General features: G+C 63.2%; 385 protein-coding genes and 30 pseudogenes. 219 read left to right on the plus strand and 196 right to left on the minus strand.

Translation table 11 applies throughout. The annotated features are described in order from the left end of the window. Together CNO20_RS13955 and CNO20_RS13960 are read right to left on the minus strand one after the other, a co-directional pair. Positions 1–255: transcriptional regulator TbsP domain-containing protein (locus CNO20_RS13955; RefSeq protein WP_233204203.1), on the minus strand; the 255-nt coding region annotated here is incomplete at its 3' end. A gap of 439 nt (positions 256–694) precedes the next feature. Then, on the minus strand, positions 695–1786 hold the full coding sequence (locus CNO20_RS13960) for a TrmB family transcriptional regulator (RefSeq protein WP_101296753.1): 1092 nt from the start codon (positions 1784–1786) through the stop codon (positions 695–697). A 165-nt stretch (positions 1787–1951) separates the two neighbouring features. Here CNO20_RS13960 and CNO20_RS13965 point away from each other — a divergent pair, with 165 nt between their 5' ends. The 5 genes from CNO20_RS13965 (at position 1952) to CNO20_RS13985 (ending at position 7612) form a co-directional block, all read left to right on the plus strand. Then, entirely contained in the window at positions 1952–3343 is a 1392-nt protein-coding gene (locus CNO20_RS13965) for an extracellular solute-binding protein (protein ID WP_101296754.1), read from the plus strand. A gap of 95 nt (positions 3344–3438) precedes the next feature. After that, positions 3439–4386 carry a carbohydrate ABC transporter permease gene (locus CNO20_RS13970; protein ID WP_199174849.1) on the plus strand — a complete coding sequence of 316 codons (948 nt, stop codon included), beginning with the start codon at positions 3439–3441 and terminating at the stop codon, positions 4384–4386. Position 4387: 1 nt separating this feature from the next. Next, positions 4388–5248: a carbohydrate ABC transporter permease gene (locus CNO20_RS13975; RefSeq protein ID WP_101296755.1), complete on the plus strand. Its 861-nt coding sequence runs from the start codon at positions 4388–4390 to the stop codon at positions 5246–5248. A gap of 202 nt (positions 5249–5450) precedes the next feature. Next, positions 5451–6596 (plus strand): ABC transporter ATP-binding protein, encoded by a 1146-nt coding sequence (locus CNO20_RS13980; RefSeq protein WP_101296756.1) that lies wholly within the window; start codon positions 5451–5453, stop codon positions 6594–6596. Further along, a complete protein-coding gene (locus CNO20_RS13985) occupies positions 6593–7612 on the plus strand; it encodes a Gfo/Idh/MocA family protein (protein ID WP_101296757.1) in 1020 nt (339 codons plus the stop codon). Before CNO20_RS13980 ends, CNO20_RS13985 begins: the two co-directional genes overlap by 4 nt. Positions 7613–7721: 109 nt before the next feature. Here CNO20_RS13985 and CNO20_RS13990 read toward each other — a convergent pair whose 3' ends face one another. Further along, positions 7722–8714: a DMT family transporter gene (locus CNO20_RS13990; protein WP_101296758.1), complete on the minus strand. Its 993-nt coding sequence runs from the start codon at positions 8712–8714 to the stop codon at positions 7722–7724. A 227-nt stretch (positions 8715–8941) separates the two neighbouring features. Between CNO20_RS13990 and CNO20_RS13995 the strand changes: the two genes are divergently transcribed. From CNO20_RS13995 to CNO20_RS14005, 3 genes are all read left to right on the plus strand, one after another. Next, positions 8942–9739, plus strand: coding sequence for a helix-turn-helix transcriptional regulator (locus CNO20_RS13995; protein ID WP_101296759.1), 798 nt, complete (start codon positions 8942–8944; stop codon positions 9737–9739). A 748-nt stretch (positions 9740–10487) separates the two neighbouring features. Then, positions 10488–11141, plus strand: a complete 654-nt coding sequence (locus tag CNO20_RS14000) for a helix-turn-helix domain-containing protein (RefSeq protein WP_269844151.1) — start codon at positions 10488–10490, stop codon at positions 11139–11141. 59 nt (positions 11142–11200) lie between these two features. Further along, positions 11201–12451, plus strand: coding sequence for an O-antigen ligase family protein (locus CNO20_RS14005; protein ID WP_101296761.1), 1251 nt, complete (start codon positions 11201–11203; stop codon positions 12449–12451). 43 nt (positions 12452–12494) lie between these two features. Here CNO20_RS14005 and CNO20_RS14010 read toward each other — a convergent pair whose 3' ends face one another. Beyond that, positions 12495–13403 (minus strand): alkaline phosphatase family protein, encoded by a 909-nt coding sequence (locus CNO20_RS14010; protein ID WP_199174850.1) that lies wholly within the window; start codon positions 13401–13403, stop codon positions 12495–12497. Positions 13404–13740: 337 nt separating this feature from the next. Here CNO20_RS14010 and CNO20_RS14015 point away from each other — a divergent pair, with 337 nt between their 5' ends. The 4 genes from CNO20_RS14015 to CNO20_RS14030 all read left to right on the plus strand — a co-directional run bounded on the left by CNO20_RS14015 (position 13741) and on the right by CNO20_RS14030 (position 19238). Next, a complete protein-coding gene (locus CNO20_RS14015; protein ID WP_101296762.1) occupies positions 13741–14592 on the plus strand; it encodes a hypothetical protein in 852 nt (283 codons plus the stop codon). A 64-nt stretch (positions 14593–14656) separates the two neighbouring features. Continuing rightward, a complete protein-coding gene (locus CNO20_RS14020) occupies positions 14657–15970 on the plus strand; it encodes a sulfatase-like hydrolase/transferase (RefSeq protein WP_101296763.1) in 1314 nt (437 codons plus the stop codon). A 69-nt stretch (positions 15971–16039) separates the two neighbouring features. Continuing rightward, entirely contained in the window at positions 16040–17575 is a 1536-nt protein-coding gene (locus CNO20_RS14025; protein ID WP_101296764.1) for a flippase, read from the plus strand. Between the two features lie 493 nt (positions 17576–18068). Continuing rightward, entirely contained in the window at positions 18069–19238 is a 1170-nt protein-coding gene (locus CNO20_RS14030; protein ID WP_233204205.1) for a sugar transferase, read from the plus strand. Between the two features lie 17 nt (positions 19239–19255). On the opposite strand, the pseudogene CNO20_RS14035 reads toward CNO20_RS14030, so the two are convergent. The 3 genes and pseudogenes from CNO20_RS14035 to CNO20_RS14045 form a co-directional block, all read right to left on the minus strand. Continuing rightward, positions 19256–19746, minus strand: a pseudogene (locus tag CNO20_RS14035) (RNA-guided endonuclease InsQ/TnpB family protein); the annotation flags it as partial. 431 nt (positions 19747–20177) lie between these two features. After that, on the minus strand, positions 20178–21296 hold the full coding sequence (locus CNO20_RS14040; protein WP_101296766.1) for a glycosyltransferase: 1119 nt from the start codon (positions 21294–21296) through the stop codon (positions 20178–20180). Between the two features lie 85 nt (positions 21297–21381). Continuing rightward, positions 21382–22842 (minus strand): O-antigen ligase family protein, encoded by a 1461-nt coding sequence (locus tag CNO20_RS14045; protein WP_101296767.1) that lies wholly within the window; start codon positions 22840–22842, stop codon positions 21382–21384. Positions 22843–23064: 222 nt separating this feature from the next. Between CNO20_RS14045 and CNO20_RS14050 the strand changes: the two genes are divergently transcribed. Then, the gene (locus CNO20_RS14050) at positions 23065–23886 is read left to right on the plus strand and encodes an undecaprenyl-diphosphate phosphatase (protein WP_101296768.1); all 822 of its coding nucleotides are present in this window, start codon (positions 23065–23067) and stop codon (positions 23884–23886) included. Positions 23887–23921: 35 nt separating this feature from the next. On the opposite strand, the gene CNO20_RS14055 is transcribed toward CNO20_RS14050, so the two are convergent. Both CNO20_RS14055 and CNO20_RS14060 read right to left on the minus strand, forming a co-directional pair. Then, positions 23922–25040, minus strand: a complete 1119-nt coding sequence (locus CNO20_RS14055) for a glycosyltransferase family 4 protein (RefSeq protein WP_101296769.1) — start codon at positions 25038–25040, stop codon at positions 23922–23924. Then, complete coding sequence (locus CNO20_RS14060; RefSeq protein ID WP_101296770.1) at positions 25037–26161, minus strand: glycosyltransferase family 4 protein; 1125 nt, start codon at positions 26159–26161, stop codon at positions 25037–25039. The genes CNO20_RS14055 and CNO20_RS14060 overlap by 4 nt, the downstream gene beginning before the upstream one ends. 300 nt (positions 26162–26461) lie before the next feature. Here CNO20_RS14060 and CNO20_RS14065 point away from each other — a divergent pair, with 300 nt between their 5' ends. Together CNO20_RS14065 and CNO20_RS14070 are read left to right on the plus strand one after the other, a co-directional pair. Next, a complete protein-coding gene (locus tag CNO20_RS14065; RefSeq protein WP_101296771.1) occupies positions 26462–27397 on the plus strand; it encodes a VOC family protein in 936 nt (311 codons plus the stop codon). A 223-nt stretch (positions 27398–27620) separates the two neighbouring features. Then, positions 27621–29123, plus strand: coding sequence for an amidase (locus tag CNO20_RS14070; protein WP_101296772.1), 1503 nt, complete (start codon positions 27621–27623; stop codon positions 29121–29123). Between the two features lie 744 nt (positions 29124–29867). Here CNO20_RS14070 and CNO20_RS14075 read toward each other — a convergent pair. Next, the gene (locus tag CNO20_RS14075) at positions 29868–30047 is read right to left on the minus strand and encodes a hypothetical protein (RefSeq protein WP_101296773.1); all 180 of its coding nucleotides are present in this window, start codon (positions 30045–30047) and stop codon (positions 29868–29870) included. Positions 30048–30406: 359 nt separating this feature from the next. Here CNO20_RS14075 and CNO20_RS14080 point away from each other — a divergent pair, with 359 nt between their 5' ends. Beyond that, positions 30407–31567, plus strand: a complete 1161-nt coding sequence (locus CNO20_RS14080; RefSeq protein ID WP_101296774.1) for a CBS domain-containing protein — start codon at positions 30407–30409, stop codon at positions 31565–31567. 165 nt (positions 31568–31732) lie between these two features. After that, positions 31733–32239, plus strand: coding sequence for a DUF2267 domain-containing protein (locus CNO20_RS14085; protein WP_101296775.1), 507 nt, complete (start codon positions 31733–31735; stop codon positions 32237–32239). A 50-nt stretch (positions 32240–32289) separates the two neighbouring features. On the opposite strand, the gene CNO20_RS14090 is transcribed toward CNO20_RS14085, so the two are convergent. The 5 genes from CNO20_RS14090 to CNO20_RS14105 all read right to left on the minus strand — a co-directional run bounded on the left by CNO20_RS14090 (position 32290) and on the right by CNO20_RS14105 (position 34717). Next, positions 32290–32604: a hypothetical protein gene (locus CNO20_RS14090; RefSeq protein ID WP_101296776.1), complete on the minus strand. Its 315-nt coding sequence runs from the start codon at positions 32602–32604 to the stop codon at positions 32290–32292. Between the two features lie 109 nt (positions 32605–32713). Next, complete coding sequence (locus CNO20_RS23415) at positions 32714–33001, minus strand: universal stress protein (protein WP_199174851.1); 288 nt, start codon at positions 32999–33001, stop codon at positions 32714–32716. Then, the gene (locus tag CNO20_RS23420; protein ID WP_199174852.1) at positions 32994–33158 is read right to left on the minus strand and encodes a universal stress protein; all 165 of its coding nucleotides are present in this window, start codon (positions 33156–33158) and stop codon (positions 32994–32996) included. The genes CNO20_RS23415 and CNO20_RS23420 overlap by 8 nt, the downstream gene beginning before the upstream one ends. Before the next feature lie 394 nt (positions 33159–33552). Continuing rightward, complete coding sequence (gene rdfA, locus CNO20_RS14100; protein ID WP_143423216.1) at positions 33553–34098, minus strand: rod-determining factor RdfA; 546 nt, start codon at positions 34096–34098, stop codon at positions 33553–33555. Between the two features lie 163 nt (positions 34099–34261). Then, complete coding sequence (locus tag CNO20_RS14105; RefSeq protein ID WP_101296778.1) at positions 34262–34717, minus strand: MaoC family dehydratase; 456 nt, start codon at positions 34715–34717, stop codon at positions 34262–34264. 255 nt (positions 34718–34972) lie between these two features. On the opposite strand from CNO20_RS14105, the gene CNO20_RS14110 reads away from it, so the two are divergent. Genes CNO20_RS14110 through CNO20_RS14125 form a run of 4 tightly spaced genes read left to right on the plus strand, consistent with a single transcriptional unit; the run spans position 34973 to position 39319 of the window. Further along, the gene (locus CNO20_RS14110; RefSeq protein ID WP_101296779.1) at positions 34973–35473 is read left to right on the plus strand and encodes a hypothetical protein; all 501 of its coding nucleotides are present in this window, start codon (positions 34973–34975) and stop codon (positions 35471–35473) included. Next, positions 35473–36978 (plus strand): UbiD family decarboxylase, encoded by a 1506-nt coding sequence (locus CNO20_RS14115; RefSeq protein ID WP_101296780.1) that lies wholly within the window; start codon positions 35473–35475, stop codon positions 36976–36978. The genes CNO20_RS14110 and CNO20_RS14115 overlap by 1 nt, the downstream gene beginning before the upstream one ends. Further along, on the plus strand, positions 36975–38369 hold the full coding sequence (locus tag CNO20_RS14120) for a UbiD family decarboxylase (protein WP_101296781.1): 1395 nt from the start codon (positions 36975–36977) through the stop codon (positions 38367–38369). Before CNO20_RS14115 ends, CNO20_RS14120 begins: the two co-directional genes overlap by 4 nt. Positions 38370–38374: 5 nt before the next feature. After that, positions 38375–39319, plus strand: a complete 945-nt coding sequence (locus CNO20_RS14125; RefSeq protein WP_233204206.1) for an MBL fold metallo-hydrolase — start codon at positions 38375–38377, stop codon at positions 39317–39319. Here the strand turns inward: CNO20_RS14125 and CNO20_RS14130 are convergent. Together CNO20_RS14130 and CNO20_RS14135 are read right to left on the minus strand one after the other, a co-directional pair. Next, the gene (locus tag CNO20_RS14130; protein ID WP_101296783.1) at positions 39300–40715 is read right to left on the minus strand and encodes a zinc ribbon domain-containing protein; all 1416 of its coding nucleotides are present in this window, start codon (positions 40713–40715) and stop codon (positions 39300–39302) included. The two genes, CNO20_RS14125 and CNO20_RS14130, sit on opposite strands and share 20 nt — an antisense overlap. Beyond that, positions 40712–41887 (minus strand): thiolase domain-containing protein, encoded by a 1176-nt coding sequence (locus tag CNO20_RS14135; protein ID WP_101296784.1) that lies wholly within the window; start codon positions 41885–41887, stop codon positions 40712–40714. Before CNO20_RS14135 ends, CNO20_RS14130 begins: the two co-directional genes overlap by 4 nt. Before the next feature lie 180 nt (positions 41888–42067). On the opposite strand from CNO20_RS14135, the gene CNO20_RS14140 reads away from it, so the two are divergent. After that, positions 42068–43222: an acyl-CoA dehydrogenase family protein gene (locus tag CNO20_RS14140; protein ID WP_101296785.1), complete on the plus strand. Its 1155-nt coding sequence runs from the start codon at positions 42068–42070 to the stop codon at positions 43220–43222. 89 nt (positions 43223–43311) lie between these two features. On the opposite strand, the gene CNO20_RS14145 is transcribed toward CNO20_RS14140, so the two are convergent. Further along, positions 43312–44157 (minus strand): enoyl-CoA hydratase/isomerase family protein, encoded by an 846-nt coding sequence (locus tag CNO20_RS14145; protein WP_101296786.1) that lies wholly within the window; start codon positions 44155–44157, stop codon positions 43312–43314. 79 nt (positions 44158–44236) lie between these two features. On the opposite strand from CNO20_RS14145, the gene CNO20_RS14150 reads away from it, so the two are divergent. Further along, positions 44237–44671 carry a pyridoxamine 5'-phosphate oxidase family protein gene (locus CNO20_RS14150; RefSeq protein ID WP_101296787.1) on the plus strand — a complete coding sequence of 145 codons (435 nt, stop codon included), beginning with the start codon at positions 44237–44239 and terminating at the stop codon, positions 44669–44671. On the opposite strand, the gene CNO20_RS14155 is transcribed toward CNO20_RS14150, so the two are convergent. Genes CNO20_RS14155 through CNO20_RS14175 form a run of 5 tightly spaced genes read right to left on the minus strand, consistent with a single transcriptional unit; the run spans position 44668 to position 47219 of the window. Continuing rightward, on the minus strand, positions 44668–44964 hold the full coding sequence (locus CNO20_RS14155) for a PaaD-like zinc ribbon domain-containing protein (RefSeq protein WP_233204207.1): 297 nt from the start codon (positions 44962–44964) through the stop codon (positions 44668–44670). The genes CNO20_RS14150 and CNO20_RS14155 overlap by 4 nt on opposite strands. Beyond that, complete coding sequence (locus CNO20_RS14160) at positions 44961–45725, minus strand: Phenylacetic acid catabolic protein (protein WP_101296788.1); 765 nt, start codon at positions 45723–45725, stop codon at positions 44961–44963. Before CNO20_RS14160 ends, CNO20_RS14155 begins: the two co-directional genes overlap by 4 nt. Then, positions 45722–45931, minus strand: a complete 210-nt coding sequence (locus CNO20_RS14165) for a phenylacetic acid degradation PaaB family protein (RefSeq protein ID WP_101296789.1) — start codon at positions 45929–45931, stop codon at positions 45722–45724. Before CNO20_RS14165 ends, CNO20_RS14160 begins: the two co-directional genes overlap by 4 nt. Then, positions 45928–46302 (minus strand): metal-sulfur cluster assembly factor, encoded by a 375-nt coding sequence (locus tag CNO20_RS14170; RefSeq protein WP_101296790.1) that lies wholly within the window; start codon positions 46300–46302, stop codon positions 45928–45930. Before CNO20_RS14170 ends, CNO20_RS14165 begins: the two co-directional genes overlap by 4 nt. Then, positions 46299–47219 carry a Phenylacetic acid catabolic protein gene (locus CNO20_RS14175; protein ID WP_101296791.1) on the minus strand — a complete coding sequence of 307 codons (921 nt, stop codon included), beginning with the start codon at positions 47217–47219 and terminating at the stop codon, positions 46299–46301. Before CNO20_RS14175 ends, CNO20_RS14170 begins: the two co-directional genes overlap by 4 nt. A 199-nt stretch (positions 47220–47418) precedes the next feature. Between CNO20_RS14175 and CNO20_RS14180 the strand changes: the two genes are divergently transcribed. Next, positions 47419–47901, plus strand: a complete 483-nt coding sequence (locus CNO20_RS14180; protein WP_101296792.1) for a GNAT family N-acetyltransferase — start codon at positions 47419–47421, stop codon at positions 47899–47901. A gap of 2 nt (positions 47902–47903) precedes the next feature. Next, on the plus strand, positions 47904–48185 hold the full coding sequence (locus CNO20_RS14185) for a 2Fe-2S iron-sulfur cluster-binding protein (RefSeq protein WP_101296793.1): 282 nt from the start codon (positions 47904–47906) through the stop codon (positions 48183–48185). Between the two features lie 635 nt (positions 48186–48820). Here the strand turns inward: CNO20_RS14185 and CNO20_RS14190 are convergent. From CNO20_RS14190 to CNO20_RS14215, 6 genes are all read right to left on the minus strand, one after another. Further along, positions 48821–50473 (minus strand): acetate--CoA ligase, encoded by a 1653-nt coding sequence (locus CNO20_RS14190; protein WP_101296794.1) that lies wholly within the window; start codon positions 50471–50473, stop codon positions 48821–48823. 70 nt (positions 50474–50543) lie between these two features. Continuing rightward, positions 50544–51323 carry a CoA-transferase subunit beta gene (locus CNO20_RS14195; protein ID WP_101296795.1) on the minus strand — a complete coding sequence of 260 codons (780 nt, stop codon included), beginning with the start codon at positions 51321–51323 and terminating at the stop codon, positions 50544–50546. Further along, positions 51313–52215 carry a CoA transferase subunit A gene (locus tag CNO20_RS14200; protein WP_233204208.1) on the minus strand — a complete coding sequence of 301 codons (903 nt, stop codon included), beginning with the start codon at positions 52213–52215 and terminating at the stop codon, positions 51313–51315. Before CNO20_RS14200 ends, CNO20_RS14195 begins: the two co-directional genes overlap by 11 nt. A 99-nt stretch (positions 52216–52314) precedes the next feature. Continuing rightward, positions 52315–53403, minus strand: coding sequence for a branched-chain amino acid ABC transporter permease (locus CNO20_RS14205; protein ID WP_101296797.1), 1089 nt, complete (start codon positions 53401–53403; stop codon positions 52315–52317). Next, the gene (locus CNO20_RS14210; protein ID WP_101296798.1) at positions 53403–54278 is read right to left on the minus strand and encodes a branched-chain amino acid ABC transporter permease; all 876 of its coding nucleotides are present in this window, start codon (positions 54276–54278) and stop codon (positions 53403–53405) included. The genes CNO20_RS14205 and CNO20_RS14210 overlap by 1 nt, the downstream gene beginning before the upstream one ends. Position 54279: 1 nt before the next feature. Beyond that, positions 54280–55443 (minus strand): ABC transporter substrate-binding protein, encoded by a 1164-nt coding sequence (locus tag CNO20_RS14215; RefSeq protein WP_233204209.1) that lies wholly within the window; start codon positions 55441–55443, stop codon positions 54280–54282. 215 nt (positions 55444–55658) lie between these two features. On the opposite strand from CNO20_RS14215, the gene CNO20_RS14220 reads away from it, so the two are divergent. The 5 genes from CNO20_RS14220 to CNO20_RS14240 all read left to right on the plus strand — a co-directional run bounded on the left by CNO20_RS14220 (position 55659) and on the right by CNO20_RS14240 (position 59416). Continuing rightward, positions 55659–56420 carry an ABC transporter ATP-binding protein gene (locus CNO20_RS14220; RefSeq protein WP_101296800.1) on the plus strand — a complete coding sequence of 254 codons (762 nt, stop codon included), beginning with the start codon at positions 55659–55661 and terminating at the stop codon, positions 56418–56420. Continuing rightward, positions 56417–57124: an ABC transporter ATP-binding protein gene (locus CNO20_RS14225; RefSeq protein ID WP_101296801.1), complete on the plus strand. Its 708-nt coding sequence runs from the start codon at positions 56417–56419 to the stop codon at positions 57122–57124. The genes CNO20_RS14220 and CNO20_RS14225 overlap by 4 nt, the downstream gene beginning before the upstream one ends. A 150-nt stretch (positions 57125–57274) precedes the next feature. Continuing rightward, entirely contained in the window at positions 57275–58090 is an 816-nt protein-coding gene (locus CNO20_RS14230) for an enoyl-CoA hydratase/isomerase family protein (protein WP_101296802.1), read from the plus strand. Between the two features lie 144 nt (positions 58091–58234). Then, positions 58235–59011: an enoyl-CoA hydratase/isomerase family protein gene (locus CNO20_RS14235; protein ID WP_101296803.1), complete on the plus strand. Its 777-nt coding sequence runs from the start codon at positions 58235–58237 to the stop codon at positions 59009–59011. 60 nt (positions 59012–59071) lie between these two features. Further along, positions 59072–59416 (plus strand): hypothetical protein, encoded by a 345-nt coding sequence (locus tag CNO20_RS14240; protein ID WP_101296804.1) that lies wholly within the window; start codon positions 59072–59074, stop codon positions 59414–59416. A gap of 473 nt (positions 59417–59889) precedes the next feature. Here the strand turns inward: CNO20_RS14240 and CNO20_RS14245 are convergent, their stop codons facing one another. The 5 genes from CNO20_RS14245 to CNO20_RS14265 form a co-directional block, all read right to left on the minus strand. Further along, positions 59890–60123 carry a hypothetical protein gene (locus CNO20_RS14245; RefSeq protein WP_101296805.1) on the minus strand — a complete coding sequence of 78 codons (234 nt, stop codon included), beginning with the start codon at positions 60121–60123 and terminating at the stop codon, positions 59890–59892. Next, positions 60124–61014 (minus strand): carbohydrate ABC transporter permease, encoded by an 891-nt coding sequence (locus tag CNO20_RS14250; protein ID WP_233204210.1) that lies wholly within the window; start codon positions 61012–61014, stop codon positions 60124–60126. After that, entirely contained in the window at positions 60995–61933 is a 939-nt protein-coding gene (locus tag CNO20_RS14255) for a carbohydrate ABC transporter permease (RefSeq protein WP_101296806.1), read from the minus strand. The genes CNO20_RS14250 and CNO20_RS14255 overlap by 20 nt, the downstream gene beginning before the upstream one ends. Before the next feature lie 3 nt (positions 61934–61936). Beyond that, positions 61937–63202, minus strand: coding sequence for an extracellular solute-binding protein (locus CNO20_RS14260; protein WP_101296807.1), 1266 nt, complete (start codon positions 63200–63202; stop codon positions 61937–61939). A 151-nt stretch (positions 63203–63353) separates the two neighbouring features. Continuing rightward, complete coding sequence (locus tag CNO20_RS14265) at positions 63354–64484, minus strand: ABC transporter ATP-binding protein (RefSeq protein WP_101296808.1); 1131 nt, start codon at positions 64482–64484, stop codon at positions 63354–63356. Positions 64485–64824: 340 nt separating this feature from the next. On the opposite strand from CNO20_RS14265, the gene CNO20_RS14270 reads away from it, so the two are divergent. Next, the gene (locus CNO20_RS14270) at positions 64825–65628 is read left to right on the plus strand and encodes a sugar phosphate isomerase/epimerase family protein (protein WP_101296809.1); all 804 of its coding nucleotides are present in this window, start codon (positions 64825–64827) and stop codon (positions 65626–65628) included. 175 nt (positions 65629–65803) lie between these two features. After that, entirely contained in the window at positions 65804–66184 is a 381-nt protein-coding gene (locus CNO20_RS14275) for a Rid family detoxifying hydrolase (protein ID WP_101296810.1), read from the plus strand. Positions 66185–66249: 65 nt separating this feature from the next. On the opposite strand, the gene CNO20_RS14280 is transcribed toward CNO20_RS14275, so the two are convergent. Next, entirely contained in the window at positions 66250–67269 is a 1020-nt protein-coding gene (locus tag CNO20_RS14280; protein WP_101296811.1) for a zinc-dependent alcohol dehydrogenase, read from the minus strand. 180 nt (positions 67270–67449) lie between these two features. Between CNO20_RS14280 and CNO20_RS14285 the strand changes: the two genes are divergently transcribed. The 4 genes from CNO20_RS14285 (at position 67450) to CNO20_RS14300 (ending at position 71845) form a co-directional block, all read left to right on the plus strand. Beyond that, positions 67450–68148: a PIG-L deacetylase family protein gene (locus tag CNO20_RS14285; protein ID WP_101296812.1), complete on the plus strand. Its 699-nt coding sequence runs from the start codon at positions 67450–67452 to the stop codon at positions 68146–68148. Positions 68149–68461: 313 nt separating this feature from the next. Further along, positions 68462–69742 (plus strand): Cdc6/Cdc18 family protein, encoded by a 1281-nt coding sequence (locus CNO20_RS14290; RefSeq protein ID WP_101296813.1) that lies wholly within the window; start codon positions 68462–68464, stop codon positions 69740–69742. 82 nt (positions 69743–69824) lie between these two features. Beyond that, complete coding sequence (locus tag CNO20_RS14295) at positions 69825–70823, plus strand: Gfo/Idh/MocA family protein (protein ID WP_101296814.1); 999 nt, start codon at positions 69825–69827, stop codon at positions 70821–70823. Next, complete coding sequence (locus CNO20_RS14300) at positions 70820–71845, plus strand: Gfo/Idh/MocA family protein (protein WP_101296815.1); 1026 nt, start codon at positions 70820–70822, stop codon at positions 71843–71845. Before CNO20_RS14295 ends, CNO20_RS14300 begins: the two co-directional genes overlap by 4 nt. Before the next feature lie 20 nt (positions 71846–71865). On the opposite strand, the gene CNO20_RS14305 is transcribed toward CNO20_RS14300, so the two are convergent. The 5 genes from CNO20_RS14305 to CNO20_RS14325 form a co-directional block, all read right to left on the minus strand. Next, positions 71866–72852 carry a Gfo/Idh/MocA family protein gene (locus CNO20_RS14305; protein WP_101296816.1) on the minus strand — a complete coding sequence of 329 codons (987 nt, stop codon included), beginning with the start codon at positions 72850–72852 and terminating at the stop codon, positions 71866–71868. Continuing rightward, the gene (locus CNO20_RS14310; protein ID WP_101296817.1) at positions 72849–73823 is read right to left on the minus strand and encodes a Gfo/Idh/MocA family protein; all 975 of its coding nucleotides are present in this window, start codon (positions 73821–73823) and stop codon (positions 72849–72851) included. Before CNO20_RS14310 ends, CNO20_RS14305 begins: the two co-directional genes overlap by 4 nt. 106 nt (positions 73824–73929) lie before the next feature. Continuing rightward, positions 73930–75135, minus strand: coding sequence for an aminotransferase class V-fold PLP-dependent enzyme (locus tag CNO20_RS14315; RefSeq protein WP_101296818.1), 1206 nt, complete (start codon positions 75133–75135; stop codon positions 73930–73932). 198 nt (positions 75136–75333) lie between these two features. Further along, positions 75334–75699 carry a sugar phosphate isomerase/epimerase family protein gene (locus tag CNO20_RS14320; protein ID WP_158237417.1) on the minus strand — a complete coding sequence of 122 codons (366 nt, stop codon included), beginning with the start codon at positions 75697–75699 and terminating at the stop codon, positions 75334–75336. A 363-nt stretch (positions 75700–76062) separates the two neighbouring features. Further along, complete coding sequence (locus CNO20_RS14325; protein ID WP_101296820.1) at positions 76063–76830, minus strand: hypothetical protein; 768 nt, start codon at positions 76828–76830, stop codon at positions 76063–76065. On the opposite strand from CNO20_RS14325, the gene CNO20_RS14330 reads away from it, so the two are divergent. After that, positions 76825–77010, plus strand: a complete 186-nt coding sequence (locus CNO20_RS14330) for a hypothetical protein (RefSeq protein WP_101296821.1) — start codon at positions 76825–76827, stop codon at positions 77008–77010. The two genes, CNO20_RS14325 and CNO20_RS14330, sit on opposite strands and share 6 nt — an antisense overlap. A gap of 1292 nt (positions 77011–78302) precedes the next feature. Here CNO20_RS14330 and CNO20_RS14335 read toward each other — a convergent pair. From CNO20_RS14335 to CNO20_RS14345, 3 genes are all read right to left on the minus strand, one after another. Beyond that, positions 78303–79076: an IclR family transcriptional regulator gene (locus tag CNO20_RS14335; protein ID WP_101296822.1), complete on the minus strand. Its 774-nt coding sequence runs from the start codon at positions 79074–79076 to the stop codon at positions 78303–78305. A gap of 203 nt (positions 79077–79279) precedes the next feature. Beyond that, entirely contained in the window at positions 79280–80377 is a 1098-nt protein-coding gene (locus tag CNO20_RS14340; RefSeq protein ID WP_101296823.1) for a Gfo/Idh/MocA family protein, read from the minus strand. Positions 80378–80587: 210 nt separating this feature from the next. Next, entirely contained in the window at positions 80588–81928 is a 1341-nt protein-coding gene (locus CNO20_RS14345; protein WP_101296824.1) for a nickel pincer cofactor-dependent isomerase, group 22, read from the minus strand. 115 nt (positions 81929–82043) lie between these two features. On the opposite strand from CNO20_RS14345, the gene CNO20_RS14350 reads away from it, so the two are divergent. The 3 genes from CNO20_RS14350 to CNO20_RS14360 all read left to right on the plus strand — a co-directional run bounded on the left by CNO20_RS14350 (position 82044) and on the right by CNO20_RS14360 (position 85430). Beyond that, positions 82044–82892 carry a fumarylacetoacetate hydrolase family protein gene (locus CNO20_RS14350; protein WP_101296825.1) on the plus strand — a complete coding sequence of 283 codons (849 nt, stop codon included), beginning with the start codon at positions 82044–82046 and terminating at the stop codon, positions 82890–82892. A 135-nt stretch (positions 82893–83027) separates the two neighbouring features. After that, the gene (locus CNO20_RS14355) at positions 83028–84119 is read left to right on the plus strand and encodes a mandelate racemase/muconate lactonizing enzyme family protein (protein WP_101296826.1); all 1092 of its coding nucleotides are present in this window, start codon (positions 83028–83030) and stop codon (positions 84117–84119) included. Positions 84120–84365: 246 nt separating this feature from the next. Further along, positions 84366–85430, plus strand: coding sequence for a zinc-dependent alcohol dehydrogenase family protein (locus CNO20_RS14360; protein WP_101296827.1), 1065 nt, complete (start codon positions 84366–84368; stop codon positions 85428–85430). Between the two features lie 154 nt (positions 85431–85584). On the opposite strand, the gene CNO20_RS14365 is transcribed toward CNO20_RS14360, so the two are convergent. Next, entirely contained in the window at positions 85585–86445 is an 861-nt protein-coding gene (locus tag CNO20_RS14365; protein WP_199174853.1) for an ATP-binding cassette domain-containing protein, read from the minus strand. A 212-nt stretch (positions 86446–86657) separates the two neighbouring features. On the opposite strand from CNO20_RS14365, the gene CNO20_RS14370 reads away from it, so the two are divergent. Then, positions 86658–87638 (plus strand): ABC transporter permease, encoded by a 981-nt coding sequence (locus CNO20_RS14370; protein WP_158237418.1) that lies wholly within the window; start codon positions 86658–86660, stop codon positions 87636–87638. A gap of 162 nt (positions 87639–87800) precedes the next feature. Next, complete coding sequence (locus tag CNO20_RS14375) at positions 87801–88766, plus strand: substrate-binding domain-containing protein (protein ID WP_101296830.1); 966 nt, start codon at positions 87801–87803, stop codon at positions 88764–88766. A gap of 411 nt (positions 88767–89177) precedes the next feature. On the opposite strand, the gene CNO20_RS14380 is transcribed toward CNO20_RS14375, so the two are convergent. Together CNO20_RS14380 and CNO20_RS14385 are read right to left on the minus strand one after the other, a co-directional pair. Next, positions 89178–89624 carry a DUF7970 domain-containing protein gene (locus CNO20_RS14380; RefSeq protein ID WP_101296831.1) on the minus strand — a complete coding sequence of 149 codons (447 nt, stop codon included), beginning with the start codon at positions 89622–89624 and terminating at the stop codon, positions 89178–89180. Continuing rightward, a complete protein-coding gene (locus CNO20_RS14385; protein ID WP_101296832.1) occupies positions 89624–90496 on the minus strand; it encodes a ParA family protein in 873 nt (290 codons plus the stop codon). Before CNO20_RS14385 ends, CNO20_RS14380 begins: the two co-directional genes overlap by 1 nt. 603 nt (positions 90497–91099) lie before the next feature. Between CNO20_RS14385 and CNO20_RS24385 the strand changes: the two genes are divergently transcribed. Next, entirely contained in the window at positions 91100–91327 is a 228-nt protein-coding gene (locus tag CNO20_RS24385) for a hypothetical protein (RefSeq protein ID WP_101296833.1), read from the plus strand. Between the two features lie 327 nt (positions 91328–91654). Here CNO20_RS24385 and CNO20_RS14395 read toward each other — a convergent pair whose 3' ends face one another. The 3 genes from CNO20_RS14395 to CNO20_RS14405 all read right to left on the minus strand — a co-directional run bounded on the left by CNO20_RS14395 (position 91655) and on the right by CNO20_RS14405 (position 96298). Next, positions 91655–92035, minus strand: coding sequence for a CBS domain-containing protein (locus tag CNO20_RS14395; RefSeq protein ID WP_101296834.1), 381 nt, complete (start codon positions 92033–92035; stop codon positions 91655–91657). 693 nt (positions 92036–92728) lie between these two features. Continuing rightward, on the minus strand, positions 92729–94327 hold the full coding sequence (locus CNO20_RS14400) for a BCCT family transporter (RefSeq protein ID WP_101297156.1): 1599 nt from the start codon (positions 94325–94327) through the stop codon (positions 92729–92731). 720 nt (positions 94328–95047) lie between these two features. Continuing rightward, a complete protein-coding gene (locus CNO20_RS14405) occupies positions 95048–96298 on the minus strand; it encodes a serine hydroxymethyltransferase (RefSeq protein ID WP_101296835.1) in 1251 nt (416 codons plus the stop codon). 136 nt (positions 96299–96434) lie between these two features. Here CNO20_RS14405 and CNO20_RS14410 point away from each other — a divergent pair, with 136 nt between their 5' ends. Then, on the plus strand, positions 96435–96815 hold the full coding sequence (locus CNO20_RS14410; RefSeq protein WP_101296836.1) for a Rid family detoxifying hydrolase: 381 nt from the start codon (positions 96435–96437) through the stop codon (positions 96813–96815). Between the two features lie 504 nt (positions 96816–97319). Here CNO20_RS14410 and CNO20_RS14415 read toward each other — a convergent pair. Further along, on the minus strand, positions 97320–98297 hold the full coding sequence (locus CNO20_RS14415; protein WP_101296837.1) for a formyltetrahydrofolate deformylase: 978 nt from the start codon (positions 98295–98297) through the stop codon (positions 97320–97322). Between the two features lie 390 nt (positions 98298–98687). Between CNO20_RS14415 and CNO20_RS14420 the strand changes: the two are divergent. The 4 genes and pseudogenes from CNO20_RS14420 to CNO20_RS14435 all read left to right on the plus strand — a co-directional run. Beyond that, positions 98688–99941, plus strand: a pseudogene (locus tag CNO20_RS14420) (bifunctional folylpolyglutamate synthase/dihydrofolate synthase); the annotation flags it as partial. Positions 99942–100238: 297 nt separating this feature from the next. Then, positions 100239–100901, plus strand: a complete 663-nt coding sequence (locus tag CNO20_RS14425; protein ID WP_101296838.1) for a helix-turn-helix domain-containing protein — start codon at positions 100239–100241, stop codon at positions 100899–100901. Positions 100902–101221: 320 nt separating this feature from the next. Then, positions 101222–101437, plus strand: a complete 216-nt coding sequence (locus CNO20_RS14430) for a DdfA family disk-determining factor (RefSeq protein ID WP_199174854.1) — start codon at positions 101222–101224, stop codon at positions 101435–101437. 31 nt (positions 101438–101468) lie between these two features. Then, entirely contained in the window at positions 101469–103412 is a 1944-nt protein-coding gene (locus CNO20_RS14435; protein WP_101296839.1) for an aldehyde ferredoxin oxidoreductase family protein, read from the plus strand. Between the two features lie 170 nt (positions 103413–103582). Here the strand turns inward: CNO20_RS14435 and ilvA (CNO20_RS14440) are convergent, their stop codons facing one another. From ilvA (CNO20_RS14440) to CNO20_RS14450, 3 genes are all read right to left on the minus strand, one after another. After that, a complete protein-coding gene (gene ilvA / locus CNO20_RS14440) occupies positions 103583–104821 on the minus strand; it encodes a threonine ammonia-lyase (protein WP_101296840.1) in 1239 nt (412 codons plus the stop codon). Between the two features lie 107 nt (positions 104822–104928). After that, on the minus strand, positions 104929–107481 hold the full coding sequence (locus tag CNO20_RS14445) for a GcvT family protein (RefSeq protein ID WP_101296841.1): 2553 nt from the start codon (positions 107479–107481) through the stop codon (positions 104929–104931). Positions 107482–107789: 308 nt separating this feature from the next. Further along, positions 107790–110390, minus strand: a complete 2601-nt coding sequence (locus tag CNO20_RS14450; protein WP_101296842.1) for a GcvT family protein — start codon at positions 110388–110390, stop codon at positions 107790–107792. 411 nt (positions 110391–110801) lie between these two features. Here CNO20_RS14450 and CNO20_RS14455 point away from each other — a divergent pair, with 411 nt between their 5' ends. From CNO20_RS14455 to CNO20_RS23860, 5 genes and pseudogenes are all read left to right on the plus strand, one after another. Then, complete coding sequence (locus CNO20_RS14455; RefSeq protein ID WP_101296843.1) at positions 110802–111965, plus strand: DUF8073 domain-containing protein; 1164 nt, start codon at positions 110802–110804, stop codon at positions 111963–111965. Between the two features lie 300 nt (positions 111966–112265). Beyond that, entirely contained in the window at positions 112266–113399 is a 1134-nt protein-coding gene (locus tag CNO20_RS14460; RefSeq protein ID WP_101296844.1) for an aromatic ring-hydroxylating oxygenase subunit alpha, read from the plus strand. 136 nt (positions 113400–113535) lie between these two features. Beyond that, positions 113536–113895: a hypothetical protein gene (locus CNO20_RS14465; RefSeq protein ID WP_101296845.1), complete on the plus strand. Its 360-nt coding sequence runs from the start codon at positions 113536–113538 to the stop codon at positions 113893–113895. Positions 113896–114245: 350 nt separating this feature from the next. Further along, positions 114246–115256 (plus strand): aromatic ring-hydroxylating oxygenase subunit alpha, encoded by a 1011-nt coding sequence (locus CNO20_RS14470; protein ID WP_101296846.1) that lies wholly within the window; start codon positions 114246–114248, stop codon positions 115254–115256. Between the two features lie 138 nt (positions 115257–115394). Then, positions 115395–115601: pseudogene (locus CNO20_RS23860) on the plus strand (zinc ribbon domain-containing protein); the annotation flags it as partial. Positions 115602–115941: 340 nt separating this feature from the next. Here the strand turns inward: CNO20_RS23860 and katG are convergent. Continuing rightward, a complete protein-coding gene (gene katG, locus CNO20_RS14480; RefSeq protein WP_101296847.1) occupies positions 115942–118116 on the minus strand; it encodes a catalase/peroxidase HPI in 2175 nt (724 codons plus the stop codon). A 308-nt stretch (positions 118117–118424) separates the two neighbouring features. On the opposite strand from katG, the gene CNO20_RS14485 reads away from it, so the two are divergent. After that, complete coding sequence (locus CNO20_RS14485) at positions 118425–123581, plus strand: PAS domain S-box protein (protein ID WP_101296848.1); 5157 nt, start codon at positions 118425–118427, stop codon at positions 123579–123581. A 455-nt stretch (positions 123582–124036) separates the two neighbouring features. Here CNO20_RS14485 and CNO20_RS14490 read toward each other — a convergent pair. The 3 genes and pseudogenes from CNO20_RS14490 to CNO20_RS24390 form a co-directional block, all read right to left on the minus strand. Continuing rightward, positions 124037–125131: pseudogene (locus CNO20_RS14490) on the minus strand (RNA-guided endonuclease InsQ/TnpB family protein); the annotation flags it as partial. A gap of 10 nt (positions 125132–125141) precedes the next feature. Further along, on the minus strand, positions 125142–125486 hold the full coding sequence (locus CNO20_RS14495) for a hypothetical protein (protein ID WP_233204212.1): 345 nt from the start codon (positions 125484–125486) through the stop codon (positions 125142–125144). A 28-nt stretch (positions 125487–125514) separates the two neighbouring features. After that, positions 125515–125634 (minus strand): annotated as a pseudogene (locus CNO20_RS24390) (hypothetical protein); the annotation flags it as partial. Between the two features lie 439 nt (positions 125635–126073). On the opposite strand from CNO20_RS24390, the gene CNO20_RS22635 reads away from it, so the two are divergent. From CNO20_RS22635 to CNO20_RS14520, 4 genes are all read left to right on the plus strand, one after another. Beyond that, positions 126074–126484: a DUF7344 domain-containing protein gene (locus tag CNO20_RS22635; RefSeq protein WP_143423220.1), complete on the plus strand. Its 411-nt coding sequence runs from the start codon at positions 126074–126076 to the stop codon at positions 126482–126484. Between the two features lie 64 nt (positions 126485–126548). Continuing rightward, positions 126549–126818, plus strand: a complete 270-nt coding sequence (locus tag CNO20_RS24395) for a HalOD1 output domain-containing protein (RefSeq protein ID WP_158237420.1) — start codon at positions 126549–126551, stop codon at positions 126816–126818. A gap of 646 nt (positions 126819–127464) precedes the next feature. Beyond that, on the plus strand, positions 127465–127908 hold the full coding sequence (locus CNO20_RS14510; RefSeq protein ID WP_101296851.1) for an SPW repeat protein: 444 nt from the start codon (positions 127465–127467) through the stop codon (positions 127906–127908). A 1132-nt stretch (positions 127909–129040) separates the two neighbouring features. Next, a complete protein-coding gene (locus CNO20_RS14520; RefSeq protein ID WP_101296853.1) occupies positions 129041–130333 on the plus strand; it encodes a tyrosine-type recombinase/integrase in 1293 nt (430 codons plus the stop codon). A 52-nt stretch (positions 130334–130385) separates the two neighbouring features. Here the strand turns inward: CNO20_RS14520 and CNO20_RS14525 are convergent, their stop codons facing one another. From CNO20_RS14525 to CNO20_RS14540, 4 genes are all read right to left on the minus strand, one after another. Next, complete coding sequence (locus CNO20_RS14525) at positions 130386–131819, minus strand: FAD-binding oxidoreductase (protein ID WP_101296854.1); 1434 nt, start codon at positions 131817–131819, stop codon at positions 130386–130388. Between the two features lie 310 nt (positions 131820–132129). Then, entirely contained in the window at positions 132130–133047 is a 918-nt protein-coding gene (locus CNO20_RS14530) for a DMT family transporter (RefSeq protein ID WP_199174857.1), read from the minus strand. Positions 133048–133150: 103 nt separating this feature from the next. Next, positions 133151–133615: a DUF7970 domain-containing protein gene (locus CNO20_RS23865; protein ID WP_101296855.1), complete on the minus strand. Its 465-nt coding sequence runs from the start codon at positions 133613–133615 to the stop codon at positions 133151–133153. Further along, the gene (locus CNO20_RS14540; RefSeq protein ID WP_101296856.1) at positions 133612–134511 is read right to left on the minus strand and encodes a ParA family protein; all 900 of its coding nucleotides are present in this window, start codon (positions 134509–134511) and stop codon (positions 133612–133614) included. Before CNO20_RS14540 ends, CNO20_RS23865 begins: the two co-directional genes overlap by 4 nt. 912 nt (positions 134512–135423) lie before the next feature. On the opposite strand from CNO20_RS14540, the gene CNO20_RS14545 reads away from it, so the two are divergent. From CNO20_RS14545 to CNO20_RS14565, 5 genes and pseudogenes are all read left to right on the plus strand, one after another. Then, positions 135424–136431, plus strand: a complete 1008-nt coding sequence (locus tag CNO20_RS14545) for a HEAT repeat domain-containing protein (RefSeq protein WP_101296857.1) — start codon at positions 135424–135426, stop codon at positions 136429–136431. A gap of 298 nt (positions 136432–136729) precedes the next feature. After that, positions 136730–137677 (plus strand): annotated as a pseudogene (locus CNO20_RS14550) (TIGR04347 family pseudo-SAM/SPASM protein); the annotation flags it as partial. Positions 137678–137735: 58 nt separating this feature from the next. Further along, the gene (locus CNO20_RS14555) at positions 137736–138362 is read left to right on the plus strand and encodes an IS607 family transposase (RefSeq protein ID WP_101296858.1); all 627 of its coding nucleotides are present in this window, start codon (positions 137736–137738) and stop codon (positions 138360–138362) included. Next, positions 138355–140091 carry a zinc ribbon domain-containing protein gene (locus CNO20_RS14560; RefSeq protein WP_199174858.1) on the plus strand — a complete coding sequence of 579 codons (1737 nt, stop codon included), beginning with the start codon at positions 138355–138357 and terminating at the stop codon, positions 140089–140091. The genes CNO20_RS14555 and CNO20_RS14560 overlap by 8 nt, the downstream gene beginning before the upstream one ends. Before the next feature lie 6 nt (positions 140092–140097). Further along, positions 140098–140355, plus strand: a pseudogene (locus tag CNO20_RS14565) (SPASM domain-containing protein); the annotation flags it as partial. An 897-nt stretch (positions 140356–141252) separates the two neighbouring features. On the opposite strand, the gene CNO20_RS14570 reads toward CNO20_RS14565, so the two are convergent. After that, positions 141253–141822 carry a hypothetical protein gene (locus tag CNO20_RS14570; RefSeq protein WP_143423222.1) on the minus strand — a complete coding sequence of 190 codons (570 nt, stop codon included), beginning with the start codon at positions 141820–141822 and terminating at the stop codon, positions 141253–141255. Positions 141823–141881: 59 nt separating this feature from the next. On the opposite strand from CNO20_RS14570, the gene CNO20_RS14575 reads away from it, so the two are divergent. The 10 genes and pseudogenes from CNO20_RS14575 to CNO20_RS14620 all read left to right on the plus strand — a co-directional run. After that, the gene (locus CNO20_RS14575) at positions 141882–142394 is read left to right on the plus strand and encodes a metal-dependent hydrolase (protein WP_158237421.1); all 513 of its coding nucleotides are present in this window, start codon (positions 141882–141884) and stop codon (positions 142392–142394) included. Between the two features lie 167 nt (positions 142395–142561). Next, positions 142562–143110: a twin-arginine translocation signal domain-containing protein gene (locus CNO20_RS14580; RefSeq protein ID WP_101296861.1), complete on the plus strand. Its 549-nt coding sequence runs from the start codon at positions 142562–142564 to the stop codon at positions 143108–143110. A 262-nt stretch (positions 143111–143372) separates the two neighbouring features. After that, the gene (locus tag CNO20_RS14585; protein WP_101296862.1) at positions 143373–144386 is read left to right on the plus strand and encodes an LEA/WHy family protein; all 1014 of its coding nucleotides are present in this window, start codon (positions 143373–143375) and stop codon (positions 144384–144386) included. Next, positions 144383–144511: a DUF2391 family protein gene (locus tag CNO20_RS22640; protein ID WP_143423224.1), complete on the plus strand. Its 129-nt coding sequence runs from the start codon at positions 144383–144385 to the stop codon at positions 144509–144511. The genes CNO20_RS14585 and CNO20_RS22640 overlap by 4 nt, the downstream gene beginning before the upstream one ends. A gap of 1532 nt (positions 144512–146043) precedes the next feature. Then, positions 146044–146658 carry a hypothetical protein gene (locus CNO20_RS23050; RefSeq protein WP_158237422.1) on the plus strand — a complete coding sequence of 205 codons (615 nt, stop codon included), beginning with the start codon at positions 146044–146046 and terminating at the stop codon, positions 146656–146658. A gap of 578 nt (positions 146659–147236) precedes the next feature. Beyond that, on the plus strand, positions 147237–148628 hold the full coding sequence (locus CNO20_RS14600; RefSeq protein ID WP_101296864.1) for an FAD-binding oxidoreductase: 1392 nt from the start codon (positions 147237–147239) through the stop codon (positions 148626–148628). 410 nt (positions 148629–149038) lie between these two features. Next, positions 149039–149572 carry a CAP domain-containing protein gene (locus CNO20_RS14605; RefSeq protein WP_101296865.1) on the plus strand — a complete coding sequence of 178 codons (534 nt, stop codon included), beginning with the start codon at positions 149039–149041 and terminating at the stop codon, positions 149570–149572. A gap of 257 nt (positions 149573–149829) precedes the next feature. Next, entirely contained in the window at positions 149830–152127 is a 2298-nt protein-coding gene (locus CNO20_RS14610) for a glycoside hydrolase family 3 protein (RefSeq protein ID WP_199174859.1), read from the plus strand. A gap of 40 nt (positions 152128–152167) precedes the next feature. Continuing rightward, positions 152168–152263 (plus strand): annotated as a pseudogene (locus CNO20_RS24400) (zinc ribbon domain-containing protein); the annotation flags it as partial. 44 nt (positions 152264–152307) lie between these two features. Next, a pseudogene (locus tag CNO20_RS14620) lies at positions 152308–153153 on the plus strand (MATE family efflux transporter); the annotation flags it as partial. 121 nt (positions 153154–153274) lie between these two features. Here the strand turns inward: CNO20_RS14620 and CNO20_RS14625 are convergent. Both CNO20_RS14625 and CNO20_RS14630 read right to left on the minus strand, forming a co-directional pair. Next, positions 153275–154633 carry a metallophosphoesterase gene (locus CNO20_RS14625; RefSeq protein ID WP_101296868.1) on the minus strand — a complete coding sequence of 453 codons (1359 nt, stop codon included), beginning with the start codon at positions 154631–154633 and terminating at the stop codon, positions 153275–153277. 112 nt (positions 154634–154745) lie between these two features. After that, positions 154746–155039 (minus strand): PadR family transcriptional regulator, encoded by a 294-nt coding sequence (locus tag CNO20_RS14630; protein WP_101297162.1) that lies wholly within the window; start codon positions 155037–155039, stop codon positions 154746–154748. A 302-nt stretch (positions 155040–155341) separates the two neighbouring features. On the opposite strand from CNO20_RS14630, the pseudogene CNO20_RS14635 reads away from it, so the two are divergent. Beyond that, positions 155342–156403: pseudogene (locus CNO20_RS14635) on the plus strand (RNA-guided endonuclease InsQ/TnpB family protein); the annotation flags it as partial. Here CNO20_RS14635 and CNO20_RS14640 read toward each other — a convergent pair. Beyond that, positions 156400–157590 (minus strand): RNA-guided endonuclease InsQ/TnpB family protein, encoded by a 1191-nt coding sequence (locus tag CNO20_RS14640; RefSeq protein WP_101296869.1) that lies wholly within the window; start codon positions 157588–157590, stop codon positions 156400–156402. The pseudogene CNO20_RS14635 and the gene CNO20_RS14640 sit on opposite strands and share 4 nt — an antisense overlap. Positions 157591–157786: 196 nt before the next feature. Here CNO20_RS14640 and CNO20_RS22650 point away from each other — a divergent pair, with 196 nt between their 5' ends. From CNO20_RS22650 to CNO20_RS14670, 7 genes and pseudogenes are all read left to right on the plus strand, one after another. After that, positions 157787–157930: a DUF2080 family transposase-associated protein gene (locus CNO20_RS22650; RefSeq protein ID WP_143423228.1), complete on the plus strand. Its 144-nt coding sequence runs from the start codon at positions 157787–157789 to the stop codon at positions 157928–157930. Between the two features lie 3 nt (positions 157931–157933). Continuing rightward, a complete protein-coding gene (locus CNO20_RS14645; RefSeq protein ID WP_101296870.1) occupies positions 157934–159163 on the plus strand; it encodes an RNA-guided endonuclease InsQ/TnpB family protein in 1230 nt (409 codons plus the stop codon). Between the two features lie 6 nt (positions 159164–159169). After that, complete coding sequence (locus CNO20_RS14650; protein ID WP_101296871.1) at positions 159170–159985, plus strand: MFS transporter; 816 nt, start codon at positions 159170–159172, stop codon at positions 159983–159985. A 384-nt stretch (positions 159986–160369) separates the two neighbouring features. Then, positions 160370–160945: pseudogene (locus CNO20_RS14655) on the plus strand (SLC13 family permease); the annotation flags it as partial. A gap of 322 nt (positions 160946–161267) precedes the next feature. Continuing rightward, positions 161268–162479 (plus strand): ABC transporter substrate-binding protein, encoded by a 1212-nt coding sequence (locus CNO20_RS14660; protein ID WP_101296873.1) that lies wholly within the window; start codon positions 161268–161270, stop codon positions 162477–162479. Between the two features lie 2 nt (positions 162480–162481). Next, positions 162482–163684: an ABC transporter substrate-binding protein gene (locus CNO20_RS14665; RefSeq protein ID WP_101296874.1), complete on the plus strand. Its 1203-nt coding sequence runs from the start codon at positions 162482–162484 to the stop codon at positions 163682–163684. Further along, on the plus strand, positions 163681–164577 hold the full coding sequence (locus CNO20_RS14670; protein WP_101296875.1) for an NAD(P)/FAD-dependent oxidoreductase: 897 nt from the start codon (positions 163681–163683) through the stop codon (positions 164575–164577). Before CNO20_RS14665 ends, CNO20_RS14670 begins: the two co-directional genes overlap by 4 nt. Before the next feature lie 288 nt (positions 164578–164865). On the opposite strand, the gene CNO20_RS14675 is transcribed toward CNO20_RS14670, so the two are convergent. Further along, positions 164866–166629, minus strand: coding sequence for an RNA-guided endonuclease InsQ/TnpB family protein (locus CNO20_RS14675; RefSeq protein ID WP_233204214.1), 1764 nt, complete (start codon positions 166627–166629; stop codon positions 164866–164868). 252 nt (positions 166630–166881) lie between these two features. Between CNO20_RS14675 and CNO20_RS14680 the strand changes: the two genes are divergently transcribed. After that, on the plus strand, positions 166882–167745 hold the full coding sequence (locus tag CNO20_RS14680) for an SDR family oxidoreductase (RefSeq protein WP_101296877.1): 864 nt from the start codon (positions 166882–166884) through the stop codon (positions 167743–167745). Further along, positions 167738–168742, plus strand: coding sequence for a patatin-like phospholipase family protein (locus tag CNO20_RS14685; RefSeq protein ID WP_101296879.1), 1005 nt, complete (start codon positions 167738–167740; stop codon positions 168740–168742). Before CNO20_RS14680 ends, CNO20_RS14685 begins: the two co-directional genes overlap by 8 nt. A gap of 467 nt (positions 168743–169209) precedes the next feature. Here CNO20_RS14685 and CNO20_RS14690 read toward each other — a convergent pair whose 3' ends face one another. Then, positions 169210–169692: a twin-arginine translocation signal domain-containing protein gene (locus CNO20_RS14690; RefSeq protein WP_143423230.1), complete on the minus strand. Its 483-nt coding sequence runs from the start codon at positions 169690–169692 to the stop codon at positions 169210–169212. A 343-nt stretch (positions 169693–170035) separates the two neighbouring features. Here CNO20_RS14690 and CNO20_RS23055 point away from each other — a divergent pair. Further along, positions 170036–170476 (plus strand): annotated as a pseudogene (locus CNO20_RS23055) (DsbA family protein); the annotation flags it as partial. A 289-nt stretch (positions 170477–170765) separates the two neighbouring features. Next, entirely contained in the window at positions 170766–171302 is a 537-nt protein-coding gene (locus CNO20_RS14700; RefSeq protein WP_332889009.1) for an HTH domain-containing protein, read from the plus strand. A 415-nt stretch (positions 171303–171717) separates the two neighbouring features. Here CNO20_RS14700 and CNO20_RS14705 read toward each other — a convergent pair whose 3' ends face one another. From CNO20_RS14705 to CNO20_RS14745, 9 genes and pseudogenes are all read right to left on the minus strand, one after another. Further along, positions 171718–172365 carry a CHRD domain-containing protein gene (locus CNO20_RS14705; RefSeq protein ID WP_101296884.1) on the minus strand — a complete coding sequence of 216 codons (648 nt, stop codon included), beginning with the start codon at positions 172363–172365 and terminating at the stop codon, positions 171718–171720. 1185 nt (positions 172366–173550) lie between these two features. Continuing rightward, positions 173551–174360 (minus strand): carboxylating nicotinate-nucleotide diphosphorylase, encoded by an 810-nt coding sequence (nadC, locus tag CNO20_RS14710; protein WP_101296885.1) that lies wholly within the window; start codon positions 174358–174360, stop codon positions 173551–173553. Then, on the minus strand, positions 174347–175825 hold the full coding sequence (locus CNO20_RS14715; RefSeq protein ID WP_101296886.1) for an L-aspartate oxidase: 1479 nt from the start codon (positions 175823–175825) through the stop codon (positions 174347–174349). Before CNO20_RS14715 ends, nadC begins: the two co-directional genes overlap by 14 nt. Continuing rightward, positions 175825–176958 carry a quinolinate synthase NadA gene (gene nadA / locus CNO20_RS14720; RefSeq protein ID WP_101296887.1) on the minus strand — a complete coding sequence of 378 codons (1134 nt, stop codon included), beginning with the start codon at positions 176956–176958 and terminating at the stop codon, positions 175825–175827. Before nadA ends, CNO20_RS14715 begins: the two co-directional genes overlap by 1 nt. 458 nt (positions 176959–177416) lie before the next feature. Then, positions 177417–177908 carry an HTH domain-containing protein gene (locus tag CNO20_RS14725; RefSeq protein ID WP_101296889.1) on the minus strand — a complete coding sequence of 164 codons (492 nt, stop codon included), beginning with the start codon at positions 177906–177908 and terminating at the stop codon, positions 177417–177419. 179 nt (positions 177909–178087) lie between these two features. Continuing rightward, positions 178088–178378 (minus strand): annotated as a pseudogene (locus CNO20_RS14730) (CGCGG family putative rSAM-modified RiPP protein); the annotation flags it as partial. A 65-nt stretch (positions 178379–178443) separates the two neighbouring features. Then, positions 178444–178833 (minus strand): cupin domain-containing protein, encoded by a 390-nt coding sequence (locus tag CNO20_RS14735; protein WP_101296892.1) that lies wholly within the window; start codon positions 178831–178833, stop codon positions 178444–178446. A gap of 1419 nt (positions 178834–180252) precedes the next feature. Then, positions 180253–181332 carry an ADP-ribosylglycohydrolase family protein gene (locus tag CNO20_RS14740; protein WP_101296893.1) on the minus strand — a complete coding sequence of 360 codons (1080 nt, stop codon included), beginning with the start codon at positions 181330–181332 and terminating at the stop codon, positions 180253–180255. Between the two features lie 86 nt (positions 181333–181418). Then, positions 181419–182219 carry an IclR family transcriptional regulator gene (locus CNO20_RS14745; protein WP_101296894.1) on the minus strand — a complete coding sequence of 267 codons (801 nt, stop codon included), beginning with the start codon at positions 182217–182219 and terminating at the stop codon, positions 181419–181421. A 206-nt stretch (positions 182220–182425) separates the two neighbouring features. Between CNO20_RS14745 and CNO20_RS14750 the strand changes: the two genes are divergently transcribed. From CNO20_RS14750 to ilvA (CNO20_RS14800), 13 genes are all read left to right on the plus strand, one after another. Further along, complete coding sequence (locus CNO20_RS14750) at positions 182426–183232, plus strand: MBL fold metallo-hydrolase (protein ID WP_101296896.1); 807 nt, start codon at positions 182426–182428, stop codon at positions 183230–183232. Between the two features lie 19 nt (positions 183233–183251). Continuing rightward, complete coding sequence (locus tag CNO20_RS14755; protein WP_101296897.1) at positions 183252–183992, plus strand: MBL fold metallo-hydrolase; 741 nt, start codon at positions 183252–183254, stop codon at positions 183990–183992. Positions 183993–184269: 277 nt separating this feature from the next. Further along, on the plus strand, positions 184270–185295 hold the full coding sequence (locus CNO20_RS14760) for a Bug family tripartite tricarboxylate transporter substrate binding protein (RefSeq protein WP_199174860.1): 1026 nt from the start codon (positions 184270–184272) through the stop codon (positions 185293–185295). A gap of 192 nt (positions 185296–185487) precedes the next feature. Then, positions 185488–187014, plus strand: coding sequence for a tripartite tricarboxylate transporter permease (locus CNO20_RS14765; RefSeq protein ID WP_101296898.1), 1527 nt, complete (start codon positions 185488–185490; stop codon positions 187012–187014). Beyond that, positions 187014–187592: a tripartite tricarboxylate transporter TctB family protein gene (locus tag CNO20_RS14770; protein ID WP_101296900.1), complete on the plus strand. Its 579-nt coding sequence runs from the start codon at positions 187014–187016 to the stop codon at positions 187590–187592. Before CNO20_RS14765 ends, CNO20_RS14770 begins: the two co-directional genes overlap by 1 nt. Positions 187593–188538: 946 nt before the next feature. Then, positions 188539–190080 (plus strand): Cdc6/Cdc18 family protein, encoded by a 1542-nt coding sequence (locus CNO20_RS14775; protein ID WP_101296901.1) that lies wholly within the window; start codon positions 188539–188541, stop codon positions 190078–190080. A 182-nt stretch (positions 190081–190262) separates the two neighbouring features. Beyond that, positions 190263–190415 carry a hypothetical protein gene (locus CNO20_RS23060; protein ID WP_158237423.1) on the plus strand — a complete coding sequence of 51 codons (153 nt, stop codon included), beginning with the start codon at positions 190263–190265 and terminating at the stop codon, positions 190413–190415. Between the two features lie 188 nt (positions 190416–190603). Next, complete coding sequence (locus tag CNO20_RS14780) at positions 190604–191218, plus strand: hypothetical protein (protein WP_101296903.1); 615 nt, start codon at positions 190604–190606, stop codon at positions 191216–191218. A gap of 476 nt (positions 191219–191694) precedes the next feature. Then, positions 191695–191907 carry a hypothetical protein gene (locus tag CNO20_RS14785; RefSeq protein ID WP_101296904.1) on the plus strand — a complete coding sequence of 71 codons (213 nt, stop codon included), beginning with the start codon at positions 191695–191697 and terminating at the stop codon, positions 191905–191907. A gap of 85 nt (positions 191908–191992) precedes the next feature. Continuing rightward, a complete protein-coding gene (locus CNO20_RS14790) occupies positions 191993–192904 on the plus strand; it encodes a restriction endonuclease (protein ID WP_101296905.1) in 912 nt (303 codons plus the stop codon). A gap of 128 nt (positions 192905–193032) precedes the next feature. Then, positions 193033–193206 (plus strand): hypothetical protein, encoded by a 174-nt coding sequence (locus CNO20_RS23430; RefSeq protein ID WP_199174861.1) that lies wholly within the window; start codon positions 193033–193035, stop codon positions 193204–193206. A 536-nt stretch (positions 193207–193742) separates the two neighbouring features. Continuing rightward, a complete protein-coding gene (gene solA, locus CNO20_RS14795; RefSeq protein WP_101296906.1) occupies positions 193743–194885 on the plus strand; it encodes an N-methyl-L-tryptophan oxidase in 1143 nt (380 codons plus the stop codon). A gap of 130 nt (positions 194886–195015) precedes the next feature. Then, positions 195016–196269: a threonine ammonia-lyase gene (ilvA, locus tag CNO20_RS14800; RefSeq protein ID WP_101296907.1), complete on the plus strand. Its 1254-nt coding sequence runs from the start codon at positions 195016–195018 to the stop codon at positions 196267–196269. Positions 196270–196442: 173 nt separating this feature from the next. On the opposite strand, the gene CNO20_RS14805 is transcribed toward ilvA (CNO20_RS14800), so the two are convergent. Further along, a complete protein-coding gene (locus CNO20_RS14805) occupies positions 196443–196622 on the minus strand; it encodes a hypothetical protein (RefSeq protein ID WP_101296908.1) in 180 nt (59 codons plus the stop codon). A 73-nt stretch (positions 196623–196695) separates the two neighbouring features. Beyond that, a complete protein-coding gene (locus CNO20_RS14810) occupies positions 196696–197364 on the minus strand; it encodes a nitroreductase family protein (protein ID WP_101296909.1) in 669 nt (222 codons plus the stop codon). 376 nt (positions 197365–197740) lie between these two features. On the opposite strand from CNO20_RS14810, the gene CNO20_RS14815 reads away from it, so the two are divergent. Together CNO20_RS14815 and CNO20_RS24120 are read left to right on the plus strand one after the other, a co-directional pair. After that, a complete protein-coding gene (locus tag CNO20_RS14815) occupies positions 197741–197962 on the plus strand; it encodes an NUDIX hydrolase (RefSeq protein ID WP_101296910.1) in 222 nt (73 codons plus the stop codon). A 182-nt stretch (positions 197963–198144) separates the two neighbouring features. Continuing rightward, on the plus strand, positions 198145–198267 hold the full coding sequence (locus CNO20_RS24120; RefSeq protein ID WP_269844148.1) for a hypothetical protein: 123 nt from the start codon (positions 198145–198147) through the stop codon (positions 198265–198267). A 95-nt stretch (positions 198268–198362) separates the two neighbouring features. On the opposite strand, the gene CNO20_RS14820 is transcribed toward CNO20_RS24120, so the two are convergent. Together CNO20_RS14820 and tnpA (CNO20_RS14825) are read right to left on the minus strand one after the other, a co-directional pair. Continuing rightward, positions 198363–199292 (minus strand): endonuclease/exonuclease/phosphatase family protein, encoded by a 930-nt coding sequence (locus tag CNO20_RS14820; protein ID WP_199174862.1) that lies wholly within the window; start codon positions 199290–199292, stop codon positions 198363–198365. Between the two features lie 75 nt (positions 199293–199367). Beyond that, a pseudogene (tnpA, locus tag CNO20_RS14825) lies at positions 199368–199766 on the minus strand (IS200/IS605 family transposase). A 43-nt stretch (positions 199767–199809) separates the two neighbouring features. Between tnpA (CNO20_RS14825) and CNO20_RS14830 the strand changes: the two are divergent. Beyond that, positions 199810–201126, plus strand: a complete 1317-nt coding sequence (locus CNO20_RS14830) for an RNA-guided endonuclease TnpB family protein (protein ID WP_101296911.1) — start codon at positions 199810–199812, stop codon at positions 201124–201126. Between the two features lie 176 nt (positions 201127–201302). Here the strand turns inward: CNO20_RS14830 and CNO20_RS14835 are convergent, their stop codons facing one another. Next, entirely contained in the window at positions 201303–202076 is a 774-nt protein-coding gene (locus tag CNO20_RS14835) for a DUF7847 domain-containing protein (protein ID WP_199174863.1), read from the minus strand. A gap of 229 nt (positions 202077–202305) precedes the next feature. On the opposite strand from CNO20_RS14835, the pseudogene CNO20_RS14840 reads away from it, so the two are divergent. Further along, positions 202306–203639, plus strand: a pseudogene (locus CNO20_RS14840) (RNA-guided endonuclease InsQ/TnpB family protein). Positions 203640–203684: 45 nt separating this feature from the next. Here CNO20_RS14840 and CNO20_RS14845 read toward each other — a convergent pair. Both CNO20_RS14845 and CNO20_RS14850 read right to left on the minus strand, forming a co-directional pair. Beyond that, the gene (locus CNO20_RS14845) at positions 203685–204665 is read right to left on the minus strand and encodes a phytoene/squalene synthase family protein (protein WP_101296914.1); all 981 of its coding nucleotides are present in this window, start codon (positions 204663–204665) and stop codon (positions 203685–203687) included. A 259-nt stretch (positions 204666–204924) separates the two neighbouring features. Further along, entirely contained in the window at positions 204925–205689 is a 765-nt protein-coding gene (locus CNO20_RS14850; protein WP_143423233.1) for a DICT sensory domain-containing protein, read from the minus strand. Positions 205690–205726: 37 nt separating this feature from the next. Here CNO20_RS14850 and CNO20_RS23870 point away from each other — a divergent pair, with 37 nt between their 5' ends. From CNO20_RS23870 to CNO20_RS14890, 8 genes and pseudogenes are all read left to right on the plus strand, one after another. Beyond that, on the plus strand, positions 205727–206479 hold the full coding sequence (locus CNO20_RS23870) for a helix-turn-helix domain-containing protein (RefSeq protein WP_101296916.1): 753 nt from the start codon (positions 205727–205729) through the stop codon (positions 206477–206479). 138 nt (positions 206480–206617) lie between these two features. Then, positions 206618–207016 carry a hypothetical protein gene (locus CNO20_RS14860; RefSeq protein ID WP_101296917.1) on the plus strand — a complete coding sequence of 133 codons (399 nt, stop codon included), beginning with the start codon at positions 206618–206620 and terminating at the stop codon, positions 207014–207016. A 79-nt stretch (positions 207017–207095) separates the two neighbouring features. Then, positions 207096–207845 carry a helix-turn-helix domain-containing protein gene (locus tag CNO20_RS14865; RefSeq protein ID WP_101296918.1) on the plus strand — a complete coding sequence of 250 codons (750 nt, stop codon included), beginning with the start codon at positions 207096–207098 and terminating at the stop codon, positions 207843–207845. An 81-nt stretch (positions 207846–207926) separates the two neighbouring features. Then, positions 207927–210239, plus strand: a complete 2313-nt coding sequence (locus tag CNO20_RS14870) for a heavy metal translocating P-type ATPase (RefSeq protein WP_101296919.1) — start codon at positions 207927–207929, stop codon at positions 210237–210239. A gap of 181 nt (positions 210240–210420) precedes the next feature. Beyond that, positions 210421–210588: a DUF1931 domain-containing protein gene (locus CNO20_RS14875; RefSeq protein ID WP_101296920.1), complete on the plus strand. Its 168-nt coding sequence runs from the start codon at positions 210421–210423 to the stop codon at positions 210586–210588. Positions 210589–210955: 367 nt separating this feature from the next. After that, a complete protein-coding gene (locus CNO20_RS14880; protein WP_101296921.1) occupies positions 210956–212542 on the plus strand; it encodes a glycosyltransferase family 39 protein in 1587 nt (528 codons plus the stop codon). Between the two features lie 428 nt (positions 212543–212970). Continuing rightward, positions 212971–214176, plus strand: a complete 1206-nt coding sequence (locus CNO20_RS14885) for an MFS transporter (protein WP_101296922.1) — start codon at positions 212971–212973, stop codon at positions 214174–214176. Between the two features lie 18 nt (positions 214177–214194). Further along, positions 214195–214344: pseudogene (locus CNO20_RS14890) on the plus strand (heme-binding protein); the annotation flags it as partial. Positions 214345–214363: 19 nt separating this feature from the next. Here CNO20_RS14890 and CNO20_RS14895 read toward each other — a convergent pair. The 3 genes from CNO20_RS14895 to CNO20_RS14905 all read right to left on the minus strand — a co-directional run bounded on the left by CNO20_RS14895 (position 214364) and on the right by CNO20_RS14905 (position 216009). Beyond that, a complete protein-coding gene (locus tag CNO20_RS14895; RefSeq protein ID WP_101296923.1) occupies positions 214364–214765 on the minus strand; it encodes an HVO_A0114 family putative DNA-binding protein in 402 nt (133 codons plus the stop codon). Positions 214766–214901: 136 nt separating this feature from the next. Then, positions 214902–215267: a hypothetical protein gene (locus tag CNO20_RS14900; RefSeq protein WP_143423235.1), complete on the minus strand. Its 366-nt coding sequence runs from the start codon at positions 215265–215267 to the stop codon at positions 214902–214904. 127 nt (positions 215268–215394) lie between these two features. Then, on the minus strand, positions 215395–216009 hold the full coding sequence (locus CNO20_RS14905; RefSeq protein WP_101296925.1) for a diadenylate cyclase: 615 nt from the start codon (positions 216007–216009) through the stop codon (positions 215395–215397). A 328-nt stretch (positions 216010–216337) separates the two neighbouring features. Between CNO20_RS14905 and CNO20_RS14910 the strand changes: the two genes are divergently transcribed. After that, positions 216338–216901 carry a metal-dependent hydrolase gene (locus CNO20_RS14910; RefSeq protein ID WP_101296926.1) on the plus strand — a complete coding sequence of 188 codons (564 nt, stop codon included), beginning with the start codon at positions 216338–216340 and terminating at the stop codon, positions 216899–216901. 20 nt (positions 216902–216921) lie between these two features. On the opposite strand, the gene CNO20_RS14915 is transcribed toward CNO20_RS14910, so the two are convergent. The 5 genes from CNO20_RS14915 to CNO20_RS14935 form a co-directional block, all read right to left on the minus strand. After that, complete coding sequence (locus tag CNO20_RS14915; protein WP_199174865.1) at positions 216922–218358, minus strand: MATE family efflux transporter; 1437 nt, start codon at positions 218356–218358, stop codon at positions 216922–216924. Between the two features lie 826 nt (positions 218359–219184). Then, the gene (locus CNO20_RS14920; protein WP_101296927.1) at positions 219185–220048 is read right to left on the minus strand and encodes a carbohydrate ABC transporter permease; all 864 of its coding nucleotides are present in this window, start codon (positions 220046–220048) and stop codon (positions 219185–219187) included. Position 220049: 1 nt separating this feature from the next. Next, on the minus strand, positions 220050–221036 hold the full coding sequence (locus tag CNO20_RS14925; protein WP_101296928.1) for a carbohydrate ABC transporter permease: 987 nt from the start codon (positions 221034–221036) through the stop codon (positions 220050–220052). Positions 221037–221123: 87 nt separating this feature from the next. Then, the gene (gene yicI / locus CNO20_RS14930) at positions 221124–223523 is read right to left on the minus strand and encodes an alpha-xylosidase (RefSeq protein ID WP_101296929.1); all 2400 of its coding nucleotides are present in this window, start codon (positions 223521–223523) and stop codon (positions 221124–221126) included. A gap of 182 nt (positions 223524–223705) precedes the next feature. Next, positions 223706–225037 (minus strand): ABC transporter substrate-binding protein, encoded by a 1332-nt coding sequence (locus CNO20_RS14935; protein ID WP_101296930.1) that lies wholly within the window; start codon positions 225035–225037, stop codon positions 223706–223708. A gap of 108 nt (positions 225038–225145) precedes the next feature. On the opposite strand from CNO20_RS14935, the gene gfo6 (CNO20_RS14940) reads away from it, so the two are divergent. Beyond that, the gene (gene gfo6, locus CNO20_RS14940) at positions 225146–226243 is read left to right on the plus strand and encodes a D-xylose 1-dehydrogenase Gfo6 (RefSeq protein ID WP_101296931.1); all 1098 of its coding nucleotides are present in this window, start codon (positions 225146–225148) and stop codon (positions 226241–226243) included. Positions 226244–226314: 71 nt separating this feature from the next. Here the strand turns inward: gfo6 (CNO20_RS14940) and CNO20_RS14945 are convergent, their stop codons facing one another. After that, positions 226315–227778 carry an aldehyde dehydrogenase family protein gene (locus tag CNO20_RS14945; RefSeq protein WP_101296932.1) on the minus strand — a complete coding sequence of 488 codons (1464 nt, stop codon included), beginning with the start codon at positions 227776–227778 and terminating at the stop codon, positions 226315–226317. Positions 227779–227976: 198 nt separating this feature from the next. On the opposite strand from CNO20_RS14945, the gene CNO20_RS14950 reads away from it, so the two are divergent. Next, complete coding sequence (locus tag CNO20_RS14950; protein WP_101296933.1) at positions 227977–228879, plus strand: dihydrodipicolinate synthase family protein; 903 nt, start codon at positions 227977–227979, stop codon at positions 228877–228879. Positions 228880–228913: 34 nt separating this feature from the next. Here CNO20_RS14950 and CNO20_RS14955 read toward each other — a convergent pair whose 3' ends face one another. The 6 genes from CNO20_RS14955 to CNO20_RS14980 form a co-directional block, all read right to left on the minus strand. Next, positions 228914–229921, minus strand: a complete 1008-nt coding sequence (locus tag CNO20_RS14955) for an Ldh family oxidoreductase (protein ID WP_101296934.1) — start codon at positions 229919–229921, stop codon at positions 228914–228916. A 2-nt stretch (positions 229922–229923) separates the two neighbouring features. Beyond that, on the minus strand, positions 229924–231087 hold the full coding sequence (locus CNO20_RS14960; RefSeq protein ID WP_101296935.1) for a UxaA family hydrolase: 1164 nt from the start codon (positions 231085–231087) through the stop codon (positions 229924–229926). Between the two features lie 31 nt (positions 231088–231118). Continuing rightward, on the minus strand, positions 231119–231454 hold the full coding sequence (locus tag CNO20_RS14965) for a UxaA family hydrolase (RefSeq protein WP_101296936.1): 336 nt from the start codon (positions 231452–231454) through the stop codon (positions 231119–231121). 57 nt (positions 231455–231511) lie between these two features. Continuing rightward, positions 231512–232528 carry a YeiH family protein gene (locus CNO20_RS14970; protein ID WP_101296937.1) on the minus strand — a complete coding sequence of 339 codons (1017 nt, stop codon included), beginning with the start codon at positions 232526–232528 and terminating at the stop codon, positions 231512–231514. Between the two features lie 124 nt (positions 232529–232652). Next, positions 232653–233783, minus strand: coding sequence for a C-terminal binding protein (locus tag CNO20_RS14975; protein ID WP_101296938.1), 1131 nt, complete (start codon positions 233781–233783; stop codon positions 232653–232655). Positions 233784–233834: 51 nt separating this feature from the next. Then, a complete protein-coding gene (locus CNO20_RS14980; protein WP_101296939.1) occupies positions 233835–235097 on the minus strand; it encodes a mandelate racemase/muconate lactonizing enzyme family protein in 1263 nt (420 codons plus the stop codon). A gap of 199 nt (positions 235098–235296) precedes the next feature. Here CNO20_RS14980 and CNO20_RS14985 point away from each other — a divergent pair, with 199 nt between their 5' ends. Continuing rightward, on the plus strand, positions 235297–236451 hold the full coding sequence (locus CNO20_RS14985) for an ABC transporter ATP-binding protein (RefSeq protein ID WP_101296940.1): 1155 nt from the start codon (positions 235297–235299) through the stop codon (positions 236449–236451). 261 nt (positions 236452–236712) lie between these two features. Then, complete coding sequence (locus CNO20_RS14990; protein ID WP_101296941.1) at positions 236713–237492, plus strand: IclR family transcriptional regulator; 780 nt, start codon at positions 236713–236715, stop codon at positions 237490–237492. 900 nt (positions 237493–238392) lie between these two features. Here CNO20_RS14990 and CNO20_RS14995 read toward each other — a convergent pair. The 3 genes from CNO20_RS14995 to CNO20_RS15005 form a co-directional block, all read right to left on the minus strand. Next, a complete protein-coding gene (locus CNO20_RS14995) occupies positions 238393–238641 on the minus strand; it encodes an acetyl-CoA carboxylase (RefSeq protein ID WP_101297166.1) in 249 nt (82 codons plus the stop codon). A gap of 127 nt (positions 238642–238768) precedes the next feature. Further along, positions 238769–239737: a 5-oxoprolinase subunit C family protein gene (locus CNO20_RS15000; RefSeq protein ID WP_101296942.1), complete on the minus strand. Its 969-nt coding sequence runs from the start codon at positions 239735–239737 to the stop codon at positions 238769–238771. Beyond that, complete coding sequence (locus tag CNO20_RS15005) at positions 239734–240639, minus strand: 5-oxoprolinase subunit B family protein (protein ID WP_101296943.1); 906 nt, start codon at positions 240637–240639, stop codon at positions 239734–239736. The genes CNO20_RS15000 and CNO20_RS15005 overlap by 4 nt, the downstream gene beginning before the upstream one ends. A gap of 268 nt (positions 240640–240907) precedes the next feature. On the opposite strand from CNO20_RS15005, the gene CNO20_RS15010 reads away from it, so the two are divergent. Next, on the plus strand, positions 240908–242284 hold the full coding sequence (locus CNO20_RS15010; RefSeq protein WP_101297167.1) for an acetyl-CoA carboxylase biotin carboxylase subunit: 1377 nt from the start codon (positions 240908–240910) through the stop codon (positions 242282–242284). A 71-nt stretch (positions 242285–242355) separates the two neighbouring features. Here the strand turns inward: CNO20_RS15010 and CNO20_RS15015 are convergent, their stop codons facing one another. Then, on the minus strand, positions 242356–242844 hold the full coding sequence (locus CNO20_RS15015; RefSeq protein ID WP_101296944.1) for an Lrp/AsnC family transcriptional regulator: 489 nt from the start codon (positions 242842–242844) through the stop codon (positions 242356–242358). 94 nt (positions 242845–242938) lie between these two features. Beyond that, the gene (locus CNO20_RS15020) at positions 242939–243721 is read right to left on the minus strand and encodes a LamB/YcsF family protein (RefSeq protein ID WP_101296945.1); all 783 of its coding nucleotides are present in this window, start codon (positions 243719–243721) and stop codon (positions 242939–242941) included. 171 nt (positions 243722–243892) lie between these two features. Here CNO20_RS15020 and CNO20_RS15025 point away from each other — a divergent pair, with 171 nt between their 5' ends. Then, positions 243893–245281: an aspartate aminotransferase family protein gene (locus CNO20_RS15025; RefSeq protein WP_101296946.1), complete on the plus strand. Its 1389-nt coding sequence runs from the start codon at positions 243893–243895 to the stop codon at positions 245279–245281. 357 nt (positions 245282–245638) lie between these two features. On the opposite strand, the gene CNO20_RS15030 is transcribed toward CNO20_RS15025, so the two are convergent. Further along, the gene (locus CNO20_RS15030; RefSeq protein WP_101296947.1) at positions 245639–246655 is read right to left on the minus strand and encodes a DMT family transporter; all 1017 of its coding nucleotides are present in this window, start codon (positions 246653–246655) and stop codon (positions 245639–245641) included. 253 nt (positions 246656–246908) lie between these two features. On the opposite strand from CNO20_RS15030, the gene CNO20_RS15035 reads away from it, so the two are divergent. After that, positions 246909–249884, plus strand: a complete 2976-nt coding sequence (locus CNO20_RS15035) for a PAS domain-containing protein (protein WP_101296948.1) — start codon at positions 246909–246911, stop codon at positions 249882–249884. 138 nt (positions 249885–250022) lie between these two features. Continuing rightward, positions 250023–250706 (plus strand): DUF7344 domain-containing protein, encoded by a 684-nt coding sequence (locus CNO20_RS24525; protein ID WP_101296949.1) that lies wholly within the window; start codon positions 250023–250025, stop codon positions 250704–250706. A 515-nt stretch (positions 250707–251221) separates the two neighbouring features. Here CNO20_RS24525 and CNO20_RS15045 read toward each other — a convergent pair. Together CNO20_RS15045 and tnpA (CNO20_RS15050) are read right to left on the minus strand one after the other, a co-directional pair. Continuing rightward, positions 251222–252514 (minus strand): RNA-guided endonuclease InsQ/TnpB family protein, encoded by a 1293-nt coding sequence (locus CNO20_RS15045; protein ID WP_101296950.1) that lies wholly within the window; start codon positions 252512–252514, stop codon positions 251222–251224. Next, positions 252511–252903: an IS200/IS605 family transposase gene (gene tnpA, locus CNO20_RS15050; RefSeq protein ID WP_101296951.1), complete on the minus strand. Its 393-nt coding sequence runs from the start codon at positions 252901–252903 to the stop codon at positions 252511–252513. The genes CNO20_RS15045 and tnpA (CNO20_RS15050) overlap by 4 nt, the downstream gene beginning before the upstream one ends. 675 nt (positions 252904–253578) lie before the next feature. Between tnpA (CNO20_RS15050) and fer the strand changes: the two genes are divergently transcribed. The 3 genes and pseudogenes from fer to CNO20_RS15065 all read left to right on the plus strand — a co-directional run. Beyond that, positions 253579–254223: a ferredoxin Fer gene (gene fer / locus CNO20_RS15055; protein WP_101296952.1), complete on the plus strand. Its 645-nt coding sequence runs from the start codon at positions 253579–253581 to the stop codon at positions 254221–254223. Between the two features lie 317 nt (positions 254224–254540). Then, a complete protein-coding gene (gene tnpA / locus CNO20_RS15060; RefSeq protein ID WP_101296953.1) occupies positions 254541–254975 on the plus strand; it encodes an IS200/IS605 family transposase in 435 nt (144 codons plus the stop codon). 61 nt (positions 254976–255036) lie between these two features. Next, positions 255037–256269: pseudogene (locus CNO20_RS15065) on the plus strand (RNA-guided endonuclease InsQ/TnpB family protein); the annotation flags it as partial. Between the two features lie 214 nt (positions 256270–256483). On the opposite strand, the gene CNO20_RS15070 reads toward CNO20_RS15065, so the two are convergent. Further along, complete coding sequence (locus tag CNO20_RS15070; protein WP_101296954.1) at positions 256484–256717, minus strand: DUF2250 domain-containing protein; 234 nt, start codon at positions 256715–256717, stop codon at positions 256484–256486. 328 nt (positions 256718–257045) lie between these two features. On the opposite strand from CNO20_RS15070, the gene CNO20_RS15075 reads away from it, so the two are divergent. Continuing rightward, positions 257046–258713, plus strand: coding sequence for an aldehyde ferredoxin oxidoreductase family protein (locus CNO20_RS15075; protein WP_101296955.1), 1668 nt, complete (start codon positions 257046–257048; stop codon positions 258711–258713). On the opposite strand, the gene CNO20_RS15080 is transcribed toward CNO20_RS15075, so the two are convergent. Further along, positions 258714–259307, minus strand: coding sequence for a GNAT family N-acetyltransferase (locus CNO20_RS15080; protein WP_101296956.1), 594 nt, complete (start codon positions 259305–259307; stop codon positions 258714–258716). Positions 259308–259440: 133 nt separating this feature from the next. Next, positions 259441–259725 carry a ubiquitin-like small modifier protein 1 gene (locus CNO20_RS15085; protein WP_101296957.1) on the minus strand — a complete coding sequence of 95 codons (285 nt, stop codon included), beginning with the start codon at positions 259723–259725 and terminating at the stop codon, positions 259441–259443. Positions 259726–259812: 87 nt separating this feature from the next. On the opposite strand from CNO20_RS15085, the gene CNO20_RS15090 reads away from it, so the two are divergent. Beyond that, positions 259813–260067 carry a MoaD/ThiS family protein gene (locus tag CNO20_RS15090; RefSeq protein ID WP_101296958.1) on the plus strand — a complete coding sequence of 85 codons (255 nt, stop codon included), beginning with the start codon at positions 259813–259815 and terminating at the stop codon, positions 260065–260067. A 52-nt stretch (positions 260068–260119) separates the two neighbouring features. Here CNO20_RS15090 and CNO20_RS15095 read toward each other — a convergent pair whose 3' ends face one another. The 4 genes from CNO20_RS15095 to CNO20_RS15110 form a co-directional block, all read right to left on the minus strand. Next, positions 260120–260437 carry a (2Fe-2S) ferredoxin domain-containing protein gene (locus CNO20_RS15095; RefSeq protein WP_101296959.1) on the minus strand — a complete coding sequence of 106 codons (318 nt, stop codon included), beginning with the start codon at positions 260435–260437 and terminating at the stop codon, positions 260120–260122. Next, a complete protein-coding gene (locus CNO20_RS15100; protein WP_101296960.1) occupies positions 260434–261165 on the minus strand; it encodes a CbtA family protein in 732 nt (243 codons plus the stop codon). Before CNO20_RS15100 ends, CNO20_RS15095 begins: the two co-directional genes overlap by 4 nt. Further along, positions 261165–261353, minus strand: a complete 189-nt coding sequence (locus tag CNO20_RS15105; RefSeq protein WP_101296961.1) for a CbtB domain-containing protein — start codon at positions 261351–261353, stop codon at positions 261165–261167. The genes CNO20_RS15100 and CNO20_RS15105 overlap by 1 nt, the downstream gene beginning before the upstream one ends. 83 nt (positions 261354–261436) lie before the next feature. Then, a complete protein-coding gene (locus CNO20_RS15110; RefSeq protein ID WP_101296962.1) occupies positions 261437–263773 on the minus strand; it encodes a VWA domain-containing protein in 2337 nt (778 codons plus the stop codon). 34 nt (positions 263774–263807) lie between these two features. On the opposite strand from CNO20_RS15110, the gene CNO20_RS15115 reads away from it, so the two are divergent. From CNO20_RS15115 to CNO20_RS15190, 16 genes are all read left to right on the plus strand, one after another. Next, the gene (locus CNO20_RS15115; protein WP_101296963.1) at positions 263808–267734 is read left to right on the plus strand and encodes a cobaltochelatase subunit CobN; all 3927 of its coding nucleotides are present in this window, start codon (positions 263808–263810) and stop codon (positions 267732–267734) included. After that, on the plus strand, positions 267727–268473 hold the full coding sequence (locus CNO20_RS15120) for a precorrin-8X methylmutase (RefSeq protein ID WP_101296964.1): 747 nt from the start codon (positions 267727–267729) through the stop codon (positions 268471–268473). The genes CNO20_RS15115 and CNO20_RS15120 overlap by 8 nt, the downstream gene beginning before the upstream one ends. After that, on the plus strand, positions 268470–269333 hold the full coding sequence (locus tag CNO20_RS15125; RefSeq protein WP_101296965.1) for a cobalt-precorrin-7 (C(5))-methyltransferase: 864 nt from the start codon (positions 268470–268472) through the stop codon (positions 269331–269333). Before CNO20_RS15120 ends, CNO20_RS15125 begins: the two co-directional genes overlap by 4 nt. A gap of 168 nt (positions 269334–269501) precedes the next feature. Further along, positions 269502–270107, plus strand: coding sequence for a precorrin-6Y C5,15-methyltransferase (decarboxylating) subunit CbiT (gene cbiT, locus CNO20_RS15130; RefSeq protein WP_101296966.1), 606 nt, complete (start codon positions 269502–269504; stop codon positions 270105–270107). Continuing rightward, complete coding sequence (locus CNO20_RS15135) at positions 270104–271027, plus strand: cobalt-factor II C(20)-methyltransferase (RefSeq protein WP_101296967.1); 924 nt, start codon at positions 270104–270106, stop codon at positions 271025–271027. Before cbiT ends, CNO20_RS15135 begins: the two co-directional genes overlap by 4 nt. After that, complete coding sequence (locus CNO20_RS15140) at positions 271024–271947, plus strand: cobalt-precorrin-4/precorrin-4 C(11)-methyltransferase (RefSeq protein WP_101296968.1); 924 nt, start codon at positions 271024–271026, stop codon at positions 271945–271947. Before CNO20_RS15135 ends, CNO20_RS15140 begins: the two co-directional genes overlap by 4 nt. 2 nt (positions 271948–271949) lie before the next feature. Next, complete coding sequence (cbiG, locus tag CNO20_RS15145) at positions 271950–272942, plus strand: cobalt-precorrin 5A hydrolase (RefSeq protein ID WP_101296969.1); 993 nt, start codon at positions 271950–271952, stop codon at positions 272940–272942. Continuing rightward, on the plus strand, positions 272939–273811 hold the full coding sequence (locus CNO20_RS15150) for a precorrin-3B C(17)-methyltransferase (protein WP_101296970.1): 873 nt from the start codon (positions 272939–272941) through the stop codon (positions 273809–273811). Before cbiG ends, CNO20_RS15150 begins: the two co-directional genes overlap by 4 nt. Before the next feature lie 2 nt (positions 273812–273813). Next, positions 273814–274938, plus strand: a complete 1125-nt coding sequence (cobJ, locus tag CNO20_RS15155) for a precorrin-3B C(17)-methyltransferase (protein WP_101296971.1) — start codon at positions 273814–273816, stop codon at positions 274936–274938. Positions 274939–275014: 76 nt separating this feature from the next. Then, complete coding sequence (locus CNO20_RS15160) at positions 275015–275281, plus strand: ferredoxin (protein ID WP_101296972.1); 267 nt, start codon at positions 275015–275017, stop codon at positions 275279–275281. Next, the gene (locus CNO20_RS15165; RefSeq protein ID WP_101296973.1) at positions 275278–275964 is read left to right on the plus strand and encodes a cobalamin biosynthesis protein; all 687 of its coding nucleotides are present in this window, start codon (positions 275278–275280) and stop codon (positions 275962–275964) included. Before CNO20_RS15160 ends, CNO20_RS15165 begins: the two co-directional genes overlap by 4 nt. A 58-nt stretch (positions 275965–276022) precedes the next feature. Next, positions 276023–277243: a CbiX/SirB N-terminal domain-containing protein gene (locus CNO20_RS15170; RefSeq protein ID WP_101296974.1), complete on the plus strand. Its 1221-nt coding sequence runs from the start codon at positions 276023–276025 to the stop codon at positions 277241–277243. A 7-nt stretch (positions 277244–277250) separates the two neighbouring features. Then, on the plus strand, positions 277251–277619 hold the full coding sequence (locus tag CNO20_RS15175) for a DUF3209 family protein (RefSeq protein ID WP_101296975.1): 369 nt from the start codon (positions 277251–277253) through the stop codon (positions 277617–277619). Then, entirely contained in the window at positions 277616–278908 is a 1293-nt protein-coding gene (locus CNO20_RS15180) for an outer membrane protein assembly factor BamB family protein (RefSeq protein ID WP_394337267.1), read from the plus strand. The genes CNO20_RS15175 and CNO20_RS15180 overlap by 4 nt, the downstream gene beginning before the upstream one ends. Positions 278909–279078: 170 nt before the next feature. Next, positions 279079–280644 carry an amidase gene (locus CNO20_RS15185; protein ID WP_233204216.1) on the plus strand — a complete coding sequence of 522 codons (1566 nt, stop codon included), beginning with the start codon at positions 279079–279081 and terminating at the stop codon, positions 280642–280644. A 95-nt stretch (positions 280645–280739) separates the two neighbouring features. Then, the gene (locus CNO20_RS15190; protein WP_101296976.1) at positions 280740–282059 is read left to right on the plus strand and encodes a nickel pincer cofactor-dependent isomerase, group 22; all 1320 of its coding nucleotides are present in this window, start codon (positions 280740–280742) and stop codon (positions 282057–282059) included. 27 nt (positions 282060–282086) lie between these two features. Here CNO20_RS15190 and CNO20_RS15195 read toward each other — a convergent pair whose 3' ends face one another. Next, positions 282087–282521: a universal stress protein gene (locus tag CNO20_RS15195; RefSeq protein ID WP_101296977.1), complete on the minus strand. Its 435-nt coding sequence runs from the start codon at positions 282519–282521 to the stop codon at positions 282087–282089. Positions 282522–282700: 179 nt separating this feature from the next. Between CNO20_RS15195 and CNO20_RS15200 the strand changes: the two genes are divergently transcribed. Beyond that, positions 282701–283618, plus strand: coding sequence for a dihydrodipicolinate synthase family protein (locus CNO20_RS15200; protein WP_101296978.1), 918 nt, complete (start codon positions 282701–282703; stop codon positions 283616–283618). 125 nt (positions 283619–283743) lie between these two features. Beyond that, positions 283744–284868: a zinc-dependent alcohol dehydrogenase gene (locus tag CNO20_RS15205; protein WP_101296979.1), complete on the plus strand. Its 1125-nt coding sequence runs from the start codon at positions 283744–283746 to the stop codon at positions 284866–284868. A 62-nt stretch (positions 284869–284930) separates the two neighbouring features. On the opposite strand, the gene CNO20_RS15210 is transcribed toward CNO20_RS15205, so the two are convergent. Beyond that, on the minus strand, positions 284931–286103 hold the full coding sequence (locus CNO20_RS15210) for an enolase C-terminal domain-like protein (protein WP_101296980.1): 1173 nt from the start codon (positions 286101–286103) through the stop codon (positions 284931–284933). Positions 286104–286194: 91 nt separating this feature from the next. After that, on the minus strand, positions 286195–287292 hold the full coding sequence (locus tag CNO20_RS15215) for a mandelate racemase/muconate lactonizing enzyme family protein (protein WP_101296981.1): 1098 nt from the start codon (positions 287290–287292) through the stop codon (positions 286195–286197). A 91-nt stretch (positions 287293–287383) separates the two neighbouring features. On the opposite strand from CNO20_RS15215, the gene CNO20_RS15220 reads away from it, so the two are divergent. Further along, positions 287384–288550 carry a mandelate racemase/muconate lactonizing enzyme family protein gene (locus CNO20_RS15220; protein ID WP_158237427.1) on the plus strand — a complete coding sequence of 389 codons (1167 nt, stop codon included), beginning with the start codon at positions 287384–287386 and terminating at the stop codon, positions 288548–288550. Between the two features lie 33 nt (positions 288551–288583). On the opposite strand, the gene CNO20_RS15225 is transcribed toward CNO20_RS15220, so the two are convergent. The 3 genes from CNO20_RS15225 to CNO20_RS15235 all read right to left on the minus strand — a co-directional run bounded on the left by CNO20_RS15225 (position 288584) and on the right by CNO20_RS15235 (position 292390). Continuing rightward, positions 288584–289753 carry an enolase C-terminal domain-like protein gene (locus CNO20_RS15225; RefSeq protein ID WP_101296983.1) on the minus strand — a complete coding sequence of 390 codons (1170 nt, stop codon included), beginning with the start codon at positions 289751–289753 and terminating at the stop codon, positions 288584–288586. Between the two features lie 72 nt (positions 289754–289825). Continuing rightward, positions 289826–291100, minus strand: a complete 1275-nt coding sequence (locus CNO20_RS15230) for an MFS transporter (RefSeq protein ID WP_143423237.1) — start codon at positions 291098–291100, stop codon at positions 289826–289828. A gap of 60 nt (positions 291101–291160) precedes the next feature. Continuing rightward, a complete protein-coding gene (locus CNO20_RS15235) occupies positions 291161–292390 on the minus strand; it encodes an enolase C-terminal domain-like protein (RefSeq protein ID WP_101296985.1) in 1230 nt (409 codons plus the stop codon). A 106-nt stretch (positions 292391–292496) separates the two neighbouring features. On the opposite strand from CNO20_RS15235, the gene CNO20_RS15240 reads away from it, so the two are divergent. After that, positions 292497–293441 (plus strand): dihydrodipicolinate synthase family protein, encoded by a 945-nt coding sequence (locus tag CNO20_RS15240; protein ID WP_101296986.1) that lies wholly within the window; start codon positions 292497–292499, stop codon positions 293439–293441. A gap of 167 nt (positions 293442–293608) precedes the next feature. Beyond that, positions 293609–294853, plus strand: coding sequence for an RNA-guided endonuclease InsQ/TnpB family protein (locus CNO20_RS15245; protein WP_101296987.1), 1245 nt, complete (start codon positions 293609–293611; stop codon positions 294851–294853). 77 nt (positions 294854–294930) lie between these two features. Here the strand turns inward: CNO20_RS15245 and CNO20_RS15250 are convergent, their stop codons facing one another. Further along, positions 294931–296718, minus strand: a complete 1788-nt coding sequence (locus CNO20_RS15250) for a thiamine pyrophosphate-binding protein (protein WP_101296988.1) — start codon at positions 296716–296718, stop codon at positions 294931–294933. 166 nt (positions 296719–296884) lie between these two features. On the opposite strand from CNO20_RS15250, the gene CNO20_RS15255 reads away from it, so the two are divergent. Further along, positions 296885–297427, plus strand: coding sequence for a Rossmann-fold NAD(P)-binding domain-containing protein (locus tag CNO20_RS15255; protein ID WP_101296989.1), 543 nt, complete (start codon positions 296885–296887; stop codon positions 297425–297427). Here CNO20_RS15255 and CNO20_RS15260 read toward each other — a convergent pair. Beyond that, a complete protein-coding gene (locus CNO20_RS15260; protein WP_101296990.1) occupies positions 297371–298636 on the minus strand; it encodes an RNA-guided endonuclease InsQ/TnpB family protein in 1266 nt (421 codons plus the stop codon). The genes CNO20_RS15255 and CNO20_RS15260 overlap by 57 nt on opposite strands. Before the next feature lie 38 nt (positions 298637–298674). On the opposite strand from CNO20_RS15260, the gene CNO20_RS23075 reads away from it, so the two are divergent. From CNO20_RS23075 to CNO20_RS15270, 3 genes are all read left to right on the plus strand, one after another. Next, complete coding sequence (locus CNO20_RS23075) at positions 298675–298812, plus strand: hypothetical protein (protein ID WP_158237428.1); 138 nt, start codon at positions 298675–298677, stop codon at positions 298810–298812. A 297-nt stretch (positions 298813–299109) separates the two neighbouring features. Continuing rightward, on the plus strand, positions 299110–300333 hold the full coding sequence (locus tag CNO20_RS15265) for a mandelate racemase/muconate lactonizing enzyme family protein (protein ID WP_101296991.1): 1224 nt from the start codon (positions 299110–299112) through the stop codon (positions 300331–300333). A gap of 134 nt (positions 300334–300467) precedes the next feature. Next, positions 300468–301871 (plus strand): cyclase family protein, encoded by a 1404-nt coding sequence (locus CNO20_RS15270; protein WP_101296992.1) that lies wholly within the window; start codon positions 300468–300470, stop codon positions 301869–301871. A gap of 42 nt (positions 301872–301913) precedes the next feature. On the opposite strand, the gene CNO20_RS15275 is transcribed toward CNO20_RS15270, so the two are convergent. The 6 genes from CNO20_RS15275 to CNO20_RS15300 form a co-directional block, all read right to left on the minus strand. After that, complete coding sequence (locus CNO20_RS15275) at positions 301914–302696, minus strand: HpcH/HpaI aldolase family protein (RefSeq protein ID WP_101296993.1); 783 nt, start codon at positions 302694–302696, stop codon at positions 301914–301916. 10 nt (positions 302697–302706) lie between these two features. Then, positions 302707–303927: a mandelate racemase/muconate lactonizing enzyme family protein gene (locus tag CNO20_RS15280; RefSeq protein ID WP_101296994.1), complete on the minus strand. Its 1221-nt coding sequence runs from the start codon at positions 303925–303927 to the stop codon at positions 302707–302709. 278 nt (positions 303928–304205) lie between these two features. Continuing rightward, positions 304206–304952 (minus strand): SDR family oxidoreductase, encoded by a 747-nt coding sequence (locus CNO20_RS15285; protein ID WP_101296995.1) that lies wholly within the window; start codon positions 304950–304952, stop codon positions 304206–304208. Positions 304953–305043: 91 nt separating this feature from the next. Continuing rightward, positions 305044–306096 carry a hypothetical protein gene (locus CNO20_RS15290; protein ID WP_101296996.1) on the minus strand — a complete coding sequence of 351 codons (1053 nt, stop codon included), beginning with the start codon at positions 306094–306096 and terminating at the stop codon, positions 305044–305046. Between the two features lies 1 nt (position 306097). Then, positions 306098–306385, minus strand: a complete 288-nt coding sequence (locus tag CNO20_RS15295; protein ID WP_101296997.1) for a hypothetical protein — start codon at positions 306383–306385, stop codon at positions 306098–306100. A 73-nt stretch (positions 306386–306458) separates the two neighbouring features. Continuing rightward, the gene (locus CNO20_RS15300) at positions 306459–307430 is read right to left on the minus strand and encodes a D-2-hydroxyacid dehydrogenase (RefSeq protein ID WP_101296998.1); all 972 of its coding nucleotides are present in this window, start codon (positions 307428–307430) and stop codon (positions 306459–306461) included. A gap of 207 nt (positions 307431–307637) precedes the next feature. Here CNO20_RS15300 and CNO20_RS15305 point away from each other — a divergent pair, with 207 nt between their 5' ends. The 3 genes from CNO20_RS15305 (at position 307638) to CNO20_RS15315 (ending at position 310501) form a co-directional block, all read left to right on the plus strand. After that, positions 307638–308930: a nickel pincer cofactor-dependent isomerase, group 22 gene (locus CNO20_RS15305; protein ID WP_101296999.1), complete on the plus strand. Its 1293-nt coding sequence runs from the start codon at positions 307638–307640 to the stop codon at positions 308928–308930. A 99-nt stretch (positions 308931–309029) separates the two neighbouring features. Next, positions 309030–309821 carry an SDR family oxidoreductase gene (locus tag CNO20_RS15310; RefSeq protein ID WP_101297000.1) on the plus strand — a complete coding sequence of 264 codons (792 nt, stop codon included), beginning with the start codon at positions 309030–309032 and terminating at the stop codon, positions 309819–309821. Between the two features lie 332 nt (positions 309822–310153). Beyond that, complete coding sequence (locus CNO20_RS15315) at positions 310154–310501, plus strand: cupin domain-containing protein (protein WP_101297001.1); 348 nt, start codon at positions 310154–310156, stop codon at positions 310499–310501. 70 nt (positions 310502–310571) lie between these two features. Here the strand turns inward: CNO20_RS15315 and CNO20_RS15320 are convergent, their stop codons facing one another. The 7 genes and pseudogenes from CNO20_RS15320 to CNO20_RS15355 form a co-directional block, all read right to left on the minus strand. Further along, positions 310572–311822 carry a hypothetical protein gene (locus CNO20_RS15320; protein WP_101297002.1) on the minus strand — a complete coding sequence of 417 codons (1251 nt, stop codon included), beginning with the start codon at positions 311820–311822 and terminating at the stop codon, positions 310572–310574. Between the two features lie 12 nt (positions 311823–311834). Next, positions 311835–312890, minus strand: a complete 1056-nt coding sequence (locus tag CNO20_RS15325) for an isocitrate/isopropylmalate dehydrogenase family protein (RefSeq protein WP_101297003.1) — start codon at positions 312888–312890, stop codon at positions 311835–311837. A gap of 114 nt (positions 312891–313004) precedes the next feature. Next, positions 313005–314171, minus strand: coding sequence for an ABC transporter ATP-binding protein (locus CNO20_RS15330; RefSeq protein WP_101297004.1), 1167 nt, complete (start codon positions 314169–314171; stop codon positions 313005–313007). Positions 314172–314449: 278 nt separating this feature from the next. Beyond that, positions 314450–314806 (minus strand): annotated as a pseudogene (locus CNO20_RS15340) (RNA-guided endonuclease TnpB family protein); the annotation flags it as partial. Between the two features lie 274 nt (positions 314807–315080). After that, positions 315081–315914 carry a carbohydrate ABC transporter permease gene (locus CNO20_RS15345; protein ID WP_101297005.1) on the minus strand — a complete coding sequence of 278 codons (834 nt, stop codon included), beginning with the start codon at positions 315912–315914 and terminating at the stop codon, positions 315081–315083. A gap of 2 nt (positions 315915–315916) precedes the next feature. Next, positions 315917–316858: a carbohydrate ABC transporter permease gene (locus tag CNO20_RS15350; protein ID WP_233204217.1), complete on the minus strand. Its 942-nt coding sequence runs from the start codon at positions 316856–316858 to the stop codon at positions 315917–315919. A 167-nt stretch (positions 316859–317025) separates the two neighbouring features. Next, complete coding sequence (locus CNO20_RS15355) at positions 317026–318549, minus strand: extracellular solute-binding protein (RefSeq protein ID WP_143423239.1); 1524 nt, start codon at positions 318547–318549, stop codon at positions 317026–317028. Between the two features lie 217 nt (positions 318550–318766). On the opposite strand from CNO20_RS15355, the gene CNO20_RS15360 reads away from it, so the two are divergent. Further along, a complete protein-coding gene (locus tag CNO20_RS15360) occupies positions 318767–320341 on the plus strand; it encodes a TCP-1/cpn60 chaperonin family protein (protein ID WP_101297007.1) in 1575 nt (524 codons plus the stop codon). Between the two features lie 53 nt (positions 320342–320394). Here CNO20_RS15360 and CNO20_RS15365 read toward each other — a convergent pair whose 3' ends face one another. After that, positions 320395–322092, minus strand: coding sequence for a TCP-1/cpn60 chaperonin family protein (locus tag CNO20_RS15365; RefSeq protein WP_101297171.1), 1698 nt, complete (start codon positions 322090–322092; stop codon positions 320395–320397). A gap of 884 nt (positions 322093–322976) precedes the next feature. Next, complete coding sequence (locus CNO20_RS15375; protein WP_101297009.1) at positions 322977–323738, minus strand: IclR family transcriptional regulator; 762 nt, start codon at positions 323736–323738, stop codon at positions 322977–322979. Positions 323739–323908: 170 nt separating this feature from the next. On the opposite strand from CNO20_RS15375, the gene CNO20_RS15380 reads away from it, so the two are divergent. From CNO20_RS15380 to CNO20_RS15390, 3 genes are read left to right on the plus strand one after another with little or no spacing between them, the layout of a single operon-like run. Beyond that, positions 323909–325084 carry a mandelate racemase family protein gene (locus tag CNO20_RS15380; RefSeq protein ID WP_101297010.1) on the plus strand — a complete coding sequence of 392 codons (1176 nt, stop codon included), beginning with the start codon at positions 323909–323911 and terminating at the stop codon, positions 325082–325084. A gap of 3 nt (positions 325085–325087) precedes the next feature. Next, positions 325088–326185, plus strand: coding sequence for a Gfo/Idh/MocA family protein (locus tag CNO20_RS15385; protein WP_101297011.1), 1098 nt, complete (start codon positions 325088–325090; stop codon positions 326183–326185). A gap of 3 nt (positions 326186–326188) precedes the next feature. After that, positions 326189–327325, plus strand: a complete 1137-nt coding sequence (locus tag CNO20_RS15390) for a mandelate racemase/muconate lactonizing enzyme family protein (RefSeq protein WP_101297012.1) — start codon at positions 326189–326191, stop codon at positions 327323–327325. A 17-nt stretch (positions 327326–327342) separates the two neighbouring features. On the opposite strand, the gene pdxA is transcribed toward CNO20_RS15390, so the two are convergent. Both pdxA and CNO20_RS15400 read right to left on the minus strand, forming a co-directional pair. After that, positions 327343–328344, minus strand: a complete 1002-nt coding sequence (gene pdxA, locus CNO20_RS15395) for a 4-hydroxythreonine-4-phosphate dehydrogenase PdxA (RefSeq protein ID WP_394337268.1) — start codon at positions 328342–328344, stop codon at positions 327343–327345. Then, positions 328331–329641, minus strand: coding sequence for a four-carbon acid sugar kinase family protein (locus CNO20_RS15400; protein ID WP_101297014.1), 1311 nt, complete (start codon positions 329639–329641; stop codon positions 328331–328333). The genes pdxA and CNO20_RS15400 overlap by 14 nt, the downstream gene beginning before the upstream one ends. A gap of 160 nt (positions 329642–329801) precedes the next feature. On the opposite strand from CNO20_RS15400, the gene CNO20_RS15405 reads away from it, so the two are divergent. From CNO20_RS15405 to CNO20_RS15420, 4 genes are all read left to right on the plus strand, one after another. Continuing rightward, positions 329802–330992, plus strand: coding sequence for a UxaA family hydrolase (locus CNO20_RS15405; RefSeq protein WP_101297015.1), 1191 nt, complete (start codon positions 329802–329804; stop codon positions 330990–330992). Further along, entirely contained in the window at positions 330989–331306 is a 318-nt protein-coding gene (locus CNO20_RS15410; protein WP_101297016.1) for a UxaA family hydrolase, read from the plus strand. The genes CNO20_RS15405 and CNO20_RS15410 overlap by 4 nt, the downstream gene beginning before the upstream one ends. Further along, positions 331303–332418 (plus strand): UxaA family hydrolase, encoded by a 1116-nt coding sequence (locus CNO20_RS15415; protein WP_101297017.1) that lies wholly within the window; start codon positions 331303–331305, stop codon positions 332416–332418. The genes CNO20_RS15410 and CNO20_RS15415 overlap by 4 nt, the downstream gene beginning before the upstream one ends. Positions 332419–332609: 191 nt before the next feature. Continuing rightward, entirely contained in the window at positions 332610–333665 is a 1056-nt protein-coding gene (locus tag CNO20_RS15420; protein ID WP_101297018.1) for an Ldh family oxidoreductase, read from the plus strand. 84 nt (positions 333666–333749) lie between these two features. Here the strand turns inward: CNO20_RS15420 and CNO20_RS15425 are convergent, their stop codons facing one another. The 4 genes from CNO20_RS15425 to CNO20_RS15440 form a co-directional block, all read right to left on the minus strand. Then, positions 333750–334124 carry a cupin domain-containing protein gene (locus CNO20_RS15425; RefSeq protein WP_101297019.1) on the minus strand — a complete coding sequence of 125 codons (375 nt, stop codon included), beginning with the start codon at positions 334122–334124 and terminating at the stop codon, positions 333750–333752. 102 nt (positions 334125–334226) lie between these two features. After that, positions 334227–336434 carry an LUD domain-containing protein gene (locus tag CNO20_RS15430; protein WP_101297020.1) on the minus strand — a complete coding sequence of 736 codons (2208 nt, stop codon included), beginning with the start codon at positions 336432–336434 and terminating at the stop codon, positions 334227–334229. Beyond that, a complete protein-coding gene (locus CNO20_RS15435; protein ID WP_101297021.1) occupies positions 336431–336940 on the minus strand; it encodes an LUD domain-containing protein in 510 nt (169 codons plus the stop codon). The genes CNO20_RS15430 and CNO20_RS15435 overlap by 4 nt, the downstream gene beginning before the upstream one ends. Before the next feature lie 86 nt (positions 336941–337026). After that, positions 337027–337815, minus strand: a complete 789-nt coding sequence (locus CNO20_RS15440) for an HAD-IIA family hydrolase (RefSeq protein WP_101297022.1) — start codon at positions 337813–337815, stop codon at positions 337027–337029. A 112-nt stretch (positions 337816–337927) separates the two neighbouring features. Here CNO20_RS15440 and CNO20_RS15445 point away from each other — a divergent pair, with 112 nt between their 5' ends. Beyond that, positions 337928–339121, plus strand: coding sequence for an iron-containing alcohol dehydrogenase (locus tag CNO20_RS15445; RefSeq protein ID WP_101297023.1), 1194 nt, complete (start codon positions 337928–337930; stop codon positions 339119–339121). A gap of 63 nt (positions 339122–339184) precedes the next feature. Here the strand turns inward: CNO20_RS15445 and CNO20_RS15450 are convergent, their stop codons facing one another. Further along, the gene (locus CNO20_RS15450; protein WP_101297024.1) at positions 339185–339961 is read right to left on the minus strand and encodes an SDR family NAD(P)-dependent oxidoreductase; all 777 of its coding nucleotides are present in this window, start codon (positions 339959–339961) and stop codon (positions 339185–339187) included. A 148-nt stretch (positions 339962–340109) separates the two neighbouring features. On the opposite strand from CNO20_RS15450, the gene dctP reads away from it, so the two are divergent. Genes dctP through CNO20_RS15465 form a run of 3 tightly spaced genes read left to right on the plus strand, consistent with a single transcriptional unit; the run spans position 340110 to position 343136 of the window. After that, positions 340110–341177, plus strand: coding sequence for a TRAP transporter substrate-binding protein DctP (dctP, locus tag CNO20_RS15455; RefSeq protein ID WP_199174867.1), 1068 nt, complete (start codon positions 340110–340112; stop codon positions 341175–341177). Positions 341178–341235: 58 nt separating this feature from the next. Further along, positions 341236–341835, plus strand: coding sequence for a TRAP transporter small permease (locus CNO20_RS15460; RefSeq protein WP_101297026.1), 600 nt, complete (start codon positions 341236–341238; stop codon positions 341833–341835). After that, positions 341832–343136, plus strand: a complete 1305-nt coding sequence (locus CNO20_RS15465; protein ID WP_101297027.1) for a TRAP transporter large permease — start codon at positions 341832–341834, stop codon at positions 343134–343136. Before CNO20_RS15460 ends, CNO20_RS15465 begins: the two co-directional genes overlap by 4 nt. A 136-nt stretch (positions 343137–343272) precedes the next feature. Here the strand turns inward: CNO20_RS15465 and CNO20_RS15470 are convergent, their stop codons facing one another. Continuing rightward, entirely contained in the window at positions 343273–344637 is a 1365-nt protein-coding gene (locus CNO20_RS15470) for a GntP family permease (RefSeq protein ID WP_101297028.1), read from the minus strand. 132 nt (positions 344638–344769) lie between these two features. Between CNO20_RS15470 and CNO20_RS15475 the strand changes: the two genes are divergently transcribed. Next, the gene (locus tag CNO20_RS15475; protein WP_101297029.1) at positions 344770–345735 is read left to right on the plus strand and encodes a mannonate dehydratase; all 966 of its coding nucleotides are present in this window, start codon (positions 344770–344772) and stop codon (positions 345733–345735) included. Between the two features lie 146 nt (positions 345736–345881). On the opposite strand, the gene CNO20_RS15480 is transcribed toward CNO20_RS15475, so the two are convergent. After that, positions 345882–346646, minus strand: coding sequence for an IclR family transcriptional regulator (locus tag CNO20_RS15480; protein ID WP_101297030.1), 765 nt, complete (start codon positions 346644–346646; stop codon positions 345882–345884). Between the two features lie 332 nt (positions 346647–346978). On the opposite strand from CNO20_RS15480, the gene CNO20_RS15485 reads away from it, so the two are divergent. The 8 genes from CNO20_RS15485 to CNO20_RS22655 all read left to right on the plus strand — a co-directional run bounded on the left by CNO20_RS15485 (position 346979) and on the right by CNO20_RS22655 (position 355824). Then, complete coding sequence (locus tag CNO20_RS15485) at positions 346979–347710, plus strand: fumarylacetoacetate hydrolase family protein (protein ID WP_101297031.1); 732 nt, start codon at positions 346979–346981, stop codon at positions 347708–347710. A gap of 55 nt (positions 347711–347765) precedes the next feature. Further along, complete coding sequence (locus CNO20_RS15490) at positions 347766–348809, plus strand: zinc-dependent alcohol dehydrogenase (RefSeq protein WP_101297032.1); 1044 nt, start codon at positions 347766–347768, stop codon at positions 348807–348809. 195 nt (positions 348810–349004) lie between these two features. Further along, entirely contained in the window at positions 349005–350078 is a 1074-nt protein-coding gene (gfo6, locus tag CNO20_RS15495) for a D-xylose 1-dehydrogenase Gfo6 (protein WP_101297033.1), read from the plus strand. Positions 350079–350510: 432 nt separating this feature from the next. After that, on the plus strand, positions 350511–351905 hold the full coding sequence (locus CNO20_RS15500) for an ABC transporter substrate-binding protein (RefSeq protein ID WP_101297034.1): 1395 nt from the start codon (positions 350511–350513) through the stop codon (positions 351903–351905). Between the two features lie 9 nt (positions 351906–351914). Further along, on the plus strand, positions 351915–352835 hold the full coding sequence (locus CNO20_RS15505; protein ID WP_101297035.1) for a carbohydrate ABC transporter permease: 921 nt from the start codon (positions 351915–351917) through the stop codon (positions 352833–352835). Beyond that, the gene (locus CNO20_RS15510; RefSeq protein ID WP_101297036.1) at positions 352835–353665 is read left to right on the plus strand and encodes a carbohydrate ABC transporter permease; all 831 of its coding nucleotides are present in this window, start codon (positions 352835–352837) and stop codon (positions 353663–353665) included. The genes CNO20_RS15505 and CNO20_RS15510 overlap by 1 nt, the downstream gene beginning before the upstream one ends. A gap of 29 nt (positions 353666–353694) precedes the next feature. Continuing rightward, the gene (locus CNO20_RS15515) at positions 353695–354789 is read left to right on the plus strand and encodes an ABC transporter ATP-binding protein (RefSeq protein ID WP_101297037.1); all 1095 of its coding nucleotides are present in this window, start codon (positions 353695–353697) and stop codon (positions 354787–354789) included. A 117-nt stretch (positions 354790–354906) separates the two neighbouring features. Beyond that, entirely contained in the window at positions 354907–355824 is a 918-nt protein-coding gene (locus CNO20_RS22655) for a DUF7260 family protein (RefSeq protein ID WP_143423241.1), read from the plus strand. Positions 355825–355839: 15 nt separating this feature from the next. Here the strand turns inward: CNO20_RS22655 and CNO20_RS15525 are convergent. Beyond that, positions 355840–357144 (minus strand): annotated as a pseudogene (locus CNO20_RS15525) (RNA-guided endonuclease InsQ/TnpB family protein). Positions 357145–357720: 576 nt separating this feature from the next. On the opposite strand from CNO20_RS15525, the gene CNO20_RS24405 reads away from it, so the two are divergent. Next, entirely contained in the window at positions 357721–358071 is a 351-nt protein-coding gene (locus CNO20_RS24405; protein ID WP_394337269.1) for a hypothetical protein, read from the plus strand. Positions 358072–358252: 181 nt separating this feature from the next. Beyond that, entirely contained in the window at positions 358253–359698 is a 1446-nt protein-coding gene (locus CNO20_RS15530) for an MATE family efflux transporter (RefSeq protein ID WP_101297039.1), read from the plus strand. A gap of 599 nt (positions 359699–360297) precedes the next feature. On the opposite strand, the gene xacF is transcribed toward CNO20_RS15530, so the two are convergent. Then, complete coding sequence (gene xacF, locus CNO20_RS15535; protein ID WP_101297040.1) at positions 360298–361743, minus strand: 2,5-dioxovalerate dehydrogenase; 1446 nt, start codon at positions 361741–361743, stop codon at positions 360298–360300. A gap of 214 nt (positions 361744–361957) precedes the next feature. Here xacF and CNO20_RS15540 point away from each other — a divergent pair, with 214 nt between their 5' ends. Continuing rightward, positions 361958–362827, plus strand: a complete 870-nt coding sequence (locus CNO20_RS15540; RefSeq protein ID WP_101297041.1) for a fumarylacetoacetate hydrolase family protein — start codon at positions 361958–361960, stop codon at positions 362825–362827. An 832-nt stretch (positions 362828–363659) separates the two neighbouring features. Here CNO20_RS15540 and CNO20_RS15545 read toward each other — a convergent pair. Beyond that, complete coding sequence (locus CNO20_RS15545) at positions 363660–364676, minus strand: polyprenyl synthetase family protein (RefSeq protein ID WP_101297042.1); 1017 nt, start codon at positions 364674–364676, stop codon at positions 363660–363662. Positions 364677–364797: 121 nt separating this feature from the next. Continuing rightward, entirely contained in the window at positions 364798–365949 is a 1152-nt protein-coding gene (locus CNO20_RS15550; RefSeq protein ID WP_101297043.1) for a glycosyltransferase family 4 protein, read from the minus strand. A gap of 108 nt (positions 365950–366057) precedes the next feature. Here CNO20_RS15550 and CNO20_RS15555 point away from each other — a divergent pair, with 108 nt between their 5' ends. Together CNO20_RS15555 and CNO20_RS15560 are read left to right on the plus strand one after the other, a co-directional pair. Beyond that, the gene (locus tag CNO20_RS15555; RefSeq protein ID WP_101297044.1) at positions 366058–367338 is read left to right on the plus strand and encodes a sulfatase; all 1281 of its coding nucleotides are present in this window, start codon (positions 366058–366060) and stop codon (positions 367336–367338) included. Beyond that, entirely contained in the window at positions 367335–368414 is a 1080-nt protein-coding gene (locus tag CNO20_RS15560) for a glycosyltransferase family 4 protein (protein ID WP_101297045.1), read from the plus strand. The genes CNO20_RS15555 and CNO20_RS15560 overlap by 4 nt, the downstream gene beginning before the upstream one ends. Positions 368415–368754: 340 nt before the next feature. Here CNO20_RS15560 and CNO20_RS15565 read toward each other — a convergent pair whose 3' ends face one another. Then, positions 368755–370194, minus strand: coding sequence for a sulfatase family protein (locus CNO20_RS15565; RefSeq protein ID WP_101297046.1), 1440 nt, complete (start codon positions 370192–370194; stop codon positions 368755–368757). A 285-nt stretch (positions 370195–370479) separates the two neighbouring features. On the opposite strand from CNO20_RS15565, the gene CNO20_RS15570 reads away from it, so the two are divergent. The 5 genes from CNO20_RS15570 to CNO20_RS15590 all read left to right on the plus strand — a co-directional run bounded on the left by CNO20_RS15570 (position 370480) and on the right by CNO20_RS15590 (position 376104). After that, the gene (locus CNO20_RS15570) at positions 370480–371649 is read left to right on the plus strand and encodes a glycosyltransferase (RefSeq protein WP_158237429.1); all 1170 of its coding nucleotides are present in this window, start codon (positions 370480–370482) and stop codon (positions 371647–371649) included. A 146-nt stretch (positions 371650–371795) separates the two neighbouring features. Further along, positions 371796–372716: an alkaline phosphatase family protein gene (locus CNO20_RS22660; RefSeq protein WP_143423243.1), complete on the plus strand. Its 921-nt coding sequence runs from the start codon at positions 371796–371798 to the stop codon at positions 372714–372716. Positions 372717–373018: 302 nt separating this feature from the next. Further along, positions 373019–373228, plus strand: a complete 210-nt coding sequence (locus CNO20_RS22665; protein ID WP_143423245.1) for a CopG family transcriptional regulator — start codon at positions 373019–373021, stop codon at positions 373226–373228. Positions 373229–373243: 15 nt separating this feature from the next. Further along, positions 373244–374524: a sulfatase-like hydrolase/transferase gene (locus CNO20_RS15585; RefSeq protein WP_101297050.1), complete on the plus strand. Its 1281-nt coding sequence runs from the start codon at positions 373244–373246 to the stop codon at positions 374522–374524. Between the two features lie 47 nt (positions 374525–374571). After that, positions 374572–376104, plus strand: coding sequence for a flippase (locus CNO20_RS15590; RefSeq protein ID WP_101297051.1), 1533 nt, complete (start codon positions 374572–374574; stop codon positions 376102–376104). A 102-nt stretch (positions 376105–376206) separates the two neighbouring features. Here the strand turns inward: CNO20_RS15590 and CNO20_RS15595 are convergent, their stop codons facing one another. Together CNO20_RS15595 and CNO20_RS15600 are read right to left on the minus strand one after the other, a co-directional pair. Continuing rightward, positions 376207–377439: a glycosyltransferase family 2 protein gene (locus tag CNO20_RS15595; protein ID WP_101297052.1), complete on the minus strand. Its 1233-nt coding sequence runs from the start codon at positions 377437–377439 to the stop codon at positions 376207–376209. A 337-nt stretch (positions 377440–377776) separates the two neighbouring features. Continuing rightward, entirely contained in the window at positions 377777–378793 is a 1017-nt protein-coding gene (locus CNO20_RS15600; protein WP_101297053.1) for a DUF1616 domain-containing protein, read from the minus strand. A 180-nt stretch (positions 378794–378973) separates the two neighbouring features. Between CNO20_RS15600 and CNO20_RS15605 the strand changes: the two genes are divergently transcribed. From CNO20_RS15605 to CNO20_RS15615, 3 genes are all read left to right on the plus strand, one after another. Next, positions 378974–380419, plus strand: a complete 1446-nt coding sequence (locus CNO20_RS15605; RefSeq protein WP_101297054.1) for a DUF58 domain-containing protein — start codon at positions 378974–378976, stop codon at positions 380417–380419. Positions 380420–380927: 508 nt separating this feature from the next. Further along, the gene (locus tag CNO20_RS15610; protein WP_143423246.1) at positions 380928–381425 is read left to right on the plus strand and encodes a DUF8163 family membrane protein; all 498 of its coding nucleotides are present in this window, start codon (positions 380928–380930) and stop codon (positions 381423–381425) included. Continuing rightward, the gene (locus CNO20_RS15615; protein ID WP_101297056.1) at positions 381422–382381 is read left to right on the plus strand and encodes a DUF7982 domain-containing protein; all 960 of its coding nucleotides are present in this window, start codon (positions 381422–381424) and stop codon (positions 382379–382381) included. The genes CNO20_RS15610 and CNO20_RS15615 overlap by 4 nt, the downstream gene beginning before the upstream one ends. Positions 382382–382535: 154 nt before the next feature. Here the strand turns inward: CNO20_RS15615 and CNO20_RS15620 are convergent, their stop codons facing one another. Genes CNO20_RS15620 through CNO20_RS15630 form a run of 3 tightly spaced genes read right to left on the minus strand, consistent with a single transcriptional unit; the run spans position 382536 to position 384889 of the window. Beyond that, positions 382536–383537 carry an AAA family ATPase gene (locus CNO20_RS15620; protein ID WP_101297057.1) on the minus strand — a complete coding sequence of 334 codons (1002 nt, stop codon included), beginning with the start codon at positions 383535–383537 and terminating at the stop codon, positions 382536–382538. Beyond that, positions 383530–384600 (minus strand): DUF4350 domain-containing protein, encoded by a 1071-nt coding sequence (locus CNO20_RS15625; protein WP_101297172.1) that lies wholly within the window; start codon positions 384598–384600, stop codon positions 383530–383532. The genes CNO20_RS15620 and CNO20_RS15625 overlap by 8 nt, the downstream gene beginning before the upstream one ends. 13 nt (positions 384601–384613) lie before the next feature. After that, positions 384614–384889 (minus strand): DUF8044 family membrane protein, encoded by a 276-nt coding sequence (locus CNO20_RS15630; protein ID WP_101297058.1) that lies wholly within the window; start codon positions 384887–384889, stop codon positions 384614–384616. A 229-nt stretch (positions 384890–385118) separates the two neighbouring features. Between CNO20_RS15630 and CNO20_RS15635 the strand changes: the two genes are divergently transcribed. The 3 genes from CNO20_RS15635 (at position 385119) to CNO20_RS15645 (ending at position 389018) form a co-directional block, all read left to right on the plus strand. Beyond that, positions 385119–386801 carry a right-handed parallel beta-helix repeat-containing protein gene (locus CNO20_RS15635; RefSeq protein WP_233204218.1) on the plus strand — a complete coding sequence of 561 codons (1683 nt, stop codon included), beginning with the start codon at positions 385119–385121 and terminating at the stop codon, positions 386799–386801. Between the two features lie 251 nt (positions 386802–387052). Next, a complete protein-coding gene (gene gmd / locus CNO20_RS15640) occupies positions 387053–388081 on the plus strand; it encodes a GDP-mannose 4,6-dehydratase (RefSeq protein WP_101297059.1) in 1029 nt (342 codons plus the stop codon). A gap of 10 nt (positions 388082–388091) precedes the next feature. Beyond that, entirely contained in the window at positions 388092–389018 is a 927-nt protein-coding gene (locus CNO20_RS15645) for an NAD-dependent epimerase/dehydratase family protein (protein WP_101297060.1), read from the plus strand. Positions 389019–389129: 111 nt separating this feature from the next. Here the strand turns inward: CNO20_RS15645 and CNO20_RS15650 are convergent, their stop codons facing one another. The 3 genes from CNO20_RS15650 to CNO20_RS15655 all read right to left on the minus strand — a co-directional run bounded on the left by CNO20_RS15650 (position 389130) and on the right by CNO20_RS15655 (position 392829). Then, complete coding sequence (locus CNO20_RS15650; protein ID WP_101297061.1) at positions 389130–389591, minus strand: NUDIX domain-containing protein; 462 nt, start codon at positions 389589–389591, stop codon at positions 389130–389132. Between the two features lie 362 nt (positions 389592–389953). After that, entirely contained in the window at positions 389954–391285 is a 1332-nt protein-coding gene (locus CNO20_RS22670) for a right-handed parallel beta-helix repeat-containing protein (RefSeq protein ID WP_233204220.1), read from the minus strand. Between the two features lie 113 nt (positions 391286–391398). After that, complete coding sequence (locus tag CNO20_RS15655; protein ID WP_143423250.1) at positions 391399–392829, minus strand: right-handed parallel beta-helix repeat-containing protein; 1431 nt, start codon at positions 392827–392829, stop codon at positions 391399–391401. Positions 392830–393158: 329 nt separating this feature from the next. Here CNO20_RS15655 and CNO20_RS15660 point away from each other — a divergent pair, with 329 nt between their 5' ends. From CNO20_RS15660 to CNO20_RS15665, 3 genes and pseudogenes are all read left to right on the plus strand, one after another. Beyond that, complete coding sequence (locus tag CNO20_RS15660; RefSeq protein ID WP_101297063.1) at positions 393159–395057, plus strand: S8 family peptidase; 1899 nt, start codon at positions 393159–393161, stop codon at positions 395055–395057. Positions 395058–396103: 1046 nt separating this feature from the next. Further along, positions 396104–397843, plus strand: a complete 1740-nt coding sequence (locus CNO20_RS22675; protein ID WP_143423252.1) for a hypothetical protein — start codon at positions 396104–396106, stop codon at positions 397841–397843. Positions 397844–398102: 259 nt separating this feature from the next. Further along, positions 398103–398776, plus strand: a pseudogene (locus tag CNO20_RS15665) (IS6 family transposase). A gap of 313 nt (positions 398777–399089) precedes the next feature. Here the strand turns inward: CNO20_RS15665 and CNO20_RS15670 are convergent. Further along, entirely contained in the window at positions 399090–400844 is a 1755-nt protein-coding gene (locus CNO20_RS15670) for a right-handed parallel beta-helix repeat-containing protein (RefSeq protein WP_101297064.1), read from the minus strand. Between the two features lie 589 nt (positions 400845–401433). On the opposite strand from CNO20_RS15670, the gene CNO20_RS22680 reads away from it, so the two are divergent. Then, on the plus strand, positions 401434–402363 hold the full coding sequence (locus CNO20_RS22680) for a hypothetical protein (protein ID WP_143423254.1): 930 nt from the start codon (positions 401434–401436) through the stop codon (positions 402361–402363). A gap of 124 nt (positions 402364–402487) precedes the next feature. Here CNO20_RS22680 and CNO20_RS22685 read toward each other — a convergent pair whose 3' ends face one another. From CNO20_RS22685 to CNO20_RS15695, 5 genes and pseudogenes are all read right to left on the minus strand, one after another. After that, positions 402488–402961 carry a hypothetical protein gene (locus CNO20_RS22685; RefSeq protein ID WP_143423256.1) on the minus strand — a complete coding sequence of 158 codons (474 nt, stop codon included), beginning with the start codon at positions 402959–402961 and terminating at the stop codon, positions 402488–402490. Between the two features lie 265 nt (positions 402962–403226). After that, complete coding sequence (locus CNO20_RS22690; protein WP_143423258.1) at positions 403227–404558, minus strand: right-handed parallel beta-helix repeat-containing protein; 1332 nt, start codon at positions 404556–404558, stop codon at positions 403227–403229. A 75-nt stretch (positions 404559–404633) separates the two neighbouring features. Beyond that, the gene (locus tag CNO20_RS22695) at positions 404634–406016 is read right to left on the minus strand and encodes a right-handed parallel beta-helix repeat-containing protein (RefSeq protein ID WP_143423261.1); all 1383 of its coding nucleotides are present in this window, start codon (positions 406014–406016) and stop codon (positions 404634–404636) included. Between the two features lie 258 nt (positions 406017–406274). Further along, positions 406275–406723, minus strand: a pseudogene (locus CNO20_RS15690) (ABC transporter permease); the annotation flags it as partial. A gap of 128 nt (positions 406724–406851) precedes the next feature. Further along, a complete protein-coding gene (locus CNO20_RS15695; protein ID WP_101297068.1) occupies positions 406852–407886 on the minus strand; it encodes an ATP-binding cassette domain-containing protein in 1035 nt (344 codons plus the stop codon). 287 nt (positions 407887–408173) lie between these two features. On the opposite strand from CNO20_RS15695, the pseudogene CNO20_RS15700 reads away from it, so the two are divergent. Both CNO20_RS15700 and CNO20_RS15705 read left to right on the plus strand, forming a co-directional pair. Then, positions 408174–408463 (plus strand): annotated as a pseudogene (locus CNO20_RS15700) (winged helix-turn-helix transcriptional regulator). A gap of 158 nt (positions 408464–408621) precedes the next feature. Beyond that, a complete protein-coding gene (locus CNO20_RS15705; protein ID WP_101297069.1) occupies positions 408622–408906 on the plus strand; it encodes a PadR family transcriptional regulator in 285 nt (94 codons plus the stop codon). 126 nt (positions 408907–409032) lie between these two features. Here CNO20_RS15705 and CNO20_RS15710 read toward each other — a convergent pair whose 3' ends face one another. Next, positions 409033–410199, minus strand: coding sequence for a PQQ-dependent sugar dehydrogenase (locus CNO20_RS15710; RefSeq protein WP_101297070.1), 1167 nt, complete (start codon positions 410197–410199; stop codon positions 409033–409035). A 227-nt stretch (positions 410200–410426) separates the two neighbouring features. Between CNO20_RS15710 and CNO20_RS23875 the strand changes: the two are divergent. The 3 genes and pseudogenes from CNO20_RS23875 to CNO20_RS15720 all read left to right on the plus strand — a co-directional run. Further along, positions 410427–410764 (plus strand): annotated as a pseudogene (locus tag CNO20_RS23875) (IS5/IS1182 family transposase); the annotation flags it as partial. A 214-nt stretch (positions 410765–410978) separates the two neighbouring features. Then, positions 410979–411302 (plus strand): hypothetical protein, encoded by a 324-nt coding sequence (locus CNO20_RS22700; RefSeq protein ID WP_143423263.1) that lies wholly within the window; start codon positions 410979–410981, stop codon positions 411300–411302. Between the two features lie 711 nt (positions 411303–412013). Next, a pseudogene (locus tag CNO20_RS15720) lies at positions 412014–412369 on the plus strand (transcription initiation factor IIB family protein); the annotation flags it as partial. On the opposite strand, the gene CNO20_RS24410 reads toward CNO20_RS15720, so the two are convergent. Next, on the minus strand, positions 412366–412854 hold the full coding sequence (locus tag CNO20_RS24410; protein WP_101297072.1) for a hypothetical protein: 489 nt from the start codon (positions 412852–412854) through the stop codon (positions 412366–412368). The pseudogene CNO20_RS15720 and the gene CNO20_RS24410 sit on opposite strands and share 4 nt — an antisense overlap. 15 nt (positions 412855–412869) lie before the next feature. After that, positions 412870–413421 carry a DUF7342 family protein gene (locus CNO20_RS15730; RefSeq protein WP_101297073.1) on the minus strand — a complete coding sequence of 184 codons (552 nt, stop codon included), beginning with the start codon at positions 413419–413421 and terminating at the stop codon, positions 412870–412872. A gap of 136 nt (positions 413422–413557) precedes the next feature. On the opposite strand from CNO20_RS15730, the pseudogene CNO20_RS23880 reads away from it, so the two are divergent. Beyond that, positions 413558–413794, plus strand: a pseudogene (locus tag CNO20_RS23880) (hypothetical protein); the annotation flags it as partial. Between the two features lie 535 nt (positions 413795–414329). Here the strand turns inward: CNO20_RS23880 and CNO20_RS15740 are convergent. The 4 genes from CNO20_RS15740 to CNO20_RS15755 all read right to left on the minus strand — a co-directional run bounded on the left by CNO20_RS15740 (position 414330) and on the right by CNO20_RS15755 (position 418040). Then, positions 414330–415010 carry a metal-dependent transcriptional regulator gene (locus tag CNO20_RS15740; protein WP_101297074.1) on the minus strand — a complete coding sequence of 227 codons (681 nt, stop codon included), beginning with the start codon at positions 415008–415010 and terminating at the stop codon, positions 414330–414332. Positions 415011–415093: 83 nt separating this feature from the next. Beyond that, the gene (locus tag CNO20_RS15745; protein WP_101297075.1) at positions 415094–416170 is read right to left on the minus strand and encodes a metal ABC transporter permease; all 1077 of its coding nucleotides are present in this window, start codon (positions 416168–416170) and stop codon (positions 415094–415096) included. Beyond that, a complete protein-coding gene (locus CNO20_RS15750) occupies positions 416167–416991 on the minus strand; it encodes a metal ABC transporter ATP-binding protein (RefSeq protein WP_101297076.1) in 825 nt (274 codons plus the stop codon). Before CNO20_RS15750 ends, CNO20_RS15745 begins: the two co-directional genes overlap by 4 nt. After that, positions 416988–418040 (minus strand): metal ABC transporter substrate-binding protein, encoded by a 1053-nt coding sequence (locus tag CNO20_RS15755; protein ID WP_101297077.1) that lies wholly within the window; start codon positions 418038–418040, stop codon positions 416988–416990. The genes CNO20_RS15750 and CNO20_RS15755 overlap by 4 nt, the downstream gene beginning before the upstream one ends. A 504-nt stretch (positions 418041–418544) precedes the next feature. Between CNO20_RS15755 and CNO20_RS15760 the strand changes: the two genes are divergently transcribed. Next, the gene (locus CNO20_RS15760) at positions 418545–419012 is read left to right on the plus strand and encodes a coiled-coil domain-containing protein (protein WP_101297078.1); all 468 of its coding nucleotides are present in this window, start codon (positions 418545–418547) and stop codon (positions 419010–419012) included. Here the strand turns inward: CNO20_RS15760 and CNO20_RS22705 are convergent. Further along, complete coding sequence (locus CNO20_RS22705) at positions 418993–419943, minus strand: hypothetical protein (RefSeq protein WP_143423265.1); 951 nt, start codon at positions 419941–419943, stop codon at positions 418993–418995. The genes CNO20_RS15760 and CNO20_RS22705 overlap by 20 nt on opposite strands. Between CNO20_RS22705 and CNO20_RS15775 the strand changes: the two are divergent. Next, positions 419939–420265, plus strand: a pseudogene (locus CNO20_RS15775) (zinc ribbon domain-containing protein); the annotation flags it as partial. The gene CNO20_RS22705 and the pseudogene CNO20_RS15775 overlap by 5 nt on opposite strands. A gap of 467 nt (positions 420266–420732) precedes the next feature. On the opposite strand, the gene CNO20_RS22710 reads toward CNO20_RS15775, so the two are convergent. The 4 genes from CNO20_RS22710 to CNO20_RS15785 all read right to left on the minus strand — a co-directional run bounded on the left by CNO20_RS22710 (position 420733) and on the right by CNO20_RS15785 (position 424189). After that, entirely contained in the window at positions 420733–420945 is a 213-nt protein-coding gene (locus tag CNO20_RS22710) for a hypothetical protein (protein ID WP_143423267.1), read from the minus strand. A gap of 477 nt (positions 420946–421422) precedes the next feature. Then, complete coding sequence (locus CNO20_RS22715) at positions 421423–421746, minus strand: hypothetical protein (RefSeq protein WP_143423269.1); 324 nt, start codon at positions 421744–421746, stop codon at positions 421423–421425. 569 nt (positions 421747–422315) lie between these two features. Next, positions 422316–422975: a helix-turn-helix domain-containing protein gene (locus CNO20_RS15780; protein ID WP_101297081.1), complete on the minus strand. Its 660-nt coding sequence runs from the start codon at positions 422973–422975 to the stop codon at positions 422316–422318. A gap of 551 nt (positions 422976–423526) precedes the next feature. Then, positions 423527–424189, minus strand: a complete 663-nt coding sequence (locus CNO20_RS15785; RefSeq protein WP_101297082.1) for a helix-turn-helix domain-containing protein — start codon at positions 424187–424189, stop codon at positions 423527–423529. A 634-nt stretch (positions 424190–424823) separates the two neighbouring features. Here CNO20_RS15785 and CNO20_RS15790 point away from each other — a divergent pair. Then, positions 424824–425120: pseudogene (locus CNO20_RS15790) on the plus strand (zinc ribbon domain-containing protein); the annotation flags it as partial. Positions 425121–425297: 177 nt separating this feature from the next. On the opposite strand, the gene mntA (CNO20_RS15800) reads toward CNO20_RS15790, so the two are convergent. Both mntA (CNO20_RS15800) and CNO20_RS15805 read right to left on the minus strand, forming a co-directional pair. Continuing rightward, complete coding sequence (gene mntA, locus CNO20_RS15800) at positions 425298–425732, minus strand: type VII toxin-antitoxin system MntA family adenylyltransferase antitoxin (protein WP_101297083.1); 435 nt, start codon at positions 425730–425732, stop codon at positions 425298–425300. A gap of 202 nt (positions 425733–425934) precedes the next feature. Then, positions 425935–426411: a hypothetical protein gene (locus CNO20_RS15805; RefSeq protein WP_101297174.1), complete on the minus strand. Its 477-nt coding sequence runs from the start codon at positions 426409–426411 to the stop codon at positions 425935–425937. Between the two features lie 115 nt (positions 426412–426526). Here CNO20_RS15805 and CNO20_RS15810 point away from each other — a divergent pair, with 115 nt between their 5' ends. The 5 genes from CNO20_RS15810 (at position 426527) to CNO20_RS15835 (ending at position 431369) form a co-directional block, all read left to right on the plus strand. Then, the gene (locus CNO20_RS15810; RefSeq protein WP_199174871.1) at positions 426527–427309 is read left to right on the plus strand and encodes a DUF8170 family protein; all 783 of its coding nucleotides are present in this window, start codon (positions 426527–426529) and stop codon (positions 427307–427309) included. Positions 427310–427826: 517 nt separating this feature from the next. Beyond that, the gene (locus CNO20_RS15815) at positions 427827–428762 is read left to right on the plus strand and encodes a transcription initiation factor IIB (protein ID WP_101297175.1); all 936 of its coding nucleotides are present in this window, start codon (positions 427827–427829) and stop codon (positions 428760–428762) included. 404 nt (positions 428763–429166) lie between these two features. Then, complete coding sequence (locus CNO20_RS15825) at positions 429167–429544, plus strand: winged helix-turn-helix domain-containing protein (protein ID WP_101297086.1); 378 nt, start codon at positions 429167–429169, stop codon at positions 429542–429544. Beyond that, entirely contained in the window at positions 429541–429819 is a 279-nt protein-coding gene (locus tag CNO20_RS15830; protein WP_101297087.1) for a DUF7521 family protein, read from the plus strand. Before CNO20_RS15825 ends, CNO20_RS15830 begins: the two co-directional genes overlap by 4 nt. A gap of 653 nt (positions 429820–430472) precedes the next feature. Next, the gene (locus CNO20_RS15835) at positions 430473–431369 is read left to right on the plus strand and encodes a DNA-binding protein (protein WP_101297088.1); all 897 of its coding nucleotides are present in this window, start codon (positions 430473–430475) and stop codon (positions 431367–431369) included. Between the two features lie 129 nt (positions 431370–431498). Here CNO20_RS15835 and CNO20_RS15840 read toward each other — a convergent pair whose 3' ends face one another. Beyond that, the gene (locus CNO20_RS15840) at positions 431499–432119 is read right to left on the minus strand and encodes a DUF7509 family protein (RefSeq protein WP_101297089.1); all 621 of its coding nucleotides are present in this window, start codon (positions 432117–432119) and stop codon (positions 431499–431501) included. A 98-nt stretch (positions 432120–432217) separates the two neighbouring features. Here CNO20_RS15840 and CNO20_RS15845 point away from each other — a divergent pair, with 98 nt between their 5' ends. After that, positions 432218–432631 (plus strand): ArsR/SmtB family transcription factor, encoded by a 414-nt coding sequence (locus CNO20_RS15845; RefSeq protein WP_101297090.1) that lies wholly within the window; start codon positions 432218–432220, stop codon positions 432629–432631. Positions 432632–432714: 83 nt separating this feature from the next. Here CNO20_RS15845 and CNO20_RS15850 read toward each other — a convergent pair whose 3' ends face one another. The 4 genes from CNO20_RS15850 to CNO20_RS15865 all read right to left on the minus strand — a co-directional run bounded on the left by CNO20_RS15850 (position 432715) and on the right by CNO20_RS15865 (position 434826). Continuing rightward, entirely contained in the window at positions 432715–433020 is a 306-nt protein-coding gene (locus CNO20_RS15850; protein WP_143423271.1) for a hypothetical protein, read from the minus strand. Between the two features lie 484 nt (positions 433021–433504). After that, positions 433505–433963 carry an SRPBCC domain-containing protein gene (locus CNO20_RS15855; protein ID WP_101297092.1) on the minus strand — a complete coding sequence of 153 codons (459 nt, stop codon included), beginning with the start codon at positions 433961–433963 and terminating at the stop codon, positions 433505–433507. Between the two features lie 10 nt (positions 433964–433973). Further along, positions 433974–434402, minus strand: coding sequence for a VOC family protein (locus CNO20_RS15860; RefSeq protein WP_101297093.1), 429 nt, complete (start codon positions 434400–434402; stop codon positions 433974–433976). An 88-nt stretch (positions 434403–434490) separates the two neighbouring features. Continuing rightward, positions 434491–434826 (minus strand): ArsR/SmtB family transcription factor, encoded by a 336-nt coding sequence (locus CNO20_RS15865; RefSeq protein WP_101297094.1) that lies wholly within the window; start codon positions 434824–434826, stop codon positions 434491–434493. A gap of 357 nt (positions 434827–435183) precedes the next feature. Here CNO20_RS15865 and CNO20_RS24125 point away from each other — a divergent pair, with 357 nt between their 5' ends. The 5 genes and pseudogenes from CNO20_RS24125 (at position 435184) to CNO20_RS15885 (ending at position 440993) form a co-directional block, all read left to right on the plus strand. Then, positions 435184–435306 carry a hypothetical protein gene (locus CNO20_RS24125; RefSeq protein WP_267195304.1) on the plus strand — a complete coding sequence of 41 codons (123 nt, stop codon included), beginning with the start codon at positions 435184–435186 and terminating at the stop codon, positions 435304–435306. 3 nt (positions 435307–435309) lie between these two features. After that, a pseudogene (locus CNO20_RS15870) lies at positions 435310–436610 on the plus strand (RNA-guided endonuclease InsQ/TnpB family protein). Between the two features lie 165 nt (positions 436611–436775). Further along, on the plus strand, positions 436776–437588 hold the full coding sequence (locus tag CNO20_RS15875) for a helix-turn-helix transcriptional regulator (protein ID WP_101297095.1): 813 nt from the start codon (positions 436776–436778) through the stop codon (positions 437586–437588). Positions 437589–437746: 158 nt separating this feature from the next. Continuing rightward, positions 437747–438937, plus strand: coding sequence for a flavin-containing monooxygenase (locus tag CNO20_RS15880; RefSeq protein WP_101297096.1), 1191 nt, complete (start codon positions 437747–437749; stop codon positions 438935–438937). An 847-nt stretch (positions 438938–439784) separates the two neighbouring features. Then, on the plus strand, positions 439785–440993 hold the full coding sequence (locus CNO20_RS15885; RefSeq protein ID WP_199174872.1) for a hypothetical protein: 1209 nt from the start codon (positions 439785–439787) through the stop codon (positions 440991–440993). 145 nt (positions 440994–441138) lie between these two features. Here the strand turns inward: CNO20_RS15885 and CNO20_RS15890 are convergent, their stop codons facing one another. The 11 genes and pseudogenes from CNO20_RS15890 to CNO20_RS15945 all read right to left on the minus strand — a co-directional run. Next, entirely contained in the window at positions 441139–441630 is a 492-nt protein-coding gene (locus CNO20_RS15890) for a type II toxin-antitoxin system VapC family toxin (protein WP_233204222.1), read from the minus strand. A 5-nt stretch (positions 441631–441635) separates the two neighbouring features. Beyond that, complete coding sequence (locus CNO20_RS23080) at positions 441636–441947, minus strand: hypothetical protein (RefSeq protein ID WP_158237432.1); 312 nt, start codon at positions 441945–441947, stop codon at positions 441636–441638. Positions 441948–442250: 303 nt separating this feature from the next. Next, entirely contained in the window at positions 442251–443534 is a 1284-nt protein-coding gene (locus CNO20_RS15905) for a right-handed parallel beta-helix repeat-containing protein (RefSeq protein WP_233204223.1), read from the minus strand. 84 nt (positions 443535–443618) lie between these two features. Next, positions 443619–443828 (minus strand): annotated as a pseudogene (locus CNO20_RS24415) (HepT-like ribonuclease domain-containing protein); the annotation flags it as partial. Positions 443829–443855: 27 nt separating this feature from the next. After that, on the minus strand, positions 443856–444050 hold the full coding sequence (locus CNO20_RS15915; RefSeq protein ID WP_101297100.1) for a HepT-like ribonuclease domain-containing protein: 195 nt from the start codon (positions 444048–444050) through the stop codon (positions 443856–443858). Beyond that, a complete protein-coding gene (gene mntA / locus CNO20_RS24420) occupies positions 444043–444486 on the minus strand; it encodes a type VII toxin-antitoxin system MntA family adenylyltransferase antitoxin (protein ID WP_101297101.1) in 444 nt (147 codons plus the stop codon). The genes CNO20_RS15915 and mntA (CNO20_RS24420) overlap by 8 nt, the downstream gene beginning before the upstream one ends. A gap of 260 nt (positions 444487–444746) precedes the next feature. Continuing rightward, entirely contained in the window at positions 444747–446462 is a 1716-nt protein-coding gene (locus tag CNO20_RS15925) for an ABC transporter ATP-binding protein (protein ID WP_101297102.1), read from the minus strand. After that, a complete protein-coding gene (locus CNO20_RS15930) occupies positions 446459–447226 on the minus strand; it encodes an energy-coupling factor transporter transmembrane component T (protein ID WP_101297103.1) in 768 nt (255 codons plus the stop codon). Before CNO20_RS15930 ends, CNO20_RS15925 begins: the two co-directional genes overlap by 4 nt. Before the next feature lie 28 nt (positions 447227–447254). Continuing rightward, complete coding sequence (locus tag CNO20_RS15935; RefSeq protein WP_101297104.1) at positions 447255–447875, minus strand: ECF transporter S component; 621 nt, start codon at positions 447873–447875, stop codon at positions 447255–447257. Positions 447876–448020: 145 nt separating this feature from the next. After that, positions 448021–449346 (minus strand): ADP-ribosylglycohydrolase family protein, encoded by a 1326-nt coding sequence (locus CNO20_RS15940; RefSeq protein ID WP_158237433.1) that lies wholly within the window; start codon positions 449344–449346, stop codon positions 448021–448023. Between the two features lie 101 nt (positions 449347–449447). After that, a pseudogene (locus CNO20_RS15945) lies at positions 449448–450058 on the minus strand (IS6 family transposase); the annotation flags it as partial. A 1077-nt stretch (positions 450059–451135) separates the two neighbouring features. Between CNO20_RS15945 and CNO20_RS15950 the strand changes: the two are divergent. Continuing rightward, positions 451136–452620, plus strand: a complete 1485-nt coding sequence (locus tag CNO20_RS15950; RefSeq protein WP_233204225.1) for an alkaline phosphatase D family protein — start codon at positions 451136–451138, stop codon at positions 452618–452620. Between the two features lie 476 nt (positions 452621–453096). Here the strand turns inward: CNO20_RS15950 and CNO20_RS15955 are convergent, their stop codons facing one another. Then, positions 453097–453381 carry a PadR family transcriptional regulator gene (locus tag CNO20_RS15955; RefSeq protein ID WP_101297107.1) on the minus strand — a complete coding sequence of 95 codons (285 nt, stop codon included), beginning with the start codon at positions 453379–453381 and terminating at the stop codon, positions 453097–453099. Positions 453382–453751: 370 nt separating this feature from the next. Here CNO20_RS15955 and CNO20_RS15960 point away from each other — a divergent pair, with 370 nt between their 5' ends. The 4 genes from CNO20_RS15960 (at position 453752) to CNO20_RS15975 (ending at position 459884) form a co-directional block, all read left to right on the plus strand. After that, positions 453752–454405 carry a helix-turn-helix domain-containing protein gene (locus tag CNO20_RS15960; RefSeq protein ID WP_158237434.1) on the plus strand — a complete coding sequence of 218 codons (654 nt, stop codon included), beginning with the start codon at positions 453752–453754 and terminating at the stop codon, positions 454403–454405. A gap of 774 nt (positions 454406–455179) precedes the next feature. Further along, positions 455180–456352 (plus strand): galactokinase, encoded by a 1173-nt coding sequence (gene galK / locus CNO20_RS15965; protein ID WP_143423273.1) that lies wholly within the window; start codon positions 455180–455182, stop codon positions 456350–456352. A gap of 242 nt (positions 456353–456594) precedes the next feature. Continuing rightward, entirely contained in the window at positions 456595–457773 is a 1179-nt protein-coding gene (locus tag CNO20_RS15970) for a PQQ-dependent sugar dehydrogenase (RefSeq protein WP_233204226.1), read from the plus strand. 188 nt (positions 457774–457961) lie between these two features. Beyond that, complete coding sequence (locus CNO20_RS15975) at positions 457962–459884, plus strand: alkaline phosphatase D family protein (RefSeq protein ID WP_101297111.1); 1923 nt, start codon at positions 457962–457964, stop codon at positions 459882–459884. 55 nt (positions 459885–459939) lie between these two features. Here CNO20_RS15975 and CNO20_RS15980 read toward each other — a convergent pair whose 3' ends face one another. After that, a complete protein-coding gene (locus CNO20_RS15980) occupies positions 459940–460749 on the minus strand; it encodes a DUF8170 family protein (RefSeq protein ID WP_101297112.1) in 810 nt (269 codons plus the stop codon). 116 nt (positions 460750–460865) lie between these two features. On the opposite strand from CNO20_RS15980, the gene CNO20_RS15985 reads away from it, so the two are divergent. Then, positions 460866–461354 (plus strand): winged helix-turn-helix domain-containing protein, encoded by a 489-nt coding sequence (locus CNO20_RS15985; protein WP_101297113.1) that lies wholly within the window; start codon positions 460866–460868, stop codon positions 461352–461354. Positions 461355–461373: the final 19 nt, after the last annotated feature.

The raw sequence follows: 461373 nt of genomic DNA on the forward strand, positions 1-461373 counted from the left end.
CATCGACAGCGTCCCCGCGTCGATGAGGTCCGCCGCGTTGCTCGCGACCAGGAAGTCCGCCATCACGTCCTTGAGGACGGCCTCGTCGGCGATCAGTCGGATCGTCGGTAGGTCGTCGTCGAACTCGATGGCGACGTCGACCAGTTCCTCGACCGCTTCGCCCGACGGACCGACGACGAGAAGTTCCTCGTCCGCGGTCGTGAGGGCGGTTCGCAGGATGTCTTGTAGTCTCTCGTCGAGTATGTCCTCGCTCATTATCGCACAAACGTTTCGTCTGCTATTTAGTAGTATCGAAGTTCTATACGGAAAATGTCATTTACGACCTGGTAAAAAACGACGCTTGAGCTTCCTAAGACTCCTGATAATCGTATCATAGTACATATCTATAGGAAATATTCAATTTAACACTATTTGATGGCATGTCCGAGAGACTGTCGGTCCGATCGCGCGACCGGGGGGAGAAGTAGCAGACGCCGCGCGTCTCCGGTGCCGCGAGTCGAAATCGGTCGTGAGGAGCGAGCCGCGTCGGACGTCGTTAAATACGTGTTCATCGGTGAACAGACGACTTAATTTCGATTCGGCCCCTATTGTGTCCCGTGAAGTTCTGGCAGGACCTTCACCCAGAGGCACCTTATTGTCGCTTTTACTCTCTCGCTTTCTCGACGGATGCTCTACGTCGCTCGTCCGAATCGTCTCAGTCCGTCCGTTCCGGCAGTTCGATCGAGTCGATCGTCAGCCGCCGGAGTTCGAGATCCTCGACTTTCGCGTACCAACCGCCCAGGCTGTGGACCTCCTCTCCGTCGTCCACGTAGATGGACACCCGTCCGGACACCTCCGACAGCGACGGGTACCTGTTGTCGAGGGTCGAGCCGGTGTACACGAGCTCGACGACCTGCCCCGAAACCGTCCGCTCCTCCCCGGTTTCCGTGTCGATCCCCGTCGCCGTGACGGTGACGTCGGCCCCCTCGTGGTGCAACGGGGCGACGTCGACGACGAACTGCCGGACGTCCACGTAGGTGATCGGCGGTTCGGTTCCGCGGGTCGTGTACACGACCTCCCACGGTTCCCAGACTGACGTCTGGTAGTACCAGTGAAAGACGTACGCGAGCGGGCGGTTGTTCGCGACGATCCCGAACTCGTACCCCGATCCGGGCTGCGGGGCGAAGCAGATCTTCGAACGGTCGACGAGCGCGACGAACGGCGTGACGAGGTCGCGGTAGCTCACCTCGGTGGCGACGTCCTCGAAGTCGAATTGCCCGCCCGGCGGTGTTCCGTCGTCGAGTTCCGGCGAGAGAGAGAGCGTGACGAACACGTCGCGACTGTACGCCTCCCGGAGGACCGGCTGAAGCTCGTAGAACTGGGACGGAGTGACCGCCAGCTGGATTTCGTTTTCCGCGCTTCGGATGAAGTATCCGGCCTGCTCGACGACGGTTTCGAACCGCTTTACGAGCGTCACGTCGTGCTCGTCAAGTTCGGGCGCGTCCCAGAGCTCTTCGAGTTCGTCAGCGGTTTCCGTGAACGAGTCCGCACGCGACCGGAGGTCGGCGATGACGGTGTCCGGATCGAGCGCCCGTGCCCGCAGGCTGTCCTGTTTGTACGTCTCCACGAGCCGTTCCTCCTCCAGGTCGCGAAGGACGTCATACACTCGCGAATTCGGCACGCCGCTCGCGTCCGCTACCTCGGTCGCGGAGGCGGAGCCCTTCTTGACCAGCGCGAGGTACACCTCCGCTTCGTACTGCGTGAATCCGGCGTTCTGAAGCGTGCTCCGCACTGCTTCCTCGTCCATCTCGGTTTCCGCTAACGGCTCCTCGTTGGAATCAGTTACTACTCCAATGGAGAACGACGAAAACCACTAGGTCAATGCTCTTTGGTCTTGTTCACTACTCCAGTACTCAATCGGCCATAAGAAATAAATAATCAGGAGAGACAACCGGTGAACCGTCTGGTAACAATGACCACAGACGGGCGAAAGAACGGGCTGACGCGGCGAACAGCACTGAAACTAGGCTCCACCGCGGGCACCGGCGCGCTCCTCGGAAGCCTTGCCGGATGTACCGAGTCGCTGGGCGGCGGATCAGGGGGCGGGTCGTCCAATGCGCTCGTGACGGAGAACCGGATCGGATCGAGCGACGCGGGGACGGAACTTGTCCACTGGCTCCTCCCGGACGCCTCCCACTCGCAGGATGACAATCCGGCGCTGGCGAAGGTGTACGAGGAGTTCTTCCGGACGTGGGCGGAGAACCACTCGGACGCGAAGATCAAACTCGAGTACCAGACGAACCTCGAGCAGATGAAGACGAAGCTGCTTCAGGTCGCCGCGAAGGGGAGCGCCCCATCGATGGCGCAGGTGGACTCCTTCTGGGTGCCGAACTTCACCCGGCACCTTCAGCCGGCGACGGCGGCCATAGAGGACGAGGACGACTGGTACCCGTTCGTCAAGGACGTGATCGTTGAAAACGGCGAGTGGCAGGCCGTCTGGAAGAACACCGACTGCCGCGCCCTGTTCTACCGGCAGGACCTCATCGACAAGTACAACGACGGGGAGCCGCCCCGAACGTGGGACGAACTCGTTCGGGTCGGGACCGAAATCAAAGAACGGGAGGGCATGGCTGGCTACATGTACAACGGCGGGAAGTGGGAGGCGACGACCTTCGACAATCTCGCCATGTTCTGGGCGCAGGGCGGCGACCTCGTGGACGATCAGGGAACGCCGGTGCTCGGCGAGGGAAAGAACAAGGAGGCCCTGCTCAACGTCTTCAAATTCTTCGAGCGGACTATCGATTCGGGAGTGACGCCCCAGCGCGTCGCCAACATCAACGACTACGGGTTGCTCCGCCAGGCCGCGCTCAACGGCGAGACGGCGATGTTCCTCGGCGGCAACTGGCAGATCGCGACCATCAAACAGAACGTCGACAGCGAGGAGGAGTGGAAGAAGTGGCAGGTCGCGGAGATCCCCCAGATGACGGCTGACATCTCCGCGACGGGAACCGGCGGGTGGACCGTCGGCGTGTTCGAACAGGACGAAGAAAAGCGCCAGGCGGCACTCGACTACGCCGGCCTGTTCGCAAAGCGGGAGAACATGGGGAAGTTCTGCAAGGCCGGCGGGTACCTGCCGACGCGGAAGTCCGTCTTCGAGGAGGTGTCGTACTTCTCCGAGGATCCCTACATGCAGGTGTTCAAGAAGCTCCTCGAAAACGGGCGCGCCCGACCAGGCGTGCCGATCTACCTCACGATTTCTTCGGAGTGGCAGACGGCGGCCGGGAAAGTCCTCACCGGGCAGGCTTCGCCGAAGAAGGCGGTCGAGACGATGATCCGAAACGTGAACGCGGAGTACCAGGGGTGACCCGGTCGGATGACTCGTTCGCGTTCTCGGCCGCGCCGCGCCGCTCCGGTCGGAGTACGACCGGGGCATACGCACCCGAGCCGAGGTGATCGACGGTGTCCGTGAGGTCGAGCCGCCTTCCCGAGGGCGTCCACGACGCGGTCGCGTCCGCCGCCGGCTCGTTCGAGCGTCTCCAGAACACGCCCGCGACCTGGATCGCGCCGGCGGCGCTCTTTCTGCTCGTGTTCCGCCTGTACCCTCTGATCGAGGCGGTGCGGATGAGCTTCACGAACATGAGCCTCGTCGAACCGGAGTACCAGTACGTCGGCCTGGAGTCGTACGTCAGCATCCTCTCGTCGTCGACGTTCTGGACAATGAGCAGGGTGACGCTGATCTTCGTCGCCGCGAGCGTCGTCCTCCAGATCACTTTCGGGATGATCCTCGCGCTGGCGATCGATTACGGCGTGAAGGAGAAGCTCCGCGGGAGCGTCTCGACGCGCGTCGCGGTGCTCTCCGCGTGGGTGATCCCCGGGATCGTCATCGGGATCCTCTGGAAGATCATGCTCATCGAGACCAACTACGGCGTGGTCAACTACCTCCTCCTGCAGGCGGGGTTCGACGTCGTCGCCTTCCTCTCGGACCCGCAGATGGCGCTCCTGTCGACGATCACGGCGAACACGTGGCGCGGGACCGCCTTCTCGATGATCATGCTGTACGCCGGCCTCCAGCAGGTGCCGACGCACCTCTACGACGCCGCGAAGGTCGACGGGGCGAGGGCGCTCCAGCGGTTCCGCTACGTCACGATACCGCAGATCAAGCCGGTCGTGTTCATCAATCTCGTGCTCATCACCATCTATACCCTGAACACCTTCGACATGATCATGAGCCTCACCGGCGGCGGGCCGGGCCATGCCACCGAGGTGCTGGCGCTGTTCATGTACCTCGAAGGGTTCAACCGGTTCAACCTTGGGCAGGCCGCGGCAGTGGCCGTGCTGATGCTGCTCGTGAACGTCCTCATGACGGCCGTCTACATGCGCATCTTCATCGAGGAGGAGGGACTTTGAGATGAGCGGACGGTACTCCGCGGAATCCGCCGTCGATCGCCTCTCGGCGCCTGTCGCGCTGACATACCTCGTGTACGCGACCGCGGCGGTGTTCTTCCTCTTCCCCGTTCTCTGGGTCGTCTCGATGAGCCTGCGCCAGCCCGGCGAGGTGCTCTCCTACCCGGTGCAGTTCGTCCCGCGGCGGGTAACGCTTGATCCCTACGTGCGCGTGCTCCAGGACTCGGGGATGCTCACCTGGATCTTCAACTCGCTGAAGATCGCGATCCTCGAGGTGGTCGGCATCGTCCTCGTGACGACGCCGGCGGCGTACGCCTTCTCCCGGTTCGACTTCCGTGGGAAGCGGCACGTCCTCTTCGGCGTGCTCCTCTTTCAGATGATCTCGCCGGTCGTCATCGTCATCCCGCTGTACAACATGATGGCCCAGCTGAACCTGCTCGACACCCACCTCGGGCTCATTCTGCTCTACATCGGCCTGCAGGTACCGTTTTCGATCTGGCTGCTGAAGAGCTACTTCGACACGATCCCTGAGGGGCTCGACGAGGCCGCCCGCGTCGACGGCTGCAGCCGGCTACAGACGCTCATCTACGTCCTCCTGCCGTCGGTGGCACCGGGAATCGCCGTCGTCGCCATCTTCAACTTCGTCTTCTCCTGGGCGGAGTTCGTGATGGCGTTCACGGTGCTCAGCGAGTCGGACCTCTACACGGTCTCCATCGGCCTGTTCTCCTTCCAGGGGCAGTACAGCATGGACTGGCGGGTCGTCGCCGCGGCGAGCGTCATCGCGATGGCGCCCCTCCTCGTCATGTTCGTCGCGCTCCAGCGGTACTTCGTCAAGGGGCTCGTCGAGGGGGCGGTCAAAGGATGAGTTCGACGCTCTCGTCCTCGTCCCCGTCCCCGCGATCGAGGGTTCTCCCGCCCCCGTCCTCGCGGTCGAGGATCCTCCCACCGCTATTCCCGCGATCGGGGATCCTCCCACCGACGTCCTCGACATCGAGGATCCCTCGCCGGCGGACGCCCGTAGCATCGGCTTACGGAACGACGCTCGATAGAGACGGACGCTCGTAATCATGTCACGGATCGAAATCGACAACCTGACGAAGCGGTATCGCACCGGCTCCGGAGACGACATCCTCGCGGTCGAGGACCTCTCGCTCGACCTCGCGGACGGGGAGTTTCTCGTGCTGGTCGGCCCGTCGGGGTGCGGCAAGTCGACCACCCTGCGGTGCATCGCCGGACTAGAGCCCGTGAGCGGGGGCGAAATCCGGTTCGGCGACGCGGACGTGACCGACCGGACCCCGGAGGAACGGAACGTCGCGATGGTGTTCCAGAACTACGCGCTGTACCCTCACATGACGGCGCGGGGGAACATGGCGTTCGGGCTGCGGATGACGACGGACCTCTCGAAGGAGGAACGAAACGAGCGCGTCGAGAGCGCCGCGCGGATGCTCGGAATCGAGGACCTTCTCGACGATAAGCCGAAGGAGCTCTCCGGCGGGCAGCAACAGCGCGTCGCGCTCGGGCGCGCCATCGTCCGCAAGCCGGAGGTGTTCCTGATGGACGAGCCGCTGTCGAATCTCGACGCGAAGCTGCGGACGACGATGCGGACCGAGATCCAGCGCCTGCAGAGCGACCTCGGCGTGACGACGGTGTACGTGACGCACGACCAGACGGAGGCGATGACGATGGGGGATCGCATCGCGGTGCTGGACGGCGGTGAACTTCAGCAGGTCGGCACCCCCCTCGAGTGTTACTACGAGCCGGCGAACCTCTTCGTGGCGAACTTCATCGGCGAGCCCTCGATGAACTTTTTCGAGACGGAGGTCGCGGGCGACGCGCTGGTCGGCGACGCGATTCGGTACGAGCTTTCCGGGGACCATCTGGACGCCGTTGCGGAGTCGGAGCGGGTCACGCTCGGTGTCCGACCGGAGGACGTCGAAATCGCCGAGACGCGGCGGGACGCGTTCGCCGGAACCGTGCGGGTCGTCGAACCGATGGGCGACCAGAACTTCCTCCACCTAGACGTCGGCGGGGTCGACGTGACGGCGGCCGTCGCCGGGGAGTACGAAGTCAGGGAGGGCGCGAACGTCATGGTCCGGTTCCCCGAGGCCAAGATCCACCTCTTCGACGCCGACTCGGGCGAGGTGCTCGCCAACTGCCGTCGCCACAGCGCGCAGCTTCCGACGGCGACCGGGACCGGAGGTGAGGCCGCGTGACAATCAAGCTCGCCGCGATCGGACTCGGCCAGCTCTGCATGCACGAACTCGACAGCTACGACCGGATGGAGGGCGTCGAGATCGTCGCCGGCGCCGACGTCGCCGCAACCGGTCGGGAGCGGTTCGAGGCCGAGTTCGACGCTCCGGCCTACGAGGACTACCGGGAGATGCTCGACGAGCACGCCGCAGAGCTCGATGCGGTCAACATCGTGACGCCGCACACCCTTCACTACGAGCAGGCGATGGCGTGTCTGGAACGGGATCTGCACGTCTTTCTTGAAAAGCCCCTGGTTACTGCTGTCGACGATGCGCAGGATCTCGTCGCGACGGCGAACCGGCGGGAGCTCGTCCTCGTCGTCGGGTACCAGCGGCACTACCATCCGGTTTACCGGCGAATCAAGGAGATCGTCGACGGCGGCCGACTCGGCGAGATTCACGCGGTGAACTGCTACATGGGTCAACACTGGATCCGCCAGTTCACCGACGCCTGGCGGGCCGATCCCGCGCTCTCCGGCGGCGGCCAGCTGTACGACTCCGGGTCGCACCTGCTCGACACGCTGCTCTGGACGACGGGGACGAAACCGGTCTCCGTGGCGGCGATCATGGACTATCAGGGCCACGAGGTCGACGTGAACAGCGCGCTCGCGCTCCGCCTCGAACGCGACGGCCGCCCGGTCACCGCGAGCCTCGTCGTGACGGCCGACGGCGTTCAGGATCCCGCGACCTACGAGGGGCTGGTCGTCTGGGGGACCGAGGGACGGCTCGCGTTCGACCGCGGCCGCCTCACGCTCACGGAGCGCGGCGGAGAACCGACCGAAATCCCGCTGGAGGGGGCAACCGACTTCAAGACCCTCGTCGATCGCAAGCTCTCCGACTTCGTCGGGGCGGTCCGGGGCGAACACTCGCCGACGGTCCCCGGCTCGTACGGGCTCGCGGTCGTCGCGCTCACCGAAGCGGCTTACGAGGCGTACGAAACGGGGTCGGTCGTCGACGTAACCGGAGATCTACGGCCGTAGCGGGCGCGGCGCAGATCGGCACCGCGTTCGCCCTCCCGTGCGCGGGGGTCGACCCGACGTAGAGGCGCCGACCGAAACGACGTAGATTTTGCTCGACCGGGCGCTCCTGTCAGTTCCGGTTACAGCCCCGAACACCCCTGGGACCGGCCGCTGCCGACCCCTCTTCTGCCGATCCCGAGCCACGAAGTCCGGCGCGGATCCGTTCGAACCCTTCCGCGATCGCGTCGCCGCCGATGATCGAGAACCCCGCGAAGATCGTGAGGAACCCGACGACCGTCAGCGCGGAGATCCGCTCGCCGAGGAGCGCCCACCCGCCGAGCGTCGCCACGACCGGCACGACGTAGAAGATCAGGTTGGCGCGGATCGCGCCGACGTCGTCCAGGAGCCCGAAGTAGGCGATGTAGGCGGCCGCGCCCGCGAACACGCCGACGTAGCCGAGCGCCAGGAGCGCCTCCGGCGTCCAGCTCACCGCGGCGAGTCGCTCGCCGGCGGCGAGGCTCATCGAGTGGCACATGAGCGCGCTGACCGGGAGCGCCCACGCGGTCCGCACCGTGCTCGAAAGCGACGTGTCCGCCCGGCGGACGAGGACGCTGCCGAGTGCGCCGCTCACCGCGCCGAAGAACAGGAGCGCCTTCCCGATCACGGCCCCGGTGAGCAGGTTCGTGGGATCGAGCTGGACGACGAGCGCGACGCCGACGAGCCCGACGAGCATCCCTGCCGCCCCGCGGAGCGACAGGCGCTCGTCTGACAGGAGCGCGGCCGCGAACACCGGCGTCAGGATGGGGTTCAGGCTGAAGACGATCGCCCCCACCGCGCTGGTCGCGTACTGCTGCCCGACAAAGAGCAGCGCGTTGGCCAGCCCGATCACGAACGCGCCGGTCGCGAGAACGCCCGCGACGTCGCGGCGCGTGCGGGGGAGCAACTCCTCCCGCGGCGACGTGAGAGCGGCGTATGCCAGGAGGACGACGGCTGCCACGTCGAAGCGCAGCGCGACGAACAGGAGCGGCGGGAAGTAGGCCAGCCCGGCCTTCGCGGCGACGAACGTCCCGCCGAAGAGGACGCTCGCGAAGACGAAGAACGCGGCCGTCGCGCGCCCCGCCACGGTTACCGCCACCTCCCCTCGATCGGCGTCGTCCGCTCCTGGCCGCACTGGATGAAATAGGTAGCTGCATCGGTCATCTCTTGGTACCGAATCGGGGCCGATCGGTCTTATATTTGTTCAGAAAGTAATTCAAGGTAAGAAAACCTGTCGTCGCGCTCACGGCGTTCACCCCGTGAAAGGATTTCACGGCTCGAAAGCCACTTGTGCCGGCAGGCCGAACGCGGCGTATGGAACCGGCGCTCGAAGACATCGAGTTCCTCGCCCTGTCGGCGAACCGCGTCGAGGTGCTGGACGCCCTCTCGGACGGTCCGCACACCCGCCGCGACCTGGCCGATCGAATCGACGCCTCCCAGCCCACGCTCGGACGCGTGCTTCGCGACCTGGAGGCCCGAAACTGGATCGCCCGCGACGAGCGCGAGTACGAGGCGACCGCGACGGGGCGGCTGGTCGCGTCGGGATTCACCGACTTACTGGAGATCGTCGAGACGGAGCGGCGGCTCCGCGGCGTCGTCGAGTGGCTGCCCGCGGACGCGATGGAGTTCGACCTCCGCCGCCTGGGCGACGCAACTATCACCACGCCGAGTCAGACGAAGCCGAACGCGCCCGTCGAGCGGGTGCTCGAACTGCTCCGCCGCGCGAACGACGTTCGGATCCTCTCACACGCGTTCAACGCGCAGAGCCTCGAGGTCGTCCGTCGCCGGACGGTCGAGGGCGAACAGACGTTCGAAGGCGTGTTCTCCGCGAACGCGGTCGAGGCCGTCGCCGAGGACGCCGCGCTGTGCCGCCAGCTCCGGGAGCTCGTCGCCTCCGACGCGGCGGAGGTGCGGATCGTCGACGGGGAGATCCCGCTGGCGGTGACGATCACGGACGATCTGGTAAACTTCCTCCTGCGGGACGAGGACGGGCTCCTCCAGGCGGCGCTCGACACCGACGACCAGACGGTGCTCTCGTGGGCGCGGGCGACTCACGAGCGGCACTGGGACCGCGCGACGCCGCTCGATGTCGAGGAACTTCCGTCCGGGTGAGGTACGCCCTCGCAAGGTACGTCAGAAGTAGCTGTACCCGTCCGCCCCGGCTTCCGGTCCGACGGCACCGAGACGCTGCGCGTTCGCTTCCGCGCCCGTCGACGGACACTCCCGTCGGGCGCGATCGCCTCCGTCGGAGTCCCTCTCGTCAGTGAGGCGGGACCGGGCGGAGACTGTAGGAGGGGTCGACTGGAGAGCCGGAAGTCGGGTCGCGAGACACGCATCGAGCATCGCGAAGGCGCTCGCCGAGAAGGGCCGGAAAAGTCGAAGCCGTCGGAGCGACCGCTCGTTCGGACCGAAATTTCGGGCGCGGACGCCGCGAACGGCTCTTCACGCGAACCGTCCGGCGGCCGAGCGCTCCCGACGGAAGTCGGCGCGTCCGGCGAGTACCGCGTTCACCGGGGCGGAGGTGTACGACGGGCTTTGTCCGAAATGCCGTGGAACGCTCGCCCCCGGACCGTGATCATCCGCGATACACGGATCCGCGGATTCTCGACGGACGGATTCAGCTGATTCTGGATCCGCCGGCGGACGAGCTTGACGCGGCGGGCGGGTTAGCCGGAAATCGGGACTTCGTCGCCGACCGCGTACAGCGCGAGATTCGAGCGGGGACGCCTCGCGAGATAAACGTGGTGGCACCAGACACTTGACGGAGGATCGTCAACCATCTAGTGGGGGAAGTTACCAATGGTCGAACATCGTCCCTCGGCGGACATCGCTCGGCGAGATGACAGGCGTCTCGACAGCGATGATCGCGGTTGACTGCTCTGTCACCTCGTTTCTCCTGAACGGTGCGTTAGCCGCCGCCCCAGAGATGACGCTGACCGTCGCTCCCGGACAGCTCTTTTCTACGCGGCCGCCGGTGCTCCTTTTCTGGGCCGGGGGCGACGACTTTTCGCGCTTCGAAGCGGCGCTCGAAAACAGCTCCGAGATAGCGGGGGTGTGCGTTCTCGACGACGAATCCGACGAACGGCTGTACCGGGTCGTGTTCTCCGACGAGAGCCGCCTCCGCTCCTTCTATGCGCTCCTGCGGGAGTCAGACGCGTTGATCCGAACGGCAACCGCGGCGCATCCTCGGTGGCATTTCGAACTGCGCTTCCCGGACGAAAATGGCGTGCAGACCGTCTATCACTGGCTTCGCGGGAACGGGTTCTCGGTCGAGGTCCACGCCGTTTCCAGAGGACGCCGTCGGGGGTCGGATCTGCGGACGCTGACGAGCGAGCAGGCTGAGACGCTGTTGGCCGCGTACCTCCGCGGCTACTTCGCCGTCCCACGCGAGACGACGCTGGACGCACTCGCGGACGAGTTCGACGTCTCGACGCAGGCCTGCTCGGAGCGCTTGCGCCGCGCGCTCACGGCACTGCTGGAGGGTGTCGTCCGAAATGAAAAGTGGGGTACGTGACCTGGATCCACTTGACACTTCGGGGAATCTTTTTGAAAACTCGCGAAAATTGGACAGCCATGCAGATGAGACAGATCGTCAAGGGAGGGTCTTTCCCGACTACCGCCGTCGATCGAGCCCTCGTTTGGCTCCTCCTCGCGACCGTCTTTTCGCAGTACACGGGTCTCCTTCCGGAACCGATAGACACCCTCTCGATCGTCTGCGCCTTCGCCCTCGTCCCGGCATACTACCTAATCCGTTCGAACTTCACGCTCCGCGTTCCCCTCGAAACGACGGCGCTTGTGGGGGCGATCACGCTCCTCTTCGGATTTCACCTCCTCACGGGTCACTATTCGAATCTCGAGTACGGGCTGTTACCGGTCTACACGTCCGTCGTCGTCATCGCCGGGCTCGTCTTCCTCCCACAGCTCGTCGACAGCGAGACGCTCCTCACGCACGTCGCCATCTTCGGCGCTCTCGTGGGTCTCTTCGGCGCACTCGTCTGGGCGACGGGGACCGGGGACGCGTTTCATATGTTCTCTCACGCCAACAAGCGGTCCATTTTCAACGACCCAAACACGCTCGGACTCCTCGCGTTCGTCGGCTTCGTCGGATCGCTCGGGGCGTTTTCGCGGACACGATCGCGGCGCGCCGCCGGCCTCGTCGTCGCGAACCTCGTCTTCGTCGGCATCACGGTCAGCCGGGGCGTCTGGCTCGCGGTCGCCGCGGCGCTCTGCGTTCTCGCACTCGACGCGCTGTTTTCCCGCAGGATCGCCGCTGCCGCCGTCTCGGCGGGGGTGCTGACGACGGCCGCCGTCACGGCTCTCGTGGTCACCTTGCCGGTCGAGACGACGCTGTTTCTCCCGCTCACGAATCGACAGTACCTCTGGCAGGCGACCGTAGAGGCGACCTACGAGGCCGGACTCTTTACTGGCGCGGGGTTCTACATGCCCGGCCCACACATCCGCCCCTTCGTCGAGTTCGAACTCGAAGCGGGGAAATCGCTCGGACCGCACAACTCCTACCTTCTCGTGTTCTTCTACGGGGGCGTCGTCGGCCTCGTGCTGTACCTACATCTGCTCTGGGGGACGATCGCTCGGGCGTTTCGCGATCCGAGGGTCGATGTCCTGTTAGTCGCGCTCGCGGTGGGCTTCGGCGCGAATCTCTTTTTTGAGGGCTACTCGTTCTGGTCGGTCGGTATGCACGGGGTCCTGTTGACGCTCGCGTTCGGAGCGCTCGCTTGGGAGTCGACGAACCGAGTCGTCGTCGTCGACGTTCGAAACCTGACCAGCTTCCGCATCTCCCGGCGTAACCGTTCGCCGGGGCTGTAACGCCGCTGCTCGCTTGGACGAACAGCTCGACGGAGTCGGCTTCTCACGTCGCGTATCCGAGATCCCGGAGGTGCGCTTTCACCTCGTCTACGTCGACTTCGGTCGCCGTCTCGGGTCGCTCACTGACGATATCTTTTCGGTCGCCGTTGATCGACACATGCCAGGGGACGGTGACGAGTTCGTCCATGTAGATTCCGTCTGGGTGGCCGTAATCGCGAACCGGCACCGGTCGCAGTCGATCCCCGAGTAGTTCGCCGTGGTCGGCGGTGACAACGGTTTTTCCTGGCAGTTCCGCCACTAGCGTTTCGACCTCTTCGAGCACCAGTGAGAGGTTCTCCCGGTACGCGCGCGCTATCTCCCCGACCGAGACATCGTACCGGCGGGGGATGTCCTTCAGCGGAACGCGTGGATCGAACCGCTCTCCGGTCGGTCCGAGGTACGGCGTGTGGGGCTGGACGAAGTGACCGACGATCCGCTTCGTCGGGTACTCCTCCGCGCACCGCAGCGTCGCCTCGGCGACTGTCTCGGGCGGCGTGATGCTCTTCCCGGCCCCGGTCCGGTGCTCGTCGCGCCAGAGCGGCACCTCCGCGTGGATGTCGGCGCCGATCTTGTCTCTGACGTAGTCGAAGTTTCCATTCCCGGTGACGTACACCGTGTCGTAGAGCTTCCGGTCGGAGAAGTTCCCGCGGACCCACTCTCTGGTCATGCTGCCCCGCGACGTCCGTGATTCGAGCGTCCCAGGGAGGTCGGCCTCTTCCGCGAACGCGTCGTAGCGGCACGCGTCCAAGATCAGGAGGTTGTCCCAGTCCTCGTCGAACACGTTCGTTCCGTCGGTGTTGTACGGGCGGTCGCCGCGGTAGTAGGCGCGGGCGATCTGACGCGCAACTGCGCGACTGTCGGGGAGGTTCCCGTTTCGCAACCGTCGCTTCACCCGATTGAGCGTCGTAGACATCTGTTCTGGAGTTCCTTCTTCGTGAGCATTCGTCCGTGGAGCGCTTTCTCCGTCTCTCACCGCGCTCCTGTCTCTCACACCGCACGTCTCTTTCAGTTCGTTCTCTCTCGGAGTCCGCCTTCATTATGGTGATCGTAAGCCCGCCCCTCAAGTCAACCGATAGATAGGATCGGGCAAAATTCTTATTAGATCTCACGTCCCTGGATCGAACACTGTCACTCCGGGCTCGACTATGTATGAGACGCTTCGAAAGGGGGTTCGAAACCCCGAAAAAATCCTATCCAGGGGACGGCGGTACGTCGGCCGGGCCCAGAATAGGATCGCGGGTTGCGACGTGATGGACGAAGACTGGGACAACCTCCTGATCTTGGACGCGTGCCGGTTCGATATGTTTGAGCGGTTGAACTCCGTTCCAGGCGAACTCCAGTGGCGACGGTCGAAGGGATCGGCGACGCGTGAGTTCGTACAGAACAACTTCGCCGGGAAGCGGTTTCATGACTGCGTCTACGTCACCGGAAATCCCTTCGTCTCGATGGACGCGAGCGACGCCTTCCACGCGGTCGTGGACGTCTGGGACGCCCACTGGGACGACGATCTCGAAACGGTCACGCCGGATACGATGCGGGAGGCGCTCTTTCGCGCCGAAGCGGAGTACCCAAACAAGCGCCTCGTCGGTCACTTCGTCCAGCCGCACCATCCGTTCATCGGACCTACCGGCCGGGACCTGCTCGGCGACACCAGCGGGAACAGGCGCGCGCGCGAACGCGCGCTGAACATGAACAGCGAGACCGCCGACGCCCCTCCCAACGTGGAACGGCGCGTGTGGCAGCTCGCCGAGACGGGGGATCTCGACCTCGAAATGCTTAGAAGGGCGTACGACGAGAACCTCGAAGTGGCGCTCCCGATCGTCGAGGAGCTGGTCGAAACGCTGCGCGGCAAGACCGTAGTGACCTCGGATCACGGAAATCTGATCGACGAACCGGCGTACCGAGTGCTCTCGGCCGGCTCTCGTCGGTTCGGCCATCCGATGTACGCCACCGCCGAGGCGCTCGTGAAGGTCCCGTGGCTGGTCTGCCGTGCCGAGACGCGAAAGCGGGTCGTCTCGGAACCGCCGACCGCCCAGAAGCGATCGGCGAGCGCGGGCGGTGCCGTCGTCGACGACCGACTCGAAGCGCTCGGATACAAATAGCGGACCCCTGCCCTGTCACCAAACCCGTCGCACAAAACGCAACCCCGAACTCACCGACTCAACTATGACGAACATCGCACTCATTGTCCTCGACACGCTGCGGAAGGACGCTTTCGACCGCCACTTCGACTGGCTGCCGGGCCGTCGTTTTGAGCACGCGTACGCCACGGCGAACTGGACCGTTCCGTCGCACGCCTCCCTATTCACCGGACGGTACGCGAGCGAGGTCGGCGTTCACGCGAAGAACATGTACTTTGACTACGACGGTCCGGTGCTCGCAGAGCGACTCCGCGACGCGGGCTACACGACCCGGGCGTTCAGCGCCAACACGAACATCACGGCGCACTTCGACTTCGACCGCGGGTTCACCGACTTCCGGACGCCGGAACGGTTCGACCACATGGCCGACGATTCGCTCTTCGACTGGCGCGAGTTCAGCCGGACGACGCCCGCAACCGGGCCGACGAAGTACCTCCGGGCGGTGTACGAGTGCATCGCCAGCGACGCCGCCACCGTTCCGTCTCTCATCACTGGCCTCAAGCTCCTGTTGAGCCACGGGGACGGCGTCGAGTACGGCGGGACGATCGAGGCCATGGCGGAGTTCGGCGACGAGGAATTCGGCGACCGCGAGTTCCTCTTTCTCAACCTCATGGAGGCGCATGAGCCCTACAGGGCGCCGCCGGAGTACATGTCGGTGGCCGAACCGCCGCTGTCGGAGTCGGTCGGAGACGTCACAATCGGCGACGTGAACGCGGAGCGGACGCGGCGGGCCTACGACGACTGTGCCAGGTACCTCTCCGACGTTTACCGCGACCTCTTCGAGCGGTTAGCGGAGGACTTCGACTACGTCATCACGCTCTCCGACCACGGGGAGATGCTCGGGGAGTTCGGCGCCTGGGGCCACGAACACGGCGTCTACCCCGAACTGACCCACGTCCCGCTCAGCGTTTATGGCGAGGGATTGGATGGGGTGACGACTGACACGGTCGGACTGATCGACGTCCACCGGACGGTCCTCGACCTCGCGGGCATCGAAGGCGGCGGGGGCAGAGGGCGGAACCTCATCGACGACGCGGAACCGCGCGAGCGCCTGACCGAGTACCTCGGCCTCACCGCCTGGAGCGAACGGAAGCTCGAAACCAACGGGTACGAGCGCGAAGCGGAGCGCTACGACGGCGAGCTTCGGGGGTACGCGGCGGACGACGGGTACTACGCGTTCGAGACGGTCGACGGGTTCGAGCGGACTGACGAGACGGTCGACGACGGGCGCGAGCGCCTGGCCCGGCTCGTCGACGAACTCCGGATCCGCCGCGTCGAGCGGAACAACGACGTGCCCGATGAAATCAAGGACCGACTGGAGGATCTCGGCTACGCGTGACGCCCATCTCTCTCCGCCGCCGCCGGTTCGACGGTCTGCATTCGATCTCTACGCGACCTACGCGACGCCATGCCTGATCGATCGGAAGACACGCTTCGAACCCTCTTCGCGTCGAGTGGCGTCCTGCTCGTCGGGATAGCCTTTCAGCTCGGGCTGGGATTTTTCGCCCGGATGCTCATTGCTCGGTTCCTCGGCAAAGTGAACTACGGCGCGGTCTCGCTCGGCTTGACGCTACTCACGACCGCGTCGATCCTCGTGCTGGTCGGGATGGACTCCGGCATCGGTCGGTACCTCCCCCGGTACGAGGAGACGGCGTACCGCCGTGGCGTGCTCGTCTCGGCGTACCAGCTCGTCGTCCCGCTCGCCTCGCTGCTCGGCATCGGCGTGGCCCTTCTGGCGGGACCGATCGCCGAACACGCCTTCGGCAGCCCGGAGATCGCGCCTGTCCTCCGCGTGTTCGCCCTCGCCATCCCCTTTGCGGCGTTCGTCCGGCTCACCGTCGGGAGCATCCAGGGCATGCAGCAGTCGGTGCCGCGCGTGCTCATCGAAAACTTCACGCTTCCGACTGTGCGGTTCGTCCTTATCGCCGCCGCCGTGATCTTCGGCTTTCAGGCGACTGGGGTTGCCTGGGCGTACGCGGGCGCGTACGGCCTCGCGGCCGCCGTCTCGTTGTACTATCTCGTCACGTCCACGCCGCTACTCTCGGGCGTCCGGGCCGTCCCGATGCACCGTGATCTACTCGCCTTCTCCGTGCCGCTCATGGTGATGGCCGCAATGAATATGATATTTCAGAATCTTGACACTTTCATGCTCGGCGTGCTCGCGTCCACCGGGGACGTCGGCGTGTACAACGTCGTCTACCCGGTCGCCCAACTGCTCACGGTCACGCTGACGGCGTTCGGCTTCCTCTTCATGCCCGTGATCTCCGAGTTTCACTCCGACGGTGACCTCTCGGAGATGCGCCGGGTGTACCAGATAGTCTCGAAGTGGATCTTCCTGGCGAGCCTCCCCCTCTTTCTCGTCATCGCTTCGTTTCCGACGCTCGTCATCCGGACGACCTTCGGCTCAGAGTACGCCTCGGGCGGCCTCGCGCTCGCCGTCCTCGCAGTCGGCTTTTTCACCCACACCGTCTTCGGGCCGAACGGCAACGCCCTGACCGCCATCGGCAAGTCGCGGACGATCATGTACGACAACGTTCTTGTCGCCGTCGTCAACGCCGCGCTCAACCTCGTCCTGATCCCGAAGTACTCCTTCCTCGGCGCGGCCGTCGCGACGACGGTTGGGTACTTCCTGATGAACGGGCTGTTCGTCGCGCAGCTGTACCGCGAGATCGACCTGCACCCGTTCAGGCGCGCACTCGTCCGCCCGGGAATTGTAGCCGTCGTTTGCTGGGGCGCAAGCTACTGGGGGCTTTCTGCGCTGCTCACGAGCGACCTCGTGATATTCAGTTCTCAAGTGCTCGCGTTCGCCGTCCTATACCCGATTGTTGTCCTCGCCTTCGGCGGAATCGAACCGGAGGACCTCGGACTCATCGCCTCGTTCGAAGATCGTGTCGGCGTTGACCTCGCGGTGATTCGTCGCTTCGCTAAAAAATTCGCCAATTGAACGCTTAAAAATTGATTGAACGGTGCCGTTCCTCGGCTGAGAGCCCGAAAAACTCCTTTTGGACCAATCGGTCGGACACATGTGTCTCTCGGTTATCTCTTGTTGAACGGTCTGAACGCTTTCGCCTTCCAGGTTTCGGCAGCACTGTTAAATCGATGTTATTCTAATGACAATCAAGTAATTAATCGTGGCGTGCTGAAATACTCCTTAGCATGATCGTAATAATGCTACGTGACGCTGGATAACACGTAGAATGGCTTCCAGTAGGTGGTATCGATTCGCGAGCGCAGGAGGAACCGTCGTCGCCGTCCTCTTCGCTCTTCACGTCTCGAATCAACGGGTCGTTCAGGAACTAGTGACGTTGATCCCAGTAGTCGGCCAACTGCCGGTAGTCGAGATGGCCCCGAAGTCGTTATTGTTGCCAGCGACAGCGGTACTCACCGTCGTGACGGTCGTTCTCATGCCGCTTTTCAAACCACAACCGAGGCGCACTATGGACGTGATCCTATTGACTCAGAGGCGGTTGCTTATCGGAGTGTTCGCGCTCACGACGATCGGCTTCTTCGATTACACGTTTCGATTGCCGCGATTGATACTCGTCCTAACAGCCGTATTGCTTCTTGCCGTGTTGCCGGCGTGGTTCGTCGTCCTTCGAAGGTGGGTTCGAACTACAAAAGACCGCACGATCATCATTAGCGACACCAACGAGAATGTCCGGATGATCCTCCGCCTTGTCGACGTTCCTGTCATCGGATACGTTTCTCCGAGCGAACCGCCAGTCAGCTCCAACGATGAGGGTGCAGCCACGGCGGCATACCCAGACGGCGGCCAAGCAATTGTTGCGGATCCGCTCACCGACCTTGAACACCTCGGTGGTCTTTCGCGACTTGAGAACGTCTTCATTGAGCACGATGTCGACACCGCGATCCTCGCGTTCACTCAATCAAGAAGCCAGGAATTCTTTGGCGTCCTCGACACCTGTTACAGACATGGCGTGACGGCAAAGGTTCATCGCGACCATGCAAGTGACGTGCTGACCGGCGGTACACTCTCGGCGGGGGAACTACTCAAGGTCGATCTGTCGCCGCTCGACTGGCAGGATCAGGCCGTAAAGCGCGTGTTCGACGTTTCCTTCGCGGCCACCGGACTGCTCGTTCTGTCACCGTTCATCCTCCTCATCGCGCTTTGCGTCAAGCTCGACAGTCCCGGTCCAGTGTTCTACGGGCAGCGGCGGACAGCGGAGTTTGGCGACACGTTCCGGGTTTACAAGTTTCGAACCATGCTTCCCAACAGTGAGTCGACGACGCCGGTCGACGATGAGGAGAACGATCGCATCACTCGGGTCGGCCGCATCCTGCGCAAGACACACCTCGACGAAATCCCACAGCTCTGGTCAATTCTGACCGGTAAAATGAGCGTCGTCGGACCACGCGCCGTATGGACGGACGAAGAAGAGGAGATTGAGCAGGAGACCGAAGAGTGGAGAAAGAGATGGTTCGTGAAGCCCGGCCTCACGGGCCTCGCACAGATTCACGACGTTTCGAGCACACAACCCACCGCGAAGCTCCGGTACGACCTTGAGTACATAAAGCGCCAGTCTTTCTGGTTCGACCTAAAGATCGTGTTCCGGCAGATCTGGAAAATCGTCCGTGAGTTCATGTGAATTCCCCCCCCCTCGTGCTTGAGGGGAGGACTTCCTGCTTCCACGACATGCTTTGTAGACACAACAGTGTCCACAGGGAGCGCAGTCTCCACAGGCATTGCTTCGGAGTGTCCCACTTCTACCATCTTGAGACTGCGAGAAATGATATCCACGCCGCATTCGCGTCTCTGTCCGCCTCGAATCCGCAGGCAGGACAGGAGTGTTCACGGACCCACTGCGGCTTATCCGTCGAAACGCTACAGGATGCACAGACCTTGGTCGTTCCACGCGGATTCACGGCGATAAAATGTGTTCATTCGCGTTCACACTTGTACTCGAGCATTCGCAGAAACGTTCCCCACGCCGCACCTGCGTGGTTCCGGCAGTTCGACGGGGGTTCCATCAACCCCTTCGCGTTCAAGTCCTCGACCGCTACGAGGTCGTACCCCCGAGCGTAGTACGCTAAGAGCGTGTGCAGGAAGACACGACGCTTTCGCTTCAAGTCGGCGTAGCACTTTGCTACTCGTCGATCTTCTCCCGGATGAACGACGAGAGATTTAGGTGTTGTTTCTGAATTCACTCGTCTTGGTCTTCACGGATGGTCATTGTTTTTCGCTTCACTGTCTGCATACACTGCATCAAATACGTCGTAAGTACATCGATAGTACATTGTGGGCCTATGCCTACCGTGGCACAGTGTATGAAAACCGTACGGTGCTGTGTCCCTATCTCAACGAGCGGTGAAGCCGCAAGTAAGAAGAAGACTTAGCGCCTCAATTCAATTAAATAGCATCGCTATAATTTTGAGTCTGATCGATTCGTAAACACCACATTCTCCGACGCTAAATGTGCTTGGAGGCACTTGTTTTAACTCTAATTTCAAACAAACTCACTAATTAGTTTACTGGTGCCATTACAAAAATAGATATGTAAGAATCTTTTATCAGTCGAAATGGTCGATTAGATGTCGTTACTCACCACGTCGCGATAGACGGCTTCAGTTCCTTCGAGCATCCGCTCTGTGGTGAAGCGCCGCTCGACACGTTCTCTTGCGTTCGCTCCATAAATGTCCCGCCGGTCGGGTTCCGCGAGCAATTCATTGATCGCGTTAGCGAGGGAGGCGGCGTCCTTCGGCGGGACGGTCAGTCCCGTCTCGCCGTCCTTGCTCACCCACGGAACGCCCGTTGGAAGGGAGGTATTGATGACCGGCGTGCCGGTCGCCATCGCTTCGAGTTGGACGACCCCAAACGCTTCGCTCGGTGCGATCGAGGGAAGAACAAATATGTCCGCTGCTTCGTAACAGTACCGCAGCAGTTCCTGTGACACCTTTCCAAGGAACGTAATATCGTCGTCCACACCGCGATCACGCATCCGACGTTCGAGCGCCTCGCGCCGGTCTCCGTCGCCGACCACGAGAAGATCAGCGTCGACCTGCACCATCGCGTCGATCAGGTACTTAACCCCCTTATAGTAGCTCAGCCGGCCGACGAACAGGAGGGTGGGACGAGACGGATCAACTGGCAGGTCGTATGTCGGGCCAGCGTAGTCTCCAAACGCGTCTAGATCGATGGAAAGGGGGACAACCTCGCACTTATCGCTGAACGGTTTGAGGTGTTCAGAGTGCTGGAGGAGGTTCGGCGAAGTGACGATAATACGGTCGGCACGTTCGAGCAAGCGGTACAAAAGTGGTCTGTATGCTTTCAGCGCTGTCGCTTGCTTTACAATGTCGCTGTGGTAGGTGACGACGATAGGAGGTCGGTGTGATCCTGTCAGTAATTGCGAAACAACAGCGGTCGGATTCGGGAGGTGAATATGGAGGAGATCTGCATTGCGACTGGCGTCCCGGAGATGGTAGGGGAACGTTGGGCAAATCGGCACCGATTGGACGGTGGCGACGGTCGCTACTTTGACGACTGGAACACCGTGGATTCGCTCGCGTGTTCCTCTCCCTTTGCGAACGGACGCTAGTACCTGAACGGTATGCCCAGAGCCGTGAAAGCCTTCTGCGAGCGTCTGTACTACCTGTTCGAGACCGCCGACCTCTGGATAGTAAAACTTGCTTATCTGCTGAATATTCATGAGTAGTTGTGACAGTTCGGTTTCCTCATGAGTAACTTAGGTAATTTATGCTGCTTGTTGGTGTCTGGTGGGTTTCCTACATCTTTCATTGTCGATTACTCCACGTTTCGAGCTTTCGATTGGCTTGAAGCCGACTTGTTAGCGACGATACACTGGTCACCTCGTCGAGAGGTGGTGACCCGTCGAGGATGAGATAGCCGAAGACGATTGCTCCACATACGGCGATGAAAGTGTATTGGAACAACGTGTATGCCTCGAACATCTGATGGATCGCGCATCCCGATGCGAACGCGAGTATCCCTGCATCGACGCCCGGCTTGCGGAACACACCGTCAAGGACGCTCCCAAAGGTGAGAACCAGATACGCAAATCCGCCGAGCAGGCCCGCTCGGAGGAAAATTGATATATATGAATTGTGGGGGCTAAAACCACGGAACTGGGTGAGGTATGGCTCAAGTGGTTCGCTTGGGTCGATGAGTCCAGCACCGAAGAGAGACGGGTCATTGAGAATCGCTTGAAGACCCGCTCCCCAGAGCGTGAACCGTCCGTTGGAGCTGATACCAATAAGTGACAAAAATATGGCCAATAAGAACAGCCCGGTCATGCCGATAATCGCTGTAAATCCGATAGGGAGGGCGTTGCGCCCAAACAGAACATAAACCCCGTACAGTGAGAGCGCAATCCCGGCGGCGAGCCATCCCGCCCGGCTATACGATAGATAGAGGCCGAAGCCATTGAGCAGGAACATCATTCCGGGCAGGATCCAGACGGCGGGAACCGAACTGTCGGCGTAGGACCGGTATGCTGCAAGTGCGGCTGCAACCGTACCCGCGAACGTGAGTCCGCCAGTCGTGTTTGGATTCGGAAAGATTGACTGTAGATACCGAAACTCGAATCCAATAAGGGGCATTGTCGTTTGGGTTCCCCACAGTTGAAAGGACAAGCCGAACAGCGTGTACTCCCCGAAAAGATACATTGGTAGGCTAAGCGTGACGACGGTGGCAGAGAGCACGCTAATTGTCCAGAAGAACGCGTCCCGGGACACGTATCGCGGGAAAACAAATAACGCTAATCCCATTAGAGTGCCGGATTTGATTGCAAACCTAACGAGACCGCTGCCGACGGCTATGTTCGGAAGATGCGAAAAGAAGGCGCCAAGCATGATTGCAAAGGCCAATAGGTAGACAATATTCCGTCTGAAGAATTCAAGCGGCTCTGCGTTCGCGGCGAGCACAAAGAGTAACAGCAAATACACAATCCCAAATTTCGCTACTCGTCCAGGATTTGCTACCCCAGATTCATTCACCGCTAATAACGCCCCGATAAGCAATAGACATACTAAAATATACGGGATAAGCCAGGTTAGAGCAAACGTGAAATTCAAATTATTTGTTCGGTATGCATGCCAGGCAAACCCGATTGCAGCAAACACGAAGAAGGCATAAAGGAGGTTGCTTAGCGTAAGCCACTTTGCTTCAAATGAAGTGTCCATAAGGATAACACTTGCAAGGAGGACTATGCTAAAGAAATTCAGGAGCTGCTTCATTACCTTTCACATGAGATTTCGAAACAAGGGACATAAACATGTTGGCCAAACCAATACTTATCCCAACATATAATATTCATATCAAATGATGCGTTCTGGCAAACCGGTCAAACAGGCCATAGTATACTACCAATGTTGGAGGTAAGGAAGTAGTTGTATTTATACTTCCATGAGGCACTATCAGCCGAATCGACTTTATACGAGCGATTACCCATAGTCGTTATGGATCGTGACCTCATCGTCGCCTTCGTTGCGGGACTTCTACAGGGAATCTTCGAGTGGCTTCCTATCTCCAGCGAAGGGAACCTTGCAATCGCTTTAACGGCCATAGGGTCGAGCCCAGAGGCTGCCGTTGCATACGCCCTCTTTTTACACCTTGGAACAGCATTGTCGGCCACCGTTTATTACCGAACTGAACTCCTTTCGGTTCTCCGAGTAATCCCTTCTTGGCGGCTAGAAGAAGCGTTCGACGCTGAATCGTCGACGCTTTCGTTCCTCGTCATTGCGACAATCGCGACTGGGATGATCGGCGTCCCGGCCTACCTCATTCTCGGCCATCTCATCTCTGAACTAACAGGGGGCGCGTTCGTTGCAGTCATTGGCCTTCTTCTCGTTGGAACCGGGCTCCTCCAGCGGTTCGCTGGATCACTCCAACTGGGCAACCGCTCCCGCCCAGACTTCATTGATGCTGTCATCGTCGGCGCACTCCAGGGACTTGCGATCCTTCCTGGTGTATCGCGCTCTGGAACGACCGCGAGCGCGCTGCTCTTGCGGGGTCATGACGGCCCCGCATCGTTCCGCCTCTCGTTTCTCCTCTCAATTCCAGCTGCAATCGGCGGCGGTGTTGTCGCCGTCCTCGACTCGGGCGGCCTTCCGGAGCTCTCGCTTCAGGCCGCCCTCGTGGCCCTTGCCACCGCAACTGTCGTCGGATATGTCACGATTGATGCCTTGATGCGACTTGTCCGCCGCGTTCCCTTCTGGGGCGTTTGTGTGGGCCTCGGCAGCCTCGCTATTATCGGCGGAATCGGGTTGCTCGTCGTCTGACCCCTCTTTATTTAGTTCGTCTCTTTGCCGCTGTGTCAGCGCTTCACTTCCCGCGCAGCGCTCTTGTATACCGCGGCTGTCTGTCTTGCGGTACGGTCCCACGTGAACATCTTTGCTCGTTCACGTCCTCGCTGTACGAGTCGGTCTCGGTAGGTGGTGTTGCTGAGCGTGCGTTCTAGCCCCTCCGCGATCGAGTCGATGTCCGTGGGATCGACGAGACATGCAGCGTCGCCGGCAACTTCCGCCATGGCCCCCCGGTCGGAGGTGACAACCGGTGCGCCGGCACTCATCGCCTCGAGGATCGGCAGCCCAAACCCTTCATAGAGCGATGGGAAGGCAAACGTTGCCGCGTTACGATACAGCCACCCCAACTCCTCGTCGGAGACGAAACCGAGCGTCTGAACCCCTTCGCCCGGTTCGAATGCCGCGTCGGCGAACACGCGCTTGGTCGGCCCGACAAGCGTAAGCGATGCCGGGTCGGCGACTCGTTTCCGGTATCGACCGTAGGCGTCGACCAGCCGTCGGAGGTTTTTCCTGGGGTTCATCGAACCAACAGACAGGATATACTCACTGGGCTGTATGCCCTCGACAGGCAGAGCATCCTCGATGGGGACGTCCTCTGGAGGCGGCGTCAGACCGTTGTGAACGGCGACCGTTTTCCCCGCGGCCTGCGGGTAACGGTCGATGATTTCGTCGCGGGCGAACCTTGAGACGGTGATGATCCGATCAGAAACGCGGACAGCTAATGGCGTCAAAACGCGGTACAGCGCCGCGTAACTCCGCGAAAACCACTCCGGGTGAACCACAGGCGAGATGTCGTGGATTGTCGTCACGAGCGGAATGCGAGCTAGTACTGGTGGCTGTCCTGCCGGAGTATGGAACACATCGACATCGGCACGGCCAAGTTTGCGTGGAAGCACCACCTGCTCCCACAGGTGGGCTCTCGGGCCGCTGTGGGCCGGTGCAGGCACTCCGGCGCTGGTCACGTTGTCGTGAGCATCAAGCTTGTCAGGGACCGAGTTGACCCCGAAGAGGACGAACTCTGTGTCCGATCCTTCCTTTTCTGCAAGCGCCGCGATGAGCTTTCGGGTGTACCGGCTTACCCCCGCCGGATTTGGTTTCGTCAGTGCTCGGGCGTTGATGCCGATTCTCATGTTGTCACCCGTTCGACGACGTTCCGAATGTTCTCTTTGAACGCTTCTCGGGTGAATGGAAGTTTTGTGGCTTGAAAACGGCCTCTAATCTCTCGCTGGAGCTTCGGATCGGAGAGGACCCGATCGATCTTCGTCACTGCCTCCTCTGGCGAGTTGTAGAGGAGCCGGGGATCCTCAGCGAGGATCTCTCGTTGGCCGCCGCTGTCAGGTGCGAATGGAATTGTCCCGCCGGCGAGCAACTCTGCGACCGCGATTCCGAAGTGCTCGTACGGTCGCCCGTGGAGGCCGTAGCGGTGGTTCGCGATCAGTTCGAGCAGGTGTTCGTGCTCTACGGCCCCCTCGACGCGGACGAATCCGAGCTCGTCCGCCCGCTCTCTGACCTGGTCGCAGTACTCGCCATCGGTCGTCGGACCGACGACGTGGAGGTGCACGTCGTGTCCGCGCTCGCGGAGCGTGGCGATGATTTCGACGTTCCGCAGGACGCGCTTGCTCGGTCCGATCCGGCCGATCGTCAGGAATCCCGGCTCGCGGTCCTCCCACGGACGCGAGGGGAACTGCGACGTGTTGACCGGCGGGTACACGACCTCCGCGGTCGCGCCGTACACGTCTTCGACGACGTCCGCCGTCCACTCCGAGTTCGCGAGCAACACAGCCGATCTGACGCTCGACACGTCGATCCCGGCGAGGGTTCGGCAGGCGGCGTCGTACGCCCTGTGCGCCGGGTCGACCTTGTCGATGCCGGGGTCGGCCGCGGCGAACTGCGGACTGTGAACGTACTGGACGGACGGCGTTTCGAAAGCGAACTCGTTTTTCGTGCTGAGTACCAGATCGAACTCGTCCTCGCGGCGGCGAACGTACCGGCCGAGGAGCGCGGCCTGTAGCTTGAGCAGCCGATGGCCGGCCGCCTCGCGTACTCTCGGCCCCAGCGCGCCGGCCAGCTCGATCCGAACGTCGGTCACGTCGGTCCGGAAGTACTCGTTCAGCGCGTCGAGGTCGGGTCGGTCGAGCGCGAACAGCGTGAGCTCGTGCTCCGACTGGAGCGCTTCGAGCGCGTGCATGCACACCGATTCGGCGCCCCCGCGTATCGCGAGATTCGGATGGACTACCGCGATCTCGGCCATGTGGGGTTCCGTTGTTCAGCAGCGCATAATATCGTTGCGGGCGAACCGTACGCACCCGCTCCCCGGTCGTCGTGGCTGAAACGTTCCGAGGGAGGACGTCTCCGGACTGAACGCCCGACTATCCACGACGGCCGTTATCAGACAGGCATCGATGCCCAACTCAGCTGGAAACCTGAGTCGGTCTCGGGCGTCGATCGACCGCGAGCGAGCGAATTTTTGCTCATACGCCAGCAACTGATATAGATCGGATCTCGCTACGCTTCCCACAGGATTATTCGGCAAGAACGCGTACCTGCTCGTGTGCCAACACCCACCCCCGGCATCCACCACGTGACCGCCATCGGAAGCGACCCCGGGCGAAATCTCGAGTTCTATACGCGGACGCTCGGACTCCGCCTGGTGAAACGGAGCGTGAACCAGGACGACGTGTCGGTCTATCACCTGTTCTACGGCGATCACGGCGGCACTCCCGGGACGAGCATGACGTTCTTCCCGTATCCCGACGCCCGCTCCGGACGAGTCGGTACCGGCCAGGTCAGCACGGTCGCGTTCCTCGTTCCGGAGGACTCGGTCGACTACTGGACCGATCGGCTCGCCGACGCCGGGGTCGACGCCGATGAACCCCGCGAGCGGTTCGGCGACACCGTCCTCCCGTTTCGGGACCCCGACGGTCTCCCGCTCGAACTGGTAGCGCGTGCGGACGCACCCCGAGGCCGTCCGCCGGATGGCCCCGTCCCCGACGAACACGCGGTCCGCGGGTTCTTCGGCGTGACGCTCTCGCTGACGACCGCTACTCCGACCGCAGATCTCCTGCAGACGATGGGGTACGACGAGGCCGACGCCAAGCGCGACCGCCAGCGCTACGTCGCCGACGGCGACCTGGGATACGTCGTCGATATCCTCGAAGACCCGCAGGCCCCTCGAGGCCAGCCTGGCGCCGGTACCGTCCACCACGTGGCGTTCCAGGTGACCGAGACCGAGCAACCCGAGTGGCGCGACGTTCTGATCGAACGGGGCCTCAGACCGACGAGCGTCATCGATCGCAAGTGGTTCAAGTCGGTCTACGCTCGCACGCGCGGCGGTGTCCTCTTCGAGTTCGCCACCAAGTCGCCCGGATACACAGTCGACGAAGACCTCGCCGACCTGGGTGAGCGGCTGGTGCTGCCCGAGTGGTTGGAGAGTCGGCGAAACGAAATCGAATCGGGTCTCCCGGAACTACCGGTCGAGTCCGGATGATCTATCAGATTGTTGTCTATTTCTCGGACGGGCCACTACAATCTCGGCCAGTCGCGGTTCGTCGAACGGCGGCCCGCAATATCGCCATGGACGAACCAGGTGCACCCGCTTCACAGTTGACGCTTCAGAGGAACTCTGCGTGGGGAATTCGCGGTCTCTGTGAAGCCGCTACCTGCACCCTTATGTCATTCGGTAACGTACCACGATGTGGTGCAGAGGGAAGATGTCATCCGTCGCGTTTGAACTGGAGGAGGCGACGATCGACGAAATACACCGGGCGTTCGAGTCGGGCGATCTGACGAGCCGGGAACTCGTCGAACGGTATCTCGAACGCATCGACGCCTACGACAGGGCCGGGCCGGAGCTCAACTCGGTCATCCTCGTCAACGACCGGGCGGCCGACAGAGCCGCCGAGTTGGACGCCGAGTTTGAGGAGAGCGGCGAGTTCACCGGACCGCTCCACGGGATCCCCGTACTCGTCAAAGACGCTCTGGAGACGGCCGACATGCCGACGTCGTTCGGCGCGAAAGCGTTCGAGGACTACGTCGCTGAACGCGACGCGGCCGTCGTAGCGCGCCTCCGCGAAGCCGGGGCGATCATTCTCGCGAAGACGACCCTGCCCGACTGGGCGACCTCCTGGTTCGGCTTTTCGTCCATCGCGGGCCGAACGAAGAACCCCTACGCCCCCGACCGGGATCCCGGAGGATCGAGCAGCGGCACCGGGGCGGCCGTCGCCGCGAACCTGGGCGCCGTGGGCATCGGAACCGACTGCGGCGGCTCGATCCGCGTCCCCGCGTCCTTCGACAACCTCGTCGGGTTCCGCGTGACGCCGGGGCTGATCAGCCGAGCGGGCGTGAATCCGCTGGTCTCGCACCAGGACACGGCCGGTCCGATGACCCGGACCGTTCGAGAGACCGCCCTGCTGTTGGACGTTCTCGTCGGCTACGACGAGGCCGACCCGCTCACCGCGGTGACCGAGCTCCGGCGCGTCGACGGTTCGTACGTCGACCAGCTCCGGACCGACGCGCTCCGCGGCGCGCGCATCGGCGTCGTCCGCGACGCCTTCGGCGACGACGCCAACGCGGCCCCGGTGAACCGTGTGATCGAAGGCGCGCTCGCGGCGATGCGTCACTCGGGCGCGGTGCTCGTCGATCCCGTCGAACTGCCGAACCTCGGCGACCACCTCTCCCGGACGATGCTGTACGTCCTGCAGTCGAAGCGGGACATCAACGACTTCCTCGCCGAGCGGGACGTCCCCGTCGATACCGTCGAGGAACTCTACGAGACGGGCCAGTACCACGAGCTGCTCGATCTCTTCGTCGCGTTCGTCGAAGACGGCCCCGAGGACCTGGAGGACAACCTCGAGTACTGGCGAAGCCGCATGGCGCAGTACGCGTTCCAGCGGGAGATCCTGAGCGCCTTCGCCGAACACGACCTCGACGCCATGGTCTACCCGGACGTCCAGGTGATCCCGCCGACCGAGACCGAGATCCGGGAGGGGACGTACGAGACGATGACGTTCCCGACGAACACGCTCATCGCGTCGCAATCGCTGTGCACCGCGATGTCGGTGCCGGCCGGGTTCACCGACGACGGCCTCCCCGTCGGGATCGAGTTCCTCGGCCGACCGTTCGACGAACCGACGCTGATCCGCCTCGGCTACTCGTTCGAACAGGCGACCCACCACCGGCGGCCGCCTGAAACGACGCCGCCGCTCTCGGAGTAGTAACTCCTCTTTGACGGTAATTTATAGGTGCGTCCGGTCTCGGTACCCCCGTCCGGACTGATTCGCCCGAAGATGACGGTGCCAGCCAACGCGGAGACCGGGGGTTTCACCTCTACCGATGGGGCTCGCGTCAATCCACCGGACTACCGCCGATCTGTAGCCGTAAAAGCGTCCGCAGATGCCACAAATTGGAACACGGGGCACATTTGGAGCCAGACGCGTACTCGGTGTAGTAGCCGACTCTGGAAACGCTTTTAGACGGAGGTTCTACCACTCACAAGTAGGTGCCGGACGATACCGAACTCCGTGAACGGAATTATAATACCTTGGATGATCTGTTTATACTAGTTGTTGGGGTCGAATCTGAATCCGTTGGCCGAACTCAATAGGGCTGAAAGCGCGTTAAACAGTTCATTCGACGTTCCACACGCCGGCCGCGAGTGCGTACAAAGCACGGTGTAGCGACGTGCGACGATCAGCTAAAAATCGGTCGTAGAAACCGCATATAACGCCCGATATATCGACGCTTGACTCGGTTCACAATTTGCATCAGTAGACCGATCCGAGAGCCGAATTCGTCCAATTACCACTGTTGAACTACTGTGTCTCATCCAGAGTACGTGGTTCGATTTACAATCGAAAAGGAACGTTCGTCCGCGCGTGAGATCCAGTAGAGTCACTCACGCATCACTACACGTCCGATCTTTCTGTCGACGCGGTCGAGAGGATGCACTCACTACCGGCTCACGGCGCTCGATAGTAGCTTCGTTCACCCGCGCCGACGTCGACAATGCGGCGCTTCAGCCCGCCGTTGTCCACGAGTTTATCCAAGATCGAACTGACGGTCGCCAGGTCGAGAAAACAACCGATGTACTCGCCCAGGTCGGCAGACTCGACGTTCACCTCCGACCACCCCCGGTCCATGACCTCGACGGTAATCTCGCGGACGTTGTACGCCCTGTCGTGGTTCTCGTGGAGGGACTAAACGATTTCGTTCTCGATGGAATACCGCTCGTCACCGCGCTCGAACGTATCAGCGTCGATCGGCATACTCGCCCTATCGGCGGCCGAAGTATAAACCACCGGACCGTACTCGATCCACGTTTACCGGTAGGGAGTCGGGAATCGGATACGCAACCCAACGTTCGACGGGGTCGACGAGAGGAACTGTAGTTTCAGTTGACGCAGGCAAAGCCGACACGGACGTTCCCAGCAGAGGCGGCTGTCGGAATCGACCGCGGTGTGGGGAGTCGACTAATGGGGCTGCAGTCCATAGTACCCTCATGGCAAGCATACGCGTCGGTTCCGTGCTCGGAATCCCGATCAGACTCGGCGTCTCGTTCCTCCTGGTCCTCCCGCTTTTGGCCTACCTCATCGGCTCGCAGGTCGGCGTGACGGTCGAGCTGATAAATGGAATCTTCCGGAGCGCCATCGACTCGGGGCCGCTCACCGAGGGCGTGCTCCCGTGGCTGCTGGGCGTGAGTGCCGCCCTCGGGCTGTTCGGCAGCGTCCTCCTGCACGAACTGGGGCACTCACTCGCGGCGCGCAGGTACGGACTCAGCACCGAGTCGATAACGCTGTGGTTCCTCGGCGGACTCGCGCAGTTCGCGGAACTGCCCGACGACTGGCGGCACGAGTTCGTTATCGCTATCGCCGGGCCGATCGTGAGCGTCGCGCTGGGGCTCGTCTGTTACGCCTCGTTCGCCCTCCTTCCGGCTGATCTACCCGCAGCGCAGTTCGTGATCGGATACCTGGCCGTTCTCAACGTGGTGCTCGCGGCGTTCAACATGCTGCCGGGCTTTCCGATGGACGGTGGTCGGGTCCTCCGCGCGTTCCTCTCGCGCAACCGCCCGCGGCTCCGCGCGACGCGGATCGCCGCCGCCGTCGGAAAAGGGTTCGCATTCCTGCTCGGGATCGCCGGCATCCTCTCGTTCAACCTCTTTTGGATCGCCATCGCCTTCTTCATCGTTATCGCTGCGACCGGGGAGACCCGGCAGGTCGTCATGGAGGCGGCGTTCGAGGGGTTGACCGTCGAGGAGATCATGACGCCGACGCCCGAACTCGACACGGTGTCCCCGGAGACGTCGCTTGACGCCCTTCTCGACCGGATGATCCGCGAGCGCCACACCGGCTACCCGGTCGTCGATGGCGGCGATCTCGTCGGCATCGTCACGCTCGAAGACGTTCAGGAGCGTGCGTCCGAGCGCCGCGACGGCCAGACCGTTCGGGACGTCATGTCGACGGATCTGGTGACGGTTTCGCCCGACAGCGAGGCGATGAGGGCGCTCACGGCGCTCCAGCGCGAGGATGTCGGTCGGATCCTCGTAACCGATGCCGACGGCTCCCTGGCCGGTCTGGTCTCGCGGACCGACCTGATGACAGTTTTCGAGATCGCCCGGACGAGCCAGTCGAAGTCCATCGCCCCACGGACGATCGAGCAGTGACCATCCCCCGTTCACAAGGTGGGTTCGCCCATAGTCCGGACGTCGGTCGCCCAGACCCGTCGTTGGTCGGCCCCACCCGGCCGGTTCGGAAACTGACGAAGTGCCGCAGGCAGTATCGAATCGGGCGGGGCATCTATCCATCTTCGTCGCGAAGTGAAAACCGGCATGGACTACGACGCCTTCATCGGCGAAGTGCAGAACCGCGCACAGCTCTCGTCGCGCGAAGACGCTGTCCGCGCGACGCGGATCACGCTCGAGACGCTCAGCCGGCGCATCAAACCGGGCGCAGCCGAGAACCTCGCGGCACAACTCCCCGAAAAGATCGGACGTCACCTCTCGAAAGTCGGCACTGTCGAGACGTTCGAGTGGAACGAATTCGTCGGCCGGGTCGTCGAGAAGAGGGACTACAACCCCGAGGACGAGCGTGGGGACGCCGTCCACCACTCGCGGGCCGTGATGGACGTCGTCGCGGAAGCGGTAACCGTCGGCGTGATCGAAGAGCTCCGCGACCAGATCTCCTCCGCCGACGACTGGAACGAGCTATTTGTGCTGGTCGATCAGGACGAAAAGCCGTCGACGAGGAGCAACGCTCGGGGTAGACCGAACGGCTGCCCCGTTGCGTCGACCGGACCTCCGCTTTCGGGATTGGTCCCCCGTCAAGCGGCGAGGTAAATCTCGGTTGGTTTGAACGCGCCGCCGGTGGTGCGTACTGCCGCCGCCGCTCACGTGTAGTTCATGTTATCGAGTCTGTAGCGATTCGTCGCGTGGGTTCTGCTCACCACGAGATACTGGCCGTCTTCCCGCCGCTGTAACTCGACGCCGAAATCGCCGAGGTTTCCCGGATTGATCGACGCTGGTGGGTTCTGGAGCGTGAACCTGAGTGTCGCTTTGTCGCCACGCACGCGCTCGGCCTTCCTCGCTTCGACGTGTATCACCTCCCCGTTTCGCTTCACGTCGATAGTCCCCGTGAACTCCCACGCGTCTCCGTTGTACCGCACTCTCTCACCTTCGAGTTCCTGTACGTGCGTTTCGGTCATCGTGTAGCGACACCAAGTGAAGATCGGCACTGGAGGACAAAAAACCCCGGTTACGGACGACTTGAATACCGAGCTCCAAACCGCTTCCGCCGACCTCGACCCGTCGCTGCTAATTCCGTTCTGACGGCCGTTCGCGGATGACGGTGACTGGCACCGGCGACCGACGGACGACGGTTTCGGCGACGCTTCCGAGGACGAGTCGTGAGATTGCCCCCCGGTTGTGGCTCCCCAGCACGAGCTGATCGATCAGGTTCTCGTGAAGGTAGTTGACGATGACGTCTCTCGGTCGACCGCATTTCCACTCGGTTTCTACGTCGATCCCGCGGTCAGCAGCCGTCGCCCGCGCTCGCTCGAAAATTTTCTCGGCCTGGCTCTCGGCGGCGCTCGTCCTAATCACCCGCACGATCTTCGATACCCGCGGCGGTGTGGTCGGCGAACAGCTCGACGACGTGCAGCACCGTGAAGGTCGCGTCCGTGATCCCGCGCAGAGCGAAGGACAGCGCGGCGTCCGCCAGCTCACCGCCGTCGTGAGGGACGAGGACGTGACGGCTCATATCATTCGTAGAAGGGGCGTCGATTTATACTTTCGCGCGGAGACGTGGAGCGTGTGACGCTCGAATAGAAGGCGGAAACGTGGCCGCTGGCGGTGACCCTATCTCCGATCGAGAGACACTCAGTCACCGAATTCGGACGCCAGAGCTCACCGGTACGGTTTCCGCACCCCCTCTCGCCGTGCTGTCGAACAGTGCACGCGCGTTTAGGGCAGAGGAGTTCGGATTCTCTATATGGGTCTGATCGATGCCACTTCGAGCGGTCGTGAGGTATCCAACGGTCGTGACGGGAGTTGTTGCCCTGTGGCAATTACGCAGCGAGCTTTTAGCTAAAATTGAGGCACTAAGCCCCCGTCCTCAAGGAGCGAGCGAAAGCGAGCGAGTAGGTAGGGGTAGTTCACAGCGGATAGTGGGATTCGCACACGTACCCCATTTCGAGTGCGTCCCTGATCGTCGTCGCGTTCGCACACGTGGGACAAGAAACGAGCACGAGCACTTCTTCGACGCGCGCAACCTCGTCGCTCGAAATACCGGCCGCTGAACCGGATTCCGAAAGGACGCTTTGAACGTCGGACGACAGTCGGGCACGGAGGCTCTCGATCCGCCGTTCTGTCGGTTGCCCCCGCGGTATCGGGGAATCAGTCGCCTCCAGACACGCTTTCAGGTGGCGCTCCATGATTTCGACCGGGATCATCTCGCCGCGCAATCCGTCCGGATCGATTCCGTGCGCCTTCAGCTCGGCGGAGAGATCGTCGGTCGCATCCTCACGCTCGTCTACCAACAGTCTGTATTCGGTCAGTACCTGCGCCGGGGTAGCGTCGCGATTCGCCCGGTCGTACACGGACGAGAGGACCTTTCTGTTGAACCAGTCTGCGAGTTCAGCGCTGGTGTCGCACCTCCAGTTGTTCGTTCCGCACCGGCGGGCAACCAGGTACTCGTCCACCGAGTCGTACAGCCGGGTTCGCACCGCCACGCCGTGTTCTACCGTCAGTTCTTCGACCCGACAGCAGTGATTAGACATGGTCTATGATCAACTTTATCCTACATGGATATTCGGATGAGCGATATCCGACACGTCGGGGAGTGAGCACCGTCAACCGAGGGTTCTACGCGTTCGAATTCTTCCGCAGGAAGATGTTCGTGGCGGTCCACGAGAGGACCTCCTCGCGGTCCTGATTGCGAGCCGTCAGTTCGTTCTTGACGTACCCGCGGTCGTCCCGACTCGTGGATTCGCGTGCGTCCACGATCTCGTTACGAACACTAATGACGTCGTCGGGCCGAACCGGCGCCCTCCAGCGCAACTCGTCGAGCCCGAACGAGCCCATACTCGCCGCGTCGATCAAAAAGCCGTCGACCAGCAATCGCATGCAGACGCCGGCGGTGTACCATCCGCTGGCGATGATTCCCCCGTAGATCGACGCTTCGGCGGCCGATTCGTCGACGTGGATCGGCTGCGGGTCGTACCGCTGTGCGAACGCGACCATCTCGTCCTTCGACACGCGGTAGCTACCGAGTTCTCGGATCTCCCCCTCTCGAACGTCCTCGAAGTGCAGTTTCGTCATCTACTTCGATGTACTTCCGGCGGACGCATATAAATCCTCGTACAGACGCGCGCCGTCGGAGATCCGGAGAGAGGAACCACTGCCGACAGCTCACCTCGAAGCAGGTCGATCGGTGGGGAGAGAAGTGGCTCTCTGGGTTTTCGTTCGGAGAGTGAACTGACCCGGCGTAAAAATCAGGAAGAACTTATGTGCCACCGTGTGGTTTGTCCCGAACATGTACACCGTTCTCTTTCCGCCCGCTCGGAGGTGGATGGGGTGACCGGGGAATACATCACCTCGGAGGAGCACTTACCCGACGATCTCGACGGCGAAATCACGCTTCAGGTGACGGACACGCAAACGAAGGAGATATTCGTCACGCGCGCCCGCATCGCGCGCGACGAGGAGGACCTGACGGACCCCGATTCGCTCATCGTCGTTCGGGGCCCTCACGAAAGCATCGAAGAGCAGTGGTACATCGAAATCGAGGAGGCGGACGTCGACCTCCGCGAGGTCGATCGCGATCTGCTGAGAGACTGCATCCAGCGGACCCGAGCCGATTCCAACGTCATCAACGCGCGCTCCGACGAATTCAGGGCGCTTCTCGCGTATCTCGTCGAGACTGGCCGGTACCCGTCCGTTTCGGAAGCCGTTCGATCGATTCTCGGCGACTACCTTTCCGAGCAGTATCCCGACCTCGTCGACGCGTACGTGGACGTGCGGACGGAAGTCGAACAGGACGAGCTCGCCGCGCGATTAGGAGGGGACAACCCGTAATGACCGTCGACAGCCTCCGGGAGTACCTCTCTCTCCTGGAGTCACGGGGAGAACTCAACCGCATTTCGCGGGACGTTTCCTGGAACCTGCAGGCGAGCGCGGTGACGATGCGGGCTGATCAGACCGACGACGCGGTGCCCGCCTTCGAATCGGTACCGAATTCGGGGGCGTGCGAAGCGCGGTTGATCGGCGATCCGTTTCGCGGCTCCCGCCGCCGTCCGTGGGACCGCATCGCCGGGGCGCTCGGGCTACCGCGGGGTCTGACGGGCGGCGAGTATTACGAGGTTGTCATCGACCGCCTCAAGTCGCCGGTTCCGCCGACGGTCGTCGACCGAGAGGCGGCGCCGTGCAAGGAAGTCGTCGCGAAAGGGGAGCAGGTCAACTTGTTCGATCTCCCGTGGCCCTACATCCACGCCGGCGACGGCGGTCGGTACTCGAATCTCCACACTATCGTCACGTCGGATCCGGACTCCGAGTGGATCGACTGGTCGTATCACCGAGCGATGATCCACTCCGGGACGAAGGCGAGCGTGCTGTTCCTCGCTGGGGAACAGACGCCCAATCTCTACTACTACAAGTACGAACGGCGGGACGAACCGATGCCTATCGCGATCGCCGTGGGGACCGAACCCGCGGTTTCCCTCTCTTCGGTTATGTGGATTCCGACCGGCCGCGACGAAGCCGACTTCGCGGGCGGGTTGAAGCGGGCGCCGGTCGAACTGGTCCCGTGCGAAACGAACGATTTACTGGTGCCCGCCACCGCCGAGATCGTCATCGAGGGGTCGGTGCTCCCCGGGCGGCGGCTGGACGAGGGTCCGTTCGGCGATTACTTCGGCTACATGCACGGACCCCGCCGATCGATGCCGGTCCTGCAGGTCGACGCGATAACCCACCGCGAACGGCCGTACGTCCCCTTCTGCGTGGAGGGGGTCGGCGTCGGCCACACGCTCAACTCCAGCACGACGATGGAGGTCGCTTGCGTCGGTCCCGATGCGACGCTCGGCCTGCGGACGGCCGGCTTCGACGTCGAACGGTGCGCTCCGTGGCGGTTCACGCCGCGAACGGTGTACACCGTCTCGACCGAGGTGTCCCGGCCGGGGTACCTACACAACCTGGCCAACTTCATCTTCACGACGTGGGGCATGCTCCACATCGACTTTTTCGTCTTCGTCGACACGGACGTCGATCCGCTCGATCAGCGCGCCGTCTTAGAGGCGATCGCGGTCAACGCCGACCCGAACGAGGACTTCCACCAGTTCGGCGTGGAGACGATGCCGAAGGTCCCGCTCAACATCTATCAGACGCCGGAAGAGAAGGGCGACGCCGAGACGGGGACGTCGAAAACGAAGACCGCCAAGGCCTACATCGACGCGACTCGCGGCGACGACGCTCCCGCCAGGCCCGACTACCTGACCGACTCCGAACTCGTCCGGAAGGCGCGAGAGACGCTCGCGCGCGCCGGACTGCCCCTCGACGTCCAATCGCGATCGGAGGCGGCGTCGTGACGACGCTACGAGAACACGTCGCGGCGCTCGACGGCGCGGACGACCTCCTCCGCATCGAACAGCGCGTCCACTGGGCGACTGACGCGCCGGCGATCGCCGCGGAGGCGGCGCGCGAGAACGGGCCGGCGATCCTCTTCGAAAACGTCCCTGGGACGGCGAGGCTCGTGAGCGGGGCCTACGGCGGGCCCGACCAGATGCAGCCCCGAACGCGGATGCCGTGGTCGCGCGTCGCGGTGGCGCTCGGCCGCGACGGCGACCTACCGTACACGCGGCTCCTCCAACGCCTCTCGGCGACGGCGTCCGCGAACGCGACACCGACCCGGACGGAGCTCGCGGCGACGTACGGCGAGTCGGACCCCTATTCGCTCGGACTCCCCGCCGTCGGGTCCGCTGCGGGTCCGGCGGTCACGCTCGGGCTGATCGCCGTCTCCGCGGACGACGGGACGACGTGGGCGCCGATTCGAGGGGCGGTGAAGGGGAGCGCCGAACTCGTCGCGTCCGTTCCCGCGGCGCTCGGCGACTCCCTTTCGCCCGGAACCGACGCGACGATCGCGCTCGGCGCTCCGCTCGCCTGTCTCGTCGCGGCCGCGCTCAGGTGGACCGGCGACGCCGGGTACGGCGATCCGCTGGGGATCGCCGGAACGCTCGACGAGGTGTCCGTCGCCGAAGCGCGGGGCGGACTCGTCCCGGCGAGCGCCGAGGCCATCCTCGACGGAACCGTGTCCGACGTCGGCGGACGCCCGTCGCGGCGGGCCGAGAGCTGGGAGTACGCCACCTCGACGACGGAGATCGGACTCCGGCTCACTGACATCGCGCTTCGGGACGACCCGCTGATTCCGTTCACTCCGGTCGGCGCGCCGTTGGCCGACGACATCCACCTCGCCGGACTCGTCGAAGCCGCGCGGCTGTACCATCGGCTCAACAGCTACTGGGGGGTCACTCCGGTAGAGTGGATCGCCCTCCCGGTCGAAACGAAACTGGGGATGTGTCTCGTCGCGAGCGAGATCCTCTACGCGGGATTCGAGTGGCAGCTGGCCAACACGCTGTTTTCGTTCTCGCGGCTGTTCGACAAGGTCCTCGTTCTCGACGCCGACGCGCCGGCGGCCACTCTCGCGCGGGCGTTCGACGACATGTGGGTGAAAGCCCACCCGTCTCACGACTGGCAGTTCAGCGAGCCGGCGGCGCCGGCCGCGACGGCGACGGCGTACCGTCGCGACGGGACGCCGGGCTCGCGGCTGTACATCAACGCGACGTGGGACCCGCGGTGGGACGACGAGTACATCGCGCCGCGGGTGGGTTTCGAGACCTCGTTCCCGGACGACGTCCGCGAGTTCGTCCTCGACAACTGGAGAGACATGGGGTTCTCGTCGACGCCGGAGGAGGAGGAGTGAGACCCGTGCGACGAATCACGGTGAGCGACGGCAGCCCCGAAGGGACGAACAGCGCGTACGCCCTTCCGGAGCGCGGCGTCGTGATCGACCCCGGTCCGCCGGGCGACGCTTCGTGGGAGCGGCTCGTCGACGGACTCGCCGACGCCGGCCTCCCGATTTCGGCGGTTTCGGCGGTCTTCGTGACTCACTGGCACGTCGACCACGCCGGACTCGCCACGCGGCTATCCGACCGCGCCGACGCGGCCCTCTACTTGCACCGAGGCGACGCCCCCCTGGTCGCCGACTACGCCCGGGAGCGCGCGCGGCGAGTCGAGCGCGACGCGAGGCGGTTGACCGAGTGGGGGGTTCCCGAGGAAGCCGTCCGGACGGTGCGAGCGGGGGACGAGCCCTCGCCGCTGCCGGCGCAGTTTCCGGTTCGACCGCTGACGGACGGCGACCGGGTTGCCGGAGTCGAGTGCCTCCACGCCCCCGGTCACACGCTCGGCCATGCCGCGTTCGCCGCCGACGGCGCGCTCTACGTCGGCGACGCCGTGCTCCCGGCCTACACGCCGAACGTCGGAGGAAGCGACACGCGCGTCGAAAACCCGCTCGACACCTACCTCCGAACGCTCGACAGGCTCCGCTCTCGCCCCGAGACGGCGCGTCCGGGTCATGGTTCGGAGGTGGCGCTCGCGGCGCGCATCGACGAAATCCGCTCGCACCACGCGGAGCGCCGCCGGCGAATCTACGCGATCGTCGAAGAGCGGGGGCCGAGTACGCCGTGGGACGTTGCGACGCGGTGTTTCGGAGAGCTGCGCGGTATTCACGTCAAAATGGGCGCCGGCGAGGCGGCCGCCCACCTGTCGCACCTCGAAGCGACCGGCCACGTCGACCGCGCATCCGACGACCCGGTCGCCTTCGCCCCGACGGATCGCGGCGACCCGGACGACCTCACGTTCCGGTCGGCGTGAACTTGACGCCGTACCGCGGAATCCCCTCCTGTTCGTAGATCCTCCGTATCACCGCTCGCACCTCGTCGCCGACCGCCACCGTTTCCGGATCTACGTCGGTGAGCTGCGCCGGGAGCGTCGCCGATCCGTCGTCGGTCGAGAGTTCGACGATAGCGACGCCGTACGCGCCGTCGCGCCGCTGCTGGTCGGTGAACTCGGGCGGCGCGCCGCCCTGACCGATCACGGTCACCGCTCGAACTCGTCCGACGCGCGGGAGTTCCACCCGGTCGAAATCGACGTTTCGATGGCACTCCGGGCAGACGCCTTCCGGGGGAAACGCGAGCGACCCGCACCGGGGGCACGTTCCGGCGACGAGCCGGTAGCGCTGGTCGAGCGAGCGCCGCCACGACGGGAGGCTGACGTGCGCTCCGCCGCCGGCCACCTCGGCTCCGCCGACGTAGCCGCGCTGCCGGAGGTACGCCGGATACGCTATCCGCTCGCCGCGGTCGAGCTGATCGTCGAGTCCGGCGTCCGCGCTCCCCTCGAAGAGCATCGCGGTCGCGCCCCCGCCGCTCCCGAAGAAAACCGCGAGCGTTCGATCGTCTCCCCGCGCCGACGCGAGCCCCGAGAGCAGTCCGAGCGGGACGCCCGCCGCGCCGGCGTCGCCCACTCGATCGACCACGGTCCCGCGACGCAACGGTTCGGTGTCCAGCGGTAGCCCGCGAGTCGCACGCGTCGGCGTCCGAGTATCGGGCTGGTGAATCGCGGCGGCGTGGACGTTCGAGACGTCCGCATCGAGGCGATTGACGGCCTCGATCACGCTGGTCCGAACCGCGTCGCGCTCGTACGCTGTCGCGCCGAGCCCCGCGACTTCGTCGTCCCCCCGCTCCCGATAGCGGACCCCGGGGAACTCGTCGACGTACGTGGCCGAATCCAGGTGGGTGACGGCGGCCGAGTCTGTGACGAGAAACGCCGCCGCGCCGGCGCCGAAGGGGTGATCCGCGCCGGCCGGGTCACCCCGCGGCAGGTCCGACGCGACAGCCAGCGCGGGTGAGGTCGCGGAGAGGCAGGCGGAGAGCGCCTGCGCCCCCGAGAGGGTGCTCTGCGCGTGCGTGCGGACCGAAACGGACTCCGAGAGCCCGAGCGCGCGGACGAGCCGAGGGGCGAGCGCCTCCTCTTCCAACGGGGGCGTCGTCGTGGCGAAGCTCACGAGCGAGACGTCGCGCGGATCGACGCCGCCTTCGGCCATCGCGGCCTCGGCCGCCGCGATTCCCAGCGTCAGCGCGTCCTCGTCCGCGGTCGGGACCGCCTTCTCCTCGATTCCGGTCCCCGAGAACCGCCCCCACGCGTCCGCCACCGCGTCGGCGGAGATCCGAAGGCGCGGAATGCAGACGCCGGCGGCTTCGATACCCCTCACGCGGATCCCTCCGCCGAGCGCTCGAAGACGTGGACCGTCGCGCTCCCCCCGCTTCCGCCGACGTTGTGGGCGAGCCCGTACCGCGGATTCTCGACCTGCGTGTGCGCTCCGCCGCGGAGTTGCTCGAACGCCTCGACTATCTGCCCGGTCCCGGTCGCCCCGATGGGGTGGCCCTTCGATTTGAGGCCGCCGCTGGTGTTGACCGGGAGGGCCCCGTCGGGATCGGTCACGCCGTCCCGGAGAAGCTGTCCCCCCTCGCCCCGTTCGCAGAACCCGAGGTCCTCGTAGGCCACGATCTCGGCGATCGCGAAGCAGTCGTGGACCTCGGCGAAGTCCACGTCCCCGGGTTCGATGCCCGCCTCGTCGTACGCGCGCTCGGCGGCGCGGCGGCTGGCGGGAATACCCGTGAGCGTGCCGCGCTGGAACAGTCCCACCCGGTCGCTCGACGCGCCCATCCCGGCGACCCGAACCGGTCTGTCGGTCACCTCGCGGGCGACCTCTTCGCTCGCCACGAGGACGGCGCTCGCGCCGTCGGTCGTCGGACAGCAGTGATAGAGGGTGAGCGGGTCGGCGACGGTCGGCGCCGACGTCGCGTCCTCGAGCGTGCACTCGAAGCCGAGCTGGGCGTTCGGGTTCCGGGCACCGTTGCGGTGATTCTTCACGGCGACGCGGGAGAGGTCCTCCGCCGTCGTTCCGTACTCGTCCATGTGTGCGCTCGCCATCTGGGCGTAGACGCCGGCGAAGGTCGTCCCCGAGAGGCGCTCCCACTCGGTCTCGCCGCTCACCCCGAGCCACCACTTCGTGTGATCCGAACCGGTGTCGGTCATGATTTCGTACCCGCCGGCGAGAACGACGTCCGCGAGACCGGCGCGGACGGCGGTCACCGCGTTTCTGAAGGCGAAACCGCTCGCCGAGCACGCGTTCTCGACGCGCGTCGTCGGTATCCCGTGCAACCCGACGTGTTCGGTCACCGCCGGTCCGCTCAGCCCGAGCTGTCGCCCCCCGACGCCGAGGGTACCGACGAACGCCTCTTCGATCCGCTCTCGCTCGAACCCTCCGTCGACGCTGTCGAGCGCGCGTTCGAACGCCGTTTCGAACAGCGACCGGTAGCTCTCGTCGGGAAACGAGCCGAACGGCGACTGGCCCGCTCCGACGACATACGCCTCTGTCATACTCTCACAACGGGGACAGGGGCTAAAAAATCATAGGGCAGAACGCGGGTGAGCGCGCTGCCGCGACCCTCCGGCCGCACCGCCTCCTCGTCTCCGGTTGCGTCTATCGTCCCTTCAGTGGCCTCTCGGACCCCGAGCGGAGCACGAGCATTTATCAGGGTCGCTGTGATTGTCCATCACATGGGCCTGATAGAGAACGCGCTGTCTCCCGAGAACCGGGAGATACGCGATCGAGCCGCATCGTTCGCAGCCGAGGTCGTCGCGCCGCGAGCCGCCGAGATCGAAGCGACCGACGAGTTCCCGCGCGACGTGATGGAGGCCGCCGCCGAGTACGATCTCCTGGGAATCCTCCTGCCGACGGAGTACGGGGGCGTCGATTCGGACTTTCTCTCGTACTGCCTCGCCATCGAGGAGGTGGCGCGCGAGAGTGGGGCCGTCGCCGAGAGCATTCAGGGACATACCTTCGCCGCGCTCCCGATCGCCCGGTACGGAACGGACGAACAGCGCGAGGCGCACTTGCGCGGGATGGCCGCGGGCGAGAGGATCGGGGCGATGCTGCTGACGGAACCGGGCGCGGGGAGTTCGCCGTCTCAACTCGAAACCGTCGCCGAAGCGCGGGGCCAAGAGTACGTCATCTCGGGCGAGAAGTCGTTCGGCACCAACGCGGGAGTCGCCGACGTCCACCTCGTCGTCGCGCGCGTCCGCCCCGCCCCGGATGATTCCCACGGCGTGAGCGCGTTTCTCGTTCCCGGCGTCGAAGGCGCGGAGGGGCTCAGCTTCGAGCGCGCGGCGTTCATGGGGATGCGGGGACATGTCACGGGCGACACCACGTTCGACGAGGTGTCCGTTCCGCGCGAGGCCCTGCTCGGCGACGTCGGGCAGGGGTTCCGCATCGCGATGGGCACCATCGACATGGCTCGCACCGGGCTGGGTGCGATCGGAACCGGCATCGCGCGGGCGGCGTTCGACCGCTCGGTCGAGTACGCCGGCGAACGGGAACAGGGCGGACGGGCCGTCGGGAACTACCAGGCCGTCCAGGTTCTCGTCGCGGAGATGGACACCCGCCTCGACGCCGCCCGGCATCTCGTGTTCGACTCCGCGGCAGCGATCGCCGACGGGGAGGGGGACACGCGAGCGTCGAGCAAGGCGAAGTTCGCCGCGAGTGACGCCGCGGAGTTCGTAACGCGCAACGCCGTACAGGTACACGGCGGCAAGGGCTACCGGAAAGACCTGCCGCTCGAACGCTACTACCGCGATGCGAAGATTCTGAGCATCATCGGCGGGACGACGGAGATACAAAAGACGACCGTCGCTCGGTCCGTACTCGACCTCTGAGTCCGGACCCGGCTTGATCCGTTCACCGCCGACTTTCGCCGCTCACAGACCACATTCGAGATACCGGCTGCCGGGCGGTTCGTTAGTCGTCAGTCGTCAGTAGCGGGCCCCTCGACCGTCTTCTCGCCGAGCTCGGCGGCGACGAAGTCGGGCTCGCGCTTCTCGAGGAACGCGGAGATCCCTTCCTCGGCGCCGGGCGTCTCGAAGAGCTGGTTTTGCAGTTCGCGTTCGTGGGCCAGGGCGTCCCACAGCGGCAGTTCCATCCCCTCGTTGACGGCGAGTTTGTCGAACCCGACGGCGCGGTTCGGCAGCTCTGCGATCTGGTGGGCGAACTCCAGCGCCTTCCCCTCGACCTCCTCGGGGGGGTGGAGTTCGTCGAAGAGCCCAATCTCGTGCGCCTCCTCGGGGTCCAGCGTCTCGCCGGTGACCATCATCTTCAGCGCCTTCGACCGGCCGATGTACCGGGGGAGGAGTTGGGTCCCCGCTTCGCCGGGGATGAGACCGAGTTTCACTTCGGGAACCCCGACGTTGTAGTCCGGATCGTCGCCGATGAACCGGAAGTCACAGGCGAGCGCGAATTCCAGTCCGCCGCCCATGCAGTGGCCGTCGACGGCGGCGATGAAGAGCGTGTCCGTCGTCCGCATCTTCATGATCGTCTCCTTGCTCGTCTGGCTCGCCTTGCCGATGTGCCGGCCCGTCTCTTCCTGGAGGGCCTGAATATCGTATCCGGACGAGAAGAACGTCTCGTTCTCACTGGCGAGGACCGCGACGCGCACGTCCTCGTCGAACCGGACGCTTTCGACCGCCGACTGGAGCTCGATTATCATATCGAGGTCGTGTGCGTTCGCCGGCGGCCGGTCGATTCGAAGGATCCCAACGTGGCCGTCCATGCTGGTCGTAAAGTTCTCTAGCTCGAGGTCGCTAAACGACTCCATGCATGCAGTGCGTCACCGTGTGTCCATATATAAGTTTTCATGGGGCAACATTCAATTCGGCGCGTTCTGATCCCTAGCCATGCCGCGCAACTACGGCAAGATCGCACTCTCGGATCGCGAACGCCGACGGCTCCTCGACGACGCCCCGGTGATGCGGTTCGCAAGCGTCGACGGCGACGGCGTGCCGCACGTCGTTCCGGTCGCCTTCGCCGAGGTCGACGGCGACCTCTGTTTCGAAACCGACGAGGATTCGATCAAGACGCGGAACGTGCGGGAGACGGGAAAAGCCTCCGCGGTTGTCGACGCCGGCGCCGACGACTACTCGAAGCACCGCGGCGTCATGTGGCGGGGCGACGCGCGCGTCGTGGCCGACCGCGAGACGGAAATGGAGATCGAGCGCGCCCTCTTCGGGACGGTCAAATCCGTTCCCGACGCGGGCGGACACGAGCGGGTGAAAATCGCCCTCCGCCCGGAGACCGAGGTGTCGTGGGACTTCCGGAAACTCGCCCCCTAGTCCTCGCGGCCGGTGTCCGGGCGCTTCCCGTCGTACTTGAGGCGCTCGAACACCGTGTGGCAGCTCTCGCAGTAGTACTGGCTCTTCGAGATCTCCGAACCGAACGCCGACACCCGCTCGACGTCCCGCGAGTCGCAGAAGGGGCACGCCGGCCTGTCGGTCTCGGCGGCCTCCGTCGGCGGGCGTTCGTCGATCGGTGGCCCGTCAGCCGTGGATCCATCCGGCGGATGTCCGTCGGTCGGCGTTCCATCCCCCGGCGTTTCGTCCGGCGACTGTTCGTCAATCGCCTTCATTCGGCGGCGAACTCCTCGTTCCTGACGCCGGTGAGGGCGTCGACGACGGACTGGTCGATCGCGCCGTCGCCGACCCGGCGGCGCGCCTCGTCCCACTCGTCCTGCGTCGGGCCGTCGCGGTCGACGCCGTCGAGGGACACGGACGTCCCGTCGAAGAGCCGAGCGTAATGGGCGACCAGCGCGTCCCGGAGGTCGGCGGCCGAGCGATCGGCGAAGCCGGACCGAACGACCGGGTCCGAATCGGCGTCGTAGCTCTCGGGGCCGACGAACGCCAACGCCTTCGGCAGCGCGTCCTCGAACGCCCCCTGTAACTCCTCGGGGCGATCGTCGGCGAGCGTCGCCAGACGGGCGTCGTGGTACTCCAGGTGGAAGTACTCGTCCTCGCCGATCTTCCGCGCGAGGCCGCGGAAGTCGTCGGACGCGATCGAGTCGAGCATGTACCACGCGGCTCGATCGGCCGTCGCGACGGCGACGAGGTGCTCGACCCAGCTGTCGCGCGTCGCGTCGAGCGTCGCGGCGTTGCGGAACTCCTCGGGGGCGCGATCGCCTTCGAGCCACTCCCCGTCCCGGCCCTGCTGTTCCAAGAGGCGGAACAGCTGGCGGACGTGACCCGCTTCGTCCTGCGCGGTGCTCGCGCCGCCGATGTCGTCCTCCAGCGACGGGCCGGTGAGCATCCACTCCGCGTACCGGTGCGACAGCAGGAGTTTCGTGTCGGCGATAGCCTGCACGTAGTCCACTGCCTCGGCGGGCCACTCGCTCACGGGCTCACCTCCGGCGACGGAGCCGTCCGTTCGCCCGTCACCTCGAGCAGGTGCTCCCGCGCGACGACCGCCATGTAATCCCAGCTCTCCTCGTCGAACGTCGTCCGCGCGTAGGACTTCGCCAGCGCGTCGCTGTCCGCCTTCACCCGACCGATGTGCAGAATCTCGTCGCCCGGATTGAGTCGGGCGAACACCTCGTACTTCATAGGCTGATCCCCGCTTCGCGCATCTTCTCGCGGACCTCGGGAGTGAGCCTGTCCTTCGACCAGACCGGATCCCAGACGATATCGATGGTTACTGATTCGACGCCGGGGACGGGACGGAGCATGCTTCTGACGTCGTCCTGGATGAAATCGTACGCGGGACACCCCATGCAGGGGAACGTCATTTCGACGGTGACGTCGCCGTCCTCGTCGCGGACGTCGTATATCATCCCCATCTCGACGAGGCTGACCGGGATGTGGGGGTCGGGGATCTCGTCGAGGAGCGCCCACAGCTCCTCTTCGAACGCCGCGTTTCCCTCGGATCGGTCGAACCCGGGTTCCCCGGCGTCGACGGGCGTCATGTTCGCGCTCATGCCGCCGGTTCCACCTTCCCGGACTGGATCATGTTCACGTACTTCTCGTTCGCCGGCCCGCGACTCCGCCAGCGGTCGATGACGTCCGACCACGAGATCGGCTCGTCGAAGAGCCACTCCTTGTTCTCCTCGTCGTACGCCACCGGGAGGTCGTATTCGAGGACGTACTCCTCGCTCTCCTCGTCGTAGTGAGCCGGAATGTCGATGCCGAGCTCGTCACAGAGCGGAACGGTGCTGTCCATCCAGGCCTGGCGCAGTTCGTCGTTCGACATGCCCTTGATGCGGTACTCCAGCTGGTCGTCGTGGCGCTTCTTGTCGTCGGGGAGGCCGAACCACTCGATGGCGATCGGGAACATCCAGTCGACCGCCTCCTGCAGCTTCCGCCTCGTCTTGTCGTTCTTCCGTGCGAGGCGGCGCATCCAGGTTTCGCCGTGTCGCAGGTGGAACTGCTCTTCCTTGCTCACCTTCGTCAGGGCGCGCTTCCACGGCGCGTAGGAGGTGTTCTCGTGGATGTCGCCGAGGAGGACGATCCCCGCGCGGTCGAACAACCCGTGGGCCGTGACGAGTTCGGCGAAGTTCTCGATCGGCTGGTCGAAGCCGTACGTGTTCCGCCACTCGTGGGGTTCTCGGCCGTAGATGAGCTCCTCGCGGTCCACTCCGAGATCTTCGAGGAGCCGGTAGGCGATGTGCCCGTGCCCGAGTTCGTCCTGGATGACGCTCACGCAGGAGGTGCGGGCGTTCAGGCTCGGCGCGTTCAGCGACTGGTCGTAGTACGCGGGGGCGCTCATGAGTTCGGTGTCGCCCGACACCGTGAGAATCGTCTTCAGCGCGTCGAGGTAGCCGTCCGTCATCTCGTCGACCGATTCGATCATCCGTCCGTTTTGCAGTTCCGCCTTGAACTGCTGTTCGCTAACCATAGGTGCTTCCTCGCCCGTGAGGTTACGACTCATACCTAATAGCGTTTTCTCCCGTTCGACTGTGATAGTTCGGGTCTTCCTCGACGGGGATCTATTATCGTCGTCCGGGTACGGTGCGCCGTGGCGCTGAAGTCGCGGTCACCGACGCACGGTCACCGACCGGGACAACATATTTATCGCAGGTGTTCGACCACCATACATGGAATTCACAGTGAGACAGGCACGTCCGGAGGACGGGGACGCGCTGCTCGACCTCTGGCACGGGTTCACCACGCATCTCTCCGAATACGACAACCGGTACCGACACAAGGAAACCGCCGACGAGCGCTGGCTGAAGTACTTCGAAAACCAGCTCCTCGAATCGAAGTACGGGGTCGTCTTCGTCGCCGAGCGCGAGGGAACGCTCGTCGGCGTGATCGAAGCCCGCGTCATGGGCAACCACCCGATCTTCCGCCTCGAGAATCACGGCCACGTCCACGGTCACTTCGTCGACGAAGCGTACCGGGACCAGGGCGTCGGCAGCGCCCTCCTCGAAGCCGCCGAAGAGTGGTTCGCGAGTCCGCCCCGCGAGGTCGACTTCTACCGCATCACCACCATCGAAGGCGACGAGACGGCCGCCGAGATCTACACCGCCCTCGGGTGCAGGCCCGTCGAGCACGTCTACGAGAAGCGCCTCCGCTGACCATGGTCGAAACGTACGAGGTGGAATTCGTCGACGAGGGGCTCACCATAGAGGTGCCGGAGGACACCCCCATTCTGGAGGCGGCCGAGGAGTCGGGCCTCGACCTCTCCTACCAGTGTCGGATGGGCGTCTGCGGCGTCTGCTCCGGGCTGATAATCGAGGGCGAGGTCGACCAGACCGAGGGAATGTTTCTCTCGGACGGCGAGCGCGCGGAAGGCTACGTGCTTACCTGTATCGCGAAGCCGCTGTCGGACCTGAAGATCGAGACCAACACCGGCCCGTAAGGCGCATCTTTTCCGTCGACCGTTTTCTCTCCGTCTCCCAACGCCGCTTGCTGTGTCACGGGCATCTTTCGATCTGCGACGGTAGCTCTTCGGTACCGGTCGGGACGCGCTGTTTACGAACTCCGTATACTGTTCTCGTATACTCACATGCCTATGTCTGTAACGGGATCGCTCCGACCACCTCCGTCACGTCGAAAACAGTCTGGGAGTGCTAACTCGCCTCACGATAGAGCGAACCAAACCGCGAGTCCCCGTCACGACGGGTAACGCTCGGATCCAACCGGTGTACCGCGAGCGAAAACAGTCCTGTTATCGAGAGCTGTTTACGGCGGATTGGGGACGCGATGCGGCGCTCCCGGTCGCTACGATACGGGAGAGACCCGAGCGACGGAACTACTCGTGGGAACGACAGCGAGCCGTTCGCGGCAGAAGTCGGCGAAGGGCGATCCGGCGCGATCGTCGGCTGACGCGGTCCGTCGTCGGTGCACTCGGGACGTAAACCCCCGCGGGCGCGTGCAAGCCCGGGGCGACCGCGGCGGCGCAGCGCCCGACCGATCCGCGAACCTCACCGTTCGTTGCGTACGATGTCGGCTCTCGGTCGGAGAAACAGAACGATCGAATCCGCTCTCGACCCGTTATACGGCCCGGTCGACCCGCTTCCGCTCTCGTTCTCGAAGTTTCACTCGCTGGATCTTCCCGGTCTCCGTCCGCGGAAGTTCGTCGACGAACTCGATCTCGCGGGGGTACTTGTACGGCGCGAGCGTGTTCTTTACCTCGTTTTGGAGCGCTTCGACGAGCGCGGAGTCGGGCGAGAACTCGGGCGTCGGTACGACAAACGCCTTGACGATCTGCCCGCGCTCCTCGTCCGGACTCCCGACGACCGCCACTTCGGCGACGGCGTCGTGGCCTTCGAGCACCGCTTCGACCTCTGGACCCGGAATGTTGTACCCGCTCGAAATGATGAGGTCGTCGCGGCGGGACTTGTACTCGAACCGGCCGTCCTCCCGCTGGACGAAGATGTCTCCGGGGAGGCACCATCCGTCGACGACGACTTCCCCCTGTTTGTCCGGTCGGTTCCAGTAGGTCATCCCGGTCGGTCCGCGCACGGCCAGCAGCCCAGGCGTCCCCCGGGAGACTTCCTCGCGGGTGTCCGGATCGACGATCTTGCACTCGTAGCCGGGAACGGGGTAACCGGTCGCGCTCGGATCGACCTCGTCCGTCCGCCGGTGACTGATGAAGATGTGGAGCATCTCCGTCGTCCCGATGCCGTCGAGGAGCTTGATGCCGTACTGCTCTCGGAAGCGCTCGTACGTCGTCGGCGTCAGCGGTTCGCCCGCGCTCATCCCGAGCCGGAGCGAACTCACGTCGTACTCCTCGGGGCCGTCGGGGTGGTTCGCCAGAATCTGGTTGTACGCCGTCGGAATTGAACAGAAGATCGTGATGCCGTGGTCCTCGATCGCTTCGAGCAGCGTCTGCGGGGTCGCGTCCTCGACGAGACTCGTCGCGGCCCCGAACCGGAGCGGGAACGTCACGAGGCCGCCGTACCCGTAGGCGAACGGCAGCGGCGGGTTCCCACCGAAGACGTCGTCCTCCGTCGGATCGAGGCAGTACCGCGCGTAGCTGTCGGCGGTCGCCAGAAGCTGACGGTGCGTGTGAAACGTCCCTTTCGGCCGGCCGGTCGTCCCGCTCGTGTAGAGCATGAGCGCGAGGTCGTCCCGTTCCGTCTCGTACGGGTCGAGGTCGGCCGAGGCCGCCTCGACCAGTTCGTCGAAGTCGCGGTGATCGTGGGAGACGGCCGTCCGGTCGACGACGACGACGTTTTCGAGCGTGTCGAGGTCGGGGAGCGCGGCGTCGAGCTCCTCGAGGAGTTTGTCGTAGACGATGGCGACCGTCGCCTCGGCGTCGTTTACGATGTAGGTCAGCTCCTTCGCGCGGAGCAGTTTCATCGACGGGAGCGCGACGGCACCGATCTTCTGGACCGCGAGACAGGAGACGACGGCCTCCGGTCGGTTGGAGAACCGAACGAGGACGCGATCGCCCGGTTCGACGCCCAGGTCGAGCAGGGCGTTTCCGAGTCGGTTCACCCGCTCGCGTAACTCGGCGTAGGTGATTTCACGGTCCTCGAAGCGGACGGCGACGTTGTCCCCGCGCCCCTCCGAAACGTGTCTGTCCACCAGCTCCTCCGTGACGTTTAGTTCCCGCGAGTAGTGGAGCTCGGGCAGCGGGTAACTAAAATCCGGACTCTCGTCTGCCTCCGGGAGGTATCCCTGTGGGATAGACTCTTGCATGTCTGCTTGTACCATCCTGGTTTACCATGATATATTTTGCGGTGAGGCCTCGTTTTCCGAGGGTCGGGCGCTACTGCGTCCAGAACCCGTCCGGATCGAACCTGCGTGTGAGCGACAGGACTTCCTCGGTCGGTTCCGGCGTCGTCGTCACCTCGCCGATACCGACGTCCTCCGCGGTCTTGAGCTCCCACGGAAAGTCGGGACGGATCTCGTCGACCGTGACGCCGGGATGGACGGATCGGAGGTAGAGTTCCCCGTCGGCGTCGAAGCCGAAGCTCGCCTTCGAGGTGACTAACGCGACCGGTCCGCCGCCGGGAACCGCGTTCGCCTCCCGCCAATCGCCGCCGGTTCCGTGGCCGGGGCTCGTGTTGTAGTGCACCCTCTCTACGAACCGGCGCGATTCGTGCGCCATCAGAATGACGGTTCGATTCGCCATGCAGGCGATGTCGCACGCGCCGCCGCTGCCCGGTAACCGAATCTCCCGGTCGCCCGCGCGAACACGCGTCGTGTTCAGATTGCCGTGGCGGTCGATCTCGGCGCCGCCGAGGAACCCGACGTCGATGTCGCCCCGCTGGAGGCGGCTCATGATGTCGAGCATGCCCGTCGTCGAGACCGCCCGATCGAGGTTCGGGAGGTCGCACATCGTGTGCAGGAACCCGTCCGCGGGGTCGTCGCGGACGACGCCGCTCTCGTAGACCGCCATCGCGTTCGGCGCGTGTGTGCTCACCGCGACCTGAAACGCGATAAGCGGCAGCCGCATGCCGACGAACGCCGTGTCGCCGTCTTCGATCTCGCGCGCCGCGGCGCTCACCATCAGCTCTCGATCCGTGTAGCCGCGCTCACCGGCCATAGGTCACCTCCGCGGCGACGGTCGGTTCGGACACGTCGAGGTTCCCCGGATCGCCGAGCACGTCGAGGTACCCCGCGCGTCCGTCGACGCCGCGAACCCACTTGTCGGCCCACTCGTCGAAGGCCGCCCGCGTGTCAGTCGAGCGGTGGTATCGGAGGTAGTACTCGTTGTCGCGGTTGTAGCGGCCGGTCAGCGGCGACGGGTGCGCTCCGTAGGGACATTCGACGACGGCGGCGACCTGCTCGCGGGTGATCGCCACCCGACTCGGATCGCTCTTTATCACCTCCGGGTCGACGAGTTCCTCGGCGACGACGATGACGTTCTCCGCCGCCCCGACGGCGGGGTTCATCGCGCCCGCGTTCCCCCAGAAGTGGGCGTCGCCGTACGCGTTCGCCCGCTGGACGTGAACGACGGTCCAATCCGGGCGGATCGCGGGAACGAGGGCGAGCCGGTCCCCGGAGAAGGGGTCCTCGGCCTCGACGAACAGGTCGCTTTCGTCGAACACGTCACTTCCGAGCAGCGAGCGGGTCGGGAGGTACGGGACGCCCATCGCGCCGGCCTGCAGCGCGAGAGCGATGCTCAGGTTGGAGTGGTTCTCGACCGCGAGGCTCCCCGATTCGACCGCCTCTCGGAACCGGTAGCCCGTTCCGGCGCTGACGTTGCCGACCCACGCGGCGCGGACGCGATCGACGAGGCCTGCGCCGATGAGCTGGTCGAACAGGATGTCGCTGATCGGCCCGATGAGGGTCAACTCGTCCGTGTTCTGTCGGATGAGCTCGTGCCCGGCGGCGAAGGGGATCGCGTGTTCGAGCGCGAGGCCGAGCGCGACCGAATCCCCGGGTTGAATCCGCTCGATGGCTTCACTCATCGAAGCGCGCTTCTCTCGTGGCATACGTTGGCTATCCACAGGTAGGACATATAAATCCGCGCCTACGGTGCACCGGTTGTCAGCGAAAGACGGGGGCCGCGGTCTACAGGTGATCGAAGCGGTTCACTTCCGGACGTTCTCCACGTAGCCGCGGAGAGCCGCCGGAACGTTCGAGACGGCTTCGCGGGGGTTCCGCTTGAGCGACGTGACGGCGCCCGCGATACCCGTCGGCGCAAAGATGACGACTAGCACGTAGATCAAACCGAGGACGACCTCCCAGTTCCCGACGCTCGAAAGCGCGTCTTCGAGGAAGACGACGAACACGGCGCCGACCATCGGCCCCCACAGCGTCCCCATCCCGCCGAGCAACGTCATGACGATGAGTTCGCCGCTCACCGTCCAGTGGAGCATCTCCGGGTGCGCGGTGCTCTGGAACGGGACGAAGAGACCGCCCGCGAGGCCGGCGAACCCGCCGCTTATCGCGAACGCGACGATCTTGTAGTGGCGGACGTTGTACCCGACGAACGCGATTCGATCTTCGTTCTCGCGGATGCCTTCGAGCACCCGGCCGAACGGAGAGTTCGCGAGCCGGAGAACCAGGGCGACCGACAGCGCTACGATGGTAAGCGCGAGGAAGTAGTAGGTCACGAGGGAGTCGAAGGCGAATCCGGCGACCTCGTACGACGGAATCCCGACGAGACCGTTGTCGCCCGCCGTCACCTGGTCGACGCCGAGCGCCGTCGCGGGGATGTCGTTGAACGCGAGCGTGTAGATCATCTGCGCGAACGCGAGCGTGAGCATCGCGAAGTAGATCCCCTTGGCTCGCACGCTCAGCCAGCCGATGAGTGCCGCGACGACGACGCCGGCGATGATCGCCATCGGGAGAACGACGAGCGCGTTCCGCGTCACGTTTTCGAGGAGGAGCGCGACGGCGTAGCCGCCGGCGCCGAACATCGCGGCGTGCCCGAACGACAGGAGTCCGGCGTACCCGAACACGAAGTCGAGGCTGAGCGCGAACAGCGCGAAGATGAGCGCCAGCGTGAGGAGATTCATCCAGAACGGCTGAATCGCCTGGGCGACGGGAGCGAACGCGACGAGCGCGAGGCCGACGCCGACGAGCGCGAGGCGACCGGTCCGCCCGATGATAGCCGCGTCCTCCGCCTCCGTTTCCGTTCGGGCGGAGTAACGGTCCAGAACGTCCTCGATAGCCATCAGACGCCCTCCGGCTGTCCGAACAGCCCGCTGGGTTTGAGTAACAGGACGACGGCCATGAGTACGAAGATCAGCGTGTCGGTCAGCGAGGGGGCGACCATCGGGCCGTAGGCGTTGAGCAGACCCACGACGAGCGCGCCGACGACCGCCCCTCGAAAGCTTCCGAGCCCGCCGATGACGACGATTGCGAACGCCTGGATGATGACCGCCGCGCCCATCGAGGGGTCGACGGCGCGAGCGGTGCCGAGCAGTACGCCCGCCAGTCCCGCGAGCGCGGAGCCGAGGACGAACACGGCCGTGAAAACTTTCGCCACGTCGACGCCCAGCGCGTCGACCATCTCGGAGTCGTGGGCGCTGGCCCGCATCAGGACGCCGAAGTTCGACCGCGTGATGGCGAGCCACAGCGCGACGACGATGAGGGTGCTCACGACGAGCAGAAACACCCGGTACGTCGGATAGCTGATCAATCCGAGATCGATCGCCCCCGAGAGCGCGTCGGGCGTGGAGATGTTTCGAACCTGTCCGCCCCAGATGTCCGTGACCAACCCCTGTATGATAATCGCGAGGCCGAACGTCAGAAGGATGTGGTACAGCGGGTTCCGGCCGTACAGCGGTCGGAGCGCGAAGATCTCGATGAGGGCACCGACGACGGCCACCGCGAGCGGAACGACGAGAAGTGCGAGCCAGAAATTCCCCGACTGGGCCGTCAGTGCGAACCCGAAGTACGCCCCGAGCATGTAGAGCGACCCGTGGGCGAAGTTGATAACGTCCATCATCCCGAAGATGAGCGTCAGTCCGACCGTGATGAGGATGAGCGTCATTCCCATCTCGACGCCGAGCAGCGTCGCCTTCGCGAGTGCGGTAGTCGTGACCATGTTAGAGGCTGCAGTTCCAGGTGGGTCCTTCGACGGACTCGAGCGTTTCGACGATCTCGTTGGTCACGCCGCCGTCGGCGGAGACGACCTTCCGGACGTCGAGATCGTGAATCGGATCGTTCGTCTTCGGATTGAACCGGAAGTTCCCGCGCGGACTGTCGATCTTCGCCCCGGAGAGCGCGTCCACGAGCTGCTCGACGTCGGTGCCGCCCGCCTCGGTGACGGCTTTCTCGGCGGCCAAAGCGGCGTCGTAACCCTGGCAGGCGTAGACGTTCGGCGCGGTATCGTGCGCACCGCGGTACGCCTCGACGAACGCCTGGTTCCGTTCGCTCTGCTTTGTCGGCGTGTAGTGCAGAAGCGAGTACATCCCCAGCGCCGCTTCGCCCTGAGCCGGAAGCGTGTCGGCGGAGAGGAGAAATCCGCTCCCCGTCTGGGTCATCTTGTCGTTCAGGCCGAACTCCGAGAACTGCTTTACGTAGTTCACCGCGTCGCCGCCGGCGAAGAACGAGTAGACGGCGTCCGCTCCGCTGTTTTCGATCTCCTGCAGGAACGACGAGTAGTCCGACGTCCCGAGCGGGGCGGCGACCTCGTCGACGACGGTCCCGCCGGCCTTCTCGAACTCCTCGCTGAAGAACGTCTTCGACTGCTGTCCGAACGCGTAATCGGCGTAGGAGACGCAGACGTTGTCCGCGACGTTGTCCATCACGAACCGAGCGAGCGGGGCGCTCGTCTGCCACGAGTTGAAGGCCGTTCGGAAGTGGTACTTGCTACAGCCTTCGGCGACGAGCTTGAAGTTGCCCGAGTTGGCGTTGAGCCACAGCGCGCTCGCCTGTTTTTCCACCTCCGGAAGCATCGCCGCGGCGACGGCGCTCGAAACGGGACCGACGAGGAAGTCTACCTGCTCTTTCTGGATGAACTCCTTCGTGATGGAGACCCCGGTACTCGTGTCCGCTCCGGTGTCTTTCTTGACGTACTCCACTTCGGTGCCGTCGATCTCGCCCCCGAGGTCGTCGACGTGGAGTTTAAAGCCGTTCTCGATACTCTCGCCGAGCAGCGAGTACGTTCCCGAAAAGGGGAGGACGAATCCGACCTTGACCGCGCTGGACCCGCCGGCGCCAAGCGAATCCGTACAGCCGGCCAGCGCGAGCGAGCCCGCTGCCCCCACCCCGGCGAGGAATCGCCGCCGATAATGGTAGTTTCGTTGACTATTCTGGCCGCCGCTAGCCCCCTCGGATGGTATGGCTTCTCGAACCATACAATGGCCATCCGAGCAATCCATTATATAAATTGTGATGGTCCGGCAAACGAGTGTCATGAATTAACATACTAACTCAGTTAACACAAGTGAGATTTTTTATACGAGACCGGCGAACGGATCCCATGGCCGAGCAACTCCTCGTGCTCGATGATGTGACCAAGGATTTCGGGTCCATCCGAGCGGTCGACGGATTCTCGCTGGAGATTCCTGCGGGGGAGGTGACGGCGGTCATCGGACCCAACGGGGCCGGAAAGACCACGCTGTTCAACCTCCTCACCGGGAAACACGCGCCCACGGCGGGTCGCATCTTCCTGCGAGACGAACGGATAGACGGCAAACCGCCGCACGAGATCGTTCGGATGGGAGTCGCCCGCTCCTATCAGATCACGAATTTCTTCCCGAAGCTCACGGCGCTCGAAAACGTACGCCTCGCCGCGCAGGCGCGGCACACCGGGTTCTCTCCGCGGGACTTCCTCACCCACTACGCGGACCTGGGTGAACCCGCCGAAGCGGCGTACGGAGTGCTCCGGCGTCTGGGTCTCGAACACCTCGCAGACGAAGTGGCGAGCACGCTCTCGCACGGCCAGCAGCGGCACCTCGAAATCGGCATCGCACTCGCGGCCGACCCGGACGTGCTGTTCATGGACGAACCGACCGCCGGAATGAGCCCCGAAGAGACGGCCGAAACGAAGGAGCTGATCCAGGACCTCGCCGCGGATCTCACGCTCGTCATCGTCGAACACGACATGGAGGTCGTGATGGAGTCCGCCGACAACGTTGCGGTGATGAACCGCGGCTCGCTGCTCGCGACCGGCACGCCCGATTCGATACAGGAGAACGAGGCCGTGCAGCGCGCCTACCTGGGCGGCGGAGGTGCCGTATGAGTTCCGCGATCGTCGAAGTCGATTGCATCAACACGTACTACGGCACCAGTCACGTTCTCCACGACGTCTCGCTTACCATCGCCGAGGGCGAGATCGTGGCCCTCGTCGGCCGCAACGGGGCGGGGAAGACGACCACGATCCGGAGCGTCATGAACCTGACTCCGCCGAAGACGGGGACGGTCCGCCTTCGCGGATCGGAGATCCAGGGGCTCGCGCCTCACGAAGTCCGGCGCGAAGGTATTTCTTGGGTGCCGGAGGACCGCCGCGTCTTCCCGAATCTCACCGTCGAAGAGAACATCGATCTCGCAGCGAACGTCGAGAGAACAGACTCGATCGCGGAGGTCTACGAGCGGTTCCCCCGACTGGACGAACGTCGACACCAACGCGCCGGAACAATGAGCGGCGGCGAACAGCAGATGCTCGCCATCGCGCGCGCCGTCGTCGGTCCGCCCCCCGACCTCCTGATGCTCGACGAACCGTCCGAGGGGCTCGCCCCGCAGATCGTCGAGGACGTAGTGGACGCGATAACGGAACTCAACGAGGACGGAACGACGATTCTGCTCGTCGAGCAGAACGCCGAGATGGCGCTGGAACTCGCAGATCGCGCCTACGTCCTCGAAACGGGGCGAATCGTCCACGAAGCCCCGGCGTCCGACCTCCTCGGCGACCGCGAGGTCATGGAATCGTATCTGGGGGTCCGATGACGGCCGGAACAGCTAACAAGACGCCTGGACATGCGAAATCATGATTCGACACCGCGAGCGGGATGACCCTAACGCGCCGTTGTCGTCGACAATCACGGAAACGCCCTCCCTCGTCTCGCAGGCGGGAGAGATGAGCGGGGAGCGGTCCGAATGACCGCTCGGCGGGAACGGTACCACGAGCACGTGCGCCTGTGTTACGAAGCGGAGAACGAGTCGCGCGTGGCGTGGTTGACGATGGAACGGGGGGACAAACCGATCAACGCGTTCTCCCCGTCGATGGTCGACGCGATGACCGAGGCGGTAGACGCCGTCTCCGGCACCGTCCGAGGTCTCGTCCTCACCGGAGAAGAGGAGTTCTCGGTCGGCGCGAACCTTCGGTCGTTCTGGGAGACTCCGCGGGAGATGCGACCGGCGGCCATCGATAGCATGGCCGCGGCGTCGAACCGATTCATCCGCGCGCTTCACGCGTTCGAGGGTCCGGTACTCGCAGCCGTCGGCGGAACGGCCGCCGGCGGCGGACTCGGCTTCGCACTCGCCTGCGACCTCGTCGCCATGCACGAGGACGCCGTTCTTGACACGGCGTACGCCCGCATCGGTCTCGCTCCCGACAACGCGACGCCGTACTTCCTCGCGCAGGCGCTCGGACCGTACCGCGCCCGCGAACTGCTGTTCGCTCCGCGCCCGATCGGAGCCGAAGAAGCGCGGAACCTCGGCCTCGTCAACGTCGTGTACGACGGAACGCCGGAGGAGTTCAGAGCGAAGGTCTCGGAGTACGCTACGACAGTCACGGCCGGGCCGACCAAGGTTCACGCGCAGACGAAACAGCTGGTGGACACCGCACTCCTCGGCGACCTCGACCAGCATCTCGAACGCGAACGCGACACCATCAAACGCACCAGCGCCTCCGAAACGTTCGACGAGGGGTTGAACGCATTCTTCGAGGATCGGACTCCCGAGTGGGACTAGGTGCGGCCGGCCTCCGACTCGGGTACCCGGGGCCGATAGTCCTGTTTCCGACAGTCTCTGTCCCACCACCGCCCCACCACCGGTTCGCGAAGCGCTCTCGCCTGACCCATATAGTAATGGTACTTGCCGCGGTTGGTCCGGGCGATGAGCTTCGATACCCTCGACGTCACTGTCGACGACGGAATCGCGACGGTGCGGCTCGCGAACGACCCGGTTAACGCGATCAGCCAGACGGTTCGATACGAACTTTCGGACGCACTCGACATACTTCGCGAAGAGCGCGTCCGCGTCGGCGTCTTCGCCGGCGCGGAGGACGTGTTCTCGGTCGGCGCGGACGTCGGGTTGTTCGAGGAGGCCCAGGAGTGGACGACCGCGGAGTTCCGCGCGAATTCCCGGATTCTCGGCCGGGTCTTCTCCGGCATCGAAGAGCTGGAGAAACCGGTACTCGCGGCGATCGACGGCACGTGCGTCGGCGGCGGGCTCGAACTGGCCTTGGCCTGCGACGTTCGGATCGTCGCGCCCGATGCCACGCTCGGCTTTCCGGAGCACAACATCGGGCTGATCCCTGGCCTCGGCGGCTGCTCGCGGTTCGTCCAGTTAGTCGGACCGGGCAAGGCCAAAGACCTCATTTTCACCGGCGAACTGTTCGACGGCGAGACGGCATCCGAGCTCGGCGTCGCGGAACGAGTCGCCGAGAACCCCGACGCGGCGGCGCGGGAATACGCCGAATCGTTGCTCACCCGACCGCCTCAGGCACTCGGGCTGGCAAAACGCGTGGTCAACGCCGCCCGGGACACGGACACGCGAACCGCGGGGTTGTTGGAGTCGCTCGCTCAGAGTACCCTTATCGAGACACGCGACCACGCGGAGGGGATCGAAGCTTTCCGCGATAAACGCGACCCGGAGTTTACGGGACGGTGACTCGCGAGCGTCTCTTCTCTCCCCGGTCGGATTGTGTCCCCTCTTCGAGAGGCTCCGGTCATGCGAGAAGCGATTTCCGGTGCGGAACCGACGGTCGCCGAGTCGGCGTTCATCTCGAAGATGACCTCCCTCACCGGCGATGTCGCGGTGGGAGATCGAACGAGTATCTGGCCCTTCGTCTGTCTGCGCAGGGACGAACCGGGAGTTCCGACGGTCGTCGGCGAGGAGTGTAACGTCCAGGAGTTCACGATGCTCCACGGCGGCGAGATCGGCGACGATGTCTCCATCGGTCACAGCACCGTCGTCGATCACACAGAATCGAGGAGAAAGCCCACGACTACAGTCGTGGGACGAATCCGACAAACACGACGCGATCCACCGACGATAGGGGCCCTCTCCCGCTGATTGGCGTCTGAAGCTGGCCGGTGGCGTACGTTCGACGATCTACTCGGGTACTTTGTATGCTCTGGTTAGCTGATCGCTGGTTGACCGTAGGGCGCTCAAATTGAACATAAGTAATCGTACAAATTTTGAATGCGCCCAATCATTCCCAGTAGAACGATATGCTACTGCTTATTTTGGCTCCAGTTAGAGCTAAAGATCGGAAATAACTGGCGAAAATCTTCCCAACCAGATTTTATCCCATTCGAAACAACGAGAATATTCTGATAGGTGGCAGACTCGCCGTTTCTCCTCGTAACCGGAACTTTCAGGCCCATTCGGGCGAATTCGTCGCTCGTATCTCGACGTAGCACCGGCGCCGCCTTTCACGGGCATCTCCAACAATTAATGTGCCTATGAATGTGGCTCTGAGAAGCTTCGAGTTCGAATCGACGGAAGAAACGATCTCTACCGGTCTCTCGAAAAGAGCTAAAATCTCAGTGCGGCCAGGGCCGCATCGGCCAGAAGTACGCGAGGACGGCGAGCGCGAGCAGCAGGAAGCCGCCGACTTTGAGCGCCGGACCGGCGTCCATCTCCTCGCGGACGAACGACAGGTACAGGACGCCGGCTGCGGCGGCGAGGAAGACTAACGCGCCGCCGACGATCGGCTGATTCTCGCCGGCGTACCCGAGCTTCAACGCGACCGACAGCAGGAGCGGAAGGTGAGCCATCTACCCTTTCCCCCCCGAGAGGGCGATGCCCTCCATGAACGTCCGCTGGGCTAGCAGGTACGCGGCCAGCACCGGGAGCGCGGCGAGGATCGCCGCCGCGAGGAGCTGCCCCCACTGCGAGGAGTACCTCCCCGTGAGGAGGCCGATCCCGACCTGAAGGGGGTACATGGCCCCGTCGTCGAGAATGATGAGCGGCCAGAGGAACGCCCCCCACGTGAAGATGAACGTGAACACGCCCAGCGACGAGAGCGCCGGCTTGGCGAGCGGGAGCATGATGCGCGTGTACGTCTGGAGCGTGCTGCAACCGTCCATCCGCGCGGCTTCGATGAGCGAGTCGGGGATGGTGAGGAAGAACTGGCGCATCATGAACGTCCCGAATGGGTTCGCTATGTAGAGAACCATCACCGCCCAGTAGGTGTTCGACCAGTTCAGCATGTTCATCTCGATGTACAGCGGGACGAGCACCACCTGCGGCGGGATGACGAGCGTTCCGATGACGAGCGTGTACACGAGGGACTTGCCCCTGAACTTCCCCTTCGCGAGCGCGTACCCCGCGAGCGTGTCGAGCAGGAGCGTGAAGTACACGACCCCGACGGTGATGACGAGGCTGTTGAGGATCCACCGGTCCAGCGGATTTTGGAGCCAGACGTTCACGTAGTTGGCGAACGTCGGGTCCTCCGGGATGATCCGGAAGATCGTCGTGAAGATCTTGTTCTCCGGTTTGAGCGACGCGAGGAGGGCCCAGGCGAACGGGATGATCGCCAGGGCGCTCGCGGTCAATAAAATCCCGTGAGCGAGCCCTTTCCGGAGGTAATCCCCCCGCGAGCGTTCGAGTTTCACCGACGGTCGACCGCTCTCGAGGTCGAGGCCGTCAGTACTCAACCGTATCACCCCACGTCCGCTGCTGGACGATGCTCAGCCCGAACACGATGAGGAACAGGACGACCGCGATCGCGCTCGCGTACCCCATGTTGAACTGCTGGAAGCCCTGCTCCCAGAAGTAAAAGACGATCGAGTACGTCGAGTGGACGGGGCCGCCCTGCGTCATCACGTACACCTGCGTGTACAGCCTGAACGAGAAGATGAGCGTCACGACCACGACGAAGAAGGACGTCGGCTTCAGGAGCGGAAGCGTGATGTAGCGAAAGCGCTGCCACCGGTTGGCGCCGTCGATGATCGCCGCCTCGTAGAAATCGTCCGGGATACCCTTGAGGCCCGCCAGAAAGATGACCATGTTGAACCCGACGTGCTTCCAGATGCTCATCAGCGCGATGGACGCCAGCGCCGTCTTGGAACTCTGGAGCCAGTCCGGCTGCGGAAGGCCGACGGTACCGAGAGCCGCGTTGATCAGGCCGTACTGCGGGTTGTAGAGCCACGACCAGATGAGCGAGACGACCACCCACGACGTCACGACCGGCAGGAAGATCGCCGCGGAGTAGAACTTCGTCCCCCGGAGGTTCATGTTGAGCAGGAGCGCGAGACCCAGCGCGATGGGGACGTCGATGGCGATGAGCGCGAGGCTGTATCCCGCGGTGTTGACGAGTGCGTCCCAGAAGATCGGATCCCGAAACAGCGCGACGTAGTTGTCGAGCCCGACGAACGGGTGCTGCGTCGCGAGCGGCTCCCACTGGTGGAGGCTGATCCAGAACGCTCCGACGAACGGGACCAACAGGACGACGCTGAACAGCAGGACCTTCGGGAAGACGATGAGGTACCACGAGAGGTCGTCTTCCGAGCTCGCGGTCGCGAAATCGGGTACGTACCCCGTGAGCTGTCGTCGGATGCGTCGGAGGCTTTGCGATTGAGCCATGGTTCAGAGCAGGCCGTTGATCTCCTCCGCCGCTTTGTCGAGGGCGCTCTTCGGATCCGTCCCCTGGAAGATCGCCTCGGCCTGCGTGTGAACCGCCGTCCACATCTTTCCGACGTCCGGATGGCTGGGAAACGCCACGGCGTTCTCCATCTCCTGGGCGACGACCTTCAGCTTCGGGTGGTCGTCGAGGTACTGCTTGAACGCGTCCGTCTCGTAGGCGTCCTTGCGGCCGGGGAACCCGCCCATCGCCCTGGTGACGTTCTTCTGGACCTCCATCGAATCGATGTATTCGAGCCACTTGCGGCCGATTTCCTGGTCGGCCCCGCCCCGGCTGGGGACCGAGTAGTAGACCCCGGCGCTCCACGTGTGGCTCTTTTCGATCCGGGGACCGCCGGGGTGGGGGTTGTACTGCCAGTCGATGCCGCTGTCGCGCAGGCGCGGGTAGTGCCACGACCCGGCATACAACATCGGCGCCTGACCGCTGAGGAAGTCCTCGACGTGCGTCGTCCCGGACGTGCGGGCGAGGACGTGCTCGTCTTCGACGACCATCGGCTGGAGGAATTCGGCCGCCTCCACCGCCGCCGCGTTGTTGATCGCCGCCTTCGACCCGTCTTCGGTCAGGTACCCGCTGCCGTTCGAGAGGACGAACGCGTCGAGCCCTTCGCCGGCCGCCATCGAGTAGCCGGTGCCGTGTTCCTTCCCCAGTTCTTCCACCCAGTTGGCGAACTCGTCCCAGCTCGGCCGGTGTGACGGGTCGGGAACCTCGAGGCCGGCCTGTTCGAACATCTGCTTGTTGATGCAGAGCAGCCGGCAGTCGGCGTACCAGGGAACGCTCCACAGCGTGCCGTCGTACGAGCTGTTGTTGCGCGCCGCGGTGACGTAATCGTCGGGCGAAAAACCGTGCTCCTCCAGGTTCACGGCGACGCCCTTGTCGCCGAAGCGGGGAACCCAAAGAACGGACAAGGCGAGGCTGTCCGGCGCGTTCCCCGCCGGAATCGCCGACGTCGCTTTCGCGAGGTAGTTGTCGAAGGGGTAGTACTGCCAGTTGACGCCGTCTAGACCGTGCTTCTTCTCGAACTCCTTCGCCTGTTCCTCGCGAATCGGCGACAGCCCCGGATCGTTCCAGGCCCACAGCGTGGCCGAGTTGCTCCCATCGGATTGGCCCGAGTCGCCGCTCCGGCCGCCGCTGGCACAACCGGCCAACCCGGCCGCCCCGGCTCCTCCAGCGATCGCTAACGCCTTCCGTCGAGTCACGCGGTTCTCTCTCATGGGCTACCTTACGGGAAGAGGAGAGTCTTGCATGATAAATGTTTGGGATACTCTGTCAGTCCATCCACCATGAGGAATTCGTCCGGGAGTGCCGACCGAAGGACCGACCCCGCGAGAGGGACGTAGCGGACGATCGGACGCGGGCACCGACTCAGGCGCGGACACCGTGATCCTCCGTCCGCGTCGCGCTCCGCGTCTTCAGCGCGTCGCCGGTCTCGGCGTCGAAGAGGTGAATCCTGTTCTCCGGCATCGCGATATCGACGGTGGCTCCTGGCTGGATTATCCGTTCGCCGCTGAGGCAGAGCGTACACGTTTCGCCGCCGAGTTCGACGTAGGCGTACGTCACGTCGCCCATCGGTTCGGTCACCGTCACCTGAACGGTGACGCTGTTCGCATCGTCGGGGCTCGCCAGTTCGACGTCTTCCGGACGGATCCCCATCGTCAACGGACCGTCGGCGACCGACAACTCGTCGCGGATTTCGGCGCTGAGATCGTACCGGAACGCCTCGTGCACGAGCGCCCCGTCGGCGTGCTCGACGTCGAAGAAGTTCATCGACGGCGAGCCGATGAATCCCGCGACGAACCTGTTCGCGGGCTCGTAGTAGCATTCGAGCGGCGTCCCCAGCTGCTGGAGCTCGCCGTCGTTGAGGATGGCGATGCGGTCGCCCATCGTCATCGCCTCGGTCTGGTCGTGCGTCACGTAGATCGTCGTGATGTCGAGCTCCTGCTGGAGGTTCTGTAACTCGGTCCGCATCGTCGTCCGGAGCTTCGCGTCGAGGTTCGACAGCGGCTCGTCCATTAGAAACACCTCGGGCTCGCGGACGATGGCGCGCCCGAGCGCGACGCGCTGCTGCTGCCCCCCCGACAGGTCGCCCGGCTTTTTGTCGAGGAGGTCCTGGATGTCCATCATCCTCGCCGTCCGTTCGACGCGCTCTGCGATCTCCTCCTTCGAGAGGTCGGTGGACATCTTCAGGCCGAACGCCATGTTGTCCCGGGCGGTCATGTGCGGATACAGCGCGTAGTTCTGGAACACCATGGCGATGTCGCGCTCCGTCGGCGGCTGGTTCGTGATCGGTTCGTCGTCGAGGAGAATCTCTCCCTCGCTCACCGTCTCTAGCCCCGCAACGCACCGGAGCGTCGTCGACTTCCCGCAGCCCGACGGACCGACGAGGACGAGAAACTCCCCGTCGTCGACGTCGATGTCGAGGTCGTCCACCGCGACGATCGGCCGGCTGTCGTCCTCGAAGACCTTTCGAAGGTGACGGATCTCTAGTTTACCCATCGCGGACTCACTACCGTAGCGCATCGTAATTGGTAATAATAAATGCACGGGTGCTAACGCCGGGTAGTGTTCAGATACGCAGTTACCGCGAGGAGCTCCATCGGGGACTACCAGAAAGCCCTCGGGCGGGTCGACTCCCGCGGCTCGCTGCGCGCGGTCGCTCCCGGCGGTCGCTCACGTGCTTGCGTCGCCGGGGGTCGCCGACCCGCCCTCGCCCTTTCAATCCACAGGGCTGACGGCTGAGCGACTCCACGAAACCGCCGGCGGTAACGTCCGTCTCTGAACAGTGCCCCCGATCGCGTCCGAAGGTATTTCCGTTTACGCTGAAACCGGTGACACCATGAAGTTCGCTCTCAACCAGGTAGGCTTCCCGTACGAGGACCTCCTCGAGAACCTGTCGTTCCTCGCGGACGCCGGGTACGACGGCGTCGAACCGAACGTGACCGCCGACGGGCCGCTGTGGGACGACGACCGCGTGGCCGCTTTCGCGGCGGAAGCGAACCGGGCGGGAGTCGGGGTTCCCGCCGTCTCCACGACGCTCCACTGGGAGTTTCCCCTGTCGAGTCCGGACGGGAAAACGCGCGACCGCGGCGTCGAGATCGGCGAGCGGATGATCGAGGTCGCCGCGAGGGTCGGCGCGGAGGCCGTTCTCATCGTTCCGGGGGTCGTCGACGGCGACACCCCGTACGACGAGGCGTACGATCGGGGGCTGGAGGCCGTCAGGACGCTCGCGAGGCGCGGTTCGGAGTACGGCGTCACGATCGCGGTTGAGAACGTGTGGAACGACTTCCTCCTCTCGCCGCTGGAGTTCGCGTCGTTCGTCGACGCCGCCGCCGAGGCCGGTCCCGTGGGCGCGTACTTCGACGCGGGTAACGTCAGGCGGTTCGGACGGCCCGAGCAGTGGATCCGCATCCTGGGCGACCGCGTCGCGCGGATTCACGTCAAGGACTACCGGACCGACGTCGACACCATCGAGGGGTTCACCTACCCCCTCCAGGGGAACCTCGCGTGGGGGGAAATCACCCGAGCCCTGGCCGACGTCGGCTACGACGGGTGGATAACGGCCGAAGTCCCGCCGTACGAGACGTACCCCGATCAGATGCCGCCGCAGCTGCTGGCGAACCTCCGTCGGATTTTCGCGTGACGGCGACCGCTCGACACCGACGGTGACCGCGCAACACCGACGGCGACCGCGCGACAGTTGGATTCGCTCGTCGGCGCGGATTGCGCCGACGAGCTTCGGATCGCCTCCCGAGCTGACCGGGCGACAGCGCCGCCGAGAAAGACTTTTGCCGGATCCGAGAGCAGAGCAAGCCGCTATGCAAGAGATCAGCACCGACGACGCGCCTCCGAGCATCGGCCCGTTCTCGCAAGCCGTCCGCCACGGCGACACCGTGTACGTGTCCGGGCAGGGACCCATCGACCCCGACACCGGCGAGATCGCGAGCGAGGACGTCAGAGAGCAGACGCGGCGGACGCTCGAAAACGTCGCCACGATCCTCGCCGCGGCCGGCACCTCGATCGACAACGCCGTCAAGGCGACGGTGTTCCTCACCGACATGGATCACTACGACGCCGTCAACGAGGTATACGCAGCGTACGTGAGCGACCCGTACCCCGCGCGAAGCGCGGTTCAGGTCGTCGAACTCCCCGTCGACATCCACGTCGAGATCGAGGTTATCGCCGCTGTCGAGGGGTGAGGATCCTTCACCTCGAACGAGATCGTGCTCCGGGACTCGCCCGCCAGCGACGCGCGCGTCATCGATCAGGGGCGCAGGACGGCCTTGATGACGCCGTCCCGCCGCTCTCGCACGGCTTCGAGCGCCTCGTCGTAGCGGTCGAGGGGGAACTCGTGGGTGACGATGCCGTCGATGGAGAGGTCGCCGCGCCGGAAGAGTTCGACGACCTCTCCGACGGCGTGCGAGGCCGTGACCCCGCCGACCACCTTCAGCTCCTTCGACACGATGTCGTTCGGGTCGATCTCCTTCCGATCGCCGAACACGCCGGTGAGAACGACGCTCCCGCGCTTTTTCGTGACCTTGAGGCACGTGTCGACGACCTCTCCGGCGCCCGCGGCTTCGACGCAGAGGTCGACGCCCTCCCCGTCGGTGTAGGCCACGAGCCGCTCGACCGGATCCTCCTTTCGGACGTTGATCGTGAGCGTCGCGCCGTGGTCCTCGCCGACGGCGAGACGCTCGTCGCGGGTACCCGTGAGCGCGACGTCCTTCACGCCCCGCGCCCGGAGCAGCTGGACGCCGTACAGTCCGAGCGACCCCGGCCCCAGAACGGCGGCCGTATCGTCGAACGACGTCGACACGCGCTGCACCCCGTGAAGCGTGCACGCCGCGGAGTCGATCTGGGTCGCTTCGAGATCGGACACGTCGTCCGGCAGCGGCGTGAGCGTGTACGCGGGGAGCGCGGCGTACTCGCGGTAGCCGCCGTCGACGGTGAAGCCGACCTCCTCGAGGTCGTCGCACTGGTAGTACCGCCCTGCGCGGCACGCCTCGCAGGTGCCGCAGTAGATGAACCCGTGGAGCGCGACGCGGTCGCCCACGTCGAGCGAGTCGACGCCCTCCCCGACCTCGACGACCTCGGCGCACACCTCGTGTCCGGGAACGAGCGGGTAGCTCGTCCAGGGCGGCCCCTCACCCTCGATGAGTCCGACGTCGCTTCCGCAGATACCCACCGCGCGAACGCGAACCAGCGCCTCGCCCCGCTCGGGTTCGGGCCGCGGGCGATCCTCGTCCCACACGTTTCCCTCGCCGTCCGTAACCACTGCTTGCATGGCGTTTCGAGGATTTGCCATGTGAGTAATAAGTGTATCGTCGCCGTCGACTCCGTTCCGCGCGGAGATCGAGGAGAGCGCCGGTTCGCGACGGAGCGGCGAATCCCGGAGGGGCCGGTCCCGGATCGGCGCGCGCCGCGCCGGCACAAGATTTATTACTCGAATCTCGGATCCAAGCGTATGGATCTGGTAGCCATAGTCGCTCACCCGGACGACGCGGACATCTTCTGCGGCGGAACGCTCGCGAAACACGCCGACCGCGGCGACGACGTGACGATCGTCTACATGACCCGGGGCGAGTACGGCGGGTTCGACGTCTCCGAGGACGAACTCGCGGCGACGAGAGAGGCCGAAGCCGAGGCGGCCGCGGAGACTCTCGGCGCTGCCACCGAGTTCCTCGACTTCAAGGACGGCCGGATCACGTACTCGCTCGAACGCCGCCTCCGGATCGTCGACCTCGTCCGCGAGCTTCGACCCGACCTCGTTCTCACCCACTACCGCGACGACATGCACCCCGACCACCGAGTGACGTCCCGGCTGGTCACCGACGCCTACTACATGACCTCGCTGCCGCTCGCCGAAACCGACCACGAACCGTGGGAGCCGGAGAACGTGTACTACTTCGGAAAGCCGACCTCGTCGTTCGAGCCCGAAGTGTACGTCGACGTCAGCGAGCACCAGGAGACGAAGGAAGAGGCGATCCTTCGACACGAATCGCAGGTGGAGTGGCTGGAGGAACACGGGGGCATCGACGCCGAGTTCGACGGACTCGTCGAGGGCGTCCGCGCGGAGGCTCGCACGCTCGGACGAACGCGGGGCGTCGAGTACGCCGAAGGGTTCGTCCCGCTCCACCGCGCGGCCGAGGAGTACCTCGGATAACGCGCGGCCGCCGGTCACCGACCGTTTCTCGCGCCCCCGAGATCGACGCGCCGTCGCGCGGTCACGCGCCGCTTTCTGGACCGATCCGCGAAGAGCACCGAGCCCGATTCGCGAAGAGTACCGAGCCCGATCCGCGAGATCGGGGACGCTCGCGAGCGTCTCTCGCCCGATTACAGGAGTAGGGGTGTAAACAGATACAGGTGAAACGAGGGGGGTCGGGGAACGACGGGGGCGTTTCGCGATTGCGAACGGGTCGCACCGATCGCCGGAACCGACCCGAGAGTTTAAGACGGTCGTTCGGGTACGGTATTCCATGGCACGCCGGGACGGACGGATCGAAAACGCGGACGCGATCGAGGACGTCTTCACTGTCCGCAACAGCATCTTCTCGCGGGAGGATCTCCTCGACACCGGGTACGTCCCCCGATCGACTCGTATCGTCGGACGGAACGAAGAGATCCGCCGACTGGCCGCGGCGCTCAACCCCGCTCTCTCCGGGGGCTCGCCGAACAACGTCTTCCTCTACGGGAAGACGGGAACTGGAAAGTCGCTGTGCGCGAAGTACGCGACGCGCCGCTGTCAGCAGGTCGCGGCCGAAAACGGCGTCGAGATCGGCCGGATCGTCGTCGATTGCTCGCAGGAGGACACCGAAACCCGAGCGGTGCGGGCCCTCGCGAAGGGGTTGAACGATCCGGACGAGACGGGGATCGACGTTCCGGACACCGGTCTGGGCCGGTCGCGGTACTACGAGCGCCTGTGGACCGTTCTCGATTCGAGCTACGACGTCGCGCTCGTCGTCCTCGACGAGATCGACCGCCTCGACGCCGACGACGTCCTCATGCAACTTTCGCGGGCGACCGAAGCCGGGAAGCTCGACCGGTGTTCCGTCGGTATCGTCGGCATCAGCAACAAGATCGGGTACAGGGACCGCCTGCGGGAGCGCGTCAAGAGCAGCCTTCGGGAGCGCGAGATCGTCTTCAAACCGTACGACGTGGACGAGCTGAGCGAAATCATGCGCAACCGCGTCGACGCGTTCCGTGAGAACGCCCTCAGCGGCAGCGTCGTCGGCGAGTGCGCAAAGCTCGCGGCCGAGGAGCACGGCGACGCCCGGAAAGCCATCGACCTGCTCCGCCACGCGGGGGAAATCGCGCGCAGCGCCGGGGCGAGGACCGTAGAGGTGGAGCACGTTCGCGAAGCGAGCGAGCGGGCCGAAAGGGACCGGTTCCACGAACTCCTCGTCGGGGCGACCAATCAGCAGAAGGCCGTGCTGCTGGCCGTCGTCTCGCTCGCGCTGACCGAGAAGTCGCGCGCGTTCAGAACGAAGGAGATCTACGAGGCGTACGAGCAGATCTGCGCCGACGCCGCGCTCGAAGTGCTCTCGAAGCGCCGCGTGCACGACCTCCTCCGCGAGTGGGAGTTCCTCGAGGTGCTCGACATCGCGCGCACCGGCGGCGGTCGCGCGCGGGGGAGCTACCTGGAGTGTCACCTGGTAGAAGATCCGGGAATCGTCCGCTCCGTCATCAACGAGGACGGTCGGTTCGCCGGGCTCGGCTTCGCCTCGGGGAGGAATTCCACGACGTGGTCCAACATCTGACTCCGCGAGGGCCGACGACCCCGCCGCGTCGCTCGTCGATCCGAACAAAGATTTATTACGATTCCTTCCACACGGTGATTCGATGCAGCAAGTCGGCTTAGTGGGGAGTGGCTTCATGGCCGCGACACACGCTAACAGCTATCAGCACATACCGGACGCGGAGGTGACGGCGGTCGCGTCGCTCGACGAGAGCCGGGACGCGTTCGTCGAAGAGCACGTCCCGGAAGCGGACGTGTACGCGGACGCCGAAGAGATGATGGACGCCGCCGACGTCTCGGTCGTCGACGTGTGCACGCCGACGCCGAGCCACCGGCCGCTCGTCGAAGCGGCCGCGGAGCGGGGGCTCGACGTGTTCTGCGAGAAGCCCATGGCGCGGACGCTCGAAGAGGCAGCCGCCGTGATCGACGCGACCGAGCGAACCGGCGTGACGTTCATGACGGGGCACGTGCTCCGCTACTTCCCGGAGTACGCGGAGGCGAAACGGCGCATCGACGCGGGCGAGATCGGAGCGCCGGGGACGCTGCGGGCCGAGCGCCTCTCGTCGCCGCCGGCGCACGGCAGCGACAACTGGTACAGCGACAAGGAGCGCAGCGGCGGCGTCCTCTTCGACATGGCGATTCACGATTTCGACTTCCTGCGCTGGGTCGCGGGCGACGTCGAGCGCGTGTTCACGCGCTCGGCCGAGTGGGAGAACGGACTCCTGAAACAGCACGCGGTCGTCCTGCTCCGCTTCGAAGACGGGCCGATCGGCCACGTCGAGGCGTCGTGGGCCTACCCCGAGGACACGCCGTTCACGACCGCGTACGAGTTCGCGGGCGACGAGGGCTCGCTCGAATTCGACACCCGGGAGGACGACTCGCTGCGCGTCCCCGGCGGCGCCGGCGAGGCGCACATCCCGCGGAGTCCGCTCGCGACCGACCCGTACACCCGGGAACTCGACCACTTCATCGCCTGCGTCGAGGGGGGCGCGGATCCCGATATCACGCCGGAGGACGCGTACGAGGCGATCCGCATCGCGGTCGCGGCCGTCGAGTCGGCCGAGTCGGGCGAACCGGTTTACCTGTCGGAGGTGGGCGCGTGAGCGCGCGCATCGGGATCTGCTCGGCGGCGCACCTCCACGCGGACTCCTACGCCGCCTGCCTCGACGGCCTTGAGGGGGCCGAATTCGTCGGCGTGACAGCCGAGGGGGACGAGGTGGAGCGGACGAAGGAGAAGACGGACGAGTACGGAACCGACTTCTACGCGCCCGACGAACTCCTCGCCCGCGTCGACGGCGTCGTCGTCTGCTCGACCAACGCCGATCACGGCGACTGGGTCGAGCGCGCCGCCGCCGCGGGCGTCGACGTTCTCTGCGAGAAACCCCTCGCGCCCTCGGTGACAGAGGCGCGCGCCATGGTGGAGGTGTGCGAGAGCGCCGGCGTTCACCTCGGCGTCGCGATGCCGCTCCGGTTCTGCCAACCCGTTCGGAACGCCAAGGCCGCGCTCGACGACGGGGCGCTCGGCGACGTCCGATTCCTCAGCGGAACGAACCGCGGCCGCATGCCCGGCGAGTGGTTCACCGACCCGGAGAGGGCGGGCGGCGGCGCCGTCGTGGACCACACCGTGCACATCGTCGACGCCGTGCGCTGGTTGACCGGGGAGGACGTTCGCGAGGTGTACGCGGAGATCGACACCCGCTTTCACGACGTCCCGGTCGAGGACTGTAACCTCCTGTCGATGGAACTCTCCGACGGGACGAGCTTCGTCCTCGACGGCTCGTGGAGCAAGCCGGATCGATGGGAGACGTGGGGGGACGCCACGCTCCGGCTGGTCGGAACTGACGGCGTCGTCTCCGTCAACTGTTTCGGACAGACGATCAAACAGACGCGCGACACCGGCGACGCAGGCATCCGCTCCGTCTACTGGGGGTCGAACCCCGACGAAGGGCTGGTTCGCGACTTCGTCGACGCCGTCGCCGAGGGTCGCCCGCCGCTTAAGACCGGTGCGGACGCGCTCGACGACGTGGCCGTCGTCGAAGCCGCCTACGAGTCCGCGGAGCGCGGCGAACCGGTCGCGGTGGAGTCCACGGCCGAGCGACTGCGCCGCCCCGAACGAACGCCGTAGCCGGATCGTGGACCCCGGCGTCAGTACGAAATCTCGACTGGCTCGTCGCGCGCCGCCGATTCGTACGCCGCCTCCATGACCCGGACGGTTTTCACCCCGTCCGACAGCGGCGTCATCGGTTCGCGGCCCGTTTCGAGCGCACCGATGAAGTCTCTGAGGAGCGCGTTGTTGGGATCCGCGCCCCAGAAGACCGACTCGACGCCCTTGTCGCGCCCGGTGTCGCGGACGCAGGTGTACGACTGGCCGAAGCAGTCGGCGGTGACGACGTCGTCGCTGCCGATCAGTTCCAGCGTCGCGTCCCCCCAGAAGGTGTTCTCCATCGGGGTACTCCACGAGCCGTCGAGGACGAAGCTCGTCCCGTCGGAGAGTTCCATCGACAGGAGATTCACGTCTTCGACCGGAACGTCGTAAAAGCGCGTTCCGATCTCCGCGTACACCTCGGTGACCCGCTCGCCCGTGATCCAGTGGACGACGTCGACGATGTGATCGGTGTGGTCCATGACCGCGCCGCCGCCGGCGAGGTCCGGGTCGGTGAACCACCCGCCGGGCATCCGCCCTCGGTTCGTCCCGGAGATCGCCAGGAGCGTCCCGAGGTCGCCTCGCTCGTAGGCGCGCTTGGCCGCCCGAATCGGACGGCTGAACTTGAGCGGCATCGCCATGCCGGCGACGAGACCCTCCCGCTCGCATCGATCGCGGAGTTCGCGCGCCTCCGCGAGCGAGGTTGCGAGCGGCTTCTCACAGAGGACGGCGACGTCGTTCGTCAGCGCGAGGTCGAACAACTCGCCGTGGGCCGCCGTCGACGAACAGACCAGGACGCCGTCCGCGGACCGCACGAGCTCCCGGCGCGAGAGGGGCACCGTTCCGACCGCGTTCGCCCGATACCGCGCCCGCTCCGGATTCTCGTCGCTCAGTCCGACGAGTTCGACGCCGGGCATCTTCGCCAGTAACGCCGCGTACACTTCGGCGTTGACGTGTGCGGTCGAGCAGATCCCGATCCTGGTCGTCATGCGCTCACCTCGTCGATGCTGACGGGGCGGCCCTCCGCGATCGATCTACGGGTCGCCAGCACCGCGCGCGTCGCCGCCGCGGCGGCCGAGACGTCCGCAGCTCCGTCCGCCGCGCGGTCCGAACGGTTGACGAACGCCCGGAGCATCCGTGCGTAACAATCGTCGTCGCGAGCGGCCGGGTCGATCGTCTCGCCCCCGGAGGATCGAACGGAGACCGCGTCCTCCTCGGTGAACCGAACGACGCCGTGATCGCCGGCGAGTTCGATCTCGACCCGGGGAGGGACCGCCGCGTCGGACCACGTGACTTCGACCTGCCCCTTCGCGCCGTTCTCGAACCGCAGGAGGACGTGTACGTGGTCGTAGGCGCCCCCTTCGGCGGCGCGCGCGAACACGCGGTCGATGGGCCCGAACAGCCACCGGAGCACGTCGAAGTCGTGCGCGGCGACTGCTCCGAGGACGGTACCCGGCGTCTCCGCGGCCCGAAGCGCGACGTACCACGCGTTCCAGCCCTGGTCGGGCGACGGCGCGGTGCGCTTTATCCGGGCGACTCCGAGCGACCCGATTCCCCCGCCCTCCGCGTGGTCGCGCATCCGACCGTACAGCCGGGAGAACCGATTGACCGACGCCGCTACCAGTCGTCCGTCCGAGGCGTCGGCGGTCGAAACGAGCGAATCGAGGTCCTCCCGCGCGTACGCGAGCGGCGGATCGCAGCGGACCGACAGACCCGCTTCGAGCGCGGTTCGGACCGTCGAACGGTGTTCGGCCGCGGGGCCGCAGACGTCCACGGCGTCTACGGGGAGTTCCCGGAGGGACTCGTCGAGCGTTCCGTACGCGGGCGCGTCGATGCCCTCCGGAATCTCGGTCGGCGCGTCAGTCACGAGGCCGCCAACCGCCACGTCGTCGATGCACTCGTACCGCTCCGCGTTGCGGCGGATCGCCCGACCGCGACCGACTATGGCGACGGTTCGCATACTCGTACCTCCCGCTCCTGCGTGATAAGTATTGATCCGGCACCGGGAGCTCCGCGCGGATCGTCCGCCTGTCTCGCGTTTCCGCGAAGGCGTCGGCGACGGGCGATCAGAGGTTGGCCTCGATGCGGTCGAGGACGTAGTCGGCCTCGTCGTCGGAGAGGCACATCGGATTGAGGGTGAGCGTCGCCTCGTCGAGGGCGTCGGCGCCGACGAAGACGCGCGGGTTCTCGCGGCGGAGGGCGAGAACGAGCTCGGCCGCTGTGGCCCCGGCAGCCTCGTCGAGCGTGAGCCGGAGTTCGGGCGCCGCGGCGACCTTGCCGCCGCCGGTGATCGCGTGCGTCACGCCTTCGAGGTCGGCGGCGCGGGTCGCCATGGCCTCGACGCGCTCCGTCCACTCGCGCCGGAGCGCGTCCGCGTCCTCTTCGAGGAAGCGTTCGAGCGCGCGGATGAGCCCGACGAGCTCCTCCTTGCCGACTTTCAGCGGCCGACCGATCCCCTGCCTCGGAACGCCGTCGAGCGAATCGACGTCGACGAGTTCGCGCGGGGGATCCCAGACGGGGGCCGCGGCGTGCATGTCGAGGTGCTGGAGCGCCGCCGACTCGACGAGGTCTGCGCGTCCGGCGAGGATGCCGGTCGACTGCGGGCCGCGAATCGCCTTCCCGCCGCTGAAGACGACGAGGTCGGCGCCCGCGTCGACGAACCGCGACAGGTTCCGTTTCGGTGGCAGTTCGGCGGCGGCGTCGACGATGACGGGCACGTCGTGGCGGTGTGCGACCTCGACCACGGAGCCGAGCGGCGGGGACGTGTACTCCTTCTGGACGTAGGCGACGGCCGCCGTGTCGTCCGTGATCGCGGCTTCGATCTCCCACGGTTCGACGTTCTCCGATCCCGTGCCGAGGTGTCGATCGTTCGTCCCGACGTCCACGATGGTCGCCCCGGCGGTTCGGAGCGCGTGGTCGTACCCCGTCCGGTGCGTTCGCGGCATGACGATCTCGTCCGCGACGCCCTCCGTGTCGGGCAACCGCGCCATGACGCCCGGGTCGTCGCGCGCGATACACGCCGCGGCGCCGAGCAGCATGGCCGCCGCCGCGCCGCTCGCCACGTACCCCGCTTCGGCGTTCGTACACGCCCGGATGAGTTCGCCGGCCCTCGCCTGCAGATCCGAGATGCGGGCGAACGCCCCGGCCGCGTCCCGCATCGCTTCGACCGCCTCCGGGCGTATCAGACTCCCGCCGATGCGGGTTTTCGTTCCGGCCGCGTTGATGACTCTCGGGACACCGATCTCGTCGTATATGGCTCGCTCCTTCGTCATGCTGGCGTCGCCCCAACGGATAGCGGCAACCTCAATAAGTCATTCGAGTCGGAGCATCTCCGGCTCTGTCGCGCCCCCGCAGACTACCCGAGTCGTCCGGCGGGGGCGACTCGGACCGACGGTGCGGCGGCCGTCGTGTGCGGATATACGCGCTCCAGGTTCCGCGTTGAGGAGCGCGGAGAGTCGCTCTCCGCCGCGTCAAAGGCTCCCGAGCTGGTCGGTCGACTGCCCGTGTTCGAACACGAACCACTCGACTCCGGCGTCGCGGGCGGCCTCGACGCAGCGCGCGAGGGCGACATCGCCCTCGCCGAGTTCGACGAGATCGCGTTCGGGCGAGTCGACGAAGGTGTCGGTGACGTGGACGGCGGGAATCCGATCGCCGTACTCGCAGAGGAGGGAAACCGGGTCTCGACCGGCTTTCGTCGCGAGCCCGATGTCCGACTCGAAACCGACCGCCTCGTCGGTGCGTTCCGCCAGCCGACGGAAGGCGGTCGTACCACCGACTTCCCGGAATTCGAAAGCGTGATTGTGACACAGGAGATCGAATCCGACCCGATCCGACACGAACGTCACTCCGAACGCTTGTAAAGGTCGGCGTACCGACGGCACTCTTCGGCGGCCGCGTCGTACTCGTTCCCCTGGTTCTCGAATTTCGCACCGAAGCGGAACGCTTGGTCCGCGAACCGAAGCGAGGATCGAAAACCGACATATTTGTTCGTATCAGCCGACCCCACCGACGATCGGCGGTCCGATTTTCGGGCCGTAATCGTCCATTCTCTACTGTTGATTCCGAAATAAGGTGATAATCCAACGCTACATCCGACGTTGATGGCGTGTATTTTCGTCGAAGTTTCCTCGGCCATTTTAGCGATCCAATCAATTACGTTTGGAACGGTCCGAATCGTTCTCGATACTCCCGTCGGAGGCTCAGCGGACCCGTTCGATCAGCGCCTCCGCGTTTCGTAACACCCGGGCTTCGACCGAGGGGTCGAGGCGGCCCGGGTACCGTCTGAACTTCGTCACTTCGCCGCCCTCGTAGCCGCCCTGCGAGAGCACGCGCGCAGTCGGGACGTAGGTGAACCCGTCGTTCGCGTACGCGGCCACCCAGAGCGGCCCGTCGAACCGGTCTTTGAGCAGGAGGGCGTAGTCGACGACCGCCTCGCCCGCGAGCGCGAGCATCGTGAGGTCGGTCCCGAAGCCGACGGCCTGCATCGGATACGGGTACTCGGTTCGGATGTCGCCGGTCCGTTCCCGTTCCTCGGCCAAGAGCTCCCCGTGCCGCGACCAGAACGGATCGTCGGAGTCGCGCATCCGCGCCAGTTCGTCGTCCGTCGGCGGACCGTCGAAGCGAAGCGTCGGCTCTTCGTAGACTAACCGAAGGGGACCGCGAACCGGCCGTCTCGCCGCCTCGACCGCCGCCGTGACCGCGTTCGCCATCGTCCGTCCGTGCTGTTTCGCCAGTTCGAGAGAGCGCCGGGGGTACGGGTTCTGGTCGCCGCCGCACCCGGGGAGGTACGCGACCGTCGCCCCCGGGTACCGTTCGCGGAGGTATTCGACGGCGTACCCCGGCCAGTCGCCGCTGTAGCGGTCGACGAGCAGCGTCGTCGCGTGGCAGGCGTACCCGAAGAGGACGGCGAGCGGGTCGCAGAGAGGGTCGTCGGCGAATGGATCTACGCCGACGCCGTCGACATGCAAAACGGAGCCTACGAAATCAGGGGCGCGAAAGGCGACGGCGACAGCTTGACGATCGATCTCGGCGATCAGACGACGGTGAAGGAGTTCACCGACGCCACCGACCCGGGCGGGGGCTACGAACACGTTCTCGTGGAGGGCGGAGGCTTCGTCATCCCGCTGAGCGCAGAGTGGTCGGCCTGACGCGGCGCGAGCCGTTTCTGGGAGACTCGGCGAGAGCGCGGCGGACCGCGTGCGCCGGCTGCGCAGGCGGCGTATCGAACGCGGTCCCCCCGTCGTATCACTTTCGGAGACCGGGGCTGGAGTGTCCGTCCGCGCGAAGGACGCACGCGTTCTCGCGGGTGAGGGGCCCCGGCCAACCGAAGGCGCAGCATCCGCGGAGGGCGTCGAAACTCACTTATCATGTGTGCGATAGGTCCCTCGTGACCGGATCGACCGCTTCGAGAGGATGGGCTCATCGAGTACTTGGACCCGTCCACCAGACTGTCTGACCGACCGAAAGATCAGTATATTCTGACGTAGTATTACGGAAATAATTGTACTAACGTTCGGCCGACGTGCAGACGATCCACGAGCCATCGGTCGCAACGACGCTCCGTTCCAGTCCCTTCGGGACGCCTCTCAGTCGGATTCGTTCCTACTATTTCACACCCGAGCGTCACAGATTTCGGTTCAGCACGCGGTAGCCCAGCTCTATCGACGATGGTTGTCGTTGGAGTTGACGGATCTCCGGCCTCGAACGCCCCGAAAAGCGGATTTTCGCTCGTTTCGCCCGCATGACGTCCGTTCGGGATCACTGAACGCGATCAAACCGCATATCGTGAGACCGGCAGTACGCGGCCGAAAGCGGTTCGAAGTTCCGCGGAGGGAGCACGCCGTGCTCGGGGAGGCGGTAGAGAGGTCTCGACTCCGATTCTCCAATAATATACGCTAGTATAACGAATATAACGACACTACGTTATCTCTTCTGAGTTTGTAGATGGCCCCGGGGAGTCCGGTTGCCAATTAAGTCACCCAGTTACTCTCGGAGGAGATGGACGTAAAACGCGAAGAGTATGATTACGTTTCTAGTTCTGTAATAGTAGTGGGGGTCCGGCGGCACCGAATCGCTCTCTCGGCGACCACGTCCCGTCGACGGACGGAGATCCGACCGTGCGATCCTGCATTACGGCTCTCCGAAGGTCTTCCCGCCTATTTCTTTCGTCAGTCGAGAAAATCGAGATTGCTGTGAAAACAAACAACCACGTTCCCCGCGTTTAGTTGCGAACGGGGAAATTCGGCGATCGAGGACATGGAACCGATACTGAGTGATCGTCCAGCGTGGAAGAACAGTATCTCACGATTACGAGCTAAAAGGCCACGGATGGTAATTCAGCCTATCCCGTCATTCCGTATCGTATTATGCTGGCAACTAGTCCAGAACTAGTGAACCTAGTCGTTTGCAAAGTGGAGAACGTCAACTCCGCCACCTCCGCTCACCGCCCCGTGTACGTGATGTTCAGCTCGATGACGTTCGCGACTCGTTTGAGCTTGGTCGGGAACTCCTCGCGGAAGCGCTGTCTCCGGAACCGGCTGGTCGGGCCCGATACGCTGATGGCACCCTCAATCGTGTCGTCGTTGTTGACGATAGGGACGGCGACACAACGGAGCCCTTTCACGCGGGCCTCGTCGTCGAAGGCGACGCCCTCCTCGCGCACCTCTTCGAGGTGGTCTAAGAGCTCGCCCCTGTCGGTGATCGTGTTCTCGGTCGTCGCCGGAAGTCCGTGCCGGTCGATGATCTCGTTCACTCGGTGACGGGGGAGGTACGCGAGAATCGCCTTTCCGAGCGCCGTGTTGTGGAGGTGGACGCGCTGTCCGATGTACGAGTCCGTCTTGACGGCGTCCGCCCCGTGCGCACGGTGGAGGTACACTCCCTTGCCGTGTTCTTCGACGAGAAGGTTCGATAGCTCGCCCGTCTCCTCGGCGAGCGCGGTCACTTCGTCCCGCGCGATGTCGTATATCCGCTCTCTCTGCCTCGCGCGCCCGCCGAGGTCGAGGAACCGCAGCCCGATCCGGTAGGAGTTCCCGTCCTTGACGACGTAGCCATCCCGCTCCAGGGTGGTAAGATAGTTGTGGATGCTGCTCTTCGAGAGGTCGAACGCGTCGGTCAACTCCGTCACCGTCGCTTCGTTCCGCCGCTTCAGCTCTTCGAGGAGCGCGAGGGTCGTTTGCGCCGTTTTGACGACGTTGGGGTTCTGTCGGTCGCTCATGCGCGACACGATCCGTCCAATAGTAATAAAGCTCCCTCCAGCAAGCTCGAATAGTGATTTGGAATAACTGGACGCGAGCCGCGTCAGGAGACGACTGCGCCCGGAACCCGGAAAGCTCCCGTTTCCGAACGTCTGTCGCGGTCTACTCCCGGACGAGGCGTGGGATGCGTTGCGCCGCGATTCGCCGCGAAGCGCGGTCCCGTTCACCAGGACGTGATCGGCACTTCTCGGAGCGGCAGTTCGAGCGGGACGTCTACCGTCGAACCGGTGTAGTGTGAGAGGTAGAAGCCGACGATGATTTCCAGCGACCGGGCGGCCTCGACGCCCGGCGAGTAGTTCTCGCTCTCGCCGTTCAGCAGGTCTCGGACGTGGGCGGCCGCGTTCGCGAACGACCGCTCGTAGTCGTCTTCCCACGTCCACGCCCCTTCGATGCCCGGAAGCGGCTTCTCGACGTGCTCGCCGCCTTCGAGCGACCAGTACCGCCACTCGCCGTCGTCGTTGTTCAGGTACAGCTTCCCCTCCGTGCCGACGAAGCTGAGCATCATCGACGAGACGTCCCGCGGGATGGTACAGTCGACAGTGACGAAGGAGCCGTTGTCCATGACGACGTGTCCGCCGCCGCCGGCGTCGTCGACGTCCCGACTCGCGCCGAGCGAGTCGACGGCCTCGTTCTCGCCGGTGACGTAGCCGCTGATCCGGTCTGCGCGCGCATCGAGGAGGTACACCAGTGTATCCAGAACGTGCGTGGAGTTCCGCATCAGTTCCATCCGGTACTGGGTGCTTACCGACTTGACCTCGCCCAGCAGATTCCGTTCGTGGATGAGATCGCGGAGTCGCTGGAGCTTGTCGGTGAACCGGAACGAGTGGTTGACGACGAGTTCCGTCCCGGTCTCGTCGCACGCCTCGACCATCTCCTCGGCGGCGGTGACCCGCGACGCGATGGGTTTCTCGCACCAGATGACGTCGGGCGCGGCGGGGGATCGGGCGGCGTCGACGGTGTGCCGGTGGTGGAGGAACGACGGCGTGCAGACCGAAACGACGTCGAGGTCTTCCCGAGCGAGCATCGACTCGTGACCGAGGTACTGGCGATCCGACGGGATGCCCCAGGCGTCGCCGAACGTCTCGAGGTTGTCCTCGTCGACGTCCGCGACGGCGACGAGTTCTATCTGATCGGTGCTGGCGTAGCCGCCGGCGTGACTCGCGTCGATCTTTTCGCTTCCGATGGCCTCCTCGTCGTGCATTCCGAGGATACCCATTCCCGCGATGCCGCCCGTTCCGATGATACCTGCGTTGTATGTCATAACTGGATCTCCGAGTGGGATACGGTCGGCGCCCTCCCCGCCGCCTCCGGACGCTGCCCCCGATGTTATCGAGGCGGTTCCGCGTCCGTTCCGGTCGGGCTACCGTGGCTAACCTATAGTACCGTCTGTAATAAAATTTGAGTGTGATTTGAGTGCGCGTCGACCGCGCCCCGCCCGCGGCGAGCCGGCGGCGATCGCGTCCGCGGCGGCCTATTCGTGCGGTGACGGCGCCGCGAACCGCCCGCCCTCGAACTCGATCGGGGCGGGTTCCTCGACGACGCGCAGGTCGTCGCGCTCGCGCGCTTCCTCGACGAGCGCCGTCGACGCGTAGAGCCGGCGGAGGTGCATGGTGTCCGCCGCGCGGAGGACGCGGACCGTGTCCGGTTCGACGACGCCGATAGTCGACAGGGCGGCGGCGAGGCCGGCGCGGTCCGTCTCGACAACCGGCGGGAGCTTCACCCCGCGGATGGTGCTCGCCGTGATCGCGTTGATGAGCGTCGTCGGGGCGTCGAGTTCGCCGACGACGTCTCGGTGGATCACGTCGGCGGACCCGACGCCCATCGCGTTACCGTGGGTGGTCTCCGTCAGCCCTCGGGTGTAGATGCGCTTGATGTCCGGGCTGTCGGGTTCGGGCTCGTTGATGGCGAACGGACGCCGACCGATGACGTTCGTGTCCATCCCCTGCCCGCTGATGTCCTTCCCCTGTCGGTCGAAGACGACCACGTCCAGCTCGTCAAACGGGAGCGTGGGCATCGTCTCGTGGGCGAGTTCCAGCAGTTCCTCCTCCCGGTCGAGGAAGCCGCTCGGGGGAACTCCTTCGACGTGCGCCGTCTCGTCTTGTTGGTCCTCGACGATGGCGACGCCCCCGACGATCGGGAGCGATTCGAGCAGTTGCTCGGCGATCTCGGGGATCATGCGCCTGAACGACCAGTCGATAGCCCACTGGTGGGCGATCTGCGCGCCGCGCTGTTTTCCCATCCCGATGACGATCATCTTTGAGAGACCGCTCTCGACCGTTCCGTCGAAGTCCGTGTGCGGTTTGACGCGGTTTATCGGGACGATGGCGTCGGCACCCGTGGCGTTGGCGTCCGCGAAGACGGGCACGTCGCGGTCGGGCGTCCGCCCCACTTCGACGACCCGCATGCTCGACCGGATCTCGCAGCCGATCGTCGACTCGCTCACGCCGAGTTCGTTCAGCATCTCCCTTTGCCCCTCGCCCGTTGCGCCGCCGTGGCTTCCCATCGCCGGGAAGACGAACGGTTCGTAGCCGGCGTCGGAGACGGCGTCGACGACGCCAGCGACGATAGCCGGCAGGTTCGCGATGCCGCGACTGCCGACCCCGAGCGCGACCTCCCCCCCGTCGGGGACGTCCTCGAACGACAGCGACTCGACGGCCCGTGCGGCGCGTTTCCCCGTCCGTTCCGGCGGGATCGGGTCCGTTTCCCAGAGCTGTTCGATGACTCCCATCTCCGGCAGGTCCGGGTCGCCGCACGCTTCGAGGACCGTCTCTTCCGAAACCGAGAGACGCCGCGCCGCGTCGTTCGAATTCATAGTGCGCACATCGTCGGATTCCGTGATAAATTTACCCGTGGCGAGGCCGTTCGCGCGGCGGTAGCGCACCCCGACACCTCAAGAATTAAGTCGGCGAGCGCCGGCGTAAAATCCGATGCGATTCGTTCGCTACACTGACGGAACCAGATCCGCGTGGGGAGTCGAGAAAGAGGCGACCGTTCGCGCGCTGTCGGACCTTCCCGGAGGGGAGCCCGATCTCGCGGACATCGGCAATCCGAGCTACCGGTCGCGGGTGGCGACCCTCGCGAAGAGTGGAGGACTGACGCGGGTGGATCTCGACGCGATCTCGCTCCTGGCACCGGTCCCGCGCCCGGGGAAGATCGTCTGTTGCGGGCTCAACTACCGGGACCACGCCGAAGAACAGGACGAGGAGATCCCAGAGAAGCCGATGCTGTTCGGGAAAGCGCCGACGGCGGTCACGAACCCCGGCGACCCCATCGTCCACCCCGATCCGGAGAACGAACGGGTCGATTTCGAGGTCGAACTGGGCGTCGTCATCGGAAGGGCGGGCAAAGACCTCTCGGAAGCCGAGGCGTACGAGCACGTCGCGGGCTACACGGTCGTAAACGATGTCAGCGGGCGGACCGCCCAGGGGACTGACGGCCAGTTCTTCCGCGGAAAGAGCTACGACACGTTCGCCCCGATGGGTCCCGCGCTGGTCGCCGGCGACGGTTTCGACCCCAACAACGTCGACGTCGAGATGCGCGTTGACGGCGAGGTGAAACAGGCCTCGAACACGGAACAGTTCGTTTTCGACGTCGGCGAACTGGTATCGTACATCAGCCGCTCAATGACGCTTCGCCCCGGCGACGTCGTCTCCACGGGAACGCCCGGCGGCGTGGGCATCTTCCGCGACCCCGTGGAGGTGCTGGAACCGGGCCAGACGACCGAAGCGGAGATCGAGGGGATCGGCACCCTGACGAACACGGTCGTCGGGGAGTAAGGAGCCTTCCTTCGGGCGGCTCCGACGCCGGCTGGTCGGCTCACGTCGGGCGATTCGCCGGAGGAACGACATCTCTCCTCGGGGCCATCCGATGGCAATATTTATCAGGCTACGAGCCAGTGTCGCCGTATACCTATGACTGAACTGTCAACGATCACGGACATCGAGACGGGATTGTACGGCATTCCGAACGACGAGGCGCTGGAGGACGCGACCCAGACGTTCGACGAACTCGAACTCGTCACCGCCTTCGTCGAGACGTCCGAGGGATGCCGCGGCGTCGGCTTCACCTACACCATCGGCAGAGGCGGGTCCGCCGTCAAGGAGTTCCTCGACGACGTCCTCGCGCCCCGACTCGAAGACGCTCCCGTCGCACCCCGGCGAGTCTACGACGACCTCAGGTCCCAGACGACCTTCATCGGCCGGGAGGGGATCTCCGAGTTCGCCATCGCCGCCGTCGACACGGCGCTGTGGGACGCGAAGGGCAAAGAGACCGGCCGGCCCCTGTACGACTTGCTGGGCGGGACGCGGCGGCACGTACCCGCCTACGAGACGAACGGCGGGTGGATCCAGTTCGACGAGGAGCAACTCCGCGAGAACGCGCGCCGCGTCGCCGACGAGGGGTTCTCGGGGATGAAGATGAAGATCGGTCGGGGGCACGCCGAGGACGCTCGCCGCATTCGGACCGTCCGCGAGGAACTCCCCGAAGGCACGGATCTCTTCGTCGACGCCAACTGTTCGTTCACCGTTGCGGAAGCGCGTCGGTTCGTCAGCGAGCTCGACCGGCCCCTTGGCTGGCTCGAAGAACCGCTGCAGAAAGGCGACTACAGCGGCTACGCGGACCTCCGGAGCAAGATCGACGTCCCCATCGCGCTCGGCGAGAACGTGTACAACACGACGCAGTTCAAGCAGGTACTGGCCCAGAACGCGGCCGACGTCCTCCAGCCCGACGTGAGCCGCGTCGGCGGAATCACGCCGTGGCTGACCGTCGCTGAGGCGGCCGACCTGTGGAACACCCCGGTATCGCCTCACTACGTGGAGCCGGTCCACGTCCACCTCGCCGCCCCGTTCGAGAACGTTCCGTACATAGAACACCACTCGACCGTGCTCAACAAGGTCGTGGAGTCGCCGCTCGAACTGACCGACGGCGGGTTCCTCCCCCCCGCAGAGCCGGGTCTCGGAGTGCGCTTCGACGGTCTCGAACAGTACGCCAAGCGCCGGGAGTAGGGCGTCTACTGCCAATTTTCATGTAGTAGTGCCGCGCTCTGCAGAACGGACCATGTCAGTAGCTTCTCGACGGAGCGTTCACCACTCGTACGACGGCCGCAGAGCGGACGAGTAGACTGCCGGAGGGTTCGCGGCGGTCCTCTCTCCCGAACGGTAGCGACGCGGATCCGCCAATTCAGCTCAGTTCTGGAGGCCCGGCGAAAAATTCATTATCGACCTGTTAGAATCCCAGATCGGTGTACATGAATGCGCGGAGCAGTACTGAAAGAATACGGCGAGCCGTTAGAGATCGAAGAACGAGACACTCCCGAGCCTGACGCCGACGAGGTCCTCGTCGAACTGGAGGCGTGCGGCATCTGTCGGAGCGACTGGCACGCCTGGCAAGGGGACTACGGGTGGCTCGAAGGCGGAAAGGTTCCGTGCGGTCACATCCTCGGGCACGAACCGGCGGGTACCATCGTAGAAGCGGGCGACGACGTCGAGAACTACGGGGAGGGGGACAGCGTCGTCCTCCCGTTCAACACCGTCTGCGGGAAGTGCGATCGGTGTCGGAACGGCGACTCACACATGTGCGAGAACATCGTTCATTACGGGTTCGAAATCCAGCCCGGAGCGTTCAGTACGCACGTCGTCGTCCCGAACGCCGACTTCAACCTCGCGAGGATCCCCGAGGGGATCTCGCCGACCGCCATGGCCGCGCTGGGGTGCCGCTACGTGACGTCGTACCACGCGATGGTCGACCGGGCTCAGGTCGGGCCGGGCGACTGGATCGCCGTCCACGGGTGCGGCGGGATCGGGCTGTCGGTGGTGAACGTGGCCAACGCGCTCGGTGGGAACGTCGTCGCCGTCGATCTGGAGGACGAAAAGCTCGATCTCGCCGAGGACATGGGCGCGGTCGAGACGGTCAACGCCCGGGACGTGAGTGACGTCCCGAAGGAAGTCAGGGACGTCACCGACGGCGGAGCGAACATCTCGGTGGATGCGCTCGGGATCGCCGAGACGTTCCACAACTCCATTCGCAGCGTCCGGACGATGGGGCAGCACGTCCAACTCGGCATCACGACCTCCGAGGAGGAGGGGGTGGTCGATCTCCCGATCGATTACATGCTCCACAGCGAGATCGACTTACTCACAGCGAAGGGTATGCCGCCGCACCGCTACCAGGAAATCTTCGACATGATGAGAACCGGTAAGCTCACGCCCGAGCGGATGGTGAGCCGCGAAGTCGCGCTCGACGACGTTTCCGACCGCCTCGAAGCGATGACGAACTTCGAGACGAAAGGCGTCGAGGTCGTCACGCGGTTCGGATGAGAGGGACCGCCTGAACAACCGTCGCGTCCGGGGGCGGCCGTCGGTGACACCGGGAAAGCGCTCGAATCGCGGTTTGATCGAACGACTACCCGCGAGAAATCGAGGCTACGCCCGGAGCGTCCGAGTGCCGGCGAACCGAGCCGTCGCCATCGGGTTACGCCGGGGATTCCGCCTCTTCATTCGATCGAGAACCGCTGATCATTAGACTCACCAGCTTGTCTCTGGTGGCGGTTTCCGCGTCGACGACGCCCGCGTCGCGACCGTGGTGGAGCACCTGGATGCGATCGGCGACCTTCTTCATGTATTCGATGTTGTGCGAGATGAGGAGGATCGAAATTCCACGGCATCGCATCCGTCGAATCAGGTTCAAGACCCGATCCGCCCCTTCGACCGAAAGTGCGCTCGTCGGTTCGTCCATGATGACGATCTTCGGGTCGGACAGCAGCGTTCGCGAAATGGCAACGAGTTGTTGCTCGCCGCCGGAGAGTCCGCTGACCTCCGCTTCGGGGTCGACTCCGATTTCCAGTTCCGCTAACAGCTCCTCGGCTCGTTCCCGCATGCTGGTTTTGTTCAACACTCCGAACCCTCCCACGCCGGCGACGTCCTCGCGTCCGAGGAAAACGTTCTGCGTGACGGTGAGGTTCTCGGCCAACGCGAGCTGCTGAAACGTCGTTTCGATGCTGAGATCCTTCGCCACGCGCGGCGTCGAGATATCGACCGGCTCCCCGTTCATCAGGATCGTTCCTCGGTCCGGCTCGACCGCGCCGGCCAGGCACTTGATGAGCGTGGACTTCCCCGCGCCGTTGTCGCCAGCTAATCCGAGCACTTCCCCGCGTCGAAGCTCCAGGTTGGCGTCTTCGAGCGCGACTACCTCGCCGTAGGTTTTGTGAATTCCTTTCATCGACACGATCGTGCCATCTCTTGTCATGCGTCCTCGATATCTGTGGTGAAGCGCATAACGTTTACTCTCGAACCGGCCGACCCATAGCTGTGACAGCCAGTTCGTGAAGCGCACTATCGCTCCCGCGCTCGGGAGTAGCGAAGTGCCGGGGCGAAACGACCTCTCCCATGGGTACCGGGGCGATCGGTCCACTGAAGCGCCGTTCCGTGAGCTCCATCCCGAGCGCGCTCCGTCGAAAGCGAGACGCTCGGACGAGCGTCAACGTTCTTACGTCGGTATCGAATCGGAGGGAAAATTATAATGCGTGGTACTCAGAATCTCGATACATGTTCTCCGAGCTCAAGGTAGACGTGCGACCGGCGATCGAGAGCGTGGGTTTCCAAAAGATCGGCCAGTACGGCCCGATTTTCGGCCTGATCGGGCTGTACGCGCTGTTCTCCGCTTTCGCCGATCAGTTCCTCACGTACGGAAATCAACTCAACATCCTGCGTCAGATTTCGCTCATCGGAATCTTAGCCGTCGCCAGCACGTTCCCCATTTTGTGCGCGGAAATCGACCTCAGTATCGCGCAGATGATGGAACTGACTGGGGTGTTGATCGCCGGTCTCGCAACCGGGTCCTACGTCGCGCAGACGGTTTCGGTTCCCGTCGCCGTTTTGGCGGGACTGGCTACCGCCGTCTTCCTCGGCGGCGTCTCCGGATTCATCACGAGCCGGTTCGAGGTTCCGTCCTTCATGACGACGCTGGCCATGTTGTTCCTCGCCGACGGTCTTAGCCTCACGATTTCCGGGAACCGCCCCATCAGGGGGTTACCAGAGGCGTTGACCGCCCTCGGCGGGTCGGAAATCTTCGGTATTCCAAGCATCGCACTCGTCTTCCTGACGTTACTCGCGGTCTCACAGCTCATCCTCTCGTACACTCGATTCGGACTCTACATCTATGCGATCGGCGGGAACCGAGAGTCCGCCGAGCTAGTCGGGATCAACGTCAAGCGCGTTCGAATGGGCGTACTCGTACTCTCCGCTTCTTTCACCGTTCTCGCGGCTATCGTCGCCATGGGACGGATCGGAAGCGTAGACCCGAACATGGGCACCGGCTTACTTCTCCCTCCGATCGCGGCGGTTATCCTGGGCGGGGCGAACCTGTTCGGCGGGAGCGGTAACATGATCGGCACGTTAGTCGGCGTTCTCATCTTGGGCGTCCTCGCGAACGGTCTGAATCTGCTCGGAATCGGGCCGGACGGTCAGCTAGTTGCTCAAGGCATCGTGCTGCTTGTCGCCGTATTAGCCAACGTTAGCAGGCGATGAGGGACGAATCGAAGCTCAAACTCACGTTCGAAGGCGAAATCGGAGGAGTAGCGGGGCTGCAGTTCGAGTTAACCGCGTAACATCGCGCACCTGCTACCAGTGAGCATTATTTGTTAGCTTGGAGTAAATTACTTATATCCATAGCGATAACGAGGTGTGTGTATGTTAGCCACTGCCAGTAGACGAAGGTTCCTCCGAAGGAGCGCAATTGTTGGAACTGGTGTTTTAGCGGGCTGTTTAACCGAAGGGGAAAACTCGGCCAAATACTCAACCGCGGTATCCATTCCGTCGGTGGAATACCAGTTCTTCGTTCGACTACAGGACCGGTACGAGCAGCTCCAAAAGGAGAGAGACATCTCCGGAACGTTCTACGACGCTCAGAACTCCGTGTCGCAGCAAGTGTCGGACGTAGAAACCGCCGTTACCAACGACGTCGACTTCATCGCCATTTCGCCGATAACCGAACAGGGGGTTACGCCCGCCGTCAAAAACGCGAACGAGGCCGATGTTCCCGTAATCAACATTGATAGGACCATCAAAGGTGCAGAAGTAGCCACCCACATCGCGTCGGACAACGTTCAGATGGGAGTGGATGCGACTAACAAGTGTCTCGAGTTCATGCGAGGGATCGCGGACAAAAGTTCGTACAACCTCCTCGAACTGCGAGGGACGCCGGGGACGAGCGTCGCGAACGACCGCAACGAAGGTCTCAAACGCGCGTTGAAGGAGAACGATAGCCTCTCGCTCTTAGGGAGTCAGAACGCGGAGTTCTCGACGTCGGAGGCGGTGAGCGTCATGGAGGACTTCGTAACGTCACACGGTGACAAAATTGACGGCGTGTACGCCCACAACGACCTCATGGCCCTCGGCGCGCACCGGGTAATTCAGGACAGCAACCTGAGTGACATCCCAATTGTCGGCATTGATGGCACGGACACGTGGGTTCAGACGTTTAGCGACAATCAGTACTACGCGACGGTTGCCCAACTTCCTGAAAAAATGATGTCGACCGCCGTGGACGTCGGAATCGAGGTAGTGGAGGGAAAGGAGGTGAAGGAGTTCTATCAGACAGAAGCGCCGATCATCACCCAGGAGAACGCTCAACAGTATCTCGACGAATACTTCTGACGCCCCGCGTGACACTGGAGACCGAACAGGTACTCGGTCCGACGACGAGCGCGTTCTCACGGTACCCCGGTACCAGCAGCTTCGTCGCATTGAGAGTGGAGGTGCTGGTTGCGCCGTCTTGTGGCCTGCGGTCGATACGTTTCTGTCCGGTCCAGCCTCCATCGATACCGATCAATACAGGAAGCGAGAGTCCGTTTGGAAGCGGTGCGGTGTTTATGCTGATATTCGGTTTATCGCCACTGGTCGGGTTTGTGTTGTGTCGGTACCGTTCGGACTGTGGAATCTGAAACCGGAAACCTCATCGGCAGCCGAATTCGCCCCGAAACGCCCCGACGCGGCTCCATCTCTTCCGTGACCGCTCTGGCGGGATACCGCCCGGTTTTGAACCGAAGGTTCGAAGACGAACACTCGCTAGGACTCTTCGTCCAGAAGCGGACCGTCGGCCCGATCGGTACGAGTCGCCACGAACGCCTCTGCAACGTCCTCGGCCGTCAGCGTCTCCGCCGCCGCGCGGAGCAGGGCGTTGTGGAGTTCGCGCTTCTGGACGGCCTCGTAGCCGTCGCGGCGGAGGGACACTTCGGCCTCGAACAACAGACCCGACGCACCGTCGACGGCCGCCCACGTCTCCGGCAGACAGTACACCGAGTGCTGCGTCTGCGCCTTCGCGGTCGGAAACGCGGGCTCCCTCTCCGGATCGTACCTCGGCGCCTCGTCGTCCGTCCCCGCCGCGTCAGCCGTCGACGAGTCCGCGCCGACGGGTTCTGATTCGCCCGAGAGCGTCCCGGCGAGTTCTTCGAGAGCCTCGTCACCCGGATCAGCCCGCTCCCCCTCGTCGTCAGTGAGGTCTTCGAAGGGCATCAGCCAACCACTCCCCCGTTCTCGACGATTTGTGCGAGTTCCTCGTAGCAGTCGAGTTGATCGCACTCGGGGTCGAAGTCCCGAAGCGGTTTGCGCGCCCTGTGGGCCTTGTCGATGCTCGCTCGGTGCCGGATTCCCGGCAACTCGCCGTCGTATTCGCCGGCGCCGATAGCGTCCCAGTCAGCCTCGGAGAGATAGGCGAAGTTCGGGACGTACGAACTGAGCTCCTCTCGACTGGTGAGGGCCCGCAGGAGATTTCGATCCCGCGTATCCTGGTCTAGGCGTTCGCTCAGGTCCGTCGGAACGAGCGCCAGGAGTTCGAGGTCGAAGTACTGTCGCGCCTCTTGAATTAGGCGCTTATTCGTCTGCGTGATGCCCGACTCCCACCCGCTCTCGGGTCGGAGAGGGACGATCAGGTTCTTCGTCGCGAACAGCGCGTTGTCGTTGATCTTTCCCCTGTTCGCCGGCGTATCGACGATAATGTAGTCGTAGACGTCCCCGAGAAGGGGATCGACGACGTTTCGAAAGAGACGTTGGCTCGACGCCATCGCGGACTTGAGGTTCGTCTCGACCTCCTCGAGGGCCTCGTGGGAGGGAAAGAGGTCGAAGCCCTCGGTGACTCGCACGGTGAAGTCCATCGGGTCCGCTCCGTCGAGGAGGACGTCCTGGACGTGATTCTCCCCCTCGTAACGGTCGCTATAGCCGAGGTTGAAAGTGGTGTGGCCGTTGTCGTCGAGATCGACGAGGAGCGCCCGGTCGTTTCGCTCGGCGAGCTCGCGCGTGAGATTGATGGCGGTGGTTGACTTCCCGAAGCCGCCCTTTAAAACGTTGATCGCGACAGCCCGCGGTGCCTTGTCGGTTACGCCGCCCATAGACCGTCGTTCATTCTCCTACACTATAAAATATACTGACTTTCAGGAAGGTATCCACTATAATTCAGGGAATGACGGTGCCTACATTCATTAGAGTAGCTACATTCGCTAATGTACGACTGAAACGACCATCGTCGCGCGGAGCGAGCCGGTGTTCGAGAATTCCGCGTCCGTGTGGATCCCGTCATTCATGTACAGACATTCAGTACTGTCCTTCACTTTTATCATGTAACGCATTGGCAGACATCCGTTACAAGCAGAGTACGCCCGCTGCCCCGTTTCCCGTCGTCTCTTTCACCGCCGGTGGAAACTCTCCACGCCCCTCGGAGAGTGTACAACTTTTACTGTACGACTCGAACTGTAAGCGCGATTCGAAGTCACGGGTACGTGAACAGCACCGTCCACTACTGTAACGAACGTTGCTCATGTCGATCATGTTCTTCATGTACCAAATGTATCCCCTGCGCGATCGCTGAACGGCGACCGTAGCTGACCAACAGCGCCGGTTCGAGCGTATTCGAGGAGGGATCGATGGCCCGGTTCACAACACTATCCACCGAGAGCGTCAGAACGCTTATTTCCGTGAACGGCTACCGATTCTGTATGCAGTCCGTACATCTCAGACGTGTCCTGAGCCGCGCCCGCTACGCCGCACTCGGGGCCGCTGTTGGCGCGGCCCTCGGGGGCCTGATCAGCAAGAGTGCTGCGAGCTCTGGCGGTGCGATCGGTGGCCTCGTCGGAGCGACATTCGGAGAAACACAAGTTACTGCTCAATCCCGCCTCGAGGGGATAAAAGAGCGCGGACGCGCTCGCGTCGAACAGATAAAATAACCCCTCGGTCCGCGAACTCGGACCGCCGGATCCGCTGGTTTCTGCCGCAGACTACGAGAACCCCTCCCTCACGGAAGAACCCAAGGGACGATTTCATATATTTTCACAAACAAAAAATTAATATACAAATTACGTATATAAACATAAATAATCGTAATAACGACCGATCGCGTTGCCGCATCGGACTCGACAGGTGTCCTCGACCGATACGCTCTCTCGCTGCCACGGTCGTACTGTCGACGGCCTCCGCGAGCGGCGCAGTTAGGCGAGGGATCGAGGGAAACGTCGAGGCGGGGCCCGAACGCGTCCCGACTAACGTCACCGTCGTCAGGAGAGAGCGATCGTGATGTCCATCGAGGAGACCATCCCGACGAAATCCCCGTCCGTATCGACGACCGGCAGGTGTTTGATACCGAAGTTGGTCATCATCGCGGCGGCTTCTTCCAGCATCAGATCCAACGTGATCGTTTCGACCGGCGCCGTCATCACGTCGGCTACGCGGAGTTCCGACGCGTCGCGGCCGTCGGCGACGGCGTCGAGCACGTCGGTACTGGTAATGATTGCCGTCGAGGAACCCGGTACGAGGAGCGCGCTGATGTTGTGCTCCCGCATCGCTCTCGCAGCCTCTTCGACCGTCGCCTTCGCCGAGATCGTTTGCAGAGGAGTCGACATGACCGCTTCGACGCGCGTTCGGTTATCAACGTCCATATGGATCCAACGACGCCCGACGGTTTCTGTCTTTTCCCTCGGGGTGGTCGCTCCTCACCTGAGTCTTGGCCCCCTCCGTCGTCTCCGGCTCGCACGACCCCTCTACTTCAATCCGTGTGTTGGCGCGTGCATCTTCGGTGCGGTGTACGCGTCGGCAACACGACCCCCGTGAGCGCCGCCTTCGACGCCTTCTCGCGCGCCGCGACGGGAGACGATTTCCTCGTACCTGACCGTCATCGCGGACGATACCGCAATGATCGCGTTTTATCGCCTTTTCGCCGTCGTCGCGGTTAGGATTCGACCGGATATTTCGCACGGTACCCGTCGCGCAGCAGTCCTACCGCTATCGAGTACACGCAGAGGAGAACTAAACTGAGCCCGAACGTGATTCCGACTGGCGTGAGCGAACTGACGAACAACGCGCCGACTGAGAGCGTGATTCCGAAGGGCACGATTCGGTTCATACCCGTTCGTGAAGCCGAAACCACATCAAGACCCGGCAGACGGCCGTCTGACGCCTGGTCGCCTGGGCGGTGAATGACCTCGACCGCGCAGAACACGTTGAACGCACCGAAGCTGACTCCCTTCGAAGGCCGGTCACGACCAACTGGAAGGGAGACGGCCGCGGCGTCTATTCCGTTTCGGTCCAGCTAGACCGTCACCCGCCGGGAACGACCGGACGCTTCGTCCGATTCAGTCGTCTTCAGCTCTGGGAACACCCTGCATCGAATCCGTCTGCGAGACGGCGCGCTCCTCGCTAAAGAAGACCGCCTGGATCGTCCTGAACTCCAGGATCATCACCGCGACGGCGATCAGACAGATGACCGCAAACGGACCGCCGGTGATGATCGCCGCCGCCTGCAGCGCGTTTACACCGCCGACCACCATGAGCAGTGAGGCGAGTGCTCCCATGATGGCGCCCCAGACGACGCGGTTGATCGTGGACGGTTGTTCTGTACCACCGGTCGTGAGCATCCCGAGTGCGAGCGTCGAGGAGTCGGCCGACGTCACGAAAAACGTCGTCACGAGTAGTAAGAACAGCGCGGTCACGATCGACCCGAACGGAAGCGCGCCGAGAAGCGGGTAACCGGACCCCGCCTCGCCGTACTGCCCGACGACTCCGAGGATGTTCGCAGCGCCGGTCTTCTGTAGGAAAATGGCGGTCCCTCCCATCGTGGCGAACCACGGAATCGTGATGCCGGTCGACGCGATGACGCCCGTTCCGACGACCTGTCGCACTGTGCGACCGCGCGAGACGCGCGCAATAAACAGGCCGACGAAGGGGGTCCAGGAGAACCACCAGGCCCAGTAAAACACGGTCCACGCGCCGACCCACTCGCCGCCGTTGGTAGTGCCGGTGTACAAACTCATCGTGATGAACTGGTTCGCGTACCGACCGACCGCCTCGGTCCCGATGTTCATAATATACACCGTCGGGCCGGTAACGAACACGAACACGGTGACGAGGGCGAACAGCGCCATGTTGAAGTTCGAGATCCGTCGAATCCCCTTTTCGACGCCGAGCGCGACCGACACCGTGAATGCGATCGTCAGTCCGGTAATCACGAGAATCGTTTCCAGGTCGCCGACAGAGATCCCCGTGGTGTACTCGATTCCCGTCAGGAACTGATTGCCGACGAGACCCAGCGTCGTCGCTATCCCGCCGATGGTCGCGAACACGGCCAGTATGTCGATCACCTTCGCCCAGACGCCGTCGAGGTTGTCTTCTCCGACCAGCGGGAGAATGATCGTCGAAATGCGCAGCGGTGCGCCCCGCCGGTACGCGAAGAACGCGATCGGAATACCCATGATGACGTAGCCCGTCCACGCCGAAATTCCCCAGTGGAAAAAGGTGTACTGGACGGCTCCGATCGCCGCCTCGGTGGTCTGCGGCTGCGCATCGAACAGCGACGGAACGGTGTCATAGTGGAAAATCGCCTCCGCGGGGCCCCAGAACACGATGCCGGCGGCTATCGCCGCCGAGTAAAGCATCGCGAAGTACTCCAGAAAACCGAACTTCGGCTCCTCGTCCGGTTCGCCGAGCTTGATGTTCCCCCACGGCCCGAATACGAGGAACAGCGCGAACACCACGAGACCAAACATCGACAGGAGGTACAACCACCCGAAGTTACTCCAGATAAAAGCGTTCACCTCGTTCAACCGCTTTGCGGCCGACGCCGGCCTGAAAACGAACGCGGTAATCGCGCACAGCGTCGCCGCGACTCCGACGCCGAATACGATCGGATCGAGCTCGTCAACGAATCGTCGTACCATTCCGCCGTCTTCGCTCATACGAAGGTCGCCCCCCGTCTCGTCGTATCCCGTCGCGGCGCCGAGAGCGAGCGACGCGGGCATTCGGCTTCAGCGGTTCGTCGTACGCCCGCCGATCGTCGCCCCGATCGCCCTCTGAACGGGGCCGAAAGGAGCTTCGACGCCAGTGGTCCGGCACGATACGCTGTCGACGGCGGAATCCGAGGCTCTGCTACCGTTCGTGGGAGATCCATCTTGTTCGCCTCTGTACGGACATCATCGATGTGAATTATATATGTTGCCGTTTGCTATCCATTAGCGTGGCAGAAATAAACAGAGTGTGGTGATGAGAAGGGTGATCAAACTACGAGAGCTGCCGCCCGAGAGCTCGACGGTGGCGGACAACGCCGCCCGGTTGAACGGGAAACGGGCTTTTCGCCTGCCTCCCGTGCACGTTTGATCGCCCTGTAATCGGGCTGTAGTCGCCACCGCCGACTGTCCGCTGAATCCCCGTGGACGGGCGACCGGCGCCGGCCCCCTTTCTCTACCGGTCGAGGGCCGCCGTGCGCTCGCCTCTCAATTCGGACTCCGCGTGTCGTCGCAGTGACTACTTGTGTCCGCCGCGCGACCGCGGTGGGCGTTCAACCACAACGTGACAGTAATAGGAGTGTATTTGCTTCGGCGGAGGTCCCCCTCCTCGCCCGCGAAAGAAACGAGGGGGGAACGCGGTCGCGGGCGAGCGCCGGGGCGGTCTCGAACGCGCTACCCGTAGATCGGGAACCTCTCACAGAGTTCGTCGACCTGCGAGGCAACACGATCGCCGACGACGTCGTCGTCGGGGTTATCGAGTACGTCGACGACGAGTTCAGCGACGGTGTCCATCTCCGCTTCTCCGAAGCCGCGCGTCGTGAGCGCGGGCGTTCCGACGCGGATACCGCTCGTGACCATCGGCGACCGGGTTTCGCCGGGCACGGTGTTCTTGTTGACGACGATTCCCACGTCGCTCAGCAGCGATTCAGCCCGTTTGCCGGTGAGGTCCGGGTGCGACTCACGCAGGTCGACGAGCAGGAGATGTTTGTCGGTTCCGCCGCTGACGGGCGAAAGCCCCCGCTCGTCGAACGCCTCTGCGAGCCTCTTCGCGTTCGCGATGACCTGTTCGGCGTACGCCGCGAACTCGTCGGTCTGGGCTTCCGCGAACCCGACGGCCTTGCCCGCGATGTTGTGCATCAGCGGCCCCCCCTGCGCGCCGGGGAACACCGCGGAGTCGACGTCGTCGGCGTGCTCCTCGTCGCACATGATCAGCCCGCCGCGGCCCGCGCGAATCGTCTTGTGGGTGCTCCCGGTGACGAAGTCCGCGTGGTCGACCGGCGACGTGTGAACGTCTGCCGCGATGAGCCCCGTGACGTGGGCGATGTCCGCGAGGTGGTACGCGTCGACCTCGTCGGCGATTTCGCGGATGCGCTCGTAGTCGAACTCCCGTGGGTACGCTGAGGATCCGCTCACGACGAGATCCGGCTCGACCTCTCGGGCTCGCCTCGCGAGGTCGTCGTAGTCGACGTAGCCGGTCTCCGGATCGACCTCGTACTGCTCGACGTCGTAGAGTTGCCCGGAGAAGTTGACGCTGTGGCCGTGCGAGAGGTGACCGCCGTGCGAGAGCGAGAGCGAGAGGATGCGGTCGCCGGGTTCGAGAACCGCGAAGTAGACGCCCATGTTGGCCTGCGTCCCGCTGTGCGGCTGGACGTTGGCGTGATCGGCGCCGAAGAGGTCTTTCGCGCGTTCGACGGCGACCTCCTCCACGGTGTCGACGTGCTGGCACCCCCCGTAGTACCGCCCGCCGGGATACCCTTCCGCGTACTTGTTCGTCAGGACGCTCCCCTGTGCCTCGAGAACCGCTTTCGAGACGTGATTCTCCGAAGCGATCATTCCGAGCGTCGATTCCTGCCGATCGCGTTCGCGGCGGACGGCCTCGGACACGCTCGGAGCTATCTGGTCGAGTGGCTGGTCGAACGCCATGCTTCGAGTTGTGGACGATCGGGGGTAAGTATCTTGCGCGCGGTCACGCAACCACGAACGGTACGCTGAATTACGTGATGTGGAGCGGCGATCGCCGAAACCTGGATTTAAGTCGGCCTCCGCTGTACGCCCGGTCGTGAAACGCACTCTCAGCACCGACGACGCGCCCGCCGCGGTCGGCGCGTACAGCCAGGCGACGACGAACGGCTCCGTCCTCGTGACCGCGGGACAGCTCCCGCTCACGGCCGACGGCGACCTCCTGGCCGATGCGTCCGTCGGCGAGCAAACGAGGCAGTGTCTGCAAAACGTCGAGGCGATTCTCGAGTCGGAGGGGCTGTCGATGGCCGACGTGCTCAAGACGACCGTGTTTCTCGACGACATCGACGATTTCGAGGAGTTCAACGAGGTGTACGGCGAATTCTTCGACGACGAGCCGCCCGCCCGCAGCGCGGTCGAAGTCGGCAAGGTTCCGAAGGGCGCGGCGATCGAGATCGAAGCGATAGCGGCCAACGAGTAGCGGCCGTCCCTCGCTCGTACCGACCTTCAATCCGCTCGAACGACCGTTCGGGCGATTCGAGTGATTCGAGTAATTCGAGTGATTCGGGCGATTCGAACGGTTCGGGCGGAAAATACGGTTCCGGACCGCCAACCGGCGCTCACGGCGAGACTCCCTTCGCCCCCCTACCGCGTCGAAAGCGACGAGGTGGACCGACCGCTCTCACACGTACAGTGACGTTATTTTCGGACGGAAAGTGAAAACTCGATCAGTGATCACCCCTCCGCGGGCGGTTCCGCGGCGCAGATCCGCCACGCGGAAGTGAAGGACCCTGAGCCGGGGGAACGTCGTCGCGGCAGCGATCAACGACTGTCCGTGCGCCCGCCTCGGTGACGCCCCGAGCGGGTCGATGGAAGCGCCAGAGTATTGCTTCCCATCGGACGGCCGCGTCGTGCGGGAGGCGCGATCACCTCCCGCTGATCCGTGAACGGCGCTCCGGGTACGAGCCCGGGACGGTGTCGCGAGTCAGTCGTCCGCAACGGCCGTTCCGTCCCGTTCGTCGGCGACGAACTCCCCGCGGCTGTCGATCGGGCGACTCGGGTTCAGCTGGTCCAGTTCGCCGGGAGCGCCGAGCTGCGCGTCGACCTCTCCCGAATTATCGAGCGTCGTGCGACCGCGTTGCACGGCGATGGCGTCGTCGAGGTGGAGCTGCACCGCCTCCAGGAGGGCTTCGGCTTCGAGCGGCTGGCCGCGGGCCTTGATCTCGTCGACGCTCGCGTCGTCGGGGACGTTGAACGCCCGCTGGGCGATGATCGGCCCCTGGTCGAGGTCCGTCGTCACGTAGTGGGCGGTGACGCCCGCGATCCGGACGCCCTCCTCCTTGGCCTGCCGGTACGCCGCCGCCCCCGGGAACGCCGGCAGCAGGCTCGGGTGGACGTTGATGATGCGGCTCTCGTAGCGGAAGACGACCTCCGGCGAGAGAATGCGGATGTAGCGGGCCAGCACGACGAGGTCGACGTCGTATTCGGCGAGCAGGTCGAGCAGCTCCTCCTCGTCGGGGTTGCCGTTCTCGTCACCGATGTCGTGGAACGGAACGTCGCGCGCCGCCGCGAGCGGCCGTAAGTCGTCGTGGTTGCCGATGACGACATCGATGTCCGCCCCGAGTTCGCCGCTGTCCCGGGCATCGAGCAGCGCTTCGAGGCAGTGGCTCTCCTTGGTGACGAGCACGGCGACGGACTGGTTCTCACAGTCGGAGGGGAACAGAACCTGCACGTCGACGCCGAATTCGTCCCCGAGTTCGTGGAGTTCCTCCCGAAGCGTTACGCGAGTGATCTCGGCCTCGGACGCGTCGACGCGCATGGTCATCCGGAACGTCTCGTCCCGAACGGCTTGATCGAGGTCCACGATGTCGATGCCGCGCTCGAACAGGAGGGACGTAATGTCGGCGATGAGCCCCGAGTCATCGTCGCCGACGACGGTTATCTCCGTCAGTTCGCGGGTCATACCCGCCGCCCCCGAGCACCGATCGCCTTCGTCCCTGTCCGCCGTCGGTGTCGTCCGACGGGCTTCTTGCGTACGCGCACCGGTCGGTCGTCCGTCGACACTGACGGCTCGATCTCTCTCAGTGACATCCGGTTCGGCACTTCCCGTTCGCCGGTATTGAACCTTGTTTCTCCTGAAACCCAGGAGATACGATGTGATTGCCGATCGCAATTCGCGTCAGCGAAACGACGGTATGAAAATCGGTGTGGCTACGCCCGCTCCCGAAGGTATTCGACGACGGCGGACGGATCTCCGTCGAGACCACCGCCTCGAGCGAAGGTCGCACCGTTCCCCGTCGCGCGTTTGAACGTCGACGACACATTAATGGAGTCGCCGAACGGGACGGCTGGCATGCAGTACCACGAATCGATCGAGTATCTGGAGTCGTTGCAACGTCGCCGCCCCGAACTCGGAACGGCGACGACGGCCGAATTGCTCCGCCACCTCGGCCGTCCGCAGGACGAGCTCGACTGCGTCCAGATCGCGGGCTCGAACGGGAAGGGGAGCACGGCGCGGATGCTCGAATGCGTCCTTCGGAACGCGGGACTCGCTGTCGGCCTCTACACGTCGCCTGATCTGAACGATCCGCGCGAGCGGATCCGGGTGAACGGCCGGAAAATCCCGAAGGCGCGCGTCGGGGCGTTCGTCGAAGAGATCGACGGCTGTATCGAACGCCTGCGCGACGAAGAGAACTCGCCGACGTACTTCGAGGTTCTCACGGCCCTGGCGCTCCACCACTTCAGCGTCGAACGCGTCGACGTCGCGGTCCTCGAAGTCGGCATCGGCGGCCGGTACGACGCGACCAGTGTCGTCGATCCGATCGCTAGCGCCGTGACGAGCGTCTCCCTCGAGCACACCGACATTCTCGGCGACACGGTCGAAGAGATCGCCCGCGACAAGGCGCAGGTTGCCCCGTCCGGAGCGCCGCTCGTGACCGGCGCGACCGGCGCGGCGCTCGAGGCGATCCGAACGGAAACGGACGTGATCACCGTGGGGAGCGACGACGCCGACGTGATCACCCGCGAGCACGGGCTGGCCTCCCGCGTCGAGAGCGACGTCTCGATAACGGCGCCCCAGTGGGCGATCGAGACGAACCTGCCACTCCTCGGCCAGCACCAGGCGACGAACGCCGGCATCGCCGCGACGCTGGCCCGACAGATCGAGACCGTGGAACCGGAGACGATCGCGGAGGGGCTCCGGAACGCACACTGGCCGGGCCGGTTCGAGATCACGTCGACGGACCCGCTCGTCGTTCTCGACGGCGCGCACAACCCCGGAGCCTGCGCGGCGCTCGCTCCGCTCGTCGATCGGTACGAGTTCGACGACCTCCACCTCGTGTTCGGCGCGGTGAAGGAGAAAGACCATCGGCGGATGGCGACGGAACTCCCTCCGGCCGATTCGGTCTACCTCTGCGAACCGAACGTCGCCCGCGCCGAAAGCGTCGATGCGCTCGCGAAGGCGTTCGACGGTCACGCACCGACGCTCGTCCGGACCGCTTCTGTCCTCGAGGCCACGGAACGGGCGCTGACGGCGGCAGATCCGGGCGACTTCGTCCTCGTCACCGGTTCGCTCTACGTCGTCGCGGAAGCCCGCGATCGGTGGACGCACTCCTGATTTCGAAGCGACCGGATACGCCGACGCGAACGAAGCGCTGACGTCGTTAGCGTGCGCGACGTGCCGGAAAACGCCTTCTCGTTGCCGTGCAGGCACGCGGCTACTAGTATACCCGTGCGCAATTCACACTCGTTTGACAATACTCTTATGGTCCTTCCCGAAGCCCGTAGTGGTATGACTATCGAATCGCCCGAACCGTGTTCGTCCACGATCAAAGACGCTCGCGTGATTCGCCGGATCCGGGATCCGAGGGACGGATAACCGGCCGAAAGAGAATCGAGAACAGACATGTCTCTCACAGTGAAAATCTACATAGAGCACGACCAACTCGCCTTACTTCCCACGTTACGGAAATCGGACGACGCCACTATCGAAGTCATCACCCAGGCCAACACCGATCCGGACTCGAACGTCTTTCCATTTCTGATCAGACACGACGACCGCCGGGAACTCGAAACCCACCTCGACGAGGATCCGACCGTCGACAGCTACGAACTCGTGGACGAGAGCGGCGACACGTACATCTACTACATCGAGCACTCGGATCGAACGAAACTACTGAGCCCCGCGGTGACTAGCGTTAACGGATTGATGTTGCGGGCGGAGACCAGAAGCGGCGGGTGGTTCGTGCAGTTACAGCTCCCCGATCGCGAGGCTCTCAACGCGGTGTGGGAGTACGCGAAGAGGCACGGTATCCACTTCGACATAACGGAGGTCTACGGAAACATCGGGGACGTCTCTGACATCTCGTACGGACTGACCGAGGAACAGGAAGAGGCGTTGAAGGTGGCTTACAGAAGCGGCTACTTCAGCGAACCCCGCGAAATGGCCCTCAGCGACGTCGCCGACGAGATCGGCGTGTCTTCGACCGCGATGAGTGGCCGCCTGCGGCGGGGGATGCGGAACTTGATCTCCGCAGCGCTGATGGAGGACGAGGACGTCGACTCATAGGGAGTATCGGTGGAGTTCACAGATTCTCGACGAAGAACCGAGAGACGCCACCGGGGGACGGGCTTCGAAACCGCCGGCTGACTACGATATTCCCTCTACCTCCAGCTCGCACGAGGTGCGGATCGTTCCGGAAGTACGCGGGGCTGCTGTCGGCGGTGTCGTCCGCGAATTCCCCACCCAGGATATTTAAAAGTGAGGCATATTCCTCATCAAACACCATGTGGGTGACCGGTGATGGTCGTCACATGAGTAGCGCTTTAGATTCAGCATCCAACCGAACGACTCACCACCTTCACCACGAATGGGCTGGGGAGGGATGGGTGAGCGACCGGATCGTCGAGGCGATTGCGGACTACGAAGGCGAGAGTCCGCGGAACCTTCCACCGCTGAGCGACAGTATCAATCCCGAAGCGCTGGACACCGCGTTCGAGTCCGACAACGGAAGCGCCCCCAGTGCGGGGTGTATCACCTTCTCGTACTACGGCTACACCGTACTCGTCCAGAGCACCGGGCAGATCCTCATCAGGAAAAACTGACCGACGGACAATCAACTCACACAGTGAAACTATGACAGAACTCGGCGGCTTCCAGAATCACGTCGCGCGGATCGATCTCGGGGACGGAGACGTAGCGTACGAGGGCATCGACGACGAGGACGCGAAGAAGTACATCGGCGCGCGCGGCCTCGGGGTGAAGTACGTCTTCGAGCAGGGGCCGGACGTCGACCCGCTGGGGCCCGATAACCTACTGGCGTTCATGAACGGCCCGCTCACCGGCACGCAGGTGGTGATGAGCGGTCGGATCGCCGTCTGCACGAAATCACCCCTCACGGGGACCGTCACCGACTCCCACCACGGTGGCTGGAGCGGCGCGCGGCTCAAGTGGGCCGGCTTCGACGGCCTGCTCTTCGAGGGGCGAGCCGAAGACCCCGTCTACGCGTACGTCGAGGACGGCGAAGTCGAACTCCGCGACGCCTCGCACGTGTGGGGGAAGGGCGTTCACGAAACCTGCGACGCCATCGAAGAGGAGGTCGACGGCGCGTACGGCAAGAACCTCTCGATCATGGCGATCGGCCCCGCCGGCGAGAACGAAGTCCGGTACGCGTGTATCATGAACGAGGACGACCGGGCGTCGGGCCGCGGTGGCACCGGCTGCGTGATGGGCAACAAGCGGCTGAAAGCCGTCGTCGTCAAGTCCGGGACGAAGATGCCGAAGCCCGAGGATCAGGAGACGTTCCGAGAGGGCCACCAGCAGGCGATGCAGGCGATCACCGAATCTGATGTCACCGCGCCGAACGAGGGCGGCCTCTCGATGTACGGGACGAACGTCCTCATGAACATCACGGAGGAGATGGACGGCCACCCGACCAAAAACGGCCGGTACACCTCCGCGATCTCGTACAACGACAACGAGGAGGACCGTCCGAAGGACCTGGACGCGGAGAAGATCAGCGGCGAGAACGTCCGCGAGAACATCCTCGTCGACGAGCCGACGTGTCACTCCTGCCCGGTCGCCTGCAAGAAGGAGGTCGAGGTGTCGGCGATGCACAAGGGCGAGGAGATGAACGTCCGGATGGAGTCGTTCGAGTACGAGTCCGCCTGGGCGCTGGGGACGAACTCCGCCAACGACGACCGAGACAGGATCGCCGTGATGATCGATCGCTGCAACGACGTTGGCGTCGACACGATCGAGATGGGGAACATCATGGCGATGGCGATGGACGCCACCGAGAAGGGGTATCTCGACGACCTGGACGACGGGCTGGAGTGGGGCGACAGCGAGACGATGATCGAGATGATAGAGCGCGTCGCCCACCGGGAGGACAAGCTGGCGGATTTGCTCGCGGAGGGCCAAAAGCGCGTGGCGGAGGAGATCGACGCCCACGACTGCCGTCTCGACGTCAAAGGCCAGGCTATCGCCGCCTACGATCCGCGCTGTATGAAGGGGATGGGGATCGGCTACGCCACGTCGAACCGCGGCGCCTGCCATCTCCGCGGATACACGCCCGCGGCCGAGATTCTGGGGATCCCTGAGAAGGTCGATCCCTACGAGTACGAGGGCAAGGGTGAACTCACCGCCCAGTTCCAGGACCTCCACGCTATCTCGGACAGCTTCGACATCTGCAAGTTCAACGCCTTCGCGGAGGGAATCGAGGAGTACGTCCTCCAGTTCAACGGCATGACCGGGCTGGACTACGGCGAGGAGGATCTGCTCGAGTGCGGCGAGCGCATCTACAACCTCGAACGCTACTACAACAACCTCGCCGGCTTCGACGGCGACGACGATTCCCTGCCCGAGGTGTTCCTCGAAGAGGGCGGCACGCCCGGCCAGGGTGCCAGCGAGGGGGAGTACTGCGAACTCGAGGAGATGAAGGCGGAGTACTACGAGCACCGCGGCTGGGTCGACGGCGTCGTTCCCGACGAAAAACTCGCGGAACTGGAGATCGACATCGGCCCCGGGACGGGCGTCAGCACCGGCGAGGGCGGCGCGGCGGTTCCGTCCGACGACTGATCGGGATCGGCTCTTCCGACGCACTCAGTTACGCTGACGCGCCCGTTACCGGCCAGCAGTGCCATCAATCAGCGATTCCTGCGACGCGCTCGACTACAGACCCGTAGTCTCGGCGTCTCCGACCCCGTCGCTCACTCCACTCCGTTCCTCCGAAACTCCTCGTTATCCTTTCATCCCCGATTGAGGTCCTCAACCGTGTACCCTGCCAACTCGATGGACCGGACGATGGATTTCGCGTGTTCGGCGCCGCTCGTTTCGACCTCGAACAGCAGGTAGGCCTCGCCGATAGTCAAGTCATCGACCGACCGGTCGTGGCGGACGGTTCGGATGTTCGCGCCGTGGTCGCCGATGACGCCCGAAATCTCCTCCATCTTGCCGGGCGCGTCGTTGATCCGCACGCGAAGCTGCAACAGCTGTTCGCGCTCCGTGAGCGCGTGAACCAGAACCGTCTGTAACATCGTCATATCGAGGTTCCCGCCGCAGAGCAGCGGCATGACCGTCTCGCCACGCACGTCGAGGTCGTCGCTGAGGATCGCCGCGACGGACGCCGCGCCGGCGCCTTCGACGACCTGTTTCGCTCGTTCGAGCAGGAGGAGGATCGCGCGCGCGATCTCCGAATCCGAGACGGTGACGATCTCGTCGACGTGCTCCTCGATGAGCGACAGCGTCAGCTCGGAGATGCCGCCCGTCGCGATGCCGTCGGCGATCGTATCGACCTCGTCGAGCGTCACCGGGACGCCCTTGTCGAGACTCTCGTGGACGGTTTCGGCGCCGTCGGCCTGGACGCCGACGACGCGCGCGTCCGGGGCGAGGTGGTCGATCGCGGTCGAGATTCCGCCGACGAGTCCGCCACCGCCGATCGGAACGACGATCGTATCGACGTCCGGGCAGTTCTCGTACATCTCGACGCCGAGGGTTCCCTGACCGGCGACGATGTCCGGATCGTCGTAGGCGTGGACGAACTCGGCGTCGGTCTCGGACGCGTGCGACTGCGCGTACTCCATCGCCTCCTGGAAGTCCTGCCCGACGAGCTCCACGGTCGCCCCGTACCCGCGGGTCGCGTCGACCTTCGCCTGCGGGGCGTTCTTCGGCATCACGATCGTCGAGTCCGCACCGCACTTTGTCGCCGCCAGCGCGACCCCCTGTGCGTGGTTGCCGGCGCTAGCGGCGACGAACTCGTTGATTCCCTCGTCGACGTCCTGACTGATCTTGTTGTACGCCCCCCTCGTCTTGAACGATCCGGTCCACTGTAGATGCTCCAGCTTCAGGTACACGTCAGCGCCGACGAGGTCGCCGAGCGACGTGCTCCGTTCGACGGGCGTTCGCTTGACGACCATTTCGTCGTCCAGCCGTTCGCGTGCTCGCTCGATGTCTTCGTACCGTATCAGGAGTTCTCTCGATTCGCTCATGTTCAAGGGTGTTTCGTTGTCAACGGGCGTGTTTCGTTACCGCGGGAGTAGTCGATCGGCGGCTCGTGCGCTCGAATGGTCGGTGTGGAATTCGGCCCCCGCTGGTATCACCGCACGATCTTGTCGCGACCGGGGTCGAACAGGGGCTCGTCGCGAACCGTCGCGTCGTACGTCTCCCCTTCGCACTCGATCCGGACCGACGTCCCCGCCTCGGCGTACTGGCTCGGCAAGTACGTGTACGCGATCGATTCGCCGACGCTGTAGCCGTAGTCGGCGGCCTGTACGTACCCGACCGCGTCGCCGTCCTTGAAGACCGGCCGCCCGCTCAGCACGACGTCGCTCGACTCGTCGAGCGTCAGGCAGGCGATTCGGTCGTCGATACCCTTCTCCTTCGCTTCGACCAACGCCTCCTTCCCGACGAAGTCGGTGTCCAGGTCGACCGCGAACGGAAGCCCCGCGGCGAGCGGGTTGACGTCCGTGTCGATGTCGGTTCCCCACAGCCGGAAGCCCTTCTCGAGCCGCATCGATTCGAGCGCGCCGCCACCCATGGGCCTGAGACCGAGGTCTCGCCCGGCTTCCCACAGCGTCTCCCAGAGCTTCCGGCCGTATTCCGAGGGTGCCCACAGCTCCCATCCCAGTTCGCCGACGTACGAGACCCGGAGCGCGATTACCGGGACGCTGCCGACGTAGAGCCGCTTGCAGCTGAAATACGGGAAGCCGCCGTTGGACACGTCGGCGTCGGTGACGCGCTGGAGCAGGAGCCGGGAGTTTGGACCCCACAGCCCGACGGTACACTTCGCGGACTCCTCGACCGTCACGGAGACTGTCTCGGGGGCGTGCCGCTCGATCCAGGAGCCGTGAATGCCCGGGGAGTTCCCCCCGCCGGTCGTCACCATGTACTCGCCCTCGTCGAGACGAGCGACGGTGAGATCGGCCAGGACGTTGCCGCCCTCGTTCAGCATCGTGGTGTACCGAACCTGCCCGACGTCGATGTCCACGTCGTTAGTGCAGATCCGCTGGAGGAACTCGCCGGCGTCGTCGCCCTCGACCATGATTGAGCTGAAAGTCGTCATGTCGAACATGGATACTTCCTCGCGAGTGTGGAGGTGCTCGGCGCCCTCGATGGGAGACCGGTTGACGCCCTGCCAGCCGTCCTGCTCGGGAATCCGCTCCTCGTGCTTCGAGACGAGATCCACGTTGTGGTCGTACCACTGCGGGGTCTCCCAGCCGCCGCTCTGGTAGAACTCCGCGCCGAGCTCCCGCTGTTGGTGGTAGAACGGACTCACCCGGAGCCCGCGGTGGTCGTCCGGTTGCCACCGCGGTTCGACGATGCTGTACACCTGCTGGTACCGCAGTCCGCCGCGATCCGTGAAGTACTCCTTGCTGCCGGCGTGCGGTCCGAAGCGGTTGACGTGAATCGCGCTCGTGTCGACGGGGCCGGAGGGGAGCCGCGGAACGCCGGTTTCCATCCACTCCGCGAGGATCTTCCCGTAGCCGCCAGAGTGCGTCCACCAGATCGCCAGCCCGGTCCAGAGGCCGTCGATCCGCGCCGTCTCGCCGAGGACGGGCATCCCGTCGGGGGTGTAGACGAACACTCCGTTCTCGGCGACGCGGAACTCCTTGCCCGCCGTCGCGGGGAGCAGCTCGTCGAACGCTTGCCGCGGCGGCTTGTCGCGGTTCGGGTGCGTCGGCTTCGTCCAGTGTTTCTCGGTGAACCTGTGGACCGACGCCTGGCTGTCCTCCGCGTTCGTCCCCATCTTGTCCGGATCGACGACCAGCGGCTCGTGGTTGTACGATCCGAGCCCGTAGCCGTCGCCGTGGGTCCGGAAGTACAGCGAGTTGTCCTGGTCGCGACCGACCGGCCGGTCCGGGGGTTGAGCCATGTACTCGGTGAGCTGTCGATCGCCGGGGACCTCCAGTCCGGCGGTGGCGTCGCCGATCGTCTCGCCGTCTCCCCGTAGCTCGTCGATCGGCTCGGTGACCACGTACTGGTGCTCGACGGGCGCGATCGGCAGGTCGAGGCCGACCATCTGACCGGTTTGGTACGCCCAGTTGTTCGTGGCGAGAACGCACCGGTCGCACTCGATGCTGCCGCGATCGGTTTCGACCGCCCGCACCTCGCCGCCGCTGACGTCGATGTCCGTGACTTCGGTGTGCCCGAAGAAGCGCGCTGGCGACGTCTCGATGTACCACTTGAGCGCCTCCGCTCCGGCCACCTGACCGTCGGTCGGCGAGTAGTACCCGCCGAGAATCGCGTCCGGGTCGACGAGCGGAAGCCGTTCGGAGACCTCCTCCGGGTCGAGCAGCTCCGGCCCCGGAAGCCCGTACGACGTCGCCCACTCGACGCGGCGCCGGAGGAAGTCCATCCGCTCTTCCGATCGCGCGAGCTCGATGCCGCCAACTTCCGTATACACGCCCGCGTCCTTCAGCAATCGGCTCGTGTAGTGAGCCGTCTTGGTCTGGATCTTCGACGGCGACGTCTGGAACACGATTCCGGGTGCGTGCGTCGAAGAGCCGCCCGTAACGGGGAGCGGCCCCTGATCGACGACGACGACGTCGTCACATCCGAGCTCCGTCAGGTGGTACGCGACGCTGCACCCGACAGCGCCGGCGCCGACGATCACCGTATCGGCTCGCGAGGGGAGGCCGTCTGTGCTCATATAACACACCCCGATCGTACGGTTAGTGTCATAAGTGCAACGGTCACTTAAGTACCAGGGACGTCGCGTAACCCGCGCTGACGGGCGATGTGACTCACAAGGCACATCTTGTGCGCGGAGCGACGGTCGATCCACAAACGTCCGATCCGATGACGTGTTCGACGAGTTCCTCCTCGGGGGGCGCACGACTCGCTCTCGACGGCAGGTACGGACGCCGGCGCTTCCATCGAACAGCCGTGACCGCCGGGTATTCACTTCTCGGCGACAAAGAAATCGGGCGGACGTCGCAGGGGCCGCGCGGGGCGGCGCTACGAGAGCACGCGCTCGCGTTCGGGGTCGAAGAGGGGTTCTTCGCGGACCGTCGCCTCGTAGCGCTCGCCTTCGTGGAGGATTTCGACCTCGACACCGGGCTCGGCGTACCCCGGCGGGAGGTACGCGTACGCGATGCACGAGCCGACGGTGTAGCCGTACTCGGCGCTGTGGACGTACCCGAGCGTCTCGTCGCCGTCGAGAACGGGGCGATCCGCGAAGACGACCGCGTCTTCGTCCCGGAGCGTCAAACAGGCGATCTCGTGGCGGACGTTCTCCCCGTCCGCCGCCTCGGCGACCGCGCTCTTCCCGATGAAGTCGGTCTCGAGATCGACGGCGAAGCCGAGGCCCGCCTCGTAGGGATTGTGTTCGGTGTGGAGGTCCTCACCCCAGAGCCGGAACCCCTTCTCGATGCGCAGGGAGTCGAGCGCGCCGTTGCCGTACGGTCTGAGGTCGTATTCCTGTCCGGCTTGCCAGAGGACCTCCCAGAGTCGCTCCCCGTACTCGGCGGGCGTGTACAGCTCCCAGCCGAGTTCACCCGCGTACGAAACGCGAAGCGCGGTGACCGGGACGTTCTTGACGAAGATCTCCTGGGACGTGAAATACGGGAATCCGTCGTTGGAGAGGTCGGCGCGCGTGACCTTCTCGAGCACCTTCCGCGCGTCGGGACCCGTGAGCACGAACGACGACAGGTTCGACGTGACGTCTCGCACCACCACGTCCGCCGGCGCGTGCTCGCGTATCCACGCGAGGTGGTTCTGCCCGACCTCTCGCCCGGTCGTCAACACCAGGTACCTGTCGTCGTCGAGCCGCGTGACGGTGATGTCTGCGCGCACGCCGCCCTCCTCGTTGCACATGAGCGTGTAGCGCACCTGCCCGACGTCGATGTCCATGTCGTTTGTGCACAGGTACTGTACGAACTCGGCGGCTCCCCGGCCGCTGATCTCCATCTTGTTGAAGGACGTCATGTCGTGGAGGCCGACGGCGTTGCGCACGTGCAGCGCTTCGGCGCCCTCGATCGGCGACCAGTACTTCGCTTCCCACCCGTCGCGATCGGGGATCTGATCGCCGTACCGCGCCAGGAGATCGGCGTTCGAATCGAACCAGTGGGCCTCCTCCCAGCCCGCCTCCGCCCACAGTTCGGCGTCGAGCTCCTCGAGCTTGTGATACACCGAGCTGCGACGGATGTCGCGCTGGTGGTCGGTCCAGGTCCACTTGGGATGGACGATGTTGTAGACGATTCGATACTCCTCGCCGCCGATGTCGCGGGCGAAGTCCCAGCTCCCCTCGTGCGGCTGGAAGCGGTTGACGTCGCAGTGGCGCAGGTCGATCGGCCCCTCGGGCAGGCGCGGGACGCCGTTTTCCATCCACTCGGCGAGCGCCTTGCCCGCGCCGCCGGCGTGCGTGACCCAGATTGCGGCCGCGGTCCAGAGCCCGTCGTACTCCTGAACGGGTCCCATCACGGGCAGGCCGTTGGGCGACTCCGCGAACATCCCGTTGTACCTGTGTTCGAGTTCCTTCCCCTCGGTCGCCGGGAGCAGTTCGTCGCTGGCCTGACGAGGCGCTTTGTCCGGACGGTCCGGGTGCGTCGCGTTGTTCATGTGGTACTCGGAGAACTCGTGTACCGACCCCTGCTCGCCGTCCGAATCGTTACCGCCCAGCTCCTGGGGGTCCGGCACGAGCGGCTCGTGGTTGTACGACCCGATGCCGTACGCGTCTCCGTGCGTCCGGAAGTACATCGCGTTGTCCTGGTCGCGGAGGATCGGCCGGTCGGGCCCGACGAGGAGTCGATCGGCTTTCTCGCCGGAGACGTCTCTGTAGTTCTCGTACACCGGATCGTCGGTGACGTCCTTTCGACTCTCGGCCAGCTCTTCGAGTGGTTCGGTGATCGTGTACTGGTGCTCGACCGGCGTCACCGGGAGGTGGACGCCGAGCTTCTCGCCGAGCTGGCGCGCCCAGATGTTCGTCGCGATCACCACCTCGTCGCACTCGATCTCGCCGTTCTCGGTGACGACCGACCGGACCTCGCCGCCCTCGACCTCGACGTTCTCGGTCCTCGTGTGGGGGACGAACGTCGCCCCCCGCTCCGTGGCCGCCTCCGCTAACGCGGCGCACGCCCTCACGCCCGACACCTGACCGTCGGTCGGCGAGTAGTAACCACCCTCGATGACGTCGCTATCGACGAGCGGGAGATTCTCCGCTACCTCCTCCGGCGAGAGGATTTGGGGCTCGGGAACGCCCCAGGATTTCCCCCACTCGACGCGACGCTGGAGGAAGTCCATGCGCTCGTCGGACCGAGCGACCTCGATCCCGCCGGTCTCGTTGTACAGCGGCTCGCCGTCTCCGTCCTCGAACTGGGAGTACAGCCGCCGGCTGTACATCGCGAACTTGGTGAGGACCTTCGGCTCCGCGGTCTGAAACATGATCCCCGGGGCGTGACTGGACGATCCGCCGGTCGTCGGGAGCGGTCCCTGGTCGACGACGACGACGCCGTCGCGTCCGAGCTCGGTCAGGTGATACGCTACACTGCACCCGACGATACCGGCGCCGACGATAACGGTGTCCGCTTCGGCCGGCAAGCTGCCGTGTGTGCTCGTCATTGACAGTGCGGTGTCCCGTAGGTGTACAAATATACTTATCGCCCGCCTCGACATCAACCACAACGTACCGAATCTGTTACAAGTAGTGGTTCGCGCGATCGGACTGACATCCTCCCGCGCCTGAAGATGCCCCGAGCGTTGGAATATTAAGGTTCACAACCCACCGGTTCCCTCGGGTGGAACGACCCAGAGGTTTGATTGAACAGGCGAACTGCTGGTCGTGCCAAACAACCGTTACTCGTATCCTCCGTTGGAGGATTCCGTTCGCCGGCCGTTCGAGAACGGGGGCACTCGAACGCCGCCCGGCGAACGCCGTCGCTCGGAGCTCGGATTCGCCACAGGGATTTAAACGGGTGAACTATTCCTCACTCAGTCTTATTCTCCGCGCTGAGGTGAGTAGTACACAGTAGCATGGGAGTCAGTACCTCGATTGAGATCCTCTCGCAAATACTCGAGCGGTACGAATCGGGTGGGGGCACGGTCCACCAGGTCGAGGCGACGCTCTCCGAGCGGGGGAAGAGAGACGGACTGAGCGTCACGGTCGACGTCGCCGTGCCGCTGTGCTCGGCCGCGAACGACCGCTCGGAACCCGACGCGTCGCCCGTGACGGCGGTGCTCGGAGACGGCGGCGAGTTACGGCTCGAGTTCCCGCCGTCGATCGTGCCGTCGATGGACGAGTGCGCTCCTGAGAGTGTTTCGACCGCCAGAGAGGACGTCCGCGTCGCCGCCGACGGGACTATCCTCGTGACGTTCGCTCTCGGTGTGGATGCGGACGCGGAGCCAGAGGAGGTCGCCGTCTCGACCTCGACGCCTCTCGAAGAGCCGAACGAGGTAGCGACGAGCGTGGGCGAGGACGAGCGGGGATCCGCCGCGGGATCGGAGAGCGGCACCGAGACGGAAAGCGAGGCGGATCCCGGGGCCGAGACCGAGAGTGCGCTCGAGGCCGCGCGAAACGAGGACCTGCCGCCCTACGAAGACGTCGAGTACCTCCGGTGCCTGTACGATTCGTTCGACACGTTCACGGCGATGGCCGACGCGCTCGAAATGGACGTCACCTCGGAGACCGTCCGTCGGTACATGATCGACGCCGGAGTCCACGAGCCCGCGTCCTACAACACGACCGCCGGGGGCGAGACGGAGGACGCGGTCGACGACGACCCGGCAGCGATAGAAGCGACCGACGCGCCCGGCGAGGTGGAAGAAGAGACGCTCTCCCCAGACCCGCCAACGGACCCGACCGAAAGAACGGCGCCGGCCCTCGACCGAGCGTCGGCGGGGGAGGCGAACGGGCCGAGCGAGCACGTTTCGAGAAAACAGCTCGTCACCGACGGCATCGGCCTGCCCGACGGCGTCGAGCTCGAAGAGCTGATCGACGCCATCGCGTCGTCGCTGACGCTGTACGACGTCCACCAGCAGCTGGATCTCGATCGCGGACGCACCCGCGAACTGCTGGAACGGCTCAACCTGATCGACCTGGTCGTGAAGCGGGTTTACAGCGCGGACGACCCCGAGAGACGACCGTCGCGGGACGAAATCGTGGACCGAATCCGCGACAGCGTCGCCACCGAGCGGTGACGCCGCGACCCCGTCCGAGCCGACGCGATGGTTGGGCAGAACGGCCGACTCGTTCTCGTCCGCTGTTTTCTCCCTCTCACCTGGGTGAAACGCGATCGAACGGGCCGAAGGTTCGATCCATCGTTAGCGTTCGCGCGTGGGCGTCGGTTCGCCCGCTGGCGCGACGCTCTCCTCTCTCGGAATCGGCGTTCGACCGCGCGTACGGCGCCGAGTTCGCGGGCGCCGTATTCTACCCGGTTTATATTGATGTTCAATATCACTGGTGAACGGTTTTAGTAACCGCTCCGGTGTTGGTACTATATGACACAGTGGGACGACTCACAGACGGAACACGTGAGTGACGATATCACGGACGAATCGAACGCGCTGCCGGCGCGGTACTTCACGGAGCCGGACGTCTTCGAGATGGAAAAGGAGAAAGTGTTCGGCCGGTACTGGGTCTACGCCGGCCACGCCAACGCCATCAAAGAACCGGGTCAGTACTTCACGAGGGACGTCGGCAATCGCAAGCTGATCATCGTGCGCGGTCACGACGGCCGGCCCAAGGCGTTCGACAACGTCTGCGCCCACCGGGGATCCAAAATGGTGGAGGACACGCCGATGACCGACCCGGGCGACGCGAGCCGGATCCAGTGTCCGTACCACCTCTGGACGTACGATCTCGACGGAACCCTCAGGAGTACGCCGCGGAGCTTCGAGGAGGCGAGCTTGAATCCGGATCTCGAGGACGAGGACGTCCGAGAGCTCGACCCCGAAGAGAACGCCCTGAACGCCGTCAACGTCGACACGATCGGCCCGTTCATCTTCGTCAACCTGAGCGACGATCCCATGCCGCTCGAAGAACAGGCCGGCGAAATGAAAGACAGGCTCGAAGCGCTGCCGCTCGGCGAGTACGAGCACGCCTGCCGGATCGTCTCGGAGGTCGAGTGCAACTGGAAGGTGTTCGCCAGCAACTACTCCGAGTGCGACCACTGCCAATCTAACCACCAAGATTGGATCGAGGGCATTCAGCTCGACGAGTCGGAGCTGGAAGTGAACGATTACCACTGGGTGCTCCACTACACCCACGAGGAAGACGTCGACGACGAGCTGCGCATCCACGATGAACACGAAGCGCAGTTCCACTACCTGTGGCCGAACTTCACGGTCAACATGTACGGGACCGCCGACGGCTACGGCACCTACGTCATCGACCCCATCGACACCGACCGCTTCCAGCTCATCGCCGACTACTACTTCGAGGACGCCGACCTCTCCGACGAAGAGGAGGAGTTCGTCCGCACCAGCCGGCAACTCCAGGAGGAGGACTTCGAACTGGTCGAACGTCAGTGGGAGGGGCTGAAAACCGGGGCATTGGCACAGGCGCAGCTCGGGCCGAACGAACACACCGTCCACAGGTTCCACCGGCTCGCCCAGGAGGCCTACAACTCGTGACGTCATCGTATCCCCCGATCCAGTCGCGTACGTGCGAGGAAGCGATAGAGAGGGACCTGCGGAACAGCCGGTGCGGTACTCGCCACCTGGACCGAACGAAACCAGCGCACGATCCCAGAACCAGCACGGACCAATCATGAGCACGCAAGAGAAGGCGTCGTACGTTGCGGTCTGTCCGGAGTGTGACGAAAGAAAGCAAACGGAGACCCCGAACGAGGTCGTCGAGTTCTACCGCCGACACCACCGCGTGACGGGACACGACGTGGACCTAGAGCGCGCACGGCCGGATCTGGACGAGGACGTGACGGGCGACGATCTCAAAAGCGTCGTCCGGCACCTCCTGGAACAGTACCCGAACGGCGTCCCGATCGGCGTCATCGTGGCGGTGATGAACGAACGCGGCCTGTCGATCGGTGAGACGCTGGACGAGATCCACGAGATACGGATGGGCGGCGGTCTGTACGAACCCCGAGACGATCACCTGGGTGCGTTCTAGCGCTGTCGACCCGCCGCTCAGCGCTACGCGTGACCGGACAGTTCGCCCGTCAGCACACTGACCACGACGGCTACCCGGGAAGGCAGACTCGCAGCGCCGGTTGCAGGCGTCGTCCCCTCGAAAGCCACCGCCTGCTGGTGGATGTAGCTATAATCACTTCTATTCGATTCTCTTGGAAAGATTCGGATTGATGACAATTGACTATCCGGCCTTGCCATCGGCGGTGAACTATGTAGGCGCTGTTGGATTCATCTCACGCCTTCAGGCGCGGGTATTCTCCTCGCGTTTTATAATGACGTTCTATATCACTGGTTAACTCTTTTTTGAAACCGCCTCAATGATGCTATTGTATGACACAGTGGAACGACGCGCAGGTGAAGCCCGTTAGCCCAGACATCACGGACAGATCGAACGCGCTGCCGGCGCGGTACTTCAGGGAGCCGGACGTCTTCGAGATGGAAAAGGAGAAAGTGTTCAGCCGGTACTGGGTCTACGCCGGCCACGCTAACGCCATCAAAGAACCGGGTCAGTCCTTCACGCGGACCGTTGGCGGCCGCGACCTGATCGTCGTCCGAGACGACGAGAACGAAGTGAGAGCCTTCAACAACTTCTCGGCGCGCGACGGGGCGAAAGTCGTAGACGACGCACCGATGACCGATCCCGAGAGCGTCGACACCGGCGAACTCGACGACTTGGACGCCGTCAGCGTCGACACGATCGGCCCGTTCATCTTCGTCAACCTGAGCGACGATCCCATGCCGCTCGAAGAACAAGCCGGCGAGATGAAAGACAGGCTCGAAGCGCTGCCGCTCGCCGAGTACGAGCACGCCTGCCGAATCGTCTCGGAGGTCGAGTGCAACTGGAAGGTGTTCGCCAGCAACTACTCCGAGTGCGACCACTGCCAGGCCAATCACCAGGACTGGATCAAGGGTATCTCGCTGAACGAGTCCGAACTCGAGGTGAACGACTACCACTGGGTGCTCCACTACACCCACGAGGAGGACGTCGACGACGAACTACGTATTCACGAGGAGCACGAGGCGCAGTTCCACTACCTATGGCCGAACTTCACGGTCAACATGTACGGGACCGCCGACGGCTACGGCACCTACGTCATCGACCCGATCGACACCGGCCGCTTCCAGCTCATCGCCGACTACTACTTCGAGGACGCCGACCTCTCCGACGAAGAGGAGGAGTTCGTCCGCACCAGCCGGCAACTCCAGGAGGAGGACTTCGAACTGGTCGAACGCCAGTGGGAGGGGCTGAAAACCGGGGCATTGGCACAGGCGCAGCTCGGGCCGAACGAACACACCGTCCACAAGTTCCACCTGCTCGCCCAGGAAGCCTACAACTCCTAACCGATTCGGGTCGGCGACCCGAATCGGTCCTCCCCCACCTAATTCAAGCAGGGAGTCCCGGCCTTTAGGCCGGGCGGGAATGCGACCCGTGTCTCGAAAGCGCTCGTCCACGAGGCGATAACACACACCTGTTCTCCCATCGCCTTTGAGGACCTCACCGATATTCGAGAACGGATGCCCGGCGTGAAAAAGTTCCACGTATGGGCGTTCAAGCAGCTCTGTGAGTACGTCGAGTACAAAGCCGCCGAGTTCGGGATTCGGACGGTACAAGTCGACCCGGCGTACACGAGTCAACGGTGTTCGTGCTGTGGAACGACCCTCCGAGAACATCGGCCTTCTCAGGCCGAGTTCCTGTGCCGGAAGTGTGGGTATGAGGTACACGCTGACTACAACGCAGCGAAGAATAGTGCGACGAAGTATGTCCGGGCGGGCCAAAAGCGTCCGTCCGGACGGGTGAACCGTCAACTCGCCCTGAAGTCGGGAACGCTGAACGGGAATGGGGGGGTTTTTCCCTGCCAACGCAGACGCGTAGGACAGACCGGGAGTTCACCGACAAGCCCCGGCGTTTACGCCGGGGTAGTTGACGGCTCCTTGAGACCTCCTGTCCGGGTCGGCGCCGAGTGGACCGGTGGAAAACGTTACAGAGATTCGAGGAGAACGCCCACGACTGAAGTCGTGGGAGAAGTCACTCGAGGTCGAAGCGGTCGAGGCTCATCACTTTGTCCCACGCGTCCACGAAGTCGCGGACGAACTTCTCCTCCCCGTCGTCGCTTCCGTAGACCTCCGCGATGGCTCGAAGCCGGGCGTTCGACCCAAAGATGAGATCCACGCGGGTACCCCTCCACTCGACTTCGCCCGTTTCACGGTCGCGCAGCTCGTAGATTTCCTGGGCTTCCGAGGACGCTTCCCACTCCATGATATCTCGGGATTCCGAGGCCGCTTCCCACTCGTAGTCCATGTCGAGCAGGTTCACGAAGAAGTCGTTGGTCAACGTCCCCGGCCGGTCGGTGAAGACACCGAGGTCGGACTGCTGGTAGTTCGCGTTCAGCGCGCGCATGCCGCCGACCAGCACCGTCATCTCGGGAGCCGTCAGCGTCAGGAGGTCCGCCCTGTCAACCAGCAACTCCTCCGCCGAGCGGTCGTGCTCGCCACCGAGGTAGTTACGGAACCCGTCGGCTTCCGGTTCCAGCACCTCGAAGGACTCGACGTCGGTTTGCGCCTGCGAGGCGTCGGTACGACCCGGTTCGAACGGAACGTCCATGTCGTACCCGGCGTCCCTCGCGGCCTTCTCGACGGCTGCGCAGCCGCCCAGAACGATCAGGTCGGCGAGCGAGACTCTCGTCCCGTCGGATCGCGAGCTGTTGAAGTCCTCCTGAATCGCCTCGAGGGTCCCCAGCACCGTCTCCAGCTGCTCGGGTTCGTTCACCTCCCAGCTCCTCTGCGGTTCGAGGCGAATGCGAGCTCCGTTCGCGCCCCCGCGCTTGTCGCTGTCGCGGTACGTCGACGCCGATGCCCAGGCGGTCTTGACCAGTTGGGAGACGGACAGGTCCGAAGCGAGGATCCCCTCTTTGAGTTCGGCGATCTCTTCGTCTCCGATCAAGTCGTGGTCGACTTCGGGAACGGGATCCTGCCACAGCATCTCCTCGTCCGGAACTTCCGGGCCGAGGAACCGAGACGGCGGGCCCATGTCGCGGTGGATCAGCTTATACCACGCCTTCGCGAAGGCCTCCTGGAATTCGTCCGGGTTCTCCCGGAAGCGCTCGATGATCTCCCGGTACTCCGGGTCCCGCTTCAGGGCGATGTCCGTCGTCAGCATCATCACGTCTTCCTTCTCCAACGGGTCCTCGGCGCCCGGTGCGACGCCGTCGAGCTCGCCGTTCTGCGTGGTCCACTGCCACGCACCGCCGGGACCTTTTTCCGGCCACCACTTGTGGTCGAGCAGGTTGTCGAGGTAGCCCGTGTCCCACTGGGTCGGCGTGGCGTTCCACGGCCCCTCGATCCCGCTGGTGATCGTGTCGGCCCCTTTGCCCGAGCCGTGGCTACTCTCCCAGCCGAGGCCCTGCTGGTCGATGGAGGCCGCCTCGGGCTCGGGACCGACGTGCTCGTCGGGGTCGGCGGCGCCGTGGACTTTCCCGAACGTGTGTCCGCCGGCGATGAGCGCGACCGTCTCCTCGTCGTTCATCGCCATCCGGCCGAACGACTCTCGAATCCGTTCGGCCGACTTCTCTGGATTCGGCTCGCCGTCGGGTCCTTCCGGGTTCACGTAGATGAGCCCCATCACGGTGGCGGCGAGGGGCTCCTCGAGTTCATCGTCGTCGAAGCGCTCGGACGCTTCCCACTCGTCCTCGGGCCCCCAATCGACGGCCTCGTCGGGCTCGAAGGCGTCCTCGCGCCCGCCGGCAAAGCCGAACGTCTCGAATCCCATCGACTCCAGGGCGACGTTCCCGGCCAGGACTATCAGGTCGGCCCACGAGAGTTTGTGGCTGTACTTCTGTTTGACCGGCCAGAGCAGCCGTCGCGCCTTGTCGAGGTTCGCGTTGTCGGGCCAGCTGTTGAGGGGCGCAAAGCGTTGTGTGCCGCCGGACGCGCCGCCGCGGCCGTCGCTGGTGCGGTACGTGCCGGCGCTGTGCCACGCCATCCGAATGAAGAGCGGCCCGTAGTGCCCGTAGTCTGCCGGCCACCACTCCTGCGACGTCGTCATCACCTCTTCGATGTCCGTCTTCACAGCGTCGAGATCGAGTGTCTCGAACTCCTCGGCGTAATCGAACTCCTCGCCCATCGGATCGCCCCGGCGAGCGTTCTGGTCGAGAATCTTCAGGTTCAGCCGATTCGGCCACCAGTCCTGGTTGGACTTCCTCATAAGAGATAGATTGTTGCTTTCGTGTGTTAAGATTGTCTAATTCGGTAAGAGAGTCTTCTCTTCATCCTAAATAAACTACCGGATTTATGAACTTTTGTCAGTGATGGATTCGTACCCTATATAGAAATTTCGTTGAAATTTACAGTAATTAAAACTTTTGACGAGAGCACCGATCCTCGATTCGGAATCTACCATCATAGTCTAGTGTGTTCGAAAATTGACGTAGGAGATACGTGGATTAAACCAACACTCTTTCTAGAGGTTTGTTGACGGAGGAGTAATCACGACGCACTTCCTCTTAGCTGAGTATGACCTCGTCGGATCCCACCATCACCCCCGAAGATGTGCTTACGGTGTTGAAACAGTCAGATGGCCCACGAACCCCGGTGACCGCGTCCGAGGTGGCAGCCGCTCTCAACTGCTCTGAGACGATTGCCGACGATAAACTCGCTATACTCGTCGAGCGTGGTGCGCTCCGAGCGAAGGAAGTAGGTGCCTGTGAACGCGTCTGGTGGCGACCTGCGTGCGACCCTTTAAAAGAGATCCCTGAAACTGTACAGTTCACCGCGCTCACCCAGGCGGTCACCGAGTACGCTATCTTTAAGCTCGATCGAGACGGGCGCGTAACCTCTTGGAACGAGGGGGCCGAACGCATCAAGGGGTACTCGGAGGCCGAAATTCTCGGCGCGCACGTATCGTCCTTCTATACAGACGCTGACGTTGACGCGGGCGTCCCCGAGACCAATCTCGCCAAAGCCGAAACCGACGGCGAGTGTACCGACGAAGGCTGGCGCGTTCGCAAAGACGGCACGCGATTCTGGGCCGACGTCTCGATCACGGCGCTCTACGGCGACGACGGTTCGGTGTACGGATACGTGAAGGTCACCCGAGACAGCACGGAGCGGCGCGAGTACGAACAACAGCTACGCCGCGAGCGCGATCTTCGCCAGCGCATCTTGGAGGCTAGCCCGATCGGCATCAGCTCACTCACGCCGGACGGGGAAATTCTCCTGATGAACGAACGTGCTACGGACATCGTCGGCACCGTGAAGGACGAGCAACTCGGGGAAACCTATAGCGGAGAGGAGTGGAGCGTCTACGATACCGACGGGCAGCCTGTTCCTCCCGAAGACCGTCCCTTCAGCCGGGTTCTCCAGACCGGCGAGCCCGTATTCGGCTTCGAACTGCAGGTCGAACGCCCGGACGGTGATCGGGCGTGGCTCTCCGTGAACGGCATGCCGGTCGTGGATTTGACGGGCGAGATTTCGCAGGTCATCCTCACCTACGAAGACATCACGACGCTCAAAGAACGCGAAGAGCAGCTCCGTGAGGCGCGGGACGTGAAAGATCAGATCTTGCAGACGAGTCCCGTCGGAATCGGCGTTTTCGCGTGTGACGGTACGGTCGTCGAAACCAACCGCCGAGCGGTGGATCTCCTCGGCTTCGAATCTTCCGACTTCGACGAATACGCGGTTGGTACCTTGGATGTGTATGATAGAGAGGGGCAGTTTATTCCTCCCGAAGACCGCCCAGTCACGCAAGTGTTCACCACAGGTGAACCTATAGAAGAACGCGGAATAAACTTTGAATCACCAGACGGGACGCGCAGGTGGCTGTCAGTCAGTGTCGCGCCACTCACGGACGGTTGCGGCGAAATCCAGCACGTCGTCGTTGCCGGAAAAGACATAACCGCGCTCAAGAAGCGTGAGCGCGCCCTCCAGCGTGAACGGGATCTCATCGACCGTATTCTGGATACTATTCCGGTGGGGGTTACCATATTTAACCCGGATAAAACGCTCGAACGTGCGAATACCCAGGCGATACGTAACCTCGGCTATGAGGACGGGTCTCCTACTGAGTATGAAATCGGAGATCTCGACATGTTGGATGAAGATGATGCTCTTGTCCCCATTGACGACCGCCCCTACGTCCGCGTTTTCGAGATGGGAGAGCCCGTGTTCGATGAAGTCATCCAGTACGAGCTACCGACGGGTGATCGTGAGTGGCTCTCGATCAACGCAGCACCGCTGTTCACCGAGGACGGCGAACTCGAGCGAGTCATCGTCGCCGGCAAGAACATCACCCGACTCAAACGCCAGGCTCGCCAGCTCGAACGGCAGCGGGACGAGCTCGAACGCGAGTTGGACGAGGTGTTCAAGCGGATCGACGACGCGTTCTTCGCGCTCGACGTCGAGTGGCGGTTCACCTACGTCAATGACCGCGCCAAGGAGCTCCTTGAGAAGCCCGGAGCGGAATTGCTCGACAGCAGCATCTGGGAGGAGTTCTCCGAGGCCGTCGGGTCGACCTTCCAAGAGGAGTACGAGCGCGCGCTGGCCACCCAACAGCCGGTGAGCTTCGAGGAGTATTATCCTCCACTCGACACGTGGTTCGAAGTCCGTGTGTACCCGTCGGAGACGGGTCTCTCAGTGTACTTCCGCGACGTGACCGAGCGGAAGGCACGCGAACGTGAGCTCGAGCAATACCAGCGGATTGTCGAGACGATCTGGGACGGCGTCGCGGCCCTGGACGCCGACAATCAATTCGTGATGGTCAACGAGGCGTTCTGTGCGATGACCGGGTATGACCAGGAGGAACTCCTCGGCGAACACGCGACACTCGTCCACAGCCCGACGGTCAATACGGAGGCTGCGTCGCTGACCGAGTCTGTGTTGGCCGGGGACTCCCCCTTCGCGACGCTGGAGTTCGACTTGACCGCTGCCGACGGGAGTACGATCCCGGTCGAGGGACGGTTCGGCCCCTACGAGTATGAGGACGGTACGTACGGACGGGCTGGCGTCGTCCGTGACGTCACTGACCGAAAGCGCCGAGAGCAGGAACTCAAGGCCCAGATCAGTCAGCAGAAAGCCACCGCCACGCTCGGCAAGCGCGCCCTTGAGGAGAGCGATCTCGGCCGTCTGATGGACGAGGCAGTCGAACTCGTTGCTGAGACGCTCGACACGGACTGCTGTAAAGTGTTAGAACTACTCCCCGACGGTGAGAACCTGCACCTCCGGGCGGGCGTCGGATGGCACGACGGGGTAGTCGGAACCACGTTCGTGGAGACCGACCGCGGCTCGCAGGCAGGCTACACGCTGCTGTCCGCCGAACCGGTGGTGGTCAAGGACCTCTCTACGGAAACGCGTTTCAGCGGCCCGGATCTCTTGACTGATCACGACGTCGTAAGCGGCATCAGCGTCGTTATCGGTTCGCCCGACGATCCCTGGGGGGTACTCGGTACACACGACCGCGCTCACCGCGAATTCACCGATCACGAGATCACCTTCGTGCAAAGCGTCAGTAATATCCTCGCAACAGCCATCGAGCGCGCCGATCGGGAGTTTCTACTCACCACCACGCAATCTATCGCCGAGGCCGAGACGTTTGAAGGTGGACTGGAAGCGGTCCTCGACGAAGTGTGCGACGTGACCGAATGGGAATACGGCGAAGCGTGGCTTCCGGCGGACGGCGGTCCGCTCGAACTCGTATCTGTAACCCACGCGAACGTACGTGAGCTCGACTCGTTCGTTTCGGCTTCACTCGAACGTCGCTTCGCGCCTGGTGAGGGGCTCGCGGGGCGAGTTTGGAAGTCGGGGGAACCGATCTGGATTACTGACGTTTTAGACACGCCGGGCAGCGAATTCGCGAGAGGCGAAGAGGCACGCCCTGTCGGGCTACGTACGGCACTCGGTGTCCCTATCGTGACCGAAAACGGCGTCGTCGGTGTGCTCAACTTCTTCATGACTGAAGCCCGCGGGAGCGACAGCTGGCTTATTAATTCCGTGTCTGCGATCGCGACGAAGCTCGGGGACATAATCGCGCGCCGACAGGCCGAGAGGGCGCTCGAGCGCGAGAAAGAACTCCTCGAGCAGATTCTGGAGATGAGCCCCGTCGCGATCACTGTTCTGACTGCCGAGGGCGAATTCGTTCGCCTGAACAGCAGCGCCGAATCGATCTTCGGTCTTTCCGAAGAGGAGATCGTGGGCCAGAAACATCTCTTTTCAGAGTGGCTCATTTACGACGAGAACGATCGACTGATCCCTCGCCGAGACCGCCCGTTTGCGCGAATAGTGGAGACTAGAGAGCCAGTGCTGAACTGGGAAGCCAAGCTGGAACGCTCTGATGGAACGCACATCTGGCTTTCCGTCAACGGTGCGCCGCTCGTCGGGAGTGACGGGACAGTCACCCACGTGGTCTTTGCGACAGAGGACGTCACCGACGAGAAACGCCGCGAATTAGACCTCCAACGTCAGGTCGAGTCGTTGAAACCGCTCAACCGCTACAACACTATTACGCAAGAGATTACAGAGACCATAGCGACGGCCCAGACCACGAACGGGGTAGAAGAGGCCACTTGTCAGGCGATAGCGTCGTTCGACCCGTACACGTTCGCGGTCACGGGCGAGTTTTCACCCGATTACGAGGAGTTTTTGCCGAGAGCCTGGGCGGGCATCGAACAGGGGGAACTCGAGGCGGTTTTAACGACCGATCCCGGGAAGGACCTCGTATCCGGGCTCGGTGCGATGGCGGCGAGGACGGGGACGGTTCAGGTTCTCCAGAGCACCTCGGGAGCTCTCGAGTCTCGCTCTCAGGTCGGCGAGGACCCGCAGTGGGCGTATCAGTCCGTTATCTTCGTTCCGCTTGCGTACAACGACGTCGTTCACGGCGTTCTCGGTGTGTTTACCGCTTCTCCGTTCGCGTTCAGCGAAGACGAGGCTGCGCTGCTTGAAGAACTTGGGCGGACAGTCGGACTCGCTCTCGTCACGGTGAAGAACAAACAACTCCTGTCAACGGATGTTGTCACCGAAATTTCATTTTGCGTGACTGATTCGGACCTTTTTTTCCTCAGCGCCTCTGAGGCGACTGGATGTTCGCTCACGCTCAACTTCCTTACTCCCGCAGAAGAGGGTACGTACGTAGTGTACATAGCTGTCGAAGGGACGAGCCCTGAGCAAATCGCCGGCCTGGCGAGCGAGTCACCGGAGGTTGTCGGTGCTCGGGTCCTCCGTGACTCACCGACGAAAACGGGAGGCAAGCTGGAGGTCACGTTATCCAGTTCCTCCCCGTTGATGCGACTCTTCGATTTCGGCGCTCAGTTGCACCAAGCGACCGTGGACGACGGCGTCGGACAATTCGTCATAACCGTCCCGTCCGGGGAGAGCACTCGATCAACGTTACGGTGGATCAAGAACCTCTTTTCGACGGTGGAGTTCGTGTCGAAACGGGATGTCTCACGGATCCAGAACGAGCAATACCTCTCGCTGAATTCGCTCGAAGGTAGCCTAACGGGTCGACAACAGGACGCACTCGAAACGGCATATCAGGCGGGCTACTTCGAATGGCCGCGCGAGAGTACCGCTGAGGAGGTCGCTGATGCGATGGGCATCACACCTCCCACGTTCCACCACCACTTGCGCAAAGCAGAGCGCGAACTCGTGACGGCGTTCCTGACCGCTACCTCGGAATAAGTTCTGTTTTTCGCCGAACCACAGCCATCCGATCGCTCTGGTGACGCGACCCCCGCCGTTTTTCCCGTCTTCGCCCCGTGACCGTTCATTAATCGCTCTTTTGGCACTACTACTCGCCGTAGGCACCTCTGTGGCTGCGTCCGTGAGTCGTCGACGCTTGTCGCTTGTCCTGTTCTAACACGTTAGAGGACCCGTGTCTGTGACCTGTACCCGGAAGCCGAGAGAGCGAGAGACGGACATCGAAATTCGACCGGCAGTTTCGGAAGCGTTGTCACCGAAGTGTCTATTCGTCGTTACCAGTCGTCCACAAACCCAAGCACGACCAGTAGATACCACAAACTACCCATAGAGACCGGACTTTACTCGAGTCACCCGAACGAGAAACCCGTTCTCGGAGTCCGCCGTTTGACATCCTCCCACGGCTGAAGCCGTGGGATTCCCTCCGGGTTGGGGTATTACGGTTCGCGGTCCACAACTTGTTCTCGCGGGGCGAACCGGCCCTCACTAGGGTCGAACAGGCGAACCGCTGGCTGTCTCGAAAACGCGAAGCGTTTTCGATGAGTCATCGAAGTGCCGGAGGCACTTCGAGATGCCAACCAGCCGGTATCCCTATCTCCTCCATCGCAGGCGCGATTCGGGAGTACCCTTCGTCTGATGTTTGCCGCACCGTTGCAGTCAGCGTTCCCGACGAATCCACAATCACGGACGTACAAACCACGTTCGACGCGTTGACGCTTGTCCGACTGCCCGCACGCCGAACACGTTTTCGACGTGCCGCGTTCGGACTTCTCGACCACGTCGATACCTTCGGATGCGACCTTATACGAGAGCATCGTCGTGAAGCGGCCGAACGCCCACCCGTGGAGGTCAAGATTGCCGTGGTCGCCCCAGTTGCGAGCCTCGCCGTTCTCGTCCTCGCGAATGCCGCCGAGGTCGCCGACAACAATCATTCCGACGCCGCGTTCGACGCACTCCGCAACGATATCTTCGACAGTGCGTCCGTCGGGCGGTGCATTTTCTGGCGAAACGCTTCGTTCACGGGAGGTCGAATCGTCAGTTTCGGCGCGTTTCTTGGCGAAGTAGTATTCGTCTTCTTTGAGCGCGCCGCCGGGGTACAACACGGTCTTGTCGCCATACGAGACGGTAGCGAGGCCACTGATGCCGAGGTCGATGCCCGCCACACCGTCGCCCGGTACGCTGGCAATGTCGATTTCAACGCGGCAGACGAAGTGCAACCGCTAGACACCGTGTTCGTACACCGCATGAATCTGTTGGACGTCCTTGACGGTCCGACCGACCGGCCCGATAACGTTGTATTCGCAGAGGACGAAATCGGACCGCCCGCCTTTGAGGTTCCGGCCTTTCGAGATGCGAACGCGGTTGTTCGCGGTGTCGTGCTTGAGGCCCGCCACCTTGAACGTGACTGTTGACCGTGGGTGGTCGTCGTTGTGTTTGCGGTAGCCGGGCGGATTCGCGTTCTCGTCCCCGCTTCCGCGCTTTTCGTACCAACTGGTGAACGCCTCAGCGAGTTCTTGAAGAACTCGCTGTGCTCAACGAGCGCTAGTTGTTCTCACCAGCCGGAGCGATACGTGCCTCGACCAGATTGAGTTGGTCAGCGAAGTAGTTCGCGCCCTCGGTCGCGAATCGGCGAGTGTTTCCCTCCGAGACGTCCACCTCGCGCGGCCTGTTGAACATGAGCGCGTAGAGCGCGGTGGGTGTCTCGGTGTAGCGGATAACCCACCCCTGGTAGTCGCCCGGGTTCTGCACCACGTTGATGTCCCGCCCTTGGCCGCCCTGCAGCAGGTCGATCGTCAGCGAGTTGGGCAGACTCCCCGTGACGGTGAACCGCGCCCGGGATGAAGTCGTTGGCTTGCACGAGCACCGACCCCGACTCTTGGGCGACAACCCTTCCACTCGCACCGACACCAAGCGCGAGCGCTCCGGTCGCTACCGCTCCCTTCTTCATGAACGAGCGGCGGAACTCACTTGATTGGCGAGCGCTGGTTCTCTTCCGTTCCTCCCCTCGGTTTCTCATCTTACCCTTCGTATTCATGGTCTCTCAGGACCAGTTTAGCCTCAGGTGACACCGACGGAGGGCGAGCGGGAAGTCGGTCTCACTGTGTTTCTAGCGTCGATGACTCGTATTTCGGCTGTCATCCGCCGTCTGAGACCCCGGTCAAGTCCTACCGGTAATCTAGTATCTGTAGCGGAATCTCCGTAAAATACTAGTCAAATGGATTAGAATTCCCGATCCTCATTCGGAGAGACAGCGAGAGATCCTGCTCGGTTCAGAAACACCCCCACGGCGCCGTAGACACTCGCTATCCGTGTGCGTTCAAAACGAGATACGATCACGACGAGAAGTGGCGGTAGTGCAAGAGGGCGTTCCGCGTCACTCGCGTCCGCCTTTCGGTTTGCGATATTGTAGAATATCTTACTCTAATTGATTCGACGCACGATCTATGCGATCATCGCCCGAAGGAGGGGTAGCTATGAATCCGAACGACGAGCGATCAAATTTACGGCCTCGGGGGTTGGACGCGTCGGAGTCTCCTGACTCGGAAGTGCTATCGTCACACGCGCTATTTGATATTCTCGCCGCGCCAGCCAGGGCGAAGATTCTCTCTTTACTCGTGCGCTGCTCGAATCCGATCGAGACGGAGACGCTGACCAGAGTCGTGGCCCTCGAGGACAAAGACGGAGTAGTCGACGCATCCTCCGTTAACGAGCGCGAGCGAGTTGCCGCCGCTCTCCATCACACCCACCTTCCGAAGCTGAGTAAAGTGGGACTCGTGAAACTCTCCCCCAAAACCGATGAAGTCAAGCTGATTGTCTCGCCTGACGAGTTGGAACCCTATTTGGCTCTCACGGACGTTCAGGGAAACAACACGTCTCATGAGTAGTTCGACGCGGCCAGTCGAAAAAGTCCGGGCGTTGTGAACGGCCGCCTCCGCGGAGAATAGCTCCATGACAAACGACGAGACTCCGATACTACTGCGGTACGAACTCTCCCCGCATGAAGCTCCGAGCGAAGGCGTCTACTTTGCTCTCGCTACGCTCTTACATCGTTCTCCTCTCGATCTGGATCCGCTCGACGACGCAGTGGATCCGGACGCGTTAGATGCGCTCTTTCGCCGCCGGAGAGGAGGCGAACTCCGATCCGTCGAATTCGAGTATCTCGGATACAAGATATGCGTTTGTGCGACTGAGATTCAAATACATAGGTCGAGCCCGTAACGACGTCCCCTTCGACGCTCTGTTTGCCCCCTCACGCGGCGCGCTCGGTCGGTGCGGTTTGGCCGCGAGAACTTTGGCAGACCCCTCCCCTCTACCGGCCCCTCTGCCCGAAAAAGCCAGTAGCGATTGCGTTATTGCGCCTCAAGCATCATTGGACGATTTCGGAGATGCAGGACGATCTACGACGGTGTCCGCGGCGGATCCCGAATCGGGATGCCGGGTAGAAACAGCGCTTGACGGCGATTAAAATGACCGAAATCGACAGAGTTGAATCACACAGAGAGCGGTAATGAGAAGTACTGAGTGGCGCTGAAATCGCGCTAGAACTCTGTGACTCTGTTGAAATCTCCAGTTCGTAACGCCGTTTCGGAGGCGCGCTGACTACAAAGGATAGGTTTCGCGCCCTTAGACGTCCACCCCGCTAGGAGAGGCAATCGGTCAGTAGAGGTGCTCCTCTGTGTTTAGAGAGCACAAATGACCCACTTCGCTTAACAGTAAGTAGATGAGAGATTAAGAACCACGCCGGCCATGAAACGATCCGATGTTGTGCCAATTTGATCAGAGAGGTAAGTACCGATATCTGTACGTTCAAGCTCTGTGGCCGCCATACTTATTGAAAACCGGGAGCTATACCCAGTCGCCAGTTATGAGTGACGCTACAACAGACCCTGAGACGACACGTGCTTCCGAAGACAACCGCTCCCGGAATACCCTCAATACGGACATGATGCAATGGCTGAGTGCCCTCGTCGCGTTGATCGGGTTGTACCTCGTCGCCTCGCCGTTCATCTTCGAAGCCACGGAGACGGCAATCTGGAACGACACGCTCGTTGGGACCGCGATCTTCGCCCTCGCCGGGTACAATTTCGTCCGTCTATCGAGAGATCGGTTGGCGAGCGTGGGCATCGCCTCGCTGACCAGCTTGCTCGGACTCTGGGCGCTCATTTCGCCCTACGTCATTGAAATGGGGAGCAACGAACTGGCGACTGGGACCGCGATCTCCGGGCTGCTCGTCGCTCTCCTCTCGGCCTACAACGCCTATGCCAACAACAAAGCCGACGCGCCTGAACGTACAGGCGCTCGCGCCTAATTCACCACCATTTCCCGCTCTCAACGGTTCGTCATCTGATAACCAGAGCGTCGTGAAAACGCAGCGGTATCCAGTTCTTTATGGGATTGCAGGCGGCAACACTCCGTCCCGTAGGGTGGGAGGAGCCACCTATAGATTGTGCTCGAAGTGCCGTCGCCGAAAGTGTGCGTAGTGGTGTTGAGTGAGAAGTATACCAAAAAGAACCATTACGACCGCAAACGGAATGGAAACAAAAAACGAGAGGTCATTGAAATAGCTGTTCGCTAATTGAGCGAGAGCGAGCAGCGTTGGGAGAAGGGAGATCATCGCGGACTGAACGGGAGTTGAGCGAAACATATCAGAGAACGCAACCTCGTCTTGAGTGGTCATCTGGAACTCGGTTCATGTGTTAAGAGAGCCTCCAATAACGTTTCGAATTTACTGATGGCCAAGCTATCGCGGGACTGGGGATCTGAGTTATAAAGACGTTGTCAATATTTCAGTTTAACTTTCCAGATCAGCCGAAATGACGCTCCTACTCATCATTCTGAGTGAGAGGCGGTTACTGTCCAGTGGCATGACCACGTTCAGGAGCCGGCTGTGAACACTTCAATATACTAGAAGTCAACACTTTAAGATACTAGAAGTTCTTCCATTCGGCGCCGGAATAGTACGGCGGTGGATAAACGCGCGAGGCGGGAAGTAAGAGAATTCTCTCAGCACTTCAAGATCAGACTACTGAAGTCGAGCTGACTAGCGTGTGCCGTGACCGCGTTTGGGGGCGTCAAAAGGAGTGATCGTAGAGAAGGAGTGGTGCGTTAGAACAGCCCTTACATCGCCTGTGAGTAGCAAATTTGGGCTAAAATCCGCTGGCAAACGCCCGTTTGCAGAACTCTGCCGCCTAGGTAGGGTGGTCTGCGGTATGGCCTTTTGCTATAGCTGGATATAGTTTATACGAATGAGGCGATCAATTCTCGTGTTTTCTTGGTACTCACACGGACTCTATGGGTCTGTAGGTACCCAAAACCTATATCACGTCCGACTCTAATCGTCTACCAGCCGAAAATGACTGTCTCAGAATCGAGAACCGACGGGGCGAGAGGTCTACTCGAGACGCGCTGGAAGCAACACGGGAACCGGCGGGGCGTCGGCCGTGAGTGACGCAGCGAGCTCGCCGCGAGGCCGCGGCTGGAGCGGCGTCGAAGACGTCCCCTGGACGCTCCTCGACCTGGACGAACTCGTCGACGCGTACTGGGCCGTCGTCGCGCCGAAACTCGAAGCCGACGGGCTGGACCCGAAACTCGAAAAACCGACGCACGGCTGGCTTCGAGAGCGCGATCTCCGACCGCTGCTCTACGCCCTCCGGGAACACCACGACAGGACGTTCGCCCAGTTCTGGGCCAAAGACCTGGGGCTCGAAGCGGACGAGGCGGGCTACGAGTGGGCGACGGACGACGACCGAACGATCGAGGCCGTAGAGTCCTTCCTCGCGTCGCGGCGCGAGCGCAAAGGGCTCGCGGAGTCGTCCATCGACACCATCCGGTATCGACTGAACCGCTACGTCCGAGCGTACCGGGAGGAGAACGGGACGGGCGACCTCGTGACGCCCGTCGCCCGCGACGGCGACGTTCCCGCCTACGAGGCGGTAGACGCCTGCTGGGCGGCGTTCGACCGGCTCCACGCCGAGCTCGACGGCGGACAGACCAAACGCCGGATCCACCTCGCCGTCTCGAACTGGTACGCCCACCTCGTTCGTCGGAAATGGGCGACGGTGAACCCCGCGGACGGCCTCGACGACGAATTCGACTGGTCCGCGACGAACGGCGACGGGGACGCGGACACGCCCTGTCTGGCGACCGAGCACGTCCGCGCGCTCTACCGCGCCGCCGCCGATGAGGAGGAACGCCTCCTGGTGCTCGCGCTCTGCGCGTGGGGGCTCCGCCCGAACGAGGTCGCTCGCCTCCACGCCCGGCAGTTCGTCCTCGACGTCCCCGACGGCGACGTTCCCTACATCGAGTTCCGAGAGCGGAAGAACGGCCCGGGCGAAGTGTCGCTCCTGTACGGCCGCGAGGAACTCGAGACTCGACTCGCGGCGGGCGCCGCCGACGACGAGTGGAGCGGATACCTGTTTCCGTCCCCGCACGCGTCCCGAGAGCACGTCTCCCGGTGGACCGTCTGGAACCGATTCCGTCGTCTCGCCGACCGCGCGGGGCTCCCCGACGAGATAGACGGCGTCTCCCCGTCGCCGAAGATGGGGCGGCGCTTCTGGTACGACGCGTACTCGTCGTCCCTCGACGTCGTCCTCGGGAGTCTCGACGAGATCGCCTCGGAGCAGGGAAGTTCGAGCGCCGAGGTCGTCCTGCGGAACTACCTCTCCGATTCGAGAGCGCGCCAGCTTCGACGCGAGCACATGCGCGAGCGGTTGGCCGAGGCGTTCGAGGGCTGAGCGTCGGTTCGGCTGCCAGCCCGTCCGCCATCTCCCGACGCGGTCAGATCCGTCAGGCGCTCTCGGTTTTCGGCGCGACGTTCTGGTTCAGTCGGAAGAGGTTATCCGGATCGTACCTGGTCTTCACCTCGACCAGTCGATCGTAGTTCTCGCCGAAGAGCGCCTGCGCGGGATCCTCGTGGAAGCCGGGGAAGTTACCGTAGGTGCCGCTGGCGACCGGCATCTCTCGGACTTCGGCGATGCTCTCGCGGACCCACGCGACGTTCGCGTCGCTGTCCGCGGGATCGTCCCAGTTCGCTTCGAAGGTGAGCATGTAGGGCTTGTCCCGGTGCCAGAAGGCGGTCGCGTCCCGCTCGACGTCGCTGATCGCCCCGCCCAGGTGCCAGAGATCGACCGTCGACAGCTTCGACGGGCTTTCCTCCCCCCGACGCACGAGGAAATCGATCACGTCGTCGTCGAGGCGTTCGAGGTACGTCGCTTTCCAGTAGTAGTAGCGGCCGTCCGGGTAGTCCTCGTCGAGCAGCGACTGCAGTTCGGTGTACGGCATGGGGCCGCTGAAGTCGACGATCGGTTCGGCCGTCGTCCGGAGGGGACGGAACTCTTCGGCGGCGTCGTCCGTCTCGCCGTCGTAACATCCGAGAAAGGCGACCATCGGCTCTCCCCACGCGTCCTCCGGGAACTCCTCCAGCTCGGGGACGAACCCGTAAAACGGGAGGACGCTCGCCCTCCGCGACGCGGTCTGGGTGTACTCTCGGAAGCGCCGCATGGCTTCGATCGCGACGTCTCCGCGGTGCAACACGAAGAGACCGTACACCTCGGGACCGACCTCATGTAAGGCGTACTCGAAGGACGTGACGACGCCGAAGTTTCCGCCGCCGCCTCGAACCGCCCAGAACAGGTCCTCGTTGTGCTCCTCGTTTGCGGTCCGGAGTTCGCCGTCGGCCGTGACGACGTCGACGGACGCGAGATTGTCGCACGCCAGTCCGTACTCGCGGCGTAGGTGGCCAACGCCGCCGTTGAGCGTCAGCCCGGCGATGCCGGTGTCCGAGACGACGCCGAGGGGCGTCGCGAGGCCGAACAGCTGCGTTTCCCGATCGACGTCCCCGAGGGTCGATCCGCCCTCCGCGCGGACCGTTCGCCCTTCGGGATCGACGCGGACGCCGTCCATCTCCGAGAGGTCGATGACGACGCCGCCGTCGCAGACGGCCGTCCCGGCCACGTTGTGCCCGCCGCCGCGGACCGCCACCAACAGGTCGCGGTCCCTGGCGAGGGTCACCGTCTCGACGACGTCCGCGGGGCCCCGACACCGGACGATGAGCGCCGGGCGCTTGTCGATCATGCCGTTCCAGACCCGACGCGCCGCGTCGTAGCCCTCGTCTCCGGGAGCGATTACCTCACCGCTGACACGTTCTTCGAACGCTCGTATCTCTTCCTCCGGTAGCGCTGTCTCCGGTTCCTCCCCCGCTGGTTTGCCGGCTTTGGCCATACTGTCGTGGGTACGACGCGATAGGAGAAATATCTTGCTTAATGTTGACATATATCATCCAGTACAGTACGGACCTCGACCACCTTCGAACTTATCGCCTTCAGTCACCCGCCGAAGTTCTCTTCCCGGCTAGAGTGAACTAGGGTGGACGGTAACCCGGTGACGGTCCTAGGAGGGGACGATAACCCGGTGACGGTCGGTCGTGCGCACGGCTTGCCCGGGTTTCGAGCGGTGGGGCCGCAAAGAGGCGCTCGAAAGGTGTCGTCGCGTCCGAGGTCCGCGCTTCGTCGGGTCGCCCTCGCAGTCTCGGCTACCCGTGCGACGCGGTCGAGGACAGGAGGTCCCGGAGCACGTCGTACTTCAGCAGCGCGAACCCGACGAAAATGACGCCGAAGCCGACGAGCGTCGTGGCCGTGATCGCCTCTCCGAGAAGTAACCACCCGAAGACCGTCGCGACGATCGGAATCGCGTAGTTGATGAGGTTCGTCTGGATCGCCCCCGTTTCCGCCAGGAGCGTGAAGTACACGGCGTAAGCGACCGCGCCGGCGAAGACTCCCACGTAGCCGAGGGTAACGAGCGCGGTGAACGTCCAGTCGATCGTCGCCGGCGACTCCCCGGCGAGGGCGCTCGCCGCGTGCACGGTGGCCGCCCCGAGCGGGAGCCCCCACGCGACCTCGGTCGTGCTCGGAAGCGCGGCGTCGACGTATCGGATCAGGACGCTCCCGAGGGCGACGCTCACCGCCCCGCACAGGAGTATCAGCCGGCCTCTGACGTCCGCCGCGAGGAGCCCAGTCGGGTCCGGATCGATGACGATTCCGACGCCGATCAGCCCGATCAACAGTCCGATCGCGCCGCGCGGCGAGAGGCGCTCGTCCGTCAACAGCGCGATCGCGAACACCGGGGTGAGGACGGGGGCGAGGCTGAAGACGATCGACGCCACGCCGCTCGTCGTGTACTGCTGACCGATGAAGAGGAGCGCGTTGCTCACTCCGAGAGCCATCACGCCGGTGACGAAAACCCCCGCGACGTCGCGCCGGGTTCGAGGGCGCCAGTCGTCCCGGGTGAAAAGGACGTACGGTAGCAGAATGGCGGCGGCGAGGTCGAAGCGCAGCGCGACGAACAGAAGCGGCGGAAAGTACGATAACCCGGATCGAGCGGCGACGAACGTCCCGCCGAAGAGGGTCGCGGCGACGACGAACAGCACGAAGTGGCGACAGCGCGCGTTCACTGCGCGCGTTTACGCGTCGAGACCGAATAACGATCCGCTACCCAGCTACTCTTTCCGGTTACGGCGTCCGGACGCGTCGAGCGCGGGGAGAGGGACTCGCCGATCAATCCAGGTACTCGATCCCCCACTCTCTGAGTATTTCGACGATGCCCTCCGGGTTGCGCTGGGCGAACACGTACGCCGCCTCGCGGAGGTCCGTCTTGTTCACTTCCTGTCCCAGCCGGTCCTCGACGGTCCGGCGGAGGGCTCGTTCGCCCTGTTGGACATCCTCGCGGAGGAAGAACGGCACCTGGTCGCGGTCGGCCTTCACGGACCTGTTTTTCAGCTGCCGGCGGGCGAGATACGGCAGCTGATCCGTCGACCGGGCCGCGAGAGGGGGCGATTCGGATTCCGGCGGCTCGCCAGCGGCGGCCACCTGGATCGACGATCCGCCGGAGGTCGGGGTCCCGTCGGACGCGAGTGACGCGTCCGACGCGTCTTCGTCCTCTTCGGACGTCGGGGCCGTTTCGGCGGCGGGTTCCGGTTCGAGCGCGTCGGCGAAGGGATCGTCTCCCGCACCCCGCTTCATGCGTTCGTCTCCAGCCCGTCGGATTCGGCCGCTTCCGGCGCCTCGGACGCGAGTCCGCCGGTCGCTTCGATGTGCCGAGCTAATCTGTCGTACTGCTCTAACGTTCGCATCTCGTGGTCGCGCTGACGGCTCCGGTGCTCCTCGACGTACTCGAACGCGGAGCACTGCTCGCGCCAACACCCCTCCATCAGCGACGTCCGCTTTCCGATGACGATCGGAATGTCGAACCCCGTCTCTTCGAGTTCGTCGAGGTAGTGGTTCTGGTCGTTGGTCCCCTCGTACTTGAAGGGGACGAGCGAAAGGACGCCCATATTCATCCCCAGGTGGCGCTCCAGCCCGTCGACGACCTCTTCGAGACCCGCGATCGACTGCTGTCCCTTCCCCGAGAGTTCGACCGGGATGACGACGTTCCGGGTCGCGTAGAGCGCGTTGTTCTGCGCCTGTTCGCCGTTCGCGGGCGGATCGACGACGAGAACGTCGTATCGCTCGTTCACGCCGCTTTTCCGGAGCACTTCGAGCAACTGGGCGTGCTTCGGGAACTCGTAGTCCGGGTCGCCGTGCGTCTGCTCTTCGATCTCGGCGGTTTTCAACAGCAGCTCCGTGAGGCGCTCGTGCATGTTGTGGGTCGGGAGGACGTCTATCCCCTCTTCGGTCTCCCGAACAAGGTCCAGAAGCTCCCCTTTCGGCCGGCCGATGAGGTGCCGGACGAGATTGTCCGCCTCGCCGTCCGCCCGCTCGTCGTCGACGTCGAACAGGTACGAGAGGCTCGCGTTCTGCGGATCGAGGTCGACGACGAGCACCCGGTGGCCGTGTCTCGCGTGCGCCACCGCGCAGTTCGCGGCCGTCGTCGTCTTGGCCACGCCGCCGGCTTCCGAATACACCGAATACCCGAGCATAACGGACTGATCGTATCTTCTGATCATAAAACTTCGTCAGACGATTCAATCACACTGTTTGGTGAGTGCAAATAGTCAGGCTAATCGACGAAACCCACTCGTTATTTTCTCTCAGTTGTTCGTTGAGAACGTCTTATCGGTTATACCATCTGGTTGCACTCTCCAGTTAGTCTCATCGGTTATACTGATTCGTTGTACTCTTCGATCGATCTTCGTACGCTGTCTCTTTTCCTATTCCGACCGGCTGAAGCGAACAGCCGATCCAACCGATTCCTTCGATCGACCGTCTCGATCGGCTCCTTCGATCAACCGCTACCGACGCCGTCGGCGCGGTGAAAGGGACGCAGTGTCGCCTCTCTTCGCTCGCCGATCCTTCTCCGTTCTCCGGTGACGGTACGAACCGGTACTCGCGCTATCAGAGTCGGCCGCAGAGGTACGCTGGCGGTGAAGAGGACGGGACCCCCCGAGTATTCGCGCCCGTTCCGGATTTCCGCCCGTAGCGGGTCGACGCGTCCAGCTCACGAGCGGTGAGAGCTGCCACCGGACCCGAAAGTCCGCTGCGAAGGCCGCCGTCTCGCCCGAGAGCTGGATCGAGCCGGGAACGCGACTCGATACACCACATATCGGTTTATCGAGATGGTGCACGCGTTCGGCGGTAAACGCCGTTAGAACGGTTCTATCGGGCGCTACCTCTCCGAGGGAGCCTTCCGGCGGAAATACGGTGAGCAGCGGGTGTCTGAGTCCCGGAAACTGGTTCGAAGCGAGTGGGACCTCGCCGGCAGCATCGCCACTGGGGCACGCGTGGGCGACGACCAACCCCCTTCGCGCACTTGTCGGCGAACGCACGCCCGCGGAAGACGCACTCGATTTATCACGCGGCGATGAGAAGGGGCAGGCACAACGGAACCTCCCATGAACGGGCAACCGCCTTCACCGGACGCCCTCATCGCCTTCCTCGACCAGGGGTGTCACGAAGAAGCGATCGCTCAGCTCGAACGGCTCACGACGGCTGAGACGGACATCCGGAAGGAGGCCCTCCGGAGGCTTCGAACGCTCACCGACGAGCGCGGGGGGCTGTCCGAAACGCTCCCGCCCGCGCTCACCCCGTTTTTGACCGACGAGGAGCGCTCGGTTCGGCTGACGGCTGCGAAACTGTTCGTCGCCGTCGCCGAGGCAACGCCGGGCGCCGTTGTCGGCGTCGTCGACTCGCTCGCTGGTCGGCTCGCTGATGACGAGGAGTTCTACTACGTCCGGGCGCGCTCGGCCGAGGCGCTCGGGTACGTCGCGATCGAACACCCCGACGAGGTCGCCTCGCCCGAAATCCTCGCAGACCTGCGGATCGGGCTGTCGTTCGACGAGCCCGAGGTGAAGGTGAAGCTGGCGAAGGCGCTGGAGTACGTCGCACTGGGGGACCCGAACCGACTCCGCCACCAGGTATCCAGCCTCGCCGAGCACCTCGACGACGAGAGCGAACTTGTCCGGTATCACCTGTGTACGGCGCTAGTCGCAGTCGGCTGCGAGCATCCCGAGACGCTCGCGGGCGCGAGCGGCGGGCTCGCGGCCCGGCTGACCGACGAGAACGCGTACGTACGCGGCAGAGCCGCGGAAGCTCTCGGACTGCTCGCACGCTCGGAGGCGGCGGATGCGTCGCTTCCGGAGGGCGACCTCGCGGCGCTGGCGGACGACGAAGAGCCGTTCGTGGCCGAGCGCGCGAACTTCGCGGTTGGCGCGGTCGCGGGCGACGGGCGAGAGACGGAGTTCCCCGACGGGATCGGTACCGTCGAGGCGATTCGCGGGACGACTGAGGGGATCGCCGAGGAAATCAGATCGCCCGACGGCGACGGTGAGTGCCCGCACTGCGGGCTCGCACTGCCGGGGACCCGGCCGCCGACGTGCCCGCGCTGCGGCGCGCCGTACTGATCCGACGCGGTCGGGCCGGTCCGGTGAGTGAAAACGCTTCAGCTGCCGGGTGACGGATCGCTCACGACGGTGCGCTGGTGTTCGCCCCGGACGGAAGCGCTTTCCGCCTCCGAAATCGCGTCGCGAGACCGCGCTGAACCCGTGCGAGTTCGGAGCCGAACATCATCGGGAGAAGCGTGTTCGAGCCGCCCCCCGCAACATCGCTTATGGTGGAAAACCCGGAACGGTATCGGATCGGCGAGCGCCCGCGCGACGCCGTCGAAGAGGAGTGGAAGAACGAAGGGCGCATCCGCGGGGCATGATCTCGATCAGCAAACTCCTGTGCGGGCTGGACGCGGAGGGCGACGGGCTCCGATACGACGCCGCCCGCGAGTCGTCGAAGCCGCAGATCACCGAGCGCAAGCAGCGTCGACCGGTCGTCGTGTGGAACCTAAGCAAGCAGTGTAACCTCTACTGCACCCACTGCTACGCGACCGCCGATACCGAGGCCGCCCCCGGCGAACTCAGTACGGAGGAGGGCGAGCGGCTGCTCGACGATCTCGCCGACTACGGCGTTCCGGTCGTCCTCTTTTCCGGCGGCGAACCGCTCGTCCGCGACGATCTGGTCGAGCTGGTCAGTTACGCCGACGACAAGGGAATACGCCCGGTCCTGTCGACGAACGGTACCCTCATCACGCCCGAGAACGCCCGGGAGCTCCGCGACGCCGGGCTCCGGTACGCCGGCGTCTCGGTCGACGGACTCCCGGAGCGTAACGACGCGTTTCGCGGTCGGGAGGGGGCGTTCGACGCCGCCGTTCGCGGTATTCGCGCGTGCCTCGACGCCGGGCTCAAGACCGGTCTGCGCTACACGATCACCGAGCGGAACGACGCCGACCTCCGCGGCGTCGTCGACCTCCTCTACGAGGAAGGAGTCAACCGCTTCTGTTTCTACCACCTCGACTACGGGGGGCGCGGCGCGGACATCGTCGACGCGGATCTGCCGCCGGAGGAAAAGCGAGCCGCGGTGAAGCGGCTCTGCGACCTGGCCCGCGAGTACCACGAGCAGGGCGAGGAGATCGAGACGTTGCTCGTCGGAAACTACGCCGACGCGGCGTACCTCGTGGAGTACGCGCGTCGCTTCGTCGGCGAGAGCGCGGCCGAACGCGTGTACGACTACCTCCGACGGAACGGCGGCGACCCGACCGGCGAACGGGTTGCCGACGTCGACTATCAGGGGAACGTTCACCTCACGCAGTTCTGGCAGGGGTTGCGTAACTGTTACAAAATTCAATAGTATTACGTAGCAAACGATACAATACGGGTGTATGCCACGGTCGTACTCCGTCGGAGAGTTTGCAGACGAGTTAGGAGTACACCGTCAAACCGTCAAGAACTGGTGTCGTGACGGAAAACTCGACTTCACACGAACACCCGGCGGACACCGACGAATCCCACACAGAGAACTCCTGCGACTCTCAGGAGACACACAACAAACCGATAAAGTAGCCATTTACGGGCGGGTTTCAGGGCACGCTCAGAAACAGGACGGCGACCTCGACCGACAACTTGAGTCCCTCACTGAATACACGCACGACCACGGATGGAGTATCGAAAACAAATACTCTGACATCGGCAGTGGTCTCAACGAAAACCGCCGCGGACTGAACAAACTGTTTGACGACGCCGAGAACGCTAACTTCGGGCGTGTTCTTGTCACGTACCAAGACCGCCTCACTCGATTCGGCTTTTCATACCTCGAACGTCTCCTCAACCAGTACGGGGTCGAAATCACCGTCATCAACGAGGAAACCGACAAAACTGCACACGAGGAACTGGTTGACGACCTGCTCCAACTCGTCGCCAGTTTCGCAGGGAAACTATACGGGATGCGGTCCTCGAAACGCAAGCGAATTGTTGAAACAGTGGAAGCAGAGGTGGAAATCGATGAGTAGCCACCTCTCACTCTCACTCCGACTTCCCTTCGAGGAGAGTGAGCGCCATGCTCGATTAGACACGCTCACAACCCGTGTAGCAAATACGCTCATCGAGCAATATTGGACTCCCGAACACCTTACAGGAATTGACAACTACTCGTATCAAGCGTGGAAATACTTCGATGAGGGAGAAACGTTCACGGACGTTGATCTGTACCTCCCATCACGGTACAAACGCTGTGTGATGCAGAAAGTCGGTGAGACGCTTCGGAGCCACGCTGACAAACGCGAAGCGTTCCAGACTATCCAGACTGTTCTACCCGACCACAAGATCCGACGCATTCACACTCGGAGAATCAAGGAACGACTCTGGGACGCTGAAGAATACCTCAAATCCGAGTACGTCGATTTGCTTATCGGGCAACTCAACTCGTACTACAACAAACACGGTCGATTCCCCGAGTCGTATTTCGATATGCAGGAGTGCCCAACGTACTCGAAAGGCGTTCTCCCATATTCGGCTGACGACGGCCCTACTTCGGGGCAGGCTGTCAAATACGAGTACGACAAAGACAAACAGACACTCACGGTCAAACTCAAAACACCCGATACCGTCGAACCAGAAGCCCGTGGAGATTGGACGTGGACGGAACACGAACTGGAAAGCTACGAAGCGTTCCACAAACTGCTCGAACACGGCAGTCTCTCCGCCCCCTCGTTCCAACCCACAACCACGAAAACAGGTGGCGACTACTACGAACTCGCGTTCCCTGTCGAAGTCGAACACCAAGAGAAACCAGACAACGTGAAAACCGTCTTAGCGATTGACGGCGGTATTAGAAAAGATGCCACCGCGGTCGTCGTGAACGAAGACGGCGAGCAGCTCTCCACACCGTATTTCATCCAGAACACGGAGCGAGAACGGATGCGGAATCTCGCTCGGGAACGTAACCAACTCAACTCCAAACTCGCGTATCTGCGTCAGCAGGGGCGCGACCATACAGATTCGTTCACACAGGTTCACGCAGAGTACGAGCGTGCGAACAACAAGATTCGCCACAAGCGCGAACAACTTGTTCACGATGTATCCAACCAAGTTCTTGCGCTTGCTCTGGTGTATGAGGTGGACGCGATTGTTCACGAAGACCTCCGAAGCCTCAGTCCGCCTCGTGGCGAAGGCAAACTCTCGTGGGAACTGTCTTCGTGGGCACGCCGGGAAATCGTCTCGAAAATCGAGTATCGGGCTGAGATCACCGGATTGCACGTGAAGCGGGTGCGTCCGCGAAACACGTCTCGGTCGTGCCCTCGATGTGGCTCCACGGGCCATACCACGAAGTCACCCGACCACACGTTCGAGGTGTGGTGGGGCGGTCACTTCTGCTGTGACAACGCCCGGTGTGGCTATCAAGCCGACCGGGACTATGTTGGTGCTGTCAACGTGGCCCGCGTGTTTTACAGTGATTCGGTAACGCTGAAACACGGTTTCACGTCCTCGTATATCGGGGATTTTGAAATCGTGCCAGCAAGCTGTTCCGCTGGCGCGCGTCTCACGTTCGGTACTGCGCCAGTTGCGTTTACTGGACAGTCGAGTGAGGTGACTGCTGGTGGCGGGTCGGCGTATATCGCGCCCGCTGTCACCCCGGCAGAGACGGAAAACAACAGTAGCAACCCAGATTCTGCATCAAGCCCAGCGATGTTTGGAACGACCCGTTTTACACGAGTCACTACCAATTGCTACCGAAAATAGGAACGGTACAGCCTCGGCAACGTCCGCGATCGGCCGTTCAGCGCCATCTGGGAGGGCGATTCGAACCCGCTGCTTCGCAGACTCCGTGAGCGGACGGACCACCTGACGGGGCGGTGCGCCTCCTGCCGGTACCGGGAGATCTGCCGGGGAGCGTCCCGGCTCCGCGCGCTCACGGTTCACGGCGACCTGTTCGCGCCGGATCCGCAGTGTTACCTCCGCGACGACGAAGTCGCGACCTCGTCGCCGCCGACGAGCGCCGACTGAAGGCCGAAGCGCGAACCGCCTCTCTCCGGACCTGACGTGATCGAGTCCCGGCGTTCGCCGCTAACCGGCGAGCGGGCGACTAACGGGATCGCCGTCGGATTCGTTACTCGATACCAACGGTCGATACCGAGGTGAAAAACGAATGCGGTCGTCCCGGCGTTCGGTCGCAGAACTCCCCCGGAGCGCGGTGTCTGTACGGGGGACCGCTGTCTCGGCGCTGTCTCGACGCTGTCTCGTCGGCGCCGAAGACGTCGGTCCGCGGTCGAAAGACGGTCGGCTGACCGATCCGGCGTTCGCCCCCGGCCCGACGTCAGCGCATCCGCTACTTCGGTTTACAGTATTATTCGTACTCACAGCGCGGTAGCAGCGAACGTACGTGATGTCAAACAAAGAGTCAGGTCGAACCGGTTCCGGGCGGCGTAATCGACCGATCGAATCCGCGCTGAGTCCTTCGATGGACGCTGACGTCGGTCGAATGCCGCCGAAATCGACGAACGGTGAGGTTCTTCGAGGGGGGACGCTCGAAGGACTGACGAACCGTCCCATCTGCCTCGAAACTACACGTATCTCTCCCGAATTGTCCTCCTTTCGCCGCTTTCACCTGATACTCGTCGAGATACGGCTCAAAGACCACAGTGATCGTCATCTATCCCGGACCCGAGAAATACGCCCGTCGGAACGGGTCACCGTTCGGAATCCGCTACCTCGTGAGTTACAAACTCTTCTGTAGAACATTCGAGCCTCCCTCGATGGTTCTGCGAAGTCAGGGTCGTGTCCAGCACGCTTCTCCGAACGGCGACGCGTTTATTCGGGTTCTCGGTGGCACGAGGAGTCGGATCTCGAACCCGAATCGGACAGTGAAGGCGAACCGGTCATCGAGCGACTTACCGGGGGGCGTCAATCGGCGAGCCGCTTCCATCGCTCGGGAACCCACCGGCGTCGGAGGAGATACGCGGCCAGGATGACGAGCGTGACGGCTCCGATGATCGAGTAGGGTTCGACCTCGGTCAGCGTTCTGGCGGCTTCGCCGATAACGTGGACCAGCGCGGCTTCGAGAACGTACCTCCCGCCGCGGCCGACGAGCGACGCGAGGAGGTAGGAACGGAGGTCGAGACCGAGGGCGCCCGACGCTACCGACAGGAGCTCGTATCCCTTGAGGATGGGGGCGAAGGCACCGATAAAAAGGGTCGCGAGACCGTACCGTTCGAAGTACCGCTCCGCACGGGCGGTCCGATCGTCGGCGAACAGCCCCGACGCGCCCAGCGACAGTATCTCGCGCTCGGCGAAGTCGACGAGCTCCTCCTGGTTCGGACCGAGCGGCTGCAGGTAGACGCGGTCGAAGCCCGCCTCTCGGTACGTCCGGACTCGATCGACGTAGGGCTGCGGGTCGGAACCGGCGACAACCGCCTCCGCCACGTCTTCCTCGGCGACGTTCTGCACCCCCTGCTCGAAGTGCTGGGGCCCCACTCGAATCCGGATGACTCCCCGCCGCCACTCCTATGTGGAATACCGTCCTACTCACTCACATGGTAGACGTTGCGGGTCACCTCGGAGCGACGCTGATCGCGCTTTCGCCGATCTGGTTCCTCGTGGACCTGCGCGCTGCGGTAACCGGCATTCTCGTCGGACTCCCGCTCGGACTCCTCCCCGACGTCGACATCTGGCTGAAGAAGGTTTTCCCGACGATCCACCACCACGGAGTGACGCACACGATCGTGTTCGTGACGCTGGTCAGCGCCGTCGCCGCTCTGATCGTCACCCCGGCGCTCCTGTCCCTCCGGAAGGATACCCACCGAAATCGAATTGGACGGCCGTACCTGTTCACCTTTGCGATATCCTGGGTCGCTAGCCTGAGCCACATTTTCGGGGACATGCTCGCGTCACCCGACATCGTCCGATACCAGCCGGTCGAACCGTTCTGGCCCCTGTACCACCAGCCGATCACTGTCGACGTCATCTACTACAACGCGTTCGTCTGGAACGCGGGACTGCTCGCCGTCGGCGTCGTCCTCAATCTCGCCCTGTGGCGATGGCGCTGAGGGAACCTTGTCCGAACGCGTGCGATTGCATTGCCGGCCGAGCGGGACTGCCGCCTAGAGAAAATCGATCGTGAAGTATCGCTACCAGTTTGAAATACAGTTATTAAGTAACGACAGCGATAACGCTTATTGACGAAGGGAAAGCACAATAATGTGCGAGGGGAGCTATGACTGAAAACCAGCCAGAAGCGGATGAGAGGGGAGAATCGACGCGGAGAGACGTCCTCAAGACAGGAGCGGCCGCCGCCGCAGGAATCGGTCTCGCGAGCGCTGGCACTGCTACCGCCCAAGATGGTGACGATGATATCATCGAAGAGCAGGGTGGTAAGGCGCTCATCTTCACGAACCAGTTCCGCCCCGGCGCTCGGTTCGTCATCACCAGTCGCGTCCTCGACTGGGTCCCCAACGTTCCGGACGTTCAGGACAGCGTCTGGTCCAATTACAACACCCGCAACATTCGGTACCTCAATACGAACGAGATCGTCCCGTTCTTCATCGCTCAAGACGCGGAGATTCCTCCGTACAAACAACAGTTCGGATACGTCGTCGATGACGAAGGCGACTTCAGAAACGGGACGCAGCAACCCGAGGTGTACGAGATGAATCGGCAATGGGAGCCGTTTGGCGACAATCCAAATCTCTTCACCGTTCAGTTCTCTCCCGTTAACGAAGACGAAGAGGACGACGTCCTGGAAGACGACGACTGGTGGGTGTAGGTGACTCACAGCCGTCACGCTAACTGACCGAAAGACTCGCGGAACTCCCTGTTTTTGCGAAACCCGTCACGAGGGGCCCTCTCAGTGAGGGTAGCGTTGCGTCTCTCGCGATTCGGAAGATCCTCTCGGATTCGTCACCGTCTCCGAACGCTTCCGCCTCCAAATCAGCCTCGCAGAAGCACGCTAACAGGGATATCACACTTAAAATCCAGGGGTTTGTAACCCGAACGTCTAGTACACTGCCTGTTGGACGTGAAAGTGGATGGATAGAAATCCCGTAACGACCACGCTAGTCGCGGCTCTCATCGTCGTGCTCGCGGTAGCGAGCGCCGCCGTCATCGGCGTCGCTACCCTCGAACGGCCGCGGATCGACGGAGTCGACAACAGCTGGGGGACCGTCGCGGAGAACCGGACCGAGATCGAAACGCAGATCGCCGTCGACAATCCGCGGTTGCTCGAGTGGGGTGACGGCGTCGCCGACGTCACGTACACGGTCTCGCTGAACAGCGTCCAGATCGCGGACGGACGGAAAAAGCAGGTGGATCTCTCCGGCGGGCGCGACGTCATCACCGCTTCGACGTGGATGAACAACGACGACGTCCCCGAGTGGTGGGTGACGCACGTCAACAACGACGAGACGACGACGGTGCGCGTGAATCCGGCTGTCGTCGTCGAGTCCACTGACGTGACGTTCCCGGTCGATTCTCGGACGCGGACGCGAACAGTAGAAACCGACCTGCTCGCCCCACTCCAGACGAACGAGACGCGACGGTTCGGGGCGTTCGGGCGCACGCTCCTCGTCGTCAACGGGACGGACGCCCGCTGGGGGCACGCCACCGCCGAACGGACGCCGTTGATCGTCTCCGCGACGGTCACGAACCCGACGCCGGTCCCGATTCCGATCGCGGACATCGGCTACACGATCCGGATGAACGGGGTACGCGTCGGCCACAGCGTCGGCGACCAGGAAGAAGTGATTCCGCCTCACAGCACCCGGACGATAGAGACGAGGGCGATCATCGACAACTCCAAGTTGGACGAGTGGTGGGTCACACACCTCAGGAACGACGAAACGACGCGGCTGACCGTCGACTTTCACGCGACTGTCGAGTATCGAGGAGAGCGACAGCGGCTCCCGCTCGACTTTCTCACCTACCAGCGGACGTTCGACACGAACATCTTCCAGCAGAACGCGGTGTCGGTGAACGGATCCGTCGATACGGACGGGACTCCCGCTCAGGAACCGACGCCTCGAACGCGGACGGCCTCGCGATGAGCGATCTTCGGCAGGCACTTCAGAACCAGATCCGCGGGGTCACGGGTGCGCTCCTCGTCGTCGGGCTCACGTTCCACTACACGATGGAGACGTGGTGGCTCGGCTGGACACTGCCGCTCCCCTAGCTCGTCGGTTACGCGCTGGTCGGACTCACGCTCGTCACCCTCGTCGCCCGAAGCATCGGCTTTTACCAAGGAGACGCCAATCGACCGAGCGCGCGGAGCCGCAAATGGGGACTCACCGTCGACTTCTCCGAGATCGTCATGCAGCGTTTCATCGCATCGTACCCCCTACTTCTCGTGCTCGGTGCGGCGAGCGGACTCGCGCCGTGGAACGACGTCATCGTCGGCCTGCTCGTGGTGGTGCTTGCGACCTACAACGCCATTCAAGCCGAGCTCGCCGAAGAGAAAGGCGAAGCCACTTCACGAACACCCACGACTGACGAACCGCCTACAACGGCGCAGTCGGGCGCGGATCTCGCAGCTCGTTTTTCCCGTCGAAACCGAGAGGAAGCGACCGAGTCCGGCACGCAACGCGAGTCGGGCCTTTCAGGATGCGCCGGCAGAAACGACTCGGTTTCTGAGAGGTCGGGCGAGCGGTGCGGACGCCGAAGCGGTCCGTGTTCGCTTGGCCCGCCTCAATCGGGAACGAGCCGATCGAGGCACGCGCGGGTTTCTTGATTTTCGTCACGGGGGCTCTCAAACCCCCGACGGGAGGTGCAGTTTTCAGCGACCGCCACGGAGCGAATTCGGCAGGAGGCACGGATTTCAACCGTCTCGAATTTTCGACCCGTCTGCGATTCCGTCCGCCGTTACACTGTTAGTTCCGTAACGATATCTCGTGTGGTGGGAAGGAGGGCCACCGCTTTGGCGGAATCAGGATGAATCGGGGGCGCTCCGAACACGTTCGAGCAACGTGACGAAGCACGGGAAACTCGCTCACCAGTAACTTCCGTTTTCGGCCGCTGACTTACGATGGAGGGACTCACCGGCGGAACCGCATAAAAAATCACGGGCTGGGCGACGGGTATGCAAATCGAAAAGGCATGCTCGGCTGACGCAAAAGGTGAGAGGCTGCCCCCGCACCGGTTTCTGCGAACCGCCGTCGGATCTCCCTCGGACATCTCGTCACTTCATCTCTCGTTTCTGAATGGTCTACTTCGCGTCCTATACCTTAACCGACGTGTAAACAAATATAATTGGATAGTTGCAGAAATACAATAAAGAAGATAAATCGGTGGCCGAGACGAGGCTTGGGTTACGAATGGAAGCACGAAACGCTTATTCTCGGCGGATATGAGCCTCTAATTCGCCGTTCGCGTACGTCGATGAGTTGGACGACACGAGTGGAGTACGACGGTGGCTGAGCTCCGAAGCGATCCCTCGAAAACGGAGAAAATACGGCTTCTGACGACTCAATCGGATCCATCGACCGGTTTTCGCTCCGTTTCGGTCCGGAATCCGAACTGTAGTCCTATAACTTCTGTCGGAATCGCCCCACCGTGGACATGCTGTCCAATTCGTTACAGCCGTCCATCGTCCATCTCCGCGGTCGTGTCGGCGACGTACCGTCGGATCCGGTATTCACACTAACGCGACAGACCCGCCCGAACGTCGAAACGGGAATCTTAACACTCATTCACACAGAGTTCGGAGCGATGAAAACAAGGTACCAACTGATGGCGGCGGCGGTCGTCCTGCTCGCCGGATGTAGCGGCTTCGGACCGTTGTCGGACTCGTCCGCGGAGACGCCCGCGGCGTCGCCCACCGCAACCGACTCGCCGACGCAGACGGCGACGCCGACCCCGACGGCGACGCCGACACCGACGGCGACGGCGACGCCGACCGCGACGCCGTACCCCGAGTGGAGCCCGCCTCAGGAGCCGAACCAGCCCACCGAGGACAAGATAGAGGAGGGGCGCATCTCCGACGTGCAGTTCGTCGACCGCGAACCCGCCGAGAGCGGCGGCTACTCGAACTTCGACCTCCAAATTGTCGCCAACACCTCGATGGAGAACGTCGATCCGCCGGAACACGGCACCGTGGAGGGCGAGCCGTACTTCCTCGTCGAGATCAACGACACGCTGGTGGAGCGGTCGACGTACGTCTCTCAGGAGACGAACGGGACGTTCGACGTCACCGTCCGGAAGAAGGGTCTCGAACAGTTCGAACCGGGCGACCTTGAGGTGACGGTGCTCTTGGTCGACCGGGACAGTAAGTACGACGACGTCTACGGCGTCTGGACCGGGACTATTGAGTACGACCCGAACTGAGAACGGCAGCGGCGTCCTTTTTCGCGGATGCGTTCCGTGCTTCGGCGCGATGCCTTCCTGTTCCTACTGTGTCCGCTCGTTCCCCGATGTATCGTAGGGTCGTTCTGTGCCGACGGCGGACAACGGACCGCGGCTTGGAGTGTGTCCACGCGACCACTCGACGGGCAATTCGTATGCGTACCTCCAGTCGTTCGCCGTCGAACTAGAAGGACGCATTCGCGGACGAGTTGTCGTCACGACGGCGCACGCGCGGTCAAGGAACCTTGAAACTCCCATCGATCCGTGAGACGACGCCGATTTCCTCGATCCGGGTCCAAGAAGCGAACCGCTTCAACGATCAACGGTTTCGATTGTGACCGTTCCGTCCGACAGCTCCGACGGACCGATATCGGGTACCGACGCTTCGAACGCGTGAGACGACCCAGCCTCAGCTCCGAGATATGCTAAGTACAGCAACTGTGTGCGGGATTGTAACTATTAGTAATGACTAACGTGGTACAGATCGTAGCGGAACTAGCGCTCTCTGTGCGAAGAGTGGAGGAGCGGAGCCGTCGAGATGAGCGCAGGAGGGGCCAACAATGGCAGCAACCGGAAAAGGCGTTGATGAAATACCTATTGAAGACTTGCGAGAAACGTTTCGGGGTACCCTCGTCGGACCCGATGACCCAGAGTTCGACGATGCACGCGCGATCTACAACGCGATGATCGACAAGCGTCCGCGGCTGATCGCCCAGTGCACAGATGTCGCAGACGTGATTGCGGCTGTGGACTTTGCACGCGACCACGGCCTCGAAACCGCGATCCGGAGCGGTGGTCACAACGGTCCGGGCCTGGCCATGGTGGACGATGGCTTAGTTATCGACCTCTCCGCCATGAAGGGCATCCAAGTCGATCCCGACACGATGACCGTGCGCGTCGAACCTGGATGCGTCTGGGGCGATGTGGACCACGCCACCCAGGCATTCGGGCTTGCGGCGGTCAGTGGGGTCATTTCCACGACCGGTGTCGGAGGGCTGACCCTGGGCGGAGGGCACGGCTATCTGACCCGGAAATACGGCCTGACCATCGATAATTTACTGAGCGCAGACGTCGTGCTGGCCGACGGACGGTTCGTCCACGCGAGCGCCGACGAGCACCCTGATCTGTTCTGGGCGCTCCGCGGGGGCGGTGGCAATTTCGGCGTGGTCACCTCGTTCAAGTACCGGCTCCATCCAGTGGACACGGTAGTCGCCGGACCGATGCTTTGGCCGATCGAAGAGCTCGAATCTACTATGCGCTGGTACCGCGAATGGCTGCCGCGGGCATCTGAAGACGTGTACGCGTTCTACCTGACCGCCGAGGTACCGGGCGATCCATTTCCGGAGGAAATCCATGGCGAGAAGGTCTGTGGATTGATGTGGTGCTACCTGGGGTCGGAGGACGAGTTGACGAGGGTGACCCAACCCGCCCGAGATGTCGCCGAACCGCTCTTCGAGCATCTCGGAGAGATGCCGTATTCGGCGCTGCAAAGCATGTTCGATGCACTCTATCCGCCGGGTGACCAGTGGTACTGGAAGGGCGACTTCGTTCGCGAACTGAGCGACGACGCAATCGCCGCGCACCGACGCTTCGCCGAAGTGCCGACCCCGAAGTCGACGATGCATCTCTATCCGATCGACGGCGCCGTCCACCGCGTCGGCGCGGACGATACGGCGTGGAACTACCGGGACGCTACCTGGTCGATGGTCATCGCGGGCGTCGATCCGGATCCCGCCAACCGGGAGAGGATTAGCAACTGGGCCCGCGACTACTGGGAGGCGGTACACGAGCATTCGGCGAACGGCGCGTACGTCAACTTCATGATGGAAGAGGGCCAAGCCCGGATCCAGGCCACCTACGGCGGCAACTACGATCGGCTGCGGGAGGTCAAGGCCAAGTACGATCCTCACAACTTCTTCCATGTGAACCAAAACATCGAACCAGCAACGTGAACGATGTCCCGCCGTGAACGGTGGGGATACCTTCATAGGGTCGGACGAAGCGGCGGAGCCACTTCGTGGCGATGGGAGAACCGAGTTCCCCGCACCGCGCCAGAACGGTTCGTCGGCTCGCGACGGTAGTTCCCTTCCCCAAGGATACCGGATCCGCGCGTTCCGCGTCGGGCCGCGGTCATGACGTGGTGAGGCAGCTCGCACCCCCGTTCGATCGCAAGCGGAGGAAGTTCATGCCGCACAGTGAGCGTGACCCGCATGGACGACGCTGTCCGTCCCCGCTCACGCTTCTGAGGCTCGTTATCAGTTATCAAGCCGTCGGTCGTTCTCATCGCTTCGATCCGTTCAAATCTTTCACCCGGTATTAGCTATGTCTTAGTGAAGATCGTAGAGAAGTATAGCTGTCGGACATGACACGCGAATCACGCCGGTCGTTCGCGCGAAAAGTAGCCGCGGTCGTGATTGGGGGATCCGCACTCAGTGCCGTCGGCACTCGCCGGTCGACCGCCCGAACGACGGAGGACGAATACGAGAGGGAGGTCGAACGCGCCATCCACAGGCGCGTCAACCGCATTCGAACGGATCGGGGGCTCGATCCCCTCGCGTACGGCGATCGGCTCGCGGAGATCGCGGCGTACCACAGCTGGGATATGGCCGACGTGGGGTACTTTTCGCACACGTCCCCCGACGGTGAGACGGTGAGCGACCGGTACGAGAAGTTCGGGCTCTCTTGTCGCCGCTGGGGCGAAAACATCCTATACAACTACGCGGCCGACGAGTCGCCGACCGAGGCTGCGCGACAGAGCGTCGACCAGTGGATGCAGAGCAGCGGGCACCGACGAAATATCCTCGCCGACTTCTGGACTGCCGAGGGGATTGGGGTGGAGGTCGCTTCGGACGGCCGCCTGTACCTGACCCAGAATTTCGGGACGGGTTGTCGCTGAGCCCCGGGCTCTCCCCGCCATCCGGAATCGTCCACGCGGTTGTTCGACTTGACCCACGTCGAGCGACCTCTGAGATGGCCACCTCGTGAGGACCGCTCTCCGCGACTAAGGGGGTCGGACCGGTACGAGCGGGTCACGCTGTTCTCCGGGCGAGAATCTCCGAATTGCCGGGATCGTTTGCTCCGGGAGGCACCTCTTCCAGATAAATCATACGCGAAAAATTTAAACTTTTCCTGAATAACCAAAACTCTACAGTCATGGTAGATAATACCTTCCAGGACGAGGGCAGGACCGGAACCTCCCGACGGCGATTCATGGAAGCCACCGGAGGAATCGGGTTGTCGGCGGCGCTGAGCGGGTACCTTTCGGACGAGCCGAGGCGGGAGAAGAGACCGAGCGAGCGGGTCCGGGCGCTCGTCGGAGAGATGAGCTTGCAGGAGAAAATCGGTCAGATGACGCAGGTCGCCGCCTACGAAGTGGATGACGACCCGAAGGCGTTCTTCGAGCGGTACCAGCCCGGATCGCTCATGTACGCGACGACCGCCGATCCGCTACAGCTTGCCGAGGACATCAACGAGCTCTTGGACGCCGCCATCGAGGCGCAGCCGCACGACGTCCCATTCGTGTTCGGTATCGACGCCGTCCACGGAAACAACAATTTGGATGGAGCGACGATCTTCCCCCACAACCACGGGGTCGGAGCGACGTGGAACGAAGAATACGCCCGCCGAATGGCCGAACACACGTCGAAAACACTCCGAGCGACCGGCACTCACTGGACGTTTTCGCCGGTCGCAGACATTCAGCGTGATCCGCGGTGGGGTCGGTTTTATGAGGGCTTCAGCGAGGATCCCTATCTCGCGTCGCGGATGGTCGCCGAGAAGGTTCGCGGATACGAGCGGACCGAGAACGGGTACAAATCCGCCGGTGCAACGGTGAAACACTTCGCCGGGTACTCTGAACCCCGTCACGGCGACGATCGCACCCCGGCGCTCATTCCCTATCGGACGTTCCGGCACACGCACTTGCCGCCGTTCCACGCCGGGATTTCCGCCGGTGCCGAGACCGTGATGGTCAACAGCGGGTCGGTCAACGGCGTCCCCGCTCACGCCTCCGAAGAGCTCCTGCAAACCATTCTCCGCGACACATTGGGGTTCGAGGGAATGGTAGTGAGCGATTGGCACGACTTCTACCGGATGGTCGAGGTGCACGAGTACGTAGCCGACGTAAAAGACGCCGTTCGACTGGGGATCGATGCGGGCATCGACATGTATATGGTCCCAGCCGCGGGCATCGAATCCGATACCGTCGACACGTACCAGAGGCATCTACGGAACCTAGTAGAAAGCGGCGAAATTTCGATGGATCGCATCGACGACGCGGTCACGAACGTGCTCGCGTTCAAGGAGGCCCTCGGATTGTTCGAGAACCCGTACGCTGATCCGCAGCGGGCCTCTGAGATCGTCGGTGGCGCCCGTGAGTTGGCCTACGAGATCGCCACGGATTCGATGACGCTCCTGAAGAACGACGGCACGTTGCCCTTCGACCCCAAGGTCGGAACGGTTCTCGTTACGGGGCCGAGCGCGGACGACGTTGCCAACATGATGGGCGGATGGACCCTCGGATGGCAGGGAGTCGGCGAGACGTTGCCACCCGCAGTCACGCCTCTCGACGGAATCAAAGGCATCGTCAGCGATTCGACGGAGGTCGTCCACGAACCGACGGGCCTCTACACGTTCGACAACGAAGCGGCGGTCCGGAAGGCAGCTTCCGACGCAGATGCGGTGGTCGCTGTTCTCGGCGAAGGTCCGTACGCCGAGGAACACGGCGACATCGATACGCTCGGACTCCCCGACGCTCAACGGGAGCTCGTTCGGACGCTCGACTCGGTCGGGACACCGCACGCGGGCGTGCTGTTCGCCGGGCGACCGCGCGGGACTCGTGTGTTCGATCGCCTACCGGCTGCAGTGATGGCGTATCTTCCCGGCACGATGGGTGGTGCTGCCGTGGCGGACGTGGTGTTCGGGAACGTCAGTCCGAGCGGACGACTTCCCTTCACGTGGCCGGCCGGAACCGGCCAGCTTCTCAACGTCCACAACCTGTATCCCCCCGAGTTGTTCGGGACGGGTGAGACCCCGCCGACCTCCACGCAAGAACCGACTTTCCCGTTTGGACACGGGCTCTCGTACACCGAGTTCACGTACGCTGATCTCCGCGTGGAGCCATCTACGCTCCCCGAAGCGAGCGCGAACGAGCGGATCAACGTCTCGGTCCGAGTGACGAACAGCGGAGATCGGTCTGGTGACCACGTAATTCCGGTGTACGCCCACCGTCGCCACGGGGCGATTGCTTCTCCGATGACGGAGGTACTCGGAGTCGACCGGGTGTCGCTTGATCCGGGTGAGTCGACCCGCGTGATCGTGAAAGCGTCAGTCAACCAACTCGCGACGGTGCCAGGGGACGTGTTCTCGAAGAGCAAGCTCCGGGTGCTTCCCGGCGACTACGCGATCTCCGTGGGCGAGTGGGACGAAGAGCAAACGCTAACCGTGAGATAGAGCCGGACGGACAGGTACACTACCTCACCCTATCGTTCACAAGTCTGGGCGTGGAGGCGCACCCGTAGGCGTGCGCTTGAACAGCGGGATGATGAACGTGAATGGCGAGTATTCGCCTACTGTGTTACACAGTTAGAACGGGAGTCCATGCTGAATGCCACGCCCTGCAGGGCGTGGTAGCTTACTTTCGGACTGGAAATGGGGGTCGTCGGCGCGGCCGTTGGGTCGGTGCTCGCCAACGTCGGCGCGACCGTCGCGCTCGTGGGTGGGTTGGTCATCGGCCGACCGCTCGGCGGTTGGACGCCGCCCGTGGCGGTGAGCCCGCTTCGTTCGTACGTCGACGTCGAAACGACCCGCCAGATCGCCGAGATCGGGACCCCCGTCGTCGGCCGGAATCTCGTCTGGACCGTCGCCGAATTTCCGCTGTTGGCCATCGTGGCACTGTTCGGTCCGAGCGTCGTCGCCGCCTACGTTATCACCCGCCGTATCTGGGGCCTTATGAACATCCCTGGGTGGGGGTTCGGGTTGGCTTCGAGCAGCCTCGTCGGACAGGAGCTCGGCACCGGTGACGAGATGACCGCAGAAGTGTACGGTCGAGAGGTCATCACCCTCGCCGTCGCAACCTACGCGGTCGCGGCGGGGGTCGTCTGCCTCCTCGCCGAGCCGATCGTGTTCGCGTTCGTCGGAAGCACCGCCGATCCCGTGAGCTCGGTGGCGGTACCGCTCGTCTACGCCGCGTGCGTCGCAATCGTCGCCCAGGGGATATCTCGCGGCGCTGCCGGGCCGCTGGACGCGAGCGGGGACACTCGCTGGCCGTTTTACAGCCAGGCGATCGGGATGTTCGGCTTCTCGATCCCCCTCGCGTACCTCGGCGCGACGACGTCCCTCGGTCTCGGCGGGCTGTACCTGTCGTTTCTTGCCGAAACAGCGGTGCCAGCGGCTATCAACTACCGCCGATTCGCCGGCGGAAAGTGGAAAGCTATCAGCCGAGGGTACCGTCCGAACTCGGTCGACGCTGACGACTGAGGCGGGAGACAGCCGTGCGGTCCGGACGCCTCGTTCAGTATCCGGTCTCGTAATGGAAGCGAAGCGGAAGTTCGCGCGCGACGCGAGCTCGCACCGCGACGCGCAGGCGGAACGTGACGAGTCAGGAACGTTCCCCGGGGTCCGGAGCGAGTTCAGGCTCGGCGTCGGACCGAGACGCAGGGAGTTCGAGCGGTTCGGACGGATCGATCACCGTCCGCGCGGGAATCGGTGCTTCGGGAGGCGGCCGACGCGCGGCCAGCCGCTGGAAGAGCGTGAGGTCTCGCGGTTGGTCGGTCTCGATCTCCTCGTACTCGACGACCAGTTGCCCGTCCTCGGCGAAGATCCGGTAGTAGTTCAACCGAAACGAGGGGTAGTAGACCGACGGTAACCGCGAGAACCACGTCGGGACGCGCCGGAGCTTCTTCAGCCAGGTCCCGGTGTTGAGCACGAGCCGATCGCCCCACCGGGTGAGTGACGCCCGGTGGGTGTGGCCGTAAACGTACACGGCGACGTCGGGGCGCTCTTCGAACACGCTCCTGGCGGCGTTCAGGAACGGTTCGTCGCCCTGGCCGACGCGTATTCCGGAGGCCACGACCCCGAAGCGTTCGAGCGTGTGGCGGAGGTCGCGGCCGAAGACCCACAGCGGCACCGCGAGCAAGAGCAACACCGCCGCGATCGTGGCGTTGATCGCGATGATGACCTCGAGAACGATACCGGCGATCCCGAGCGCGCCGACCAGCTCATTCCCGAGAAAGAACCGCGTCGGCAGGACGCCGATCTCCTCGAGAAAGGCCCCCAGCAGGTAGAGCAGGCTGAGGTTGAAAAACAGGAGGAGCGGCGCGACGACGGCGCGCAGGTACGGACTCATCTCGCGGTAGAAGTAGTTCGAGAACAGCCAGTGCGGAATCTCCTCCATCGGGGCGACCGACTGGATGTCCCGCAGCCAGTTCCCACGGGCACGGTCGGAGTACCGGCCGGCGGCCGCGACGATCCGCTGGACGACGAAATAACCGACCGGCAGCGCGTCCGCGTTCCCCCAGTCGGGCAGGCGGTTGTTGGCGTCGTGTTGCTGACCGTGCTCGATCCATATCGTCGCGTCGCCGACCTCGCGCGTGATGTGGATCTCCGGTTCGAGCGAGAGGTTGTACTCGGCGAGGCGATCGACGTACTCCGGATCGCAGGCGAGGTCGTAGTCGTGATTTCCCGGAATGAGCGTGATCAGGATCTCCTCGCCGGTCGCTCGAAACTGCTCGAACAGCGCGGGGTGATCGGCTATCAGCGCGTCGAGCTTCTCCAGTCCCGACACCTCGGTGTACTCCCAGAGCGCGAAGGTGTCGCCGACGAGTATCAACTCGACGGGACCGCCGCGCGCTTCCAGGCGCTCAAGGAACGCGAGGAGTTCGTCCTCGAAGTCGAGCGTCGTGAGCTGTTCGTCACCGCCGATGTGGAGATCACTGACGAAAACGTACTCGGTGGTCATTCAGTCGGACTCGGCTCTCCGTGATTCGTCGCCCCCGGAGCAGTCGTCCAATGCTTGCCGTGGGCCGTCGTCCTCGTTCCGCGAGGGCAGCCGATGCGCCGTAACTGTGAGGTCAGGCGGAAGCTGTCCTTCGGAGGTACTGTTCTTCCCACTCGCGCCGCTCTCGGAGGGCACTGCGTCTATCATCTGTGATCTCATCGTAGTTGGTGCAGCGATCGAGCGCGCCTTTCTCGACGTGCCCCTCGTTGACGAGGACGTCGAGGTTGGGATACAGCCGCCCGTGATTGATTTCTCCCTCACGGGCCCGGCCGAGCTCCGTCTTGATCTGTTGGCCGGAGGGCTGATCGCGGCCGGCGATGACGATCAGGAGAGCACGCTGAAAGCCGCTGAGGTCGGAGAGCCTCATCGACTGCGAGGTACACCAACCGGAAGTATAACTGTCGGCATTGTCGTCAATCGCGCACTTATCAATCGAGCGCATCGCTTGTGACGAGAGAGTAGTACACCGGAACAGCGGACGTGTGGAGATCGAAGATTGACCTCCTCCACGCCGTGAACGACGTGGAATCCCACCATGGGATTTCAGGCCGACAGATTCGGCCCTAAGGTTTCAAGACGCATACTCCCCAAGCGTCAATTGCTGGGCTTCAGCATCGGCTTGGGAGTCTTGCGGGCCGGTCAAACGGCCCCCATCCTCAGCCGAGTCATTACTACGACGTTCGAGACGACTCCCCACTTCCGGCCAACCTCGTGCAAGCCGCACGAAACCGCGCCGCAGAAGCCGTCAAAGGCTGTGTTGAACGCTGGAAACAAGGCAAGAAAGCCTCCAAACCCCAGTTCACGTCACGGTTCGCCAGCTACGACGCGAGAACCGTCACCGTCAACGATGACCACGCCACACTCGCCACCATCGACGGGCGAGTTACCGCAGACTTCGTCCTTCCCGACGAACAGCGTGACACGCCACACGCGGCGTGCCTGTTCAACGATGACTACGACGTGAAAGGAGCGACGCTCCACTATGATGCGGTTGAGGACTGTTTCTACCTTCATGTGCGGACAAAGCTCGCCGTGGAGACCGATGAGGCCGAACAAGGCGATACCAAGCACGTCTCCGTCCTTGGTGTTGACCTCGGCATCACCAATATCGCAACCACCTCAACCGGGCGCTTCTGGAGCGGTGGCGAACTCACCCACTGGCACCGCGAATACGAGAAACGTCGTGGTTCGCTTCAGTAGACCGGGACTCGCTGGGCGCATATCAACGTCCAACGAGTCGGTCGCAAGCAAACCGGGCGTTTCGAGCAGATGCTTCACACCATCTCGAACGAACTCGTGGAGGAAGCTCTTGAGAATGAGTGTACGCACATCGTGTTCGAACAACTCAACGGCATCCGTGAACGCCTGCCGCACGCGAAGGCGGTTCACAAGTGGGCGTTCCACCGCTTGTACGAGTACGTCACGTACAAAGCCGAGTCTGACGGGCTTGTGGTGAAGCAAATCAACCCGGCGTACACGAGTCAGCGGTGTTCGAAGTGCGGGTTCACCCACGAGGACAACCGCCCACACACCAACGGACAAGACGAGTTCGGGTGTCTGAAGTGCGGATACGACGTACACGCGGACTACAACGCCGCGAAAAATATCGGGCTGAAGTATCTCCGCGACCAGCAAAAGTCTGGGCGTGGAGGCGCACCCGTAGGCGTGCGCTTGAACAGCGGGATGATGAACGTGAATGGCGAGTATTCGCCTACTGTGTTACACAGTTAGAATGGGAGTCCATGCTGAATGCCACGCCCTGCAGGGCGTGGTAGCTTACTGTCACCAGTGTGTTCTCTGAGGTGACTCTCTCCGCTGAGGTAGCGGTCTGCGATATTGAGCGCGGCGTTGACATCCGCTTGGTAGTCGCGGACCCAACACTCTGGGTTCGTACATCGGAACGTCGCTTGAGCGGGGCGTGTTCCCCGTTCCCCGCAACAGTGACACGACTTCGAGGTGTACGCTGGGTTCACCGTTTCGACGCGAATCCCTTTCTCGGCGGCCTTGTAGCGGAGTTGGGCGTGCATCTTTGCGAACCCCCATCCGTGAAGCCGCCGGTTCATGAACGAACCGTAGTCCATGTTCTCGCGGATGTGCGTCAAGTCTTCAAGGACCAATACAGGATTTTCGAATTCGTCGGCGTAGGCGACGACCTCCGACGTGACTGTGTGGAGAATGCCGTCTATCTGCCGCCACAACGAATCCCCGTAGGACTCGGCGATACGTTCGCTTCCGCGTTGCTGAAGGCGTCGGGTCGCCGTGAAGTACGTCTCACGGAGCCGTCGAACATGCTTGCCTTCATCGTTCCAGAGGTTGGGTGTAGTCGGGGAGCCGCGCTCGTTACGGTGACACACCATTACCAAAGAGGCTTCCCCGATATCTACCCCAATCGGCGTTTCGGACGCCGAACTGGGTCGCTCCTCCACGTCCCGCGTAGCGACGACGTGCAAGTACCATTCGCCGTCGCGGTCGAACAGCCGACACTCACCCATCTTCGCGTCTCCTGCGTACAACGCTTCAAGCCACGGCCGTTGTTCTGGGTTCGGTTGGGCGGGAATCCACAGGTGGTAGTCGTCGTGGTGCGGGACTTTAACGTACCACTCGATGGCGTTCTGCGGCTTGTGGTCGAGCCGAATCCCCTCGTTGGTGAATCGAACAGGGTGGTCGTCGTGAAGTTCCTTGGCGTCGTAGCTTCCACCGCACAGTTGTGGAACGTACTTCTTCAGGGCGTTCTTCGCGTAGCCGCTGAGGTCGTAGTTGACTACCACATCGTTCGCCGCCGACTGAGTGGTACAGCCCGCGTCGAAGGCGGCTTCAAGGGCTTGCTGGTAGGCCGTTTTTGTCTCACAGAGCTTTCGGTGCTTGTGGGCGTTCGGCTCTACCAGCTTCAGTTCCAACGTCTCGGTCACTTCCGTCATGCGTCCGCCTCCTGCCGTTGGATGTAGGCTTCGACGGTTTTACCTAACCGCAGGCGCTAAGGCCCCTTCCTCACCGAGCGACCGAAGGGAGGGAGGGGATATAGCGCCGTCATCGTCTTTCGTCCGTGTGATACCGCCGGCCCGCAGGCCCACGCCACCGGTAACTTTATGTTTCTACCTCGTGTAAACATTGGTAATGGATCGGTACGAGATCGAAGGACACGAAGTCCACGAATCCAAGGTCAAACCCACCGGCAACGGTGCTCACGTCCTCGTTCCGAAGCGGTGGCGGGGTGCCACCGTCAAGGTTGTTCGCGTCACCGATTCATCCGACGAGTAGACCATGCGCTACAACTACAGGTATCGGCTCAAACCATCCGACGAACTCCACGAGCGGTTGGCGTGGACCGTCGATACCTGCCGACAGGTCTACAACCATTTCCTTCACCGACTCAACCGGGTAGACGGTACCTCCCCCTACTCCGAACAGTCGATCCTTCCGAATCTCAAACGCGAGTGGACCGACCTGAAGGACGTTCACTCGAAGGTCCTTCAGAAAGTCGTCCAGCGATTGTACGACAACCGCTCGACGCTGAAGGCACGGAAGGACAACGGCTACCGGGTCGGCAAACTCAAGTGGAAAGGCCCGCAGGAATATCGCTCGATCAAGTACAGCCAATCCGGCTTCGAGCTCAACAACACGAGCGGTCGGCCTGTACTTTCTCTTTCCAAGATCGGCGAGATTCCGATGGTCTACCACCGCGAGATTCCCGACGACGCAACCATCAAGGAAGTGGTCGTCAAGCAAGAACCGACGGGCGAGTGGTTCGCCGTCCTCGGGATCGAAACCGAGGACGACGCGCCACTGAAGCCCGAAAATCCCAAGAAATGTGTCGGGATCGACGTGGGTATCCTGAAGTACGCCCACGACAGCGACGGCACCGCCGTCGAACGTCCTGATCTTGCCGACGAGCGCAAGCGGTTGGAGCGCGCGCAACGAAAACTCTCGCGGAAGGAGCATGGGTCGGCGAACTATCGCACCCAACAGCGCGTCGTCGCCCGACGCCACGCCGACCTCAAGCGGAAGCGACGAGACTTCCTCCACAAGCTCTCGAATTACTACGCTCGGGAATACGACCTCGTCGCGGTCGAAGACCTCGACACGAAGGGGATGATGGAACTTCCGTCGAACTCACGAAACCGCGCCGGAGCGGCGTGGGGGACGTTCCTCCGGATGTTGGAGTACAAGTGCGAGCGCGAAGGAACACACTTCGTCGCGGTTGATCCGCGAGGGACGACGAAAGAATGTTCCAAATGCGGTATTTCAACCGAGAAGCCGCTCTGGGTTCGAGAGCACTCGTGTCCCTCTTGTGGGTTCGAAGCGGACCGAGATCTCAATGCGGCGTACAACATCCTTGCTCGCGGACTCACCGACGTAGGAGTGGTTCACTCCGAATCAATGCCTGCGGAGACTGCGCTCCCTACGGACACCCATTTGGTGTCTGCAAAGCGCGTCGTGGAAACAGGAAGCCCCGTCCTCAGCGAGGCCACAAGGCCGAGCAGGGCGGGGTAGTTCACCATCCTTTCGACCACCTATCCGGACCGCGGCGGCACGGCTATCGGACTGACGATGGCCGCCGGCGACCTCGGGAACACGCTCCTCCCGCCGCTCGCCGGCGTCCTCGCGGTTACGGTCGCGTGGAAGCTCGGGTTCGGCCTCGCGATCCCGCTGTTCCTCGTCGCGACCGCCGGTATCTGGATCGCCGTCCCGGGCGATGAGCGGAGTCCAGAGTCGAAGAGCGCGGGACCAATCGAACTCACTGGCACGCTGCGGAGGATTAGCGGGGCGTTGTGGGACCGCTCCATCGCGATCGTAACTGTCATACAGACGCTAGGATACTGCATCTGGCAAGGGTTCACCGGCTTTTATCCGACGTACCTCGTTGAGGTCAAGGGGATCGCCCCGCCGACCGCGACGGTCTTGTTCGGCGGGTTCTTCGCGCTGGGGATTTTCATCAAGCCGATAGCGGGCTCCGCGTACGACCTGTACGGACTCCGCCGATCGCTGCCGCTCATGCTGGTTTCGATCACGGCGTCGATGCTGCTGGTCCCGCTGGCTGACGGGCTGGTGTCGCTCGTGGCTATCACTGCGCTCGCGAGCAGCGTTCTCGGTTACGGGACGATGACCCTCACGTATCTCACCGATTCACTCCCCGACGACGTCCGCGGAACCGGGCTTGGTTTCCTCAGAACCGGCTACATGTTGATCGGTGCGGGGAGCCCGACACTCATCGGAGTCCTCGCCGATGCGGGGTACTTCGACCAGGCGTTCTTCCTGTTGGCGAGCGTCGGAGGGATCGCCGCGTTGCTCTCGTTGTCCGTTCCCGACCGGTAACGATCGGCATACTCCGAGGCGGAGCCGCCGGCTTCGAGGTCCGGGGAGCCCCGACGCTCACGCTATGAACTGATTCGCGAACGCGGGTCCGTGAGTCGAGTCGCTCCTTGGTGTACAGCGCGCTCGGCGTTGATCTGGTCAGTCCTCGAAAAGCAGCGGTAACCGTCGACGCGTCGACTGTCGACTGACTGCTTGAGGACGCCTCCGGGTGGGCGGTGTACGTTTTGACCACCACGGCGAACGCGCCCTCACCTTCGGAATACTGACCGAAGAGATGCGTTCCGCAACTCCGAAGGCGCTCACCCGTTCGTTACCCACCCGGTGAAACGCCGATATTCGGTTTAGCAGCACGCGTCCCTTCCGTCCGCAACGAACGGGATGATCGTCGTGATCGTCATCGTCGCCGGCGTCGTATCCGTGGCCGCACTCGGCGTCTCCTCGATCGTCATCGCCGCCCTCGCGGGCGTCGTCGCCATGGTGGCGACGGGGTGTCTCCGGCCGACCGAGGTGTACGGTGCGGTCGACTGGAACGTCGTCTTCCTGCTCGCGGGCGTCATTCCGCTCGGCATCGCCATGGAGCGGACCGGCGGAGCGGCCCTCCTGGCCGAACTGCTCGTCACTAACGCCCGGGCGCTCCCTCCGCTCGTCGTCCTCGGTTTGATCTACCTGCTCACGGCACTGATCACCGAGGTCGTCAGCAACAACGCGAGCGTCGTGTTGCTGCTCCCTATCGCCGTGGACGTCGCACAGCGGATCGGGGCCAACGCGTTCGCGTTCGTTCTCGCGGTGACCTTCGCCGCGAGCACGGCGATGTTCACGCCGATCGGCTACCAGACGAATCTGATGGTGTACGGCCCCGGCGGCTACAAGTTCACGGACTTCTTCAGAGTCGGCGCGTCCCTGCAGCTGTTGTTGACCGCTGTGACGACGCTGGGAATCGGGGTTTTCTGGGGAGTGTGACGGCAATTGAGGGAGGGAGGAGTACGAGAGGTCGAACTCGGAGTTTCATGACTCACTATATAGTGGTGATAAATATATTCTCCTGTGGGGTATACGAGCACGGATCCGAACGCTGACGTCCTCGAACATTGGACAAATAGTGGACGAAACCGACAATAGGTCGATTAACACCCTAAAATAAGTCGATTTTTGCGAGATCATTTCGATCTGATCCGCCCCCGTCCTCTGTCCACTACTCCTGTCCTACTACCGAGACGATGTCGAGATTTCGGTCGACCTAAGATTCGAAAACGCTTTATTTGTTTAGGTGAGCCTAAATCGCATGGCGACAGAGACCACGAAGCGCGAGGGTACGACGCGGCGCGAGTACGTGAAGTACGGCGGTGCAGTCATCGGAGGCGGCTTGATCGCGGGCTGCGCGGGTAAATCGGGATCGGAGTCAGCGCCCGACTCGTCGACCGCGACGACCGACGACGGGAGCTACTCGGTGTCGATGTCGCCGGTGGGCGAGGTCACGTTCGACGAGGTCCCGACGAACGTGATGGCGTACAGCCCCCAGTACGCGGACATGCTCGTCGCGTTGGGCCACGACGACGCGCTGAACTCCCTCGGGTTCCCCGAGGACTACGTGTCTGGACTCGGGTATTTCTTGGACGCGTTCGACGGGGTCTCGCTGTCCGGAGAGGGGCTCGAACAGCTCTACAACGACGGGATGGACAAGGAGCTGTTGTACGAACTCGACAGCGACGTTCACCTGCTGGATCCGGCCTGGGTCACGTCGTGGGACGGCTGGAGCAAGGAGGACACGGAGGAGATCGCCGAGAACGTCGGTCCGTGGTTTGCCAACCGGTACAGCCGCGAGCACACCCAGCCCCCCGAGGGGTGGCGCGACGGCTACCGGTACTACACGATCTGGGAGATCACCGGCAAAGTCGCGCAGGTGTTCCGGGAACCCGATCGCTTCCGCGCGCTGAAAGAGGAGTACGAGAACCTGTACGGGTACATCCGTTCGAACCTGCCGCCGAAGAACGAGCGGCCGACGGTGGGCCTCGTCGCGTTCTACGACGGGCAGTTCCATCCGTACAAGATCTCCGGCCCCGGATTCGGCAAGGCGCACACGCGGCCGATGGGTGCGAGAGACGCGTTCGCGGACAGCGACAGGACCTACGACGAGAACTACGACGCGTCGTACGACTTCGAGGGAATGCTGGAGATCGACCCGGACATCATCCTCCACAACTTCGCCGTGACGCCCTTCTACGACTGGGACGACATCGAGGAGACCGTGAGGAGCGATCCCGTCGGCAAGGAGCTGACGGCCGTCAAGAACGACCGGTTCTACGCCTCCGGGCAGTCCTTCCAGGGCCCGCTCCAGAACCTGCTCCAGCTCGAGATGACGGCCAAGCAGCTGTACCCCGAGCAGTTCGGCGAGTGGCCGCGGTTCGAAGAGGGTCAGTCGTACCCCGACTTCTCCGAGGAGGAGCAGCTGTTCGACCACCAGCGCGTCGCGGACGTCGTCAACGGGGACTTCTGACGATGGTCGACATCGACTCGGAGACCGGGACGAAGGGGGCACCGACGCGACGTGACTACCTGAAGGGTGGCGGCGCACTTCTCGGCGGCGGGCTGCTCGCAGGTTGCACGGACCTCGGCAGCTCCGGCACCCCGTCGGGCAACACGGGGACGAGCGAGACCGCCGAGTCGCTGGACGAGCCGTACTCGGTCACGATGGAACCGATGGGCGAGGTCGACTTCGAGACGGTCCCCGAGACGTGGATGGCGTACTTCAGTACCTACGGCGACATGGCCATCGCGCTCGGTCAACTCGACGGGCTCCGCGGACTCGTTTTCACCGAGAACTGGCCGCTGGCGTTCTACGAGCACCTTCCCGGCGTCGCCGTCGCCTTCGACGGCGTGCCGCAGCTCTTCGGCGAGAGCGGCATCGACAAGGAGGCGTTCTACGAGATGGACTGTGACGTCCACCTGATGGATCCTAACTTCATCAGCCGCCTCGCGGACAACTGGGAGGAAGCGGACTTCGAAGAGGTGGCGAACAACGTCGGACCGATCATCGGGAACTCGATCCGCCGGCGGGACGAGGACTGGCACGACTACCCCTACTACTCGCTGTACGACGCGTTCGAGCGGATCGCCGACGTGTTCCGCGAGCGAGAGCGGTACGAGGCGTTCGCGGCGGTTCACGATCGCCTGCTCTCCGCTATCGAAGCGGAGCTCCCGCCGGAGGAGGACCGACCCACGGTCGGACTCCTGTCCATCAACTCGAACTTCGAGGAGGGATCGTTCTACGTCTACCCGGTCCACGACGGCAACGGGCACAAGCAGTACCGCGACCTCGGCGTGCGCGGCGCGTTCGACGACCATATCGAGGGGAGCTACGCCGAGTGGGACTACGAACAGCTACTCGACGTCGACCCGGACGCGCTTGTCTTCCAGTACGGGTTCTCCCACGTCTCGACGGCGGAGTTCGAGACGCGGGTGCAACAGATGCGCGAGGACCCCGTCGGAAAGCGGCTCACGGCCGTTCGGAACGGTCGGCTCTACCGCGGCGGCACGTCGTATCAGGGACCGGTCATCAACCTCTTCCAGACGGAGGTGGCCGCAAAGCAGTTCTACCCCGAAACGTTCGGCGAGTGGAACGGCCTCGACACGCTCTCGAACGAGGACGAACGGCTGTTCGACTACGGACGCGTCGCGGACATCATCAACGGGGGCGCATGACCGTGGACGCCGCGAAATCGCGGTCCGAGCCGGCGTACGACCGCGACATCGTCATCGTCGGCGGCGGGCCGGCGGGGTGCTCGGCGGCCGTCTTCACCGCCCGGCACGGCCTCGACACCGTCGTCTTCGACCGCGGGAACGCTTCACTCCGGCGGTGCGCCTACCTCGAAAACTACCTCGGCTTCCCCGCCGGCGTCGACGTCGAGACATTCTACGATCTCGCCCACGACCACGCCGAGCGGGCGGGCGCGGAGGTGATCGCGGACCTCGTCGTGTCGGTCGCCCGCGACGGACGCGGGGGGTTCCGGGTCGAGACGCAGGACGGACGCGAGCTGACGACCCGGCGCGTCGTCGCCGCCGCGAAGTACGACGGCGAGTACCCGGATCGCGACGGCCGCACGCCAGTCGACGGCCTGTACGTCGCGGGGCCGCTCGGAGCGGCCGAGGACCAGGCGATCATCGCCGCCGGTCACGGGGCGGTCGTCGGCCGGTCGGCGATCGCCGACGCCCGAGTCGACGACGGGTGGTGGGGGGACGCCGCCGATCAGGTGGACTGGGTGCGCCGGGCGGCCGAACTCGACGACGAGTGGGCCGCCCGCGAGACGTGGGTGGAGTGGTTCGACGATCGCTTCGCCGACGGGGCGCCGGTCGATCCCGGCGACCCGCGCTTCGAGAGGGTTCGGGAGGAGTACATCGACGCGTCGCTGTCGACGTACGTCGAGCCGGACGAGATCGACGCGCGCGCGGAGAGCGGTCACGAAGCGCTGGCCGAACACGTCGACGTCGAGGCGGTCGTCAGCGCCGTCGACGAATCGTCCCTCTTGGACGCGATCGACGACGACGCGATACGCGAGTACGTCAACTCGGGCCGCGTCGAACGAGAGACGGGATGAGCGAATCGGAGCGACGCGTCGCACACTCCGCCCGGTTTCGGCTGCGAATTTCGCGTCCGTACATTCCGGACCGGTCGTCCCGCGGGCGTCCGACGGGAACGGGGTAACGCCCCGACCCCCTCGGCGCGCCGCGTGTGCGGATCCCGGGGCGACCCCGCCCGGCAGGTACCGCGCCGGGAAGTGTCGCACTCCGAACCTGATCCGCCCCTGATGTTCAATTACTTCCGTTCTACCGACGACCGATGTCTTCGAACGACCGCGCTCCGGAAGCCCGGCGTTCGAACGACTCTACCGGCGCGCTTCGATCGCTGTCCCCAGACGGGCGATCACCGACACCGGGCTGTGGCGCGTCGAGAAGGCGAGATCGACGCCGTCGGGTTCACGCCTGCGGAGAGGCCATCGCTGACGAGTGCGTTTCAGCGGCGACGACGTACCGCGGCGCGTCCACCCGGGTCGAAAGCCGCGTAGAGATCTAACAGGCCTCGCACGCCGACGGTCGCCGTCCAACCGGACGAGCGCTGCACGTACGTGTGCGCTCTTCAGCCGACGCGGTTCGAGCGATCCGTCGAAGGCGGGTGCGTCGAGTTCGACCGCGTTCGACGCGGCGGAGACAGCTTCCGCGTTTCGGGGCACGGCGATCCCGTTCGCGTCGGAGAACCGCCGCGTATCCGGTCGGTGCGACGCGCCGGTGTGGACGTTATTTTTTGGATTCGAAAAAGTCGGTGATTCCGGTGCTCCTCGCTCGTATCGGCACCGCGGCGGGGGGCGCCGCCGCCGGCCCGCGTCTCGTTCGGATCTCGGGTCAACTACCCCGGCGTAAACGCCGGGGCTTGTCGGTGAACTCCCGGTCTGTCCTACGCGTCTGCGTTGGCAGGGAAAAACCCCCCCATTCCCGTTCAGCGTTCCCGACTTCAGGGCGAGTTGACGGTTCACCCGTCCGGACGGACGCTTTTGGCCCGCCCGGACATACTTCGTCGCACTATTCTTCGCTGCGTTGTAGTCAGCGTGTACCTCATACCCACACTTCCGGCACAGGAACTCGGCCTGAGAAGGCCGATGTTCTCGGAGGGTCGTTCCACAGCACGAACACCGTTGACTCGTGTACGCCGGGTCGACTTGTACCGTCCGAATCCCGAACTCGGCGGCTTTGTACTCGACGTACTCACAGAGCTGCTTGAACGCCCATACGTGGAACTTTTTCACGCCGGGCATCCGTTCTCGAATATCGGTGAGGTCCTCAAAGGCGATGGGAGAACAGGTGTGTGTTATCGCCTCGTGGACGAGCGCTTTCGAGACACGGTGAAGGTAGTCGTTCGCCCAGCGGGATTCTCGGGTGCCCATCTGTTTGATGGTTCGGTATGCCGACTCGGTGCCAGTCTGTTGTAGTTTCCCGCGGGTACGTTCGTATTCGTCCCGGCGGTGGTTGAGGTACCCACCACCCCAGAACGCGCCAGTTGACGTGACGGCGACATTCTCCACACCAAGGTCTACACCGAGAACCGTTCCGTTCTCGGTCTCTCCCAACTTCTCGTCGTCTTTCTCTACAGTTATGTGGAGGTAGTAGTCGCCGCCGTCCCGGTCGTAGTGCAACGTCGCGCCTTTGCGGTCCCACTCTCCCGAGAGGTACCGCGTCTGCGGACAGTTCTCGTCGTCTGGGTAGACGTACTCGGCCCGAACCCGTCCACCAAACGCCGCGAGCGTACAATAGCCGTCAAAGTACGAGACAGCGTTTGTGTTGTAGACAGTCGTCGGCGCGGAGAACGTCGGCTTGCCGGCGCGCTTGCCAGCCTTCATCCGTTCGACGGCACTTCGGAGACTGTCGGCAGCGAGGTTGACCGCGCCGATGCACAGGTCTGCGTGGAGTTCGGTTTCCTTGCGGACACGCTTGTATACTGTTCTGGACGTGATAACGTAGCCGTCCGCGTCACGCTCCCATCCTCGGTTGGCGAACATCTGGGCGGCCTCTCGGAAGGTGAGCATCGTCCGTTTGAGGTCGTCCCGGCGCTCATCGGGGATGGAGAGTTTTACGCGGACGGTACGTTTCAATACCACGTACCACGTGTGGTATTGAACTCCTATGAGCATTTGGGAGTTGGCCGGCTGGCGTCCAGCGGTTTGGTGGTGTCTTGTCGCATTCCCGCCCGGCCTAAAGGCCGGGACTCCCTGCTTGAATTAAGGGACGTCGAGAACGACGGAGCGGACTTGCGCTCGGGCTCGAAGGTCATCGAAATCGCCAGTTCGCCGAGCGCGCGCAACCGAGGCACCGCTTTGACCGCTCGCGCGCTACGCTTCTGTGGACCGCCCATGACCGACGACGACTTCGACCTCGGCGAACCTGAACTGACCGACGACGACGTTCTCCTCCTCGACGATCCGCACTTCTCCGCCGACACCGTCGCCATCGTGACCGGCGCCGCGTCGGGTATCGGACAGGCGACCGCGGTTTCTCTGGCGGCGAACGGTCTCACTGTCGTCTGTGCCGACATCGACGGCGACGGCCTGGCGGAGACGGGCAGCCTCGCGACCGATATCGGCGCAGCGGGCGAAACGATTCCGGTCGAGACGGACCTCACTGACGACGACGACGTCGCCGCGATGGTCGACGAGGCCGCGGATCGCGGGAACGTCCGATACGTTGCGAACATCGCGGGCATACAGCACATCGCCTCGATATCCGAGTTTCCGATGGACAAGTACGATCTGCTCTTCGATATCATGCTCCGGGCGCCCTTTCTCGTCTCGAAGCTCGCGATGCCGCACATCCGCGACACGGACGACGGCGTCGGCGCCATCGGAAACATGTCCTCGGTTCACGGGCGCTACGCCACGCAGGACAAGCCCGCGTACGTCACCGCCAAACACGGCATCCACGGGCTGACGAAAGCGATCGCCGCCGAGGGCGAGGGGATGCTCCGGGGCTTCTCGGTGAGCGTCGGCTACGTCCTGACTCCGCTGATGGTGGACCAGATAGCGGACACCGCCCGAGAGCGCGGTCTCTCGGAGCGGGAGGTCGTCGAAGCGGTGATGCTCGGGCAGGCGCGCACCAAGGAGATGATGACGCCCGTCGAGGTGGCGAACCTCTTCACGTTCGGGTTCTCCCGTCACGGGAAGTACCTCAACGGCGGTGACCTGCTCTGGGACGGCGGTTACACCCTCACGTATGAGTGAAGACGCGGACAATTCGGCCCGGGGGAGCGTGCACGCGGGTGATCCGACTCGCGTTGCCATCGCGTGCCAGGGCGGCGGGAGCCACACCGCGTTCACCGCGGGCGTCCTGAAGGGGCTGCTCCGCGAGTGGAACGAGGATCGACGCGAGCTCGTCGGTATCAGCGGAACGTCCGGGGGCGCGTTCAACGCGCTCGCTGCGTGGTACGGACTCGTCACCGACGGCCCCGGTCGAGCGATCGAACTCCTCGACGGCCTCTGGAACGACCTCGCCGCCAACACTCCCGTCGATCGGTTGACCAACGACTGGCTCGTCGGGCTGTCGCGGATCGAAAGCAGCGGCGTTCCGCTCCCGCGGGTCAGCCCGTACCAGAACCCCGGGGCCGCGTGGGGCCAGAACCAGATCGAACGAACGCTTCGGCGTCACATCGATTTCGATTCGATCCCTACCCTCTGCGAGCGCGAGGCGCCGAGGCTCGTCGTCGGCACCGTCAACGTCAACGCCGGCGAGTTCGAGATGTTCATCGACGAGGACGTGACGCCCGAAGCGATCCTGGCGTCGGCGGCGGTCCCGAACCTCTTCGAGGCCGTCGAGCTCCACGGTCACCTCCACTGGGACGGGCTGTTCTCGCAGAACCCCCCGATCGACGACCTCATGGACGGCGGTGCGGATCGCAAACCTGACGAGCTCTGGGTGATCCAGGTCAACCCGCAGGAGCGCGAGGGCGAACCGACGTCGCTCGAAGAGATCGCCGATCGGCGCAACGAACTGTCGGGGAACCTCTCGCTGAACCAGGAGCTCCGGTTCATCGAGCGGGTCAACGAGTGGATCGACGCCGGCCACCTCCCCGAGACCCACTTCTCGAAGACGGCGATCCGACGCGTCGAAATGGGTCGGGCGTACCACTGCTCGACGAAGTTCGACCGCAACCCGGCGTTCATCGCCGAACTCATGGAGCTGGGCGAGAGGCGCGCTCCCGAGTTGCGGCAGCCGAGGTGATATCAGAAACGGATGATCGGACCGAGAGCGCAGGAATTTCGTTAACCCAGGCGGCTATGGCGGGTTACTCGGATCCTGTTGATTGTTTCTGGCAGTGACTGCTGCTCGGATGAACGATTCGCCCAGATCCTCCGCCCGATCGGGGTTCAGCCGCATGATCTTCCGTTTTCCGTCGTACTGTAGCTTCACAACGATAGTCTCCCCACGAACCGCGACGGTGTAACTTTTCGTCGTTCCCACGTCTCATTCCCCCCCCCTATCAGAGACCCCTCCTCGGATGCGTAGACGACTTCCTCCGTCTCGGCCGTGAGAAACTGACGTTACCGGGGAAGGAGCATCTCGTCCTGCTCTCATTTGCCGCCGTCTGAGGTATCCCCGACAATCGCGTGGTACTCCGGCGGACAGGAGTCGGACCCTGAAGAAAAATCGAGTCATGTTCGTGTCGGTCGAGCTCGAGCGCGACCGGCTTACTCGCTGGCCGTATTGATGGTCGCTTCGACCAGGTTGAGCTGGTCGGCGAAGTAGTTCGCGCCCTCGGTCGCGAATCGGCGAGTGTCTCCCTGCGAGACGTTCACGTCGCCGGGATCGTTGAACATGAGCGCGTAGAGCGCCGTGGGCGTCTCGGTGTAGCGGATGACCCACCCCTGGTAGTCGCCCGGGTTCTGCACCGCGTTGATGTCCCGCCCTTGGCCGCCCTGCAGCAGGTCGATCGTCAGCGAGTTCGGGAGGCTCCCGGTGACTCTGAACCGCGCACCCGGGATGAAGTCGTTGGCTTGCACGAGCACCGACCCCGATTCTTGGGCTGCAACGCTTCCACTCGCACCGGCACCGAGTGCGAGGGCACCCGCCGCTACCGCTCCTTTCTTCATGAACGAGCGGCGTGAGTCGTCGGTGTTGAGCTGGTCGAGGAACGTTTCCTCTTCTTCAGGTAGAGTTTCTTTTTCTGTCATGGTTTGTAAGAGTGGTCCTGTGAGCGTCCACGTCGAGAGGCGGCTTTTGTGACCGCTTTGCCCACGTCAGACACCCTACATCAACAGATGGCCTCAGTAGAGCACAAACCTCACTCTCGCATTTCAGTTCCTTTAACACTGAATGCACCGGTCAATCCAACTCGAAAGCTTCTGAACTCCAGTCCGACACCAGGAGGAGAGCTGCTCCTTCCGGGAGCCCCGAGAACAGTGGTGAGACGGAAATACGACCAGAGCCCCGCGAAGCCGATGAACCGGCCGGAAACGGCTCACTTTCCCTCGCCAAATTCACAGGGTACGACGATAATCGTTAGCCGAACTCGTCGACGAGTTCCTTAAACCAGGAGACGTTGATCTCGAATTCCGAGCTGTCGCATACCGGAACGGTGACCCATTCCACGGAGAAGATGAGCCTCGGGCGGCCCGCGCAGGGCTCGCGGTCTGGAATAACAGTCCGGACGAATACTGGTCCTACTTCGAACACGTGTTCACGAACATGGAGCGCGCCGAAGGATGGGCGACACCGGAAAGACTGCTCGCAATCGCTGATGCCAGCGGGATAGAGAGCCGAGAGACCATCGAAAAGCGACTCGAAAGCGAGGCACTCGAAAATAAACTCCAGCAAACGATCGAGAGGGTACGGGAGCTGTCGCTTTCAGCGATTCCACGCATCGTCATTAACGGTGACGCCACTGCTCCCGCAGTGTCGTTCCCCTCAACTCGTCAACAACTTCGAAAGGCCGTCGACGACGCATCTCGGGAGTAGCTTCAGAGTGAGATTCTCAGTTGCGGCTCCACGAGTGAAAATACCATCAATCGCAGAAGGCTGCTTAGTGGACTGGTAGCCGTTTCTGGCACTCTGGGCGCCGCAGGACGCCTCTTATGGTCAGATCAGGGAGGCCTGATATCCATTCGGCTCGGCAGGAGGCTCTCCCATCCACGGGACTCCGTATCACTCGCACGTGTGTCAGGTAAACATCATAACAGCTATTACCGCGCTACGCGATTCATCGAGCAGTCCGGTGCTCCGAGAACCGGAAATCGGACCGAGGACCATGACCAACCACCCTTCACGAGTGACAGTCCAAGTGTTCGTGCGCCCGGCGCTCTGTCTCGACCCGGTGGACACCCGCCTCGCGACTTTGCGCTCGCTCGAGGAGGACGGCGTGATCGACGCGTTGTTGATCCGCGCCTGGCCGGAGGTACTGCCGTTGTCAGCGCAGTCCGTCTACGGCGAGTTTCTCGATGCGTACGAGCGGTTCGCTGACTGGGCTGACGGTCACGGACTCAGCATCCACCCGCCGTTTGTCGTGCGAACGACCACGTCGACGTTCACCGGCGAGACGAAGACGCTGCTCAGAACGCCGGTCATGTGCCTCGCCGTGTACAGAGACGAAACGCTGGTCGGCGTCTACCCCCACTCGACGGGCGAGTCCCACCGCAACGTCGCCGAGGCGATCTCGCTCCTCGAAACGGGCGAGTTCGCCGGTCGTCCGCGGTGTTCGTCGCCCGCGACGGCAGATACTGACGCCTGCCCGGAGTGCGGCGGCTCGCTCGTGAACGTTCAGGGCATCGTCGTCTGTCACGACTGAGGTTGGGTCAAGACCCCTGACGAGTACTCCGCCGGGGGCGGAGTTCGAATCACGAAATGAGACGTGCACGTCAGTGCGTGTCCCACGCGCGAATCGCCGGGTGAGCATCGTTTTCGACCAAACACAGAACGGTACCGCACGGTAGCAACGTCGAGGTAAGTCCCTTTCCCGCGGGTTAGAGAACACTCATTCCGCTCCACGCTGTACGCCATACCGTTGAGTGGGGACCCGTCGCTAGCGTTGTACCACCTGCTCAACTTCCTTCCCTTTGGCGGCCCGCTCCGACGGACCGATTGCGCGAACTCCCCGTTTCGACCGTGGTCGAGAGACCGTGCGAGCGCCTTCCCTCTCGAAGCGCCAAAATCGACGAATGTGCCCCCGGAAGTCGAAAAAGAACCGTAGACGGCGGACGCTCCTACTGTTGGAGTCGCCGTAACGGAACGCGCCGTATCTGACCGCGGATCTCTCCCTCCGGGCGTTGCTCCGTGTGAACGTTCACGTACGTGTTCCCGGCCCTCATCTCCGAGAGCAACCTTTCGATCTGCTCTCCTTCGAGCGGTCCGACGAGATCGTCGTCCGTCACGTCCCCGGTCGAGAGCCCGGTGAGGTCGTCCACGGTCACCCCGTCCTCCAGCGGCCCGACGAACTCGCCGTCCTCGTTTTGCTGCCCGAAGAGGAAGGCCACCACCTCGCCGTTTTCCCCTTCCCTGCCGAGGTGGATGTGCGCCTGCGTGACGTTCTCGATCGCATCGACGATAAGCACGAACCGGACTTCGTCACCGTCTCGGGCGCGTTGGAACAACGTCGTCCCCCGTGCGGTGGTCTGAACTGGCGGCACTTCCTGCGACCCTGTCAGCACGCCGCTGCTGAACACTGGCGGTTGGTTCGCTCCCTGCTCCCCCGACTCCTGAGCCACAGCGGGGCCAGTAGCGCCGAGGTCGATCGCGAGCAGGCCGGCCGCCAGCGTGGCCTTTTTCACGAACGAGCGACGCGACTCACCGCCGTTCGATCGGTCGAGGATCGATTCTTTCTGATCCGTCGTGGTGGGTTCGTTCTCTGTCATTGTGCACGTCTCCTGGAGAGCCCGGATCGCCGCTCGGTCCGTCGGCACCTTACCCGCGTCGGGACATCCCCTGTGCCGTATCGCCCCGGGGAGGTACAAATCGTACGCTCGCATTTCACGCAGGTTAAGTACAACCCGACCTGGTCGGGAATGGACCGTCGAGGCGTGCCGCGACCGAGGGCGAACCGGAACCTCACGTCGACGGCTTAGGGACGCAGTGCGATTCTTGGCGCGCCCAGTCGCGTCCCTGTACGAAACGCGCAGGACAACTGGTGTCGTCCGAAAACGGGATCGAAGATCACCGCGTACGCGTCCCCGGTAGAAACGTGACGTGACACGCATAGTTACGTAACCGAAACGCCGTTACGTTTCCGTAACCCGAAGGTCTTCATCGGTGAGGTCAGTCCTGTCCGCCTTCCGTCGACTCCCCACAGAAACGTCGGAAAGGGCTCTGTCGAACTAGCGTTCAGCGACCGAGAGCTGAGGCGGGACGCAGTACTACGAGGAACTCGCCGTCCGCGAACCGCTCGGCCGCGCCCTCATCGAGTTGCGAGATACCGGCACGCTCGGGGACCCCGACGACGACGGAGGCGAAGCGTGAACGCGGTTGGAGTCGTTCCTCGGGAGGGTTCGTCGTGTGAGGTACCCGAATCCGCGGACGCCGCCCGGAGTTCAAGCGGTCCCCGATCCTGATTTGAATATAATTAATTAAATTAGAACGTCGAGCAATTGTCCGCGTCGAAATGGTGCCGTTGGAACCCCGTGTACCGATAGAGTACGGACCGCGCGGTCCGTATCCTTGCACCCGCCAGGACTAGGGTGATGAGGAAGAAATCAGTAACAACCTCTCCGATCTCGACGGATTAATACTATATTTCCCATTGAATTGGCTATTTTATCGGAATTTCCCTCGTTTTTACAACTTCGTAAATCAAGCTCACAGTCGGGATCGCCCCGTTCGACTAGTCGATTTTGCCAGTCGAATCTTCGCTTCGATCCGCTTCTGATTTCCATTTCGATCGGCACAAAAATCTAACTGATTATGTGAAAACAGCGACTCGAAGAAACGGCCGGCGTGATAGCGTCGAGTGACCCGTCCGCCGACACTCGCCTTGTCGAGAGACGCGATACCTTGAACGAGCCACTACCCGCAGGTACGGCGGATCGGAGAGCGTCCCGGCCGACTCAGCCCGTCCGGAACGAGAAGTCGAGCGCGGGCGCGCTGTGGGTGAGCACTCCGAGCGAAATAACGTCGACGCCGGTCCGGGCGTAGGCCGGGACGTCCTCGATCGTGATGCCGCCACTGGCCTCCGCAAGCGTCCCCGCCGGTAACAGATCGACGCCCTCTCGGACACGGGCGGGAGAGAGGTTGTCGAACAGAACGATGTCGGCCCCGGCTTCGGCGGCCCGACGGCCGTCTTCGGGGCGCTCAACCTCGACTTCGATCCGCGTTACGAACGAGGCCCGACCTCGGAAGCGCTCGATCGCGCGTTCGAGACCCAACTCGGCGACGTGGTTGTCCTTTACCATCACCAGGTGCGAGAGGTCGAGTCGGTGGGTGTCGCCGCCGCCGGCGGCGACGGCTCGCTTTTCGAGCCCTCTGAGTCCCGGCGTCGTCTTGCGCGTCCCGGCGATCCGAACGCCGTCGCACACCGCGCGCGCGGCGTCGACCGCCTCTCGCGTCCTGGTCGCGATACCCGAGGCGTGTCCGACCACGTTGGTGGCGATGCGCTCGCCGCGGAGCACCCCCCGGGCCGATCCTTCGACCCGGAGCACCGCCTCGCCCGGACGGACGCGCGTTCCGGCGGCGACGGTCGGTTCGACGTCGACGTTTACGTACTCGAACACGGCCGTCGCCACGTCGACTCCGGCGACGACCCCCGCTTCGGTCGCGACGAGCGCGCCGGTCGTCTCGCCGGGGACGTCGTTCGCGACGTCGTGGTGGCCCAGATCCTCGACGAACCACGCTTCGATTTTCCGGTTACTGATGACCATGGGGTTCGCGTTTTCGATCGACGTGGTGGCAACCGACTGAGTTGGGGTTATCTCCGGCCGCGCGGACGATCAGAAGCGCCGTGACGCACGCGTTCCGCAGTTCGTAGAACTCCTGCGCCGTTCGCGTACGCGCGTACGCGTCCACTTCCCCCTTGAGCCGACGGAGCGTACGCTCCGCGATTCGGAGCCCCCTGGGCGTTCGGGTGATCCAGGCGTGCTCGTCCATCACTCCGCGCAACCGGTCGAACTTCTCCCGGACGAACGCCTCGGGGAGTTCGGGATCCCGGTCGAGGGGAAGCGGGCGCTCGATCGTCTTGGGCGAACGCCCGGCGGCCGCTTCGCCCGCGCGCAGTCCCCAGACGAGCCCTTCGAGGAGGCTCGTGCTCGCGAGCCTGTTCGCGCCGTGGACGCCCGTTCGGGCGCACTCTCCCGCGGCGAACAACTGACCGAGGCTGGTTCGACCGACGTCGTCCACGGCGATCCCCCCGCAGAGGAAGTGCTCCGCGGGCGCGACCGGAATCGAGGGGAGGTCGACGCCCCGTTCGTCGCACGCCTCCGCCAGGCCCGGAAACCGCTCGCGGAAGTCGATCGTCGAGACGTCGAGGACGACCGCGTCGGTTTCTCCTCGCTCGCGGTCGACCGCACGCGCCACGACGTCGCGGGGGGCGAGTTCTGCGTCCCGGTGGTAGTTCGGCATGAACCGCTCGCCCCGACCGTTTCGGAGAACCGCTCCCTCCCCGCGGACCGCTTCGCTGACGAGGAAGGACGAATCGTCGTCGTAGGCGGTCGGATGAAACTGCACGAACTCCATGTCCGCGACGGCAGCGCCGGCGAGCGCCGCCATCGCGATCCCGTCGCCGGTGGCCCCCGCGGGGTTGGTCGTTCTTCGATACACCGAACCGACTCCGCCCGTCGCGAGGATCGTCGCCCCGGCGTACACGCGTTCGACCTCCCGGTCGCGCTCGACGACCGCGCCGTGGACGCGCCCGTCCCGGACGATCAGGTCGATGGCTGCGGTGCCCTCGCGCACCGCGATCCGCTCGTCGTCCTCGATGCGGGAGAGGAACGGGCGAAGCACGTGCCGGCCGGTTTCCGCGTCGACGCGGAGGATGCGCGCCTCGGAGTGGGCGGCCTCGCGACCGAAGTCGTATCCCCCGTCCGTCGTATCGAAGGGGACGGAGAGCGTCCCGTGCAGCACGTCGTCGATCGCGGACGCGGCATCTTCGACGAGCACGTCGACGGCGTTCTCGTCGGCGGTGCCGGCGCTCGCTCGGAGGACGTCGCGCTTGAGCGACGCGGGAGACGTCCGAGTCGTGGCGACGCCGCCCTGCGCCCGGTCGCTCGCCGCGTCAGCCGGTTTCGTCGCCTTCGTGATCACGGCGACGTCCGCGCCCTCGGCGGCCGCCGCGAACGCCGCGCTGCACCCCGCGATCCCGCTTCCGACGATGAGTACGTCGCAGCGCATCACAGTTCGAGCATGCGGTCGAGGGCGATTCCGGCGGCTCTCCGCTCCCGCGGCCGGACCTCGATGACGTTCCGCTCTCGGCCGGCGGCGAGCTCTTCGAGAACCCACGTCAGGTAGTTCGGATCGATCTGACGCATCGCGTTGCAGTCCATGCAGGCGTCGCCGCACAGCGGCAGTACCTCCACCTCGGGGTACCAGCGATCGAGATGCCTCGCGAGGTGGATCTCCGTCCCGATCGCCCACGTCTCGCCGGGGTCGGCGTCCGCGATCGTCCGACGGATCGTCCTCGTCGACCCGACGACGTCCGCCGCTTCGACGACTTCGCGCCGGCACTCCGGGTGAACCACCACCTTCGCGTCGGGGCGCCGCGCCCGAATCCGGTTTACGTGCTCCGCTCGGAACCGCTCGTGTACCTGGCAGTAGCCGTTCCAGAGGACGACCGTCGCGTCGGCGACCTCGTCAGCCTCGGGGGACGCGGGGTCCCACGGGTCCCACTCGGCCGTTTCTTCTTCGAGGCCCAGGCGGTGAGCGGTGTTGAGACCGAGGTACTTGTCCGGCAGGAAGAGAACGGCGTCGCCGCGGTCGAGCGCCCACTCGAAGGCGTTGTGGGCGTTCGACGACGTGCAAACGAGACCGCCCTGTTCGGCGCAGAACGCCTTCAGATCGGCGTAGGAGTTCATGTACGCGACCGGAACGAGCGTGCGACCGTTCGTCGCGCGGGTGATCTTGTCCCAAGCCGCGTCGACCTGGAGGGCCTCGGCCATCCCGGCCATCGGGCACGACGCTTCCACGGAGGGCAGAATCACCGTCTGATCGCTGCCGGTGACGATGTCGGCGCTCTCAGCCATGAACGTCACGCCGCAGAAGACGACGTGCGCCGCATCGGTTTCCGCCGCTCGTGCGCTCAGCTGATACGAGTCGCCGACGAAGTCGGCGTGCTCGACGATCTCTCGGCGCTGGTAGTTGTGTCCGAGCACGACGACGTCGTCGCCCAGCTCGTCGCGCGCGGCCTCGATCCGGTCCGCCCGTTCGCCCTCCCGTAACTCGCGGTATTCGTGCGGAAGTTGCTCTAAATCGCCGTATTTGAAGAGACTGAGTTCGGTTTCAAGCTCGACTGTGTTCATTCGAACCATGGTTAGCGCATCACACTCAGTGATCGTCTTCATAGACCAACCATGAATAATTTTTCTCTTCGAATAAGATATATGATAACCGATGCTCCGCAGATGGTCTACTCGAATATAGGCGGATTTCAATCGCGGGGAAGCAGTGGCGACCGTTGCGGATTCTGGTGGCCGTCACACTACCCCCACTCGCTCGGCGGTCGCACGCCTCCGCGCCGCGAACGACCCCGAGAGTGCGGCCGCGCAGTCGGCTCAGCGTGCCAGCTCGGATACGCGTCAAAGCGGAGAGGAGAGGAAGTGAACGCGATGCGGGTCGAGGGCGGCCGCCGGCGTCACGTTCGTAGCTCCGTCCGTCGATATAAAGAAAACAGCGAGAGTTCCACGGGTCACCCGACCCGTGGTCGTTTACTCGCGAGCGCCGGCCCGAGATACCTTCGGAGACGAGCTCTTCGAGTTCACCGCCGCGATCACGATCGAATACCGACGGATAGCCGTTTCCGATTCGATTCTAACCGCGCGAGGCAGTCGGAAACTGACCGCTGAACGCCGCCGTCAGCGTCTCTGCACGGAACGACTCCGACGACATTCTCCCCCCGATACAGCGCGAGACAGACGACGGGCAGCGTGATCTCGGTGCGCCGCTCGCCGGTCATCTCGGAGTGAACCTCGCGCTCGACGAGGCACGGATCGAAGCACACGCCGTGCTCGTCCGCCCACTCGGTGAACTCTTCGATCCGTTCGAGGATCCACCCGCCACAGACCGGCTCCTCGCCCGATCGCGGGGCGGTGATTTTTCGCCCCCAGACGTGCGTCTCGTATTCGTCGATCTTTCCCTCCGATTCGAGTTTCTCTAACCGCCGGACGATCGTCGCCGGAACGTCTTCGGCCCCTCTCGGGGCGAACGCCCGGACGAAGACGTCGATTTTCACTCGGTTGTTCGGGTCCTCCGTACTGACCATGTGTCCCCCCGCAGAGGACGTACGTGAGATCTCCGCTAAAGCGTTGTCCAAGATATGTTTGATATTTCACACCCGAACACTCCGGGGTACCGTGTTCCGGCGCTCTCACGGAGAACGTCGGAAGTTCGAGCGCAGTGGATCGCCGAATCCGTGATCTCCGCGCTCGTTCTCACACGCGAACGGGTGACGTGCCCGCCGCAGCCGCACTGTTTGACGTACTCCCACTCGACGTCGGCGTCGAACTCGTCGGCGAGCGCGTCGAACAGGTACTCCGAGGGGTGGCCGTGGGTTCCGTGCGTGACGAGGTTGACGTGGTTGCCCGGCGCCGTGTGTCTGATCGCGTCGATCGCCTGCTCGACGACGAGGCCGCGGTCGTCGGCGTGCTGCGGTTTCTCGAGGTTCGCCGACCACGAGTTGTCGTGAACGCGATCCGTGACCGGTTCGGCGTTCTCGTGGGAAACGTTCGCCATGTTCGCTCGTTCGCACCCGCGTCGTGAAAGCGCCGCGCCGAACGAGTTCGGTCGACGTCCGGGACTCAGTCGTCGGCCCCCGCGTTCGGGTCGAACTCGCCCCGTCTGAGCCCGCGCCGAACCGGCGCGTGTTCCTGATCGGTCGGCGGAGGTGCGGTGACGAGTGTCGCTTCCAGTCGGCTGTCGTCGTCGTCGCGTACGCCCCGCTCGGTCCCGGCTTCGACGACGACCACGTCCCCGGGCCCGACCGCGTGCTCGTCCGCCCCGTCGCGCACGACGCCGGTTCCGGTCCGCACCGCGATGGCGACATCGCTCCCCGGGGCGTGGACGGGAATGAACTGGCCCGGCGCGAAGTAGCCGAGCGCAACCTTCATCCGCTCGCTCTCGAAGACGGTCCGCGCGGCGAACCGGTCCTCGCGGTACGTCCGTTCGCGATCGAAGTCGGTGTACACCACTTGACATCCTCCGCACGACTGAAGTCGCGGGATTCCTTGCGCTTGGGGTCGGTCATGCTGACCACCCCAACGAAGGCAACTTCCCGTCCGCTGTGGACGGTCCCGGTTTGTAGGCAATGCGTCGGGACGATGGGCGCATGGCGACGCCAGTCCGTTTGGACGCTCCCGCTAACACCCTACGGGCTATGCCATCAGCCCAACTCAATCGGGCAGGGTTACTTTTTGATAACGGTGACCCCAAGCCAACACCAGTTTTCCCAGCCGAGTTACCCATCGGGATGACCCCAACCGGCCTATCTCTTGCGGTAGCAGGGCCGCGCCTATCGCTTAGACCCACGACTCAAGTCGTGGGCTTCCGCTCGTTACGTGTCAGATCACCTCCGGCTCAGATCCCGCGTACCCGAGCGGTTCGGGGCCGGCCCGATCCGACTCGGCGCGACGGGGACTGTCGTCGCCTGGCTGGACCGCGCGGCGTTCGGCGATTCGAGGGCACGGAATCCGGAAGCTCGACCTGCCGTCGGAGGCGAACGTTTGCGCCGAAAAACGACTCCCTCGTGGCACTCCTTTTTAGCCCCTCCTAAATCCATGTGGGGAAGAAACGGCGAAGCGGTGTTCAGGATTTCCCGAACATGTCCCAACGGTCGCGCCCTCGGTTCCGCAGAAGCGGCGGTGTGGCTTCCGTGGGACCGCCCCTCGCATCTTAGATAGAATTACTTGTACTCTACCTTCGAGTGAAGGTGATTGACGAATTGTGTCAGAGGAAGGTAAATCGGGATATCGTTCGATTTGACGCCGATGAAGCCGTTCCAGTCCGCTCTACACCACAGTCGATTTAATACTCAGACATTACACTTGTTATGAAAATGCTGGAATAGGCCACATCTGAGCCGGTAAATCAGCTATTATTCCAGTAATATGTGTAGAAAGTGTATAATATAACAAAATGGCCCGAAGCATGATATCAACTGTCAGGTTGATATGGAGTACGATTATTTATGAGCACAAGTTGGCTTGTTAAGGCCTCGGCTTTTTCGCGATTCCACGAGTGATCAGAATAGCATATAGATATCTACCTCTGATGTAAACAATTAAAACAGACATCGATTCGAACGAGTTTCTTTTCATCACCAATATCTGATCAGATATAGGATTCTGATAGCAGGACGAGAGGCGCTTTATGAACTTCGCTCCACTTCTATACTGGAACTCCGTGTTCTGTTCTCGATCACTTGAACATCTCGCTGCGGCTGTTCTACTGTATAGAATCATTATGTGTCGTATCCGTCCTCCATGCTGACAAAGGGGTAACAATACATGTGACAGACATAGTTTTGTAACCCACCCTTAGTAGATAGTGAGGATCGTCTCGATCTCTGGGAGACACAACACGTATATTCGCCACTCAGAGCAACCAGGCAGTCAGTCTGCCAACATTTCGTCCAGCAGGTCCGTACGCTCCCTCGCTCGGCTTCGTTCGTGCTTGAGCACCTCGATTAGCCTTCTCGCCATTGATCTGAAGTCGGCGTCTGCATCGCCTTCGAGCTCTTCAAAGAACTCTCGATTCGCACGTTCACACTTCATCTTCCAATCCTCTCGAATGGAGCTCGCGCCATGGAGTGTACCGGTGATGCTACCGATGAGACTCCCGACGGCATCGCTGTCGCGTCCATAGGTGACGCCGTTGACGATGGATCGGTTCACGTCAGACTCACTAACGCTTAAGATCGCCATTGAGACGGGGAGCACCTCCAGAGTATTCGCACTGAATACCTTGCCGGTGTTGTATTTTTCTCGGTTCCAGTTGACAGGTGGCCACCGCCAGTCCAAGAAGTCGTCGTATAGCGACACAATGAGATCGTCAACCGAGTCACTCTCCTGGGCAATCCCCATCGCAAGATCAATCGCTCGCGCAACTACTCCACAAGCGTGATCGATCATCGTCGCCAAAACCGACTCGATCGTTGCTCCAGGAGAGACGGCCTCGGCGATACCCGCTGCGACGGTTGCTGTCGCGTGTCGATAGTGGCCGTCTTGGACGACGGAGGCGATAACGTATCCATCTTGATAGGCCTGGGTCGGATTTCCGGCGTTGACGATCCCGATGGGTGTAACAGCAGAAGTCATTTTGTTATCAGGGACGGCGCCGGTTCCGGTTTCCCACGGATTCATTCCGGCACTTAGCTTCCGCAGTGCGATCTCCTCACTGATCCACACGCGGTCAGGATTGAGATGATCGCAGAGAACCTCGCCGAAATCGGGCGGTGAGATGCGCCCGCCTTTTTTTACGATGGCTAATCCAACGAGTTGTCGCATCGTCGTCTCGCTCGTGACCGCGCCAGGTTCAGTGTTCGCATACGGCATATAGTAATGTTTGAAATCTTCCACCGTTCCGTACTCATCCTTGATCTGCTTGTAAGTCCAGCCCTCGACGGGCGCCCCGAGAGCGTCTCCGATCGCACCGCCGATTAGACAGCCGTACGCTTTGTCTGTGATATCCATCGTCGTTCGAATCAATCGGAACGAATCTACTTATACAATTAGTTCGTTACCTGGTGTTTTTCCGTTCGACGCTATCGAACGGCGAGCTAGGAGTGGCGCTGATCGTGTAACCTATCGCTGACGATTCGAGCCGCCCGTTGGACTTGCTCCGGGAGCTCATCCGAGAACCGCCTCGCCTTGATGTGCTTGTACGGATTTTCGATCTCATCGTGCGAGGCAGTAACACCGATAGCACCGACGACGTGGGTAGTCGACTGATCCAAAATGGGTGCAGCGACGCTACTCACTCCGTCAACGCGTTCCTCGGCGCTGTAGGCGAGCCCGAGATCTCGAACCGTTTTTAAGCGATCGGAGAGGTTCGTCTTCGTTGTCAGAGTCCGATCAGTATAACGTGACAGACCGTGCGTTTCGATCAGGTCATCTAAAGCGGTATCCGAAATCCAGGCGAGGATTGCTTGACCAAACGCGGTACAGTGGAGGTCCGACGCCTGACCGACGCGCACGTTGGGCTCGGACTCGTCCTCCCCCGTGCGGTAGAGACAGACTGCTTTACCCTCCTCTGGGACAGCCACGTGTGCCACCATTCCGGTATCGGCCGCCAACTCGTCAGCCGTTCGTTCGACGATGCCACTGAGTTCGTGTTGTTCGAGCGCACGCTGTCCCAGTCGTGCGGTCCGAAGACCGAGGCGGAAGCCGTCGTCGTCACGAACCACGTACCTGTTCTGTTGGAGCGTCTGTAGATGGTAGTGCGTTGTACTTCGAGAGTACCCGATCTTCGCCGCGATTTGTGACGTCGTCGGGCGGTTCTCGCTGGCGACTATTTCGACGATATCGAACGCTGTTTGGACGGATTTGATCGTTTTCGGCTCATCGTTGTGCGGCGTCATATATCACACATGGATATCGATCATGATTAACGTTTTGCGTTCTATCATGTCGACGCGAGCAGACTCGTGCGACCGCGTGACTGGAGCGACCGCACCGTTTGTGACGCTATTAAATCGATACTGGCCTCTGTGGTTTACTGTGACGAAACAATTCATGGGTGAGTATCCCAAACAATTAAGATAGTCGAAGGTATTTTCGCGACTGTATGGCTAGAGAAATTAGCCCCGGAATCCACTGGCTCCAAGAACTCGGTCCCGATCAGCGGGATAATTTCGAACTGCGCGACGAGCCACCGTCGTGGTGCACGCCAGGGGACACGGTACACATCCCCCAGTGTGCGTATCTGCTCGTCGGAAGTGACCGAACGCTTCTCTTTGATACGCTCTCGCCCGCCAGCACCGAGAAACTCAAGGACGAGGTATCCAGTATCCTCGGCGATCGTTCGCTTGACTACGTGGTCGTCTCGCACCCGGACATTCCCCACGCAGGCAACGCGATCGAAATGCTACGAGAGTATCCCAAGGCGGAACTCGTCGGTCCAGGGTACGGGAACGATCACGAACTATACCACCTCGACGATGCGATGAAGGTCGTCGAGGGAGATACCATCGATCTGGGCGATCTCGCCGTCGAGTTCCACGAAGCGGCGTTCCTCGACGCGCCAGTGTTCGTGTGGATGACAGAACGGACAACCGAGACGCTGTTTCCCGTCGATTGGATGGGATTCCCTCACCTCTCTGAGGACGAGTTGAACTTCGTCGACGAGGCCCACCACGACGTCGGAGTTGAGCAGCTTCTTCATTTCCACGCTCGTGTGCTGTTCTGGCACAAGTACGTCGACGTCGAGAAAGTGCAGAGAGAGATCGACAATCTCATCGAGAAGTACAACCCGTCGATGATCGCGCCGGCGCATGGTCTGGTGATTCGGGAGGATGCAGTGGAGTACATGGAGAAGATGAAAGACGTCGTCGCTCGAATCCAGCAGACCGGGCGGTTAGGGATCATAGGATGACCCATAAAGAAGAACCACAATGACTGTCAACATTACTGACTCCGTCACATGGATCAACGAATCGATCGCTCACAGCGACTTCAACGAACACGTTTCGGTGTACCTCATCGAGGCCGAAACGGGGTACATCGTCGTTGACTCGGGATCGGTCCACCACCGCAGATCGATCTCCGAACAGCTTCAGGACGCAACCGACGACAAGGGGGTTGATGCGATTATCCTTTCTCACTCTGATTACCCACACTCCGGCAATATCAGTGAGTTCCGCGATCGATGGGGCGACGTAGAGCTCATTGCGTCGTCCGGATCCCCCGAAATTCAGGGCCTTCAGAACGCAACGAAGTGTACGATTGGAGGGAGTATGGACGTTCTCGGCCGGGAGTTCTCCTTCATCGATCCACCGCTCGCTGACAGATCACACACCACCTGGATTTATGATCACGCCTCTCGGGTCCTCTTCACCGCCGATGGGTTCGGCAACTACCATCAACCCGAGGAGGAGGACTACACGTCGGCCGACTTCGACAACGTCACACCATTCGAGGAAATCTACCAGTACCACAGAGACAACCTGGTCTGGCTCAGGTACGTCGACCCGGGGAAACTTCGGGATGCGTTGGACGCTACTCTCAATCAATTTGAAGTCTCTTCCGTCGCACCAATTCACGGAAATCCGATCCGCGGCTCTGATTTGGACACCTACCTCGATCGGCTAATAAGAGCAGCCGACAAGATTACGAACGAGTACGTCGTCGCCTGACCCGCCGGCAACTCGACGCCCCCGTCGGACCGCCTCTCGCGGTTGTGCACCGTTCGCCACGGTGCGCCCGAGGAAGCTGGACGGCCCATCGTCTAGGGCTCGATAGCACCTCGGGTGATCGGCGAATTTCGGGATTAGGGACCCTCATTGATAAATTGGAGCGGGCGGTCTGCCTATCGATTGAAATTACGGTCGCGCGAGAGTATTCTTTTAACCGTTCGATGGACCCATTCAACATAAACTATAAGTAGCATTATATCGATCTGGAACACGGAGCATGACAATAGACAGCACTAGGCGTTCTGTTTTAAAGAGCGGCGCGATTGCTGGGATGTTAGCCTTGGCTGGTTGTACCGGCGGCGGTTCAAACGGAGGCGGCGGTGGTTCCGGCGACAACGGTTGGGCACCGGAACGAAACGTCACGGTCGTCGTCCCGTGGGGCGCCGGCGGCGGCACCGACCTCGCGGTCCGCCAGGTTATGGATCCAGCGGCGACTATCCTTAAGAATAGGGATATTAACGTCCAAATTAACGTGGAGAATATCACTGGAGCGGGCGGTCTCAACGGTGCCTCGAACGTTCTCAACCAGCCCGCCGACGGTCACATTATATTTGCAGACACGAACGTTATCGCGCCGAACATCGCTCAGGAGAAGGCCACGTTCACGATCGACGACTGGGTCGGGATCTGCCGGATGCAGTACGACACGAGCTTCATCTTCACGACCGGTCGGAACGGCGGCGGATACGAAGACATCAACAAGTTCGTCGAGACAGCCAAGCAAAAGACCGTTCAGTTCGGGATCACTGGAGGACTCGACAGCGCAGTCTTTCCGGTCGAATTCGGGCAGGAGACGGGGATTCTTGACAACATGGAAATCGTCTCGTACGACGACGCCGGTCAAATGGAGTCGGACGTCATCACGGGCGAGATAGACGTTGCGTACGGCGAACTCGTCGAGATCAAGGAGTTGGAAAGCGAGGGAGAGGTCAAACTGCTCTTCGCCGGAATCGACGAACCGGTCGAAGGCTTCGAAGAAGTCCCGACCGCCGAAGAAACGGGCTGGGACGCCCAATTCGGGGTTCAGCGGGCGCTGGTCGCGAAGAACGGCACACCGGACGAAGCTGTTTCCTTCTGGATGGATGTGGTTCAGGAGGCGATGGCGACGGACTCCTACAAAGAGTTCGAAAGCGAGAACTATCTCGATATCCGTGATGGATTCCTCCCCGGAGACGAACACATGAAAAACATCGAGAATCAGATCGATCTATTCAAGACCGCGATGGAACAATTCCGGGGATAATGCCAAATGATGTCGGACTCCGCGGGCTCGGTAGTGTCGGAATCCGTCGCAGCTACCGTTCTGGGATGGCTCGCTGGGGATGCCCCCGATTGCTGCGGTCAAGTAAACTGTAGTTACAGGAGTCGTACGAAGGTTCACCTTATCGATGAAAATTAACAGTCATACTTTATCGCTTGGAGGTCAGTAACGACGATGGTACTGGAACAGCTTGTCGAAGGCGGTGCGACAATTTTCTCGGGGATGAACCTTCTAGTGTTCGTCTTCGCCATCGTGCTCGGAATGCTTAGCGGGGCAATACCCGGCATGAACGGGACAATGACTGTCGTGTTGTTGATTCCGCTCACGTACAGCATGGACCCGGTGACGGGGATCATGATGCTGTCAGTTATTTACGTCGGCGCTGTCTACGCGGGGTCTATTAGCGCGATCATGTTCAAGGTTCCCGGTGCCCCAGAGGCGATCATGACGACCCTCGACGGCTACAAGATGAACCAGCAAGGACGGATGGGGGAAGCAATCAGCACCGCAGTCTTTAGCTCGGCAGTCGGCGGGATCGTCGGTACCATCATCCTCATCCTGTTCTCTCCGACGCTGGCTGCATGGTCGATGAATCTCTCTGATCCGGAGTATTTCAGCGTCGTGGTCGTTGGGCTTGCACTCGTCTCCACAATTGGGGTCGGTAACGTTACCAAGGCGGCGATGATGATGGCCATGGGGCTCGTCATCGCGACGATCGGACTCGACCCCTTCACAGGTCAACCGCGGTTTACCTTCGGCAATCGCCTTCTATTCAACGGAATCGAATTAATCCCGGTGATCCTAGGTGTCTTCGCGATTTCTGAGGTATTGAAGCAGATTCAAACCGGCGGCCAGATGGTCACTGATGAGGAGGTCGATTCAATTTCAACAGGATCGCTTCTGCCGCCACTCCATTTCTTCAAACGGTTTCGGAAGATCCTCTCGTTTAACTCCATTACTGGTACATTGATTGGAATCCTCCCTGGCGCCGGTGCGACAACTGGGGCGTTGTTCGGTTACACCTTCGCCCAACGGATCGTCCCACAGGACATTCGCGAGCGATTTGGAACGGGTGTACCCGAAGGCGTTGCCGGCCCTGAAACGGCGAACAATGCGGCCGCAAGCGGTGCATTCGTACCGCTGTTCGCACTCGGTATCCCTGGAAGTGCCACCACGGCCGTCATCTTGGCGGCGTTCATCCTGCACGGAATCACTCCTGGTCCGTCGTTCATCGACGCCAACGAAACGCTGGTTTATACGGTTTTCGCGGCGCTCTTATTAGCTAACGTGGCCGTGCTCCTCGCAAACAAGCCCATCGTTCGCGTCTTCACCAAAGTTCGGCACATCCCCCAAGAACTCCTACTCGCGCTGATCGTGATGTTTTGCGTTGTCGGCGGGTTCGCTACCCGGAACATAACATTTGACCTGTGGATTATGCTTGCCACCGGTATAATCGGCTACTACCTCGAACAATACGATTACCCGATCGCCCCACTCGTGATCGGACTCGTCCTCGGGCCGATCGCAGAGCCGAGTCTGCGACGCGGCCTGATCAAGGCTCAAGGGGAGCTTCTGACGTTCGTCCAACGGCCGATATCGCTCATGTTACTGGTGATCGCAGTGATCCTGTTCACGGTGCCGCTCCTCCAGGAGACCGCGTTCGGACGCAAGTACCTGCGGTTCGGGGGGGTGGATCAGTAATGGGATCTGATCACGGCGACACGCCGGGCGACGCGGTCTCAGAGCGGCGCGATCGCAACGACGCGATCATCACTCTCCTCATCATTGCTGCTTCAGTCGTGTTCCTGTATTACTCTAGGACACTGGCCGGGATACGAAGTACCAACGCCGACCCAGGAACGACATACTGGCCGAGGGCAGTACTGTTTGTGCTGCTCATTGCATCCGTGCTGAATCTAATCCATATCTACCGTCGAACGGATGTTCACCTTGAATCGGGCCTGCTTCAGGACACAGCGTCGGACGTCTCGGCTGCGATTGACCTCTCCGACGAGGATAAGCGATACGTCGGCACTATCGTCCTGATCGCCGTCTACATCGGTCTCCTCAATCAGATCGGGTTCCTCGTCATTACGCCGATCTTCCTGTTCGCGTTCACCTGGCTTCAGGGGTACCGGTCAGTGATCAAGCTCGTACCGTTCAGTGTGCTGACCTCGTTCGTGATCTTCGTCCTATTCCGCAACTTCATGAACATCGCACTCCCTTACGGAGTAGGTATCTTCCGCGAGCTGGGTCTTCTTGTGGAAGGGTTGATTTGATCGTTCACAAGTCCGGTTTTCTCTTTTCCCAGCGCGAGTCAGCTCTTGGGCGTTCCGTAGTTGAACATCGCTCAGAAAGCAGCTATTGTCGGTTTCCGCTGTACGAAGACACCGATCGACGCCGTAACGATTACGCGGTCGGTTTGGGTTCAGCATGAACTTGGCTGTCGGCTCGATCGCCGATCACCGAGAACAACAGAGTGTAGATCGACAGTCATCAAGTTAGCATGCGTATAGGACGATATGAGTAGAAATAATTGGATCTCCTGAGAAGAGGGAATCAGACACATACACATTTATATCAATGGAAAAACTCACATAAAGGTTAGCGAATAGGTGAAAATTCTGGTAATAACGATAAAAATCCACATAAGTAGGGGCTCCAGTGAGCCACTTATCCTAAACAATCGATTTGTTGTTTTCGAATTGAGAGTGAAACCCGACTTTTTGTACCGTACATGTCGATAGTAGTCGCTAGAACCGTTTCGACGTGTCAAATCGATTCCGGGATTCGATTGACCACTTGGGACTTTTATCTAAGAAATAATGTCTGAAAAGGGGTGGTTTGAAGGGAATGTCCAAACCACACTCAGCCCTGACCCATTCAGGAAAAAGATAGCCACCGATCCGGCCGTATGGGAGAACGCCTTAACAACCAGCCAGGAACCCCCGACAGCCCCGTTCAGGTGCCGATTAACTATTACGAACACGACCGTCAGCGGATACCGGAGACAGATGAGCTTCGAAACGAGGGTATCCGATTCGGGCGTCGCGATCGCTTTCGATCCGTCCGGCCGGGATCGTTCCCGCCGCGCTTTCGGAGCCCAGACCGCGCGCGAGCCGACTCTTCGGACGGAAGCCGAGGTCGGAGAGCCGAATCGACGGGAACCGACCCGGCTCGGAGAGGCGTAGCTGACTAATCTCGCGGCAGGTCGCTGGAGCAGCCATGTCAGAGGAAGATACACCGCGGGGGACGACCCGCGTCGCGGAGTCCGAATCGCGCGATTCCTCGGAGAGCGAGCGCCGGCGGTCGGAGCGGGAGCGGAGAACCGGCTTCGCGGGCGCGCCGAGGGCTGATCCTGAAGAGACGACGGTCGACCGGCGCGAGGGGTCCTCGACCGACGGGACGGCGGAGTCCGCCGCCGGAACCGGGTTGTTCGACCCCTTCCTCCGGGAAAAACAGATCTTCTCGCAGAAGGAGGTGCTCCGACCGTCGTACACGCCGGCGAGGCTCCCGCACCGATCCGCGCAGATCAGTTCGATCGCGACGATCCTCGTTTCGGCGCTCCGCGGGGAGACGCCCTCGAACATCCTCATCTACGGAAAGACCGGGACGGGGAAGACCGCGAGCGCCCGGTACGTCAGCCAGGAACTGCAGCGCTCGCCGACGAACGACGGCGTCTCGTGCGAGGTCCAGTACATCAACTGCGAGGTAACGGACACCAGGTACCGGGTGCTCGCGCGGTTGGCGAACGAGTTCATCGACGACAATCGCCGTCGACTCGGGGTTCGAATCACGGAACTGGAGGCGCTTTTGGACAGAGCGCGGGCGGATCCGTCGACGCTCGCCGAGACCGAATTCGATTCCGCGGCGGAGATCGACGACCGGATCGACGAACTGGATCGAGAGCGTCGTGATCTCGAGACGGTACCGATGACGGGGTGGCCGACCGACCGCGTCTACCACGAGTTCTTCGAGGCCGTCGATCGCTTCCGCCGCGTCGTCGTCATCGTTCTCGACGAGATCGACAAGCTGGTGGAGAAAAGCGGCGACGACACCCTGTACAACCTCTCCCGGATGAACTCCGACCTGGAGAACTCCTGCGTGTCGATCATCGGGATCAGCAACGACCTCACGTTCACCGACTTCCTCGATCCGCGGGTCAGATCGAGCCTCGGCGAGGAGGAGATCGTCTTCCCGCCCTACGACGCCGACCAGCTGCAGGACATCCTCGAACAGCGCGCCGAGGTGGCGTTCAAACGGGACGCCCTCGACGAGGGCGTCATTCCGCTCTGTGCGGCGTTCGCCGCGCAGGAACACGGCGACGCCCGTCGGGCGCTCGACCTCCTCCGAACCGCCGGCGAACTCACCGAACGCTCGAAGGACGCGACGGTGAGTCAGGCGCACGTCCGTCGAGCGCAGAAGAAAATAGAGTTCGACCGCATCGACGAGACGGTGCGGACGCTCCCGACCCAATCGAAGCTGGTACTGCTCGCCATCATCAGACTCGTCCGGCGGGAAGAGCGGAAGGTGAGCACAGGCGAGGTGTTCAACGCCTACGAGCGCCTGTGCACCTCCGTCGGACAGACCGTTCTCACGCAGCGGCGGGTCACGGATCTCATCGGCGAACTCGACATGCTCGGCGTCGTCAACGCCGCGGTTGTCAGCAAGGGCCGGTACGGCCGCACGAAGGAGATTGGGCTGTCCGTCCCGCGGGAGAAGACCGAAGCGATCCTCACGGCGACCGCGGCGCTGGAGGACGCGTGACTCGCTACGAACCGCCTCAGCTGCGTCGACGCGGTCGAACTCTCGCGCCGACCGAACTCTGTCTCGCGGCCTCCGGCCGCTCGGCCGAAGCGGAGGGGGCAGCTCCGTCGCGCCGTACGTTTCAGCATTCCAAATAAACTCCCGGCGAAACAATTTTCGTGTCGTGTCCAAGATAGACCCGCATGGGTAACGTACGTCCGCTCCGCGGCGACATCTCCGAATCCAGCGCCGAGTACGTCATCGTCCGACGTCGCGACCTCGCCCACTTCGCGCTCGAAGCGGCCGTCGCCGGCGCGTTCGTCGGCTACACCGCCGCGAAACTGTTCGAGCCCTGAGGCGCGGGGACCGGTCCGACGCGATTCCTCGACCGGGTTCCGTAGCTGGTCCTTCGAGGCCGCTCCTTGGGTCACTCTTTGGTACTCCGCACGGCCGACCCTCCGCCCGGTCGAAGTTCGAACGACGAATCCGTGCGGTCGACCGCCACCACGGTTTTGTACCCGCGATTTGATGGGGGAATCAACGCATGCGAAGACGCGATTTACTCGCCGGATTCGCGGTGAGCCTCGGCCTTCTTTCCGGGTGTAGCGATCAGGAAGGCGCGAGTGCCGAGAACGACCGGACCGGGGACCCGACGACCGACGAGGGGGCGTCGAACTCGACCGTCTCGGAGACGGCGTCGACAACTCCTCCCGAAACCGCCGCGACGGACGCGTCCTCCGGGGGCACCACGACGACGGATTCCGGCGAATCGGCTCGCGCCGAGAACGAGGACGCTCCCCCGACGGGAGACTCGCCGACCGACGCCGCCGAAGGCGTCGAGTTCGACCTCGAAACCGGTGAGCCGAGATCGTGCGGGTCGACGTGTCGGGTAGTTCCGGTCACCCTGACCAACACCGGGTCCGAGGACGCCCGCGACGTCGTCGTGACCATGCGAGCGGAGGTGGACGGCGAAGAGCTCGATCGGGAGGCGAAGCGATTCGATCGGCTCGACGCCGGGGCGACGGAGCGGTTTTCGATGCGGTCGAGTTTTACCGTGAGCGAGGGAGAAAAGATACGATCCGCCGGCGGACTCACGCTCGATACGACCGTCGAGTCCGAGACCGAATCCCAGACGTTCACCGACGAGATCTCGATCTGAGCGATCAGTCCGATCGCTCCTTCGCCGGGGACGAACGGGAAAGTGAGCGCCGCCTCCGCGTACTGGAGCTCACCGCGACGCGCTGACTCCCTGGTGACGTAATTCGTTGGAACCACCGACCGAAACCCGAGTTCGATCGATCGACCGACGGTCTCCGAATCGACGTCCAGACGGATCGTTCGGTGCGCCGTCGCGGACTATCCGACGGCCGAACGCCGGCCATTCGACGGACGCCCCGTCCGAAAGAATCGCAGCGGATCCGATCAAGCCGGTATCGGGGCGGAGGTAGCGGCTCGTCGGCGATCGATGCGGGCAACGGCTCTGGTTCACACGCTCGCTGCCGAACCGAAAGCGTCGCAACCCGAATCCTTCGAACGTCGTGCAATTACTTCTGCTATCCCCACGCCGTCGAAAAGCGTTCTCAGGCGGTGAAATTCACCCGGACGCTCATTACGCACCCGGTCGAGCTACGCCGTATGTTGCCACGGACCCCCATTCCGACCGACGCGAGGGAGGCGCTCGAGCTGCTCGAACCGCACGTCGAGGCGGCCGGCGGCGAACTTCGGACCGCGCAGGCGCAGGCCGTTCTCGAAGACGCGTTCGACGAGCGGACGGCGGCGAGACTCCTGACGGTTCTCTCCAGGCGAGGCTACATCTACACGGTGCACGATCGGGTTCGCGTCACCTGATCGACCGACGGGTCGAAACCGGGTCGGCGGCGAGTAGACGGAGCTATACCGGTCGACGTCATAGCGTGTTTTCCACGGAGTGACTATGAGTTCCGAGGTTCGGACAGGATACGCCGCGACCGACGACATCGTCCGTCAGCTCAGGCGGATGGACGGCGACAGCTTCGAGCGCTTCGTCGGCGACCTCTGGCACCGGATGGGCTGGCAGACGGAGGTTTCTCAGGCCTCGCGGGACTGGGTGATCGACGTCGTCGCGACGCGCTCGTACCCGCTTCCGGAGACGGCCCTCGTGGGCACGATCCGACGCGGCGACGACGATCCGGTGGGCGCGCCCGTCGTCCAACGGTACCACGCGATGCGCGACATGGGCGTCGTCGACGGCGCCGACCTCACGGTCGTCGTCACGCCGAGCACGTTCACGCGGCGGGCGACGGTGACGGCCGACAGGCTGAACGTCAAGCTCGTCGACGGGGAGCACCTCGCTCGACTCGTCCACGACTTCGACGCGTATCACCTCCTCAAGCGGTACGCACCCGACCCGCGCGCGGTCGAGATCCCCGACGGCGCGGGGCTGGACGTGTATCCGCACGCGGCGGAGGCGCGGACGATCCGGGGAGTGATCGGTCGCGCGCTCCGAAGGACGCTCCCCGCCGGAAAGTGGCAGTGGATCGTCTGGCCGAGCCTCCTCTCGCTCGCGATGCTCGGCGGCGTCCTCGTCGCCCTCCTCGCCGGCTCGGAGCAGGCGCTCTTCACCGCGCTCGCCATCGGCGTGGTCGTCTGGCCCGCGAACGCGCTCGCCGTGTATCTCGACCGTCGGAGCACGCGCCACGTCTGGGACCCCGACGGGAGACACGAGCGATTGCTCTGGGTTCCGATCGGGGTGGGCGTCCTCGGTGCCTACTACCTCTATCTCCGCTGGCGATACCTCGGGCTGGAAAACCCGGCGACCGAAACGGAAGCTGAAATCGGGTCCGACCGGGATGCTGAGCACGTCTAGCGCGTCGAGTAGGTTTCGGTTCGCTCAGACGGCGTGCCGCGGTCGCAGGTTCGAATGCGCGCCGCCAAAGCCGTCAAGCCGGAGGGCGCCCAACGGAGGACGGGCGCCCGAAACGGGGGTGACACAAAATGGCAAGCCGAATCAAACGCATCGCGCGGAGCATCGACGACGTGACGAGAGCGGTCTGGGACGAATCTGGTCCCCTGACCAAGGCCGTCGTCCTCGTGCTCCTCGTGGTCACGGCGACGGCGATACCGCTCGTTCCGATCGCTCTCGCCGCCCGGTACGTCGCGAATCGCTGACCGCCGGAGAAACGAGACGGAGCGCACACAGGTGCGGCGCGCACTCCGCCCCACGGTGGCGCGGCGGCCGAGATCCCCGCGGGGGAGGATCCGGCCGGATAGTGGATGACAGACGGCGTTCCGTTCGGGTGCCTCTCTTTCGGAACCCGGCGTGGAAAGGGGTTGTGAGTCCTTCCCGTTCGACGGGGGGGTCCGCGTCGACAAAAAGTCAGGAGACGGTTTCCGACCGTTTTCTTCCCATCTGATGGACTGTTTTCGGGATATCCCGAGCACGCGCCGGGGCGCGGAAAGGTACCTCGTTCGTTAGTTCGTGAACGTAAACGGTGTGAACTATCCTCACTCGACTCCTCGCGCCGGTGAATCGACGCTTCGGACGCCGCGGAATCCGACGACCCCCTCGTCGGGAGGAGAACTCCTCTTCCGCCGATCGACCGGATACCGTCCGCGTCCCGCCTCGTTCGAGCAGGGATCCCTGGCGTTTACGCCGGGAGAGTTGACCCGAATCGTCATAACCGATCCTTTCGAATCGATCGCGTATGAGCTCGACCGACGGGCGGTACGACGTCGTCGTCCTCGGCGTCGGCGGGATGGGTAGCGCGGCGACCTACCACCTCGCACGCCGCGGACTGGACGTACTCGGGTTGGAACGGTACGACGTCCCCAACGCGATGGGATCCTCGCACGGCGTCACGCGGATCATCCGGCGGGCCTACTACGAACACCCGTCCTACATCCCGCTCATCGAGCGGGCCTACGACCTCTGGGACGAACTGGAAGCCCGGACAGGGCGGGATCTGCTACACAGGACGGGTTCGATCGACGCCGGACCGCCGGACAGCGACGTGTTCTCGGGCTCTCGACGTTCCTGCGAGGAGTACGACATCCCCCACGAGGTGCTGACGAGCGGGGAGCTGACCGAGCGCTTCCCCGGCTACCGGCTGCCCGACGAGTACGTCGCCCTCTACCAGCCGGACGGCGGCTTCCTCGTCCCGGAGCAGTGCATCGTCGCCCACGTCGAGGCCGCGCACGCCGAGGGGGCGGAGGTGCGCGCCCGCGAACGGGTCGTCGACTGGGAGGCGACCGCCGACGGGGGCGTCTGCGTCCGAACCGACAAGGGGGAGTACGGGGCCGACGGCATGGTAATCGCTACGGGCGCGTGGACCGCCGAGTTCGTCGACGAACTGTCGGGGATCGCGGTCCCGGAGCGGCAGGTGCTCGCCTGGCTCCAGCCGACGGCGCCGGACCGTTTCGCGCCCGAAAGCTTCCCTGTGTGGAACTTTCGCGTCCCCGAGGGGCGGTTTTACGGCTTCCCCGTGTACGACGTGCCGGGGTTCAAGCTCGGAAAGTACCACCACCGCGAGGAGACGGTCGATCCTGAAAGCTGGAACCGCGAGCCCGACGCCGAGGACGAGCGCCTGCTGCGACGATTCGCCGAACGGTACTTCCCCGACGGGGCCGGCCCGACGATGCGACTCGCCACCTGCACGTTCACCAACACGCCGGACAACGACTTCGTCCTGGACACCCTCCCGGATCACCCGCAGGTCGCCGTCGGCGCCGGCTTCTCCGGCCACGGGTTCAAGTTCGCCAGCGTCGTCGGCGAAATCCTCGCCGACCTCGCGGTCGTCGGCGAAACCGACCACCCGATAGAGCGATTCCGACTGGAGCGCTTCGGGTGACCTCCCTGCGCCGAACCGGGAACCGACCGCGTAGCGGTTCGGGCGGGTCGGCAGGAGGTCGAACGGGCTCTCCTCGCTCCAGTTTCGGAGTACCCGACAGACCGAAGGGGATCGGGCGCGATCCGAGGCCATGACCGGAAGGCGAACCGAGACGGTCACCTTCGACGACATCGAGCGGGCGCGCGATCGGCTCGACGACGACACCGTCGTCAAGCGCACCCCGGTCGAGCGGAGCACGTCCCTCGAATCGATGACCGGGGCCGCGGGCGTGTACCTCAAGATGGAGCACCTCCAGTGGACGGGCTCGTTCAAGACGCGCGGCGCGTACAACCGGATCAAACAGTGCGCCGAGGCGGGCGAGGCGGACCGGGTCGTCGCCGCGAGCGCGGGCAATCACGCCCAGGGCGTCGCGCTCGCGGCGACGAGGCTGGGGATCGACTCGACGGTCGTCATGCCCAAGACCGCCCCACAGACCAAGATCGACGCGACCCGCGGGTACGGCGCGGACGTCGAACTCGTGGGGCGGGACTTCCGCGGCGCGATGGCCCACGCGCGGGAGCTGGCCGACGAGCCGGGCGTCGAGTTCGTCCACGCCTACGACGACCCCGCGATCATCGCCGGACAGGGGACCCTCGGCGTCGAGATGTACGAGGACCTGCCGGCGGTCGAAACGGTCGTCATCCCCATCGGCGGCGGCGGCCTGATCGGCGGCATCGCTACCGCGTTCGCGGAACTGTCGCCGGAAACGCGCATCGTTGGTGTCCAGGCCGAAGGCGCGGCGACGGTGCCGGACAGTCTCGACAAGGGGTTCCCGAAGACACTGGACGACGTCGACACGATCGCCGACGGGATCGCGACCGGCGGGACATCGGAGCTGACGCTGTCGCTCATCGAGCGACACGTCGACGAGGTCGTCACGGTCTCCGATCAGGAGATCGCCCGGAGCGTCCTCGTGCTGCTCGAACGCGCCAAACAGGTCGTCGAGGGGGCCGGCGCGGCGTCGGTGGCCGCGATCCTGGGCGACCTGGACGTGGAGGGCGAGACGGTGATGCCGCTCCTCTGCGGGGGCAACCTCGACATGACGATGCTCCAGACCGTCCTGATTCACGCGCTTACCGACCGCAAGCAGATCCTCCGCCTCCGCGTGCGCATCGACGACCGGCCCGGCAAGATGGAGACGCTCTCCGGGATCATCGCGGCGCACGGAGCGAACATCCAGACGGTCAGACACGACCGCGCGGTGGAGGAACTCGACGTGGGCGAGGCGTACCTGACGTTCCAGATCGAGACGAGCGGCGCCGAGCAGGCCGAAGCCATCATCCGATCGGTCGCCGACGCCGATTTCGACGTCCGACACGTCAACCGCACCGACGGTCGGACCTGACCGGCAGCGGTTCGACTCGGACGGCTCTCCCGCCTGCGTCACCGCGATAGTGAATTCGCCCGCCGGTTGATCCACCGTCCGTCGTCCGGTTTCGGCGGGTCGCCCGCGAGACTCGCGCATCGTCGAACGTCGGGACGCGGACTGACGAGTGGACGACGGCCGAGCGGCCGGTTCTAGCCCCGCCGGAGGAGTTGGATGACCTCTCCCACGGAAAGGTCGTACCGGTGCAGCAGCGTCTGGATATCGCGCACGTCGATTCCTAACTCCCGAAGGTGTTGAATCGCTTCGCCAACCGACAGTCCCTGATCGCGGAGCAGGTCCATGAGGATCTGAACGACATTCGCTTCAACCATTACGTCTGATCAATCCAGTAGAGATGAATTAAACGTTTCCGTAAAATACTTGAATTATCGCCGAGGGCGGTCGCTAGTACGATTCGCGGTGGAGGACCTCGTCGACGGACCGGCGGGGAAGTCGTTCGGGCTCCGGCCCGCCGCTCGGACCGACGGCGATCAGCATCACCGGGATCTCGTCGTCGGGTAGTCCGAGGAACTCGGCCATCCCTTCGGCGTCGAAGCCGATCATCGGCGTCGCCTTCAGCCCGCGGGCGTGAGCCGAGAGCAGGAGGCTCTGCGCGGCGAGGCTGGCGTTTCGGACGGCGTAGTCCCGACCGAACCGCTCGTCTTCGTACATCTCGACCGACTGGGCCTTGGTCTGCTCGGCGGACGCCTCGTCCATTCGACCCGCCTCGATCCACTCTTCGAACACGCGGTCCGCGGTCTTGGCCTCGGTGTGGCCGACCACCAGAATCGCGGTCCCGGCCTCGCGGACGTGCTCTTGGCCGTAGGCCAGTTCGACCACCCGCGCGAGGCGGTCTTCGTCCTGCACGGCCACGAACTCCCAGGGCTGGAGGTTGTACGAAGAGGGGGCGAGCGCCGCGTCGCGAACGAGCGCTTCGAGCGTCTCGTCGTCGATGCGCTCGTCGGGATCGAAATTGTGCCCCGACCGTCGGGTTCGGATTGCGTCGATCGCCTCCGGGAACGTCTCGTCGTGCGCTGCGTCGCGCTCGTCGGCGCTGGCGTGGGGTGTAGCCATCGACGGGAATTAGTGCATCGTCCGTTAACCGCCTGACGGTGAGTGAGGGATTTTCCGGTTGGGGTTCGCTAACGTGACGCTTCGAAAACCGTTCCTATTTTCGGTAGCAATTGGTAGTGACTCGATTAAAACGGGTCACTCCAAGCATCGCTGGGCTTGATGCACAAGGGTTGCTACTGTTGTTTTTCGTCTCTGTCGGGGTGACAGCGGGCGCTATGAAGCACGACCCGCCACCAGCAGTCACATCTTGCTCCGACTGTTCGGTAACAACCGACTACCTTGGTGTCGGGCGGACAAACCGCGATTCGCGAATATCCCGGAGTCCTACGCTTTTTGAGAAGGAAATACTTTTGAATCAAACCGGCACACAGAACGTATGCGATCATCGGCGCCACAACTCGCGGACACGGTCGACTTCAGCGACATCGAGTTGATCGCGACCTCCATCGGACCCGCCGAGGACGAGGAGAACGACGACCCCGAGTTCATCGCGGTGATCGGGCCCGCCGGCGGCAGCGCCAACGATCAAAACGGCACGTTGGTCGCCGAGGGTGCGAGTATAATCAGCGACACCTATCGACCGCTTCCGTTCCCGTAGCGGACGACGCGACCGCCGGCGCTCTCGACGCACCTACCGCTCGAACCGACGTACGAACTCCCGCGGGAAGCGAGGACCGCGACCGGCGCGGCGGTTGGGTCCGTGCTCCGTTCGAGTCGAGTGCGCGGCGCGGTGAGCGAACGGACGCTCGATTCAACTGTCTCCGGAGGCAAGTAGGGACCATGACGAACGACGAACCGACCGGTCCGTGGGTCCTCGCGCTCGGCGCGCTGCTCATCGGCCTCGGAGCGGTCACGATCGAAGTTCTGCGGCGGGTACGAGACCGTCCGACAGACGGTCGGTAGACGCGCGTCACACGGGCGCACGAGAGCACCTCTCTCATTCACTCTCGCGTCCGAGTCGTCGTCGAAATCGGACTCGAAGAGAAGCGGTAGCGCGCCTACTCTCGCTTCCAGGGAAGCCGCGGGCGTCGCGCGAGTTCGAAGTCCGCGACGACGGGGAGGTGGTCCGATCGATACTCCCCCTCTCGAACGTCGAGGGTACGGTACTCGCCGACGTCGGCGTTCTCCGTGGTGAAGATGTAGTCGATACGGTCCTCGATTTCGGGCGTAAAGCCGTGGTACGTCCCCCACGGTCCGTACACCGAGCGCGTGTCGGCCTCCCTGCGGGGGTCTACTACCGGGCTCTCGGCGTCGCCGGCCATCCCGGTCAGTAATTGATACGGCTTCTCGCTCGGCTTCAAGTTGAAGTCGCCCGTCACGACGACTTCCTCCCCGTCCGCCGCGCGCTCGCGTGCGCGCTCCCGGACGAGCCGCGCGGACTCGACGCGCGCCCGCTCGCCGACGTGAGAGAAGTGTGTGTTGCAGAACCACAGCCGCGTCCCCGTCTCGCGGTCGGACAGGCGCGCCCACGTCGTGACCCGCGGGAGTTCGGCGTCCCAGCCGACGCTCGGTTCGCCGGGAGTTTCCGAGAGCCAGAACGCGCCCGTTTCGAGCGCTTCGAACCGGTCCGTGCGCCACGCGAGGGGGACGAACTCGCCCTCCCGGTCGCCGTCTTCGCGACCGACCCCGTACCACTCGTAGTCGTCGAGCGCCTCTCGGAGGTAGTCGTACTGGTTCGGCTGCGCTTCCTGAACCCCGAGGAGTCCCGGATCGAGCGTGCTGACCGTTTCGACGACGCGACTCCGTCGCTCCTCCCAGCGGTACTCGTCCTCCGGGTTGTCGTAGCGGATGTTGAACGAACACGCCCGGAGGCCGTCCGAACGAGCGCCGAAGCCCGCGTTACGGTCTCCGAGACCGGTCGTCGCTCCGAGCGCTGTCAGACCCCCGAGGAGGAACCGTCGCCGGGTCGTGTCGAAGATGGACTGCATCGTTAGGTGCGATTCTAAAGAAACAGCGAGAGTTCCACAGGTCACCTGACTCGTGGGTGAATCGCGTACGCTTGCCTAATGTTCGGTCTCCTCGATGTACCGACGAACCACATCTTCGGAAACCGCGCCTGTTGTACCAACGTAGCACCCGTCCTTCCACAGACCGCTTCCCTAGAAGTACCGCTGTTTGATTTCTGGGTGACGTTTCAGAATTGTTCGACCCGAGTAGTCCTTGAATTGTTTCGCTATCTCGGCAGGACTCCATTTCGGGTCGGCCTCCACGAACAAGTGAACGTGGTCGCTGGCAATCTCCATCGACACGATTTCGTGACCGAACCGTTCGGCAGTCCCCTGGAACACCTCTGCAAGTTCGTCTCGAACTAACTCCAGCACCCCGTGTCGATACTTGGGACACCAGACGAAGTGATACTTCCACAAACTAATCGAATATGCACGACCCCGGTGCTCTCCCATCTTAACCCTTACTTTTATTATCACTTGGTACGATAGTCAAGGTATGGGTATCAAAGAAGTCACAAAGACCGCACGCACTCGACTTTGTGTTGAGTCTGGTGAGCGGTCGTGGCTCAAAGATGCCCGATTCACCGCACGAGACATCGCCAACGACACACTCCGCCTCAAACAACAGGGACACTCACGCACTGAGATTCAGAAGGAAGTTGACCGCGATGATTTCCTTCGAAACAACAAGTGCGCGGTTGTCGGGAAAGCCCTGCAAGCGTGGGATTCCTACAAAGAACTCCTCAACTGGTGGCACGACCAAGACGACACCAACGTCGGAAAGCCGTCGCCACCCGCCACGGACAAGAACGGGACTTATCCGCTTGTTATGGCACACGCTGAAGGCTACCGCCTCGCCTACGACAGCGAGGACGACCGGGTAGAGTTCCGTGTCAGTCCGAAGCCGTACAAGAAGGTGAAAGGACACCTACGAGGACGACAGGAAGACCTCGCGTTGATTGAGAAGGCTCTGACAGAGGACGAGTGGTCGTTGGGGCAGGCTGAACTTCTGTACCGAGATGGCGTGTACTACCTACACGTCACGGTCAAAACAGAGGTCGAAGTGCCTGAACCAGAAGACGCCGACACGCTCATCGGCGTGGACATCAACGAGCGCAACATCGCACTCACCGCTCTTACTCGTGAGACGATGGACACGCTCGGAACACTCGTGCTGGATTACGGCTCGGTGAAAGCCGAACGCCAACGCTACCACACCATCACAAAACGCTGTCAAGAACACGGCCAACACTCCATCCACCATCAACTCGGAGAGAAAGAAGAACGTTACACCGAGTGGATTCTTCACCGACTCTCCCGAGTCGTGGTGGAGTTTGCCCAACAGTTCTCGAACCCAGTTATCGTTTTCGAGGACTTGAGTGGGATTCGAGACGCCATCGAGTACGGCACGTACATGAATCGCCGTCTACACAAACTACCGTTCCACAAGTTCGAGCAACAGGTTCGCTACAAAGCAACGTGGAATCAGACTCCGTGTGAGACGGTTGAGTCGCCGTACAACTCGAAGTCGTGTTCGTGCTGTGGACACCGTGGCTACCGTCAGGGACGGCGGTTCTGCTGTACGAACGATTCGTGTGAAGTTCAGCAAGACCATGCTGACCGGAACGCGAGTGTGAATGTGGCGTGGCGAGCGTGGGCGAAACACGCTGGTATCGACGTTGAATCGGTTAATTACCGGACTCGCAAAACCCAACCGTTTGTTCGGAAGGTGAGCCTGTCTGGGTCGGGACGTTCAGTAAACCGTCCAACCTCATCCCGCGAAATCGCTTCGCGTGGAGTGCTTACGACATAGGCTGAGGGAATTACAAAAGCCACGGGTCACCCGACCCGTGGTCGTTTACGATAGTACATTTAATTTTCTATGAGCGCTATATTATGGTACGTACGGGATATCCCCCCTCGGGATCGCACGATTTGCTATCGCGCCGAAGCGGCGAGCGGGGCTCGGCTTCGGGTGCCGCGCCGGGCTCACGCGCCTTTCGGCGCGTCTCGCGGGGAGACGGGCTCTTCGCCGGCGGTCGGCGTCTCGTCAGTTTCCGGAAGAGCGGTGAGCTGGTTGTACGCCGTGGCGAGCGCGGCCGTCGAGAACACCGTCGTGATAGCGCCACCGAGCTGGGCGAAGACGAGTCCGACGACGTCACCTCCGAGATAGCCGACGTTGAACACCGCGCTGATAATGGCCACGAGGAGGAGCACCGCGACACCGAGGCCCAGGAGAGGAAGGCGGCGTCCGCGAGTGAGCGCCCAGCTGTTTCGGAATCCCTCGACGAAGTTCTGGTCCTCGACGGCCACGTAAACCGTCCAGAACGCCAAGCTCACGAGGAGGAAGATGCCGGGAATGATGAGTGCAACGAACCCGAGTGCGACGATAATCCCGAAAATGATGCCGCCGACAACGACGTTCAGCGCAGCCCAGAGCACGTTTCGAGTAAAGTACTCCCGTGGGAGTCGATCCGTTTCCGGACTTACGAACACCCGGATCGCCGCGATGCTCACCACGAGACTCGCAATCCCGAGGACAAGCGAGATGACCCCCGCCACAACCGGCGGGACGACGAGGAACGGGTTCGCTTGGACGGCGGCCGGTGCGAATTCTCGACTTGCCGCCCATCGCGCGACGCCGAGGCCGAGGAGTCCGTTTGCGAGCGAGAGAGCGAAGAAGATACCCATGAGTAACAGTCCGTTCCGTTCGATACTTCTACCCGCGCTTTCTTTCAGGATGTAAGTTATGTTTATTGACATTAGGTATGGACCTACGCCACAGACAAAGATAAACTACGTGTATGAACTGCCCTGCCCTCGCTGCCCGACTTATAGAGATTCAAGGAGAAAGCCCACGACTTGAGTCATGGGATGAATCCGACCGGTAGGTCGCAACCGCCGACGATGGCAGGGCCGGATATTCCACGTCTCTGTTCACTTTCACTCCGCATAGGTCGGTGTTAAGTACAGTCAGTGACATAGGTTACGCATGGCGAATCAGGTCGTCACGCGCACCTACCGCGCCCGCATCTGCAACTATTCGCAGGTGCGTGACGGCCTCGATTCGCTTGGATTCGCCGTCCTCAGAAATCTTCGATTTCTGATGGGCTGCACGAGAGCGAAGCTCTCGTGAACGCCAGCAAGCTCTGGAACGTTGGCCGATGGACAGCCCAACGTGTCTGGGACGCTTGCGGTCAGATTCCCGACGCGAACGCGCTCATGGCGTACCTTAAGAACCACGAACGCTACGCCGACCTCCATTCACAGTCGAGTCAGCGAGTTCTCCAAGAACTCGGTGAGGCGTTCACCAGTTGGTACGAAAAGCGCGGAAACGGGGACAAGAATGCGAATCCGCCCGGCTATCGCAAACACAACGACGATCACCCGCGTTCGACGGTCACGTTCAAACAAGCGGGCTTTAAGCATGACACAGCGAACAACCGCGTTCGCCTTTCGAAAGGGCGAAACCTCAAAGACGGCTGGAGCGATTTCGTCCTCTGCGAGTACGACGTTATCGGCCCGGTCGGTCGAACCATCGAAAACGTCCAACAAGTTCGTGCGGTGTACGAACACGGCGTTTGGCGGTTGCACTTCGTCTGCCGCGTCGAAGTCGCCGTTGCCGACCCACCGGGCGACAGTGTGGCTGGCATCGACCTCGGCATTTGCAACTTCGCCACCGTCTCCTACGGTGACGAAGCCATGTTATACCCCGGCGGGGCGCTCAAAGAGGATGAATATTACTTCGCCAAGAAACGCGCGGAGACGGATGATTCGGCCTCACGCGAAGCCCGCCGTCTCGACCACAAGCGGACCGACCGTCGGACGCACTTCTTGCACACGCTGTCGAAGGATATCGTTGCCGAGTGTGTGGAGCGTGGTGTCGGGACGATTGTCGTGGGCGACCTCACTGGTATCCGCGAGGATGAGAACGGCGACGCGCACAACTGGGGCGACCACGGCAATCTCGACCTCCACGGGTGGGCGTTTGACCGCTTCACACAGATGCTCTCATATAAAGCCGAAGCCGAGGGTATCGAAGTCGTCACGACATACGAGCGGGATACGTCGAAAACGTGTTCTGCGTGCGGTCGGTCGGCCAAGCATCAGCGCGTCGAACGCGGGTTGTATGTCTGCGAGTGCGGGTTCGTCGGGAACGCTGACTGCAACGGTGCGGAAAACATCAGACGAAAGGTACTCCCAAATCTCGCCTGCGATGGGGGAGATAGGGATAACGGCTGGTTGGCACAGCCAGCGGTTCGCCTGTTCGACCGTAGTGAGGGTGTTTTCGCCCCGCGAGACCAGGTCACGGACCGCGAACCATAATATCCCAACTCGAGGGAATCCCACGACTAAAGTCGTGGGAGGATGTCAAGTTCTGACCTCAGAGTGGTCGTTCGACCCGTTGTAAGCGTGTGCCTCGCGATGGTCGCGCTCCGAGGGGTGCGTGAGCGTCGGTGCCGAGTTGACCCGGTAGAACACCGTACTCGGGTCCTTCGTCCTGAACCAGCGCCAGCGCGTCTCCGCGAACAAGCGGATTTTTCGGGCGGTCCCCAGCGTCGGCTCGTTCGTCAGCACGTCGAAATCGTGCCCGCGGATGAGTCGGTGGTGGTCGACGTAGAGCACGGCGGCGAGCAGCACGGCGAACTGGCAATCCTCGGGGAGATATTCGATGCCGGCGATCCCCTCGCGGTAGCGGTGCTCCGTCCGCTCGAGCTCCTCATCGATCAGCCGAGCGAAGCCGTCGCTCATCGAGAGTTCCTCGATCTGCTCGTAGGACACGCCGTGCTTTCTGAGCGCGCGTTCGGGGAGGTAGATCCGGTCGCGCTCGACCACGTCCTCGCGGACGTCGCGCAGGAAGTTCGTCAGCTGGAACGCCTCGCCCAGCGCCGCGGCGTGGGGCAGCGCCCGCTCCGGGTCGTCCGGCCGCATGATCGCGGTCATCATGCGCCCGACGGCGACCGACGAGCCCCGCATGTACTCCTTCAACTCCGCGTGCGTGGCGTACCGATCCTTCGTGATGTCGGTCGCCATGGCGTCGACGAACGCGTCGACGTCGGCGTCGGCGACGCCGTACTCCTCGCGGACCTCTCGAAACGCCGACAGCACCGGGTGGTCGGTTTCGACCTCGCCGAGCGCCGCCGCCCGTAGCCGTTCGAGCTGTTCGCGCTGGCGTCCCGGCGGCGCTCGATCCGCTCCGTCGACGATCTCGTCCGCCAGCCGGAAGAACGCGTAGAGCACGTACGTCGGCCACCGCACCCGCTTCGGGAGCACGCGGGTCGCCAGGTGAAACGTCCGTCCGGTGCGTCGCTGTATCGCCTTGCTCGCGGCGATCTGATTTTCGTCTACCATTCTGGTTCTCCTGGTCCGAGATCCGAGAGAGGGTGCGGTCGCCGCCCGCCCCTCCGAGGCGTTTCGGACGTGACGATCCTCGAATCGTCGCCGCCGGTCGAAGGTGCGGCGTCCCCGTTTCGTCGGCGCTCGCCCCGCGGGCTACGACTGATCACTCGCGTTGAACGGAGACGTTCCGCGACGTTCAACCCTGGCGCGAACTATGACCGTCTTTAAGTACTGGGCGGAGACAGCCCCGGACCGACGAGCGACCGCCGGCTCAGCCGTAGGTCGCCGTCGTGTATTCGATCACGCCGTCGACCGCCGCCGGATCGAACGTCCAGAAACCCCGCCAGTCGTTCGACGCCTCCTCTCGGGCGAGCAACGCGGCTTTCTCGTCGTCGTCCCCGTCGCCGTCGAACGCGACCATCCAGGTCGACGCGATCTCGCCGCTATCTACGCCCACGACGGTGAGTTCGTCGGCGTTCTCGAGCCTCTCGTCCGGGACGCCGTACACGTACACGTCGACGCCGGCTCTCGCGAGGAGATTGTAGTAAGCGAGCGTCGGAAGGTCGTTCGCGAGGCGGGAGAGGCGCTGGAAGGAGGCGTGCAGCGCGCCGGCTCCGACCCGGTGTACCCGGCGCTCGATGTGTCGGGAGGCGACGAGCAGCCGACGCCTGTCGTGGGACGCGAACGTCCCGCCGCTGAGGGACGCCAGCAGGTCGGACGGCAGCGGTTCGGCGGGATCGACGTTGCGGAGGACCTCGGCGGTGGTTCGGACCGCCCTCCGAAGCGCGGTGACGCGCGCCTCGAGTAGCGGGTCGCCGTCGACCGCGACGACCGCGGTCCCGTCCGGTTTGTCGGCCGTTCGCTTCCGGGAAACGTCGTTCGAATCGACGTCGAAATACGAGGCGATGTCGGCGACCGCCGCTTCGGGGCCGCCGTAATTGTACACGCACAGCTTCGCGTCCGCGGTCGGCATCGCGTCGATCATCGCTTCGAACGACATCGGTGGTGTGAGGTGCGCGACGGTAGGGCGTCGCACGTTTTTAACCCTCGCGGGAGATACCGTACACGGGACTTTGAAACCGACGACGAATAGTTCGGGGCTTTATGCGCGCATCGCCGTTTGCCCGGGGCGGGAGTGCCCCGTTCGGCGACTCTCCGAGGACGGGCGCGTCCGCGACTTTCGGCCCGGTCGGAGCGACGGACACCCGCCGCAGATTGCGGTCGAACCGCCGAACGGAGGCGGGGGGGACCCGCTCGCCGACTACCCCGTCGAGGAGATCGCGTGGGTCGGAGGCCACGCGGTCTGTCGCCTCCCGACGGTGGGGCCCGTTTCGGCGTTCGAGACCGCGGACGCAATCGTCGCGGACCAGGGGGTCGACGGTCGGCTCCCACCGCCCTGCGAGAACTACGGCGGGGGCGGGTGTCTGGCCTACGGCTTCTCGTTTCTCCCCGTCGAACCATACCGGTTCCACTGGCGCGGCGGGTGGCTCCAGCTCCACTTCGCGGTGAGCGAGTACTCGGCGCTCCAGCGGACGATCGAGCGACTGAACGACGCGGGGTTCGACCTCGACCTCCGTCAGATCATTCGCAGCGAGCGCGCCCGCGAGCTGCAGGCGGACGCCGAGTCGACGACCGCCGTGGTCGACCTCTTGACCCTGACCGAGCGGCAGCGGGAGGTCGCCGAGACGGCGATCGAGATGGGGTACTTCGAGCCCGACGGCGCGGACGCCGAGACGATCGCCGCGAAGCTCGACGTCTCGCGGTCGACGCTCTCGCGGCACCTCCGCATCGTCATCCGAAAGATCCTCTCTCAGCTCTTCCCTTGATAAAAAGACTCACTATTTGGCGATAGGGTTAGACGGTGCACCAGCGTTCTTCCGCTGTGACTGTACGCACTGTGTCGAACGGTACGAGCAGTCGGGGACCGTCGCTCGAACGCGTTCGACGAGGGGGTGGAGGCGGGCATGTCCGCTGAGGACGACTTGACGGAGGCCGAAAGGGAGGCGCTCCACGACCTCCAGCTGGCGCTCGAACACGTCCACCGCGGATACGGCGCGCTCCTCGAGTATCACCATCAGATAGGACGCGGGATGGACAAACTGGACGCCGCCGAATCGAAGCTTCGCGAGGCTGGTCACGGGGGGCTGGCCGACCGACTCCGGGACAAGCACCTCCCCTCGGGCGCGATTGACGACCGGTGGACGTACGAGCTCGTCGAGGAGTTCCGGCGGGGGTTCCTCGCGGACGTGACCGATTTCGAGAGCGAGGTCCGCGACCTGCTCGCCGACGGCGAGCGACACATCACCGAGCGGCGCCAACAGCGGCGGTGGCGGGAGCGGGCCGACGGGTGGGACGACGAGTGACTCGCGTCGTACCCGGCTGAGCGCGTCCGTTGACGGCGCGGGGCGACCAGTTTTATCGGTACGGACGCTACCGGGGCGTATGCGCGAACTCGTCTTCGCTCTCGATTACGAGCCCGGGTGCAACGCGGTGGCCGACACGCTCGCGGAGCACCCCGCCGCGCGAATCCGGTCACTCTCGCTCCACGCGACCGACGAGAGCCTGTGGCGCGTCGACCACGCCGCGGGTTCGCCGGACGCGCTGGCGGAGATCGAGGAAGCCTTCCTCACCGCCGACTACTACGCGGACTGCCTCACGACTGAGGACTGCGGGGCCGCCCAGACGACGCAGGTCCTCGAACACACGGACGAGACGCTCGTCCTCTACTCGTACTGGGAGCGCGCGCCGACCTGTTCGTCCGTTCCGCACGCCGCTCTCGACCATCTCGGCGACGGACTCCTCTTCGAGACGCGCCACGAGGAATGGCGCTACACGTGGCGGATCATCCATTCGGGCGACGGTGAGGTTCGAGCGTTCTTCGACACTCTGGCGGCCGCCGTCGGGGGCTGCGCCGGACTGGAGATCAGACGGTTGACGGACGCCTCGTCGCCGACGACCGACGCCGGCGGCGACGGCGATAGCCTGCCCCCGGATCAGGCGGAGGCGCTTCGGGCGGCCATCGAACACGGCTACTACGAGACGCCGCGGAACGTCGACGCCGGAGAACTCGCCGACCTGCTCGGCGTCCCGCGCTCCACCCTCACCTATCGACTGCGGAGGGCGGAAGCGTACGTCGCCGAGCGGTGGGTCGACCGGACGCGTTCGTCGGGGGGACCGCTGTCGCCGCTGTGACGGACGCGGCCGGAGTATTCCAAACGTCGGTTGGAATATTCCGATAAAGACGTATTCGATCCGTCGGCGTAGGGAGGTGCGATGACCGAGAACGCAGACGGAGCGGGGGCGAACGGGGACGGAAAGCGGGCGACCGCGTCCGCCCGACTCTCAGTTCCGGGGATGGATTGCCCCTCCTGCGCCGGGAAGGTCGACAAGAGCCTCCAGCGCGTCGACGGCGTCGTCGGGGCCGACCTTCGACCCACAACCGGCACGGCCACGGTGACATACGATCCCGACCGGGTGTCCAGAGCCGACGTGATCGCGGCGATCGAGGGTCCGGGCTACGAGGTCGTCGGCGACGCGACTGGCTCGGGGGAAGCGGACGCCGGCGCCGTCGGAGTCGCGCCGGCGTCGGAGGTGTGGACGAGTCCCCGCGGCGTCAAGACGTGGATCGGCGCGGTGTTCGTCGCGGTCGGGTTCCTCTTCGAGTTCCTCCTGCCGGCCCAGAACCTCACCGTCGCGACCGCTCTGGGGCGTCCGCTCTCGCTCGCCGACGTATCGTTCCTTGGCGCTGTCGCCGCCAGCGGGGTTCCGGTGGTGCGCAGCGGCTACTACTCGGCGCGGAACCGGAGCCTCGACATCGACCTGCTGATGGGTACGGCGATCGTCGCCGCCACCGGTATCGGGTATTTCGTCGAGGCCGCGACGCTAGCCGTGCTCTTCAGCCTCGCCGAACTCCTCGAGGGCTACGCGATGGACCGGGCGCGCGACTCGCTGCGCGAACTGATGGAGCTCTCGCCGGACGAGGCGACCGTCAGGCGAGACGGTGAAGAAGTGACCGTGCCGGTCGAGGATGTGAACGTGGGCGAGGTCGTGGTCGTTCGCCCCGGCGAGAAGATTCCGCTCGACGGGAGAGTCGTCGAAGGTGAGAGCGCCGTCGACGAGTCACCGATCACCGGCGAGAGCGTCCCAGTCGACAAGACCCCAGGTGACGAGGCGTACGCCGGCGCGATCAACGAGGAGGGCTACCTCGAGGTCGAGGTCACGTCGCTGGCGTCGGACTCGACGCTCGCGCGGATCATCGAGATGGTGCGAGGTGCCCAATCGAAGCGGACCGAGACCGAGCGGTTCGTCGACCGATTCGCGGGCTATTACACGCCGACCGTCGTCGTACTGGCGATTCTCACCGCTGTCGTACCGCCGTTCGCACTGGGCTGGCCGTGGCGGACGTGGTTCGTTCGCGGTCTCACCCTGCTGGTGATCGCTTGCCCGTGCGCGTTCGTCATCTCGACGCCCGTTTCCGTGGTGTCAGGCATCACCAGTGCCGCGAAGAACGGCGTCCTCATCAAGGGCGGCAACTACCTCGAAGCGATGGGCGAGGTCGACGCGGTGGCGATCGACAAGACCGGGACGCTCACGAAGGGCGAACTCGCCGTGACCGACGTCGTCCCGCTCGGCGATACGAACGAGACGGCCCTCCTGAGGTACACCGCCGGGTTGGAGCGGCGGAGCGAACATCCCATTGCCGACGCGATCATCGCCCGCGCCGATAGGGCGGGCGTCGTCGATATTCCGGAACCGGATACCTTCGAGAGCCTGACCGGCAAGGGGATTCGCGGCGAGATTGACGACGAGACGTATTACGCGGGGAAGCCCGCGCTGTTCGAGGAACTCGGGCTCGACCTGTCGCGTGCCTCCCGCGCACCCGACGGTGGCACCGTCCGGAACGGCGCAGTCGTGGAGACCGACGACAGCTGCGGCGACGAGACGCCAACCGCGCTGGAACGGGAGGGCAAGACGGTCGTTTTCGTCGGGACGCGGACAGAGCTACTGGGCGTAATCGCGATCGCCGACGAGGTACGCCCCGCTTCAAAGCGAGCCGTCGACCGCCTGCGCGAACTGGGAGTCAGCCGTATCGTGATGCTCACCGGTGACAACGAGGGGACGGCCCGCGCGATCGCCGATCGGGTCGGCGTCGATGCGTTCCGCGCCGGACTCCTCCCCGACGAGAAAGTCGAGGCCATCGAGTCGTTACGGTCGGAATACGGCGACGTGGCGATGGTCGGCGACGGGGTCAACGACGCGCCCGCGCTCGCGAGCGCAAGCGTCGGGATTGCGATGGGAGCGGCCGGAACGGACACCGCCCTCGAAACGGCGGACGTTGCCCTGATGGGAGACGATGTCGAAAAGCTCCCGTATCTGTACGCGCTCTCGAACAGGGCCAATAGCGTGATTCGGCAGAATATCTGGTCGAGCCTCGGCGTGAAGTTCTTGCTCGCGCTCGGCGTCCCGCTGGGACACGTGAGTGTTGCGCTCGCCGTCGTGGTCGGTGATATGGGGATGAGTCTCGGCGTGACGGGGAACGCGATGCGACTCTCGCGGCTGAAGCCGGACCGATTCTTTGGTCCGTGAGGTCCCGGGCGGCGTTTCTGACGCGACCTGACGCGTCCGGAATCACTTCGATGTTGATGGGGCCCCGATTTATTCCAGAACCTATCCCGTGATCTTATCGCACCATCGGCCCTCTCGAAGGGTGATACGGGATTTTAAGGCCAAACGTTTATCCGCGAGGTGGACGAACCAACGCCCTGCAATGGCTGACCTGATCGTCAAATCGGCCGTCAAAGAGGAGCTGAGCGGAAAGAACGTCTCGGGCGACTTCTACGACGCGCTCGATCAGGAGGTACAGACCCTCCTCGACCGGGCGAGCAAGCGCGCCGACGAAAACGGCAGAAAAACCGTCCAGCCCCGGGATCTGTAGCGCGTTCCGGCCGGTCGTCCACCGGTTCTTTTCGCGGAGCTCCGATTCGGTCGCCCAGCGATGGCACGAACACCCCGTCGACGCAGCCGCGCTCGCCGACGGACCGGGTTTCGCGGCGGTTTCGTCCGGCTACCGGCGGCTCAAACCGCTTGCTGCGCGTCGCTTCCGTCGCCAACGTAGCCGTACGAAGTCCGCAATACTCATATGGGTACTCAATATATCGCCAGTAACGGCAACCGCTGTCGGACGAGGCGTTCGCGAACGGCGCGTCCCCGAGCGTCTCTCCCGTCCGCGCCCTCCATCAGCCTCCGGGCGCGCATTCCGCTCACGCAGCGAACGCGACGGGCGCGCACCCCCACCGAGATAGATGAGCAGACGTAACCGCAACCACAGCACCCTCTCGTCGCACGTCGAACGGATCGTCGATCGGATCCTCGACGACGACCGCGTCTGGCTGGCTCCCGGGCTCGCGGTCGCCCTGGCGACCACCGCACTGTACTACCAGACCCACCCCTACCCCGCCTACGGCGCGGGGCTGTTTCTCTCGATCGCCGAGCAGATCCACGAAGGCGGGTACCTGCTGCCGACCCGCATCCCCGATTACACCCGCGGCGGTGTTCCATTCGCCTACCCGCCGCTGGCCTTCTATCTGATCGCCGCGCTCTTCGACCTCGGCGCGGATCCGATTGAGGTCGCCCGCGTCCTCCCCGGCGTCGTCACCGTGCTCACCGTCGCGCCGTTCTACGCGCTGTCGAGGGAACTCACGGGATCGGTCCGGAAGGCGAGCCTCTCGTCCGTCGCCTTCGCGACCGCGCCCGTCGTCCTCGAGTGGCACATCTCCGCGGGCGGGATCGTCCGTGCGCCGGCGTTCCTGCTGCTCGTCACAGGGCTGTACTGCGGGACGAAGCTGTTCCGGACGCGCCGGCGGCGGTGGCTCCTCCCCTCGGCGGGCCTCTTCGGGTTGACAGTCCTTTCGCACCCGACGTACGCGACGTTCTTCGGGCTGAGCTACCTGCTCCTGTTCGCGTTCGTCGACCGGTCCATCCGCGGGCTGACGAACGGGGCAATCGTCGCCCTCGGCGGCGTCGCGTTCGCGACCCCGTGGATCCTCCACGTGAGCCTCGCCCACGGGCCGGAGACGTTCCTCATGGCGGCGGGAACGCACGGCGGACTCAGCACCGACGTCGGGACCGCGGTGACCCGACTCGCGCGCCCGCGTATGTTCGATCATTTCACGGGACTCTGGACCGGCCTCGCGATCCTGGGGGGTCTGACCCTCGCGGCTCGGCGGCGACTCCTCGTCCCCGTCTGGTTCCTCTTCGCGCTGGCGGTCGCGAACGAACTCCGCTTCGCGTTCGTCCCCGGAGCGATGCTCGTCGGGGCGTTCGTCGGCGAACTGCTCGACGCGCGCGAACTTCCGCTCCCCCCGATCCGGTGGGCGTCGACGATCGCGGCGGTGGCGCTGGTCAGCGCGATGGTCGTCGCCGGCGGCGGTTTCGCGGCAGGACAGCCGGTCGACGGGGGAGCGTCGCTGCCGGCGTACGTCGGCGACGACGACGAGGACGCGATGACGTGGATCCGATCGGAGACGCCCGAGAACGCGACGTTCGTCGCGCTCGGAGACGGCGCCGAGTGGTTCCCGTACCTCACCAACCGGACGATGCTCGTCGGCCCGTGGGGCGTCGAGTGGACCACGCCCGAACAGTACCGCGAGCAACTGCGCCAGTACCGCCGCCTCTCGCACTGTCACTCCGCGCAGTGTCTCACGACCCGCCTCCAGCGGCAGGGAATCCGCCCCGACTACCTGTACGTTCCGACCGACTCCTACACCGTCCGCGGCCACCCGAAGGAGCAACCGGCGTCGATGCGGAACTCGCTTCTGCACTCCGATCGCTACCGGGTCGTCTACGAGGACGACGACGTGATGATCGTCCGCGTCGTCGGGGCGTCGTAGGCGATCGTTCGGCGGGCGCGGCGGGCGCAGTTTCGAGTCCCGCTCCGACCGGACGCCGGCCTCGACGGACGGTATCCGCGAAAGAGCGAGCTGACCTTGCGGAGGGAGCGAGCCGAGCGCACCGCGATCGTGCCGCACGCGCGGACCGGATCCCGCACCGCCGTCGTCGGCGTAAACTCGCATGAACGATCGTCCTGTTTCTGTCGCGCATTTTCAGCGATTCGTTCGCTTGCTAATATACAAGTAGATAGTCGGAAACATAACTCGTTTGATGGTAAGATCAGATATATCAAATCTTTTCATTTCATTTGTGTGTATAGTATATTTGCGAGCAGTCGGGGACACGGCGTCGAAGGCGCGGGAAATCGACGCCGACTCGATCGTCGCCGACTGGTCGAATTTTCGACGTTCGAGGAGGGTTCATCGGCATGAGTAGCGCGGACGGGTGGCCGTGGCCGTACCGGACCGAGGTCCTCGCGCTCTGCATGTCGGTCTACTTCGGCGTCCGTCTGAGCACCGCCGCCGTGAGCGCGCTCGGGCCGCAGATCGTCTCGACGCTCGGCGTCTCGTTCGGGCTGTTCGGGTTCGCCATTACGGGCGTGCGGAGCACGGCCGCGCTCGCACAGTTGCCGAGCGGAGCGCTCAGCGACTCGTACGGCGAACGGAAGGTGATACTCAGCGCGGTCGTCATCGCGAGCGGCGGGACCATCCTGCTGGCGCTCTCTCCGTCGTACGCCCTGTTCCTGTCCCTCGCGGTGCTGATCGGGGTCGGCGGCGGGCTCTACTACAGCCCGTCTACGACCCTGCTCGATCGGCTCTACGAGCGGACCGGGCGCGTGCTCGGCGTATTCCGGGTCGGCGGTCAGGGGGCGGGCGTCGCGGCGCCGCTTCTGGTCGCCGGCGTCGGCATCCGGCACGGCTGGCGGAGCGCGCTGCTCGTGGCCGGACTCCTCCTCGTCCCAATCGCCCTCGGGTTGTCGGTGTTCATGCGTCCGACGACGCCCGCCCCGGATCGAGCGGCGCTGCGCGAGCGACTCCGCCTGCGCCGACTCGGCGCGCTGCTCTCGCGGCCGCCGATCGCGGCGACGACGCTCCTCGCGAGCCTCGCCCAGTTCGTCGACGTCGCCGCCTTCGCGTTCCTGCCAACGGGGCTCCAGCGGTACCACGGCCTCTCGCCGACGCACGCGGCGGCCCTCTACGGGACGTATTTCGTCGTCGGGGCGCTGTTTCAGCCGGTGAGCGGGTGGCTGTCCGATCGGTTCGACCACCGCCTGACGATCGGCGGAACGCTCTTGGCCGGCATCGGGGGGCTGTGTCTGCTGACGGTCCACGTCTCGTCCGCCGCTCTCGTCGTCGCGGTGGGACTTGTCGGAGCGTCCCGGACGTGGGCCCCGCCGGTGCAGGCGCGGTTTCTCCATCACCTGCGGGCGGGTGAACGCGGCACCGGTTTCGGGCTGGTTCGAACGGTTTATCTCCTCGTCGGGGCTCTCGGCGCCACGAGCATTGGCACCGTCGCGTCGGCCTTCGGGTGGCAGCGCGCGTTCGCGGCGCTCGCCGGCGTTCTCTGCGTCTGCGTGCTGATTCTTCTGGCGATAACGGCGTATCCGTCGCCGGAACGCGGACGAACCGCCTGAGGGCGATCGTTCGCGCGGAAGGAGCGGACGTTGGCGGAAAAGTTGCGCGAGCGTGGAATCGAAGCCGACGGACGGCCGTTCCTGATGTGGTACGACGATCCGTGGACGCCGCCGTTCCTCCGGCGAAACGAGGTCGCCGTCGAAATCGAACCGACGACGACGGGATAGCGTCGGTATGGCGGGTCCGTCAGATCGATCTAAGTAGGTCGTACTCGATCCGCACCTCGTCGTACGGGACGTACGGCATCTCCGACTCCTCGTCGTCGCGGTATCGGACGATCCCGTACTCCGCGAGCACGTCGAGATCTCCGGCCACCTCGAAGCGGGTTCGGCCGACGCGCTCGGCGAGATCCTGGATGTGCGCCGGCGGTTCGCGCTTCACCTCCCGGATCAGTTCCTCGTTTCGTCCGGTGAAGAGCCGCCGCAATTGCGACGGCGTCTCGAACGAGATCACTCGCGGGATCCGCTCGCCGCGCTCCAGCTTCCTCACGAGTTCGCGCTCTCGCTCGGCCGCCGTCTCCTCGTCCGGTTCGACCGTTATCAGGAGGGACGAGGGGCGCTCGCGTTCGTCCGTTTCGGATGCCGTCATTGTACTTTACGTGGTTATCGATCCGGATATTAATCCTAGCGAACTCTGCTCAGCGCCGGAGAGACTCACAGCTATTCGACTTCGGTGAGCGTCCGGGACGTTCTCTCCGGCGCGGATTAAAAAACGCGAATGGCGCTCAGTTGCCGATCGAGACGTCCTGTAGGACGATCCCGACGTCGTCGATCGTCAGCGTGATGCGGCAGATCTCGTAGGTCTGCCCTTGGTAGGTAACCGTCAGCCCGCGCAGGGTGAACGTCGCGTCGTCGATTGTGTACCGCCGCTCGTCGATCGATTCGCTCGGGAGTCCGTCTCCCGTCACGTGCACGTCCGTGATCGACAGCGTGGTGTCGGTGATCGCGATGTCCTGGCTGCCGATCTCCGTCACGTCTGCGTCCGACTCACCGCCCCCGCCCGCCGCGAGGGTAGCCGTCGAACCGGCTCCGACGAGGAGCAACCCGACGATCACGGTGATCATCAGTGTTCGCTTTGACGCTAGTACCATTACTCGGGAGACTGTTGCGCGAGATAATAAGCAGTGAGTATTTCATCGTTGTACTAACTGAATAAACTATGAACAGTGATTTGAAGAAAACGAAAGAGGAGCGGCCAACTCACAGGGGAAGATCAGTTCACGTCCACGAGGGGAAGTCGTCCGGCGGCGTCCGGTCAGCGCCGGATGACCGCCACTTCGCGCAGAGTTCGTCGCGCTTCACGTCCTCGAATTTGCCGTCCTGAAACGCGGTGACGCGTCCGTCCTCCTCGCTGAGGGTGATCGCGGTGACGACGTCACTTCGAACGGAGGTGTCAAGCGCGCTCATGTGTCTGGATCCCATCCAGTCGGCGTATTGAGTAGTTATCTCACCTCCGAGCGCCTCGATCTCCCGCTCGGAGAGCGTTCTGAGCCGGACCATCGGCCGCTGAATTTCGCCGTCGACGCCGACGACGACGCCGCCGTCGCGAGTCAGAGCGACCTCCCTCGCGACCTCACAGAAGGCCGTGAGATCCGCGTGGACGTTTCGACACCGGTCCACGGGCCACCGGTTGTCGCCCATCGGGTCCGCGTACTCGCTCAGCGAACAACCCGCCGCGATCACCACGAGCAGTCCCGGTCCCCGGACGTGCTCGGCGTCGCCGTACTCGAATCCGAGGCTGATCTCCTCGAAGGCGTAGACGACGACGTCGATCAACTCCTTCACCCCTCCGTGTTCTCGGTAGCGGATGTCCACCGAGTCCGTCCCGTCCATGGTGGGAAAATGGTTGAACCGGGATAAGGAGGTTCGCTCGCGCCGGCGCGCGACTCAGTGCGGGTCGCGAATCTGTACGCGCAGATTGACGTTCCGCGGATTCGGTGGAACTCGACGTTCGGCGGACACGCGGTCGAACCTCGCTTCGGTCGTCCGAACCGCGCTGTAAACTCTCACCGAACAGTACGGGGGGGAGACGGCGGAGATGAGGGAACCGAGCCAGAACGCCCATATGATCACGGAGGGAGTTGTACACGAGGACCGTACTCTCGATCCGAGAGTACGGTCGACGTCGCCCGCACTCGGTCTCGACGGAGGAACCCGCTCAATGTGGCCCTGGGAACACGCGATTTTCGGTTACGTCGCCTACTCGGCGTGGTGTCACGCGGTCTACCGGGACTCCCCCGACGGACGTGGCGCGCTCTGCGTCATATTCGCGTCGCTCCTCCCCGACCTCATCGACAAAACGCTCGCGTGGGAGTTCGGCGTGTTCGCGTCGGGGTACGCGCTCGGACACTCCGTGTTTTTCGCCGTGCCCCTGTCCGCGGGCGCGGTCGTGCTCGCCCGCAGAATCGGGTACCCCCGGACGGGGATCGCGTTCGCCGTCGGATACCTCCTCCACCTGCTGGGTGACGCCGTGCCGGAGTACCTCCAGAACGGCGAGCTGCCGCTACACCGGTTCCTCTGGCCGATCAGCCGGTCGTCCGGCGACCCCGAACGCGGTGAGTTCGTCGGACGATTCCTGGAGTACTTCGTCCCGTATCTTGGACGGATTCTCAGCCTGGATCTGACCCAGGGGCTCCTCGCCCAGCTTGTCATTGCCACATTCGCCCTCTCGCTTTGGATCTACGACGGATTCCCCGGGCTTCGGGAAGTGATCCGACTTCGGTGAGCGCGGACCCGCAGCGCCGCTCAGTCGTCGGCGGGTCCAGGGCGATACGACCGGCTGACCGCCTTCCAGCGCCCGGTGTCGAACCGGTAGTACGTCACGAGCGCGGGGACGAGCGTCTCGACGACGAGCGCCAGGGAGAGCGCGACGACGCCGAGCGGCGTCACTGTACCGAGGTAGGCGATCGGGAGCGCGAAGACGTACAGTCCGAGCGCCTGCCCGTACAGCGGCCACCGCGTGTCCCCGCTCGCCCGAAGCGGCCCCGTCGCGCCGCCGATGACGCCGTAGAAGACGACGCTCACGCAGGCGGCGTAGATGAGGTCGTCCACGAGCGGAAGGACGGCCGGGTCGTCGACGAAGACCCGGCCGATGGGCTGGGAGAAGATCCCCACGAGGAGGGCCGCGAGCAGGTAGACGGCGAGCGCGAAGCGGAGCACGTCCCGCGCGTACCCCTCGGCTCTGCGCTCGGCGCCGACGCCGAGGGCTTGCCCGACGAGGCTGCTCGAAGCCAGGCTGAACCCCCAGCCGGGCGTGTCCATCAGCGCCCGGACACGCTGGGCGATGACGAACGCGGCGACCACGTTCGGCCCGAACAGTCCGACGATCGCGAGAAGCGGGAACTGCCCGCCGGTCCGAGCGACGTTCGTCAGGACGAGCGGCGTCCCGATGTCGACGAGCTGGCGCGCTATCGGGAAATCTAGATAGGGGCCCGAGAGGCTCACCGTCACCGGGAACGCTCCGACGAACGGGAGGCGACCCGCGACGAGACCCCACGCGAACGCGGCCGCGACGACGACGTTCGCGACGACGGTCCCGATCGCCGCCCCAAGAACGCCGAAGCCGAAGCCGAAGATGAGTACGGCGTTGAGACCGACGTTGATGACTGCCCCGCCGGCGCGGAGCACCATCGGGATCCGCGCGTCGTCGGCGCCTACGAGCGTCCGGCTCCCGACGAGGTTCAGGGCCGCGAACGGGACTCCGAGCCCCACGACCCGGAGGTACGTTGCTCCGTACGCGATCGAGTCGCCGCCGGAGCCGACGAGCGAGATGAGGGGCTCCGGCGCGATCCAAAAGAGGGCGGCGAGCGGGAGCGTTATCGCCGCCGCGAGCAGCGCGCTCGCCTTCACGGCGAGATCGAGTTCGTAGTGCCGGTCGCTGCCGTAACGCTGAGAGACGAGGCTGATCGTCCCGCCCGCGACGCCGCCGCCGAGCGCGAACGCGAGCCCCCAGAACGGGGACGCGAAGCCGACGCCCGCGATCGCGGCCGGTCCGACGGCGACGCCGACCATCCCGACGTCGACGGCCGACTTCGACATCCGGGCGAGGCCGGTAACGATGCGCGGCCACGCTAGCCGCGTCGTCCGATGGACGCGCCGCCTGTCAATAACGTCTAGGCGGGCCAGCAGGTGGCCGATGGCTAACAACACTCGCTGAATCGGGTTGAGGGAGATGCCGAACACAGAACGTGCTATTAGGTCCGACCTCAACGGTTAAATTCGTTCCGTTATGATCCGAATAAAAGTAACGAACGTTAGTGATGGTGAAGTGATATCAAATCGGCAATTCTCTCCGCTACACGGTAGAGAAGGCGTCAAAAATTCGGATTTTAAGTTTTTCTAGCAAACACGTTGGTGGCGAGACGCCCCCACTTCGCCGGTTCGCTGGGAGAGGCGTTTTCCGATCCCGCCGTCGGTTCGTCCGTCGTCGACCGACGTCGATCGATTCCGGTTCCCGCCGTCCGCAGAAGCCCGTTCGGCGGAGTGGGGAGACAAGTCTTCGTACACTAACCGAGAACATCTCGATGTGAGCGATTGAACAGCTGGCTGAGTGAGAGGCGACGGCGACGAACGCGGGAGGGCGGACCGTCCGGGGCGACGGGACCCGCCGACGGCCGGCGGCCAATCGCCGCACCGTCAGGTTCCCGACCCCCGATCGCGGCGCAGCAGCGCGAACTCGCGCCCGTTTCCCGCGGAAGCGCCGCTCCGAGGATCGACCTCGCGCCGCGGGACCGTTCGACCGCCGTGCTCGCTCGGCTGACCGGTTTTCAGCCGGTTTCCTCGGATTCGTCGAGGGGCGGTCGACCGTCTCGCGTTCCGGAGAACGCGTCGGCGGTCGGCTCCCGCGACAGTTCGTCGAGCGGACGGACGCCGAGCGGTCGAACCGGCCTGTGGGCGTCAAATCGGATTTTTGATTCGATCGATCGTCCAATTATTTTCGTTCCTATGCGGTCGGGGTGCCGCCGCGGGAGCGTCCGACCGGCGCACGGAGGAACGTCCGCCGATCGGACTACTTCCCGATACCGGCGGTCAGCCCCCGCACGATCTTCCGCTGGAAGAAGAGGATGAAGAGGACGAGCGGGACGATCGACACGAACGTGGCCGCCGAGATCGTCCCCCACGGGAACGTGTACTGCCCCTGGTAGAGCGCGATGCCGACGGTGATCGTCCGCATCTCGTCCTGCGTCATGAACGTCAGCGCGAACAGGAACTCGTTCCACGCGTAGACGAAGACGATGATGGCGGTCGTGGCCATCGCGGGCGCGGAGACGGGGAGGATGATGCGGAACAGGATGCCCAGGTGCGAGAGGCCGTCCATGAGGGCCGCCTCCTCCAGGGAGTCCGGGAGCTCCTTGAAGTACGCCTGGAAGATCCACACGGCGAAGGGGAGCTGGAACGCGGCGTACGGCAGGATGAGGCCCAGGTAACTGTTGAGCAGCCCCGAGGACCGAAAGAGCTGGAAGAGCGGGATGAGCCGCCCGATGTAGGGGAGCATCGCCGAGACGAGGATGAAAAGCAGGATCGGGAGCTTGCCGCGGAATTCAAGCCGCGAGAGCGCGTAGCCGGCCATCGCGCCGAGCACGACGTCGATGATCGCGGTCGACCCCGCGACCACGAAGCTGTTGAAGAGGTACCTGGCGAACGGGGCCTGCTCGAACGCGGTGCGGTAGTTCTCCAGCGTGACGGGATCGGGGACGTACTCGACCGGGAACTGGGCGATCGTGGCGGGCTGCTTGAGCGAGGTGAGCAGGATCCAGACGACGGGGAAGAAGGACACGGCCACGAGGACGGCGATGGCGCCGTAGAAGCCGACGGCCTCGCCGATCCGCTGGAGGGACGAGTACCGCTCGTCCGCTCCGTCGACGGTGGCCATCTCAGCGCACCTCCGGCTCGTAGAGCGTCGAGACGTACACCATCGAGATGGCGAGCGCGATGAGCGTGATGACGGTGGCGGCGGCGGAGCCCTCGCCGAAGGCCAGCTGCGAGAACGTGATCCGGTGGTCGAACAGCACGAGGGTCGTCGTCGACTCCCCCGGTCCGCCGCCGGTCAACCCGTAGGGGAGTCCGAACGCCTGGAAGGCGGGGAGCGTGCGGAAGATGAGCGCCACCAGGATGGTCGGCTTGAGCAGCGGGAGCGTGATGTCGGTGAACCGCTGCCAGCGCGAGGTCCCGTCCATCTCGGCCGCCTCGTACAGGTGCTCGGGGATGCTCTGCAGGCCCGCGAGCAGGATGAGCGCCATGAACGAGCTGGTCTTCCAGATGGTGACGACGAGCATGGCGGCCATCGCCGAGGTCGGGTGCGCGAGGAACGCGTAGGGGCTTTCGATCAGCCCGACGCGGAGCAGCATGTCGTTGAACACCCCGTACTCGCCGTGGTAGAGCCACTGCCAGATGCGGGCGTTGATGATCGTCGGGAGCGCCCACGGAAAGAGGATGGCGGCCTGCGCGACGAACTTCCCCTTGAACCGCCGGTTCACCAGCAGCGCGATACCCATCCCGAGCGCCAGTTCGATCGGGACGCTCACGCCGGTGTAGATGAGGCTCACCTTCAGACTGTTCCAGAAGCTCCCGTTGCTCAGGAGCGACCGGTAGTTCTCGAGCCCGACGAACTCGGGCGGACCGCGCAGACCGAGGGCGTTGTCGTGGAGGCTCGTCCAGATCGTCGCCGCGATCGGGTAGTACGACACGGCGACGAGGTAGGCGACGACGGGCGCGAGGAGCATCGCGGCGATCTCCGGGTCGGTGAACTGGAGGTTCCTGTAGCGCTCGAACCTCGTCCGAACGCCGCTTGCGAACCCGTCCGATCGCGCTCCGGACGGTCCGTCCGGATCGTCTGCAGATCGGTCTAGTGCCGAGGGCATCGTCAACTACATCATGAGCATCGTTAATAAATCCTCGGGGATTGTTCGCACGTGACTCGGGCCGGTCGCCGGTCGCGCCGGTGCGACCTACGGTTCGATCACGATCGCAGAGCCGTCGGCCTCGTACGTCCACTCGCCGGGGCCGGGGTCGCCGTCGACTTCCCCGAGCGGTCGACCGTTCACCGCTACCGTTTCCGGACGCCGGCTCGCGTCGACGACGCGCGCGGCGAACGGCTCCGTGCGGCCCCCGTCGATCGATAGTTCGACCGACGAACCGTCGGCGGCGACGCGGCAGTCGATCGCCGCGACCCGGTCGCGGTCCTCGTCGTAGAAGTCGAACGACGCGCGCGTCTCGCCGTCGGAGCGCGGCGTGACGCGGAGCGTCACGCGGTCCGGCGTCCCCTCACGGACGGTCTGCGACGGCTCGTGCAGCGGGAGGACGCTCCCGGCTCTGACGAAAAGCGGCACCTCGTCCAGTGGGACCGTCCGGTGCAGCGTCCGGCCGCCGGTGTAGCGTTCGCCGCTCCACCAGTCCACCCACTCGCCCTCCGGGAGGTACACGTCGACCTCGCCGTTGGGGTCGAACACCGGCGCGACGAGCAGTTCCTCGCCGAGCAGGTACTGCGTGTCGAGGTGGTGCGTCGCGGGATCGTCCTGATAGTGGAGCACGAGCGGTCGGACGATCGGGAGGCCGGTTCGGCGCGCCCCCTCCGCGTACGAGTAGAGGTACGAGACGAGCCGGTACCGGAGGCGGGCGAACTTCCGGAAGATCCGCGTCGCCTCCTCGCCGAACGCCCACGGCTCGCGCGGGGTGGTGCCGTGGCAGCGCGCGTGGCTCGACAGCAGGCCGAACTGCGCCCACCGGACGTACGTCTCCGTCGTCGGGGTGCCCCTGAACCCGCCGATGTCGTGGCTCCAGAAGGGAAAGCCCGACAGCGAGGCGCTGAGCCCGCCGCGGAGCGCCGAGTGCATGCCGTTGAACGTCGTCTGGGCGTCCCCGCCCCAGTACATCGGAAAGCGCTGGCTGCCGGTCCAGGCCGACCGCCCCCAGACGAGCGCGTCCTCGGCGCCGTTGACCTCCCGGACGGCCTCGTAGACGGCCCGGTTGTAGAGGAACGGATAGAGGTTGTGCATCGACTTCCCGGTCCGCCCGTTCGCGAACACGGCGTCCTCCGGCACCCCCTCGCCGTAGTCCGTCTTGAACACGTCGACGCCCATCTCGACGAGCGCGCGGTGTTTGTCCTTCCACCACTCGACGGCCTCCGGGTTCGTGAAGTCGACGATCGCGCCCCGGTAGTCGCCCTGGCACAGGCTGTCCATCACGTACGGTTTCCCGGCCCCGTCTTGCAGGAAGTAGCCGTTGTCGCGCGCCGTCTCGAACGCCTCGGTGCCGACCGGGACGTACGGGTGTTCCCACAGCGAGAGTCGAAAGCCCCTGTCGTGGAGCCCCTCGATCATTGCCTCGGGATCCGGGAACTGGTCCGTGTCCCACTCCAGGTCGCAGGAGTGGAACTCGCGCATCCAGAACGGGTCGAGGTGGACAACGTCGCAGGGGATCTCCTCGTCGCGGAGGCGTTGGGTGATCGCTTCGAGGTGCTCGCGGGATTCGTACCCGAGCCGCGACATCCACACGCCGAAGCTCCACTTCGGGGGCCGTTCCGAGCGGCCCGAGAGCGCGGTGTACGTCGAGAGCACGTCCGCGAACGACGGGCCGCAGAAGAACACGAACGCGAACGAGTCGTCGCTGACGGACACCGTCGCGCTCGCCGTCGACTCGCGGCCGAGGTCGTACTCGACGCGGTGTGTCGTGTCGACCAGCAGGCCGTACCCTCGCGTCGAGAGGTGAAACGGGACGTTCTTGTACGAGTCCTCGGTCTCGGTGCCGTACGGCTCGACGGTCCACGACGACACCGTCTGCCCCCGCTTGTCGAACTCGGTGAACTTCTCGCCGAAGCCGTAGAGGCGCTCGTCGGGCGCGAGCGCGAACGCCGTCCCGGCGGCGACGACGCGGTCCGGGCCGCTGTCCTCGGTCCGCTCTTCGAACCCGAGGGGGTCGACCCGGTGGTCGCCGTGGACGTCCACGTCGCCGCGCTGCTCCTCGAAGAGGATTCGCCCGTCCGCGCCCTCGACCCGGAACGACCAGGGATCGAGGCCGACGCGCACCGCGAGCGACCTGGTCCGGAGGCGGAGTTCCCCGTCGCGCTCCGTCACGTCGAGGTCGACGTCGGCGGCGATCGCCTCCTCGTCTAGGTCGGTGAGCGACTCCGTCACCCCGGCTTCGGGGTTCGCCGCCAGTTCGAACCGAAACGCGTCCGGTCGGTAGAACCGGACGGTGACGGGCACCGTCCGGGAGACGGCGTCGGCGTCCGACTCGTCGCGGTACTTGAACGCCGAGGGTACGAACTCGGCGTCCGTCCGGCACTCCAGCGTGACCGAGTCGTCCGACGCCCGGTAGTCCTCGACGCCGGTGACTACGCTCCGTGGCATACCAAGACACGCTCGCCCGACCGTCATATAGGTTACGTCGCGCTCCGATCGGGCCGAGAGAGGTCGCGAGCCCGTTTCGAGGTGACCGCCAATCGGCCCGAGAAGTCGTGAGTCGGGCCGAAGAGGAAACGCGACCGGAGGATCGAGGAAGAGCCGGATGCCGTGGCCGTCGCCCCGTCGCCTCAGGCGGAGTTGACTTCGCTGTCGATCTTCTTCTGGGCGTCGTCGAGCGCCCTCTTCGGGGGCTTGCTCTGCACGAGGGCTGCGTTGAGGTTCGTGTAGAGGACCTGCGAGAACGTGGTGTACTTCGGGGACGCGGGGCGCGCCTTGGTTCGCGGCAGGATGTCCTTGTACAGCGCGAGCTGCGGGAACTTCTCCTGGGCCTCCTCGTCCTCGTAGACCTCCTTGCGCACCGGCAGACGGCTGAACTCGACCGCCATCCGCTTTTGCACGTCGAGGCTCGCCATGAACGAGGCGAACTTGCGCGCGGGTCCCTTGTTGTCGGAGAACTCGTTGACGAACACGTTCCAGCCGCCGAGACACGAGTTGCTGGCGTCGGGGTGGTCCTCGTGCGTGGGCAGCGGCGCGACGTCGAACTTGTCCTTGACCGGTGAGCCGTCCTCGTTCATGACGGAGATCGCGTACGGCCAGTTGCGCATGAACAGCGTGTTGCCGTTCTGGAACGTCTGGCGGTTCCCGTCGGTGTCGCTCGACGGAACCGACTTCGGGGTCACGTTGTGCTCGTGGATGAGGTCGACCGCGTGCTGGAGCGCCCGAACCCCTTTTTCCGTGTTGACCTTGAGCACGCCGTCGTGCCGGACGGTGCCGCCCATCCCCCACAGCCAGTTGAGCCACATGATGGTCAGCCCCTCGTTCGTACCGCCCTGCCAGATGTAGCCGTTCCAGTCTTTGTCCTCCTGCTCCATGATCGTCTGCGCCTGCTCTACGAGCTCGGTGTACGTCTTCGGCGGCTCCATGTCGTACTTGTCGAGCACGTCCTTGCGGTAGTACAGGGCGTTCGCGTCGGTGTACAGCGGCATCCCGACGAGGGTGTCGTCGATCGTGGCCGCCTCCACGGGCGTCTCCAGCATCTTGTCCGTGTGCCCGTCGGGGTCTTTCACCGCGGCGATCCAGCCGTTCTGCCAGAACTCGGCGGGCCAGATCACGTCCATCTGCCCGACGTCGAAGTCCGACGACTGCGAGATGAACTGGTTCACGTAGTAGTCGTGGCTCGACGCCGACTGCGCGGGGGTCTGCTGGTGTTTCACCGTGACGTTCCCGGCCCGCTTTTCGAATTCGGGGATGAACGCCTCGGCCTCGCCCCCGAAGGTGCCGAGGTGGGTGAACTTGATCGTCCCGCCCTGCTGGTCCCCGCCGCTCCCGCCGCTTCCGTCACCTCCGCCGCCGAGACAGCCGGCCAGGCCGGCTGCGCCGGCGGCCGTGATCGCCTTCAGGTGCCCTCTGCGCGAGAGCAGGCGCTCATCGTCGTCGCCGCTTGTGCGAGTCGCTCTCATACGTCAACCCACGTTACGACCAAGACTGTAAAAATCTTTGGGGAAGAATTCGCGGCGGGCCGACTCGACGCACAAATATAAGTGCCGGAGGCCGCGATTCGGGAGCGCATGGAACTCGACGCGATACTCGAAGGGGGAAGCGACCGCGACTGGCGGACGATCGATCCGGAGGAGACCGAGCCGGTGCGGTTCGCGCTGATCGGCCTCGGGTGGTTCACCCGCGGGCGGGTCCTGCCGGCGCTCGAAGAGAGCCGGCTGTGCGACGCGACGGTGCTCGTGAGCGGCACGGCGGAGAAGGCCGAGCGGATCGCGGCCGACGTGCCGGGCGCCCGGGGGATCACGTACGACGACTTCCGCGACGGCGTCGCCCGCGACGCCTACGACGCGGTATACGTCGCCACGCCCAACGCGCTCCACCTCGACTACGTCGAGACGGCCGCCGAGTTCGGAGCCGACGTGCTGGTCGAAAAGCCGATGGAGCGGTCGAGCGACCGCGCCCGCGAGCTGATCGACGCGTGCGATAGAGCGGGCGTGGAGCTCATGGTCGCCTACCGGATGCACACAGAGCCCTCGGTGCGGCGGGCGCGCGAGCTCGTCGACGCCGGGCTGATCGGCGAGCCGACGTACCTCCACGGTCGGATGAGCCAGCGCCTGCTCGACCGCGTCAACCCCGACCCCGACCAGTGGCGGCTCGACGCCGACCTCGCCGGCGGCGGCGCGCTGTTCGACCTCGGGGTGTACCCACTCAACACCGCGCGGTTCCTCCTGCGCGCCGACCCGATCGCGGTCGGCGGTCGGACCCGGAGCACGCGCGACGCATTCTCCGAGGTCGACGAGACGGCCGCGTTCGAGGTCGAGTTCCCCGGCGGCGTCGTCGCCTCGTGCTTCGCGAGCCACAACGCCAGCCAGGAGAGCGCGATGACCGTCGTGGGAACCGAGGGCGCGGTGACGATCCAGCCGGCGTTCTTCCAGGACGAGGCACGCGGGCTGACCGTCTCCCGCGGCGACGGGCGGGCGACGATCCAGCTCGACCCGGCGGACCAGATGCTCGAAGAGTTCGACTACTTCGCGGACCGCGTCCGCGGCGGTCGCGCCGTGTATCCGGACGGCGAACACGGCCTCGTCGACATGATCGCCATGGAGGCGGTGTACGAGTCCGCGGCGGGCGGAGACGAGGGACGTCGCGTCGAACTGGAGCCGTCGTAGCTCCCGGATCGACCCGGACCGACCCGAGCGCGGGACGGTCGACTCAGGCGTTCTTTCCGGCCTGGACCGGCTCAGGCGTTCTTCCCGGCGTGGAACCCGACCAGCTTTTCGCGGGTGAAGCGTTCGACCGCGTACTTGACCCCCTCCTTGCCCTTGCCGCTGTCCTTGAAGCCGCCGTAGGGCATGTGGTCCGCGCGGAAACCGCTCACCGTGTTGACGTTCACGCCCCCGGCGTCGATCTCGTCGGCGGCCCGCTTCGCGCGGTCGATGTCCTGCGTGAACACGCCGGCTTCCAGCCCGTACTCGGTGTTGTTGGCCTCGGCGATCGCCTCGTCGAAGTCCGCGACCGCGATGACGGGAACGAGCGGACCGAACACCTCCTCCCTCGCGGCGGGCATGTCGGGAGTCACGCCCGAGAGGACGGTCGGCTCGAACACGCGGCCCTCGTAGCGTCCGCCGCACTCGACGGTCGCCCCCTTCTCGACCGTCTCCTCGAAGATGCGGACGACCGTCTCGGCCTGGTCGTCGTCGACGAGCGCGGCGACGTCGGTGTTCTCGTCGAACGGGTCGCCGACCGCGAGCGCCTCGGCGCGTTCGACGAGCGCGTCGACCAGCTCGTCCTCGACGCGCTCGTCGACGAGCACCCGCTCGACGCTGTTGCACACCTGCCCGGCGTTCGAGCACGCGCCGGAGACGATCTGCCGCGCCGCCTCGTCGAGGTCGGCGTCTCGCCAGACGATCGTCGGGTCGTTGCCGCCGAGTTCGAGCGTGAGCTCCTTCATCCCGCTTTCGGCGGCGAGGTGCCTGCCGACCGCGGTGCTGCCGGTGAACGAGATGGCCTCGACCGCGTCGTGTTCGAGGAGCGCGTCGCCGACGACGCTCCCGCTCCCCGTGACGAGGTTGACGAGGCCCGCCGGCGCGCCGAGTTCCTCGCACGCCCGGTCGAGGTACTCGAAGAGCTTGACGGCGGACAGCGGCGTGTTCGACGCCGGCTTCCCGACGGCGGCGTTTCCGGCGGCGAGCGCCGGTCCGACTTTGTGGACCATGAGGTTGAGCGGAAAGTTGAACGGCGTCACCGCGGTGACGACGCCGAGCGGCTCGCGCTGGGTGAACGCGTGCGTCCGGTCGAACCCCTTCTGTGGATCCATCGGGACGTACTCGCCGAACAGCCGCTTGGCCTCCTCGCCCGAGAGGCGGAGCGTCTGCACGGCGCGGTCGACTTCGACGCGCGACTCGGCGATCGGCTTCCCCTGTTCGAGCGTGACGACGCGGGCCATCGCCTCCGCGTCGTCTTCGAGCAGTTCGGCGGCTCGGTACAGCAGTTCGTACCGCTCGTGGGCGGAGAGGTCGGACTCGCGGTGCGCGCGGTCGGCGGCCTCGATCGCGGCGTCGACCTGTCCGCGGGAGGCGGCCGGGACGGAACCGACCCGGCGGCCGTCGTAGGGGTGGACGACCTCGATCCGGTCGTCTGCGTCCACCCACTCCCCGTCGACGAGCATCTCCTTGTCGAGCGAGACGGAGTTCTCTACGCTCATGGGCTGAACACGCTTAGAAGAGGAACGATCGCCGTCATAAACGTTGCGCCGGCGCGCGAGTCGGAGGGCGGAGTCGATCCGGACCGACGCGGGACGAAAGTGGGATTTCGCGGCGAAAGAGCGCGTAAACCGGCGAAAACCGGTCCCGAAAGTGGGGCCATCCAAAGCTATTTATCCGGCGTGTGCGAGTGCTTCTCCATGCGATCACCGGGAGCAGTCGTACCCATGGCCACGCCTATCGACGGGCGGACGGGGAACGTGGACGTGACCGCACTGGAAAACTACACCGACTTCCTCCTCGACGGCGGGGTGCACGGGCTGTTCCCGTGCGGCTCCATCGGCGAGTTTTCGAGCCTGACCGCCGCGCAGCGCGAGCGGGTGATAGAGACCGTGGCCTCGCGCGCCGACGGGGCGTCGGTGTTCGCCGGCTGCGGCGACACGAGCGTCGAAACCGTGCGCGAGCACGTCGACGCCGCCGCGGACGCGGGAGCGGACGCGGCGGTCGTCGTCACCCCGTACTACCTCCGCACGACCCAGGACGGCCTGCTCGACTTCTACGCGGCCGTCGCCGACGATTCTCCCCTCCCCATCCTCCTGTACGACATCCCCGGGCTGACCGGGCACCACCTTTCGGTGGAGACGGTTTCGGAGCTCGCCGAACACGAGGCCGTCGTCGGACTCAAGGACACGTCCGGGGATCTGACCTACCACCGCGACCTCATCGAGGCGACGCCGCCGTCGTTCACCGTGCTCCAGGGCGCGACCGAACTCGCCGTCGCCGCGCTCGACGCGGGCGCCGACGGGATCATCGCGGGGCCGGCGAACGTCTTCCCCGCCGCACTGGCCGAGTTAGTCTCGTCCCACGACCGCGGCGACCGCGACCGCGCCGTCGAGCTGTCGAACGCGGTCGTCGGTCCCGTCGTGAGCGCGACGAGCGAGATTCCGACAGCCGCGGCGCTCAAGTACCTCGTCTCTTTGGCCTGCCGCGACATCGGGCCGCCGCTGCCGCCGCTTCCCACGCTTTCGAGCCGCCAGCGGCGGCGGCTCGATCGGTGTTACGAGCGAGTCGCCCGCGCCGTCGGGGCGGGCGACGTCGCCTGAGCCTTTTCTCTCCGCGGCGGTGCCGTCGACGCGATCAGCCGCCGTCGACAGCGGCGAGGTCCGCGACCGCCTCCCACGTTTCCTCGTCGACCGAGATCGCGTCCCGGTCGTCCCGCGCGGCGCTCCGTTCTCCGGGAAGACGGATCCCTTCGCCGTCCGCCGCCGGTTCCGTCGCTTTCAGATCGGCGACAAACGCGCTCGCGCGCTCCGCGAAGCCCTCGCCGCCGAGCGCCTCCGGGTCGACGACGGCGAACAGGTCGCCCTTCGTGCAGGGATCCGTCGTGTGGTAGGTGCCGGTCACCTCGCGCCCCATCGCCGCGTCGACGAGGCCGCCGGCGAGGATCTCGACCGCGATCGCGAGGCCCGACCCCTTCGCGTCGCCGAACGGCCGGATGACGCCATCGAGCGCCGCCTCGGGGTCGGTCGTCGGTCGCCCCTCCGCGTCGAGCGCGACGCCCGTGGGGAGCTCATCGCCGTTCGCCTTCGCGCGGAGGACCGCCCCGCGCGAGACGCTCGACGTGGACATGTCGAGGTTGAACGGCGGGTCGGTCGGGATGCCGATCGCGATCGGGTTCGTGCCGAGTATCGCCTCCGCGCCGCCGTGGGGCGGCATCGCGGGCTCGGTGTTCGTCATCGCGACGGCGACGTACCCCTCGCGGCGCGCGAGGTCCGTGTAGTAGCCGAGCATCCCGAGGTGGTTCGAGTTCCGCGCGCCGACGACGCCCGCGCCGTAGTCGTCGGCGCGCGCCGCGGCCTCGCCGACCGCCTCGGCGGCGACGACCGGCCCAAGGCGCGATCCCCCGTCGAGCAGCGCGGTCGCGCCGCCGTCGCGGACGACGCGGATCTCGCCGTCGGGGTCGACGTTGCCGGCCTCGACGCCGCGGACGACGCGCGGCAGGCGCAGCAGGCCGTGGGAGTGTTTTCCGCGCGCGTCGGCGCTCACCAGCACCTCCGCCGTGAGCGCGGCGTCGTCCGCGTCGATCCCCCGGCCGCGGAGCGCGGCGGCGGCGGCCTCCGCCGCGCGCTCTCTGTCCACGTCCATGCTCAGGTCGAGGGGCCGATGCGGTGGATGGCGAACTGGCTCTCGCCGAGCGCCTCGCTCAGCGTCAGCCTGCCGTTCGCCACCGCCACGACCTCGTCCCAGAGCTGATCCGTCGCCCAGTCGAGCGACTCGTCGCCGACCAGCGCCTCGCTCACGTCGACGTCGGTCTCCTCGGGGACGCGCGCGGCGCTCCCGGGGTTGCCGGTGATCTTGATCGTCGGCATCACCGCGTTGGACAGCGTGTGGCCCTGGCCGGTCGAGATGACCATGAAGTGCGCGCCGCCCGCGCCGATGCCGGTGACGCTCTCCGCGCCGTGACCCGGCGTGTCCATGATGTACATCCCGCTCTCGTCGGGGATCTTCTCGGCGTAGTCGACGAGATCGCGGATCGGCCCGTCGCCCGACTTCACGAGCGCGCCGAGCGACTTCTCCTCGATGGTGGTGAGGCCGCCGTCCATGTTGTCCGGCGTCGGTTGCGCGCCGCGGACGTCGTACCCCGTCGCCTGGAGCCGCTGGTCCCAGTACTCGACGCGGTCGAGGATCTTTTCGGCGACCTCTTCGGTCGCGGCGCGCTCCGCGAGCCCCTCCTCGCCGCCGAAGAACTCCGGCGTCTCGGCGAAGACGGCGCGGCCGCCCTCGTCGATGAGCCGCCAGGCCGCGCCCGCCGTCGCGTGGTGCTGGCAGAGCCCGCTGGTCGTGTCCGAGGTCGCGCAGTTGATCCCGAACGTGAGGTTCGAGGCGTCGTACGGTCGGCGCCGGAGCGCGCTCGCGTCCTGAACCATCCGCTGGGCCTCGTTCACGGTCGCCTTGAGCGCGTTCATCACCCCGCCCTCGGCGTGTATGTTGACGCTCGCGCTCGGCCTGCCGGTTTCGGCCACGTCCGCGGCGAGTTCGTCGCCGTCGACGATCTCGCCGGCGTGCGCGACGACCACCGCGCCGTAGACGTTCGGGTGCGTGGCGTAGCCGAGCAGCGTGCGGTACGTCTGGAACACGTCGGGCTTGGTCTGACACCGCCCGAGCGGGTGCGTGATCGGGATCGCGTTCTCGACGATGTCCGCCGCGCGCTCCACCGTGTCGTTGGCGTACGGCGCGGTCGAGACGACGACCACGTGGTTTCTGATGCCGATGCTGCCGTCCGGTCGTTCGTATCCGTGGAATTCAGTCATGTCGATCGTGTCGCTCCGGTCCGTCGGTCCGTCACTCGTGGATCGCCTCTGCCGGGTCGCGGTCGGCCGCGCTGCCCGCGAGATCGCCGCGACCGTAGTTGCTGTCGACGTTGTGGACGTGCACCCACTCGCCGGCCTCGATCGGTCGGCTGGCGTAGCCGATGCTCAGGCCGTACTTGTACACGGTGTCGCCCTCGTCGATGTCCTCGATCGCCACTTTGTGTCCGAACTCGACGTCGTCGACGATCTCGACGGTTCGGGATTCGTCCCCGACGCCGACGTCGACCGTCTCGCCCGCCGCTACGTCGCGAAGCGCGGTCGCGACGTTGTCCTCCGGTGTCACGACTTTCAGGTATCTGTCGACCATGCACGTGAACCGGACTGGGCCGTCTCTCATTAATGTTTCCCCGTTTCGCCCCGACGATCAGGGAGCCAGCAGGAGCGACGCCGCCGCGAGCGTCAGCGCGCCCATCACCAGGAGGTGGACGAGCGCGACGAGCACCGGCGAGAGGCCGGCCCGCCGCATCGCCGCCGCCCGGACGTCGAAGCCGAGGCCGGCGAACGCGAGGACGAACAGCGCGTCCGACGCGCGGTTCAGAAGCGGGATCCCCGCCGCCGGGATCGCTCCCGCGTTCGCCGCGAGCGCGACGAGCAGGAACCCGACGAGGAACTTCGGGAACCCGTCCCAGAGTTCGGAGAGCCGGGATCGGCACGTCCGTCCGGACTCCGAGTCGCGGAGGTAGTAGACGGAGTAGGCGACGGCGACGACGCCGATGAACGAGTTCCGGACCAGCTTCGTGAGCGTCGCCCACTGGCCGGCGACCTCCGAGTACGCGAACCCCGCCGCCGCGACGGGGCCGGTGCTGAACATGCTGAGCCCGGCCCACACGCCGAACACCTTCGGCGGTACGCCGCCGAGACCGCCCGCGATCGGAAAGGCGACGAGCGTGACCGCGTCGAAGAGGAGCACCGTCGCGACCGCGTAGGCGACGTGCTCCTCCTCCGCGTCGATGCTTCCGGCCACCGCGACCACCGCCGACACGCCGCAGACGCTCGCGCCGGCGGCGATGAGCGACCCGATCCGATCCGTCAGCCCGAAGACGGCCCGCGAGAGGAGCTCCGCGAGGGCCAACCCGACCGCGACGGTCCCGGCGACGAGCGCGACAAGCCGCGGCCCGGTGGCCGTCACCTCCGACAGCGAGATCCGCGCGCCCATCAGGACGATACCGGTTTCGAGCAGCAGTTTGTGGAGCCGAACTCCCGGTTCGGCCCGCGCGGGGACGCCCACTGCGTTGGCGACGAGCGCGCCGATGAGGACGGCGGGGAGCACCGCGCCCGCGACTGGGAGCGCGCCGGCGACGAGCGATGCGACCAGCGCGGTCCCGGACAGGAGGGCGATCCCGGGAAGCAGTTCGCGGGCGCGGTCGGTCAGCGAACCCATCGCTCACCAGTGCCAGGGGGGAACCGGAACCGAGACCGCCGCGGCGGCGAGCAGTCCCAGGAGGGCCGCCTTCCAGCCGCGGTCGAGCCGCTCCCACCGGTGGAGAATCCGCTCCATGCGGCGGTCAGGTACCCCCGTCGACGCCGTTAGCCGTCCCTTCGACATCGTCGATCGCCCCGCCGACGCCGTTGTCCCCCTCGACGTCGTTCACCGCGTCCGCCGGGCGGTCGCCGAGGAGCGCCGCCCGGACGTTCTCCGCCGCCCGCCGCCGCCGCTCCTCGTTCGCCTCCTCCGAGTACCACGCCACGTGCGGCGTCGCGATCACCCGCGGGTGGTCGCGGAGCGGGTGGTCGGGTCGGGGCGGCTCCGACGGGAAGACGTCGAGCCCCGCGCCCGCGATCTCGCCCGCGTCGAGCGCCGCGAGCAGCGCGTCGGCGTCGACGATCGGGCCGCGGGCGACGTTGACGAGGAACGCCGACTCCTTCATCCGGGCGAAGGCGTCGGCGTCGAACATGCCCCGCGTCTCCTCGGTCAGCGGCGAGTGGACGGACGCGAGGTCGGCGCGCTCTACGAGGTCGCCGAAGTCGACCAGCTCGGCGGGACCGTCGGCGAGGTCGGCGGGCGAGAGGAACGGGTCGCTGGCGACGACGTCCGCTCCGAGCGCCGCGACCCGGTCCGCGAACGCGCGGCCGATCGCGCCGAAGCCGACGACGCCGACCGTGCGCGTCGAGAACCGGCGGATCGGTGCCGCGACGTCGCGGTCCCACTCGCCGCGGGCGACGGACGAGTCGTAGCGGCCCACCCCGCGGACGAGCGCGAGCGCCAGGGCCAGGGCGTGCGTCGCGACCTCCTCGACGCAGTACCCCGGGACGTTCGTGACGTGGATGCCGCGTTCGGTCGCCGCTTCGAGGTCGACGTTGTCGACCCCGATGCCGTAGCGTGCGACGATCCGACACCGGTCGAGGCGGTCGATCACCTCCCGCCCGAGTTCGCGCCGGAGGTTCAGGAGGGCATCCGCCTCCGTGAGGGAGCCTTCGGGGTCCGTGTCGCCTCCGTCACCTTCGAAGCCGGTACCGCCTCCGTCGTCTCTGTCGTCTCCGTCGCCTCCGTCGTCGTCGCTGTCGCCGGCGTTCGACCCGCCCCCGCCGGGAGCGTCGGACAGGTCGATCACCTCCGCAACGTCGCTCAGGACGGCGCGTTCGATACCGAGGTCCGCGAAGTCGTGATCAGTCACGACTACTCGACGGTCGCTCATGCCAGTCACTCCCACGATGATCGACAAAAAACCATCGGCTCCGCCGGCGCGTCAGATCACGAGCTCCGTCCCGTCGGCGAGGTACCGCTCGGCGACGTCGGGGTCGATTTCGATGCCCAGCCCCGGACCCTCGGGCAGGTCGACGTACCCGTCTTCGAGGATCGGGCCGCGCTCGCCCGTTCGCGTCACCAGGTCGTTCCACCACGGTACGTCGCGCGCGTGGAACTCCATGCAGAGGAAGTTCGGGATGGCCGCCGAGACGTGCGCGCCTGCGACGGTCCCCACGGGGCTGGAGATGTTGTGCGAGGCGATGGGGATGCCGTGGAGGTCGCAGATCGTGGCGATCTTGCGGAACTCCCAGAGGCCGCCGCACTTGTTCACGTCGGGCGCGGCGATGTCGAACGCGCCCTCGCGCGCGACGTCGTTGAAGCGGGCGGGGGTGACGTAGTTCTCGCCGGTCAGCACCGGCGTCGTGAGCTTCTCGGTCACGCGCCGGAGCGCGTCCACCTTCTCCGGCGGAACGGGGTCTTCGAGCCACGCGAGGTCGTACGGTTCGAGCTTCCGGCCGAGCCTGACCGCCGTCTCGACGGTGAAGTTCCAGTGGAGGTCCATCCCGAGGTCGACGTCGTAGCCGATCTCGTCGCGGACGGCCTCGACCAGCGACACCTTGTGCTCGACGGCCTCGTTGTCGAGGCGGCGCGCGGCCGTGTCGGCGTCGCGATGGGTGGGGATGTCGAGGTCGAACTTCAGCGCCTCGAACCCCTCGTCGACGACCTCGCGGGCGGCCCGGGCGTAGGATTCGGGCGTGTAGATCTCCGTCGGATCGGCGGTCTCGGCGGCGGCGAGCGATTCGCCGCCGTGCGTGTCGCAGTAGATCTTGATCTCGTCGCGGTACTTCCCCCCGAGGAGTTCGTAGACGGGGACGCCGAGCACCTTGCCCTTGATATCCCAGAGGGCGGTCTCGATGCCGGTGAAGGCCGCCTGGCCGATGCGCCCGCATCCGGTGTAGCGCTGGTTGAGCAGTTCCGTGATGCGGTCGACGTCGAGCGGGTTCTCGCCGCGGAGGTCGACCGCCATGCGCTCGGCCATGTCGAGCGCCGCCTCCGCGCGGAACGTCTCGCCGAGGCCGTAGTGGTCGGTGTCGGTTTCGACCTTGACGATCCCCCACGTGAAGTTCCCCGCGAGAGCCATCGTCTTCACGTCGGTGATCTCGATGTCGCGCTCGGCCGGTCGGTGCGATTCGTCGACGCTCAGGTCCCGCCACGGGACGCCCCCGCCTTGCGGAATCCGGTAGTCGGGTTGATCGGACGCCATGGCTCACCTGAGTCACATCGGGAAGTTAAGCGTTACGTCGGCAGAACGTCAGTTCGCCCAGACGCGGCACTCTTCGAGCTTCGAAGCTCGCCGTCCGCGCAGGCGGCGGTCGCGGGTTTCGGCCCGCCCCGTCGGACGGGAGATTTATTATCCGCGCTCGTAAATCGGTAGCATAGTGCGCGATACTGGGTGAAAATCGATGGGCGAACTCCAACTCAACGGCTTACGCAAGGTGTTCGGAGACGGCGGGAACGCGATCGTCGCCGTGAACGACCTCGATCTGACTATCGACGACGGGGAGTTCCTCGTGCTGGTCGGCCCGTCGGGGTGCGGCAAGTCGACCACCCTGCGGTGCATCGCCGGGCTCGAGAGCGTCTCGGACGGCGAGATACTGCTCGACGGGGACCCGATCGCGCGGAAGCGACCGCGCGACCGCGACATGGCGATGGTGTTTCAGAACTACGCGCTGTACCCCCACATGACCGTCCGCAAGAACCTGGGGTACGGGCTCAAGATCATGACCGACCTCTCGAAGTCGGCGATCGACGAGCGCGTCGAGGAGACCGCCGAGATGCTCGAGATATCCGAGCTGCTCGACAAGAAACCCAAGGCGCTGTCGGGCGGGCAGCAACAGCGGGTGGCGCTCGGCCGGGCGATCATCCGCGAGCCGGAGGTGTTCCTGATGGACGAGCCGCTGTCGAATCTCGACGCGAAGCTGCGGACGACGATGCGGACCGAGATCCAGCGCCTGCAGAGCGACCTCGGCGTGACGACGGTGTACGTGACGCACGACCAGACGGAGGCGATGACGATGGGGGATCGAATCGCGGTGCTGGACGGCGGCGAACTCCAGCAGGTCGGCACCCCCCTGGAATGCTATCACGCCCCCGCGAACCGGTTCGTCGCGGGGTTCATCGGCTCGCCGAGCATGAACTTCCTGAACGTCGAACGCCGGGACCGGACGCTACTGCACGAGGCGTTCTCCTACGAGCTCCCCGGTGACTTCCTCCCCGAGAGCGAGGCGGCGGGCGACGAGATGGTTCTCGGCGTCCGCCCGGAGCACATCGAGCTGACGGACGGCGACGAGCGAAACGCCGTCCGGGTGCGGGTGGACGTGGTCGAGCCGATGGGCGAGCACTCGTACGTCTACTTCCGGCTCGGCGGCGAAACCTACACCGCGAGCGTCAGCGGCGACGTGATCCTCCGCCAGGGCGACGAGGTGTCCGTCAACTTCCCCGTCGACCGGATCCACCTGTTCGACGCGAGGACGGGAGCCGCGGTCAAGAACAGCGCGGTCGCCGAGCGGACCGTCGGCGCCGACGCGGATCGAAGCAGAACCCTCAGTTCGTCCTGAGCACCGCCGCGATCGTCCCCTCCCCGACCCCTCTGGCCCGGTCCGCCGGGCGAACGTCCGATCGGTTCGCCGAGCGGCCGCGTTCCGGGTCGTTCGCAACTCGCGAACGGAAGAGTACGGCGAGCTGAACGCCGTTTCCGAGCGTCCTTCGCCGTCGCCGGAACCGAAAAAGCGAACGCAGAAGCGCCGCGCGATGAGCGACGCGGGAGCCTCGTTCGCGGGTGGCAAACAATTAAGTGAGATTCCCGAAGAGAGGTACGTATGACGCCCAACGGAACGGAGGCCGGGTCCGGACGCACGATCCGAGCGGTCCAGATATCGTGCGACGTCCTGAGAGCGCTCCGTGAGATGGACGGCGCTGGGGTGACGGAGCTCGCAGATCGCCTCGGACTGTCGAAGGGGACCGTGCACGGCCACCTCAACACGCTCCACCGGAACGAGTTCGTCGTCAAGGACGGCGACGACTACCGGGTCAGCCTCCAGTTCGTCGACTTCGGAGAGCACGCGAAGGAGAACGTGAAGGTGTACGACGTGGCGCGAAAGGAGACGGAGGAGCTGGCCGAAAAGAGCGGGGAATTCGCGCAGTTCATGGTCGAAGAGCACGGCTGGGGCGTGTACCTCCACAAGGTGAACGGGGCGAACGCGGTCAAGACGGCGTCCTACGTCGGGAACCGCAAGCACCTCCACTGTACCGCGCTCGGAAAGGCGATCCTGTCGGAACTCCCGCGGGAGCGCGTCGACGAGATCGTCGAGGCGCGCGGGCTGCCGAGGCAGACGGAGAACACGATCACCGACCGGGAGGGGCTGTACGACGAACTCGAGCGGATCCGGGAGCGGGGGATCGCCTACGACGACGAGGAGGTGTTGCAGGGGCTCCGGTGCGTCGCGGCCCCGCTCACGGGCTACGACGGGACGCTGTACGGCGCGATCAGCGTCTCGGGACCGATAAGCAGGATGAAGGGGGAACGGTACCGCGAGGAGGTCCCGGAGATGGTCCAGAGCGCCGCCAACGTCATCGAGATCAACGCCGCGCACCTCTAACGTCCGCGCGCCGTTTACACCTCGCGAACGGTACGGACGACCGATCGCCCGACTGAACGACGGAGCGGTGTTTCGATGGCGGCGGGACGGTCGGGAGCGCGGAAGTCGGCGGCGGCCGACGCGTTGCGGCCGGGACACTTCGTTCGCGAGGAGTAAACGGTCGGGCGTGCTCTCCGCGGAGGACCGGCAAGACGCCGATAGTCGCTCCCCGATTGTCCGCATCTGTGGTGCGAGTTCGGCGCGCCGTCTGCTGCCGTGAGCGGTCGCCGGCGCTACCGTCGACCGCTCGCTCCGTGACATGAATAAGAGTGTCACGGATGCGGCGGTCAATCTCACGATACTAGTTCTGTAACGGAATTCGATCGAACGGCCGGGGAGCTTTACCCCCGACCGTTCCCCGAGATCCGCCTCGGACGGGGTAAATTCGCGTTCTGCGTCGGACGATTTGGATCTAATTACATATATCTTCACTTCAGTTGTCCGGACGGGACGTCGGTGATCACTGATCTAGTCCTTCCTTTTGATCACCCTTCTCGGCCTGAAATTCGATTATTTCCAGTATTAGGCCCGAATATTGTTCGGTACATCTCCAATCGTTTTGAGCAGGACGGAAGACAAATCACGCAGAAATTTAGTTAACGGAATAGATTAGATTTTTCTCGGCGCACGTGACGTCGATCTCCGTCGGAAAGAACCGCTCGACCCGAGCCCGCGAGGAACGAAGCGGCAGGCTCGTCATCGGATCGGAACGACGGGTCCTTCTCGTCCTCGTGCGTCCCGCTACCCGCCGCTCTGTCACGGGTGGCGCGGACCGGATGCCTCCGGATCGAGGTACTCGATCGTCTCGTCCGAGCGCAAAGGAAGGGAGAGAGGGGGGATGGTATCGAGGTGAGCGGCCGGTCACTCCGAAGTCAACCGCACGAGCTCCTGCCCGGCCTCGATGGGTGCCTCGTCCTCGACGAGGATCTCACCGACCACGCCCGCGGCGTCGGCGGTGATCTCGTGGAAGTTCTTCATGACCCCGACGAGGCAGACGACGTCGCCCGCTTCGACGCGGTCGCCCTTCTCGACGAACGGCGCTTCGTCCGGATCGGAGCGTCGGTAGAAGACGCCCGGCATCGGTGCCGTGATTGTCGTTTCTTCCGTCATGTTTCGCCCCGTCGCGGTTCGGTTGAGCGTCGGCCGCTCGTACACCCATACACGGTTCCACTATTTATATTTTTGTTGTCTATCGTTCTACTCATAGGCGAATATTGGGACTGGATTCTCATCTCTGTCACTCCAGCGACGACCGGATCGCCTCCAGCGCCGCCTCGTTCCGTGTGCGCGCGTCGAGAGCGTCCTCCAGTGAGACGTCTTCGAACGTCACCGTCTGGTGGGTGCGGCGCTGCGCCAGCAGACCGCGATCGGCGCTGACGACGGTGCCGACGGTCGCGTACCCGCCGCCGGTGACCGCGTCGCGCATGAGCACGATGGGCTGCTGGGGCACCTGAATCGACCCCACGGGGTACCCGAGATCGACGACGTTCGACGGATCGGTCCCCGCCCCGAAGGGCTGCTCCCGCGGGACGAAGTCGAGGTCCGGTCCGTCTAGCCGGTAGCCGACGCGGTCCGCCTCCGGCGTGACCGTCCACTCCGCCTTGCACAGTTCGGCTTTGCTCTCCTCCGTGAGGCGGTAATCGCAGAGGCCCAGGACGATCCTGATGGCGGACTTGTCGGCGTACTCGGGGACGTGCTCATCGTCGACGCGCGAGCCCACCAGGTCGGCGCTGCGCCCGGGCGGATCGCCGATCGACAGCTCGTCGCCCGCTTGCAGCGGCCGCCCCTCGTGCCCGCCGAGCCCGATGAGGGTGTAGGTCGAGCGGCTCCCCATGAGCGGTTCGACGTCGACGCCGCCGGCGACGGCCAGGTAGGTCCGCGCGCCGTCGGTCGCGTACTGGAGCGACAGCTCGTCTCCCGCCTCGACCGCGACCGCCTCCCACGTCGGTATCGGCTCGTCGTTCAGCGTCGGCGTCATGTCCGCGCCGGCGAGCGCGACGACGGCATCCTCGCCGAACCGGAGATCGCACCCCTGGTAGGTCATCTCGAGAGTCGCCGCGTCGGCGTCGTTGCCGACGAGGTAGTTTGCGGCGGCGTGGGCGTACTGGTCCATCGCCCCGGACGGCGGCATGCCGATGTGGTAGTGCCCGTCGCGGCCGACGTCCTGCACCGTCGTCAGGACGCCGGGCTTCTCGACGCTGATCACGCGTACAACACCTCCGTGAGCCGCTCGTTGTACCCGGTCGGATCCTCGAAGAACCGCTCGGGCGAGAACTCGACCTCCTCGATGCGGTACTCGTACGTCCCCGCCTCGACCTCCTCGCGGATGGCGTCATACTCGTCGCGGTCGATCCGTCGGAACTGCAGAACGTCGCCCGGGTTCGGGAACACCATCGAGTCGCGGAAGTCCGGAAGCCGCTGTTCGACGTCGAGCACCTCCAGGGGCGTCCGCCCGTAGAGCTGATAGCCGCCCGCCCCCTGCACCGGATAGATCGCCGTGAACGCGCCCCCGAAGCCGACCGCGCGGGCGGGGGTGTCTGTCCGCGGCTGGACGTACTTCGGCACCTCTATCTGCCGGTCGCGGGGGACCATCTGAAAGCACCACGGGAGCCCCGGCACGAATCCGACCATCGTCACCATGTGGGGCGCGCCCGCGTGAGCCTCGATGAACGACTCGACGCCGTCGAATCCGTTGATGCGGGCCGAGTACTCGAGGTCGGTCGAGTCGGGGTCCTGGTGGTTGTCGCGGAACCGCATCAGCGTCTCGCGGGTCCACTCGTCGTCGTACAGCACCGGAAAGTCGACGACGCGCGTCTCCCACTGGTACTCCGAGAGGTCGGTCGCCGCGGCGATCTCCTTGAGCTCCTCGACGAGGGCTCTCGGGCCGATCTCGTCCGGGTCGAAGTGGATCATGTACGAGGCGTTCGCGGGGCAGATCTCGATCAGCCCCGGCGGATCGCGCTCTCGTATCTGTTGGGTGACCGCCATCGCCTGGAAGTTGGCGTCGAAGCTCATCGCCTGGTCGAGTTCGACGAACACGTAGTCGTCCGCGCCGAACTCGTACCGCGGTTTGGGCAGCGACACCCGTTCGATGCGCTGGTCCGTCATGTGATACGCGAACGATTCTCACCCGGCTTACGTATAGCTGCCGGTGGTGGTCCGACAACACACTCTCGAAGCGGATCACGTAGCGCTCGCCCCGATAATTTGGGACGCCGTCCGAACCGTCCGCGAGGACGGAATCGAGCGGAGCCGAGACGGGGGCGAGGCGCGTTCGGTAGACGCTGATCGAGAAACGGCCGGAGAGTCGAACCGAGTTCGACATCTCGGACGGCTCCTAACCTATATGCCACTCTTTCGCGAACCGGAGAGCACAGTGTTCGACAAAGTACTGGTGGCGAACAGGGGCGAGATCGCCGTTCGCGTCGTGCAGGCCTGCCACGAACTCGGCGTCGAGGCGGTCGCGGTGCACAGCGACGCGGACGGGGACGCAAAGCACGTCAGACAGGCCGACGAGGCGTACAACGTTGGGTCGCCGGTCGCGGCGCGGAGCTACCTCAACCAGGACCGGCTCCTCGAAGTCGCGTCCGAAGCGTCCGCGGACGCGATCCACCCCGGATACGGCTTCCTGGCGGAGAACGCCGGCTTCGCTCGTCGGGTCGAAGAGAGCGACGCGACCTGGATCGGTCCGTCGAGCGACGTGATGGAGGCGCTGGGGGAGAAGACGCGGGCCCGATCCCTCATGCGCGACGCCGGCGTCCCGATCGTCCCGGGCACGACCGACGCGGTGACCGACCCGGACGCCGTCCGGGCGTTCGCCGACGAACACGGCTACCCGGTCGCGATCAAGGCCGCCGGGGGCGGCGGCGGCAAGGGGCTCGCCGTCGTCGAATCGCCCGACGCTGTCGACGCGCGGTTCGAGAGCGCGCGGCGCGAGGGGGAGGCGTACTTCGACAACCCCGACGTGTACGTCGAAAAGTACCTCGAATCCCCGCGCCACATCGAGGTGCAGGTGCTCGGCGACGCCCGCGGGGAGGTGCGGCACTTCTGGGAGCGCGACTGCAGCGTCCAGCGCAGACAGCAGAAGCTCGTGGAGGAGTCGCCGAGCCCCGCGCTCTCGCCGGCGGAGCGCGAGCGGCTCTGCGAGGCGGCCCGCCGGGGCGTCGAGGAGGCCGGGTACGCGAACGCCGGCACCGTGGAGTTCCTCTACCAGGACGGCGACTTTTACTTCCTCGAAGTGAACGCCCGCATCCAGGTCGAGCACCCGGTGACGGAGGTTCGGACGGGGTTCGACCTCGTGAAGTGGCAGCTCCGTGTCGCGGCCGGCGAGTCGTTCGACTTCGAGCAGGAGGCGGTCGAGCCGCGGGGGGCGGCCATCGAGTTCCGGATCAACGCCGAAAACCCGTTCGAGGACTTCGCCCCGATGCCGGGCGAGCTAGACGTGTATCGGCCGCCGCGGGGGATCGGGATCCGCGTCGACGACGGGGTCGACGAGGGCGACGCCGTCGGACCGTTCTACGATTCGCTCGTCGGGAAGTTCGTCGTGGCCGGACAGGACAGGCGGGAGGCCATCGAACGGTCGAAGCGGGCGCTCTCGGAGTGCGAGATCGCGGGCATCCCGACGACGATCCCCTTCCACCGACAGCTGCTCGAAGACCGTCGCTTCGTCGCGGGCGAGCACACGACCCGGTTCGTCGACGACGACTTCACCCTGGACGACGCGGGGGCCGAAGAGACCGGCGCGCGACGGTGACCCGGGGCGGATCGGGCCGGACTGGGCTGGACCGGACCGAATCGCAAAAGGATCCGCGCCGATTCCTCCGCTCAATCGGACGAAAAGCGTTCGAGCAGCGTTTCGAGCCGGTAGGTCCGCAGCGGGTTCGTCTCGTCCTTGATCGTCGTGATGACGAACTTCGAGCTCGTCCGCTCGACCTCGTCGATGGACTCGTACGCTTCGACGAGCGACTCGACGCCCTCCCGGTCGAACAGGTGGGCGACGACGATGAAGTCGGTGTCGCCCATCGTGAAGAACACCTCGCAGACCCCCTCGATCTCGCTGAGCTTCGAGCCGACGATCTCGTGGTAGCCCTGCTCGTACTCCGCCATCACCTCCGAGATGACCGTGATGCCGAGACCGAACTTCTCGCGGTCGAGTTCGTGTAAGTCGTTCGTGAGCACGCCGTCCTCCCGCAGCTTGCTGAGGCGGTAGTGCACCGTCGACTTCGGCATGCCCGTCTCCTCCTCGATGCGCTTCGGGCTCGGGTCGCCCACCTCGTACATCGCCTTCAGGATCTCGATGTCGCGCTCGTCCATGGACCCCTCTTTCGAAGGGGCGACCAAAACAGTTCGTGGTTCCCGGAGCGCGTTCGAACGACAACCGCGGGAGGACGGCGTACGTCCGATCGACTCACCGTCGGTCGGCGTCGCCGCGGGCGATCTCCGAGAGCGGCGCGAGCCGGATGTCGTGCTCGTCGACCGCCTCGTGAATCGCCTCCAGCAGTTCGACCGCGTTCGGGCCGTCGCCGTGGACGCAGACGCTCTCGGCCGGAACCTCGATCGTCTCGCCGTCGACCGTCTCCACCGTCCCCTCCGTCGCGATGCTGACGAACCGCGCTGCGACCTCCTCGGGGTCCTTCGGCCGCATCTGCTTTTCGACGATCAGGCTCCCGTCCCGTCGGTACCTGATGTCGACGTACCCCTCGAAGACGGCCCTGAGACCGTCGAACTCGCGCGCCACCTCGTAGATGCGCGCGTCGGTGGCGAGGTAGACGAGATCCGGATCGACCTCCTGGATCCCCTCCATCACGGCGCGGGCGTGCTCCGGGCTCTCGGACAGCATCGAGTACATCGCGCCGTGCGGTTTGACGTGCTGGACCGACGCGCCGCTGGCCGCGGCGAAGGCCGACAGCGCGCCGAGCTGGTAGACCACGTAATCTTTCACCTCCTCGGGCGTCGCGTCCATCTTCCGCCGACCGAAGCCCATCCGGTCCGGCAGCCCCGGGTGGACGCCGACGCCGACGCCGTGTTCGGCCGCCAGGGCGACGGTCTCGCGCATCACGTGCGGGTCGCCCGCGTGGAAGCCGCCGGCGACGTTCGCGGACGTGATGTAGGGCATCACCTCGGCGTCGCGTCCCATCGTCCAGTTGCCGAAGCTCTCGCCCATGTCGCAGTTTATGTCCATTGTTACCATGCGTGTCCGATGGCGCGAACCGGGCAAATAGCTTGTGCTGCCACCGCGACGCCAGTCGAAATACTGGTACGATGTTGAGATTATCGGATGGATATCCGGACTCGGTTCCGGTTATCGAGTCTATTCGGGACGCACGACAATCTATATGTGTCCGACCGTACAGGGAACCGTATGAGCGAAAGTCCGCCGATACACGAACTTCACTTCGAGGACGCGCCGCGGATGGAGACGCCGATCCCGGGGCCGAACTCCCGGAAGCTCCTCAGGCGGCAACAGGAGATCGACAGCGGCGCGGTCGCGTACCCGCTGAGCGTCCCGATCGCCCTCGACGAGGCGAAGGGCGCGACGCTCCGCGACGTCGACGGGAACGTCTTCCTCGACTTTTTCGCCGGCATCGGCGTGTTGAACGTCGGCCATTCGAACCCGTACGTACTGGAGGCGATCCACGACCAGACCGAGCGGCTGGTCCACACGATCGACTTCCCGACCGAGGCGCGCATCGAGTTCATCGAGAAGCTCAACGAGATCGCCCCCGGGAAGCTGAAGGACCACAACCGCGTCGTCTTCGGCGGTCCGAGCGGCAGCGACGCGATCGAGGCCTCGATCAAGCTCGCGAAGTACAACACGGGCGGCCACGGGCTCGTCGCGTTCAAGGGATCGTACCACGGGAGCACGTCCGGCGCGCTGAGCCTCACGAGCGGGAAGAAGTACAAAAAGCACTACACGCCGCTGCTCCCCGACGTCGTCCACGTCCCGTACCCCTACGCGTTCTGGGACGGGGGCGACGAGGACGAACTCGCGGAGCGCGCCCTCGCCGAGGTCCGATCGACGCTCGAAGACCCGTACGGCGGCCTGGCGAACCCCGCCGGCATCTGGGTCGAGCCGATTCAGGGCGAGGGCGGCGTCGTCGTCCCGCCGAAGGGCTTTCTGCGGGGGCTGAAGGAGCTCGCGGAGGCGAACGATATCCCGCTGATCGTCGACGAGATCCAGAGCGGCTTCGGTCGGACCGGCAAGTGGTTCGCCTCGGAGTGGTACGACGTCACGCCCGACGCCGTCCCGATGGCGAAGGGCGTCGGCGGCGCTGGGCTGCCGCTGGGCGCGCTCATGTACCACGAGGACCTCGACACGTGGGGTCCCGGCGGCCACATCGGGACGTTCCGGGGGAACGTCCCGGCCATGCGCGGCGGCGTCCGCGCTATCGAGTACATCCAAGAGCACGACCTCCTGTCGCACACCGTCGACCTCGGCGAGTACATCCGCTCGCGCCTGACGGATGCGATGGCCGATTCGCCGTATCTCGAAGAAGTCCGCGGAAAGGGCCTGTTCATCGGCGCGGAGTTCGTCGACGCCGCGGGCGAGCCGAACAAGGCGGCCGTGAAGGAGGTCCAGGAGTACTGTTACGAGCGCGGCGTCCTCGTCTGGACCGCGGGCCGCCACGGGAACGTGCTGCGGCTCCTCCCGCCGCTCGTGATGACCCGCGAACAGGCGGAGGCGGGCCTGGACGTCATCACCGAAGCCATCGCCGAACAGGCGGCCGGCGGAGCGTCGACGGGGTCGTAGAGTCCCCCCGGGGAAGGGTTCCGGTCGCTGACGCCGCCGGCCGACGAGTGCCCGCGATTCGCCCGCGAGTCGGGCGCTCGGCGAACAGTGTGATTCCGTCAACGGAACCGGCAGTACCGACGGGAGTGGACGCCGCTAACGCGGGTTCCGGTCCGCGAGTCGCGCACGACGGTTCACACAGAGCGGCAATCGAGACCGCCGAACGGCCCGCACAGGAGGACAGTCCAGCGACTCGATTGATCGGAGGACTCAGAGCACGAAACGACAGCCCGGCCTCACGAACGTGTCGGCGCTCACGGGCTACTCCGTCGTTTTCATGTTCCGCCGATAGCGGCGTTTCCGGGCCGAGGCTTCGCTTTATCCCCGCGGGGCGGATTCACAGATGTGCTCATCGTCGTGATCGGGCGGGACGGGCACCCCCCGCAGTCTCCGGAACTCGTACCGAAGGTTGCGTCGTTCGACCAGTGCGAAGCCGACGACGATGACCGCGAAGCCGAGGGCGGTCCGGACGGGGACCGTCTCGCCGAGGACGACGGCGCCGACGCCCGTCGCCACGAGCGGTACCGAGTAGCTGATGAGGTTCGCCCGAACCGGCCCCGCACGGTCAATCAGGCCGTAGTACGCGGGGAAGGCGAGCGCTGTCGCGGGCAGGCCGACCCAGAGGACGGCGACGAGCGCCCGGAGCGTCGGCGTGACGTCGCCAGGCGACTCGCCCACCAGCAGGCTCAGAATGTGGACTACTCCGGCGGCCAGCACGAGCGCCCACGCCGTCATGCCGAGACCCGGGATCGAACGGTCAGTCCGGCGCAGGAGAACGCTCCCGAGCGCCGCTGCGACCGCGGCACCCCCGACCAGAGCGACGCCGAGAGCGGTCCTCCCACCGGTCGCGGAGAGCGAGTCCACCCCGACAATGACTGCCACTCCGACTAATCCGAGCAGAATACCGACCATTCCGACGAAGTCGACGCGCTCCTCGGGCAACAACGCCAGCGCGAACAGCGGTGCCAAAACGGGGACGAGGCTGAATATGACGGCGGCGGTCCCCGTGGTGAGGTATCGCTGGCCCGAAAAGAGGAGGGCGGCGTTCAGCCCCGAGAGAAAGAAGCCGGCGATCACGACCGCCAGCAAGTCGTTGCGGGTGTGCGGCCGCCAGTAACCGCCGCGCGAGTAGACGTACGCGAGGAGGACGGCCGCTCCGATGTCGTACCGCAGCGCCGCGAACAGCAGCGGCGGGAGATCGCCCAGACCGGCCTTGATGCCGACGAAGGCGGTGCCGAAGGTCACCGACGCGACGACGAACAACAGGAGCGTCCGGCGGCCGGATTCCGGTCCCGATTCGCGCTCATTCACGGTCCGGCCACTCGCCGCGCTCATGCTATCCGTACGCCGACCGAGCGCATAAGGGTGCTGAGAGAAAGAGCAGCCCGCGAGGAACTCTCACGTTCGCGCGTCCCGGATTGCGCTCGACGGCGACAGCGGAGACGGTTCGAAGCGCGCGCGGTTCCCGCTCAGGTTCGAAGCGAGCGGGCTCACGTTACCGCCGATTGCTACCACCAGCTGCGATTCGAGACGGTCCCCTTCCTCCGTCAACGGAACCGTTAGTACCGATGCGAGCCACGGCACTACCATGGGTTCCGGAGGCTCGGCACAGGATACGCGTACCGAAACGCTCGCCGTGTTTACACGGGCCGAATCCCCCTACGCTCCGCTCACGACGAGCGAAGTCGCTGATTCGCTCGGCTGCGGGCGGCGGGCCGCGTACGATCGCCTCGCAGAGCTCGTCGAACAGGGCGACATTCGAACGAAGAAGGTCGGGGCTCGCGGTCGCGTCTGGTGGCGCGTCCCCGCCGATCGCGCTGCGAAAGCAGATCCCGAAGCCGCCACCGAGAAGCTTCAGCGCGAGCGTACCCTCACGGCGCGGATCCTGGATGCGGTACCGGTGAGAGTCAGCGTGATTACGCCCGACGGTGAGATCGACAGATCGAATCGGCTCTTCGACGAATACTTAGCGGAGAGTGCACGCGGAGACGAGTACGAAGTGGGACTCTGGGACCTCTACGATGAAACCGGGAGGTACGTTCCTCCGGAGGACCGTCCGTACATGAGGATCTTCGCCACCGGCGAGCCAGTTCACGGCTGGCGCGGGCAAATCGAGCTTCCCACCGGCGAGCGACGGTGGTTTTCCGTTTCCGCCATCCCGATGAAACGAGATGGAAACGACGTTCACCGCGTCGTCGTCAGCGTCGACGATATCACAGAATTCAAGAACCAGTCCCGCCGGTTGGAACGGCAGCGCGACGACCTCAAACGCGAGCTGGACGAGGTGTTCGAGCGGATCGACGACGCGTTCTTCGCGCTCGACGAACAGTGGCGGTTCACCTACGTCAACGACCGCGCCGAACAATTCCTCGAGAAGACCGAAGCGGAGTTGCTCGGCAATAGCGTCTGGGAGGAGTTCTCCGAGGCCGTCGGCTCGACCTTCCAGGAGAGATACGAGCAGGCGCTAATCACGCAACAGTCGGTCAGCTTCGAAGCGTACTACCCCCCGCTCGACGCCTGGTTCGAAGTCCGCGCGTACCCGTCAGAGACGGGGCTCTCCGTGTACTTCCGCGACGTGACAGAGCGCAAGGAGCGCGAACGAGCGCTCGAACGATCGGAGCAGCGCTACCGAACACTCGCCGAGCACTTTCCCAACGGGGCCGTGGCGCTGTTCGACGAGGAGCTACGGTACACCCTGCTCGAAGGAGCCATCTTCGACGACTACGAGGTTCCGACGCGCGAACTCGTCGGGCGTCGAATCGGGACCCTCGCTCCCGATCCGGAGACGCGTGAACTGGTCGAACGGTGCTACGCCGCCGCGCTCGACGGCGAGACGAACTCGTACGAGTTCGAGTGGAACGACCGGGAGTTCCAGGCGTGGACGCTTCCGGTGACGGACGAGAACGGAGAGGTGTTCGCCGGCATGGTCATGACCCAGGACGTCACGGATCGGAAACGGCGCGAGCGTGAGCTCGAACAGTACGAGCGGATCGTCGAGACGATCTGGGACGGCGTCTACGCGGTCGACGAGGACGACCGGTTCGCGCTGGTCAACGACGCCTACGCATCCATGCTCGGGTACGATCCCGAGGAGCTGCTCGGCGAGCACGCGTCGCGCGTCCACAGCGAAACGACGAACGAGGAGCTCGGTCGACTGAACGAGGAAATGGTAGCCGGCGAGCGCGAGCAGGCGTCCGTCGAACTGGACCTCCGGACGGCCGACGGCGAGACGGTTCCGACCGAAACGAAATTCGGCCCGTACCGGGTCGACGGCGAGCGGTACGGGCGCGTCGGCGTAACCCGCGACGTCACGGATCGGAAGCGCCGGGAGCGGCAGCTCGACCGCCAGCGCGAGCGGCTCGCGGCGCTGAACAACCTGAACGGCGTCGTCCGCGACATCAACGAGGCGCTCGTCAGACAGTCGACCCGCGGGGAGATCGAGCGGACGGTCTGTGAGCGACTCGCCGCGTCGGACTCGTACCGGTTCGCTTGGATCGCCGAAGTTGATCCGAAGGAGCGATCGATCCGGCCGCGGGTGGAAGCCGGCGTCGACGGCTACCTCGACGAGATCCCGCTCTCGGTCGAGTCGGACGAGCCGACCGGCCGCGGGCCGGTCGGCAGGACCGTTCGGACGAGGAAAACGCAGGTCAGCCAGGATGTGTTCGCCGATCCCGACTTCGAACCGTGGCGCGAGTACGCCGAAAAGTACGGGTACCGATCAGTCGCCGTGGTCCCGATCGTCCACGAGGACGCCCTCTACGGGATTTTGGGCGTGTATGCCCGCCGGACGGACGCCTTCACAGGCGAAGAGCGGGAAGTAATCGACCAGTTAGGGGAAATCGTCGGCCACACGATCGCGGCGGTCGAGCGCAAGCGGGCGCTGATGAGCGACGACGTCGTCGAGGTCGAGTTCCGTCTCCGCGACGTCTTCGACGCGATCGACGTCCGGGCGACAGCGGACGGAACGATCACCCTCGACCGAACAGTGCCCGTCGGCGGCGGGACGTACCTCGAGTACGGAACCGCGACCGAGGACGCGGTAGACGCCCTAGAGACGCTCGTCGAGCGCCTCCCCCACTGGGAGGACGTGACGATCCTCAGCCGACGGTTCGGCGACACCACGTTCGAGCTGCGCCTCTCGAAGCCGCCCGTGGTTTCGGCCGTCGCGTCGCACGGCGGCTACGTCAAGGAAGCGACGATCGAGGACGGTGATTACCACATGACCATTCACCTCCCTCCGTCCGTCGACGTCAGAGACGTCACCCGCACGGTCCAGAGCGCGTATCCCGAGATCGAGATGGTGACGCGTCGACAGATCGCCCGCACCGATGAGGCTCCGAAACGGATCGAACGGACGTTCACGGAGGACCTGACCGACCACCAGCGGACCGCCTTAGAGGTCGCCTTTCACTCGGGCTTCTTCGAGTGGCCTCGGGATAGCTCCGGCGAGGAGGTGGCCGCCTCGCTCGGGGTGAGTCCCTCCACGTTCCACCAGCACGTCCGACTCGCGGAAAAGAAGCTCTTCGGGGCGTTGTTTACCGAGCCACGACCGCTGAGGGAGTAGTCAACTTGGGGGATCGGGGAGAGCACCCCGAACGCCGTCGCTTACCGCACGCCGTTTCCCAAACGATCGGCCGTATCAAACTATTGAACGCAATCGTTGAGGCGGTAGGTGGATAGTTGCTCGTCGAAACGTACGCCCATGAATGGAACACCGATCGGAGCCTCCGACCGGACCGAAACGCCCTCTCTGGACGTCGTGTGTGAGCTTCTCGCCCGCCCGCGTCGGCAACTGCTTCTCGAGACGCTCACCGCGAGGACGCGCCCGATCTCCGAGCGCGACCTCGCAGCGCGGGTCGCCGCTCGCGAGCGGGACAGGCCGCCCGCTGAGATCCCTTCGGAGGATTTCGCGCACGTTTTCGCCTCGATTCACCATACTCACCTCCCGAAGTTACGAAACGCTGGGGTCGTCTCGTGGGACGCGACCCGGAGCACTGTTCGGCTCAAACCGAGCGTCGATCCGAGCGGCTGGGGTGCCCTCGGGGAGTTTCTCTGCGATCCCGCGGTTCCCGCCCGGTCAATCGCGACCGGCGCGACCATTCTGGCGACTCCGGAGCGGCGCGCCGTTCTCTCTGCGCTCCACGGGGCGAACGCCGATCTTCCCGTAAACGAACTCGCGAACCGCGTCGCGGCACTCGCAGGGGAGTCCGAAAACGTCGATATGCCCCGCGATACGCCGGACCGCGTCCTTCCGTCGCTGCACCATCGTTCTTTGCCGAAACTCGCCGCTCTCGGCGCGATCAAGTACGACCGCGAGGCGAAGGTCGTCGCGCTCCGGAGCCTTCCAGTCCCCGTGAGAGCGTGGCTCGATCGCGTGGAGGGGTGAAAGCAAAACGGCCCCGTTCCGATGAACGCTGTACCCGGATTCTTCGACCGAGTAGCGGGTCCTCGATGCGCGCGACCTTCCTCGACGTTCTCTCCGCAGTAGCCTCGATCGAGAACTCGAGGATTCGCCCCGAGTCGCCGTTCAGGACCCGACGAACGGGTGTTCTCGTCCCAGATGTCCCCTGTAACGAATACTCAGATTACTGAAGGCAATCGTTCAGAAAAACGCCTTAGGTCTCCTCTGGGCGTCGCTCCTTCCTAATGAAAGGCGTCGAACTGGGACCGTCCCGGTCGGCGGACGTCCCGCCGCTGGCGAGAGGACGGCGCAGGAGAAATGCACAGAAGACGGGGCACCGGTCGAGCAGAAAAATAAGCGCACAGGCAGGGATCACCGTTGCAAACAGATGACCGTCGATTGGACGAAACGTGGACGTATTGTCACGAGTGTGGCGCTGAGAGGCCCTATCGGTTGACATCCTCCCACGACTGAAGTCGTGGGATTCCTTCGGTCGGGGTCTATCCGCCGACGAAGGTCTTTTGCTGGTGCGTGCGAACCTCGTTGAGACGAGAGTGTGATGACTCTGCCCACTGGTGGGCGTCCCACTTGAGGCGCACGGGACGTGCCATCGCCCCTACTTCGCTGTTCGTGTCTCGATTCAGGAACGTCGCCGACGCGGTGAGGTCTGCGTGGCCCTCGAAGCCACACGGACAGGTGAGCGTATCGCTGTGGCGGACCGTCTTGTCGTGCTCGCCACAGTCGGGACACTCTTGAGAGGTCCATGCTTCCGACCGGGGTTCGACCTCCATGCCGTATTCCTCGGCGGTGTACGCCAGCCGGTTCAGGAACGCGCGAAACGCCCAGAAGTTGTGCGTTTTCGCGTTCGCTTCGACCGACCAATGCGTGTCGAGGACGCCCGTGAGGTCGCCGACGACCACCGTCGAAACGCCGTCGGCGTGTAGGCGCTCCATGAGGTCTCTGGCGAGCGCGTCCATCGCATGGTCTCGCCGTCGGGTTCGGCTCCGATACAACCGTCGGATACGGCGGGTGCTGTATCGGCCTTCGTCGGCTTTGGCGAGTGCCTGATACTCGGCGATTCGTTCCGTTGTCTCGCGGAAGCGGGCGAACAAGTCCCTGCCTTCGTACAGGAACTGTTTGCTAGTAGTCGTACTGCACGCGACGATGTTGTTCGCACCTACATCCAGAGCAGCCGTTTCGTCGGCTAATGGTGTGTCCTGCCGAGAACAGTGTTTGACAGGTTGAATGGCCCTGAATTGGTCGGAACGCTCGTCGTAGAACAGTTCGAGCTGGCACTGGTCGCCCGTCCACTTCGGTTCCCCCCGAACCTCGAGGCGAAGCCGTTCGCGGTGTCCGATGTCGAACTCGTCTTTCAGGTCTTTGCCGACCGAGATTTCGAGTATCGACTGGTTGCTGTTGCCGGTCGCCCACCGAAGCCGGTACATATCGTTGCGGATGTACGACTGGAGGTCGCGGCCTTCTTCCTCGTTGCCCCAGTAGTCGGGAAGCCCGTTCGCTTCGCCGGATTCCTTGAGCTTGAAGAACGAACGCCACGCTTGGTCGTTCTTCCGAATCACCTGTTGGGCCGTTGCGCTTCCGAGAACGCCGACGTACTGTTTGCGGTAGTCGGTGGTGTCCCAGACGGATTTGTTGATGTCCGGGTCGGTGAAGTTCTGCCGACGCTCATAGTTTAACTGGTTCCAGAGACTCGCCGAAGCGTCCAACACCCGCCGGAGGCACTTCTCGTCCGCGTCCGACCGGGGGACGACTCGGAAGGTGTTCATGCGCTTCATTGGCCGGTTTGAGCCTCGATGTATTCCTCGATAACGTCGTCCGATACTACACCGGCAGAGGACACGAAGTAGCTTCGTGTCCACATCGACGGCAGGCCCATACTTCCGAACTCGTCGCGGAGAACGCGCGACGAGTAGCCTTTGACCTGTTGGATGATTTTGTTCGGTGCGAGTTTCGGATTGCCCTCGATGAACAGGTGAACGTGGTCGGGCTGGATAGCCAAACTGAGTATGTCCACGCCGAGTTCGTCCGCCTTGTCGTGAATGAGGGCGTCGAGCCGGTTGGCCACCTCGTCGGTGAGCACTGCCTTGCGGTACTTCGGACACCAGATGAAGTGGTAGTGCAGGTTGTGGATTGTGGTCCGTTCCCTGCTGTATCCGCGAGGCATTGGCAGTAGATAGACAGTGAACAAGCATAAGTGTATTGTCTCCATTGAGACCCCGGCCGGGCCACCGTCGGTGGTTGTGGCCGAGTTGTCCGCTCAGACCCACGACTGAAGTCGTGGGCTTCCGCTCGATTCTCTGTCAAACTCGCGCTCCAGAAGACGACGAACGAGGTCGAGGTGGCTCCCGAAAACGTCAAATTCGCCCGGGCGCCCGTGCGGACGGCAGTTTGCCGCGAGTGCGGAGCCGAAACGCGCGACTCGCGGTTTCACCGCGGCAACTGACGCGCAACGCGCTCTCCGGCCTCCGAGCCGAAGACGTTTCGCTACCACTCTCGGCCGTACCGACTCCGCGGAGAGACCCCGTTACGACGCACCTAGACCCCGTGGGGTTGCGAGACCGCCACGCAGACATATCGTTAGACCAGAGAGGGTATTTAATCATTAATTAATCGCAAATATAATTATATATATGAAAATAGCATAATTCCGGTACAGACGTCCAATAGAATCAAGTGCGTTCTCCACCGGCGTCGCGTTCAGCTCATTCTTCGGTGGCTGTCGATCCAAGTAGTTTCGGTCGTCTCGACCCCCTTCGAGTGCTCACCCACGGCGGTACCCCGCGTCGCACTGTCCCCCGAGGGCAGAGGGATTTATGTTCGCGATCCCCTAGCGGTACGTGTGGATTCCCCGTTCGACGTTCTAGGAATCGACTCGGATGCGGACGACGCGGAGATCAAGCAAGCGTACAGGCAGCGGGTGAAGCAGGCCCACCCGGATCACGGCGGTTCCCAGAAGGAGTTTCGGCTAGTCCGAGCAGCGTACGAGGAGATCCGGACGGGAGACCGAAACGGGAAGTACGCCGACGACCCCGAGAGCGTAGAAGAGCAGCGCCGGCGAGAGGGGCTACAGGTGGAGTACGTGAACTACGAAGTCCTCGAGGAGTACGGCTGGGACCTCGACGACGAGGACCTCTTCGAGAAAGCGTCCGCTGCGGGGCTCGATCCGGCCGACCACGGTCGAATTCTGGTGCGGCCGCGCGAGTCCCTCCTCGAAGCCGCCGAGAACCGCGGATTCGCGTGGCCGTACGCCTGTCGGGGAGGGGCGTGCGCGAACTGTGCGGTCGCGGTCGTCGAGGGCGAGGCGGAAACATACATAGACAACGTCCTCCCCCCGGAGATGATCGAACGCGGCGTCCGGTTATCCTGTATCAGCGCGCCGATCACGGAGAACATGAAGGTCGTCTACAACGTCAAAAACATGCCCTACCTCGACGAGCTTCGATTGCCGCCCGACCGGTTCGACCGGGCGTACCCGACTGATTGAACGCGGAGCCGCCGGGAGCCTTACGGTCGCGTCGGCAAACAGCGCGAGCGCCCACGCCGTCTCGATGCGCCCCTCGAAGGCGGTAACCTCCTCTGCGCTCACTTCCCCCAGTGCCGTAGGCACGAACTCGCCGTTGGAACGCTCTATCAGGTCGTTTTCGCGGAGGGACTCGTGAGACATAGTGCGAGCGCATACCCGCGTCTTCAGGCGCGGGTCAAACGGACAATAGCGTACACAACCACCGACGATGGCACGGCTGAATTTACCACCGTCTAGGGTAGTTTTGAGATAATATAGCTACATAGTGTGTAGTACGGCTGAAGACCACACGGCATGCAACGTACAACCTCAACTACCACATAGTGTGGATGCCGAAGTCTCGCAGAACCGACGGTTCTGCGGACATCGCGGAACTCTGTTCCGCCCAGTACCGAAACTCGGTACTCGTCGGTGACGTTGCAACCCGTGTGCGAGACATCCTCCACGAAATCGCTGACGCAAAGGGCTTGGAGATTATCGACCTGACCGTTCAACCCGACCACGTTCACCTGTTCGTCAGTAGCCCGCCGAAACACGCTCCGTCGCTTCTCGCCAACTGGTTCAAGGGCATTTCCTCACGGAAATACAACCACTGCTACGCCGACAACGACGGCGAGAAAATCAAGTGGGAACGCGGCTACTACGCAGGAACAGCGGGACACGTCTCCAGTGAAACCATCGAAAAATACATCCAGCGTCACCAGAACTCATGAGTTCTGGTTGGCCAGCAAGAACACCGTTGGTGTTTTCGCAACGTCACGAAGAGGGCGAACAGTGACCGAACTCACTGAGACATTGGCACTCAAGCTTGTGGAACCGAACGCCCACAAGCATCGGAAACTCTGTGAGACGAAACAGGCGTACCAAGACGCGCTCGAAGCCGCGTTCAACACAAACTGCACCACACAGTCGGCGGCCAACGACGTGGTGGTCAACTACGACCTGAGCGGGTACGCGAAGAACGCGCTCAAGAAGTACGTCCCACAACTCTGTGGTGGTAGCTACGACGCCAAGGAGCTTCACGACGACCATCCCGTCCGATTCACGAACGAAGGCCCGAAGCTCGACCACAAACCGCAGAACGCCATCGAGTGGTACGTCAAAATCCCGCACCACGACGACTACCACCTCTGGGTGCCCGCGCAACCAAATCCCGAACAGCTGGAGTGACTCGAAGCGTTGCATGCCGGAGACGCGACGATGGGGGAGTGTCGGTTGTTTGACCGTGACGGCGAGTGGTACTTCCACATCGTCGCCACGCGTGACGTGGATGAGCGAGAAACTACCAGTTCGGCGGAGACGCCGATTGGGTTAGACATCGAGGAAGCCTCTTTGGTAACGGTGTGTCACCGTGACGAGCGCGGCTCCCCGACCGTACCCAACCTCTGGAACGACGAAGGTAAGCGAGTACGACAACTCCGTGAGACGTACTTCACGGCAACCCGACGCCTTCAGCAACGCGGAAGCGAACGTATCGCAGAGTCCTACGGTGACGAGTTGTGGCGACACATCGACCACATCCTTCACACGGTCACGTCGGAGGTCGTCGCCTACGCCGACCAGTTCGAGAACCCCGTGTTGGTATTGGAAAACTTGACGCACATCCGTGAGAACATGGACTACGGTGCATTCATGAACCGCCGTCTTCACGGATGGGGGTTTGCGAAGATGTACGCTCAGATTCGCTACAAGGCGGCTGAGAAGGGGATTCGTGTGGAAACGGTGAATCCCGCGTACACCTCGAAGACGTGCCACTGTTGTGGAGAGAAGGGCTACCGCCCCAACCAAGCAACGTTCGTGTGTTCCAACTCGGAGTGTTGGGTTTCGGAGTTCCAAGCAGACGTAAACGCCGCGCTCAATATTGCAGACCGCTACCTCAGCGGAGAGAGCCATTCAAGAGAACACACGAGTGGCAATGACTCGGCTGAGGAAGGGGGACGTTTGACCGTCCCGCAAGACAGCCAAGCCGATGCTACCCAGCAGGCGACGCTTGGAACGTATGCGTCTCGAAACCTTAGGACCGAATCAGTCGGCCCGAAATCCCATGGTGGGATTCCCGCGACTGTAGGCGCGGGAGGAGGTCAACGTACAGCCGTACGAGGAACGGGCCCCGGGCAGTGATCGCCCGAAGAGAGAGAGAGAAGCCCGCACCGAGCGCGGACAGGCGCGATCCGATCCGATCTGCTTCGGTGCCCGAACGTCCGACGCCCCCGCGAACCGCTCACGCGTCCGCGAGACATCGCTCGCCCCTGGAGGTGATCCGGTAGAGTACCTCCTCGCTCACCGACTCGATGTAGCCGGACTCTTCGAGGTAGTCGCACCGCTGTTCGACGACCGGGAAGTGGAGCCCCGTCTGACTCGCGATCAGCGCCGGGTATTCGACCCGCTGGGACCGAAGCACGCGAAGAATGCGGAGGTCCGCCGGCTGGAGATCCTCCGCGGTACTCTGAGTCATAGGAATCGTCGTGTGGTACGCCGTGGTACGGTATCCGTACACATAGCTTTTCGCCCCCGCCGAAGCTCCCCCGCAACCGATAGCCGCCGCGCCGACGGCCAGGACTGATCGACGCGCAGTGGCCTTTTCTCTCTCGCTCGATCCGCGTTGCACGAACGAGAAGACGCGCGAACGTATCGTTACGTTCGCGCGATCCGACCGATTCGAGCCACGCGACCAACCCGGCTGCGTGGGAGTCGTTCGTCGCTCCCACGACCGACGGTCGGGGTTCGAAGCTCTCTCTCCGCGTCCCGTACGTTTATGCGGGTCGCTCTCAAGTATCAATCCGATGAATCACGCCAAAGGTCCGCTCCTCACAGTGGACGTGAGCGAACGTGAAGCCCGCGAAACGGACATCGACGACGTACTGGCGTCGTTCATCGGGGGTCGGGGCGTCGCCACGAAGCTGGCACACGACCGAATTCCGTTCGACGCCGACCCGTTCGGCCCCGACAATCGACTGTACCTGTCGACGGGACCGCTGCAGATGTCGGACATGAGCTTCACCGGGCGCATGAACTGTACCGGACTGTCGCCGCTGACGGACGGCCTCCTGTCGGCGAACGCCGGCGGCTTCCTCTCGCGGAACTTCGCGGACGCCGGCTACAGCGTCCTCGAGGTCACGGGCCAGGCCGACGAACTCCTCGTCGTCCACGTCACCGACGACGGGGTCGAGTTCGAGGAAGCGCCGGACCTCGAAGGGGCAACCGTCCCCGAAGTGACGGAACACGTGGCCGACCGGGGCCTCGGCGCCGAGAACGTCGCCTGCATCGGGCCCGCCGGCGAGAACCTGGTCCGGTTCGCGTCAGTCATGACCTTCGAGAGCCGGGCGTTCGGGCGCGGGGGGCTCGGCGCGGTGCTCGGCTCGAAGAACGTCAAGGCGATCACCTTCGAGGGCGACTCGCGGCCGGACGTCGGGCTCCCCGAGGACGTGCAGATGGAGGTCCACCGCGAGGCGGCCACCTCCGACGACATGATGCGCCGACAGGGGACGACAGCGGGGACGGAGTTCATCAACGACAACTTCTCGCTTCCCACCCGCTACTTCGAGAAGTACTCGTTCGAGCACGCCGCCGACATCGGCGGCGACGCGGTCGAGGAGAAGAAGTACAAGAAGGGCTCGTGTTCGATGTGCGCGTTCGCCTGTAAGCTCCCCACGCGGGACGAAGAGACGGGCTTCGAAACCGAGGGGCCGGAGTTCGAGACCGTGTTCTCCTTCGGCAGCAACCTCGAAATCGGGAACATCGTGGACGTGATGAAGTCGAACGAGCTGTGCGACGTGTACGGGATGGACACGATCAGCTGCGGGAACGCCGTCGCGGCGTACCTCAAGTCCGAAGACGAGTTCGGCAACGCGGAGCTCGTCCACGAGACGGTCGAGAAGATCGCCCGCCGCGAGGGGATCGGCGACGTGCTCGCGGAGGGCGTCTCGCGGGCCTCCGGGGAGCTCGGCGTGCGCAACTACACGGTGAAGGACATGGAGTTCGCCGCCCACGACGGGCGCGTGCTCCACGGGCAGGGGCTGAGCTACGCCGTCGCCAACCGCGGCGGCGACCACATGTACTCGACGACGCTGCGCGTCGAGTACAGCGGCGAGATCGACCCCGACGGGCTGGACGGGAAGCCCGAGCTCGTGATGAAGCGGGAGAACCACGCCGCGTTCCGCGACTCGGGAATCGTCTGCGCGTTCGGCGGCGGGAGCGGCCACGTCACCGAGGAGACCCACGAGAAGCTGTTCGACTGCGACTACGAGGAGCTGCAGGCGGTCGGGGCGCGGGTGGTCGAACTCGAACGGCACTTCAACAACAAGCGCGGGATGGACCGCGACGACGACTCGCTGCCGTACGACCTCTCGGGGATCGAGGAGGCGCTCGACGAGTACTACGAGCTTCGCGGGTGGAACCCCGACGGGACCGTTCCGGACGGGACGGTGGGCGAGTACGCCCGGGCGGACTGATCACCGTCGCGTCCGTCGGTACTGCTCGCGCGAAACGGTGTACCGGTGGAGGTCTCTCACCTCGCCGCCCTTCGGGATCCAATTTCGGAGGACGCCGTCGTACTGCCCGCCGTGTGCCTCGACGTACTTCTCGATGGCTCGCTTCGATTTCTCGTTGCCGTCCTGGTGTGCCGCGCCGACCAACTCCAGGTCCAACCGCTCGAACGCCAGCTCCATCAGCGCGTCGGCGCGCTCGCCGGAGTACCCGCGGCCCCAGAACGGCTTGCGGAGCCAGATCCCGAGCTCGCCGGTCCGGCGTTCCCAACCGAGATGGAGGTTCGTGACGCCGGCGACCGTTCCCGCACCCGTTTCGTGCTCCCGGGGGTAGACGACGTAGGTCGCCTGCTCCCGTTCGTTCCACTGCTCCTCGACCTCGTCGAGGTATTCCGCGGTGTCCTTGGGCGTCCGGTGCGGCTCCCACGTGACGTATTCGATGATCTCGGCCATGTTCGACGCTTCGTAGCTCATGTGCTGATAGAGTTCTCTCGTGGAGACACGCTCGCGGCAGAGTCGGACGAGTCGGAGGCGGTCGGTTTCGATCTCGGTCGGGAACATATCCGCTGATGACGTCAAAAATATATGAGGTTTGCCGTGGTTTGCGACGGTTTCGCAGCGGTGCGCCGCAACTGGTACACGGATTCCGACGTCCGGGAACGAAATTTCGGCGGGTTCGTCGATCCGAAGCGGTTCACCGACCGCCTCCGACCACGGGCGGCGCGAGTCGGAGCACGTCGCCGTCCGCCAGCGTCGTTTCCGCGCCGTCGAGTTGTCTCACGTTGCGGGCGTTCACCGTCACGGTCACGCGATCCAAGAGGTCGCCGTCCTCGAACAGGTGCGGTTCGAGCCCGTCGAACTCCTCACAGACGGCCCGGAGCGCCTCCCCGACCGTCGCTCCGGTGGGCACCTCGCGTCTCACCGTCTTCGTCCCGACGGCGTCGCGCATCGGGCCGAAGAAGTTGTATTCCACCTGCATGCGGGAACGCTCTCGCGGACGGCCCTTGTATGCTCCTGTCGCGGCGTCGGCGGAACGCTCTTCGTTCCCGCCGCTCACGAACCGAGCATGGAGATCGAGATCCGCTGCTACGGCGAGGTCCGCGACGCGGTCGGAGCGTCCTCGCTCGCGCGGGAGTTCGACGAGGCGACCGTCGCCGACGCGCTGGACGCGCTCGACTCGGAGTTTCCCGCGTTCGACGCCGACGCGCTGACCGGCGGGCTCGTCGTGATGCGCAACGGCCGCCACGTCGCGGACCCCGACGCGGCGGCGCTCTCGGACGGAGACGCGCTCAGCCTGTCGGAGTCGCCGATGCGGGAGTGACGGGGCGCGACCTCGTCGCCGTTCGGACCCCGAGCGTCCCCCGGCTACCCGGCTAGCGGTCGCCGCCCGACCCGAACTCGCCGGCGAGGAGGTCGGGAACGTCCTCGGGGCGCACGTCCGAGAACCACTCGTCTCGCGGTTGGATCGTGAGCGCCGCGCCGCCCTCGCTGCACAGGCCGAGACAGGACGTCGTGCCGACCGACACCGACGACCAGAACAGGTCCCGGTCCTGAAGCCACCGTTTGACTGCTTCGACGACGGCCTCGCCGTCGGCGTCCGCACAGCAGGCGTGCTCGGAGCCGCGGGTGTTGGTGCAGACGAAAATGTGCGCGTCGAGCCGATCGCGCTGCCGGTTCGTTTGCCGTTTCATGGGTCCGCGAGACTCGATCGGTCGACCGCGCTCGCACCGGTGCTGCCGCTGGCGCGTCGGTGCAACCACCCGTAGCTCGCGGCGATAACGGCCCACAGCGCGGCCTGACTCGACACAACCACTCCCCGGAAGGCGGCGACGAGTTCGCCGGGGACCGCCCCGCCGTTCGCCCCCGCCGGGGCTGCGAGCGGCAGCGCGACGACCACGACCGCGACGGGAACGGCGGCGACCGCGACGGCGAACGCGCGCCCGCGGGGGGCCGCCCTTCGGTACCCGAGGATCGACGCCGCCCCGACGAGAGCGCCCAGCGCCATCAACGCGACGTAGATGAGCAGTCGAGCGTCGGTTCCGAGGGCGTGTTCCGTTCCGGGCGCCGGCGGCGGCAATACCAGCCACGGCACCACCGAGACGGTCAGGAACCCCGCGCCGGCGAGCACGTACGCTTTCATCGTCCCCGTACCCGGCAGCGACGGTTCGAGAACGTAGTACGCGAGGCCGAACATCCCGCCGAGGAGGATCCCCCAGAGGATGCCGCCTCCGACGCCGACGGCGGCCGTCGTCGTTTCCGCGACCGCGACCGAGTGCGCGTGATCGTGGCCGTGGCCGTAGTGGACCAGGCTCTCCGCGTGCTCGACGAAGGGATTGACGACGGCGGCCACGAACGCGCCGTAGCCGAGGCCCGCGATCGCGCCGGCGGCGACGCCGCGTTCGAGGTACCGCAGGAGCATCAGTGGCAGGTGATCCCGGCCGCGTGCCGGAAATTGTGCAGCGCCTCGTGGGCGAGGGGGTCCTGCAGAAACATCAACGCGAAGCCGAGCGCCGCCGCGATTGCGACCCCCGCCGCCACCTGCGGCGGCGACAGGTCGGCTCGCGCGCGTTCGATCCGGTCGTGGACGGTGTCGTTAGTTGCGGACATACAACCTGATCTTCTGTAACGCAAGTCTAGTTGTAAAACTATCGGTGCCCGTTCGCGGTCGAGGCGAACTGGGTCCGGCGTCCTCACCCGCGGCGATCGGTTCGCCGTCGTTCGGACGAGGCCGAGTCGGCGGCGGTTCGGACGGTTTCCGCCGTCAGGGAAGAGAGGGGGGCGAGTTCGCCGTCGGTCTCGGCGGCGACGAGCCCCGTGAGGCCGGCGCGGGAGTCGTCGCCGGCGTCGACGACCACGACCTCCGCGCCGGTTCGGGCGAGGCGGCGCGCCGCCTCGCGCGTCGCGCCGGTCGGACCGCCGTCCGCCACGTTCGCCCGCCCGTCGGTGACGAGGACCACGACGGCCGCGTCGGAGTCCGCCCCGTCGACGACTGACCGGGCGGTTTCGAGGCCGGCGGGGAGCGGCGTCCGGTCCCCGGAGGGGAGCTCTTTGAGGTGTCGCGCGGCGAGCGTGACGCTCCTCGTCGGCGGGAGGAGAACGTCGGCGTCGTCCCCGGCGAACGCCACGAACGCGACCTCGTCGCGTCGCTGGTAACTGTCCCGCAGGAGGTCGAGGACGACGCCCTTCGCCGCCCGCATCGCGGGTCGCATCGAGGCGCTGGCGTCGACGACGAAGACGATCGCGACCGACGCCCGGCCCGTCCGGACCGATCGCCGCAAGTCCCGCGCTTCGACGCGCGACGCGCCGCGGCTCGCCGCCGATCGAACGGACGCCGCGGCGTCGACGGGGCCCTCCCCCGACGCCGGTTCGGTGCGGACGCGCGCGCCCCGGTTGTCGGCGCTCGGGGACGCGTTCGTCCGCGAGCCCCCGCTCGGGTCGCCGCTCTCGACGCGCGGGTCTCCGAGCGTCGGCGCGGTCGCGTCGCCGACGTCGGCCCGCCGCCGGCCGGGGATCAGCGGCGCGGCGCTCTCCCCGCTGTCCGCGTCGCCGGGATCAACGTCGGAATCGTCCGAGCCGTCGCCGCCGTCGTCCCCGTCCGCCGCGGCGTGGGATCGGTCGGCGGCGGACGAACCCGGCGACCGGGGTCGGTGCCCGTCGGTCGAATCGCCGTCCTCCGCGGGACGGTCGGATGCCGACTCCGGGGAGGGGTCCGACCCGTCGCCGGCGTCGCGGTCGGTGTCGACCCCGTCGTCGGATCCGTCGTGGTCGGCGCTCCCCCCGGAGTCGAGTCCGTCGCGGTCGCACCGATCGTCGCCCGCCGAACCGGTTTCGGAGTCGGAGCCGTCTTCGGATCCGCGGTCGTCCGTCGTCCCGTCGCCTTCGTCGGCCGCGTCCCCCCGATTACCGTCCCCCGAGTCGCCGTCCTCCGTTTCCGCGCCGGCTCCGTCGCCGAAGCGATCCGCGAGCAGCTCGTCGAGGTCGGGCGTCTCCTCGAACGGCGTACTTTCGAGCCGGTGCGGGAGGGTGTAGGAGGCGGCTTCGGCGACGTCCGACTCGATGACGGACGAGCGGCCGTCGAGCGCCGCCAGCGCCCTGGCCGCGCGGGCCGTGGCGATGTCGCCGCGGTGGCCGTCGACGCCCGCGTCGAGACAGAGTCGAGCGATCTCGCGTTTGAACTCCGCGGGGATCTCGACCGATTTCAGTCGGTCTCGGGCGTCCGCGAGACGTTCTCGGAGGGCGTCGACCTCGTCGGCGTCGTCCGATTCGTCCTCGACGGAGTCCGATTCGCCCCCGACGGGGGCAAGTTCGTCCACGGCGGCATTCGCCGGGACGGCCCCCTCGCGTCGGTCGAGCGCTCGGTCGATGATCTCGACGCGGTCGTCGAGATCTCGACACCCCTCGACGCTCGCCCGGAGCGCGAAGCGGTCCCGAAGCTGGGGTCGGAGGTCGCCCTCCTCCGGATTCATCGTGCCGATCAGCGTGAACGCGGCGGGGTGGGAGACGCTCACGCCGTCGCGTTCGACCGCGTTGACGCCGCTCGCGGCCGCGTCGAGGAGGACGTCGACCAGGTGATCCTCGAGCAGGTTCACCTCGTCGACGTAGAGGATCCCGCGGTGAGCGCGCGCGAGCAGGCCGGGGTCGAAGTCGGCCTCGCCGGCCAGCGCGTCCTCGACCGAGAGCGTGCCGACGACGCGGTCGCGCGTCGCGCCCAGCGGCAGGGTCACGAGCGGCGCGGACCGGAACTCGATCGGGGGATCCTCGCGCTCCCGGCAGTCCGCACACTGCAGCCGGGGATCGTCGGGCGAACACCCGTAGGGACAGTCCGCGACCGCGCGCTGGTCCGGCAATAGATCCGCGAGCGCGCGCACCGCGGTCGACTTCGCGGTTCCCTTCTCGCCTACGAGCAGCGCGCCGTCGAGGTCGTCGTCGACCGCCACGGCGAGCAACGCCCGCTTGAGCTCCTCCTGCCCGACGATCGCCGGGAAGGGGAGCGACGACAGTTTTTTGCCCCCGGCGTTTGCAACCATGCTTGCGCTAATACAACAGAGGTTTAAAAATTCGATGGCACGCATCGGTATCTACACCGCGACCGAGAACGAACTGGGCTCGATCGGTCGGGCGGCCGACCGGCTCGACGACGTGGAACTCGCGGTCAGGTCCGAATCGGACCTCGACGGCGAGGCGGCGATCGACGAGTTCGTCGAGGAGCTGACGGGGGCAACGGCGGCGGTCTTCTGGCTCCACGGGGCCGAGGACAGCATGCCGGGGTACGAGTACGCGACGGGGGCGCTCGCCGAGGCGGGCGTCCCGCTCGTCGTGAAGGCGACGGGGGACGCCTTCGCCTTCGAGGACACGACGGTTGCCGAGTCCCACCGCGACCTCGCCTACGAGTACCTGGAGAAGGGCGGAACGATCAACGTCGAGAACCTCTGTCGGTTTCTCGCCGCCGAGTACGGGGACCCGGACCTCGAGTACGCCGACCCGACCGCGCTGCCGACGGAGGGCGTCTACCACCCCGACTATCCGGGCGTCGAGTACGAGGAGTTGCTCGGAACCTTCGATCCCGACAGGCCGACGGTCGCGATCTGGTTCTACGAGTCGCACTGGACCCACGAGAACGTCCGGTACGTCGACGCGCAGGTCCGTGCGCTCGAAGCGCGGGGCGCGAACGCGCTGCCGATCTTCTGCAATCCGGCCACGGACAGCGACGAGCAGGAGGACGCCGAGTGGGTGACGGACACCTGGCTGCTCGGCGACGACGGCCGACCGGTCGTCGACGCCGTCCTCTCGTCGTTCATGTTCTCGCTCTCGATGGACGAGCGCGGCCGGAGCGCGAGCGACGAGGGCGAGAGCGCGGAGGACGTCTTCCTCGACCGGCTCGGCGTGCCGGTGCTCCAGACGATCACGACGATGCGCTCGCGGTCGCGGTACGAGGCCAGCGACACGGGCGTGATGGGCTTCGAGCTCGCCCTCTCGGTGGCGCTGCCGGAGTTCGACGGCAACGTCGTCACCCACCCCATCTCGGGTAAGGAGCGCACCGACGACGCGGCGGGTATCGGCAGCGCGCCGAAACACCACTTCCCCATCGAGGACCGGATCGAACACGCGACGAGCCTCGCGGTCAACTGGGCGAGGCTGCGGCACACGCCGAACGCCGAAAAGCGGGCCGCGGTCGTCCTGCACAACTACCCGCCGAGCGACGACGGCATCGGGACGGCGTTCGGGCTCGACTCGCCCGCGAGCGCCGTGAACCTGCTCGAAGAACTCCGAGATCGGGGGTACGAACTCGGTCGGGAGCCGCCAGAGGACGGCCGGACGCTCGTCGAGGCGCTCACCGCCCAGCTCACGCTCGACGATCGGTGGGTCGCCCCCGAGGACGTCCGCGACCTGTCGGTCGACGTCGTCCCGACCGAGCGGTACCGCGAGTGGTTCGACGGGGCGGACGAGCGCTTCCGCGAGCGCGTGATCGAGGAGTGGGGCGACGTCCCCGACCGCCCGTTCGCGATACCGGGGACGCGGTTCGGAAACGTCCTCGTGACCGTCCAGCCCCCGCGCGGATTCGGGATGGATCCGTCGAAGGTGTACCACGACTCGGATCTGCAGCCGCCCCACGACTACTACGCGTTCTACGCGTGGCTGCGAAACGAGTTCGAGGCCGACGTCGTCGTCCACCTCGGGACCCACGGCAGCCTCGAGTGGCTCCCCGGGAAGACCGTCGGGCTCGACGGCGGGAGCGCACCCGACGCGCTGGTGGGCGATCTGCCGAACGTCTACCCGTACATCGTGAACAACCCCGGCGAGGGGACCCAGGCCAAGCGGCGGTCGTACGCCGCCGTCGTCGACTACCTCACGCCAGTCATGCGAAACGCCGGCGCGTACGACGAGCTCGCCGAACTCGAAGAGCTGGCGAACCGGTACCGCGAGGCCGGAATGGAGGACGCCCGCGCCGACGACGGCGACCACCTGGAGGCGCTCGTCCGGGAAACCGTCGACGAGCTAGACCTCGCCGTCGAACTCGGGATCTCGGGGGCCGTCGAAGGGAGCGAGGCGGGGACGGCGCGCGACGCGGGCGAGAGCGACGGCAGTGACGGAGGCGAGGACGAGACCGACGGCGACGGGGTGACCGAGAACGAGGCCGACGGCGACGTAGTGGCCATCGACGAACTCGTCGAGCGCGTCCACGAGTACCTCACGGACGTGAAGACGACCCAGATCCGCCTGGGGCTGCACACCATGTCCGAGCCGCCGGCGGGGGAGCGCCTGGTCGAGTACCTCGCGGCGCTCACGCGCCTCGAAAATCCCGGCGCACCCAGCCTGCGCGAGAGCGTGGCCGGCGTTCTCGGGGTCGACTACCGGGCGATGCTCGATTCGCCCGGCACGTACGACGAGGACCTCGGGATGACCTACGCGGAGGCCGCCGACGAGGTCTACGAGACGAGCGTCGACCTGCTCCGGACGCTGGCAGAGCACGACTTCGACCTGCCGGAGTCGGAGCGGGACGCCGGGCCGGACGACGAGGTGAACGTGAACCTCCTCGTGGTCGGCGTCGAGACGATCGGCGACGCGCGGGCGAAGCCGGGCGCGCACGACGACCTCCGGGAGGTGCTGGCGTTCGTCTGCGAGGAGGTCGAACCGCGCGTCCGGGGGGCCGAAGACGAGATCCCGCGCACCGCGGACGCGATGGAGGGAGCGTACGTGCCGCCGGGCGGCTCCGGCGCGCCGACCCGCGGCGGCGTCGACCTGCTGCCGACGGCGCGCAACTTCTACACGCTCGACCCGCGCAAAGTCCCGGCGAAACACGCCTGGAAGGTCGGCAGGGACGTCGCCGAGGGCGTCCTCGAACGTCATCTCGACGAGCGCGGCGAGTACCCCGAGGAGATCGGGGTCGTCGCCTGGGGGACCCCCACCGTCCGCACCCGCGGCGAGACCATCGCCCAGGTGCTGGCCGCGATGGGCGTCGAGCCCCGGTGGACCGACGCCGGACGGATCGACGGCGTGGAGCCGATCCCGCTCGAGGAGCTCGGACGCCCGCGGATCGACGTGACGACGCGCGTCTCCGGGCTGTTCAGGGACGCCTTCCCCGCCGCGGCGGGCGTCGTCCACGACGCCGTCGAGGCCGTCGTCGACCTCGACGAGCCCCGCGAGATGAACTACGTCAAGAAACACGTCGAGCGAGACAGGGCCGAACTCGAAGCCGAGGGCCTCGACGCGCAGGAGGCCCGAGCGGCGGCCACGCACCGCGTCTTCACGACGAAGCCCGGCGGCTACGGCGCCGGAACGAACAAGGCCGTCGACGAGGGGAACTGGGAGGATCGCGGCGACCTCGCCTCCGTGTACGTCCAGTGGGGCGGCTACGCGATGGGGTCACGGGGGAAAGTGCGCGACGCCCACGACGCGTTCGAACGGCGGCTGTCGAGCGTGGACGCGACGGTCAAGCTGGAGGACACGATGGAGCAGGACGAGTTCGACTCCTCGGACTGGTACGCGTTCCACGGCGGCTTCGTCTCCGCGGTGGCCGAGGTCTCGGGGAGCGAACCGGCGTCGTACGTCGGCGACTCCTCGAACCCGGACGACGTCCGGGTCTACACCAACGAGGAGAAGGTCCGCAAGGCGATGCGGGCCCGCGTGCTGAACCCCGACTGGCTCGAATCGATGGAGGCGCACGGCTACAAGGGCGCGGGCGACCTCTCGACCACCGTCGACGTGACGCTCGGGTGGGACGCCACCACCGGCGTCGTCTCGGATCGGCTCTGGGAGGACGTCGCCGAGAAGTACGCCCTCGACGAGGACCGACGGGAGTGGATGCGCAGGGTGAACCCGTGGGCGCTCGAATCGATCACCGACACGCTGCTCGAAGCCGTCGAACGGGGGCTCTGGAACGCCGACGAGGCGACGGTCGAGCGGCTGCGCGACGTCAACCTCTCCGCCGAGGGCGACCTCGAAGCCCGAACGAGCAACGAGGCGATCGGGGTGACGAACGATGACTGAGAACGGAGCGTTCGAGGAGGAGTACGCGGATCTGGGAGCGACGACCCGGAACGCGATGGAGATCGCCGAGACGAGCATGGACGTCGTTCGGCGGTTCGTCCCCGACGAGACGCTGGCGGATCGGATCCGCCAGAAGTCGGTCCACTCGATGGGCGACATCGAGTTTCACCACCTGCTCCGGTTCACCGGAGCGGATCAGAGCGGGAACGACGACGACGCGCCGGTCCGCGCCGGCGCGCGAGCCGTGCTCGGTGAGGCGGACGTCGTCACCGACATCACGATGGTGAAAGCGGGGGTCACCGGCCGCGGCCACGGCTGCGAGGTCTCGAAGGCGATCGGGTGCGGAACGGAGCTCGCAGAGAGGACGGGGATGACGCGGACCGCGGCGGCGATGCTCGAACTCGACGGGGACGGCGCGTTCGAGGGGTCGATCGTGACGATCGGCAACGCGCCCACGGCCGCGCTCGCGCTGGCCGACTGCATCGAGCAGGGCACCCGCCCGGCCGTCGTCGTCGCGACCCCCGTCGGGTTCGTCAAGGCCGAGGAGAGCCGCGAGCGGATCCGCGAGGTCAGCGAGGAGTACGGCGTGCCGGCGATCACGCACGTGGGCCGCCGCGGCGGGAGCGGCCTCGCGGCCGCGCTCACGAACGAACTGATCCACGTCGCGAAGGACGTCAGAACGGGCGAACTGGACCTCGACGCCGTCGCCCTCGGCGGCGGCGAGTCGGAGGCGACGTGAGCGACGACTGTGACCTCGACGCCGGCCCGGATCCGGCGACGTTCGCGGCCGCCCGGCCCGAACCACCGAGAGGCGGCGCGGGCGCCGGAGCCGAGGGGCGGCGAGCCCCGCGGGGAGGCGAGACCGGCCGAGGGAACGGGAGCGCCGTCGAGGCGTCGGAATACCCCGTCTACGTCGTCGGGATCGGCCCGGGGAACCTCGAGTATCTCACGCTCCGCGGCCGGCGCGCGATCCGCGAGGCAGACGTTGTCGTCGGCTTTTCGACCGTCGTCGGCTTCGTCGAGGAGCTTACCGACGCAGAGTTACTCGCGTGCGGCTACGCGGACGAGGCCGAGGTGCTGGAGACGTTCGCAGAGCGCGTCGCGGCGGGCGCGACCGCCGCGGCGGTCGCGATGGGGGATCCCAACCACTCGGGGTACCAGTTCGTGGGGAAGGTCCAGCGGGCCGTCGAGGGAGCGACCGACGGGAGGCCGGTGCGCATCGTCCCCGGGATCTCGTCGCTGCAGGTCGCGGCGAGCCGCGCCCGGACGCCCATGGAGGAGGCGTCGTTCGTCACGCTCCACAAGAGCGGCGACCTCGCGGCCGACTTCGCCCGGCTCGCAGACGACGCCGGGGAGCGACACCTGCTCGTCCTCCCCCGACCGTTCGACTGGATGCCGGGCGACGTCGCCAGGTTCCTGCTGGAGGAGGGAGCCGATCCGGACCTAGAGGCGCTGGTGCTCGAAAAGCTGACTCACGAGGACGAGTCGATCCACCGATTCACGCTCGCGGAGCTGTCGGAGCACGGCGGCGGTGACGGGAGGGAGGGCACGCCCTTTTCCGACCTGTCGGTGCTGGCGGTGCGAAGAACGGTAGACTAGCCGTCTCGGGTCCTCGCGCGCGGACAGGGCCCGGCACCTCGGAGCACGAACCGGACCTGTCGGCGGTCGCCAACAAGTGTTCTTGTAATACTGCAACCTCACTTCAGCAACCTTACTTGCTATACAGCAAACAAAATTGTTTTACCGGCGGGGGGAGATGCACGGACGATGTCCGCTATCGCGCTTCCACACGACGCCAAAGCGGGGCCGACGAAGCCCGAAGTGCGGTCGGTGGTGCTCGGCAAATTCGATCTCGGGCCCGCCGACCACTTCGTCGACGTCGGTTCCTGTACGGGTGCCGTGACGATCGAAGCGGCGCGCCGGGCCGGACGGGTTACCGCCATCGAGCGGAAAGCCGACCGGCTCGGGGTCACAGAAAGGAACCTCGCGGCCAACGACGTCGACGCCGAGGTCGACCTCGTGAACGACGAAGCCCCCGCGGGGATTCCCGACGACGCCACCGCGCTCTTTCTCGGCGGCAGCCGAAACTTCGAGGCCGTCCTCGATCGGGCGGTCGAATCGGGCGTCGGACGCGTCGTGATGAACGTGTCGCGGCTCGAAGTCGCGGGTCGGGCGGTCGAGGCCTTCCGCGAGCGGGAACTCCTCGACGAGGTCGTGCAGTTCCAGGTGAGCCGCGGCTACGAACTCGCCGGGGCGACCAGTTTTCGGTCGGAAAACCCGGTGTACGTGCTGGTCGGTTCGGCGGTCGAAGATGGAGACGGCTCGGCGGACGCCGACGGCGAGGACGCGAGCGGAGAGGTGGTCACGCGGTGACCCTCTACGGCGTGGGACTCGGCCCCGGCGACCCCGACCTCGTGACCGTTCGCGGCGAGCGCGCCCTCCGGAACGCGGACGTGGTCTACTCGCCCGGCCGGCTCTCCCGGTCGGTGGCGCTCGAACACGTCCCCGAGGAGAGGATCGGCGACCTCGACTTCCCGATGACCAGAGACGAGGAGGAGCTCCGGCGGGCCTGGAAGGAGGCCGCCGAAGTGGTCGCCCCCGCGGCCCGCGAGGGGGACGCCGCGTTCGTCACGCTCGGCGATCCCAACGTCTACTCGACGTTCGGCCACCTCCGGCGGACGCTCTCGGCGTTCCACCCCGACGTGGACGTCGAAGTCGTCCCGGGCGTCTCCGCGATGACGGCCTTCGCGACGGCGCTGGGCGTCGAGATCGAGGCCGGCGCCGGGCTCTCCCTCCGCGAAGCGGCCGGCGGGGAGAGCCCAGTCGGCCCCGACAGGATGATCCTGTTCAAGGTCACGGACGCCCCGGCGACCCACGAGGGGCTGGTCGAGGCGGGGTACGACGTACGCTACGGCCGCCGGCTGTTCATGGAGCAGGGCGAGACGGTCGTCACCGACGATCCCGACGACATCGCGGACCGGGACTACTACACGCTCGCCTACGCCGAGCGGCGGGATCTCCGAATCGAGTCGGCGACCGCGGCGTTCGACGCGGAACCGACGGAGTCGTCCGAGGAGGCCGAGGAGACCGAGGAAATCGGGGACACCGAGGCAGCCCCGAGCGCCGAATCGCGCGCCGACGGCGGCGAGGAGACCGGAAGACGCGAGCGAGCGGACGAGGCGGCGGATCGCGGGAGAACGAACCGGACGGGAGACCCCGAGCGGGCGGACCGGACGATCGAACTCGAACGCGCCGAGGGGTGCGAGAGCGGCGACTGCGGGGGACACAGATGACCGACGGCGAGCGGGAGGCGGTCGGCGGTTCGGCGGCGTCGGAGGGAGATCCGCAGGCGGCGATCGACGCGCGGGGCGCGCGGCGACGCGAGGAGCCCGACGGACGGATTTTTGAGCGCGCCGCGGGCGACCGCCAGGAGGGGATCCCCTTCGTCGGCGCGGGCCCCGGCGATCCGGGGCTTTTGACCGTGACGGGGAGAGAGCTCCTCGAAGAGGCGGACCTCGTCGTCCACGCCGGCTCGCTGGTCAACAGCGAACTGCTCGACGCCTACTGCGACCGCGCGGAGCTCGTGAACTCCGTCGGGAAGGACCTCGAGGAGCTGATCCCGCTGATGCGGAACGCCTACGAGGACGGCGAGGCCGTCGTTCGGCTCCACAGCGGGGATCCGTCGATCTACGGCGCGGCGCTCGAACAGATGGACGCCCTGGAGCACGAGGGCGTCCCGACGTACTTCGTGCCCGGCGTCACGGCGGCGTTCGCGGCGAGCGCGACGCTGCGGACGCAGCTGACGCTAAACGAGGTCGCGAACCACGTGGCGTTCACCCGCCCGCAGGGGAAGACCCTGACCGAGGAGGAAGACCACGTCAGCGACTTCGTCGGCATGGGCGACGTGACGACGTGCGTCTACCTCGGGACCCACGCCGTCCGCGACACGATGGAGCGGCTGCTCGACGACGGCCACGACCCCGACGTTCCGGTCGCCGTGGTCTACCACGCGTCGTGGCCGGACGAGGACGTGCTCGTCGGGACGATCGGAACGATCGCCGACCGCGTCGAGGAGGCCGGTTACCGCGCCTCCGCGCTCGTCGTCGTCGGCGACGCGGTGACAGGATCGGGGTACGAGCGGTCATTCCTCTACGGCGACTGGGCGAACCGCGGTTCGCGAAACGCAGACCGGACGGAAGCGGGTGACGACTGAGAATGAGCACTGACGAAAACGATTCGACGGCGGACGCAGGTTCGAGCGCGGGCAGCGGTCACTGTTCGACCCCCGACAGCGACGGCGAGGTCGCAACGGAGATCGCGATCGTCGCCTTCGAGCGGAAGCTGGAGACGGCCGAGGAGATCGCCGAGGGAATCGGCGACCGCTACGAGCGCGTCGATGTCCTCGAATACCACGGCGACGTCTTCGAGGAGCACTGGGGCGAGTACGACTGCTTCGTCGGCCTGATGGCGAGCGGCATCGCGATGCGGAAGACGGCCCACCTGCTCGACGACAAGTGGGAGGACCCGGCGATCTGCGTCGTCGACGAGGAGCTGACCTGGGCGATTCCGATCACGGGCGGCCACCACGGCGCTAACCAGGTTGCGAGGGACCTGGCGTCGATGGGGGCCGTTCCGGCGATGACGACCGCCTCCGAGGCCGCCGGCAAGCAGGGGGTCGAAGCGCGCGCGAAGGCGATGGACGCCCACGTCGTCAACGGCGACTCCACCGTGAAGACGAACCTCGCCGTGCTCGACGACGACCTCGGTCCGGTCGCTCGCCTGGACGGCCCCCGTGCCGTCCTGGTGGGCGACGACGTTACCGTCCTCAGGCGAAACAAGGACCGCGGCGTCGTGATCGGCACCGGCAGCGTCTCCGGCGCGAGCGAGCGGTCGTTCCTCGCCGCGTGGGAGGAGGCCCTCGGACGGACGGATTACGGCTTCGAGGACGTCGAGTTCGTCGCGACCGGGACCCGGAAGGGCGACGAGGAGGGGCTGCTCGCGGCCGCCGACGAACGCGGACTCGGCGTCGTCACCTTCGAGAAGGAGACGCTCCTGCGGTACGAGGGGCCGACGCCCTCAAAGTCGAAGGAGCTGATCGGGTGGCCCGGCGTCTCCGAGGCGTCGGCGATCGCCGGCGGGCGCGAGCACGAACTCGTCCTCGAGAAGATCGGGTACGAAACGGAGGTCACGGTGGCGATCGGACGATGAGCCGCGAGGAGTCGCCGGCCGCCGGCGAGGGGACGCCAGACGCGTACGGCACGCTCTACGTCGTCGGCATCGGCCCCGGCCTCCCGGACCACGCGACGAAGCGGGCCAGGGCGGTCATCGAGTCCGCCGACTGCGTGATCGCTTCGAGCCTCTACCAGGCGTTCCTGCGCGACGACGGCACCCTGCCGCCGGAGGACCGGACGGACGAGGAAGGCATCGCGACCCGCGAGGACGGCTCCGAGCAGGAGATCGTTCGCTCGACGATGGGCCGGCAGATCGAACTCGCCCGGGAGGCGTTCGATCGCGTCCGCGAGGGCGAGACCGTCGCCCACGTCTCCGGCGGCGATCCGTCCGTCTACGGCAAGTCCGACCTCGTCTTCGCGGTGGCCGAGGAGGAGGGCGCAACCGACGTCCCGATCGAGATCGTCCCCGGCCTCACGGCGGCGCTGGGCGCGGCGGCGAACGTCGGCGCGCCGCTCTGCAACGACTTCTGCACCGTCTCGCTGTCGGACAAGTGGCGCGGCTGGGACGAGATCGAGGAGAAGCTGCGCGCGGCGGCGGTGAGCGGCTTCGTGATCGTCCTTTACAACTGCTGGCGCAACTACGAGCGGGCCGTCGACATCGTCCGCGAGGAGCGGACCGACGACGCCTACGTGGCGATCGTGAACGACGCCGGCAGGGGAGACGCCGGGCGCAACGGGGAGGGCCACGTCGTCACGACGCTCGGCGAGGCCGCGGACCACGACGGCGAGGTCTCGGGGATGGGCACCTCGCTGATCATCGGCAACCACGAGACGAAAACCTGGCGCAACGACGATCGAACGTACCTCGTCACCCCGCGAGGCGGGCGTGACGTCGACGACTTCTGACGATGAACACGGACACCGACGCGGACGACGCGGAATCGACATCGAACTGCGGCGCGACGACCGGCGAGGCCGAATCGGAGCCCTCGGGGTCGTCACCGTCGGCCTCGGGTTCGAAGTGCGGGGCCTCGATCGCGGAAGCGGACTCCGCGGCCGCATCGAGCGCCGAAACGGCCGGTTCGGACTCCCCGAGCGGATCGAAGTGCGGCGCGGGTACGTCGGGGTCCTCGGCGTCACGATCCCCCGCGTCGAAGGCGAACTCCTCGACGGCCGGCTCGAAGTGCGGCGCTTCGAGTTCGAAAAAGCGGGAGAAGACGAAGGAGAAGGTCGGCTCGACGGTGGACGACTTCGACGCCGAGCCGGGGCGACTCGTGGCGGTCGGTCTCGGTCCAGGCCACCCGTCGGGGATGACGGAGCGCGCGCGAGCGGCACTGCTCGCGGCCGAGCACATCGTCGGCTACACGACGTACATCGAGCTGCTGCCGGACGAGATCACGGAGCGGGCGGACGAGCTGTACGACACGCCGATGTGCGGCGAGGTCTCGCGCACCGAGGAGGCGATCGACCGCGCGCTCGCCGGCAACGACGTGGCGATCGTCGGCAGCGGCGATCCGAACGTCTACGCGCTCGCCGGGCTCGCGCTCGAGATTCTCGAATCCAAGGGGGCGACCGCGACGATGGTCGACTTCGAGGTCGTGCCGGGCGTGCCGGCGGCCCAGTCCTGCGCGGCGCGTCTCGGCGCGCCCCTGGTCAACGACACCGTCTCCGTCTCGCTGTCCGACCACCTGGTTCCGATGCCGGAGATCGAATCTCGGCTGCACGCGGCGGCCAAGGAGAGCTTTACGATCGTGATCTACAACCCCTGGAGCCGCAAGCGCCGGGCGAACTTCGAGAAGTGCTGCGAGATCCTCCTCGCCCACCGCGATCCAGCCACGCCGGTCGGCATCGTCCACGGCGCCGGTCGGGATGACGAACGGGCGAGGATCGTCGAACTCCGGGAGCTCGAGGAGCTGGGCGAGACAGAGCTCGTCGACATGACGACGACCATCGTCGTCGGCAACGAGGAGACGTACGTCTGGGACGACCGGATGGTCACGCCCCGAGGGTACGAGACGAAGTACGACTACTGAGACGACTGAGGAAACGAAGTACGGCTACTGAAGGGACGAACCACGACTACCGAACGATGACGACACCACTACGACGATGCCACGGTACGAAGTGACGGTCGAAAAGGCGGCCTGCGACGGCGTCTTCGCCTGTCTCACCCGCGACCCCCGATTCGTCGAGGGCGGGGACGGACTGGCCACGATCGACCCCGACGCGGACCCCGTCTACGACTGCGAAGGCGAGGTCGCGGACACACGAACCCGCGTCGTCGCCGCCTTCGACGACGACCGGATCGACGAGGCGAAGCGGGCCGCCGCGGCCTGTCCGACCGACGCGATCGCCGTCCGGGAGGTGGACGAGTGAGCGAGCGACCGACGGAGACGGCGGCGGTCGAGCCGCCCGCGGATCTGCTCGCCGGCCGTCCGACGACGGCGTACTTCTGGGGCCACGTCGCCGGCAGCGGAGACGTCGCCGACGACGGTCTCGAAGTCGTCACCGGCGACGAGGAGTCAGCCGAGACGCTCGCAGCCATCGCGGGCGGCGACCTCGATCGCGGAACGAACGTGCGCGAGTACGCCCACGACGCGTCGATCACGCGGACCGAGGAGGAGTACGCGCTGACTGTCGAGCGCGAGGACCTGTTCGGGCGGAGCGGCTCGCTCGGACTGCCGGTCGACGGGCGGGGAAACTACCGGTTCGCCGCGTTCGCGGGACACGACCGGGAACTCCTGCGCGGGCTGTTCGAGGGCTGCGGGACGATCTGTTTCAAGTCGTCTACCGGCACGGTCGGCGTCTCGTTCGTCCACGACGACGGGAATCTGCTCGCGCTCGTCCGGGAACTGATCGCCGACTGCCCGGTCGAGGCGATGACGGGCGACCTCTCGAAAACGTCCTCGGGCGGCCGCTGGTTCAGCGTCGACGACGCCGACGCGGCCGACTTCGGAACCTGGCTCTACGAGGGCGCCGAGGAAACGGGGCTGTACGCCCCGAGCCGGCGGCGAAAGCTCGTCAGGAGTCTCGAACGGGCGGAGGCGTTCGACGCCTGAGCCGGAACCGCACCGATCGGCCCGATCGCGCCGAACCGTCGATACCATGAGACCACCGATGCACGACACAGACGCCATCGCAGCCGCGTTCGACGACGAGGCCGTCCTGCTGATCGGCCACGGCTCCCGCCGCGAGCGGTCGAACGAGCAGGTCAGAGAACTGGCCGCCGGCCTCGAGTCGCGGCTCGGGATTCCGGTCGACGCGGCGTTTCTCGAGCTGGCCGAGCCGGCGATCGACGAGGCGTTCGCAGCGCTGTCGACGGTCGCGAGCGGCGTGACGGTCGTCCACTGCTCGCTGTTCGCCGCGAGCCACGTCAAAAACGACGTCCCGCTCGCGATCGAACGGGCGCGAGCGGCGCACGACGTCGAGATACGCAACGGCGCCCACCTCGGGATCCATCCCGCGATCCTGGATCTGCTCGACGATCGGGCTGCCGAGGTCGAACGCCGCCTGGACGCGGACCGCGAGACGGACGACGTCGCCGTCGTCCTCTGCGCGCGGGGGTCGAGCGATCCGGACGCCAACGGCGACGTTCACAAGCTCGCCCGCCTGCTCTACGAGGGGCGGTCGTTCTCGCGCGTCGAGGCCTCGTTCGTCGGCGTCACCGAACCGCGGCTGGAGGAAACCCTGCACGGGCTGTCGAAACACCGCCCGGACGCCGTCGTCGTCCTGCCGTACATGCTCGGCGACGGCGTCCTCACCCGGCGGGTGCGCGACTGGACGGACGAGTTCGAGGCCACGTACCCCTACGTCGACGCGGCGGCGGGCGATCCGCTCGGCACCGACTCCCGACTGCTCGACGTCTTCGCCGACCGCTGGCAGGAGGCCCGATCGGGGGGCGTCGAGATGTCCTGCGACACGTGCAAGTACAAAGTCGACCTCGAGGGGTACGAGGAGGACGTCGGCGGCGCCCGCGCGATGCTGCGGGCGCTGACCCACCGGGAAGCGCACGCGGATCGCGGCGACGTCGACGAGGAGCCGCACGCCCACGACGCGCCCGAGAGGCACGTCGTCGTCTGCACGAACCGGACCTGCGCGGACATGGGCTCGCCCGCCGTTCTCGAACGGTTGCGGCAGGCGGCCCGCGACTCCGAGCGCTGCGACGCCCGCATCACGCGGTCGTCCTGCCTCGGCCGCTGCGGCGACGGCCCGATGGTCGCCGTCTACCCCGACGGCGTCTGGTACGGCGGCGTCGACGCGGCGGACGCCGAGCGAATCGTCTCGTCCCACCTCGACGGGGACCGAATTGTGAGCGACATCGTGGACCGGACGCTGTGATCACACCATGAGCTGTCACGAAATCGAAGCACTCAGACTCGGACTGATGAACGTCCTCGGAACGGGGGACAGACACGCCCGCGAACACGCGGAGAAGGAACTCGAAGGCCACCTCGACGGGCCCGTCGGCGCGCTCGCGGCGGCCGAAAGTCTCGCAGAAATCGAGCGGCACCTCGACGCGGCGCTGGTCGACCTCGAGGAGGAGGTCGCGGCAATGGACTCGGAGAATCCCGAGTACGACTACGCGCGGGGGCGACTGCTGGCCGTCCGCGACGCCGAACGGGCCGTGCGTCGTCTGACCGCACAGGGGGAGAGCGTCGTCGACGGCCTCGGAGACGCCCACGACCTGCTCCACGAGACGTTTCCCGAGGAGTGACCGTGTCCGACAGCGCACCGAACTTCCGCCGAATTCCGCTCGGCGAGATCGACAGCGCCCGGAGCAGACACATGTGGACGCGTTCGAGCGTCCACGTCGCGGACGATCTCGTCGCCGCGGGCGAGTGGGACGGAACGGTCGCGGCGTTCGACCGGGACACGCTCGAACCGCGCTGGCGGGCCGAACACCCAGATCACGCGGTCGGTCTGGACGCGTTCGGCGAGACGGTGGTCGTCGCCGGACGCGGAACCGCGGGGACGATCGCGGCTTACGATCGGGAGACCGGCGAACGTCGGTGGTCGTACGAGACGAGCGAGGACATCGGCGAACCGACGAAGGACAGCGTCTTCTCCCTCCCGTACGTCGTCGCGCTCGAAGCGGCCAGCCGAACCGAAACGAGGGGAGGCGGGGACGACACCCTCTACGCGACGGCCCGCCGGTACGAACGGGAGGGCGGAGCGCGGCGCTGGCGCAGCGCGGTTCTCGCGTTCGACGCCGACGGCGGCGTCCGCTGGCGGTACGAGACCGACGCCTCGCCGATCGCGCTCGCGCTCGACGGCGGGGGCGACCGACTCGCCGTCGGGTACAACCGGTGCGGGGGCGAGCACGACGACGGCCTCGTCGTACTCGACGCCGAGTCGGGCGAGCCGGTCTGGCGCTGGGACCCCGGAACCGCCGGGGACCGCCGGGTCGGCGACGTGTCCTTCGACGGGGATCGCGTCGCCGTCGCGAGCCACGGCGACAAGCGCGGCTACCTGCTCGGCCCCGGCGGCGAGGAGCGGTGGCGGGTCGAGCTCGCGGTCGAAGCCGAGATCGGCGACGAGACGCTGTACGCGTACCCGAACCACGTCCATGCCGGGAACGACCGCGTCGCGTTCGTGACCGGGAACACCTACGCGAAGGAGAGCCGCGAGACCGATAACCGCCACCCGAACGAACACCGGATCGCCGCCTTCGACGCCGACGGCGAGCCGGCGTGGGACGCGTCCGTTCGCGGCTTCGTCCACGGACTCGCGGCCGACGGCGGCGCGATCGTCGCGCCGTGCGCCCAGAACTTCCGCGTCCGCGATCCGGAGACCCACGCGGTCCGCCGGTTCGACCTCGCGACCGGCGAGAGCGGCGGCGAGCGCGTCGACGGCATCGCGACGGCCGCGGCCGTCGACGGCGACACGATCGCCGTCGTCGAAGAACCGATCGCGTACCACGACGGCGGCGCTCACGGCGAGTACGCCCTCCGCGTCGGCTCGTTTCCGTCTCTCCGGTCGGGACAACGTCGGTCGAATCGATAGGCGTCGTCCCCGCGCGAGACGCGCCGGTCCGCTCGCCGGAGCCGTCGACGCGCCGGAAGCGGCGGCGGGACCGAATGCTTAACTCCGGCGGGGAACACCGTGTCGTGTGAACGCACCGCACCCACGTTCGATCCGCAGCGCAGAGGCGTCTCCCGCGGGGGGAGACTGAGATGCCGATGCCGACCTCGCCGCTCTCGGCCGACCGGGTCGCGGCCACCGCCGCGTCGCTGGGGATGGACCTCTCCGACGCGGAGGCCGAGCGATTCGCGGAGCGCGTCAACGAGGAGCTCCCGGGGTACGCGGCGCTCGACGGGTTCGCCGGCGACGAAGCGGATCGAGACGTCGCTCTCCGGGACGTGCGGTACGATCCCGGTCCCGACGACGACCCGCTGAACGCCTTCATCACGCGCTGCACGGTCGAGGGGGCGGACGACGGACCGCTTTCGGGCCTCGACGTGGCCGTGAAGGACAACGTCGCGCTCGCGGGCGTTCCGCTCACCTGCGGGTCGCGCGTGTTCGAGGGGGTCGTTCCCGGCAGCAACGCGAGCGTCGCGGACCGCCTCCTCGACGCCGGCGCTCGCATCGTCGGCAAGACCAACATGGACGAACTGGCATACGGGCCGACGAGCGAGACGAGCCAGTTCGGCCCCGTCCGCAACCCGGCTGACGAGGCGCGCGTGGCCGGCGGGTCCTCCTCGGGGAGTGCGGCGGCCGTCGCGGCCGGCGGGGGCAGCGGGTCGTACTCGGGGAGCGCCGCGGTCGACGCGGCGCTCGGCAGCGACACTGGCGGCTCGGTTCGGATCCCCGCCTCGTTCTGCGGGGTCGTCGGGTTCAAGCCGACCTGGGGCGCGGTGCCCCGCGACGGCTTCGTCGACCTCGCGTACACGCTCGACCACATTGGACCGCTGGCGCGGGACGTCGAAACCGCGGCGCTCGTCTTCGATGCCGTCGCCGGCTACGATCCGCGGGACCCCTCCTCGGCGCTCGCGCGCGAGATCCCCGTCGGCGAGTGCGCGGCGTCGCTGTCCGATGCGCCCGAGGTCGGGGACCTCTCGCTCGGCGTCCCCGAGGAGCTGTTCGCCGACCACGTCTCGGCGCCCGTCCGCGAGCGCGTCGAGGGAGTCGTCAAGTCGCTGGCGGCGGCGGGCGCGGAGATCGAACGGGTGTCGCTGCCGACGGTTCCCGAGTCGGTGTACGTCTGGAACGCGATCACGAACACGGAACTCGCGGCCGCGTTCAGGCGGTACGGGATCCCGATCGAGCGGCCGGGGCCGTTCGATTCGGTGCGCACCGACGGAATGGCGGCGGCGATCCGGGGTTCCGGCGTCGGCTTCGGCGACGTGGTTCGCGAGAAGACGATCCTCGGCTCGCACCTCCTCGATCGATACGGCGGGCGGCACTACGTCCGCGCGCGCAACGCGTGTGCGCGGCTGCGCGAGGAGTTCGCCGCCGCCCTCGACGGGCGCGACGCGCTCGTGTCGCCGACGATGCCGGTCGTCGCGCCGGAACTCGGCGCGTGGCAGGCGCACAGCTACGGCGCCTCCGACGACGGAATCGACGTGCCGCTGGCGTACAACACTCGGCCGGCGAACCTCGCGGGAGTGCCGGCGATCTCCGTCCCTGCGGGGGAGGTCGACGGCCTTCCGATCGGTGTCCAGTTCGTCGGCGAGCGCTCCGACGATGCGCACCTCCTGCGGGTCGCCCGGACGTTCGAACGCTTCATCGAGGGATCGTAGCGACAGGACCTCGGCGGATTACTCTCTCGGTCTGATAGGATCCCGCAGAATCATAACGGTCGAACGCGGAGGGCGTACGTAAGACGGACACAACCATGCTCGAATTACCGGACAGCCAGCGGCTCGCGGCCATCAACGACGCATCGATCGACGAGTTTCCGGACTTCGTCCTGCTTGAACAGGAGCGGAACCACCCGGAGGTGGAAAACGTCGCCGCCGCAACGGTCGAGGCGGTGGACCGGATCCACCACCTCGACGAATTGGCCCCCGGGGCCGAGGTCGGCGTCACGGCCGGAAGCCGGGGGATCCACGACATGCCTATGGTGCTTCAGGCGATCGTGAAGTCGCTTTCCGACCGCGGCCTCGACCCGTTCATCTTCCCGGCGATGGGGAGCCACGGAGGCGCGACCGCCGAGGGGCAGCGCGAGATGCTCGCCTCGCTCGGGATCACGGAGGAGACGATGGGGTGTGAGATCCGCTCCTCGCTCGCGGTCGAGGAGGTGGCGACCGACGCCGAGGGGCGGCCCATCTTCGCGGCGAAGGACGCGCTCGAAGCCGACGCCGTCGTCGTCGCGAACCGGGTGAAAGCGCACACGGACTTCACGGGCGAGGTCGAAAGCGGCCTCGCGAAGATGACCGTCATCGGCATCGGCAAGCAGCGCGGGGCCGAGGTGACGCACAGCGCCGGGCTGGCGAAGGGTCTGGACGAGGCCATCCCCGAGCGGGCGGCCGCGCTGTTCGAGCACGTCCCCGTCGTCGGCGGCGTCGCCGTGATTGAGAACGCGGACGACCGCGCGGCCGCCGTCGAGGGGCTCCCGGTCGAGGACATCCTCGACGAGGAGCCCGCGCTCCTCGCCCGCTCGAAGCGACTCCTGCCGACGCTCCCCGTCGACGAACTCGACCTCCTCGTGATCGACGAGATCGGGAAAAACATCTCCGGGACGGGGATGGACACGAACGTCGTCGGGCGGATGCTGTACCACGGACAGCCCGAACCCGAGGACCTCTCCTACGCACGCATCCACGTCCGTTCGATCACCGAGGCGTCGCACCACAACGGCATCGGGATCGGGCTCGCGGACTTCGTCCACGCCGACGCCGTCCGCCAGCTCGACCTCACCGACACGTACATCAACGGCATCACCGGCGGCGAGCCCGCCCGGGCGCGTATTCCCGTGGTCTGCCCGACCGACGAGGTCGCGTTCCTCCTCGCGTACTCGTCGGTCGGCGTGAGCGACCCGGGCGAGCTGCGGATCGCGCGGATCCCCAACACGCTCGAACTCGGCCGCTTCCTCGTCTCCGAGCCGGTCGCGGCGGAGCTGGCAGAGCGCGAGGACGTCTCCGTCGTCGCGGAGCGCCCGCTCGACCTGGCGGACGGCGATCTGCGGGCGGATCCCTACGACCGGCGGTATTGAGCGCGACGACCGGCAGGTGCGAGCGGATCAATCCCCGTCGCTCATCGCGGCGACGACCGGCACGTCGGCGTTCAGGAGCACCGACTGGGTGGTGCTGCCGAAGATGGCCTTCCCGACGGGCGTGCGCTTTCGCCCGCCGATGACGACGTACCGGGCGTCGAGCCGGTCGGCCTCGTCGAGCAGCTCCGTCACCACCTCGCCGACGCGACCGCGGGTCTCGACGCCGCCCCGGCGATCGGTCGTCGCGTCGACGACGGCGCGGGCGATCGACTCGGCGTCGTTCTGCCCGTCTTCGATCGTGTACGGTTCGGTCCGCCGCCGGTCCTCGCGCCGCTCGAACTCGTCCTGCGGGAGGACGTGCAGCACGACCAGCTCGTCGCCGTACGCGTCGGCGAGATCCTGACCGACTGCGACCACGTGGTCCGGCTTCTCGTCACCGTCTACCGCGGCTAAGATCACCATGCCCCTCCGATTTTCGCCACGAGAACAAAAAGCTGTGTGAGGGGTTCGACGGCGCTACCTCGGCGGTGCACGGTGCCCCGTCGGCGGCGCTGCCGTCGAACCGTCGACGGGGCACCGGCGCGGCGAGTAAAATCGGGGTATTCGCTAGAGTCAACTTCCCGGGGGTGGAGAGGCAAACGATGCCAAAGAGCGAAACACCGGAAATCGAAGGCGCGCTGTGTCCCCTCGTCACGCCGTTCGCCGACGGGGCGGTCGACCACGAGCGGCTCGAAGCGGTGATAGACTACGTCCTCGCGGGAGGAATCGACGGGCTGGTTCCGTGCGGGACGACCGGCGAGTTCGCGAGCCTGACGGACGATGAGTACCGCGCGGTGCTGGAGACGACGGTGGACCGCGCCGGGGACGCCCCCATCGTCGCGGGGACGGCCGACACGAGCGTCGAGGCGACGCTCGACCGGATCGCGGTCGCGGCGGAGATCGGCGCGGACGCGGCGCTCGTCACGCTGCCCTTTTTCCACACCGCCAACGACCCCGCGGGCAACGTCGCGTTCATCGAGGCCGTGGCGGACGACTCCTCCCTTCCCCTGTACCTCTACAACATCCCCGCGTGTACCGGGCAGGAGATTCAGCCGTCGGTCGTCGCCGAGGTCGCCGGCCACGACGCCGTCCTCGGGCTGAAGGACTCGGGCGGCGATTTCGACTACTTCGCGTCGCTCCTCCGACGAACCCCGGACGAGTTTCGGCTGCTCCAGGGGTTCGACAGCTACCTCGTCCCCGGTACGCTCCTCGGCGGGAGCGGCGGCATCAACGCCCTCTCGAACGTGATTCCGGAGGTGTACGCCGCGGCCGCCGAGGCCGCCCGCGATGGGGATCTCGAACGCGCGCGCCACCTCCAGTCCGAGTGCATCGGGCCGCTGTTCGAGGCGTGCGTCGAGCACGGCTTCGCCCCGGCGACCAAGACCGCGCTCGTCGCCCGCGACGTCGTCCCGTCGGCGGCGGTCCGGCCCCCGCTCGTCGAACTGGACGACGAAGCCGAGGCCGAACTCGCCGACACGGTCGATCGAGTTGTCGCGGCGGCGTCTTCGCGAACGCGGTGAGCGAAGGCTCGCGGCAACTTCGTTGCTGCGCCGTCTCCGCGAACCGAAGCGCACGAGCCCGCGAATCCGGCGAACCGGGCCGCCGAGACGAGGTTATTTGTCGTCCCGCGAGAGACGCCTGCGTGATGAAGTCTCGCACACTCGTGATGGACGAGTCCGGAGCGATCGAGCGCCGCGAGGTAGAACTGCCCGACCTGGGACCGAACGACGTCCTGGTTCGGGTCGAACTTACCGGCATCTGCGGGTCGGACGTGCACATGCGCGACGGCGGGTTGGATCTCGACTACCCGGTCGTCCCCGGTCACGAGTTCGCCGGGATCGTCGAGGCGGTCGGCGACGAGGTGACGACCGACTCGAAGGGCGACCTCGTCTCCTCCGGCGACAAGGTGACCGTCGTGCCGGGAATCAGTTGCGGCGACTGCTGGTACTGCGACAACCTGCCGACGCGGCCGCTCGCGTGCAACGACCGGAACGTCTACGGCTTTCGGAGCGTCGAGCAGGCCCCGCACGCCCACGGCGGGATGAGCGAGTACTTCGTGATCGAAGGCGGAGCCAGCTTCTACACCCTCCCCGAGGACGTACCCGTCGAACTCGGGGCGCTGGTCGAGCCGCTCTCCGTGGCCTCCCACGCCGTCGAGCGGGCGTTCCAGCCGGGCGTCCCGCACGCCCGCGAGGGCTTCGGGATCGGCAAGTCGGTCGCCGTGCAGGGGGCCGGCCCGATCGGGATGCTCACCGCCGCCACCGCGCGGGCCGCCGGCGCCGGGCAGGTCATCGCCCTCGACATGATCGACGAGCGCCTGGAGATGGCCGAGCGCTTCGGCGCGACCGACACCGTGAACGTCGGCGAGTACGACGGCGACGGGTTCGTCGAGGCGGTGAACGAGTTGACGCCGAGCGGCGACGGGCCGGACGTCGTCGTCGAGGCCGTCGGTCACCCGAGCGCCCTCGAACAGGCGATCGAGATCCCGCGCAACGCGGGCACGGTGGTCGAGGTGGGACACTACGCCTACAACGGCGAGGCGGCGATCGACCCCTCGCGGCTCGTCCACAAGGAGCTGAACGTCTTCGGCAGCCTCGCGTACCCCCCGGTCCAGTTCGAGACGGCCATCTCGCTGCTCGACATGACGCGGGACGAGCGGCCGTACGAGGAGCTTTTCAACTACCGGGTCGGCTTCGACGACGCCGAGGCGGCCTACGAGAAGCAGGCGAGCGGCGAGGCGTACCGCGCGACCATTCACCCCGGACGCTGACGCGCCCTGACGCCGACACGCCCTGACGCGCTCGGGCGGAGAGCGCACTCGGACGAATCGACCTACCCGAAGGTTCGTCCGCCGACCCTGTTCTCCTCGACGTACTCCCAGTCGTACTCGACGCCGAGTCCCGGTCCGTCCGGAACAGCAACGGTGCCGTTCCCGTCGAGGCCGTCGAAGCGATCAGTGTAAGAGCCGTAGATCGGCGGTTCGGCGTGCGGGACGGCGCAGTCGGGGTGGACGAGGCCGAGCTCGTAGTAGTTCGAGTTCCGCGTGGCCGCCATGCAGTGACGCTGGGCGGGGCCGGCGAGGTGGTACTCCGCGTCGAGGCCGAACCCCTCGGCGACGCGCGCGATCTTCATCGCCCCGGTGACGCCGCCGTCCCAGATCGGATCCGCGCGGACGAAGTCGGTGGCGTCGGCCGCGACGAAGTCGGCGTGCGGTTCGACCCCCCGGACCATCTCGGTCTGGAGGAGCGGCGTGTCGAGGCGCTCGCGGAGCAGCCGGTGGCCGTGGGCGGAGCGCCCGCCGTCGGCGTACGGGTCCTCGTACCAGAAGAAGCCCTGCTCGTCGCACGCGCGCCCGACTTTCAGTGCGTCGCCCCAGGTCTCGTACTCGCAGACCGGGTCGAACATCAGGTCCATCTCGTCGCCCACCCGCTCGCCCACCGCCCGGACGGTCTCTACCTCGCGGTCGACGTCGCGGTCGTCGAGACCGCCCACCGGATGGATCTTGAACGCGCGGTACCCCGTCTCCAGGCACTGCTCGGCGAAGTCGGCGTACGCCTCGGGCGAGTTCAGCCCACCCGCCTCGCTCCCGAAGTAGGTCGACGCGTAGGCGGGCAGCCGGGTGCGGTAGGTGCCGAGGAGTTCGTGGATCGGCGCGTCGTAGTACTTCCCCGCAAAGTCCCACAGCGCGACGTCGATCGGACCGACGCCCATCCCGTCGTACTTCCGCAGGGCGCGCTTCAGGTCGTACCAGATTCGCTCGCGTTCGAGCGGGTTCCGTCCGACGAGAGTCGGCGCGACCATCGCCACCTGGGTGTACCCCGGCGGGTTGCCGCCGACGAACTCGCCGGTCGCGCCGGCGTCGGTGTGGATTCTGATCCCGAAGGCGGTCCGCTCCAGCGTGTGACCCGGTTCGTAGACGAGATCGACCCCCTTCGGATTCGTGTTCACGTCCGCCAGCGGGTAGGTGAACTCGACCGTCTCGATCCGCGTGATCTTCGGCGCCATGCGGCGCATTTGCGCAATCGGGCGATAAACCTAGGGGCTGGAGCGGACGGTGTCAGGGCGGCAAGAGGGAGGGTCGCGCACCTACCGTCGGCTAGTCTTTCGACGGAACGAGGTACTCCGCCTTCGCCTCGGGGTCGATCCGGTAGCCGTGGCCCGGTTCGTCGGGGAGGCGGACCCGGCCGTCCTCGATCCGCGGCGCGTTCTCGACCACGCCGCCGACGTCGTACTCGGGGATGTACTCGACCATCCGGCCGTTCGGCGCGGCGCTGACGAGGTGCGCGCTGACGGCGTAATAGATGTGCGGGATAAACGGCACCCCGTGTCCGGCAGCGAGGCGGGCGACCTCCCACTGGCCCGTCACCCCGCCGGCCCGGACGAGGTCGGGTTGGGCGATCTCCATGCCGCCGCTCGCGAGCAGGTGGCGGAACTGCTCGGGGCGGTAGAGCATCTCGCCGCCCGCGACCGGGGGCGCGATGCGCTCCGCGACGCGGGCGTGGCCGTCGAGGTCGAACTCCGAGATCGGCTCTTCCACCCACGCGAGGTCGCGCGGTTCGAGCGCCCGCACCGTCCGGACCGCCTCGGCGACCGTCCACGACTGGTTCGCGTCGACGGCGACATCGGCGTCGGGGCCGACCGCCTCGCGGATCGTCTCGACGCGCCGGGCCTCCGCCTCGGGGCTCCGGTTCCCGACTTTCGTCTTGAACGTCCGGAACCCGCGCTCGGCGTACTCGCCGTGGACGGCCGCCAGCTCTTCGCGGTCGTAGCCGGCGTCCATCCGAGACAGGTACGCCGGAACCTCCCGCTCGTCGCCGCCGAGGAACCGGTACAGCGGTTCGCCGGCCGCCTTCGCCTTGAGGTCCCAGAGCGCCACGTCGATGGCGGCCCGCGGGTGGGCGGACATGCCGAGTTCGCCGGGGTAGTAGAGGGTCCGCTCGCGCATCGCCTCGCGGACCGCCTCGGTCTCGAAGGGGTTTCGCCCGACGAGCAGGTCCGCGAAGGCGTCTCGAAGGTACGACTCGAAGAGCTCCGCCGCCCGCCACGTGCTCAGCCACCCGGTGCCGCGGTAGCCGGCGTCGGTGTCGAGTTCGACGACGACCCAGAATCGCTCGGTCACCGACGCGCGGGCGTCGCCGAACGTCTCGCCCGTCGGAAGCCCGAGCGTATAGGTTTCGACCTCGGTGATCTCCATGCGGGGCGTTCGACGCGCCGCTTCGATAAGTGTGTGCCTCTCGGTCCCACCCACCGCACCGCTTTTTGCTGTGCCGTGCGTGCGTCGACCGATGCAGATCACCGACGTGAGCGCGGTTCCGCTCTCGGATCCGGTTCCGGAGGAGAAGCGACACAGAACCGACCTCGGAACGAAAGTGAAGAGCGACGCGGTGCTGGTGTTCGTCGACACCGACGAGGGCGTGCGAGGGCTCGGCGCCTCGCTCGGGACGCCACCTGTGGTGGAGGCGGTCGTCGAGCACGAGCTGGCCCCGCTCCTCGCCGGCGAGGATCCGATGGACACGGAGCGCTGCTGGGAGAAGCTGTACGCCGGATCGCGCTGGAAGCCGTCGCTCGACAGCGGCTACTCGCAGCCCCGCGAGGACCGCCGCGGGGTCACTCTGGAGGCCATCGCGGGCGTCGACATCGCCCTGTGGGACCTCAAGGCGAAGGCGCTCGGCCTCCCCCTGTACAAGCTGCTCGGCGGCGCGCGCGATTCGATCCGGGCGTACGCGAGCGGCGGCTGGGCCCCGGGTGAGGCGGCCGCGGACGAACTCGCCGGCTACGTCGAACAGGGGTTCGACGCGGTGAAGATGCGCGTCGTCGGCGAGGACGGGTTCTCCGTCGACCGCACCGCGGCGCGCGTCGAGGCGGCCCGCGGCGGCGTCGGCGACGGCGTCGACCTGATGGTCGACGCGCACGGCTCGCTCGACGTGTCGACGGCGATCCGGCTGGCGAAGCGCCTCGAACGGTACGACGTGAGCTGGTTCGAGGAGCCGGTCTCGCCCGACGACCACCCCGGCCTCGCGGAGGTGCGGCGCGCGACCGAGATCCCCATCGCCACGGGCGAGCGCGAGTTCACCCGGTTCGACTTCCGCAGCCTGCTCGACCGGGGAGCCGTCGACGTCGTCCAGCCGGACGTCGCCCGCGCGGGGGGCATCACCGAGTCGCGACGAATCGCCGCGATGGCGTCCGCGCGGGGACTCCGCGTTGCGCCGCACGCCTGGGGCAGCGGCGTTCTCTTCGCCGCGAGCATGCACCTCGCGCTCGCAACGCCCAACTGCCACATCCTGGAGGTGAGCCGGGCGCACATGCCGATGCTGTTCGACCTGTTCGAAGAGGAGTTCGACGTGCGCGACGGCGTCGTCCGTCCGCCGGACCGCCCCGGCCTCGGCTTCACGCTCCGCGACGACTACGCGGAGCGGTTCAAGTACGTGGAGGGACCCGAGTACGTGTTCTGACCTGCCGTCAAGCGGTCGAGCGACATCGCCACCTCACTCGTAGACGTGGACGCTGCCGGTCCGATTCTCCTCGATGTACTCCCAGTCGTACTCGACGCCCACTCCGGACCCCTCGGGGACGGGAACGGTGCCGTCGGCATCGATCGCGTCGAGCATGTCCGAGTACCCGTCGCGGTACACCGGCGGCATCGTGTTCTGGCACTTCGGGCCGACGAGGGCCATCTCGTAGTAGTTGGCGTTGCGCGTCGCCGCAATACAGTGGCGCTGGGCGGGGCCGGGCGCATGGAATTCCACGTCGAGGCCGAACCCTTCTGCGACGCGGGCGATCTTCATCGCCCCCGTGATCCCCGCGTCATATTCTGGATCCGCCCGCACGAAGTCCGTCGCGTCGTTGGCGACGAAGTCCGCGTGCGGTTCGAGTCCGCGGACGTGCTCGGACTGGAGGATGGGGGTGTCGAGGAGTTCGCGGAGTTTGCGGTGGGCGTGCTGGGAGATCCCGCCGTCACGGAAGGGATCTTCGTACCAGAAGAAGCCCTCTTCGTCGCAGGCGCGCCCCACCTTCAGCGCGTCGCCGAACGTCTCGAGTTCACAGGCCGGATCCAGCATCAGGTCCATCTCCTCGCCCACCCGCTCGCCCACCGCGTGCACCGCCGCGATCACGTCGTCGGTGTCCCGCCAGTCGCCGCCCCAGACGTGGAGCTTGTACCCCGGGTAGCCCATGTCGAGGCACTGCTCGGCGAAGTCGGCGTACGCCTCCGGCGAATCGAGGCCGCCATTCCGGTCGCCCTGATACGTGGAGGCGTACGTCGGCAGCCGGGTGCGGTAGGTGCCGAGGAGTTCGTGGATGGGCGCGTCGTAGTATTTACCCGCGAAGTCCCACAGCGCGATGTCGATCGGGCCCATGCCCATCCGATCGTACTTCCGCAGGGCGCGCTTGATCTCGCTCCAGTGGCGCTCGCGCTCTAAGGGGTTTTTGCCGACGAGGTAGTTCGCGAACGTGTTGATCTGGGCGGCGGCGGGCGAGTTCCCGCCGACGTACTCTCCCGAAATCCCCTCGTCGGTGTGGATCCGCAGCGCGAACAGCTTGCGCTCGGTCGTCTCCCCCGGCGAGTAGACCAGGCTGAAGCCGCCCGGGGCGTAGCCCACGTCCTCCATCGGGTAGCTGAACTCGGTGCTCTCGATCCGCGTGATAGTTGGTGTCACAGAGAGGAGGACCGGTGGAGCGACGAAGAAGGTTGGCACCGAAGCAAAGAGCGCGTACGGAGCGGGCGGGGATCAGTCTTCGGGCGCGTGACGGCCGACCGGGGTCGTCTCCGCGTGGCTCTCCGTGACCCGCCAGGTCACCAACAGCGCCCCGGCGAGGGCCAGACAGCTGCCGACCGCGAACGTCAGCTCGAAGCTCGAAAGCGACGCTCCCAGTCCGAACAGCGGCGGGCCGAGGGTGCCGCCGAGGCCGCGCGCGGTCGAGCGGAGGCCGATCAGTTCGGATTCGCGCTCGGTGGGCGCGACGTCGCCGATGAACGAGATCGACCCCGTGGTGAGCGCGGAGAACGCCGCGCCGAGCGTGAACATGCTCACGCCGGCGACGGCGGCTCGCAACCCGACGTCGGCCGGGAGGATCGCCGCGGCCATGACGAAGCCGTGGATGGCGGTTCCGACCATACCGCCGACGATGAGCGGCTTTCGCCCGACGGTGTCGGCCGCGCGCCCGAGAACGTACATGAAGGCGATCTGGACGGCGGGGTTGATCGCGAGCACGACGCCCATCACGGGCTCCGAGACGTCGAGTTCAGAGACGAGGTAGACGGGGAGGAGGCTGCTGATCCCGATGACGGTGGCGTTTCTGAGGAACACCGCCGCGTACAGCCACTTGAGCCCGTTTGATTCGAGGTGGTCACGACTGGTCGCCTCTGGGAGGAGCCGTCGACGGACCTCGGCGAGGATTTCTCGGACCGTGGGCGTCCGGTCGCGGGTGGGCGTCGGATCCTCGACGACGAGCGCCGCCAGCGCGACGACGGCCGTCAGGGCGGTCACCACCAGGTAGAGGCTCCACGGGGCGAGCAGTCCGAGTAACGTACCGGCCGCCAGCTGACCGCAGGTGAACCCGATGGCCTGCGCGCTGCTGAACAGCCCGACCGACCGGCCGCGGGCATCCGCGCCGCCGCGTTCGTTGACGATGGTCAGCATCACCGGGAGCAGGCCGGCGAGGAACGCGGCGTACAGCGTTCGGATGCCGAGCGGTGCCCAGATTCCGTCGATGAAGGAGAGAGGGAGCGCCGCAAACGTCGCCGCGACGGACGTCACGAGCAGCACCGTCCGCCGCCGCCCGGTAATGTCGGCGATGGCGCCCCACAGCGGCCCGAACACCATGTGGCCGAAGAAAAGAGCCGTGAGCACGAGGCTCACCGCTAACGGCGATCCGCCCTCGCGCCCGATGTAGACGGCCATCGCCGTGCCCATGAGGATGGGACTGCCCTTGCTCGCGGCCGCGACGATGGAGATAGCGAGCCGCTGGCGCTTCTCGGACGAGCGCCCGACCCCGCCGCTCACGCCGACCACCCTCCGGCCCGTTCCCCGGCCAGACGAGCGAACAAAGCCACTACCGATCGCTCACCAGCGGGGCTTGTTCGGGAGCCACGCGGCGCGTCCGACCTCCGTCTCCGCGTCGGCGTACTCGGCGGCCATCGAACTCACCGACGAGTACGCGAGCGGGTCCGTCTCGTGGTAGCGCTCGCGCATGCGCGCTAACTCCGACTCGTCGAGTTCGACGCCGAGTCCGGGCTCGTCTGAGAGCGCGATACACCCGTCCTCGAACGCGAGCGGGCCGCCCTCGATCACGTCCTCCGCCATCCAGGGGTAGTGAGTGTCGCAGGCGTACCGCACCGTCGGCATGGCCGCCGCGACGTGCGCCATCGCGGCCATACTCACACCCAGGTGCGAGTTCGAGTGCATGCCGACGCCCAGGTCGAGCGTCCGGGCGGCGTCGTCGAGGCGCAGGTTCCCGGTCATTCCGCCCCAGTAGTGGTGATCGCTCAGGATGACGTCGACGGCGTCCAGCTCGACCGCGGGGGCGATCTGGTCGAACTCCGTGACGAACATGTTGGTCGCGATCGGGTAGTCGACGTTCCGTTTTAGCCGGGCGTGGGCGTGCATGGTCGGGACGGGGTCCTCCAGGAACTGGACGCGCAGGTCCATCTCGCGGAGGCGGCGGGCGATGCGCGTGGCCGTCTCCACGCTCCAGGTCCCGTTGGGATCGATGCGCAGCGGGACGTCGCGGCCGAACTCCTCGGCCAGGAGTTCGAGCGTCCGGAGCTCCTCGTCGGGGTCGAGCACGCCGCCCTTGACCTTCAGCGTCCGGAAGCCGTGCTCGCCGACGAACTCGCGCGCCTCTTCGACCATCGACTCCGCCGAGTCGACCTCGTACGGCGCGACGGACGCCGAGTCGGGGTCGGAGTCGGCGTACTTGTAGAAAAGGTAGCCGGAGAACGCCACCTCGTCGCGGACCTTCCCCCCGAGGACGTTGTAGGCGGGTTCGCCGAGGTGCCTGCCGAGCAGGTCGACGAGCGCGGTGTCGACCGCGCCGTACGCCATCGGATCCTGCAGGCGGAGTTCCAGCGGTTTGCGGGCGAAGGGGTTCATTCCCTCGACGAGGCCGGCCGCTCGCTCCAGCGCGTCGATTACGCGCTCGTCGCCGTAGGTTTCGCCGACGCCGACCTCGCCGTCAGCGGTCGTCAGTCGGACGATGGTCCGTGCCGCGACTTCGCTGTGCGCACCCCAGGAGTTCCGCAGCGGCGGCTCGCGGTGCGCCACGGGGATGACTTCCATCTCTCGGATCTGCATCTGTCACGTAGTGACACAGCGGAGATCTCGTTAAAGCTACCGACTGAACGGGCCGTCCGCCGGGCGGCAAGACTTTTACCCGCCGTTTGCGAGCTATCGTCTAGCGATGAGCTACGAACCGCTCAAATCGGACCTCAGAGGCGTCGCCTTCACGAACCCCACGCCGTTCAGCGACGACGGCGAGGAGGTACTCCACGACGAACTCGCCGACAACGTTCGGGCGCTGAAGGAGGCGGGCGCGCGCCTCGTCCTCCCCTGCGGCAACACGGGGGAGTACTACTCCCTGTCGGATGATGAGCGCGTCGCCGTCGTCGAGACCGTCGTCGACGCGATGGACGGGACCGGCTCCGTCGTCGCCGGTGTCGGCGGGAGCACGAAGAGCGCGCTCGATCTGATCTCTCGGTACGAGGAGGTCGGCGCAGACGGTATGATGGTGATGCACCCGGTTCACACGTACATGCACGAGGCGGGCGTTCGCCACTACTACGAGCGCATCGCCGACGCGACCGACCTTGGAGTCGTGCTTTACAAGCGCGGCCCGGAGCTGTCCGTCGAGAACATCGCGGCGCTCTCGGAGCGGGAGAACGTCGTCGCCGTGAAGTTCGCGGTGAACGACGTAAAGGAGTTTTCGAAAGCGGTCGAGATGGCGGAGGGCGACGTCGTCTGGTCCAACGGCATCGCCGAGCGGTTCGCGCCCGCCTTCGCCGTCGAGGGGGCCGAGGGGTTCACCACGGGCATCGGAAACTTCGTCCCAAAAGCGGTCCTCGCGCTCATGGAGGCGCTGCGCGAGGGCGATTACGATCGCGCGAAGCGCATCCGGGATACGCTCTGGACCTACGAGGATCTGCGCGAAGAGCCGGGCGAGGGGAACTTCATGGACGCGGCGAACAACGTCCCCGCGGTGAAGTACGGCATGGAACTGGCCGGGCTGTACGGCGGTCCGGTCCGGGAGCCGCTCGTCGACCTCGGCGACGAGGACAGGGCGCGGGCCGAGGAGTACTACGAGCGGATCCGCGCGGCCGAGTACGAGCCTGCGCAAACGGCCGACTGAGGACGACGGCGGGTTTCAGCATAATTCAAGGTGGAGCCTCCGACCTCAAGGAGCGACCGAAGGGAGCGAGTAGGTCGGAGAGGAAACCGACGAAGGACGGCGCAACCGCACGACGGTAGCTACCCGACTCCCGAACGTATAAGTACCGTCGGGTAGTAATCTGAAACATGGAGGTGCGTCGAACCGCGCCGGTCAAACTCATCGTCCCCGATGAGCGCCGCGACGACCTCCACGAATCCGCCCGGCAGTTCCTTCACTGTGCGAACCGCTCCGCCGAGTTCTGTTGGGACGACACCGACTACACGAACTGCGTTACGGCGAACACGACCGCACGGGACGCGCTCTACGCGGAACTACGGGAGGGAACCGACCTCACCGCGAACCTCGTTCAAGAAGCCATCCGACGCGCCGTGCAAGCGACGAAAGGGTGCGTCGAACGGTGGAAACAGGGCAAGCGCGTGAGTCAACCGGAGTTCACGTCATGGAGCATGGTCTACGATAAGCGGAGCGCGACGTTCTACCGCGACCGTGTTTCTCTTTCGACCGTCAACGGGCGCGTCGAGTGCGACTTTGAACTTCCGGCAGATAGTCCAACACCCTACGAGCGGTACGTTCTCTCGGAGGACTACGAGTTCCGGGCGAGCACACTGCAATACGATAAGGCGACCGACGAGTTCTACTTCCACATCACGACGCGGAAGTACGATAGCGACGAATCCGAGGTTTCGGAAGATACCGAGCACCAAACAGTCCTCGGTATCGACCTCGGCGTCAACAGCCTCGCAGTGGCTTCGACCGGAACGTTCTGGCAGGGCGACGAGTATGACCACTGGTGCCGCGAGTTTGAGAAGCGACGCGGTGAGATGCAGCAGCGCGGAACGCAAGCCGCGCACAACGCGCTCCTTCGACTCGGCAAGCGAGAAGAAGCGTGGCGGAAGCAGTACATCCACACCGTCGCTAACGAGATCGTCACGGAAGCCGTCGAGAACAGATGCGACGTAATTGCGTTCGAGGACCTGACGGACATCCGCGAGCGGCTTCCGCAGGCGAAGTGGCACCACGTCTGGGCGTTTCGGCGTCTATTCGAGTACGTCGAGTACAAGGCACCGGAGCGCGGCGTCACGGCGAAGCAGGTTGCGCCGAACCACACGTCCCAACGCTGTTCTCGGGCGGACTGTGGGTTCACGCACGAAGCGAACCGTGACGGCGAACAGTTCCACTGCCAGAAGTGCGGCTACGAGGTCAACGCGGACTACAACACAGCGAAGAATATCGGGCTACGCTACGCCCGAAAGCGGAAACACAGACTCCGTTCCTCGCCCAAGTCGGGGAGCGGAGACGCACCAGTAGACGTGCGTATAAATGGTGGGACGTTGAACGGCAAGAGTCACCAGCCAATTGCCGGTGACTGATTGCCGGGAGTCCACATCAAAGCCCTACCCTCAACGAGCGAACCCCGTATGGGGTGAGCGAAGTAGGGTAGGGTAGTTTACAACGTCAGCGCTGAGTCGTACTCGGCCGCCTCGGCGGCCGAGGGCTCCGTCGTCTCGACGGCCACGTCGACGAGCGTCGGGCCGCCGCGTTCGAACGCTTCGGCGACGGCGTCGCCCGCGTCGGCGGCGGTCTCGACGCGCACGGCATCCCAGCCGAACCCCTCCGCGATCTGCGCGTAGGAGGGCGACTCCCAAGTGAACTCGTGATCGTCGGTGTACTCCCGTATCTTCGGCGACTTGCTGATGATGCCGTAATCGCTGTTGTTCGAGACGACGAGGACGATATCCAGATCGTACTCGGCGGCGGTGTGGAGCTCGTGGATGCACATCATGAGCCCGCCGTCGCCGGAGAGGCACAGAACCGGGCGGTCCGGGCGGGCGATCGCCGCGCCGATCGCCGCGGGGAGGCCGACGCCCATGCCCGCCCACGATCCGGCCGTGACGAACCGCCGGCGGCCGTAGCACTCGAACGCCTGCATCGACCAGAGCCTGAAGCCGCCCACGTCGGTCGTGACGACCGCCTCGCGGGGCGTCGCCTGGCGGACCGCGGCGAGGAGCTCCGGCGTGTTGGCCGGCGCGCCGCCGCCGAACAGCCCCTCGCCGCGGAGGCGTTCGACGTACTCCTCTCGAACGGCCGAGGCGACTGACGCACCGTTCCACCGGTCGGCAGGCGCGTCACGCTCCGCCAGCCTACAGAGCAGTTCGTCACCGGCGGCGGTCACGTCAGCGACGACGGCCACGTCCGACTCGTAGGACGCGTCGACGTCGTCCGGGTTCAGGTTGACGTGCACGAGCGCGTCGCCCATCGGGAGCTCCCAGTGGTCGGTCGTCACGCCGTCGAAGTCGGTTCCGAGCGCGAGCACCACGTCGGCGGCGGCGAGCGCGCGGCGCGCGCCGGCCGGGAGGTGACTGCCGGTGACGCCGAGCCAGCGGGGGTCGTCCTCGGGGAAGACCCCCTTCCCCTTGTACGACGTGACGACCGGCGCGTCGAGGGCGTCGGCGAGTTCGCGGACGACGCGCGGGCCGTCATCGCTCCGGCGCGCGCCGCCGCCGGCGTAGACCACCGGACGCTCGGCCGACGCCAGGGCGGCGGCGGCCGCCTCGTACGCGGCGGCGTTGTCGTACCTCGTCTCGCCGACCGACACCTCGGCGTCGGGGGCCTCGAACTCCGCCGCGAGGATGCCGCTCGGCACGCCGAGGCGGACGGGTCCGTACGGCGGCGTCAGCGCCGTCTCGATCCCCCGCGAGACCGCCGCGGGCAGATCGCGCGGTCGCTCGACCGTCACGTTCGCCTTCACGACGTTGTCGAACGTGTCAGGTTCGATCTCGTGGATCGGCCCCTTGCCGCGGTCCGCCGGGTTCACGTCGGCGGAGACGTGGAGGATCGGGACGTTGTCCTCGGCGGCGTTCTTGAGCCCGTGCATCGCGTTCGTGTCGCCCGGTCCCGGGACGGTGAGCGTCGCGGCGGGCGTCCCGGACGCTTCGAAGTACCCCCAGGCGACGTGCGGGACGGCCGTCTCGTGGCGCGCCATCACGTAGGTCATCTCCCCGCGCTCGACGACGCTGCGGTCGAGCGGGAGCGTCTGCGTGCCGGGGATGCCGACGAGGACCTCCACGCCCACGTCGAGGAGCGCCTCGTACACGTACTCGCTGCCGCGCTTCGCCGAACCCGACCGCTCGACGGTGTTCGATCCGCCCGCGCCCGTCGGGTCGGCGCTATCGTCCGCACCCGTCGATCCGTCACCGTCGCCCGCGCCCCTGGATCCGTCGCCGTCGTTCGTCATGCGTAGGAAGTCCCGAAGCGCCGTGTTAGCTCTTTTGCAAACGGCCGTTCGCGTCCCTCGCCCGCCGGATCAACCCTTCCCGCCCCGAAGTCCCGTGAATCGCCGCGATCCGACGCGACTCGCCGCGAGGCGAAGGTATTACACGCGCGTCGAGTCATCTGTTCCCATGAGCCACAGCAGTCCGTTCACCGTCGGCGTCACCGGCGGAAGCGCCTACGACCTCGCGGTCGAATCGGCGGTCTTCGACGGCCTGAACGTCGATCTGCGGCCTGTCGACGTCGAGAGCACCGACGACCTCGCGGGAAAGCTCGCGGGGGCCGACGCCGTCATGGACAGGCTGATGACCGCGCCGTACACGGCGGAGGTGATAGACGCCCTCGACGGCTGTCGCGTCATCGCCCGCTGCGGGATCGGCGTCGACAAGATCGACTGCGAGGCCGCCGCCGCGGCCGGGGCGTACGTCCTCAACGTCCCGAGCTACTGCGAGCACGAGGTGTCGGACCACGCGTTGACATCCTCCACGCGCCTAAAGGCGTCCCCAGAACGCTTTGCGTTCTGGTGTGCGGACGAGACGCAGAGCGTCTCGTCAACGCGGGAATCCTCCCGCTCGGGGTCTGGCATTAGCGCCACCCCCGACGTGAGCGACTTTCTCCTATCCGTGGATACTCCGGTTCGTGCGCACTTCTTTGGGACTTTCGTGAGAGCGTGATGACTCCAGCCACTCGTGGCTGTCCCACGCGAATCGCACGGGCCGTGCCATCGGCCTTGGTACGTCTGTCTGCCGTCTCAGGAATGACTCGCTTGCAACGAGGTCGGCGTGACCCTCAAACCCGCACGAACACGTGAGCGTGTCCTGATGTCGAATCGTGTCCGTCGTGGAACCGCAGTTCGGACACGTCTTCGAAGTCCACGCTTCCGACCGGACTTCGACCGTGATACCGTATTCTTCGGCGGTACACGCCAGCCGGTCGATGAACGCCCGGAACGCCCAGAAGTTGTGCGTCTTCGCGTTCGCCCGAACCGACCAGTGCGTTTCCAGCACGTCGGTTAAGTCTCCGACATACACCGTCGAAACGCCGTCCTCGTACAGGCGTTCGAGAAGGTCGCGTACCAGCGCGTTCTGTGCGTGGTCGCGTCGTCTCGTCCGTCGGCGGTACAGCCGTCGAATCCGCTTCGAGGAGTAGCGTCCCTCGCGGAGTTTCGACTGGAGGCGAGCAATTTCTCGTGTGGTGTCGCGGAACTGGTCGAACAGGTCGCGGCCTTCGTACAGGTACTGTTGGCCGGTCGTGGTCGTACAGGCGACGAGGTGATTCGCCCCAATATCCAGAGCGGCTTCTTCCGAAGCCAGTGGTGAATCCAGTCGAGAAGTGTCGAGTTTGACTGGCTGAAAGGCCCTGAATTGGTCCGAAAGCTCGTCGTAGTACAGTTCCAACCGGCATTGCTTGCCGTCCCACTTTGGAACGCCCGCAACTTCGAGACGAAGGCGTTCGCGGGAGCCGAGGCCGTACTTCGCTTTGAGTTCTTTCCCGACGGGGATTTCGAGGCGTGAGCGGTTGCCCAGTACGAGTGTGTACTGGTCGTTGCGGATGTAGGTTCGCAACGTGCGACCGTCTTCCTCGTTGCCCCAGTAGCCGGGCGGGGAACAGCGTTCGCCCTTCTCTTTGAGTGAGAAGAACGATTCCCACGCGCTCTTGCTCTTGCGGATGAGCTGTTGGGCTGTGGCCGACCCGAGGACGCCGACGTACTGTTTGCGGTAGTCGGCGGTATCCCAGACGCTTTCGCCATCGAAGTAGTTCTGGCGACGTTCGTAGGTGAGTTCGTTCCAGAGACTGGCTGAGGCGTCCAACAGGTCGTGGAGCAACTCCGCATCCTGTTCGGAGCGGGGTCGAACGACGAAGGTGTTGGTGCGCCTTGCCATCGTAGTCTATTTGGTCCCTCGGTCTAATAAGTCTATTGATGAGACCGAACATCGACATTCCGTGGAGTATCCACGGGCGGGTGAAAGACCACGCCGAATGCAACGACATGAACTTGACTGAGGCGTATTGCGACGTGCTTGAACGCGGTCTCAAAGACGTGGAGACCCCGGACTGAGTGTCGTCGGTGGTTTGTGTAGTTCTGTGGTCGCTTGACCCCCGCCTGAAGGCGGCGGCATGCGCTTACTTATATGTCATGTTCCACGTTTAGTGGACATCGGCAAAACCGTTTGTCCCGAGTAGGGAACCGAGCGTCCCCCGAGGAAGGTGATCGGTCCAATCGCCAGTCGCGCGGACGAGTGCCGGACGCGCCTCAGCACCGAAAGGGTGGATAGGTTCCTCGCCCCTTTGGGAAGAGCGGCAAGCACTGTAGATCGTGCATACGTTTATCACCCGTCCGGTGCCACCGACCCGCATGCAATTCGCAGACATAGCGGCCCACGAGCTGTCATCGCCGATCGAGCCGCCACAGGAGCGGGAGTTCTACGGTGGGACGAGACGCCTGTTGAAGCGCGACGTCGTCCTCGTCGCCGTCGAGACCGCAGACGGGGAGGTCGGCTACGCGCCCGGCGGCGCGAGCAGTTCGGCGATGCGCGAGTACTTCTCGGACGCCACCCACAGCGGCTTCGTCGACCTCCTGGAGGAGGAAATCGCACCGGCGTTCGCCGGCCGCGACCTCGACGACGCGGCGGACGTGCACGCGATCGTCGCCGAACTCGACTTGCCCGACCTGCTCGAATCGCAGGCGGCGTCGGTGCTCGACGTGGCGTACCACGACATCTTCGGCAAGCACCACGGCGCGCCGATCTACGAACTGCTCGGCGACGGCGCGGACGTCGCACGCAGGCTGCCGCTGTACGCCAGCGCCGGGATGTACATGCCGCCCGAGGGATACGCGGAGCAGGCCGCCGCGATCCGGGAGCGGGGCTTTGCGGGCTACAAGTACCGTCCGGGGCTCGGTCCCGAGGAGGACCTCCGGACGATCGAACTCGTTCGGGAGGCCGTCGGCGAAGAGATGGCCGTCATGGTCGACGCCCACACGTGGTGGAAGCTCGGCGAGCGGTCGTACGGGTTCGACCGGGTGTGCGACCTCGTGGAGGCGTTCGCCGAGTTCGACCCCTACTGGGTCGAAGAGCCCGTCTCGCCGGCCGACTACGACGCCTACGCTGATCTGTCCTCGCGCACGTCCGTCCCGCTGGCGGGCGGCGAGAGCGAGGAGTCGCCCGAGGGACTGATCGAACTGGCCGAGACGGGCGGCGTCGACTACCTGCAGGGCGACGTGCGCCACCACGCCGGCTACACCGGGTGCTGGCGCGCGGTCGAGCACTGCCGGGGCCGGGACGTGACGTTCGTCCCGCACAACTTCGGGACGCACCTCGGGCTCGTCGCCAACGCGCACCTCGCGGCGGCCGCGCCGGGGACCGAACTGCTCGAATACCCCGTCTTCGGAACGGACTCCGCCGCGATGTACCCCTTCCCCCTGGCGGCGGACATCTTGACGACCGAGTTGGACATCAGCGACGGGCACCTGACCCTCCCCGACGGGCCGGGGCTGGGCGTGGACGTGAACCTCGACGCGATCGGCGAGTACCCGTACGTCGAGGGCCCGTGGACGGAGTTCGTCTACGAGGAGTCGTAGGGCCGAACGCGGACGAGTGACGGCGATCGTGTCAAGACTATTTTAACAATTATCTTACTGCTAGAATTAAGTAACAGAGAGTCTAGATACACTCCTGTGGCTGTTAATGTCAGTCACAAAAGGAGCTGAACGATATGGAAGATCGAGCGGGCGACGCGCCCGACGACGGAACAGTACCGATCGACAGGCGAGGATTCGTGCGAGCGTGGGGCGTCGCAGGGGCGCTCGCGGTCACCGGATGCTGCGTCCCGGCGGCCGCGGCGGAGGAGAGCGACGAGGAGCTCAACGAGATCTGGACGAACGTGCTGGCGGCGCTGCCGGACAACTGGGGAAAGTGGGGCGACGACGACGAGCTCGGCGCGCTCAACTACCTCGACGACGAGCAGGCGTTCCGCGGCATCCAAACCGCGCTCAGAGGCGAACCGAGCGGGCTCGAGGTTTTCGCGCTGCAGCTTTCGTACACCGGCGAGGCCGTGACCGGTGGGGACCCGACCGGCGATCCGGTTTTCCCCACGCGCCAGCCCGCCCGACGCGACAACGTCGTCGATCACAGGCACTACCAGAACGGCGCAGCGGAGCCGCTACGGGGCGGAATGCGCTTCTCCGACGACGCGTTCATCACGCGGTTGTTCCTGCAGGGATCGACGCAGTACGACGCGCTCGCCCACGTTTGGTACGAACGGCCGACGGAGGACGGCGGACGTGAGCCCCTCCTGTACAACGGTTACCCGGCGGAGACGACCGCGGCGGGGACGGAATACGACGTCGGCATTCCGGGACTCCGACCGCCGAACCCGCTCGAAGAGCCGTTCTCCACGGACCTTCGGGAAGAGGAGATCACGAAGACGTGGGGGCCGAGCAAGGGAGACATTCTCCACGCCGCGGAGGCCGGAAGCGTCGGTCGGGGCGTCCTCCTGGACGTCGGCCGGTACAAGGTTGACGAGCCGCCGTACCGACTCGACCCGGGGGAGTGCGTCACCCTCGACGATCTGAAGGCGACCGCGGAGGCGCAGGGGACAGCGCTCGAAAAGCGGGACATCGTCCTGATACGGACGGGATCGATCGAGCGGGCGCGCGATCCGGACGCCGAGAAGACGTGGCTGGGAGATCCGGACGAGCCGCTTCGGGAGCCGGGGCTCTGTTTCAGCCAGGATCTCGTCGAGTTCGTCGCGGACATGGAGTTCCCCGTGCTCGGGGCGGATAACCTCGCCGTCGAGAAGCTGACCACCGCCGAGATCGACGTCGAGGAGGACATCAACGAGGACGTGAGAGCGAAGGTCGACTTCGACGGCCGGGAGACGCTCGAAATCGTGAACCCGCTGCACCCGGCGCTCATCACCAACCTCGGCGTGACGCTCTGCGAAATTCTGGATCTGAGCGCGCTCGCGGAGAGCTGCGCGGAGGACGGAATTTACGAGTTCCTCTACGCGGCCGCGCCGCTAAAAATCGAGGGCGGGGCCGGGGCGCCGGTGAACCCGGTCGTCGTGAAGGCGACGGGCCCGGGGTGTGCCGAGGGGTCCGATCCGATGGAGGAGTGAGAACGGGACGGGGCTGAATGTCCGACCAGGGCCACGAAGCCTTCACTCGGTCATGGATTCGATAATCTGCTCGCAGTGGCGCTTCGTATCTACAGCGCCGTCGAGGAGGTGGACCGAGTCGACGCCGGCGATGAGGAAGTCGACGCCCCATCCCAGTCGCGCCTCGCGCTCGTCCTCGGACGTCGCCAGCGTCCCGACGGCGACGTCGGTTGCGTCCGCGGCCCGGACGATCCGATCGACCGCCCGTTCGAACCGCTCGGCGTCGTAGTCGCCGAAGGCGTCGAGCGACGCCGAGAGATCGACCGGCCCGACGAACACCCCGTCGACGCCGTCGACCGCGGCGATCTCCTCGGCGTTTTCGACCCCCCGCTCGGTCTCGATCTGCACGAAGCGGGCGAGAGTCTCGTCGGCAGTCCGGACGTACCCGTCGAGCGCCAGGCCGTAGTCCGCGGCGCGGTGCAGTCCCACACCACGAACGCCGTCCGGCGGGTATCGGGTGGCCTCGACGATCGCCTCGGCCTGCGCGGCCGTCTCGACCATCGGGACCATGACGCCGTCGGGGCCGAGATCGAGCACCCGCTTCAGTTCGACCGGATCGTCGCCGGGAACGCGGACGAGCGTCTCGCTGTCCCCCGGCGCGGCGTCGACCGCGCGGAGCACGTTTTCGAGCGTTTCGAGCGATATCGCCGTGTGCTCGCGGTCGATCGCCAGGAAGTCGTACCCCAGGTGGGCGATCATCTCGGCCACCTCGGGGTGGGCGAGCGCGATCCAACTGCCGACGAGCGGCGTCTCGCCGACGCCTGCCTTCTTTAGTGTGCGTTCCATTGACGACACCTCAGCCGAACATCGTGCCGGGATCGTGGAGGTGCTCCCGGGCCACAGCTTCGTCCAGATCGATGCCGAGACCCGGCTCCTCGGGCACTTCTACGTACCCGTCCTCGATGAGCGGGCCGTCGCGGTCGTGGAGGTCGTCCCACCAGTCGACTTCGAGCGCGTGGTACTCCAACACGTCGAAGTTCGGAATGCACGCGCCGAGGTGGACGCAGGCCATCGTCCCAATCGGGCCGCAGACGTTGTGCGGCGAGAAGGCGATGTAGTTCTCCTCGGCGCGGCTGGCGATCGCCTTCGATTCGGCGAGCCCCCCGCAGGTCGTCGGGTCGGGGGTGACGATGTCGACGCCGAAGTCGTAGAGCAGCTCCTTGAACTCGTGGACGCGGAAGCGGTTCTCACCGGTGGCGAGCGGCGTGCTCGTCGCGCGGTTGACCTCCCGCTGGGCGTCCATGTTCTCCGGCGGGACCACGTCCTCTAGCCACATCAGGTCGTACGGTTCGAGCTTTCGCGCGAGGCGTTTCGCGCTGTCCACCGAGTAGTCCCAGTGGACGTCGAACGCGAGGTCGATCTCGTCGCCAATTGCCTCGCGGACAGCCTCGACCGTCTCCACTTTCCGCTGAATGGCAGCGTTACCGACCCGACCGTTGTACGGATCGGGGTGATTGTCGAACGGCTGGTCGAGGTCGAACTTCAGCGCGGTGAAGCCCATGTCTGCGACGCGTGCGGCCTCCTCGGCGTACGCCTCAACCGAGTACGCATCCTCGTCGTGCGGTGCGTGGTAGCCGTGTTCCAGTTCGAACGCTTCACCGGCGTGACAGTCGCAGTAGATGCGTACCCGGTCGCGGTACTTCCCGCCAAGAAGCTGGTAGACCGGCACGCCCAGCACTTGCCCGGCAACGTCCCAGAGGGCAATTTCGATACCGGAGGCTGCGGTGACGACTTTGCCTGTCGTCCCACCGTGGCCCGACGTTTCCTGGACCATCCGGCGGAATAACCGTTCGACGTCGAGGGGGTTTTCGCCGATGAGAAACCGCTTCATATACTCCATCACCTCGGTCACCCCACCGCCACGATAAGACTCGCCGATGCCGGTCACACCAGCATCAGTGTGCACGCGGACAAGGTTCCACTCGAAGTTTCCCTTGATGACGCAGGTCTCAATGTCGGTGATCTCAACATCACGCTCGGGCGATCGATTTGGAGCGTGGTTCGAAAAATCGCGCACGCTCAGTCCCCTCTCTCCATCAACATACGGTCTGAAAGTGGTACACATCGGCCGGGCCGAGAGAGGCGCGGTACGCTCGCCCGATAGACGGACGCGAGAGCCTTCTCTGTCTCCGTAAGTTCCATGCACGCCGATCGAGACGGCGCGGACCAAAAGAGATTGTGGTAGGGGCTAACATGACGTCTGGGAATGGGAGGAAGTGACATAATGTCAAAAGAGTAGCTACAGTCGATCGTTGGGCACCCAGAGCCCTTGTTCGGTCTCAGCCCGAACGGTGGTTAGAAGTGGGCAAACTTGTCCCGGCGGTAGAGGTTGATTTCGCTGACCGTGTTCGGTGGGTCCCGCATCGCGGCGAAAGCGATCGCCTCAGCAATTTCCGGGGGTTCGGTCACTTCGCCTGGTTCGAACTCGTCTTTCAGCGGCTCGTCCTCCTCGGAGCCGAACTCGGTACGGACTTCGGTCGGGTTAACGACCGTGACGGCGATCCCATCGTCGCCGACGGCGCCCTCGAGGCTGAGGGCGAATCCGCGGGTCCACCACTTGGTTGCGGCGTAGACAGGATTCGCAGGTCGGGGATATTGGCCGGCGAAGCTCCCGACGAAGACGAGGTTGCCCTCGGACTTCCGGAGGTGCGGGATGGCGGCCCGCGTGGTGAAGAACATCCCGTCGACGTTCACGTCCATCATGAGCCGGTACGACTCCGTGGACAGCTCCTCGACGGGGTCGTTCACACCGAGGCCCGCGTTGTTCACGAGCACGTCGAGGCCGCCGAACGCGTCGACGGTGCGCACTATCATCTCGTCGACCTGCTCCTCGTCGCGGACGTCCGTCGGCAGGACAAGCGTCTCCCGACCGTGCGCGTCGCCGATCTCGTCGGCGATCTCGGTCAGGCGGTCCTCCCGACGTGCGGCCAGGGCGACATCGGCTCCGCGGTCGGCGAGTGCGAGGGCGGTCGCGCGTCCGATTCCCGACGACGCGCCGGTCACGAGGGCCGCGTCGCCCGCCAGTGGTTCGGTTTCGACCATGGTCGCCGACACAGACCGAAGCGGCATAAGCGTACCTCCGGCGGAGACGGAGCGGACCTCCGGCGGCAAGCGAATCAGGGCGCTCTGTCCGTCAGACGGACCGCCGCGAGGCGGACAGGAGCCGATCGCGGAGGTCGCGGAGGTCGGCTCGGTCGCCCTCGACGCGGCCGCGTTCGAGTCGCTCCGTGATCGCCTCCGCGACGCGCCGCTCGGCCCCGTGGAGATCCCGCTCGATGCGCGCCGACCGCTCGGCCTGTTCGGCCGTCAGCCCGTCATCGCGGGCGGACGAGAGCAGCGTGCGGACCGTCTCCGAGAGCCGGAGAGACTGGCGCGCGTGGGCTTCGAGGCCGGCGGACTCGTTGTTCTCCCAGCCGATCTCGACCGCCTCCTCGTCCAGCGCGGCGACGAGGAACGCCGCCTTGTCGAACTTCGCGTCGGTGTCCGTGTACCCCGGGTCCACGTCCGCCCTGGCGTCGTGGCTCACGAGCACGACGCGTTCGGATGGGTTGAACGTGTCCCCGGGGTAGCCGGCAGCGGTGACGCCGCCGACGCCGAAGAGGAGGAGGACGACGAGAAACAACGAGAGGAACGCCCGCGGCGCGCCGCGGACGGGATCGGGCTTGAGGAACGGGTGTGTCCGCGACCGCGCGAGCGCGACCGAGCACGTCCGCTCTGCGAGCCGCGCGAGGTCGTGCGCCTTCTCCGACGCGCCCGTGACGACGAGCCGGCCGTCGCCGGCGACGCGGACGAACGTGTTGTGAAAGCCCGTGTGAGTGACCGTCAGCCCCTCGCCCTCGGAGAACGCGTCGCGCGAGACGCCGTCGTAGCCGGGCGCGGATTCGACGGCGTCGACGAGCGCGTCGAGGGTGGCCTCCGGGTCGGAGATCGGAGTCTCCGAGACGAAGATGGATCCCCGTTCGCTGCTGTACCCGCCGCGATTTTCGCGGTACTGCGCGATCCGACGGAGCCACAGCTTGAGGTGCGAAAGCGCCTTCGGCACCGCGGGAAGGAGCGCCGCGACGAGCAGGACCCGGAGGTAGAGGCCCGCGGTCGTCCCGTCGGCGCCGTACGTGAGGGACGCCCACGCGGCGCTGACGAGCAGGAACGCGCTTCCGCCGAGCACGAACGCGCGGAGCTTGTTCATCTTACCACCGGCCGAGCAGCGATCGCTTCAATCGGCCGATGACCCCCGTCGCCCGCTCCTTCCGCTCGGCTTCGAAGACCGGTCGCAGCTTCCGGTCGAGGTCCTCACGGCTCTCGAACCGGTCGACGTCCGCCCCGGAGAGGAGTTCCGCGAGCATGATGGAGTTTCCCCGCTCGTCGAGTTGCACGTTCGCGAGCGCGTGTTCGCGCTCCAGCCGCCGGACCGAGACCGGGTACGACCACCCCGAGTCCTCGACGAGTTCGTGCACCGCGTCGGGTCCGTGTGTCATACTCACCCATCGTAGACGGTCGGGCTTAAATCTTGAAGGCGATCGACGGCCGGGTCGGTCGCGACCGACCCTTTTACGCGACCTGATTTTCGAGATCCTCGTAGCGTCCCGTTTCCCGAATCTGCCCCCAGTTACGCGCGAGGATGTCTGCGAGACGGGCGTAGTACTTGGGCGTGTGACCGGAGCTGTGGGGGGTGACGAACGCGTTGTCGAGGTCCCAGAGCGGGTGCCCCGGCGGGAGCGGCTCGGGGTCGGTCACGTCGAGCGCGGCCCCGCCGATGCTGTTGCCCTGAAGCGCCGATACGAGCGCGTCGGTGTCGACGATGGGGCCCCGGCCGACGTTCACCAGGACGGCGTGGGGTTCGAGCGTGTCCAGTTCGGCCGCGCCGACGAGCCCCTCGGTCGTCTCCGAGAGCGGGCACGCGAGCACGACGTAGTCGCTCCGGGCGAGCGCGCCGTGGAAGTCGTCCTCGTCGAAGCCGATCACCTCGTCGGTCGGACCGCCCTTCTCCGGCGTGTAGCGGACGCCGATCGTCTCGACGCCGAACGGTTCCAGGCGGTCGACGACCGCCGACCCGATGGCGCCGAGGCCGACGACGGTCACGGTGCTCCCGTAGAGTTCGCTCGCCTGGCCGCGGCGCCACTCGTGGCGCTCCTCCTGGCGCCAGAAGCGTCGGAAGTCCCGGGCGAACGCGAGCAGCGCGCCGACGACGTGCTCGGCGATGTTGGGGCCGTGAACGCCCGACGCGTTCGTGACGGCCGCGCCGCGCTCCCGCAGCGCTTCCAGGGGGAGGTGTTCGTACCCGGCCGACGCGCAGGCGAACAGCCGGAGGTGCTCGGCCCGCTCGACCAGCTCCTCGCTGATCCGGTGGCCGGTGACGACCGTCGCGCCGGCGATCGCCTCGCGCTCCTCGCGCGGCGTCGCGGCCCGTTTCACCGTCACGTCGTCCGGAAGTCGCTCCCGGAGCGCGTCCGCGTACTCGGTCGTTGAGATGCCGTGCGCCCCCTTGCGGAGGACCAGCACGGTCGGTCCCGCGTCGCTCATGCGGCCGACTCACCTCCGACGCGTCTCGTGGGTCTGCGGTCGAGCCCGGCGGTGGATCCCTCGAATCTCATACGTCGGCCCTCGGCGCTGTAACCCGTGGTCGTATCGGTAGGAGCAAGAGACGCCGGCAGTCGGCCGCTCCGTCGGCCGACGGAGCGGCCGGTAGCGTCGCACGGATTTTAGTCGCGCCGCCGCGAGGGACACCGCATGAAGTTCCCGAACGAGGAAGCCGTCGAAGGAGTGCTCGACGCGGTCCCGTTTCCCGAGTTCGCCGACGTGCGCTACGAGCCCCCCGCGCCGGCCGTGGACGATCCCGGGGCGGCCGCCCGCCGCGAACTCGACGCGCTGCCGCTCGATTCGGTGCCCGAGGGCGGCCGGGTCGCCGTCGGCCTCGGGAGCCGCGGCATACACGATATCGTCCCCATCGCGGCGGCCGTCGTCGACGAACTCCGCGGGCGCGGTTTCGAGCCGGTCGCCGTTCCGGCGATGGGGAGCCACGGCGGCGCGACCGCCGACGGGCAGCGCCGAACGCTGGGATCGCTCGGGCTCACCGAGGAGCGGCTGGGGTGCCCGATCGACGCGCGGATGGAGACGACCGTCCTCGGGGAGTCCGACCTGGGAAGGCCCGTCCACGTTTCGACCGCCGCGCTGGAGGCGGACGGGATACTCGTGCTAAACCGCGTAAAACCGCACACCAACTTCGAGGGAAGCGTCGAGAGCGGCGTCTGCAAGATGGCGGCGATCGGCCTCGGCAAACAGCGCGGCGCGTCGGCGGTCCACGACGCCGCGCTCGTCCGCAGCTACGTGTCGGCGATCACGTCGACATTCGAGGTTGTCAGGCGAGAGACACCGTTCCTTGGCGGCCTCGGTATTGTCGAGAACTTCTACGACCGAACCGCGGTCGTCCGCGGGCTGCCCGCCGAGTCGCTCCCCGACGCCGAGGGCGACCTGCTCGAACGCGCCCGCGAGTACATGGCGACGCTGCCGTACGAGGAGATCGACGTGCTCGTGGTCGACGAGATGGGTAAGGACATCTCGGGGACGGGGATGGACACGAACGTGATCGGGCGCTTCCGCGTGCTCAACGAGGACGACCCCGAGCGCCCGGAGGTAAAGCGGATCTTCGCGCGGGGGCTGACCGAGGCCACCCACGGGAACGGCCACGGGATCGGCCTCGCGGACGTGACGACGACGGGGGCGGTCGAGTCGCTCGACCTCGATCAGATGTACGCCAACGCGCTCACGAGCGGGTCGCTCTCGAAGTCGAGCCTCCCCGTGGCGCTCCCGAACGATCGACTGGCGCTGACCGCCGCGCTCACCTCCTTCGGTCCGTACGATCCGGAGACGGCGGGGGTCGTCTGGATCCGGGACACGTCGCACCTCTCCTCGTTTAGGGTGTCGCCGGCGCTGGTCGCGGAGGGGGGCGAGCACGTGACCGTCGAAGGGCGGTCGCGGCTCGCCTTCGACGACGGCGCGGCGCGGTTCGAGCCGATCGAGTGAGTGGGAGGGAAGTGAGACCGATCGGCGCGACGCGTAGCACGCAGGCTGCGGGTTGCCTCCGGGCGAGAATTTAACACCCCGCCCGCGCACGGACTTCGCATGGACTTCGAAATCGACGGCAACGCGGCGCTGGTGACGGCGTCGAGCAGCGGACTGGGGAAGGCGTCGGCTCGCGCGCTCGCGCGGGAAGGAGCGAACGTCGTGATGAACGGCCGCGATGAGGATCGGCTGGCCGACGCGGTCGAGGACGTGCGCGCGGACGCGACCGGCGAGGTGGTCGGCCAGGCGGGCGATCTGACCGATCCCGACGACATCCGTCGGCTGGTCGACCGAACGGTCGACGAGTTCGGGGGGATGGACCACCTGGTGACGTCGGCGGGCGGGCCGCCGAGCGGGCCGTTCCTCGACACCACCGACGAGGACTGGTACGACGCGTTCGACCTGCTCGTGATGAGCGTCGTCCGCCTCGCCCGCGAGTCCGCCGACCACCTCCGCGCCGACGGCGGCGGCACCGTCGTCACCATCACCTCCCGCAGCGTCAAGGAGGCCATCGACGGGCTGGTGCTGTCGAACTCGGTCCGCATGAGCGTCATCGGTCTCGAAAAGACCCTCTCGAAGGAGCTCGCGCCCGAGGTGCGAGCGAACGCGGTCCTCCCCGGGACGCATGAGACGCCGCGCATCCAGGAGCTGGTGGAGCAGGCGGTCGAGCGCGGCGAGTACGACAGCTACGAGGACGGGATGGACGACTGGAGCCAGGGCATCCCGGTCGGTCAGGTCGGCGATCCGATGGACCTCGGTCGGACGGTCGCGTTTCTCAGTTCGCCGAAGTCGGGTTACGTGAACGGCGTCGCGATCCCCATCGACGGGGGGTCGAGTTCGTCGAACCTCTAGGGGCTCGGCTCTCCCGCCGTCATCCCGACGGTGTTCAGATTACGCTCGGACTGGCTGCGAAACAGTTGTGAACGCCTCGAAAGCCCCCGCCCCAATGGGTATAGCTGAACGACCGACGTGGGGGGACCGAAAGGGGCGAGTCGCTGAAGTCGGGGGGCTCGCTGCGCTCCTCACTCCGTTGCGGTGCTTGCGTCGCCCACCTTCCTCCAGCGACTCGGGGCTTTCGAGGCGGTTTCGGCCCTCCCGAAGCAAGCCACTACGCCTTCTCTGAAAAGTACCCGTCGCCCCGACGCAAACGTTGATTAGCGCGGGGCCGAGTGTTCGGCGTGCACATGAAGGAAGTCGACTTCGCCGACGCTGAATCGTACGAACCCGACGAGGGGTGGCGGCGCGTGTCGCTCGCGGGCAGCGAGAAGTTCACCTTCGAGTGGTTCGAGAAGCCGCCGGGGCACTCCTCGCCGATGCACGACCACGGGAACGAGCAGGTGTGTCTCGTCCTGGAGGGCGAACTCACGATCTACACCGAAGACGACGAGGTGACGCTCGGAAGGTACGACTCGGTGTGGCTCGACGGCGACGAACCGCACCGCGTCGAGAACACCGGCGACGAGCGGGCCGTCGGCCTCGACGTGTTCGCGCCCGGCCGCTCGTTCGACTTCTGGACGGATCGAGAGGAGTAGCGAAGACCGCGCCCGCCGTCCCGCCGTCCCGATGGTCGGACCCACTCCGGTTCGGTCTCGTCCTCTCCGTTCAATCCACAGACACGGTCGTCGGCGTCGTCGCGGTCGTCGGTGCCGTGGCGGTCGCGACGGTCGTTTCGGCCGTCGGGGATCCGTCGGACGGCGGCTCGGCGAGCAGCCGGTCGACGCACGCGCGGCCGAGGCGGCTCCCGTTCGGCTTCGACACCGCGGCGAGCAACGCGCGCGCCCGATCGCGGTGCCGCTCGCCGTCGAGCCGTCCCGCGTCGGAGTACCCGGAAACGGCGACGGTGTACCGTCCCCAGACCAGGACGGCGAGCCGATCGGCGGCCGTCTCCTCACCTATCGTACGGGCGAGCGACGGCGAGCGCCAGCGGTCGAGCGCGACGCGGTACGTCGTTCCCTCCGGCGACGCGTAGCTCGCCACGTGACGGACCTCCGGGTCGTGCGAGGGCGCGAGGTCGGTCCGGCCGTGGAACGACGTCACGTTCGCCGCGGACCGAAGCGTCCAGCCGTCGAGGCCGAAGGCGCTCGTCTCGGAGACGACGGCCGGTCGGAGCAGCGCCGGGTGCGCCGCCCGCGGCGGCGACGGACAGCCGACGATCGAACCCTCGGAGGGAGCTCCCGAGGTGAGTGCGGGACGCGAGTTCGGCGACAGGGGGCCGCCGGACGGACCCACGAGCTCCGGGGAGCGGGTCGAATCGACGGAAACGACGTCGAGGTGGACCGCGGCGGCGGCACCGAGAACGAGCACGAGCGCGACGACGGCCGCGATCGTCAGCGCCCGCGCCGGGGAACGGGCGTGGGGCGATCCGTCCCGGTTCGACGACGGCTCGTCCGGGTCAGACGGCGGATCGACAAGCCCGCTCCGACCGAAGTACCGGCGGCAGAGCGCGTCGAACTCGTCGCGATCGACGGCGTACAGCGCCATCTCGTGGAGCGCCTCCGCGCCGAAGATCGCCGGGCGGGCGGAGTCGCCGGCCCGGCGACTCTCGGGGGCGCGGGATCGGCGGCCCTCGGAGACGCGCGACCGGCGATCCTCGGGGACGCGGGCGCTCGTGACGACGGCGTCGACGTCGCCGTCGGCGAACCGCGCCAGCGCGTCGGGCGGGGGAATCCGGCGGGCGACCGCGAGCGTTCGTCGCTCCGGGGCGGGCGAGTCGCGTTCGACGCGGACGAGGTCGCCCTCGACCGTCGCCTCCCACCCACGGGCGCGCCAGAGATCCGCGACGAAGCGGGCGAGCGCCGCCGCGTCGAGCCGCCGCAGTTCCCGCCCGAACGCCTCCGAGCCGAGCGGCCGCATGCGTCGGCGGCGCTACAGGCGCTCCCGGAGGTCGGCAACGACGTCCTCGGTGCCGCCCTCCCCGCCGAGGTCGGGCGTCCGCGGCGCGTCCGGGTCGGCGAGCTGATCGGCGACGGCGTCCCACAGCGCGTCCGCGGCCGCGTCCTCGCCGAGGTGGGAGAACAGCATCGCCCCGGAGAGCACCGTGGCGAGCGGGTTGGCGACGCCCTGCCCGGTGATGTCGGGCGCGCTCCCGTGGACGGGCTCGAACATCGAGGGGTAGTCGCCGTCGACGTTGACGTTGGCCGAGGGCGCGAGGCCCATGCTCCCGCTCACGATCGCGCCGATGTCGGTGAGGATGTCGCCGAAGAGGTTCGAGGCGACGACGACGTCGAACTCCTCGGGGCGGCGGATGAGGTCCATCGACGCCGCGTCGACGAGGAGGCGCTCGACCTCGACGTCGGGGTACTCCTCGCTCACTTCCTCGACGATCTCGTCCCAGAAGACCATGCCGTACGCCTGCGCGTTCGACTTCGTGACGTTCGTCAGCTTGCCGTCGCGCGCGGTCGCCTCCTCGAAGGCCGCGCGGACGATGGCTTCGGTGCCGGCGCGCGTGTACACGGCCGTCTGCACCGCGAGCTCGTGGTCGAATCCGCGGTGCTCGCGGCCGCCGATGTCGGCGTACTCCCCCTCGGTGTTCTCCCGGAAGACGACGAAGTCGATGTCGCCGCCGCCGTACCCGCGGAGCGGACTCTCGACCCCCTCGAACAGCACCGAGGGGCGCTTGCACACCTGCTGGTCGAACGTCTTGCGGATGGGCAGCATCAGCCCCCTGAGGGTGACGTGGTCTGGGATGTCCGGGTGGCCGACGGCGCCGAGGAGGATCGCGTCGTGCGATTCGAGGCGGTCGGTGCCGTCCTCGGGCATCATCGCCCCCTCCTCCAGATACCGCCGGCTTCCCCACTCGTAACGCGTGCCGTCGAGGTCGAATCCGGCGGCCGCCGCGGCGTCGCCGAGCAGCGGCCAGGCGGCGTCGATCACTTCCGGTCCGATGCCGTCGCCGGGGATGATCGCGATGTCGTATGTCACGTTCTGACATCGGCGAAACGGGGTAAAAGCTTTCCTGACGGAGCGGCCCCGGCGCGTCGGGGCCGCTGGCACGTGCTGTACGCGTCGTCCGTTCGAGGCCCGATCGAGGCGGCTTCAGGCTTCGGCTTCCTTCGCGATCGTCTTCTGCGCCTCGTGGTCGGCCCGGGAGTGACCGTGAACCGCGGCTCGCTCGGAGTTGCGGTCGAAGAGGTGCAGGTCCGACTCGTCGAAGGTGAGCGTGACCGTCTCGCCCTCCTCGGGTTCGATCTCCGAGGACGTGCGGACGCGGCACTCCCGGCCGCTCACGTCCAGGTAGACGAAGTTGTCGGAGCCGACGACCTCGACGACGTCGACCGTCGCGCTGATCGACTTGCCCGTCGGGGCGTCCTCCGCGATGCGGACGTTCTCCGGTCGGACGCCGAGGACGAACTCCGTCTCCGACGCGTCGAGGAGTTCTGTGAGCTCGTCCGAGACCTCGTAGGTGAACCCGTTGCCGACCAGCGCGGGCGACCCCGCGCCGTCGTGCTGGAGGTCGACGTCGAAGAAGTTCATCGACGGCGAGCCGATGAAGTCGGCGACGAAGACGTTCGCGGGCCGATAGTACACCTCCTTGGGGCTTCCGACCTGCTGCAGCTCGCCGTTGTCCAGGATGGCGATCCGGTCGGCCATCGTCATCGCCTCCTCCTGGTCGTGCGTCACGTAGATCGTCGTGATGCCGAGCTCCGAGTGGATGCGCGAGAGCTCGGTCCGCATGTGCTTGCGGAGCTTCGCGTCGAGGTTCGACAGCGGCTCGTCGAACAGGAACACCGCCGGTTCGCGGACGATCGCGCGGCCGGTGGCGACGCGCTGCTGCTGGCCGCCGGAGAGCGAGCCCGGCTTCTTGTCGAGGAGGTCCTCGATCCCCATCATCCGGGCCGCCTCCTCGACCCGGCGGTCGATCTCCTCGTCGTCGAGATCGGAGCTGAGTTTCAGCCCGTAGGCCATGTTCTGCCGGACCGTCTTGTGCGGGTACAGCGCGTACGACTGGAACACCATCGCGATGTCCCGCTCCTTCGGCGAGCGATCGTTGATGCGCTCGCCGTCGAGCCGTATCTCCCCGTCCGTGATCGTCTCGAGCCCGGCGAGCATGCGGAGCGTCGTCGACTTCCCGCAGCCGGACGGACCGACCAGGACGACGAACTCGCCGTCGGGGATGTCCAGATCGAGCTCCTCCACCGCGACGATCGGCCCGGACGTGTCCTCGAAGACCTTCGTTACGTTATCGAATTCCACACGTGCCATGCTAACTAATCCTCCAGCACCTCGTTTGGCGTGCTGTTATTTATTATTATCCCTAGCTCCCGGCGTCGTAGCCTGTTTCCGCGGCGGAAACCGCGGTTTCAAACGCTCCTCTGACGTCAAGAGTAAGCTACCACGCCCTGCAGGGCGTGGCATTCAGCATGGACTCCCGTTCTAACTGTGTAACACAGTAGGCGAATACTCGCCATTCACGTTCATCATCCCGCTGTTCAAGCGCACGCCTACGGGTGCGCCTCCACGCCCAGACTTTTGCTGGTCGCGTCGTTGATTGTGACGGTTCGGGCATCGTAGCTGGCGAACCGCGACGTGAAGTGTGGTTTCGAGGCTTTCTTGCCTTGTTTCCAGCGTTCAACACAGCCTTTGACGGCTTCTGCGGCGCGGTTTCGTGCGGCTTGCACGAGGTTGGCCGGAAGTGGGGAGTCATCTCGAACGTCGTAGTAGGTGAGGTTGTGGAGTTTCTGTTTGCTGGTGATTTTCCAGTCTGGTTTCCACGCTACGTCTACGACGTAGTTGGCGGCGGCGAGAAAGTGGTCGGTTGTCTGGTGGAGGAGGTCAGCGGCACTCTCGTCCACGTCGAGTTTGACGGGGACGGTTCGAGTGCGTGAGTCTCCCACCATCTGTACTTCATATGTAGGAGTCTGTATTTATAATAGATTGGATTGCTGTTGGGAGTCGGCCTGCTATCGGGGATGATTTGTGTAATGGGTTGTCGGCTTCCTCCCACGCCTAAAGTCGCGGGTTTCCGCCTCGCATTCATTATGAAATTCCAATTCTCGGTGACGACCGGCGCACCGCGATCGCATCCGGCGGAGATCAAGGAGGGAGGGAGGGAGGGATCGGGCCGAGAAAAGCAGAAGAAAGGGTCGAGCCGAGAAGATCAAAGGAGGAGAGTCACACGCCGCCGAGCCCTTCGCCGACGTAGCGCTGCGAGAGGCCGTAGAAGATCACCGGGGGCGCCACCAGCAGGACGACGGCGGCCATGAGGGCGTTCCACTGGCGGAGGACGTCGCTTCCGAGGATGTAGTGGATGGCGACCGTCGCCGTCCGGACCTCCTCGTCGCTAGTGAGAACGAACACCCAGAGGAAGTTGTTCCAGGCGGTCAGGAAGGAGAACAGGGCCGCCGCGCCGACCGCGGGCGCCGAAAGCGGCAGGACGATGCGCAGGAACGCGCCGATCTCCGTGTGGCCGTCGATGAGCGCCGCCTCCTCGATGTTCTCGGGGATCCCCTGTCTGAAAAAGCCCTGCAACAGCCAGATGGTCTGTGGCAGAACGAAGATCGAGATGGCGATGGTGACTCCATCGAGCGTGTTGATAAGCCCCAGGAAGAAGAATACCTCGTAGACGGGGATAGTGATGACGATCCAGGGGAACATGATGGTGAACACCGCCGTGTAGAACAGGAACTTCCGACCGGGGAAGTCCAGCCGCGCGAACGCGTAGGCCCCGGGGATCGAAAAGAGCAGTGAGATGAGCGTCGCCGCTATCGAGACGATGAGGCTGTTCGCGAAGTACGTGGTGAAGTTGTACCGGTCCCAGATTTGCTCGTAGCCGACGAGGGAGAGGCTTTCGAGTGCCGGGATGTATCCGGTGTCGGAGCTGATAGCCGCAAAATTCGTCAGCAACGACGTGCGAAGCACCCAGATGTATGGGATCAGTGCCCAAAGCGCGAATAGCGCGAGGCCCACGTACAGCACAGTTTTCGTGCGTCGGGTTTCGTTAAGCATGGTCAGACGTACAGCTCCTCTTCTTCCTGGATAACGGTCACGTAGAAGATCGCCGCCGTCATCGAGACGGCGACCATCGCCAGGCCGATCGTGTAGGCTCGACCGAAGTTCAGGTTGACGTAGGCGGTCTGGTAGGTGAAGATGCTCAGAAGCATCGTCTTCGTCCCGGGCCCCCCACCCGTGAGTTCGAACGGCTGAGCGAACTCGGCGACGTTCCACGCGGTCCGGAGCGCGAGGATGATGATCGTGGGCGTGACGAGGTGCGGCAGCGTCACGTCGCGGAAGCGCCGGAGTCTGCTCGCGCCCGCGAGCGCTGCCGCCTCGTATTGCTCGCGTGGGATACCCACAATAGCTGCAGCGTAAATGATTCCGGCGTAGCCGTAGTCGTGCCACGACTGGGCGACGATGAGCGAGACGTACGGCCACACCCCCGACGCTAAGAACGACGGCGCCGGTGAGTTAAACAGGTCGACCCAGAGTCTCGGGAGCATCCCGAAGTCGCTGTTCAGGAACCACATCCAGATGACACCCCCGGCGAGCGGCGCCGAGAAGTACGGCGACATGATGATCGCACTCAACCACTCGCGCCGGCCGCGCACGACTTCGGAGAGAAGGAGCGCAGCGAGCAACCCGATAGCCAACTGCAGGAACGTCGTGCCGAAGACGAACACGAGCGTCCAGCCGAACGCGAACTGGAAGAGGTCGTTGGTGACCATCCAGGTGTAGTTTTCGAGCCCGACGAACTCCCCGCTGCCGCCGAGTCTCGTGTTCGTGAACGTCAAGAACACGCCCCTGGCTATGGGGAAGTAAAATAACAGCGTGAACATGACGAACGTCGGGATGATGAATAGGTACCCGATCCAATGCTCCTTCATCCGGTCGAGGATCGTTTTCTCCTCGAGGCCATACTTCCGTCGGATGGCCTGTGCGCTTTCTTGAGACACGGTACCATACCAATTCCATTCATACATAAAAAATATTCGGGATGCGCGGCCGGAATATCGCCGCTACCGCCCGCTCAGAAAGGCCGGCGGACGTGAGCCGATCGCTCGGGGAACGAGATTTCGAGGGACGAGCGATGAGGGACGACAGGAAGGTCGGCGCCGGTCGTTCAGTTGTTCTGGTTCTTCAGCGTTTTCTGGATGCGCTGCCGGACGAGTTGCGGCGTCTCCTCCATGTTGTGTTGGCCGGCGATGGCCTGGCTGATGGTCTCGTTGATGTCAGTCCAGCGGATCTGGTCCGTGGGTTTGACGTCCCACGCGGCCCCGGTGGACGCGTACTGGTCGCCGTACTGGTCCAGATTCTTGAAGGCCTGCGTCGTGCTCTGGGCGAGGTCGTACTCGTTGAGCACCTTGTCCATCATCGGATTGAGACCGGGGATCGCCTCGTAGTACTCGCCCCACGCCGGGAGGACGAACTCCTCGTCGCTCAGGAGGAACATGTTGAGATCCCACGCGGCGCTCTGCGTCTTCTCGTCGGTCTTGAAGATCGTCTGCTGCTGTTCGAGCGACCAGACGTGGCCGCCGTGGTCGCCCTCGACGCCTTCGAGTTCGCTGATACCGAAGTTGCTCCCGAACTCGGGGTCGACCTTTGGGTTCGGAAGGAGCATGTAGTCGCCATTCCCCCCATTCCAGCCGATCTTCACGTCGTCCTTGGCGGCACGCCAGCGGTTCGCCGTCGGCGTGGCGTAGGTGAACGAGGCGACCTTTCCTGTCACCATGAGCGACGGGATTTCCTCGTCGCCGCGCGAGGCGGCCTCGGGGCTACTGAACTGATCTGCGAGTTTGACGCACGTTTTGATCATGCCGTCCGTTTTCCCCTGGTCGTCGTGGTTTTCGTTGGCGACGACGACGGTGGGGTCCTTCGGGTCGCCGCGGAGCCACGGGTCGGTTCCGCCTGTGTACGCCGTCCGAGCGTAGCCCCAGTAGGACTCCAAGTCGTTGTAGACGCCGGTCTCCTCGTACGCGATGGCGTCCGTCTGCTGGTCGATTTTCTGGATGGCGTCGAGAAAGCCGCTCCAGGTGCTCAGCTCCTCCATGGGATTCTGCACGCCGACCTGGCTGAACAGCTTGGGGCGGATACCCAGGTTGCTGTTGGTGTGGCGCATCGCGCCCGCGGACCAGTACTCACCGCGGAACTTCGCGGCCTCCTGGTTCGCGCTGGTGAAGTCGTCCGGCATTCCGTCGGTCTCTTCGATGTACTTGCTGTGGTCCGGGATTTTGTCGTTGAAGAAATACTGGAGACCCCCGGAGCCGGACTCCGCGAAGGCCGGCGGATTGCCGGACGAAACGGTCGAGGACAGCTTCGATTTGATGTCGCCGTACGAGGCGGTCTGGAGGTCGACTTTGACGTTCTCGTTTTTCTCTTCGAACGTCTTCATCGAGTCCTGGAAGTGGCTCTGGATGTCAGCGTTCTCGGCGGCCTGCGCTGAGAGGAAACTGACGGTCGTGGTTTCGGATCCACCCCCGCCTCCGCCTCCGCTGAGACTGTCGAGACAGCCGGTGAGCGCACCCAGCGCACCCGCGCTCGTCGCCGCGGTCGTCGCTTTCAGAAACGTCCGTCGAGAGGTCTCGCCGGCCTCCGCGGTCTCTGCCTGTTCCGGACCGCCGTCTTGGTGATTGCCAGCAGGTGGCATGCCGATGTCGTTTTTCCGCTGCGTCGATAATAAGCTTTCTCATACTTACGGGGCGTCGGAGTGCGATGAAATATGCGCAACATGTGTGAGAGGGGATCGTTCGAGGGAGAGACGCGGCCCGAAACGGGAGGTCGCACCCGGCGCACGGCAACGAAGGAAAGCGCCGGCCCGGTGCCGTCCATCAGCTATACATAGGGTGTGAAACACATACACGGGTATGGCCGACACGACGTTTGCCGATCTCGTCGCGGACGCGGGGACGGTCTGTGACCTCGCTCGGACGACGCTCGGGCCGTTCGGAGCGACCAAGCTGGTGATCCGGCGGGGCGGGAACGTGACGACGACCGCGTCGGGCGCCGAACTACTGGACGACCTGGAAGTCACGGACCCGGGCGTGACGCTGCTTCGGACCGGCGCTACGGGGTTCCGCGACCGCCACGGAGACGGGGCGACGACCCTGGTGACGTTCGCCGGCGCGCTTCTGGAGGAGGCGGTCGGCCTGGTCGATCAGGGGCTCCACCCGACGGCGGTCGAGCGCGGGTACCGGGAGGGGCTGTCCGTCGCGCTCGATCGGCTCGACGGGCGGTCGCACCCGCTCTCGCTCGTCGGTCCGGCCGCGGTCGCCCGGACGGCGCTCACCGCGACCCGCAATCCGGCCGTGAAGCGGCGGGTCGGCGAGTACGTCGCGGAGGTCGCCGAAGCGGTGGGCGACGCCGGTCCGGCGGGGCCGACGTCCGTGAAGGTGTCCGCCCGCATCGGCGCGGCGTCGGAGACGGAACTCGTCCAGGGGCTGGTGCTCGATCACGAACCCGTCTCGGAGGCGATGCCGCGGCGCGAGCCCGACGCGGGCGTGGCGCTGCTCTCCTCGACAGTGGACCTCCCCCGGCTGGGCGGAGCGACCGGGGGACCGAACGCCCGCGTCGTTCTCTCGGCCGACTCGTTCGACGACCGAGCGGCGATCGGCGAATCCGAGCGGGAGGCGTTCAGAGACCGCCTGCGCGCGGCTGTCGACGCGGGCTGCCGGTTCGTCGCCACCGAGCGGGCGGTCAACGACCGCGTGAAGAGCGTCCTGGCGGATCACGGGGTCGTCGCGCTCGAGCGCGTCGAACGGGACGACCTCGGCCGGCTCGCCCGCTCGACCGGCGCGCGCGTGGTCCCCTCGCTCGGCCATGCGTCGCCCGAGACGCTGGGACGCGCCGACGTGACGGTTCGACGCGAGGCGGGGCGGGACTTCGTCTTCGTCGAATCGGCCGCCGGAGACCCCGTCTACACGCTGTTCTGCAGGGCGCCGGACCCGCGCTCGGTCTCAGAGTTCGAGGCGTCCGTCGAGAGCGCGATCGCGGCGACGGTGCGCGCGGCCGAGGACGGGACCGTCGTCCCCGGCGGCGGGGCGATCGACGTCGAGCTCGCGCGAGCGGTTCGCGAGCACGCCCGGTCGGTCGATGGCCGCGAGCAGCTGGCGGTGGAGGCGTTCGCCGACGCGCTGGAGGTCGTCCCGCGGACCCTGGCGACGAACGCGGGGCTGGACGGCTGGACGGGACTCATCCGGCTCCGCGTCGCCCACCACGAGGGGCGATCGACGATCGGCATCGACGCGCTCGCCGGCGAAACGGGCGAGACGCTCCGCGACGACCCCATCGTCGAACCCGCAGGGCTCAAACGCGACGCGCTGAGCGCCGCGACCGACCTCGCGGCGCAGCTTATTCGCATCGACGAACGGCTCCCCGCGACAGACCTCGGACCGAGAGAGCCCGGACCACCCGAGGACGGCCAGCCGGTCTCCGAAACGTAAGCGAAGCGACGTAGACGACGCCGTAGAGCGAAAAAGACGACGGCGGTCGGGAGTCAGTCGTGTTCGGTCCGCGGCGAGAAAGCCCCGAGGTCGACGCCCGGATACACCACGGCGTCGATCGTCAGCAGCCGTTCGGCCGCCGCGACGGCCGTCTCAACGGCCTGCGAGAAGATCCGCCGCGGCTCGACGATGCCCGCCGCCCACGCGTCGACCGGCTCGCCCGTCTCGGCGTCGAAGCCGATCGGCGCGGGGGAGGTGCCTGCGCCGTCGTGCGCCGTCCGGAGGTCGGCGAGCGAGTCGAGCGGATCGGAGCCGGCGTTGCGCGCGAGGGCGCTCGGCACCGCCTCCAGCGCGTCGGCGAACGCCTCGACCGCCAGTTGCTCGCGCCCGGCGACCGACGGGGCGAAGTGTCTGACGTCCCGCGCGACCGCGAGCGCGGGCGCGCCCGCTCCCGGCAGCACCTGTTCGTCCATGGCGGCAACGGCCGCCACTTCGAGGGCGTCCGAAACCAGCCGCTCGCGCTTCCGCAACCCGGTGGCGGTGCCGGCGTCGACGACGATCGTGAACACGCCGCCGCGGCAATCCTCGAAGTACGCCCACTTCTCGTCGCCGACGCGCCGCTCGCGGACCCGGCCGGCCCGCCCGAGTTTCGACGGCGCGAGGTCGTCCACGTGCGCGACGACCTGCGCCCCCGTCGCCCGCGCCACCCGGTAGATGTCCGACTTCGGGTAGTGAACGCGGTCGACGACGGCGACGCCGCGGGCGGAGAGCGCGCTCCGAACGGGGCCGTTGAGCTCGGCCTGGGCGACCAGCACGTCCACGCCGAGGTCGGCGAGACGGTCGGCCACGGCCTCGATCGCCGCGTCTCGGCCGGAGGCGTACTCCGCCACCGCCGAGGCCGACCGCAGTTCGACGCCCGAGTCCCGCTTTCCGCCGAGGCTCGTCGCGGTCTCCTCCACGTCGATACCGCGTTCGAGCACCGCGACGGTCGCGTCCGCCACCGGTCGAGGGACGGCCGGCGTCCAGTCGAACTCGAGGCTGTTCGCCCGGCTCGCCTCGTGCTGTCCCGGTCGACGGCGGACGATCTGCCCCCGGTACACGCGGTGCGGTTCGCCCCGGGCCGTTCGGACCGACACGTAGTCGGTGTCGAGCCAGCCGTCGTCGCTCGCGTCGCGGAGGCCGCGGACGGCATCGGCGACCACGCGTGCGTATGCGCGACGCAGCGACGGGTCGAGGTCGGCAGTCATCGACGTCGCGGCGACGCGTCGCAGCGCGTCTCGGTCGTCGGACTCCAGAGGACGGGCGAGCGCGTCGAGAACGCGACCGGCGCGGTCAGACGCCATCGCGTACCCGACGACGACGCTGCCGGGGTGGACGCCGCGTTCGACGAGCGCGGCGCCGCGTTCGACGAGTTCGCTCGCCAGGATGACGGCCGTCGTCCCTCCGTCGTGGAGCCCCCGCTGTATCGAGTCGACGCTGTCGACGAACAGCGCCGCCACGGGGTGGTTGAACCCGTCGCCGCGCTCGATGGCGTCGATGAGCTCGCCCGCGTCGGCCGTCACGACCGTCTCCGGTTCGTCCTGGTGGTCGTAGGTGTCGACGAGTTTCTCCATCCCCCGCGGGCCGAGCGTCGACTCGACCAGCGACCGAACCCCCCTCGTCGCGCCGACTACGTACGTGCGGGCGGCCTCGTCGCGGATGAGCCATTCCCCGTCGCCGAGCGAGGCACCGTCATCGTCACCGACTGTCATGGTGTCCAGGTGCGGACGCTCGATCATAAACTTACCCCGCCGCCGTCCGCGCGACCGGCCTTCCTCCGCGAACGGGGAGGGACGCGCGAGAGAGACCGTGTCGTTCCGTTCGTGACCGAGAGAATCCCGTTTCTCGATGATGGACGGTCTTTTTCGAGAGTCGAACCAATCCAGAAACACTCGATACGGGCGCTGTGACGGCCATCATACCCCATCTGAGACGAAAGGTGAGAGATGGACAACGGACGTGCGAAACGCCGGAGTTACGTCATTAGGCCTGTAACGCACGTATCGCAGGAATTAGTATCTCTCACGGTACTGTGCGACGATACTGAACAGATGTTTCGTGCGCTCTGTAAACTGAGCCGCCGGGCAGACCGGCGGTCTGACCGGAAACGGGGCGTCCGCTCCCTCGACGGTGGGGAGACGATCGGCTGGTCGACGGTCGCGTCGCGACCTGTGACGGTGATTTCAATTACATCGGTACGCTTGTAATCGGCGCGTCGGTGATAAGTCCAGTGCGGATCGAAGCGAAGAGGGAGAAACCGGTGAGACGGGGAAACGATCTCGCGTTACTCATCTTCATCGGGCGGTTTCACGCCGTATTCGACGTCATCGAGCGACCGAATCCGCGTGAGAGACGCGATTTCGGCGACGCCTACGCGTCGTTCACTATCGCCGAACGCCTGTTTCGCGTTTGTTTCTCGGACGAACGTGACGGTTCGAGGGGTGCACACGGAACGTGTATCGACGATCTCGGCTGAAAGACTCGGATACGGAGGGAAAAACGCCGTTTTCCGGACAGGATCACAGAAGCCCGCCGATCGAACGGCCGGTTCGGCGTTCTCTATCGAAAGACGCGCGCATGGGACACAGAGCTGTGATCACTGCTCGAAGCGGAGAGCAATCACGTCCGCGGCGTTTTCGAGAAGGGAGGGGAGATCCCGTTCGAAACGCTCTCCTCGCATCCGGTTCGCCGGCCCCGAGACGCTGATCGCGGCTTCGACGCCGCCGTCGCCGTCACGGATCGGCGCGGCGACGCACCGGAGCCCGCGTCTCCGCTCCTCGCGGTCGAAGGCCACCCCGCGCTCGCGGATCCGTTCGAGATCACCCCGGAGGGCGCGCCTGTCGACGATCGTTTGTTCCGTCACGGCGGGGAGTCCATGCTGATCGAGGATTCGCCGAACTCGGTCGGCCGGAAGGTGGGCGAGAATCGCCTTGCCGACGGCGGTGCTGTGGAGGTACACTCGCTGGCCGATGTGGGCGTCGACGGTCACGCCGCGCTCGCCGACCTCGCGGTGGATGAAGATCCCGCGTCCGGCCTCCTCGACGAGCAGGTTCACGAGCTCGCCGGTCCGTTCCGCGAGTCGACGCATCTCCGGTTTCGCGGCCTCGTAGACGGCCTGTCGGTTCCGCGCGACTTCGCCCAGTTCGAGGAACCCGAGCCCGACGTGGTACTCGGTTTCCTCCTTCGTGACGTACCCCATCTCCCGCAGCGTCGACAGGTAGTTGTGAACGCTACTCTTCGCCAGTCCCACGCTGTCGGCCACCTCCGTCACGCTGGCGCCGTTGTCACGCACGAGCACCTCGACGATGCTGAACGTCGTACGCGTCGCCTTGATTGGGTTCTTGGTCACGTCCGTCATGAAATTCCATGATGTTACTGAATACAAAAAAATATTGGCCCGTGTCCGCAGTCCAATCCGTCGAAAAGTAGAACCTCGGCATCGCCGCACGGAAGATGTTTTCCGCGAGATGAGTTCGAATACTCTATCAGTCGGCACGATTTATTACCGTGGGTCGTATTGCCCACGTCATGGCGCCGAAGATAACGCGCATCGAGAGCACCGAATTCCGCTATCCGCTCGAAGACGTCGGCACCGACGAGAACGGATTCAATCTGATCTACTCACCGGGGGAGACGACCGAGCGCAAGTTGTTCGCGCTGCAGATCCACACTGACGAGGGGATTTCGGGAGAGTACGTCGGGGGGAATTCGCCCGCCGCCGCCCAGATCAACACGTTCGCGAACTACCTCGTCGGCAAAAACCCCTTAGAGCGTGAGCGCCACTGGAGCGAGATCAAGCGCGCGCTCCGCAAGTACGATCGGATGGGCATGGGCCCGATCGACATCGCGCTGTGGGACTTCGCGGGTAAATACTACGACGCGCCCATCCACGAGCTACTGGGAACCTACCGCACCCGGCTTCCTGCCTATGCCTCGACGTACCACGGCGATGAAAACGGTGGCCTCGATTCGCCCGCGGCGTACGCCGACTTCGCCGAGCAGTGTCTCGAAATGGGCTACCCCGGTTTCAAGATTCACGGCTGGGGCGGCGGGGACGCGGCGCGCGACGTCGACCGCGAGATCGAGACCGTGCACGCGGTGGGCGAGCGGGTGGGCGAGGAGATGGACCTGATGCTCGATCCGGCGTGCGAACTCGAGACGTTCGGCGACGCGCTGAAGGTCGGGCGCGCGTGCGACGAGGAGGGCTTCTTCTGGTACGAGGATCCCTTCAGAGACGGCGGGATCTCCCAGCACGCCCACCGTAAACTCCGCGAGCTCCTCGACACCCCCATCCTCCAGTCTGAGCACGTCCGCGGACTCGAACCGCACTCGGATTTCATTACGGCTGACGCCACCGACTTCGTGCGGGCAGATCCAGAATATGACGCGGGGATCACGGGGGCGATGAAGATCGCCCGCGTCGCGGAAGGGTTCGGCCTCGACGTGGAATTCCACGCGCCCGGCCCCGCCCAGCGCCACTGCATCGCCGCGGCGCGCAACGCCAACTACTACGAACTCGCACTGGTCCATCCGAAGTGTCAGAACACGATGCCGCCGGTGTACCGCGACGGGTACTCGGACATGCTCGACGCGATCGACGCCGACGGTACCGTTCCCGTCCCCGAGGGGCCCGGATTGGGCGTCGAGTACGACTGGGAGTACATCAAGGACAATCAGACGGGCAGCGTCCACGTCTACGAGTAGCCCATGACCTACAGAGCGGGGATCATCGGCGCCGGCGGCATCGCCGGCATGGGCATCCTGGGGATGCACGACGAGGAAGACATCGGGCGGAAGAAAGTCACGGCGAGCCACGCCGGCGGCTACGACGCGACCGACGGGATCGAACTCGTCGCCGTCGCCGACGTCGACGCGGACAAGCTCGACCGGTTCAGCGAGGCGTGGGAGATCCCGCCGGAGCGGCGGTACGTCGGCCACGAGGCGATGCTGGAGGCCGAGGATCTCGACGTGATTTCAGTGTGCACTCCCTCGTACCTCCACCACCGCCACGTCGTGGACGCGGCGCGATCGCAGGCGGATCCGGCGGTCGTCTGGTGCGAAAAGCCGATCGCGTCGAGCGTCTCCGACGCGAACGAGATGGTGGCGGTCTGCGAGGAGACGGGCACGGAGCTCGTCGTCAACCACTCGTTCCGCTTCACCGACAAGCTGCGGCGGTTGCGCGAGTTGATACAGGAGGGGGGCCTTCTGGGCGACGTCCGCTCCGTGAGCACGCAGTTCAGGATGGAACTGCTCCGCAACTCCACGCACCTCCTCGACACGCTCGTCTACCTGCTCGACACGCGCGCGGAGCGGGTCGCAGGCCACATCACCGGCGAGAACGAGGCGGTCGAGTCGCTCGGGGCCGGTCGGGCGGTCGACGACGCCGGCGGCGGCGGGTTCGTGGTGATGGAGGACGGCACCTTCGCGACGGTCGACTGCACGATCCCCCGCGCGATCTCCTCGATGAACATGCAGTTCATCGGGACCGAGGGGAAGCTCTACATGAACAACGACGACGGCGAGTGGCGCTACTGGCGGCTCGAAGGCGGCGAGCACGTCGAGGCGGCGCTCCCGGGGATCAAGGGCGCGTGGACTTGGGACGACGACTACCGGCGGGCGTTTCCGAACGCCGCGCGGCGAATCGAAGCGATGCTCGACGGCGAAACCGAGAACCCATCGACCGGCGAGGAGGCGACCCGATCGCTCGAAATCATCGTCGGCCTGTACCTCTCCGACTACACGGGCGGACAGGTCTCGATCCCGCTCGAACGGCCGCTTCGGGACGTCGAAATAACCTCCTGGTGACCCATGGGAGTCACGATCGACCGCGTCGGCGCCGTGCCGCTCGAAGCGCCGCTCTCGGAGCCGTTCGGCTACGCGCAGGAGTGGGTGACCGAGCGGTCCGCGCTGCTCGTCCGGATCGAGGCGAGCGACGGCACCGTCGGCTGGGGTGAATGCTGGGGGCCGATCGCCGGAACCCGCGGAACCGTCGAACGACTGCTCGGCCCGGAGATCGAGGGGGAGGACCCGCTCGACGTCGAGCGCCTCTCGGAGACGCTGTACGACGTCGGCCGCGCGGCCTACCAGTCGGTCGTGCCGCTGCCCGCGCTCAGCGGGATCGACGTCGCGCTGTGGGACCTCACCGGGAAACTGCTCGACGTACCCGTTTCGACGCTCCTCGGGGGCGCGCGTCGGTCTGCCGTCCGCGCGTACGCGACCGGCCACTACTTCAAGCACGGGTGCGACCTCGACGAGCAGTACGAGCGGATCGCGGCCGAAGCGATCGAGAACGCGGCCGCCCTGGATGCGGTGAAGCTCAAGACCGGCCTCGACTTGATCGGGTACGGTCCGCGGGAGGACGTCGAGCTCGTCCGGCGCGTCCGGGAGGCCGTCGGCGACGAGGCGACGCTTCTGGTCGACGCCAACTACGCCTACGACGCGCCGACCGCCCGGGAGGTGGGACGCGCGCTGGAATCGCTCGACGTCCACTGGTTCGAAGAGCCGGTCCCCCCGGAGGACCTCGACGGGTACGCGCACCTCCGCGAGGCGCTCGACGTCAGAGTCGCAGGCGGGGAGTGCCACGCCCCCTACGAGTTCGACCGGCTGTTCGAACGGGGCTGTCTCGACGTCGCCCAGCCCGACGTGTGCAACGTCGGCGGGTTGACTGCCGCGCGCCGGGTCGCGACGACCGCGAGCGCGCACGGCGTGCCCGTCGTTCCGCACGTCTGGGGAACGCCCGTCGCCATCGCCGCCAGCCTCCACCTGATCAGCACGCTCCCGGGCCACCCGTGGCTGGAGTTCGACCGATCGGCCAACCCGCTCCGGGAGGCCGTCGCCGCCGACCCCCTCACGGCCGACGACGACGGCCGAGTCCCCGTCCCGGAAGGCCCGGGCCTCGGGATCGAACTGGACGAGGAGGCGATCGCGCGGTACCGCGTCGAGTAGGGACCGGCCGGGCGAACCTAGTCGGCCCGCGCCACCTCGGCGGCGACCCGGACGGCGTCGACCATGCTCGCTGCCGAGGCGACCCCCTCGCCGGCGATGTCGAACGCGGTGCCGTGGTCGACGCTCGTCCGGACGATCGGCAGCCCGATCGTCATGTTGACGCCGCTCACGCCGGCTCCGCCGTCGAACCCGAGCATCTTGATGGGAATGTGTCCCTGATCGTGGTACATCGAGACGACGCAGTCGGCCGCGCCCTGCGCCGCCTGGACGTAGACGGTGTCGGGCGAGTCCGGTCCCCGAGCGTCGATACCCTCCTCCCGCGCGCGCTCGACCGCCGGGGCGATCTCGTCGTCGTCCTCGTCGCCCAGCAGGCCGCCGTCGCCCGCGTGGGGATTGAGCCCGGCGACGGCGATCGTCGGCTCGTCGACGCCCAGGTCGCGGAGGGCCTCGTCGGTGACGCGGATCGTGTCGAGGACGCGCTCCTCGGTCACGAGGTCGCACGCCTCCCGGAGGGGGACGTGCGTGCTCACGTGCGTGACGCGCAGGTCGTCCTCGATGAGCATCATCGAGTAGTTCTCGGTGCCGGTGTGGGCCGCCAGCATTCCGGTGTGGCCGGCGTACTCGCTGCCGGCGAGCCGCGTCGCCTGCTTGTTGATCGGCGCGGTGGCGATGGCGTCGATCTCACCCGCTTGGGCGAGCCGGATCGCCCGCTCGACGTACGCGAGGCTCGCGCGCCCGTACTCCTCGCGGAGCTCGCCGTACGCGACCTCCGAGACGTTGTCCAGATCGAGGACCGAGAGCGCCCCCGGATCGTCCGTTGCCTCCGAGACCGCGGAGATCGGCCGGACTTCGAGGTCGCTCCCGCAGACGTCGACCGCCCCGCGCATCGCGTCCGCGTCCCCGACGACGACGAGGCGGGCGTGCTCGCGCGCCTCCGGGTACGCCTTGGCGATCACTTCAGCGCCGATGCCGGCCGGGTCGCCCATTGTGATCCCGACGAGGGGCTTATCGAGGGTCATCACGCCCTCCGAGCACCGCCAGACAGTTAGAGATTGCCTCCGTCGAGCCGAAGGCCCCCGCCTTCGTCACGACCGGCGTCCCGTCCGCTCGTCCGCCGTCGATCCGTCCGACCGGGACTCCCGCTTCGACCTCGCTGCCGGCGAGCCGGACGCCCGTCGCCCCGAGCGCCCCGAGCACCGAGATCGCGACCGCGCCGCCCGTCGCGAAGAGCCCGCGCGGCTGGACGCGGTCCCACACCCGCTCGACGGCCCCGGCGAGCGCCGTCGAAACTCGCTCGCGCACGTCCCACTCGCCGACGCCGCGTGCACGGCCGGCCCGAAGCGCCACGTCGGCGTCGTCGGCCGTCCGCGCGGAGACGAGCACGGCGTCGCCGCCAGCGTCGAGTCGGTCGAGACAGCGCTCGGCCGCGTCGGACGCGGCTCGGTCCGGATCGGCGACCGTCGCTTCGAGGTCGAGTTCGACGAGGAGTTCGTCCGGGAGCGCCCGCACCTGTTCGAGCGTCCGGGGGTTCGTGCTCCCGGCGACGGCGAGCGCCGGTCCCTCGGGTCCGTCAGCTGTCGGGTCCGGCGGGGAAACGCGACCTTTCCGTCCCTCGGCGGCGACGGAGACGTGCCGAGCGAGCCCCGCGCTCCCGACGTAGACGACGGACAGCCCGCTCGTGGCCGCGCCGTCCGCCAGCGCTTCGAGGTGCCGCTCGGCGACCGCGTCGGCGACGACGACGGCGGGTCCGTCGGCCGCAAACTCGCGGAGCGCGTCGCGGACCGCCTCGCTCCCGGCAGCGGCGCGCTCGACGCCGACGCGGCGGACCGGATGCGAGGAATCGCCGAAACGCGTCGGCAGGTGCGCCGTCTCGACCGGCCTGTCGGGGTCGCGGCCGGCGGCCGTGTCGGTCACGAGCCAACCGTCGACGAGGTGGTACCCGCACGCGGTCGTCCGGCCGTTCCGGGGGAACGCGGGCGCGACCAGCGCCGCGTCCGCGTTGGCGCTCCGGATCGCCGCGTCCGTCTCGGCGACGAGGTTCCCGCGGAGGGTCGAATCCACCTTCTTGTAGACGACCGACGTGTCGCGCGACGAGAGGGCGCGATCGACCGCGGACGCGGCGTCCTCGGCCGGGAGGTACCGGGAGTCGGTGTTCGCCACCAGCACGTCGGCGTCGTCCGCGTCGTCCGAGCCGCCCTCTCCACGGCCCTCGCCGAGGAGCACGAGCGTCGACAGTCCGCGGGCGGCGAACTCGTGACCGGTGTCCATTGCGCCGGTCAGGTCGTCCGCGACGACGAGTCCGTTCGGACGGGTCATGCGGCGGGCTTTGCGGCGGGCCGGTAAAAAGCCACCCCCACGGCGGACTCCGAACGGTCCGCCTCCGCGGTAGACCGGCAAAAATCCGCCTCCGTGATGGGAGCAAAAGCGTCCCCGAGGCGGGGAAAGAGCTAATTCGCCGAGTTCCGATGTGCGAAGCATGGCTCCAACGTTCACCGGGTACCGGCGCGCGGACGGCCGCGTCGGCGTCCGGAACCACGTCGCCGTGATCCCCACGTCGGTGGCGGCGAGCAGCGTCGCGGACGCGATCGCGTCGGCCGCCGGTTCCCCGGCGCGCGCGACGCCGCACCAGATGGGCACGTCGCAGCCGCGACCGGCCCGCGAACAGACCGAGCGCGTCCTCGCCGGCGTCGGCCGCAACCCGAACGTCGGCGCGGCGCTCGTCGTCGAACTCGGCACCGAGGACGTCGACGCCGAGTCGCTCGCCGACGAGATCGCAGAAACCGGCAAGGCGGTCGAAACGCTGTCGATCCGGGAGGTCGGCGGCACCCGCGCGGCGCTCGCCCGAGGCGAGGAACTCGTCGCCGACCTCGCCGACGAGGCGGGGCGCGCCCGCCGCGAGGAGGCCGACGCGAGCGAACTCGTCTTCGGCGTCGAGTGCGGCGGCAGCGACGCCACGAGCGGCATCGCCGCGAACCCGGCCGTCGGAAACGCCTGCGACCGCCTGATCGACGACGGCGGCACGGCGAGCTTCAGCGAGACGCCCGAGTTCATCGGCGCGGAGCACATCCTCGCCGAGCGGTGCGTCGACGACGGGGTCCGTGAGCGACTCCTCGACCGCGTCTCGACGCGCGAGAGCATGGCCGAGCTCATGGGCGTCGACCTCCGCGGGGCGCAACCGACACCGGGGAACCAGGAGGGCGGCCTGACGACCATCGAGGAGAAGAGCCTGGGCGCCATCTCGAAGGGCGGCACCCGGCCGGTCCGCGGCATCGTCGACTACGCGGAACAGCTTCCGGTCGGCGGCGGGCTCGTCCTCATGGACACGCCGGGGTACGACGTGGAGAGCGTGGTCGGCAAGGTCGCCGGCGGCGCGCAAATCGTCGCCTTCACGACTGGCCGCGGCAGCACGACCGGCAACCCGATCGCCCCCGTCATCAAGGTCACCGGCAATCCGAAGACGTGGGCGCGGATGGCGAACAACGTGGACGTGAACGCGAGCACCGTCTTCGGGGGCGAGTCGATCGCGGCCGTCGGCGAGCGCGTCTACGAGGCGCTGCTCGCCGTGGCCGACGGCCGACGGACCGAGGCCGAGCGCCGCCGGCTGGAGGAGTTCGCCGTCAACGAGATCCAGCCGAACGAGCTGGCCGACGCGGGGGCGGACGCATGAAGGGGCGCGTGTTCGACGAGGCGGCGCTCGTGATGAGCGAGCGGGACAACGTCGCCACCGCCGTCGACGATCTCGACGAGGGCCGGGAGTTCGACGTCGACGGGTCGACCGTCCGCCTGGCCGAGGCAGTCCCGTTCGGTCACAAGTTCGCGCTCGCCCCGCTCGACGCCGGCGACGAGGTGTACAAGTACGGCGAGGTCATCGGCCGCGCGATGGCCGCAATCGAGCCCGGCGAGTGGGTCCACACGCACAACTGCGAGAGCACGCGCGGACGGGGCGACCTCGCCGCGGCCGAAGGGGGTGCGGACGCGTGAGCGTCGGAGGTTCGACGGGAATACACTCGTTCTCGGGGGTCCCGCGAGCGGAAGGAACGATCGGCGTCCGCGACCGCGTGCTCGTCCTCCCGTCGGTCATCTGCTCGCACGTGGTCGCGGACCGCATCGCCGCGCGGGTCGACGGGGCGGTGAGCGCGCCGCACGACCACGGCTGCGCGCAGCTCGGGGCCGACAACGAACAGACCCGCCGGGCGTTCCTCGGCCTCGCCCGCAATCCGAACGTCGCCGGCGTCGTAGTCGTCGGCCTCGGCTGCGAGGAGCTCCAGAGCGACAGCGTCGCCGCGGAGATGGAGTCGGCGGGCGTCGAGGTCCGCGAGCTCGCCATCCAGGGCGTCGGCGGGACGGACGCCTGCGTCGAAGCGGGCGCGTCCGTCGCGACGGAGCTGGCGGACGGGCGGGAAGACCGCCGGGATTCGGCGGACCTCTCGGACCTCACGGTCGGCGTCGTCTGCAGCGATCTCGCCGACTCGACCGTCGATCGGGCGGATCCGCTCGCGGGGGAGGTCGTCCGGCGCGTCGTCGAGGCCGGCGGTCGCGCCGTCGTCGCCGGAAGCGAGCGCCTCGTCGCGCATCCCGACGCGGCCCGCGAGGCGACGGCGCCCAGCGCGGTTTCGGACCTCGAAGCGCTGTTCGAACGCCACCGCGGCGCGCCGGCGAAGGTGACCCGCGTCGCCAGACGAGCCAGCGAACTAGGGTTCGCTGACGCGACGGTGGCGTGGGGCGGGCGGCGGATCGAGGAGGTGCTCGCCTACGGCGATCGGGCGTCGATCGACTCGGGGCTCGCGGTCGTCGACGCGCCCTCCGAGTTCGCGGAAGCCGCGACCGGGCTCGTCGCCGCCGGGGCGCAGATCGTCCTCCACGTCACCGCGGACGGCATCCCGGCGGGCCACCCGCTCGCGCCCGTAGTGAAGGTGTCCGCCGACCCGGGGACGGTCGCGGCCCTCCCCGACGACGTCGACCTCGACGCGTCCGCGGCGAGCGTCGACGACGCGCTGTCCCGCCTGCTGGCGGTGGCGGGCGGCGAGCCGTCCTGCGCGGAGGAGCACGGCCTCTCAGAGTTCGCGATCACGCGCGTCGGCCCGTCGATGTAGCTTCCCGGTCGGTGAGGTGAGAGAGACGGTAAATCGGATTCGAACGCGCTGCCCCGTGAACCGGGGCCGACGATACCATTATACTTTTCAGTCGAGAATCAGCGCAACTGTATGAGTCAACCGAGAGGTGCGATGCCGATACAGAGAGCGAACCGAATGGTTCTATCGCGCTGCGATCGGTGGGGAGACCAATGAAGGGAACGCCCGAGAATGCGACGTTCGTCGATGCAGCCGCGCTCGAAGCGTTCGCCGCGTCGGTGCTAGAGGGTGCAGGCCTCGACGAGGAGTGTGCGGACGTCGTCGCGAACACCCTCGTCGACGCGAACCTCCGTGGCGTCGATACACACGGCGTCGTTCGCCTCGAACCGTATGCCGAGCGCATAGAGTCGGGCGGGCTGAACCCCGATCCCGACGTTCGCGTTGAATCCGTCCGCGAGGCGGCGGCGGTCGTGGACGGCGACGGCGGACCGGGGCAGGTGGCGACGCTGCGGGCGATGGAAGGGGCGATCACCCTGGCAGAAGACGCCGGAGGCGCCTTCGTCGGCGTGCGGAACAGCAACCACTTCGGAACCGCCGCCTACTATACGAACGTTGCCGCGGAACGGGGGTACATCGGCCTGTGCATGACACACGCTGGGCCTAACGTAGCCCCGTTCGGCGGGGCGGATCCGTACTTCGGGACGAACCCAATCGCCGTCGGACTCCCCGGAGAGGAGTTCCCGGTCACGCTCGACATGGCGACGAGCGTCACCGCGAAAGGGAGCGTCATCCTCGCCGAGGAGGAGGGCGAGGAGATTCCGCCGGAGTGGGCGATCGACGCGTCCGGACGACCAACGACCGATCCCGCCGATTTTCACGCGCTCCAGCCGCTGGGCGGACCGAAGGGGTACGGGCTGGCGTTCGTCGTCGACGCACTCTGCGGCGTCCTCCTGGACACCGTCTTCGGCGAGGGCGTGCCGACGATGTACGACGACCTCTCGTCGCCGCAGGAGCTGGGTCACTTCGTCGGCGCGATCAACGTCGAGGCGTTCACCGATCTCACCGGCTTTCACAGACGGTTATCCCGGATGATCGCGGAGGTGAAATCGACCCGACCAGGCGAGGGATTCGAAGAAGTCCTGGTTCCGGGTGAGCCCGAGGCACGGACGAAAAAAGAGCGTCTGGAGGAGGGTATTCCGCTCGGGTCGGGCGTCTCTGGGACGCTCCAATCGCTCGGTGACCGGTACGGACGGGAGTTCCCCGCGTGAGTGCCGCGGCGAGACGACCGAAGCGACCGTCGGACGGAGCACCGGTCGGCCCGCTCGCCCGCTCGACTGTCCCGGTTCAACCGTCTACTCGACCGCTGCCGGGCGCCCATCGTCGACCGTCGGCGGCGCGCCGACGACGAGCCAGACGTGTTCGCCCTCGGTGTCGTTGAGCACCTGCCTCGACGTCTCGGGCGGGACGCGGACCGCCGTCCCCTCGGGGACGTCCAGCAGTTCGCCCTCGATCTTCATTCGCCCCGGCCCGTCGAGAACGTAGTAGAGCTCCTCCTGTTCGGTCTGGCGGTGGTAGCTCATCGCGTCACCGGGCGAGAGGTACCACACCTTCGGTCGCATCTCCGTGCAGCCGAGCCGGTCGACGAGGTCGACGTGCATCGTGCCGGAACCCGCCGACGGCTCCCGTTCCGCGTCGTCGACCCGAATCATGCTGTATTCATCCGCCATGCGCGGAGAATTTATCGCCGCTCGTCATAAAGGTGAGCGCGAGCCGTCCGGAGGACCGTCACGGAAGTGAACCGTCCCGGAAAACGGGCCGTCCGGCGAAACTCAGGTGCGCTTTGGATCGAGCAGTTCGACCGGGTGGCGCGTCCCCTCGTCGAACAGGGCGTCGAGCTGTTCGAGACAGGAGGTGCCGCTGGCGACGATCTCCCGGTCGGGGTGGGCGGCGAACTCGGATTTGAGGTCGCCGCCGACGTCCATGCTCAGCTCGTAGTACTCCGCCTTGTACCCAAACGAGCCCGCCATCCCGCAGCACTCGACCGTCGAGGACAGCACATCGTAGCCGCGCGCGTCGAGCACGGCCTCGGTGTGCGCGTCGAGCCCGAGCGTTCGCTGCTGGCAGTGACTGTGGTACGCGATCGTCCGACCGTCTCCGTCGGCCAGCGCCCCGGCGTCGGCCCCGTTTTCGAGGAGACCGTACACGTATTCGAGCACCTCGTAGCTGTTCTCGCTGAGGCGCTCGTACGATCTCTCGGGGAGGAGCTTCTCGTACTCGCGGCGGAACATCGCGAGGTCGCTGGGTTCGACGACGACGACGTCGCGCCCGGCGTCGACGTGCTCGGCCAGCGCGCCGTAGACGGCGCTCGCGCGTTCGTCGGCCGTCGCCACCATCCCCTGCGAGAGCGGCGCGCGACCGCTCTCCGGAATCTCCGGCACGCGGACGTGGACGCCCAGGGCTTCGAGAACGCGGACTGCCGCCCTGCCGCGATCGACCTGCACGTAGTTCGTGTACGGATCGGCGTAGAGCACCGCCTCGCGATCGGCGTCGGCGAGCGGGACGCGCGAGCCCCCCCTGGCGTCGAACCACTTGCGCAGTGTCTCGCGCTCGAACGTCGGGAGGTCCCGCCGTCGGTCGATACCGAGCGTCCGCTCCATGAGCCCGCGCGCGGGACCGGCGTTTGCAATCCAGTTCGACAGCGGGGCGGTCGCGCTGCCGAGCTTGGCGACCGTCTCGAAGTTCCCGAAGAACCGCTTCTGGAGGCTCATTCCGCCCGGTTCCGCGTCCGGCGTGAGCCCCTCGACGAGCCAGTCGAGCTCGGCGTCCTCTCCTCTGTTGATGCGGTCGCGGACGACCGTGTTGATCCACGGGATGTCGATCTTCACCGGGCAGGCGTTCACACAGCGGGTGCAGCCGGTGCAGAGATCGTTGAACTCGGCGGCGGTGTCGAGCCCCTCGATTCCGGCCTCCCAGCCGGTCGCGATGCCGCCGGTGTACGTCTCGCCGCCGAAGGCGTGCCCGCCGACGTGCTGGAAGTTGGCGCAGGAGTTCGCGCACGCGCCGCAGCGGATACAGTAGAGCGTCTCGCGGAGCTGGTCGTCCTCGCGCATCGCCGTGCGCCCGTTGTCGACGAGCACCAGGTGGAACTCGCGGTCGCTTTCGCCCGCCGCCTCCGAGAGCGGAACGTCGGCGTCGAAATCGAGCGTCGGGGAGTCGACGGGCGGCGAGAGCATAGTGAGGTACTGCGGGTAGTCCTGGCCGGTCGCCGCCCGGGCGATGAGCTCCGTGAACGGTTCCAGCTCCTCGACGGAGGGGATGAGCTTCTCGACGCCCGCGACCGCCACGTGCGCGTCGGGCGTGACCGCGCTCTTCCGGGCGTTCCCCTCGTTCGTCACGAGGACGATCGTGCCGCTGTCGGCGAGGACGAAGTTCGCGCCCGTCACACCCATGTCCGCCTCGACGATGCGTTCGAGGAGGTAATCGCGCGCGAAGTTCGTCAGCTCCGTCGCGGTTTCGAGCGGCTCGTCGAGGTCGAAGTGCGCGTTGAAAAGCTCCGCGATGGCCGCCGTCGACTTGTGCAGCGACGGCCCCACGAGGTGTGACGGGGCCTCGTCGGCCACCTGGACGACGAACTCCCCGAGGTCCGTCTCGTAGACGTCGACGCCCGCGGCTTCGAGGTGCTCGTTCAGGTCGAGCTCCTCCGTGGTCATCGACTTGCTCTTGACGAGCGTCTCGGCGTCTCGGTCGCGCACCACCTCCTCGATGTACCGGTTCGCGTCGGCGGCGTCGTCGGCCAGGTAGACGGTTCCGCCGTTGGCCTCGACGCTCTCGCGGACGCGCTCGATCAGCTCCGGCAGGCGCTCGATCGCGTCCTCCTTGACCGCGCGGGCGGCGTCGCGCGCCTCCTCGTAGCGCTCGAACCGCGCGGCTGCGTCGTACCGCTCGCGGTTCATGTGGGTGGTGTTCTCGCGGATCGCGTCCCGCTCCGTCTCCAGCAGGTGGCGGATCTCCGCCGCCTTCAGTCGCGCGTCGCTCATCGGTCGGTCAGGACGATAACGTGGACGGCCTTCGGTCCGTGCACGCCGTAGACGAGCGCCCCCATGTCGCCGGTCGCGCTCGGTCCGGTCGCGAAGACGGCGCTCTTCGGCCCCTCGGCGAACTCGTCGCCGAGCCGGTCGAACGCCGCGGGGACGTCCTCGACGACGTCGCTCTCGCTGACGACGGCGACGTGGCGCTCGGGGTAGAGGCTCACCGGCTCGGTCCCCTTCGCGTCGGACGGGAGGAGCAGCGAGCCGTAGGACGAGACGCCGAGCGACGCGCCCGTGACGCCGGTCGTCGCCCCGAGGAGCTCCCTCGGCGTCGGGTCGACCGTGACCGGGGCGTCTCCGAAGTCGAGTCCCCAGTCGGAGAGGTCGGTCGCGACCGCCGGGGTCTCGATCGCCTCGGTCACCGCCGCGGCGAACGCGTCGCTCGTCGTTCGGGTCCAACTGCTGCCCTGTCGCCGTAACGCAGCTTCGAACTCCGTTTGGGGTTGGACGGCCATACCCGCTTCTCGGATCGACAACGGTTAACGTTTGTCCGTGGCGGCGAACGGTTCCGACTTCCGACGATCGCATCCTGGCACGACGGTCAGCACTCCGGATCGAACAGTCCGGCCGGGGTGTCGACGGTCGCGTCCGGCGCGGGACCCTCGTCCTCGGCCCGGGCGTGCGCCGTGACGTAGATGCTCTCGATCCCCGCCCGGCGAGCGCCTTCGACGTCGGACGCGAGGGAGTCCCCGACCATGGCGACCTCGCCGTCGAGGCCGGACATCGCCCGCTCGAACAGTTCGGGGTGGGGCTTTCCCACGACGGTCGGTTCCCGCCCGGTTGCGGTTCGCAGGGCGGCCACGAGCGCGCCCGTCCCCGGCGCGATCCCCTCGTCTGTCGGGTAGGCGTTGTCGTCGTTGGCGGCGACGAACGCCGCGCCGCGCTCGCGGATGAGCCGAGTCGCGGTCGCGAGCTTGTCGTAGGTCGCCGTCCGGTCGAGGCCGACGGCGACGGCGTCGGCGGCATCCTCAATTACGCTGTCGCCGCCGGCGCGTCCGTCCGTCGGCGTCACTCCGTGCCGGGACATCTCGGCAGCGAAACCGTCGTCGCCGAGGACGTAGACCGAGTCGGCGCCCGCGTCGGCGAGGTGGGCGGCGGTGGCCGACGCGGCGGTGTACATCTCCTCGACGCGCGCCTCGATGCCGAGGTCCCGCAGGTGCGCACAGAGCGCCTCGCGGGTCGAGCGGGAGTTGTTCGTCACGAATCGAATCGGCGTCCCGCGGTCGCGCAGGCGGGCGAGCGCGTCGACGGCGCCGTCGACGGGGCGGTCGCCGACGACGATGACGCCGTCGAGGTCGAACAGGAACGCGTCGTACCGGTCGGCCAACATCGCCCGACGGTTTTCGCGCCGCGCACTTGAGTCTCACCGTTGGTGCCGAACGGAACCCAGTGTCGAATCCAACGCCCGAGAATATAAGACGGCGTGCGGGGTCTGTTCACGTATGTTCGACGGCGTTCACTCGATCACCGAGACGAACAGCATCCAGTGGCCGAAGCGAGTCGAGTACGGGTTCGGGGCGACCGACGAACTCGCCGCGTTCGTCGAATCCGAGTCCGTCGACCGCGCGCTCGTCGTCACGGACGCCGACATCGCGGCGGCTGGCGTCGTGGACCCGGTCGAGGCCGCGCTCGACGCCGGGGGGGCGACCGTCGAGATTTTCGACGGCGTCATGCCCGAGCCGAAGCTCTCGATGGTCGAGGACGCGGCGGCGACGCTCCGCGACGGCGAGTTCGACCTCGTCGTCGGCGTCGGCGGTGGAAGCAGCATGGACACCGCGAAGCTCGCGTCGGCCCTCGCGGTCCACGACGTCCCGGTTCGCGACACCGTCGGCATGGGGAACGTCCCCGGCGCGGGACTGCCGCTCGCGCTGCTGCCGACGACCGCCGGAACCGGCAGCGAGGTGACCCACATCGGCGTCTTCTCGGACGCCGACGACGGCGGCAACAAGGTCGTCGTCTACGACGAGCACCTGTTCGCGGACCTCGCGCTCGTCGACCCCGCGCTCACCGAATCGCTGCCGGCGGGGGTCGCGGCCGCGACCGGGATGGACGCGCTCACCCACGCCGTCGAGGCGTACGTGACGATGCTGCGGACGCCGTACACCGACGTACTGGCCCGGGACGCCGTGGAGCGCATCGGCGACAACCTCCGCGCCGCGGTCCACCAGGGCGCGGGCAACGACGGGGCGCGCTACGAGATGAGCTTCGCGGCGATGATCGCCGGGCAGGCGTTCGTCAACTCCGGGCTGGGCGCGGTCCACGCGCTCACCTACCCGCTCGGCGTCGAGTACGGCGTCGGCCACGGGCTCGCGAACGCCGTCCTCCTCCCGCACGTCATGGAGTACAACGTCCCCGCCGAGCCGGAGCGGTTCGCCGAGATCGCCCGGCTCCTCGGCGAAGAGCGCGCGCCGGGCGAGACGACGCTCGACCTCGCGTACAAGAGCGTCGAGGCGGTTCGCGAACTCAACGAGGACGTCGGGATTCCGAATCAGATCAGGGATCTGGGCGACGTCGACACCGAGGAGTTCGGGCGGTTCGCCGACGTCTGCTTCGAGTACTCGGAGCACAACATCGACCGCAACCCCCGCGACCTCGACCGCGGCGACGTCATCGAGATCTTCGAGAACGCGTACTGACGGCGCGCGGCCCCCGCGGACCGCCGATAGGGGGTCGGCGCTCGACCCGCCTCTCGCCGTCGCTCACGCGTCGAACGCGTCGGCCGTGAACCCGTCGTCGACGGTGAGGATCTCGCCGGTGGTGTAGCTCGCGGCGTCGCTCGCGAGGTAGATCGCAGCCCCCGTGATCTCGTCCGCCCGCCCCATCCGACCCTGCGTGGTTCGGCGACGGATCTCCTCGAACCGCGGCGTCCCCTCCGTGTAGGTTCCCTCCGTCTGGTCGCTCTGGATGAACCCCGGACGGATGGCGTTGACCCGAATGTCAGGTCCGAGCTCCTTCGCCGCGACGCGCGTGAAGGCGTCGATTCCGCCTTTCGCGGTCGAGTACGCCGCCAGGTTCGGGATCGCGATGAGCGACGAGAGCGACGCCATGTTGATGACGCTTCCAGAGTCCATCCCGTCCGCGAACACCTGCGTCGCGCGGTAGGTTCCGTCGAGCTGAACCTCGAACACGTCGCGCCACTGTTCCTCGGTCACCTCCCGGACCGGCTTCCGCGCGATGTAGCTCGGCGAGTTGACCAGGACGTCGACGGTTCCGAACTCCTCGCGGACCGCGTCGCGGAGGCGCTCCAGCGACTCGCGATCGGTGACGTCGCAGGTGATCTCGCGCGTGTCCGCGCCGAGCTCTCGGAGTTCGTCCGCGGTGGTCGCGACACGCTCGGGCGTCCGGCTGGTCGCGACGACGTCAGCCCCGTCCGCTGCGAACCCGAGCGCGATGGCCCGGCCGATACCGCTCGTCCCCCCGACGACGACGGCGACTTTGCCGTCGACGGTAACGGGGGTGTGGGTGAATTCCGCCATTGCGTCTCCGAGATGGGTTGACGTGCTTTTATAGTTTCAGGGAAGCGACGGTCGCGGTTTGCACGCGGTGGATCGCCGCCGGGGGCGAGTGACAATTATCCACAATCAACATAACCTATTTATGTTAGTGAATATCATCCACTACCGTATGCAGCAAGAGCGAGCAAGCCGTCGGTCCGTACTGAAGCGAACAGGAGCAGCAGGAGTCGCCCTGGCCGGAATCGCGGGGTGTCTCAGCGCCGACGACGGCAACGGTGGCGGAGGCGGTAACGGCAGCGGCGGAGGCGGTAACGGCAGCGGAGGTGGCGGCTCGGTGAACATGACCATCGCGAGTTCGTTCGAGCCGGGGCACATCCTCGTCGAACTCGGCCAGATGTTCAAAGAGCAGATCGAAGAGAAGTCCGACGGGGCGATCTCCGTGAACGTCCAGGGTGGCGGCTCGTACGGAGCGGAAGACGAGATCGGTGAACTCGCGAAAAGCGGCGGCGTCGAAGCGCACACGGCGGGAACGTTCCCGTTCTTCCAGTACGCCCCGAAGTACTTCTTCTTCGCCAACCCGTTTGTGATGAATTCGTACGACCAGCTGGTGAAGCTCCTCGAATCGGACAAGATGCAACCGGCGTACGAGAGCATGAAACAGAACGGAAACCAGCGACCGCTCGGCCAGCAAGTCTACCGCGGCTTCCGTCACTTCACGGCGAAGAAACCGATCCGAACGCCGGATGACGTACAGGGGCTGAACGTCCGGTTGCCCGAGCTGGACACGTGGGTGCAAGTCTGGGAGGAGATCGGCGTCGACGCGACGCCGGTCGCGCTCGACGAGCTCTACAGCGCGCTCGAAACGGGGACGGCCGACGCCTCGGAGGGACCCGCCGAGCAGATCCACTCGTTCAAGCTGTTCGAGGTGCAGTCGCACTACAGCAAGACCAAACACCTCATCGAGACGGGGAATCTCTACATGAACGAGGACTTCTACCAGGGCCTCGACCAGACGCACAAGGACCTCGTGAACGAAGTCGCACAGGACGTGACAAAGAAGGCGACGGAGACCGCGCAGGGTCGCGAGGAAGAGCTGATCAACGAACTCTCCAACGAAGGGATGACCATCGTCGAAGACGTCGACGTGGAGGCGTTCCGAAGCGCGGGTCAGCCGGCCGTCGAACGCCTGTTCGAGAACCAGTGGGCGCTCTCGTGGGACGAAGTTCGGAACATCTAATGCCCGCCCAGGCCCCACCTCGGATCGGACGTTCAATCGCACCCCGTCAGGATCCCCAATGGAAATCGACCAATCACTGAATCTGAAACGCGACACCTGGTTCGACGCGGCCGTCCTGTACACCGCGACGGCGCTGTTCGGGCTCACGATCGTCCTGGCGGCGACGCAGGTCGTCGTCCGAGTGTTCAACATCCCGACGTTCGGGACGATGTACTGGACGGAGCCCGCCGCGCGGTTCGTGCTCATCGTCGCGACGTACCTCGGCGCCGCGGTCGCGACGCGGAACAACCAGCACATCGCGATCAGGTACGTCCTCGACAAGGTCCGGGAGCGATACCCGAAAGTCGGGGCGACTCTCAAGCTGTTCGTCGGAATCGTCGTCCTCGTCTTCGTCGCGGTCGCCCTCCAGGGATCGGTGCTCAGCGCGATGAGCGACTGGAACACGTCGATCGGCGGCATTTCGTTCGTGACGTCGGGGCGGTTGTACCTCGGCATCAGTATCGGGCTCGCGCTGATGGCGATCTACGAGCTTCTGAAGATGAAGGACGCGATCGTCAGCCTGAGCAGCGGAGCGGAACAGGACGATTCAGGAACCGCCCGGGGAGCCCTCGATAGCGAGACTGTGAGCGCCGGGCGCTCGGAGGGGAGTGACCGCTGATGGAGCTCGTCATCATCAGCGCGCTGTTTCTCGGCGTACTGCTCCTCCTGTACGCGCTCGGCGTCCCGATCGCGATCGCGATGGGCGTGACGAGCATCATCGTGATGCTCTCTCCCTACGGCGGCGGCGGAATCAACTACGGTGTCATCAGCAAGCAACTGCTGTACGGTCTAAACAGCTTCACGCTCCTCGCAATCCCGTTTTATCTCCTGTTGGGGCGGCTGATGAACCGAATCGGGATGACCGAGCGAATCTTCACGCTCGCGAACGCGATGGTCGGGCAGTTCCGCGGCGGTATCGCCCAGGTGAACGTCGTTGCGAGCATGATCTTCTCCGGGATGTCGGGGCTCGCCGTCGCGGACGCGGCGGGGCTCGGGCGTGTCGAGTACGCCTCGATGCGCGAGCACGGATACGACAAAGATATCTCGCTCGGCGTAACGGGATCGTCCGCGATCATCGGCCCGATCATCCCGCCGAGCGTCCCGGCGATCATTTACGCCGTCCTAGCCGACGTATCGATCGGGCAGCTGTTCCTCGCCGGAATCGTTCCCGGCGTCCTCCTCGGACTCGCGCTCATGGTGACCGTCTTCGTCATCGTCCGGCAGAAGGGATACGGTCCGTCGAGTCAGTTCGCCTTCGGCGAACTCTGGACGGCGTTCAAGGAGGCCTTCGCAGCCCTCCTCGCGCCGGTCATCATCATCGGCGGGATCCTCTCCGGCGTCTTCACGGCCACCGAGGCCGGCGCAATTGCCGTTATCTACGTCCTCCTCGTCGGCATGTTCATCTACAGGGAGCTGACGCTCGCGGGGATCGTCGCAGAGATGCGCGACGGCATGGTGGAGACGTTCTCGCTGACGTTCATCATCGCCGCGGCGGCGCTGTACGGCTTCGTCGCGCTCAGGCTCCAGCTACCGATCCTCATGGCCGAAGGGATAACCGGCATCACCGAGGATCCGACGCTGATCCTGTTCATGCTCGTCGGCCTCCTGCTTGTCGTCGGCACCTTCATGGAGACCATCGCCGCCATCAGCATCCTCGTACCAGTGCTGTTGCCCGTGCTCCAGATCGCCAACATTGACCCACTCCACTTCGGCATCGTCATGATCGTGACGCTGATGCTCGGGCTGCTGACGCCGCCGTTCGGCGTCATCCTGTTCGTCCTCGAAAAGGTGACCGACGCGAAACTCGAAGAGGTGATCCGCGCGGTCATGCCGTACTACGTGCCGATCATTCTCATCATCGTGCTGGTCATCCTCGTCCCCGAGATCGCGACGTACGTCCCCGTCCGACTCATCGGCTGATTCTCGCTTTTTCCCTCTCTTTCGACGATGCGCCGCCATCCGTCGCCATCACCCCGTCCAGCGCCGGCTCTTCCTCTCAAGCTCGGGTCGGACGACAGCTCGGGTACAGGTTTCCGAAAAAGCGGAGGGGACTACGTTACTGCAGCGGTAGCAGCGTCGAGAGGACCAGTACGACCGTCAGTCCCGTGACTGACATCACAAAGTTGACCGCGGAGAACGTCTTGAAGGTCTCCTCCTGCGTGATGCCGGCGACCTCCTTGACGATCCACCACCCACTGTCGTTGTACCACGCGAACAGCATCCCACCGGTGCCGACCGCCATCATCATGTACACCGGATGGACGGAGAGTGCGCCCGTGAGCGGCGCCATGATCGACGCCCCGGTCAGAATCGCAACTGTCCCTGAGCCCTGCGCGATGCGGATCAGCCCGGCAATGAGCCACCCTGTCATCAAAAGCGGGATGCCGAGATCGCTGAGGCCGCCTGCGATGTAGTCGCCGATGCCGGCGTTCTGGAGCATCGCGCCGAACGCGCCGCCCGCGGCGGTGATCGCAATGATGTTTCCGCCGCTCTTGAGCGCCTCGGTCAACTCGCCTTCAAGTTCCTCTTTGGTCAGGTCCTTCATCCGGAAGAACGTCCACGTCGCTGCCAGCGCGGAGAGCGTGAGCGCGATGTTCGGATCCCCGAAGAACGCGGTCACCGAGAGGATCGGGGAACCATCGGGGAGGAGAACGTCGGCGATCGTGTTCGAAGCGATCAACACGACGGGGAGAGCGATGGGCAGTACCGCTTCGAAGAGCCCCGGAAGTTCGCCGATCGGCCGGTCAGCAGCCGATTTAATGCTTTCAGCCGTGGTGCCCATCGCGTCGCGGAGCGGGATGTCCATCCGGTGATCGATCCAGCGGCCGTACACGACGCCGCCGACGAGGCTCGTCGGGACGGCGACCATCGCGCCGACGACGATGGCGACTCCGAGATCGACGCCGAGTTCGCTCGCCATCGCCAGCGGGCCCGGCGTCGGCGGGACTAGCATGTGGGTGCCGAGGGCCCCGGCGCCGAGTACCGACACGTACACTGCGAACTTGCCGCCGGTCCGCGCCCGCATGGACCGTCCGATGGGCGCCAGGAGGTAGAACACGTTGTCGAAGAACACGGGGATCGACAGGATGTAGCTGCTCCCCAGCAGCGCGTATTCGGACCGATCGTTACCCGTGAGACCGAGGAATCCTCGGACGATTCGTTCGGCAGCACCACTTTCCATGAGCGTTTTCCCTATGATCGCCGCCATCAGGATGGGGATCCCGATCGCCACGAGCACCTCGCCGAAGGCCTCCGCCGTGACGGTCGGCACTTCAGCGAAGGCGACCTGCGGCGTGATGACCCCGACGACGATCGTCGCGATGATGAGCCCCACGAACGCGGGGAGTTTCAACCACACGAGCAACAACACGACGGTTAACAACCCGATGATGAACGGAACTAACGGGTTAGAGAGCACCATGCAGGGCTACGTTCCTAACGACCGTAAATTAATGTATTGATATAGAAGCTGATAGTAGCAGGCGCTCGCGGAGTCTCGTGGCCCCGAGAGAAACCTATTAATGAGACGACTCTGTAGCGAGGAACGATACCGATGGTCAAGCCAGCACTCATCCTCCCGCCGATCCCCGACGAGCGGTGGGAACTCGCGACGCAGATGGGGGTCACAGACGCCGTCATCCACCCGCTCGAAATCGGAGACGGACGAACGCACTGGAGCTACGACGACCTGCTCGGCCTGCAGAACTGGCTCACGGACGCCGGCCTGAACCTCTCTGTCATCGAAGGGAGCGTTCCGATCTCCGACCGAGTCCGACTCGGCCAGCCCGGGCGCGACGAGGACATCGAAGTGTTCAAGCAGTTCCTGCGGGACTGCGGCGATCTCGGGATCCCCGTCGTCGCCTACGACTGGATGGCGGGCGTTCGGTGGGCTCGGACCGAAGCGCACACCGAGTCCCGCGGCGGATCGCTCGTCACGGGCTTCGACAACGAGAAAGTGCAGGGCGGGCCGGCCGTCGAGGCGGCGGAGGCGACCGAGGAGGACCTCTGGGAGGCGATCGAGTACTTCCTCAGGGAGGTCGTCCCGGTCGCGGAGGAGGCCGGCGTGAAACTTGCCCTCCATCCGGACGACCCCCCGCGGCCCGAGGTCCGGGGCATGACGCGGATCGTCCGGAGCGTCGACGCGTACGATCGCGTGCTCGACATCTACGACAGCGAGTACAACGGGATCACGTTCTGCCAGGGGAACTTCGCGGCGATGGGCGCCGATATCCCGGAGGCGATTCGGCACTTCGGCGACCGAATCAACTTCGTGCACTTCCGCGACGTCGACGGCGACGCAGACCGGTTCGTCGAGACGTGGCACGACGACGGCCCGACGGACATGCTCGCCGCGATGCAGGCGTACGTGGACATCGGCTTCGACGGGGTGATGCGGCCGGATCACGTCCCGACGATGGCCGGCGAGGACAACAGCAACCCGGGGTACCACACCAAGGGTCGGCTCTTCGCCATCGGGTACATGAGAGGATTGCTGGAAGCGGCCCGGCAGAACCGCTGACCGAGAATCCGACGAGGCGAGTTGCGACGGATCGAGCCGATCGAGGCGAACCGATCGAGGCGAACCGAGTCAAACCGGTCGAGGCGGACCGAGTCGAACCAATCGAACCAAACCGAGTCGGTTCCTTCTTCGAGGAAGCCGACGCGCTACGAGTAGGTCATGTTGAGCTCGGTGACGTTCGCGGCGCTCTGGACGAGCTCCGGGATCTCCTCGTCGAACCGCTCGCCCTTCATGCGGCTCATCGGTCCGGAGACGCTGATCGCGCCAACGGCGTACCCGTTCTGGCCGATAATCGGCGCGGCGACACAGCGCAGCCCGGAGAGCCGCTCGCCGTCGTCCTGGGCGTACCCGCGCTCGCGGATGGCCGCGAGCTCCTCCTCCAGCACCTCGCGGTCCGTGACCGTCTGCGGCGTCCGCTCGGGGAGCCCCCACCGCTCGATTATCGCGTCGACCTGCTCTTCGGGGAGGTGCGCGAGAATCGCCTTCCCGAGCGACGTGCAGTGAAGCTTCACCCGCATACCAGCGTGAGTGTCGACCCGCACGGCCTGCGCGCCCCTCGCCCGGTAGACGTACACGCCCTCGCCGTGCTCTTCGACGAGCAGGTTGGCCAGCTCGCCGGTCTTCTCCGCGAGGTGGTCGACCTGCGGCTTCGCCACATCGTAGATGCGCATCCGGTTGCGCGCGTGCTCGCCGAAGTCGAGGAACTTGAGTCCGACGCGGTAGGTGTCTCCGTCCCGCACCACGTACTCGTTCTGTCGCAGCGTGTTGAGATGGCTGTACACCGTGCTCTTCGGGATGTGCAGCTCCTTCGCTAACTCCGTGACCCCGGCGCCCTCCAGGCGCTTCAGCGCCTCCAGGACGCGCAGCGAGGTTTCCAGCGCCCCGATCCGTCCTTCGGTTTTTGCGGCCATGGTTTGCTGGCCGTTCACACTCATCACACAAAACGTTTGTTCATCATCATCGGACAGGACGTGCGAGAGTCGGTTGCGTCCGAGGAGGCGGAACGAGCGTTCCGCACGCCAGTACGGGAGCGGAAATCGGCGCGTTCCGGAACGCGCTCGCGGGCCCGCCGTCTTGGGATTCACCCGGAGGGAAGAGGACCGCGCTCGAAACACAGATGCTGCGCCGACACCGGTCGAAAAATCTGAACGAGGGGGAGAGCGTCTTGGAGGGAGGTCCCCCACGAGACGAGTCGTTTGTCACGGACGGAAGAGCTTTGAGGGCTCTCGCGACAGTTTCCCGCATGCACCGCGTTCGCTTTCGCGACCCGGCGGGCAGCGTTCGAAACGGCACGTGGACCGATGACGGCATCCGCTTCGGGGGCGAAACGTACGACCCCGCCGACGTGGACGTTCTGCCGCCGACCGAGCCGACGAAGATCGTCTGCATCGGGCTCAACTACGAGAAACACGCCGAGGAGTCGGGGATGGAGATCCCGGACCGGCCGCTGTTGTTCCTGAAACCGCCGAACACGCTCGCCGCCCACGGCGACACGATCACGCTGCCGGCCGGGAAGGAGCGCGTCGACTACGAGGCGGAACTGGGCGTCGTGATCGGCGCGCAGTGCCGCAACGTCGCCGCGGACGAGGCGATGGACGTCGTCGCCGGCTTCACCTGCGTCAACGACGTCTCCAACCGCGACGACCAGGAAGTAGAGCAGAACTGGATCCGCGGGAAGGCGTTCGACGGGGCCGCGCCCGTCGGTCCCGTCGTCGCCACGCCGGACGAGGTGCCGGACGACGCGCGGATCACCCTCCGCGTCAACGGCGAGACGAAGCAGGACTCCTCGCGGGCGGACTTCATCTTCTCCGTGCCGGAGCTCATCGAGGAGATCACGACCTACATGACGCTCGAACCCGGCGACATTATTTCAACGGGGACGCCCGAGGGCGTCGGCCCGCTCTCGGACGACGACCGGGTCGAGGTCGAGATCGAGGGCGTCGGCACGCTCGAACACGGTGTCCGCGCCGAGTAGACCTCGCTCCTCTTCCACCCGTACGCTTATATTTCCGCGAGAGGGATTCGCTGGCATGCGCGGACTCGCCAAGACGAGCCGGAGCCGCGGCGCGATGGAACTGATCGACCTCCCGAAGCCGGAGCCGGGACCCAACGAGGCGCTGGTCGAGGTGGACTACGCGGGCCTCTGCGGGAGCGACGCCGGCATCTACAAGTTCAAGTCGGCCTTCGAGCGCATGAACCTCCCCACCGTCATCGGGCACGAGTACTCGGGGCGCGTCGTCGAAATTGGGGAGGACGTCGCGGCGTTCTCGCCGGGCGACCGCGTGGTCGAACGGCCCATCCGCGGGTGCGGCGAGTGCTATCAGTGCGAGATCGGCGAGGGGAACGTCTGCCAGAGCGCGTCCATCACCGGCGTCGATCACGACGGCGCGTACGCGGGCTACATCGCTGTCCCGGAGCAGGCGCTGCACCGCGTGCCGGACGACGTCCCCGCGAAACACGCCGCGCTCGTCGAACCGACGAGCATCGGGGCCCGTGCAGTCATCAGGAACTCACGGGTCACCGCCGGCGACCGGGTTATGGTCGCGGGACCCGGTCCGATTGGGCTGCTCACCGCGCAGATCGCAGACGCGCAGGGCGGGAAGGTGGTCGTCGCCGGCGTCGGGCGCGACGCCGACTACCGCCTCCCGCTCGCGGAGGAACTGGGGTTCGAGACGATCAACGTCGAGGCCGACGACCTGGACGCCCTGCGGGACGACCTGACGGAAGGCGTCGGCTACGACGTCGTCTTCGATACGACCGGCCACCCCTCCGGGTTGAAGATGGCCGTCGACGAGGTCCGCAAGGGCGGCCAGATCGTCCTCGTCGGCCAGACCGGCGAGACGACGATGGCGTACTCGCCGCTCGTCCGCGCGGAGATCGACCTCCAGTGCTCGTACGCCTCGACGTACGACGACTTCGAACGGTCACTACGCATGATCCGCTCGGGCGACGTCGACTGCGAGACGTTCCTCGACGACCGGTTCTCGCTCTCGGACGCCGACGACGCCTTCGAGACGTTCCTTGAGGGCGGAACCGCCAAGCCGGTCTTCGACGTGTCGGAACTGCGCGCGTAGGCCACGCCGTCCGCCGCTGAGGGATCGCACTGTCCATCGCCGAAGTGCCGACGTCGCCCGTCGACGCCGTCGACACGTCCGGTACGAGACACGAGGTGATTGACGCGTTCGGCGACGGGCGAACACCCTCCGAGTCGAAGTTGGAGCACGTCACGTCGGAGCGTTTTTGTGAGTGCCGAGGACTCATCACAGACAATGATCGACTGGATCGACAACTACGACGCGCGGGATTGGCAGACGACGACGGAGGGAGAGCTCAGGTACGCCCTGATCGGGCTCGGGTGGTGGACGACGGACGTGGCGCTTCCCGCGATCGAGGCATCCGACAACGGCAGGACGACGGTTCTTGTGAGCAGTTCCGCCGAGAAGGCGGAACGGGTCGCCGCCGACCACGACGTCGAGCGCGGGATCAGCTACGACGAGTTCCACGACGGCGCAGCGAGCGACTCCTACGACGCCGTCTACGTCGGGACGCCGAACGCGTACCACCTCGACTACGCGGAGACGGCCGCGGGACTCGGAAAGGCGGTTCTCACCGAGAAACCGATGGAGGCGACGGTCGAGCGCGCCGAGCGGATGGTCAAGGTCTGCGAGGACGCCGGTGTGCCACTGATGGTCGCCTACCGGATGCAGACCGATCCGGCGGTCCGTCGCGCGCGCGAACTCGTCGACGAGGGGTTCCTCGGCGACCCCGTGTCAGTGTACGGCAACAACAGCCAGCCCCTCCTGGAGATGATTCCCGACACGGACCAGTGGCGGCTCGACCCGGACCTCTCGGGGTACGGGACGTCGGTGATGGACCTGGGCATCTACTCCATCAACACGACGCGCTTTCTGCTCCGTCGAGAGCCCATCGAGGTCACTTCGAGCATGGAGTCGCGCCACGAGGCGTTCGCCGACGTGCCCGACGAGCGGTCGGCCTCGATCCTCCGCTTCGAGGACGGCGTCCGGATGATCTCGACGTCGAGCCAGAACGCCCACGAGGACACCCACCTGAAGCTCACGGGGACGGAGGGGCAGATCGAACTCCATCCCGCGTTCCACGGCGAGTGTACGCTCCACCTCTCGCGGGGCGACGTCTCCGTCCGCGTCACCCATGAGGCGTTCGACGCCGAGCAGGAGATGCGGGAGGAGTTCGACTACTTCGCGGATCGCGTGCTCTCGGGCGGCGACATCTACCCCGACGGGCGGCACGGACTACGGGACATGCGTATCATTGCGGCGATTCACGAGGCCGCAGAGCGCGGCGAAACTATCAACTTGGAGTGACTCAAGCTATCGAGATTTCAGTGTGAGTTGAGTAGCACGTCGTTTCGAACAGGTAAACGTACTCTGCGCTGGCTTCTTCGAAAAAATCGTTCCGAGAACCGTTAAGCTAGCCGGAAAATTAATTACTCTTGCCTGTGAGTTGCTAGCTCGAGCCAAGAACGGCGATTGCGAATCACAGCCTATCAAGCTAAGAACGGAGGGATCTCTCGTTCTTAGATCGGGCCATTGTCAGCCATATCCTGTGCCAGGTCGCTCGGTGCCTTCTTGGCTCGTTCCTTCGGTTACCAGTTTTGCGGGAAAGTCCCTCTGTCAGGCGTAGGACCGTCAATTAAGCTATTTGCGATGGACTTCGATACCCCCTGTACCCAGTGAACTCAGTATTTGGTGTCAGCGTACAAAACCATTATATAACACATTCTCATTGTCTTCCCTATGGAACAGAGCACTTACCAGAATAAGATCGTAAATAGAAGAAACTATCTTCGGCTCGCAGGTGGCAGTGTCGCAGTGAGCCTTGCTGGATGCGTCGGAGGCCTTGGAGGCGGCGGTGGTGGCGGTTCACCTGGAGCTCAGGTAGAAAACGAAAGTAATCCAGCAGGCTCCTACCAAGGAGTATCACTTAACTTCGCAACAAGTTCCCTTTACGGAGAGATCTGGCAGGATCTGGCAAATAAATTCTCGGAGGAAACTGGCATCGAAGTCAACGTCTCCTCGTATGCACAGAGCGAGATGCTGACCCAGCTGCTCAATCAGTTCCGAGCACGCGAAGCGTCCTTCGACGCGTTCATCAGCGACGTCATCTGGACGGGGTCTTTCATGGAACCCGGGTTCGCAGAGGACCTCGGGCCGTACTTCAACTCACCACTAGCTAACGACGGATACGACTACGGCGACCACTTGGAGGTGTTTGCGAAGAACTACGGCCAGTGGAAAGGAACGCGCTACGGGCTACCCTGGTACGGCGACGTCATGAAACTCGTTGTTCGCAAGGACGTCCTCGAGAAACATGCCGACGCATACAAATCCAAACACGGCGAATCTATCATGCCATCCTATCCGAAGGGGTACAAAAGCTACGACAAGTTCAACCGCGTCGCCAAGTTCATGCACGACAACGGTTGGGACATGGGCCTGGAGGGTCAACGCGGCTGGAACATCGTCTACTACTACCCTAACCGCTTCTCCGCCGAGACCGGACAGGCTGAGATGCTCAACGAGAACGGAAATTCGCGTCTTGGCTCGAAGGGCGCTGAGACCGCACTGCAGCACTACGTCGACCAGGCGCAGTGGGCGCGCAACCCACTCTCGACGGCGTACACGCAGAGCCGCGACCAGTTCCTTGACGGCAAAACGTGGGCGGTCGAGCAGTGGGGAACGGCGACCGCGAAATTCATCGACAAGTACGGCTGGGAGGAAGGCGTCCGCGTCACGCTCACGCCGGGGGGATGGCCAAACCTCGGCGGGTGGGGCGTGCTCTTGAACACCTACTCGGATCAGGAAAAGAAGGACGCCGCGTTCCTCCTCGCCCAGTGGGCGACCTCCAAGGAGATGGACAAGTACAGCTACACCGAACACGGCGTCACGCCGACTCGGGCATCGTCGTTCACGGAGGACATCAAAAAGCAATACCCACAAGCTCGATACCACGATCCCAAAGAGAATCCAGGTATTCGAAAGCTCTCGCTACGGCCACGCAATCCGAAGTATCAGGAGCTGGGAGACACGATGCAGACCCAGATCAGCGAAGCACTCTCCGGCAGTTCGAGCGTCTCGGAGACGATCACGACCATCCACCAGGAGTGGCAGAACATCATGAGCGGGGACTGACAACGAATCATGAGCACCCTCGACACCTCAGCCATCCGGAAATCGCTTCACGGGCGACTGGACGACGATCGGACGATAGCCTGGCTGTTCGTCGCTCCGGCGGTGGTTCTTCTCCTGTTGGTCGCTATTTATCCGTTCTTGACGATGATCTACAACAGTCTCTTCAATTTCACCCAAGCCGGGCGGATAGACACCTTCGTCGCATTTCAAAACTACACAACCGTGCTCTCCGACGCGCGATTCATCGGAGCGACAGGATTCACGGTCGCATACGTCGTCGTCGTCGTGACGGTGGAATTCCTGCTCGGAATGGGTATCTCGTTGCTTATCTACAGCAAGCACGTCAAACGCCGTCAGCTACTCGTCGTTCTGAGCCTGCCGCCGATGATGTTGAGTCCCGTCGTCACCGGCCTCACCTGGCGGATGTTGCTCACGCCGGAGTACGGCATGGTGAACCACCTGTTCGGAACCGACATCGCGTGGCTGGCCTCCAGACCGTGGTCGGCGGTCGCCGTGATCGTCGCTGATATCTGGATGTGGACGCCCCTGTTCGTGCTGGTGTTCACCGCGACGATGCAGTCGATACCGAACGTCTACTACGAAGCCGCTCGGGTGGACGGAATGAGCCGCTGGCAGCAGTTCAAATGGGTCACGCTTCCGCAGATGCGTACGGCTATTGCCATCGTCCTGCTGCTGCGCGTCGTCAGAGCATTCAAGGTGTTCCCGAAAGTGCAGGTACTCACGCTCGGCGGTCCGGGCTCCTACACCGAGACGATCGCGATGATCACGTACAACTACGGGTTCAGATTCTTCGATCTCGGGCGGGCGAACGCGGCCGGTGTGCTCTACTGGTTACTGATGTTCGGCGCCGCGTATCTCATCTTCAAATCCGTCGCGGAAGAACTCATCTCGGCGAAGGAGGGTTACTGATGGAGCTTACCAAGTTACACAACTACTCACGGCTTGTGACGCGAGCGGCAGTGTTCGCCGTCATCGGACTCTGGCTGATCTGGATCTGGGGTCCCCTCGTTTGGGACTTCTTTACCGGATTGGCGGTCAACCCGCAGACGGATCCCCCACAGCTCATTCCCACGCAGTTCACGCTCGAGCACTACCGAAACGTCCTCTTCGCGGAGGATATGCCGACGTACATCAGAAACAGCGTCATCGTCACGACCGTCAGCACTGCAATCTCGGTGAGCGTCGGCGCGCTCGCCGCGTATGCGCTGACCCGCTACGACCCCGGTGACGGACAGGTGAGCTTCTTTATTCTGAGTATGCGCTTTCTCCCGCCCATCGCCGTTGCGATTCCGATCTACATGATGTTCGTCGGCATCGGCTGGATCAACACCTGGCGAGTGTTGATTCTCGCCTACCTGCCGATCGGGATCCCCATCTCGACGTGGATCATGCTCATTTTCTTCCAGCGCATCCCGAAAGAACTAGAAGAAGCGAGTAGAATCGACGGTTGGTCACGAATCCAGACGTGGCGGCGGGTCGTCCTCCCACTGGCCGCGCCTGGCATCTCCAGTGCCGCGATTCTGACGGCGATCCTCATGTGGAACGAGTACGTACTTGCGCTCGTGCTCACCACGACCAAGGAGGCACAAACGATCCCGATTTACCTGGCGGGGTTCGTCACGACTCGCGGCATCCTCTGGGGTCGAATGGGCGCGGCGACGATGATTGCCATCACGCCCATCGTCATTCTGTCGTTCCTCGCCCAAGAGCGGCTCGTCGCGGGATTCACGCTCGAATAATAGGAAACCAAACGGAGACTCACAACATCATGGCACGAACCGAACTCGATGAATTGCGGAAGGAGTATGGTGACCTCGTCGCGGTCAACGACGTATCGTTGACACTGAACGATGGAGAGTTCCTGGTCCTCCTCGGACCCTCCGGGTGCGGAAAGAGTACTACGCTTCGAATGCTCGCTGGACTCGAAGATCCAACCGACGGCGAGATACTGGTCGACGGCGAAGTCGTCAACGACCGAGGACCGCACAGGCGTGACTTCGCGATGGTGTTCCAGCAGATCGCACTCTATCCCCACATGACGGTGCGGGAGAACATCTCCTCACCGCTGCGAGCGAACGGCGTCGACAAAGATACCATCGAAGATCGGGTTCAGCGGACCGCCGAGATGCTCGACATCGGCGAGTTGCTCGACCGGAAACCGGGCGCGCTCTCCGGGGGCCAACAGCAACGCGTCGCCATCGGCCGGGCGTTGATCCGTGAACCGCGGGCGTTCCTACTCGACGAGCCGTTTTCGAAGCTCGACCAGAAGCTCCGGATACAGCTCCAAAAAGAACTCAAGAGGCTGCAGGAGGAGATGGACGTGACGACCGTCTTCGTCACTCACGACCAGGAGGAGGCAATGGTTCTCGCCGATCGTATTGCCGTGATGGACGACGGCGAACTGCAGCAGGTCGATACGCCGGAACAGCTCTACCGGTTTCCCGCTAACGAGTTCGTCGCCGACTTCATCGGCAACCCCACGATGAACTTCTTCGAGGCCGATGTCTCCCACGGCACTATCGCCGTAGACGGCGTACCGTATGATCCGCCGGAAATAAACGGCCACCTGGAGTCGGTTCGCCGGATGGCCGCTCGACCGGAAGACATCACGCCGGTCCCTGCGGACGACGCTGACGGACTCGTAGCAACGGTCGAACTCGTTGAGATGCGGGGCACAACAACTTACCTCATCGTCGACTGCGACGGGAAGGAGTTGACGGTGCTGCAACCCGACGAGCAGCGGATAGGGGAAGACGACCACGTCAGGCTCGAATTCGACTTCGAGAACGTCTCCTTTTTCGACGGAGAGGGTGACCTCGTTCGACAGACGGAGCACGACCGCACGGAGACCTCTATTCGGTGATGACAGCAATTTGTCAATGAAATATTGAACAGCAGGCAGCACCTGTTCGAAAGACAATGAATCTGTATACCATCGGTCACAATTGTTATCTTACAGCATAGAGTTGATAGCAATGGTATGCTAGGAAATATGTATCTAGCGGGGAAACTCCCGGTCACTGGATCGAAGGTCAGCACCCACAGCTGTTCGGTCACCGCCGGATGCGCCGGACTGGAGCTGCTTGAGATTCTTAGGATTCTTTTCTGGATAGCTGTTTTCTGCATTCTCGTTATCGGAATGCTTAGTTCGATACCAGCAGCGCGAGCGCTTGTCGCCGAGGAACGGGGGAGGACTAACGATGAGCGGCAGGCGTTCGAAGCATTCATCCAACGGGTGAAGTCGCTGTCGCCGGCAGAGTCGTCTCCATCGCCCGGCGGTATTCAGATACGTACCGAGGATACACAGGACAGAGACGGACTTGAACCTGTCCGACAGGCGTATCGTGAGACAGTCATGGCTACCCCCCATTACAATGATGACTACGACGAATCCCTAGAGACGAATCTACGCGAAGAATTTTCGGATGAAATTGCCGTTGCGGTCGTCGAAAGTGGTGATTTCACACCACAATTAAAGCGTGCTCTCGTGGAAAAAGGAATTAAGTCACGAAAGGAGCGTAAGATGTTACTGCAGGCGCTCGACGCCGAGGCCGACGAGTTAGAAGCAGCACAACAGTTACTCCGACGGATCGTTCGAACATGTGAAGCGATTCAATCCCGTCAGCTCGAGCTGCGTTCGTACGACGAACTTACATCAACATGGCAGCGTCTCGACTCGCTCGAAGCCAACTGTATTGACTGCTTGTACGACCGGCAGCAATCAATCCACGACGGCCATGTACTTGGCCACCGGCGAGCCAACAGTGATACGATCCACGCATATCTCTATGGAGATCTCGACGAAACATATCCAATCTTGGCAGACGGAACACGTGTGTTCGAACTCGTTCAGGATATCAAGCGGGAGATAACACAGCTGATCACGACGAAAGACTGACCGCTTCCAGGTGAACTACCCCGCCCTACTCGCGCCCTTCGGGCGCTCCTTGAGGGCGGGGCTTCCTGCTTCCACGACGCGCTTTGCAGGAACCGAATCGGTTCCCGTAGGGAGCGCAGTCTCCACAGGCGTTAATTCGGAGTGAACCACTCCTACATCGGAAAGACCGCGAGAAAGAATGTTCCACGCCGTTGCCAAAACGCTCCGCGTTTTGGCTGCCCGCCAGAACCGGCGGTTCTGGCGACCGCGTTCGCATCCCTGTCCGCCTCAAACCCGCAGGCGGGACAGGAGTGTTCACGGACCCACAACGGCTTCTCCGTCGAAACGCCGCAGGACGCACACTCCTTGGTCGTCCCTCTCGGGTTGACCGCCACGAAGTGCGTCCCCGCTCGCTCGCACTTGTATTCGAGCACCGAGAGGAACACTCGCCACGCGGCAGAGGCGGTGTTGCGGCTGTTCGACGGCGATTCGAGCATCCCCTTCACGTTCAGGTCTTCGACCGCCACAAGGTCGTACTCCCGAGCGTAGTAGTTCGAGAGCTTGTGCAGGAAGTCGCGGCGCTTCCGTCGGAGGACGGCGTGACACTCCGCGACTCGACGCCGTTGCTTCTCGTAGTTGTTCGACCCGTGCTGTTTGCGCGAGAGGGACCGCTGTTCGCGCTCCAGCCGTTCCCGTTCGTCGGAGAGGTCGAGCGACCCGACTGCCGTCCCGTCGGTGTCGTGAGCGTACTTGAGAATCCCCACGTCGATGCCGACGCACTTCTCGGGATTCTCAGGCGGTTCGGGTGGCTCTCGGTCCATTTCGACACCGAAGGTGGCGAACCACTCACCCGTCGGCTCCTTCTTGACCGTGACCTGCTTGAGTGTGGCGTCGTCGGGGATGGCGCGGTGAAGCCGTATCGGTATGTCCGCGAGTTTCGAGAGACAGCACAGTCTGACCGCTCTTCTTGTCGAGCTTGAAGCCAGACTGGTTGTACGTGAAACTGCGGAACTCCCGTGGCGGCTTCCACTTGAGTTGCCCGACACCGTAGCCGTTCTCCTTGAGTCTCCCGAGGGACTTCACGTTCTGCTCGATTCGCATGACGGTCGTTTGCAGAACTGTCGAGTATACATCCGAGAGACCATCCCACCACTCTTTCAGGGCGGGAAGTTCATCGCGGATGGACCGAACGCGCTGATTGAGGGTGCCTGCGTCCTCGGGGATTTGGTTGAAGCGGTAGAGCGCGTGATTGTACAGTTGCCGACAAATGTCTCGGTGGCGGTCCAACTCCTCGCGGTGGACGTCGGACGGCTTGAGGCGGTACTTGTAGGCGTAGTACATGGCGCTACTCGCGTTCCTCGATGTACTCGTCAAGACACTCACGGATGAACGACGAGAGGTTCAGGTGGTGTTCCTGAACCCACTCGTGTTGGTCCTCTCGGAGCGTGATTGTGGTCCGCTTCACCGTATATACAGTATGCATTCCAACCCCCCATAAACACACCGAAAGACGACGGTGGGCCTGTGGGCCTGCCACCGAATCGTGTATGAGAACCGTGCGGCGTTGACGAGACGCAAAGCGTCTCGTCCGCACACCAGAACGCTTCGCGTTCTGGGGACGCTGTATCCCCTCTCTGCTCGCGGCTTCGCCGCTCGCTGAGGAAGGGGGCTTAACGCCCTCGAATAAAGCTAATTCAGTCATGGCCTTCAGATACTCTCGATCGGCAAAAATAAACTCGGGTGTTCTTTTAGCTGAATTGAGGCGCTAAGCCCCCCTTCCTCAGCGAGCGCCGACCGAACGGGAGGCGCGAGCAGGGAGGGGATACAGCGCCCGCACAGTTCACTTTCACTGTCTGCGGTATCTTTACTCCCCGCGCGGTCGAACGCGGTAGTAAGACGCTCACCACGCTTCCGACGGTGTTCACACGTGGTTCGAACCGGCGAAGCCGTTTCGTCATCACGAAAGGCGCTCCGCGCCTTTCGAACGACGACAAGAAGCGTGCACCGACGGTTGGGGCCGAGTGTCGCACCCGGGAGGAGTGGGACACTCCGAACCACCCAACGAGGGAAACGCCTGCGGAGTCTGGAACCGCTACGCCCGTCCGTGCGACGGGTGCAAGTTCCGACGCAGAAACAGGAAGCTCCGACCTCAAGGACCGAGGCGCGAAGCGCCGAGGGAGTAGGTCGGGGGAGTTCACCGCGATGCCGTACTTTGCCTGGGATAATCGAACTCCCGGCGAGATGCGTGTGTGGCTTCGGACGGATTAAATGGATCCCCAAGGTTTCCGTTGCGGTTTCCCCAGTAGAAGCGTCTCCAACAGTCGGTCCAAGACTCGCCCGGTGGTCCACCATTCTCTCTGCGATGGCCGTCGCAGTGCAGTTAGTGACGGCGGCGATTGCCGGGTGACAAACGCCCAAGCAGAACAGGTTAAAAAACAATGCATCCACAGTGGCTTCATATCCGAATCCGATCAGACTCACAATCCTCGCAATTGGACTTGTACTCGCCCGTTTTGGCGTAATCGATCGCGAACGTGCGGTCGATACAACCGATCTTGCCTGGCCACGCATCGTCACAGGACTCGCACGGATGTCAAAAAGTGCGGTCGACGTTGCAATGGTTGGGGTTACCGTCGGGACCGCCGCCGTTGCTGGAGTTGGGTTCGCGAGTCCGTTCTACGGACTTGCCTTTGCCATTGGAGGCGGTGTCGCAGGTGGCACTATTGCGTTGGTATCACAACGGTACGGCGCTGAAGCGTACGAGGAGCTCAGCCTCGTCGTACGGTCGAGCACACTTCTCGTTCTGATCATCAGCATACCTGTATCCGTGATTTTCTGGGTGTTCCCTCACGAACTCATTTCACTGCTTAGTGACAATAGTCAAGCAATTGCGTACGGTGCTGAGTACCTCAAGATCGTCGGTCTCGCCGTTCCGTTTGCGGGATTGAACCTCGTCGGGGGACGAGCACTCATTGGAGCCGATGACGCCTACACTGCGATGCAAGTTCGTGCGAGCGGGGCTCTCATCAACATTGCACTGAATAGTGTGTTCATCTTTGGCTTCGGCTGGGGGGTTACTGGTGCCGCGCTTGGAACCGTCTGCTCGAACGTTGCCGTCACGCTCACCTTCGTGATCGGAATCACACAGGGACGGTTTCCCGGAATGGGGAGGTTTCCTATTCAGGTTACCCCGCTTGGAACGTACGTCGATCCAGCAACGCTTCGCTCACTCGTCTCGATTGGTGCACCAGTTGGAGGGCGCAATCTCGTCTGGGTAGTCGCAGAGTTTCCGATGCTTGGTATCCTCGATATGTTCGGGGAAAGTACCGTCGCTGCGTTCGTTATCGCCCGTCGTATCTGGGGGATCATGAACACACCTGGTTGGGGATTCGGCCTCGCAGCGTCGAGTTTGGTTGGGCAGAGTCTAGGACGGAACGACGAAGAAACAGCAGCCGAATATGGTCGCGAGATTATCCAGTTCGCGGTCGCGACATATGCCGTTTCTGCGGTCCTTATCGCGATATTCGCTGACTCACTCGTGCTCTTATTCGCCGAGAGTGCGGCAAGCCCAGAGGTGCCGATTGCGATTACCCTTGTGTATGCGGCTTGCGTCGCAGTGATCTTTCAGGGTATTGCAGGTGCTTCCTCGGGCGCTCTTGATGCGAGTGGAGATACTCGGATTCCCTTTGCCAGCCAAACACTCGGCATGTTCGGTGGTTCAATTCCCCTCGCCTATCTTGGTGCAACGACAGGACTCGGCTATTGGGGGCTGTATCTCGCCTTTATCGCGGAAACAGGCGTTCCTGCGATAATCAATTATGCCCGGTTCCGAACTGGGAAGTGGAAGGCGATAAGCAAAGCGTACCGACCCACAACCACGGTTGAAGACGATTGAGCAGAGAGAGGCAGCTGAGTGGCTCTAATCTCCAAAATTTGCGTCCGTAGGGCACCGTTGAGATCCTATAGAAAATCTGTCATGTGGAAAGAAATAGCTGTTAGATAGATGTGCGAACGTACCGACGCCATAGTTGGGAGACCATGATATAGATATTAACACGAAGAAGGCGCCTGTATGACGGATCAAAATTGCGATGTGATCAAAGACCTCGTCCAACAACACCGGAATAGCCGCGCAGCGACGTTCGATGACGAAAGCCACCACGGTATCTATCATCCAAGAGTAGTAGGATAAGTATTTTTCTGTAGGAGATATTCAAATTTATCTTGACGCTCCCAACGAGACGGCATATGACCGGAATTATTATTACTCCTGCGTTCGCTATGCAATAATTGGGGCTACAAACGGGACATTCAAGCCGAGAATTCCACCGTGTTTCCGACCGTCATCGGATTCGAGCCAGCCACTGTCAATTGAGTTATCGCCTCGGTTTACGATAGCCCGTTTCTAGCTCTCCCTTCCACTTTGCCTTGGAGAAGAATCGCTCTCCGGCCTACGCTTTTGAGCAGCGATAAAAAACTGTATTTGTGGTGAGCTCAGTAGTTGAGGTAGACGGTCTTCGTCGTCGTGAAGAAGTCGATCGCGGCGTCGCCCTGCTCGCGGTACGTGTTGCTCGACGAGTCCTTGACGCCGCCGAACGGGACGTGGAGTTCGAGGCCCGTGGTCTTCTCGTTGATCTTCACGACGCCGGCCTCGACGTCGTCGGCGAACCGGTTCGCCTCCGAGAGGTCGCGGGTGACGATCCCGGCGGAGAGGCCGTAGGGGACACCGTTGGCTACCTCGATGGCTTCCTCGTAACTCCCGACGCGAATGACCGCGAGGACCGGGCCGAACACCTCCTCCTGGGCGATGCGCATGTCGGAGTCGACGTCGGAGAAGACGGTCGGCTCGACGAAGTACCCCTCGCTGTCGATCTCGGGGCGGTCGCCGCCCGTTTCGAGGGACGCGCCCTCGTCCTCGGCGATTTTGATGTATTCCAGCGTGCTCTCGAGTTCGCTCTCGCTCACCTGGGGTCCCATGTCCGCGCCGTCGAGACCGGGGCCGATCTCGATGCTCTCGGCGTAGTCGACGATGCCGTCGACGAACTCGTCGTACACCTCCTCGTGGACGATGGCGCGCGAGGTCGCGGTGCACGCCTGCCCGGTGACGCCGAACGCGCCCGCGCCGACGATGTCGATCGCCTTGTCGACATCGGCCGTCGGCATGACGACGGTCGGGTTCTTCCCGCCCATCTCGGTCTGGACGCGCTTTTCGTCGTCCGTCGCGGAGGCGTACACGTTGTGCCCGACGGACGAACTCCCGGTGAACGAGACGACGTGGACGTCGTCGTGCGTGGCGAACGTCTCGCCGACCTCGCTGCCGGGACCCGTCACCATGTTGACGACGCCGTCGGGGATGCCAGCCTCGTCAAGCGCCTCGATGAGTTTGCGGCCGACGTTCGGCGCGAGCGACGCCGGTTTGAACACGACCGTGTTTCCAGTCGCGAGTGCAGGGGCGAGCTTCCAGGCCGGAATGGCGATCGGGTAGTTCCACGGGGTGATGAGCGCCGCGACCCCGAGCGGCTCCCGACGGGTCGACAGCTGCCGCCCGGAGACGCTCGACTGTTTTACCCGTCCGCCGTAGTCGCGGGCCTTCTGCGCGTAGTAGTAGAAGATGTCGATCGCGCGCTGGACCTCCGGTGCTGCCTCGGCCGGCGTCTTCCCCTCCTCTCGGGAGAGCGCCTCCGTCAGCTCGTCCTTGCGCTCTTCGAGGAGCTTCGCCGCGTCGTTCAGAATGGCGCCGCGCTCCGGCCCGGGCGTGTCGGCCCACGCCTCGCGCGCTTCGTTTGCGGCCTCGATGGCTCGCTCTGCGTCCTCGGCTCCGGACTGCTGGAACGTTGCTACCACGTCGTTCGTGTCCGCTGGGTTTCGGACCTCGAACGTCTCGCCTGTCTCTGCCTCGATCCACTCGCCGTCGATGTAGTTGGTGACTGTCTCAGCCATGTGTACCCATTCCCCCGCATCGCATACCTATCTTACGGCGACGGCGAACAAGACGGTCACTCCCCACGCGCCGGGTCCATCGTGAAACCAATCCGCCGACGAGCAGCGTCACCGACGGGCCGCTCAGCGTCGGTAGCTCGGCGACAGTTCCTCGTCGGGCGGTTTGGACCGAAAGGGGGCAATCATTATATGGAACGGCCCAAAACATTGAATAATGCGGTACTACAGACTGCAGGGTGACCAGCGGCCCAGGCTGGCGGTCCGTGACGGGGATGGAACCTTCGATCTGTCGAGCGCCAAGCCAGAGCTTCGGAGCTTCGCCGACCTGGCTCGCGCGGCGAGCATCGCGGAAGAGCCGGTCGACACCATCGCCGAGCGGAATCTCGACGAGGCCGCCGAGCTTCCCCCCGGAGCGATCGAAGAGCGATCGCTGGCGCCGGTCATCCCGGACGAGGTGTGGGCTGCGGGCGTCACCTACCAGATAAGTGAAGAGGCGCGCGAGGCGGAAAGCGGGATGCCGGAAGTCTACCTCGAGGTCTACGAGGGCGAGCGCCCTGAGGTCTTCTTCAAGGCGACCGCGAGCCGGACGGTCGGACCGGAGGAGGCGATCGGCGTCCGTGGGGATTCGGACTGGAACGTTCCAGAGCCCGAACTCGGCGTCGTCCTGCACCACGGCGAGATCGTCGGATACACCGTCGGGAATGACGTGAGCAGTCGCTCGATCGAGGGATCAAACCCCCTGTACCTCCCACAGGCGAAAGTGTATGATCGGTGCTGTGCGATCGGGCCGTGCATCGCATCGCCGAATACCGTCGGGGATCCGCACGACCTCGAAATGTCGATGACCATCGAACGTGACGGGACGACCATGTATGAGGACTCGACCACGACCGCGGAGATGGTGAAGACGTGCGAGGAACTCGTCGCCTACTACACCCGTCACAACGCCGTTCCGGAGACGGCCGTCCTCCTCACGGGAACGGCACTCGTTCCCGACGAGGAATTCACCCTCAGCGAGGGTGACGTCGTGACGATCGACATCGACCGGGTCGGCACGCTGCGAAACCCGGTCGTCACGGTTTGAACGGCCGCGGACGCGAGCGGTGACCCACCCCTCGTACCGAGTGACATCGTTCTCCGCTCTACTGGCGGCCATCTGCTCTGGACGTCAGCGAGAGCATTCAAGGACGCCCTTCTCCGACGGTCGCATAGCCGGAAGGTACCGTATCGGGGCGTTCATCACGCTCGCACACGATCCTGACTGCGATCGGATAGGATGCTCACCTATGCAGGGAAGCCGAGGCGAAGAGTCCGTATCGTTGGCCCTCAAAACGCCGAAAATAGCCGGTCCCGGTACAACCTGACGCTCATGCGCGACACGGGCGGTGTTCATCCACGGCGAACGAATCCGACGCAGTGCCGGTTGAACAAAGCTGGCAGCCGAGTGTGACGGCGTTTCGCTCCGAACGGGCGTTCACTATCGTCGGACGCCGTCGAAGGACGAGCGGCGGACGAGTGAGTCGACCTGAGAGTGGGGAACCTGACTGCAGTGTCGATTACACAACTATGTTTGTAAGCCCAGCGGAAATCGCTCCTCACATTCCGTCGGTGTCGACGAGACTCTCGAATCAGACGTTACCGTTCAGAATATATTATACTCCAGTGAAATAATATGGTCGAATATCCTCAGTAAGGATCATTAACTTAGGAGTATACAGGGAAGTGAAGCACGTAGGATGGAAATTATTCATGAATACCAGCTATTTCGTTTTTATTTTCGTCTTCCTTCAACCCAACTTTCCCTCACCGACTTTAACTTTCCATCAGACCATATACTATTCAAGGATTTAGTCAATATAACGTGAATAGCTTGCAGCGTGTAAAAATCGCACAGTGACGTCGTCGGCTCGTCCCCGTCACTCAGCAGACCGCAGAAAGCGCCCGAGCACTTCGACCGTCGCCAGTTTCTCGAGGAGTCCGGTCGCGGTCGATTCGGGGAAGGCTTCGAGGCGCTTTCGGGCGGAGGTCAGGTGGAGTCGCGCCTGCCGTGGGACCGCCTCAGAAGCGTCGGAGGGCGCATCTCCGTCGGAGGAAAGAGCGTTCGAACCGGTCCCTGACGGCTTCATCGACAGAGGGGCGGACGGTTCGCGGAAGTCGTCGACAGATGGCGCCGACGGGGAGGGATACGAGCCCCCTCCTGAGTTCGAAGCGGTCGATCGGGAGGCGAAGTACTCGACTAATAACCGAAGTCCGTCGGCGAACGATTCGCCGAACGCCGCCGCCGCTTCGACCGTCCGGTCGTCACCCCCGCCGAGGAGCGCCCCGATCTCGGCGGCGACGTCCAGGAACGACCCGTGTCGAGGGAGGCGTCGTCCGGAACGAACAGCGTCAGTTATCTTCCCGGAGTCGACGGCCTCCGAAGACGAACTGACGTCCGCGGCTCGGGTCTCACAGACCTGCCGGGAAGCGGCCGCGAGCCGGCGCAGGTAGGCGCGTCTCACGTCGGGAGGGCAGTCAGTTTCCAACAGGAGTTCGAACGCCCGAGAGAGGAAGAAGTCGCCGATCAGGATCGTCTCGGAGACGTCTCGGGCGTCCTCCCCATACTGACCGCCAGCGGACCCCCGCGAACCGGCGGTCAGGCTTGCGTGGGTCGCCGCGTGGGCGTGCGCGAACTCGACGGCGAGCCCCGCGGGCGTGAACGACTGTGTGCCGTCCGACTCGACCGTTTCGAAAGCGCGACCGGATCGGACGGCCTCTGCTACGAGCAGGAGGATCAGAGCGCGAAGCCGCGGGCGAAAGTCGTCCGTGAGACGGCGGTAGGCGGTCGAATGGAACGGCATGGACGCGTCTTCCGAAGCGCGGGCTACCAACGCGGCGTCGACGGCCGCGAGTCGCGACCGCAGCCGATCCTCGTCGTCCGGATCGCTAGCCATTCGTTACTGTGTGTCCCGGTAGCACATCCATTACTGTTTGGGTCGGGGTATCTCGCTTCGACGCGCGAGTCGGTGCGGCGCGTCGGCGCGATCGTCGTGGCGCGTTGAGGGGGATCGTAAGCTACCAGTTTCCGGCGACGGCGCGCTCGTAAACCGACTCGGCGCGATCCGCGACGCTGTCCCAGTCGTACATCTCTGCACGTTCCAGCGGCGACGTGGCCGGTTCGACCCCGTCCAGAGCTCGATCCAGCGCGTCTGCGAGCTCGTCCGTCGTTGGCTCGACGAGAAACCCGGCGTCGCCTATCACTTCGCCCGCCGCGGAGTCCGGGTGCGACGCCGCGATGACGGTGCAATCGGCCGCCATCGCCTCCGCGAACGTGATGCCGAACCCCTCGCGCGTGGACGGCGAGGCGAACACACGCGCGGCGCGCATGTGCCCGAGGACGTCCTCGTACTCGTCGAGGAACCCGAGGAACGTCACCCGGTCCGCGTGATCGAGGCGGTCGGCGCGAGCCCGGAGTCGCTCCGCCTCCGGTCCGTCGCCGATGACGCCGAGGGTGGCATCGTGTCGGTCGGCGATCGAGTCGAAGGCGTCGAGCAGGAGGTCGACGTTCTTGTGTTCGATCAGCCGGCCGGCGAAGAGGACGTCGTAGTGTTCTTGGTCGTTCTCTTCCGGGAAGGGAGCCTTACGGACCTGTTCCGCATCCATACCGGTCGGAACGATTTCGATGGAGTCGCGGGCGGGGCCGATTTCGGCGAGCCGATCGGCCGTGAGCTCCGAGATAGCGACCGGATGCTGGGGGACGCGCGCCGTGAACCGCTCTGTGAATTTTCCGAACGGGGAGAGAGAGCCGAGGTACTCGTCCCAGTACGCGCGCCAGACCTCCAACCACGTGGTAACGAGAGGCGTGTCGGTACCGAGCGTCGCAAGCTTGGACGAAAGGACGGGGAAGTAAGGGAAGACGGACGCGACGACTAAATCGTGGTCACGCGCATCGAGGCGGTTCCGGAGAGGCGGTGCGAGACGGGCCGCAAAGTCGATCGCTTCCGTGATTGAGCGACGGTCATCGGCGTACAGTTCGGCCGCCGGTGCGACGGCTCTGAGCGTCATTCCGTCGTGAGTGATCTCCTCTGGCCCCTCCCAGTAGTGCCGACCGTAGATCGTGACGTCGTGCCCTCGGTCGGAAAGGCGCGTTCCGATTTCGTGTATCCGTTTTTCCGCGCCGCCTTTCACGAAGGGGTAGACGACGTTCGAAACGTAGGCGACATCCATCTGTGCACTACTATTGATCGAGGCTGCGTAATTAGCTTTCAGGTCTTAATTTTTGCTCGCATTGTAGAACCCAAAACGATTTATCGCTAAACGGTTTGGTGGTCAATAATGAGTGGGCTCACTCGGAACGTCATCCTTCTCAGCGCAGATGCGCTACGTGCAGATCACCTCTCTTGCTACGGATACGATCGAGAAACGTCACCGAACATCGACCGATTCGCCTCGGAAAACGTCCAACTCCTAAACGCGTATAGCGCAAGTTCGCACACGCGGGAGGCGGTCCCAGCACTGTTGACCGGACGGTATCCTGACGAGGCGATCGACGAGAAGTATCACTTGGACGCTCCGACAGTGGCCACCTATCTGAAGAGCGAGGGATATGCGACCGCAGGATTCCACTCGAACCCGTTCGTGTCGCGCGCGTATGGATACGATAGAGACTTCGACGTGTTCGACGACGACCTGCATCTCGGCAAACACAAGATCATCGCCCTCGCGCAACGGGCGTTGGACAAGCTGCGCAACCGCCACTACGCCCGGGCGTCCGAGATCAACGAGCGCTCTCTCGACTGGATCGACTCGCTTGACGGTGGCCAGCCGTTCTTCCTGTGGAACCACTACATGGATCCGCACGGGCCCTACGAACCGATCGACGCGTACAGAAAACGGTTTCACGACGAGCCCGTATCGGACAAGCACGCTCAGAACCTCTACAAGCGTGCAATCCGTGACCCCGGTTCGATAAGTGACGAAGAACGCGAGACGCTCATCAATCTCTACGACGCGGAAATCCGCTACACGGACGAACACGTCGGCGCGTTCCTCGACGCGCTCGCGGACAGAGACCTTCTCGACGAGTCCGCCGTGATTTTTACCGCGGACCACGGCGATGCGTTCGGCGAGCACGGGTACTACGAGCATCCGCGCTATCTCCACGACGAACTAACCCGCGTTCCGCTGTTGATCAAGCATCCCGAAGTGAGCGAAGCGACCGTAACCCACGCTGCAAGTACCGTCGACGTGCTTCCGACGATTCTCTCGGTGGTGAACGCCGATCCGGAGGGACTTCCCGGTGAGCCGCTCGTACCGCTCGCCTCCGAGGATCTCGAAGATCGGGCGATCTTCTGTCAGGCCCGCGGTGAAGGTCAAGATAGCGCCGTTCGGCGGTTCCGAGCATGCTCGATCGCCGGGTCGGCGTTCGCCGACGCTCGAGTATCCGGCAGCGAAATCGAGCTCACGAATCAGAAGGGTAACGCGGTACTCAGCGAGAGGCTGTCCGACCACATCGCTTCGCGCATAGCCGAGTTCAAACCGATCGAGAAACGCACCGAAGAACAGGAGACGAAGGCAATCAACGACCGGCTCGAAGCGTTAGGGTACAAAGAATGACCAAGGTTGGCATCAACGCGCGGACCTTCTCGGTGGACGAGCCGGGCGGCGCTGTCCAAGCAGCGATCAACGTGACCCGGGAGATACTTTCAGACGATTCAGTGGAGGTAATCCTCTTCGGACACCGGTCGGTAGCCGATCTGTTTCCCGACGCCCCAGTGGACAGCAGTTTCTATCCTCGCAGTTCTCAACTCTACGGGCTGTTCTGGGAGCGAACCGCCCTGCCCTATCTCACCAAGAAACACGACCTCGACGTCCTCTACTGCCCCAACGGTAACGGGCCTCTACGCCCCGTGTCATGTCCCGTCGTGATGTCAATCATGGACGTCAACGCGCAGAAAGGGATGTCGAGCGGCGTCCACCAGCTGTATCGTAAGCTAGCTGTTCCCCCCGCCGCGCGGGCGGCGGAAAACATTATCACTATCTCGAATTTCTCGAAGCGGGAAATCGAAACCACGCTGAGCCTACCGGGGTCGAAAATCCGCGTCGTCTACCCGGGGTTGAAATCTGTCTATCTAGATGACGTCCCTGCCACTGAGTGTGACCTTCCGGACGAGTACATTCTGTACGTCGGCGCGTTGAATCCTCGAAAGAACGTCTCGGGGCTCATACGTGCGTATCGGAGATTGAAGGACGAAATTCCGCACAAGTTGGTACTCATCGGACCGGGGAATCACGCGATATTTAAAAACCTGAATATCGAGGAATCAGACGATATCGTTCGTCCGGGATACCTCACCGAACGGGAGCTGAAATTCGCGTACGCGAACGCGGATGCGTTCGTTTTCCCGTCGCACTACGAGGGGTTCGGACTGCCGCCCTTAGAAGCGATGGCCTGTGGGACGCCAGTAGTTGCGTCGCGGGCTACAGCGTTGCCGGAGGTGCTGGGCGACGCGGCCGAACTGGTCGATTCGAGCAGTGTCGACGCTATCGCAGAGGGCATCGAACGAGTTCTCACGGACCCTGAATACTCCCAGTTACTCGTCGAAAAGGGACGAGAACGCGCGGGACTGTACACGTGGGAGAAAGCGGGTCGTCAGACGTTGGCCGTGTTAAAGGCCGCCCGAAACCAATAGGATACACCGATCCAGAGTATCTCCCAGAACGAAGCTCTCACTCGAGGTATCCTAAGTCGCGAAGGTGGCTCTGCGCCGAATTAGAAAGTTCGACTGAAACGTCCGGTCGATCCTCGCTAGCGTTTTTCAGCCGCTCTATCTGGCGTTTCGCCTCCTTGCACGAACAAGGAGGGATCCCGTAAGAAGAGTACGCAGGAAAATAGGACGAAACGGACGAAAGGGCGTGGTTTCGGACGAAATGGCGCTTAGCTCTATCGATAGGTCGATCAAGAATTCGGGCTAGCCAGTTTCGTAAATTCAAAATATTAGGTGTATGACTACACGATATTCAGAATACCTATCAGATATATCCCAAATCTTTCAGTCGCTGTCGGCTTTCACCATCTATCTCAACTGAATCAGATTCATGAGATTGGATAGCATCGAATTTCTCATCAAGTATACTACTGAAGTGGTCCTGTCTTTCTACGTCTTCACCGCACTCGTTTGATTCGTATTGGTCTACGGTAAGATCGAATAATTCCGTTGAGCCATCAGAATATTCAATGTACTTCCAATGTTTATCACGGACAGATTGGATGCTTCGATCTAATCTTTGCGTAGGAACATTGGACCCTACTTTCCCCTTTAGTGAATCCATAGATGGCTGTGGTGTTATATACTGAGCAAAGACGTACTCTCGTGATTGACGCGGAAGCGGCGTTTTCGAGACGGTAGCCGGCAGTGTGTCTGTTGATACTCCTGCTGCATCAAGCAACGTAGGATAGAGGTCTCTCGTCTCAATCAAATCATCACAAGTATCTGCGTCGAACCGTTTAGGGAACCTGATAATCAAGGGAACATTCAATAGCGTTTCATAGAGACAATACTGATGGTCCATCAGTCCGTGTTCGCCAATGTTCTCTCCGTGGTCACCGACAATAACGATCATCGTCTCCTCCAATATGCCTTCGTCCTTTAGAACCTGGAAGAGACGTGAGAGCTGTGTATCAAGATACGCTAGTTCGGCACGGTAAAGGCCACGTAAGATTTTGAAGTCATTTTCATCCATTTCGATGGTTCCAGCGATGTAAGCCCACGGATCCTGATTCGTTTCAGCGATACGTTCTACAGCTATGTCTGGTAGCTGCGCTTCGACAAATTCACGGGGAGGTCTATATGGGAGGTGTGGTTCAATGTAATTGAGGAACAGGAAGAATGGTACATTTTTTTGATTTACTTGCTTCATCCAATTTACCGCGCGATTGGTGATCCGTTTAGCTCCGTCATCAGCTTCACTGCTCATTTTTCTCTTTATCGCCGAAAACATCACTGAAGGGAAACTCGCCACAGACGACTGCTCCCAGAGAGCTTTGATTTTCTCCACTAGCGAATCAGCTCTCACAGCAGCAGTCAAATCTACTTCGCTCCACCCAGCGTTCCACCTCATAGAGAAATCCTCGAACCCCCGGTCAAAACCAAACACCGGACTAATCCACGGATTAGCCGAAATGCCAGCTGTTCGGTATCCTCTCTGAGAAAGCTGTTCCGCCAAAGGAGAAACTGAGGGAGTAAATTCACGAGAGTTAGCGTGCGTCCCGTGGTCACTTGTATACTGGCCTGTGAAAATCGATGCGTGAGAGGGTAACGTCCACGGGGCAACTGAGCTGGCGTTTGTATAAACCGTTCCTTCATCAGCGACACGTTTCATAGCCGGCATTAGGCCAGATTCGAGGCCTGACAAGACCGTTCTCGATCGGGCAGTGTCTAATACTATAAGTAGAACGTTCGGTACAGACATAGGTAATCGTTCGGCACCGCTAACTTAGTTTTTTTCTTTATTGATTGAATCATTGAAGATTATCTTCTATGAAGGCTCGGTCTTGCGTCAGGGCAGATTTAGCTAACACAGTCATATCAGTAACAAAAAGAGTCGGTTAGTCCCCTCCCTTTGAATCCTGCAGGGAAGGCCGGTCAAGTGTTCTCAGTTTGAATCAATATAGAGAAAAGACTAAGTACGAAAATCCACGAAATAGAGTAACTAATGGTGAAAATTTGTCTTGTTAATTCATTGTTCCCGCCAGATATGCATGGAGGGGCTGAAAACTACGTTCTACGGACAGCTAAAGAGCTTCAACGGCAAAACCACGAGGTATCTGTAATTACAACGAAGACCTTTGAGAGCACAGGTTCGTTACAACCTGAAAAGGAAAGATACGAAGGGGTTAAGGTTTGGAGGTTTTATCCTGCTAATCTTTCGCATCGAAGTGATGGTACTGGTAAAAACATCTTTGGGAAGGGTATCTGGCATCAGATCGACACAATCAATCCTCACTCAGCATACACCGTCGGCAAACTTCTTGACCGCATCAACCCGGATATCGTCCACACAAATAACTTAGTAGGAATATCACCCACCGTAGCTCAAGCGATTCAGCAACGGAACGTACGTCACGTACATTCACTTCACGATTACAGTCTTCTCTGTCCGAAAAGCAATCTGCTCCGCGAGCGCACAGCACCCGACGATGAACTCACTGTCTGTGAGGATCCTCCCTTGCCTTGTAAGTTACTTGCAAAAGAAAAAAAGCTCGCTATTGGATCACCAGATGTTGTGACGGGTCCGAGTAAACACGTTCTCGATGTCCATCGAGAGCACGGGTTCTTTGAGGGAGTGAGAGCGGTACGAGTGAGACTTGGAATCCAAAACGTCGAACCTGAACCTCCTGGGACGCCGGAACAACCATCTGTACTCTATGTGGGTAAGCAATTGCGAGCAAAGGGACTTGACACTCTTTTCGACGCCGCAAAGGAATTACCTGGTGTGACTGTTCACATTTGTGGGACAGGACCTTACGACGACGTTGTTAGATCACGAGCAAAAGAGACCAGTAATGTCGTCTACCATGGGTTTGTTTCTGACGATAGATTAAATCGTCTACGAAGAAAAGTTAGTGCCGCAGTCGTTCCGTCAATCTGGATGGAAAACTCCCCTATGACCATCTATGAGAGCTTCGCAGCGGGTCTGCCAGTTATCGGTAGCAATATTGGTGGAATCCCGGAGCTAATTTCCCAAGGGGAAACGGGGTACCTCTTTGAGCCAGGGAATGCTAAACAGCTCAGTGAAGCAATCAGCACCCTTATCTTCGAGACAGGTGAAATTGGAGAAATGCAACGAAGTGCGATAGAGTGGGCCCGAGATCATACTGTCGAGTCACACGTTAAAAAGCTGGTTAGTGAGATTTACGAACATTAGCTGCCCACAAATAAATAAGAACAATCAGGAATGCCAAGGCGTATTCAATGCATTGTAGTAATGAGAACAATAACACGTAATAAGATATAAATCTACTTCCTTGTTAATCTAGAAAAGTCTATAGGGGACACAGAATATCACCTAATATGGGAAAAGTAACAAGGTGGGCGGCCGAATCAATCAATGCAATTCGAACTCGTGGTTTCAGGGGATTAGCCGATGCAGCGAGGCCGGTCTATAGAAAGGCGCTTCATCAAACGCTACCACTGTCAGGGGGAGAACCAATCTACGCTAGGGATTGGGACTTACTTATTGTCCTTGATGCTTGCCGTCTTGATCTATTTCAAGAAGTTGCGGGTGAGTACGACTATATTCCGTCAGTGGATGAATTTCGTTCGCTTGATTCCATGACGAAGCACTGGATGTTACGCAATTTTACGCCAGCCCACGCAGACGAGATGAGCGAGACGGCTTATGTATGCGGGAATCCGTTCTCTGAGGAGGTACTGAAAGCCTCAGACTTTGCTCTTTTAGATGAAGTTTGGAGGTATGCATGGAGCGCCGACCTCGGAACACTACCGCCTCGTCCGATAACAGACCGAACGATCAACGTCGCGCGTGAACACAATCCGGGTCGAATAATCGCACACTACATGCAACCCCATTGCCCATTTATCAGTGCAAATAACGACTATAATCAAAAGAAAGTTGAAAAATGGGGTGCTCAAGGAACAGATGTCTGGCACCAGCTTGAAGCTGGGGAAGTTGACCAAGAACAAGTATGGCGAGACTACCGTCAAAACCTTCGGTACGTACTTGATGATCTCGAACTACTTTTGGAAAACATTGATGCTAATCAAGTGGTAATCACATCGGACCACGGTAACGCACTCGGTGAATGGGGACTTTATGGCCATCCGATTCACATGCCGTTCAAATGTTTACGGAACGTCCCATGGGTAGAAACTACCGCAAAAAATGCCGGAACTCACGTTCCAGAAACCTATCGCAAGAGTGAGGTGGAAGTAGATACGCAAGAACGACTTGAATCACTTGGATACCTGTAAGGGAATAGATTTCCGAAACCTCTCTTCGATTATCCCCCTTCTTTAATAATGCGACAGCTGGTCAAATAACGCATAATATCTGTCTGCTCATAGTTCTGAGCCTTGGTAACACGAACAAATAACGTTTGAGCGACGCGGAGGTTGGTATGAAATGTCTTGAAGGCGCTAACTGAGAAAAGATCACTATCTGAGGTTGAGGGAGAAGGGTCCTCAAGTTACTAGTTGAAGACGATTCATTGACATCCCAGTGAGAGTGCTTTTAATAAGAGTAATTTTAAGTATAAGAAGAGCCATTTGAAGTTGTGAACGAAGAGATAGAGATTCCTGAGAGTATTATAAACAAAATAAAGGGAAGAGTAGAAAAAACTGATTTCGAAACTGTTGAGGAATATGTGATATATGTTCTGACTGAGGCGCTTTCTGTAGCGGAGAAAGCGGGCGAAGATGACGCCCATTTAACTGAACACGATGAAATCGAAGATCGGCTAAAAACACTCGGATATTTGAATTAGGAGACAACAATATAAATGAAAGAGAACCATAAAAACATCCTGCTAGTTTCTACAGACAGCGTCAGAGCTGATTATTGTGGATACTTAAACAAAGAATATAATACTACACCTTTTCTGAATTCCATAAAAAATAAAAGCACGATATTCACAAATGCCGTTTCTCCAGGACCGCGTACGCCCTCGGCAATGCCTGTAATATTCACCGGAGAACACTATAGATTTACACCGTCCGGGGATGATTTTGGTTCACGATATAAAAGAATTGCGGATCATATGCAACGATATGAGACGGTTGCCGAAATGCTTTCGAGACAAGGATATTCTACAGCAGCGTTTACAGCCAATCCATGGACTACTGATGCAACATTATTCGATCAGTCAATTGATCAGTTCCAGATGATTGGTTCTAAACATCAGCAAATAAAAGAAGATCAAACAGGCAATAAAAACGTTAGTCTCTACGAGAGATTATCTCACCTAGGGAATCAATGGCTGAAAAAAACCGACTGGTTCTCCCAATGGCCCGCATTTTATGAAGACATTCGAGCAGCGATTAACCAATTAAAGGAGCCGTGGTTTATATGGGTTTTTCTCCTTGACACGCACAGTCCCTATATCGTTCCAAAGAAGTTTAGAAACGAAACATCAGGGCTTGCGATGTACTACAGCGCCATACGCCACAACTATACAATTATGCGAAATGGCAATCATGATAAACCCCCCCAACACCTCGTATCATGCTTGGAGCGAAGTTATCGTGACTCAATACGGTCAATAGATGGATTCACCAGAGTAATTAATGACGATATAAATTCTGACGATACTACCCTGATTTTCCACTCGGATCACGGGGAAGCGTTCGGAGAACACGGGACCTACGGCCATCAACCGAAGCTATTCGAGGAAAATATCAGAGTACCGTTCCTGATCAAAGGCGATGTAGAATCAGGCCAGATAGACAGCCCAATTTCACTGAGGAAGCTACCCGCAATTGTCGATTCAATAGCTGCTTCTGGAGAAACCGATCTGGATGATTTTACTGACGATTTCGTGGTTTCAAAGACTGAGTTCGGCGAAGGTACGGCAATCCGTGGGGAGCGATGGAAATACATTCATGGGACAAGCGGCGGAAAGCTCTTCGACCTTAAAAATGATCCCGGGGAAAAGATTGATCTTTCGAACCGCAATACGGAAATAGCAAAAGCACTTCAAGGGCTGCACAAGAGACACGAAAGAACTCAACGAGAAAAAAGGTCGATAGCTGAAAAAATGCGTGAAATTAGCGCAAAGGTTTGAAAGTTAACAATACTGAAGAACAGCTACGACCGAAACAACACGTAACCATGACCTCTATAACAGACACACTTGGTGGGCTGGCCAAGAGTGCTGCCGTCATTTTCCTCGGCTCCGTTATCGGCCGACTGCTCGGTCTGTTCGGGGAAGCTATGATTATTCGTTCGCTTGCACCAGGCCAGTTCGGACATATCGCACTGACCTATACGGTAATTAGCTCATGTGGTAGTGTCGCCCTTTTTGGTATTCCAGAAGGAGTCACACGTCTCATGTCCTCAGAAAATAGGACTAAGAATAAACGTGAAATCCTAAAATCTGGATATCTAATCAGCATTCTATCCGGATTCATCATGGTTTTCCTGATCTACTTCTTGAGGTACGAAATTTCGAGTGTTATGAATGATACCACTATTCCACAGTATCTAGTTTTATTTTTACCGTATCTTTTGGTTTTCCCATTTGCTAATGTATCGTTTGCCGCGATTCGCGCTCAGAAGCGATCATTCCACGCAGTCATTTCGAAGAATTTAGGCGCAAGAATACTTGCACTGTTCTCACTAGGAATCTTTCTGGCTATTGGCCATCCGTCACTCGGAGCCGCTGCTTACTGGGTATCCGTTCCGTTCGCCCTAGCGCTCTTGGCGACGTATTTCGTAGTCCGCGACTTCGGCGTACGCTCAGTCGTCACCGAAACAGTCCCCTTAGATACGATGTTCAAGTTGTGGTCTTTTTCGTGGCCATTAGCCTTCGGATCTATGATTTTTCTATTACTATCAAACCTAGATATTCTGATGATCGGCTACTTTCTGGAGTCAACGAGTGTAGGATATTACAGAGCTATCCAACCGTTACGTCAGCTTCCGACGTTCGTTCTTAGCGCGTTCACGTTCTTTTACCTTCCCGTTGCGACTGAATACTTTGTTAGCGATCAAACGTCGGAACTCAGTTCATTGTACCGCGTGTCCACTAAGTGGATAGTATTAGTGACTTTCCCGCCAATTCTAGTGTTCGCCCTGTTCTCACCTAGTATAGTTCAAGTGGTCTTTACGGCGGAGTATCTTCCTGCTGCTCCGGTACTGAGTATTCTAACAGCTGGTTTGTTCTTCCGCGCTATCGTCGGATTGGACGGAGATATGGTGAAAGCAATAAACAGACCGAGAATCGAACTTGTTTCGGCGTTCATCGGTGTAATAGCTAATTTCTTACTCAACATCGTACTTATCCCACGGTTCGGAATAATCGGAGCCGCAGTAGCGACGGTGGTCGGATACTTTATTTACAATATGGTCGAAGTAGCTGCTATTTACTATTATACAGGGATTCATCCCTTTGCCCTAAAAAATATGAAACCGATAGCGCCTACACTTGCATTCGCGGTTGTGCTCATGCAATTGACGTCCGGCATTGACTTGGGGATTCTCGGATTAGTTATCGTAGGAATACTGATATCAATTGCTCAGCTTGTTTCCCTTGTTGTAACTCGGAGCATCGAAGAAGCAGACCTATTCTTGATCAAAAAAGCTGAGAAGCAATTAGGACGGAATTTTACCTGGGTGAAATCGACGTTAGAAAATTTCTCGTGATAAAGCGGAATTAGGCTAACCAGGACTAGAGATTAGTAGGTCACTGTCCCAACGGTGAGAACATGAATATGTTAGTGAGTGTCGCTAGGAAAGATCAACTCATTATTCTGCTATTGCGCTAAGGAAAAACGAGCTGAAGACTATCTGCAACCCAAGCACCATCGCGGTGAGAGCGACAACGTCACCCATCAGAAAAGGCAATTGAGTAAAGTCACTTGTAACCCAGCGGATCACCATGACTCCGGCGAAGCCGGCCCCAACTCCAAACAGGCACAACCCGAACGTCGCGCCGTGTTCCAGCTGAACATTCTGCGTAAGGTATTCGGTCACAGGATCTTCCGGTGCTCGAATCGGATTCCCAGCGACGGTCGCGAACGCACCGAGACTCACGACCTGGGTTCCGACGATCGTAAAGAGGCTACCCGCGATCATTGAGTGCACCCCCAAGGTAATGCCGTTGATGGGGACGCTGAAATAGGCGAGAGCCATTACGAACGCACCGAACACACTGAGCAAGAACCCAGGAACCGAAAACAGATAGCCGGGCGCGTTTACGAGCATGAACTTCACGTGCCGCCACCCATCACGGAAGCTGTCCAACGTCGCCTCGCCCTCGCGCGGGTGGTACGTGATCGGCAGCTCCTCGATGGTTAGATCGCGAGCCCCGGCGTCCATTATCATCTCGCTCGCGAACTCCATTCCGTCGGTCTTCAAATCCAGCTCCTCCAGCGCGCCCCGCGAGATGACGCGCATCCCGCTGTGGGCGTCGCTCACGCCGGCGCCGTAGAACACGTTCAGGAACTTCGTAAGGAGCGGGTTGCCGATGTGCTGGTGTAGCGGCGGCATCGCCCCCTTCTTGATCTCACCCTCCAGGCGGCTACCCATCGCCATATCTGCGTCGCCGTTCGCGACCAGCTCGTAGAGCTTCGGCAGCTCCTCGAAGTCGTACGTCGTGTCGGCGTCGCCGATGGCGATGTACTCCCCGCGGGTCCGCTCGAAGGCGTACCGGTACGCGTACCCGTACCCCGGCGCGTCGGGCTCGACGACGATCGCGCCCATCTCCCGGGCGATCTCGGGGGTCCGGTCGGTCGAACTGTCGCTGACGATGATCTCGCCGGGCACGCCGAGCGTGCCGAGCGCGCTCTTGATCCGCTCTATGCACTCGGCGATCCCCTCTTCCTCGTTCAGCGTCGGCATGACGACGCTGAGCGTCGGCGTCTGCTTGCTGTCTTCCTGAAGGAGCAGTGCCTCGCCCGAATCGTCGCCGATGACTGCGGTACGATCACCGTTGATCGCCGCTCCGTCGACGCCGCCGATGGTCTGTTCAGCGGTCATGCGTCGTTCCCGGGAGTCCGGTGTTTCGGCCCGTTTCGAGCGACGCAGCCTCTGTCGAGGCCGCGGGGCGCGGCGACGCGTTCGAAGCGGTCGCGTCGGTCGGAAGGCAGCGTCCGACTATTCGGTTGTCGATGTCGGGGAGATAGTGACTCATCAGATAGATCCACGGACATCCAGTAATAAAATTTTTTCTGTCCTAAGGATACAACGACCTATTTAGTCATTATACTACCAAGCAGTGTAGTAGTATTAGCATATTTCATTTGTTACGTACACTACTTTCGAATATTGGCGGTATGCGTCGCAAGAAGTAATTTACTCCGCTAGACCGGACTTACTACTCCGAAGATTCCGAAACGTTGACCCAAAGGTGAAGCTCCTGATCGGCGTTCTCCACCGTGGGATCGGCCGGTAGCGTGCCTTTGTAGAGGAGATACGTCAGCCGGAGTCGATCACCCGCGATCGGAGGCGTGATCGTGTGCTGAGTCCGCCACGTCTCGTTGTGATCCAGGGTCGTCTGGAAGCGGTGTAACTCCCGCTCTTCGAGAACGCGCGTCGAGTTGTTCCCCGTTTCCACCCGGTGTAACTCCACGACGACGGTGTAGTCCACGGCCTCGTGCTCCTGGTTAGTGATACCGACGTACAGCGACTGCCCCTCGCCCTGCGTGAAGTTCGTCGGGTAGTCGTCGGCGACGAATTCACCGTTCTCGTCCTCGGTCAGGAGGTAGAACTCGGTAAACGACTCGCCGCCCCGCGGGGTCCAGACCGCGTACGCGACGCTGCTGACCGCGAGCAGCAGGCAGATCACGAGGACGACGTTTAGGACCGCGTCGGTGCGCGTCTGCGGGCGGAGCGTTTCCTCCCGAAAAACGGCGATCCAGTCGCGGTACGGAACGACGAACCGCCGCGATTCGGGGACGCGCTGGCGTCGATTGGCGGCGAGGCCGGCCATCGCAATCGTGAACGCGCTCAGGGCGACCAGAATCGGCACGAGGCGGATCCCCCACGGGGTGAAGTTCAACAGAAGTCCAAGGAGCGCGACGATCGCGATGCTCGTTCCGAACGAGAACGCCACGCGTTCGAGCCCGTCGATCCCGGAACGGCCGGATCTCTCCCCCGAACCCTCGGGATCTCCGGTCGCACCCTCGGGAAACAGCGCCGAAATGAAGGCGTATCCCGGAACGAAGAGGACGAGCGGAAGCCCGAGGACGACCCGCAGCGGAGTGTCGCGAATCACTGGGAGCAAAGCGGCGGCGTCGACGAGGACGACGAGGCAGACGACGGCGGTGAGGTCGGGCGGAAACCGGCGGAGGGGCGCCGGAAGCAGCAGCCGCCAATTCCTCTCTTCGGACATATATTCGTCCATCGCCACCGGATCATAAAAAAGGGATGGTATCGCGGATAGAACGACGGTAGGCGTTCGGGGAGTTTCTCTTCGATCGGGTGCCGGCAGATCACCGTCCGAAACCGCCGATGATAATTACGGACTATCCTCGACCAGAACTTACAACTACTCCGGGGGAAAGGGTTCGGTATGCACGTGTCACGCCGTTACTGGGCCAGCGTGGCCGTCGCCGCGTCGCTGGCCGCGCTTTCCGTCATCACGGCCAGGCCGGTCCTCCTGTTCGGCGCGGCTGGCCTGGGCGCGTGGCTCATCGCCCGCCAGTACGCGTTCGTCCGCGGCGCGACGGCGGTCGACGACCGACTGACGGTGGATCTGACGCTCGCCCGAACGGAGGTCGTGGTGGACGAACCCGTCTACGCGGCTCTCAACGCCCGTGTGACCGGCTCGACACCGCTCGCGATTTCGATAACCGCCCCGGAGCCGGTGGCAGGGCGAGCGCCGTCCGAGGAGGATCGAAGCGTGTCGATCACCCGTACCGACCAGGAGGCGACGACTTCGTTCGAGGTGTCGTTTCCGACGGCCGGGACGTTCCGATTCTCGCGCTCCGCGGTCACGCTCTCGGACCCGTTCGGCCTGTTCGAGGAGACGATCCGGCGCGGCTCGACACCGTCCCTCACCGTCGAACCGCGAGCCCCGCGCGAGATCCACGTCGGCCGCGGCGGCGACCGCATCGCGGCGGCGTACGGCGAGCACGCGACCGAACAGAGCGGGTCCGGCCTCACCGTCGCGGAGCTCCGCAAGTACGTCGCCGGCGACGCGGCGAACCGCATCGACTGGAAGGCGACGGCCCGACTCGGCCACCCGTACGTCCGGGAGTTCGAGACGGAGACGGACAGGCGGACGGTGCTGCTCTGCGACCACCGCGGGACGATGGCTGTCGGCCGCGAGGGCGAGACGATGCTCGACTACGCGCGGGAGGTTGCGCTCTCGTTCGTGAGCAGCGCCCGGGAGCTGTCGGATCCGCTCGGGCTGTACGCCGTCGGCGACGGCGGACTGACCGTCCGCCTCCGACCGAGCACCGAGCCGGCGAACTACTCTACGATCCGACGGAAGTTACACGACCTCGAACCGACGCGATCGGAGGGGAGGCTATCGACCGGCGATCGAGAACCCGCGATGAGTCCGGCGGCCGCCCACACCGCGACCGTTCGGCTGAAGGGGGACGACGCCGACTTCGCGACGACGCTCCGGCCGTTTTTCCGCGCGGGGGAGCGGTACGTCCGCCGGATCGACGGCGATCCCCTCTTCGAGACCGTCCGGACGGAGATCGGTCGCCTGCGGGGAAGCGTCTGGACCGTCATCGTCACGGACGACAGCGCGCGCCGACACGTGCGCGAGGCGGTCAAATTGGCGGCGAGAAACGACGACCGCGTCCTCGTCTTTCTCACCCCACGCGTGCTGTTCGAGCCGGGTGGGCTGGCGGATCTCGAAGCAGCCTACCGGCGATACGTCTCCTTCGAGGAGTTCCGCCGCGAACTCGATCGCCACCCGCACGTCACCGCCCTCGAGGTGGGTCCGGGCGATCGCCTCGACGCGCTCCTCGGCGCGCAACGGCGGCGACGGGCGCGGGCGTAGGTCAGCGTAAATTCGGTCCAAAGAGTATCAAATCGGCGTGATTTTTGAATCCGACAGCGACACGCCAGAGTACGGATCTTCGTCTAACCGCGGCATTCTCACGGCGATGAGCAAGTAAAAGTGACATCCTCCCGCCTTAAAGGGCGAGGATTCCCCAGTTCTGTGTGACCGATTCTGGTGGTTGGGAATTCAAGGTTCGTGGACTGTCGGCCACTGGCTCTGCCACGAAGCCGTTACTCGTACCCGCAAGGGTTTCGAGTTACCTGGTTGTTTAACGACAGTTGGCACGGTAGGCTCACTATTTTGGTTTCGGGCAAGGCCCGTGGCAAACACCAAATCAACTGCCAGGTTTCCGCGCACATTCCTTCAAACACTGCGAAGAAACGTGTACCTTCGGCATAGAGTGAAAGTAGACAAAGGCGGACGCTATATCTCCATTGTAAACAACGGTTTTTCACATCCCCAATACCGCAGTATATAAAAGGCGGCTCGACGTAGGGGGAGAGGAATGTCACGTTCAACGAATGGTGAAGCGATCGCCCCCCGGCGGCCGCCGTCGCGCTGGCAGCGCGTGCTCAAGTGGGGCGGGCTCCTCGCAGGTACCGCCGCGCTGAGCGCGACCGGCGGCGCGATCGGGGCCGGCGTCGGGATCGCGTTGCTCCTCTTCGGGTTGGTCCTCTCGGAGGAGGTCCTCTTCGCCGTCGCGCATCTCGGTCTTCTCGCCGTCTTCCCGGAAGGGCCGGCGGCCGCACAGCTCACGCTCGTCGAACTCGGGCTCGTTCCCGTTCTCGTGAGCCCGTCGCTGCGAAGCCAGACACCCGTGCGGCTCGCTGCGGCGACCGTCGTCCTGTTCGCCGCCCTCGGCGCGGTTACCTGGGAGGCGATGACGTGGCTGGAAGAGCCGCTACCCGTCGCCGGACTCCTAATTCTGATCTGCGCTGCGTTCGCCTACGGGCTCCACCGCTACGAACGCGTTTCACTCGGTCTCGCGGGGGACGTCGCATGAGCAGTCAGCTCTCGCGCGACGGGGCGGACGGTCGGAACGAGGCGGAGGAAGTCGACGAGACGGACGAACGGAACGCCGAGAGGGACGTCGATGGCGCTGACGGAGAGTCCGACGCGGCCGACCTCGCCGCCCAGATCGACCTCCTCCGGGCGGAGAACCGTCGCCTCAGAGAGGAGTACACGCAGGCCAAGCGGACGCAGTACCGTCGCACGGCGCTGGGACTTGCACTGGTCGGCGCACTGGCCACGGGAGCCGCCGTCATCTTCCCGAGCGCGCGGACCGTCCTCCTCGTGCTCGGCGGGACGGGGCTCTTCTCGGCGGTGTTGACGTACTACCTCACGCCGGAGCGGTTCATCGCGGCCGACGTCGGCGAGCGCGTCTACGGCGCGCTGGCGGACACGCAGGCTGCGATGACGGCCGAGCTTGGACTGCAGGATGCACGTATCTACGTGCCGACCGAGGGAGACCCCGCCGCGCAACTTTTCGTCCCCCAGTACGGCGACCATGAGCTCCCGGACACGGCGGAACTCGACTCCGTCTTCGTCGTCTCCGAGGAGGAGCGGCGACGCGGCGTGTCGTTCATCCCGACCGGGAGCGCCCTCTTCGCGGAGTTCGACCGGACGCGAACCGGCGGTCTCGGAGAGACGCCGACGGAGCTGGCCGACCAGCTGGCCGACGCGCTCGTGGAAGGGTTCGAACTCGCAGACAGGGCGGCGGCGGACGTCGATCCGGAGGACGGACGCGCGACGTTCCGTGTCGACGGGAGCGCCTACGGTCCGGAGGCGCGGTTCGATCACCCGGTCGTGTCGTTCCTCGCCGTCGGCCTCGCCGTCGGCCTGTCGACGCCGGTGGCCGCCGAAGTCCACGGCTCCGACGCCGCCGACTTCCTCGTCACCTATCGCTGGGACTTCGACGAGTCGGATGAAGGGGTCCCGTCGGACGAAGAGGTCGCGTAGTCGGGAAAACCGGCGACGACGTCGGAGCGAAAGAGGACACAGTCGAACGTAGGCCGGGTGCCATAACGAACTTTTCGGGGAGAAACGTCGACCGTTGAGGGGAAGCTGAGCGGATTTCCGCGGGGTGAAGGCGGCTGCGTTCGGGAGACATCGCCTACATTCGGGAGACATCGCTCCCGTCGGAGATAGGTGCGCTCTCCGAGGAGAGGGAGGATCCTTCGGGCGGTTCGATTCCGTCAACGACCTCTGCGACGACCTCGGAAACGCTCTGTCCGCTGAGTTCCGCGTCAGCGGTGAGAACGAGCCGGTGGGCGAGGATCTTCTCGGCGAGGGACTTCACGTCGTCTGGGATGACGTACTCCCGACCGCGGATCGCAGCGCGGGCCTTCCCCGCGTTGAGGAACGCGAGCGTCGCCCGCGGCGAGGCGCCGTACTCGACGGCGGGCGACTCGCGCGTCGCGGCCACGACATCGAGGATGTACTCCTTGACCTTCTCGTCGACGTGGACGCGCGTCACGGCCTGGCGCGCCTGCAGGACGTCTTCAGGATGGACCATCTGCGTGACGTCGTCCGGGCCGAGATTCGGGTTCGCGTCGAAGCGATTCAGGAGCTCGTGCTCTTCGTCGAACGTCGGCAGATCGACGGTCAGCTTGAACTGGAAGCGGTCGCGCTGGGCCTCCGGCAGCTCGAAGGTGCCCTCCATCTCGATCGGGTTCTGCGTCGCGATCACCATGAACGGGCTCGGGAGCGACAGGGTATTACCCTCGATCGTGACGTGCTGCTCCTGCATCGCCTCCAGCAGTGCGCTCTGGGTCTTTGGCGTCGCGCGGTTGATCTCGTCGGCGACGACGAGGTTCGCGAACACCGGACCGCGCTGGAGCTCGAACTCGCCCGCGTTCTCGCGGTAGACCTGCGTCCCGGTGATGTCGGCGGGCAGGACGTCCGGCGTCATCTGAATCCGCCGATAGTCGAGTCCCGTTGCGCGCGCGAAGAGGTTCGCCATGGTCGTCTTCGCGACGCCAGGAACCCCTTCGAGCAGAACGTGTCCCTCCGTGAGCAGCGCGACGGTGAACCCCTCGACCACGTTCTCGTTGCTGATGAGTACCTTCTGTACCTCGTCTCGGATGCCGGTATAAATTTCGTTTACGCTATCCATTACCATCACCTTCATCCTCTTCGGATAAAACGCCTGCTATCACGCGTTCGACTCGGCGGTCGTCCCAGTCCGGGTGCTGTCGCCGGAGATACGCCGCGAGTTCGTCCCTCCGCGCGGCGTCGATCCGGACTTCATCGCGCGCGTCCCCGCGACGCAATCGACCGAGGAGCCCCGGTCGCTTCGTCCAGCCGACGACGAGGCCGAGCCCCACGACGCCGACCAACACCTGCAGCACGGGCGATCCACGTATGAACAGGAGCGCGACGGCGAGCGGCGGCTGGCTGCCGCTGTGCGAGTAGTCCAGGATGGCGCGCTTGTGATCGTCGAAGATCGCCCGGACGAACCCGCGGTTCCCGGGCCGGTCGAGCATCGCGTTGATGAACAGGCTCGGATCGCCGACGACGATCACCCGGCCCTCCCCGACCGATTCGACGGTTACGACCGGACGTTCGCCGAGCGACTCATTGCCGTCGAGCTCCCCGTTCTGATTCTCGTCGAAGTAGGCGAAGCCGGACGTCGTCGCCCGGACCGTCGCGCCGTTTGGTCTGACGGCGGTCCCGTAGTTCAGCGTCAGCTGATCGACCCCGTCGACGATCGAGGCATTCGGGTCGTCCGAGACGTTCGTAGCCACGGGCATGTTCGGCGAGCGGTAGTTGTGCCGCTCGTCCCGGAGGGGTCGGCCGTCGAATCGGGCGTCAGCGCCGACGTCCGCGAGGAGCGCGTCGCCGTGCGGACCGTAGTCGTCCGCGACGACGAGCGTTCCGCCGTTGCGAACGAAACTTCGTAGCCTGGCGCTGTCTTCCTGCTCGTAGCGCGTCTCGGGCGAGAGGACGACCGCGACAGTTCCGTTCGCCGGCGTCTCCCGGTACGCGCTCGTGTTGAGGACGATCTCCGACTCCGTTCCGACGGCGTCGGCCTCCGCCTTGAGGGACGAAGCGCCGTCCCATGCCGAGTTGTAGACACCGAACGCCGCCGTCGACGTGCTCGCCGCGACGATCGCCGCCACCGCGAGGAGGACGGCGAGTGCGACGAGGAGTGCGCGCGGGTAGCCGATTTCGGACATGCTGAACCGCACCTCAGAACACCTCTACCGGGAGGGTCGAGAGGATGCGGCGGACGGCAACGTAGCCGAAGGCGGCAAGTCCGGCGAGGATGAGCCATTTGAGTCGCGCCCGCCACTCCGGCGTGACCGAAAAGGGCGCCGTGAACTCGACGACGATCAGAAAGCCGATCAGCGAGAGGACGAAGAACAGTTCGAGCGTCAACGCGTCCAGGAGGGCCAGCGCCAGCGCTGCTGCGAGCATCCACGCGGTCTGCGCGTGGACGAATCTGCGGCGGCGTGCTGTGGCCATCGAGCGGGGCTAAGAATCCCTTCCTTACTAACCTATTGGCCGAGGAAAATGCATGTCCTACACACGGTGTTACTCCCAAGATCATCATTTCTTCTACGAGTTAAAATTGAGATGAAACACCAGCCAGGATATGACTCTTTTGGGGAAAGTCTTTTTAACTATTCTATCGTATGATAAACGTAGGTTAGCTATGAAAAAACTAACTCGTCGAGAGATTATTGCAGGAACCATGGCCAGCGTAACATTAAGTGCTGAATCGAGCGCCCATATGACAAAAAAAGAACCAGGTCGAAACAGCGCTCCCCAAGTAGATGAAAGTGATATGAATACAGCTTATACAAAAACATATCGGGCAAGTAGTAAAGAAGAGCTACCCGTACCAGAAAATCCACCTGCTCTTGGAGTTACTCCTGGCGGTTTTTACGAGTGGCTTGTAGGAGACGCGGAGTGGAAATACGTCCTCAAGTCTCTATCATTAGAAGAGCTAAATAAGATCCAAATCGCGTTTCCTGAAGATGACTGTCCAGGCATTCAAGAAGCAATTAATTTGCTCCCTGATACAGGGGGTAAAGTAATCCTACTTGAAGGGACATATGAGGTGAAAGATGGGACAGCAAATGAAGCAGCTATATTCGTTAATAAAAGTAACGTGACCATTGAAGGACAAGGTCACTCAACAAAGATATTCCTCCCAGACGGTATTACTGAGCCAGGTAAGGGGAAATCTATTTTAGATATTGGTCAGCCTGCTCATGAAAGTAATCCACAGATTGTTACTGGATGTCATCTAAAAGACTTTCTCATTGATGGAAATATGCAAAATCAAAACCCTGATGAAATAACGGATCTAAGTGATATGCATAATATAGAAGTGGTCGGTAGTAGGCACAAATTTTCCAATCTTTGGTCAGTCAATTCTACGGGAGATGGTCTCGAATTAACTAGCAAGCAAGACCCATCGGTTACAACTGATATCACAGTAGCGAACTGCCATTTCCACGATAATAATGAGCATTGCATTCATTTCCATGGCTGCCAGAACGTTACGGTTTCTAACTGCATTCTTGATGGGGAACGACAATCTACCGTCATTTCTACGTGGACAAATGTCACCGATAATAAGGATATTACTCTCGATGGGTGCCAGATACTTAACGGTAAAGGGAGAAGTGGGATTGAAATTAAGGCAGATACTTCACAAGTAGTTGACGGAAGTCAACGGAAGACACGTGGTTTTCGTATGAGTGATTGTCTTGTCGCCTACAATAACGGTTTAGGTCTAATGATTGATGGGCGTTTCTCGGAAGATATTGAGATTACAAACTGCACTTTCCTCGAAAATGGTAAGGGTAATGGCACACACAACGTGAAACTTGAGGGAGGTCAGGATGTACAAATCATTGACTGTTCGTTTAAACATGGATGGATGGATGGCCTGTTAATATCAACTGCGCGAAGTGAGGTCAAAGATGTGGCAATTAAGAATAATGTTATTAAGAACAATAACCAAAAAAGTGGATCATTCCCGAGCGGACTCGGTGTAGAAGTAGCTGGAAATAACATCACACGGCTTCGAGTGACCGACTTAGATATTATTTCGGATGAGAATTCACCAAAACACTATTTTGGAGTTAGAGTTATCGAGAGGTCACCGGCCGTTTACCAGGATGTCGACTTTTCCGGAGTTTATATCAAAGGAGCAAGCAGAGAGGAGTGGTACAATATAGATATTATCGCTGATTATTTAGGAGAAAATAACCCTACGAAACCGATCGATGTAAGGCAATTGAAGCAAGAAGTCGGGAATCAAGCCTACCATGACGGAAGTGGAGGGAACACACCCGGTCCTGCATTTTACGATAATACTATAAGTGCATGGAGATCACTTGTCGACGGGACAACAATAAGGTAGTCGTGATTCTATCGTTCATTGACAAAAAGTCAAAGAATGATTGAATATTATCGAATTTAGTCAAAGAGATCCCGACTCGGGGTTCAGCCTTCGAACTCCAAGCTGTCGATCACTAATTTACATCATCATCGAATATTAATGTCTGCTCATCGCAGGCGAAAGTCCCAAGACTAGGGTCTACTTCCTGTGACGACCTTTTAAATTTGGGGTCTTCGGTAGCTTAAAGTGATAAGATAGTGTTTGAAAAATCAATGCCGTCAGCGTTGATAACCGGAGTGACAGGACAGGACGGAAGCTATCTCGCCGAATATCTGGACAGCAAAGGATACGATGTCTACGGGCTAGTCCGTCGAACGTCCTCGAAGAACTACTGGCGGATAAAACACCTCATCGAAGATGACTCAATCGATCTCATCGAGGGGGATCTCGAGGATCAGGTTTCGCTCAACCGCGCGGTGGAAAAGGCCGATCCCGACGAAGTGTACAACCTGGCGGCACAGTCTTTCGTCGGAACGTCGTTCAAACAGCCCCTCTACACGTCGAACGTCACGGGGCTGGGGGTTACTCGGTTACTCGAAGCGGTACGCCAGCACGCGCCCGACGCCCGCTTCTACCAGGCGAGCACCAGCGAGATGTTCGGCGAGGTCGACGAGGTCCCCCAAACGGAGGAGACGGACTTCCACCCTCGGTCCCCGTACGGCGTCGCGAAGCTGTACGGATACTGGTCAACCATCAATTACCGGGAGGCGTACGACATGTTCGCCGTCAACGGCATCCTGTTCAATCACGAGAGCCCCCGTCGGGGGGAGGAGTTCGTCACGCGGAAGATCACACTCGGGGCAGCGCGTATCAAGGAGGGGCTACAGGACGAACTCCGCCTCGGAAACCTCGACGCGAAGCGGGATTGGGGCGACGCGCGAGACTACGTGAAAGCGATGCACCTTATGCTGCAGCAGGACCCCGAAAACCTCCGCGATTACGTCATCGGAACCGGCCAGACCTACACCGTCCGCCGGTGTGCAGAGGTCGCGTTCGACGAACTGGGGTTGGACTACGAGGACTACGTCGTCGTCGACGAGCGGTTCTACCGGCCCGCGGAAGTGAACGTGCTTCAGTCGGATCCCTCGCAGGCTGAGGCCGAGCTGGATTGGTCCGCGGAGGTTACCTTCGAGGAAATGATCCGAGATATGGCGCGGACGGACCACGAGCGCGTCAAGCGCGGCGACGAGCGGTGGGTTAATCCCAAGGCGGGCCTTCGTTTACAACCGGTAGTCGAGTAGGATCATCACCATGTCATCGAATAAACCTCTCGAATCGGTCTTCGTTACTGGAGGTACCGGCTTTCTCGGCGGCCACCTCCGGGATGCGCTGGCGAGCGAAGGGCTCGACGTCACTCTCCTCGTTCGTCCGACAACCGACGTACAGGTGCGACCGAACGAATCCGTCCGACGCGGCGACGTCACGGCGCCGGAGAACTTCGAACTGGGAAATCCTGATGCAATCGTTCACCTCGCCGGCCAGACGAGCATCGAAACGGCCATCGAATCTCCCCGGACGACGTGGGAGATAAACGCGACGGGGACGCTCAACCTTCTTGAGGCGGCACGAGATGCGGACGACGCCAGATTCGTCTACGCGAGCACGGCCAGCGTGTACGGTCCTCCCGAGAAGCTACCGATCTCCGAGGATCATCCGATGTATCCGGCCGAGCCCTACGGCGGGAGTAAAGCGGCCGCGGACCGACTCGTGCACGCCTACCACCGCACGTACGGACTTGACACCGTGACCGCCAGGATTTTCAACACTTTCGGACCGGGACAGCCCACCCACAACGTGGTTCCCGCGATCATCGAGCAGGCGCTGACGGACGAGACGGTCGAGCTGGGTAATCTCTCGCCGAGTAGAGATTTCCTGTACGTGGAAGACACCGTAGGCGCGCTTCTGACGTTGCTAAGGAGCGGCGAGAGAGGGGAAGCCTACAACGTCGGACGGGGCGAGGACACCGAAATCGGGGAGCTCGCAGGCCTCATACTCGAATTAATCGACAGAGACGTCGAGCTCGTCTCGACCGCCGATCGACAGCGCGACGAGGGCGTCGAGATCCCGAGACACGTTTCCGATTCTTCGAAACTTCGGAGCCTCGGATGGTCGCCGGACTACGACCTCGAAGCGGGCCTCAAAGCGACCATCGACGCGGTAAGTACAAAAAAAGCGTAGCCGCTCGATTCCTTTTGAGTAGCTTCCGGAAGAAGTGGGAGTTCGAGGCGAGATCGTGACGCCGAGTTGATGGTTCTGACTCCGCTCGAAGGGAAGCGGACGCGCCGCTAATTAAAAGAAATCTCCGTCTTCCAGGTATCGGATGACGTATTCGTGAAGCGTCGGGTCGAGTTCCGTTATAAGTCGATAGTCATCGTGTTGTCCGTCAAGTACGATGTCTTCGGCGTTGCTTTCCGCGTGAGCGTGGTACACGATATTCACCGTGTGGGTCGTCTCCACGTTGGGCAAGTTACCTGTGTCCCAGAAGTGGTTGTAAACCCCCAGCATTTCGCCCAACCGAATGGCGATACTGAGTTCTTCTCTCGCAAGCCTTTTCGCCGCCTGGTCGAACGTCTCACCTTTGTACAGCCTCGTTCCCGGCCAGAACCACTCCCCCTTCGCCGGTTCGTTGCGTCGCCGAAGCAGGAGGATTCCTTGATCGAAGGAGATTACGAGCTCGACACTCACTTGCGGCATCGAATTCAAGAAGCGTTCAAATTGTTCCATTGGGACGCTCTCGTCGTGTACCTTCATGTGAAACAGCTTTCGATGGAGTATATTAAAGACCTATGTATGAATGAGATAAATATCTGTTTGATCGCTGGTCTATGTTATAGCACTCGTCTGTTTACTGTCTTAGAAAGATATCTCGTAATTTACTTAAATGTTTCAATTAAATACGCTTTATTTATAAAATTTTCATTGGGTATGGAATTTTAACAATCACCCCACCATGATTCTATTCCGGAGGCAATTATTAATAAATATTATGATTTTCGCTTTTCAGAATTGCTTTTTAAAAACAGAGATTAGACGGTATACAGAACTCAGCTTTCTAGATTTCGATTATAAAAGTCTATTCGAATCAGATAACAGACTATCCTGTCAGCATTGAACTAGTGGATTGCCCCACCGTCAATCTGCGAAATCCAGTTGTTCCCGTTCCAGACAGCCAGTCCAGTTGGGTAATTACCCTCCCCGTTGTGAATCCCTTTATCGCCAACATACAGGCCGCTAACACCTCGTAGATCAGTTGGCACGATATCACCGTTATCACGGAGTCTTAAAGCATTCGAGCCCGTCTTGATAAACGGTGTATTGTCGAGAGCGAGATGCGATGACCGGTGGAGGTCAATGTCAGCGACGTTTGAGACGAAGATAAGCGCATCTTCGTAATTCCGGTACGTCGAGTTGTTGATACTCACCTTATGGGCACTGTCGACAAAAATTCCGTGGTATCCCTTACTGCGTCCGTTAGGTGCGGTCCGAGCGTAGATACCTTGGAAATAACAGTCCCGAACTGTAAAGCACCCAGAGCCTCCGGGAAGGAAGATCTCTTGAGGGTACTCGGAACTCATACCATTTCCTTCGAAGTAGATATTGTAGAGACCTTGACCTCTCCCATAGGTAGCTTTGATGCCAGCTGCGCCGTTGTTTTGGATGGTACCACCGTGAAAGCTTGATGAGTTCCCCCGAAGCTCGACACCGGGAAGGTTGTTTCCGTCATAAAGCCCGCAGAAAAGGGCGTGACACCCAAAGAAATTCGTATTAGCAGGCTTCGCACTTTGATTTAACTTGAACCCGACTCCTCTACAAGACCAGGCCATACAGTCAATAAAATTAAGTCCGGGAGATAGCCTCGGCCTACCCTCCGGAGATGTATAACCATCAACTTCGATGCCATGCGATTGGTTTTTGAAGAGGATCAGCCCGCGGTACGTCGAGTATGGGACGCCACGGATGCGCATCCCAACGTTCCCTCCGATGAGTTTAAGGTCGCTCACCAATGCCCTGTTTTCAAAGTCTCGCTGACCAGTTCCGAGGACTTCGATGACGCTCGCGTTCACGCCAGTTGCGTCAATCTCTGAGCCGGCAGGATGCCCTCCGGTTAACGAGATCTTCTTCTGGGTGAGATCGAGCTGGATCGGGAAAGTTTCGCCAGCGGTCTGCGCATCATACGAACCGTGAACATAGATTATGTCACCATCCTCCGCGGCTGCAATGGCCTCTTGAATAGTATTGTAGCCGTTTGGCGTCCCAACGACGAGTCGTCCGCCGATGTTCATCTCGTCGGGACCGTATATGATTCGCGCTCCTTCGGTATCGCTCTGTTGTGTCTCGATCTGTTTGGCAATCCCCGTGTTAGGAGCGTTCTCGTCGAAGAATCCGACCTGCGGTTGGGTTTCTGGAGCTGTGCTTTCGTCGACCATATTGTTATCTTCTCTCATTTTTTATCCGTGTTTTTGTGTTGTTCTACTGTACAATCAGGCATACGAAGAATCGAAAAACCCTGCTAGAGCTGATTGCCATGCCGTGACAATCTCTCCGCACAGGAGTTTCGTCACTGGATCACACCTCCGTCGATCTGGGAGATCCAGTTGCTTCCGTTCCAAACCGCCAGTGCGAGGGGGTAGCCGCCGCTTCCGTCGTGGATTCCTTTATCACCATCGTAGAGGCCCTCTATGCCGCGCAAATCGGTCGGTGCGATATCGCCGTGATTGCGAAGCCGCAGAACGTCCGAAGTTGTATTGACGAACTGCGTGCCGTCAAGCCCGAGGTGCGAAGACCGATAAAGGTCTACGTCGCGGGCGTTTGTGACGTAAACGAAGGCGTCTTCGTAGTTCTGGTACGTCGAGTTTGCGACGCTCACGTTCGGAGCGTTAGCGATGGCGATGCCTCGGAATCCTTTGGTTCGTCCGTTCGGTGCGTTCTGAGGGTAATTCCCCCGGAAGTAACAGTCGAGAAGTGCGAGATCCGGTGAGGTTTCGCCGACGAATACTTCCTGCGGATATTGCGAGCTCATCCCGTTCCCCTCCAAATACGTATTATATATGCCCTGTACTGCTCCAGAGCGAGCGTCGATACCGGACGAACCGTTGTACTGTACCGTACCGCCGTGAAAACTTGAGGAAAACCCTCGGAGCAGAACGCCGGGTAGATTGTTCCCGTCGTACAGGCCACAGTAGAGCGCGTGACAGCCAAAAAAGGTGGTACTGTGCGGGCGCGCGCCCGGATCCAACCTGAATCCGACACCGCGACAGGCCCAGGCCATACAGTCGATGAAGTTAACTCCGAAGGTACCTCTAAATTCACCGTCTGGTGAGGTATACCCCTCGACCTGAACACCGTGCGACCGATTTTCAAAGAAAATCAGTCCGCGGTATGTCGAGTATGGAACGCCCTGAACGCGGAGTCCGATGTTACCACCGATAATCTTGAGATCTTGTATAAGTGCCCGATTACGGTAGTCGCGCTGGCCACTGCCGAGCACTTCGATGACGTTGGCGTCCACGCCCGTTGCGTCGATCACTGAACCGGCGGGGTGCCCGCCGGTCAACGAGATCTTCTTCTGGGTGAGATCGAGTTGGATCGGGAACTGTTCGCCGGCGGTCTGTGCATCATACGATCCGTGGACGTAGATTGTATCGCCGTTTTCGGCCGCGGCGATAGCCTCCTGTATCGTGTTGTAGCCGTTCGGTGAGCCGACGACGAGTCGGCCCCCGACGTTCATCTCGTCCGGCCCATATACGAGGCGCGCCCCGCCGGTGTCGGTCTGCTGTGTCTCAACCTGGGGAGAGACGTTGTTGCTTCGATCTCTCCGCGTAACGGACGCGCCGAAGGCCCCAGCGCTAAGAGCGCCGAGGAAGCTCCGTCGAGACCACTCTTCGGATTCGGTCTGATCCCTCTCTGGAGCGTTGATGAAGCGATCGGCCACATCGTCTTCGGCCTGTTCCTCTCCGATTGATTTTCTTCCGTTTCTGTTTGTCTTCAATGCAAGTTATTCTGTAATTCTATACACTGTTTGTTATTGTTTTAATATATTATATTATTCTATCTCTACTCCTGGAGAAATTGAACTCTAACAGCCTATAACTTGTTGTTGTTTTTGATTAGTGTATGAATTAATTAATAAAATTCTCTAAGAAATATTATTAAATTTAGGAATTTACGGGTTAGACGATGATGGGTGAATTAACTCGTAGGAAGATACTGAAAAGAGCCGCTGGAGTGGGCACAATCGCCATAGGAAGCCGAAGCGTGGAGGCCGATAGCACACCCCAGCCGGATCGACTTATAATTGGAACTGCGACGGAGAGGGCGATGGAGGCGGTTCAGACCGAAGCAGCTGCGGTCCATCAAACGCTCGACTTCGGCCGAATCGGCGGAGCTGTCGTCGGGACCTTCCCCTCCGAGAGCTGTAGTATGCTCAGTAGCCGTAGCGACGTCCGCTACGTCGAGCCGGACGGGATTCTCGAGGCGACGGGGCACGGCTCCAGCGGAACCCAGACCATTCCCTGGGGCGTCGATCGGATCGACGCCGACGAGGTGCACCACGACGGCTACACCGGGAGGGGCGCGGACATCGCCATCATCGACACTGGCATCGACTCGGATCACCCCGACCTTCAGGCGAATCTCGGGGCTGGAAACGCGTACGTGCCGTGCGGAACAACCGTTTCGGGCGAACCGTGCACGCAGTCCAACGGCAACGACTGTCTCCAGCCCTGGGACGACGACAACGATCACGGCACGCACGTTGCCGGCACCGCTGACGCGGTGAACAACGCCGAGGGCGTCGTCGGCGTCAGCACCAGAGCGACCCTCCACGCGCTGAAAGCGCTCGATTGCAACGGACAGGGGTACTACTCGGACGTCGCCGCCGCAATCGTCTACACCGCCGACCAAGGGTGGGAGGTCGCCAACTTGAGCTTGGGCGGCGACGTCGGCTCGCAGACGGTTCACGACGCCTGTAAGTACGCATACCGCAACGGCGTGCTGCTGGTTGCGGCCGCCGGCAACGACGGGTGCGAAGGCTGCGTCGACTACCCGGCCGCCTACCCCGAGGTGATCGCGGTGAGTGCAACGACGCGAAATGACGCGGTCGCGTCGTTCTCCTCGACGGGCCCCCAGATCGAACTCGCCGCGCCAGGCGCCGAGATCTACTCCACCGTCGCCGGCGGGTACGCCACCTTCTCGGGAACGTCGATGGCGGCACCGCACGTCGCGGGCGCGGGCGCGCAGCTGATGGTGGTCGGGTTCAACAACGCGAACAACGTTACGTACGACGAGAGCGGCGAGCTCTCCCAGGACAGCTACGAGAATCCCGACGGTGCCCGCGGTCGCCTCCGCCAGACGGCGGAAGATCTCGATCTGCCCGCTAGCGCCCAGGGGTACGGATTAGTCGACGTCGAGGCCGCGCTCGCGATCGGCGAAAGCGGCACCGTCTCGGTCGATCAGCCGGACCGAAACACGTGGCGTACCGTCTCGCTCAGGGGAGCCTATGACGATCCTGTTGTGATCATGAAGCCGGTCTCCTACAATGGTGTTCACCCTGCTCATGTGAGGCTTCGGAACGTCCAAAGCGAGAGTTTTGAATTTCAGATCGAAGAGTGGGCGTATCAGGACGGTAAGCACGTACAAGAAACGATCCAGTATATCGTCATGGAATCCAGCACGTACGTTTCATCGGCTGGTAACAGGATTGAAGTAGGAACGATGACGACAAATCATCAGTTTACTGAACGTAATTTCACCCAGAACTTCACTACTAAGCCAGTTATTTTCGCCCAGTCGCAGACTCACAACGGTCCATACCCAATAGCCGTTCGTCAACGGAACACTTCGAGCACTAGCACCGAGATCCGCCTGCAAGAAGAAGAAGGGTTAGATGGGATTCATGTGAGCGAGACGGTAGGATACATGGCAATTGAACCGGGCGTGTTCAATATTAACGGTACACAATTCGAAGTCGGACGAACGCCTGACGCTGTGACTGACACCTGGTACAATATTTCATTCACAGAAAGCTACGAAACACCTCTGTTCCTGGCCGATTTACAGACGTTTGACGGATCGGATACAGCAACCCTTCGATATCGAAACCTCTCTAGCTCTGGAGTAGAAATTTCCGTCCAGGAAGAACAAAGTAGAGATACGGAAACACAGCATACGACGGAGGTAGTAGGATATGGAGTAATTGAAACAGGTGGTCTCATATAGCGAGTACTTCGCAAATCAGATGGTGGAAATACTATCACATCATAGGCACAAGACGGTTCTCTATCAGATTTTTCGAAGAATCGGGATCTCATCGAACAGACGGGTTTACTTGTGTCTCTTTCCTTAGCGTTACCCGCGAGCATACAAATGGTTTTAATACTATATCAGTAGCTCCCTGGCCGCCTCCGCTAGTATCGAATACGTAGGATCCAGTTCCGCACAGTACAAATTTTATCTGTTGTAACGTCAGTCAATCGAATGTGCCTGCAGGATAGTCTAAAATATCATTATATTTTTCGTCCAGAGACACAGAGACAGAGAGGAAAACTGGCACGTCCAAATAGAGCCCTCATGTGAAATTTGAGGAGACAGGGCTTCTGTGGATAATATCTGTAGTTTTATAATTTGAAGAAGCCCGAATTGTCTCCCTCAAACGTCAGTTCTATGTTTAGGATGAATTTCGCAGTGGCCGCGTCGAATCACCGAATCGATGCAGGCACCTCGTCGGGGTATTACACATCTACACCTACACGGCCCCACAATGAGAGGAACAGTGGTGTCTCGAACGAAGCAAGCGTGACCCGCCGTGTGAATCCTGTGTTCGCCTTTTCCGGATCGGTTTCTACATCGTCTATCATTATTATTTTCTGATCACACCATGGGCAACGATACTTTCCCAGCTTAGACAGCTGAAAATGGCTGTGCATTATTCGCATATAATTGTACAAGTCAGAGAAGGGGTTTGCACAAGCCTCCAACGAGACATGCGGCTGTAACCTACATGGTTGTCTGTTGAGTGGAGTCCACACTTACTCTGATTTAAAGAGGGCTTCCATGGTTCCGGCAGAATACACAACTGCCAAGAATATTTGATAGAGGAGGTGAAACGAAAAGGAGCCGATACCAAAACCGAGTATCACAACTAATGAAACAGTCTCTATAGCCGTATTTAATAATATTGTTGGGAGACTCGTCTGCAAACCACATAAATATCTCCGGAGATGACCTCGATGGTTTTTAGTTGGAGCTGAACATTGCTTCACGTTATGAGAAAGGTGAAAATAGCCGCAACCCTTGCCACAGTATGTTTCTCTGCGGGGATACTCGGCACTCACACGACGGGGATGCTCTATCCGTGGCACCCTCTTGGTGCGATTGGTGCAGGACTTTCTCTGATCTGGGGGATCTGGGCTGTTCGGACGCGTCGAGAGGGTCTTGCGGTGGTAGTCCTTGCAGGCCTCTTAGCAGTCGGATATCGGGTCTATTCGTTTGCATTCCCATCGAGCCTCATGGGGTTTGATCCGGATGCTCATGCGGTTCGGAGTCAGATTATCATACAGAATGGCGGAACAGAGCAGCTCATTGGATTGTTTTACTCAGAAGCTGTATTGTTCCACGTCCTTGGGGCTGAGACCGCACTTATCACAGGTCTCCCAATCGATACTGCCTTTGGGATCTTTCCGCTCACGATTGGCGTTGGTGTTGTCGTCTTCGCGGCGACATTGACGAACCAACTTCAGCGATCGTGGGGTGTTAGTGGGGAGGCCGTGGGTAAGGCGATTGCCGTAGCGGCGGTGGTCGCAGCGGTCGGGGGATCAACAATTCGCTACGCGACTATGCCTATCCCTACCACCCTATCTGCCCTTCTCCTCGCGAGCTTTGTTTCTGTATTCATCGTTTATCGAGAAACTGGGTTTGATATCCGGCCCTTTATTATCCTTGCAGGACTGGTCGCTGCGCTCGTTTACCTTCATAAAGTCTCTGTGCTGATTGCGTTTGGAATAGTTATCTTCCTAACCTTGCTTTGGAGTGTCGATTGGTGGATCACGTCACGTTCCCCGGCGTCGTACGTCTCTGGACCAGTAATCGGACTACTGGGCGTGATCATCTCTGTGCAGTGGCTGTTTGTTACCGAATACATTAACCCCTATACAGGCGTTGTGGTGATTCTCGCTGCGCTAACGAATGCAGATTTGTCACTGCTTTCCCAGACGCCAACATATACAGCTGCGACAAAGTACACGGTCCCGCTGTGGCGTACAGTCCTGAATTCGAGTTTCATTCCGTTCATCCTCGGAGCGGGCGGAGTAGCGTGGCTTAGTCTCTTTACCCGTCGCCGTGGCGACGTGCCGACGCGTGCAGTCCTCGCTGCGGCAGCAGTAACAGTTGGATTTGCACTCCCAGGCTTGGCTATTAGCGCCGCCCCAGGTTTTCGTCGCCAATTCGCGATGGCGAGCGTGTTCGTCGCCGTTCTTATCGGTATTGTTTGTACTCGCGCGTGGGCACCATGGTCTTCGTCGACAGCCGGTCGTGAACGAGTGGTTAGCGTATTGTTAGTTAGCGTTGTTGCTGTGATCATCGTCACGCAACTTCTCTCCCCACTTGCGACTCCGGACCATCCGGACATGCATCGCCAGTACCTGACTGAAGCGGAGGTCGACGCAAAACACTTCTCAAATCAGCATGTTGGTGACCTTGTTCATGCTGAGATGTATTACGCAGATGAGGTTGTGGATTTTCCACGCGCGGCACGAGGGGGCGCGGTTCATCAACAAACAGTGCCAAACCCTCAGTGGCGACCCGGTCTAATGAGCATTGAATTACTGAATGCGACGCTCATTGAGCAAGAGTATGAATACGTTGCCGTGCGACCGAAAGTCGAGATTTATCGGCTTGTAGGCGGGCGGTATCTCTTGGAGTGGGAACCGGAGCGCGAGTTAGACAGCAATTATCACCGAGTATATGTAAATCGAGACGTCAATATCTATCGTCAGGCGAGCGATTGATAACACTAGAGTCATAATGCTACTTTATAAGTGGTTTCACATAGCTTTTTTCTCAGGGGTAAAGCCGATGGATAAATCTGCTAGCTTTTAGAATGGTGTCCCTCTCTAAGATTTTACCCTCATTGCGGCTCTTCACGTTGCCGAGTCAAGATTCATACTCTATGGAGCCCAATTTGCGTAGGGTGCTCCTTGATCCCCCATTGGGGCACTGTCTAGTTAAGCAGTTTGAGAAGGCGAGGAGTTCATGCGGTGAGTGTCCATGTCACTACAAGAACTCCTCGCTGAAACGTTGGACGGGGAAGCGTTTCAGTGTTGGGAGCGAGAGCGGACGGCGACGCCCGTCAGGGCGTTCGCCGTCCGCCTCCACGCAGCTGGGCATTCACTCCGGGAAACAGCCGCTATCTTAGCGCTCCTCAACGTGGATCGCTCGCACCAGGCGATTTGGCAGTGGAAAGAACGGTTGGCCGACAGCAGATGCGACCCGCGTCGGCGACGCCGACGCGGGTCGCTGTCGACGAAACCGCTGTCCAGATCGACGGTGAATGGCACTGGGTGTACGCCGCCATCGATGTCACAACAAAGTTACTGCTGGACATCGAGCTGTTCAGCCGTCGTGGCACCGATCCTGCTGCCGCATTTCTCCAGGGATTGACCGAGAAACACGACCTCTCGGAGGCCGTGTTTCTCGTCGATGGCTATGGCTATCTGACTGCCCTCTCTCGTGTCGGAGTGAGCGGTCGGCTAGACTATTCGCTCCGAAACCATGTCGAACGGTGGTTTCAGACCCTCAAAGTGCGGACTGACCGCTTCCATACGAGCTGGGTGGGCAGTCGGTCGGCTGTGAGACGCTGGCTCCAGCAGTTCAAACGCTATTACAACCACGATCGACCGCATCAAGCACTCAACGGACGAACGCCTGCGGAGGTTATCTAGACAGTGCCCCCCCCCCATTGTTTCACGTAAGTTGAGTCAGATTAAATGTGTGCGGACGTATGCACTCAAACTGTCTCCACCTCTGAGAATAAACGTATGTTGTTCAGCTGGGTGGGTCAGATGAAAGTGGAGGTGACTGTGTTTGATATGCACTTTACTGTGTATCTCGGTGAAGCTCACTTTCGTTGTCTGATAGACAATTTGAGATCTCGGCGCTGTTGTGCGTATCCTGCCAGACCTGATTTCGGGGAAGAGCTCTAGGAACCATGCGAAACAGTTGGTTGATTGATCTAGCGCCTAGTTTGAAAATGAATTACACTGTCCAAGCATCTTGCCATACTTCCCCGTTGTGAATGCGCTTACCGCGTTTTCCAGTTTCCGTGTTCGTCCCGTCATCAAGATACTCAGTCCCATTTATAGGATTTGCCGGAACGATAGGTGAGTAATCATTACCATTCTTGGCCTCATTGTGGAGTGTTCGTACGTATTTTCGGATGTTAACATCGGTGGGGAAGACAATATCTTTGAAATCATTATTCTGGAAATAATTATTCCGAATAACCGAATCACCGCCGTACTCTGTCGCCGTGTTTTCAAACTTTAAACCGGCATTCGCCGTGTTTTCGAACCGGCAATCATCAATAACAAAATCCACAAAGTTAGCGGATGAGGCAACGGTCTCCATAGTGAATGCAACTTCTCGACTGTTATTATCGAAAACACAATCTTTAATGGAGAGCCCACCAACCGTTCCGCCCCGGACCTGCAGTCTTCTATCACGCCCATTATACACCCGACAATCGGCTACTGTCACGTCCTTTAGCGTTGCAGCCCCTGCATTAATGAGGATCCCGACACCTGAAGCGCCCCTAACTTCACAGTCAATAAGGCGCACGCGCTCGACACTTTGATGGAATCCTCCTATCGTGAATCCTGTTCGCCCTGGTGTAACGACTTTACATCCGTCACACCACACATCGGAGCATGGTCCATAGGTCGCGATGGTTTGGCCATGTGTCTTACCTACTTGGAACCCGCCAGCCACAGGATTGATAGCCACGCAGTCAATGAATGCACAGTCCGTCGCACCGTCTTCAATCTCAAAACAGTCAGTCGTCCAGTCACCGGCGCGGCGTTTGTTAATGCTGATGCACTCATGAGTGTAGACGTTCTGACTGTTTACTGATATCGAGATGTCATCGTCGCCGCTAGAATCATTCAACAGACAATTATCGATACGTCCGACTGTACTGCCATCACTCACCTCAATACCGTGTCGGAACCCTCCAGTGATGGTTACATTATCAATGCAGAAACGATCACACCCCGTCGTACCGTCACCCCGACGGGCACCGACCTTGATGCCCATCGTATCGTGCCGCTCGCTCGTCTGGGTGCGAACGCCCGCGTCAACCTTCAGGTTTCGGATCTCCCAGTCAGTGACATTCGAACACCAGACAGGCGAGGCAAGATTGGGGATACTGGAGTCAGCGTCATAGAAGAGCACCGTTTGGTCACCCGCACCTTGAAGAATAACATTCGATTTCATTGCCAGGCAGTAGTCCTCACCGTCGGCGTCCTGGCCTTGGACGGAGAGAGTGTACGTTCCCGGTCCGAATTGGATGACCCCTCCACCTGCGTTACTTACCTCGTCAATAGCTGACTGGATCTCATTAGTTGCCATAGACGGATCGACAATACGCTCAAATGCGTTGTAGAGCCGCTCCGTGCTTATTGATGGGGTGGGGCTAGCTACTGACCCTATCGGAGGATGAGTTACCCCTCCGTTTTCATCCTTGACACCGATTTCGCCATCATCGGTCAACCAGTACAGTTCACCAGCCTGCATAACACTGGCATCGAACATACTCTTCGGTGCAGTGATGTAGTAGTCGCGCGTGTATTGTTGGGTAAGTTCCTCAATGCGGCGGTCTTCGTTTGCGGTTCTTTGGTGACTGCCGGTGGTGATTCCTGAGCCCCCAGTTAGTATACCGGTCGCCATGAGAAGCTCCCGGCGGCTTAGGCGAATATTATTAGACAGAGAATCATCGTCTTTATGTTTAGCCATATACGTCGAATACGCAGCTTCTAATAAAAATTTTTCTTAATAATTATTAGAATATAATATTGAATAGCTATTCAATTGGTTTTCTGAGATAGTATGAGGGGGCGGTGGCCAGTCAAAGTACAAGTAGTTCTCGAGATCAAGTAGTCTACAGTCAAAAGGACGACTCACCGTCTCCTTCGATTCCTCAACATTTAAGTGTGGAGAGCGGGGGTGTTACAAGAACTTTCAAAAGACATGTAATTTGGCTTCACGCCACACTACACACACTTCGCGAAACAGCAGCCACTCTCGAAGCGTTCAGTATCACTTGCTTATATGAAGCGATATCTCAACGGGTTCACTGCCTTGCTGAGCAACCCCTAACCAACCATGAGCATACCGCGGCAATCTGTTGTCGACGACCGTATGTCAGCGGATTCTCATCGATAGCAATCCGTTGTTTACAAGCAAATGGGCGACTCTGAGAAGGTTCTCTAACTACATCCATCCCACAGGTTCAGAATAAAACGACTACAGAACAATTCGAATCGGCGGTTCAGCGATTCGAATTGTGAATATTAAACCGAATCAGTCAGAGAATCAGTCTGTGATGGAGAACACAGATATCGACCCAGATCTTGCGTCACAAATTGCCTCGACACGGCGGAACCTCCTTGCACTCCTCGGCAGTGCGGCGCTCATTGGAATAGGCACAGAGGAGACACAAGCCTCCTCAAGTTCAGACGATGCGACGATCGACGTTGAAACGGCTCGGTTCGAGAACATTCTCGTTAAAAACAACGAAAATTCCGATCAAATATCCGTCCGGGGAATTTCTGAGGCGGACAACATTGAGGATGTGGATGGGTTCACGATGGATCATGGTGTCCTTGTTGAGCGTGAGGACGGCAGGACCGATGGTCACATGCGGATCATGCTCGGGCCGGAGGTCGCCATCGGCAAATATGAGCCCGAATATGGGGGTGCAAGAGAGATGCTCAAAGCGCTTGACGGTCGTGTCACGCTCAAAAATGATGCGCCCGGCCGAGAGGTTGCACTCCAATCGCAGCGTGGTGGCGGTATCTCATTCTATACTAACGATGGGGGCGGAATCGGCTCGAATAGGCGTCGGCTTCACTTCGACGATATCGGCAAGCCTAAGACGAACGCAGAATTCCTCAACCTCGACACACTGACTTTAGAGGGGTTAGTCAAAGTCCGCGAAGAAGCGAGTGATGGTCCACAGTTGCTTATCAATCCTAACACCAACCAATCGTTAGTAACGTTAAACGCCCCAGGATCTATGCGATTCGTTACTGGCGGTCAACTTGACTTCGTACTTTCTAATGGGACAATACACATTAGTTCGAAAGTGAATCTTCGCGGCAATCCGTTACAAGGCTTGCGAGAGATCAATGGTGTCTCCGGCGCCAGAGATCTCTTTTGGCGCGAATTAGCAATTGACACTCAAAATGATCGTCTCGTTCATTCCGACAGTTCAGGAACTGTTCGGTACTGGGAGGCTGATGGTACACTCTGAATATACATTAACTGATATTTGCTAAATTTCCCTAGTGAGGAAGATCATGGTTCCCTTATCGTTGACACATTAGAAGTACTCCCAAAGGCGGTTACAGCCCGGACCATGGCCGATCGTTGATTCATCAAGGAACACGAGCGGCGGGGGGTGAATGAGCGACGTCAGCCGCGAAACACCGCCGGAACCAGTGTTCATGACACCTTCCACCGAATGGGCCTAACAGCCAGTTGGTTGTGTCGGCAACAGCGGCCATGACACCATCGACGATGGGGAGGCCAAGTGCATCGTCCGCGATGATCGCCGCGATCGCGAGGAGCGCAAATCCAACTGATCCGAGTGCAGTCCACAGACCGAGAGCCGCCGTAGAATCGACTCCAAGTGCGCCGGAGAGCACGCTGGAGGCACCTGCTGCCACGTACTGTCCGGCAGGGAAGGCGTAACTCGCAGTTGCGGTTGCGTACTTCTGGGTGGTTGTCATGATCATGAGTGCCTTCTCGCGGGCACTCGTCACGATGTTCGCGTTCTTGGCCCACAGGAGCGCCTTTTCGGCGTTGGTGGACGCCCACGCCGCTGCCATCCGGACTTTCTGAGCGGCCAAGAGCGAGTACTCGACCGCGACCGCAGGCCCAGCACAGCGACAACGATCGCCGCTGCGGCCAGTCCGAGGAGACCAACGCCAGTTGCTTTCGTCGTTCCGGGATTACTGCGAATCCCTTGTGGGAAGAGATCGTTTCTTCCGTGAAAGCGTTCAAAGCCGACTCTCGTAGGTCTCAGCGGTGAACACCGAAACATCGGCCAGCTTGTGCAGGAGATCGAAGTGCTGTTCGTCTAACGTGTAGAGTCAAGTATCTAGATAGCACCTATTAAATTATTTCTCCATCGATCTGCGAAACCCAGTTGTTCCCGTTCCAGATAGCTATCCCTGCAGGGTAGTTACCGGACCCGTCATGAACACCCTTATCTCCTTGGTAAAGGCCGCTAATTTGACGTAGATCAGTCGGACCAATATCACCGTTATTTCGGAGCCGCAAAGCGTTCGATCCCGTTTTGATAAACGGTGTCTGATCGAGTCCAAGATGCGATGATCGATATAACTCAAGGTCAGCGACGTTTAAGGCGTAAATAAACGCGTCTTCGTAATTCCGGTACGTCGAATTGTTGATACTCACTTTGTGTGCACTGTCGACGAAAACTCCATGATACCCCTTACTACGTCCGTTTGGTGCAGTCCGTGCATAGACTCCTTGGAAATAACAGTCACGAACTGTGAAACATCCGGATCCTCCGGGGAGATACACCCCTTTGGGATACTCAGAACTCATGCCATTCCCTTCGAAATAGATATTATAGATACCCTGACCCCTGCCATAAGTAGCCTTAATTCCTGCTGCGCCGTTATTTTGTATCGTGCCACCGTGAAAACTCGACGAGTTCCCACGAAGCTCAACCCCTGGAAGGTTGTTTCCATCGTAAAGCCCGTTGAAGAGCGCATGACACCCGAAAAAAGTTGTGTTAGCAGGCCGTGCACTCTGAGCCAATTTGAATCCTACTCCACGGCAAGACCACGCCATGCAGTTAATGAAATTGCTACCGCGCGACCAACGGGACTCGCCCTCGGGAGTCGTATACCCCTCAGCTACGACTCCATGAGATTGGTTTTTGAAGAAGATCAACCCGCGATAAGTCGAATAAGAGACGCCACGGATTCGGAGCCCAATGTTACCGCCGATGAGTTTAAGATCACTTACGAGGGCATGGCTTCGTCGGTCATTCTCTCCATCACCGATAATTTCAATGATATTTTTCGAAGTGCCGGTCGCATCAATTTCGGAACCGGCTGGATGTCCCCCAGTTAATGCAACCCGTTTTTGAGTGAGATCAAGTTGAATTGGGAACGCTTCACCCGCAGTTTGTGCATCGTACGAGCCGTGGACATACACAAAGTCCCCGTCTTCTGCGGCATCTATCGCCTCCTGAATTGTATTGTACCCATTCGGAGTACCAACGACAAGTCGACCACCAACGTTCATTTCATCGGGCCCGTACGAGAATCGTGCACCCTCCGTCTCGGACTCTTGCGAAGTAATTTGACTATTAAATTCCATCATAGTTTCATGTGTCTTATCTGATTCTTGACTGCGTTCAGTTTTCGAAGCTTTCCTAGCATTCTGTTCGTTGTCATACCAAGGGTTCATCTCAGTATTCTGGACTCCTAAGTTGGGGAATCAAGCTGGCTACATCAAACCTACTTCTATCACGGGTGATTTTCATCATTGAATAACACTCCCGTCGATCTGTGAGATCCAGTTGCTGCCGTTCCAGACGGCTAGCGCAAAAGGATAATCGCCACTACCGTCATGAATACCTTTATCACCGTCATAAAGACCGCTAATTCCCCGGAGATCAGTGGGAGCAACATACCCGTTGTCGCGGAGCCGGAGAACGCTTGGTGCTGCATTTACGAACTGAGAATCGTCAAGCCCCAGGTGAGTAGACCAACAAAGATCTACGTCTCGGGCATTTGAGACGTAGACGAACGCGTCTTCGTAATTCTGGTACACGGAGTTCTGAACAGTCACATTTGGAGCGTTAGCAATGGAGATACCACGATAGCCCTCACCTCTCCCATTAGGCGTATCGCTTGGAAGAGTTCCATTAAAATAACAATCTCGAACAGCAAAGTCAGGTGATGTCTCGCCCACAAATATTTCTTCCGGAGCTGGTGAGGCCATTCCATTACCCTCGAAATAGGTATTATAGATACCCTGTGCCGCACCAGAGCGAGCATCAATTCCGGCTGCACCATTGTTTTGGATGGTTCCACCATGGAAGCTTGAGGAGAACCCACGTAATTGAACGCCAGGGAGATTATTCTCCTCAGATACTCCACAATAGAGTGCATGACTCCCGAAGAACGTCGTACTGTGGGGCCGTGCACTCGGATTCAGGTGGAAGCCAATACCGCGGCATCCCCAAGCTAGACAATCAATGAAGTTAACACCGAACGTTCCCCGAAATTCCCCTTCTGGGGTGGTGTAGCCTTCTATTTCGACACCATGAGATTGATTCTGGTAGAAAATGAGCCCTCGATAGGTTGAGTACGGAACGCCACGAAGTCGAAGCCCAATGTTCCCACCAGTAATTGTGAGATCATCTACGAGCGCTCTGTTACGGTAATCACGTTGTCCAGTTCCAAGGACCTCGAGAACATTTGCATCGACACCACTAGCGTCGATTTCCGATCCTCCAGTATGCCCACCAGTAAGTGAGATCTTTTTTTGAGTGAGATCAAGTTTAATTGGGAAGGTTTCGCCAGCGGTTTGGGCATCATACGAGCCATGGACAAAGATGGTATCACCGTCCTCAGCATCGCTAATTGCCTCTTGAATTGTATTATACCCGTTTGGATCACCCACAATGAGTCGGCCACCGATATTCATTTTATCAGGGCCATATACAAAGCGGGACCCACTCACGTCTGCTTGTTGTGCACCTACTTGTGGGTGTATTTCGGAAGCCGTTCCCGTGTTACTCGTAGGAACGGGGAGTGTACTAAGCCCAAGGACGCCGAGGAATTCACGTCGAGACCAATCCGTTCCTAGGTCTTCATCAACTAGTGAATTATCCGCACCCCTTAATATTTTACCTCTCATATATATTGTGTTAATTTATTTCTTAGTCTGATTTTGAGTTTTTCGCACATTACGTTCCAAGGTTCTACTCTTCTACCAGAAACTATTTTCGATAATATTCATTCACTAATTATTAGACTGTCACTAGTTCAAGTTAGTTTTCATTTCTCATCATATGTATAACTCCGATAGTATTTGTTTTACTATATATTTTATAATATCTATTACGCATAATTAAAAAATTATATTACACTATGACGGATTTGTTCTGGTGCCGGATAATAGAGTAATCCCAAGAATGCCGAGTGCACCAGACACACTGGTCGCGATACAGGCACCGAGCACATATCCGAGCAAGAGGATCAACACGACTTGCACGGTGATACGCAACATTTCCGACAGCGTCTTCCCCAAGAAGACCGCCGTCCGACTCATCGGCGACACGAGCACCTTCTCGAAGAGCCCACGCTCCATATCGTCGACGAGGCCAATCCCTGAGGAGGCTGCAGCGATGAGCGCGACCTGGATGACGATGGCTGGAACGAGGAACGTCAGATACGCTTCGCTCGATCCACCTGGACCGCCGACAGCCTGACCCGCAACTTGGCCAAACACCTCCGAGAAGAAGACGAGGAAGACGATTGGCTGGACAACCGAACCGACAATAATGGCGAGTTTCGGATCGCCTTGGTGTTCCAGTGTTTGAAGTTCACCCAGACGTCCGTCAAGAAGCCGTTCGCCGGTGCAAGCTCAACCGTCGGGGTGACGAACTCAGGTGCAGCAGGAGCGCGTGTCGGAATACCGCCGTCGCTCAACAATCCAGGTAACTCATTGTCACTATCCGGATACAGACGGCTCATCGCCGCACCCCCGAGGCTGTCTCACCGTCAGTCATCGCTGCCGGTCCCTTCGCGTCCGTTCCTGCAACTCCATTGACGACTGCATCCTCGAATCGCTCACTGGTGACAGAGAGGAACACGTCATCGAGCGTCGGCGAGCGGACGTTGAAGCCAGTCACCGTAATCCCCGCATCGCAGAGCGCGAGGAGTATTTCAACGCCCATTTCCCGAGCCCGAGGCAAGGCGACAGCAATCCCCTCATCGGTCACGGTGACGACGGTGCCACCATCGAGGAGCGCAGATTCGTGGACGATGGCAGCCGCTCGTTCCGCATCCCCCTCGTCAGCAGCATCGATGTCGAGTTCGAGGACATCACCGCCGACACGGCACTTCAGTTCTGCTGGCGTCCCCTCGGCGACGATCCGTCCGTCGAGGATGACCGCAACGCGGTCATAGAGCTGGTCAGCTTCCTCGAGGTACTGGGTCGTGAGGAAGATCGTGATTCCCTCGTCGTTGATCCGCCGAAAGTACTCCCAGAGGCGGTTCCGAGCCTTCGGATCAAGGCCGGTCGTTGGTTCGTCAAGGAACACAAGCGGTGGGCGGTGGACGAGCGCTGTCGCAACGTCCAGGCGCTTTTTCATGCCGCCAGAGTACGTCTTAGCTTGCTTATCGGCGACGTCTACGAGGCCGACCAGGCCGAGTAGGTCGTCGATCCGGGCAGCGCGCTCAGCCCGCGGGACACCATACGCTTCACAGGCGAACTTGATGTTCTCACGACCGGTGAGTTCGTCGTCGATGCTCGTCTCTTGAGCCATGTAGCCGATCGAGCGCCGGACGGAGCGCGTGTCCGACAACACGTCAAAGCCATTGACGGTGATTTCACCTGCCGAGGGCTGAAGAAGGGTCGCGAGCATCTTGGTGGTCGTCGTCTTTCCAGCCCCATTAGGCTCGAGGAAACCGAAGAACTCACCCTCAGGAATGTCGAGCGAGATTCCACGCACTGCTTCCGTGCCGGTGGAGTATGTGAGCTCAAGATCTCGCGCGAATTGCATAGCGGCGGGTCGCCGAGATAGGATCTGATGATGGTGATGATGTTGTAATGGTCATGAATACCTCGTGTTGCTCCGCACGTCAGCACTACCGTTCACAACGACAGCGTCCAACGTCGGATGTGTAGCGTAGGAGGCAGCACCCTTAACGGAATCACCGCTAGACGGGTACTGGTCGTAAGCATCAGTATGGTTGCTGAAACGATATACCTATCACCGCTCTTGCCCAGGGCTAACCAATCTGTATGTAGTACCTATGGGGAGGTCGAGATCCGTATTCGCTTGTACGCTTGCTCAATCAGATCGGTTTGCACTGGCGATTGGTCGTTCTCTATGAACTCCAAGACGGCGAGCTACGATTCAACGAGTTAAATCGTACAACCGACGCAAGTCCACGTACGCTCTCACGGCAGTAAGCGATCTCAATGAGATGGGGTTTTTGAGACGGCGCCTTGAAGAGGACACTCCAGTTGCAACATATGAGCGCCACACCTCAAAAGGAGTCTTGCTCCACACCGTGTTTCGCGCTACCGAGGCCTGGGTTTGGGGGCGGTTAGATGAACCGACAGCTGGAACGTGATTCATCCCACAGCTTAAGCCGTGAGTTTTCTCGCCTGACTCCCTGTAAGTTTAGGCGCTCTGTGATCCAATCAGGGGGGCGTGTCCAAGCAGTAATATCACGCTACAGAGTGATACGAGTGAATAACAATTACTGCAGTGTGTTTATTGTCTATGTCAATGTTTGAACTGAGTGGCTTCCAACGCGACCTCCTCGTCGTCATCGCCGGATTTGAAAAGCCGTCCGGCCAAGACGTGAAGGAAGCGCTTGCGGATGTGTACGGGACCGAAATTAACCACGGACGGCTATACCCGAACTTAGATACGCTCGTTCAGAAGGACTACGTCGACAAGGGGACGATCGATCGTCGGACGAACTTCTACGCGATCTCTGAACAGGGACGAGAAGCACTCGGAGAGTGGAACGAGTGGAGGTGTGAAACCGCCCCTCAGATCAGTCACTGAGGCGAAAAAGTAGCCCTTCCACCGCGCCTCCCGCAGGACGTGCGACGATATCGTCGGACCGTCGAAGCTGCCGGTACAAACGCTCGAGACGATTAGCCCGAGACGCGCTGGAAGGATGATCGTTTCTTACTCCACGAGGGAGAAGCTCCGACCTCGACCCGGAACTGGGTGCGCCTCTCGAGACCATTCAGCCTCTCTATACGGAAGGTGACAGGGTCGTGGTGTCCATCGAAGAATTCGGTCGTCGTCGGACGTCGATGATCCCCTCCCGTCACGGTTGCTTGTCATAAAGTAGAGACTGCCGGCCCTGGCGACGACGCTGCGAATTCGTCCGAATTCACCCGCAAACAGCGCCTCGTTCGTTTGCACCGTTCTGCGGTCGTCGGCAAACGTGACCCGGCGAAGGTGGGTACCAGCTAGGGTGCCGAAGTAGAATGCACCACGGAAAAACTCGGCGCTCGCGGGAGCGATGGTCGGCGTGTACGAGGCGAGCGGATCGGTGAATCGAGGATCGTCACTCGGGCCGGTCACCTCCGGCCAGCCGTAATTGTGACCCTTTTGAATGAGATTTATCTCATCGTCGGTGTCGGGGCCGTGCTCCGTGCTGTAGAGCTCTGCCGTCTCGGGATGGAACGCGAGCCCCTGGGGATTCCGATGCCCGTAACTGAAGACGGCGGTTCCGAAGGGATTGTCAGCGGGCACGGAGCCGTCGGGATTGAGCCGAAGGATTGTGCCGTGCAGCGTCCGCGGATCCTGGGCCTTCGTTCGTTCCTGCGCATCGCCACAGGTCACATACAGCTTTTCGTCAGGCCCGAAAGCGAGACGGCCGCCGTCGTGCGTGACCGCGCCGGGGATGTCGTCGAAAATGACCGTTCGTCCGGTCAGACTGCCCCTCCGCAGCCGATATCGGAGAATCCGATTTTTGATCCCATCATCCTCGTATGTTTGGTACAGGTAAATCGCCCGGGACGCGGGAAACGCGGGCGGAAGCGCGAGACCGAGAAGGCCCCCCTCGCCGACCGCGTGCGTGTCTGGAAGTTCCGCGAGCGTGACCGCACTCCTGCCGGGACGGAGACGATTAACTCTCCCCGGCCGTTCAGTGAAATACAGCGTCCCGTCCGGGCTGAACTCCGCTCCCCACGGAATCTCAAGGCCCGAGGCGAGAGTTTCGACCTGCGAGTCCCGGGGGCCGCGATCACGGTCGCGGGGAGTTGCTCCGACGCGCTTGCTTGCCAAACCGACGAGACACAGATTTCCGATGCCGCCGAGCCATTGTCGTCGTGAGACGCTCATGGGAGACGTATTACAGAAGCTATTATATTAAATTACCTACTATTTATAGTATAAGTTTAACGTGAGATCTGGAAGCCTTCGAATTCGCTACATCGTGTGGTGAATTGAGTTGGGCGCAACCAATTTGTTGGGTGTCGGAGTCGGAAGCCACTCTGGGAAAAGCTTGTTTGGGAGGCCTTGTTGAAACCCTTGCTGACAAACACGAGTGGTGAATAGCGCAAGCTAAGATGGATTTCCTCCCGAAGTCACGCTTATTTCAATACGTTGATGTTCTATCGTGTTAGCCCGTCGTGCTGTTGCACGGTTTTCGACACGCTATTCGCGGAAACGATTCACGCTCCGGCAACACGTGGTCTTGCTCCGTCTGAAGGTGAAAAAGACGGCCACGTACCGCGAGCTCGTTGACGAACTCATCGAGATGCCTCGCATCCGCGAAGCCCTTGACCTCGACTCGATCCCTGGACCCTCGACACTCTGCAAGGCGTTCGACCGCTTGGAGATGGCCGTCTGGCAGGTGTTACTGAACGTCTCGCTCGCGGATTTGTCGGTAAGCGGTGTCACCGGTTGAGATCACCATTACGACTCACCGCATCGACGACTCTGGTGAAGATCAGGGGCCAGTCAGCCGACTGTGGTGTGGCAACAACGGAACCGGCGGGTGGTACTGCGAGACGATTGACCTCCGAGACTCAGTTTCTGACGCGGCTTCTGACAGTGGCGACGCGTAGAGACGCAGCGAGCAGCAGATAGCATACCCATCATTTTGCATATAAATCACTATGGTAACTCCGAGTAACAAGTGTAGCGACATCGGCGATTTTCAAGCAGGCGAAGACGGCTGGTGGTTCGGCAAGGCCGGCGACCACGACGGGCTCCAGGCAAAACTCGAAGAGCTCGGCGTCGACGTCATTCACCGTGATACGGCAGCCAATCAAGCAAATTACACCCCAGAGGATGGAGCAGCATTCTACACAGAAGACGAGGAAATGCTGTATCTCGGCGACGGGACGAATTGGAATGCCCAGGACACGTGGGGGGCGAGAATCCGACGTTCACGTCGGTTGATGCGGAGCAGTTATCAAGCATGTCAGCGTTCAACATAGAGGAAGTCTCTCCTGATGACAGCGACCTGCAAAGTCGAGTTGATTCGCTTTTCTCGGAGGGGGGGGGTGGGACTGTCCTCTTAGAACGGGGGATACACGATAAGCATTCATACCCGATCGATTGGCCTTCAAACGTGTCGATGATGGGTTTCACTCAGCCACGCAGACCGAGTGCTGGTGGGGGTCTTGCTATCGAACCTTCAGCGGTTTTCGAGTGCATGGGACAATCCGATTCGGAGCTGATCAGAATCGTGAGTTGGGACTGTACAACATTGGTGTCCGCCAGGCCGATAGCAGTCTCGGAAGCGGACGTAGCATCGAGATTCATGGATCGACCTTCCTCATCGAACTCCGTAATATCGCAATCGAGGGGTGTGACGGGTATGGGATGTACTGCGAGGGAGATGGACAATCCCTCTTTGATCATGTTGCCGTCCACAACTCAGGAACAGCAGTTGATGGGCAAATCATTATTATTCCTCAACAGGAGTTGGTGGCGGGTCGGGAACCCATTACAAACTCGTCTCGGCATTCCACAAAGACTCAGCAACATCCCCAATAATGAGGGGCGAGAGTTCAACGGTGAGATGCCGACACCCGGAGAGGATTGGATCATCCTCGTCGTCCCGACGGTCGGCGAGGACGAGACGCTGTCCGCGCGCGATCTGTCCGTGTTCGTCGACGGCGTCACTGTCCCGCTCACAAGTCTCAGTCAGCGAGATGGCCCGCGTAGCGGGGTCGCGGGTTACGAACCGTACAAGACGCTGAACGAGGAGCTGGGCCTCCCTGCCGAGCCCGTCTCCCCAAGCATGTTCGTGCCGCGACTCGCCTCGGACCTCGAGTGTCCGGATGCGATCCGACAGCGGGCCCGAACGCTCGCGGAACAGGCTGAAGAACTGGGGGTCACGACGGGGGTTCATCCGGCCGGGTTCGCAGCGGCCTGTTTGTACAAAGCAGGGCTGGAACAAGAGCGGTGGGCGACACAAACCGAAGTCGCGGAGGCCAGGAACGTCACGCCACCGACTGTCCAGACGCATCGCGATACACTTGCTGAACAGGTTATCTAGACTGGCCATGTAGGGAGCGAGGGAGTTCCCCCATCCCACCGAATCGAATCGACTGCCGACGGGAGCTGTTGAAGGCGATCATCGAGTACAGAGAGTGGGTGCATATCGAGAAAGGTCGCGCCATGCCGATCGACAGGCGTGTCTTCGTAATTGAGCTGAATGTGACATGGACCGAGATCCTGATGGTCGGCATCCTGATGGAATCCGAGCATGAGGTTTCGCTCCGGTTCGACCCAGTTGATACGATAGTATTCGTGGCTGACACCGCCTGGGTACCAGAAACGAACCTCCAGTCGTGCGTTCTCAACGTCGTAAGGGTCACCCAGGAACGTTGTCGCCTCGGCATCCGCGATTACGTACCGAGGCCGTCGTCGCGACGGACGATAGCGGACATCCTCGCAGCCAGCCTGATTCGTCAATCGGTCATGAACATCTCGGAGGAGGGTGCGCTGTGTGTAGCGGTCGCGACCAGCAAGAAAAATCATGATGTGAGTTGAGGGTCAGCTCGTGGCGCGGTCTGCCACATCAGTCATGTGCTCGCGTGCGGATTCGACATCCGAGTACAGTTCCAACGCGTGCTTGATAAGTCGGCGGTCCTCCTCGTTCTCCTGCCAGAACGCGATCACATCGCGGCGTTCGCGAAGATCAGCACTCGAGAGGTCACCGTCGGCAAGCGACTGTTCGAGCCCCTCCCACGTCTCGACAGCGTATGTCTCCTGCCACTCCTCGATCTCCTCGGTAATCGCCGCCAACTCACTTCGGAGTTCCTCGCGAGAGTTCTCCTCGATGAGCGTGCGGATTTCGTCGAAGAGCAACCGCGTGTAATCCGGCTGGTAGAGCGTCGTCTCGCTGGCCTCGACGCGTCGCAGCTGTCCCTGTTCGACGAGATCTTGCAGTTCCTCGTTGGTCGTACTCCAGGCGGCGTCCGCCTGGTCGCTGATCCAATTGACCGACCGGGGTTCACGAAGCGTTTCAGCCGCCGAACGAATACGTTCGCGGGCACTCATCGACTCGGTCCACGACTGGACACCATCTCGCGAGGGCTCGGACATACTGATCACCTCTATCGAGAGTGTTCGTGCCCAACTCTCATATATGTTTGTGCCTTCTCGAATAATCAAGAGGTAATCGCGAGCACGGTCACCCTGACGTTGAAATACCATCCCGACAGAACCTGCGAGCCAACCGATGCAGAACCGATATTCTGACTTCGAGGAACTACGGCCGATCGGTGAGGCGTCCCACATTCCAGACGCAATGCTCAGCGAGAGGTGTGACGGCGAGCCTCGGCGGCAACACGTTGCGACGACCACTGGAGGCTGCCCCGACGAACCGTCGGACACCGGCGCAGAGTGCCAGTCCTGTGGTGCGTCGATCCCGGCTGGCCAGACGAAGTGCCGGTTCTGTCTCACCAACCACCTCGGTGACATCCTCCCCGCCGTAACCGGCGGGGCTCCCCACAGACCGATTCTGCTGAGTTGGGTGGTTGCAGGTTTGCACTCCATCACCGCAGTCGGAGTTGGAATCTCCGAGCGCAGTCCCGTGAGGGTATTGATGGACTGCTGGCAGTGCCACACCGCCGGTACTCCTATCCTCGACGTGTTCGGAAGGGTCGTTTCGGTTCCGACAATGCCGAAACACGTTGTCGCCAGATTCGGAGTTACGTGCTTTGAGTCGCACTCGGACGCGCCAGAAGGGGTCTACCTTCCGCTCTTGTGTTTGGGTTGTTGGGTGTGTTCGTCCGACACACGGTGGACGGCGTGCATCTATGTAACTCTTTGCCACCCTAAGACGGCGCTGTATCCCCGCCCTGAAGGACGGGGTTTTAGCGCCTGCATCCGAGAATAACGAAGCCTCGCCATTTCACACGAGGAGTGCGAATGCCCGTGAATCAAAAGGAACGAGTGCTAAATACAGAAGTTGAATCCGTCAGGGTCCCTTCTCGGAGGTGTGACCAGCCCTACACCTCGACACCGTCCGCGGCGGCCGCCGGGGCGACCTCGATGAGCTGGGCGATCTCCTCCGGAAGGCTCTGCTCGCCCGCCGGCGTCTCGACGGTTACCATCCCGAACGGCGCGACGTCGACTACCGTGAGTTCGACCTCCGGGCGAACGCCGGCATCGGCGAGGTACCGCAGTTCCGCGTCGCCTTGGTGGCGGATCCGCCGGACAGTCACGCGCCCGCCCTCGTCGGCGTCGGCGAGGCGGATGGTTTCGCTCTCCTTGGGAAAGGACAGGTCGGCGTCGGGGATCGGGTCGCCGTGTGGATCGACTGGGGGATTGCCCAGTGCCTCGGCGATGCGGTCGGTCAGTTCCTCGGAGACGTGGTGCTCAAGTCTGTCGGCCTCGTCGTGGATGTCGGCCCAGTCGTAGTCGAGCTGTTCGGTCAGGAATGCCTCGAGAAGGCGGTGGTGCCGGATGATCTCTAGAGCGACGAGTTCGCCCTCCTCCGTGAGCGTCACACCCTTGTACTCCTCGCGGTCGACCAGGCCTCGTTCTTCGAGCTTTTTCAGCATGGAGGAGACGGTCGGCGCGGTGACCTCGAGGTGGTCGGCGAGAGCTGATGTCGACACCCGCCCGTCGCTGTCGCTCTCGATGGCGTAGATCGTCTTGATGTAGTCCTCCATGACCGCACTCAGCATTCCTGTCGATACATTCGGCTGACTTCCCTTGTCGCTTCGGGTGTGACCGTCGTCTGGCGAGTCGTCATCACTGGCTGCGACCATCAGTCATCACCCGTCCCGGTGCCGACATCGGCGCTGTCGGCCTCAATGCTACCCATGTCGGGCGTGGCCTGTTCACCACGGGCGGACTGGACCTTGCCCAGCGCGACGGCGCAGATGTAGATTCCCACGGCGACGAGGACGATGACCCCACCGGCCGTGGCGCCGCCGTAGTAAGCGACGGCGATGCCCAGCAACACTGCGAGTTCCGCGAGGACGACCGAGACAACAAGCGATTCGGAGAAACTTCGGGACACCTGGGTCGCGCCCGCTACTGGAACCACGAGCATCGCCGCGACGAGGATGACACCCATGATCTGCATCGCGCCGACGACGACCATCGCCGTCAGCATCACCATCACCCGGTTGTACCAGTTGACGGAGATGCCGGAAACAGCGGCCGCGGTCTCGTCGAAGGTTACGTACAGGAGCTGGTTGCGCGTCACGGCCACCGTCCCGACGATGACGGCGAACAGCGCCAAGAGGATAGCTGCGCTTTGGGGCGACACCGTGGAGAGGTTGCCGAAGAGGAACTGGTTGACGCCGACGGCGAGCCCACCCGCGTTGAGGCTGATGAGCGTCGTCCCCAGCGCAAACCCAGTCGACAGGACAATCGCCATTGAGACGTCGTTATAGGCGTCCGTGACCTCGGAGATGAGTTCGATGAACAGCGCGGCGATCATCGCCACGACGACGGCGGTGAGGTACGGTGATACCCCGAGGTCGATGACGGCGTTCAGGAACAGGCCGACGGCCACCCCGGCGAACGCGGTATGGGCCAGCGCGTCTCCGATGAGCGCGAGCTGTCGGTGGACGAGGAACGTCCCGATGAGCGGCGCCATCACGCCGACGCAGAGCCCGACGAGGATCGCCCGGTGCATGAACCGGTAGCGCGGGTTCAGCATCTCCAGGCCTGTGAAGTAGTACACCCAGTCCATCAGCCAGTACCACTGCTCCAAGAACCACAGGAGGACGCCGAAGACGAGGTCGCCTAGCCCGCTCTGCAGCGGGAGGACGAGCGACAGGTCCACGGTGGCGAGGACACTCGCCATGAGCGTGGCCGCCACGCCCGCGCTCATCCGTCCACCCCCGTGAGAAACCGTGCCTCGGTTCCAAACGCCCGGGCCAGCGCGTCGCTTTCGACGAACTCGTCGGTCGGACCGTCGAAGTAGACCTCGCGGTTCAGGCAGACGACGCGGTCGGCGTGCTCGACGACCGCCCCGAGGTCGTGCTCGATGAGGAGGACGGTGATGCCCTCGGCGTTGAGCGCCGCCAGCAGATCGTAGAAGGCGTCGACCGACTCGGCGTCGACGCCGACGGTCGGTTCATCCAGCACAAGCAGGTCGGCCTCGCTCGCCAGCGCCCGCGCGATGAACGCGCGTTGGCGTTGGCCACCCGAGAGCTGCGTGACGCGCCGGTCGGCGAACGCACTCATCCCGACGGTCGCGAGCGCGTCGTCGACAATGGCCCAGTCCTCGCTCGACAGGCGGCCAAACCCGACGTGCGGGAACCGACCCATCTTCACCACCTCGCGGACGGTGATAGGCATCTCCTTTGCGGCGCTGGCCTGCTGGGCGACGTAGCCGACCCGCTCGCCGTCGTCGAAGCGGTCAGCGCGCTCGCCGAATAGGTGGGCCGTGCCCGTGTCAGGCTCAAGCAGACCCAACATCAGCTGCATCAATGTCGACTTCCCGGAGCCGTTCGGCCCCACGATGGCGACGTACTCACCCGGGTCGATTGTCAGCGAGACGTCCTCGACCACGGGTGTCGCTGTGTAGCCGAAGGTGAGGTCTGAGATGTCAATGACCGTCTCGTTCGCTGTGGCGTCCGAATCCATCGCGGTGGTTGTCTGCTCGTCTGTGCCGGCCGCGCTCCCGGAATCGGCGTCTTGCGTGCTCATATCGGTTCAAAGTTCCGCCACTGCTCTAGCCAGTCCTCCGACGGGGCTGCGTCTTCGGGTGTCTTGTTGCCGAGGACGATCTCGAACGTGGGCATGTTGATGTTGTAAGCGATCTCCTCGTAGCCCCAGTTCTCCTCGACCCACTCCTTACGGACGCCCGCATACGGCGTCACGGGGAAGTACGCCTCCACAGCTGTCTCGCGGACGAGCTGCTGAGCCGGGCGTTGGGACTCAAAGACACCGTTGGCAATGTACTGGATGTCGTTCTCGCGGATAACCCTCTCCGCCTCGTGGATGTCCGCGGGCTTGACGTCGCCGCTTGCCGCGAGGTTCGTTACTAGCGGCCGCATCCGCACGCCGTATCGTACACCGATGTACTGGAAGGCGTTGTGTGCGGCCAGTTGAACGATGTCGCGCTCGGCTCGGTCGAAGATAGTCTGGTAATCCGAGTCAATACGGTCGAGCACCTCAGACCTGTACGTCTTGGCGTTCTCACGGAAGGTGTCTGCGTGTTCTGGGACGATTTGGGCGAACCCGTCAGCGATGTTGTCGACGGACTGCTTTGCGCGCCGGGGATCGAGCCAGAAGTGCGGGTCCTTTCCGCGCTGAGCGCCGACGCCCTCCTCCTCGCGATCGAGGGACGCGGCGAGGTCCACCAGGTCGATGCCCTTTCGGACGTTGATTAGTGCCGTCTCTACGTCGTCGCCTTTGATTGTTTGGATGGCGCGGTCGGCCCAGGGCTGGAAGTCCTCCCCGACGTGGATGAACGCGTCCGCCTCAATGATGCGCTGGGTGATACTGGCGTTGGGCTCCCAACCGTGGCCGTGCAGCCCCGTCGGGACGAGGTTCTCCACCGTCAACGGGGTCCCGTCGGCGATCTGCCGGCCGAAGTCGAAGAAGCTGAAGAACGAGGCCACGGCGACCGGCCCGTCGCTTCCGTCGTCACTGTCACTCCCAACCTCTACCGGTGCGCTCGGCAGCGCCGTGCACCCGGCCAACCCCGCCAGCACCGCCGCACCGCCTGCACGTAGCGCGTCCCGTCGTGTCACCGCTCGTTCGTAATGTATTTTTGTTGTCATGATTGATGATCAAAACCCTCAATTAGCCTTGTCTAATTCTCAATTTGCTACACCCACATGTATAGGTTGTGATTCCCGAAACAGTGGTGGGCGGGGTGAACGACCGCCAGGGGGATGGGTGCTGTCTTGTCCGCGCGGCTAAACGCTGCTCCACAACCAGCGACGACGATAGGCCCGTGGGGGACTATCGCTTCCGGACTTCTCGGCGGTGGTCTGGCTACCTAGTTCGGTGGCTATGCCGGGTAGACAGCAGAGGTGAGTGGCTCTCCTATCCTCTGGAGGGCGTGTAAAATCGTGTTCGTGCTCTTTTTGGTTTTCTCTAGATTTGTGAGGTAAGGCCCTTCGCCAGCAAGAGTTCTGCGTGTGGGTGTGAGACCGAAATCGAGGCTAGGATATTCGGGAGAATATGCTACAGCTGTATCCAGGCGTAACATTATTGCTGCTACCGCTCACTATCGCTGCTAGAGATTGATCATGAATTCTTACACATCGCAGGACGAGCCGTCATTCGACGAGGTTGCAAAGCGTCTTGGTCAACACCGGCGGAGGGTCCTTGAGGTATTTACCAACACAGAAGCGAGAGATGCTCAGCTCGATACGTCGTTGCTACGCAAGCAGGGCGAGGTTCCGACTGGGAGCATCAGACACCATTTAGAAACGCTCGAAGACTGGGGATTGCTCCGTGACACGGGAGAACGGTCGTTCAATCCTACCGGAGGATCACGAGCCCGAGTCTGGGCACTCACTGACCGTGGACGGGAGTTCATCGATACACATCTTGACCGACAGGATCAGACGGATATCCCAGGGGAAATCGATGACCTAACGAGACGCGTCGAAGAGCTTGAAGCGGAAAACAAGCAGCTGAAATCGGTCCTCGCGAAACTCGCGGTTCACGTCGGAATACTCGACGAAGACGAAATCAGCGATTTTTTCCTCTGAGAAGATGCTTGAGATCGTTCCTCAGTCCATCCCCTGCAGCTGCATCAGGCTCGCTGTGTCCAGGTGATTCAGCGGACATGTGCGACTTCGCTTGTCCGACAGCCGACAGGGGAACAGTTAGCCCGTCGTGATAGAGTTCGAGTGGCCCACCATCCTCTGGGACGATAACGACGTGCCAGTCAGCTCCAGGACGAGGAGCAAAGTCAAATTCCAGTTCGGGGATGACCGGTTTCCGTATCGTCCGCAGGTCATCATCGGCAGCGTCACCCACAGCAGCATACTTCGTCGTGTTCAGGAAGATATCGAGCGGATCGTCAAAGCGAGCATGCTCCGTTCCGTCATCATCGCGGAGAACGTACGCTCCAGTATCGTCTTCCCGAACCCAGACACTTTCTCGACTTCCCTCACGGTAGGCGGTCTGACCGTCGACGCGGAGGGTTCGTGACGAGTGATACAAGCGAGTCTCACCGTCGACAGGATAGTCAGAACGGGCGAAAGAAGGGTCAGTCGCCAGAGTATCCCAGATGTCGGCGGCCACCTCACGACGGCACAGGAACACGCACTTTTTCTCTTGGTTGATAGCGTCAGCCAGGTTCAGTATCGTCTGGCCTTTTTTCGACGTTCCGGTCGACTTCTCGGCTTCAATATATGCTTCTCGTCCGCCGGTCAATTGATAGGCGAGCGGATGCTGCTCGGCAAAGTTGGCGAGCGCGTCACGTGTGTCGACGGCATCAGCATCGTCAGGAATGTCAAGCAACGGAGTGGGATCGATAACGGCATCAGGCTGTGAGCCAGCGGTGGCATCCTGGGCAACAATCTGGACGTCGAGCCCTATCTGAGTGAGCTCGGGATATGCATCTCGCAGGAGTTGGGCATGCAACGCATCGCCCGATGCGCGCCCTTGACCAACGTCGAAAATGTCGACCTTCATCACCCTCCTCGAATACAAAGCCGACCTGTACGGCTGTCACGTCGTTCAAGTCGAAGCCGCTGGAACAACCAAAGAGTGTGCTTCGTGTGGTGTGGAAACGCCGAAGCCCATCTGGGTTCGAGAACACTCGTGCCCGTCGTGTGGGTTTGAGTGTGACCGTGACGCGAACGCTTCGTTGAACGTCCTCAAACGAGGATTCGAAGAACTAGGGCTGGGATGGCCCGAATCAACGCCCGTGGAGACTGTGACCGCTACGGACACCGCTGATTTCCAGCGTGTGTCTGCAAGTCACGTCGTAGAAACGGGAAGCCTCGGGGCTTGACCCCGAGGCGATTCACTCGTTTAATGAGGCGGTTCGGGCGACTATCACCAGCTATCTGCCTACCGGCAAGACACTCTCAAAACCCCATTATCACCCCGCCAACCACGATGGCGTCGAGTACACGCGGAAATTGATGTTCATCCGAGGGCTACGAATTGCGGCACAGCACGGCACCTTCAACGATGTCCTCCCGGTCAGGCCGTGGGATAGAAGCGAGCCGAAGTATCGACTTGGGCTCGATGAGTCCGCGTTCTGTGAAGCGGAGACGATTACCAACGCTGGACAATATTTGCGGTTCACGAGTGAACAACGACGGAAGCGACCCCTCGAATACGTAGGCGACTTCCACGAGACGTGCTTGAACCGATTCTATAGCGATTGCCTCGGGTGGCTAAACCAGCGATGAATATCTGCGACTACGTATACATTGAGCCACTGTCTTCCATCAATGCGATCTGAGGGAGCTCTTAGTTCTTGGAAGAGGAATCAACTTCAGTAATAAGTACCTCGTAGACGTTCCGCGTCCTCTCATTCTGATAGAGGTACGCTCCTTGGAGATCGATGCCTTCGTTCACCGCCTCCTCGCAGAGCTGGGAAAGTCGCTGTTCGAAGTCAAACTCTGCATCTTGTTCAGTTTCCTGTGGAGATGGTGTTTCCGAGTGGGAGTTATCTTCATTCATAGGAACCTCAAGGTGAAAGCCCACGACTTCAGTCGTTGGAAGAACCCGACATGGCCTTTCGGAAGCGACACAGCGTCTCTCTGGCCGGTTTCGCTATCCTTTTCGTTCATGCTATCATGTTTATTGGTAGTGCAAGGAGTCCAAAATGGACGCTTTGTACGGGTCTCCGTAGGTAGGCCCCGAACAGCGGGACGATGACGTGGCCGCTCCGAGTGGGCGTGACCCACCGCGAAGCCGCCGAGAACACGCTGAATTAACGCGGTGTGAGCTAGCCCATCGCGTTCCACCGAGGAACGAGACAGTGCCTCTCCATGGGCCAGTGCCTTGCCGGACAAACCCCCCGGCGAGAGTACGACGAACGGAAGAGAACAATTCCGTCCGTCCGAACGCTGTGCGTGCAACCCGCCTATGACGGCGGACGGAGTGTGGGCCGAAACCCCTTGCGGGGGAAAGCCCATGACTTCAGTCATGGGTAACTTACTGTTCGTCCATTCCGTCTTCGTCCGGTGAATTATGGGGCAAATTTTCACTTCTCACTCTTGGTGAAAACGCATTTGTTCCTTTGAAAGATTGGTAACTGAGACAGATAAAAGCGGCAAAGACGAGCGATGCCCATTGAACAGTTGTGAAGGTGGAAAGTGCGGCCAGTTGCAGTGCTGAGCCACCAATACCGATAAGTCCCCCACCGCTGAGAAGACACACCAGCCAGAAGGGGGGACTAGAAGAGCGCGGTGTGTGAGCGGGTAGATTGTGAGTTGCTTCTCTCTTCAGCACTTCCTTGGAGAGGTCGGAAAGCGACATCTCTCCGTCGTGTTCGGCAAGTGCGAGAATAATTGCCTGTGAGCGAGCATCAGTGATGATACCAACTGAGTCAGCTCCGGGTGAGGGAGTTAGTGAACTACCCCGACCTACTCCCTTGCGCCGAAGGCGCTCGGTCCTTGAGGTCGGAGTTTCCTGGTTCTGCGACAGGACGTGCACCCGTCGCACGGACGAGCGTAGCGGTCCGAGTCTCCGCAGGCGTTTCCCTCGTGGGCCGGTTCGGAGTGAACCACTCCTCCCGATTCGACACGCCGACCACACCAACCGATGCACGCTTCTTGTCGCGTTTGAACACCAGTGGAACAGTGGTGAGTGTCTTACTACCCGCTTCAACCGCGCAGGGAGTAACGATACCGCAGACAGTGAACGTGAACTGTGCGGGCACTGTCTCCCTTCCCTGCTCGCGCCTTCCCTTCGGTTGGCGCTCGCTGAGGAAGGGGGCGTAGCGCCCTCGATTAAAGCTAACCGCGAGTGCATTTCATCGAATAAAAGGGGACGGGAGGTGAGTATCGTCTGGTTCTATTGTGAACTCGTTATTCGGGGGAGGAACCTTAGGTTGGTTGGGGTTCTCCGGCGATTGTGTGTTTGATCAGCTGGGCGTAACCACGTTGGAGACGTTTCGAAATCGCGCGCTGGGAGACCCCAAAGTGCTCAGCGAGATCACGCTGGGTGATCGTTTTCGGATCGGTGTAGTACCCTCTCTTGTAGGCTTCGAGGAGCGTTTCAAATTGTGTCTCGGTCAGTCGATATTGGTCTGCGAGTTGGGCCTCCGGCTTCGTATGAAGATACTTCAGCTCAATCGAGACCTTATGATCAGCACAGTACGTTTGGAACTCACGGAGCTGAGTGTGTGTCGTAAACCGCAGATCAACAGTCCAGCCCGTTTCTGTTCCGATCGCGCCGAGAATCACCGCTCCAGTGGCGGATACTCCATGAATGAATCCGTCGGTTGGGTTGGCCCATGAAACACGATACAGTGCGCCGTCTTCGACTGTATCGAGTAGCGCCAATGAGGAGAGTTCATCCACACTGTCGAGACTTGCTTCAAATTGGGCGGGGCTCTCGTTATTCCACACCCAAAAGAAGGGGATGAATCCATTTTCGCTGGGGACGACTTGTTCGAGTTCGATGCGAATGTCAGGAAGCTCCTCTAGAGCACGCCCAAGCGGGAATCCATGGACAGGAAGCGTAAATTCCGTACTAATCGTCATCAGGTATACACAGGCGCTAGTCACTCCTGAGGTTGTCGCCGTGCGAATCAGCGATTGAGGTGGAGGGTACGTCTGTACGTACTTGAGGGACGTTCGGAGAGTATCTCAGGAGCAATGTGGTTGGCTCCAGTGAGGCGGTGTTCGCGCCTTTGACATCCACCCACGACTCAAGTCGTGGGATGAATCGCCGTCGTCGTCTCCTTTCAGTGCGCAGCGAAGGCTTAGGTACTCTCCGCGCGGTTCTCTGGTCATCCGACGCGGCACGTCCGCGCCCAAACCGGGACAATCGGACAAACTCGGACCTCCCGACCAAGGCTCGAAGTACCCCTTCGGGATACCTCACGTCGGGTACCGACGCTAAATACCCAGGTACCTCCGAATCCGGTCACACTCGGTCGTATCCTGCCGGAAACGGTGGGGGCGTCCGGTTTGAGGAGAGGAGTAACGGCCGGTTGGCCCGGCCAGCACCTCGTCGGTGTGCGAACCGTACCCATCCCAACTCAACGGGCCGTCGCTCGTGGGAATCCCGCGACTGTAGTCGTGGGAGGAGGTCAATCTTCGTGATCAATAGAGAGAGCAAGTGTATCATCGAGGATAGCTCTGACCGCGCGCCGCAGTCGTTCAGAGACGGCCTGGCCTGAAATCCCGAGGTCGGCTGCAAGCTCTTGTTGACTTACCGCACGTGGGACGTCGAAATACCCACGGGTATAGGCGGTGACCAGCGCGTCGTATTGGCCATCAGTGAGGTTCGCGGTGACGTCTTCACCGCCGTGCTCTGTATAGATCGCGCTAAAATCTGCCTGGATCCCGTGCTCGTGGAGTTTTGTCGCGACGGTTGAGATGGCGTCTCTATCGACTGCGCGGAGCCAAAACTGCCAACCGGCTGCAGTGACCGTCCCTCGTTTCAGAACGGTATCGTGATCATAGAAGAGAATCCGAAAGAGCGATCGTAGCTCCTCGTGTTCTGATTCAACCCGGTAGAGTCGAGACGAGCCCTCCGTCGTCAATGTAGCAATCTCCTGGATGAGTGGCTTCTCGCGCGCCTGTGCTTCAAAGCGCTCGAAGTCGTCCCCTGAGGCCCAGACAAGGAGTTGAATCGTCTTCTCGCCAACGAACGGGAATTGTCCTGGCTCGATCCGCAACTCCATGTCTGGAACCGCGGCAAGCGACTCTTGGAGAAACGGAACCTGAAGGGTGAACTTTGCGGTGATCACGGGCCGTCAGCTCGGAGTAGCTGTGGACAGTTGCACGCGGTTCTTTGTGGCATCTCTCTGTCCATGGGTCTCATGGTAAGGAGACCCATGCCGGCCATGGGAAAGCGTTCCCGGTGAAAGTCTTTTCGGAGACACACCTCAACACGACGATGTGGAGGCACTCAAGACTCAATGGGGAGGCGAGACTGTACTTAGGTCGCAGAGACACAGGCATTCTCTCAGGAAGGAAACGGAGTTCCGTGAGTGAGGATCCTGTGCGAGACACCTGCGTGTGCGGAGAGATTGCCTCCTACAGGTGCTAAATACCCTCGTAACGCTCCCTGGGGAGAGCGTTGTCCGGTCTCAGACCAGCAATTAAGGGCACTCAACCAGCCCTCAGAAGTGGTGACGACGATGGATCTGCTTGACCTTGACCCAACTGAAGCGGTGAGGCACTGTCAGAGTGTGGCGCCAACACGGTCCACCAGATTGAGCTCACGCTTGAACAGACCTCCGAGAGGGACGACGTCAGTCCTGAGAACACTCTGGTGTGTTGTTCACTCACTTAAGTAGCTCAGAGGAAAACACGGTCACTACTGGCGCTTCCTCCGAGAGCTACTAGTGGATCTTGTCGGTGTCCGTCCCGACGTGGACGGAAACACCAGTATCGCTTGCTTGCTACAGAGATGAGAGCACCTCACAACGATGCTCGAAGTGCGGGTTCACGGCGAAGGCGAACCGCTCTGGCACCGAGTTCTGTTGCCAGAAGTGCGGCTACGCGGTGAACGCAGACTACAACGGAGCGAAGAACATCGGGCTACGATACGCCCGTCAGCAGTACCACAGACTCCGTTCGGGGCAGAAGTCCCTGGGCGGAGACGCACCAGTAGACGTGCGTGTGAATCGTGGGACGATGACCGACGACGGACCGCAGGCCTTAGCCTCGGACTGATCGCCGGGAGTCCACATGAAAGCCCCTCCCTCCGGGAGCGAGACCCGTATGGGTCGAGCGAGCAGGGAGGGGTAGTTTACCGTACTCCGCTTTGGACATTCCCCGCATCTGCTTTAGATCGTTCGTGTACTCATTGATGTATTGAAGCTTGTCAACGACAATCTCCTCATCGACCATCTAGACGTCACCACGAGCTAGCCGATCGATAAATTCTCGCCGTTCTTCTTCTCGTTCGCTCGCGCTTGCGTCATACTCGACCTCAACGTCCTGTTTGTAGGTGTCTACGTCCTTCTGGTCACCAACGAGACGAACACCATCTCGGAGCACAGTACGCGCAACATGAGTTGGCAGCGACTCGATGTCGCTCACGTCGACGAATCCATCTGCGTATGCCTGTAGGTCCGCGTCAATACGGTTGCGCCGGCGGAACCGTTCAGCTTCGGACAGCTCGTCTGGGAACCGAAGTGCGATATCGACGTCCGATGACTCGTCTGCTGTTCCATTTGCATGTGACCCAAACAGTACTGCGAAGATGACCTCGGTTTGAGCGAGGTACTCTCTGATCTCTTCGAGGTCGATTGTTTCGACAGAGGAGTCATCCGGTTTGGGCATGGTAGTACTTCACGTTCCTACTTAATATATCTCCGTAGGTTCCCTGCCAATCGTTACGGCCCGCCCCGCTCGCCGTTGCCGCCCTCCGCGTCGCTCACGGCTCCCCTTCGGCCACCGTTCGCTTCGATGCACTCCCTTCGGTCGCGCCTCGTTTCGCTCGCAATATTGATACTCCTCTTCTCCAAACTCTCTAAACAGACCGCTAGGGAGCTTCAGCCGCTTCCACATTCGGTTCGTCGAATTCGAGTGCCTCTCTAACGGCTTCGGGAAGCGTCGGTCGTGGTGCGTTCTCGTGGCGCTGCACCCGCTCGGATTTTTTCGTCTCCTCGTAGACCGCGCGCGCAATCGGAACGCCCCGCAGGAAGTTATGCTCGTAGAGAATCTCAACCCCGCGCTCGGTCGGTCCCCAGAACTTTGACGGGAGGTCTCGCGTCGACACGTTGGGTTCGTGCACGTAGACGTCAAGGATTCTTGCCTCTTGGAGTGTCTCGAGCTGGTCGAGGATGGCTGCCTCGTTCTTCGGAATCATGTAGTCGAGCTCGGCCAACGACGCGAGGTGTGCTGGGTGACCGAGGATCAACTGCAAGATGAGATGGCGCGTCTCCTGGGAGAGCAGCTCACGCATTCGCTGCTGCTCGGCGAAGGGATCCTCGAACCCTTCCGGTGCCGTGTCGCTCATACTGTAGAGTAGTGGGCTCGACTGCATAACGGTTTGGGTTGAACAAGTCAATAGAATCGCCGAAACACTGAGTCAGTTAGAAACGCCTTTTACCCAGCCAGTGCAGTTCCTGCGTATGAGTTCTCCATCCGTTCCCCCAAATTCGAGCGAGATCATGAAGGCTGTGCAGCAGGCTCTACGCGGGCTCGACGTCGGGTCGACGGAGGCCGTGCGAATCCTCTCGTGGGCAAACAGTGAGACGCCGGCAATCTACGACCGTGATCAAACCGCATATCTCGTCCTCGGGAGCTATCGTGATCCGTATCTCCGCCGAGTACGGGCGGTCAGTGATCGGTTGAACCGCCGATACGGAACATATGCCTTCCTCATCGGAGACCTCTCGGACATTGAGCTTCCCCGACTTCCGGAGTTCCGCGTGAAGTTCCATATCACGGCGACACTCTGTGATTACGTGGCTGCCGTATTCGAGCAAGACGCGGGTGGGGAGATCAACGAACTCGGCAAACTGGGCGAAACCGAGTACTTCGAAAAGGCGTACGCCCTCCCGCGTGCCTACCAGGGGGAAACGGAAGATCACCTCACTGACGAACGTGATGTAGTCGCTGCGGCTGCGCAGATCAGAGCTGCCACCGACATCGATGACAAGACGAAGACTGCAGAACTCGAGGCGCTCGTCGAACGAGCAAACCAAGCTGGGATCGACATCTCGGTCGGTGCGGTGAGGACCACACTTGAGGAACACGATATCGAGGTTCCGTCGTACAGCTGGGTGCATCTGAATGACTTCCGTCTCTTCGAACTCCATGGGCGATGTTATCCCTGGACGACTGAGGAAGAGTTACTCGACGCTACAGATGATCTTCCAGGGTCACCGAGACCAGGGTGGGAACAACGGTAAATCATATTGGCGGAATCCCAGACTTTGGGAATCCGCCACATACTCTTCGGCTGCCGACCCCTCTCATTGCTAGAGAGACCCATTCAGAGTGAGTGGACGTAGGTACTGAACTCCAGCATTCATGAGTGAACTACTCCGACCTACCGCACTCGGGCCTACCCGGCCCTCGCTTGTTGAGGTCGGAGCTTCCTGTTTCTGTGTCGAAACTTGCACCCGACGTGGGCACAGCGGTTCCAGACTCCACAGGCGACTTCCCTTTACGGGTGGTTCGGAGTGTCCCACTCCTACCAAATGGACACTCGGCCACACCCGACGGTTCGCGCTTCTTGTCACGCTTGAACACCGTCGGAGACGTGGTGAGCATCGTACTACCTGCTTCGACCGCGCGGGGAGTAAAGATGCCGTAGACAGTGAAAGTAACCCGTACGGGCGCTGTCTCCCCTCCCTGCTCGCGGCTTCGCCGCTCGCTGAGGAAGGGGGCTTAGCACCCTCGATTACAGCTAAAACGCAACTCGATATCGAAGACGGCCGCACAGATGACGGGCAGTCGGCCACCGAATCTCAGTCGCTCTCATCGTGTCCGGAGTGCGACGGGCAGATTGTGCATGACGATGAGCACGGAAAAACGACCTGCGAAGAGTGCGGCTTGGTCGTCTACGAGGATTCCATCGACTGGGGGCCGGAGTGGCGGGCGTTCAATACTGGCGAAAAAGACGAGAAAAGCCGCGTCGGCGCGCCAACCACACAACTCATGCACGATAAGGGGCTCAGTACGACGATTAGCTGGCAAGATAAGGATGCGTACGGCCAATCGGTAGCTGGCCGGAAGCGAGCTCGCCTCCAGCGCCTTCGCACGTGGGACGAACGGTTCCGGACGAAAGACGCCCACGAGCGAAATCTCAAACAGGCACTCGGCGAGATCAGTCGGATGGCATCCGCTCTCGATGTCCCGGACCCAGTCCGAGAGACGGCAGGAGTGATCTATCGACGTGCAGTCGAGGAAGATCTTCTACCGGAACGGTCCATTGAAGGCATGGCAACAGCCGCACTGTACGCCGCAGCCAGACAACACGGGACACCCCGACAGTTGGCTGAATTCGCTGAGGTTAGTCGTGTCGCAGAAATCCGGATTCAGCGGGCCTATTGGTATGTCTCCAGAGAACTTGGACTGGAGATCAAACCAGCGGATCCGCTGGAATACGTTCCCCAGTTCGCGTCAGCACTCGATGTGAGCGACGAGGCCGTGCGCCAGGCGCGCGATCTCCTCACCACGGCAAAGGCAGAGGGCGCCCATAGTGGGAAAAGTCCCGCCGGTCTCGCCGCGGCGGCACTCTACGCGGCGACGCACCTCACGAACGAACAGCTGACACAGGAGACGGTGAGCAACGCGGCCCACGTAAGCCGGGTCACGATTCGGAATCGCTACCAGGAACTGCTGGAGGTCTACGCATAGAGCGGAGGCTATGCGTGATGACCGAGTACGCAGAATCGCGTCACGAGAAGGGAGCGACCGCTGGCTGAGCAACGGATGTGATGAGTGAAATTGGTCGCGAACTCGACCGGGAAGTCCTTGCCATACTCGGCGCGGAGTCGCCGCTCCATGTCATGGATATCGCCCGCACTGCAGATTGCCATCCGATCACGGTCGACCAAACGTGTGCCCAACTCTATGAGCATGGCCAGATCCATCCAGTCGGTCGAGGCCTCTACGAGATTACTGACGACGGAAAACGGCGGATTGGAGACAGCTCCGAGTTGTAATCCCTGTGGGACGACAGCGTTCGCAGACTGATTCCACTCCTCGCCTGGTGAATCGTAATCGGATAGCATATCCCGAGTACCTGCCAAAATCAGACAATGGTGCGTGATTCAGCGTTATCTGAGGACTCTCCATCGCTGCAGGCTGTCCTTGATGCGCTGGACGACGCCGACTGTCGGGCTATCCTCCGTGAAACAGCTGAACCCATGACTGCAACTGAACTCATCGAGACCTGTGACATCCCCAAATCAACGGTGTACCGAAAACTCGAACTCCTCAGCGACGCCTCGCTCGTCCGCGAGCAGGACACGATCAACCCCGGCGGGGGTCGAACCACGAAATACGAACGCGACTTCGACGATGTGCTGATCTCCATGGACGAGGATAACGACTTCTCAGTGACCGTCGAGCGGCCGCCACGGAATGCCGACGAACGGCTTGCGGACATCTGGTCGAAGATGGGGGACGAACTATGATCTGGATAGAAACAGCCATCGTCGTCGTCAAGACGGTGATTCTACTCCTCGGAAGCGGAATCACCTATATCGCGTTTAGAGCCTATTGGAACACCGGAACACCATCGCTTCGCGTTCTCGGCATCGGGTTCGGTGTCATCACGTTCGGCGTGCTGCTCGCAGGCATCGCCCATCAAATTCTCTCCGTCACCTTGGAGATGGGCATCCTGATCAATAGCATCCTCGTGGCAATTGGCCTAGCGATCGTATTGTACTCGCTCTACCTCGAACGTTGATGAGGATCACAACCAGAACCCCACTCCCTCTGGGGAGGTTAAACTCCATTCCCTCTCGTGAACAGACTGGATGCGAATACATTCGGAATCCAAGTGCAAGAATCGGTAGTCAGGAGTACCACCACTTCGTTCGCTGGGCTCACGAAGACCACGCTGCGCGCCTCGTTACACTCGGTGCTAACGGGGTCGGAGGACGTTCACGGCGCAAAGTGCTGTGTGCTTGGGAGAGCAACGCTCTCCCAGTGACCGAGACGGCCTCGCCCAGTTTGAGTCCACCAGGATGTCGACTGATTCGCTGAGCGTCGAACTCGGATGGACGGGCGCTTCTCAACGGCCCGCCCCGCTCGCCGCGTGCCGCCTTCCGGTGAGCAAAGCTCACCGACGTCCCGCTCACTTCGTTCGCGGGACCTCCGCGTCGCTCGCGACCGACCATTCCGGGCATGCGGCGCCCTCGCGTTGCTCGGTCGCCGTTCCGGGCTAAAGTGCATGTGCCCTCGCGCCAGCACCAAGCGCGGTGCTAGATGCGTCTCCTCACTCGGGCGCGAGCGAGCGCGCGCAGATGGGTCTGTCGGTCGGTGTCGTCGGAAAACCGCAATGGTGGAGCATCGCGGTGTCGGGCGCGTGAGCGCCTTCAACGGTACTGGTGAGTACCAATGTCAAGTAAGAACGTTACCACTGATGTAGTTTCGGTCGATGAACAGGCATTCGAGAAACACGAGGACGCGGCGGTCGACGAGGACGGTTTCGAGGTCGTCGACGAGACGCCGAAGTTCAAGGCAACGGTGCAGATGGAAGTGCAGGCAAAGGTCGATACGAACCACCCAGACGGGATGGTCGACACCAATGACGAGCGGATCTACGGTGCGACCCTCGAACAGGAAGAGCGCATTCGGGCGCGAGAGGCTGAGCTAGAGCGCATCAGTGCCCAGGCCGAACTAGGAACGCAAGACGGTCGGGAGAAGCGGACGCGAGACATCGCGTCGAAGCGGAGCGCTGAGCGGCGTGTAGCGTTCCAGAAGCGGGCGGCGAGCGTGGACCCGTGGGCGGACCCGGAGCGAGACGATCCTCGTGCAGAACTCACCCAAGAGCAGTTGGTGGCGGTGAACACACAGTCGATGCGGCTGGCCGAAAAGCTGGATGGCTGGTCGCGAGCGGCGATTGGCCGGCGGCTGGGTGAAGCCGTGGTCGATGGGAAAGACCTGATGAGTGCGGTCGTCGGAGTATTTGAGGAGTTGCAGACGGCGCCGGGGCAGGTGGTCCCTATCGGAAAGCTCGAAGACGTCAATCGCAAAGAGGTGAGCATCGAAGGGACTGTGGTGCAACTCTGGGAGCCGTCAAGTCCGAGCATTGCTCAGGTCGGTCTCATCGAAGATGAGCGCGGGCGCACGAAGTTCACAAGCTGGAAAGCATCGGAGGCCCCGTGGATCGAAGAGAGCGAACGAGTTCGGATTCACGGAGCGGCGAAGAACTGGTACAACGGGCGCGTCTCGGTGGCTCTCACCGGCTGGAGCACAGTCCATTTCCCAGAGCGCGGTCGGGGGTGTGAATAGCCGGGGGACACCCTTTTTGCTGGTGTGTACGCGAGCACCGCCACTACGATCACTTCCACGATCCGGGTGCTGACGCACCGGCCGTTCGCACACTAACCGAGATTGCGAGGGCAGAGACGAGGGTTCACCTTACTCGAGGCGTTTGAGATCGCCTTTGCGTTCGGCGTGCATGATCCCAACGGTGAACAACCGGATCTTGTCGAGTAACTCGTCTTCAGTTTTATACGTCTCGACGTAGAGGTCCCACCGAACCTTCGAGGATCGGATCATCGCGCTTGTTACGTTGGCTTCGTGAATGAAGAAGAGACGATCGCCGTGTGTCTCGGCGAGTGCTTCGAGGATACTTCCCGCCTCTTCGCCCACACCGAAATTATGGCCCAGGTACGGGACGATAAACACCGTCGCGTTACTGCATCGTGCAAACTCGATGCTCTGCGTGACTGCATCGATATCATCCGTGTCCACGTCGACGTCAAGGGCGAGGAAGGCGTTCACACCAGGGTCCATTCGGAGGCCACCCTGGATACGCCGAAGGAGCGCCTGTGCGTCGGTGATGGCGTCTTTCTCCTGGAAGAGGCGTCGCAACGGCCCCGGGAGGTCGTCGATCTCGATTCCGGCGCGTTCGTCCTCGTTGAGGACGTAGTTGAGGTTGAACGACTTATACGGTCCCATCACATACACGAGAAAACGTGGGTAGGTCACTCGTCCTAATCGCTGGACGATGAGGTCCCGAGTGATCCGGTCGGTCATACGCGAAGCAACGGATGCACCATATATAAATAAGGGCGTTTTTTGTAAATGCTGGCTTGGGAACACCTAAGTTAAGCGCCCTCGTAGTAAGAGATAGTATGGCGACGAATTCGAAGCACGCAGGCGGTGAGGATCTCCCGGAGGACCCTGCGGATTTACTGCCCGAGAACAGCGCTCTCTCACTCGAAGACTACCTCGCGATGCACGCCGCGATTGGAAACCGAACGCGATACGAGATCGTCTACCGCCTCGTCCACTCCGGAGATATGAGCCCGACCGAACTCGTCAAGGCGATCGACATCGACGACAGCACGCTCCACTACCACCTCAACAAACTCGTCGACGTCGGCCTTATCGCGAAACGCCAACGCACTGAACGCGGCCAGGACGGCCTCTATACATATTACCGGGCCACTATATTCGGTAAAACCGTTCTCTCGGAGGGTGTCGACGAACTCATCCGCGGAGAACACGAGTTCGAAGAGATGTATAGCAGTTCGACAGACCAGTAGCCACGGCTAGTTCTCGGACACTCTCGCCCATATTCACGAATTCTTTATATTTTCTACACTATTAATATAGTATTCAATAGCTATTAATTCCTATATGAAGGTCGCAAGTGGATCGATTCGAGACCGGGGACGCTGGCTAGTCGCGCCCTCACCTCGGTATCGGCGATCCTCGTGGTCCAGTGAAGGGTGACACCGGCCGTGATGACCGTTGCCGAAAGCTGCGGCTCGATACCCTGTAACTCGTCAATCGTTACATCAGCGACACCCTTGGCTCGCGAGAGACGCTTCCCGGCGTCAGTAACCAGATCACTGTCCGTCCGACATGGAATACGGATCGTGACGACAGCGGTCGTGATCGATTCGGGGTCGTTGTCACTGATGGTTGCCATGGTGTCACCTCTCTCGAGGAGCGCCGCACGGGCTGTCAGATCCACGAGCGACGCTCTGAGTGCGCGAGGGACGACTCGAACGCCCGTTTCGGTCGTGGCACGACCGGGCGGGGAGTAAAGATGCCGTAGACAGTGAAAGTAAACCGTACGGGCGCTGTATCCCCTCCCTGCTCGCGGCTTCGCCGCTCGCTGAGGAAGGGGGCTTAGCGCCCTCGATTACAGCTAAAAGATAGTGCGAGCGCATACCCGCGTCTTGAGGCGCAGGAGGATGTCAAACATAGTTCTGGCGCTGTTGAAACCCTCAGAACGTGACAGGAATAGCGAGCTAAAGACAATGCGCGTATCTTGCAGGCCGTAATCCTCCAAATCTGTCGGAAACTACACCCGTCTAGGTAACGTAGGGTGGTGATTACCTACTGATTCTTGATATGAACGGACGGACCGGCAGTCAGCACCAGGCGCTGCGGCCCGGGCTGCGACTGCCTTACTCGGCCTCTGGGAACTCCACCAGCCGAGCCAGGTTCTCCAGGCTCATGCCCCAACCCGTGGCGGCATCCTCTTCGGGGATCGGTTTGGGGATGCCCTCCTGGCGAACGGTCACCTTGGTACCACCCTCAACCTCATCGAGGGTGATGGTCACGGTCATCTCGCTCTGCATCTCGGGCGCATCGGTCTCGAATTTGTCTGTCTGGACGATGCGCTCGTGGGGCACCAGCTCCACGTACTCGCCACCGAAGCTGTGGCTTTCCTTGGTCTCCAGTGCCGTGAACGTCCCGCGGTACGTTCCGCCGACCTTGGGATCGACATGGTCGTACCTAGCGGTGTAGCCTGCCGGCGGCGAGAACTTCGCCAACGCGTCAGCGTCCAAGAACGCCTTGTAGATACGCTCGGCGGGTGCTTTGATCACACGGCTTACCTCGATGGTTCCGGTTTCTTCTGACATTCCAGTCACCTCACTGCCCCGAATACGTGTAGCTGATCATCCACTGGACGCCGAAGCGATCGCTGAAGCTTCCCCAGTAGTCACCCCAGGGCATGTCGGCCATCTCCATCTCGGCCTCACCACCCTCGGATAGGGCGGCGAAGAGCCTGTCCGCCTCTTCTTTTGAGTCGACGTGGAGGGAGATGTATGTGTTGTTGCCGACCACCAGTTCGTGCTCCTGGGACTCGAGGATGTCCGACCCCATAAGGGTCTGGTCCCCATCCAAGGGTAGCCCCACGTGCATAACCTTCTCCTGCTCATGCTCCGGGATGGATTCACCCTCCGTGGGCATGTCTTCGAAGCGCACGATGTCCGTCAACTCTACACCGAGGGCATCCGCGTAGAAGCGGAAGGCCTCCTCAGTGTTACCTGCGAAGTTTAGGTACGTGTTTGCCTTCATCGGTTCACCTTGTAGATACGTTCGGCCCGCATATCGATCACGCGGCTGACCTTGGTACTTCCAGCCACCGTTTCATTAGTTTGGTCGCTCATGTCTCATCGTCTCCTTCGACTTGTTGCGCGATGGCCTCCAGCGTGTCCTCCCAGAAGATGCGGTACTGGACGATCCAGGAGAAGGCTTCGGACAAGGGCTTGCCCTGGAGCGCGCACCTTCGCACCCGGCCTTCGTGGGTTTGCTGGAGCAGCCCGGCGTCCTCCAGCACGCGCAGGTGCTGGCTAATCGCCGACAGGCTGACGTCGTGGGGTTCGGCCAACTCACTCACACTCTTCTCCCCTTCGGAGAGTTGCTCGATGATCGAGCGCCGGATGGGGTGGGAGAGCGCGGCGAAGACCGCGTCCAGGTTGACGTCAGGATGCTTAAGCATCTACTAAACTAATGTGGCCATGTTACTTAAGCATTTGCTTAAGCAAGGAAAGTCGGATACAGGGCCCTGAACGGTGGCCGACTCTTCAGACGACATTTGAGGTGGAACCCCACGACTTGAGCCGTGGGAGGAAGCCGGCATAGTACTCAACAGACGATACACGGTTTCATGGCCGGGTTGTGATACGTTTAGCTGAATTAAGGCGCTAAGTCCCCTTCCTCAGCGAGCGCCAACTGAACGAGAGGCGCGAGCAGGGAGGGGATACAGCGCCGCACGTTTGTTCATACACTCTACGACGGCAGGCCCACAGGCCCACGTTCCGTCACACTTAACCACATATCTTGTGTAACTTGTGGTGTGGTAAAGCGCAAGAACATCTCGATACGCGACGACCAAGAGGAGTGGATTCAGGAGAATCACCTGAATCTCTCGCGGTTCGTTCAGGATAAGCTGGACGAACTCATCGAGGAGCGCGAATAGTGGATGTACTACGCCTACAAATATCGTCTCAAACCGTCCGACGCCCATCGCGAGGAGTTGGACCGCCACCGCGATATTTGTAGACAACTGTACAATCACGCGCTCTACCGCTTCAACCAAATCCCCGAGGACGCGGGCACTCTCAACCAGCGCGTCCGGTCCGTTCGCGACGAACTTCCCGCCCTGAAAGAGTGGTGGGATGGCCTCTCGGACGTGTACTCAACAGTCCTGCAAACAGCGGTCATGCGAATCGAGCAGAACGTCAAGTCGCTCGGGGAACTCAAGGAGAACGGCTACGGCGTCGGCCAGCTCAAGTGGAAACCGCCACGGGAGTTCCGCAGTTTCACGTACAGTCAGTCTGGCTTCAAGCTCGACAAGAAGGGCGGTCAGACTGTCCTGTCACTCTCGAAACTCGCGGACATACCGATACGGCTCCACCGCGCCATCCCCGACGACGCCAAGCTCAAGCAGGTCACGGTCAAGAAGGAACCGACGGACGAGTGGTTCGCCACGTTCGGCGTCCAAATGGACCGTGAGACACCCGAACCACCCGAGAACCCCGAGAAGTGTGTCGGTATCGACGTGGGGATTCTCACGTACGCCCATGACACCGACGGCACGGCGGTCGGGTCGCTCGACCTCTCGAACGAACGTGAACGCTTGGAGCGCGAGCAACGGAAGCTCTCGCAGAAGCAACACGGCTCTGCCAACTACAAGAAGCAACGGCGTCGAGTCGCAGAGTGTCACGCCGTCCTCCGACGGAAGCGCCGCGACTTCTTGCACAAGCTCTCGAACTACTACGCTCGGGAGTACGACCTCGTAGCTGTCGAAGATTTGAACGTGAAGGGGATGATGGAGTCGCCGTCGAACAGCCGCAACACGGCGTCTGCGGCGTGGCGAACGTTCCTCTCGGTGCTCGACTATAAGTGCGAGCGAGCGGGGACGCACTTCGTGGCGGTCGACCCGAGAGGGACGACCATGGAGTGCGCGGCGTGCGGCGTTTCGACGGACAAGCCGTTGTGGGTCCGTGAACACTCCTGTCCCGCCTGCGGGTTTGAGGCGGACAGGGACGCGAACGCGGTCGCCAGAACCGCCGGTTCTGGCGGGCAGCCAAAACGCGGAGCGTTTTGGCAACGGCGTGGAACATTCTTTCTCGCGGCCTCGAAGACGTAGGAGTGGGATACTCCGAAGGAACGCCTGTGGAGACTGCGCTCCCTGTGGATACTCCTGTATCTGCAAAGCGCGTCGTGGAAGCAGGAAGCCCTCCCCTCACGGAGCGAACGGCGTCAGCCGTGAGCGAGTAGGATAGGGTAGTTCACCACCACGACCGAGGTGCGTTGCCGCCATCGGGGCGGGCTGGGAAGCTGGCGGAGAACACGCCACTTGATCCTCCCGAGCCCCTCGAACGTAGAGTCACCTGTCTCTCCCCAGGGTAGAAATGCTAAGCTCTTCGCCTCCCTACATCGCATATGACTGCGGGAATCGACAACATCCAGTTCCTAGCCACGTCGGCCCACCGCGTCAGCGTCCTCGAGACGCTGACCGACGGACCGACCGACCGTCGAGAGCTGTGTGAGGCCACCGGCGCCTCCTCGCCGACCGTCGGACGGGTGCTCGCCGATTTCGAAAGGCGTACGTGGCTCGTAAGGGACGGCCCAACGTACGGGCTGACCCCCCTCGGCGAGTACGTCGCCGACCGGTTCCTGGCTCTCCGGGACGCGATGGAGATCGAAGAGAAGCTCCGCGACGTCTGGCAGTGGCTGCCGGTCGAGATGCCGGGCTTCTCCGTCGACCTCTTCGCCGACGCGGTGGTCTCCTACCCCGGGCCAGGTTACCCCTACGAGCCCGTCGAGCGTCTCGGCCAGCTCATTGCGTCGACCTCGTCGTTGCGCGGGTTCGACAACATCGTCTACAAGTCGAGCAACCTCGAGACAGCCTGCGGCGCAGTCCTCGAGGGAATGACGTTCGAGTATGTGTTCACCCCTGAGGCCCTGAAGGGGATGTTTGCCTGGAACCCGGACCGGATCATAGAGGTCGCCGCCTGCGAGAACGCGACCGTCCTGGTCCACGATCACCTCCCCGACGGCGACCGCTGCGGCCTCGGCATCGTGGACGACCGGGCCGGTATCTGCTGCCACGACGCCGAGACTGGGGCTCTCGTGGCGGTCATCGACACCGACGCCCCGGCGGCCCGCGAGTGGGCCATCTCAGTCTTCGAGCAGGTTCGCGCGGAGGCGAGCCCGGTAGATCCCACCGCTTTCGAGTCCCACGTGCAGTCGTAACACCCTTGGCGACGACCGCCGCCCTCGGACTGGCAAACCGGTCAGCCGAGAGCTTCTCACGTAGCAAGCACTCGGCCTACCGAGATTTCAGGGCATGAAATCCTGCACGCGGCATCATCACTTCCCTCCGGCGCGTACACTTACCGAGGAACGAAGACATGATCGAACGACACGACACTGTCATTATCGGTGGCGGCCAAGCCGGACTGGCGACTGGGTATTACCTGCAGCAGCACGACCAGGACTTCGTCATCCTCGACGCGAGCGATCGCGTCGGCGACGCATGGCGGGCCCGCTGGGACTCCCTCCGGGTGTTCACGCCCGCCCGATATTCGAGCCTACCGGGGATGGACTTTCCGGGCTCACCGTACGCCTTCCCCACAAAGAACGAGGTGGCCGACTACCTGGAGACCTACGCCCAGCGGTTCGACCTGCCTGTCGAACTTGGCGTCCGCGTAGATGGGCTGGAACGGAGCGGCGATGGCTTCCTCGTCACCGCGGGCGACCGGCGGATCGAGTCGGACAATGTCGTGGTGGCGATGGCGAGCTACCAGGTCCCGAAGGTCCCGGATTTCGCGGCGGAGCTCTCCGACGACATCGTCCAGCTACATACGAGTGACTACCGAAACCCCGATCAGCTCCAGGACGGGAACGTACTCGTCGTCGGGGCGGGCAACTCCGGCGCCGAGATCGCCCTCGACGTCGCCGGCGCTTCACGCCGGCTGCAAGCGAGACGCGGAGCGTCTCGCCCTGTCGCCTCCGAGCACGAAACGTGGCTGTCGGGTCGAGATGTCGGCCACGTGCCGTTCCACATCGACTCGTGGGTCGGCCGTCACCTCGGGGTCCCGTTTGTGATGCGCGTGCTCTTCCATCGGATCTTCACGACGGGGACGCCGATCGGGCGCCGTATCCGCCCGAAGGTGCTCTCACAGGGCGGCCCGCTGGTGCGCACGAAGCCGAGTGACCTGGCCGCAGCCGGCGTCGAGCGGGTGCCTCGCACGACCGGCGTCCGTGATGGTCGCCCCGTCGTCGGGGACGACGTTCTCGACGTCAAGAACGTTATCTGGTGCACTGGCTTCCGCCCTGACTTTTCGTGGATAGACCTCCCAATCTTCGACGAGAAGGAACAGCCCAAGGAGCCTGTCCACGTGCGCGGTGTCGTCCCGGACGAGCCGGGACTGTACTTCGTCGGCCTCTTCTTCCTGTACGCGATGACGTCGGGGCTGTTCACCGGCGTCGGCAGGGATGCAAAGTACGTCGTCGACCACCTGACGTCGACGGCGCGGCAGCAGCAGCAGCCTCGTCCGAGCTATATCGGATCGGTGGACGACCTCCTCCAGCAGTCGTAGTCGAGTTCGGCGTCAACCCCGAGTCTGAGAACGGGCAGTCTCGCGAACGTCGCCATCTCGCACGATCTAGCTCATCCTAACTTGGAGCCAGATCACCCGCGGTGACCGGTACATCCTCCGTATTCAGCAGAGCCTCGCCAAACCGTCAGGAATTGAGCGTTTCAACAGAGTCATAGTTCTGTAAACTACCTCACCCCTACTCGCTCCCTCCTGCCTTGCGGCAGTCGGTCACTCCTTGAGGACGGGGCTTTCTCGCAACGACATTGTGCCCCGCGACCCCATGCATGGACGCGGCCCGGCTTCCTCTTACCGTCCTCATTCCGGCATGGGCGCGATGTTTGTCGCTTCCCACTCCGACCGGGGCGAGGATTGTCCCGCCGATTTAATTCCCGGTGTCCTCTCGCTCGGCCCCAAAACGGGGAGACAGAGGCACATGGCGTGTCTTCGCGGTCGTCGTTCCCGAGTACAGGATGCGAGGACGAATGTCCTCGCACCACAGGAGCCAGTTTACTTGTGGCTTCTACTGTCCCGGACATGTGCCGGGACAGCAGTACACTACATTTGAGGCGTAGACGGCCTAATCCTTGCGTTTTCCCCGCCCCATGTCGGTTTCCTCTCCGGCCTACTCGCTCACTTCGATCGCTCCTTGAGGCCGGAGGCTCCACTTCGAATTTAGCTGAAAGGGGAGCGTATCTCGAACCAGGTTGCGACCAACGTTTTTCGCTTCAACGTTCGTACGTTCGGACTAACGAGGAGGTCACTCATCCTTGACGATGATCTCTCCTTCGCCAACAACCAACATTGATACCTTCGGATCTCATCCGTTAATAACTGAGTACTGTCCGCTATGACCGACAGCCAACGACCGGACGAAATCGCTCACCGACTCGTGACGAACGTCGGTTCACCGGTTCGCGTGTACCTCGACGACGGGCAGGCCACGATCCCGGTCGAGCCCTGTCGAGGCGTGAGTCCCGCCACGACGACCGTCCCTCTTGAGTACTTCGACGCCGTCATCGAGAATGCATTGATCGAAGACGGTGGGCTTACCCTGTTCTGTATGGACGGACTTCACCTCCCGGAATCGGAGTGGTGTCGGTCCGGCCTCGACCGCCACTGGCGCGACGGCGACGCTGACCTCGAAGACCCGTTCTTCCCCCCGCAACGCAAACTGGAGGTCTGGGCGAGCCGCGAGGACGCACTCTACGATGCAGACGAACCGTACGGCTTCTCACACCTCGACGGGATCCCGGATGACTCGCCCATCTTCACGGAGTGGGTTGCGAACGCTTCCGACGAATACCCTGACCGTCCGCCCGTTCCGTTTGACCGCCCAACCGTCTCCGTTCGCGCAGTGCGCGCCGAAGGTGTCACCGACGTACAGGGATTCGACCGCGTTGACGTAGGGCAGATCGCTCGGATAGAACTCCTCGATGAACTCTCCGAACAGCCGTCCGCTCCCGATATCGAACCTCGGGACGTGGACTTTTCGCCGCCGTCGCGCCATCCCGAGATTGACTACGACGAGATCGATCCGCTTCCACAGTCCAACGAGCTGCTCGAAGCGGTGTTCACGATCAACCGTCACGCCAAACGGCTCGACGAGGAGGCGGATACAGCCTACCAACGGGGGGACGGTGCAGAAGCTCGCGTCTGCTCGCTCCGAAAGCGAGCACTATACCGGACGAAGACCGTCGCGCTCCACCGCTTCAGTAAGTCCGACCCCGACGCAATTCGAGTTGTCGGCCACGAACTTAACGGCGATCACGAGCTGCTCTGCTTCTATGTGGGCACGTACTCGTATCACCAGCCGATAGCAGCGGTCAACCCCAACTTGCTCGCGGCAACCACCGGAAGCGACGATCTCTCGGAGATCAAGTTCGGTGCTATCGATTTCGAGTCATCGGCTGAGACCGGTGACCTCGACATGTCGCTTTCGCAGGCTATCGGCGTCCTGCGTGACCATGGCATCGAACCGAATGACTACCTCGACGCCACGCAGGTTGAGGATTTCACGTGGGGCTCCGTGATTTCGACCACATTTGCTGAACGATAAGGTCGGCTGTTTGTTCGTCCTCGAGACGGCGAGGCGACGTCACCGTCGGCTGTATTGCGGAGACGTGGCCACGTGGATGTTGCCGTTACTAGAACGTGCTGCCATCTTATAGCCTGTTGCTTAGCCCAGGTGAGCGTGCTGAGCCCTATCCGTGATACGGGAGGGGCGTCACCTCGAATGCATCGTAGTGGCGGTCATAGGTGAGAATGTGATCGATTTCTAAGTGGTTCATGTGAGAGGCGACAACGAAATCAGTGAATGACGCGTTGAGATCCGTCCACTCGACGAACGTCTCTCTAGCCTCGTTAAAGACGTCCTCAGAGACGGACTCGAACTGATAGAGATCACTCTCGTCGAGCGTCGTCACGAACGCCGCCGCGTTCCGCATCGATGCCTGCTTTTTGAGCCGAGTTGCCGCCTCATCAACGATATGGTCGTTCACGACGAGACGACGGTAGGGGAGCTCGCCGTCACGGACGAACGTCATGAAGGCACGCGAGACTGTGTGCATCTGATCGCGAGGATTAAACAGCGCGTACAGGAACTTCGGGCCAACGACGGCCTGGTGTCGAACGCGACCCGGTCGAAAATGCTCGGCCGTAACGGTCCCGATCGGAGTCTCGACTGGATCTGCCATTTGGATCAGGACTTGGCGGACGGATCGTCGGCGAGCGTGAACGTCTCATCGCTGCCGTGCCACTCCTCGACGAGATCGGCTTCGTTGCGGGCATCCGTATCTGCCGTGTCCGGAAGTGAATCCCCTTCGAGTTCGTCAAGGACGGTAAACGCCCGATCGTTCGGATCCGCCCGCTGCTGTCGTTCGATCCACTCGAGGAGGGCCTTCTGCCCAGCTTCCTTGAGCGAGAGCCCCTGTTCCCGAGCGAACTCGCGGAAGCGTTCGTACTCGTCCTCCCTCAGTTCGGTCTGAACGTGCTTGGTGTCGTTGCTGCTCATACAATCCCTCAGTTGCTACGGCACTCTACTGATTCATGGACTATAAGATGTTCGCATAGATGATTTCATGAAAAAGGCTAGGGCGCAGAGGCTGCAAAGTGTTCCACCCACCAGAGATTCACGAACGGGGGCTTCCGAATCGATCACTCTGAGGACAGAGCGCACGCGTTCTACTGGTGCGTTCCTCGGGCCGGACATGGCACCGCCCTCCGGATTCCGCTCCAGATCTTCCAACCGCAATGGACCCGTATGTCGAAAAGGGTAGTTGTCGCCTGTACTGCCACGGCGTGTCCGAAGTGTGAATCACGCCATGCCGTAGCCGTCCGTTTGCGCCTCTGTCGTCTCCCACGAGGTGGCCCTCTCGGCTGACCTGGGTGAGGCTTTAGGGTCGGGCATCGATGGTTGATCGCCGGGTACCGGCTGGTCGCGCCAATCGCCGGCGGGGAAGTCGCCGGTTTCGGCTCGGCGTTCGAGCGCGGTGAAGACGTCGGTCACCTCGGTGCTCCCCCCAATCCCATCCGATTCGATGTTCGGCGGGAGGCTCGTCACGAACTCGTTGTCGTGAAAGCTGTTCCCCTCGCCCGCGGGTCGCCCGAGTGCGAGGTCCGCTCGATCGGAGCCGTCGACCCGGTTGTTCCGGATCTCGTTCCCCGACGATTCGACGACGTGGGGGTGGACCACAATTCCGAAGTGGTCGTGGTCGTGAACCCGGTTCCCGGCGACGATGTTGTCGGATCCTCCCCAGAGGAGGATTCCCATCCCGATGAGCGGATACGACGACAGGGCCGGAGCGCCCGCCTCGTTGTTCGCGTAGACCTGGTTGCCGACGAGACGGGAGGATCGCTGGGGCGGGTCTGCCCTGTCAAGGGTATTCGGGAAGATACCCACCTTGTTGTACCGCCAGACGGAGTCTCTGACGGTCAGAGATCCGCCGGTGCTCGTGCCCGAGTACCCGATGGCGTTGTACTCGGCGACGACATCGGAGATCACGGCGTCGTAGGGGCGGTTTCGACCGAGGTAGAAGCCGGCGTCGGGGTGGCCCGACGCGTAACTGTGTTCGAATCGTCCGTCCCGTGAATCGTAGGCGTAAATTCCGTAGTAGCCGTTGTTGTACGCCGTGAGAAAGCTCCCGCGGAACCCCTCCACACCGGACCAGTAGAACCCGGTCCCTCGGTAGAACCGTCCAGTCAGGTTCTCGATGGCGACCCCGTCGGCGGTCACCTCGATGGCGTTTCTCCTTCTAAACCCCCCATCCAAGACGACCTCGTTCCTGTCGCGTCCCCGGACCGTCACGCCCGGCGTCGACACGACGACCTCCTCGGCGTACGTGCCTGGCGCCACGAGGACCAGATCGCCCGCCGAGGCGGCGTCGACGCCGGCCTGAATCGTCTCGTAGTCCTCGGGGATCTGAACGACGTCGTAGTCGCGCCCCCCGTCGATCGTCGCGGAGGCGTCGTCTTCCGGGTTTCCGGCACCACCCCCGCCGCCGTTCCGCCGCCCGCCTTCTGTGATCCGTGGCGCCGCACACCCGGCCGAGCCGACGACTCCCAGGTTGCTCGCCATCCGAAGGATCTGTCGTCTAGACATCATCGTGGCCAAAATCTACGGGGGCAGTCCACATGACATCCTCCCCGCCGTGGCCGGCGGGATTCTCTCCGTAAGTAAGATCAGTTAGTCCAGATCTTCATGTAGATAGCGGTAGATTGCCTCGGAGAACCGCTCAAGGCGTCCAAGATCATGATAGATATTGTGTATTTCTCCCGTATCGATGTGGCGGTAGCGATGGGCAAGAACATTCCGAAGGCCGCCGATATCGATGAATTCCTGACGGTGCGATGCTGGGAGCACGCCTAGCTCAACGAGTGCAACGAACACCTTTGCGTTTGTCGTCTCATTGAGATTGCGTCCTTAAAGGCGACCGATTAGCCGACCGATGTCGATGCACGTCTGTGTGGCTTTTTCAAGACGTCGTTCGACGATATCTTGGAGATCCGCATCGTTCTCGAAGCGGTCTTTTGGGACGCCCTGCTTCTCACGAAGTCCATCGAGGTACTCCTCAAGATCCGCGAGCATTTCGCGGAGCCGAGCCTGTTCGTCAACCATGCTCGCGGCGTTGGAGACGGCGCTGGATCGTGCGTTCAGCATCTTCGATACGGCGCTGAACGAGTTCTTCTTGTCGTTTACGAGCCGGTTCAAGCCGGTCGCGAAGTTGGGCGGCGTCCTCGTCTGTGCCGATGAGAAGCTCTCCCTGTTCGAGAGCCTCGACTGCGATTCGGGGATCAACAGATGTAATTCGCACTACATCGACATCATCTCGCCCGAGAATTCGTGTGAGATCGGTGACGAGCGAGAGATGGGTATTGGTGAGGTCTTCGAGTGAATCGTCGTATTCGACAGCTATGTCGACGTCACTGCCTATGGTGGCACGGCCGGTTGCATAGGAGCCGAACAGTAGCGCGAGCGAGACGGGAGCCTCTTCGAGTCGTGTGATCACGGCCTCACGAACATCGGACGGCAGATTGTTAACCGGCTGTCCCATTCTCTACCTGCACATATCGTTTCCGAGGGTATGAATCCTTGCTCTTTGACACCGTCCCTGTCCTAACCCACAGCGCGATTTCTGAGAGTAGTTGTGTCCGAATCCACAGGCCTGTGAACCTCCGCCCTACTTCGGTGCTTTGCGCCTCCGTTGAGGGTGGGGGAGTTCACAACTGCTTTACCTTCCAGTGGAATTCCAACGCCGAAGCAGGAAGCCGCAATGTCACCTGATGTGTGACGCGCCGGAGTAGATTAAGGTATTCACGCGAGTCGCTCCAGAAGATCATCGACGTGTAGCACCCCCCTCAGACCGAGCGCCTCGCCGACTCTCGTAACGATAGGGGCCCGCAGGCCGGCCTCGTCCATCACCGCCTCGTCGGCGAACACCTCGCGAGGGGTGCCGTCGGCGACGACCTCGCCCGCCGAGAGGGCGATGACCCGGTCGGCGTGGGCGCGGACGAACTCAACGTCGTGGGTGATACAGACGACGAGACGGCCTTCGGCCACGAGATCGCTGATCGCCTCTCCGATGATCGAGACGCCAGCGGCGTCCTGTCCCGCCGTGGGTTCGTCGAGGACGATCACGGGCGTCCGCATCGCGAGCACCGATGCGAGGGCGACGCGCTTGCGGGCGGCCCGACCGAGTTCGTAGGTGTCGGACTCCCGAACAGAGTCGAGCGTCAGCTGCTCGATCGCCGCCTCGACCCGCGTTTCGGCGTCGACGCGGTCGAGGTTCTCCGGACCGAAGCGGATCTCGTCCTCGACGGTCGCACGGAACAACTGATCGTCGGGGTTCTGGAAGACGAGGCCGACGTCGGCCGAGAGTTCCGCCACGCTCGCCGTGCGGGTATCGGTTCCCCGCACGACGACTCGTCCCGCCGTCGGCCTGAGCAGGCCGTTCAGGTGTTTCGCGAGCGTCGTCTTGCCCGCACCGTTGTGTCCGACGAGCGCGACGCAGCCGCCGTTCATCGCGAGAGTGACGCCCCGAAGCGCCTCGACCCCGCTTTCGTAGACGTGGCGGGCGTTTTCGATCCGAATCCGTGGATCCACAGAAGATCCACGGGTCGTACCGTCGGGGACGGAGTCGCTATTCGGAATGGCGGTCGTCACGACCTCGGCGTGGCGCGTTATCTCCTCGACGGTTTCCGCGACCGTGAGCGGGAGCGGCCGGTCCGCCGGCACGACGCCGCGATCGCGGAGGCGACGGCCGACGTCGACCGTCGGCGGAACGCGCACCGCGTCGTCAAATGACCGGTCGGCGCCGAGCGACCGGGCGTCGAGCACCTCTCGTGGCGGGGCGTCGCAAACGAGGCGTCCGTCCTCGAAGACGAGGAGACGCTCCGATCGCGGTGCGAGGCGTTGGAGGTCCTGGCTCACGAGAACCACCGTGCGTCCAGCAGCGTGGATTCGACTGACCGCGTCGAAAACGGCGTCGGTCCCGTCGGGATCGAGCTGCGACGTCGGCTCGTCGAGCACCAGCACCGCCGGTTCCAGCGCGAGAACGCTAGCGATGGCGACTCGCTGAAGCTGGCCGCCGGAGAGCGTGTTCGGATCGCGCTCGGCGAGGTCGACGATGCCGACCCGCTCGAGTTCGGCCCTCGCGCGACGTTCCAACTCGGCCGACGGGACGCCGCGCTGTTCGAGGCCGAACGCGACCTCCTCCAGCACGGTAGTCGCTGCGCCGGTCAATTGGTCGAACGGGTTCTCGAAGACGTACCCAACCGCGTTCCCGAGGCTGGTGATGCTCGTCGTCGAGGTGTCGACGTCCCCGACGGTGACCGACCCTTCGAAGTCGCCGCCGAAGAAGTTCGGGATAAACCCGGGAAGGAGTCGACAGAACGTCGTCTTTCCCGCGTCCGAGGGGCCGGTGACGCCGACGAACGAGCCGGCGTCGATGCGGCAGGACACCTCACGAAGCGCTGGCTCCTCGGTGTTCTTGTAGACGAACGTAACGCTGTCGACGTACACGTCGCTCATACGAGCCTCCAGGCGACGAGGGCGACGACGCCGAGGACGGCGGCGACGCGCAGCGCGTGGTCGAGCGGCGATTCGACGAGCGAGTACAGCGACGAACGGGGTCCCTCGATTGAGAACCCCCGCGCTTCCAGCGCGAGCGATCGGGTCCGCGTCGAGATGAGCGCCCCGATCAACAACGGAGTCAACAGCGCGACGAGCGCGAGGATACGGTTCCGGGGCGATCCGCTGGTGTCCAGCCCACGCGACCGTTGGGCGTCGAGGATGCGTCCGGCGCGCCGCTGGAGGTCCGGCACTAGCTGGAGCGACGCCACGAACACGTACCCTAATTTCCGGGGCACACCCTTCTCGGTGAGGCTCACCATCAGTTTCTTCGGGTGGGTCGTCGTGACGAACAGCAGCCCCGCCAACACGAACGCCGTGAGGACGCCGAAGAAGGACACGGCGTACAGTACGCCTTCACGCCAGAGCGTGACGGGACCGACAGCGAGGAGTGCCACGCCCGCTCCTTTCGTGAACAGGCCGTGGATGACCAGCAGGCCGACGCCGAGTGGCACCAGGATCGGAACCGCGGCCCGTCCGACGGCGCGCCCGACGCCGGCGAGGGAAGCCGCACCGGCGAGCGCGGCGAGCAACGCCAACAGCACCGGAACGGGAGCGAGGTACGCTCCGAGGATACAACAGACCAGGAGTACCACCTTCGTCACCGGGTGCAGACGATGGACGACGCTGTCGTCCGGGTGGTAGGCGACGGGTTCGCCGTTCATCGCCGGAGCGGAGAGCTGCGATCCACGGTCAACGGTCCCTATCCAGCACCTTCGCCGCCGTTTCTGGTCGGTATCGCGCAGGGATCCGCTCGGCGATGAGCGCCGCGAGCAGGGCGGTCACGACCTTGTCGATAGGTTCGACGACGAGCGTCTGGCCGACCACGGCCGACCAGATGTTGGAGCCGGTCGCCCGGAAGAACGCGGTGACGGCGTCGGATCCGGTGCCCGTGACGCCTCCGAAAGCCAGCACCGTGATCGGCGCGCCCATCACGATGGAGATGATCGCGAGGACGAGCCCGACGACGACTACCTTCCAGTAGCGGCGGAACCACCCCCTTCGTGCCATGTAGCCCGCCGCGAGACCGAACGCGACCTGCAGCGGCGTGTACGCCCAGAACGTCGGATTGACGATGAAACCCTCGACGAGGTTGACGAACACCCCGGTGAGTGCGGCCGTCCAGGGCCCGACGAGTATGGCGATGAGCACGACCCCGAGAGCGTCGAGGTAGAGGAACGGCACCTTTACCACGTTGACGACGTACGCGGCGACGACGCTCAACGCGACGCCCATCGGGATGAGCACCCACGTCTGCGTCGTGAACTCTCGACGGACGCGATCGAGGTACCCCGATTCGGTCGGGTCAGCCATCGTATATCACCGCCAACCGAATAATCACCGGTCGAAGGGCTCTTCGGTGATTCTGCTTCGATTCGGAGAGTTGAATAAGATTTTCCTTCATACAACGTGTACGATCCTGCACGTTATATAGGCGTTCCGGATCAGTGGCAAGGAATCACACGACCTGATCGACGAGAGTCACCGTCTCGGCCGTCAGCCACTCGATGGAGGGGCACGGTTGATCCGCAAGCGCCGTCCGCGCGCGATCCCCAAGGGGATCCACCCACGCATCCGGCAGCGCGTCGCGTCCGACGTGGAGGCCGACGGCAGATCCGACGGTCGCACCGTTGCAGTCGGTATCGAAGCCCGCGCCGACGGCTCGCGAGATCGCCGTCCCGAAATCGAGGTCGGACCCTGGCCACGCCAGCACCGCCGCGACGACCTGTGCGTTCGGCAGAACGTGATACCCTTCGTAGTAATCGCCGTCGTCCCACCCGTCGTGAATGCGGTCGATCGCCGTCGCGAAGTCCACCTCGTCGTCGCGCCACGAGAGCACCGTCGTCACAGCGTCGGCAAACCGGGAATCGGCCGGGATCTCGGTCAGCCCGATTTCGAGAGCGCTCCGAAGCGTTTCGACGGCCGGAACGGCCGCGAGCGTCGCCGCGACCCACATCGCTCCGTAGATCCCGTTGCGCACGTGGCTCACCCGCGCGTCGCGGTAGGCGAGCGCCGCCGCCAACTCGGGGTTCCCGGGAGCGACGTAACCGTAACAGTCCCCTCGAATCTGTGCCCCGATAAGTTCGCGATACGGGTTGCGGCGAGTCGCTGACTCAGGTGGATCGATGCCGTCGAGGAGGTTCCGATACGCGACGCGCTCGGCGGTGTGTAGTTTTCCCGCGGGCAGCTGCGTCAGCCACGTCCAGGCGAGATCCTCGCTCGTGAAGTCCGGCCCGGCCCGCCGAAGGGTCTCCAGCGCGGCGACGGTGAAGTCGACGTCGTCGTCGCGAACCGTACCGTCGACGCGGTCTATCCAGCCACCGGTCTCGTCGAGGTCGAACCCGTTGCTGCCGGAGACGTTGGCTCGGAGGTACCCATCTAACGCTTGATCGGTAGCGTCGAGGAAGCGCCGAATCTCGGTCCGCGTCCACGTCTCGACGGGCTTGCCGAGCAGACACCCCGCCAGCCGTCCCACCCATGCACCCGCGATTCGGTCGGTACGCTCGTCGTCGGTGACGTCGAGCCGCCGCGGGCCACTCGGCCGAGCGGCACGAATCGCCTCCAACTCGTCCGGTTCGTCGGCGCGAGGATCGGGAAGTGATTCGCACTCGTCCAGGAGGGCGTGTGCGCGATCCTGGTGCGCTTCAGCACCGTCGGCTTCCATATCGGCGATGAGTGCGTCGAACTCGTCGGTCAACTTCTCCGCTGGCCGGCTCGCGTCAGCGAGATGCCGACGCTCGAGGACGAGTTCCCGCGGTTCGATCGCGAGGTATTCGACATCCATACTGCCCAAGAATCGACCCCAGTACTTAGCTCTCGTTTCGACTGAGAGTTCACACATAGTTCGAGGCGGAAGCCCACGACTTGAGTCGTGGGTAACTTACAGTAATGCACAAACTGTTCAAGCCACCGCTGGATACTCGGCCGACTGCCCACCCAGGAGTTGTAGAAGCGGTCGATGCGCATTTTGAGCGTGTGAAACCGTTTCTCAATCAAGTTTCGCTCGGTGTAGTCGAGCTGACCGCTCAACCCAATTCGAAAGAGGCCAGTCCGATAGCCGTAGCCATCAACGAGAAACAGAGCGTCCGAGAGATCGTGTTTCTCGGCAAGTTCAGAGAGAAACGTCGTCGCTTGATCAGTACCACCTTGATCAAACACAGCGATGTCGAGCAGCAGCTTTGTTTCGGTGTTGATTGTGGCATACATCCAAGACCATTCGTCATTAATTTGACAGCGGTTTCGTCCACCGCGATCCGCTTCGGCTTCGCCTCAGGTGAGTCACATCCGCTGTCAGCCAGCCGATGTACCCAATTCCAGACCGCCCCATGCGAGCGTTCAACGCCCAATGTCGCCAAGATCGTTGTTGTCTCGCGGAGCGAACAACCAACCTCATGGAGGCTAACGGCGAACGCCCTGACGAGCGTCGCCGTCCGCTCGTTCTCCCAAGATTCTTCTAAATCCAGTTCTAAGCACTCGCTGAGCAGGTCTGCAAGCATTAGTCCAAATTAACTCAACGACCTGCTCTTTCCTCAAACTGGCTCAACTAGACAGTACCCGGGCATCTAAAATGGCAGTGATAATTTATATCTACCTCTATTACATTATTTACACAAATGCACAGAGAGGCGCTGATACACACGAAGAACAGTAATAAACTGACTGCCGGGTTTATGTGCGTTCGAACAATGGGTTGTGCTAATGACTGTTAGGAGCCAATTCGGATGAGCGCGCTTTCATGGATGATTAGGACACTCGCTGGAGGAAAACAACAGGACGCAATCATCTATGAATGCCGCGTTTGCGGAACTACCCTCCATCCAATCGACGAACACTGTCTACGCTGTGGGTCTGAGGATATTACGAAGTTCGATATCACGTGATATCCTTCCACGACTAAAGTCGTGGGCTTCCCACGCCCGTTTGCGCTGGGTTGAGAACGTACGTGTACGACCCGACACGCCGATGGGATTGCCACGCCCCTGTTACTCCTCACCCGGGAAGGACTCGGAGGTACCTGATTTTTACCGTCAGTTTGGGCGTCCGGAGATTTACATTTTGCTGAGGCAAACGCCACGTCAACTGCCAGTTTTCGAACAGTCAATTACGACGGGAATCCGTCGCAACGACAATCGCAGATACGGAGTGGGGGAGCTCAAACCTCGTGGTTTCGACGTTTGAACAGTATGCGCCGATTCATCCCACACCTTTAGTCGTAGGTTTCTCTTCTAAATCCTATAATTTCATTTTGGTAGATTGAGTAGCGGTAGGTGTCATCTACTGGTAATCGGTGGATTCCAGAAGCAGTGATTAAAGCGGAAAATGCAGTAAATGTCCAGATTTAAATTATAGATAAATACTAATACAGAGAATAACAGTACCCTATTAACTCCTTTTGTCGTGTTTTTATTAATATTATAATACCTAAAATAGAGGTCGATAAGAATTAAAGTTGCATGAAGTTAGGCAATCACTCGACTCCAGATCCGACTGCGCATAGCCGACGGCGGTTTTTGAAACGAACCGGTGGAGCGACGGCACTCGCTGCGATTGGCACGTCGGGTGCTGCCACTGCGGTGGACGACGCTGGCCGATTCGAAGACGATCCATTTTCACTCGGTGTCGCCTCGGGTGATCCACTGCCGGATTCTGTAATTCTCTGGACGCGGCTTGCACCGAATCCCCTTCAGCGCGGTGGGGGGATGCCTCAAGAGAAGGTCCCTGTCCAGTGGAAGATCTCATCCACGGAGAACATGAAATCTGTCGAGCAAGTTGGTGTCGCCTTTGCAAAACCTGAGCACGCACATTCCGTCCATGTGGACGTGGCCGATCTCGAACCTGGCACAGAGTATTACTACCAATTTGAAGCCGCAGGGCACCAGAGCCCTGTGGGGCGGACGAAGACTGCTCCGGCGCCTGATGACAACCCTGAGGAGTTCACGTTCGCGTTCGCCTCCTGTCAAGCATGGGATAACGGGTTTTATACGGCCTATGACTACATGGCTGCGGATGAGCTTGATCTAATCATCCATCTCGGTGACTACATCTACGAATATGGCATCGGGCCAAATGGCGGAGATCGAAATGTCTCAGTCCCGCCGGTCTATCGCTCTGAGACGGAGACGCTCGACCGCTACCGCCTTCAGTACGGTCTCTACAAATCTGATCCCAATCTGCGGGCCGCTCACGCAAGCGCACCGTGGCTTGTTACGAGAGACGACCATGAAGTCGATAACAACTGGGCCGGTGATGTACCGCAGGATCCGGATAAACAGACGCGCAACACGTTCCTGAAGCGCCGGGTTGCAGCGTTCAAAGCCTATTATGAGCACATGCCGTTCCGGATGGCACAGATGCCGGACGGATCGAGCCAGAAACTATATCGAAACTTCACGTTTGGCGATCTGGCCGAGTTCAACGTGCTTGACACACGTCAGTATCGTACCGACCAAGCATGCGACGACGCGTTCAGCGTAGTAGGTTGCTCAGAACGGTTCGATGAGGATCGAACCATCCTCGGCGACGCTCAGGAGCAATGGTTAGTAAATAATCTCAAGGCATCGAGCGCGACCTGGGATGTCATCGCGAACCAGGTGCCAATGGCATCCATGGATTTCGAAGAAGGACCCGAAGAGGGCTACCGGATGGATCAGTGGGACGGATACGTCGCTGATCGGAACACGGTCCTCGATGCCTTCGAACAACACGTCCGCAACCCCGTTGTCGTTACCGGGGACTTCCACACGAACATTGCTAACAACATCAAGAAAGATTTCGAAAACCCCGATTCGGCAACGGTCGGCACCGAGTTCATTGGGACCTCTATCAGCTCCGGCGGGAATGGCGTCGAGATGGACGATTTCGGCAGGCAGGTGTTGTCCGAAAACGAGAACGTCAAGTACTATAATAACCAGCGCGGTTACCTCCGCTGCACGCTCACCCCCACCCAGTGGCGGACTGACTATCGCGTTGTCGACTACGTGACGCGTCCGAGCGCATCAATTCGTACGGATGCTAGTTTCGTCATCGATGACGGAGCTCCCGTCATCCAAAGTCTCTAGCGTCAGTTCGAACATGGCCCAATCGTACGAATTGGGTCATATAGAGAGTTTCCACACTGGCGGATAGGAGAGCAAGGATTCTGAGCAGGCGACCACTTATGCAGAGGTTGAGCGACACCATAGAGTCGTTTCCCTAGCAGCCAGTCTGTTGCGGCCCCGTGTATCACAAAGTGCTGCGCCAGCGGTGAGAGCCAGTCCGAAACAGACAACCAGTGGCGGCCGGCACGGCGTTGTTCGCACGGCGATAACATGCTGGAGTCGGGGTCTCGGTGGCCGGGCAGCCCTATGAGGGAGGAAACGAGAGTTCCCCTGATGTTTCACGAAAGAAACGCGCTTTCGGACTCGTCGGTTGACTTGAACCTTCCCGAAATGCCGCTGGATCCCGCTGAGTCTGGGGTGGAATCTTAAAGGCGACAACCAAAGTCTGGCACCCACATTCCACGTCGGCCACGGCGTGGAGGAGGTCTAACTGACTCCTAGTGAACAATTTGTGTCGCGGTTTCACGCTGCCATTCGGTCCACTTACGGAGTGACTCCTGTCCTTGCTCAGAAATCGCATAGAAGTTCGTTCGTCGGTCGATCGTTCCCTTCTCGATGTATCCCTTCTGCACCAGCGTATCGAGGTTCGGATACAACCGGCCATGGTTGATTTCGTCTCCATACACTTCTTCGAGTCCGTCTTTGACATCTTGACCCGATGGCTGGTCAGCGCCAGCGATCACAACCAAGAGGTCTCGTTGGAATCCACTTAGCTCGAACATTGAAATAGAGAATTGATACCGTGTGCTAATTGTTATTCACATACATTCCGTTGTAATAAGATCGTACTATTGCACTTCTCACTGGCGTTTGCGGTCTTCTTACCGTCAACCATGTATTTTGACTCTATTCACCTTGAAAACAGCCTGCTAGTACAGCCCGTTCCCGAGTACGAAGAAGCCTACTTGGGGGCGTCTCTTAACTCCCTTATGGATGTGAGGATACTCGGTGCAAGCGGATAACGTAAACGGCGAAGCAGATACTATAAAGCTCAGTATTCCTTTGGTCGAATATCGGTATCCTTGAGGAAGAGAAGAAGTTCTCGATGACTAAGCCCTCACAACTAAGTTTTCTTCGAAGATACCCATGGGTATGAGTGTCATTGGTAAGTTCGAGATCAAGACCGCTCAGTTTCTCCTAGCTAACGTGCTTGCAGAAATCCCAGATGCGTGGGCAGAACTTGAGCGGGTTGTTCCATCAGGAGAGCAAACGATGCCCCTACTTTGGGTCTACGGTGGTGATCCCGCGGTAACCCGCCATCACCTCCGAACTCATTCAATGGTTGAAGATGTTAGACAGCTTGAATCGTTCGAAGACCGAACGCTGTACGCCATTGAGTGGGTAAAAGAGCCCAATAGCGTTATGGAGGGAATCGCCAAACAGAATGCCGATATCCTGGATGCTGCTGGATCAGCCGACGTCTGGAGATTAGAGCTCCGGTTTCCGTCGCACAAGGCGTTGTCAGCCTTCAAATCTCATTGCGACGATACAAACGTTAAGGTGACGCCTACACGCATCTATCGACCTAAAGAGGCTGAGCTCGGCTTCCGCTACGGACTCACTGATCGACAGTTCGAAACACTTGTTTATGCTGCCGAAATGGGGTACTTCGATGTACCACGGCAGATCTCGATGGATGAGGTAGGGGCACGCTTCAATATTTCGAGCCAGGCGGCCTCCGAACGAGTTCGGAGAGGAATCAAAACTCTGCTCATGAATACACTTGCTGGCATAAGAGACAGGTGACATCCTCCCACGACTGAAGTCGTGGGCTTCCCACAAGCCGTTCTTGCTGAGTTGGGTGTTTGCAGGTTTGCACTCCACCACCGCAGTCGGAGTTGGAATCTCCGAGCGCAGTCCCGTGAAGGTATTGGTGGACTGCTGGCAGTGCCACGCTACCGGTACTCCTATCCTCAACGTGTTCGGAACCGTCGTTTCGGTTCCGGCGGAACCGAAACACGTCGTCGTCAGATTCGGAGTTACTTGCTTTGAGTCGCAATCGGACGCGCCAGAAGGGGTCTACCTTCCGCTCTTTTGGTTGTTGTTGATGTTGGTTGTGTTCGTCCGATACTACAATGGACGGCGGGAAGTACCGTAAGTGTTTCCACGACAAAGACGGCGATTCATCCCACGACTTCAGTCGTGGGTTTTCTCGCCTGCAATTCTATAATCGGACAAATTCGGAGTCCCTGACTGCGTTTCGACGGCATACCGTCGAAACGGGGCGGGTACCGACGCTAACTACCGAAGTACCCCGCCGAATCCACCGCCACACGCCGTAACCACGAAGGAAATGACGAGAAACGTCGCGTCGAGGAAACGAGTGACGGCTACTTGGCCCGGCCAGCACCTCGTCGGTGTACAAACCGCAAACGCCCAAACTTAGCGAGATGACACTCGTGGGAATCTCCATCTTTCAGGGTAGAGAGGATGTCAAAAACGTTTGCAGTGTCTCTGGTCCCCAGTAGGTGCAATGAATAGGGCCAGCTATACAATAATTTAAAGCAACTGGAGATCCTGTTGAATAATCTGCTAAATATGAACGATCCTGATTACCTCTTAACAACGATCTTCGGAGAATCAAACCAGCAAGCTTTTGTTGCGATCTCACCAGGCCGTGTGAACCTCATCGGAGGCCATACGGATTATAACGAGGGGTTCGTACTCCCAGCTGCGATCGGCCAGTATGTCAACGTTGCAGCACGACCGCGAACGGACAAAACCGTCGCGGCGTACAGCGAGGAGTACGACGAGATTCGAGAGTTCTCCCTGGAAGATGCCGATCCGGACGCGAAGGGTTCTTGGATCGACTACGTCGAAGGGGTGTGCACGCAACTCGCCCAGGATCATGCACTTCGCGGGGCGGAGTTCGTCGTGCGGAGCGACCTGCCATCTGGCGCGGGTCTCTCGTCCTCCGCAGCGCTGGAATTGGCCGTCGCCGCAGCCGTAGATCGGATGAACGACCTGGAGTGTTCGAACCGGACGCTGGCGCGGCACTGCTGGCGAGCGGAAAACGAGTTCGTCGGCGTCAACTGCGGCATCATGGATCAGTACGCGGTCGCGCTCAGCGCCGAAAACAGCGCCCTCTTTCTCGACTGTCGGGACGAGGCGGTCGAGCACATTCCGTTCCCGGCCGAGACGGTGAACGCGGTCGTGATAAACACGACCGTCACTCACGAACTCGTCGAGTCGGCTTACAACGAGCGGCGGGCGCAGTGCGAGAGGGGAGTGGCGCTGTTCGATCGGTGTTTGGACCGGGAAGTGACCTCGCTACGGGACATCTCGATCGACGACTTCGAAGCGTATCAGGAGCGACTCCCAGCGCCCGTACGGGAACGGTGCGAACACGTCGTTTACGAGAATCGACGCGTTCAGAGGGCGGTGGACGCGCTTCGGGAAGGTGAGATCGAGACCGTCGGCGATTTGATGTACGACTCGCACGCGAGTCTCCGCGACCTGTACGAGGTGAGTTGCGAGGAACTCGACGTCGCCGTCGACGTTGCGCGTACCCAGGACGACGTGTTAGGGGCTCGAATGACGGGTGCCGGTTTCGGCGGAAGCGTGATCGGACTCGTGCGAGCGCAAAACTCAGGGGACGCCGTGAATGCTATCCGTCGCGAGTTCCGATCGCGCACGGACGTCGACCCGCAGGTAGCCGTCTATTCGCTCGTCAAAGGAGTACAAGCGAACTGAAGGCGAGATAGCACGTGGCGGGATACGACAGCGAGTTAAGGAAGAAACGTCCCCGAATATTGATCAGGGCGGTAGCCCGCCCACCACTTTTTGTAGTCAGAGACCTTACATAGGTCGTGAAACGGCGGGGCTTTCTCAAATCCACCGTTGGCGGTGCCGCAGGTGCTCTTGGCATCACTCAGGTCCCCGTCCGTACAAAAAGGTGGGGAAGAAACCAGACGTGGTTTTCCGGTGATTCGGGCGTGGCGACCAGCGACAAAGTTCCCGCATCAGTCGGACTTCGGACAGTCGTCACGAATCTGCGGGTGCCGCTCGACGTTGCCTTCGCGCCTCATACCGATCGACGATACATCGCTGATCAAGTAGGTATCGTCTACGTTCACGGTGCAGAAGGCCTCCGCGAGAAGCCATTCCTTGATTTGCAGGACGCTATCGAGTTCGGCACTGAAAGAGGACTGCTGGGTATCGCGCTCCACCCAGGTTTCAACGCAAACAAGCGGGTCTTCGTTCGCTACAGCGCCCCACGACGGCCGGGAACTCCCTCGAATTACAGCCATACGTTCGTTCTCGCAGAATTCGAGGCCTCCGACGACGGGCTCCGAGCGCGACGTGACTCCGAGCGAACGATCCTGGAAATTCCGGAGCCGTACCCCCACCACAATGGCGGTGCCATCGCGTTCGGACCAGACGGATATCTGTACGTCGCGGTTGGAGATGGCGGCGGTGACGGGGGTGGCATCGGTAGCGAGAGCACTGGCCAAGACGTCACCCAGAACTTGCTCGGAAGCATCCTCCGGCTCGACGTTGACACCAGAGAGGGCGCGAAGAACTACGCGATCCCCGCTGACAACCCGCTCGTCGACACAGTGGGACTCGATGAACAGTACGCGTGGGGGTTCCGAAATCCGTGGCGAATGTCATTCGATGAGGCGGGCTTCTTTGTCGGCGACGTCGGCGAAAATCGATACGAGGAAGTAAACCTGGTCGAGAAGGGCGGTAACTACGGGTGGAGAATTAAGGAGGGGACCAGCTGCGTTACCGCTTCCAGCTGCCGGGATGGAACGCCCATCACCGATCAACGAGGTGACCCACTGATCGATCCCATCATCAGCTATCCGCACTCATCTGCCCCCATCAGCGGCGCGTCGGTTATCGGGGGCTACGTCTATCGTGGCTCTGCACTGCCGTCGCTCGAAGGGGCGTACGTTTTCGGCGACCTGATCGCCGACAGTCGGTTGTTCGCTGCGACGCGCTCTACGACTGGCAGTCAGTGGCTGACCCGAACCGTCGAGATAGTTAGTGACGACCGAACCTCACTTGAACTCATATACTCGTTCGGACGTGATGACGACGGAGAACTGTACGTGCTGGGCTCTGCGACTGGCGTAGGGAGCCTCTTCCGTCTCGTTCCCGCGGGATAACCGATAAATCGACCGAAAAACACGTCTCAGAAAAGGTAGTCGATACACCCTGTCGTGAGGAAACCCGGCGTAAACGTCGGGAAGTGCGCCGAAAATCACTACGACTATATCGATCCCTGTTACCGGAATTCACATCCATAGTAATATTATACAGATTTATTTATCCTATTTTCTGATAGAATTTTGGGATGAAAACCCCCAACCAACTCGAAAGTAGTCGGCGCGAATTTCTTCGAAGGGCGTATACCACGGCAACGATTGCGGGATTGGGAACCACCGGCGCGGGGTTCGCTACTGCGGAGGAGAACAAGGTACGAGGGGTACTCGGGAGCGATCCGTTTACGTTGGGCGTGACCTCGGGAGATCCACTGCCCGACTCTGTCGTCCTCTGGACCCGACTCGTTCCTGAACCGTTAGAGGGAGACGGGGGAATGCCCGATCGCCAAGTGCCGGTCCAGTGGCGAATAGCGACCGACGAAGAGATGAACAACGTCGTTGGCGAAGGAGATGCGATAGCGCACCCCGAGTACGCTCATTCGATCCACGTCGACGTCAAAGGTCTCGATCCGAACACTGAATACTACTATCAGTTCAAGGTCGGCCCCCATTACAGTCCGGTCGGGAGGACGAAAACGGCACCAGCCGAGGGAGCGGCCGTCGAGGAGTTCCGCTTCGCCTTTACCTCCTGTCAGAATTATCCGCGAGGGTACTACACCGCTCACCGCCACCTGGCCGAAGAGGATCTCGACCTCGCTATCCACCTCGGCGATTACATCTACGAAGGTGGAGCACAGGGATCACTCGGGCGGGGTCACGAACCGCCTCGCGAAATCGAGAGCCTCGACGACTACCGCATTCGGCACGCTCAGTACAAGACGGACCCGGATCTTCAAGCGGCCCACGCCGCGTTCCCGTGGATCGTCACGTGGGACGACCACGAACTGGATAACAACTGGGCGGACGAGATCTCCCAGGACGACGATCCCGTGGAGGAGTTCCTGAAACGACGGGCCGACGCCTTCCAGGCGTACTTCGAGCACCAGCCGCTGCGCCCCTCGCGGATGCCCGACGGGCCGGACATGCCGCTCTATCGGCGGTTCACCTTCGGCGAGTTGGCCGAGTTCAACGTCCTGGACACCCGTCAATACCGTGACGATCAGGTCGACTCCAGCGAAGAAGCGAAGGATCCGGAGCGGACGATCCTCGGCGACGAACAGGAAGAGTGGCTGATCGAGGGACTGGCGAACTCGACGACCCGGTGGAACGTGCTCGCCAACCAGGTCCCCGTGGCCGCGACCGACGAGAATCCGAACCCGGACGTGCAGGACTTCGGCGGCGGTGACAAGTGGGACGGCTATCGGGCCGACCGACAGACGCTCCTGGAGGTCATGTCACAGGACGCCGACCTGAATCCGGTCGTCGTCACCGGCGACGTCCACCGCAACTACGTCTACGACCTCAAAGCCGACTTTTCCGACCCGGACTCCGAGACGGTCGGCACCGAGTACGTCGGTACCTCGATCTCCTCGTTCGGAGACGGTTCCGGGATGACGCAGTACGGCCCGTCGGCGGGCGAACCGTGGCAGCGGTTCTTCAACGTCGATCGGGGCTACGTCCGCTGTACGATCACTCAAGAGCGGTGGCAGACCGATTACCGGGTCGTCTCGACCGTCGAAGAACCGACCGCGTCGGTTCGGACTCTCGCGTCGTTCGCGACCGACGCCGGCAACCCCGGCGCGAAATTGGTTTCCGAGCGGCCGGAACAGGAACCGGTAGAAATCACGGAGATTCAGGCGAACGCACCGGGACGCGACGGCGAAAACCTCAACGGAGAGTACGTCAAGCTGCGTAACGGCGGCGACGCGGCGATCGATTGCTCGGGGTTCATCCTCAGCTTCGAGGGCGGAAGGGCACAGAATTACGTGTTCGGTGACTTCACACTCGGAGCGGGCGAAACGGTCACCGTCCGAAACGGGAGCGGCGAGGACACCCAGTCGACGCTCTACACCGGATTCACCGGTGCGGTCCTGAACAACAGTAATCCGGACACGGTACTCGTCGCCAACGACGAGAAGATCGTCCTCGACGAGAAGTCGTACCCGCCGAGCTAGCACCGGCCCTCGGACCGGAGGGCGAGGCGTTGTGCGTTTGCTCCGCGCCTCGCCTTCACGATCGTCCGGCGTCTTCGTGGTCTTCCCAGGCCGGCCGAGGAGTCGGGGAGGGAAGCTCCGCGACTGCGGACCGGAGCTCCCGTTCCGTCGTCCACGGCAAGCACCGGTCGTGTAATTCGAACTTTCTGAACTTGTTGAGATGGACCCAGCTGTAGGTCGCTGGCTCGCTTCCTTCGGTCTTCCGACGGTCGATCGTATCTCGGACCTCCTGTTCTGTGATATCGACGTCGTCGTTCTGCGCGCGGTCGACGAGAGACGCAATCTTCGCCCGTTTCTCGTCATCAGTCAGCCCATCGGTGAACGCGATCTCGACGGCGGCTCGGACGACGTGGTGTTTCGACGCTAGATTCGCGTCGGTAATCCAGGCGTAATCGCGCGGGAACACGTACGATTTGTCGAAGTACGGCGGATCGTCGATTTCGCCCAGTTCCGGAGCCTCGCCGCCGCTTTCCTTCTCGAAGACGGCGACGATGTAGTCACTGTAGGAGGCGAGCAAGGAGAACATGATATCGAAGACGTTGAGGCGATCGGTTGGAAGTTCCACCAGATCGCCCATAACGAACGGATAGGCCCCGAGTTGCTTCGTGAGCTCGTTCTGCACGGCACGAAGCCGACGAATGTACGGATCGCGGTAGCTACCGAGGATAAAATAGGAGGTTCGCTGACTCCAGAGGTAGGGGAGTTCTCGCTGGGCAAACCGCCAGATGTTCCGTTTCTCGGCGGGTTCGAGTTCGAGCCCGCCAACCGCTTCGTGAACCAGCGTCATAATGTCCGCAGCGTCAGGCGGCGGGCCGGGGTCGCTCATCCGGAACGCAGTTCAAACCACTGCACCATATCTCTTCCGAACCAGTTTGGCAAATCCCGGAATAACCTGTGTAGATGACCCGAACCATTATAGCGACGCTCGTCGTAGCAGTACGCATGAGCGAGAGCGACACAGGGGCTGCTGACGCGGGGCCGTTCGCCGAACAGCAGCGCCTGTTCAAGCTGCTCTCGCAGGACACGCGCCATCTCATCATCCAGGAAATTCTCGGACATCCCGCGCACCTGGCGTCCCTCGCCGAACTCGAATACATGGTCGGGAAGAGTCAGGCGGCTATCAAAGACCAGCTGGAAGCGCTGATCGAGGCGGGGATCCTCGCGCGGTACACGTACGAGCCGAGCGAGACGAAGCGAGATCTGCCGTCGCAGTTCTACGGGTTCACGGAACGCGGCGTTACCGTCCTCCACGACTACAAGTACCTCCGCGGCCTCCCCGTCGCCCGAGCGCTGTACGAAAATACTCGTAAAACGGAGAAAGTCGAACGCCACGAAGCGGCCCCGCGTCCTGCGCTCCCGACCGCCGTCCAAGACGCGCTTGCGTTCGACGAACCGGATCTCGAATCGGTCGACGTCAGCCCAGGTCAGTGAGAGCCGCGTCGACGAACAC

This window comes from Halegenticoccus soli (assembly GCF_002844195.1).
GTDB classification, from domain to species: domain Archaea; phylum Halobacteriota; class Halobacteria; order Halobacteriales; family Haloferacaceae; genus Halegenticoccus; species Halegenticoccus soli.

What these genes read in the sequence shown, in the direction of transcription:
- CNO20_RS13960 (WP_101296753.1), bottom strand. Translation starts at nt 1,786, where the DNA reads ATGGACGAGGAAGCAGTGCGGAGCACGCTTCAGAACGCCGGATTCACG.
- CNO20_RS13965 (WP_101296754.1), top strand. Translation starts at nt 1,952, where the DNA reads ATGACCACAGACGGGCGAAAGAACGGGCTGACGCGGCGAACAGCACTG.
- CNO20_RS13975 (WP_101296755.1), top strand. Translation starts at nt 4,388, where the DNA reads ATGAGCGGACGGTACTCCGCGGAATCCGCCGTCGATCGCCTCTCGGCG.
- CNO20_RS13980 (WP_101296756.1), top strand. Translation starts at nt 5,451, where the DNA reads ATGTCACGGATCGAAATCGACAACCTGACGAAGCGGTATCGCACCGGC.
- CNO20_RS13995 (WP_101296759.1), top strand. Translation starts at nt 8,942, where the DNA reads ATGGAACCGGCGCTCGAAGACATCGAGTTCCTCGCCCTGTCGGCGAAC.
- CNO20_RS14000 (WP_269844151.1), top strand. Translation starts at nt 10,488, where the DNA reads ATGATCGCGGTTGACTGCTCTGTCACCTCGTTTCTCCTGAACGGTGCG.
- CNO20_RS14005 (WP_101296761.1), top strand. Translation starts at nt 11,201, where the DNA reads ATGCAGATGAGACAGATCGTCAAGGGAGGGTCTTTCCCGACTACCGCC.
- CNO20_RS14010 (WP_199174850.1), bottom strand. Translation starts at nt 13,403, where the DNA reads ATGTCTACGACGCTCAATCGGGTGAAGCGACGGTTGCGAAACGGGAAC.
- CNO20_RS14015 (WP_101296762.1), top strand. Translation starts at nt 13,741, where the DNA reads ATGGACGAAGACTGGGACAACCTCCTGATCTTGGACGCGTGCCGGTTC.
- CNO20_RS14020 (WP_101296763.1), top strand. Translation starts at nt 14,657, where the DNA reads ATGACGAACATCGCACTCATTGTCCTCGACACGCTGCGGAAGGACGCT.
- CNO20_RS14025 (WP_101296764.1), top strand. Translation starts at nt 16,040, where the DNA reads ATGCCTGATCGATCGGAAGACACGCTTCGAACCCTCTTCGCGTCGAGT.
- CNO20_RS14030 (WP_233204205.1), top strand. Translation starts at nt 18,069, where the DNA reads ATGGACGTGATCCTATTGACTCAGAGGCGGTTGCTTATCGGAGTGTTC.
- CNO20_RS14040 (WP_101296766.1), bottom strand. Translation starts at nt 21,296, where the DNA reads ATGAATATTCAGCAGATAAGCAAGTTTTACTATCCAGAGGTCGGCGGT.
- CNO20_RS14045 (WP_101296767.1), bottom strand. Translation starts at nt 22,842, where the DNA reads ATGAAGCAGCTCCTGAATTTCTTTAGCATAGTCCTCCTTGCAAGTGTT.
- CNO20_RS14050 (WP_101296768.1), top strand. Translation starts at nt 23,065, where the DNA reads ATGGATCGTGACCTCATCGTCGCCTTCGTTGCGGGACTTCTACAGGGA.
- CNO20_RS14055 (WP_101296769.1), bottom strand. Translation starts at nt 25,040, where the DNA reads ATGAGAATCGGCATCAACGCCCGAGCACTGACGAAACCAAATCCGGCG.
- CNO20_RS14060 (WP_101296770.1), bottom strand. Translation starts at nt 26,161, where the DNA reads ATGGCCGAGATCGCGGTAGTCCATCCGAATCTCGCGATACGCGGGGGC.
- CNO20_RS14070 (WP_101296772.1), top strand. Translation starts at nt 27,621, where the DNA reads ATGTCATCCGTCGCGTTTGAACTGGAGGAGGCGACGATCGACGAAATA.
- CNO20_RS14075 (WP_101296773.1), bottom strand. Translation starts at nt 30,047, where the DNA reads ATGGACCGGGGGTGGTCGGAGGTGAACGTCGAGTCTGCCGACCTGGGC.
- CNO20_RS14080 (WP_101296774.1), top strand. Translation starts at nt 30,407, where the DNA reads ATGGCAAGCATACGCGTCGGTTCCGTGCTCGGAATCCCGATCAGACTC.
- CNO20_RS14085 (WP_101296775.1), top strand. Translation starts at nt 31,733, where the DNA reads ATGGACTACGACGCCTTCATCGGCGAAGTGCAGAACCGCGCACAGCTC.
- CNO20_RS14090 (WP_101296776.1), bottom strand. Translation starts at nt 32,604, where the DNA reads ATGACCGAAACGCACGTACAGGAACTCGAAGGTGAGAGAGTGCGGTAC.
- CNO20_RS23420 (WP_199174852.1), bottom strand. Translation starts at nt 33,158, where the DNA reads ATGAGCCGTCACGTCCTCGTCCCTCACGACGGCGGTGAGCTGGCGGAC.
- CNO20_RS14105 (WP_101296778.1), bottom strand. Translation starts at nt 34,717, where the DNA reads ATGACGAAACTGCACTTCGAGGACGTTCGAGAGGGGGAGATCCGAGAA.
- CNO20_RS14115 (WP_101296780.1), top strand. Translation starts at nt 35,473, where the DNA reads ATGACCGTCGACAGCCTCCGGGAGTACCTCTCTCTCCTGGAGTCACGG.
- CNO20_RS14135 (WP_101296784.1), bottom strand. Translation starts at nt 41,887, where the DNA reads ATGACAGAGGCGTATGTCGTCGGAGCGGGCCAGTCGCCGTTCGGCTCG.
- CNO20_RS14140 (WP_101296785.1), top strand. Translation starts at nt 42,068, where the DNA reads ATGGGCCTGATAGAGAACGCGCTGTCTCCCGAGAACCGGGAGATACGC.
- CNO20_RS14145 (WP_101296786.1), bottom strand. Translation starts at nt 44,157, where the DNA reads ATGGAGTCGTTTAGCGACCTCGAGCTAGAGAACTTTACGACCAGCATG.
- CNO20_RS14150 (WP_101296787.1), top strand. Translation starts at nt 44,237, where the DNA reads ATGCCGCGCAACTACGGCAAGATCGCACTCTCGGATCGCGAACGCCGA.
- CNO20_RS14155 (WP_233204207.1), bottom strand. Translation starts at nt 44,964, where the DNA reads ATGAAGGCGATTGACGAACAGTCGCCGGACGAAACGCCGGGGGATGGA.
- CNO20_RS14165 (WP_101296789.1), bottom strand. Translation starts at nt 45,931, where the DNA reads ATGAAGTACGAGGTGTTCGCCCGACTCAATCCGGGCGACGAGATTCTG.
- CNO20_RS14170 (WP_101296790.1), bottom strand. Translation starts at nt 46,302, where the DNA reads ATGAGCGCGAACATGACGCCCGTCGACGCCGGGGAACCCGGGTTCGAC.
- CNO20_RS14175 (WP_101296791.1), bottom strand. Translation starts at nt 47,219, where the DNA reads ATGGTTAGCGAACAGCAGTTCAAGGCGGAACTGCAAAACGGACGGATG.
- CNO20_RS14180 (WP_101296792.1), top strand. Translation starts at nt 47,419, where the DNA reads ATGGAATTCACAGTGAGACAGGCACGTCCGGAGGACGGGGACGCGCTG.
- CNO20_RS14185 (WP_101296793.1), top strand. Translation starts at nt 47,904, where the DNA reads ATGGTCGAAACGTACGAGGTGGAATTCGTCGACGAGGGGCTCACCATA.
- CNO20_RS14190 (WP_101296794.1), bottom strand. Translation starts at nt 50,473, where the DNA reads ATGCAAGAGTCTATCCCACAGGGATACCTCCCGGAGGCAGACGAGAGT.
- CNO20_RS14195 (WP_101296795.1), bottom strand. Translation starts at nt 51,323, where the DNA reads ATGGCCGGTGAGCGCGGCTACACGGATCGAGAGCTGATGGTGAGCGCC.
- CNO20_RS14200 (WP_233204208.1), bottom strand. Translation starts at nt 52,215, where the DNA reads ATGCCACGAGAGAAGCGCGCTTCGATGAGTGAAGCCATCGAGCGGATT.
- CNO20_RS14205 (WP_101296797.1), bottom strand. Translation starts at nt 53,403, where the DNA reads ATGGCTATCGAGGACGTTCTGGACCGTTACTCCGCCCGAACGGAAACG.
- CNO20_RS14210 (WP_101296798.1), bottom strand. Translation starts at nt 54,278, where the DNA reads ATGGTCACGACTACCGCACTCGCGAAGGCGACGCTGCTCGGCGTCGAG.
- CNO20_RS14220 (WP_101296800.1), top strand. Translation starts at nt 55,659, where the DNA reads ATGGCCGAGCAACTCCTCGTGCTCGATGATGTGACCAAGGATTTCGGG.
- CNO20_RS14225 (WP_101296801.1), top strand. Translation starts at nt 56,417, where the DNA reads ATGAGTTCCGCGATCGTCGAAGTCGATTGCATCAACACGTACTACGGC.
- CNO20_RS14230 (WP_101296802.1), top strand. Translation starts at nt 57,275, where the DNA reads ATGACCGCTCGGCGGGAACGGTACCACGAGCACGTGCGCCTGTGTTAC.
- CNO20_RS14235 (WP_101296803.1), top strand. Translation starts at nt 58,235, where the DNA reads ATGAGCTTCGATACCCTCGACGTCACTGTCGACGACGGAATCGCGACG.
- CNO20_RS14240 (WP_101296804.1), top strand. Translation starts at nt 59,072, where the DNA reads ATGCGAGAAGCGATTTCCGGTGCGGAACCGACGGTCGCCGAGTCGGCG.
- CNO20_RS14245 (WP_101296805.1), bottom strand. Translation starts at nt 60,123, where the DNA reads ATGGCTCACCTTCCGCTCCTGCTGTCGGTCGCGTTGAAGCTCGGGTAC.
- CNO20_RS14255 (WP_101296806.1), bottom strand. Translation starts at nt 61,933, where the DNA reads ATGGCTCAATCGCAAAGCCTCCGACGCATCCGACGACAGCTCACGGGG.
- CNO20_RS14260 (WP_101296807.1), bottom strand. Translation starts at nt 63,202, where the DNA reads ATGAGAGAGAACCGCGTGACTCGACGGAAGGCGTTAGCGATCGCTGGA.
- CNO20_RS14265 (WP_101296808.1), bottom strand. Translation starts at nt 64,484, where the DNA reads ATGGGTAAACTAGAGATCCGTCACCTTCGAAAGGTCTTCGAGGACGAC.
- CNO20_RS14270 (WP_101296809.1), top strand. Translation starts at nt 64,825, where the DNA reads ATGAAGTTCGCTCTCAACCAGGTAGGCTTCCCGTACGAGGACCTCCTC.
- CNO20_RS14275 (WP_101296810.1), top strand. Translation starts at nt 65,804, where the DNA reads ATGCAAGAGATCAGCACCGACGACGCGCCTCCGAGCATCGGCCCGTTC.
- CNO20_RS14280 (WP_101296811.1), bottom strand. Translation starts at nt 67,269, where the DNA reads ATGCAAGCAGTGGTTACGGACGGCGAGGGAAACGTGTGGGACGAGGAT.
- CNO20_RS14285 (WP_101296812.1), top strand. Translation starts at nt 67,450, where the DNA reads ATGGATCTGGTAGCCATAGTCGCTCACCCGGACGACGCGGACATCTTC.
- CNO20_RS14290 (WP_101296813.1), top strand. Translation starts at nt 68,462, where the DNA reads ATGGCACGCCGGGACGGACGGATCGAAAACGCGGACGCGATCGAGGAC.
- CNO20_RS14295 (WP_101296814.1), top strand. Translation starts at nt 69,825, where the DNA reads ATGCAGCAAGTCGGCTTAGTGGGGAGTGGCTTCATGGCCGCGACACAC.
- CNO20_RS14305 (WP_101296816.1), bottom strand. Translation starts at nt 72,852, where the DNA reads ATGACGACCAGGATCGGGATCTGCTCGACCGCACACGTCAACGCCGAA.
- CNO20_RS14310 (WP_101296817.1), bottom strand. Translation starts at nt 73,823, where the DNA reads ATGCGAACCGTCGCCATAGTCGGTCGCGGTCGGGCGATCCGCCGCAAC.
- CNO20_RS14315 (WP_101296818.1), bottom strand. Translation starts at nt 75,135, where the DNA reads ATGACGAAGGAGCGAGCCATATACGACGAGATCGGTGTCCCGAGAGTC.
- CNO20_RS14330 (WP_101296821.1), top strand. Translation starts at nt 76,825, where the DNA reads ATGCAAAACGGAGCCTACGAAATCAGGGGCGCGAAAGGCGACGGCGAC.
- CNO20_RS14335 (WP_101296822.1), bottom strand. Translation starts at nt 79,076, where the DNA reads ATGAGCGACCGACAGAACCCCAACGTCGTCAAAACGGCGCAAACGACC.
- CNO20_RS14340 (WP_101296823.1), bottom strand. Translation starts at nt 80,377, where the DNA reads ATGACATACAACGCAGGTATCATCGGAACGGGCGGCATCGCGGGAATG.
- CNO20_RS14345 (WP_101296824.1), bottom strand. Translation starts at nt 81,928, where the DNA reads ATGAATTCGAACGACGCGGCGCGGCGTCTCTCGGTTTCGGAAGAGACG.
- CNO20_RS14350 (WP_101296825.1), top strand. Translation starts at nt 82,044, where the DNA reads ATGCGATTCGTTCGCTACACTGACGGAACCAGATCCGCGTGGGGAGTC.
- CNO20_RS14355 (WP_101296826.1), top strand. Translation starts at nt 83,028, where the DNA reads ATGACTGAACTGTCAACGATCACGGACATCGAGACGGGATTGTACGGC.
- CNO20_RS14360 (WP_101296827.1), top strand. Translation starts at nt 84,366, where the DNA reads ATGCGCGGAGCAGTACTGAAAGAATACGGCGAGCCGTTAGAGATCGAA.
- CNO20_RS14370 (WP_158237418.1), top strand. Translation starts at nt 86,658, where the DNA reads ATGTTCTCCGAGCTCAAGGTAGACGTGCGACCGGCGATCGAGAGCGTG.
- CNO20_RS14375 (WP_101296830.1), top strand. Translation starts at nt 87,801, where the DNA reads ATGTTAGCCACTGCCAGTAGACGAAGGTTCCTCCGAAGGAGCGCAATT.
- CNO20_RS14380 (WP_101296831.1), bottom strand. Translation starts at nt 89,624, where the DNA reads ATGCCCTTCGAAGACCTCACTGACGACGAGGGGGAGCGGGCTGATCCG.
- CNO20_RS14385 (WP_101296832.1), bottom strand. Translation starts at nt 90,496, where the DNA reads ATGGGCGGCGTAACCGACAAGGCACCGCGGGCTGTCGCGATCAACGTT.
- CNO20_RS24385 (WP_101296833.1), top strand. Translation starts at nt 91,100, where the DNA reads ATGCAGTCCGTACATCTCAGACGTGTCCTGAGCCGCGCCCGCTACGCC.
- CNO20_RS14395 (WP_101296834.1), bottom strand. Translation starts at nt 92,035, where the DNA reads ATGGACGTTGATAACCGAACGCGCGTCGAAGCGGTCATGTCGACTCCT.
- CNO20_RS14400 (WP_101297156.1), bottom strand. Translation starts at nt 94,327, where the DNA reads ATGAGCGAAGACGGCGGAATGGTACGACGATTCGTTGACGAGCTCGAT.
- CNO20_RS14405 (WP_101296835.1), bottom strand. Translation starts at nt 96,298, where the DNA reads ATGGCGTTCGACCAGCCACTCGACCAGATAGCTCCGAGCGTGTCCGAG.
- CNO20_RS14415 (WP_101296837.1), bottom strand. Translation starts at nt 98,297, where the DNA reads ATGACCCGCGAACTGACGGAGATAACCGTCGTCGGCGACGATGACTCG.
- CNO20_RS14425 (WP_101296838.1), top strand. Translation starts at nt 100,239, where the DNA reads ATGTCTCTCACAGTGAAAATCTACATAGAGCACGACCAACTCGCCTTA.
- CNO20_RS14435 (WP_101296839.1), top strand. Translation starts at nt 101,469, where the DNA reads ATGACAGAACTCGGCGGCTTCCAGAATCACGTCGCGCGGATCGATCTC.
- ilvA (WP_101296840.1), bottom strand. Translation starts at nt 104,821, where the DNA reads ATGAGCGAATCGAGAGAACTCCTGATACGGTACGAAGACATCGAGCGA.
- CNO20_RS14445 (WP_101296841.1), bottom strand. Translation starts at nt 107,481, where the DNA reads ATGAGCACAGACGGCCTCCCCTCGCGAGCCGATACGGTGATCGTCGGC.
- CNO20_RS14450 (WP_101296842.1), bottom strand. Translation starts at nt 110,390, where the DNA reads ATGACGAGCACACACGGCAGCTTGCCGGCCGAAGCGGACACCGTTATC.
- CNO20_RS14455 (WP_101296843.1), top strand. Translation starts at nt 110,802, where the DNA reads ATGGGAGTCAGTACCTCGATTGAGATCCTCTCGCAAATACTCGAGCGG.
- CNO20_RS14460 (WP_101296844.1), top strand. Translation starts at nt 112,266, where the DNA reads ATGACACAGTGGGACGACTCACAGACGGAACACGTGAGTGACGATATC.
- CNO20_RS14465 (WP_101296845.1), top strand. Translation starts at nt 113,536, where the DNA reads ATGAGCACGCAAGAGAAGGCGTCGTACGTTGCGGTCTGTCCGGAGTGT.
- CNO20_RS14470 (WP_101296846.1), top strand. Translation starts at nt 114,246, where the DNA reads ATGACACAGTGGAACGACGCGCAGGTGAAGCCCGTTAGCCCAGACATC.
- katG (WP_101296847.1), bottom strand. Translation starts at nt 118,116, where the DNA reads ATGAGGAAGTCCAACCAGGACTGGTGGCCGAATCGGCTGAACCTGAAG.
- CNO20_RS14485 (WP_101296848.1), top strand. Translation starts at nt 118,425, where the DNA reads ATGACCTCGTCGGATCCCACCATCACCCCCGAAGATGTGCTTACGGTG.
- CNO20_RS22635 (WP_143423220.1), top strand. Translation starts at nt 126,074, where the DNA reads ATGAATCCGAACGACGAGCGATCAAATTTACGGCCTCGGGGGTTGGAC.
- CNO20_RS24395 (WP_158237420.1), top strand. Translation starts at nt 126,549, where the DNA reads ATGACAAACGACGAGACTCCGATACTACTGCGGTACGAACTCTCCCCG.
- CNO20_RS14510 (WP_101296851.1), top strand. Translation starts at nt 127,465, where the DNA reads ATGAGTGACGCTACAACAGACCCTGAGACGACACGTGCTTCCGAAGAC.
- CNO20_RS14525 (WP_101296854.1), bottom strand. Translation starts at nt 131,819, where the DNA reads ATGGCCAAAGCCGGCAAACCAGCGGGGGAGGAACCGGAGACAGCGCTA.
- CNO20_RS23865 (WP_101296855.1), bottom strand. Translation starts at nt 133,615, where the DNA reads ATGAAGCGGGGTGCGGGAGACGATCCCTTCGCCGACGCGCTCGAACCG.
- CNO20_RS14540 (WP_101296856.1), bottom strand. Translation starts at nt 134,511, where the DNA reads ATGCTCGGGTATTCGGTGTATTCGGAAGCCGGCGGCGTGGCCAAGACG.
- CNO20_RS14545 (WP_101296857.1), top strand. Translation starts at nt 135,424, where the DNA reads ATGAACGGGCAACCGCCTTCACCGGACGCCCTCATCGCCTTCCTCGAC.
- CNO20_RS14555 (WP_101296858.1), top strand. Translation starts at nt 137,736, where the DNA reads ATGCCACGGTCGTACTCCGTCGGAGAGTTTGCAGACGAGTTAGGAGTA.
- CNO20_RS14560 (WP_199174858.1), top strand. Translation starts at nt 138,355, where the DNA reads ATGAGTAGCCACCTCTCACTCTCACTCCGACTTCCCTTCGAGGAGAGT.
- CNO20_RS14575 (WP_158237421.1), top strand. Translation starts at nt 141,882, where the DNA reads ATGGTAGACGTTGCGGGTCACCTCGGAGCGACGCTGATCGCGCTTTCG.
- CNO20_RS14580 (WP_101296861.1), top strand. Translation starts at nt 142,562, where the DNA reads ATGACTGAAAACCAGCCAGAAGCGGATGAGAGGGGAGAATCGACGCGG.
- CNO20_RS14585 (WP_101296862.1), top strand. Translation starts at nt 143,373, where the DNA reads ATGGATAGAAATCCCGTAACGACCACGCTAGTCGCGGCTCTCATCGTC.
- CNO20_RS22640 (WP_143423224.1), top strand. Translation starts at nt 144,383, where the DNA reads ATGAGCGATCTTCGGCAGGCACTTCAGAACCAGATCCGCGGGGTCACG.
- CNO20_RS23050 (WP_158237422.1), top strand. Translation starts at nt 146,044, where the DNA reads ATGAAAACAAGGTACCAACTGATGGCGGCGGCGGTCGTCCTGCTCGCC.
- CNO20_RS14600 (WP_101296864.1), top strand. Translation starts at nt 147,237, where the DNA reads ATGGCAGCAACCGGAAAAGGCGTTGATGAAATACCTATTGAAGACTTG.
- CNO20_RS14605 (WP_101296865.1), top strand. Translation starts at nt 149,039, where the DNA reads ATGACACGCGAATCACGCCGGTCGTTCGCGCGAAAAGTAGCCGCGGTC.
- CNO20_RS14610 (WP_199174859.1), top strand. Translation starts at nt 149,830, where the DNA reads ATGGTAGATAATACCTTCCAGGACGAGGGCAGGACCGGAACCTCCCGA.
- CNO20_RS14625 (WP_101296868.1), bottom strand. Translation starts at nt 154,633, where the DNA reads ATGACCACCGAGTACGTTTTCGTCAGTGATCTCCACATCGGCGGTGAC.
- CNO20_RS14630 (WP_101297162.1), bottom strand. Translation starts at nt 155,039, where the DNA reads ATGAGGCTCTCCGACCTCAGCGGCTTTCAGCGTGCTCTCCTGATCGTC.
- CNO20_RS14640 (WP_101296869.1), bottom strand. Translation starts at nt 157,590, where the DNA reads ATGACGGAAGTGACCGAGACGTTGGAACTGAAGCTGGTAGAGCCGAAC.
- CNO20_RS22650 (WP_143423228.1), top strand. Translation starts at nt 157,787, where the DNA reads ATGGATCGGTACGAGATCGAAGGACACGAAGTCCACGAATCCAAGGTC.
- CNO20_RS14645 (WP_101296870.1), top strand. Translation starts at nt 157,934, where the DNA reads ATGCGCTACAACTACAGGTATCGGCTCAAACCATCCGACGAACTCCAC.
- CNO20_RS14660 (WP_101296873.1), top strand. Translation starts at nt 161,268, where the DNA reads ATGGCGACAGAGACCACGAAGCGCGAGGGTACGACGCGGCGCGAGTAC.
- CNO20_RS14665 (WP_101296874.1), top strand. Translation starts at nt 162,482, where the DNA reads ATGGTCGACATCGACTCGGAGACCGGGACGAAGGGGGCACCGACGCGA.
- CNO20_RS14670 (WP_101296875.1), top strand. Translation starts at nt 163,681, where the DNA reads ATGACCGTGGACGCCGCGAAATCGCGGTCCGAGCCGGCGTACGACCGC.
- CNO20_RS14680 (WP_101296877.1), top strand. Translation starts at nt 166,882, where the DNA reads ATGACCGACGACGACTTCGACCTCGGCGAACCTGAACTGACCGACGAC.
- CNO20_RS14685 (WP_101296879.1), top strand. Translation starts at nt 167,738, where the DNA reads ATGAGTGAAGACGCGGACAATTCGGCCCGGGGGAGCGTGCACGCGGGT.
- CNO20_RS14690 (WP_143423230.1), bottom strand. Translation starts at nt 169,692, where the DNA reads ATGACAGAAAAAGAAACTCTACCTGAAGAAGAGGAAACGTTCCTCGAC.
- CNO20_RS14700 (WP_332889009.1), top strand. Translation starts at nt 170,766, where the DNA reads ATGACCAACCACCCTTCACGAGTGACAGTCCAAGTGTTCGTGCGCCCG.
- CNO20_RS14705 (WP_101296884.1), bottom strand. Translation starts at nt 172,365, where the DNA reads ATGACAGAGAACGAACCCACCACGACGGATCAGAAAGAATCGATCCTC.
- nadC (WP_101296885.1), bottom strand. Translation starts at nt 174,360, where the DNA reads ATGGTCATCAGTAACCGGAAAATCGAAGCGTGGTTCGTCGAGGATCTG.
- CNO20_RS14715 (WP_101296886.1), bottom strand. Translation starts at nt 175,825, where the DNA reads ATGCGCTGCGACGTACTCATCGTCGGAAGCGGGATCGCGGGGTGCAGC.
- nadA (WP_101296887.1), bottom strand. Translation starts at nt 176,958, where the DNA reads ATGGTTCGAATGAACACAGTCGAGCTTGAAACCGAACTCAGTCTCTTC.
- CNO20_RS14725 (WP_101296889.1), bottom strand. Translation starts at nt 177,908, where the DNA reads ATGGTCAGTACGGAGGACCCGAACAACCGAGTGAAAATCGACGTCTTC.
- CNO20_RS14740 (WP_101296893.1), bottom strand. Translation starts at nt 181,332, where the DNA reads ATGGATATCACAGACAAAGCGTACGGCTGTCTAATCGGCGGTGCGATC.
- CNO20_RS14745 (WP_101296894.1), bottom strand. Translation starts at nt 182,219, where the DNA reads ATGACGCCGCACAACGATGAGCCGAAAACGATCAAATCCGTCCAAACA.
- CNO20_RS14750 (WP_101296896.1), top strand. Translation starts at nt 182,426, where the DNA reads ATGGCTAGAGAAATTAGCCCCGGAATCCACTGGCTCCAAGAACTCGGT.
- CNO20_RS14755 (WP_101296897.1), top strand. Translation starts at nt 183,252, where the DNA reads ATGACTGTCAACATTACTGACTCCGTCACATGGATCAACGAATCGATC.
- CNO20_RS14760 (WP_199174860.1), top strand. Translation starts at nt 184,270, where the DNA reads ATGACAATAGACAGCACTAGGCGTTCTGTTTTAAAGAGCGGCGCGATT.
- CNO20_RS14765 (WP_101296898.1), top strand. Translation starts at nt 185,488, where the DNA reads ATGGTACTGGAACAGCTTGTCGAAGGCGGTGCGACAATTTTCTCGGGG.
- CNO20_RS14770 (WP_101296900.1), top strand. Translation starts at nt 187,014, where the DNA reads ATGGGATCTGATCACGGCGACACGCCGGGCGACGCGGTCTCAGAGCGG.
- CNO20_RS14775 (WP_101296901.1), top strand. Translation starts at nt 188,539, where the DNA reads ATGTCAGAGGAAGATACACCGCGGGGGACGACCCGCGTCGCGGAGTCC.
- CNO20_RS23060 (WP_158237423.1), top strand. Translation starts at nt 190,263, where the DNA reads ATGGGTAACGTACGTCCGCTCCGCGGCGACATCTCCGAATCCAGCGCC.
- CNO20_RS14780 (WP_101296903.1), top strand. Translation starts at nt 190,604, where the DNA reads ATGCGAAGACGCGATTTACTCGCCGGATTCGCGGTGAGCCTCGGCCTT.
- CNO20_RS14785 (WP_101296904.1), top strand. Translation starts at nt 191,695, where the DNA reads ATGTTGCCACGGACCCCCATTCCGACCGACGCGAGGGAGGCGCTCGAG.
- CNO20_RS14790 (WP_101296905.1), top strand. Translation starts at nt 191,993, where the DNA reads ATGAGTTCCGAGGTTCGGACAGGATACGCCGCGACCGACGACATCGTC.
- CNO20_RS23430 (WP_199174861.1), top strand. Translation starts at nt 193,033, where the DNA reads ATGGCAAGCCGAATCAAACGCATCGCGCGGAGCATCGACGACGTGACG.
- solA (WP_101296906.1), top strand. Translation starts at nt 193,743, where the DNA reads ATGAGCTCGACCGACGGGCGGTACGACGTCGTCGTCCTCGGCGTCGGC.
- ilvA (WP_101296907.1), top strand. Translation starts at nt 195,016, where the DNA reads ATGACCGGAAGGCGAACCGAGACGGTCACCTTCGACGACATCGAGCGG.
- CNO20_RS14805 (WP_101296908.1), bottom strand. Translation starts at nt 196,622, where the DNA reads ATGGTTGAAGCGAATGTCGTTCAGATCCTCATGGACCTGCTCCGCGAT.
- CNO20_RS14810 (WP_101296909.1), bottom strand. Translation starts at nt 197,364, where the DNA reads ATGGCTACACCCCACGCCAGCGCCGACGAGCGCGACGCAGCGCACGAC.
- CNO20_RS14815 (WP_101296910.1), top strand. Translation starts at nt 197,741, where the DNA reads ATGCGATCATCGGCGCCACAACTCGCGGACACGGTCGACTTCAGCGAC.
- CNO20_RS24120 (WP_269844148.1), top strand. Translation starts at nt 198,145, where the DNA reads ATGACGAACGACGAACCGACCGGTCCGTGGGTCCTCGCGCTCGGCGCG.
- CNO20_RS14820 (WP_199174862.1), bottom strand. Translation starts at nt 199,292, where the DNA reads ATGCAGTCCATCTTCGACACGACCCGGCGACGGTTCCTCCTCGGGGGT.
- CNO20_RS14830 (WP_101296911.1), top strand. Translation starts at nt 199,810, where the DNA reads ATGGGTATCAAAGAAGTCACAAAGACCGCACGCACTCGACTTTGTGTT.
- CNO20_RS14835 (WP_199174863.1), bottom strand. Translation starts at nt 202,076, where the DNA reads ATGTCAATAAACATAACTTACATCCTGAAAGAAAGCGCGGGTAGAAGT.
- CNO20_RS14845 (WP_101296914.1), bottom strand. Translation starts at nt 204,665, where the DNA reads ATGGTAGACGAAAATCAGATCGCCGCGAGCAAGGCGATACAGCGACGC.
- CNO20_RS14860 (WP_101296917.1), top strand. Translation starts at nt 206,618, where the DNA reads ATGTCCGCTGAGGACGACTTGACGGAGGCCGAAAGGGAGGCGCTCCAC.
- CNO20_RS14865 (WP_101296918.1), top strand. Translation starts at nt 207,096, where the DNA reads ATGCGCGAACTCGTCTTCGCTCTCGATTACGAGCCCGGGTGCAACGCG.
- CNO20_RS14870 (WP_101296919.1), top strand. Translation starts at nt 207,927, where the DNA reads ATGACCGAGAACGCAGACGGAGCGGGGGCGAACGGGGACGGAAAGCGG.
- CNO20_RS14875 (WP_101296920.1), top strand. Translation starts at nt 210,421, where the DNA reads ATGGCTGACCTGATCGTCAAATCGGCCGTCAAAGAGGAGCTGAGCGGA.
- CNO20_RS14880 (WP_101296921.1), top strand. Translation starts at nt 210,956, where the DNA reads ATGAGCAGACGTAACCGCAACCACAGCACCCTCTCGTCGCACGTCGAA.
- CNO20_RS14885 (WP_101296922.1), top strand. Translation starts at nt 212,971, where the DNA reads ATGAGTAGCGCGGACGGGTGGCCGTGGCCGTACCGGACCGAGGTCCTC.
- CNO20_RS14895 (WP_101296923.1), bottom strand. Translation starts at nt 214,765, where the DNA reads ATGACGGCATCCGAAACGGACGAACGCGAGCGCCCCTCGTCCCTCCTG.
- CNO20_RS14900 (WP_143423235.1), bottom strand. Translation starts at nt 215,267, where the DNA reads ATGGTACTAGCGTCAAAGCGAACACTGATGATCACCGTGATCGTCGGG.
- CNO20_RS14905 (WP_101296925.1), bottom strand. Translation starts at nt 216,009, where the DNA reads ATGGACGGGACGGACTCGGTGGACATCCGCTACCGAGAACACGGAGGG.
- CNO20_RS14910 (WP_101296926.1), top strand. Translation starts at nt 216,338, where the DNA reads ATGTGGCCCTGGGAACACGCGATTTTCGGTTACGTCGCCTACTCGGCG.
- CNO20_RS14920 (WP_101296927.1), bottom strand. Translation starts at nt 220,048, where the DNA reads ATGGCCACCGTCGACGGAGCGGACGAGCGGTACTCGTCCCTCCAGCGG.
- CNO20_RS14925 (WP_101296928.1), bottom strand. Translation starts at nt 221,036, where the DNA reads ATGCCCTCGGCACTAGACCGATCTGCAGACGATCCGGACGGACCGTCC.
- yicI (WP_101296929.1), bottom strand. Translation starts at nt 223,523, where the DNA reads ATGCCACGGAGCGTAGTCACCGGCGTCGAGGACTACCGGGCGTCGGAC.
- CNO20_RS14935 (WP_101296930.1), bottom strand. Translation starts at nt 225,037, where the DNA reads ATGAGAGCGACTCGCACAAGCGGCGACGACGATGAGCGCCTGCTCTCG.
- gfo6 (WP_101296931.1), top strand. Translation starts at nt 225,146, where the DNA reads ATGGAACTCGACGCGATACTCGAAGGGGGAAGCGACCGCGACTGGCGG.
- CNO20_RS14945 (WP_101296932.1), bottom strand. Translation starts at nt 227,778, where the DNA reads ATGAGCGTAGAGAACTCCGTCTCGCTCGACAAGGAGATGCTCGTCGAC.
- CNO20_RS14950 (WP_101296933.1), top strand. Translation starts at nt 227,977, where the DNA reads ATGCGATCACCGGGAGCAGTCGTACCCATGGCCACGCCTATCGACGGG.
- CNO20_RS14955 (WP_101296934.1), bottom strand. Translation starts at nt 229,921, where the DNA reads ATGGACGTGGACAGAGAGCGCGCGGCGGAGGCCGCCGCCGCCGCGCTC.
- CNO20_RS14960 (WP_101296935.1), bottom strand. Translation starts at nt 231,087, where the DNA reads ATGACTGAATTCCACGGATACGAACGACCGGACGGCAGCATCGGCATC.
- CNO20_RS14965 (WP_101296936.1), bottom strand. Translation starts at nt 231,454, where the DNA reads ATGGTCGACAGATACCTGAAAGTCGTGACACCGGAGGACAACGTCGCG.
- CNO20_RS14970 (WP_101296937.1), bottom strand. Translation starts at nt 232,528, where the DNA reads ATGGGTTCGCTGACCGACCGCGCCCGCGAACTGCTTCCCGGGATCGCC.
- CNO20_RS14975 (WP_101296938.1), bottom strand. Translation starts at nt 233,783, where the DNA reads ATGAGCGACCGTCGAGTAGTCGTGACTGATCACGACTTCGCGGACCTC.
- CNO20_RS14980 (WP_101296939.1), bottom strand. Translation starts at nt 235,097, where the DNA reads ATGGCGTCCGATCAACCCGACTACCGGATTCCGCAAGGCGGGGGCGTC.
- CNO20_RS14985 (WP_101296940.1), top strand. Translation starts at nt 235,297, where the DNA reads ATGGGCGAACTCCAACTCAACGGCTTACGCAAGGTGTTCGGAGACGGC.
- CNO20_RS14990 (WP_101296941.1), top strand. Translation starts at nt 236,713, where the DNA reads ATGACGCCCAACGGAACGGAGGCCGGGTCCGGACGCACGATCCGAGCG.
- CNO20_RS14995 (WP_101297166.1), bottom strand. Translation starts at nt 238,641, where the DNA reads ATGACGGAAGAAACGACAATCACGGCACCGATGCCGGGCGTCTTCTAC.
- CNO20_RS15005 (WP_101296943.1), bottom strand. Translation starts at nt 240,639, where the DNA reads ATGACGGACCAGCGCATCGAACGGGTGTCGCTGCCCAAACCGCGGTAC.
- CNO20_RS15015 (WP_101296944.1), bottom strand. Translation starts at nt 242,844, where the DNA reads ATGGACGAGCGCGACATCGAGATCCTGAAGGCGATGTACGAGGTGGGC.
- CNO20_RS15020 (WP_101296945.1), bottom strand. Translation starts at nt 243,721, where the DNA reads ATGGTAACAATGGACATAAACTGCGACATGGGCGAGAGCTTCGGCAAC.
- CNO20_RS15025 (WP_101296946.1), top strand. Translation starts at nt 243,893, where the DNA reads ATGAGCGAAAGTCCGCCGATACACGAACTTCACTTCGAGGACGCGCCG.
- CNO20_RS15030 (WP_101296947.1), bottom strand. Translation starts at nt 246,655, where the DNA reads ATGAGCGCGGCGAGTGGCCGGACCGTGAATGAGCGCGAATCGGGACCG.
- CNO20_RS15035 (WP_101296948.1), top strand. Translation starts at nt 246,909, where the DNA reads ATGGGTTCCGGAGGCTCGGCACAGGATACGCGTACCGAAACGCTCGCC.
- CNO20_RS24525 (WP_101296949.1), top strand. Translation starts at nt 250,023, where the DNA reads ATGAATGGAACACCGATCGGAGCCTCCGACCGGACCGAAACGCCCTCT.
- CNO20_RS15045 (WP_101296950.1), bottom strand. Translation starts at nt 252,514, where the DNA reads ATGAAGCGCATGAACACCTTCCGAGTCGTCCCCCGGTCGGACGCGGAC.
- tnpA (WP_101296951.1), bottom strand. Translation starts at nt 252,903, where the DNA reads ATGCCTCGCGGATACAGCAGGGAACGGACCACAATCCACAACCTGCAC.
- CNO20_RS15070 (WP_101296954.1), bottom strand. Translation starts at nt 256,717, where the DNA reads ATGACTCAGAGTACCGCGGAGGATCTCCAGCCGGCGGACCTCCGCATT.
- CNO20_RS15075 (WP_101296955.1), top strand. Translation starts at nt 257,046, where the DNA reads ATGAATCACGCCAAAGGTCCGCTCCTCACAGTGGACGTGAGCGAACGT.
- CNO20_RS15080 (WP_101296956.1), bottom strand. Translation starts at nt 259,307, where the DNA reads ATGTTCCCGACCGAGATCGAAACCGACCGCCTCCGACTCGTCCGACTC.
- CNO20_RS15085 (WP_101296957.1), bottom strand. Translation starts at nt 259,725, where the DNA reads ATGCAGGTGGAATACAACTTCTTCGGCCCGATGCGCGACGCCGTCGGG.
- CNO20_RS15090 (WP_101296958.1), top strand. Translation starts at nt 259,813, where the DNA reads ATGGAGATCGAGATCCGCTGCTACGGCGAGGTCCGCGACGCGGTCGGA.
- CNO20_RS15095 (WP_101296959.1), bottom strand. Translation starts at nt 260,437, where the DNA reads ATGAAACGGCAAACGAACCGGCAGCGCGATCGGCTCGACGCGCACATT.
- CNO20_RS15100 (WP_101296960.1), bottom strand. Translation starts at nt 261,165, where the DNA reads ATGCTCCTGCGGTACCTCGAACGCGGCGTCGCCGCCGGCGCGATCGCG.
- CNO20_RS15105 (WP_101296961.1), bottom strand. Translation starts at nt 261,353, where the DNA reads ATGTCCGCAACTAACGACACCGTCCACGACCGGATCGAACGCGCGCGA.
- CNO20_RS15110 (WP_101296962.1), bottom strand. Translation starts at nt 263,773, where the DNA reads ATGGTTGCAAACGCCGGGGGCAAAAAACTGTCGTCGCTCCCCTTCCCG.
- CNO20_RS15115 (WP_101296963.1), top strand. Translation starts at nt 263,808, where the DNA reads ATGGCACGCATCGGTATCTACACCGCGACCGAGAACGAACTGGGCTCG.
- CNO20_RS15120 (WP_101296964.1), top strand. Translation starts at nt 267,727, where the DNA reads ATGACTGAGAACGGAGCGTTCGAGGAGGAGTACGCGGATCTGGGAGCG.
- cbiT (WP_101296966.1), top strand. Translation starts at nt 269,502, where the DNA reads ATGTCCGCTATCGCGCTTCCACACGACGCCAAAGCGGGGCCGACGAAG.
- CNO20_RS15140 (WP_101296968.1), top strand. Translation starts at nt 271,024, where the DNA reads ATGACCGACGGCGAGCGGGAGGCGGTCGGCGGTTCGGCGGCGTCGGAG.
- cbiG (WP_101296969.1), top strand. Translation starts at nt 271,950, where the DNA reads ATGAGCACTGACGAAAACGATTCGACGGCGGACGCAGGTTCGAGCGCG.
- CNO20_RS15150 (WP_101296970.1), top strand. Translation starts at nt 272,939, where the DNA reads ATGAGCCGCGAGGAGTCGCCGGCCGCCGGCGAGGGGACGCCAGACGCG.
- cobJ (WP_101296971.1), top strand. Translation starts at nt 273,814, where the DNA reads ATGAACACGGACACCGACGCGGACGACGCGGAATCGACATCGAACTGC.
- CNO20_RS15160 (WP_101296972.1), top strand. Translation starts at nt 275,015, where the DNA reads ATGCCACGGTACGAAGTGACGGTCGAAAAGGCGGCCTGCGACGGCGTC.
- CNO20_RS15170 (WP_101296974.1), top strand. Translation starts at nt 276,023, where the DNA reads ATGCACGACACAGACGCCATCGCAGCCGCGTTCGACGACGAGGCCGTC.
- CNO20_RS15175 (WP_101296975.1), top strand. Translation starts at nt 277,251, where the DNA reads ATGAGCTGTCACGAAATCGAAGCACTCAGACTCGGACTGATGAACGTC.
- CNO20_RS15185 (WP_233204216.1), top strand. Translation starts at nt 279,079, where the DNA reads ATGCCGATGCCGACCTCGCCGCTCTCGGCCGACCGGGTCGCGGCCACC.
- CNO20_RS15190 (WP_101296976.1), top strand. Translation starts at nt 280,740, where the DNA reads ATGCTCGAATTACCGGACAGCCAGCGGCTCGCGGCCATCAACGACGCA.
- CNO20_RS15195 (WP_101296977.1), bottom strand. Translation starts at nt 282,521, where the DNA reads ATGGTGATCTTAGCCGCGGTAGACGGTGACGAGAAGCCGGACCACGTG.
- CNO20_RS15200 (WP_101296978.1), top strand. Translation starts at nt 282,701, where the DNA reads ATGCCAAAGAGCGAAACACCGGAAATCGAAGGCGCGCTGTGTCCCCTC.
- CNO20_RS15205 (WP_101296979.1), top strand. Translation starts at nt 283,744, where the DNA reads ATGAAGTCTCGCACACTCGTGATGGACGAGTCCGGAGCGATCGAGCGC.
- CNO20_RS15210 (WP_101296980.1), bottom strand. Translation starts at nt 286,103, where the DNA reads ATGGCGCCGAAGATCACGCGGATCGAGACGGTCGAGTTCACCTACCCG.
- CNO20_RS15215 (WP_101296981.1), bottom strand. Translation starts at nt 287,292, where the DNA reads ATGGAGATCACCGAGGTCGAAACCTATACGCTCGGGCTTCCGACGGGC.
- CNO20_RS15220 (WP_158237427.1), top strand. Translation starts at nt 287,384, where the DNA reads ATGCAGATCACCGACGTGAGCGCGGTTCCGCTCTCGGATCCGGTTCCG.
- CNO20_RS15235 (WP_101296985.1), bottom strand. Translation starts at nt 292,390, where the DNA reads ATGCAGATCCGAGAGATGGAAGTCATCCCCGTGGCGCACCGCGAGCCG.
- CNO20_RS15240 (WP_101296986.1), top strand. Translation starts at nt 292,497, where the DNA reads ATGAGCTACGAACCGCTCAAATCGGACCTCAGAGGCGTCGCCTTCACG.
- CNO20_RS15245 (WP_101296987.1), top strand. Translation starts at nt 293,609, where the DNA reads ATGGAGGTGCGTCGAACCGCGCCGGTCAAACTCATCGTCCCCGATGAG.
- CNO20_RS15250 (WP_101296988.1), bottom strand. Translation starts at nt 296,718, where the DNA reads ATGACGAACGACGGCGACGGATCCAGGGGCGCGGGCGACGGTGACGGA.
- CNO20_RS15255 (WP_101296989.1), top strand. Translation starts at nt 296,885, where the DNA reads ATGAGCCACAGCAGTCCGTTCACCGTCGGCGTCACCGGCGGAAGCGCC.
- CNO20_RS15260 (WP_101296990.1), bottom strand. Translation starts at nt 298,636, where the DNA reads ATGGCAAGGCGCACCAACACCTTCGTCGTTCGACCCCGCTCCGAACAG.
- CNO20_RS23075 (WP_158237428.1), top strand. Translation starts at nt 298,675, where the DNA reads ATGAGACCGAACATCGACATTCCGTGGAGTATCCACGGGCGGGTGAAA.
- CNO20_RS15265 (WP_101296991.1), top strand. Translation starts at nt 299,110, where the DNA reads ATGCAATTCGCAGACATAGCGGCCCACGAGCTGTCATCGCCGATCGAG.
- CNO20_RS15270 (WP_101296992.1), top strand. Translation starts at nt 300,468, where the DNA reads ATGGAAGATCGAGCGGGCGACGCGCCCGACGACGGAACAGTACCGATC.
- CNO20_RS15275 (WP_101296993.1), bottom strand. Translation starts at nt 302,696, where the DNA reads ATGGAACGCACACTAAAGAAGGCAGGCGTCGGCGAGACGCCGCTCGTC.
- CNO20_RS15285 (WP_101296995.1), bottom strand. Translation starts at nt 304,952, where the DNA reads ATGGTCGAAACCGAACCACTGGCGGGCGACGCGGCCCTCGTGACCGGC.
- CNO20_RS15290 (WP_101296996.1), bottom strand. Translation starts at nt 306,096, where the DNA reads ATGAACAAGCTCCGCGCGTTCGTGCTCGGCGGAAGCGCGTTCCTGCTC.
- CNO20_RS15295 (WP_101296997.1), bottom strand. Translation starts at nt 306,385, where the DNA reads ATGACACACGGACCCGACGCGGTGCACGAACTCGTCGAGGACTCGGGG.
- CNO20_RS15300 (WP_101296998.1), bottom strand. Translation starts at nt 307,430, where the DNA reads ATGAGCGACGCGGGACCGACCGTGCTGGTCCTCCGCAAGGGGGCGCAC.
- CNO20_RS15305 (WP_101296999.1), top strand. Translation starts at nt 307,638, where the DNA reads ATGAAGTTCCCGAACGAGGAAGCCGTCGAAGGAGTGCTCGACGCGGTC.
- CNO20_RS15310 (WP_101297000.1), top strand. Translation starts at nt 309,030, where the DNA reads ATGGACTTCGAAATCGACGGCAACGCGGCGCTGGTGACGGCGTCGAGC.
- CNO20_RS15315 (WP_101297001.1), top strand. Translation starts at nt 310,154, where the DNA reads ATGAAGGAAGTCGACTTCGCCGACGCTGAATCGTACGAACCCGACGAG.
- CNO20_RS15320 (WP_101297002.1), bottom strand. Translation starts at nt 311,822, where the DNA reads ATGCGGCCGCTCGGCTCGGAGGCGTTCGGGCGGGAACTGCGGCGGCTC.
- CNO20_RS15330 (WP_101297004.1), bottom strand. Translation starts at nt 314,171, where the DNA reads ATGGCACGTGTGGAATTCGATAACGTAACGAAGGTCTTCGAGGACACG.
- CNO20_RS15345 (WP_101297005.1), bottom strand. Translation starts at nt 315,914, where the DNA reads ATGCTTAACGAAACCCGACGCACGAAAACTGTGCTGTACGTGGGCCTC.
- CNO20_RS15355 (WP_143423239.1), bottom strand. Translation starts at nt 318,549, where the DNA reads ATGCCACCTGCTGGCAATCACCAAGACGGCGGTCCGGAACAGGCAGAG.
- CNO20_RS15360 (WP_101297007.1), top strand. Translation starts at nt 318,767, where the DNA reads ATGGCCGACACGACGTTTGCCGATCTCGTCGCGGACGCGGGGACGGTC.
- CNO20_RS15365 (WP_101297171.1), bottom strand. Translation starts at nt 322,092, where the DNA reads ATGACAGTCGGTGACGATGACGGTGCCTCGCTCGGCGACGGGGAATGG.
- CNO20_RS15375 (WP_101297009.1), bottom strand. Translation starts at nt 323,738, where the DNA reads ATGACGGACGTGACCAAGAACCCAATCAAGGCGACGCGTACGACGTTC.
- CNO20_RS15380 (WP_101297010.1), top strand. Translation starts at nt 323,909, where the DNA reads ATGGCGCCGAAGATAACGCGCATCGAGAGCACCGAATTCCGCTATCCG.
- CNO20_RS15385 (WP_101297011.1), top strand. Translation starts at nt 325,088, where the DNA reads ATGACCTACAGAGCGGGGATCATCGGCGCCGGCGGCATCGCCGGCATG.
- CNO20_RS15390 (WP_101297012.1), top strand. Translation starts at nt 326,189, where the DNA reads ATGGGAGTCACGATCGACCGCGTCGGCGCCGTGCCGCTCGAAGCGCCG.
- pdxA (WP_394337268.1), bottom strand. Translation starts at nt 328,344, where the DNA reads ATGACCCTCGATAAGCCCCTCGTCGGGATCACAATGGGCGACCCGGCC.
- CNO20_RS15400 (WP_101297014.1), bottom strand. Translation starts at nt 329,641, where the DNA reads ATGACCCGTCCGAACGGACTCGTCGTCGCGGACGACCTGACCGGCGCA.
- CNO20_RS15405 (WP_101297015.1), top strand. Translation starts at nt 329,802, where the DNA reads ATGGCTCCAACGTTCACCGGGTACCGGCGCGCGGACGGCCGCGTCGGC.
- CNO20_RS15410 (WP_101297016.1), top strand. Translation starts at nt 330,989, where the DNA reads ATGAAGGGGCGCGTGTTCGACGAGGCGGCGCTCGTGATGAGCGAGCGG.
- CNO20_RS15420 (WP_101297018.1), top strand. Translation starts at nt 332,610, where the DNA reads ATGAAGGGAACGCCCGAGAATGCGACGTTCGTCGATGCAGCCGCGCTC.
- CNO20_RS15425 (WP_101297019.1), bottom strand. Translation starts at nt 334,124, where the DNA reads ATGGCGGATGAATACAGCATGATTCGGGTCGACGACGCGGAACGGGAG.
- CNO20_RS15430 (WP_101297020.1), bottom strand. Translation starts at nt 336,434, where the DNA reads ATGAGCGACGCGCGACTGAAGGCGGCGGAGATCCGCCACCTGCTGGAG.
- CNO20_RS15435 (WP_101297021.1), bottom strand. Translation starts at nt 336,940, where the DNA reads ATGGCCGTCCAACCCCAAACGGAGTTCGAAGCTGCGTTACGGCGACAG.
- CNO20_RS15440 (WP_101297022.1), bottom strand. Translation starts at nt 337,815, where the DNA reads ATGTTGGCCGACCGGTACGACGCGTTCCTGTTCGACCTCGACGGCGTC.
- CNO20_RS15445 (WP_101297023.1), top strand. Translation starts at nt 337,928, where the DNA reads ATGTTCGACGGCGTTCACTCGATCACCGAGACGAACAGCATCCAGTGG.
- CNO20_RS15450 (WP_101297024.1), bottom strand. Translation starts at nt 339,961, where the DNA reads ATGGCGGAATTCACCCACACCCCCGTTACCGTCGACGGCAAAGTCGCC.
- dctP (WP_199174867.1), top strand. Translation starts at nt 340,110, where the DNA reads ATGCAGCAAGAGCGAGCAAGCCGTCGGTCCGTACTGAAGCGAACAGGA.
- CNO20_RS15460 (WP_101297026.1), top strand. Translation starts at nt 341,236, where the DNA reads ATGGAAATCGACCAATCACTGAATCTGAAACGCGACACCTGGTTCGAC.
- CNO20_RS15470 (WP_101297028.1), bottom strand. Translation starts at nt 344,637, where the DNA reads ATGGTGCTCTCTAACCCGTTAGTTCCGTTCATCATCGGGTTGTTAACC.
- CNO20_RS15475 (WP_101297029.1), top strand. Translation starts at nt 344,770, where the DNA reads ATGGTCAAGCCAGCACTCATCCTCCCGCCGATCCCCGACGAGCGGTGG.
- CNO20_RS15480 (WP_101297030.1), bottom strand. Translation starts at nt 346,646, where the DNA reads ATGGCCGCAAAAACCGAAGGACGGATCGGGGCGCTGGAAACCTCGCTG.
- CNO20_RS15485 (WP_101297031.1), top strand. Translation starts at nt 346,979, where the DNA reads ATGCACCGCGTTCGCTTTCGCGACCCGGCGGGCAGCGTTCGAAACGGC.
- CNO20_RS15490 (WP_101297032.1), top strand. Translation starts at nt 347,766, where the DNA reads ATGCGCGGACTCGCCAAGACGAGCCGGAGCCGCGGCGCGATGGAACTG.
- gfo6 (WP_101297033.1), top strand. Translation starts at nt 349,005, where the DNA reads ATGATCGACTGGATCGACAACTACGACGCGCGGGATTGGCAGACGACG.
- CNO20_RS15500 (WP_101297034.1), top strand. Translation starts at nt 350,511, where the DNA reads ATGGAACAGAGCACTTACCAGAATAAGATCGTAAATAGAAGAAACTAT.
- CNO20_RS15505 (WP_101297035.1), top strand. Translation starts at nt 351,915, where the DNA reads ATGAGCACCCTCGACACCTCAGCCATCCGGAAATCGCTTCACGGGCGA.
- CNO20_RS15510 (WP_101297036.1), top strand. Translation starts at nt 352,835, where the DNA reads ATGGAGCTTACCAAGTTACACAACTACTCACGGCTTGTGACGCGAGCG.
- CNO20_RS15515 (WP_101297037.1), top strand. Translation starts at nt 353,695, where the DNA reads ATGGCACGAACCGAACTCGATGAATTGCGGAAGGAGTATGGTGACCTC.
- CNO20_RS22655 (WP_143423241.1), top strand. Translation starts at nt 354,907, where the DNA reads ATGCTAGGAAATATGTATCTAGCGGGGAAACTCCCGGTCACTGGATCG.
- xacF (WP_101297040.1), bottom strand. Translation starts at nt 361,743, where the DNA reads ATGGCTGAGACAGTCACCAACTACATCGACGGCGAGTGGATCGAGGCA.
- CNO20_RS15540 (WP_101297041.1), top strand. Translation starts at nt 361,958, where the DNA reads ATGCGGTACTACAGACTGCAGGGTGACCAGCGGCCCAGGCTGGCGGTC.
- CNO20_RS15545 (WP_101297042.1), bottom strand. Translation starts at nt 364,676, where the DNA reads ATGGCTAGCGATCCGGACGACGAGGATCGGCTGCGGTCGCGACTCGCG.
- CNO20_RS15550 (WP_101297043.1), bottom strand. Translation starts at nt 365,949, where the DNA reads ATGGATGTCGCCTACGTTTCGAACGTCGTCTACCCCTTCGTGAAAGGC.
- CNO20_RS15555 (WP_101297044.1), top strand. Translation starts at nt 366,058, where the DNA reads ATGAGTGGGCTCACTCGGAACGTCATCCTTCTCAGCGCAGATGCGCTA.
- CNO20_RS15560 (WP_101297045.1), top strand. Translation starts at nt 367,335, where the DNA reads ATGACCAAGGTTGGCATCAACGCGCGGACCTTCTCGGTGGACGAGCCG.
- CNO20_RS15565 (WP_101297046.1), bottom strand. Translation starts at nt 370,194, where the DNA reads ATGTCTGTACCGAACGTTCTACTTATAGTATTAGACACTGCCCGATCG.
- CNO20_RS15570 (WP_158237429.1), top strand. Translation starts at nt 370,480, where the DNA reads ATGCATGGAGGGGCTGAAAACTACGTTCTACGGACAGCTAAAGAGCTT.
- CNO20_RS22660 (WP_143423243.1), top strand. Translation starts at nt 371,796, where the DNA reads ATGGGAAAAGTAACAAGGTGGGCGGCCGAATCAATCAATGCAATTCGA.
- CNO20_RS15585 (WP_101297050.1), top strand. Translation starts at nt 373,244, where the DNA reads ATGAAAGAGAACCATAAAAACATCCTGCTAGTTTCTACAGACAGCGTC.
- CNO20_RS15590 (WP_101297051.1), top strand. Translation starts at nt 374,572, where the DNA reads ATGACCTCTATAACAGACACACTTGGTGGGCTGGCCAAGAGTGCTGCC.
- CNO20_RS15595 (WP_101297052.1), bottom strand. Translation starts at nt 377,439, where the DNA reads ATGACCGCTGAACAGACCATCGGCGGCGTCGACGGAGCGGCGATCAAC.
- CNO20_RS15600 (WP_101297053.1), bottom strand. Translation starts at nt 378,793, where the DNA reads ATGTCCGAAGAGAGGAATTGGCGGCTGCTGCTTCCGGCGCCCCTCCGC.
- CNO20_RS15605 (WP_101297054.1), top strand. Translation starts at nt 378,974, where the DNA reads ATGCACGTGTCACGCCGTTACTGGGCCAGCGTGGCCGTCGCCGCGTCG.
- CNO20_RS15610 (WP_143423246.1), top strand. Translation starts at nt 380,928, where the DNA reads ATGTCACGTTCAACGAATGGTGAAGCGATCGCCCCCCGGCGGCCGCCG.
- CNO20_RS15615 (WP_101297056.1), top strand. Translation starts at nt 381,422, where the DNA reads ATGAGCAGTCAGCTCTCGCGCGACGGGGCGGACGGTCGGAACGAGGCG.
- CNO20_RS15620 (WP_101297057.1), bottom strand. Translation starts at nt 383,537, where the DNA reads ATGGATAGCGTAAACGAAATTTATACCGGCATCCGAGACGAGGTACAG.
- CNO20_RS15625 (WP_101297172.1), bottom strand. Translation starts at nt 384,600, where the DNA reads ATGTCCGAAATCGGCTACCCGCGCGCACTCCTCGTCGCACTCGCCGTC.
- CNO20_RS15630 (WP_101297058.1), bottom strand. Translation starts at nt 384,889, where the DNA reads ATGGCCACAGCACGCCGCCGCAGATTCGTCCACGCGCAGACCGCGTGG.
- CNO20_RS15635 (WP_233204218.1), top strand. Translation starts at nt 385,119, where the DNA reads ATGGCCAGCGTAACATTAAGTGCTGAATCGAGCGCCCATATGACAAAA.
- gmd (WP_101297059.1), top strand. Translation starts at nt 387,053, where the DNA reads ATGCCGTCAGCGTTGATAACCGGAGTGACAGGACAGGACGGAAGCTAT.
- CNO20_RS15645 (WP_101297060.1), top strand. Translation starts at nt 388,092, where the DNA reads ATGTCATCGAATAAACCTCTCGAATCGGTCTTCGTTACTGGAGGTACC.
- CNO20_RS15650 (WP_101297061.1), bottom strand. Translation starts at nt 389,591, where the DNA reads ATGAAGGTACACGACGAGAGCGTCCCAATGGAACAATTTGAACGCTTC.
- CNO20_RS22670 (WP_233204220.1), bottom strand. Translation starts at nt 391,285, where the DNA reads ATGAGAGAAGATAACAATATGGTCGACGAAAGCACAGCTCCAGAAACC.
- CNO20_RS15660 (WP_101297063.1), top strand. Translation starts at nt 393,159, where the DNA reads ATGGAGGCGGTTCAGACCGAAGCAGCTGCGGTCCATCAAACGCTCGAC.
- CNO20_RS22675 (WP_143423252.1), top strand. Translation starts at nt 396,104, where the DNA reads ATGAGAAAGGTGAAAATAGCCGCAACCCTTGCCACAGTATGTTTCTCT.
- CNO20_RS15670 (WP_101297064.1), bottom strand. Translation starts at nt 400,844, where the DNA reads ATGGCTAAACATAAAGACGATGATTCTCTGTCTAATAATATTCGCCTA.
- CNO20_RS22680 (WP_143423254.1), top strand. Translation starts at nt 401,434, where the DNA reads ATGGAGAACACAGATATCGACCCAGATCTTGCGTCACAAATTGCCTCG.
- CNO20_RS22690 (WP_143423258.1), bottom strand. Translation starts at nt 404,558, where the DNA reads ATGAACCCTTGGTATGACAACGAACAGAATGCTAGGAAAGCTTCGAAA.
- CNO20_RS22695 (WP_143423261.1), bottom strand. Translation starts at nt 406,016, where the DNA reads ATGAGAGGTAAAATATTAAGGGGTGCGGATAATTCACTAGTTGATGAA.
- CNO20_RS15695 (WP_101297068.1), bottom strand. Translation starts at nt 407,886, where the DNA reads ATGCAATTCGCGCGAGATCTTGAGCTCACATACTCCACCGGCACGGAA.
- CNO20_RS15705 (WP_101297069.1), top strand. Translation starts at nt 408,622, where the DNA reads ATGTTTGAACTGAGTGGCTTCCAACGCGACCTCCTCGTCGTCATCGCC.
- CNO20_RS15710 (WP_101297070.1), bottom strand. Translation starts at nt 410,199, where the DNA reads ATGAGCGTCTCACGACGACAATGGCTCGGCGGCATCGGAAATCTGTGT.
- CNO20_RS22700 (WP_143423263.1), top strand. Translation starts at nt 410,979, where the DNA reads ATGGTAACTCCGAGTAACAAGTGTAGCGACATCGGCGATTTTCAAGCA.
- CNO20_RS24410 (WP_101297072.1), bottom strand. Translation starts at nt 412,854, where the DNA reads ATGATTTTTCTTGCTGGTCGCGACCGCTACACACAGCGCACCCTCCTC.
- CNO20_RS15730 (WP_101297073.1), bottom strand. Translation starts at nt 413,421, where the DNA reads ATGTCCGAGCCCTCGCGAGATGGTGTCCAGTCGTGGACCGAGTCGATG.
- CNO20_RS15740 (WP_101297074.1), bottom strand. Translation starts at nt 415,010, where the DNA reads ATGCTGAGTGCGGTCATGGAGGACTACATCAAGACGATCTACGCCATC.
- CNO20_RS15745 (WP_101297075.1), bottom strand. Translation starts at nt 416,170, where the DNA reads ATGAGCGCGGGCGTGGCGGCCACGCTCATGGCGAGTGTCCTCGCCACC.
- CNO20_RS15750 (WP_101297076.1), bottom strand. Translation starts at nt 416,991, where the DNA reads ATGAGCACGCAAGACGCCGATTCCGGGAGCGCGGCCGGCACAGACGAG.
- CNO20_RS15760 (WP_101297078.1), top strand. Translation starts at nt 418,545, where the DNA reads ATGAATTCTTACACATCGCAGGACGAGCCGTCATTCGACGAGGTTGCA.
- CNO20_RS22705 (WP_143423265.1), bottom strand. Translation starts at nt 419,943, where the DNA reads ATGAAGGTCGACATTTTCGACGTTGGTCAAGGGCGCGCATCGGGCGAT.
- CNO20_RS22710 (WP_143423267.1), bottom strand. Translation starts at nt 420,945, where the DNA reads ATGAATGAAGATAACTCCCACTCGGAAACACCATCTCCACAGGAAACT.
- CNO20_RS22715 (WP_143423269.1), bottom strand. Translation starts at nt 421,746, where the DNA reads ATGTCGCTTTCCGACCTCTCCAAGGAAGTGCTGAAGAGAGAAGCAACT.
- CNO20_RS15780 (WP_101297081.1), bottom strand. Translation starts at nt 422,975, where the DNA reads ATGACGATTAGTACGGAATTTACGCTTCCTGTCCATGGATTCCCGCTT.
- mntA (WP_101297083.1), bottom strand. Translation starts at nt 425,732, where the DNA reads ATGCCCAAACCGGATGACTCCTCTGTCGAAACAATCGACCTCGAAGAG.
- CNO20_RS15805 (WP_101297174.1), bottom strand. Translation starts at nt 426,411, where the DNA reads ATGAGCGACACGGCACCGGAAGGGTTCGAGGATCCCTTCGCCGAGCAG.
- CNO20_RS15810 (WP_199174871.1), top strand. Translation starts at nt 426,527, where the DNA reads ATGAGTTCTCCATCCGTTCCCCCAAATTCGAGCGAGATCATGAAGGCT.
- CNO20_RS15825 (WP_101297086.1), top strand. Translation starts at nt 429,167, where the DNA reads ATGGTGCGTGATTCAGCGTTATCTGAGGACTCTCCATCGCTGCAGGCT.
- CNO20_RS15830 (WP_101297087.1), top strand. Translation starts at nt 429,541, where the DNA reads ATGATCTGGATAGAAACAGCCATCGTCGTCGTCAAGACGGTGATTCTA.
- CNO20_RS15835 (WP_101297088.1), top strand. Translation starts at nt 430,473, where the DNA reads ATGTCAAGTAAGAACGTTACCACTGATGTAGTTTCGGTCGATGAACAG.
- CNO20_RS15840 (WP_101297089.1), bottom strand. Translation starts at nt 432,119, where the DNA reads ATGACCGACCGGATCACTCGGGACCTCATCGTCCAGCGATTAGGACGA.
- CNO20_RS15845 (WP_101297090.1), top strand. Translation starts at nt 432,218, where the DNA reads ATGGCGACGAATTCGAAGCACGCAGGCGGTGAGGATCTCCCGGAGGAC.
- CNO20_RS15850 (WP_143423271.1), bottom strand. Translation starts at nt 433,020, where the DNA reads ATGGCAACCATCAGTGACAACGACCCCGAATCGATCACGACCGCTGTC.
- CNO20_RS15855 (WP_101297092.1), bottom strand. Translation starts at nt 433,963, where the DNA reads ATGTCAGAAGAAACCGGAACCATCGAGGTAAGCCGTGTGATCAAAGCA.
- CNO20_RS15860 (WP_101297093.1), bottom strand. Translation starts at nt 434,402, where the DNA reads ATGAAGGCAAACACGTACCTAAACTTCGCAGGTAACACTGAGGAGGCC.
- CNO20_RS15865 (WP_101297094.1), bottom strand. Translation starts at nt 434,826, where the DNA reads ATGCTTAAGCATCCTGACGTCAACCTGGACGCGGTCTTCGCCGCGCTC.
- CNO20_RS15875 (WP_101297095.1), top strand. Translation starts at nt 436,776, where the DNA reads ATGACTGCGGGAATCGACAACATCCAGTTCCTAGCCACGTCGGCCCAC.
- CNO20_RS15880 (WP_101297096.1), top strand. Translation starts at nt 437,747, where the DNA reads ATGATCGAACGACACGACACTGTCATTATCGGTGGCGGCCAAGCCGGA.
- CNO20_RS15885 (WP_199174872.1), top strand. Translation starts at nt 439,785, where the DNA reads ATGACCGACAGCCAACGACCGGACGAAATCGCTCACCGACTCGTGACG.
- CNO20_RS15890 (WP_233204222.1), bottom strand. Translation starts at nt 441,630, where the DNA reads ATGGCAGATCCAGTCGAGACTCCGATCGGGACCGTTACGGCCGAGCAT.
- CNO20_RS23080 (WP_158237432.1), bottom strand. Translation starts at nt 441,947, where the DNA reads ATGAGCAGCAACGACACCAAGCACGTTCAGACCGAACTGAGGGAGGAC.
- CNO20_RS15905 (WP_233204223.1), bottom strand. Translation starts at nt 443,534, where the DNA reads ATGTCTAGACGACAGATCCTTCGGATGGCGAGCAACCTGGGAGTCGTC.
- CNO20_RS15915 (WP_101297100.1), bottom strand. Translation starts at nt 444,050, where the DNA reads ATGGTTGACGAACAGGCTCGGCTCCGCGAAATGCTCGCGGATCTTGAG.
- mntA (WP_101297101.1), bottom strand. Translation starts at nt 444,486, where the DNA reads ATGGGACAGCCGGTTAACAATCTGCCGTCCGATGTTCGTGAGGCCGTG.
- CNO20_RS15925 (WP_101297102.1), bottom strand. Translation starts at nt 446,462, where the DNA reads ATGAGCGACGTGTACGTCGACAGCGTTACGTTCGTCTACAAGAACACC.
- CNO20_RS15930 (WP_101297103.1), bottom strand. Translation starts at nt 447,226, where the DNA reads ATGAACGGCGAACCCGTCGCCTACCACCCGGACGACAGCGTCGTCCAT.
- CNO20_RS15935 (WP_101297104.1), bottom strand. Translation starts at nt 447,875, where the DNA reads ATGGCTGACCCGACCGAATCGGGGTACCTCGATCGCGTCCGTCGAGAG.
- CNO20_RS15940 (WP_158237433.1), bottom strand. Translation starts at nt 449,346, where the DNA reads ATGGATGTCGAATACCTCGCGATCGAACCGCGGGAACTCGTCCTCGAG.
- CNO20_RS15955 (WP_101297107.1), bottom strand. Translation starts at nt 453,381, where the DNA reads ATGTTCGAGCTAAGTGGATTCCAACGAGACCTCTTGGTTGTGATCGCT.
- CNO20_RS15960 (WP_158237434.1), top strand. Translation starts at nt 453,752, where the DNA reads ATGAGTGTCATTGGTAAGTTCGAGATCAAGACCGCTCAGTTTCTCCTA.
- CNO20_RS15975 (WP_101297111.1), top strand. Translation starts at nt 457,962, where the DNA reads ATGAAAACCCCCAACCAACTCGAAAGTAGTCGGCGCGAATTTCTTCGA.
- CNO20_RS15980 (WP_101297112.1), bottom strand. Translation starts at nt 460,749, where the DNA reads ATGAGCGACCCCGGCCCGCCGCCTGACGCTGCGGACATTATGACGCTG.
- CNO20_RS15985 (WP_101297113.1), top strand. Translation starts at nt 460,866, where the DNA reads ATGAGCGAGAGCGACACAGGGGCTGCTGACGCGGGGCCGTTCGCCGAA.